General features: G+C 65.0%; 370 protein-coding genes, 1 tRNA gene, 8 other RNA genes, 3 pseudogenes and 1 riboswitch (1 of these 383 only partly in view). Of the genes and pseudogenes, 179 read left to right on the forward strand and 203 right to left on the reverse strand.

Annotated elements, in window-relative coordinates:
* Positions 1-417: 417 nt before the first annotated feature.
* From FHY19_RS04670 to rluD, 4 genes are read right to left on the reverse strand one after another with little or no spacing between them, the layout of a single operon-like run.
* The gene (locus FHY19_RS04670) at positions 418-852 is read right to left on the reverse strand and encodes a thiol-disulfide oxidoreductase DCC family protein (RefSeq protein WP_259162308.1); all 435 of its coding nucleotides are present in this window, start codon (positions 850-852) and stop codon (positions 418-420) included.
* On the reverse strand, positions 839-1,345 hold the full coding sequence (locus FHY19_RS04675) for a DUF4166 domain-containing protein (protein WP_259163962.1): 507 nt from the start codon (positions 1,343-1,345) through the stop codon (positions 839-841). The genes FHY19_RS04670 and FHY19_RS04675 overlap by 14 nt, the downstream gene beginning before the upstream one ends.
* Before the next feature lie 20 nt (positions 1,346-1,365).
* Positions 1,366-2,181 (reverse strand): peptidoglycan editing factor PgeF, encoded by an 816-nt coding sequence (gene pgeF, locus FHY19_RS04680; RefSeq protein ID WP_259162313.1) that lies wholly within the window; start codon positions 2,179-2,181, stop codon positions 1,366-1,368.
* Between the two features lies 1 nt (position 2,182).
* Positions 2,183-3,178, reverse strand: coding sequence for a 23S rRNA pseudouridine(1911/1915/1917) synthase RluD (rluD, locus tag FHY19_RS04685; protein WP_259152347.1), 996 nt, complete (start codon positions 3,176-3,178; stop codon positions 2,183-2,185).
* A 120-nt stretch (positions 3,179-3,298) separates the two neighbouring features.
* Here rluD and FHY19_RS04690 point away from each other — a divergent pair, with 120 nt between their 5' ends.
* Together FHY19_RS04690 and FHY19_RS04695 are read left to right on the forward strand one after the other, a co-directional pair.
* Positions 3,299-4,180, forward strand: coding sequence for an outer membrane protein assembly factor BamD (locus FHY19_RS04690; RefSeq protein ID WP_259152348.1), 882 nt, complete (start codon positions 3,299-3,301; stop codon positions 4,178-4,180).
* 332 nt (positions 4,181-4,512) lie between these two features.
* The gene (locus tag FHY19_RS04695) at positions 4,513-5,499 is read left to right on the forward strand and encodes a hypothetical protein (protein WP_259162317.1); all 987 of its coding nucleotides are present in this window, start codon (positions 4,513-4,515) and stop codon (positions 5,497-5,499) included.
* Positions 5,500-5,508: 9 nt separating this feature from the next.
* Here FHY19_RS04695 and FHY19_RS04700 read toward each other — a convergent pair whose 3' ends face one another.
* The gene (locus tag FHY19_RS04700; RefSeq protein ID WP_259162326.1) at positions 5,509-7,149 is read right to left on the reverse strand and encodes an NAD+ synthase; all 1,641 of its coding nucleotides are present in this window, start codon (positions 7,147-7,149) and stop codon (positions 5,509-5,511) included.
* Between the two features lie 22 nt (positions 7,150-7,171).
* Positions 7,172-7,543 (reverse strand): DUF559 domain-containing protein, encoded by a 372-nt coding sequence (locus FHY19_RS04705; protein ID WP_259162328.1) that lies wholly within the window; start codon positions 7,541-7,543, stop codon positions 7,172-7,174.
* A gap of 260 nt (positions 7,544-7,803) precedes the next feature.
* On the opposite strand from FHY19_RS04705, the gene FHY19_RS04710 reads away from it, so the two are divergent.
* Entirely contained in the window at positions 7,804-8,103 is a 300-nt protein-coding gene (locus FHY19_RS04710) for a hypothetical protein (protein ID WP_259162329.1), read from the forward strand.
* A gap of 81 nt (positions 8,104-8,184) precedes the next feature.
* Here the strand turns inward: FHY19_RS04710 and sucD are convergent, their stop codons facing one another.
* Positions 8,185-9,060 carry a succinate--CoA ligase subunit alpha gene (sucD, locus tag FHY19_RS04715; RefSeq protein WP_259162330.1) on the reverse strand — a complete coding sequence of 292 codons (876 nt, stop codon included), beginning with the start codon at positions 9,058-9,060 and terminating at the stop codon, positions 8,185-8,187.
* A 24-nt stretch (positions 9,061-9,084) separates the two neighbouring features.
* Positions 9,085-10,254, reverse strand: a complete 1,170-nt coding sequence (gene sucC / locus FHY19_RS04720; protein WP_016901264.1) for an ADP-forming succinate--CoA ligase subunit beta — start codon at positions 10,252-10,254, stop codon at positions 9,085-9,087.
* A 232-nt stretch (positions 10,255-10,486) separates the two neighbouring features.
* On the opposite strand from sucC, the gene FHY19_RS04725 reads away from it, so the two are divergent.
* Together FHY19_RS04725 and FHY19_RS04730 are read left to right on the forward strand one after the other, a co-directional pair.
* The gene (locus tag FHY19_RS04725; RefSeq protein WP_259152361.1) at positions 10,487-12,100 is read left to right on the forward strand and encodes a HAMP domain-containing sensor histidine kinase; all 1,614 of its coding nucleotides are present in this window, start codon (positions 10,487-10,489) and stop codon (positions 12,098-12,100) included.
* A 355-nt stretch (positions 12,101-12,455) separates the two neighbouring features.
* Positions 12,456-13,850: a sigma-54 dependent transcriptional regulator gene (locus FHY19_RS04730; RefSeq protein ID WP_259152362.1), complete on the forward strand. Its 1,395-nt coding sequence runs from the start codon at positions 12,456-12,458 to the stop codon at positions 13,848-13,850.
* A 581-nt stretch (positions 13,851-14,431) separates the two neighbouring features.
* Here FHY19_RS04730 and pilB read toward each other — a convergent pair.
* From pilB to FHY19_RS04755, 5 genes are all read right to left on the reverse strand, one after another.
* Positions 14,432-16,168 carry a type IV-A pilus assembly ATPase PilB gene (gene pilB, locus FHY19_RS04735; RefSeq protein ID WP_259162348.1) on the reverse strand — a complete coding sequence of 579 codons (1,737 nt, stop codon included), beginning with the start codon at positions 16,166-16,168 and terminating at the stop codon, positions 14,432-14,434.
* Between the two features lie 140 nt (positions 16,169-16,308).
* The gene (locus tag FHY19_RS04740) at positions 16,309-16,908 is read right to left on the reverse strand and encodes a methionine biosynthesis protein MetW (protein WP_259162349.1); all 600 of its coding nucleotides are present in this window, start codon (positions 16,906-16,908) and stop codon (positions 16,309-16,311) included.
* Positions 16,901-17,941 (reverse strand): glycosyltransferase, encoded by a 1,041-nt coding sequence (locus FHY19_RS04745; protein WP_259162351.1) that lies wholly within the window; start codon positions 17,939-17,941, stop codon positions 16,901-16,903. Before FHY19_RS04745 ends, FHY19_RS04740 begins: the two co-directional genes overlap by 8 nt.
* A gap of 2 nt (positions 17,942-17,943) precedes the next feature.
* Entirely contained in the window at positions 17,944-18,738 is a 795-nt protein-coding gene (locus tag FHY19_RS04750) for a glycosyltransferase (protein ID WP_259162353.1), read from the reverse strand.
* A 4-nt stretch (positions 18,739-18,742) separates the two neighbouring features.
* Entirely contained in the window at positions 18,743-19,123 is a 381-nt protein-coding gene (locus FHY19_RS04755; RefSeq protein WP_228431841.1) for an SMR family transporter, read from the reverse strand.
* A gap of 344 nt (positions 19,124-19,467) precedes the next feature.
* Between FHY19_RS04755 and FHY19_RS04760 the strand changes: the two genes are divergently transcribed.
* The 10 genes and pseudogenes from FHY19_RS04760 (at position 19,468) to FHY19_RS04805 (ending at position 32,561) form a co-directional block, all read left to right on the forward strand.
* The gene (locus tag FHY19_RS04760) at positions 19,468-19,884 is read left to right on the forward strand and encodes a pilin (RefSeq protein ID WP_259162355.1); all 417 of its coding nucleotides are present in this window, start codon (positions 19,468-19,470) and stop codon (positions 19,882-19,884) included.
* 181 nt (positions 19,885-20,065) lie between these two features.
* Positions 20,066-21,955, forward strand: a complete 1,890-nt coding sequence (locus FHY19_RS04765; RefSeq protein WP_259162356.1) for a hypothetical protein — start codon at positions 20,066-20,068, stop codon at positions 21,953-21,955.
* A gap of 188 nt (positions 21,956-22,143) precedes the next feature.
* A complete protein-coding gene (locus FHY19_RS04770; protein ID WP_259163969.1) occupies positions 22,144-23,346 on the forward strand; it encodes a type II secretion system F family protein in 1,203 nt (400 codons plus the stop codon).
* Between the two features lie 6 nt (positions 23,347-23,352).
* On the forward strand, positions 23,353-24,216 hold the full coding sequence (locus tag FHY19_RS04775; protein WP_002812278.1) for an A24 family peptidase: 864 nt from the start codon (positions 23,353-23,355) through the stop codon (positions 24,214-24,216).
* 13 nt (positions 24,217-24,229) lie between these two features.
* Entirely contained in the window at positions 24,230-24,871 is a 642-nt protein-coding gene (coaE, locus tag FHY19_RS04780) for a dephospho-CoA kinase (protein WP_259162376.1), read from the forward strand.
* A gap of 233 nt (positions 24,872-25,104) precedes the next feature.
* Positions 25,105-29,640 (forward strand): RHS repeat-associated core domain-containing protein, encoded by a 4,536-nt coding sequence (locus FHY19_RS04785; RefSeq protein ID WP_259162378.1) that lies wholly within the window; start codon positions 25,105-25,107, stop codon positions 29,638-29,640.
* Between the two features lie 12 nt (positions 29,641-29,652).
* Positions 29,653-30,012: a hypothetical protein gene (locus FHY19_RS04790; RefSeq protein ID WP_259162379.1), complete on the forward strand. Its 360-nt coding sequence runs from the start codon at positions 29,653-29,655 to the stop codon at positions 30,010-30,012.
* 75 nt (positions 30,013-30,087) lie between these two features.
* A pseudogene (locus FHY19_RS04795) lies at positions 30,088-31,330 on the forward strand (RHS repeat-associated core domain-containing protein).
* 84 nt (positions 31,331-31,414) lie between these two features.
* On the forward strand, positions 31,415-31,723 hold the full coding sequence (locus tag FHY19_RS04800) for a hypothetical protein (protein WP_259162381.1): 309 nt from the start codon (positions 31,415-31,417) through the stop codon (positions 31,721-31,723).
* 442 nt (positions 31,724-32,165) lie between these two features.
* Positions 32,166-32,561, forward strand: a complete 396-nt coding sequence (locus FHY19_RS04805; RefSeq protein ID WP_259162382.1) for a type I toxin-antitoxin system SymE family toxin — start codon at positions 32,166-32,168, stop codon at positions 32,559-32,561.
* 106 nt (positions 32,562-32,667) lie between these two features.
* Here FHY19_RS04805 and FHY19_RS04810 read toward each other — a convergent pair whose 3' ends face one another.
* From FHY19_RS04810 to rimK, 4 genes are all read right to left on the reverse strand, one after another.
* Positions 32,668-34,002 (reverse strand): HAMP domain-containing sensor histidine kinase, encoded by a 1,335-nt coding sequence (locus tag FHY19_RS04810; RefSeq protein WP_259152370.1) that lies wholly within the window; start codon positions 34,000-34,002, stop codon positions 32,668-32,670.
* Positions 33,995-34,672 (reverse strand): response regulator transcription factor, encoded by a 678-nt coding sequence (locus FHY19_RS04815; protein ID WP_003490678.1) that lies wholly within the window; start codon positions 34,670-34,672, stop codon positions 33,995-33,997. The genes FHY19_RS04810 and FHY19_RS04815 overlap by 8 nt, the downstream gene beginning before the upstream one ends.
* A gap of 18 nt (positions 34,673-34,690) precedes the next feature.
* Complete coding sequence (locus FHY19_RS04820) at positions 34,691-35,275, reverse strand: hypothetical protein (protein WP_259162384.1); 585 nt, start codon at positions 35,273-35,275, stop codon at positions 34,691-34,693.
* A gap of 103 nt (positions 35,276-35,378) precedes the next feature.
* Complete coding sequence (gene rimK, locus FHY19_RS04825) at positions 35,379-36,284, reverse strand: 30S ribosomal protein S6--L-glutamate ligase (RefSeq protein ID WP_259162393.1); 906 nt, start codon at positions 36,282-36,284, stop codon at positions 35,379-35,381.
* A gap of 489 nt (positions 36,285-36,773) precedes the next feature.
* On the opposite strand from rimK, the gene glgX reads away from it, so the two are divergent.
* A complete protein-coding gene (gene glgX / locus FHY19_RS04830; RefSeq protein ID WP_259152418.1) occupies positions 36,774-38,906 on the forward strand; it encodes a glycogen debranching protein GlgX in 2,133 nt (710 codons plus the stop codon).
* 546 nt (positions 38,907-39,452) lie between these two features.
* Here the strand turns inward: glgX and FHY19_RS04835 are convergent.
* Both FHY19_RS04835 and FHY19_RS04840 read right to left on the reverse strand, forming a co-directional pair.
* The gene (locus FHY19_RS04835) at positions 39,453-39,845 is read right to left on the reverse strand and encodes an H-NS family nucleoid-associated regulatory protein (RefSeq protein ID WP_104612064.1); all 393 of its coding nucleotides are present in this window, start codon (positions 39,843-39,845) and stop codon (positions 39,453-39,455) included.
* Positions 39,846-39,934: 89 nt separating this feature from the next.
* Positions 39,935-40,327, reverse strand: a complete 393-nt coding sequence (locus FHY19_RS04840; RefSeq protein WP_259152421.1) for a hypothetical protein — start codon at positions 40,325-40,327, stop codon at positions 39,935-39,937.
* 318 nt (positions 40,328-40,645) lie between these two features.
* Here FHY19_RS04840 and FHY19_RS04845 point away from each other — a divergent pair.
* A non-coding RNA gene (locus FHY19_RS04845) (sX9 sRNA) lies at positions 40,646-40,721 on the forward strand.
* Positions 40,722-40,843: 122 nt separating this feature from the next.
* Here the strand turns inward: FHY19_RS04845 and FHY19_RS04850 are convergent.
* The 4 genes from FHY19_RS04850 to FHY19_RS04865 all read right to left on the reverse strand — a co-directional run bounded on the left by FHY19_RS04850 (position 40,844) and on the right by FHY19_RS04865 (position 44,006).
* The gene (locus FHY19_RS04850) at positions 40,844-41,395 is read right to left on the reverse strand and encodes an STN domain-containing protein (RefSeq protein WP_259162396.1); all 552 of its coding nucleotides are present in this window, start codon (positions 41,393-41,395) and stop codon (positions 40,844-40,846) included.
* 129 nt (positions 41,396-41,524) lie between these two features.
* On the reverse strand, positions 41,525-41,875 hold the full coding sequence (locus tag FHY19_RS04855) for a hypothetical protein (protein WP_259162397.1): 351 nt from the start codon (positions 41,873-41,875) through the stop codon (positions 41,525-41,527).
* A 156-nt stretch (positions 41,876-42,031) separates the two neighbouring features.
* A tRNA-Gly gene (locus tag FHY19_RS04860) sits at positions 42,032-42,105 on the reverse strand.
* 116 nt (positions 42,106-42,221) lie between these two features.
* The gene (locus FHY19_RS04865) at positions 42,222-44,006 is read right to left on the reverse strand and encodes an autotransporter domain-containing protein (protein ID WP_259163972.1); all 1,785 of its coding nucleotides are present in this window, start codon (positions 44,004-44,006) and stop codon (positions 42,222-42,224) included.
* A gap of 187 nt (positions 44,007-44,193) precedes the next feature.
* Between FHY19_RS04865 and thiS the strand changes: the two genes are divergently transcribed.
* The 5 genes from thiS to FHY19_RS04890 all read left to right on the forward strand — a co-directional run bounded on the left by thiS (position 44,194) and on the right by FHY19_RS04890 (position 48,436).
* Entirely contained in the window at positions 44,194-44,394 is a 201-nt protein-coding gene (thiS, locus tag FHY19_RS04870; RefSeq protein ID WP_104612060.1) for a sulfur carrier protein ThiS, read from the forward strand.
* A gap of 23 nt (positions 44,395-44,417) precedes the next feature.
* Positions 44,418-44,693 carry a hypothetical protein gene (locus FHY19_RS04875; RefSeq protein WP_259162399.1) on the forward strand — a complete coding sequence of 92 codons (276 nt, stop codon included), beginning with the start codon at positions 44,418-44,420 and terminating at the stop codon, positions 44,691-44,693.
* A 61-nt stretch (positions 44,694-44,754) separates the two neighbouring features.
* Complete coding sequence (locus FHY19_RS04880) at positions 44,755-45,549, forward strand: thiazole synthase (protein ID WP_259156020.1); 795 nt, start codon at positions 44,755-44,757, stop codon at positions 45,547-45,549.
* 172 nt (positions 45,550-45,721) lie between these two features.
* Entirely contained in the window at positions 45,722-46,507 is a 786-nt protein-coding gene (gene trmB / locus FHY19_RS04885) for a tRNA (guanosine(46)-N7)-methyltransferase TrmB (RefSeq protein ID WP_259162408.1), read from the forward strand.
* Between the two features lie 66 nt (positions 46,508-46,573).
* Positions 46,574-48,436 (forward strand): SLC13 family permease, encoded by a 1,863-nt coding sequence (locus tag FHY19_RS04890; RefSeq protein WP_259156023.1) that lies wholly within the window; start codon positions 46,574-46,576, stop codon positions 48,434-48,436.
* A gap of 162 nt (positions 48,437-48,598) precedes the next feature.
* Here the strand turns inward: FHY19_RS04890 and FHY19_RS04895 are convergent, their stop codons facing one another.
* Positions 48,599-48,940 carry a Rieske (2Fe-2S) protein gene (locus FHY19_RS04895; protein WP_259162410.1) on the reverse strand — a complete coding sequence of 114 codons (342 nt, stop codon included), beginning with the start codon at positions 48,938-48,940 and terminating at the stop codon, positions 48,599-48,601.
* Between the two features lie 261 nt (positions 48,941-49,201).
* Between FHY19_RS04895 and FHY19_RS04900 the strand changes: the two genes are divergently transcribed.
* The 5 genes from FHY19_RS04900 to FHY19_RS04920 all read left to right on the forward strand — a co-directional run bounded on the left by FHY19_RS04900 (position 49,202) and on the right by FHY19_RS04920 (position 53,531).
* Positions 49,202-49,477, forward strand: coding sequence for a hypothetical protein (locus FHY19_RS04900; RefSeq protein ID WP_259156025.1), 276 nt, complete (start codon positions 49,202-49,204; stop codon positions 49,475-49,477).
* Between the two features lie 214 nt (positions 49,478-49,691).
* Positions 49,692-50,405, forward strand: coding sequence for a fumarylacetoacetate hydrolase family protein (locus FHY19_RS04905; RefSeq protein WP_259156026.1), 714 nt, complete (start codon positions 49,692-49,694; stop codon positions 50,403-50,405).
* 61 nt (positions 50,406-50,466) lie between these two features.
* A complete protein-coding gene (gene mscL, locus FHY19_RS04910; protein WP_259156027.1) occupies positions 50,467-50,898 on the forward strand; it encodes a large-conductance mechanosensitive channel protein MscL in 432 nt (143 codons plus the stop codon).
* Between the two features lie 109 nt (positions 50,899-51,007).
* A complete protein-coding gene (locus FHY19_RS04915; protein ID WP_259162418.1) occupies positions 51,008-52,426 on the forward strand; it encodes a M28 family peptidase in 1,419 nt (472 codons plus the stop codon).
* 52 nt (positions 52,427-52,478) lie between these two features.
* Entirely contained in the window at positions 52,479-53,531 is a 1,053-nt protein-coding gene (locus FHY19_RS04920) for a LacI family DNA-binding transcriptional regulator (RefSeq protein ID WP_259162425.1), read from the forward strand.
* 149 nt (positions 53,532-53,680) lie between these two features.
* Here FHY19_RS04920 and FHY19_RS04925 read toward each other — a convergent pair whose 3' ends face one another.
* The 5 genes from FHY19_RS04925 to FHY19_RS04945 form a co-directional block, all read right to left on the reverse strand.
* Positions 53,681-54,721, reverse strand: a complete 1,041-nt coding sequence (locus FHY19_RS04925; protein ID WP_259162436.1) for a cytochrome P450 — start codon at positions 54,719-54,721, stop codon at positions 53,681-53,683.
* A 115-nt stretch (positions 54,722-54,836) separates the two neighbouring features.
* On the reverse strand, positions 54,837-54,926 hold the full coding sequence (locus FHY19_RS04930) for a tryptorubin family RiPP precursor (RefSeq protein WP_016851134.1): 90 nt from the start codon (positions 54,924-54,926) through the stop codon (positions 54,837-54,839).
* A gap of 337 nt (positions 54,927-55,263) precedes the next feature.
* Positions 55,264-56,907 (reverse strand): glycoside hydrolase family 6 protein, encoded by a 1,644-nt coding sequence (locus FHY19_RS04935; RefSeq protein WP_259163978.1) that lies wholly within the window; start codon positions 56,905-56,907, stop codon positions 55,264-55,266.
* A 731-nt stretch (positions 56,908-57,638) separates the two neighbouring features.
* On the reverse strand, positions 57,639-60,575 hold the full coding sequence (locus FHY19_RS04940) for a TonB-dependent receptor (protein ID WP_259162446.1): 2,937 nt from the start codon (positions 60,573-60,575) through the stop codon (positions 57,639-57,641).
* 141 nt (positions 60,576-60,716) lie between these two features.
* Positions 60,717-64,184: a LamG-like jellyroll fold domain-containing protein gene (locus FHY19_RS04945; RefSeq protein ID WP_259162449.1), complete on the reverse strand. Its 3,468-nt coding sequence runs from the start codon at positions 64,182-64,184 to the stop codon at positions 60,717-60,719.
* A 219-nt stretch (positions 64,185-64,403) separates the two neighbouring features.
* Between FHY19_RS04945 and FHY19_RS04950 the strand changes: the two genes are divergently transcribed.
* Positions 64,404-66,368 carry a glycoside hydrolase family 97 protein gene (locus tag FHY19_RS04950; protein WP_259162457.1) on the forward strand — a complete coding sequence of 655 codons (1,965 nt, stop codon included), beginning with the start codon at positions 64,404-64,406 and terminating at the stop codon, positions 66,366-66,368.
* Between the two features lie 438 nt (positions 66,369-66,806).
* Entirely contained in the window at positions 66,807-68,300 is a 1,494-nt protein-coding gene (locus FHY19_RS04955; protein ID WP_259156044.1) for a neprosin family prolyl endopeptidase, read from the forward strand.
* Between the two features lie 277 nt (positions 68,301-68,577).
* Here the strand turns inward: FHY19_RS04955 and FHY19_RS04960 are convergent, their stop codons facing one another.
* From FHY19_RS04960 to cysD, 9 genes are all read right to left on the reverse strand, one after another.
* On the reverse strand, positions 68,578-70,092 hold the full coding sequence (locus tag FHY19_RS04960; protein WP_259156046.1) for a carboxylesterase family protein: 1,515 nt from the start codon (positions 70,090-70,092) through the stop codon (positions 68,578-68,580).
* Positions 70,089-70,994, reverse strand: coding sequence for a TrmH family RNA methyltransferase (locus FHY19_RS04965; protein ID WP_259162459.1), 906 nt, complete (start codon positions 70,992-70,994; stop codon positions 70,089-70,091). The genes FHY19_RS04960 and FHY19_RS04965 overlap by 4 nt, the downstream gene beginning before the upstream one ends.
* The gene (locus FHY19_RS04970) at positions 70,991-72,484 is read right to left on the reverse strand and encodes an alanine/glycine:cation symporter family protein (protein ID WP_259162460.1); all 1,494 of its coding nucleotides are present in this window, start codon (positions 72,482-72,484) and stop codon (positions 70,991-70,993) included. Before FHY19_RS04970 ends, FHY19_RS04965 begins: the two co-directional genes overlap by 4 nt.
* Positions 72,485-72,839: 355 nt before the next feature.
* Positions 72,840-75,515 carry a M1 family metallopeptidase gene (locus FHY19_RS04975; RefSeq protein ID WP_259162465.1) on the reverse strand — a complete coding sequence of 892 codons (2,676 nt, stop codon included), beginning with the start codon at positions 75,513-75,515 and terminating at the stop codon, positions 72,840-72,842.
* Positions 75,516-75,629: 114 nt separating this feature from the next.
* The gene (locus FHY19_RS04980; protein WP_259162466.1) at positions 75,630-75,935 is read right to left on the reverse strand and encodes a hypothetical protein; all 306 of its coding nucleotides are present in this window, start codon (positions 75,933-75,935) and stop codon (positions 75,630-75,632) included.
* Between the two features lie 268 nt (positions 75,936-76,203).
* Entirely contained in the window at positions 76,204-79,329 is a 3,126-nt protein-coding gene (locus FHY19_RS04985; RefSeq protein WP_259162471.1) for an efflux RND transporter permease subunit, read from the reverse strand.
* Entirely contained in the window at positions 79,326-80,396 is a 1,071-nt protein-coding gene (locus FHY19_RS04990; RefSeq protein WP_259162478.1) for an efflux RND transporter periplasmic adaptor subunit, read from the reverse strand. The genes FHY19_RS04985 and FHY19_RS04990 overlap by 4 nt, the downstream gene beginning before the upstream one ends.
* A 252-nt stretch (positions 80,397-80,648) precedes the next feature.
* Entirely contained in the window at positions 80,649-82,625 is a 1,977-nt protein-coding gene (gene cysN / locus FHY19_RS04995; RefSeq protein WP_259162485.1) for a sulfate adenylyltransferase subunit CysN, read from the reverse strand.
* Positions 82,625-83,533 carry a sulfate adenylyltransferase subunit CysD gene (gene cysD / locus FHY19_RS05000; RefSeq protein WP_259162492.1) on the reverse strand — a complete coding sequence of 303 codons (909 nt, stop codon included), beginning with the start codon at positions 83,531-83,533 and terminating at the stop codon, positions 82,625-82,627. Before cysD ends, cysN begins: the two co-directional genes overlap by 1 nt.
* A gap of 179 nt (positions 83,534-83,712) precedes the next feature.
* Between cysD and FHY19_RS05005 the strand changes: the two genes are divergently transcribed.
* The 3 genes from FHY19_RS05005 to FHY19_RS05015 all read left to right on the forward strand — a co-directional run bounded on the left by FHY19_RS05005 (position 83,713) and on the right by FHY19_RS05015 (position 88,097).
* Entirely contained in the window at positions 83,713-85,560 is a 1,848-nt protein-coding gene (locus FHY19_RS05005) for an assimilatory sulfite reductase (NADPH) flavoprotein subunit (protein WP_259162500.1), read from the forward strand.
* A 108-nt stretch (positions 85,561-85,668) separates the two neighbouring features.
* Entirely contained in the window at positions 85,669-87,375 is a 1,707-nt protein-coding gene (gene cysI / locus FHY19_RS05010) for an assimilatory sulfite reductase (NADPH) hemoprotein subunit (RefSeq protein WP_259162509.1), read from the forward strand.
* The gene (locus FHY19_RS05015; RefSeq protein ID WP_259162523.1) at positions 87,372-88,097 is read left to right on the forward strand and encodes a phosphoadenylyl-sulfate reductase; all 726 of its coding nucleotides are present in this window, start codon (positions 87,372-87,374) and stop codon (positions 88,095-88,097) included. The genes cysI and FHY19_RS05015 overlap by 4 nt, the downstream gene beginning before the upstream one ends.
* 27 nt (positions 88,098-88,124) lie before the next feature.
* Here the strand turns inward: FHY19_RS05015 and FHY19_RS05020 are convergent, their stop codons facing one another.
* From FHY19_RS05020 to FHY19_RS05030, 3 genes are all read right to left on the reverse strand, one after another.
* A complete protein-coding gene (locus FHY19_RS05020) occupies positions 88,125-89,825 on the reverse strand; it encodes a PepSY domain-containing protein (RefSeq protein ID WP_259162526.1) in 1,701 nt (566 codons plus the stop codon).
* Complete coding sequence (locus FHY19_RS05025; protein WP_259163980.1) at positions 89,825-91,828, reverse strand: TonB-dependent receptor; 2,004 nt, start codon at positions 91,826-91,828, stop codon at positions 89,825-89,827. The genes FHY19_RS05020 and FHY19_RS05025 overlap by 1 nt, the downstream gene beginning before the upstream one ends.
* A 192-nt stretch (positions 91,829-92,020) precedes the next feature.
* Positions 92,021-92,452, reverse strand: a complete 432-nt coding sequence (locus tag FHY19_RS05030; RefSeq protein WP_259162527.1) for a DUF2946 family protein — start codon at positions 92,450-92,452, stop codon at positions 92,021-92,023.
* Between the two features lie 295 nt (positions 92,453-92,747).
* On the opposite strand from FHY19_RS05030, the gene FHY19_RS05035 reads away from it, so the two are divergent.
* Complete coding sequence (locus tag FHY19_RS05035) at positions 92,748-93,944, forward strand: GAF domain-containing sensor histidine kinase (RefSeq protein ID WP_259156062.1); 1,197 nt, start codon at positions 92,748-92,750, stop codon at positions 93,942-93,944.
* 653 nt (positions 93,945-94,597) lie between these two features.
* Here FHY19_RS05035 and FHY19_RS05040 read toward each other — a convergent pair.
* Together FHY19_RS05040 and FHY19_RS05045 are read right to left on the reverse strand one after the other, a co-directional pair.
* Complete coding sequence (locus tag FHY19_RS05040; RefSeq protein WP_259156063.1) at positions 94,598-94,882, reverse strand: hypothetical protein; 285 nt, start codon at positions 94,880-94,882, stop codon at positions 94,598-94,600.
* A 10-nt stretch (positions 94,883-94,892) separates the two neighbouring features.
* Positions 94,893-95,873, reverse strand: a complete 981-nt coding sequence (locus FHY19_RS05045) for a LysR family transcriptional regulator (RefSeq protein ID WP_259162529.1) — start codon at positions 95,871-95,873, stop codon at positions 94,893-94,895.
* 163 nt (positions 95,874-96,036) lie between these two features.
* Here FHY19_RS05045 and cobA point away from each other — a divergent pair, with 163 nt between their 5' ends.
* From cobA to FHY19_RS05065, 4 genes are all read left to right on the forward strand, one after another.
* On the forward strand, positions 96,037-97,239 hold the full coding sequence (gene cobA, locus FHY19_RS05050) for a uroporphyrinogen-III C-methyltransferase (RefSeq protein ID WP_259162538.1): 1,203 nt from the start codon (positions 96,037-96,039) through the stop codon (positions 97,237-97,239).
* 15 nt (positions 97,240-97,254) lie between these two features.
* Positions 97,255-98,214, forward strand: a complete 960-nt coding sequence (gene cysK, locus FHY19_RS05055) for a cysteine synthase A (protein ID WP_259156067.1) — start codon at positions 97,255-97,257, stop codon at positions 98,212-98,214.
* Positions 98,215-98,950: 736 nt separating this feature from the next.
* On the forward strand, positions 98,951-99,457 hold the full coding sequence (locus tag FHY19_RS05060) for an isoprenylcysteine carboxylmethyltransferase family protein (protein ID WP_259156069.1): 507 nt from the start codon (positions 98,951-98,953) through the stop codon (positions 99,455-99,457).
* A gap of 266 nt (positions 99,458-99,723) precedes the next feature.
* On the forward strand, positions 99,724-100,263 hold the full coding sequence (locus FHY19_RS05065; RefSeq protein WP_259156071.1) for an O-acetyl-ADP-ribose deacetylase: 540 nt from the start codon (positions 99,724-99,726) through the stop codon (positions 100,261-100,263).
* 426 nt (positions 100,264-100,689) lie between these two features.
* On the opposite strand, the gene FHY19_RS05070 is transcribed toward FHY19_RS05065, so the two are convergent.
* The 9 genes from FHY19_RS05070 to gap form a co-directional block, all read right to left on the reverse strand.
* A complete protein-coding gene (locus FHY19_RS05070) occupies positions 100,690-101,694 on the reverse strand; it encodes a class I fructose-bisphosphate aldolase (RefSeq protein WP_259162552.1) in 1,005 nt (334 codons plus the stop codon).
* Between the two features lie 187 nt (positions 101,695-101,881).
* A complete protein-coding gene (locus FHY19_RS05075) occupies positions 101,882-102,067 on the reverse strand; it encodes a hypothetical protein (protein WP_259162554.1) in 186 nt (61 codons plus the stop codon).
* Between the two features lie 295 nt (positions 102,068-102,362).
* Positions 102,363-103,829 (reverse strand): pyruvate kinase, encoded by a 1,467-nt coding sequence (gene pyk / locus FHY19_RS05080; RefSeq protein WP_259156076.1) that lies wholly within the window; start codon positions 103,827-103,829, stop codon positions 102,363-102,365.
* Positions 103,830-104,085: 256 nt separating this feature from the next.
* Complete coding sequence (locus FHY19_RS05085; protein ID WP_259162556.1) at positions 104,086-104,733, reverse strand: HAD family hydrolase; 648 nt, start codon at positions 104,731-104,733, stop codon at positions 104,086-104,088.
* Entirely contained in the window at positions 104,730-105,905 is a 1,176-nt protein-coding gene (locus FHY19_RS05090; RefSeq protein ID WP_259162557.1) for a phosphoglycerate kinase, read from the reverse strand. Before FHY19_RS05090 ends, FHY19_RS05085 begins: the two co-directional genes overlap by 4 nt.
* Before the next feature lie 454 nt (positions 105,906-106,359).
* Positions 106,360-107,706: a DUF3999 domain-containing protein gene (locus tag FHY19_RS05095; RefSeq protein ID WP_259162559.1), complete on the reverse strand. Its 1,347-nt coding sequence runs from the start codon at positions 107,704-107,706 to the stop codon at positions 106,360-106,362.
* Positions 107,703-110,486, reverse strand: coding sequence for a DUF2339 domain-containing protein (locus tag FHY19_RS05100; protein WP_259162563.1), 2,784 nt, complete (start codon positions 110,484-110,486; stop codon positions 107,703-107,705). Before FHY19_RS05100 ends, FHY19_RS05095 begins: the two co-directional genes overlap by 4 nt.
* A gap of 183 nt (positions 110,487-110,669) precedes the next feature.
* Positions 110,670-111,140: a hypothetical protein gene (locus tag FHY19_RS05105; protein ID WP_259162564.1), complete on the reverse strand. Its 471-nt coding sequence runs from the start codon at positions 111,138-111,140 to the stop codon at positions 110,670-110,672.
* A 214-nt stretch (positions 111,141-111,354) separates the two neighbouring features.
* Positions 111,355-112,356 carry a type I glyceraldehyde-3-phosphate dehydrogenase gene (gap, locus tag FHY19_RS05110; protein WP_104534756.1) on the reverse strand — a complete coding sequence of 334 codons (1,002 nt, stop codon included), beginning with the start codon at positions 112,354-112,356 and terminating at the stop codon, positions 111,355-111,357.
* Positions 112,357-112,811: 455 nt separating this feature from the next.
* On the opposite strand from gap, the gene FHY19_RS05115 reads away from it, so the two are divergent.
* The 8 genes from FHY19_RS05115 to modC all read left to right on the forward strand — a co-directional run bounded on the left by FHY19_RS05115 (position 112,812) and on the right by modC (position 118,886).
* Entirely contained in the window at positions 112,812-113,324 is a 513-nt protein-coding gene (locus tag FHY19_RS05115) for an SgcJ/EcaC family oxidoreductase (protein ID WP_259162575.1), read from the forward strand.
* Positions 113,325-113,625: 301 nt separating this feature from the next.
* Positions 113,626-114,249: an OmpW family outer membrane protein gene (locus FHY19_RS05120; protein WP_259156082.1), complete on the forward strand. Its 624-nt coding sequence runs from the start codon at positions 113,626-113,628 to the stop codon at positions 114,247-114,249.
* 119 nt (positions 114,250-114,368) lie between these two features.
* A complete protein-coding gene (locus tag FHY19_RS05125; protein WP_115554470.1) occupies positions 114,369-114,983 on the forward strand; it encodes an OmpW family outer membrane protein in 615 nt (204 codons plus the stop codon).
* An 85-nt stretch (positions 114,984-115,068) separates the two neighbouring features.
* A complete protein-coding gene (locus tag FHY19_RS05130) occupies positions 115,069-115,884 on the forward strand; it encodes a S1/P1 nuclease (RefSeq protein WP_259156083.1) in 816 nt (271 codons plus the stop codon).
* 13 nt (positions 115,885-115,897) lie between these two features.
* Positions 115,898-116,722, forward strand: a complete 825-nt coding sequence (locus tag FHY19_RS05135; protein WP_259162577.1) for an MBL fold metallo-hydrolase — start codon at positions 115,898-115,900, stop codon at positions 116,720-116,722.
* A gap of 73 nt (positions 116,723-116,795) precedes the next feature.
* Positions 116,796-117,572 (forward strand): molybdate ABC transporter substrate-binding protein, encoded by a 777-nt coding sequence (gene modA / locus FHY19_RS05140; RefSeq protein ID WP_259162581.1) that lies wholly within the window; start codon positions 116,796-116,798, stop codon positions 117,570-117,572.
* Positions 117,573-117,588: 16 nt separating this feature from the next.
* The gene (modB, locus tag FHY19_RS05145; RefSeq protein WP_259162587.1) at positions 117,589-118,275 is read left to right on the forward strand and encodes a molybdate ABC transporter permease subunit; all 687 of its coding nucleotides are present in this window, start codon (positions 117,589-117,591) and stop codon (positions 118,273-118,275) included.
* On the forward strand, positions 118,275-118,886 hold the full coding sequence (gene modC, locus FHY19_RS05150; protein WP_259162593.1) for a molybdenum ABC transporter ATP-binding protein: 612 nt from the start codon (positions 118,275-118,277) through the stop codon (positions 118,884-118,886). The genes modB and modC overlap by 1 nt, the downstream gene beginning before the upstream one ends.
* A gap of 225 nt (positions 118,887-119,111) precedes the next feature.
* Here the strand turns inward: modC and FHY19_RS05155 are convergent, their stop codons facing one another.
* The 10 genes from FHY19_RS05155 to FHY19_RS05200 form a co-directional block, all read right to left on the reverse strand.
* Positions 119,112-119,693: a hypothetical protein gene (locus FHY19_RS05155; RefSeq protein ID WP_259162594.1), complete on the reverse strand. Its 582-nt coding sequence runs from the start codon at positions 119,691-119,693 to the stop codon at positions 119,112-119,114.
* Complete coding sequence (locus tag FHY19_RS05160; protein WP_259162600.1) at positions 119,690-120,979, reverse strand: TonB family protein; 1,290 nt, start codon at positions 120,977-120,979, stop codon at positions 119,690-119,692. The genes FHY19_RS05155 and FHY19_RS05160 overlap by 4 nt, the downstream gene beginning before the upstream one ends.
* On the reverse strand, positions 120,969-121,334 hold the full coding sequence (locus FHY19_RS05165; protein WP_259162602.1) for a BlaI/MecI/CopY family transcriptional regulator: 366 nt from the start codon (positions 121,332-121,334) through the stop codon (positions 120,969-120,971). Before FHY19_RS05165 ends, FHY19_RS05160 begins: the two co-directional genes overlap by 11 nt.
* 271 nt (positions 121,335-121,605) lie before the next feature.
* Complete coding sequence (locus FHY19_RS05170; protein WP_259163992.1) at positions 121,606-122,967, reverse strand: ATP-binding protein; 1,362 nt, start codon at positions 122,965-122,967, stop codon at positions 121,606-121,608.
* 17 nt (positions 122,968-122,984) lie between these two features.
* Positions 122,985-123,674, reverse strand: coding sequence for a response regulator transcription factor (locus FHY19_RS05175; RefSeq protein WP_104616555.1), 690 nt, complete (start codon positions 123,672-123,674; stop codon positions 122,985-122,987).
* 22 nt (positions 123,675-123,696) lie between these two features.
* Entirely contained in the window at positions 123,697-124,359 is a 663-nt protein-coding gene (locus tag FHY19_RS05180; protein WP_259162603.1) for a hypothetical protein, read from the reverse strand.
* Positions 124,356-125,180 carry an SDR family oxidoreductase gene (locus FHY19_RS05185; RefSeq protein ID WP_259164000.1) on the reverse strand — a complete coding sequence of 275 codons (825 nt, stop codon included), beginning with the start codon at positions 125,178-125,180 and terminating at the stop codon, positions 124,356-124,358. Before FHY19_RS05185 ends, FHY19_RS05180 begins: the two co-directional genes overlap by 4 nt.
* On the reverse strand, positions 125,180-125,854 hold the full coding sequence (locus FHY19_RS05190) for an iron-containing redox enzyme family protein (RefSeq protein WP_259162606.1): 675 nt from the start codon (positions 125,852-125,854) through the stop codon (positions 125,180-125,182). Before FHY19_RS05190 ends, FHY19_RS05185 begins: the two co-directional genes overlap by 1 nt.
* Complete coding sequence (locus tag FHY19_RS05195) at positions 125,851-127,347, reverse strand: AMP-binding protein (RefSeq protein WP_259162615.1); 1,497 nt, start codon at positions 127,345-127,347, stop codon at positions 125,851-125,853. The genes FHY19_RS05190 and FHY19_RS05195 overlap by 4 nt, the downstream gene beginning before the upstream one ends.
* Positions 127,344-128,018 (reverse strand): thermostable hemolysin, encoded by a 675-nt coding sequence (locus tag FHY19_RS05200; RefSeq protein WP_259162617.1) that lies wholly within the window; start codon positions 128,016-128,018, stop codon positions 127,344-127,346. The genes FHY19_RS05195 and FHY19_RS05200 overlap by 4 nt, the downstream gene beginning before the upstream one ends.
* Positions 128,019-128,169: 151 nt before the next feature.
* On the opposite strand from FHY19_RS05200, the gene FHY19_RS05205 reads away from it, so the two are divergent.
* The 5 genes from FHY19_RS05205 (at position 128,170) to FHY19_RS05225 (ending at position 136,291) form a co-directional block, all read left to right on the forward strand.
* On the forward strand, positions 128,170-130,128 hold the full coding sequence (locus FHY19_RS05205; RefSeq protein WP_259162618.1) for an acetyl-CoA hydrolase/transferase C-terminal domain-containing protein: 1,959 nt from the start codon (positions 128,170-128,172) through the stop codon (positions 130,126-130,128).
* Positions 130,129-130,263: 135 nt separating this feature from the next.
* Positions 130,264-131,439 (forward strand): phosphatidylinositol-specific phospholipase C1-like protein, encoded by a 1,176-nt coding sequence (locus FHY19_RS05210; protein ID WP_259162619.1) that lies wholly within the window; start codon positions 130,264-130,266, stop codon positions 131,437-131,439.
* A 131-nt stretch (positions 131,440-131,570) separates the two neighbouring features.
* Entirely contained in the window at positions 131,571-134,285 is a 2,715-nt protein-coding gene (locus FHY19_RS05215; RefSeq protein ID WP_259162625.1) for a TonB-dependent receptor, read from the forward strand.
* A 372-nt stretch (positions 134,286-134,657) separates the two neighbouring features.
* Positions 134,658-135,587 carry a L,D-transpeptidase gene (locus FHY19_RS05220; RefSeq protein ID WP_259164002.1) on the forward strand — a complete coding sequence of 310 codons (930 nt, stop codon included), beginning with the start codon at positions 134,658-134,660 and terminating at the stop codon, positions 135,585-135,587.
* A 2-nt stretch (positions 135,588-135,589) separates the two neighbouring features.
* On the forward strand, positions 135,590-136,291 hold the full coding sequence (locus FHY19_RS05225; RefSeq protein WP_259162626.1) for a M23 family metallopeptidase: 702 nt from the start codon (positions 135,590-135,592) through the stop codon (positions 136,289-136,291).
* 4 nt (positions 136,292-136,295) lie between these two features.
* On the opposite strand, the gene FHY19_RS05230 is transcribed toward FHY19_RS05225, so the two are convergent.
* Both FHY19_RS05230 and FHY19_RS05235 read right to left on the reverse strand, forming a co-directional pair.
* Positions 136,296-136,370: non-coding RNA, sX9 sRNA (locus FHY19_RS05230), on the reverse strand.
* 185 nt (positions 136,371-136,555) lie between these two features.
* Positions 136,556-137,320: an SDR family oxidoreductase gene (locus FHY19_RS05235; protein ID WP_259162627.1), complete on the reverse strand. Its 765-nt coding sequence runs from the start codon at positions 137,318-137,320 to the stop codon at positions 136,556-136,558.
* A gap of 34 nt (positions 137,321-137,354) precedes the next feature.
* Between FHY19_RS05235 and FHY19_RS05240 the strand changes: the two genes are divergently transcribed.
* Positions 137,355-138,332, forward strand: a complete 978-nt coding sequence (locus tag FHY19_RS05240; RefSeq protein ID WP_259164004.1) for a LysR family transcriptional regulator — start codon at positions 137,355-137,357, stop codon at positions 138,330-138,332.
* Between the two features lie 244 nt (positions 138,333-138,576).
* On the opposite strand, the gene fhuE is transcribed toward FHY19_RS05240, so the two are convergent.
* Positions 138,577-140,760 carry a ferric-rhodotorulic acid/ferric-coprogen receptor FhuE gene (gene fhuE, locus FHY19_RS05245; protein ID WP_259162634.1) on the reverse strand — a complete coding sequence of 728 codons (2,184 nt, stop codon included), beginning with the start codon at positions 140,758-140,760 and terminating at the stop codon, positions 138,577-138,579.
* A 291-nt stretch (positions 140,761-141,051) separates the two neighbouring features.
* On the opposite strand from fhuE, the pseudogene FHY19_RS05250 reads away from it, so the two are divergent.
* Positions 141,052-141,984, forward strand: a pseudogene (locus FHY19_RS05250) (alpha/beta hydrolase); the annotation flags it as partial.
* 247 nt (positions 141,985-142,231) lie between these two features.
* On the opposite strand, the gene tkt reads toward FHY19_RS05250, so the two are convergent.
* From tkt to FHY19_RS05315, 13 genes are all read right to left on the reverse strand, one after another.
* On the reverse strand, positions 142,232-144,232 hold the full coding sequence (gene tkt, locus FHY19_RS05255; RefSeq protein WP_259162641.1) for a transketolase: 2,001 nt from the start codon (positions 144,230-144,232) through the stop codon (positions 142,232-142,234).
* A gap of 232 nt (positions 144,233-144,464) precedes the next feature.
* A complete protein-coding gene (locus FHY19_RS05260; protein ID WP_259162643.1) occupies positions 144,465-145,745 on the reverse strand; it encodes a dicarboxylate/amino acid:cation symporter in 1,281 nt (426 codons plus the stop codon).
* Between the two features lie 662 nt (positions 145,746-146,407).
* Positions 146,408-148,168 carry a BatD family protein gene (locus FHY19_RS05265; protein WP_259162645.1) on the reverse strand — a complete coding sequence of 587 codons (1,761 nt, stop codon included), beginning with the start codon at positions 148,166-148,168 and terminating at the stop codon, positions 146,408-146,410.
* Entirely contained in the window at positions 148,165-149,994 is a 1,830-nt protein-coding gene (locus FHY19_RS05270; protein ID WP_259162655.1) for a VWA domain-containing protein, read from the reverse strand. Before FHY19_RS05270 ends, FHY19_RS05265 begins: the two co-directional genes overlap by 4 nt.
* On the reverse strand, positions 149,991-150,998 hold the full coding sequence (locus tag FHY19_RS05275; protein ID WP_259162657.1) for a VWA domain-containing protein: 1,008 nt from the start codon (positions 150,996-150,998) through the stop codon (positions 149,991-149,993). Before FHY19_RS05275 ends, FHY19_RS05270 begins: the two co-directional genes overlap by 4 nt.
* Positions 150,995-151,456: a DUF4381 domain-containing protein gene (locus FHY19_RS05280; protein ID WP_259162661.1), complete on the reverse strand. Its 462-nt coding sequence runs from the start codon at positions 151,454-151,456 to the stop codon at positions 150,995-150,997. Before FHY19_RS05280 ends, FHY19_RS05275 begins: the two co-directional genes overlap by 4 nt.
* Positions 151,457-151,458: 2 nt before the next feature.
* Positions 151,459-152,421 (reverse strand): DUF58 domain-containing protein, encoded by a 963-nt coding sequence (locus FHY19_RS05285; protein ID WP_259164014.1) that lies wholly within the window; start codon positions 152,419-152,421, stop codon positions 151,459-151,461.
* 22 nt (positions 152,422-152,443) lie between these two features.
* A complete protein-coding gene (locus FHY19_RS05290; RefSeq protein ID WP_005995826.1) occupies positions 152,444-153,463 on the reverse strand; it encodes a MoxR family ATPase in 1,020 nt (339 codons plus the stop codon).
* 164 nt (positions 153,464-153,627) lie between these two features.
* Positions 153,628-155,508, reverse strand: a complete 1,881-nt coding sequence (locus FHY19_RS05295) for a type IV pilus secretin PilQ family protein (RefSeq protein ID WP_259162663.1) — start codon at positions 155,506-155,508, stop codon at positions 153,628-153,630.
* Positions 155,509-155,527: 19 nt separating this feature from the next.
* Positions 155,528-156,061 carry a pilus assembly protein PilP gene (locus FHY19_RS05300; protein ID WP_259162665.1) on the reverse strand — a complete coding sequence of 178 codons (534 nt, stop codon included), beginning with the start codon at positions 156,059-156,061 and terminating at the stop codon, positions 155,528-155,530.
* Complete coding sequence (locus FHY19_RS05305) at positions 156,058-156,723, reverse strand: type 4a pilus biogenesis protein PilO (protein ID WP_011038333.1); 666 nt, start codon at positions 156,721-156,723, stop codon at positions 156,058-156,060. Before FHY19_RS05305 ends, FHY19_RS05300 begins: the two co-directional genes overlap by 4 nt.
* Positions 156,720-157,490, reverse strand: coding sequence for a PilN domain-containing protein (locus FHY19_RS05310; protein WP_259162681.1), 771 nt, complete (start codon positions 157,488-157,490; stop codon positions 156,720-156,722). The genes FHY19_RS05305 and FHY19_RS05310 overlap by 4 nt, the downstream gene beginning before the upstream one ends.
* Complete coding sequence (locus tag FHY19_RS05315; RefSeq protein WP_039423791.1) at positions 157,490-158,548, reverse strand: pilus assembly protein PilM; 1,059 nt, start codon at positions 158,546-158,548, stop codon at positions 157,490-157,492. Before FHY19_RS05315 ends, FHY19_RS05310 begins: the two co-directional genes overlap by 1 nt.
* A gap of 119 nt (positions 158,549-158,667) precedes the next feature.
* On the opposite strand from FHY19_RS05315, the gene FHY19_RS05320 reads away from it, so the two are divergent.
* Positions 158,668-161,193: a penicillin-binding protein 1A gene (locus tag FHY19_RS05320; protein ID WP_259156127.1), complete on the forward strand. Its 2,526-nt coding sequence runs from the start codon at positions 158,668-158,670 to the stop codon at positions 161,191-161,193.
* 219 nt (positions 161,194-161,412) lie between these two features.
* A complete protein-coding gene (locus FHY19_RS05325) occupies positions 161,413-162,060 on the forward strand; it encodes a hypothetical protein (protein WP_259162682.1) in 648 nt (215 codons plus the stop codon).
* Positions 162,061-162,220: 160 nt separating this feature from the next.
* On the opposite strand, the gene FHY19_RS05330 is transcribed toward FHY19_RS05325, so the two are convergent.
* From FHY19_RS05330 to kdgD, 11 genes are all read right to left on the reverse strand, one after another.
* On the reverse strand, positions 162,221-163,510 hold the full coding sequence (locus tag FHY19_RS05330) for a citrate synthase (RefSeq protein ID WP_039409911.1): 1,290 nt from the start codon (positions 163,508-163,510) through the stop codon (positions 162,221-162,223).
* Positions 163,511-163,739: 229 nt separating this feature from the next.
* Positions 163,740-163,982 carry a type B 50S ribosomal protein L31 gene (locus FHY19_RS05335; protein ID WP_010364531.1) on the reverse strand — a complete coding sequence of 81 codons (243 nt, stop codon included), beginning with the start codon at positions 163,980-163,982 and terminating at the stop codon, positions 163,740-163,742.
* 71 nt (positions 163,983-164,053) lie between these two features.
* Entirely contained in the window at positions 164,054-164,992 is a 939-nt protein-coding gene (locus FHY19_RS05340; protein WP_259162683.1) for a nucleoside hydrolase, read from the reverse strand.
* Between the two features lie 140 nt (positions 164,993-165,132).
* Positions 165,133-167,277: an ATP-dependent DNA helicase RecG gene (gene recG, locus FHY19_RS05345; protein WP_259162684.1), complete on the reverse strand. Its 2,145-nt coding sequence runs from the start codon at positions 167,275-167,277 to the stop codon at positions 165,133-165,135.
* A 25-nt stretch (positions 167,278-167,302) separates the two neighbouring features.
* Positions 167,303-167,683 carry a RidA family protein gene (locus FHY19_RS05350; protein ID WP_007967636.1) on the reverse strand — a complete coding sequence of 127 codons (381 nt, stop codon included), beginning with the start codon at positions 167,681-167,683 and terminating at the stop codon, positions 167,303-167,305.
* A gap of 341 nt (positions 167,684-168,024) precedes the next feature.
* The gene (garD, locus tag FHY19_RS05355; protein WP_259156150.1) at positions 168,025-169,566 is read right to left on the reverse strand and encodes a galactarate dehydratase; all 1,542 of its coding nucleotides are present in this window, start codon (positions 169,564-169,566) and stop codon (positions 168,025-168,027) included.
* A gap of 35 nt (positions 169,567-169,601) precedes the next feature.
* On the reverse strand, positions 169,602-170,873 hold the full coding sequence (locus FHY19_RS05360) for an OprD family porin (RefSeq protein WP_259162685.1): 1,272 nt from the start codon (positions 170,871-170,873) through the stop codon (positions 169,602-169,604).
* A gap of 76 nt (positions 170,874-170,949) precedes the next feature.
* Positions 170,950-172,305, reverse strand: a complete 1,356-nt coding sequence (gudD, locus tag FHY19_RS05365) for a glucarate dehydratase (protein WP_259162688.1) — start codon at positions 172,303-172,305, stop codon at positions 170,950-170,952.
* Between the two features lie 19 nt (positions 172,306-172,324).
* Positions 172,325-173,704, reverse strand: a complete 1,380-nt coding sequence (locus FHY19_RS05370; protein ID WP_259162689.1) for an MFS transporter — start codon at positions 173,702-173,704, stop codon at positions 172,325-172,327.
* Between the two features lie 116 nt (positions 173,705-173,820).
* The gene (locus FHY19_RS05375; protein ID WP_259162690.1) at positions 173,821-175,401 is read right to left on the reverse strand and encodes an aldehyde dehydrogenase (NADP(+)); all 1,581 of its coding nucleotides are present in this window, start codon (positions 175,399-175,401) and stop codon (positions 173,821-173,823) included.
* Positions 175,401-176,318 (reverse strand): 5-dehydro-4-deoxyglucarate dehydratase, encoded by a 918-nt coding sequence (gene kdgD / locus FHY19_RS05380; RefSeq protein ID WP_259162695.1) that lies wholly within the window; start codon positions 176,316-176,318, stop codon positions 175,401-175,403. The genes FHY19_RS05375 and kdgD overlap by 1 nt, the downstream gene beginning before the upstream one ends.
* 296 nt (positions 176,319-176,614) lie before the next feature.
* Here kdgD and FHY19_RS05385 point away from each other — a divergent pair, with 296 nt between their 5' ends.
* A complete protein-coding gene (locus FHY19_RS05385; RefSeq protein ID WP_259162696.1) occupies positions 176,615-177,484 on the forward strand; it encodes a LysR family transcriptional regulator in 870 nt (289 codons plus the stop codon).
* Between the two features lie 439 nt (positions 177,485-177,923).
* On the opposite strand, the gene FHY19_RS05390 is transcribed toward FHY19_RS05385, so the two are convergent.
* On the reverse strand, positions 177,924-180,095 hold the full coding sequence (locus tag FHY19_RS05390; RefSeq protein ID WP_046962862.1) for a bifunctional (p)ppGpp synthetase/guanosine-3',5'-bis(diphosphate) 3'-pyrophosphohydrolase: 2,172 nt from the start codon (positions 180,093-180,095) through the stop codon (positions 177,924-177,926).
* A gap of 198 nt (positions 180,096-180,293) precedes the next feature.
* Between FHY19_RS05390 and FHY19_RS05395 the strand changes: the two genes are divergently transcribed.
* The 9 genes from FHY19_RS05395 (at position 180,294) to FHY19_RS05435 (ending at position 190,253) form a co-directional block, all read left to right on the forward strand.
* A complete protein-coding gene (locus FHY19_RS05395) occupies positions 180,294-180,992 on the forward strand; it encodes an HAD family hydrolase (RefSeq protein ID WP_259162697.1) in 699 nt (232 codons plus the stop codon).
* A 25-nt stretch (positions 180,993-181,017) separates the two neighbouring features.
* A complete protein-coding gene (locus tag FHY19_RS05400) occupies positions 181,018-181,971 on the forward strand; it encodes a sugar-binding transcriptional regulator (protein ID WP_259162698.1) in 954 nt (317 codons plus the stop codon).
* A gap of 184 nt (positions 181,972-182,155) precedes the next feature.
* Positions 182,156-183,499 (forward strand): sugar ABC transporter substrate-binding protein, encoded by a 1,344-nt coding sequence (locus FHY19_RS05405; protein ID WP_259162699.1) that lies wholly within the window; start codon positions 182,156-182,158, stop codon positions 183,497-183,499.
* Positions 183,500-183,592: 93 nt separating this feature from the next.
* Positions 183,593-184,888, forward strand: coding sequence for a carbohydrate porin (locus FHY19_RS05410; protein WP_259162703.1), 1,296 nt, complete (start codon positions 183,593-183,595; stop codon positions 184,886-184,888).
* A gap of 102 nt (positions 184,889-184,990) precedes the next feature.
* Positions 184,991-185,860 carry a sugar ABC transporter permease gene (locus tag FHY19_RS05415; RefSeq protein WP_259156165.1) on the forward strand — a complete coding sequence of 290 codons (870 nt, stop codon included), beginning with the start codon at positions 184,991-184,993 and terminating at the stop codon, positions 185,858-185,860.
* A 1-nt stretch (position 185,861) separates the two neighbouring features.
* Positions 185,862-186,692 (forward strand): carbohydrate ABC transporter permease, encoded by an 831-nt coding sequence (locus tag FHY19_RS05420; RefSeq protein WP_259156167.1) that lies wholly within the window; start codon positions 185,862-185,864, stop codon positions 186,690-186,692.
* A 25-nt stretch (positions 186,693-186,717) separates the two neighbouring features.
* Positions 186,718-187,737: an ABC transporter ATP-binding protein gene (locus FHY19_RS05425; protein ID WP_259162704.1), complete on the forward strand. Its 1,020-nt coding sequence runs from the start codon at positions 186,718-186,720 to the stop codon at positions 187,735-187,737.
* A gap of 74 nt (positions 187,738-187,811) precedes the next feature.
* Positions 187,812-188,585 carry an SDR family oxidoreductase gene (locus tag FHY19_RS05430; RefSeq protein ID WP_115007404.1) on the forward strand — a complete coding sequence of 258 codons (774 nt, stop codon included), beginning with the start codon at positions 187,812-187,814 and terminating at the stop codon, positions 188,583-188,585.
* Positions 188,586-188,588: 3 nt separating this feature from the next.
* Entirely contained in the window at positions 188,589-190,253 is a 1,665-nt protein-coding gene (locus FHY19_RS05435) for an FGGY-family carbohydrate kinase (protein ID WP_259162706.1), read from the forward strand.
* Between the two features lie 269 nt (positions 190,254-190,522).
* Here FHY19_RS05435 and rpoZ read toward each other — a convergent pair whose 3' ends face one another.
* From rpoZ to FHY19_RS05450, 3 genes are all read right to left on the reverse strand, one after another.
* A complete protein-coding gene (gene rpoZ, locus FHY19_RS05440; RefSeq protein ID WP_002812428.1) occupies positions 190,523-190,822 on the reverse strand; it encodes a DNA-directed RNA polymerase subunit omega in 300 nt (99 codons plus the stop codon).
* A gap of 296 nt (positions 190,823-191,118) precedes the next feature.
* Positions 191,119-191,730 (reverse strand): guanylate kinase, encoded by a 612-nt coding sequence (gmk, locus tag FHY19_RS05445; RefSeq protein WP_005996765.1) that lies wholly within the window; start codon positions 191,728-191,730, stop codon positions 191,119-191,121.
* A gap of 152 nt (positions 191,731-191,882) precedes the next feature.
* The gene (locus FHY19_RS05450) at positions 191,883-192,743 is read right to left on the reverse strand and encodes a YicC/YloC family endoribonuclease (protein ID WP_259162707.1); all 861 of its coding nucleotides are present in this window, start codon (positions 192,741-192,743) and stop codon (positions 191,883-191,885) included.
* A gap of 113 nt (positions 192,744-192,856) precedes the next feature.
* On the opposite strand from FHY19_RS05450, the gene rph reads away from it, so the two are divergent.
* The 8 genes from rph to FHY19_RS05490 all read left to right on the forward strand — a co-directional run bounded on the left by rph (position 192,857) and on the right by FHY19_RS05490 (position 200,503).
* Positions 192,857-193,582, forward strand: coding sequence for a ribonuclease PH (gene rph / locus FHY19_RS05455; protein WP_259156270.1), 726 nt, complete (start codon positions 192,857-192,859; stop codon positions 193,580-193,582).
* The gene (locus FHY19_RS05460; protein WP_259162711.1) at positions 193,579-193,971 is read left to right on the forward strand and encodes a VOC family protein; all 393 of its coding nucleotides are present in this window, start codon (positions 193,579-193,581) and stop codon (positions 193,969-193,971) included. The genes rph and FHY19_RS05460 overlap by 4 nt, the downstream gene beginning before the upstream one ends.
* On the forward strand, positions 193,968-194,567 hold the full coding sequence (rdgB, locus tag FHY19_RS05465) for an RdgB/HAM1 family non-canonical purine NTP pyrophosphatase (RefSeq protein WP_259156274.1): 600 nt from the start codon (positions 193,968-193,970) through the stop codon (positions 194,565-194,567). The genes FHY19_RS05460 and rdgB overlap by 4 nt, the downstream gene beginning before the upstream one ends.
* 16 nt (positions 194,568-194,583) lie before the next feature.
* Complete coding sequence (gene hemW, locus FHY19_RS05470; protein WP_259162721.1) at positions 194,584-195,741, forward strand: radical SAM family heme chaperone HemW; 1,158 nt, start codon at positions 194,584-194,586, stop codon at positions 195,739-195,741.
* A gap of 192 nt (positions 195,742-195,933) precedes the next feature.
* Entirely contained in the window at positions 195,934-198,345 is a 2,412-nt protein-coding gene (locus tag FHY19_RS05475) for a DUF1631 domain-containing protein (RefSeq protein ID WP_259162722.1), read from the forward strand.
* Positions 198,342-198,689 carry a PilZ domain-containing protein gene (locus tag FHY19_RS05480; RefSeq protein WP_259156279.1) on the forward strand — a complete coding sequence of 116 codons (348 nt, stop codon included), beginning with the start codon at positions 198,342-198,344 and terminating at the stop codon, positions 198,687-198,689. The genes FHY19_RS05475 and FHY19_RS05480 overlap by 4 nt, the downstream gene beginning before the upstream one ends.
* A gap of 60 nt (positions 198,690-198,749) precedes the next feature.
* On the forward strand, positions 198,750-200,075 hold the full coding sequence (pepQ, locus tag FHY19_RS05485) for a Xaa-Pro dipeptidase (RefSeq protein WP_259162723.1): 1,326 nt from the start codon (positions 198,750-198,752) through the stop codon (positions 200,073-200,075).
* Between the two features lie 29 nt (positions 200,076-200,104).
* Entirely contained in the window at positions 200,105-200,503 is a 399-nt protein-coding gene (locus tag FHY19_RS05490) for an XVIPCD domain-containing protein (protein WP_259162724.1), read from the forward strand.
* A gap of 97 nt (positions 200,504-200,600) precedes the next feature.
* Here FHY19_RS05490 and FHY19_RS05495 read toward each other — a convergent pair.
* The 3 genes from FHY19_RS05495 to FHY19_RS05505 all read right to left on the reverse strand — a co-directional run bounded on the left by FHY19_RS05495 (position 200,601) and on the right by FHY19_RS05505 (position 202,775).
* A non-coding RNA gene (locus tag FHY19_RS05495) (sX9 sRNA) lies at positions 200,601-200,677 on the reverse strand.
* A 209-nt stretch (positions 200,678-200,886) separates the two neighbouring features.
* Positions 200,887-202,218 carry an aminopeptidase P N-terminal domain-containing protein gene (locus FHY19_RS05500; RefSeq protein ID WP_259162730.1) on the reverse strand — a complete coding sequence of 444 codons (1,332 nt, stop codon included), beginning with the start codon at positions 202,216-202,218 and terminating at the stop codon, positions 200,887-200,889.
* Positions 202,219-202,232: 14 nt separating this feature from the next.
* On the reverse strand, positions 202,233-202,775 hold the full coding sequence (locus FHY19_RS05505; protein WP_259156286.1) for a YecA family protein: 543 nt from the start codon (positions 202,773-202,775) through the stop codon (positions 202,233-202,235).
* Between the two features lie 235 nt (positions 202,776-203,010).
* Between FHY19_RS05505 and FHY19_RS05510 the strand changes: the two genes are divergently transcribed.
* The 3 genes from FHY19_RS05510 (at position 203,011) to ssrS (ending at position 203,808) form a co-directional block, all read left to right on the forward strand.
* Positions 203,011-203,232, forward strand: coding sequence for a TIGR02449 family protein (locus FHY19_RS05510; protein ID WP_039410450.1), 222 nt, complete (start codon positions 203,011-203,013; stop codon positions 203,230-203,232).
* Entirely contained in the window at positions 203,229-203,528 is a 300-nt protein-coding gene (locus FHY19_RS05515) for a cell division protein ZapA (RefSeq protein ID WP_046962846.1), read from the forward strand. The genes FHY19_RS05510 and FHY19_RS05515 overlap by 4 nt, the downstream gene beginning before the upstream one ends.
* A 96-nt stretch (positions 203,529-203,624) precedes the next feature.
* A non-coding RNA gene (ssrS, locus tag FHY19_RS05520) (6S RNA) lies at positions 203,625-203,808 on the forward strand.
* A 118-nt stretch (positions 203,809-203,926) separates the two neighbouring features.
* Here ssrS and FHY19_RS05525 read toward each other — a convergent pair.
* Positions 203,927-204,103 (reverse strand): hypothetical protein, encoded by a 177-nt coding sequence (locus FHY19_RS05525; protein ID WP_259162733.1) that lies wholly within the window; start codon positions 204,101-204,103, stop codon positions 203,927-203,929.
* 400 nt (positions 204,104-204,503) lie between these two features.
* Here FHY19_RS05525 and FHY19_RS05530 point away from each other — a divergent pair, with 400 nt between their 5' ends.
* The 5 genes from FHY19_RS05530 to FHY19_RS05550 all read left to right on the forward strand — a co-directional run bounded on the left by FHY19_RS05530 (position 204,504) and on the right by FHY19_RS05550 (position 207,916).
* A complete protein-coding gene (locus FHY19_RS05530) occupies positions 204,504-205,094 on the forward strand; it encodes a 5-formyltetrahydrofolate cyclo-ligase (RefSeq protein ID WP_259162741.1) in 591 nt (196 codons plus the stop codon).
* Positions 205,091-205,561: an EVE domain-containing protein gene (locus tag FHY19_RS05535; protein ID WP_259162742.1), complete on the forward strand. Its 471-nt coding sequence runs from the start codon at positions 205,091-205,093 to the stop codon at positions 205,559-205,561. Before FHY19_RS05530 ends, FHY19_RS05535 begins: the two co-directional genes overlap by 4 nt.
* Positions 205,562-205,663: 102 nt before the next feature.
* Positions 205,664-206,311 (forward strand): ribose-5-phosphate isomerase RpiA, encoded by a 648-nt coding sequence (gene rpiA / locus FHY19_RS05540; protein ID WP_064510477.1) that lies wholly within the window; start codon positions 205,664-205,666, stop codon positions 206,309-206,311.
* A 237-nt stretch (positions 206,312-206,548) separates the two neighbouring features.
* On the forward strand, positions 206,549-206,995 hold the full coding sequence (locus tag FHY19_RS05545; protein WP_259156302.1) for a DUF192 domain-containing protein: 447 nt from the start codon (positions 206,549-206,551) through the stop codon (positions 206,993-206,995).
* A 75-nt stretch (positions 206,996-207,070) separates the two neighbouring features.
* The gene (locus FHY19_RS05550) at positions 207,071-207,916 is read left to right on the forward strand and encodes a SirB1 family protein (RefSeq protein WP_259162743.1); all 846 of its coding nucleotides are present in this window, start codon (positions 207,071-207,073) and stop codon (positions 207,914-207,916) included.
* Positions 207,917-207,945: 29 nt separating this feature from the next.
* Here the strand turns inward: FHY19_RS05550 and FHY19_RS05555 are convergent, their stop codons facing one another.
* Both FHY19_RS05555 and FHY19_RS05560 read right to left on the reverse strand, forming a co-directional pair.
* The gene (locus FHY19_RS05555; RefSeq protein WP_259162744.1) at positions 207,946-208,401 is read right to left on the reverse strand and encodes a hypothetical protein; all 456 of its coding nucleotides are present in this window, start codon (positions 208,399-208,401) and stop codon (positions 207,946-207,948) included.
* A 216-nt stretch (positions 208,402-208,617) separates the two neighbouring features.
* Positions 208,618-208,857 (reverse strand): rubredoxin, encoded by a 240-nt coding sequence (locus FHY19_RS05560; protein ID WP_259156307.1) that lies wholly within the window; start codon positions 208,855-208,857, stop codon positions 208,618-208,620.
* Between the two features lie 23 nt (positions 208,858-208,880).
* Here FHY19_RS05560 and thiE point away from each other — a divergent pair, with 23 nt between their 5' ends.
* Positions 208,881-209,504 (forward strand): thiamine phosphate synthase, encoded by a 624-nt coding sequence (gene thiE / locus FHY19_RS05565; RefSeq protein ID WP_259156309.1) that lies wholly within the window; start codon positions 208,881-208,883, stop codon positions 209,502-209,504.
* 780 nt (positions 209,505-210,284) lie between these two features.
* Here thiE and FHY19_RS05570 read toward each other — a convergent pair.
* Entirely contained in the window at positions 210,285-213,467 is a 3,183-nt protein-coding gene (locus tag FHY19_RS05570) for a TonB-dependent receptor plug domain-containing protein (RefSeq protein WP_259162750.1), read from the reverse strand.
* Between the two features lie 305 nt (positions 213,468-213,772).
* Between FHY19_RS05570 and hemL the strand changes: the two genes are divergently transcribed.
* Together hemL and FHY19_RS05580 are read left to right on the forward strand one after the other, a co-directional pair.
* Positions 213,773-215,062, forward strand: coding sequence for a glutamate-1-semialdehyde 2,1-aminomutase (gene hemL, locus FHY19_RS05575; RefSeq protein WP_259162758.1), 1,290 nt, complete (start codon positions 213,773-213,775; stop codon positions 215,060-215,062).
* A 528-nt stretch (positions 215,063-215,590) separates the two neighbouring features.
* A complete protein-coding gene (locus FHY19_RS05580; protein ID WP_259162764.1) occupies positions 215,591-218,359 on the forward strand; it encodes a LuxR C-terminal-related transcriptional regulator in 2,769 nt (922 codons plus the stop codon).
* 151 nt (positions 218,360-218,510) lie between these two features.
* Here the strand turns inward: FHY19_RS05580 and azu are convergent, their stop codons facing one another.
* The 6 genes from azu to FHY19_RS05610 all read right to left on the reverse strand — a co-directional run bounded on the left by azu (position 218,511) and on the right by FHY19_RS05610 (position 225,338).
* Positions 218,511-218,960, reverse strand: coding sequence for an azurin (gene azu / locus FHY19_RS05585; protein ID WP_259162773.1), 450 nt, complete (start codon positions 218,958-218,960; stop codon positions 218,511-218,513).
* Between the two features lie 220 nt (positions 218,961-219,180).
* Positions 219,181-220,383 carry a pyridoxal phosphate-dependent aminotransferase gene (locus tag FHY19_RS05590; protein WP_259162775.1) on the reverse strand — a complete coding sequence of 401 codons (1,203 nt, stop codon included), beginning with the start codon at positions 220,381-220,383 and terminating at the stop codon, positions 219,181-219,183.
* Between the two features lie 30 nt (positions 220,384-220,413).
* A complete protein-coding gene (locus FHY19_RS05595; protein ID WP_259162776.1) occupies positions 220,414-220,917 on the reverse strand; it encodes a RidA family protein in 504 nt (167 codons plus the stop codon).
* A gap of 23 nt (positions 220,918-220,940) precedes the next feature.
* Positions 220,941-221,366, reverse strand: a complete 426-nt coding sequence (locus FHY19_RS05600) for a cytochrome c (RefSeq protein WP_259156320.1) — start codon at positions 221,364-221,366, stop codon at positions 220,941-220,943.
* Positions 221,363-222,967 carry a flavin monoamine oxidase family protein gene (locus FHY19_RS05605; RefSeq protein WP_259164017.1) on the reverse strand — a complete coding sequence of 535 codons (1,605 nt, stop codon included), beginning with the start codon at positions 222,965-222,967 and terminating at the stop codon, positions 221,363-221,365. The genes FHY19_RS05600 and FHY19_RS05605 overlap by 4 nt, the downstream gene beginning before the upstream one ends.
* Before the next feature lie 88 nt (positions 222,968-223,055).
* Entirely contained in the window at positions 223,056-225,338 is a 2,283-nt protein-coding gene (locus tag FHY19_RS05610; protein ID WP_259164024.1) for a TonB-dependent receptor, read from the reverse strand.
* 391 nt (positions 225,339-225,729) lie between these two features.
* Here FHY19_RS05610 and FHY19_RS05615 point away from each other — a divergent pair, with 391 nt between their 5' ends.
* Positions 225,730-226,347: an HAD-IA family hydrolase gene (locus FHY19_RS05615; RefSeq protein ID WP_259162784.1), complete on the forward strand. Its 618-nt coding sequence runs from the start codon at positions 225,730-225,732 to the stop codon at positions 226,345-226,347.
* Between the two features lie 356 nt (positions 226,348-226,703).
* Here FHY19_RS05615 and FHY19_RS05620 read toward each other — a convergent pair whose 3' ends face one another.
* Positions 226,704-227,930, reverse strand: coding sequence for an acetylornithine transaminase (locus FHY19_RS05620; RefSeq protein WP_259162786.1), 1,227 nt, complete (start codon positions 227,928-227,930; stop codon positions 226,704-226,706).
* A gap of 72 nt (positions 227,931-228,002) precedes the next feature.
* Here FHY19_RS05620 and FHY19_RS05625 point away from each other — a divergent pair, with 72 nt between their 5' ends.
* Complete coding sequence (locus FHY19_RS05625) at positions 228,003-228,875, forward strand: ion transporter (protein WP_259162788.1); 873 nt, start codon at positions 228,003-228,005, stop codon at positions 228,873-228,875.
* Between the two features lie 792 nt (positions 228,876-229,667).
* On the opposite strand, the gene FHY19_RS05630 is transcribed toward FHY19_RS05625, so the two are convergent.
* From FHY19_RS05630 to FHY19_RS05645, 4 genes are all read right to left on the reverse strand, one after another.
* Positions 229,668-230,609 (reverse strand): YiiG family protein, encoded by a 942-nt coding sequence (locus tag FHY19_RS05630; protein ID WP_259162790.1) that lies wholly within the window; start codon positions 230,607-230,609, stop codon positions 229,668-229,670.
* A gap of 120 nt (positions 230,610-230,729) precedes the next feature.
* Positions 230,730-231,701 (reverse strand): YiiG family protein, encoded by a 972-nt coding sequence (locus FHY19_RS05635; protein ID WP_259164025.1) that lies wholly within the window; start codon positions 231,699-231,701, stop codon positions 230,730-230,732.
* Positions 231,702-232,053: 352 nt separating this feature from the next.
* Entirely contained in the window at positions 232,054-232,869 is an 816-nt protein-coding gene (locus FHY19_RS05640; protein WP_259162792.1) for an NAD(P)-dependent oxidoreductase, read from the reverse strand.
* 135 nt (positions 232,870-233,004) lie between these two features.
* Positions 233,005-233,664 carry a serine/threonine-protein kinase gene (locus FHY19_RS05645; protein ID WP_259156330.1) on the reverse strand — a complete coding sequence of 220 codons (660 nt, stop codon included), beginning with the start codon at positions 233,662-233,664 and terminating at the stop codon, positions 233,005-233,007.
* Positions 233,665-233,826: 162 nt separating this feature from the next.
* On the opposite strand from FHY19_RS05645, the gene FHY19_RS05650 reads away from it, so the two are divergent.
* Positions 233,827-235,914 carry a bifunctional DedA family/phosphatase PAP2 family protein gene (locus FHY19_RS05650; RefSeq protein WP_259164033.1) on the forward strand — a complete coding sequence of 696 codons (2,088 nt, stop codon included), beginning with the start codon at positions 233,827-233,829 and terminating at the stop codon, positions 235,912-235,914.
* Positions 235,915-236,557: 643 nt separating this feature from the next.
* On the opposite strand, the gene FHY19_RS05655 is transcribed toward FHY19_RS05650, so the two are convergent.
* The 4 genes from FHY19_RS05655 to FHY19_RS05670 all read right to left on the reverse strand — a co-directional run bounded on the left by FHY19_RS05655 (position 236,558) and on the right by FHY19_RS05670 (position 240,593).
* A complete protein-coding gene (locus FHY19_RS05655; RefSeq protein WP_259156335.1) occupies positions 236,558-237,442 on the reverse strand; it encodes a bestrophin family ion channel in 885 nt (294 codons plus the stop codon).
* Positions 237,443-237,724: 282 nt separating this feature from the next.
* On the reverse strand, positions 237,725-238,321 hold the full coding sequence (locus FHY19_RS05660; RefSeq protein ID WP_259162797.1) for an LON peptidase substrate-binding domain-containing protein: 597 nt from the start codon (positions 238,319-238,321) through the stop codon (positions 237,725-237,727).
* Positions 238,321-239,688: a UDP-N-acetylmuramate:L-alanyl-gamma-D-glutamyl-meso-diaminopimelate ligase gene (gene mpl, locus FHY19_RS05665; protein WP_259164043.1), complete on the reverse strand. Its 1,368-nt coding sequence runs from the start codon at positions 239,686-239,688 to the stop codon at positions 238,321-238,323. Before mpl ends, FHY19_RS05660 begins: the two co-directional genes overlap by 1 nt.
* Before the next feature lie 341 nt (positions 239,689-240,029).
* The gene (locus FHY19_RS05670) at positions 240,030-240,593 is read right to left on the reverse strand and encodes an adenylate kinase (RefSeq protein ID WP_259156337.1); all 564 of its coding nucleotides are present in this window, start codon (positions 240,591-240,593) and stop codon (positions 240,030-240,032) included.
* A 159-nt stretch (positions 240,594-240,752) separates the two neighbouring features.
* On the opposite strand from FHY19_RS05670, the gene FHY19_RS05675 reads away from it, so the two are divergent.
* Positions 240,753-242,009, forward strand: a complete 1,257-nt coding sequence (locus FHY19_RS05675) for a 6-phosphofructokinase (protein WP_259162799.1) — start codon at positions 240,753-240,755, stop codon at positions 242,007-242,009.
* 344 nt (positions 242,010-242,353) lie between these two features.
* On the opposite strand, the gene FHY19_RS05680 is transcribed toward FHY19_RS05675, so the two are convergent.
* Together FHY19_RS05680 and FHY19_RS05685 are read right to left on the reverse strand one after the other, a co-directional pair.
* Positions 242,354-243,025 carry a hypothetical protein gene (locus tag FHY19_RS05680; RefSeq protein WP_259162801.1) on the reverse strand — a complete coding sequence of 224 codons (672 nt, stop codon included), beginning with the start codon at positions 243,023-243,025 and terminating at the stop codon, positions 242,354-242,356.
* Positions 243,026-243,495: 470 nt separating this feature from the next.
* Entirely contained in the window at positions 243,496-244,017 is a 522-nt protein-coding gene (locus FHY19_RS05685) for a hypothetical protein (RefSeq protein WP_259162803.1), read from the reverse strand.
* A 250-nt stretch (positions 244,018-244,267) separates the two neighbouring features.
* Between FHY19_RS05685 and FHY19_RS05690 the strand changes: the two genes are divergently transcribed.
* Positions 244,268-246,295, forward strand: a complete 2,028-nt coding sequence (locus FHY19_RS05690) for a sodium-translocating pyrophosphatase (protein ID WP_259162808.1) — start codon at positions 244,268-244,270, stop codon at positions 246,293-246,295.
* A 199-nt stretch (positions 246,296-246,494) separates the two neighbouring features.
* Here FHY19_RS05690 and FHY19_RS05695 read toward each other — a convergent pair whose 3' ends face one another.
* Positions 246,495-246,977 (reverse strand): hypothetical protein, encoded by a 483-nt coding sequence (locus FHY19_RS05695; RefSeq protein WP_259162810.1) that lies wholly within the window; start codon positions 246,975-246,977, stop codon positions 246,495-246,497.
* Positions 246,978-247,173: 196 nt separating this feature from the next.
* On the opposite strand from FHY19_RS05695, the gene ppa reads away from it, so the two are divergent.
* Both ppa and FHY19_RS05705 read left to right on the forward strand, forming a co-directional pair.
* Entirely contained in the window at positions 247,174-247,710 is a 537-nt protein-coding gene (ppa, locus tag FHY19_RS05700) for an inorganic diphosphatase (RefSeq protein ID WP_005990841.1), read from the forward strand.
* A gap of 147 nt (positions 247,711-247,857) precedes the next feature.
* Positions 247,858-248,973: an HDOD domain-containing protein gene (locus tag FHY19_RS05705; protein WP_104612398.1), complete on the forward strand. Its 1,116-nt coding sequence runs from the start codon at positions 247,858-247,860 to the stop codon at positions 248,971-248,973.
* 466 nt (positions 248,974-249,439) lie between these two features.
* On the opposite strand, the gene FHY19_RS05710 is transcribed toward FHY19_RS05705, so the two are convergent.
* From FHY19_RS05710 to thiC, 4 genes are all read right to left on the reverse strand, one after another.
* A complete protein-coding gene (locus FHY19_RS05710) occupies positions 249,440-252,328 on the reverse strand; it encodes a TonB-dependent receptor (protein WP_259162819.1) in 2,889 nt (962 codons plus the stop codon).
* A 48-nt stretch (positions 252,329-252,376) separates the two neighbouring features.
* Positions 252,377-253,270 (reverse strand): helix-turn-helix transcriptional regulator, encoded by an 894-nt coding sequence (locus FHY19_RS05715; RefSeq protein ID WP_259162821.1) that lies wholly within the window; start codon positions 253,268-253,270, stop codon positions 252,377-252,379.
* Positions 253,271-253,380: 110 nt separating this feature from the next.
* Entirely contained in the window at positions 253,381-255,720 is a 2,340-nt protein-coding gene (locus FHY19_RS05720) for a winged helix-turn-helix domain-containing protein (protein WP_259164049.1), read from the reverse strand.
* A 418-nt stretch (positions 255,721-256,138) separates the two neighbouring features.
* Positions 256,139-258,016 (reverse strand): phosphomethylpyrimidine synthase ThiC, encoded by a 1,878-nt coding sequence (gene thiC, locus FHY19_RS05725; RefSeq protein WP_259162827.1) that lies wholly within the window; start codon positions 258,014-258,016, stop codon positions 256,139-256,141.
* A gap of 112 nt (positions 258,017-258,128) precedes the next feature.
* Positions 258,129-258,226: riboswitch (TPP riboswitch) on the reverse strand.
* 80 nt (positions 258,227-258,306) lie between these two features.
* Between thiC and FHY19_RS05730 the strand changes: the two genes are divergently transcribed.
* Positions 258,307-258,570, forward strand: coding sequence for a hypothetical protein (locus FHY19_RS05730; protein WP_259162830.1), 264 nt, complete (start codon positions 258,307-258,309; stop codon positions 258,568-258,570).
* Positions 258,524-260,467, forward strand: coding sequence for a prolyl oligopeptidase family serine peptidase (locus tag FHY19_RS05735; RefSeq protein WP_259162833.1), 1,944 nt, complete (start codon positions 258,524-258,526; stop codon positions 260,465-260,467). The genes FHY19_RS05730 and FHY19_RS05735 overlap by 47 nt, the downstream gene beginning before the upstream one ends.
* Before the next feature lie 4 nt (positions 260,468-260,471).
* On the opposite strand, the gene FHY19_RS05740 is transcribed toward FHY19_RS05735, so the two are convergent.
* From FHY19_RS05740 to ggt, 3 genes are all read right to left on the reverse strand, one after another.
* Positions 260,472-260,547, reverse strand: a non-coding RNA gene (locus tag FHY19_RS05740) — sX9 sRNA.
* Between the two features lie 73 nt (positions 260,548-260,620).
* Positions 260,621-262,459, reverse strand: coding sequence for a methyl-accepting chemotaxis protein (locus tag FHY19_RS05745; RefSeq protein WP_259162834.1), 1,839 nt, complete (start codon positions 262,457-262,459; stop codon positions 260,621-260,623).
* Between the two features lie 77 nt (positions 262,460-262,536).
* On the reverse strand, positions 262,537-264,246 hold the full coding sequence (ggt, locus tag FHY19_RS05750) for a gamma-glutamyltransferase (protein ID WP_259162837.1): 1,710 nt from the start codon (positions 264,244-264,246) through the stop codon (positions 262,537-262,539).
* A 643-nt stretch (positions 264,247-264,889) separates the two neighbouring features.
* Between ggt and ilvC the strand changes: the two genes are divergently transcribed.
* The 5 genes from ilvC to FHY19_RS05775 all read left to right on the forward strand — a co-directional run bounded on the left by ilvC (position 264,890) and on the right by FHY19_RS05775 (position 270,666).
* Positions 264,890-265,891, forward strand: coding sequence for a ketol-acid reductoisomerase (gene ilvC, locus FHY19_RS05755; RefSeq protein ID WP_046964004.1), 1,002 nt, complete (start codon positions 264,890-264,892; stop codon positions 265,889-265,891).
* A gap of 44 nt (positions 265,892-265,935) precedes the next feature.
* Complete coding sequence (ilvG, locus tag FHY19_RS05760; RefSeq protein ID WP_259162847.1) at positions 265,936-267,657, forward strand: acetolactate synthase 2 catalytic subunit; 1,722 nt, start codon at positions 265,936-265,938, stop codon at positions 267,655-267,657.
* A complete protein-coding gene (locus tag FHY19_RS05765; protein WP_259156369.1) occupies positions 267,641-267,898 on the forward strand; it encodes an ACT domain-containing protein in 258 nt (85 codons plus the stop codon). The genes ilvG and FHY19_RS05765 overlap by 17 nt, the downstream gene beginning before the upstream one ends.
* Positions 267,899-267,988: 90 nt before the next feature.
* Positions 267,989-269,107: a threonine dehydratase gene (locus FHY19_RS05770; protein ID WP_276580707.1), complete on the forward strand. Its 1,119-nt coding sequence runs from the start codon at positions 267,989-267,991 to the stop codon at positions 269,105-269,107.
* Positions 269,104-270,666 carry a 2-isopropylmalate synthase gene (locus tag FHY19_RS05775; protein ID WP_259162855.1) on the forward strand — a complete coding sequence of 521 codons (1,563 nt, stop codon included), beginning with the start codon at positions 269,104-269,106 and terminating at the stop codon, positions 270,664-270,666. Before FHY19_RS05770 ends, FHY19_RS05775 begins: the two co-directional genes overlap by 4 nt.
* Before the next feature lie 883 nt (positions 270,667-271,549).
* Here FHY19_RS05775 and leuB read toward each other — a convergent pair.
* The 3 genes from leuB to leuC form a co-directional block, all read right to left on the reverse strand.
* Positions 271,550-272,623 (reverse strand): 3-isopropylmalate dehydrogenase, encoded by a 1,074-nt coding sequence (gene leuB / locus FHY19_RS05780; protein ID WP_259162860.1) that lies wholly within the window; start codon positions 272,621-272,623, stop codon positions 271,550-271,552.
* Positions 272,624-272,699: 76 nt separating this feature from the next.
* Complete coding sequence (gene leuD / locus FHY19_RS05785; protein WP_259162865.1) at positions 272,700-273,347, reverse strand: 3-isopropylmalate dehydratase small subunit; 648 nt, start codon at positions 273,345-273,347, stop codon at positions 272,700-272,702.
* Between the two features lie 77 nt (positions 273,348-273,424).
* A complete protein-coding gene (gene leuC / locus FHY19_RS05790; RefSeq protein ID WP_259162872.1) occupies positions 273,425-274,864 on the reverse strand; it encodes a 3-isopropylmalate dehydratase large subunit in 1,440 nt (479 codons plus the stop codon).
* Positions 274,865-274,982: 118 nt separating this feature from the next.
* Here leuC and FHY19_RS05795 point away from each other — a divergent pair, with 118 nt between their 5' ends.
* A complete protein-coding gene (locus FHY19_RS05795) occupies positions 274,983-275,861 on the forward strand; it encodes a LysR family transcriptional regulator (RefSeq protein WP_259156387.1) in 879 nt (292 codons plus the stop codon).
* 193 nt (positions 275,862-276,054) lie between these two features.
* Here the strand turns inward: FHY19_RS05795 and FHY19_RS05800 are convergent, their stop codons facing one another.
* Together FHY19_RS05800 and FHY19_RS05805 are read right to left on the reverse strand one after the other, a co-directional pair.
* A complete protein-coding gene (locus tag FHY19_RS05800; RefSeq protein WP_259162874.1) occupies positions 276,055-276,336 on the reverse strand; it encodes a hypothetical protein in 282 nt (93 codons plus the stop codon).
* Between the two features lie 101 nt (positions 276,337-276,437).
* Positions 276,438-279,440, reverse strand: a complete 3,003-nt coding sequence (locus FHY19_RS05805; protein ID WP_259162882.1) for a ligand-binding sensor domain-containing diguanylate cyclase — start codon at positions 279,438-279,440, stop codon at positions 276,438-276,440.
* A 329-nt stretch (positions 279,441-279,769) separates the two neighbouring features.
* Between FHY19_RS05805 and FHY19_RS05810 the strand changes: the two genes are divergently transcribed.
* From FHY19_RS05810 to FHY19_RS05825, 4 genes are all read left to right on the forward strand, one after another.
* The gene (locus FHY19_RS05810) at positions 279,770-280,423 is read left to right on the forward strand and encodes a TetR/AcrR family transcriptional regulator (RefSeq protein ID WP_259162883.1); all 654 of its coding nucleotides are present in this window, start codon (positions 279,770-279,772) and stop codon (positions 280,421-280,423) included.
* Positions 280,424-280,551: 128 nt separating this feature from the next.
* Positions 280,552-281,208, forward strand: coding sequence for a protein-L-isoaspartate O-methyltransferase (locus FHY19_RS05815; protein ID WP_259162886.1), 657 nt, complete (start codon positions 280,552-280,554; stop codon positions 281,206-281,208).
* Positions 281,209-281,228: 20 nt separating this feature from the next.
* On the forward strand, positions 281,229-282,602 hold the full coding sequence (locus FHY19_RS05820) for a TolC family outer membrane protein (RefSeq protein ID WP_259162892.1): 1,374 nt from the start codon (positions 281,229-281,231) through the stop codon (positions 282,600-282,602).
* A 265-nt stretch (positions 282,603-282,867) separates the two neighbouring features.
* Positions 282,868-283,230 (forward strand): hypothetical protein, encoded by a 363-nt coding sequence (locus FHY19_RS05825; RefSeq protein WP_259162894.1) that lies wholly within the window; start codon positions 282,868-282,870, stop codon positions 283,228-283,230.
* 285 nt (positions 283,231-283,515) lie between these two features.
* On the opposite strand, the gene waaA is transcribed toward FHY19_RS05825, so the two are convergent.
* A complete protein-coding gene (waaA, locus tag FHY19_RS05830) occupies positions 283,516-284,832 on the reverse strand; it encodes a lipid IV(A) 3-deoxy-D-manno-octulosonic acid transferase (RefSeq protein WP_259162900.1) in 1,317 nt (438 codons plus the stop codon).
* Positions 284,833-284,908: 76 nt separating this feature from the next.
* On the opposite strand from waaA, the gene FHY19_RS05835 reads away from it, so the two are divergent.
* Entirely contained in the window at positions 284,909-285,829 is a 921-nt protein-coding gene (locus FHY19_RS05835) for an LpxL/LpxP family Kdo(2)-lipid IV(A) lauroyl/palmitoleoyl acyltransferase (protein WP_259156401.1), read from the forward strand.
* 85 nt (positions 285,830-285,914) lie between these two features.
* Here FHY19_RS05835 and FHY19_RS05840 read toward each other — a convergent pair whose 3' ends face one another.
* The 4 genes from FHY19_RS05840 to FHY19_RS05855 all read right to left on the reverse strand — a co-directional run bounded on the left by FHY19_RS05840 (position 285,915) and on the right by FHY19_RS05855 (position 288,909).
* Positions 285,915-287,249 (reverse strand): O-antigen ligase, encoded by a 1,335-nt coding sequence (locus FHY19_RS05840; protein WP_259162901.1) that lies wholly within the window; start codon positions 287,247-287,249, stop codon positions 285,915-285,917.
* A complete protein-coding gene (locus FHY19_RS05845; protein ID WP_259162902.1) occupies positions 287,230-288,342 on the reverse strand; it encodes a glycosyltransferase in 1,113 nt (370 codons plus the stop codon). The genes FHY19_RS05840 and FHY19_RS05845 overlap by 20 nt, the downstream gene beginning before the upstream one ends.
* Positions 288,343-288,352: 10 nt before the next feature.
* Positions 288,353-288,550: a zinc-finger domain-containing protein gene (locus FHY19_RS05850; protein ID WP_259162906.1), complete on the reverse strand. Its 198-nt coding sequence runs from the start codon at positions 288,548-288,550 to the stop codon at positions 288,353-288,355.
* Positions 288,551-288,654: 104 nt separating this feature from the next.
* Entirely contained in the window at positions 288,655-288,909 is a 255-nt protein-coding gene (locus FHY19_RS05855; RefSeq protein ID WP_259162910.1) for a hypothetical protein, read from the reverse strand.
* Between the two features lie 451 nt (positions 288,910-289,360).
* Here FHY19_RS05855 and FHY19_RS05860 point away from each other — a divergent pair.
* Positions 289,361-292,621 (forward strand): annotated as a pseudogene (locus tag FHY19_RS05860) (GH92 family glycosyl hydrolase); the annotation flags it as partial.
* 331 nt (positions 292,622-292,952) lie between these two features.
* Here FHY19_RS05860 and FHY19_RS05865 read toward each other — a convergent pair.
* Positions 292,953-295,262 (reverse strand): NADP-dependent malic enzyme, encoded by a 2,310-nt coding sequence (locus FHY19_RS05865; protein ID WP_259162926.1) that lies wholly within the window; start codon positions 295,260-295,262, stop codon positions 292,953-292,955.
* Positions 295,263-295,461: 199 nt separating this feature from the next.
* Entirely contained in the window at positions 295,462-296,808 is a 1,347-nt protein-coding gene (locus tag FHY19_RS05870) for a dicarboxylate/amino acid:cation symporter (RefSeq protein ID WP_259156409.1), read from the reverse strand.
* A 284-nt stretch (positions 296,809-297,092) separates the two neighbouring features.
* On the opposite strand from FHY19_RS05870, the gene FHY19_RS05875 reads away from it, so the two are divergent.
* From FHY19_RS05875 to FHY19_RS05915, 9 genes are all read left to right on the forward strand, one after another.
* Positions 297,093-298,265 (forward strand): OprO/OprP family phosphate-selective porin, encoded by a 1,173-nt coding sequence (locus FHY19_RS05875; protein WP_259156410.1) that lies wholly within the window; start codon positions 297,093-297,095, stop codon positions 298,263-298,265.
* Positions 298,266-298,449: 184 nt separating this feature from the next.
* A non-coding RNA gene (locus FHY19_RS05880) (sX9 sRNA) lies at positions 298,450-298,525 on the forward strand.
* Positions 298,526-298,584: 59 nt separating this feature from the next.
* Positions 298,585-301,230: a PAS-domain containing protein gene (locus tag FHY19_RS05885; RefSeq protein ID WP_259164066.1), complete on the forward strand. Its 2,646-nt coding sequence runs from the start codon at positions 298,585-298,587 to the stop codon at positions 301,228-301,230.
* A gap of 291 nt (positions 301,231-301,521) precedes the next feature.
* Entirely contained in the window at positions 301,522-302,358 is an 837-nt protein-coding gene (locus FHY19_RS05890; RefSeq protein ID WP_259162928.1) for a DUF1460 domain-containing protein, read from the forward strand.
* Positions 302,359-302,703: 345 nt separating this feature from the next.
* A complete protein-coding gene (locus FHY19_RS05895; RefSeq protein ID WP_259162933.1) occupies positions 302,704-304,824 on the forward strand; it encodes a TonB-dependent receptor in 2,121 nt (706 codons plus the stop codon).
* A gap of 780 nt (positions 304,825-305,604) precedes the next feature.
* Positions 305,605-306,675, forward strand: coding sequence for an aldo/keto reductase (locus FHY19_RS05900; protein WP_259162935.1), 1,071 nt, complete (start codon positions 305,605-305,607; stop codon positions 306,673-306,675).
* A gap of 16 nt (positions 306,676-306,691) precedes the next feature.
* On the forward strand, positions 306,692-307,231 hold the full coding sequence (locus tag FHY19_RS05905) for a nuclear transport factor 2 family protein (RefSeq protein ID WP_259162937.1): 540 nt from the start codon (positions 306,692-306,694) through the stop codon (positions 307,229-307,231).
* 11 nt (positions 307,232-307,242) lie between these two features.
* Entirely contained in the window at positions 307,243-307,614 is a 372-nt protein-coding gene (locus FHY19_RS05910; protein WP_259164067.1) for an Atu4866 domain-containing protein, read from the forward strand.
* Between the two features lie 169 nt (positions 307,615-307,783).
* Positions 307,784-308,668, forward strand: coding sequence for an SDR family oxidoreductase (locus FHY19_RS05915; RefSeq protein WP_259162939.1), 885 nt, complete (start codon positions 307,784-307,786; stop codon positions 308,666-308,668).
* Between the two features lie 177 nt (positions 308,669-308,845).
* Here the strand turns inward: FHY19_RS05915 and FHY19_RS05920 are convergent, their stop codons facing one another.
* From FHY19_RS05920 to FHY19_RS05935, 4 genes are read right to left on the reverse strand one after another with little or no spacing between them, the layout of a single operon-like run.
* Positions 308,846-309,484, reverse strand: coding sequence for a response regulator transcription factor (locus FHY19_RS05920; protein WP_259156419.1), 639 nt, complete (start codon positions 309,482-309,484; stop codon positions 308,846-308,848).
* A gap of 40 nt (positions 309,485-309,524) precedes the next feature.
* A complete protein-coding gene (locus FHY19_RS05925; RefSeq protein ID WP_259162941.1) occupies positions 309,525-310,574 on the reverse strand; it encodes an ABC transporter substrate-binding protein in 1,050 nt (349 codons plus the stop codon).
* Positions 310,574-311,959 carry a sensor histidine kinase gene (locus FHY19_RS05930; RefSeq protein ID WP_259162942.1) on the reverse strand — a complete coding sequence of 462 codons (1,386 nt, stop codon included), beginning with the start codon at positions 311,957-311,959 and terminating at the stop codon, positions 310,574-310,576. Before FHY19_RS05930 ends, FHY19_RS05925 begins: the two co-directional genes overlap by 1 nt.
* Positions 311,952-312,653 carry a response regulator transcription factor gene (locus FHY19_RS05935; RefSeq protein ID WP_259162943.1) on the reverse strand — a complete coding sequence of 234 codons (702 nt, stop codon included), beginning with the start codon at positions 312,651-312,653 and terminating at the stop codon, positions 311,952-311,954. Before FHY19_RS05935 ends, FHY19_RS05930 begins: the two co-directional genes overlap by 8 nt.
* A 260-nt stretch (positions 312,654-312,913) precedes the next feature.
* Here FHY19_RS05935 and FHY19_RS05940 point away from each other — a divergent pair, with 260 nt between their 5' ends.
* The 4 genes from FHY19_RS05940 to FHY19_RS05955 all read left to right on the forward strand — a co-directional run bounded on the left by FHY19_RS05940 (position 312,914) and on the right by FHY19_RS05955 (position 317,970).
* Positions 312,914-314,107: an OprO/OprP family phosphate-selective porin gene (locus FHY19_RS05940; RefSeq protein ID WP_259162948.1), complete on the forward strand. Its 1,194-nt coding sequence runs from the start codon at positions 312,914-312,916 to the stop codon at positions 314,105-314,107.
* A 216-nt stretch (positions 314,108-314,323) separates the two neighbouring features.
* Positions 314,324-315,652 carry a CitMHS family transporter gene (locus tag FHY19_RS05945; protein WP_259162949.1) on the forward strand — a complete coding sequence of 443 codons (1,329 nt, stop codon included), beginning with the start codon at positions 314,324-314,326 and terminating at the stop codon, positions 315,650-315,652.
* Between the two features lie 167 nt (positions 315,653-315,819).
* Positions 315,820-316,560 (forward strand): acetoacetyl-CoA reductase, encoded by a 741-nt coding sequence (gene phbB, locus FHY19_RS05950; RefSeq protein ID WP_259162950.1) that lies wholly within the window; start codon positions 315,820-315,822, stop codon positions 316,558-316,560.
* A 378-nt stretch (positions 316,561-316,938) separates the two neighbouring features.
* Entirely contained in the window at positions 316,939-317,970 is a 1,032-nt protein-coding gene (locus tag FHY19_RS05955; RefSeq protein ID WP_259162951.1) for a LacI family DNA-binding transcriptional regulator, read from the forward strand.
* 216 nt (positions 317,971-318,186) lie between these two features.
* Here the strand turns inward: FHY19_RS05955 and FHY19_RS05960 are convergent, their stop codons facing one another.
* Positions 318,187-319,512, reverse strand: a complete 1,326-nt coding sequence (locus FHY19_RS05960) for an MFS transporter (protein WP_259162960.1) — start codon at positions 319,510-319,512, stop codon at positions 318,187-318,189.
* A 267-nt stretch (positions 319,513-319,779) separates the two neighbouring features.
* Here FHY19_RS05960 and FHY19_RS05965 point away from each other — a divergent pair, with 267 nt between their 5' ends.
* Together FHY19_RS05965 and FHY19_RS05970 are read left to right on the forward strand one after the other, a co-directional pair.
* Entirely contained in the window at positions 319,780-322,233 is a 2,454-nt protein-coding gene (locus FHY19_RS05965) for a TonB-dependent receptor (RefSeq protein WP_259162963.1), read from the forward strand.
* Between the two features lie 35 nt (positions 322,234-322,268).
* Positions 322,269-324,188: an amylosucrase gene (locus tag FHY19_RS05970; RefSeq protein ID WP_259162968.1), complete on the forward strand. Its 1,920-nt coding sequence runs from the start codon at positions 322,269-322,271 to the stop codon at positions 324,186-324,188.
* A 581-nt stretch (positions 324,189-324,769) separates the two neighbouring features.
* Here the strand turns inward: FHY19_RS05970 and FHY19_RS05975 are convergent.
* The 3 genes from FHY19_RS05975 to rsgA form a co-directional block, all read right to left on the reverse strand.
* Complete coding sequence (locus FHY19_RS05975) at positions 324,770-325,450, reverse strand: type 1 glutamine amidotransferase domain-containing protein (protein WP_259162969.1); 681 nt, start codon at positions 325,448-325,450, stop codon at positions 324,770-324,772.
* A gap of 159 nt (positions 325,451-325,609) precedes the next feature.
* Entirely contained in the window at positions 325,610-326,872 is a 1,263-nt protein-coding gene (locus tag FHY19_RS05980; RefSeq protein WP_104621870.1) for a flavohemoglobin expression-modulating QEGLA motif protein, read from the reverse strand.
* A complete protein-coding gene (gene rsgA / locus FHY19_RS05985; protein ID WP_259162978.1) occupies positions 326,872-327,963 on the reverse strand; it encodes a ribosome small subunit-dependent GTPase A in 1,092 nt (363 codons plus the stop codon). Before rsgA ends, FHY19_RS05980 begins: the two co-directional genes overlap by 1 nt.
* A 153-nt stretch (positions 327,964-328,116) precedes the next feature.
* Here rsgA and FHY19_RS05990 point away from each other — a divergent pair, with 153 nt between their 5' ends.
* From FHY19_RS05990 to FHY19_RS06000, 3 genes are read left to right on the forward strand one after another with little or no spacing between them, the layout of a single operon-like run.
* Entirely contained in the window at positions 328,117-329,388 is a 1,272-nt protein-coding gene (locus FHY19_RS05990; RefSeq protein ID WP_259162980.1) for a pyridoxal phosphate-dependent aminotransferase, read from the forward strand.
* Positions 329,388-330,011 carry an SGNH/GDSL hydrolase family protein gene (locus tag FHY19_RS05995; RefSeq protein ID WP_259162982.1) on the forward strand — a complete coding sequence of 208 codons (624 nt, stop codon included), beginning with the start codon at positions 329,388-329,390 and terminating at the stop codon, positions 330,009-330,011. The genes FHY19_RS05990 and FHY19_RS05995 overlap by 1 nt, the downstream gene beginning before the upstream one ends.
* 57 nt (positions 330,012-330,068) lie before the next feature.
* On the forward strand, positions 330,069-330,740 hold the full coding sequence (locus tag FHY19_RS06000; protein ID WP_259156974.1) for a class I SAM-dependent methyltransferase: 672 nt from the start codon (positions 330,069-330,071) through the stop codon (positions 330,738-330,740).
* 721 nt (positions 330,741-331,461) lie between these two features.
* Here FHY19_RS06000 and FHY19_RS06005 read toward each other — a convergent pair.
* Both FHY19_RS06005 and FHY19_RS06010 read right to left on the reverse strand, forming a co-directional pair.
* The gene (locus FHY19_RS06005) at positions 331,462-333,645 is read right to left on the reverse strand and encodes a TonB-dependent siderophore receptor (RefSeq protein ID WP_259162990.1); all 2,184 of its coding nucleotides are present in this window, start codon (positions 333,643-333,645) and stop codon (positions 331,462-331,464) included.
* A gap of 417 nt (positions 333,646-334,062) precedes the next feature.
* Positions 334,063-334,860, reverse strand: coding sequence for a polysaccharide deacetylase family protein (locus tag FHY19_RS06010; protein ID WP_259162991.1), 798 nt, complete (start codon positions 334,858-334,860; stop codon positions 334,063-334,065).
* A 45-nt stretch (positions 334,861-334,905) separates the two neighbouring features.
* Between FHY19_RS06010 and grxD the strand changes: the two genes are divergently transcribed.
* Together grxD and FHY19_RS06020 are read left to right on the forward strand one after the other, a co-directional pair.
* Entirely contained in the window at positions 334,906-335,832 is a 927-nt protein-coding gene (gene grxD / locus FHY19_RS06015) for a Grx4 family monothiol glutaredoxin (protein ID WP_259156447.1), read from the forward strand.
* A gap of 97 nt (positions 335,833-335,929) precedes the next feature.
* Entirely contained in the window at positions 335,930-336,799 is an 870-nt protein-coding gene (locus FHY19_RS06020; protein WP_259162992.1) for a hypothetical protein, read from the forward strand.
* A gap of 94 nt (positions 336,800-336,893) precedes the next feature.
* Here the strand turns inward: FHY19_RS06020 and FHY19_RS06025 are convergent, their stop codons facing one another.
* A complete protein-coding gene (locus FHY19_RS06025; RefSeq protein WP_259156449.1) occupies positions 336,894-337,454 on the reverse strand; it encodes a DUF924 family protein in 561 nt (186 codons plus the stop codon).
* A gap of 140 nt (positions 337,455-337,594) precedes the next feature.
* Between FHY19_RS06025 and FHY19_RS06030 the strand changes: the two genes are divergently transcribed.
* The 7 genes from FHY19_RS06030 to FHY19_RS06060 all read left to right on the forward strand — a co-directional run bounded on the left by FHY19_RS06030 (position 337,595) and on the right by FHY19_RS06060 (position 344,484).
* Positions 337,595-338,995, forward strand: coding sequence for an amidohydrolase (locus FHY19_RS06030; RefSeq protein WP_259156450.1), 1,401 nt, complete (start codon positions 337,595-337,597; stop codon positions 338,993-338,995).
* Complete coding sequence (locus FHY19_RS06035; RefSeq protein ID WP_259162993.1) at positions 338,992-340,272, forward strand: amidohydrolase family protein; 1,281 nt, start codon at positions 338,992-338,994, stop codon at positions 340,270-340,272. Before FHY19_RS06030 ends, FHY19_RS06035 begins: the two co-directional genes overlap by 4 nt.
* A 260-nt stretch (positions 340,273-340,532) precedes the next feature.
* The gene (locus FHY19_RS06040; protein WP_259156452.1) at positions 340,533-341,114 is read left to right on the forward strand and encodes a hypothetical protein; all 582 of its coding nucleotides are present in this window, start codon (positions 340,533-340,535) and stop codon (positions 341,112-341,114) included.
* Positions 341,111-341,530, forward strand: coding sequence for a DUF2809 domain-containing protein (locus FHY19_RS06045; protein ID WP_259162995.1), 420 nt, complete (start codon positions 341,111-341,113; stop codon positions 341,528-341,530). The genes FHY19_RS06040 and FHY19_RS06045 overlap by 4 nt, the downstream gene beginning before the upstream one ends.
* A gap of 21 nt (positions 341,531-341,551) precedes the next feature.
* Positions 341,552-342,307, forward strand: coding sequence for a hypothetical protein (locus FHY19_RS06050; protein WP_259162997.1), 756 nt, complete (start codon positions 341,552-341,554; stop codon positions 342,305-342,307).
* 22 nt (positions 342,308-342,329) lie between these two features.
* Complete coding sequence (locus FHY19_RS06055) at positions 342,330-342,671, forward strand: hypothetical protein (RefSeq protein ID WP_259164068.1); 342 nt, start codon at positions 342,330-342,332, stop codon at positions 342,669-342,671.
* 211 nt (positions 342,672-342,882) lie between these two features.
* Complete coding sequence (locus tag FHY19_RS06060) at positions 342,883-344,484, forward strand: rhamnogalacturonan lyase B N-terminal domain-containing protein (protein ID WP_259163004.1); 1,602 nt, start codon at positions 342,883-342,885, stop codon at positions 344,482-344,484.
* A gap of 186 nt (positions 344,485-344,670) precedes the next feature.
* On the opposite strand, the gene FHY19_RS06065 is transcribed toward FHY19_RS06060, so the two are convergent.
* The gene (locus tag FHY19_RS06065; RefSeq protein ID WP_259164070.1) at positions 344,671-345,417 is read right to left on the reverse strand and encodes a cellulase; all 747 of its coding nucleotides are present in this window, start codon (positions 345,415-345,417) and stop codon (positions 344,671-344,673) included.
* A 406-nt stretch (positions 345,418-345,823) separates the two neighbouring features.
* Positions 345,824-346,639, reverse strand: a complete 816-nt coding sequence (locus tag FHY19_RS06070) for a cellulase (RefSeq protein WP_259156456.1) — start codon at positions 346,637-346,639, stop codon at positions 345,824-345,826.
* 491 nt (positions 346,640-347,130) lie between these two features.
* Here FHY19_RS06070 and FHY19_RS06075 point away from each other — a divergent pair, with 491 nt between their 5' ends.
* Entirely contained in the window at positions 347,131-348,075 is a 945-nt protein-coding gene (locus FHY19_RS06075) for a DegV family protein (protein WP_259163006.1), read from the forward strand.
* 86 nt (positions 348,076-348,161) lie between these two features.
* The gene (locus tag FHY19_RS06080; protein WP_259156458.1) at positions 348,162-348,500 is read left to right on the forward strand and encodes a hypothetical protein; all 339 of its coding nucleotides are present in this window, start codon (positions 348,162-348,164) and stop codon (positions 348,498-348,500) included.
* A gap of 39 nt (positions 348,501-348,539) precedes the next feature.
* On the opposite strand, the gene FHY19_RS06085 is transcribed toward FHY19_RS06080, so the two are convergent.
* The gene (locus FHY19_RS06085; RefSeq protein WP_259163008.1) at positions 348,540-349,460 is read right to left on the reverse strand and encodes a DMT family transporter; all 921 of its coding nucleotides are present in this window, start codon (positions 349,458-349,460) and stop codon (positions 348,540-348,542) included.
* Between the two features lie 285 nt (positions 349,461-349,745).
* Here FHY19_RS06085 and FHY19_RS06090 point away from each other — a divergent pair, with 285 nt between their 5' ends.
* Entirely contained in the window at positions 349,746-351,155 is a 1,410-nt protein-coding gene (locus FHY19_RS06090) for a PLP-dependent aminotransferase family protein (RefSeq protein ID WP_259163010.1), read from the forward strand.
* Between the two features lie 267 nt (positions 351,156-351,422).
* Here the strand turns inward: FHY19_RS06090 and FHY19_RS06095 are convergent, their stop codons facing one another.
* The 9 genes from FHY19_RS06095 to FHY19_RS06135 form a co-directional block, all read right to left on the reverse strand.
* Entirely contained in the window at positions 351,423-352,187 is a 765-nt protein-coding gene (locus FHY19_RS06095) for a DUF4386 domain-containing protein (RefSeq protein ID WP_259163012.1), read from the reverse strand.
* The gene (locus FHY19_RS06100) at positions 352,184-352,633 is read right to left on the reverse strand and encodes a hypothetical protein (protein WP_259163014.1); all 450 of its coding nucleotides are present in this window, start codon (positions 352,631-352,633) and stop codon (positions 352,184-352,186) included. The genes FHY19_RS06095 and FHY19_RS06100 overlap by 4 nt, the downstream gene beginning before the upstream one ends.
* A complete protein-coding gene (locus tag FHY19_RS06105; protein WP_046963268.1) occupies positions 352,630-352,845 on the reverse strand; it encodes a hypothetical protein in 216 nt (71 codons plus the stop codon). Before FHY19_RS06105 ends, FHY19_RS06100 begins: the two co-directional genes overlap by 4 nt.
* 9 nt (positions 352,846-352,854) lie before the next feature.
* Positions 352,855-353,214 carry a helix-turn-helix domain-containing protein gene (locus tag FHY19_RS06110; protein WP_259163016.1) on the reverse strand — a complete coding sequence of 120 codons (360 nt, stop codon included), beginning with the start codon at positions 353,212-353,214 and terminating at the stop codon, positions 352,855-352,857.
* A gap of 596 nt (positions 353,215-353,810) precedes the next feature.
* A complete protein-coding gene (gene fghA / locus FHY19_RS06115; RefSeq protein WP_259163027.1) occupies positions 353,811-354,641 on the reverse strand; it encodes an S-formylglutathione hydrolase in 831 nt (276 codons plus the stop codon).
* Positions 354,642-354,700: 59 nt separating this feature from the next.
* Complete coding sequence (gene gfa / locus FHY19_RS06120; protein ID WP_259163034.1) at positions 354,701-355,276, reverse strand: S-(hydroxymethyl)glutathione synthase; 576 nt, start codon at positions 355,274-355,276, stop codon at positions 354,701-354,703.
* Between the two features lie 67 nt (positions 355,277-355,343).
* Positions 355,344-356,453, reverse strand: a complete 1,110-nt coding sequence (locus tag FHY19_RS06125) for an S-(hydroxymethyl)glutathione dehydrogenase/class III alcohol dehydrogenase (RefSeq protein WP_259156462.1) — start codon at positions 356,451-356,453, stop codon at positions 355,344-355,346.
* Between the two features lie 64 nt (positions 356,454-356,517).
* The gene (locus FHY19_RS06130; RefSeq protein ID WP_046963271.1) at positions 356,518-356,793 is read right to left on the reverse strand and encodes a metal/formaldehyde-sensitive transcriptional repressor; all 276 of its coding nucleotides are present in this window, start codon (positions 356,791-356,793) and stop codon (positions 356,518-356,520) included.
* 219 nt (positions 356,794-357,012) lie between these two features.
* Positions 357,013-357,927 carry a LysR family transcriptional regulator gene (locus tag FHY19_RS06135; protein ID WP_259163035.1) on the reverse strand — a complete coding sequence of 305 codons (915 nt, stop codon included), beginning with the start codon at positions 357,925-357,927 and terminating at the stop codon, positions 357,013-357,015.
* A 107-nt stretch (positions 357,928-358,034) separates the two neighbouring features.
* On the opposite strand from FHY19_RS06135, the gene FHY19_RS06140 reads away from it, so the two are divergent.
* Positions 358,035-359,207, forward strand: coding sequence for a TDT family transporter (locus tag FHY19_RS06140; RefSeq protein WP_259163037.1), 1,173 nt, complete (start codon positions 358,035-358,037; stop codon positions 359,205-359,207).
* A gap of 299 nt (positions 359,208-359,506) precedes the next feature.
* On the opposite strand, the gene FHY19_RS06145 is transcribed toward FHY19_RS06140, so the two are convergent.
* Positions 359,507-360,607, reverse strand: a complete 1,101-nt coding sequence (locus FHY19_RS06145; RefSeq protein ID WP_259163039.1) for a glycosyltransferase — start codon at positions 360,605-360,607, stop codon at positions 359,507-359,509.
* 137 nt (positions 360,608-360,744) lie between these two features.
* Here FHY19_RS06145 and FHY19_RS06150 point away from each other — a divergent pair, with 137 nt between their 5' ends.
* Both FHY19_RS06150 and FHY19_RS06155 read left to right on the forward strand, forming a co-directional pair.
* Entirely contained in the window at positions 360,745-361,464 is a 720-nt protein-coding gene (locus FHY19_RS06150) for a response regulator transcription factor (protein ID WP_326521114.1), read from the forward strand.
* Positions 361,461-362,945 (forward strand): ATP-binding protein, encoded by a 1,485-nt coding sequence (locus tag FHY19_RS06155; protein ID WP_259163043.1) that lies wholly within the window; start codon positions 361,461-361,463, stop codon positions 362,943-362,945. Before FHY19_RS06150 ends, FHY19_RS06155 begins: the two co-directional genes overlap by 4 nt.
* Before the next feature lie 247 nt (positions 362,946-363,192).
* On the opposite strand, the gene FHY19_RS06160 is transcribed toward FHY19_RS06155, so the two are convergent.
* On the reverse strand, positions 363,193-364,557 hold the full coding sequence (locus tag FHY19_RS06160) for a glutamate--cysteine ligase (RefSeq protein ID WP_259156468.1): 1,365 nt from the start codon (positions 364,555-364,557) through the stop codon (positions 363,193-363,195).
* A gap of 215 nt (positions 364,558-364,772) precedes the next feature.
* Here FHY19_RS06160 and FHY19_RS06165 point away from each other — a divergent pair, with 215 nt between their 5' ends.
* Entirely contained in the window at positions 364,773-365,468 is a 696-nt protein-coding gene (locus FHY19_RS06165) for a VIT family protein (protein WP_259163045.1), read from the forward strand.
* 152 nt (positions 365,469-365,620) lie between these two features.
* Here the strand turns inward: FHY19_RS06165 and yihA are convergent, their stop codons facing one another.
* A complete protein-coding gene (yihA, locus tag FHY19_RS06170; RefSeq protein ID WP_259156470.1) occupies positions 365,621-366,244 on the reverse strand; it encodes a ribosome biogenesis GTP-binding protein YihA/YsxC in 624 nt (207 codons plus the stop codon).
* 143 nt (positions 366,245-366,387) lie between these two features.
* Between yihA and FHY19_RS06175 the strand changes: the two genes are divergently transcribed.
* The 9 genes from FHY19_RS06175 (at position 366,388) to FHY19_RS06215 (ending at position 376,974) form a co-directional block, all read left to right on the forward strand.
* Positions 366,388-367,185 carry a c-type cytochrome gene (locus tag FHY19_RS06175; RefSeq protein ID WP_259156471.1) on the forward strand — a complete coding sequence of 266 codons (798 nt, stop codon included), beginning with the start codon at positions 366,388-366,390 and terminating at the stop codon, positions 367,183-367,185.
* 95 nt (positions 367,186-367,280) lie between these two features.
* On the forward strand, positions 367,281-367,931 hold the full coding sequence (locus tag FHY19_RS06180) for a thiol:disulfide interchange protein DsbA/DsbL (RefSeq protein WP_259163047.1): 651 nt from the start codon (positions 367,281-367,283) through the stop codon (positions 367,929-367,931).
* Between the two features lie 90 nt (positions 367,932-368,021).
* On the forward strand, positions 368,022-368,837 hold the full coding sequence (locus tag FHY19_RS06185) for a thiol:disulfide interchange protein DsbA/DsbL (protein ID WP_259163049.1): 816 nt from the start codon (positions 368,022-368,024) through the stop codon (positions 368,835-368,837).
* A 49-nt stretch (positions 368,838-368,886) separates the two neighbouring features.
* Positions 368,887-369,624 carry an endonuclease/exonuclease/phosphatase family protein gene (locus tag FHY19_RS06190; protein ID WP_046963281.1) on the forward strand — a complete coding sequence of 246 codons (738 nt, stop codon included), beginning with the start codon at positions 368,887-368,889 and terminating at the stop codon, positions 369,622-369,624.
* A 134-nt stretch (positions 369,625-369,758) separates the two neighbouring features.
* Positions 369,759-371,738, forward strand: a complete 1,980-nt coding sequence (gene betT / locus FHY19_RS06195; protein ID WP_259163053.1) for a choline BCCT transporter BetT — start codon at positions 369,759-369,761, stop codon at positions 371,736-371,738.
* A 38-nt stretch (positions 371,739-371,776) separates the two neighbouring features.
* A complete protein-coding gene (betB, locus tag FHY19_RS06200; protein WP_259163058.1) occupies positions 371,777-373,249 on the forward strand; it encodes a betaine-aldehyde dehydrogenase in 1,473 nt (490 codons plus the stop codon).
* Between the two features lie 148 nt (positions 373,250-373,397).
* Positions 373,398-375,068 carry a choline dehydrogenase gene (gene betA, locus FHY19_RS06205; RefSeq protein ID WP_259163068.1) on the forward strand — a complete coding sequence of 557 codons (1,671 nt, stop codon included), beginning with the start codon at positions 373,398-373,400 and terminating at the stop codon, positions 375,066-375,068.
* 192 nt (positions 375,069-375,260) lie between these two features.
* A complete protein-coding gene (locus FHY19_RS06210; RefSeq protein WP_259156479.1) occupies positions 375,261-375,713 on the forward strand; it encodes a MarR family winged helix-turn-helix transcriptional regulator in 453 nt (150 codons plus the stop codon).
* A 58-nt stretch (positions 375,714-375,771) separates the two neighbouring features.
* Positions 375,772-376,974, forward strand: coding sequence for an FAD-dependent monooxygenase (locus tag FHY19_RS06215; protein WP_259163073.1), 1,203 nt, complete (start codon positions 375,772-375,774; stop codon positions 376,972-376,974).
* A gap of 201 nt (positions 376,975-377,175) precedes the next feature.
* On the opposite strand, the gene FHY19_RS06220 is transcribed toward FHY19_RS06215, so the two are convergent.
* Positions 377,176-380,052, reverse strand: coding sequence for a TonB-dependent receptor (locus FHY19_RS06220; RefSeq protein ID WP_259163074.1), 2,877 nt, complete (start codon positions 380,050-380,052; stop codon positions 377,176-377,178).
* Positions 380,053-380,324: 272 nt separating this feature from the next.
* Between FHY19_RS06220 and FHY19_RS06225 the strand changes: the two genes are divergently transcribed.
* Positions 380,325-382,298 (forward strand): transglycosylase SLT domain-containing protein, encoded by a 1,974-nt coding sequence (locus tag FHY19_RS06225; protein ID WP_259163075.1) that lies wholly within the window; start codon positions 380,325-380,327, stop codon positions 382,296-382,298.
* Positions 382,299-382,578: 280 nt separating this feature from the next.
* On the opposite strand, the gene FHY19_RS06230 is transcribed toward FHY19_RS06225, so the two are convergent.
* The 5 genes from FHY19_RS06230 to pssA form a co-directional block, all read right to left on the reverse strand.
* Positions 382,579-383,676, reverse strand: a complete 1,098-nt coding sequence (locus FHY19_RS06230) for a pectate lyase (protein ID WP_259164072.1) — start codon at positions 383,674-383,676, stop codon at positions 382,579-382,581.
* Positions 383,677-383,962: 286 nt separating this feature from the next.
* Positions 383,963-385,096, reverse strand: a complete 1,134-nt coding sequence (locus tag FHY19_RS06235) for a pectate lyase (RefSeq protein ID WP_259156483.1) — start codon at positions 385,094-385,096, stop codon at positions 383,963-383,965.
* Between the two features lie 823 nt (positions 385,097-385,919).
* Positions 385,920-386,402: a ribosomal protein S18-alanine N-acetyltransferase gene (gene rimI, locus FHY19_RS06240; RefSeq protein WP_259163076.1), complete on the reverse strand. Its 483-nt coding sequence runs from the start codon at positions 386,400-386,402 to the stop codon at positions 385,920-385,922.
* A complete protein-coding gene (locus tag FHY19_RS06245) occupies positions 386,399-386,863 on the reverse strand; it encodes a DNA polymerase III subunit psi (protein WP_259163077.1) in 465 nt (154 codons plus the stop codon). Before FHY19_RS06245 ends, rimI begins: the two co-directional genes overlap by 4 nt.
* A 10-nt stretch (positions 386,864-386,873) precedes the next feature.
* The gene (gene pssA, locus FHY19_RS06250) at positions 386,874-387,647 is read right to left on the reverse strand and encodes a CDP-diacylglycerol--serine O-phosphatidyltransferase (protein WP_259156489.1); all 774 of its coding nucleotides are present in this window, start codon (positions 387,645-387,647) and stop codon (positions 386,874-386,876) included.
* Between the two features lie 123 nt (positions 387,648-387,770).
* Between pssA and FHY19_RS06255 the strand changes: the two genes are divergently transcribed.
* From FHY19_RS06255 to FHY19_RS06265, 3 genes are all read left to right on the forward strand, one after another.
* Complete coding sequence (locus tag FHY19_RS06255; RefSeq protein ID WP_259156490.1) at positions 387,771-388,169, forward strand: DUF4124 domain-containing protein; 399 nt, start codon at positions 387,771-387,773, stop codon at positions 388,167-388,169.
* A 273-nt stretch (positions 388,170-388,442) separates the two neighbouring features.
* Entirely contained in the window at positions 388,443-390,137 is a 1,695-nt protein-coding gene (locus tag FHY19_RS06260; RefSeq protein WP_259163078.1) for a proline--tRNA ligase, read from the forward strand.
* A 143-nt stretch (positions 390,138-390,280) separates the two neighbouring features.
* Complete coding sequence (locus FHY19_RS06265; RefSeq protein ID WP_259156493.1) at positions 390,281-390,745, forward strand: H-NS family nucleoid-associated regulatory protein; 465 nt, start codon at positions 390,281-390,283, stop codon at positions 390,743-390,745.
* 59 nt (positions 390,746-390,804) lie between these two features.
* Here the strand turns inward: FHY19_RS06265 and FHY19_RS06270 are convergent, their stop codons facing one another.
* Positions 390,805-392,064: a threonine/serine exporter family protein gene (locus FHY19_RS06270; protein WP_259156494.1), complete on the reverse strand. Its 1,260-nt coding sequence runs from the start codon at positions 392,062-392,064 to the stop codon at positions 390,805-390,807.
* 49 nt (positions 392,065-392,113) lie between these two features.
* Between FHY19_RS06270 and FHY19_RS06275 the strand changes: the two genes are divergently transcribed.
* The 4 genes from FHY19_RS06275 to FHY19_RS06290 all read left to right on the forward strand — a co-directional run bounded on the left by FHY19_RS06275 (position 392,114) and on the right by FHY19_RS06290 (position 395,835).
* A complete protein-coding gene (locus FHY19_RS06275; RefSeq protein WP_259156496.1) occupies positions 392,114-393,343 on the forward strand; it encodes an ABC transporter permease in 1,230 nt (409 codons plus the stop codon).
* Between the two features lie 85 nt (positions 393,344-393,428).
* On the forward strand, positions 393,429-394,265 hold the full coding sequence (locus FHY19_RS06280; protein WP_259156499.1) for an ABC transporter ATP-binding protein: 837 nt from the start codon (positions 393,429-393,431) through the stop codon (positions 394,263-394,265).
* Between the two features lie 2 nt (positions 394,266-394,267).
* Positions 394,268-395,194, forward strand: a complete 927-nt coding sequence (locus FHY19_RS06285) for an MlaD family protein (protein WP_005991785.1) — start codon at positions 394,268-394,270, stop codon at positions 395,192-395,194.
* Positions 395,191-395,835, forward strand: coding sequence for an ABC-type transport auxiliary lipoprotein family protein (locus FHY19_RS06290; protein WP_259163079.1), 645 nt, complete (start codon positions 395,191-395,193; stop codon positions 395,833-395,835). Before FHY19_RS06285 ends, FHY19_RS06290 begins: the two co-directional genes overlap by 4 nt.
* Before the next feature lie 22 nt (positions 395,836-395,857).
* Here the strand turns inward: FHY19_RS06290 and FHY19_RS06295 are convergent.
* Together FHY19_RS06295 and FHY19_RS06300 are read right to left on the reverse strand one after the other, a co-directional pair.
* Positions 395,858-395,933, reverse strand: a non-coding RNA gene (locus FHY19_RS06295) — sX9 sRNA.
* Positions 395,934-396,678: 745 nt separating this feature from the next.
* On the reverse strand, positions 396,679-397,278 hold the full coding sequence (locus FHY19_RS06300) for an alpha-ketoglutarate-dependent dioxygenase AlkB (protein WP_259163080.1): 600 nt from the start codon (positions 397,276-397,278) through the stop codon (positions 396,679-396,681).
* Positions 397,279-397,403: 125 nt separating this feature from the next.
* Here FHY19_RS06300 and FHY19_RS06305 point away from each other — a divergent pair, with 125 nt between their 5' ends.
* Positions 397,404-399,053, forward strand: a complete 1,650-nt coding sequence (locus tag FHY19_RS06305) for an electron transfer flavoprotein-ubiquinone oxidoreductase (protein ID WP_259163081.1) — start codon at positions 397,404-397,406, stop codon at positions 399,051-399,053.
* A gap of 30 nt (positions 399,054-399,083) precedes the next feature.
* On the opposite strand, the gene FHY19_RS06310 is transcribed toward FHY19_RS06305, so the two are convergent.
* Together FHY19_RS06310 and FHY19_RS06315 are read right to left on the reverse strand one after the other, a co-directional pair.
* Complete coding sequence (locus FHY19_RS06310) at positions 399,084-399,716, reverse strand: CoA transferase subunit B (RefSeq protein WP_259163082.1); 633 nt, start codon at positions 399,714-399,716, stop codon at positions 399,084-399,086.
* A complete protein-coding gene (locus tag FHY19_RS06315; RefSeq protein WP_259163083.1) occupies positions 399,716-400,447 on the reverse strand; it encodes a CoA transferase subunit A in 732 nt (243 codons plus the stop codon). The genes FHY19_RS06310 and FHY19_RS06315 overlap by 1 nt, the downstream gene beginning before the upstream one ends.
* Positions 400,448-400,580: 133 nt before the next feature.
* On the opposite strand from FHY19_RS06315, the gene FHY19_RS06320 reads away from it, so the two are divergent.
* Together FHY19_RS06320 and FHY19_RS06325 are read left to right on the forward strand one after the other, a co-directional pair.
* Positions 400,581-401,927 (forward strand): phosphomannomutase, encoded by a 1,347-nt coding sequence (locus FHY19_RS06320; protein WP_259163084.1) that lies wholly within the window; start codon positions 400,581-400,583, stop codon positions 401,925-401,927.
* A 46-nt stretch (positions 401,928-401,973) separates the two neighbouring features.
* Positions 401,974-403,377, forward strand: coding sequence for a mannose-1-phosphate guanylyltransferase/mannose-6-phosphate isomerase (locus FHY19_RS06325; RefSeq protein ID WP_259163085.1), 1,404 nt, complete (start codon positions 401,974-401,976; stop codon positions 403,375-403,377).
* Positions 403,378-403,481: 104 nt separating this feature from the next.
* Here FHY19_RS06325 and rfbD read toward each other — a convergent pair whose 3' ends face one another.
* Genes rfbD through rfbB form a run of 4 tightly spaced genes read right to left on the reverse strand, consistent with a single transcriptional unit; the run spans position 403,482 to position 406,929 of the window.
* Positions 403,482-404,390 (reverse strand): dTDP-4-dehydrorhamnose reductase, encoded by a 909-nt coding sequence (gene rfbD / locus FHY19_RS06330; RefSeq protein ID WP_259163086.1) that lies wholly within the window; start codon positions 404,388-404,390, stop codon positions 403,482-403,484.
* Positions 404,387-404,947 carry a dTDP-4-dehydrorhamnose 3,5-epimerase gene (gene rfbC / locus FHY19_RS06335; protein ID WP_259156513.1) on the reverse strand — a complete coding sequence of 187 codons (561 nt, stop codon included), beginning with the start codon at positions 404,945-404,947 and terminating at the stop codon, positions 404,387-404,389. Before rfbC ends, rfbD begins: the two co-directional genes overlap by 4 nt.
* Positions 404,944-405,831, reverse strand: coding sequence for a glucose-1-phosphate thymidylyltransferase RfbA (rfbA, locus tag FHY19_RS06340; protein ID WP_259156514.1), 888 nt, complete (start codon positions 405,829-405,831; stop codon positions 404,944-404,946). The genes rfbC and rfbA overlap by 4 nt, the downstream gene beginning before the upstream one ends.
* Before the next feature lie 30 nt (positions 405,832-405,861).
* A complete protein-coding gene (gene rfbB, locus FHY19_RS06345) occupies positions 405,862-406,929 on the reverse strand; it encodes a dTDP-glucose 4,6-dehydratase (RefSeq protein WP_259163087.1) in 1,068 nt (355 codons plus the stop codon).
* Positions 406,930-407,159: 230 nt separating this feature from the next.
* Between rfbB and FHY19_RS06350 the strand changes: the two genes are divergently transcribed.
* The 7 genes from FHY19_RS06350 (at position 407,160) to rffA (ending at position 412,872) form a co-directional block, all read left to right on the forward strand.
* The gene (locus tag FHY19_RS06350) at positions 407,160-407,906 is read left to right on the forward strand and encodes an electron transfer flavoprotein subunit beta/FixA family protein (protein WP_259163088.1); all 747 of its coding nucleotides are present in this window, start codon (positions 407,160-407,162) and stop codon (positions 407,904-407,906) included.
* On the forward strand, positions 407,906-408,847 hold the full coding sequence (locus FHY19_RS06355; RefSeq protein WP_259163089.1) for an electron transfer flavoprotein subunit alpha/FixB family protein: 942 nt from the start codon (positions 407,906-407,908) through the stop codon (positions 408,845-408,847). Before FHY19_RS06350 ends, FHY19_RS06355 begins: the two co-directional genes overlap by 1 nt.
* Positions 408,848-409,022: 175 nt before the next feature.
* A complete protein-coding gene (locus tag FHY19_RS06360) occupies positions 409,023-409,934 on the forward strand; it encodes a glycosyltransferase family 2 protein (RefSeq protein ID WP_259156517.1) in 912 nt (303 codons plus the stop codon).
* Positions 409,931-410,725: a GNAT family N-acetyltransferase gene (locus FHY19_RS06365; protein WP_259156518.1), complete on the forward strand. Its 795-nt coding sequence runs from the start codon at positions 409,931-409,933 to the stop codon at positions 410,723-410,725. The genes FHY19_RS06360 and FHY19_RS06365 overlap by 4 nt, the downstream gene beginning before the upstream one ends.
* Before the next feature lie 4 nt (positions 410,726-410,729).
* On the forward strand, positions 410,730-411,098 hold the full coding sequence (locus FHY19_RS06370) for an EamA family transporter (RefSeq protein ID WP_115555341.1): 369 nt from the start codon (positions 410,730-410,732) through the stop codon (positions 411,096-411,098).
* 1 nt (position 411,099) lies between these two features.
* Entirely contained in the window at positions 411,100-411,723 is a 624-nt protein-coding gene (locus FHY19_RS06375) for a class I SAM-dependent methyltransferase (RefSeq protein ID WP_259156519.1), read from the forward strand.
* Positions 411,724-411,741: 18 nt separating this feature from the next.
* Positions 411,742-412,872, forward strand: a complete 1,131-nt coding sequence (rffA, locus tag FHY19_RS06380; protein ID WP_259163090.1) for a dTDP-4-amino-4,6-dideoxygalactose transaminase — start codon at positions 411,742-411,744, stop codon at positions 412,870-412,872.
* A gap of 85 nt (positions 412,873-412,957) precedes the next feature.
* Here the strand turns inward: rffA and FHY19_RS06385 are convergent, their stop codons facing one another.
* From FHY19_RS06385 to FHY19_RS06440, 12 genes are all read right to left on the reverse strand, one after another.
* On the reverse strand, positions 412,958-415,021 hold the full coding sequence (locus tag FHY19_RS06385) for a hypothetical protein (protein WP_259156524.1): 2,064 nt from the start codon (positions 415,019-415,021) through the stop codon (positions 412,958-412,960).
* A gap of 1 nt (position 415,022) precedes the next feature.
* Positions 415,023-415,943 carry an NAD-dependent epimerase/dehydratase family protein gene (locus tag FHY19_RS06390; RefSeq protein WP_259163091.1) on the reverse strand — a complete coding sequence of 307 codons (921 nt, stop codon included), beginning with the start codon at positions 415,941-415,943 and terminating at the stop codon, positions 415,023-415,025.
* The gene (gmd, locus tag FHY19_RS06395; protein ID WP_259156529.1) at positions 415,921-416,955 is read right to left on the reverse strand and encodes a GDP-mannose 4,6-dehydratase; all 1,035 of its coding nucleotides are present in this window, start codon (positions 416,953-416,955) and stop codon (positions 415,921-415,923) included. The genes FHY19_RS06390 and gmd overlap by 23 nt, the downstream gene beginning before the upstream one ends.
* 43 nt (positions 416,956-416,998) lie before the next feature.
* The gene (locus FHY19_RS06400; protein WP_259163092.1) at positions 416,999-420,655 is read right to left on the reverse strand and encodes a glycosyltransferase; all 3,657 of its coding nucleotides are present in this window, start codon (positions 420,653-420,655) and stop codon (positions 416,999-417,001) included.
* Positions 420,655-421,941 (reverse strand): FkbM family methyltransferase, encoded by a 1,287-nt coding sequence (locus tag FHY19_RS06405; RefSeq protein ID WP_259163093.1) that lies wholly within the window; start codon positions 421,939-421,941, stop codon positions 420,655-420,657. The genes FHY19_RS06400 and FHY19_RS06405 overlap by 1 nt, the downstream gene beginning before the upstream one ends.
* Positions 421,941-423,161 (reverse strand): ABC transporter ATP-binding protein, encoded by a 1,221-nt coding sequence (locus FHY19_RS06410; RefSeq protein WP_259156534.1) that lies wholly within the window; start codon positions 423,159-423,161, stop codon positions 421,941-421,943. The genes FHY19_RS06405 and FHY19_RS06410 overlap by 1 nt, the downstream gene beginning before the upstream one ends.
* Complete coding sequence (locus FHY19_RS06415) at positions 423,158-423,952, reverse strand: ABC transporter permease (protein WP_259156535.1); 795 nt, start codon at positions 423,950-423,952, stop codon at positions 423,158-423,160. The genes FHY19_RS06410 and FHY19_RS06415 overlap by 4 nt, the downstream gene beginning before the upstream one ends.
* Positions 423,953-423,999: 47 nt before the next feature.
* The gene (locus FHY19_RS06420) at positions 424,000-425,187 is read right to left on the reverse strand and encodes a cystathionine gamma-synthase (protein ID WP_259163094.1); all 1,188 of its coding nucleotides are present in this window, start codon (positions 425,185-425,187) and stop codon (positions 424,000-424,002) included.
* Positions 425,188-425,276: 89 nt separating this feature from the next.
* Positions 425,277-426,647, reverse strand: a complete 1,371-nt coding sequence (locus FHY19_RS06425) for a pyridoxal-phosphate dependent enzyme (RefSeq protein WP_259163095.1) — start codon at positions 426,645-426,647, stop codon at positions 425,277-425,279.
* Positions 426,648-426,885: 238 nt separating this feature from the next.
* Positions 426,886-427,104 (reverse strand): YdcH family protein, encoded by a 219-nt coding sequence (locus FHY19_RS06430; protein ID WP_002814034.1) that lies wholly within the window; start codon positions 427,102-427,104, stop codon positions 426,886-426,888.
* 353 nt (positions 427,105-427,457) lie between these two features.
* Positions 427,458-428,348, reverse strand: coding sequence for a hypothetical protein (locus FHY19_RS06435; protein WP_259163096.1), 891 nt, complete (start codon positions 428,346-428,348; stop codon positions 427,458-427,460).
* Complete coding sequence (locus tag FHY19_RS06440; RefSeq protein WP_046963332.1) at positions 428,345-428,728, reverse strand: DUF4398 domain-containing protein; 384 nt, start codon at positions 428,726-428,728, stop codon at positions 428,345-428,347. Before FHY19_RS06440 ends, FHY19_RS06435 begins: the two co-directional genes overlap by 4 nt.
* Before the next feature lie 99 nt (positions 428,729-428,827).
* On the opposite strand from FHY19_RS06440, the gene FHY19_RS06445 reads away from it, so the two are divergent.
* The gene (locus tag FHY19_RS06445) at positions 428,828-429,961 is read left to right on the forward strand and encodes a PilT/PilU family type 4a pilus ATPase (protein WP_259156566.1); all 1,134 of its coding nucleotides are present in this window, start codon (positions 428,828-428,830) and stop codon (positions 429,959-429,961) included.
* A 662-nt stretch (positions 429,962-430,623) separates the two neighbouring features.
* Here the strand turns inward: FHY19_RS06445 and maiA are convergent.
* Both maiA and FHY19_RS06455 read right to left on the reverse strand, forming a co-directional pair.
* The gene (gene maiA / locus FHY19_RS06450; protein ID WP_259163097.1) at positions 430,624-431,286 is read right to left on the reverse strand and encodes a maleylacetoacetate isomerase; all 663 of its coding nucleotides are present in this window, start codon (positions 431,284-431,286) and stop codon (positions 430,624-430,626) included.
* A 43-nt stretch (positions 431,287-431,329) separates the two neighbouring features.
* Positions 431,330-432,388: a fumarylacetoacetate hydrolase family protein gene (locus tag FHY19_RS06455; RefSeq protein WP_259164077.1), complete on the reverse strand. Its 1,059-nt coding sequence runs from the start codon at positions 432,386-432,388 to the stop codon at positions 431,330-431,332.
* Between the two features lie 306 nt (positions 432,389-432,694).
* Here FHY19_RS06455 and FHY19_RS06460 point away from each other — a divergent pair, with 306 nt between their 5' ends.
* Positions 432,695-434,083: a DEAD/DEAH box helicase gene (locus FHY19_RS06460; RefSeq protein WP_259156570.1), complete on the forward strand. Its 1,389-nt coding sequence runs from the start codon at positions 432,695-432,697 to the stop codon at positions 434,081-434,083.
* Positions 434,084-434,526: 443 nt separating this feature from the next.
* Here the strand turns inward: FHY19_RS06460 and FHY19_RS06465 are convergent, their stop codons facing one another.
* Positions 434,527-436,812 carry a transferrin receptor-like dimerization domain-containing protein gene (locus FHY19_RS06465; RefSeq protein ID WP_259163098.1) on the reverse strand — a complete coding sequence of 762 codons (2,286 nt, stop codon included), beginning with the start codon at positions 436,810-436,812 and terminating at the stop codon, positions 434,527-434,529.
* Positions 436,813-436,995: 183 nt separating this feature from the next.
* A complete protein-coding gene (locus tag FHY19_RS06470) occupies positions 436,996-439,629 on the reverse strand; it encodes a TonB-dependent receptor (RefSeq protein ID WP_259163099.1) in 2,634 nt (877 codons plus the stop codon).
* 268 nt (positions 439,630-439,897) lie between these two features.
* Between FHY19_RS06470 and queD the strand changes: the two genes are divergently transcribed.
* Together queD and FHY19_RS06480 are read left to right on the forward strand one after the other, a co-directional pair.
* Entirely contained in the window at positions 439,898-440,251 is a 354-nt protein-coding gene (gene queD / locus FHY19_RS06475; RefSeq protein ID WP_259156577.1) for a 6-carboxytetrahydropterin synthase QueD, read from the forward strand.
* A 192-nt stretch (positions 440,252-440,443) separates the two neighbouring features.
* The gene (locus FHY19_RS06480; RefSeq protein WP_259156579.1) at positions 440,444-440,779 is read left to right on the forward strand and encodes a phasin family protein; all 336 of its coding nucleotides are present in this window, start codon (positions 440,444-440,446) and stop codon (positions 440,777-440,779) included.
* Between the two features lie 163 nt (positions 440,780-440,942).
* Here the strand turns inward: FHY19_RS06480 and bioD are convergent, their stop codons facing one another.
* Positions 440,943-441,617 carry a dethiobiotin synthase gene (gene bioD, locus FHY19_RS06485; protein WP_259163100.1) on the reverse strand — a complete coding sequence of 225 codons (675 nt, stop codon included), beginning with the start codon at positions 441,615-441,617 and terminating at the stop codon, positions 440,943-440,945.
* Between the two features lie 117 nt (positions 441,618-441,734).
* On the opposite strand from bioD, the gene FHY19_RS06490 reads away from it, so the two are divergent.
* Complete coding sequence (locus tag FHY19_RS06490) at positions 441,735-442,217, forward strand: GAF domain-containing protein (RefSeq protein WP_259163101.1); 483 nt, start codon at positions 441,735-441,737, stop codon at positions 442,215-442,217.
* On the forward strand, positions 442,214-442,606 hold the full coding sequence (locus tag FHY19_RS06495; protein WP_259156585.1) for a TfoX/Sxy family protein: 393 nt from the start codon (positions 442,214-442,216) through the stop codon (positions 442,604-442,606). The genes FHY19_RS06490 and FHY19_RS06495 overlap by 4 nt, the downstream gene beginning before the upstream one ends.
* Before the next feature lie 117 nt (positions 442,607-442,723).
* Here FHY19_RS06495 and FHY19_RS06500 read toward each other — a convergent pair whose 3' ends face one another.
* The 5 genes from FHY19_RS06500 to dinB form a co-directional block, all read right to left on the reverse strand.
* Entirely contained in the window at positions 442,724-443,677 is a 954-nt protein-coding gene (locus FHY19_RS06500) for an alpha/beta hydrolase-fold protein (RefSeq protein ID WP_259163102.1), read from the reverse strand.
* A gap of 50 nt (positions 443,678-443,727) precedes the next feature.
* Complete coding sequence (locus FHY19_RS06505; RefSeq protein ID WP_259156589.1) at positions 443,728-445,971, reverse strand: TonB-dependent siderophore receptor; 2,244 nt, start codon at positions 445,969-445,971, stop codon at positions 443,728-443,730.
* 404 nt (positions 445,972-446,375) lie between these two features.
* Complete coding sequence (gph, locus tag FHY19_RS06510) at positions 446,376-447,026, reverse strand: phosphoglycolate phosphatase (protein WP_259163103.1); 651 nt, start codon at positions 447,024-447,026, stop codon at positions 446,376-446,378.
* Between the two features lie 118 nt (positions 447,027-447,144).
* A non-coding RNA gene (locus FHY19_RS06515) (sX9 sRNA) lies at positions 447,145-447,223 on the reverse strand.
* A gap of 10 nt (positions 447,224-447,233) precedes the next feature.
* Positions 447,234-448,313, reverse strand: a complete 1,080-nt coding sequence (gene dinB / locus FHY19_RS06520; protein ID WP_259163104.1) for a DNA polymerase IV — start codon at positions 448,311-448,313, stop codon at positions 447,234-447,236.
* Between the two features lie 343 nt (positions 448,314-448,656).
* Between dinB and fabA the strand changes: the two genes are divergently transcribed.
* Entirely contained in the window at positions 448,657-449,172 is a 516-nt protein-coding gene (fabA, locus tag FHY19_RS06525; RefSeq protein ID WP_259156593.1) for a 3-hydroxyacyl-[acyl-carrier-protein] dehydratase FabA, read from the forward strand.
* Positions 449,172-450,380, forward strand: coding sequence for a beta-ketoacyl-ACP synthase I (gene fabB / locus FHY19_RS06530; protein WP_259163105.1), 1,209 nt, complete (start codon positions 449,172-449,174; stop codon positions 450,378-450,380). Before fabA ends, fabB begins: the two co-directional genes overlap by 1 nt.
* A gap of 217 nt (positions 450,381-450,597) precedes the next feature.
* Here fabB and FHY19_RS06535 read toward each other — a convergent pair whose 3' ends face one another.
* From FHY19_RS06535 to FHY19_RS06545, 3 genes are all read right to left on the reverse strand, one after another.
* The gene (locus FHY19_RS06535) at positions 450,598-451,368 is read right to left on the reverse strand and encodes an SH3 domain-containing protein (RefSeq protein WP_259163106.1); all 771 of its coding nucleotides are present in this window, start codon (positions 451,366-451,368) and stop codon (positions 450,598-450,600) included.
* 140 nt (positions 451,369-451,508) lie between these two features.
* Entirely contained in the window at positions 451,509-453,533 is a 2,025-nt protein-coding gene (locus FHY19_RS06540) for a M3 family metallopeptidase (RefSeq protein WP_259163107.1), read from the reverse strand.
* Between the two features lie 94 nt (positions 453,534-453,627).
* Positions 453,628-454,731, reverse strand: coding sequence for a PLP-dependent cysteine synthase family protein (locus FHY19_RS06545; RefSeq protein WP_259163108.1), 1,104 nt, complete (start codon positions 454,729-454,731; stop codon positions 453,628-453,630).
* A 132-nt stretch (positions 454,732-454,863) separates the two neighbouring features.
* Between FHY19_RS06545 and FHY19_RS06550 the strand changes: the two genes are divergently transcribed.
* The 6 genes from FHY19_RS06550 to FHY19_RS06575 form a co-directional block, all read left to right on the forward strand.
* The gene (locus tag FHY19_RS06550) at positions 454,864-455,259 is read left to right on the forward strand and encodes a CopL family metal-binding regulatory protein (RefSeq protein WP_259163109.1); all 396 of its coding nucleotides are present in this window, start codon (positions 454,864-454,866) and stop codon (positions 455,257-455,259) included.
* Between the two features lie 224 nt (positions 455,260-455,483).
* Positions 455,484-457,292 (forward strand): copper resistance system multicopper oxidase, encoded by a 1,809-nt coding sequence (locus tag FHY19_RS06555; RefSeq protein WP_259163110.1) that lies wholly within the window; start codon positions 455,484-455,486, stop codon positions 457,290-457,292.
* The gene (locus FHY19_RS06560; RefSeq protein WP_259163111.1) at positions 457,289-458,557 is read left to right on the forward strand and encodes a copper resistance protein B; all 1,269 of its coding nucleotides are present in this window, start codon (positions 457,289-457,291) and stop codon (positions 458,555-458,557) included. Before FHY19_RS06555 ends, FHY19_RS06560 begins: the two co-directional genes overlap by 4 nt.
* Positions 458,558-458,773: 216 nt before the next feature.
* Positions 458,774-459,298, forward strand: a complete 525-nt coding sequence (gene gloA / locus FHY19_RS06565) for a lactoylglutathione lyase (RefSeq protein ID WP_259156606.1) — start codon at positions 458,774-458,776, stop codon at positions 459,296-459,298.
* A gap of 349 nt (positions 459,299-459,647) precedes the next feature.
* Positions 459,648-460,406: a hypothetical protein gene (locus tag FHY19_RS06570; protein WP_259164079.1), complete on the forward strand. Its 759-nt coding sequence runs from the start codon at positions 459,648-459,650 to the stop codon at positions 460,404-460,406.
* 106 nt (positions 460,407-460,512) lie between these two features.
* On the forward strand, positions 460,513-461,373 hold the start of the coding sequence (locus tag FHY19_RS06575) for a peptidoglycan-binding protein (protein ID WP_259163112.1). 1,008 nt of this gene lie beyond the right edge of the window; only the first 861 of its 1,869 coding nucleotides appear in the window; it begins with the start codon at positions 460,513-460,515; the stop codon falls past the right edge of the window.

Raw genomic sequence — 461,373 nt, forward strand, 5'->3', positions numbered from 1 at the left:
AGGAGCGCACCCGGGCGCAACCAAGCATTGCCGGTAACGCCACCTCGCGCCCAGGTGCGCTCCTACGCGGAGCAAGCGTGCCTGCCCGCCATGCTTGATCCGAAACACGCCGCAGAACGACAAGCCGTACCGCAGGCCATCGCGCAAATCCCCGGACCACCGTAGGAGCGCACCCGGGCGCGACCAAGCATTGCCGGTAACGCCACCGCGCCCAGGTGCGCTCCTACGCGGAGCAAGCGTGCCTGCCCGCCATGCTTGATCCGAAACACGCCGCAGAACGACAAGCCGCACCGCAGGCCATCGCGCAAATCCCCGGATCACCGTAGGAGCGCACCCGGGCGCGACCGAGCATTGCCGGTAACGCCACCTCGCGCCCGGGTGCGCTCCTACGCGGAGATGGCTTGCCGGGAGTGGGGGTTAATCCAGAAACCGCGTGCGCTGCTCGGGTGTGGGCAGCATGCAGTGCTCGGTCCGGCCGAACCAGCGATAGCGATTGCGTGCGATCAGGCGGTAACCGATATCGCGCAGGCCGCGTGGCACCACGCGCAACACGGTGACCAGGTGCCACAAGCCACCCAATCCCGCCAGCACACGCACGATGGCATCGCTGTCGGTCCAGGCTCCGGTGTCGTCCACCAGCAGAAACGACAACGGATCATCCGGATCCAGCCCATGCTGCTGCAGCAGCGTGTGCCCGGCTTGCCCCTGCATCGCGGCAAAGCGATAACGCCCGCGCCGATCGTGGCGCAGCAGGAACGTGACCCAGCCATTGCACAGCAGGCACACGCCATCGAACACGATGGTTGCCGACGCACTGCGCGTATCAACCTGCGGCGATTCAACCTGGCTCAAGCCAACCCTCGTAGCGAATGAACGGCCCCACCAGCGGCAGGTGCACGTCGACGAAAAATCCATAGCGGCCGGTGTCGGCATGTTCCCGGCAACGCACCTGCTCGAACCAGCGCGCGGGTAGCGGAATCACGCCGAACGCCCATACGCGCGTGGCCTGCCAGTACAACGCGTCGGCATCGGCACGTAGCGCGAATTCGAAACGCACCGCCCCCAGGTGCTCGCGCAGTGCGCCCCCCTGCCGCCACAACCGCGAATACATCGGCAACCCAGCAAACCGCCGATGCCAACGTTCGCCGTGCGCATCGACCAGAAATTCCACCTCGACATCCACCTCGCCACTGCGCGGCAACCGGCTCAACAGCGCCAGCAACGGCACCAATGCGTGGCGGCCGCGCTGGATCTGCGCCCTTCCGACGAAGGTCTGCCGCTGCTGCACCGAATGCAGCGCGCGCACCTGCGCGGGCAGCTGCGCAAACGCAGCCTGGCCCACTATTTGCGCAAACAGCGGCGCGCTCAGGGCGCGATCCAGGCCAGCGTGGCCATGCGTCCGCTGCGACGATCGCGGCGATGCGAAAAAAAGCGTTGCGGATCGGAAATGGTGCACAGCCCGCCGCCATGGATCGCGCGGGCCGGCACGCCGGCACGCTGCAGGCGCTGGCGCGCCAGCGCATACAGATCCACCCGCCAATGCCCCGGCCGCGTGGCGCTGAAGGCGGCCTGCGCCTGTGCGTCATCGGCGAGGAAGGCGTCGAACACGTCCTGACCGATTTCATACGCCTGCGGTCCGGCTGCCGGCCCCAGCCATGCGACCAGCCGCGACGCCGGCGTGCGCATGGCGGCCACGCTGCGCTCCAGCATGCCGTCGGCCAGCCCACGCCAGCCGGCGTGCGCTGCGGCCACTTCGCTGCCGTCTACAGCCGCCAGCACCGCCGGCAGGCAATCGGCAGTCAGGATCGCCAGCACCACGCCAGGCACGGCAGTGACCGCCGCATCGGCCGCGGGCTCGAACGCAGCGGGCGCGTGATCGTCTGCTGGAGCCGACTGCGCACCCGGTGCAAGCGGCGGCGCTTCGACGCGCACGACCTCGACGCCGTGCACCTGCCGCAACCAGTGCGGCGCGCTCGGCAACGCCAGCGCCTGGGCCAGCTGTGCCCGGTTGCGCTCCACCTGCTCGGGCGTATCGCCATCGGCACTGTTGCGATTGCCGAGGTTGAGCGTGTCGAACGGCGCCAGCGAGCCGCCCAGGCCGTAACGCAAGGTGGTCAGCGCCTGGATACGCGGTGGCGCCGGCCAGTCGGCCGGCAGCACGAACGGTGCAGCCACTGCCATGTCAACGGCGCGCCAGCTCGGCCGCGCGTGCACTGTCGTCGCGCAGCGCGGTCATCAGCCGCTGCAGGTCGGCCGGCACCGGCGCGCTGGCGCGCACCGGCTCACCGCTGACCGGGTGCAGGAATTCCAGGGTTTCGGCATGCAGCGCCTGGCGCTTGAAGGTGCGCAGTTCGTGCACCAGCTCGTCGGTGGCGCCCTTGGGCAGCTTGAGTGCGCCGCCGTACAGCGGGTCGCCGACGATCGGCGATTTCAGGTGCGCCATGTGCACGCGGATCTGGTGCGTACGCCCGGTTTCCAGCCGGCACTCCAGCGCGGTGTGCGCGCGGAAGCGCTCGCGCAGGCGGTAATGGGTGACCGCATCGCGGCCGTCGTCGCGCACAGCCATCTTCAGGCGATCGCGCGGATGGCGGTCGATCGGCGCATTGGCGGTGCCGCCGGAGACCAGCGCACCGACCACCACCGCCAGATACTGGCGATGCACATCGCGCGCGGACAGCTGCTCCACCAGGGCGGTCTGCGCCTGCACGGTGCGGGCGACCACCATCACGCCGCTGGTGTCCTTGTCCAGCCGATGCACCACGCCGGCGCGCGGCACCGCCGACAGCGCCGGGTCGCGGAACAGCAGCGCATTGACCAGGGTGCCGTCCGGGTTGCCGGCGCCCGGGTGCACCACCAGGCCGGCCGGCTTGTCGATCACCAGCACCTGATCGTCTTCGTACAACACGTTCAGCGGGATGTCCTGCGGCGCCGCATGGGTCTGGGTTTCCAGCACCACCTGCAGCTGCACGCTCTCGCCGCCGCGCAAGGTGTCGCGCGGACGCGCCATTTCGCCATCCAGCAGCGCATCGCCGGACTTGATCCACTCCGACAGCCGCGAGCGCGAGAATTCGGGGAACAGCTCGGCCAACACCGCGTCGAAACGGCGCCCTGCGGCGTTATCGGGCACGATGGCCTGACGGATGGACGGGTCGATGGGGTCGGCAGATGGGTCAGACATGGACACTGGCACTCGGGCAAAAACGGGAATTTGGGGGTCCGCGCGGCAGGAGTCAGTCGCCGGACAGGCCACTAGGCTATCATCGCGCTTTCGTTTTCCTGACGCGTCCTGCCCAGACCCATGATCCGACGGTCCACGTTTTCCGCGCCTGCGCGCCTGATTGCCCTCATGCTGGTCATGGCGTTCGTCGTCACCGGCTGCCACCGCGGCGCCAAGGACAAGAATCCCGACGAGGGCATGCCGGTCGAGCAGCTCTACGGCAAAGGCCACGGCCTGATGGAGAAAGGCAACTGGGCCGGCGCCGAAGCCAGCTACAAGCGCCTGATCGCCCAGTACCCGTATGGTCCGTACACCGAGCAGGCGATGATCGAAACCGCCTACGCGCAGTACAAGGCCGGCAAGCACGACGATACGGTGTCCAGCGTCGACCGCTTCATCCGCACCTATCCCACGCACCGTAATATCGCGTACCTGTACTACCTGCGCGGGCTGGCCAACAGCAACCGCGACACGGTGTTCCTGCGCCGGGTGTGGTCGCTGGATCCGAGCCGTCGCGACCTGTCCTCGCCGCAGCAGGCCTACAACGACTTCAACACGGTCACCGACCGTTATCCCAACAGCCGCTACGCACCGGACGCGCGCAAGCGGATGATCGAGCTGCGCGACGTGTTCGCCCAGCACGAACTGGACAACGCGCTGTACTACCTGCGCCGCAACGCCTGGGTGTCCGCAGCCGGTCGTGCCAACTATCTGCTGGAAACCTACCCGCAGAGCGCCTATCAATACGATGCCGTTGCGGTCCTGGCCGAGGCCTATACGCACCTGGGCAACAAGACCCTGGCCGCAGACGCGCGCCGCGTGCTGGAGCTCAACAGCCCGCAGCACCCGTGGCTGACCGGCGACTGGCCGAAGTACCCCTGGGCGATCCGCAAGCTCAACCCGTTCGCCGGCGAGAAGTCCGCCGCTACCGGTCAGCGCAATGCACAGATGAATCGCGACTGAGATCATCAGTCGCCGGTGTCATGAGAAAGGGGCCGCAAGGCCCCTTTTCTATTGCGGCGACGCGGATGCAGCCACACGCCTGCGGACGGCGCGCTGATTGCCGCAGGCGCTTGTGGGGTCTGACGACGGCGACGCCTGATCGACCGGGAGATTGCCTGTCCAGCATCGCGCGTCTGCGCCCCCCCTGCCCCGTAGCGCGGGTCGCAGCGACCTGCGACAGCTGCGGGCACGTCGCAAGACCCGGCACCAGATCACCGAACCGCTCCTGCGCGCTGCCTATACTCGGTCTGAACAAGATCCGACTCCCCGCTGGCGTCAGCTCAGGAGGCCGCATGTCTCGCCGCACCGCCCCGTTCGTGCTCGCCCTGTTGCTGGCAGCAATAGCCACGTCTACTACCGCCGCGCCCATCGTCTACGGCGTCAACGCCCACGACAACCGCCCTGGCTATCCCATGAGCCAGGCCGAGGCACGCTTCAAGCTGCTGGCGGCACGCAATCTGCGCAGCTACCGATTCGATGTGGATCCGCGCGACTACGCAACGCTCGATACGCTGGTCCCACTGGCGCGCAAGTACGGCATCACGCTGCGCCCGATGGTCTATCCGATGTCGCGCGAGATCGGGTATCAACTGGCGCGCCGCTATGCGGCCGACATCAAGGTCTGGGAGATCGGCAACGAACAGGACCTGGTACGCGCCGAGGCCGATGCCCGCATCGCCGCAATGACCACCATGTATCTGGGCATGCGCCAGGCTTCCAACGAACTGGGCGCCGGGCTGCGTTTCACCATCAACATCACCGCCTGCAACAGCGACGACCGCAGCGTCAACGCGCGCTGCCCGGGCGACCGCAATGGCTCGCTGTGGTTCCTGGCCAAGGCCAAGGCGGCCGGCTTCGACTTCGACCACATCAGTTTCCACTACTACGCCTTCCACCACGACGCCGGCTACTGGACCGAGTTGTATCTGGGCCAGCTGCGCACGGCGGCGCAGACCTACAAGACGCCGGTGTTCTTCAACGAACTGAACTGTGCGGAGATCTACACGGGCAATACCACCGGCGGCGCGCAAGGCGATGGCGGCTGCTACGACAGCCTGGCGCAGCTGCTGCGCAATGTGCGCACCAACTATGCCGACGTTGTGTCGGAGATCAATGTCTACGAGTTGCTGGACCAGACCACCATCCAGGGCGCGGAAGGCCACTTCGGCCTGATGTACGACCTGACGCGGCCCAAGCCGACCCTGGAGCTGCTCACCCGCTTCGCCCAGGCGCCGGCCGCCGCAGCGGTGGCCGATGCGCCGGGTTACCGGCCCGAATAGCCGTTCGGGCTACTGACCGGTATAGCCATTGGTGATCGGGTAACGCCGCTCGCGACCGAACGCACGCCGCGACACCTTCGGCCCGGGCGCAGCCTGATGGCGCTTCCATTCGTTGATGCGCACCAGGCGCAGCACATGTTCGACGGTGTCGGCCGCGTAGCCGGCGGCGACGATCTCATCGCGCGACTGCTCCTGGTCGACATAGCGGTACAGGATGCCGTCGAGTACATCGTAGGGCGGCAGCGAATCCTGGTCGGTCTGGTTGTCGCGCAACTCGGCCGATGGCGGACGCGAGATCACCGCTGGCGGAATGACCGGCGCACCGCCGACGGTGTTGCGCCATTTCGCCAAGCCGAACACTTCAGTCTTGTACAGATCCTTCAGCGGCGCGTAGCCACCGCACATATCGCCGTAAATGGTGGCGTAACCCACTGCGTATTCGCTCTTGTTGCCGGTGGTCAGCAGCAGCCCGCCAAACTTGTTGGACAGCGCCATCAGGATCACGCCACGGCTGCGCGACTGCAGGTTCTCTTCGGTGATATCCGGCTGGGTGCCCTCGAACATAGGCCCCAGCGCGGCGAGCAAGCCTTCGAAGGCCGGCTCGATCGCGATGGTTTCCAGCTTCACGCCCATCGCGCGGCATTGTTCCTCGGCCAGATCGTTGGACAGACCGGCGGTGTAGCGCGACGGCAGCCGCACGGCGGTGACGTTATCGCCACCCAGCGCATCGACCGCCATCGCCAGTACCAGCGCCGAATCGATACCGCCGGACAGCCCCAGCCACACCTTGCTGAAGCCGTTCTTGCGGCAGTAATCCTGCAGGCCACGCACCACCGCGCGCCAGGCCAGCGCGTCCATGCTCTCGTCGCCATCGTCCACCCACACCACCGGGGTGAAGCGGCGTTCGCCGGCGGCGTAGTCCACCACCAGCCATTGATCGACAAACGCGGCGGCGGCCGGATGCACCGTGCCATCGCCGTCGGCCACCACCGAGGCGCCATCGAACACCAGCGCGTCCTGGCCGCCGACCACGTTGAGGTAGGCGATTGCCGCCCCGCTCTCGCGCGTGCGCTCGGCCAACAGCGCGTCGCGCTGCGCGTGCTTGCCGCGCTCGTAGGGCGAGGCATTGGGCACCAGCACCAGTTCGGCGCCGGCCTGCACGGTCTTGGCCAGCGGCTCGGCAAACCACAGGTCTTCGCAAATGACGACACCCACCTGCACGCCCTTGATCGTGACGAGGCAGTTGTCGCCATCCGGGTCCACGTCGAAATAACGCCGTTCGTCGAATACCGCGTAGTTGGGCAGTTCGCGCTTGCGGTAGGTCGCCTCGATGCGCCCGTCGCGCAGCACGCTGGCGGCGTTGTAGACCACGCTGCCGGCACTCTGTGGCCAGCCGACCACCGCGACGATGCCGCGGGTACTCGCCGCGATGCGCGCCAGCGCCTGCTCGCAGTGCGCCAGAAATCCCGGACGCAGCAGCAGATCTTCCGGCGGGTAGCCGCTGATCGCCAGTTCGGGGAACAGCACGATGTCGGCCTCGAACTCATCGCGCGCCGTGGCAATGAACTCGATGATGCGATCGGTATTTTTTGCCACCGCCCCAACCGGGAAGTCGAACTGGGCCATGGCGATGCGGAGGGTCTGGGACATATCGGCAGCCTTTTGCAGATTCCTACCGAACGCCGGAAGGAGGAAGAGAGAAGCGGGCAACGCCCAGCCGTTGCGCAATCGCGTCGCAGACAGCGTCGGTGCGCACCAGCACCTCATTATTCCAGAAGCGCAGCAGCTGGAAGCCCCCGCGGTGCAGGAAGACATCGCGCGCGGCGTCCGCGCGGGGCAGCAGGTGCTGGCTGCCGTCGATTTCGACGATTAACGCCTGGGCAAGGCAGACGAAATCGACGATATAGGGCCCGATGGGGAACTGACGCCGGAATTTGAAGCCAAGCAGGCGTCGATCTCGCAACCGATACCAAAGCGCGTGCTCGGCTGCGGTCATCTCACGACGCAGGTGCTTGGCGAATCCGGTCTTGCCGGCGTGGCGCATCGGCATGCTCGGCAGGGGGTATCGCCAAGGTGGCTTGTACCGCCCGGGTAGCGCCATCGGTGTTGATGGCGCCTTGGCGTCGGAGATCGCCGCGTGGGAAGCGCCCTCACCCCTACCCCTCTCCCGCAAGCGGGAGAGGGGATGTCGCAGCCGGTGGGCGCTTGGGCAGCGGGAGTTGCACGACCGTGGCGTGCTTCGTCGATCAAGCAGGCGACAGCCAGCCTGGCATTCCTCGGGAACATGATCTCAGCCCCCCGCTGTTGCTGTTGCTGTTGCTGTTGCTGTTGCTGTTGCTGGTGCTGGTGCTGGTGCTGGTGCTGGTGCTGGTGCTGGTTCTGGTGCTGTTGCTGGTGCTGTTGCTGGTGCTGGTGCTGTTGCTGTTGCTGTTGCTGTTGCTGTTGCTGTTGCTGTTGCTGTTGCTGTTGCTGTTGCTGGTGCTGTTGCTGGTGCTGTTGCTGGTGCTGGTGGTGCTGGTGCTGGTGCTGGTGGTGGTGGTGCTGTTGTTCTTGCTGTTGCTCCCTTCTCCCGCCTGCGGGAGAAGGTGCCCGAAGGGCGGATGAGGGCACGCCTCCAAGCACCAACAAAAAAGGCCGCCCGAAGGCGGCCTCTCTGACGCTCGCACGCTTGCGCGCGCGGCGTGCTTACTTCACCAGCGCAGCGATCGCCGCACCCAGATCGCCCGGCGAACGGACGGTCTTGACGCCAGCGGCTTCCATCGCCGCGAACTTGCCTTCGGCAGTGCCCTTGCCGCCCGATGCGATCGCACCGGCGTGGCCCATGCGCTTGCCGGCCGGCGCCGAGGCACCGGCGATGAAGCCGACGACCGGCTTCTTCACGAACTGCTTGATGTACTCGGCGCCAGCTTCCTCGGCGTCGCCACCGATTTCGCCGACCATGATGATGCCTTCGGTCTGCGGGTCTTCGTTGAACAGCTTGAGGCAGTCGACGAAGTTCAGGCCGTTGATCGGGTCACCACCGATGCCGATGCAGGTCGACTGGCCCAGGCCCACTTCGGTGGTCTGCTTGACCGCTTCATAGGTCAGCGTGCCCGAACGGGACACGATGCCGATCTTGCCCGGCTTGTGGATGTGGCCCGGCATGATGCCGATCTTGCACTCACCCGGGGTGATCACGCCGGGGCAGTTCGGCCCGATCAGCACGGTGTCCGGATGCGAGCGGGTCAGCACGTTCTTGACGCGCAGCATGTCCAGCACCGGGATGCCTTCGGTGATGCACACGATGACCTTGATGCCGGCAGCAGCGGCTTCCAGGATCGCATCGGCCGCGTACGGCGGCGGCACGTAGATCACCGACGCATTGGCGCCGGTGGCCTGCACGGCATCGGCCACGGTGTTGAACACCGGCAGGTCGATATGCGTGGTGCCGCCCTTGCCGGGGGTCACGCCGCCGACGACCTGGGTGCCGTACTCGATCATCTGAGTGGCGTGGAAGGTGCCCTGCTGGCCGGTGAAGCCCTGCACGATCACCTTGGTGTTCTTGTTAATCAAAACGGACATGGATAGTTCCTTCGGTGTCGTGGATCAGGCGGCGTTCTTGACAGCTTCAACGACCTTCTTGGCACCGTCGTTGATGTTGTCGGCCGGGATGATGGCCATGCCGCTGTCGCGCAGCAGCTGCTTGCCTTCTTCCACGTTGGTGCCTTCCAGGCGCACCACGACCGGAACCTTGACGCCCACTTCCTTCACCGCCGCGATGATGCCCTCGGCAATCATGTCGCAGCGGACGATGCCGCCGAAGATGTTGACGAAGATGCCTTCGACCTTGTCCGAGGACAGGATCAGCTTGAACGCCTCGATGACGCGCTGCTTGTTGGCGCCGCCGCCCACGTCCAGGAAGTTCGCCGGCTCGCCGCCGTTGAGCTTGATGACGTCCATTGTGGCCATGGCCAGACCGGCGCCGTTGACCATGCAACCGATGTTGCCGTCCATGGTGACGTAGTTGATGTCCAGCTCCGAGGCGGTCACTTCGGTCTCGTCTTCCTGCGTCTTGTCGCGCATGGCGACCAGCTGCTTCTGACGGAACGCGGCGTTGTCGTCGCTGTCGAACTTGCCGTCCAGCGCATACAGGTTGCCGTCGTCCAGGATCGCCAGCGGGTTGATTTCAACCAGCGCCAGGTCCTTCTCGTTGAACAGGCGGTACAGGTTCACCATGATGCTGGCGAACTGGCCGGCCTGCTTGGCGGTCAGGCCGAGCTTGAAGCCGAAATCGCGGCCGTGATAGCCCTGCACGCCTTCGACGAAATCGACGTTGAGCGAGTGGATCAGCTCCGGCGTCTCGGCGGCGACCTGCTCGATCTCGACGCCACCCTCGCTGGAAGCGATATAGGTGATGGTCTTGGTGCCGCGGTCGACCAGGATCGACAGGTACAGCTCCTTGACGATCTCGCCGGCGGTGGTCACCAGCACCAGGTTGATCGGCAGCTCGACGCCGGCGGTCTGGTAGGTGGACATCTTGGTGCCGAGCATCTTGGCCGCTGCGGCCTTCACGTCGTCGGTGGTCTTGCAGAACTTGACGCCGCCAGCCTTACCGCGACCGCCCGCGTGGATCTGCGCCTTCACCATCCAGGGGCCCTTGCCCAGGGAATTGGCGACTTCAACCGCTTCGTCCGGGGTCGCCGCGACCTTGCCGGCCGGAACGGGGATGCCGTACTCGGCAAGCAGCTGTTTTGACTGGTATTCGTGGAAATTCATGCGTCACCGTGGGAAAAGGAAACGACCGCTGCGTGCAACGCAGACCGCCTGAGCGGCACGTCAAGAGACGCGAACGGGCCGCCTATTGTGGCCGACCACGCCGTGCGGCGCAAAATTCGCCGGGACTGGCCGCCCCGTCGCCGCGCTTGCGCGCCGCCCCACACTGTGCGCACGCGCTGTGCGCAGCACCGCAGCTGCCTATACTCGCGGCTTGTTCGGACGGGGAATCGGCTTGGCACCCATCGCATCGCTCATCGCCCGGGTCCAGTCCGCGCCGCAGCGCGAGCTGTACTTTTTTTCGCTCTACCGGGTGCTGGTGGCCGGCTTGATTGCCGCGCTGGTGTTCAGCCCCTTGTCCGACGCGATCCCCGAGCCGCGCTACCCGAGGCTGGCTGCCGCGGTGGCGATCGGCTACCTGTGCATGGCCATCCCGTTGCTGTTCTGGGGCCGCAGCGAACGCCGCCTCACCGCCACCGTGCTGTGCGCGGTGGTGGCCGACATCCTCGCCGCGACCCTGGCCACCCACGCGCTGCCCGGTGCCAGCGCCGGCATCGCGATGATGCTGCTGTTCAATGTCGCTGCCGCCTCGATCCTGCTGCGCCTGCGCTACGGCATGAGCATTGCGGTGCTTGCCAGCGCCGCCATCGTGCTGGAATACCTGTGGACCCTGTTCGAAGGCGGCGGCGCCACCCGCCCGGTGGCCGAGCTGGCCATGTTCGCCACCAGCTACGTCGCAGTGGCCTTCATCTGCGAGCAGATCGCCTCGCGTGCGCGCAGCAACCAGGTCCTGGCCGAAGAACGCGGCGCCCAGGTCGCCAACCTCTACGAGATCAACGAACTGATCATCCGCCGCATGCGTACCGGCGTGCTGGTGGTCGACACCCACAACCACATCACCCTGGCCAACGAGGCGGCCCTGGCCCTGCTCGGCGATGGCGACCAGCGCAATGCGCCGGCCGACCTGTCGCTGGTCGCGCTGACCCCTGAACTGGCGCGCCGCCTGCAGCGCTGGCGCAGCGGCTGGCGCCAGGAGGAAGCCCCGCTGCAGTTGGGTGCCGACCGCCCGGAAGTGCAGCCGCGCTTCGTGCGCCTGCTGGCCGACAGCGACCTGGTGCTGGTCTTCCTGGACGACGCTTCGGTGGTCTCGCGGCGCGCCGAGTCGCTGACCCTGTCGGCCATGGGGCGCTTTTCGGCCAGCCTGGCGCATGAGATCCGCAACCCGCTGGCAGCGATCAGCTACGCCTCGCAGCTGCTGGAGGAATCGCCCGATATCGGCGATGCCGATCGTCGCCTGCTGCAGATCATTCACCAGCAATGCCAGCGCACCAACGGCATCGTCGAAAGCGTGCTCGGGCTGGCGCGCCGCGAACGCGCCAGCCCGGAAAACCTGGACCTGGCCGCGTTCGTGCGCCGCTTCGTGGTCGAGTACCGGCAGACCCTGTCGATGGAAACCGACATCCTGGAGGCCAGCATCCAGGGCAGCTCGGTGCATGCCCTGGTCGACCCCAAACACCTGCACCAGATTCTCACCGCCCTGGTCCACAACGCGCTCAAGTACGGACGCGTCATGGACGAACCTGCCCGGGTGAAGTTGCGGGTCGAACGACAGGACCGCATGGCGGTGATCGATGTCATCGATCGTGGCCCCGGCATCCCGGAGACGGTAGCCGCGCAACTGTTCCGCCCGTTCTACACCACCTCCGAACACGGCACCGGGCTCGGCCTGTACATCGCCCAGGAGTTGTGCCGCGCCAACCAGGCGCAACTGGACTATGTCTCGGTTCCGGGCGGTGGGGCATGTTTCCGGATTGCATTGCAGGGGCCCAACAGCTTGCTGGGCAAGTGAGTTTGCCGATTCGGGCGTTTTGCCAGTGCAGGTGCGGGCGGCCGTGCACCGATGTTGCATCGCGCGTGGGCATGCGCTCGATAAGCGGCGTCCAGCGCTGTCTTTGCGCCATCGCCGATGGTTTCGAGAGCCGCTTGCCGATGCTCAACCGCTTGAAAAACGGCAGCAAAAGCAGGCATCCGTCGACGAGCGGGCCGCGTGCAACTCAGATCACCTGTGACTGGCAACCGCGCCGAGGCCTTGATGGCCGTCCGCCATTTCTGGGCAGCGTTCAAGCAGATCCTTCGACCAGCCGCGCCGCGCCCTTACTGCCGGCAATTGTCGAGTGTCGTCACGCTGGGCTATCGTGCGCGGCATGAACGAACCGAAAAGTGCCCTGGTTGTCGATGACGAGCGTGACATTCGCGAACTGCTTGTCCTCACCCTGGGCCGCATGGGCCTGCGCATCAGCACCGCCGCCAACCTGGCCGAAGCGCGCGAACTGCTGGCCAACAACCCCTACGACCTGTGCCTGACCGACATGCGCTTGCCTGACGGCAACGGCATCGAATTGGTCACCGAAATCGCCAAGCACTACCCGCAGACCCCGGTGGCGATGATCACCGCGTTCGGCAGCATGGACCTGGCGGTGGAAGCGCTGAAGGCCGGCGCCTTCGACTTCGTCAGCAAGCCGGTGGACATCGGCGTGCTGCGCGGCCTGGTCAAGCACGCGCTGGAATTGAACAACCGCGACCGCCCCGCCCCGCCCGCGCCGCCACCGGAGCAGGCCAGTCGCCTGTTGGGCGACTCCGGTGCAATGGAAGGCCTGCGCGCCACCATCGGCAAGGTCGCGCGCAGCCAGGCGCCGGTCTACATCGTGGGCGAATCGGGTGTGGGCAAGGAACTGGTCGCCCGCACCATCCATGAGCAAGGCGCCCGTGCGGCCGGCCCGTTCGTGCCGGTCAACTGCGGCGCCATTCCGGCCGAATTGATGGAAAGCGAATTCTTCGGCCACAAGAAAGGCAGCTTCACCGGCGCCCACGCCGACAAGCCCGGCCTGTTCCAGGCCGCGCATGGCGGCACGCTGTTCCTGGACGAAGTGGCCGAACTGCCGCTGCAGATGCAGGTCAAGCTGCTGCGCGCGATCCAGGAGAAATCGGTGCGTCCGGTCGGCGCTTCCGGCGAAACGCTGGTGGACGTGCGCATCCTGTCGGCCACGCACAAGGACCTGGGCGACCTGGTCTCCGACGGCCGCTTCCGGCACGACCTGTACTACCGCATCAACGTGATCGAACTGCGCGTGCCGCCGTTGCGTGAGCGCAACGGCGACCTGCCGCAACTGGCCGCCGCCATCATCGCGCGCCTGGCGCGCAGCCACGGCCGGCCAATCCCGTTGCTGACCCAATCGGCACTGGACGCACTGAATACCTACGGATTTCCGGGCAACGTCCGCGAGCTGGAAAACATCCTCGAACGCGCCCTGGCCCTGGCGGAAGACGACCAGATCAGCGCCAGCGACCTGCGCCTGCCCGCCCACGGCGGCCACCGCCTCGTGGCCACCCCCGGCAGCGCCGCCATCGAACCGCGCGAAGCCGTGGTCGACATCGACCCCGCCTCGGCCGCCCTGCCCTCCTACATCGAGCAACTGGAACGCGCCGCGATCCAGAAGGCGCTGGAAGAAAATCGCTGGAACAAGACCAAGACCGCCGCGCAGCTGGGTATCACGTTTCGGGCGTTGCGTTACAAGCTCAAGAAGCTGGGGATGGAGTAGAGAAGCCGGGATTGGGATTGGGGTTGGGGTTGGGGTTGAGAATGTGGGATCGTAAAAGCGCTGCAGTTTCGACTGCCTTAACTGCACCGACGCAGGGGCAGGTGAGAGCGCACGCGCTGATTACCTTCACGCCTGCCTGAGCTCAATGCCGATTCCCCATCCCAAGCGCAACCAAGGAAGTTTTCAACAACTCTTTGATGAGCTTCCGGTCAATACCGGAAGAATTTTTATAACGCGTAAGCGCTTGAGTTTCACCATGGACCAATGCCGCGACCAGGCGGCATCCCAAGTTGCCCGCTATATCCTGAGTTGTTCAGGGTTTCTCGACAGAACGTAGCGAGCAGCCGTCAGGTAGCCATGGACGGCGCGCACGCGGAATGCGCGCGTGCCAATGAGGAGTCCAAGCACCGGCCGCGTCCGCCCGGCGGCGGCGAGCCGCTTGTCAGTGGCTCCAAATCCTTTCGCATCCACGTCATAAACGTCCGAGGACGGATCAGCGCAGCACCCACCGCATCACCAACGCCGACATCTGCCCTTCTCCCGCCTGCGGGAGAAGGTACCCGAAGGGCGGATGAGGGCGCTCAGTCCTTGGTCACGCGATTGATCTCGGCCAGACTAGTCACTCCATGCGCGGCCTTGACCAACGCCGACTGACGCAAATCCCTGATGCCGATCTTCTGGGCGGCCTCAGCGATCTGCATCGCGTTGCCACCTTCCAGCACGATCGCACCGATCTCGTCGGTCATCGGCATCACCTGATAGATACCGGTACGGCCCTTGTAGCCTTCGGTGCATTCGTCGCAGCCCACCGCTTCATACAGCTCGATACCGGCAGCGATCTGCGCCGGCGTGAAGCCTTCGGCCAACAACGCATGCTCGGGCAACACCGCCTTGCGCTTGCAGTTGTTGCATAGGCGGCGCGCCAGACGCTGCGCGATCACCAGGGTCACCGACGAGGTGATGTTGTAGGGCGCGATGCCCATGTTCATCAAACGTGCAATGGTCTGTGGCGCATCGTTGGTATGCAGCGTCGACAGCACCATGTGACCGGTCTGCGCCGCCTTGATCGCAATCTCGGCCGTCTCCAGGTCGCGGATTTCGCCGACCATGATGATGTCCGGATCCTGGCGCAGGAACGAGCGCAGGGCCGCCGCAAAGGTCATGCCGCGTTTGTTGTTCTGCTGGACCTGGTTGACGCCGGGCAGGCGGATTTCCACCGGATCCTCGGCAGTTGAGATGTTGCGCGTCTCATCGTTCAGGATGCCCAGCGCCGTATACAACGACACCGTCTTGCCCGAACCGGTGGGACCCGTAACCAGCACCATGCCGTAAGGTTTGTGGATCGCATCCAGGAACAGCTTCTGCTGATCCGCTTCGTAGCCCAGTTTCTCGATCCCCAGCTTGGCCGCACTGCCGTCCAGGATACGCAACACCACCTTCTCGCCGAACAGGGTCGGCAAGGTGCTCACACGGAAGTCGATCTGCTTGGTCTTGGACAGGTTGAGCTTGATGCGCCCGTCCTGCGGCACTCGCTTCTCGGCGATATCCAGCTGCGACATCACCTTCAGACGCGCGGCGATGCGCTGGCTCAGCTTCACCGGTGCCTTGGCCACGTTCTTCAACAGCCCGTCTATGCGCAAGCGCACCCGGTAATCGTCTTCGTATGGCTCGAAATGGATGTCGGAGGCTCCCCGCCGTATCGCATCCACCAGCACCTTATTGACGAACTTCACCACCGGCGTGTCGTCGCCTTTCGCATCGACCCCGGAATCCCCGCCGGCGCCCATGTCCTCGTCCCCGGACGAGACGTCCAGGTCTCCCATTTCTTCGTCATCGTCACCAAGTGACGCGCCAAAAGACGCATTACCTGCTTGCCACTGCTCCAAGGTTCGACGGATCTGATCCTCGTCAACCAGAATTGGCTCAACCACCAGGTTCGTATGGAACTTGATGTCATCCAGGGCCCTAGTCTGTGTCGGATTGCTCACCCCCACAAATAACCGGTTACCACGCTTGAACAGGGGCAGCACTTGAAACTTCTGCAGCAATTCTTCGCTAACCAACTTGATTGCATTCTGATTAGGATCGAACGATGACACATCAAGTAGCGGCATCCCGAACTCCACCGAGTTGGCAGCTGCTAGTTGCGAAGCGGTCACCAGCTTCTTCTCCGAGAACCATTGCGGCAACGGGACCTTGGCAGTAGCGGCCTGATCCATCGCAGCACGCGCCGCGCCTTCATCCAGAGCACCGTCCTGCACAAGCCGCCGGGCAATGCCCGTGATGCCAACCAAGTTGGCGGTGACGACGCTATTCATAGATTCCTGCCCCTCATTTCATCATGCTCATGGTAGACCGGCATTGGCTGCAGCGGATGTTATGCCTGACCAGCCTGGCCTTGCGTGCCCATGGCCCCTGACTGACATCCTGGCTCAACCACCCGCGCAGGATCCGCACCTTAAATGTCACGTACATAGAGTGTCTGCATTTCATGATGCGTGAGCCAATCGCCCAGCCAGCGTTGATCGAGCGGAAAATAGCGTGACAGTTCCAACCTGAAACCTGTCTCGGTCAAAAGCTCTGGGCGCGAAAGAAACCCGTTATCGATGAAGGTCAAATGTGTGGGATCGCTGCGAAACCCCGCCTTGCCCGGCACGATCACCAGCAATCGTTGCACGCCCAAACGACGGGCAGCCCGGGCCAACTTGCCAAAAATCTCCGCTGGCGCCTCAAGATGCTCCAGGACATGACTGACCACCATCGATTCGAACCGAACCGAATCAGGGACGACGCGCAACTGCCAGTCGTCAGCCAATCCGTCATAGTGGTCTACCGCGAGCCCCCGGCTGCGGCAGTACGCAACAGTTGCAACGTTGTACTCCAGCCCCATGGACCCCTCGGGCAACCGTCCAAGCAACTCCCCCACACCGCAGCCGAAATCCAGCGTCGGGCCGCGCAACAACGATTGCGCACTGCGCAGATAGAGCTTGCGCACCAGTTTCCTGAGCGGCGCACGATCGGTCTGATAGCTGGTGTAGCGCTCATCGAAGTCAGCCACGCCGACCCTCACCCGGTTTTCTATTGACCAGCAGGTGCAGAGTCCGCGCAGGCACGGCAGCGATATCGTAGGCAAGGAAACCCAGGATGAGCTGGATCCCCACGATCACCTGCAGCGCTGCGAGCATCACGCTACCTGCAGAACTGAAATACCCCGTCTGCGCCGATTGCAGCCAGAAGAACACGCCGGTCGTCGCACCGGAGAACAGGAACAGCACGCCTGCAACCAACTCCAACGATGCCAAGGACAGGTCGCGCAGGAAATAGTTGTAGAAGATCCGCTTTCCAACGTTGCGTAGATGTCGGATGGCGAAATCCAGGACGATCTTGCGCACACTCAGGTTACTGACTTCGTCGCCATACCGTGCATCCATCGGCACATCGACCACCACTGCCCGGATGGTATTCAAGCGAAACAGCATGTCGCTCTCGAAAAAATACCGGCGGCTGATCTTGTCCAGCGGCATGCGCGCCACCACGCTCGCATGCACGGCCGTATAGCCATTGGTCGGATCGAAAATGTCCCAGTACCCGGAAGACAGCTTGGTCAGAAACGACAATGCGGCATTGCCGATAATCCGCATCTTTGGCATCCGACCGATCTGCGCCAGGTCGTAGAAACGGTTGCCCTTGGTGTAATCGGCCTCGCCTCGAACGATCGGCCCGATCAGCTCCGACAACGCATCCGGATCCATCTGACCGTCGCCGTCCATCTTCACGATGATCTCCATGCCATCGGCAACCGCGGCCCGATAGCCAGCGATCGTGGCCCCCCCGACGCCCAGGTTGGAGGGATTGCGACACACCACCACCCGTGGATCCGCGCACTGCTCCTCCACCCAGGTGCCGCTGGCGTCGGGGCAATGATCGTCGACCACGTAGATGCGTTCGACCTGCGCGGGAATGGAAGCCAGCACATCGAGCACCTTGCTCCTGACCCGGTAGCAGGGAATGACAACCGCCAGGCGCACCTCGAACCTCGCCTCGTCGGTCCTGGGCCACGGATTGGTGGCGTGCTGCACTGCAGTCTGCATGGTCACCCCCCGGCGCTGTAGGAGAGACGATAGACGCGGGCCAACAACGCGGCAACCGTACGCGGCCAGAAGCGTTGAAACATCATCAGATCCTCGGCGGCTCGCATACCCGACAGCACCCCGTCGCTGGTAGTACTTGCGGCATGCACACGATGCAGCATGGATACCTTGCGCACACGCACGAACGCCCCTTGCTGATCGGCTGCGCGCGTCCACGCGTCCCAATCCAGGTTCAACCTAAGATCTTCCCTGAAAACGCCCCAGCCGGCATCCTTGCGAACGGTCACCGACGGGCATGGCACCGCGCATCCGAACATCAACAGACGCCGCTTTGAAGCCCTTGAGCGAATCACGGATGTCCCTAGAAAACCCATCTCCTGCAAGATCCACTTGACCGCCAACATCGGCGTCATTATGCGCCGCTGCTCGCCCGCCAGTTCGCCGTAACCGGTCATGACCAACACGGCACCAGGCTCCTGCGCGATGGCCGCCTTGGTCTCGCCTGCGAAGTCGGGCAGATAGACATCGTCCTGATGCGCCAACGTGACCCAGCGTGCAGACGCGGTGCCCAGCGCCAGATTCCAGTCGTGACCGATGCCCCGCGGCGCATCGGCATGCACCACCAACCTGGCGCCATAGCGCGCCGCCAGTCCCGCGATTTGCGGGCTGGGGGTGGACGTGCTGATCAAGATCGGAGATGGCGACGACTGCGCTGCCAACGAGCGCAGACACGCGTCCAGATAAGGCGAATCGCCGTATGCGGGCACTACGAACGCATGGTCGACCGTGCCAGGCATCGCCTTAGCCTGCCTGCGCGGTAAGCGAGACCAGCGCAACCCCGGTGGAGATCAGCACCAACCCAACCCATTGCCACGGCGTCAATCGCTCCCCGTAGAGCAACCAGCTGAGCAGGGCCAGCAGGAGATAGAAGAAGGCGCCGGAAATCGCAAACGCAACACCCAGCTTGACATGGCGAACCACCAGCATCCAGACCAGAAACCCGATGCCCTGCACCGCCACCGCAGTGATCACACTGGGCGACAGCACCGCCGCCAATAACCAGTCGCGTCCCGTGGGCGCTGGCGTCCGCGCAGCGATTTGGGTCAACCCATGCTTCACCAGCAGCTGACTCCCGATAGTCGAACACGTCACGAAAAAAATTAGAGGTATTTCACGTATCATCACATTGCCGCGTTCGGGATGGGGCCTGACCGCGCATCGAATGCCTGCGTGTCGTCGCGAACAGCATAAGTGCTGCGAACCGACCGCACCACTTGCGAAAACGGGCCAGAAAGAGTGACAAATTTGGTCACCCTCTGACCCATTTGGTCGCCGTGCAGAGCTGCATCTACGGAAGAGTCCGCCTGAGCGCTTATTAAACGGTAAGTTGCTGGAGTTGGCACGTCCTTTGCTTTGATCAACACGTGGTGGTCACGCACAGCCACGACCCGATCCCTGCCAATCAGGGCAACGGTCACCGAAGTGCTCTATCCAGTCCCAATCCAATCCAAGCCAAGGCCGAATCAATGAAAAAGAATATGCAGCAGGGCTTCACCCTGATCGAACTGATGATCGTGATCGCCATCATCGCCATCCTGGCCGCCATCGCGCTGCCGGCCTACTCCGACTACACCAAGAAGGCCAAGGTCTCGGAAGTCGTGCTGGCTGCTTCGTCGGGTCGTACCACAATTGCAGAGTATGCCGCAGCAAATAATGGCTCCTGCCCGACCTCCAACATTCTGGAAAGCCAGACGACCGTATATGTCAATGGTCTTAGCAACAGCGGCTGCACCATCACGGCCGTGAGCCGAGTGACTGGCGCCGAGGGCAACATTGTGCTGGTGGGCACCCCGAACTCAGTCAACTTCCAGATCGACTGGAATTGTGGCGGCACAGTCAATACCAAGTTCCGTCCGGGCTCCTGCCAGGGCACCAAGCAGTAAGCTAGCAGGTTTGGAATTAAAGAAGACCCCGGGTAACCGGGGTTTTTTTCTTTATTGCCCTGAAGATCCTAAATCATATATGTCCGTTATGCGCTCTAGGTACCAACCAATCATATGGCTTGTCGCCGCTAGCATCCTTGCAACCGCGGTGTATTGGCCAGGTCTCAACGGCCCCTTCCTGATGGATGACGGCCAGCACCTTGAATTGATTCAATCTTGGCGGCAGGGACAGATCGATTTTTGGGGTGTAGTTGCGAGCAACGGCAACTGGTTGTTCCACCGCTCTTTGGCAATGATCAGCTTGGCCGCAAATGTGGCAATCGGCGGGGAAACCAGTTTCTCGTTGAAACTTGGAAATCTGCTGCTGCATTTGATCTGCGGCTGGGTCGCCTATGCCACGCTACGGCGCATGCTAGCGCGGGACAAGACGCTTGGCCCGCACGCCAATTTGATGGCGGCGATGATCTGCGCGATCTGGCTGCTGCACCCGCTCAACGTTAGCACTGTGCTGTATGTCGTGCAGCGCATGAGCCAGATCGCCACGCTCTTTCCATTGCTGGGCGTTTGGCTCTACGTCAGCGTGCGCAACCGGATGCTGGCTGGAACCATCTCCGAACTACGCGCTGGAGCTCTGCTGTTTGTAGGGATTCCGCTTCTAACTTTCTTAGGCATTCAAGGTAAGCAGAGCGCCATCGTGCTCATCGGCCTTTGTTTGGTTGTCGAACTCGGCTGGCTCCAGCAACCACGCGAGTGGCCGCCAATGCTGCGCTGGCTGTTTTCGATCCTGCTACTGCTTCCTCTCTTACTTATTACATGCCTCTTAATCTGGAAATGGCAGAGCCTGCAATCGGCCATGCTCGAATGGGGCATGACGCCAGCTGAGCGCCTGCTCAGCCAACCGCGCGCGCTTTGGGACTACTGCAGGATGCTGCTGGTACCGTACTCGCCGGCAATGGGTATTTACAATGACGACTTCAGAATCTCACATGGCTTGACCGACCCTATCACCACGCTTCCCGCATTGATTGGCTTGATTGTCGCGAGCCTGGCTGCTGTTGCTGTGCGTAAAAGGTTGCCAGGAGTATTCGTGGGATGGTTTTGGTTCCTGGTTGCGCACTCGGTCGAGGCAAGCATCGTCCCCATCGAGCTCTACTACGAACACCGCAACTATCTGCCTCAAATAGGGATCTGGCTGCTGGCCGTCAGTCTGGTCACTGCAGCCTTGCAAGCTCTCGGCAGACATGGGGTACGAGTACGCGCCATTGGGTGGCTGATCTCGCTAGGCTTTATTGCAGTCATCTCGGGTCAAACCCTGTCGCGCGCGTTGGTTTGGAAGACATCGCTCGGCATCAGTATGGCGGCAGTGGAGGCGCATCCCAGCTCTGCCAGGGCAAGTGTGGCATTTGGATTTGCGGCAATGCAGGCTGGGCTAGTACAAGACACGTATCACGTGTTTCAGCGTTTAGCCACCAACGAGGATCGAGGTGTTGCCGGCGTGGGCAAGATTGAGCTCACGATCTTGAACTGCTATCTCAACAAAGACAGTGACCCTGCTCTCCTACAATCTGCAGCCGAGCGGCATCCAAAGTCCATCAATCCAGTGATGCCGTATGCCGCCAGCAATTTGGTGGAAATCCGTCAGCGTGACGGCTGCGGACGCATCACCCCACGCTTGTTGGCGGACACGATCGTAAGCATTGTCGACCAGGCGGTGGATACACGCGACGCCTCCCAACCCAAGGTGACACTCCGTTACAACGCTGCCCTAGCCTACTACCAAGCCGGCGACTGGCGCCTTGCACTACAGCAGACGCAGTTGGCTTGGCCCTACAGCAAAGATCCGTCGATTGCGCTATTCCACGTCAAATTGCTGCTGCACCAAGACGACCTTGCGGGTGCAAAGAAAGCATTTTGGGAACTGATGCAACGGGCCGGGTACGAACGCATCAGTCAGCTGCCTGGAGCTGTGCGTGGCGTCGCCCTGAGAGCAATGCTCAAGGAAATCAATGACTACGCGGCATCCAAGGCATTGCCCGGTTTGGCCGAAACAGAAGTAAGCCCTACGAATTAGGAGTATTAAAGCCTATGGCTGACTCGATTCAGGGAGTCGCCTCGAACGCCAGCCGGCGCGTGCCACTGAGGGCACGAACGGCTATCATCAGCAGACTATGCCGGCATGGGGTGCCGGCGGGGAGATAGGCCTTGGTTGCGATCACTACGGCGAAAAAACCGCCTTCCGCGACAAACCGCACGAATCAGATGGCGACCTTTGTCTGGGAGGGGACAGACAAGCGCGGCGTCAAGATGAAGGGGGACGAGCTCGCCCGCAATGCCAACATGCTGCGCGCCGAACTCCGGCGGCGCGGTATCACGCCGACCGTGGTCAAGACCAAGCCCAAGCCGTTGTTTGGCGCAGCGGGCAAGCCAATCAAGCCCAAGGACATTGCATTTTTTAGCCGACAAATGGCTACCATGATGAAATCCGGTGTACCCATTGTGGGGGCGCTTGAGATTATCGGCGAGGGCGCCAAGAACCCGCGCATGAAGAAGATGGTCGGCGAAATCCGCACCGACATCGAGGGCGGCCTGTCGCTCAACGAGGCCATCAGCAAGCATCCGGTGCAATTCGACGAGCTGTACCGCAACCTGGTCAAAGCGGGCGAAAGTGCCGGCGTTCTCGATACTGTGCTGGAAACGGTGGCGACATATAAGGAAAACATCGAAGCCCTGAAGGGCAAGATCAAGAAGGCGCTGTTCTATCCGGCGATGGTGATGGCCGTTGCGCTGATCGTCAGTTCCATCCTGCTCATCTGGGTTGTACCGCAATTCGAAACCGTCTTCTCCAGCTTTGGCGCGGAGTTGCCGGCGTTTACCCAGATGATCGTGAATTGTTCACGTTTCATGGTGTCGTGGTGGCTGCCGATGTTGCTGATCGCAATCGGCTCGGTCGTCGGGCTAGTGATGGGCTACAAGCGCTCGCCGAAAATGCAGCATCTGTTCGACCGGCTGATCTTGAAGGTGCCGGTCATCGGCAAGATCATGCACGACAGTGCCATTGCCCGGTTCGCGCGTACCACGGCGGTGACCTTCAAGGCTGGTGTTCCGTTGGTGGAGGCGCTGAGCATCGTGGCCGGCGCCACCGGCAACAAGGTCTACGAAGAAGCGGTGCTGCGCATGCGCGACGACGTGTCGGTCGGCTACCCGGTCAACCTGTCGATGAAGCAGGTCAACCTGTTTCCGCATATGGTGATCCAGATGACCGCCATCGGCGAAGAGGCCGGCGCATTGGATACCATGCTGTTCAAAGTGGCCGATTACTTCGAGCAGGACGTGAACAATGCGGTAGATGCCTTGAGCAGCCTGCTGGAGCCGATGATCATGATCTTCATCGGTGTCGTTGTCGGCGGTATGGTGATCGGCATGTATCTGCCCATCTTCAAGTTGGGCGCAGTCGTTGGATAAGACGTAATGGCATTTCTAGACCAGCATCCCGGTCTCGGCTTTCCCGCCGCGGCCGGACTGGGACTGCTGATCGGCAGCTTCCTGAACGTGGTAATCCTGCGCTTGCCCAAGCGCATGGAGTGGCAGTGGCGGCGCGATGCGCGCGAAATCCTGGAGCTGCCGGACATCTACGAGCCGCCGCCGCCGGGGATCGTGGTGGAGCCCTCGCACGACCCCGTCACCGGCGACAAGCTCAAGTGGTGGGAGAACATCCCGCTCTTTAGCTGGCTGATGCTGCGCGGCAAGTCGCGCTACAGCGGCAAGCCGATCTCCCTCCAGTACCCGCTGGTGGAGCTGTTGACCTCGATCCTGTGCGTGGCCAGCGTCTGGCGCTTCGGCTTTGGCTGGCAAGGCTTCGGCGCAATCGTACTGAGCTGCTTCCTGGTGGCGATGTCGGGCATCGACCTGCGCCACAAGCTGCTGCCGGATCAGCTGACCCTGCCGCTGATGTGGCTGGGCCTGGTCGGCTCGATGGACAACCTCTACATGCCGGCCAAGCCCGCCCTGCTGGGCGCGGCGGTCGGCTATGTCTCGCTGTGGACGGTGTGGTGGCTGTTCAAGCAGCTCACCGGCAAGGAAGGCATGGGCCACGGCGACTTCAAGCTACTGGCCGCGCTCGGCGCCTGGTGCGGGCTGAAAGGCATCCTGCCGATCATCCTGATTTCCTCGCTGGTCGGCGCCATCCTCGGCTCGATCTGGCTGGTGGCCAAGGGCCGCGACCGCGCCACCCCGATTCCCTTCGGCCCCTACCTGGCCATTGCCGGCTGGGTGGTTTTCTTCTGGGGCAACGATCTGGTGGACGGCTACCTGCACTTCGCAGGCTTGCGTTGACTGGGGCACGGCGATGAGCGATTTCATCGTCGGCCTCACTGGCGGCATCGCCTCCGGCAAGAGTGCCCTCGCCGCCGAGTTCGAGAAACTGGGCGTACCCGTGATTGATGCCGATATCGTTGCGCGGCAGGTCGTGACGCCCGGTCCCATCCTCGATGCCATCACCGAGCAGTTCGGCCACGGGATCCTGTTACCGGATGGGACACTGGACCGCCAAGCGCTGCGTCAGATCGTCTTCGGCGATCCCACGCAACGGCGGACGCTCGAAGCGATCACCCATCCTGCAATTCGGGCCGAGCTACAACGTGCGGCACTGGCCGCCGATAGCCTCTACGCCATCGTCGCGATCCCCTTGCTCACAGAAGCCGGCGGGCGGATGACGTACCCCTGGCTGGACCGCATCCTGGCTGTCGATGTCCCGGTTGCGACGCAGCACGCGCGACTGATTCAGCGCGACGGCAGTACACCAGCGTTGGCCGATCAAATGATTGCCGCTCAAGCCTCGCGCGAACAGCGCTTGGCCATTGCCGATGATGTCGTGAGCAACGAGGGTCATGCAAAACACCTGGCAGGAGCGTCAGCCAAGCTGGATGCGGACTATCGCGTACGCGCGTTGGCCAAGCGGGGCACGGCAGCCACCTTCCAGCATTCCTGAACTTCTAAAAAACTATAACCCGCTTGCAATACCAGCGAACGGAGTCAGATTCCGGCTGCCAGACAAAGAGGCTGCCAGACAAAGAGCAAGAACGGCTTGCAGCACTTCCGACCAACGGCTGGATTAAGAGTCTGCCTACTCGATTGAGAGCATTTCTTTTTCGGTATGCTTTGCCCACACATGCACCGCTACCGCGGCTTGCCAAAGAACACACGACACGGAGAGTTGAGGCGATGAAGGATCTTGAGCGTTGGATGCACGAAAAAAGTCCTCGCGGCACTTTGTTTGGACTTCTGCTTGCACTCGTTGCAGCGCTTTCTTATTTGGTCCCAATGCAAAAGGCTTACGCTGGAGACTCAGCTCTTTGCAATGCGGGCACTAGCCTATGTGACCAAGGGCAGGCATATCTCAATGCTTTGAGGGAAGGCAACGAAGCGATTTGCATCTCTGGAGGCGTAAATATTCACAGTGGAAAAGTGAACGATCGAACATACACCCAGCGTTACGAAGCAGTCGTCGAATGCTATCGCGCATTTGATAACTTCACTTGGGTTTCCTATTTAGACAGTAGCTTTTACGCCTCCACCTGCACCGCTCGCCCATCCATTGCACCTGCAGCCGGCAGCACCGGCAAAGTCTGCCAACAAGGCTGCGAGTACACCGTCGGCACCAACGGCAGCCAGCCAGTCGCCACGCCCAACGGCGCAGTCTGCGCATCTCCTCCACCAATCGATCCCGGCAAGAACAACGGCTGTTGCGACGCCACCACCGGGCCGACCACGGCTGGCAACCCCGCTAACGTGTTCACCGGGGCCAAACTCGAAACCGCAGTCGATTACCGCGCCCCGGTTGGACATCTGGAGTTCGTACGCTATTACAGCAGCGCAGCTGGCTTGCAACCCGTTACCGCGCTCGGTTCCACATGGCGGCACAGCTACGCACGTGCGTTGACGGTGGCCGATGCAGAAACCGTGGTCCTGACCCGTCCCAGCGGCAATTTCTACACCTTCAAGAAGTCTGCCAACGGGACCTGGACGCCCGACTGGGACGTACGCGAAGTGCTGACCGAACTCCTCGACAACGGCGTGCGGACCGGCTGGCAAGTCACCACTGCAGACGATACGCAGGAAACCTTCGGCCCCGACGGCAAACTGACCGGCATGGCCTATCCGGATGGGGAGCGGCTGACGTTGACCTATGCCGCCGCGCAATTGCAGTCGGTGCGGGACCTACGCGGCCGGCAAATCATATTTACCTACCAAGCCGGCAGGATCGTCCAGGCCACGCTCCCCGATGGCTCAATCCTCGGTTATGGCTATGACACCCAAGGACGCTTGAGCTCGGTGGCCTTGCAGGCGGCAGGGGCATCGGCCTCCTCAATGGTGGCCAGCTATGGATATGGCGATTCACGCTTTCCGGATGCGCTGACGACACATCGCGATGCACAAGGCCAGGTCTATGCGTCATGGAGCTACGATGCGCAAAAACGCGTGACCCGCAGCGTGCATGGCAATCCGGCAGGCGCGATCGACCAATTTACGATTGCCTATGCAGGTACCGCCTCTACCGTCACAACGCCATCAGGAAACACCATCACGCGCACTGGCCTGTCCAAGCTCGGCCAGGCCAAGGTGGCAGCTGTCCAAGGGCTGTGCCCGGAATGCACAGGTGCGTCGTTCCAGTCCCGCAGCTATGACGGCAATGGCTATCCCGATCTTGAGATCGATTTTGCCGGCGTCTCCACTGACTGGAACTACAACCATCGCGGCCTCCTGACCAGCAAGATCGATGCCGCCAACGATACGGCCGGCCGCAAGCGCACGGTGCAAACCGAGTGGCACGCCAGCTTGCGTCAACCTATAGACCGCCGCAGCTATGACGCCGCCAATGCGCTGGTGGCCAGGACAACCTGGACCTACAACGCCAGAGGCCAGGCACTGACCGTCTCGCAACTCGACCCCGCCGGCGCTGCAGCGCGTGTCGCCACGCGGCGCTATTGCGAAGATGCCGATGTCGCTGCAGGCAGCTGTCCGCTAGCAGGTGCGCTGCTGTCCAGCGATGGCCCGCGCACCGATATCGCCGACAGCACGAGCTACAGCTACTACCTCAGCGATGATGCGAGCTGCGCCGCAACACCTACGACCTGTGCGCATCGCAAAGGCGACTTGTGGAAAGTCACAAGCGCCCTAGGCCGCGTCACCGAATACCTGGCCTACGACGGCGCCGGCCGCCCGCTGTCCATCAAGGACGCCAACGGCATCGTCACCGACTACAGCTACCACCCGCGCGGTTGGCTGACCGCCACCAAGGTGCGCGGGGCCGACGCGTCCATCGAGGCCGATGACCGCATCACCCGCATCGACTACTGGCCCACCGGCCTGGTCAAACAGGTCACCCAGCCCGATGGCGCGTTCACCGCCTTCACCTACGATGCGGCGCATCGGCTCACCGATATCACCGATAACGCTGGCAACACCATCCACTACACCCTGGACAATGCCGGCAATCGCGTAAAGGAAGACACCAAGGACGCGGCCGGCACGTTGAAGAGCACGCTTTCGCGCGTCTACAACGAGCTCGGCCAACTCAAGACGCAGGCCACCGCCGTGGGCGATCCCACCGACTTCGGCTACGACGCCAACGGCAACCCCACCACCGTGACCGATGCGCTGGCAACCGCAACGCAGAGCGAGTACGACCCGCTCAATCGCCTCGCGCGCACGCTGCAGGATGTGGCCGGCATCAAGGCGGGCACCACCTTCGACTACGACGCGCTGGACAACCTCACCAAGGTCACCGACCCCAAGGGCCTGGATACCAAATACGAGTACAACGGCTTTGGCGATCTGGTGAAGCTCACCAGCCCGGACACCGGCGTCACCAGCTACACCTACGACAGCGCCGGCAACCGCGCCACCCAGACCGATGCGCGTGGCAACGTCACCGGCTATGGCTACGACGCGCTCAATCGCCTGACCAAGGCCACCTACCCCACCAGCGGCCTCAATGTCGCCTACACCTACGACGTGACGCAGACGGGCTGCGCGAACGGGGAGACCTTCTCCATCGGCCGCCTGACCAAAATGCAGGACGGCGGCGCCATCACCCAGTACTGCTACAACCGCTTCGGCGATCTGGTGCGCAAGGTGCAAACCAGTAACGGCAAGGCGCTGGTACTGCGCTACGACTACACCGTCGGCGGCCAGCTGCGGCGGATGACGTATCCCGACGGGGCGGTGGTCGATTACGTGCGTAACACCCAAGGCCAGACCACCGAGGTCGGCGTGACCCCGGCCGGCGGCAGCCGGCAGGTGCTGCTGGGCAATGCCAGCTACTACCCATTCGGCCCGGCTGCCGGTTGGACCTACGGCAATGGCCGCACCCTCGCCCGCCAGTACGATCTGGACTACCGCCCGCAGGCGATCCAGGACACCCGCCCGGGCGGGCTGGAGGTGGGCTTCGGCTTCGACCCGGTCGGCAATCTCACCGCGCTGACGCCCGCCGGCAATCCCACGCCGGAAATCGGCCTGGGCTACGACACCCTGGGCCGCCTCACCGGCCTTAAGGACGGCCGCACCGGCACGCTGATCGACGGCTACAGCTACGACGCCACCGGCAACCGCCTCAGCGCCAAGGTCGGCACGGCCACGCAGGCCTACACCTACCCGGCCGACAGCCATCGCCTCAGCGCGGTGGCTGGCGTGGCCCGCAGTTACGATGCCACCGGCAACACCACCGCCATCGGCGGCACCGCGCGCCAGTACACCTACGACACCACCGGCCGCATGACCCAGGCCCGCCGCGCCGGCGCGGTGACGATGAACTACCGCTACAACGGAAAAGGCGAGCAGGTGCGCCGCTTCCTCGGCACCACCAACACCTACACGCTCTATGACGAAGCCGGCCATTGGCTGGGCGACTACGACAGCAACGGCGCGGCCAAGCAGCAGGCGATCTGGCTGGACGATCTACCGGTGGGCCTGCTGGCTAACGCCAACACGCTGCACTACATCGAACCCGATCACCTCGGCAGCCCTCGTGTGGTCATCGACCCCACCCGCGATGTCGCGGTGTGGACGTGGAGTTTGAAGGGCGAAGCCTTCGGCAACACCGCGCCGAATCAGGATCCTGATGGGGATGGTGCGGCGCTGGTGTTGGATATGCGTTTCCCGGGGCAACGGTACGACGCAGCGAGTGGGTTGAACCAGAACTACTTCCGGGATTATGAGGCGGCTACCGGGCGGTATGGGCAGAGTGATCCGATTGGACTTGAGGGTGGTTTATCCACCTTTGCGTATGTTCAATCCGCCCCGATGACATCAGTTGACCCTTATGGCCTTCAAAGAGTCATACGTCTGCCACAACCAGGTTTTGGCGGCTCCACAGGTGGACTCAATAATCCGAATAGCCCAAACAATTATGGAGCTAATGGGCAGCCAGCCTATCCACCCGACCCTTCCGCAGAGCAGATACTGGGAGGAATTTTGGGCTCACCGATGGTGAATTCATCCCAATTCCCCCTAGGCCAACTGATCAGCAACTCAATTGCGATCGCTGGGACGGTCTGTGGAGATGACCCAGATAGATGCTATAACCGTTGGCAGGAAGAATCGGGTAAATGCGTGATATGGGGAAGTCTTGGGGCGAGATGGGTTCGTGCATGCCGTGACCGTGCAAGATATAGATTCCAACTCTGCACGAGTAATGGAGGCAAGCCTGATCCCAATGAGCCACCTGAGTGGTCTCCTTCTCGTGATTATCCACATTAATAACGGAAATATATGAAAAATGAGATAAATCGGCGCCACGATGCACAAGGCAACCTCATTGAGGAAGGCGAATACACCAATGATGTCCTGAATGGTTACTTGAGAATATGGAATTCTCGAGGAATACTGCTCAGCGACGCAAATTTCAAAGATGGAAAAGCTCATGGTTTAAGCAGGACATGGGGTGAAGGTGGGAATCTCAACTGTGAGAGCCAGTACGAAAACGGCGAACTACATGGCCATTATCGTAGCTGGTGGGAAAATGGAACTTTAAAAGAAGAAGGAGTTTTTAAACATGGAAAGAGGAGCGGAAGATATACCTGGTACAACAAGGACGGAGCAGTCTGGCAGATAACAGAAACAGAAGACTAAGGCCGACATACACGTGCGCAGCAGCCAGAGCCAAGAACCACATTTGGCATGTCCCCTACCGGCGGCAGCGGGCAGGTGCTGCTGGGCAATGCCAGCTACTACCCATTCGGCCCGGCTGCAGGCTGGACCTACGGCAGGCCGCACCCTCGCCCGCCAGTACGATCTGGACTACCGCCCGCAAGCGATCCAGGACACCCGCCCGGGCGGGCTGGAAGTGGGCTTCGGCTTCGACCCGGTCGGCAATCTCACCGCGCTGACGCCCGCCGGCAATCCCACGCCGGAGATCGGCCTGGGCTACGACACCCTGGGCCGCCTGACCGGCCTCAAGGACGGCATCACCGGCACGCTGATCGACGGCTACAGCTACGATGCCACCGGCAACCGCCTCAGCGCCAAGGTCGGCACGGCCACGCAGGCCTACACCTACCCGGCCGACAGCCATCGCCTCAGTGCCGTGGCCGGCGTGGCCCGCAGCTACGATGCCAGCGGCAATACCACCGCCATCGGCGGCACCGCGCGCCAGTACACCTACGACGCCACCGGCCGCATGACCCAGGCCCGCCGCGCCGGCGCGGTGACCATGAACTACCGCTACAACGGCCGTGGCGAGCAGGTGCGCCGCTTCCTCGGCACCACCAACACCTACACGCTCTATGACGAAGCCGGCCATTGGCTGGGCGACTACGACAGCAACGGCGCGGCCAAGCAGCAGGCGATCTGGCTGGACGATCTACCGGTGGGCCTGCTGGCTAACGCCAACACGCTGCACTACATCGAACCCGATCACCTCGGCAGCCCTCGTGTGGTCATCGACCCCACCCGCGATGTCGCGGTGTGGACGTGGAGTTTGAAGGGCGAAGCCTTCGGCAACACCGCGCCGAATCAGGATCCTGATGGGGATGGTGCGGCGCTGGTGTTGGATATGCGTTTCCCGGGGCAGCGGTACGACGCTGCGAGTGGATTCAATCAAAACTTCTTCAGAGATTACGAATCTTATACTGGCCGCTATGTCGAATCAGACCCTACTGGCCTTATTGGCGGCATTAGTACGTATTCCTATGTAAGCTCTGATCCCTACAATTTCGTCGACATATACGGACTTGAAATTGTTTTACCGTGGCTGGCACCCACCCTAGCAAGACCAGCGGTGCTACCACGCCCTATCGCTACGCCGCTCGATTCCGCAGCCCCAATTCCCTGGAGTGGACAAGAAGATCCGAATGGCGAGTATTGCCGAAGCCTTGCGAGGAAAATTGAGAATACCAGCCAAGAAATTTATGGAAAAAAGACACGGTTAGGGGTCATGAAAAACTACTAAATAGAAGGCTTGGCGAACTTCGAAAGTTGGAAAATGAATATTCTCGCAAATGCCAAAGATGGGCATGCCTGTGATCAATAAAAAATGAAGAAAAATAGAAGTGAGGCTGCCCGCGCCATTGGAAAACTAATATCCTCCATTCAAAAAGAATGGGGGGATGAGCTCGGCTGCGGCAATGCCGAGATTACAGAGAATGTAATGGGAGCGGCACACAAACTCTTACAAGCAGAGACATCAGGTAAATTGCTTGAGGAGTTGGCACAATTGAACGTGCGTCAATATCTCGGGGATTTATGGGTTCAATCTCACCCTAGCGTCAAGCCAGCAATCACCGCAATAGAAAATGCCATAAATAAAATCAACTCGTCGCAGAACACCAGAGGTCAAGGTTAATTAGCGATTCTGACTAAAACATTCCTCGCAAAGAAACCGAATCACTCTTAATTCCGGAGTTACGCGTAAATTTCTAGCGATGGCACTCACACTACTGAAATCTTTATTCGGGGGCAGTTGACATCCCAATCGACCAGTAGCAACCTCTGCCTCAAGGAGCGTAGAAACTCCTCTCATAGCGGTACCCACCTCCGTCAAACTGGTGGGTTTTTTGTGCCTGTTCGAAGGCGCAAGCCGACGCGATGCCTGCGTCGGGAGGGCGGCTAATACAACACTCCTTCTGGAGGAATACGCCCGCCGGCTATGAGCGGTTTCTAACCTCCCGACATCCCGTCGCCGGCCGGCGACGGTGCCTATTTTTCGAAGGAGGCGTTGTCATGACAGATGCATCGATATTGGCTGGTGGGCGTCGTCGCTCGGTGGTGCTGGCGGAGGTGAGGCGATGAGCCGGGCGCAGTCTCCAACCGCCAAGCGGTCCAAATCAAATGCCAAGCGCGCCGCTACCGCAAAGCGGTCGACCACGCCGGCAAAGGACACGCAGCCCATGCGGCTGGTGCCCTCGCCCACGTTCGATGTGGACAACCTGGACGTCGACCGTCCCCACAGGCCCCGCGTGGACGATCTGCCGCCGCGCCCACCGCGCAAGGCACGCACGCCCACGCGCTGCACGGTGGGTTATGCGTTCTACGATGCAGAGCCGGGCCGGCCGCATAGCCTGCGGATTCCCAGCGTGCGCTTGCGTGGGTTATGGCTGGAGCAGCTGGGGTTTGCGGTTGGCTGCAAGCTGCAGATCACTGCGCGCGAGGGCGAGTTGGTGGTGACGGTGGTGGAGCGCTGAGGGGCTTTGGGGCCGCGGTTGTTGTTTGGAGGCCCTGCAGTGGGGAGGACGATATGTGTAAAGCCCTCGCGCACGAGTGCGCTCCTACAGAATTTAGCTTGGTTGGTTAGCGGTGGAATGCCAGTGTTGCTATGACGCCGCGCTGCTGGCCTGGGCGTACGCTGACGCGCCAGCCGTATAGGTCACAGAGGCGGCTGACGATCGACAGGCCGATGCCGCCGCCTTGCGAGTGGCCGGCGTGGGTGCCGCGGTAGCCGCGCTGGAACAGTTTGGCGGCATCCTCTTCGCTCAGGCCGGGGCCGGAGTCGATGACTTCCACGCAGTCGCCGCGCACACGCACGCGCACCTGGCCGTCCTGGGTGTACTTGACCGCATTGCCGATCAAATTGCCCAGCGCCACCGACAAGGCGGATTCGGGCGCGTCGATGACCAGGTCGCGCTCGCCTTCCAGCAGCAGCTCCAGCGGTTTGCCGCCGAGCTGGGCGCGGTGCGCGTCGATCAGCTGTTCGGCCACCTTGGCGACATTGCTGCTGCCTTGCCCGCGCTCGTTGCGCGAGAGCAGCAGCAACGAGCCGATCAGGTCGCTGCATTGTTGCTCGGCGCGCTGGATACGCTGCAGGCGTTGCAGCATCTTCTCGTCCAGGTTGGGCTTGGTGAGCAGCAGTTCGGTGGCGCCACGGATCACCGCCAGCGGGGTGCGCAATTCGTGGCTGACGTCGGCGTTGAACTCGCGGTCGCGCTGCACCACTTCGGTGAGGCGGGCCGAGTAATCGTCCAGCGCCTCGGCGAGCTGGCCCACTTCGTCGTCCGGGAAGTGCGCGGCCAGCGGCTTGGGTTCGCTGGTGCCGCCACGGTAGGCACGCAGGCGCGCGGCCAGGTCCGACACCGGGCGCATCACCTTGGATGCGGACCACCAGCCGATCAACAACGAGAAGCCGCTGAACACCAGCACCGAGAGCATCAGCGTGCGCTTGAGCTGGATCTCGCCCTTGAGGGTCTGGGTCATGTCGTAGGCGAGGAAGAACCACTCGCTCGGTGTCTTGCGCACCGCCAGTTTGTACGAATACGCGTTGCCGCCGTCGTCCACGCCGGAGATGGTGTGGATGCCGTCGGGCAGTTGATACCACTCCGGCTGCTCCAGCCGCAGCGCATCGAACTTGTCGCTTTTGACCACGCGCCCGCGCATCTGCTGCACCGGCAAATCCGGGTTACGCAGCGGGTCGGAATAGAACCGCTGCGCGAAGGCGTCGATATTGCGGTTCATTACGTCTTCGACCAGCTGGTTTTCCACGCGCGCACGCGCCCAGTTGGTGGCGAAGGCGAACAGCGTGGTCAGGCAGAACCCCAACAGCACGAACGACAGGATGATGCGGCTGCGCAGGCGCCGCCGGTAGCGGCCGCGCTTGCGCGCGGGCCGCAGGCCAATGGCACTCTCAGGCATCGGGCGAGGCGATGCGGTAGCCAATGCCGTGACGGGTCTGGATCATCGGCACGTCGAAGGGCTTGTCGACCACCGCGCGCAGACCGTGGATGTGCACGCGCAGCGAATCCGAATCGGGCAATTCTTCGCCCCAGACGCGGGTTTCCAGCTCCTGGCGGGTAACCACGGCCGGCGATGCCTCCATCAACGCCTGCAGGATCTTCAGCGCGGTCGGGTTGAGCTGCAGCAGCTTGCCGCGGCGGCGCACCTCCAGCGTATCCAGGTTGTATTCCAGGTCGCCGGTTTCCAGCACGCGGGTGTGCACGCCCTTGCCACGACGCGACAGCGCGTTGAGCCGCACTTCCACTTCCTGCAGCGCGAACGGCTTGATCAGGTAGTCGTCGGCACCGGAGTCGAAACCGGCCAGCTTGTTGTCCAGCGAATCGCGCGCGGTCAGCATCAGCACCGGCGTCTGCTTGCGCGCTTCGTTGCGCAGCTTGCGACAGACCTCGATGCCGTCCATGCCGGGCAGGTTGAGATCGAGCACGATGGCGTCGAACTCGTGCACCACCGCCAGATGCAGGCCAGTGACGCCATCGGCGGCGAAATCCACCGTGTGGCCACGGTCTTCAAGATAGTCGCCCAGATTGGCGGCGATATCGCTGTTGTCTTCAATTACTAGAATTCGCACTGGAACCTCGTTGTTGGGTCACGTACCCGGCTGCCTCTGGACAGTTTGCCGTTGCATCCGCGTCAATTCGTCTTTGTTGCTTTCTCGGAGTCGGCGCCGTTCGGCCGCCGTCATGCATTGCGTCGTGGAAAGATTGGAGCCCACTGCACGCACACGCTGACAGATCATCCGGCTCTCTTCGCCTGCCTTGCTCAACAGTGCGTTGACCATGGCTTGATCATTGAACACCGCCATCTTTGACTCAGGCGTGAGTTCCCCTGGGGCAGGCCGGGACTGAAGTGCCGTTTCTATACGCTGCAGGGCCGACAGCACCCTGCTGCGATCCTCGGTACCGATCTCCGAATACTTATCGCCGCTCCTCAGGTCTACACGCACCTGTTCGGCCTGCTCGGCAAATGGGCGGGAAGCCTCCACATCCACAGCCTTCTTGTCGGCGGCAAAGGCAGGCAGCGCTGCGCACAGCAATATCAGCAGTAGTCCTTTCATGGCTTTACGCGTCGTTCCATCGGTGGTTGGTAGCTGAATGTAGACGTGAACCTCAAGACCGGCAAGCCGTCCATAAAAAGGCCCAAGTGCGACACCGCACTTGGGCCAAAAGTTCATCCCGATCACCGTCACTGCCGAGAGCGGAGCTACGGTCGACAGAGGCTAGCGATCAAAGGATTATATTTTCGTTAATTTTCCGCTAAAAACAGCCTGCTACCGATCAACGGGCCGATTGCTCCAGATGCTGGATGATGCTGGCGGCCACATCGACGCCGCAGACGCCCTCCACGCCTTCCAGGCCAGGGGTCGAATTGACCTCCAGTACCAGCGGCCCGCGCTTGGATCGGATGAGGTCGACACCGGCGACGGCCAGGCCCAGCGCGCGTGCCGAACGCACCGCCACCTGTTGCTCCTGCTCGGTAGCCTGGGCCACTGCGGCGGTGCCGCCAAGATGCAGGTTGGAACGGAAATCGCCTTCAGCTGCCTGGCGGCGCATCGCTGCGACGACGCGGTCGCCGACCACGAAGCAGCGCAGGTCGGCGCCTTCGGCCTCGCCGATGAACTCCTGCACGATGAAATTGGCGTACAGCCCGCGCAGCGCTTCGACCACCCCACGCGAGGCGCTGGCCTTCTCGGTCAGAATCACCCCGGCGCCCTGCGCACCCTCGTTCAACTTCACCACATGCGGTGGCGGGCCGAGCATGGAGAGCAGGTCCTGGGTGTCGTCCGGGTTGTCGCCGAACACGGTGACCGGCATGTCGATGCCCTGCGCGGCCAGCAGTTGATGCGCACGCAGCTTGTCGCGCGAACGCAGGATGGCATCGGAGGGATTGGGCGTGTAGGTGCCCATGAATTCGAGCTGGCGCAGCACGGCGGTGGCATAGCGGGTCACCGAGGCGCCGATGCGCGGGATCACTGCATCGAAGCCGGTGATCGGCTTGCCCTTGTAGTGCAGGCTGAAGCCGTCGGCGGCGATGCGCATGTAGCAGCGCAATGGGTCGAGGATGCGCACAGTATGGCCACGCTTGCGCCCGGCCTCGATGAGCCGTCGGGTCGAATACAGCTTGCTGTTGCGCGAAAGAATGGCGATTTTCATCGCAGCAGGAACACGGCGCGGCCTGGACATGGTCGAAGTCTGATGACGAGGTGACCCAAGTCCGTACGTCTGCCGGCCGACCGCGCGTGCGGGCGCGCTGGACCCTGCTCGCGACGATGGAACTGGTATGCGACGGCCCCGAGGATGGAGAGGCGATGGCGCCTCGGCATGTGTTGCAACAACGCAAGGCTGCGCTGCCCCAACCGGTTCGATGCTAGCAGGGCGTACACGCGGCGCTCAAGCAATCGGCAGCTGCGTTGCATGCGCCAACACGCGTTGTCATGCAGCCAAGGCTCGGACCGAAGGCGCGTCACCGCAGTAATCGGTCATGACCGGCAAGCGCTGCGGCCGCGACAAGCGAACGCCGCAGTTAAGCCATGTCATCGCAGCTGCCTCGCGCCATGCCTCGACCTTGCGCCCTCACACCGCACCCGTGTTGCCGTGACGCGTCTTGCACAGCGGAAACCGCAATGCTTGAGCCCCCTCAATGCCGGCATGCCGGCGCACCCGAGACTCTCAATGCGACGTCCAGCAAGCGCGGCCTATGCCAATCCCTCCCGCATCCGCCAGGGGCGTCCGTTCCCCCGCGGCGCCGTCTTCGATGGCAAGGGCACAAATTTTGCGCTGTTTTCCGCGCATGCCACCCGTGTGGAACTGTGCCTGTTCGACGAACAGGGCAACGAAACACGCGTGGACCTGCCCGAGTACACCAATGAAATCTGGCATGGCTATCTGCCCGATGCCAAGCCGGGGCAGCGCTATGGTTACCGCGTGCATGGACCGTATGCGCCGACCGAAGGTCACCGCTTCAATCACAACAAGCTGTTGCTGGACCCGTATGCACGCGAGCTCGAAGGCGATCTGATCTGGGCCGACGAGCTCTATGGCTACACCGTCGGCCATCCGGACGGCGACCTGAGCTTCGATGAGCGCGACAGCGCGCCATTCATGCCCAAATGCGTGGTGGTCGAAGACACCTACGATTGGGGCGACGATACGCGCCTGCTCAAGCCGTGGAACGAAACGGTCATCTACGAAACCCACGTGCGCGGCTACACCATGCGTCATGCGCAGGTGCCGGAGGCCGTGCGCGGCACCTTTGCAGGCCTGGCCCAACCGCAGGTACTGCAGTACATCAAGGACCTGGGCATCACTGCCGTCGAGCTCTTGCCGGTACACGCGTATCTGGATGATCAGCATTTGCTGGACAAGGGGCTGCGCAATTACTGGGGCTACAACACCATCGGCTTTTTTGCGCTGAAGTCGCGCTATCTGTCCAGCGGCCACCGCGACGAGTTCCGCGACATGGTCAAGGCCATGCACAAGCAGGGCCTGGAAGTGATCCTGGACGTGGTCTACAACCACACCGCCGAAGGCAGCGAATTGGGGCCAACCCTGTCGTTCAAGGGCATCGACAACGCCAGTTATTACCGGCTTGCCGAAGACAAGCGCTATTACATCAACGACACCGGCACCGGCAACACGCTCAATCTGAGCAACTCGCGGGTGATCCAGTTCGTCAACGATTCGCTGCGCTATTGGGCCGGCGAAATGCACGTGGACGGTTTCCGCTTCGATCTGGCCACCATCCTGGGGCGTGAGCCGAGCGGTTTCGACCAGCGCGGCGGTTTTCTGGACGCCTGCAATCAGGACCCGTTGCTGTCGGAAGTCAAACTCATCGCCGAACCTTGGGATTGCGGCCCGGGCGGCTACCAGGTGGGTCATTTCCCGCCGGGCTGGTCGGAGTGGAACGACAAGTTCCGCGACAATGCGCGCGAGTTCTGGAAGGGCGAGGATGGCAAGCTGGCCGAGTTCGCGACCCGTTTCACCGGCTCGGCCGATCTGTTCGATCGCCGCGGCCGCCGCCCTTGGGCCTCGGTCAACTTCATCACCGCGCATGACGGTTTTACCCTGCGCGATCTGGTGAGCTACAACGAAAAGCACAACAGCGACAACGGCGAAGACAACCGCGACGGATCGTCCAACGACGGCTCCTGCAATTACGGCGAAGAAGGCGAGACCGACAACGCCGACATCCTGCAGATTCGCGAGCGGCAAATGAAGAATCTGCTTGCGACGCTGCTGCTGTCGCAGGGCACGCCGATGATGCTCAGCGGCGACGAGCGCGCACAGTCCCAGGGCGGCAACAACAACACCTATTGCCAGGACAACGAAATCACCTGGCTGGATTGGGAAAACGACCCGACCGATGGCCGGCTCACCCAATTCGTCAAGGCATTGACCGCGCTGCGCAAGCGGTACCCGATCCTGTCGCGTGGCCGCTTCCTCAATGGGCAATACAACGAAGAAGCCGGCCTGCGCGATCTCACCTGGCTCAATCCCGGCGGCACCGAAATGGACGATGCGCATTGGACCGATGCCGGTGCGCGCTCGGTTGGCCTGCTGCTCGAAGGCAAGGCGCAAACCTCGGGCGTCAAGGAGCTGGCCAACGACGACACCTTGCTGATCGTCATCAATGCCTATCACGAGGGCGTGACCTTCACCCTGCCCTCCACCGATGAGCCGGTGCATTGGAAGCTGGTGCTATCGACTGATGAAGCGCTGGAAGTGGACATGATGCCGGCGGGCGCCAGCGAATTCCTGGCACCGCCACGCAGCGTGTCGGTCTTCGAGTGCAAGAGCGATCAGTAACGCTTGAACGGTCGACAGGCTCGCTGCCACCAGCATGGTGGACAGCGAGCTTTTTAATGCGCGCCGGGATGCTCGCGGAGCGACATCGTGCGAGATGCGGTTTTCAGATGCGGTGCAACTCCCGCATTGACAGCACCAACATCAATTCCCAAATACAACTGCGACAATTTTCTTCGCGAATGCGTCAGCCAGGCTATAGCCGAATTCGTTGGAGTCTACATATCTCCCGCGGCCGCCAGACATGCGAGCAACGCGACGGGAAGCGGATCGACACGTCTGGCGACTGACGATTGGCGATCAACAAATGGGCGTAATACCTCCACGCTGGCCGAATTGCGCCTGCAGCTTGAATCCGTCACCGACTCCCGCCAGGACGATGCGCATCACGATCCGTTCGCTTCCATGCATTGCCTGTGGCCAGGATGACGAACGTACAAACGGACGAACGCGCACGGCGAAACGCTGCATGCAGCATCACGTGATCACGCGGCTAACCGACGCGACCCGGATCCAAAAAATCTACGAGCACGCCAAACCGGCGACAACTCACCCTGGATAGAGCGGGAAACGCTTGTCCGGATGCTTGGACTTCCATTCCTTATAAGAGCTAGTGCCTTCCCAGGCCTTGAATGCACGCGGCGTGCGGCCACGGCCGGACCAGGTTTCGCCGGAATGCGGAAGCCAGTATTTGGCAACCACCTCGCCGGTGGACGACAGCGGGCCCTTGGACTTGCCGGTCATGGCGAGCGAGGCGATCTGGGATTTCTGCTTCGCGTTGAAGCGGCTACCGAACTGGGTGAGCACCTCGACGACCTGGTCGAAGGCTTCCAGGGTCTGGGCATACTTGAGCTGCGCCTCTTCCTGCTCGAGCTTGCGCAACTCTTCCAGCAGTTGGGCTTTGGCGGCGGCAGAGGGTGAAGCGGGCGGAACCTGGCGCATTGACGAAACTGAGGTTTGGGCGGGTCAGCGAGTATTGCCCCTGCGCCGGCCAGCGTAAAGCGTCCAGGCCGCGCCAGGTCTGCTGGCGCTCAGCGATGACGCAGCAAGGCGTGCTCGCGGGCCATGGTCAGCACCGGCCCAATGCGCCCTGCCCGGATCAGCTCGCTGCAGTGTTTGCCGACAAATTCAACCCTGGGCGCGGTGAACCACTGCACCACCCGGTCCAGCTGCCCGGCGTTGATCGACCACGCATGACAGACCGCCTCGCCGAGCTCCTCCACCCCGACCAGGCCGATCTGGCGAATCTGATCGGCGTCGAGCCTGAACATCTCAAGCACCTTACCGGCGTCGTCAGGCGTGCCGCACGTACTCGCCTGATCCGCCGGCCCGGTGCGATAGGCAATGGAGGCCGCGCGCGCCGACTCTGCACGGCGCATGCCTTTCATCAACGCACCGATTAGCTGGGAGTGAGTAGTGGTCATGGTGTCCGCTCAATGATGCAGTCACTATGGTGGACATGCGAAGCGTTCTCAATCAGGAGGTTCCTGACCCTGAGGAAGAAAAAGCCGAAGCTGTGGCGCACTTTTACAGTGAGTAAGCGCCTGCAATCGATGTCATTGGCAGCACCCATCGCAGCGATAGAGACCAGCTTGGGATTGCCGCATCGCGCAAGGCCGCCGACACCGGTCGAATCGTCCCGGCAGGAGGCACCGACCTGATCGCCGCGCATAAAAGGGGCTAACAGCGCGGCTGTGCTCACCGCACGGCTGGCGCGCGGGCGCGGCCGGTGCTCGCACGGCAGTACTGCTAGTGCATTCGGGTTCTGAGCGCGCCACCCCACACCCACCTGACAACCACTCGCCACGTTTGTTAGCCGCTGCAGAATCAAATCAGCCTGTATCTGCCATCGTGATATCCGAGACCGCGCCTGCAGCACGTGCAATGCGGCGAACCGGCCTTGTGGAACCCGCGACATCCCGCAGCGTCGTTGCAACGCATCACCGCACCAACGACTGCTCCACATCCTTCAACATGCGCCCGTAAGACGCCCGCTCTGCTGCACTGAGAAAGCCTTGCTCGCGCACAAGCCTGGGAACGTCCGCAGCAATCTTCGACAGGTAAGCGGTCAGTTTTTTCGCGCGTACGGGCGTCATCGATTTGCTCTTGCGCGCATCCGCAATCGCCCTGCGCAAGGTCTCCACGCGCTCGGCAAAATACAGTTGCTGCGCCTGATTGACGCGCCAATGGTCATCGGCCGGTCCGGCTTCGAGGCCACTGCCACGGACCGATTGAATGAAGGCCTGATCGGCGCTGAAGGACCCAACCAATGCAGCGGCGCGCCTGCCCTGCAGAAGCGATGGATCCACTTCCACCGCGCATCCGGTTACGTGGGCCAGCTGCTGCAAACGCTCGTCGAGCCGCTGTGCAGGCAGCGAGACGGCAAACGGCCCGGGTTGGCAGGCGGCGACGACCGGCCCCGCACAAAACGATGGAACCCAGCGCAACGATAATTGAGGGCAGCCGATGGCGAACGACAGACATAACAGCATCCGGACTGCACGGACATCCGTGCGTTGCGCACGCTAGACCGGCGATCCCGAACGGCAACGAAACCGGCCTCGTACGGCGCCCCTATCGCCAACGCTTCCGCGGCAGCACATCGGCGTAGCGCCATGCACCTATCTGGCGATCTCCATCAGCACATATTGAAATGCAACGGCACCGTAGGCCAATGCTGCCGCAACTAGACCGAACCACATCCATCGCCGCGGCCCGCGCGCGACGCCCACAACAACCGTGCACAGCGACAACGCAAGCATCACCGCGAACTTCAGCACGTACGCCGAGGAAGGCAACCACGCTGCCAGCGGCAGTCCAACGGCCACACTCGCCATCGCACACTGTTTGATGACCATCGAGGCACGCCCCGACGCATGTCGAACCAGCATCATTGCCACCAGTGAAAAGGCGACAAACCAGATGGCGATTGCCGTTTGACCCGCTATCGCATCCGATGAAGGTGCAAACACGCCCTGATGCCTCCCTGCGATCAGAATTGAGCAACGCGGGTCGATAGAGCGAGCCAGCGCCTGACATTGCCACGCAAACGAGCGGGCTGGCGAAGACAGCAAGGATGACGCTGCGAGCGGCGTGGCCGCCTCGACGCGCCCAGGCCGTTGCGGCCATGGAGCGGGCGATGGGAATCGAACCCACGTCAGTAGCTTGGGAAGCTACAGCTCTACCATTGAGCTACGCCCGCGCGGCGTGGGGAGAGTGTAGGCGGGTGCAGGTGTCCGGCGCAATGCGCAGACGTGACGAGGGCCGGTTGCCCGGCCCTCGTGTGTTACCCAATTCCTGCAAAGCCACTCGGCGCGATCAGAAGTTGCCGCTGAAGTTCACGAACAAGGTGGCATCGCGGGCGCTGCGCTGGGCGGTGGTGGTGCTCAGGCCCACATTGCTCTGCAGACCCCACAGGCCGGTGCGCGCCCCCAGCACCACGGTGGCGTAGTTGCGGTCGAAGTTCTGGCCCGGGACGGTGTACATGCCCACGTCCGGCATCGACTGCAACCAGGCGCTGGCTTCGGTGCCATCCTTGAACTCGTGGTCGTAGGTCGCCTGCAGGTACGGCTTGACCGCCGCACCGTCCAGGCGCACCTGGAAGCCGATGCGGCCGACCAGCGAGTCGATGTCCTGGTCGGTGTAACCGAGCGCGGTGGAGCTTTCGTTGCTTTCGGTGTAGCCGTCGAGCTTGAGCTTCTGCCAGGTCAGGCCGACCACCGGGCCGTACTTGACGTTGCCTTCGCCCAGCGAATAACCGGCATTGACGGCGGCGGTGAGGTTGCTGCCGTCCGGGGAGCCGCTGTGCACGCGCGTGGCTGGCCCAAGCTGCACTTCGCGGTCGACGTCGTAGCTCAGCCAGCTGTAGCTGACCTGGGCGTTGACCCAGACCGGGCCGGTGTACCAGCCGAAGAAGCCGCCCAGGGTGGTGTCGTCCTGCTTGAAGCTGCCGTTGCGGTTGCCGAAGTCGGCGTCCATGCTGCCGAAGCCGGCAAAGCCGCCGAACACCAGATCGCCGGCAGTCCAGTCCACGCCGAACAGGCCGGCCGGGGCCATGCCGTCGTACAGGTCGGCGTGGTCGTAGCGCTGCATGTCGCCACGCACGCTGCCCCACCAACGCAGACCATCGGCGTCGGGCTTGCCGTCCAGATGCCAGGCCACCTGATCGGCGCGCGCGCGGCCGATGGCCTGCGCCGAATGCGTCAGCACCTGCTGCAGACGCGGCGCTTCCAGCAGCGAGATGGCGTACTGGCCCAGGATCTGGTGGGTGGCGGTGGTGGGGTGGATGCCGTCGGCGAACACATAGGTGTTTTGCGCGTTGGCCGCGACCAGGCTGGTCGGGTTGCACGCCGGCAGCGGCACCGCCGGGTTGCAGGCGGTGCCGGTGACGTTGCTGAAGCCGTAGGTACCCGGATCGGCAACCACTTCCTGCAGGATGTGGAAGGTGTCCACCGGGATCACGCGCAGCCCGGCCGAACGCAAGCCGTTGAACAAGGCGGTGTTGTAGGCGGTGGCCGCTGCAGTGCCCTGCGCCATCGCAGCCGCACCGCCGGCACGGAAGCGCGGGGTGATGCCCACGTCCGGAATGGTCGGCACCATCACGTAGCGCGCGCCGGCAGCCTGCAATGCGCCGACCGCACCGACCTGGGCGGTCACCGCACTGCCGATGATGGCCTGCGCCTGTGCCGGCACGGTGGCTGCGGCGAGCAGGTCGTTGGCGCCACCCCACACGGTGTAGAGCGCGTTCGGGTTGGCGCGGCCGCCATTGGCGGTGAGGTAGGTGTTGATCTGGCTGGTCACCGACGGTGCGGCGCCCAGCGCGCTGACCGAGCTGGCCTGGATGCGCGCGCCGCCGGCGGCGTAGTTGTCGCCGGTCTGGCCATTGCCGTTGGGCGCGGCGTTGGTGCCGAAGTGGTCGCCGACATATTCGGCCCACACCCAACCCGGATTGGTGGTGAACTTGCCGGTGACTGCGCGCGAGGCAGCCGGCAGCAGCGGGTTGTAGTAGCCGCTGTCGGTGAGGCTGTCGCCGAAGAAGACGGTCTGGTCGAAGGCCGACTCGGCCATGGCCGGTGCGGCCGCGATGGCGATGGCAACTGCCATCAGGGAGCGGATCGGGCGAAATGTTGAAGCCATGGGAGTGCCTGCTTGAAGTGGATGGGACCGGACCGGGCTGCATACGTACGCCGGCGAATGGCAATGGTTTCACCCTCGCCGCCCGCGCTCACGCTGCACCGCCGCATAACGCAAAAACGCGCGCCCTGGCGGCGCGCGATGCAACAATGATGACATGAACATTCAACTCAACGGCAGCCCGCGCACGCTTCCCGACAACCTGCCGCTGGCGGCCCTGCTCGAACAGGAAGGGCTGGCACAGCGACGTGTGGCAGTGGAGGTCAACGGCGAAATCGTGTCGCGCGGGCGGCATGCCGAGCATGCGTTGTGCGAGGGCGATGTGGTGGAGATCGTGCACGCGCTCGGCGGCGGTTGATCGCCGGATTGGACGCTTTCGCAATGCCACTGTTCACGCTCACCGTCCGCCACGAATGCAGCTGGTTCTCGACGCAGCTCGCTGCGCCGAATGCCCAGGCGGGGGTCGTGCAGTTTCTCGACAGGGTGTACCCGTCGATCCGTGAGAGCGCCTTCGGGACACTGGCGCCCGAGATCAGCGCGGCGGACCTTGTTCTGTTCGTGCCGATGCAGGGGCTCACGAACGTCTGGGCCGCAACCGCGGGGAGCGCCGGAAGTTACGTCGAGCTTGTGTGTTCCTGCACCGTCGATGTCGCTTGAGCCTGACAACTCGCGCACGTGCTGGCCGGCGTGCTTGCGCATGATGGGTGATAATTGCCCCATGACGACTCCCATCCCCTCCGATGCGTTGCTGATCGCCGGCAAACGCTACCGTTCGCGCCTGCTCACAGGCACCGGCAAGTTCAAGGATCTGGACGAAACCCGCCTGGCCACCGAGGCCGCTGCCGCCGAAATCGTGACCGTGGCGATCCGCCGCGTGAACATCGGCCAGGACCCGAACGCGCCCAGCCTGCTCGATGTACTGCCGCCGGATCGCTACACGCTGCTACCCAACACCGCCGGCTGCTACACCGCTGAAGACGCGGTCCGCACCTGCCGGCTGGCGCGCGAACTGCTGGACGGCCACAACCTGACCAAGCTGGAAGTGCTCGGCGATGAGCGCACGCTGTACCCGGACGTGGTGCAGACGCTCAAGGCCGCCGAACAACTGGTGGCCGATGGCTTCGACGTCATGGTCTATACCTCCGACGATCCAATCCTGGCCAAGCGCCTGGAAGAGATCGGCTGCGTGGCGGTGATGCCGCTGGCCGCGCCGATCGGCTCGGGCCTGGGCATCCAGAACAAGTACAACCTGCTGGAAATCATCGAGAACGCCAAGGTGCCGATCATTGTCGATGCCGGCGTGGGCACGGCATCGGACGCGGCGATTGCGATGGAGCTGGGCTGCGACGGCGTGTTGATGAATACCGCCATTGCCGGCGCGCGCGATCCGATCCTGATGGCCAGCGCGATGCGCAAGGCGATCGAGGCGGGGCGTGAGGCGTTTCTGGCCGGGCGGATTCCACGCAAGCGGTATGCGTCGGCGTCGAGTCCGGTGGATGGCGTGATTGGATGAGTGGATATGCTGCGTTGACAGTGCGGTCGATGCGCAATGATGGGCCGTGTGGCGTGCAGGATGTTGCCGTTGCTAGATCGCGCGTTGCTGCGAGTGCCTCTTCACCCCGTACCCTCACCCCAACCCCTCTCCCAAAGGGAGAGGGGCTTTGTTTTCTGATGCGACTTGACTCATGACCGATCCTTTCACCAGCGACGGCGCCAAGATGCCGCCCAAGCCCTTCACCATCGAAGAGGGGCGGCGCCAGGTGCGCAGCTTCGTGTTGCGCCAGGGCCGTTTCACCCCCGCGCAACAGCGCGCCTTCGACGAGCTGTGGCCGCGGTTCGGGCTGGATTACACCGGCGCGCCGCGCGATCTGGATGCCGCATTCGGGCGCGACGCTCCCAAGGTGCTGGAAATCGGCTTCGGCAATGGCGCCGCGCTGCGCTTTGCTGCGCAGCAGGACCCCAGCCGCGACTACATCGGCATCGAGGTACATGCGCCGGGCGTCGGTCGCCTGCTCAATGCGCTGGACGATGATGGCAGCACGCATGTGCGCCTGTATCACCACGATGCAGTGGAAGTACTCGAACACGAGATCGCCGATGGTGCGCTGGACGAGGTGCGTATCTACTTCCCCGATCCGTGGCACAAGAAGCGCCACAACAAGCGCCGGCTGATCCAGCCGGCGTTTGCGGCGCTGGTGGTGCGCAAGCTGCGCGATGGCGGCCGCCTGCACGCGGCCACCGACTGGGCCGATTACGCCGAACAGATGTGGGACGTGCTCGACGCCACACCGGGCCTGGTCAATCGCGCCGGTGCGCGCGGTCACGTCGAACGCCCCGCCTGGCGCCCGCAGACCCACTTCGAAACCCGCGGCCAGAAACTCGGCCACGGCGTGTGGGATCTGCTGTACGACCGGGAATGGGGAGTCGGGAATCGGGAATCGCAGGAGCAAACGGCGGCGCCCCCCAGATAACTCACAGCGTCAGCGCTTTCCCGCTCTGCCAATTCCCTATTCCCGACTCCCCATTCCCGGCCCCCAATGGATACCGCGCTGACGCTGACCAACGATATGAAGCTCGTCCTCGGGCTGGTCGGTTTCACGATGGCGATGTTCCTGTTCGAACGCATCCGCGCCGATGTGGTGGCCTTGATCGTGCTGGTGGTGCTGGGCGTCACCGGCCTGGTGGCGCCGGAAGAATTGTTCGGTGGTTTTTCCGGTAACGCGGTGATGAGCATCATCGCCACCACCATCCTGGGGGCGGGGCTGGAGCGCACCGGTGCGTTGAACCGCCTGGCCACCTGGCTGCTGCGGCGTTCGCACGGCAGCGAGCAACGCCTGATGATGATGACGCTGGCCATCTCCGGCTTGAACTCCTCGTTCATGCAAAACCCGTCGGTGATGGCCTTGTACCTGCCGGTCGCCTCGCGGCTGGCCGCGCGCACCGGGCTCACCCTGCAGCGCATGTTGTTGCCGATCGCCGCAGCCATCGTGATGGGCGGCGCGCTCACCATGGTGGGCAATTCGCCGCTGATCCTGCTCAACGACCTGCTGGTGTCGGCCAACAACAACCTGCCCTCGGGCATGGCCAGCATCGAGCCGTTGACGATGTTCGCGCCGCTGCCGATCGGCGTGGCCTTGCTGATCGCCGCACTGCTGTACTTCCGCTTCTACGGCGACCGCAAGCTGATCGAAGAGGAAAGCCTGATCAACGAAGGCGTCACGCCATCGCGTACCGAAAGCTATTTCGCCAAGACCTACGGCATCGACGGCGATGTGTTCGAGCTCACCGTGACCGCCGAGAGCCCGCTGGTCGGCATGACCCTGGGCGAAGCCGAAGCCATTCACGACGCGCCGCTGCTGCTGGCCCTGAAGACGGGCAACGACACCCGCCTTGCACCGCCGGCGGACATGCGCATCTGGGTCGGCAGCGTGCTGGGTGCGATGGGCAAGCGCCAGGAGGTGACAGACTTTGCGCAGAACCACTTCCTGCGCATGTCCTCGCGGCTGCGCAACCTGGGCGACCTGTTCAACCCCAGCCTTGCGGGCATTTCCGAAGCGGTGATTCCGCCCAACTCACGGCTGATCGGCAAGAGCGCCGGCGAACTGCGCCTGCGCAAGCAGGCCGGCATCAGCCTGCTGGCGATCAACCGCGACAAGCAGGTGATCCGTGAAGACGTACGCAACGTGCCGCTGCGCGCCGGCGACATGCTGGTGTTCCATAGCATCTGGCAGGATCTGGCGCAGGCAGCGGAAAGCCGCGACTTCGTGCCGGTGACCGACTTCCCCAAGGGCGAGCAGCGCCCGCACAAGTTCAAGATCGCGATGGCGATCTTCGCCTTCACCATCCTGATCGCATTGACCTCGCGCCTGCCGGTGGCGCTGACCTTGATGACCGGCGTGGCCTGCATGCTGGTCAGCGGCGTGCTGCGCATGGACGAGGCCTATGCCTCGATCAACTGGAAGACCATCTTCATGATGGCCGGGCTGATTCCGCTGGGCTGGGCGATGGACAGCAGCGGCACTGCGGCCTGGGTGGCCGGCCACACCATCGACCGCCTGCCCGAAGGCATTCCGGTGTGGGCGCTGGAAATCAGCCTGGCATTGTTGACCACCGCGTTTTCGCTGGTGATCAGCCATGTGGGCGCCACCATCGTGATGGTGCCGATTGCAGTCAACCTGGCACTGGCGGCCAACGGCAACCCGACCGCGTTCGCGCTGATCGTGGCGTTGTCGGCGTCCAACAATCTGATGACCGCCTCCAACCCGGTGATCTCGATGGTGGCCGGCCCGGCCAACTATCAGCCGCGCGAGCTGTGGCGCGTGGGCGCACCGCTGTCGCTGATCTACATCGTGGTGATGGTGTCGATGATCAACCTGATGTTCTGGTGGGCGGCGCGCTGAAGGCTGGTGAGTTGCGGGTTGGCGCTCGATCGGCATGCGCCGTCACCGCATCAGCTCACGCGCACTGCGCAACCTGCCTGCGACGTCCCATCGTCGATCTCCACGCATCAAGCGCCGGACTGCATTCGCCATCGGGTTGCAGCGCGCAAACGTGATCGGCCTCTAGCCGAGCACCACGTGCTCGCCGTCGACGCGTACCGGCACTGCCACGAGCGACTGACCGCGACACGGGCCACTGATGCATTCGCCCGCAACGAGTTCGAAGGCGGCACCGTGCGCAGCGCAGACCAGATGGCCGTCCTTGGTCTTGAGGAACTGGCCGGGCGCCCAATCCAGCCTGCGTCCGGCATGCGGGCAGACGTTCAACCATGCGCGTACCTGCGCACCATCGCGATACAGCACCAGCGACTCCGGGCCGTCGTCCCAGGTCGCTTCCACTTCCAGAAATCCGGCATCGGGAATCTGCGCCAGGGTGGCGAGCGCGGTCGGTGAGGACGATGACATGAGCAACGCTTGCGAAGAACGGTCGCCGATTGTGGCATGTGCCGGCATCGTCTCTGCGTAGCGCGACGCCCCGTCGCTGCCGGCGCCACGTGCGAGATCACCTGGAACCACCGCTCATCCAGAGGCTGCGGCAGACCCCCGGTCAGCACACACAGCGTGATGCATTTAACAAAACAGCGCCCGACTTAACGAACTTTTCACTCAATGACATGAAACCGCAACGATACTGCGCGCTTGTTTCCTGCCCGGCAGCCCACCGCCATGCCTGCACGCATCTTCCAATTCGGCAACCTTCACCACCTGTTTGCGCCACGCAAGCCGCGTCACCCGTTGGTGCGCGTTGCCGCAGGTCTCGCCGGTCTGGCGATTCTTGCGGTGCTGATCTTCTTCAGCGTGTTCGTCGGCGCGGCGATGATTCTGGGCGGCGTCGCCTGGAAAGTGTTGAGCAAGTCGAACCGCCGCACGCCGCAGCAGGCGCGTGTGGTCGAGGCCGAATACCGCGTGGTGCGCAAGCCCGCGCTGCCGATGTCGCACTGAGCGTCTCGCGCACCCGATGCGCCCCGCGCCGGGTTCCACATCGTCGACTCCTTGAATCGGCATGTCTGCAGGCATGCCGACTCGCGTTTTGATGGCTGATCGGTCGACCTGCCTGCCGTGCGAGCGAATGAGCTGCCGCACACTTCACTAGCGAAGGTTCCGTCGTACACGGCCAAGCGGCTAGACTCACCCGTCCCGTTCCGAGGATGCGTGCATGACCCACGATGTGATTCCCGCTACCGATGTTCCGCGCATTCCGGTGGTGGGTGGCGGCAGCTTTCCGGTGCACCGCATCTACTGCGTGGGCCGCAACTTTGCCGATCACGCGCGCGAGATGGGCGCCACCGCACCGGCCTCCAAGGCCGAGCGTGGCCAGCCCACCTTCTTCATGAAGCCTGCCGATGCCATCGTGGTCGGCCACGGCGACCAGATCCCCTACCCGCCTGGCACCAACGAGCTGCATCACGAAGTGGAACTGGTAGTGGCGTTGGGCAGCGATGCGCCGGCCGGCGAGTTGCCGCTGGAGCAAGCCGAAGGGCTGATCTACGGCTACGGCGTGGGCCTGGACCTGACCCGTCGCGATCTGCAGGCTGCGGCCAAGGCCAAGGGCCTGCCGTGGGACATCGCCAAGGGCTTCGATCACTCCGCACCGATCAGCGAGCTGGTGCACGCCGGCGAAGTGGGTGCACTGGATGCGCTGAACCTCTCGCTGGAAGTCAACGGACAGGTGCGCCAGCAATCGCTGCTGGATCAGATGATCTGGAACGTGCCGGAAATCCTGCATGAGCTTTCCAAACTGTATGCATTGCGCGCGGGCGACCTGATTTTCATGGGCACACCGGCCGGCGTCGGCCCGTTGCTGCCGGGCGATCGGTTCAGTGCGCGCCTGGAGAACGTGGCCGAGCGCCACGGCATCATCGCCGGCTGACATCGGCCGGGCTACGATCGGCGCAGCGGCAGTCGGTCCGCGTCCGCAGCTGGAGTGCACTATGGGAATGGTCAGCGAATTCAAGCAATTCGCAATGCGTGGCAACGTCATCGACCTGGCGGTCGGTGTGGTCATCGGCGCGGCGTTCGGCAAGATCGTCACCGCGCTGGTGGAAAAGATCATCATGCCGCCGATCGGCTGGGCCATCGGCAACGTTGATTTTTCCAAACTGGCCTGGGTGCTCAAGCCTGCAGAGGTCGACGCCGCCGGCAAGGAGATTCCGGCCGTGGTGATCGGCTACGGCGATTTCATCAATACCGTCGTGCAGTTCGTGATCATCGCCTTCGCAATCTTCCTGGTGGTCAAGCTGATCAACCGTCTGAGCAATCGCAAGCCGGATGCGCCCAAGGGCCCGAGCGAAGAAGTGCTGTTGCTGCGCGAGATTCGCGACTCGCTGAAGAACGACACGCTCAAGCCGCCAGGCGCGCTGTAAGCGGACACATCCACTGCGCGCTTCGCGCATGGGGATGACTTTTCGCACGCAGACGGGGGACCTCGCGCTGATAAGCTCGGGGACCCCCTTGTCGTTGGAGCCGCCCTGCATGCGTCGCCTCGCCGTTGCCATCTCCGCCCTGCTCGCCACCTCCTCCGCGCTCGCTGCACAGACCACCCTTGCCGATAGCGCGCTGCGCACCGCCGCGCAGCTGCGCGAGCAGGCCCTGGCCGACACCACCGGCTTTGCCGTGGTGGAATCGCTCACCACCGAAGTGGGCCCGCGCATTGCCGGTGGCGACGCCGATCCGCGCGCAGTGGCCTGGGCCAAAGCCAAATTCCAGTCGCTGGGCTTCGACAAGGTGTGGACCGAGCCGGTGACCTTTCCCAAGTGGGAACGTCGTAGCGAACACGCCGCGGTACTTGGCGCGCACGCGCAACCGTTGACCGTGACCGCCTTGGGCGGCAGCCCGGGCGGCAGCGTCGAAGGCGAGGTGGTGCGCTTCGAGAACCTGGCCGCCCTGCAGGCCGCGCCTGCCGGCTCGCTCACCGGCAAGATCGCCTTCGTCGATTACCAGATGGTCAAGGCGCGCGACGGCAAGGATTACGGCAACGGCGGCGCGGTGCGCAGCAAGGGCCCGTCCGAGGCGATCCGCAAGGGCGCGATCGGCTTTGTGATGCGCTCGGCCGGCACCGATTCGCATCGCGTACCGCATACCGGCATCACCCGGTTCGACGAAGGCCTGACGCCGGTACCCGCCGCCGCGTTGTCGGTGCCCGATGCCAACCAGCTGGCACGTCTTGCTGCGTTGGGCGCCACGCGCATCCGGCTGGCGCTGGATTGCGGTTGGGACGGCACCGCGACCTCGTACAACGTGATCGGCGAGATCACCGGGCGCAGCAAGCCCAAGGAAGTGGTGGTGATCGGCGGGCATCTGGATTCGTGGGATCTGGGCACCGGTGCGATCGACGATGGCGCGGGCGTGGCCATCACGATGGCCGCCGGGCATCTGATCGGCCAGCTCAAGCAGGCGCCCAAGCGTACGATCCGTGTGGTGGCTTTCGCCAATGAAGAGCAAGGGCTCTACGGCGGCAAGGCCTATGCGGCCGCACATGGCAAGGATGCCAAGGACATGGCCTTGCATCAGATTGGCGCAGAAAGCGACTTCGGTGCCGGGCGCATCTATGCGTTCAACACCGGGTCCGCAGCGCCGGACGACTCGCGCGCGGCAACCAGGCAGATTGCCGAGGTGCTGGCACCGCTGGGCATCGAATACGCGCCGAGCAAGGGCGGGCCCGGCCCCGATGTGGGGCCGATTTCCGCCAAGGGTGGCGCGTGGGCGTGGCTGGCGCAGGACGGCACCGACTACTTCGATCTGCACCACACCGCCGACGACACGCTGGACAAGATCGACCCCAAGGCGCTCGCGCAGAATGTTGCGGCCTACACGGTATTTGCGTATCTGGCGGCCGAAGCCGATGGCGATTTCGGCAGCCGTGCCAAGACCGTGCAACCGCCGAACGAGTAATCTGGCAACGCAGCGCTGCGAACGCGTTTTTACTCCAGGACGAGCACATACGATGGCGGTCAAGCGGCAACGCAGTGCGAATACCGCGGCCACGTTGCTGGACGTCGCCAAGCATGCCGGCGTCTCGCCGATGACCGCCTCGCGCGTCATCAATCGGCACCCGCATGTCGGACAGGACATGCGGGTGCGCGTGGAAGCCTCGGTGCAAGCCTTGGGCTACCGGCCCAATCTCGCCGGCCGCTCGCTGCGCACCAGCGGCCTGTTGCGCATCGGCGTGTTGTACAGCAACCCCAGCGCCGCCTACCTCAATCAATTCATGCTCGGGCTGCTGGAACAGAGCAGCCTCAACGGCAGCCAGGTGCTGGTGGAAAAGTGCGGCGCCATCCGCAGCCAGCGCGCAGCCACCGAGCGCTTACTGGCGGCCGGCGTGGACGGCGTGATCCTGCCGCCGCCGTTGTGCGATTCGCGTCAGACCATCAATGAACTGGATGCGCGCGGCATCCCGGTGGTGGCGGTGGCGAGCGGCGCACCGATGGCGCAAATCAGCTCGGTACGCATCGATGACTACCAGGCCGCACGCGCCATCGTCGCGCACCTGATCGAACTCGGACACCGACGCATCGCGCTGATCAAGGGCGACCCCAAACACACACCGAGCGCGCTGCGCGCCAGCGGCTATCTCGACAGCCTGCAGGCTGCGGGAGTGGAGATTGCAGAGAACCTGATCGCCGAGGGACTGTTCACCTATCACTCCGGGCTGCTCGCTGCGCGCAGCCTGCTGGCCCAACCCAGACCACCGACCGCCATTTTCTGCAGCAACGACGACATGGCGGCGGCCGCGGTTGCGGTTGCACACGGACTGGGCCTGCGCGTGCCCGAAGATGTCTCGGTGGCCGGCTTCGACGACACGCCGGTCGCCACCACCATCTGGCCCGAACTCACCACCGTGCATCAACCGGTGACGGCGATGGGACGCGCGGCAGTGTCGTTGCTGGCAGATGCGATTCGCCAACGCCGCAAGGGGGATGCCGCGCAGGGCGTGCATCAGGTGATGAAGTACACCCTGGTCAAGCGCGGCTCGACCGCCGGACCGCCCGAGGACTGACGCGTTGAGGCTTGAGCGTGCAGCAGATAGCTCGAGGCTGCAGTTGGGAGCGCGCGCGTCTGCGATCTGGCAGCAACGTCCTTCGCGTCGTCTCGCTGCGCCGATGCACCCCAGTTGCCGCTGCATCCGCGCTCAAAGAGCTGCATGCCCTAGCCACGCACGACATCGACCCGAGATACCCCGAGCAAACCTGCCAGCGGAACCTGTGCCTGGCGCTGCCGCGGACTGACGACCAACCCCTGACTGCGCAGGATGTCCAGCAACTGCTCCGCAAGGGGCATCACCATGTGCCTGCCCCAACAGCGCTCTGACGCGTGACCGAACGGGAAATAGCCAGGCTGATGATCCGGATCCAGCTGGTTCCAACGCTGTGGGCGAAATTCATCCGGCGCCTCCCACAATGCGGGGTCGCGATGGCTCAGCAGCGGCAACACCAACACATCGTCCTGCGCGCCGATACGGGCATCGAGCAGCGCATACTCCGGCGATGCATTGCGCAAGATGTTCCAGGACGGCGGCAACAGACGCAGCGACTCGTAGACGATAGTGCGGCTGGAAATGTCCGGATCGAAAGGCGATCCAAGCCACAGTGCGTTTGCGACCAGGGTGGAGATGGTGAAACACACCGGCGCCGCAGTTCGTCGATACAACCCCATGGCAAAGCGCCGCGCATCGTAACCGTCCGCGACGGCGGTTACTGTCGCAAGTGCCGACGCGTTGGCTTGCAGCGCGAGCGGCCTCAATGCACCGACGGCGATAAGTGCCCAAGTCAGCTTGGGCGTCAGCTCCAGGGTGCGATCCATCAACATGCGTAAACGCAGGGGGTCGCCACCCAGCAGCAAATCGCGCAAATACATGTGCCCCACATGCGGCCAAGGGCCGGATAGATCAACGTCCGCCGCGATGGGGCGCTTCAATGCCTCGCGCACATCGCGTCCGATTGCCTGCATCAGCTTGGACGCCTGCACGCGCGCAATCGATCGCCCCTGTAGCGGTTTGAAGGTCGGCCGCTCGGCTTCGGTTGCCGGACGTGCAGCGAGCAATCGATGCGTCACCGAGGGGCCGGCAACGCCAACGGTATCCCCATCCAGCCGAAACAGGTCCTTGCCCATGTGCTCGCGCAGCAGCACCTGCAAACGCGGCGCAAAGACCGTCGCCCGGCCCAAATCAGCGCTGGTGGATAGGGACATGAGGATCGCTCTGCGCTTGTTGAAGCCCGCGTCCGGCAGTGCCTGCCTCGCGCGGGCGGGCATAACCAACATCACACGACACGCAAGGCGGTTTTTGCCGCGCTTGCCAGCGTGCTCAGTACCAGATGTACCAGGAGTAGGACTTCAGACTTTTCTTGGAGGCCAGCAGATTCTTCAGCGAGAACAGCATCTTCATGAGCGACATCCTGTTTGGGGAGCGGTGAGTTGCCCTGATGGGCGTTCGCACAAGCGGTTATGCGTGATGCGAGCGGACATGGTCGCGCCCGCCACGCCAAGCTACGCCCAGCGATCACCCGGGAACATTGCGTGTGCGCACAGATTCGTCACCCTGCAGCAATCGCATTGCCGCAATACGCGCTTTGACGCACACAACTTCGCGCTCCGGACAAACGCCCATGGCGGCCAGCTGGCCGCCATGGGCTCAACACACCGACCGGTGATCGCCGCAATGCCGTCGTGGCGGCCACATGCGCCGACCACGACGGATGGACACCGGCGTCACCGGTGTCCATACGACGGCATCACTTGACCGGCTTGGCACGCACCACGGCCGATGACGCGCTGGTCCCGGCACCGCTGTTTGCCGTGACCACGTAGTCGTAGTCCGCACCATTGCTGACGGACCGATCGACATACGACGCCGTTGCGACATTGGAACCAACCGTCGTAAACGCAGCTGCGGCACCTGCACGACGCTGCACCGTGTAGCTGCTTGCTCCCGCTACCGGCGACCAGCTCAGCCTGACCTGGCGATCGCCGACCGTGGCAGTGAGACCGCGTGTTGCGCTCGGCGCCGCGATCGTTGCGGGGGCGGCGACCGCGGTGCTGGCGGTTGCGATCGCCGGGTACGCGTTGTTCACCAGCTCGACGAACTGGTTATGGAACCAGGCTCCGGAGATCGGCGCGCCGGCCAGTGCGCCGGTCAGCACGCCATCGGCCGTGGTGTAGGTCGGATCGCACATCCGATCGAAGCCCTTGCCCTCGTTATTGGAAATGAGGGTGCTGGAGCCATCGGACTCGCCCGGCGGCTTGACCCACGCATATGCATCCAGATGCGGACCCGGTGCTGCGGTGGGGAGCGCACCAATCCCTGCCCCGCTCTGATTGCACCAGTTGCCACGATGCAGGCGACGGTCGATGCGGCCGCTATTGACGTAGGCATTGATGTCGCTGCCGGACGCGCCGGCCGGACGATTCGGCCCCCCCCATCCGTTACGGCCGGTATCGATGATAAAGCCGATCGTGCTGGGCCAGCCCGCGCTGACGAACCCGCTGTAGAGGGCCTGGGTAAAATCGGTCTCGTCGAAGTAGGGATTCCATTCGTAGTATTTCGACGACTTGATCGGCTGCCCGTTCACGCTCAACTCGGGATTGGGCAGATTGGGTTCGTTCAACGGCGTGGTATTGGCGGTGTTGGTGACAAAGCCGTCAACGCTTGCCAGACCCGCGTTTGTTCCCTGGACCACACGTGTATAAAGCGAAATCGACGGGCCGCGATTGCTATCCCAGCCCAACCAACCGGAGTGACCGATATCCAGGTAGTTGTAGGTATTGGGAATGGCGTGCAGCTTATTGAGCGCGTACTTGATGCCCTCCTCGTAAATTCCCGTGGAATTGGCAAGCGCGCATCGCATGTCATTCAAGTTGGTGACAAGGTTTGGCAGGCTATCGGGCTCGATCACATTGACGATGCGGATATCCTTGTATTTCGGATCCGCAAATATCGCTGCAATGACGTCGATATATTCTTTCTTGTAGCGCTCCAGCGCCGCCGGGGTCAGCGGCAATTCGCCATTGGACGCCAACGCGTGACAATCGCGACCAGGCAGATCGTAGATGACGAAACTGGCGGTAATCGGCGTATTGGCTTTTTTCTGCGCCAACGCGGCATCCAGATGCCCCCTCAACCCAAGCCGCCCGGCATTCTGCGACCCACCGGAAATCGCGGCGATGCGATCCAGCCAGACTGCGGTGGGAAAGGTCTTCACCACGCCCATCTTGGCCTTCAACGGCACCCCCTTGACCTTCGCAATCGATGCATCGACTTTCTTGGCGTAATCGGGATTCACATAACCGCTTGCCCCCACGAAGGGGTTGTCGACGTGCACCTGGGCGCAGACGCCGGCGGCGAATAACGGATTCAATGCCAATAGCGATAACGCCATCGAGCGCCGGAGGTTATGACCGATACCCTTACTGAATTTCATTGGATTCACCTTGTTTTTAATCGAATGGTGTTTATTCAAAATCCAAGAAGCGCTGCCTCGTGGCCTGCCTTGTTCCTCTTCAGGGCACCCATCAGAGATGTCCGGAGCCAACCGAACGCGCTCCGTCGGCGTCCCGCCGAAGAGCATTCGCATGGCATAACATCGACAATGTCCGCACCGACACGCAGGCCAATGGCCTGTTTGTGTCCCGAGACATCACCTAAGACCTCAGATTCATTGGAGGCGAATGCGGCCGCGCCGACGTTATCGTCGCGACGATTGCCACCGTGATATGCGGAGTATCTCCAGGGAGCGTTTGAGCGATCAGCATGGAATGCTGTGCCTGCGAACGGGGTGGTAAGTTCGCCATGCGGAAACTACGCCGCATAACCGGCATAAGCAATCGTCAAACATTGCGTTTGGGCACAGATCCAACGACTGTCCATAGCGACATTTCAACTGCAGGCATTACTGCACAAATGGATGTGCCATTACGCACAAAAAAACGGCCGCATCGCTTCCCGACGATGCAGCCGAATGGGAGGGTGCCCAACGTTGCCGTCGGACGTCTTACAGCACCGGCACGCCGGTGACGGGAAGAAAGCGAAATGACCGCTTGGAGAGGGACAACAGAAGATCATGTGCGACACGAGGCAGGGGTGCGCCGTGTCGCACATCTAAACATCACATCAAAAGCGCAGACGCAGGCCCGCGTAATAACGACGCTCGAAGATGTTCTGGTCGTAGTAGTGATTGGTCCACTGCGCGTAACGCCGCTCGCTTTCACCGGTGAGGTTGGTGGCCTGGGCGTACAGCGTCAGATGATCGTTGACGTCGTAGCTGAAGGAGGCATCCAGATAGCCGACATCGTCGTTCCAGATCGCCAGCTCATCGCCCCAGGCACCGCTGTTGACCTGGCTGAAACGCTTGCTGCGCCAGTTGTAGGCCACGCGCGCCTGCAACTTGTCCTTTTGATACCACAGCACCGCATTGGCCTGATGCTTGGAGTTGTCGCCGATCGGAAGCGTGTTGCCTTCGATGTCGGTGTTGTCGGTATCGGCATCGGAGAAGGTGTAGTTGATGTTGGTACCGAAACCGCTCAGCCAGCCCGGCAGGAAATCGAAGGCCTGCTGATAGCCGATTTCAAAGCCCTTGATCTTGCCGCCACCGCCGTTGACGATGCGCTCCACCGGCCCACCCAGCCGCACCACGCCGTCGGCATCGGGTTGCGGCTCGATGTTGGTCACCGTGGTGGGGAACGACTTCACATCGATCAGGAACGCGCCCACGCTGATCAACGACGCATCGGAGAAATACCACTCCCACGAGGCGTTGTAGTTGGTGGCGCGGTACGGGTCCAGATCCGGGTTACCGGAGCGTCCATTGAGAAACAGCACTGCATCCGACGGCAGCGCGGGGTTGCGCGGCGGCGTGCCATTGACGGCGTAAAAGCTCACCAGGCCGCGGCCGAGATCGGGCAGGTCCTGGCGTGCCACCGCCTTGTTGTAGGCAAAGCGCAGCTTCTGCGCGTCGGTGATGTCCAGCGACAGGTTGGCGGTAGGCAGCACGTCGGTGTACTGACGGTTCAGGCGATTGGTGCCGATCGCCGGGCTGACGCCATTCCATTCGACATTGCCGATGAACACGTTGCCGCTGCTCAGGTACTGATCGATCGCCAGCTTGGTCTGCACGATGCGCGCGCCGATGTTGGCCGTCCACGGCACCGCACTGCCGGTACCGCCTTCCAGGTTCGCAAGGAAGTACGCTGCGGTGCTCTTTTCGGTGACCTTGTACGAGTCTGCCGCCTGCTGGTAGGCCACGTTGCCCGGGTACAGGCTGTTGAGATAGCCCACCGGGTCCTTCATGACCTGCGGGTTGATCGCCGGCAAGCCCTGGCTGCCCAGGCCGGTGACCTTGAGCGGATCGAAGTCGTTGAAGTACGCCCAATAGCCGGGGATGGAGTTGAACGGCAGCAGACGCGCTTCGGAGACGCCGCTGCAGGTGTCGACGATCAACGGGTCCTTGAAGTAGTACAGCGAGCGATTGGGATCTGCGCATGTGGTCGACACCGGCGACAGGTAGCGATAGGTATCCAGCTTGACCTCACGCTCGCCGTAGCGAATGCCGAACTGGAAGCCGCGCACCACGCCCTCATCGAACTCGAAGGTGCCGTCGGCGCGGAACGCGTCCATCGTCGCTTCGATCTTGTTGCCCTGTGCCCACGTGGACATCAGCTGCCAGTTGTCCGGGTTGGATACATCGGTGCCCAGGTTGACCGCCGGATAGGTGCCGCGGAAATCCACCGAGGCATCGACCGTCGGCAGTCCGTTGGCATTGGCCCATTGCGTGACGCCGCCGGCGCGCGTGATCTGGTCGCCGCGCGTCACCACCGCATCGGCGCGCGCTTCGTCGTAGGTACGCTGCGCATCGCCATGCACCCAACGGAACGACGCACGGAACGGACCGCCGTCATCGAAGCGCAGTTCCAGGTTGGTATTGAGCGAATCCGAATCGGCCACACCGGCCATCGAATGCGCCTGGAAGCGGTTGTAGCGGAACTGGCCGTATTCGAGCACACCGTTGGAATCGACCACCGATCCTGGCTGCAACTGATTGGTCGCCCAACCGGTGTGCAGCTGTGCGGCCACCGAGGTGTCGTGGTCTTCGAGCTTGGTATAGGCCGCATCGGCCAATACCGTCCACGAATCATTGATGTTGAACTGGAACGAGCCGTTGACGCCGGTGCGCTGGCGGTCGGTGCTGCGGTTATCCAGTTCGGTGGCGACCCAGTTGTAGAAATAGTCGCGCGGCAGGTTGGACGGATCGGTATTGCTGCCGATGCGGCCATCACCGTTGAAATCGAAGCCCACGTTCTGCTCGGTGGATTTCTGCGCACCGTTGGAATACACGCTGGGGTGCTTGTTCTCCAGCGTGGCATCGGAGTACGACACAGCCAGCAACGCGCCCCAGCGCTCGGTGCGGAAGCTGGCAAGGCCCGAGTACAACTCGTTGAGTTCCTGCACTCGGTCGCCGTAGGAGCCTTCGGCCTGGCCGCTGAAGGTCCAGCCTTCGGGCAGATCAAACGGGCGACGCGTCTTGAGCGACACCGTGCCGCTGATGCCGCCATCCAGGTCGGCGGCGGTGGGCGACTTGATCACGTCCACGCCGCTGAACAGCGTTGGCGGAATGTCGACGAAGTCCGGTTGCGCACGTCCGATATTGGGTTGGCCGAACTGATCGCCGCCACCAGCGCTCAGATACAACTCGCCGTTCATCGTGGTCTGCACCTGCGGCATGCCGCGGATATTGAGCTGCGAGCCCTCGCCCGCAGAGCGACGGATCTGCACGCCGGGCACGCGCTGCAGCGAATCGGTGATGGTGACGTCGGGCAGCTTGCCGATGTCTTCGGCGGAGATCGAGTCGATGATCTGCGCGGCAGTGCGCTTGTTCTCGATGGCCTCGGCCTGGGCGCCGCGCACGCCCTTGACCATGACCTTGTCCAGATCGGTGACGCCGGCCGTGCTGCCGGCTTCCTGCGCTGCGGCAGTTGCCGCGACCAGTGTGAGTGCAGCCGCCAGCGCGGCGGCCAGCGGGGTGTGACGGGTACTGCGATGCAGCTTGTTCATGGTCCCCTCCCAGGGATGACGACAATCCACGACCGTTTCGAATGGCAATGCCGGGGGGCAATGCAGTAATGGCTGACGCGCCGATCGGTGCGTCAGTGCAGACGCCGTGCAAGCGCACGACGTGGCAACTTGCTGGTGCCGCTACGGAAGCCCGTTGGCAGCGCCAGTTGATGGTTCGACATTCCAGCCGCGCACTTGCAGCGTGGCGTTGCGCAGCGTGTCCGCAGACGGTCCACGGATTTCCACCTCGCGCTGCTCGCCCGGCACCAGGCTCAGATAGTTGTCGCTGTAGTACGCCGGCAGGATGCGTTGGCCTTGCGCGTCCACCAGGGTCAATTTGGTGTTGAGCGCCACCTGCTGCGAGGCGTTGCGCACGGTGGCGCGCAGCACCGGCTCGGCACCGTCCTGCAGCTGCGTGCCGAGCTGCACCGGCACTGCCGCCAGCGCATCCAGGCCGCGCATGGCCGCCGCATCGCGTGCCACCCAGTAGAAATTGCGCGAGCGCACCACCGCATCGCGATCGAGCAACTGCAGCCGCACAAAGCCCAGCCCGTTGGTGTCCTTGAGCAACGGCGCCAGTTGCAGCACCGGTGCCGAGACCGCAACGGGCGCGGCGTCCACCGCCTGTTCGCGTTGCTGCAGCAACGTACCGTCGGTGCCGTAGATCTCTGCACGCACACGCAGGCCGCGCAACGGGTCGCTGGCGTTGTTGACTACCACCACTTCATGGCCGGGCAGGTTCATCTGCACATGCAGCATCTCTGCCGCGTTGCGCACGCCGTAGTAGGCCGCGTGGGTGTCGTAGTCGTGGCTGTAGATCTGCCACATGTTGCTGGGCCAGGCCGGATGGCTCATCCACAGCAGGCGCCCGCTGTTCTTGGTCCACAGCTGCGCGTTGAAGCCTTCGAAGATGGCGCGATGGGTGTCGTAGTTGAGCAACTGCGCCTTGCGCTCGAAATCTTCCAGGCTGGTGGGCGCACCCAGCTTGTCGGTGAGCGAACGCATGAAGCTGGCGGTGTCGCCGTTACCGGACTGGTGCCAGTCGTGATAGGCCCAGGCATCGCCGATCGGCCACTGATCGCCAGCAGCAGGTATCGAAGCCTTGAATGACTCCAGCGTGGAGAACGACGGCGTGCCCACCTCCACCGAAAAGCCCTGCGCCAACGCATTGAAGTAGGCCACCGGCTCGCGGTAGTTGTACGGGCCGCTGCCCTGCAGATTGACCTGGTTGGAACTGCCGGTGTACCAGCGCGTGCCGTCCAGTTCGGCAACCAGCGCATCCAGGCCTTCGTTGAGGATGGGCGCGGGCACCCCTTCGTTGCGGCCGAACCACAGCACGATGGAGGGGTGGTTGCGGAAACGCCTGATCACCTCGGAGGCGTTGTCCAGGAACAGCGCCGCATCGGCCGGCTCCATGTTGTAGTTCTGGGTGGACTGCCAGAAGTCGTTGAAGACCAGCATGCCGTATTCGTCGGCCAGCTCGAAGAAGCTGGCTTCGGTGTTCTGCCCCACCCAGTTGCGTACCACGTTAAAATGCGCATCGCGCTGCAGGCGGAAGTACGGCTCCAGCCGCTCGCGCGAGACACGCTTGCGCCAGTCGTCCATGCCCCAGTTGCCGCCCTTGACGGCAATGCGCACGCCATTGATGCGGATGGCCAGGTAAGGCGCCAGCGCGTCATCGCTGAGCGGCGTGACTGCCGGCGATGCCTGCGCGCCGGGATAGAACGATTGCGCATCGCCGCCGGGCACGGGGCGGATCGCACTGTGGCGGGCATCGACAATGCGTTCGCCACGCTGACGTGCCTTGTTGAAATCCACCAGCACGCGGCGCAGCGCACCGTCCTGGTCGAACAGCGACAGCTCGTAACTGACCTCGCGGATGCCGAAGCGCAGCTGCTGCGTGTCCGATGGCGTACCGGCCACTTCGACGCTGGCCTGCAAGGTATATAGCGCAGGCTCGCCATAGCCGTTGGGCCACCACAGGCGCGGATTGGCAATCGCCAGTTCCGGCGTGTCGGCGGCGCCGAGCGTGAGCGTTGTACCACCGGCCGGCACATTGACCTGCCGCTGGATGCGCACCTCGCCGATGGCCAGTTGCAGCGTGCCCTGCACCGCCGCGGCACTGTCGTTGCGCAATGGCACGCTGATTTCGAGCTCGGCACGCCGGTGATCCGGAGCCAGCCGCGTCGTCACCACCCGGGTGTCGCCAAGCGCCAGCGGCCCGGTGGCGTGCAACTGCACGTCCTGCCACAGCCCGGCGTTGCGATCGCGTACCGCCGGAATCCAGTCCCAGCCTTCGCTGGCGATGAAGGTCGGCCCATCCAGCGCCTGCACACCGCCATTCTCGCCCACGCCTGCGGTCATCGATTGCTCGTGCGCGATGCCGGGATGCGGCGGCGGCGAGACACGCACTGCGATGATGTTTCGGCCGGCCTTGAGCTGCTTGCTGACATCGAAGCGGCCGCGTGCGAACGCACCGCGCGTACGCCCGACCTGGGTGCCGTTGACCCAGACCTCGCCCGCATAGTTGATGCCGTTGAACAGCAGCTCCAGCCGCTTGCCCTGCGCTGCAGCAGGCAGATCGAAATGGCTGCGGTACCACCAGTCCTGCCGGCTCAGCGACTCGGGAATGGCCATGTTGTTGAGACCCATGTCCGGGTCCGGATACACGCCCCGATCGACCAGCGTGGTGAGCACCGTGCCTGGCACCGTGGCCACGTGCCAGGCCGCGCCGCCGCGATCATCACCGCGCGACAGGCTGGCGCCCGTGGCCTGCCCCAGCTCCGGTGCCGCAGCCAGTTCCCACGCACCGACCCGCCATGCCGCAGCATCCAGCGGCTGCAACGCGGGCGTCGGTTGTACCGGCTTGGCCACCGGCGCAGAGAAGGCCGCCGCACTGCGCGGCAGCGTTGCGGGCGCCTGCGGTGCGACCTGGCCAGCCATCTGCCTGACCTGGACCTGCCAGGCCGGCGAGGCGTCTTCAAAACGCTGCAAGGCCTGATCCGGCGCCTTGGCCGCAAGCTGCGCGATGGCCGGCGCATCCAGTGCAGCGGAATGCGCAAGAAAGCCGGCAATCTCGCCACCGAAGTGCTGCGTATAGGCGGCGGGCTGCTCGCGCGGACCGAACATCAGCACAGGCGCGACCGCACTCTGGCGGACCGCACCACTGGCGACCTGGCGGCCATTGGCGTACAGCGTCAACCGCCCCGCTCGCGCCACTGCAGCTACCTGCGTCCAGGTTCCTGCGGGCAGCGCCTGCTTGCTGCGCAACACCGTATCTGCGCCCTGCACGAAGGCGAGCCTGCCGTTGTCGATTGCGAAGTAACGTCCGGCCGATTTCGGATCGCCCAGACCGGCGATCAATGCCGGGCCGGCATTCGCACGCGAGGGACGCACCCAGCCTGAGATGCTCCAGTCCGCGTCGGCAGCCAACCCTGGCGCATCGGCGGCTAGCTTCTTTGCCAGCCCCATCCCGCCCGCCAGCACGCGGACATCGTATGGACCGGGCGACTGCACATCGGCGGGCGCAGCCTCCACTGCAGCCCAGGCCATGCAACCACACACCACCCACAGCGCTCCACGGCGGAACGCCTTGCGAACCATCAGCATTAGAGGCCTCTCCCAAGCTCTACTGCCAAGCAACGGTGCACACCACTCGCACGCAACCAACAAGACGACTCGCAGTCGTGGTGTCGCTTGCTTTCGAATGATGCCGCCCGTGGCTGCCGCCCCTGTTTCAGCGGCCATGGTGCGAGGTAACGTTACCCCAGGTGGATACCGACAACAACCGTTCTGCGTTAGGGTTGGCGCTCCCAGGAGGAGGGACTCATGCGAAACCTGATCCATTCCGCATTACCGGCGGCGTACGCATTGCTGTGTGCGATCGCGCTTCCTGCAGCTGCCCAGCGTTTGCAGGTGCAGTCGCCCGATGCACGTACGCAGGTGGAATTCACGCTAAGCGACGGCGGCGTGCCGACCTATCGCGTGCTGTATCGCAACAAAGTCGTGCTCGACGACGCTCCGCTTGGACTGGATCTGGGCCGCGCCAATACGCTCGGCAAGGCGATGACGCTGCAGGGCAGCACGACCGACACGCATGACAGCCGGTTTGCCTTGGCCGTGGGCAAGACGCGTCAGGCACGCGACCACTACCGCCAATTGCGCGTGCAGTTGTCCGACCCGCAACAACGACGCCTGACGGTGGAATTGCGCGCCTACGACGACGGCGTTGCACTGCGTTATGTGCTGCCCGACGCCGGTGAAGTACGGATTCGCAATGAGCTCACCAGCTTTGCGTTTCCGAGCGATTACCCATGCTGGACCTTGAACCTGGGTCGCTTCGGAACCAGCCACGAGGGCGAGTACGACGCCATCGCCGCGTCCAGATTGCGCCCGCACAATCTGTTGGAGTTACCGCTGGTGTGTCAGACCGACGCACGCGGCACCACGCTGGCGATCGGCGAGGCGAATCTGCGCGACTACGCGGGCCTGTATCTCACCGGCCGCGCCGATGGCGGATTGGGCGTATCGGCGAAGTTGTCGCCGCGTCTGGACGAGCCGAAGCTGGCGGTCAGCTTCGATGCGAAGGGACGCGATTTCGCAACGCCCTGGCGGGTGATCATGCTGGGCGACAGCCCGGCGAGCCTGATCGAATCCAACCTGATTTCCGCGCTCAACCCGCCGCCGGCCTTCGATGCGAGCTGGGTGCGTGCGGGCAAATCGGCGTGGGACTGGTGGTCTGGGAGCCTGGCCGGCGGGGTGGAACATCCCGGCATGAATACCGCCACAATCCAGCGCTATATCGATCACGCGCAGCAGTTGAAACTGCAGTACATGTTGATCGACGACGGCTGGTATGCCGGCAGCACCGGCGATGGCCAGTACAACGTCGATGCCGATATCCGCCGGCCGGTGGAGCAACTCGACCTGCCGGGCCTTGTGACCTATGCACGGCAGCGCGATGTCGGGCTGTGGTTGTGGGCGCATTGGCGCGCGCTCGATGCGCACATGGACGAAGCGCTCGCCTGGTATCAGCAGCTCGGCATCAAGGGCATCAAGGTCGACTTCATGGACCGCGACGACCAGCAGATGGTGGACTTCTACCATCGCCTGCTGAGCAAGGCCGCCGAACACAAGCTGTTGGTCGATCTGCACGGTGCGTATCACCCCACCGGCCTGACCCGCACCTATCCCAATTATCTGACCCAGGAAGGCGTGCTCGGCGCCGAATACAACAAATGGACCACGCGCATCACCGCCACGCATAACCTCACGTTGCCGTTCACGCGGATGTTGCTCGGGCCGATGGACTACACACCGGGCGGCTTCCGCAATGTGCGCCCGGCCGAGTTCAAGATGCAGCACATCGCACCGCAGGTGATGACCACACGCGCGCAGCAGCTGGCAATGTACGTGGTGTACGAGAGCCCGTTCGCAGTGGTGGCCGACAGCCCCGAACAATACGAAAACGTGCCGGCAGCGCAGTTCCTGCGCGATGTCCCGGCAAGCTGGGACGAAACCCGGGCACTGCAAGGCGCCATCGGCGAGCACATCGCGCTGGCGCGGCGCAGCGGCAAGGACTGGTATGTGGGCGCGATGACCAACGAGCAGCCACGCACCTTGACCTTGCCGCTATCGTTCCTGGGCAAGGGCAGCTGGACCGCAACGATCTACGCCGACGGCCAGGCGCCCACCGAGGTCCACATCGAGACCCGCAAGCTCACCCGTGAGAGCAGCCTGCAACTGGAACTGGCTGCAAACGGCGGCGCGGCGGTACGGCTGCAGAAGAAATAAGCGCGGTAATCCAGGCCCGGGACGCCCCTTTGCCATCTGCAGAGGGGGATGGGGATACGACGGCGATGTGCAGGGATCACTCCCGCTATCGCGCTTGACCTGTCGAATGGCAGGTCGATAGCAGCCCGGCATCTCAGCAACACTACAGCTGCATGGGCGTGATCGTGGGCACTGTTGCGCAGCGGCACCGCGCCGCACATCGCCTGGCGCGCGTGTGCAGCGGACATCCGCTTAGCGCATTGCGCTTGCCGTGTGCCTGGCGTCACGCAATCAACGCATACGGATATTTTTGCAAAGCATACGTTTTAGGATGCGCGCACCTTCACCGCAGGTGCGCGCTGCCGGCTGTCCGCCGGCTCGCCCTGCGACGTGATGGCGCGGCCTGCATGGTTCGCCGCATGCGGGGCCGTTTCATTCCGGCGCCAGGAAAACACTCCCATGACGTTACGTTCCAAGCGACCGATGTCGATCGGCCGCGTCGTTGCTGCGCTTGCCATTTGCACCGCAGCACCCGCCAGTTTCGCAGGCACGCTGCTATCGCCCTCCACCTCGGCTGCAGATGATCAACGTATCGATGCGCTGATGCCGCCGCTGCTGCACACGCCCGCCTCCGCACGTGTTGCGCCCGAGCCGCGTGCAGGCATGCCGCGCAGTACTGCGGCTGCGGTATCGCGTGCATTTCCGTCGGTCACGCAGGAGTTCAAGCAATTCCTGGACGCGCAGGCACAGCTCAGCTACGCCACGCGCGCGGTGACCGCCAAGGTCGGCGGCCCGGCGGACTTCGCGCAGATGCAGCGGTATCTGTTCAATCGCTACAACGGCCTGACCGTGCTGCGCAGCGTGCATCAGCGCGGCAAGGTGTTCGACTGCATCCCGCTTGCGCAGCAGCCTGCGTTGCGCGATGGCAGCGTGCCTGTCCTGCCACCGACTATTGCGGCCGGGGTCAGCACTGGCGCTTCACTCGACGCAGCGCAGCGCTGCGACGCGGGCAGCGTGCCGTTGCAGCGCATCGGCCTGGCCGAGATGAGCCAACACGCAACGCTGCAGGCGTTCTTGCGCGGCACCACACCGCGTGCGAGCGCACCTGACCGCCCCGCACTGGCGCCGGCCGCACAGGATGCCGCGTCGGTGGTGCACTACTACTCCACCATCTACCTGGACACTGCCGGCTCGCCGGTGACCGGCGCCGGTGCCGACCTCAATACCTGGGTACCGTCCGTGCGCGCCAACGATGCGCAGTCGATCAGCCAGATCTGGCTGGGGGGATACACCCCGCAAGGGCAGATCCAGACCCTGGAAGCCGGTTGGCAAACCCAACCTGGCGCAGGCTGGGGCACCACGCCGATCCTGTTCATCTATTCCACGCAGGATGGCTACATCAGCACCGGTTGCCATAACCTGGATTGTGCCGACTTCGTGCAGACCAGCACGGCGAATGTGCTCGGCGCCGCGCCAGCCGACGGCTTCAGCACCGCGGGCGGCAAGCAGGCCATGCTGCATGTGGAATTCCAGCGCAATACCGACGGCTATTGGTGGTTCGGCTTGAATGGCGAATGGATCGGCTATTACAAGGCCGAGCTCTATACGGGCGACATCGCCGATGGCAGCGCCAGCATCTTCATCTCGGCCGGTGGCGAAATTTCCACCTGGGATGGTCGCCCCAGCGCACCGATGGGCAGCGGGCGGTTCGCATCGGCCGGCTACCGGCAGGCCGCGTTCCAGGCCAATCACTTTTATCGCGATGCGACCATGGTCACCCGGCCTGCACAGCGGTTGTCATCGCTGAATGTGGAGCAGCCGTCGTGCTACACCTTGGCGATCGCCGGTTACGGCTATCCGTATGCACTGGGCGCCGGCGTTTCCCGCACCAGCCTGTCGCCGGAGATGCAGAGCGGCGGCATCTACTTCGGCGGGCCGGGCTGCGCCCGCTGAGTCGCTGAGTCGTTGCGAACGCGCGCACCGCTGCAGCGCGCGCATTCGCCTGGCGGCCACGACATGGGCCGGCATGCGGTTATGCGGTAGATGCTGAAACGTCGGCACTGCAGTCACCCCGTCAGCATGCAGCCAGCGAGGCAGTGGTTTGTTGGCATGCCCAATGGAAAGCCTCACCACGGCACGCGCATCCACGTCTTCTGGTTGTCCTTGCCGGCTTCACACAGCCGGCAAGGACGCACCACGCCGCTTGCCCGCCGTGGCAATGGGCGCCGGCTTACGGCAAGTCCACGCCTGCGCACACTGCCGGGCGCGCATCCTTGATCTGCTGCACGCCGCGCGCATCGAACTGTAGCGCGGCATGTTTCGGCGCGAATGCCGGCCACGCGGGCAAGCCCTTGGCATTGGGATTGCCACGCTGCACGAAGGCCGCCCAATACCGTTGCAGGCTCACCGGTGGCTGCCCGATAGGCAGGTTCTTGAACAGGAACGGCAGCTCGGCGCTGTGGGTCACTTGCCCACCCGGCGCGGCGGTGTCGAACACGTAATGCCACACCGGCACGCCCAGTGCGGCCTGGTGCTGCGCGACAGTCACCGCCGGGCAGCGGAAGGTGAGGTCGGTGGACAGCTGCATCGCTGCATCGCCCTGGCGCTCGGCCCGTTGCGCCGCATGCGTGCGTTGCGCCTGCAACACGGCCTCGGCGCGATCGGGATAGTCGCGACGCAGACGCGCCTGTGCGCCCTTCTCGCCACCGTAGGTGAGCTCCTGCACCACGTAACCGATCAACAGCGGCACCTTGGCCTGTGCGCCACTGGCCAGCAATTGGGCCGGTGCGCGCGGCAGCACGCGCCCATCGACGACGGCTTGCAACCAGACATAGCCGTCGTCGTCCAGGGCCGGCACGTCCACACCCTGCCCGGCCTTGAGCAACTGCTCCACCGGCAACGCGCGCAACTGGCTCAGACGGGTGGCCGCATCGTCGATGCCGGCGCGTTTGGCGATGGCAGCGCCCAAGGCGCGATTGTCTTCCAGGCTGCGCGCCGGCAGCCCGAAACCAGCGGTACCGCTTTGTTCGATCGCTGCAGAAAACAGGCCACGCGCAAGCGGGCTGAGCATCAGCAAGCCCACATCCTGGCCACCGGCCGACTGCCCGGCGATGGTGACCCGTGCAGGGTCGCCGCCGAACTGCGCGATGTTGTCGCGCACCCAGCGCAATGCGGCGATCTGGTCGAGCAATGCGTAGTTGCCGGCCGCTTCGTTGTCGCCATCGCGCAGCTCCGGCAGCGACAGGAAGCCCAGCGCGCCCAGCCGGTATTGCAGCGTCACCACCAGCATGTTCTGCGCGACAAGATTGGTGGGCAGATGCCCGTCGGCACCGCCAGCCACATTGGCGCCGCCATGAATCCACACAAATACCGGCAACGGGGCTGCCGGCTGCAGCGTGGGTGTCTGCACTTCGACGTAGAGGCAGTCTTCGCTGCCGCGCCTGGCCATCGCGTCGTTCCAGCCCAGCGCGGGCTGCACGCACGGCGTGGCCGCCTGCGTGGCGTCGCGTACCTGCGTCCATGCGGTCGCCGGCTGCGGTGGGCGCCAGCGCAACGCACCCAGCGGCGGCGCGGCGAAGGGGATGGCACGGAATACCGCGCTGCCGTCGTCCTGCCATTGCCCGCGGACCACGCCATGATCGGTACGCACTTCCGGCGGCGCCGCAGCAACGGTGGCCGCGGCAGCAGACGCGCTGCCACTCAGCATGCAGCTGGCGGCAAGCAAACAGGCAGACAGGCGCATCACAGTTCTCCGGGGTTGACGCGGGCGCGCCAGGCGGCCTGGAACACGGCGGTGGCCGAGGCCACGTTGAGGCTTTCGACCTTGCCGCTGCCGTGGATGGAGAGCTGCAGATCGCAATCGCGGGCGAACTGGCGGTCCATGCCTTCGCTTTCGGCACCCATCACGTACACCAGACGCTGCGGCAACGCGGCGGCAAACACATCCTGCCCACCCTCGACCAGCGTGGCGGCCACCGCAAACCCGGCCTGACGCAATTGCGTCATCGCCAGTGCCGTCTCCGGCAGTTGCACCAGCGGCACGGCTTCGGCACCGCCTTCGGCCACGCGTGCCGCAGCACCGGACAAGCCCAGCGTGGAGCCAGCCGGCAGCAGCAGGCCCGCCACACCGAAGTGGGCCGACGAGCGCAAGATCGCGCCGAAGTTATGCGGGTTGCCCACGCCATCCAGCCACAGCGCCAGCACCGGGCCTTGCGGCAATGCCGCCAGCCACTCCTGCAGCGGCTGCGGCGGCACCCGCAACACTTCTGCCACGATGCCTTCGTGATGCGTGCTGGACGCCAGCTTGGTGAGGTCGGCGTCTTCCACCACGCGGTAACCCAGACGCTGCGCCACGCACCAGGCCAGCAAGGCCTTGAACTGCGGGATGCGCGCTTCGCTCAGGTAGATCTTGCGCAGCGCCTGCGGGCGCGCCTTGAACACCGCCTGGATCGCATTGATACCGTACAGGCGCAGCTCGCGCGCGGTGTTGGCGTTGGCAGCGGCCGGTGCGGCAGCGGCGGTGCGTGCCGCAGGCGCAGCCGGCGCGGGCGCGCGTGGTGCCGCACGGCCCCACGGGTTGAGCGGCGCAGCGCCGCTGCCGGTGGTGTCGCGTGGCGGCCGGGCGCCACGTCCATCATGTTGTTTCATCGTTGTGTCCAGAAATCCGCGTTCTTGATGCCAAGCCGGACCGGATTGAAGACCGGATCCAGCCCCTGGCGCTTTTGCCGTTCGTAGTCCTTCAAAGCCAGCATGGCGGGCTTGTGCAGGATCAGGATGGCGATGATGTTGAGCCAGGCCATGACGCCGACGCCGATATCGCCCAGCGCCCAGGCCAGCTGCGCATTGTGGAACGCGCCGAAGATCACCATGCCCAGGATGCCCAGGCGCAGCAGCAGCACGGTGAGCGGCCGGCGCCGGTTGCCATTGATGTAGCTCAGGTTGGTTTCGGCCATGTAGTAATAGGCCATGATGGTGGTGAAGGCGAAGAAGAACAACGCCACCGCAACGAAGCCCGCGCCCCAGCCCGGCAGCACCGATTCCACCGCCGCCTGCGCATAACCGGGGCCTTCTTCCACCCCGCTCAGGCCGGCGTACAGGCCGGGCTTGGCGCCGTCGGGCGCGTACACGTTGTACTTGCCGGTGGTGAGGATCAGGAATGCGGTGGCGGTGCACACCATCATGGTGTCGAAGTAGATCGCAAACGCCTGCACGTAGCCCTGCTTGGCCGGATGCGACACCTCTGCCGCTGCCGCGGCATGCGGCCCGGTGCCCTGCCCGGCTTCGTTGGCGTAGATGCCGCGTTTGACGCCCCATTCCACCGCCAGCCCCAGCAAGGCACCGAACGCGGCGTGGCTGCCGAAGGCGCTGCTGAAGATGGTGGCGAACATGCCCGGCACGCGCTCGGCGTTGAGCACCATGATGACCAGCGCCATCAGGATGTAGCCCATCGCCATGAACGGCACCACGATTTCGGCGAAGTTGGCGATGCGCTTGACGCCGCCGAAGATGATCACCGCCAGCATGCTCGCCACCAGGATGCCGATACCCAGCTTGGCCGCATCGCGCATCGGCAGGCCCATCCACTGCCCGTCCATCGCACCGCACAGGCTGGTGCCCCGGCAGGCGTTGATGACGCTGTCGGCGATTGCGTTGGCCTGCACGCCCGGCATCAGGAAGCCGGTGGCGATGATGGTGGCCACCGCGAAGGTGAGCGCGTACCACTTCAGCCCCATCGCCTTTTCTATGTAGTACGCCGGGCCGCCGCGATAGCGGCCGTCGGCATCCTTGATCTTGTATATCTGCGCCAGCGTCGATTCCACGTACGACGTGGACGCACCGAGAAACCCCATCACCCACATCCAGAAGATTGCGCCCGGCCCACCGAAAGCGATGGCGGTGGCGACGCCGGCGATGTTGCCGATGCCGATACGCCCGGCCATCGACATCGCCAGCGCCTGGAACGAGGACACCCCGGCATCGGACTTCTGCCCGCCCACGGTGAGGCGGATCATTTCCACGAACCCGCGTACCTGCATGAAACGGGTGCGGACGGTGAAGTAGACGCCTGCTCCCAGGCACATGAAGATCAGTGCCTTGCTCCAGACGATGCCGTTGATGCCATTGATGAGTGCTTCCACGCAATCTCCCCGAGTGCTGGATCGTGAACCCCAGCATTAGTGGGGAGTGGATCGATTCTGGCCGAAAGCGCCGCACGATGCGACGTGCGGGCACGCCGCGCCATCAACGCGCGCCAATGTGCCGGCTGTCCATATGCAACTCGTGTGCGCCGTGATGCGGCATCGGGGCGGCGCGCCGCATGCCCTGTGCAGCGACGCCAGCGTTGTGCGGAAGCTTGGCCGCGACCGGCTTCACGTCGCGAGGGATCGTCGATGAATGCGGGCGGTGCACCCGAAACCGACCTGTACACGTGGCACAGGCCGAGTCCGTGCACCGCTCGCGACCGCGCGGCGGCGCGGTCGCGTTGTTGGCCGCTTAGCGCTTGGCGGCCTGTGCCTGCTTGAGCGCGGCGCACAGGCGGATGGTTTCGCCGGTCTGCGCCAGGCCGCGGTCGGCACCGCTGAGCTTGGCCAGGCGCGGCTGGAAGAAGGCATCCAGGCGGTCGGCGTCTTCTGCGCTGCAGCCGCCGGATGCGCCGAGCGCCGGCAGACCGCCGCCGTCGAACGACCCGCTACGCTGCACGATGCGGTCGAAGTTGGCGGTGAACCACGGCCACATCGACGCGTGCGAACTCTCGTAGCTGTTCCCACGCATCAGCATGCTCTTCATCTCGCCGACCTTGATCGCGTCGGTCAACGCAAAATCGCGCACCTGGGTGAGCAGCGCAGGGTCCTGCACCGCACCCAGTGCGGCGATCATGGCGTTGCGCTGCGCAGGGTCGGCGTGGGTGCGCAAGGCCTCGATCAAGGTCTGCACCGCGGGGGCGCCGCGTTCCTGCGCGGTGACCGCCAGCACGGTGCCGAGCAGATCCGGGTTGGCCGCAGAGAAATCCAGCGCCCCGTTGCCACCGGCCAGCACCGCATCGCCCTGGGCGAGCAGCGCCTTGCGCACTTCCGCGTTCTGCAGGCGCAGCGCGAACAGGCCGGCCAGCGACGAACGCAGCGTGGTGTCGTCGATGGATTCACCATTACGCCGCGTGTAACCCAGCTGGCGCAGACGCGGCAGATAGGCCTGTTCGGCGGCCTTGCGCAACCCGCCGCGCTGGGCCTCGGTGGTGGCCTGGTAGCGCCAGATCCATACGAAGCGATCCACCAGCGCGGTGGAGACGTCGGACGATGCAGACGGTGCCAGCTGCTCGATCGCCATCAACACCGCGTCGCTGTCGGCATCGCCGTGGCGGTAGGCCGCATCGATGGCATCTGCATAGGCCAGCTGTTCGTTGTCGTCGAGTTGGCCGACCTGCTTGCCGAGTGCGGCCAGCTGCTTCTTGGGCAGGCTGAAACGGTAATAGCCGGCGCCACGCGCATTCGGAAACACCCAGGTGTTCTTGCCGGCGCCGTCCAGCACGATGCTGCCGCTGCCGTCTTCCAGCAGCTGACAGGCGGTACCGACCTGGTTCTTGCCCTTGCCGTACTTCACGCACACCGGCACGCCCCACTGTTGTGCAGTGGAGCCGGTCGAACCCAGCGGCAAATACCGCTGCTGCTGCAGCTTGACCACGGTCTTGCCGCCTTCGCGTGCCACCTGGGTCTGCAGGTAGGGCACGCCCGGCTGATTCAGGAAGCTGCGGAATGCCGCCTTGAAGTCTTCGCCCTTGCCGGCGGCATCGGCGATCGCATCGACCAGATCGTCGGCGGTGGCGCTGCCGAACTTGTGCTTGGCGATATAGGCGCGCATGCCTTCGCGGAACACGTCATCACCGACGAAGGCTTCGAACATCGCCAGCACCGCCGCACCCTTCTGGTAGGTGATGCCGTCGAAGGCGGTTTCGATATCGCCGTTGCCGGTGATCGGCTGGCGGATCTTGCGCGCGCTGACCAGGCTGTCGTTGTCCATCGCGTGCTGTGCGCCGCCGATGCGATCCAGGTTGGCGCGGTATTCCGGGTGCAGCTGCATGGTGATTTTCTGCTGCATCCAGGTGGCGAAGGCTTCGTTGAGCCACAGGTCGTCCCACCATTCCATGGTCACGGTGTCGCCGGTCCACTGGTGCGCCAGCTCATGCGCATTGACGTTGAAGGAGCGCTGCACGTTCTCGGCCGGCGAGTCCTTGTCCAGCAACAGCAGCCAGTCGCGGAAGGTCACAAAACCGGGGTTTTCCATCGCACCGGCGCTGAAATCCGGGGCGGCGACCAGATCGAGCTTGTCGAACGGATAACCGAAGGCGTAGTAGTCCTCCAGTGCGGCGATGATCGCCGGGGTCTGGTCCAGCGCCGGGGTGATGCGCGGGCCCTGGCCCTGGGCGGCGATGCCGCGCAACGGGGTCGGGCTGGGGCGCTGCGGGGTGGCCGGCATGGCCGGCACGTCCACCACGTCCCAAGGGCCGGCGGCGTAGGCGACCAGATAGGTCGGCAGCGGCACGGTCGGGGCGAAGCTCACCGTCTTCCAGCCCTTGCCGGCCGGCTTGGTCGAGGTGGCGATGGTGTTGGCCAGCGCCTGGTCGTCGGCGGGCACGGTCAGGCTGAGGTCGAACGGGGTCTTGAACGCCGGCTCGTCGAAACCCGGGAACGCGTAGCGCGCACTGATCGGCTCCATCTGCGTCATCGCATACGCCTTGCCCTGGTACTTCACCTGATACAGGCCCTGCAGCTGCTGATTGAGCGGCGCGCTGTAGACGATGTCCACGGTGAGCGTCTGCGGCTTGAGCGTGCGACCGAAATCCAGCCGCACCACACCGGTCTGCGCATCGGCATCGACATAGCGTGCGCTGAGCGCCTTGCCCTTGGCCGGCTTGACCGTGGCCTTGCTGACCTTGAGCTCCTTGCCGTGCAGCCACAGATGGTCGGACGCCTGCTTGAGCTGGACGCGGATGGTGGTGCGGCCACTGAACTGCGCCTGCTCCGGGTCGACCTTGATCGCCAGGCTGTAGCGCTCGGGCACCGCCCAACCCGGCAGGCGACCATTGGGTACCGGCTCGCCGGACGTCTGCGCGAGTGCGCTACCGCAGCACAGCGCAAGGAGAGAAGGAGCAAGCAGGCAGGCAAGACGACGCATGGGCAATTCCGGTCAGGTAACCGCCGAAGTCGACCATAGCCGGGCATGCCTGTCATGTGACCTTAGTCATTGCGCGGCCGAAGCGATGGGCGCGCAGCCGCCCGCCAGCGCGCGCTACGGCAGCGGCCACAGCACGACCATGTCCACCACCAGCAGCACCAGCGCAATGCTCCCGAGCAGGGCTGCACGCAGGATCGGACACCGCAGCGGCGCTGCGCCGCGTGCTGGTTCGATCGAGCGCTGCCGGTGCATGCCTGTTTGCGCAGGCGCTGCCGCAGCGGCATCAGGCGGTTGCGCTGTGCCCGGCGTCGTAGCGCCTGCCGAGCGTGCAGCGACATCGCCAGCGCGCGATGCAGCGCAATGCGGACACCGCATGCGCAGCGTGGACGGATCGGCATCGATGAAAGGCAGCGTCTGCATCGCATGCACTCCTGGGCTGGATTGCGCCATCTGACTCGATCACGCGGCAGCGTTGCAGGCAGTGGCCAAGACGCTCCCGGCAAGGCGATACCGGGCTGCGCCGCGTCATCGCATCGATGACGCTGGCCTGGAACTGACGCGCTCGATGGGCACAGCCTGCGCCCGGATGTTTGGGTTTTGTTTGCGGTGCAGCCAAATGCAAACGCAGCGATCAACGCCATCCCCGCGTTGTCGACAACCGGCAGCAGCGCACCGCTGCCGGTCTCACTCAGGCGTGACCACCTACCGAAGGCGTCTGCGCCTCCAGGGTTTCCAGCTCGCGCGCCACCGCTTCGGGCGACTTGGTGAAAGGCGCGATCAGGCTGTAGAACGCCGGCACCACGTACAGCGACAACAGCGTGGACAGCGACACGCCGAAGATCACCACCACACCGATGGTGGCGCGACTGGCCGAGCCGGGCCCGCCGGCCACCACCAGCGGAATCGCACCGACCACCGTGGCGATCGAGGTCATCAGGATCGGGCGCAGACGCACCGAGGCCGATTCGACGATGGCCTGGTGCACGCTGCGGCCTTCGTCGCGCAACTGATTGGCGAACTCCACGATCAGGATGCCGTTCTTGGCCGCCAGGCCCACCAGCATCACGATGCCGATCTGACTGAACAGGTTGAGCGTGCCGCCGGTGACCCACAAGCCGACCAGCGCGCCCAGCACCGCCAGCGGCACGGTGAGCATGATCACCAGCGGATGGGCGAAGCTTTCGAACTGCGCGGCCAGCACCAGGTACACCACCAGCAAGGCCATGCCGAAGGTCAGCAGCACCGCGCTGCCGGATTGCTGGTATTCGCGCGATTCGCCCTTCCAGTCCAGCTGCGCGTATTCGGGCAATTCTTCCTGCGCGGTCTGCTGCGCCCAGGCGATGGCATCGCCCAACGGGTAGCCCGGCGCCAGGCCGGCGGTGATGGTGATCGCGCGCAGGCGATTGAAGCGGTTCAAGGTGCCGGCTTCGGCCACTTCGCTCAAGCTCACCAGATTGGACAGCGGAATCAGCTCGCCACGCGTGGAGCGCACGCGGATGGCAGTGAGGTCTTCCGGCGCCATGCGGCCTTCGCGCCCGGCCTGCAGCATCACGTCGTATTCCTCGCCGTTGTCCACGAACGTGGTGACGCGGCGCGAGCCCATCATCGCTTCCAGCGCGCCACCGATGGCGGTCACCGGCACCCCCAGATCGGCCGCGCGCAGGCGGTCGATGTTGACGCGCATCTGCGGCCGGGTTTCCTTGTAATCCGAATCCGGGCCGACCAGGCCGGGATTGGCTTCCATGCGCTGCAGGATGCGGTCGCGCCACTGCGCGATCTCGGCATAGTCCGGGCCACCGAGCACCAGCTGGAACGGTTGGCCGCGGCTACGCACCAGCCCGCCGCTCACCTGCGTGCGCGCACGCACGCCGCTGAGCACGTTGAGTTTCTGCTGCAGTTCGTCGGCCACTTCGGTGGTCGGTCGGGAGCGCTTTTCCCAATCCTGCAAAAACACGCTGACCCGGCCGGTGTGCATTTCCTCGCTGCTGCCAAAGCCGCCGGGCACGCGCGGGTTGGCACGCACGATCGGTTTGTCCGGCCCCACGTACGGGCGCAGGATGTCTTCGACCTGATGCATCTGCCCGACGGTGTAATCGAAGCCGGCGCCTTCGGGCCCGTCGATCATGATCTGGAAATTGCCACGATCTTCCGCCGGCGCCAGCTCGGAGGGAATGCGGCCCATCAACCAGGCGCTGGCGCCCAAGGCCAGCAGCATGAGCAGCGCGAAGATCCAGGTTCGGTGCACGTGACGCTCCAGCGAGCGCCCGTACGCGCCGGACACCGCCTGCATGCGCCCGTCAAACCACCGATGGAAGCGATTGGGTTTGGCCTGGCTGTGCGAGCGCAGCAGCTTGGACGACATCATCGGCGTCAGCGTCAGCGCCACGAATGCCGAGATCGCCACCGCCGCGGCCAGTGCCACCGCCAACTCGCGGAACAAACGCCCGGTATTGCCTTCCAGAAACCCCACCGGCAAAAACACCGCCACCAAGACGGCCGTGGTCGCGATCACCGCGAAGGCCACCTGGCCGGTACCGCGCTTTGCAGCCACCAGCGGCGGTTCGCCCAGATCGATGCGGCGCTGGATGTTTTCCACCACCACGATGGCATCGTCCACCACCAGGCCGATACACAGCACCAGCGCCAGCAAGGTCAGCAGATTGATCGAAAAATCGAACGCGTACAGCGCGATGAACGCGGCGATCAGACACACCGGCACGGTGACCGCCGGAATCAGCGCAGCGCGTGCGCTGCCCAGAAACACCCAGATCACCACCAGCACCAGCACCACCGCTTCGACCAGCGTGTGGTACACGCGCTCCACCGCCGCATCGATGAAGGTGGTGGTGTCGAAGGCGACGAAGATGTTGGTACCCTGCGGCAGCGACTTCTGCACTTCCTCGGCCTGCGCGCGCGCCTCGCGCGCCACGTCCAGCGCATTGGCGGTGGAGTTGCGCACGATGCCCAGGCCCACGTTGGGCACGCCGTTGCTCTGGAAATACGCGCGCCGCTCGGCCGAGGTCAGCTCCACCTTGGCCACATCGCCCAACCGCACCACATAGCCGCCCTCGCCCTTGCTCAACGGCAACTTGGCGAAGTCTTCCGGCTTGAGGTAGCTGCGTTCCACACGCAGGGTGAAGTCGCGCTGCGCCGATTCGATGCTGCCGGCCGGCAACTCCACGTTCTCGTTCTGCAGCGCCGCTTCCACATCGGCCACGGTGAGCTCGCGCGCGGCCAGTTGATCGCGGTCCAGCCAGATGCGCATCGCATAGCGCTGGCGCCCGCCGATACGCACCTGCGCCACGCCGTCCAGGCTGGAGAAGCGATCCACCACGTAGCGCTCGGCGTAGTCGGACAGCTGCAGCGTGTCCATCGTGCTGGAGCTCATGTTGAGCCACAGGATGGGGTCGGCGTCGGCTTCGACCTTGGAAATCTCCGGCGGGCGCGCCTGGTCCGGCATGCGGTCGGAGACACGACTGACCGCGTCGCGCACGTCGTTGGCGGCCGCTTCCACATCGCGCGACTGCACGAACTCGATGCTGATGTCCGACGAACCGTTACGGCTGCGCGCCTCGATGGTCTCGATGCCCTCGATGCCGGCCAGCGCATCTTCCAGCACCTGGGTGATGCGGCTTTCCACCACCGCGGCCGACGCGCCGGTGTACTCCACGTCCACCGAGACGATGGGCGGGTCGATCGCCGGCAGTTCGCGCAGGGTAAGGCGGGTGAACGACATCACCCCCAGCACGATCAGCAACAGGCTCATCACCACCGCCATCACCGGGCGGGTAATGGACAGGTCGGAGAGCTTCATTGTGCCGCTGCCTGCGAGCGCGTCGACGCGGGCGCGGCCTGGTCCACCACCTTCAGGCCCGGACGCAGTTTGCCGGTGCCGTCCACCACGATGCGCTCACCGGCCTTGACACCCTCCAGCACCTCCACCTTGCCGTCGCGCCGCTCACCCAGGCGCACATCGGCGCGTTCCACGCTGCTGTCGGATTTGACCCGGAACACGTACGACTCGCGCCCCACCTGCACCACCGCAATCTCCGGGATCACCAGCGCCTGCCGCGCCGGCTGCAACAGCCGCACATCCAGCAGCATGCCCGGGCGCAGGCGACGGTCGTCGTTGGGGAAGTCCGCACGCACCGTCACCGAGCGGGTGGTCTCGTCGATGCGCGAGTCGATCGCGGCGACCACGCCATCGAAACGCGCACCCGGATACGCCGCCGCGGTGCCATTGACGGCATTGCCGAGCTGCACCAGGCCGAACTGCGATTCCGGCACCTGAAAATCCACGTACATGCGCGCCACATCGTCCAGCGTGGCGATCACGGTGCTGGAGGTGATCAACGACCCCGGACTGATCTGGCGGATGCCCAGCACACCGGAAAACGGCGCACGCACCTCGCGGTCGGTGATTTCCGCGCGCATCTGCTGCACGCGCGCCTGCGCCGCATCGCGCAGCGCACGCTGGGTGTCGACGGTGGACTTGGCCACCAGTTGCTGGCCAACCAGGCCCAACTGGCGGCGATACAGCTGGTCGGTTTCCTCGAAGGTGGCCTGCGCGGCGGTCAGCGCGGCCTGCTGCGAATTGCCGCGCAGCCGCAGCAGCAACTGCCCGGCCTTGACCTCGTCGCCGCTGTCGAAATACACCTGCTCGACCACATCGCTGACCGCCGCAGTGAGCGCGACCGATTCGCGCGCACGCACGGTGGCGATCGATTGCACGGTGGAGTTCCAGGGCTGCACCGCCACCGGCTGCACGACCACCGGGATGGGCTTGGCAGCGGCCGGCGCACTGGCCTGACGGGCACAACCGGACAGCCACACGGCCAACAAGAGCGCGGCGCAACTGCGCGCGCTGGGCAGAACAAGCATCAGAACATCCTGGCGGGGTACCGCGAAAGTTTACCGACCTCGCCGCCATGCGTTGACAGAAAGGGCGCGCTTTGCACCATGACCAAAGACCCTTGCCGTCCGGGTCACGATGCGCTGGTCGGCGCGCCCTCGATGCTGCAATCCGGTACCCCGGCAAGCCCTGAGGCGCAGACCCGCGCAGTCGTGCCATGGTTGGGTCTGACGCCGCGCACAACGCGCGGGATACTGGATGCAACGTCCTGAAGGCTGCGCTCAGCGCTCCAGCCCCAGAAACTCGAGCACGTGGCGCGCCAGCGCCTCTACATTCTCACCATCGGCGTGAAGATGGATCTCCGGTGTCTCGGGCGCCTCGTACGGCGAGTCGATACCGGTGAAGTTGGGAATCTGCCCGGCCCGCGCCTTGCGGTACAGCCCCTTCACGTCGCGCGCTTCTGCCACCTCCAGCGGCACATCCACAAACACCTCGACGAACTCGCCCGCATCGAACCGCTCGCGCGCCAGTTGCCGCTCGGCGCGGAACGGCGAGATGAAACTGACCAGCACGATCAGGCCGGCGTCGGCCATCAGGCGCGCCACCTCGGCCACGCGGCGGATGTTTTCCACGCGGTCTTCGTCGGTGAAGCCCAGATCGCGGTTGAGCCCATGGCGCACGTTGTCGCCGTCCAGGATGAAGGTGTGGTAGCCCAGCGCATGCAGCCGCTTGTCGACCAGGTTGGCGACCGTGGATTTGCCCGCGCCCGACAAGCCAGTGAACCACAACACGCGCGGCGCCTGGCCCTTGATGCGCGCACGCGCGGCGCGATCCACGTCCAGGTGCTGCCAGTGCACGTTGCCGGCGCGGCGTAGCGCGAACTCCAGCGTACCGGCCGCTACGGTGGCATTGCTCTGGCGGTCGATCAGGATGAAACCGCCCAGCACGCGGTTGCGCGCGTACGGCGAGAACGCGATCGGCTCGTCCAGTGCCAGATTGCAGTAGCCCACCTCATTGAGCTCCAGCCGCTTGGCGGCCAGCCGCTCCTGCGTGTTCACATCGACCTTGTGCTTGATCTCGCTGATGCTCACGGTGACCGTACGGCTGCCGATCTTGAGCCAGTACGGGCGGCCCGGCAGCAAGGCGGCATCATCCATCCACAGCAGATGCGCGGCGAACTGGTCGGCCACTTCCGGCGGGTCGTCGATGGCGGCGATGATGTCGCCGCGGCTGATATCGATCTCATCGCGCAAGGTCAGCGTGACCGCCTGACCGGAGCGCGCACTGTCCACCTCGCCATTGGCATCCAGCACCGATGCCACCTGGGTACGGCGCCCGGAGGGCACCACCACCACGGCATCGCCCACCCGCACCTGGCCGGCGGCAATCGTGCCGGCATAGCCGCGGAACTGCGCATTGGGGCGATTGACCCATTGCACCGGCAAGCGCAGCCCGCTGCCGGTCTCAGGCGGCTCCAGCTGCACGCTGTCCAGATGCTGCAGCAGATGCGGCCCGCTGTACCACGGCATGCGGGTGGAAGCGCTGGACAGGTTGTCGCCAGCCAGTGCCGACAACGGAATGCACTGCACATCAGCAATGCCCAACTGCGTGGCCAGCGCGCAGTAGCCCTCGGCGATGGCGGTGAAGACGTCGGCGTCGTAGTCCACCAGATCCATCTTGTTGACCGCCAGCACCACGTGGCCGATGCCCAGCAACGACACGATATAGCTGTGCCGGCGCGTCTGCGCCAGCAAGCCCTTGCGCGCATCCACCAGCACCACCGCCACATCGGCGGTGGACGCGCCGGTGGCCATGTTGCGTGTGTATTGCTCGTGGCCGGGGCAGTCGGCGACGATGAACTTGCGTCGGTCGGTATCGAAGTAGCGATACGCCACATCGATGGTGATGCCCTGCTCGCGCTCGGCAGCCAATCCGTCCATCAGCAACGCGTAATCGATGCCCTCGCCCTGCGTGCCATGCCGGCGGCTATCGCTTTCCAGCGCTGCCAGTTGATCGTCGAACAAACGCTTGCTGTCGTACAGCAGGCGCCCGATCAAGGTGCTCTTGCCATCGTCCACGCTGCCGCAGGTGATGAAGCGCAGCAGCGGCTTGGATTCGTGTTGATGCAGGTAGGCGCCGATGGCGCCGGTAATCGGTAATCGGGAATCGGGAATGGCAAAAGCGGCATCATCGAACGATTCAGACGCAGCGAACTGCTGTTCCGATTCCCCATTCCCGACTCCCGATTCACGGCCCATCAAAAATACCCCTCAAGCTTTTTCTGTTCCATCGACGCACCCGGCGCATGATCGATCATGCGGCCCTGGCGTTCGGAGCTGGTGCTGACCAGCATTTCGGCGATCACCGCTTCCAGCGTGTCTGCAGTCGATTCGATCGCGCCGGTGAGCGGATAGCAGCCCAGCGTGCGGAAGCGCACCGAGCGCAGCTGCGGGATTTCGCCGGGCTGCAGCGGCAGGCGCTCGTCGTCGACCATGATCCAGGCGCCATCGCGCTCCACCACCGGCCGCGTTGCGGCGAAATACAGCGGCACCACCGGGATCTTTTCGCGATAGATGTATAGCCAGATATCCAGCTCGGTCCAGTTGGAGAGCGGAAACACGCGCACGCTCTCGCCGGGCTTGGTGCGCGCGTTGTAGAGATTCCACAGCTCCGGGCGCTGATTCTTGGGATCCCAGCGATGACGCGCATTGCGGAACGAGAACACGCGCTCCTTGGCACGCGATTTCTCCTCGTCGCGGCGCGCCCCGCCGATCGCCGCATCGAATCCGCCCTGCTCCAGCGCCTGCTTCAGGCCCTGGGTCTTCATGATGTCGGTATGCACCGCCGCGCCATGGCTGATCGGGCCGATGTCCTGCGCGACGCCGTCGGGGTTGATGTGCACGCGCAGGTCCACGCCGGTCTCGGCCGCACGGCGATCGCGAAAGGCGATCATCTCGCCGAACTTCCAGCGCGTGTCCACGTGCAGCAGCGGGATCGGCGGCTGCGACGGCGCAAAGGCCTTGAGCAGCAGATGCAGCAGCACCGAGCTGTCCTTGCCGACCGAATACAGCATCACCGGGGCCCGGAACTCGGCGGCGACCTCGCGCAGGATGTGGATGCTTTCGGCTTCGAGCCGGTCCAGGTGTGACAGCGGTGGCAGGGTCATCAGGGTGTCGGGGCGGCGGCAGGCAAGACCAGCCGATGGTAGGCCAAGGCAGCGCAGTGTGTGGCGGGCAGATGTCTGCCTGAAATAAGCGGCCGGCATAACGCGATAACCGGTGATCCTTTCTGGACGGGCGAACGCTTCCCTAACATCGTTCATCCAATCGCCGCTCCTGGATCCGAATGACCGCCGCCAGTTCCGCGCTACCGCCCAGCCCCTTGCCCGACGAGCGCAAGGCGCTGCTGGAACGGTTGGTCGACGGCCTGGATACCGCCTCGCTGTGGTGGCTGTCCGGCTATACCGCCGGGCTGGCGCAGGGCCAACCGCCACGGTCGCTGGCGGTCCTGCCGGGCGGGCAACCGCAGGCGGCCGCGCAGGACAGCCAGCGGCTGACCGTGGTGTACGGCAGCCAGACCGGCAACGCGCGCCGCCAGGCCGAACAACTGGCCGCCGATGCCGAGGCCGCCGGGCTGAGCGTGCGCTTGCTGCGCGCCGACGCCTACCCCACCCGCGAGCTCGCCAGCGAACGCCTGTTGTACGTGGTGATCAGCACCCAGGGCGAAGGCGACCCGCCGGACGATGCGATCGGCCTGGTCGAATTCCTGGCCGGCCGCCGCGCGCCCAAGCTGCCCGAGCTCAGGTACGCGGTCCTGGGCCTGGGCGATTCCAGCTATGCGCAGTTCTGCGGCATCGCGCGGCGCATCGACGACCGTCTGGCCGAGCTCGGTGCCAGCCGAGTGCAGCCGCGCGGCGAAGCCGACCTGGACATCGACAGCATCGCCGACCCGTGGCGCGCGCAAGCGCTCAAGCAAGCGCGCGAGCTGCTCAAGAGCGCTCCGCACTCGGCCACGGTCACGCCATTGCGCAGCAACCCGGTTGCGCCGGCGTGGTCGCACCAGCACCCGTTTGCCGCCGAGCTGCTGGCCAACCAGATCATCAGCGGGCGCGACTTCAAGGGCCCGGGCTTTCGCGTCTATGCGCAGCCCGGCAAGCGCGTGCGGCACCTGGAATTTTCGTTGGAAGGCAGCGGCCTGAGTTACGAGCCCGGCGATGCGCTGGGCATCGTCCATCGCAATCCGCCGGCATTGGTGGATGCGGTGCTGCAGACCTTGCGACTGGATGGTCATGCCGCCGTCACTGTCGGCGACCAGACTCTGGCCTTGAACGAGTGGCTGGCGACCCGGCGCGAACTGACCAAGCTGTCGCGGCCGTTTCTGACCGCCCATGCCGAGCGCGCGCGCGCAGACGAACTGCAGGCGCTGCTCACCCCTACCCAGACTGCCGGCCTGGCGTCGTTGCTCTCCGATCATCAAGTGATCGACGTGCTGCGACGCTGGCCGGCGGATTGGGACCACGCCAGCCTGCTGGACACCCTGCGTCCACTCACCCCGCGGCTGTACTCGATCGCCTCCAGCCGCAAGCGCGTGGGCGATGAGGTGCACCTGGCGGTGGATGAACTCAATTACCAGGCGCACGGGCATGCGCACCTTGGGTCGGCCAGCGGCTTTCTCGCCGCACTCGCCGAAGGCGATACCGCCCCGGTCTACATCGAACCCAACACACGCTTCCGCGTGCCGGCCGACGCCGACCGCGACATCCTGATGATCGGCCCGGGCACCGGCGTGGCGCCGTTCCGCGGCTTTGTGCAGGAACGCGCCGAAACCGGCGCCAAGGGCCGTAACTGGCTGTTCTTCGGCGCCCAGCATTTCAATACCGATTTCCTGTATCAGGCCGAATGGCAGCAGGCCTTGCAGCGCGGCGAACTGCATGCCTTGGATCTGGCGTTCTCGCGCGACCAAGCCGAAAAAATCTACGTGCAGCATCGCCTGCGCGCGCGCGGCGCCGAGGTATACGCGTGGCTACAGGGCGGCGCGCACGTCTATGTCTGCGGCGCCATCGGCATGGGCAAGGACGTGCACGCTGCCTTGCTGGACATTGTGACCACCCACGGCGCCCGCAGCGCCGAAGACGCCGCCGCGTATCTCACACAGCTGCAGGTGGAGGGACGCTATGCGCGCGATGTCTATTAATGCCGGGAATCGGGAGTGGGAAATCGGGAATCGGTACAGCCCGCAACTGACCTTTCCTGGCAGACCAAGCAGTTTTTTACGACTCCCTATTCCCCATTCCCGATTCCCATGAGCCACTCCGTCGAAGACATCAAATCCGAAAGTCGCCGTCTGCGCGGATCGCTGCAGCAGAGCCTGGCCGATGCGGTGACCGGGGCGCTGCGCGAGGACGATCAGACGCTGATCAAGTACCACGGCAGCTACCAGCAGGACGATCGCGATATCCGCGATGAGCGGCGTCGGCAGAAGCTCGAACCGGCGTATCAGTTCATGATCCGCACGCGTACGCCGGGTGGGGTGATCTCGCCCAGCCAGTGGCTGGCGCTGGATGGCATCGCCACCCGTTACGCCAACCATTCGCTGCGCATCACCACCCGCCAGGCGTTCCAGTTCCATGGCGTGATCAAGCGCGAACTCAAGGCGACCATGCAGGCGATCAACGCCACCCTGGTCGATACGCTGGCGGCCTGCGGCGACGTCAATCGCAACGTGCAGGTTGCGGCCAACCCCTTGTTGTCGCAGGCCCATGCCACGCTGTATGCCGATGCCGCGCGCGTGTCCGAGCACCTGTTGCCCAATACCCGTGCGTACTACGAAATCTGGCTGGACGAGGAACGCGTCTCCGGTTCCGGCAGCGAAGACGAGCCGATCTACGGCGATCGGTATCTGCCGCGCAAGTTCAAGATCGGCTTCGCCGCCCCGCCGCTCAACGACGTGGACGTGTTCGCCAACGACCTGGGCTTCATTGCCATCCTGCGCGACGGCGAGCTGCTCGGTTACAACGTCAGCATCGGTGGCGGCATGGGCGCCAGCCATGGCGACGCGGAAACCTGGCCACGCGTGGCCAACGTCATTGGTTTCGTGACCCGCGATCAATTGCTGGAGCTCGCGACCGCAGTGGTCACCACCCAGCGCGATCTGGGTAACCGCGCGGTGCGCAAGCGCGCGCGCTTCAAGTACACCATCGACGATCACGGCCTGGACACCATCGTGGCCGAGATCGAACGTCGCGCCGGTTTTTCGCTGCAGCCTGCGCAAAGGTTCGCGTTCGAGCACAACGGCGACCGCTATGGCTGGGTCGCAGGCGACGACGGCCTGTGGCATCTGACCCTGTCGCTGCCGGCCGGGCGCATTGCCGACACCGAGACCGGCGCACACCTGAGCGGGCTGCGCGCGATTGCGCAGTTGAACGTGGGCGAGTTCCGGATGACGCCCAACCAGAATCTGGTCATCGCCGGTGTACCTGCGCCGCAGCGCGCGCAGATCGATGCGCTGGTTGCGCAGTACGCGCTGGATGCGGGCAACCATGCCGCCACCGCGCTGGCACGCGGTGCGATGGCCTGCGTGGCACTGCCGACTTGCGGCCTGGCGATGGCCGAGGCCGAGCGCTACCTGCCCGATTTCAGCGCTGCGCTGCAGCCGCTGTTGCAGCAGCACGGGCTTGCCGACACCCCCATCGTGCTGCGCCTATCCGGTTGCCCCAATGGGTGTTCGCGCCCGTATCTGGCCGAGATCGCACTGGTGGGCAAGGCGCCCGGTCGCTACAACCTGATGCTGGGCGGCGACCGTCGCGGCCAGCGTCTGAATACCCTGTATCGCGAAAACATCGCCGAGCCCGAGATCCTGGCCGCGCTGGACCCGTTACTGGCCCGCTACGCCGCAGAACGCGACCAGGCCGGCGACGAAGGCTTCGGCGATTTCCTGCACCGCAGTGGACTGATCGCACTGCCGCCCTACCCCACGCACCGTCACCTCGACCTGGAATTGCTCGCATGACCGCGCTGCCCGCTGCATCGATCACCTCTTCCGCGCTGGACGACCTGGACGCGCTCAACGCGCAACTGGAAAGCCTGCGCGCCGACGAGCGCGTGGCGTGGGCGCTTCAACATGGTCCGCAGGACGCCGCGCTGTCGTCCAGCTTCGGCGCGCAATCGGCGGTCACGCTGCATCTGCTCACCCAGCAGCGCCCGGACATTCCGGTGATCCTGGTCGATACCGGCTACCTGTTTCCGGAGACCTACCGCTTTGCCGATGCGCTGGCCGACCGGCTCAAGCTCAACCTCAAGGTGTATCGCCCGCTGGTCAGCCGCGCCTGGATGGAAGCGCGCCATGGCCGGTTGTGGGAACAGGGCATGGTCGGCATCGACCAGTACAACAACCTGCGCAAGGTCGAACCGATGCGCCGCGCACTGGACGAGCTCAATGTCGGTACCTGGTTCACCGGCCTGCGCCGCAGCCAGTCCGGCGGACGCGCGCAGACGCCGATCGTGCAGAAGCGCGGCGAACGCTACAAGATCAGCCCGATCGCCGACTGGACCGACCGCGATGTGTGGCAATACCTGCAGGCGCACGACCTGCCGTATCACCCGCTGTGGGAGCAAGGCTACGTCTCGATCGGCGACTTCCACACCACCCGCCGCTGGGAACCGGGCATGCGCGAAGAAGACACACGCTTTTTCGGCCTCAAGCGCGAGTGCGGGATTCACGAGGACATTTGAATGGTGGCTGCACACGCAGCCACCACATCACGCCGCAGCGTCTGCTTGCGAGCGCTGTATCCAGTAACGATCGAACAGCCACATCAGCAGCAGCGACAGCCCCACCATCGGAAACAGCAACCCGCACAGCACCAGCAGCACCAGCAACCCGCGCAGGGTGCGTGGGTCGGCGGGCAAGGGCGGCACGCCCAGCCCACCCACCGGCCGTCGCCTCCACCACATCACCGCGGCACTGACGCACAACAGCACGATCGCCGCGCAGGCAAACAACAGGATCAACTGATTGGCAGTGCCGTATTGCTGGCCCAGATGCACATTGATGCCCCATTCCAGCGCGCGCCCCACCGGCCCGTAATCGCGGTAGTGCATGTCCAGCAGCACCGCACCGCTGTACTGATCCAGATGGATCACCCGCTGCTGCTGCAGATCGGCCGGGTAAACCGAAGCCGTATACACACCACGCGCGCCACGCGGCGGCGACACGCTATACCCCGGCGCAATACCGAGCGTATCGAACCGCGCCATCGCCGCATCCAGTCCCATCGCGCCCCTCCCTGGCGCAGCGACACTGCCGGCGCCACCGTGCGCTGCATGGACGGATTGGTTTGACTGGCTTGAATGCTCCGGTTGCTCCGGTTGCCCCGGTTGTTCTGAATGTTCTGAATGTTCTGAATGTTCTGAATGTTCTGAATGTTCTGGATGAGCCGGATGGAAGCCAGCCGCTCTCCCCTTGGGGCTCGAGGACACTGCTTGCGCGCCTTGGCGCGCCCGCGCTGCTGGCACGGACAGGGGCGCGGAGCTGGGGTTGGGGTGAGGATCGGCCGCGTGCACCGCAGCTGCGCGCGGCCCGTCCGCTTGCCCGTCCTGCCATCGCTCGTCCAGCGCACCAGCCGCAGGCAACGCGGACTCCGGCAGACGTGCCTGCCGCAACGACCACGCCGGATCGGTGGTTTCGGATAAGCGTTGCTCCGACATCGGCTGCTGCACGCGCAGGCCGGCCGGATAGCCGAAGTCGTGCCCGTTGGCCCAGCGATTGACCTGCGCTCCCCATAGCCACGACCACGGCATGCCGGTCAGCGCCAGAAACACCAGGACCGCCCCCACGCCGGCACCGGTCACCGCATGCAGGTCGCGCCAGAACAGCCGCTGTTTCGGCGTGCCACGGACGTTGACCACCCCACCGCGCCGCCCGCGCGGCCACCACAGGTACACGCCGGTGAGCACCAGCACGATCGCCCACCCCGCCGCCATTTCGATCAGGCCCCGTGCGAACGGGCCGATCAACTCCAGACTGTGCAGCCGCCGAATCGTCCAGGCCAGGGTGCCGTGCTCGGGCAAGCTGCCCAACGTACGCATGCGATACGGGTCCACATACACCACCCTGCGCGTGCCCTGCGCATCTACCAGGCCAATCTCTGCACTGGCATCGGCACGTTTGGGCGTGGTGTAGCGGAACAACGTGCCGCCACCGTCGCGCTGCGCGACCTCCACCAGGTGCTGTGCAGACGCGCGCGCCGCGCCCACCGGCACCACTTTCAAACCGTGGTGCACCGTGCGATCGATGGCGTCCTGATACAAGAATGCCGCGCCCGTCAGCGCCAGCCAGATGATGAAAGGCAGCACCAGCAGCCCGGCATAGAAATGCCAGCGCCACACCGCGCGATAGAACCGCCAGCGACCATCGCCCGGCGCCAGGTCGACGCTGGCAGTCCCCGTGCGTGTGCGCATCAGAAGCTCCAATCCCAGGACACCGACAGCGCGCGGCCATCGCCCGGCGAATAGCCGGAACTGCCGCTGTCGTACCACGCATACACATAGGCGCGATCGGTGACATTGCGTAGCTGCACGCTGAGTGCATTACGCGCATCCAGGTTCCAACGCGCGCCAAGATTGAGCAAGGCATAGCCACCGGTGCGGCCCAGGGTATTGCTGCGCTCCAAGTAATAATCGCCCTGCGCGTTGCCCCAGGCGCTGAGCTGCACCGCTGCACTCACCTGCCACTCCAGCCCGGCGGTGGCCAGCCAGTGCGGCACGTTTTCGATCTCCTTGCCGCGCGTGGCCGGCGCGCTGGGGTCGGGCGTGGCGATGCTGGCCTTCTGACGCGAATACGACATCCACGCACGCCAGTGTTCGGCCGGTTGCAGATTCAGTTGCGCATCCCACCCGCGCCGCAGCGTCCGGCCGACATTGGCCACATCACCGATGCCGGCCACGCCGTTGACGCCGAGAATGGTGGCCACCTCGCCGGACGCGCGTTGTTCCCAATACGCCACCCGCCCATCCAGCAGTGCCGACGGCGCGAATTTGAAGCCGGTTTCCCAGCCATCGTTGATCGATGGCCCGAGATTGCCCGGCTGGCGACGATACGCACCATCGCCGCTACCGATCTGGAAGGTGCGTCCCCAGTTGGCGTACACGCTGCCCTGTTCGCCAACACGATAGCTGGCGCTGAACTTGGGCTGCTTGATGGTGCCGTAGTCGTAGGTCGGCGCCCACACGCCGGCCAGCACGTCATGCAAGGTTCCATCGACACGATCGATGCGATACCCCGGCACCAGTTGCAAACGGTCGACCGGGCGCAGCACGGCCTGCACATAGGCACCGCGAGTGTGCAGATCGTAGTTCCAGTCGCGCAGTTGCGCGCCGCGCACGCGTGCCATGGTGCGGTAGCGCTGCGACCGGTTGTCTTGCCACTGCGCATCGGCGCCGGCTTCCAGCGCCGCGTTCCACATGCCCCAGCCGGGCTGCCAGTTGCCACGCAGCAGCACGCCGCGATGGGTTTCAGCGGTGTCGCGTTCCTGCTGCAGGCCGGCTGCGGAAAACCGTACCCAGCGTTGATTGCGGTAGTCATTCTGGTAGGCCTTGGCGCTCCACTGCGCATCGGCACCCAGCGTGCCATCGGAGTGCAAGGCGGTATGACGCACACGGCGTTCGCTGCGATCGTCCTGCGCATACGCAGGCGAACTGCGCGGCGCCGCACGCGCACTGGCCGCATCCAGATACCCCGCCTCCAGCGCGTGGTTGTCGTAGTAGCGCGTGGTCAGCCCGGCACGGAAGGCGCCATCCGGGTCGGTATAGAACCACTTGCCGGCCACGCTGCGTTTGCGCGCATCGGCGTGATCGCGATACCCAGCGGAATCGCGCCAGGCCAGCACATAGTTCTGGCTCCACGGGCCCCGCTCCCAGCCCTTGCCCAGTTGCACCTCGCGCGCACCGAAGCTGCCGGCGGTGACGCTGAGGCGGCCATCGTTGCCACCGGTGCGGGTCAGCACATCCACGCTGCCGGCGATGGCGTTCAGGCCGTACCGCGCATCGTTGGTGCCGCGCACGATTTCGATGGCGCTGATGTCCTGCGCAAACACCGCATCCAGATACGGCATGCCACCGGCGTTATCGTTGCTGGGAATGCCGTCGATCAGCAGTTTGACCGCGCTGATCCGTCCCTCGCCGTTGAAGCCGCGGAACGAAAACCGCCCTGCATCGGTCCCCATACGGAATTGGGTCACCTGCACGCCGGGCGCGCGCATCAACAGTTCCCAGCTGTAATCCACGTGCTGATCGTGCAGCAGCGCACCACCGATCACATCGACCGAACTCAGCACGCGCGCCGTACTCGGTGTGCGCTGTGCGTGCTCGCTCACCTGCACCTTGCCCAGTGTCAGCGCGGCATCCTGCGCCTGTACCTGGCAGGCCTGACCGCACATCAGCGCCAACGACGGCGCGTACCACATCGTTTTCGACAACCGCAAACGCATGACCAACCCTTTGCCGCGTCACCACGGCAATGCAGCCGCACGCCGCCCCCACAGGGCGAGCACCGGCTTCATTCAAAGAATGCGTCGTCCATCGCGTCTGCGCAGGCGCGCCAACGCATCAAGCGCAGACAGGCCGCAGCAGAGCGGACGCCCGCAACGGGGCAAGGCTCAGGCGGACAACGGTGGCCCACGCGCTCCGAGCGCGGGCCAGTGCAAGGCCGACCATGCCCGCACCGTCGCCGGCAACGGCATCTGCACGGGGCGTCGCGGCAGCAGACACAGCACCAGCAGCGCCAGCCAGGGCAGCAGGCGTGCGGCCAGCATGCAGTAGTCGCAGGCTTCGCCATGCAGCGCGGTGTCATGGTCGCCGGCATGGTGCATGGCGCCGGCCATGGCGTGATCCGGCGGCACCGCGCCGTGCGCTTGCGCCGGCGCGTGGCCCGCATGCACTGCAGCAGCGGCAGGCGCCGGGCCGCTCATGCACATCGGCTCGGGCGCGCGTGCCTGGCTCCAGCGGCTGATCAACGGCGCCACCAGCATCAGTGCCACTGCCAGGCAGGCGAGCAGGTGCAGCAGGCGATGGCGATGGGCCGAGGACATCGGCGCAGTGTAAGCCGCCGTGTCGGCGCGAGCGATGGGCGCGGCCGGTGCGCGACCGGATGTCGCACCCCACACCGGTGCAGGCATCTGCGCGAACGGGCATCGCCTGGAGCTTGGTCGACCATCGCTGTCCCGCCGGCTCGCGACCACGTCCCTGGCGATGACGCGCAAGCCATCCCCTCAATCCATTGTCCAGGCCGGCAGTCACAGTTCCATCGATGCATCCGAACGGGCATACGTGCGGGGCGCCGCCATGCCCTATGCTTGCACGTCGTCCCATTCATCCTGCGCGCGCATGAGCACCGTCCTGTCCGATCCAGCGGCCGAGCCACTTCCCTGCGCGCCCAAGCCGCCCAGCGAGGCGCTGCGCCTCCAGGCGCTGCGCAGCTACGGCATCCTCGATACGCCGCGCGAGGCCGCCTTCGAGGACATTACCCGGCTGGCGTCGATCATCTGCCAGACCCCGATCGCCCTGATCAGCCTGGTGGACGCGGACCGCCAGTGGTTCAAGAGCGAGCTTGGGATGGGCGAGCGCCAGACGCCGCTGTTCAAGTCGATGTGCGCGCATGCGCTGCTCGACAGCGACGTACTGGTGGTGCCCGACACGCGCGAAGACAGCCGCTTTTCGCGCAACCCGCTGGTCACCGGCGAGGCGCCGCTGTACTTCTATGCCGGCGCGCTGTTGAAGACGCCGGACGGCCTGCCGCTGGGCACCGTCTGCGTGCTCGACCGGCAGCCGCGCAAGCTCACCGACGAACAGGTCGAAGCCCTGCGCGCGCTCGCACGCCAGACCATGGCGCAGCTGGAATTGCGCCGCGCGCTGCTGATCGCGGAAGAATCCGACCGCTACCGCAGCCGCCTGATGGCCATTGCCGGGCACGATCTGAAGACCCCGCTGCGCACGGCCGCCTATGCCATCGACAAGATGCGCCGGCATGCCAACGTCGATTCCATTCCGACCCTGGTGACGGCGCGCGATGCGATCAGCCAGGTTGGGCGCCACCTGGACGAGTTGGCCACGCTGGCAGCCGCCAGCAAGGCCGCCATGCCGGACATGCAGCCGCTGCAGCTGGAAGACGTGCTGCACTCGGTGCTGGGCGTCTGGCGCCAGCCGGCCATCGACAAGTGCCTGGCGCTGCGACACGTGCCGACCTCGCTGCGCGTGGTCAGCCACCCCACCTTGCTGACCACCCTGATCGGCAACCTGGTCGGCAACGCCATCAAATACACCGAGCGTGGACGCGTGCTGGTCGGCACCCGCCGCCGGCCCGGTTATGCGGTGGTGGAGATCATCGACAGTGGCATCGGCTTGAATCTGGAACAGCCCGAGCAGGTCTTCCAGGCGTTTCGCCAGGCGGACCCGCGCAGCGATGGTCTGGGCATCGGGCTATGGATCGTGCACCGCACCGCCGAGACGCTGGGGTGCGAGGTGACGGTGCGGCCGCGGTCGGAAGGCGGCACCTGTTTTTCGGTACGCATTCCACTGGCCTGACGCGTTCGCGCGCGGCTGCACGACGATGGGCGACCGCGCGTCCAGGCAATCAGGCGGCAGCCTGCCGCACACCATATCGCCGGCGTTGAGCCGGGCATTCCGACGCGTGCCAGTAGCGGCCAACCAGGTTCGGCAACTGCCGTGCACTGCGCTCGTTTCGGCAAAAAAAAAGGCGGACCCGGGCTCCCGACCCGGATCCGCCGCCAAACACGCCAGGCCTCTCCCCAGGGACCCGGGTGCGCCAGTCGCGTTGTGCGCAGCCTCGCGCAACAGTGATGCGACAGCGCTAGCAACCCTCTACGACACCCCTTGATCAAACCGGTGATGCGATACCTGCATCGCGGTCCTGCGCCGTCCACCCCTAGACGTCCGAGATGTCGCGTCATAGTTGCTATAAGGATTTACGACAGCGCCGCGCCCAACTTGATGGGTGACGACAACGCCGCGAAGCCGGCCCCGACACGCGTAGGGAGAATCACTGACAGCACACAGCGCCACGCACCGATCGGCGCACGTATGGCATTGATGGAAAAGAGGATTTTTGGGCAACTCTACGCTGCAGTGCAACATGCGCGTTAGCGGACACAACAACACGCAACGCGCCCAGCGCACCACCACGACGTGGCAGAGACCGCTAGACGAATCGCGAATCCCTACTCGCCAATCCCGGCTTCATCCCCCTGCTGCGCAAACCACGCCGCCGAATGCACGTCTTCTGCGGCCACTTCCAGTGCCTGACGCAACACCGCCAACGGAATCTGCACCGGCATTGCGCCGGCTTGCAGCGCCACCCACAGCGATTCGTCCTGCGGGTCCGCCAGCACCGTCAGCACGGCATGCTCGCGCCCGTCGATGTTGGCCGACAGTTGCAACGACATGCCGCCATCGGGTTCGGGCGACCAGAGTCTGCTGAGCGGCGGGCGTGCTGGCTCGGTCATCGCGTGGCGCTCAACTGGTGATGGTCTGGGTCAGCGATTCCCAGGTCGGCGGCAGCGGCCAGTTCGGCGCCTGGTTGCCATCCAGCACGCGTCGCAGGTCGCGCTTGTCGATCTGCGGCGCCAGCACATGCACCAGATCCAGCGCGTAATCGCGCAGCACGCGGTCGCGCGGCAGCACCGCCCAGGCGATGCATTCGGCAATCGGCGCCGGCGCCGGCCAGGCGCGCAGGTCTTCGTCATTGGCGTTGACCGCCATTTCGGCCACCAGCCCCACGCCGAGCCCGGCGCGCACATAGGTCTTGATCAGGTCCGCATCCAGCGCGGTCAACGCAATGCTCGGCTCCAGCCCGACCTGCGCGAACGCCCGCTGCAGCGACGAGCCCGGCCGGGTGGACGATTCGTAGCTGATCAGCGGGTGCCCAGACAGCGCCTGCATGTCCGGCGCCACCCGCGTGTCCAGCGCATGCCCGCGCGGCACGATCACCAGTCGCCGCCAGCGATACAGCGGCACCGCGATGCCCGCACTGGGCTCGCCGCCGGCGGTGCTGACCACCGCGATATCGGCATCGCCCTGGCTGAGCAGGTCCAGCGCCGCGCTTTCGGCCGCCTGCTGCAGATGCACGCTCACCTGCGGGTAGGCGTGCTTGATCTGCGCCACCGCCGGCGGCAGCACGAAGCGCGCCTGGGTATGGGTGGTGGTCAGGGTCAACTGGCCCTGGCTTTCGCGGCGCTGATTGGCCGCGTAGGTGCGGATGTTGTTGGCTTCCGACAGCACCGCACGTGCGCGTTCGATGACCTCCACCCCGGCCGGCGTCACCGCGTCCAGGCTGCGGCCCTTGCGCACGAACAACAGGAAGCCCAGCTCGTCTTCCAGCTGCTTGAGCTGCTTGGACAGGCCGGGCTGGGTGGCGTGCACGCGCGCGGCCGCCAGCGTGATGTTCAGCTCGGCATCGGCGATGGCCACCAGGTAGCGAAGTTGGGTCAGCGTCATGGGCTTATATCCAAAAAAGCGCGAGGCGCTACAAGGACATCGACTGTAGAGGAGTTCGGCGGGCCAGCTTATAACCGAACGCTATTTTTAGGACGCATGAAGTCATTTCCGACAGCTATAAGCCGGCGTTACGGTCTGGCCCTCCCTTCGATGCTCCCGGTCCGTGACCTCTGTGTTCCCGCTTCTTGCCGACCTGCGTGGCCGTGCCGTCCTGGTGGTCGGTGGCGGTGCCGATGCCGAACGCGCCACCGCCAACCTGCTGCAGGCCGGTGCGCTGCCGCTGGTCGGCGCCCCGCAACTGACCCCACAGTTGCAGCAGTGGGCGCAGACTGGGCGGATCCGGTGGCTGCCCGGCCACTTCGAGCCGGCCTGGCTGGCGCTGCCGGATTCCCCGGTCTGGCTCACCATCGCCGCCAGCGAGCAGCCGCACCCCAACGATGCCCTGCGCGCCGCAGCAAGCCGCCACCGCCTGTTGACCCACAATGCGGCACCGACCGCATCTGCAACTGCCTCGGCACCCTCCCCCGCGCCGCAGACCGGTATCGCCCCGCTCTCTCCCGGCAGCGTGACCCTGGTCGGTGCCGGCCCAGGCGACCCCGGCCTGCTCACGCGCCACGCCATGCGCGCACTGCGGCAGGCCGAGGTGGTGCTGTACGACCGCCTGGTCAGCCCCCAGATCCTGCAACTGGCTCGTCGCGATGCGTTGTGCGTGGAAGTCGGCAAGGCTGCGCAAGGCCATAGCACCCGCCAGGAACAGATCCATGCGCTGATGCTGGAACATGCCCGCGCCGGACGTCGGGTGGTGCGGCTCAAAGGTGGCGACCCGTTCGTGTTCGGCCGCGGCGGCGAAGAGCTGGAATTCCTGCGCGCGCATGGCATCGGCTTTCGGGTTGTCCCCGGCATCACCGCCGCCCTCGCCTGCGCCGCGTATGCCGGCATCCCGCTCACCCATCGCGATCACGCGCAGTCGCTGCGCCTGATCACCGCGCACTGCAAGGATTCGCTGGACACGCTGGACTGGCAGGCGCTGGGCCAGGAGCGCCAGACCCTGGCGTTCTACATGGGCGTGGCGGGCCTGGACGGCATCCAGCAGCGCCTGCTGCAGGCCGGCCGCGCGCCGACCACGCCATTCGCACTGGTGGAAAACGGCTCGCGCCCGCAGCAACGGGTGATCACCGGCACGCTCGCCACCCTGGCCAGCACCGCGCGGCAGTTGCAGGTGCAGGCGCCCGCCTTGTTGATCCTGGGCGAAGTGACCGCACTGGCGCCAGCGCTGCACTGGTTTGGCGCCACGCCGGTGAGCGCGACGCTGCCACACTCACCCATCGCAACGCCCGACACGCCCACACTGGCCCACGCAGCCTGATCCGACGGAGACCCCATGGCCCTGTACGACAACATCCTCGACACCATCGGCCGCACCCCGGTGGTCAAACTCCACCGCCTCGCCCCGGGCAACGTGTCCCTGTACGTCAAGGTGGAATCGTTCAACCCCGGCGGCTCGGTCAAGGACCGCCTGGCATTGGCGATCATCCTGGACGCCGAGCAGCGCGGCCTGCTCAAGCCCGGCGACACCATTGTCGAAGCCACCTCCGGCAACACCGGCGTGGCGCTGGCCATGGTCGCCGCCGCACGCGGCTACAAGTTCGTCGCCACCATGGTGGAAACCTTCTCCATCGAGCGCCGCAAGCTGATGCGCGCCTACGGTGCCAAGGTCATCCTGACCCCGGCCGCCGAGCGCGGCAGCGGCATGGTGCGCAAGGCCAAGGAACTGGCCGAGCAACATGGCTGGTTCCTGGCCAGCCAGTTCGCCAACCCGGCCAACCCGGCCTACCACCGCAACACCACCGCGGCCGAAATCCTGCGCGACTTCGCCGGCCACCGGCTGGACCATTTCGTCACCGGCTGGGGCACCGGCGGCACGCTCACCGGCGTGGGCGAAGTGCTGCGCGTGGCGCGCCCGGAAGTGCGCATCACCGCCAGCGAACCGGCCGGTGCGGCGTTACTGCAGGGCCAGGACTGGAAACCGCACAAGATCCAGGGCTGGACCCCGGACTTCGTGCCCGACGTGCTCAATCGCGAGGTCGCGCACGAAGTGCTGAGCGTGGAAGACACAGACGCGATCACCATCGCACGCCGGCTGGCCGCCGAAGAAGGCATCTTCACCGGCATCTCCGGCGGCGCCACTGTCGCCACTGCGTTACGCGTGGCCGAATCCGCCGCTCCAGGCGCGGTGATCCTGGCGATGCTGCCCGACACCGGCGAGCGCTACTTCTCCACCCCGCTGTTTGCCGACATCAACGAAGGCTCGGACGACGACTGGCTGGCTGGCCTGCCCTGATCGGCTGGTTGGTGGCATTGGAAGGCCGCGCATCTGGCGCGGCCTTTTTTTATCCGCGACCGGGCACCCGGCAAGCGCATTCGTTCGGCAGGCCCGAGCATGGTCCTGCGCGCATTGTCGCCGCGGCCACTCCGCATCGCCCGGCTGCGGTTGCGATTGCGCACGCTTCAGTACCGCACAGTGCGGACCGCATACCGGGCTGCCCAGCTGCCGGACGCAATCGGCCTTGCGCCGCCGTGACGAACCCGGGTTGAGAGGTAACGTCGGCAGACGAACCGGGCACAACACGTCAGCCAGCTGCAGCAGTGCGTGCGCAGCGTCATCAGCGCCAGGCACCGCACCGCATCCTTGCCGCACATCGAGCGCTGCCCCCAGGCCCTGATGGCGGGTCTGCAATCGAAACGCGCCGCGCCAGCCAATCGATCCCGGCCCGATGGTTCCAAGTACCACGGCAATGCCGCGCGCACCCGCCCCTGCGCGGCGATGGAGCAATGACGAGGTGGGTGTGGCGGTGACCGGCAAACGTGGATGTCCGGCCGTGCTGGGCACGGTATTGCTTCAGACCAGCGCACGCCAACCCCGGAACGCGCTCGCAACGCGCCGCACCGGACTCGATGTTCCTGCCTCCAGTCCCGCTGCCATACCTCGCTCCCGGCCACACATTGCGTTGCGGTGATGCATTCCCCTACGTGTCAAGGAAACGTTAGGATGTCCGCCGTTCTGCAGGGAGAGTGTGGTGAGCAAGCAATCGTACGGACACGGCGGCACGCGCAACGCACGCGCGCCGTGGCTGGTGATGATCACCTCGCCCGTGCACTTCGCTGTGACGCTGGCCCTGGGTGCCTGGCTGCAGCGGCGGTTCGACCTGCCGTTGCCGCCGCCGGAGCTGTTGGCCTGGATCGAACTGCTCGGCGGCATCGTTGCCTGCCTGGGACTTGCGCTGGCGGTGAACTGCTTTGTGCTGTTTGCGCGCCGTCGCACCACCATCCTGCCGAGCGGCCAGCCCTCGCGGCTGGTGCTCACCGGGCCATACCGCTTCACCCGTAACCCGATGTATCTGGCCCTGATCCTCAGCTATCTGGGCTTGACCGTGCAGATGGGATATCTGTGGGGCGTGCTGTTGTTGCCGCTACCGTGGCTGGGGCTGCAGTTCTACCTGATCCCGTTCGAAGAAGGCCGCTTGCACGCCGAATTCGGCCGTGCCTACAGCGAGTACCGCACGCGCGTGCGCCGCTGGCTCTGAGGCGCACGCACCGGACGCGCCGGGTCGCGATGCGATGCCGACCTGACCGTCATGGGCGCCGGCAACACCCTTGCGCCGGCGATAAATTATTCCAATCGCTGGCGCGCCTGTTTCGCCGGAAAGCCGCGCTGTCGGTCGATCCTTGCTGCGCCTCCAGCGCCGTTCGCGGCTGTCGCCGCGGGTGAGATGAATGGCCCCTAGCGTGGGGCTCCGCGACGCCTGACCCCATCACGCGTTCATCATTCAAATCCCATAACTATCGCGCCATGAGAATCGAAGTCTGGCAAGGCGACATCACCGAACTGGACGTTGACGTCATCGTCAACGCCGCAAACGAATCACTGCTGGGCGGTGGTGGCGTCGATGGCGCCATCCACCGTGCCGCCGGCCCGCGCCTGCTGCAAGCCTGCGAGGCGCTGCCGCAGGTGCGCCCGGGCGTGCGCTGCCCCACCGGCGAAATCCGCATCACCGACGGGTTCGACCTGAAGGCGCGCCACGTATTTCATACGGTCGGGCCGGTATGGCGCGACGGCAAGCACAACGAGCCGGAGCAGCTGGCCAACTGCTACTGGCAGTCGCTCAAGCTTGCCGAGCAGATGATGCTGCATTCGATCGCGTTCCCGGCCATCAGCTGCGGCATCTACGGCTATCCGCTGTACCAGGCTGCACGGATTGCGGTCACTGAAACGCGCGACTGGCAGCGCTCGCACAAGGTGCCCAAGCACATCGTGCTGGTGGCCTATAACGAGGCAACCTACAAGGCATATCAGCAGGCACTGGCAACGCAGGACACCGCCGCTGCCTGAGCGCTGTGTCCTGCAGGTTGCACTGACGAGCGCCGCAAGGCGCTCGTTGCGTTTTGGCAACTCGCGTTGCATCGTCCCTCGACCCAGAGATAATCGATGTGCAGCGAACGCTGTGCAGCTGACTCGATGCATGGCATGGCATTGCCCTGTCGCACCGGGAGCGCAAACAAACCATCGTCAGCGATGTAGCTGTGCGTCGCAGGCGGGCAGACGGGCAGACGGGCGCAGCAGACACCGTATCCGCATCGTGCATGCCAACCCGGGAGCGGCGGCCCCCGCCCACGTCTGCGCAGTTATCTAAATGCGCTGCTCCGGGCTGACCCACAGCTCGGTCGATCCGCGCGTGGACATGCAATAAAAAACGCCGGCATCGCTGCCGGCGTTCTGGTTTACGGACGACGCGGCCCTGCGGCCGCGATCAACCGATCAGCCCTTCCACTTGCCCAGCGCCGCCAGGCCATTTTCCTTGGCGCGCTCATAGATGATCTGCTGCGCCTTGGCGAAGTTGCCGGTCATGTCCTTGGCCCACAGCTTCAGCGCAGCCTGCTGCATCGCGCGGCCGTAGGAGAAGCTCAGCGGCCACGGCAGGTTGCCGAGCTGGTGCATTTCGTTGAGGTGCGCGGTGGACTGCTCGTCGGTCTGGCCGCCGGACAGGAACACGATACCCGGCAGGATCGCCGGCACGGTCGACTTCAGGCACATCACGGTGGACTCGGCCACTTCCTCCACGCTGGCCTGCTCTTCGCAGCCCTTGCCGGAGATGACCATCGAAGCCTTCAGGATGGTGCCTTCGAGCACGACGTTCTGCTCGTACAGCGCGCCGAACAGCGAACGCAGCGTGGCTTCGGTGACCTCGTAGCAGGTCTCGATGTCGTGGTTGCCGTCCATGATCACTTCCGGCTCGACCATCGGCACCAGGCCCTGCTCCTGGCACAGCGCCGCATAACGCGCCAGCGCATGCGAGTTGGCCTCGATGCAGGTGCCGGACGGGATGTCTTCGCCGATGTTGATGACCGCACGCCACTTGGCGAAACGCGCGCCCAGCGTGTAGTACTCCTCCAGACGCGCGCGCAGGCCGTCCAGACCTTCGGTGACCAGTTCGCCCGGCATGCCGGCCAGCGGCTGCGCGCCCTTGTCGACCTTGATGCCCGGGATGATGCCGTGCTCGGCCATGTACTTGGCGAACGGCACGCCGTCCCTGGTCTTCTGACGGATGGTCTCGTCGAACAGGATGGCGCCGGAGATGTAATCGCTCAGCTTGGGCGTGGTCAGCAGCAGTTCGCGGTAGGCGCGACGGTTTTCTTCGATATTCTCGATGCCGACGCTGGCAAAACGCTTGGCGATCGTGCTGGTCGATTCGTCGATGGCGATGATGCCCTTGCCCGGGGCGACCATGGCCTGGGCGGTTTCGGCAAGCTGTTCGATGCTCATGTAGTTCCTGTGGCAGCTGCGGGGGAGAACGAAAGTATAGCGACGAAAGTCGTACACATTCCTTCACGGAATGCCTGCAACCGATTACACCTTGCCTGCGTGACAGGATGTGTGGCGCGACGCGCATCGCGGGATTCGGGATGCGGGATTCGGGATGCGGGATTCGGGATTCGGGATTCGGGATTCGTCAAAGCTGAGCATGACGTGCAGCTTGTTGCTTGCGGTGCTGATGCATTGCGCCAATGAGGTTGAACATGCGCCACGCATGCGTTGGCTGGCGTTTGCGGGTGTTGGTCTGTTGCATGGAGCTGCCTGCGGCATGCGCTACCAACGTGACGCCGAGCGCCTCCTTCGTCGTCACCGATCCGGTCACACCGCGCGTCGTTCGCCATCTCTTCGTTTCGTCGACGGGCCGGAAAAACGAATCGCCGTCGTGGGCAGGTTTCGCCTTGCGACACACATGGCGCGTCCTACCTGCCGCCAGGCAGCGCGGCAGCGATGTTGCACGAACCGGGCATTCGCAGGAGACCGCCGTTAGCACCAATCAGACCAGGGCCGGGCGCTTGCCCGCGCCCGGCATCTCCACACAGCACAACGGCGGCCCTGGGGCCGCCGTTGCGTGTGACGTCTTCCGGCTCAGGTCATGCGCCGGCTACCGTCGACAGGGACTACAGCTCGCCCAGGCCGGTCGCGCGGCCGTCTTCGCCCACTTCCAGCAGACGCAGCGTGTTGGTGGCGCCGTGCATTTCCATGTGCTCGCCGCTGGTGAACACCACGCGGTCGCCCGGGCCCATGCGCTCGTTTTCCACCAGCAGGCGGATCGCCGCGCGGGCGGCTTCGCGCGGGGTCAGGCCACGACTGTCGAAGCTGATCGGGAACACGCCGCGCATCATCGCCATCTGACGACGCGCGCCATCGTGACGGGTGAAGGCGTAGATCGGCATGTTGGAGCGGAAGCGCGACAGGAAGCGCGGCGTGCCGCCGGATTCGGTCAACGCCACCACGCCGCCCAGACCGATGTGCTCGGACAGGAACATGGTCGCCATCGCGATCGCCTGGTCGGCGCGCTGCAGATTGCGTTGCGCCGCTTCGAAGTCGGTATCGAATTCGAACTGGTGCTCGGCGCCGAGACAGATGCGTGCCATCGCTTCCACCGCGCGGACCGGATAGGCACCGGCGGCAGTCTCGGCAGACAACATCACCGCATCGGTACCGTCGATGACCGCATTGGCCACGTCCAGCACTTCGGCGCGGGTCGGGATCGGGCTTTCGACCATCGACTGCAGCATCTGCGTGGCGGTGATCACCACCTTGTTCTGCGCCAGCGACTCGCGAATGATCTTCTTCTGCAGGCCCGGCAATTCGGCATCGCCGATTTCCACGCCCAGATCGCCGCGCGCCACCATCACCACGTCGGAGGCTTCGACGATCTCGACCAGGTTCTCGATCGCTTCGGTGCGCTCGATCTTGGACACCAGCTGCGCATCGCAGCCGTGCTGCTGGGCGATCTGACGCGCGTCGTGCATGTCCTGCGCATTGCGGCAGAACGATACCGCGATGAAGTCCACGCCGATCTTGGCGACGATGCCGATCAGCTCCTTGTCGCGCTCGGTCAGCGCACCCAGCGACAGACCGCCGCCCTGCTTGTTCAAGCCCTTGCGGTCGGACAGCACGCCGTCGTTGAGCACGGTGGTGACGATGCGCGCGCCCTGCACGTCGGTGACCTGCAACTGCACCAGGCCATCGTCGAGCAGCAGCACGTCGCCGGCCACCACGTCCTGCGGCAGCCCCAGGTAGCTCACGCCCACCTGGTGCTGGTCGCCGGCCGGCGCATTGGCATCGGCCACCAGGTCGAAGCGCTCGCCCATGGTCAGCTTGATCTTGCCCTCGGCAAAGCGTTCGATACGGATCTTCGGGCCAGGCAGGTCGGCCAGGATGCCCACTTCGGCACCGGCGCGCGCAGCGGCGGCACGCACTTCGGCGGCGCGCTTGGCCTGGCCGGACGGGTCGCCGTGGCTGAAGTTGAGGCGCACCACGTTGACGCCCGCCTTGAACAAAGCGTCCAGCACACCGGGCGCGTCCGTTGCCGGTCCGAGGGTGGCGAGGATCTTGGTGCGGCGTTGACGTTCTTTCATGATGGCCTCCCTGTAAAAGCCGCGAAACTTAACACACACGTCACGTACCGAGGATGGCATTGCGGCATAGCCACCCTCGTATTCCGGCATGTCTTACGGACAGTGCGGGACAGTACGTGCGTTGACGCACGCGTTGCAGCGGGCAACGCGATGCGGCCGCCACCCTAACCCGGTGGCAGTGAAGAGCAATCTGTTGAACCACCTTGCGCAGCGCACTGGCAGCGACCAAGCGAGCGCCACGGTCGGTGCGCTGAGCTCATGCGTGGATCAGCTGCGTCAGTTGCGCAGGCGTATGCGCAATCGCGCCGGCGCCTGCAGCGCGCAGCTCGGCTTCGTCGCCGAAGCCCCACAGCACACCGATGCTATGGATGCCGTGGTGATTGGCGCCATCGATATCCATGCGCCGGTCGCCGATCATCACGCAGCCGGTCTTGTCGATCTCCAGACGACGCAATGCTTCGGCGATCAGGTCCGGCTTGAAGCGGCGTTCGCCATCTTCGCTGGCACCGATCACGTTCTCGAAGCAGGCACCGAACGGCAGGTGCTCGACGATGCGGCGTGCATAACGCTCGTTCTTGGAGGTGACCACCGCCAGACGATGGCCGGCGCGCTGCAGGCCGGCGACCACCTCGCCGATGCCGTCGAACACGCTGAGCTCGGTCCAGCCCACCGCGTCGTAACGCTCGCGGTAGACGCCGAGCGCGCGTTGCACCAGCGCCGGATCGTCGGGGAAGCACTCGGTGAAGCTGTCGCGCAGTGGGGGGCCGATCCAGGCGCGCAGGGTCTGCGGCGAAGGACGCGGCTGGCCCACCGTCTCGAAGGCATGCGCGATGCTGGCAACGATGCCCGGTTCCGAATCCACCAGGGTGCCGTCCAGATCGAAGAACAACGTGGCTGCACTCACTTGCCGCGCGCCTCGAGCGCCGCCACGGCAGGCAGGGTCTTGCCTTCCAGGAATTCCAGGAACGCGCCGCCGCCGGTGGAGATGTAGGTGACGTCCTTGGCGATGTCGTACTTGTCCACCGCGGCCAGGGTGTCGCCACCACCGGCGATCGAGAACGTCTTGGAGGCGGCGATCGCACGCGCCAGGGTTTCGGTGCCGTGGCTGAAGGGCTCGAATTCGAACACGCCGACCGGCCCGTTCCACACCACCGTGCCGGCCTTGGCGATCAGCTCGGCGTAGCGCTGCGCGGTCTGCGGGCCGATATCCAGGATCAGATCGTCCGCCTCGACGGCATCGAGCGACTTCACCGTGGCTTGCGCATCGGGCAGGAACTGCTTGGCAACGACCACGTCGGTGGGCAGCGGGATCTCGGCGCCGCGCGTCTTGGCGTCGGCCACGATCTGGTTGGCGGTGGGAATCAGATCCGGCTCGTTCAAGGATTTGCCCACGTCATGCCCAGCCGCGGCGATGAAGGTGTTGGCGATGCCGCCACCGACGATCAGCTGGTCGACCTTGTTGACCAGGTTGGACAGCAGCTCCAGCTTGGTGGACACCTTGCTGCCGGCCACGATCGCCAGCAGCGGCTTGGCCGGGTTGTCTAGTGCCTTGGCCAGCGCATCGAGTTCGGCCATCAGCAGCGGGCCGCCAGCGGCCACCGGCGCGAAGCGGATCACCCCATGGGTGGAGGCCTGCGCGCGATGCGCGGTGCCGAAGGCGTCCATGACGAACACATCGCACAGCGCGGCGTACTTGCGCGCCAGGGTCTCGTCGTCCTTGCCCTCGCCGACGTTCATGCGGCAGTTTTCCAGCAGCACCACCTGGCCCGGCGCCACCTCCACGCCGTCGACCCAGTCGCGCACCAGCGGCACGTCCACGCCCAGCAGCGCGGTCAGGCGTGCGGCCACCGGCGCCAGCGAATCTTCTTCGCTCCAGCTGCCTTCCTTGGGGCGGCCCAGGTGCGAGGTGACCATCACCGCCGCACCTTTTTCCAGCGCCAGCTGGATGGTGGGCACCGAGGCGGTGATGCGCTGCTCGGAGGTGATCTGGCCGTTGTCGATCGGCACGTTGAGATCCTGGCGGATCAGCACGCGCTTGCCGGAGAGATCGAGGTCGGTCATACGGACGATGGACATGGGCTTGGCTCGCTAAGTCTGGGGATTAGGGATTAGGGATTAGGGATTAGGGATTAGGGATTGGTATACGGCGCCGCGCGTGCGTACACGCTCTGTGCGCGGAGCAATGGCGCTACTGCGCCAGCTTGACGGGGCGCCGCCGTCCACCACGAGGCCGCCATTGCACGTGCAGCAGACAGGGACGGCAGTGGCTCGGAGACCACAGGCAATGCGACTGTCTTGGCGGCGGGGATCGGGCCATCAGGGCCCGGAATCGGCCCGCCGTACCGCAACCGGGTGGTGCGCTGGGCGGACGCCGCCGCCGCAACGGCGGAGGGCGCGAACTCTGGTCGGTCGAACACGACGGGCAATGCGGCTGCCTCGGCGACGGGGGATACCCATTGTCCGGCCTTCGCAGCAAAGCGGCAAACCCGCATCGCCTGCACACGGTTGGCAAGCACACGACATCGCAGCGTTAGCGCGGCCGCTCCGTACCGGAGTTGCGCAGCAGGCTGACCGCAAAACCGCCAACCAGCAGGGCACCCCCGATCAGCAGGCCCCAGAGCAGCCACTGTTTCCAGTCGCGCGGGGTGGCGGCCGGTTGTAGCGCCGCATCGCCGGCAAGCGGCTGTGCCTGCACGGCCATGCTGGCCTGCACGGGCTGCCACTGCATCCCCCGCTGCTGCCGCAGTGCCTGCAGCATCGAGCCCAGTGGCGCCTCGCCACGGTGCACGCGCGCGCTGCCAGCGACCAGCGCATACGGCGGCTGCCCCTGGGCAAGAAACATCAGCCGCTCCGGCTGATATCCCGCGCGCAGGGTCGGCACCGCAGTACTGCGGCCCTGAGCAGCCACCAATCGCCATTGACGATCGCGCACCGGCGCAGACAACCCCTGCGGTGGCGAGGCGCCATTGCCCAGCCGATACGCCAACCATGGCCCGGCGCGACGCAGCCACGGCGCATCGTCGGCATCGCGGCTTTCCACGATCCATTCCACCGCCTCGGCCAGGCCGCCGCCGACATCCAGCTGCGTGATCGGAAAACGGCCGGGCACCACATAGGTCACGCCGGTTTCGTGTGCAGTGCCCTGCAGGTCCAGCCAGGACAGTTGGGCAGGAGCGACCACGCCATCCACTTCCGCATCGACCGCATGCAACCGCGGCAAGGCGCCCGACGTCGGCACGATGCGCAGGTAGCGCGCGCCGTCGTCCAGCACGATCCGGCGTTGCTGCAGCCGCTGCGCCTGGTTGTCCAGGGCCATCACCGTCGCCTCGGAGGCAAGCACACGCCAATCGCGCAGGTCGTCGCTCCCTTCCACACGCAACTGCGCCTGCACCGGCGTATTGCCCTCCCAATCCAGCCACAACGCACGCGGGCGCTCGCGCAGGGCGCTGGCGTCGAGCAACCAGCTGCCGCCGGCGCCGGAGGCTGCTGGCGCACCGGTCGCAAAGCGGCCTTCCAGCCGGCGCACCGCACCACTGGCATCGCGCTCGGCAATCAACTGCAGATCGCCGTTGGCCGGCGTGGCTCCTTGAGGCAATGCGAACAACGGCAACCGCTGCCGACGCGATGCGGCCGGCACAGCAGCGGCCGGCAGCGGTGCGGTCGGCATTTCTTCGCCGCGCGCATCGATCACCGTGACATCGCCCAGGCCCGCATCGACCGCACTGCGATACACCGCCTCGCTCAAGGTCAGCTGGTACAGGCCGGCGTCGGAACCGGCCACCTGCAGCGGCCATTGCTGCCGATAGTCCTGCCGCACATCGGCCGCCTGCGCCAGCAGCGGTACCAGCAGCACCCATCCCCAATGCTTCTTGCTCATGCCTGATCCTTTGCCGCGCCGTCGTCGTCGGCAACGCGTTCTTCAATCACCGGACGCGGCGGCGCCGGCGCCAGGTAGCCGACCACCGTACACAACAGGCCGTAGGCCATGAACGAGCCGATGCCGAGCAGATTGCCCAGATGCTGGCGATCGACCAGCACCAGCTTGGCCAGCACCAGGCCCATCAGCAAGGCACCACCCAGCCACAGCCCGCGCTGCCCGCGACGCGAGCCGATCACCCAGCCCAGCACGCCCAACACGCTCCACACGATGGTCAGGCTGGTCTGCGACACCGTCGCGCCGACCAGCGCGGCATTCCACGGCACACCGCCCCAGTGATGCACGCTGTGCAAGGTGCTGCCAGTAATCAGCACCCAACCCAGTACGCCGAGCGCAGTGACGCGACGCGCTTGCAGGATCGTTGGCGCGTGTGTCGACCACGCCCAGCGCGCAATCAGCGCAAGCACCGCCAGCTGCGCCAGTTCGGCCGGATTGAGCAAGGGCACCCACGGCAGTGGCGCGGCGCTGACCGGATCCAGCAATGCCAGCAGCCAACCGATCCCCAGCACCGCGAACACGCAGCTCAGCAGGCCGCTGCGTGCAGGATCGAAGCGCGCCCCTTGCGGCCAGGTCAGCCACGACCAGCGCAGCAATCCCACCGTCGCCACGGCAAGCCACGGCAGCCCCAGCAAGGCGCAGCGCCAGCCATTGGCAAGCGCAAAGACATCGGCCAACCAGGCCATCCCCAACGACACCACCAACGGCCACAACAGCCACCAGATGAACTGCGCGACCACGGCGCCAGCGCCGGCCTGCGCGCGCAGGCACCACAATGCCCGCGCGCCGGCCAGCGCAAACGCCAGCCAGACAGTCGCCCCCCAGTGCGCGAACGGCTGCGTATGCGCGTGGTTCTGCCACAGCGCCAGCGGCGCGGCCAGCGCCAGTCCGGCCATCACCGTCCAGACCAATGCAGCTGCGGGGCGACGGCGATGCACCTCGGCCGCCAGCCACACACTGAGCGCGACAAAGCCCAGCAGCAGATCCGGCTCGCTGCGCAGATCGCCGGCAAAGCGCAGGATGTCGTGCACCCCGCACAGCGTCCACCAGCCCAGCCCCCACAGATACGCCACCAGCGCGCTCCGCCGATGACCCGCATCGCGCAGGAACCAGGCACTGGCCCAGCCGGCGATGGCGATCAGCAGGCTGCTCATGCAGGTGGCATTGGCCACCGCCACGCTGTCGTAGCGCCACGCATCCACGCCGAAGGCCACGCCCACCGCCGCCAGCAGCTGCAATGCCACGCCACTGACCTGCGGGATGCGTCGCTGCTGACGCAGGCCCAGCCACAACAACCCGACGCCTTCCAGCGCGAACACGCTGGCGGTGGCCCGCGCCGACAACGCCAACGGCACCGCCAACGTCGCAAACCCCACGGCCAGCATCGCGTGCGCCTGGCCCAGCAAGCGCGTGGAGGCACGCCGCAGTAACCAGCTCGCCAGGCCGGCATACAGCGCAGCCACGGCGAGAGCACACAACGCCAAGGGCAGGCGATCGCCTTCCAGCAAACGCGCCTGCAACGCAAAGGCGACCAAGGGCGTGCCGAACAACAGGCTGCCATCGATGAGCTTGCCCGCACTGCCGTCGCCGCGCCGCGCATGCAGGACCGGAATCGCGACGTACATGGCGAAGAACAGCAACAGGAACGGCTCGGTGCTGGCGAATTTTGCAGGGGTGTACTGCAGCGCGCCCCACAGCGTGCCGATGCCGAAGGTAAAGGCGAACCCAAGCAGGTTGAGTACCCGCCACGGCCGCGTCCACGCGATCGCCACGATGCCGGCGTTGAGCACGGCGTAATACGAAAACAGCCCGACATGATTGCCGCTGCCGGTGGACAGCCAGATCGGCGCGAGGAAGCCCGCCAACACACCCAGTACCGCCAGGGTGCGCGAGTCCTGCACCACCGCCAGCACGCACATGCCGGCAATCAGCACCACGCTGATGCCCAGCGCCAGCCCGGCACCCAGCAAGCCATACAATTTGAAGGCCGCGAACACGGTCAGTAGCAAGCCGCCGATGGCGCCACCTTGCAATGCCAACGCAAACCCGGGCCGCCGCAACCGCTGCTTCCAGCCAAACACCAGACCAGCCAGTGCTAGCACGCTGATGCCGGCCAAGCGCAGCTCCACCGGCATGCGCATCCAGCCCTGATCGCTGGCGTACTTCAACAACGACGCCACGCCGGCCAGCAACACCAACATGCCCACCTTGACCGGCACATTGCCTTCGGTGAACCAGCGTTTGACCGCGCCGATGGCACGCGTGATCGGGTCCGGTTGCGATGCGGGCGCAGGCAGGTGCTGCGGTTGCGGTGGTGCTGCTTGCGGCTCCGACGGCAACGGGGCTTGCTGGCTGGACGCAGGCGGCACCTGCTGTGTCTGCCCGGCAACCGACGCTGCAGGCGTGTATGCAGGCAGTGTGGGCGGCAGCGATGTCCCGGGCGCAGACGCCGCGGTGCGATCGGTCGCATTGGGCACATCGGTCGCCGCCGCGCTGGATGTGGGCAGGTCGGATGCGGACCGGTCGCCCGGCTGCCCCCATGCGTCGGCCGGCGCAGAGACCGGCCTATCGGCCGCAGGCGCACTGCCCGCCTGCCATTGCGCAAGCCGCTGTTCCAGCGCATCCACGCGCCGCCGCAGCCCGGCGATCCATACCAGCGCGATCACCACGCCCACCGGCACCGCAAGCAGCAACAGCGCCACCAGCACGATTATCGTTTCCAACGCACAACCCCTGAGTCGGCATCCGGCCGAATGCGCGAACCATACAGGCTCAGGACGCCTCTGGGCAGCCAATCGCTGCCTGAAGCGCAGCGACGCGATGCCGTCAGCGGCATCCGCACACGTTGGCGACATGCACGGACATGCCCGCCAAAAAAACGCCCGGAAGAACCGGGCGCTTGAACCTTATTCGCGGTAGCCGCTGTCGTTCTTGTTATGGATGATCCAGATCAGGTTGCCGCCGGTATCCATCGACTTGCCGGCGAACACCAGGCGCCCCTGGCCCTTGTAGGCCATCTCATAACGGTAGCGGTCGCCACCGAAGAAGAATGGGATAAACGCCTTGCCGGTCACGTAGGAACCTTGGTCATTCGGTTGACCAATCAGATCGGTGACCTGCTTCATCGGCATGCCGATCTTCAGCTGAGTGAACTTGCTGTCAGGCGCCGGCTTGCCGGTGATTTCGCCTTCGTAATCGTTGATGCCCTTGACCGTTTCGCCATAGCCCGCCTCGACATCGGACGACTTGATCACCTCGCCATCGGCATTCATCCAGGCCGGCGTACCGGTCTGCTTTTTCGCTGCCCAAGTGTTCGACGGAGCCGACACCGCAATCACCACACCGAGCGCCAATACGCCCGCCAGAAACTTATTCATTAGTTTTTCTCTCTCGATCCATGGAGTTCCCCGGTCCCTCGTACACGACACGGGAACGACCGCCGTGCCCGCAAATTAGCGCACGTGAGCCTCTCAAAGTCCACTTCTCGTAGCAACGACGAAGCAGCGATACATGCACACATCACATTCCGGCAGATCCAAAACGAAAGGCCCCGGCATGCCGGGGCCCCTGCGCATCGCCTAAGCACGAGGTTTACTTGGCGACAACCCGCACCATTTCCAGGCACTTGTTGGAATAGCCCCACTCGTTGTCGTACCAGGACACCAGCTTGACGAAGGTGGAATCCAGCGCGATGCCGGCGTCGGCGTCGAACACCGAGGTGCAGGTCTCGCCGCGGAAGTCGGTGGCCACGACCTTGTCTTCGGTGTAACCCAGCACGCCCTTCAAGGCGCCTTCGCTCTGTGCCTTTACTTCGGCGCAGATCTCGGCGTAGGTGGCCGGCTTTTCCAGTTCGACGGTGAGGTCGACCACCGACACGTCCGAGGTCGGCACGCGGAAGCTCATGCCGGTCAGCTTCTTGTTGAGTTCCGGAATCACCACGCCCACGGCCTTGGCTGCGCCGGTGGAGGACGGGATGATGTTCTCCAGGATGCCGCGACCACCGCGCCAATCCTTGTTGGACGGGCCATCGACGGTCTTCTGCGTTGCAGTGGCCGCGTGCACGGTGGTCATCAGGCCGCGCTTGATGCCCCACTTGTCGTTGATCACCTTGGCCAACGGCGCCAGGCAGTTGGTGGTGCACGAGGCGTTGGAGACGATCGCTTCGCCCTTGTAGGTCTTGTCGTTGACGCCGAACACGAACATCGGCGTGTCGTCCTTGGACGGTGCCGACAGGATCACCTTCTTGGCACCCGCGTCGATGTGCTTCTGCGCGGTTTCCTTGGTCAGGAACAGGCCGGTGGACTCGATCACCACATCGGCGCCGACCGCATCCCACTTGAGGTTGGCCGGGTCGCGTTCCTGGGTCAGGCGGATCTTGTTGCCGTTGACGATCAGCGTGTTGCCGTCTACCGACACATCGGCCTTGAAGCGGCCATGCACCGAGTCGTATTGCAGCATGTAGGCGAGGTAATCGGGCTCGAGCAGGTCATTGATGGCCACGATCTCGATGTCATTGGCGAAGTTCTGCACCGCAGAGCGCAGCACGTTGCGGCCGATGCGACCGAATCCGTTGATGCCAACCTTGATTGCCATGTTCACTAGCTCCTGCGGCCGCGACAGCGCGGCGGATGGAAAGGGGCTGACATTCTAACAGCGTCCTCCCTGGACGGCCGTGCAGTTGCATGCGGAAAGGGATCGAGGATCAGGCACCGCTCACCGTGCATGCGCAAGCGATCTGTTGGGTTTGTCGCCCGCGTTGGCGAATGCCGATGTGCGCCTTGTGCCTGGCTGCAGAGCGCCACGCGCTCGCCGGGCGTGCGCACTGACGGTCCCTGGCCCACCCAAGGTGCAGCTCGACACCTAAGAGGCAGAGCAGCAGCGCACGCGACGGCATTGCCGATACGCTTTATTTACAACTACTTACAATGCAACCAACTACGCCGAAAAGCGTATTCATGCATATGCCGAACAGCAGCATTTCGGCGCTCCGTGGATTTCGATACTGGCCCTGCCTGCTGAGGCACCCAATCAACTACACGGAGATTCCCATGCGTCGCACTCTGTCCTCCTTGGTTTTGGCTCTGGCTGCCACCCCGGCGCTGGCCGGCGGCGTGATGCATTACACCGAAAAGGCGTCGCTGCCTGTGGACGGTGAAGCACGCGAAGTCGCCGCACTTTTCGACACCTGGAACGCCGCGCTGGCTACAGGCAACCCGCACAAGGTGGCCGATCTGTATGCGCCCGATGGCGTGCTGCTGCCGACCGTGTCCAACGAAGTACGCGCCTCGCGCCAGCAGATCGAAAAGTACTTCGAGATGTTCCTGACCAAAAAGCCCCAGGGCGTGGTCAATTACCGCACCGTGCGCGTGCTCGATGACGACAGCGCGGTGGATGCGGGTGTGTACACCTTCACGCTGACCGACAAGGACGGCAACAAGAGCGATGTGCAGGCGCGCTACACCTTCGTCTACGAAAAGCGCGACGGCAAGTGGCTGATCATCAACCACCACAGCTCGGCGATGCCGGAAGTGGATGCTCCGCAGGTCGCCAGGGCCAAGTAGTGCCGGCGCCCCGGAGTACGCCGCCCGCTGTCTGCGCCCTACCGCGTATCACCGTCGGCACGCCTCCCCCGCCGACGGTGGCGCGGCCCGCAACGCACTGCGCATCCGACCTGCGGCCTGCCTGCGACAAGCGCCATGGCGCGCCGCGCTGCTGCCATTGCGCAGCGATGCTGCCGCCGACCCATCACCCGCCGCATCGCGATAACCCGGATGGTTGCGGCCCCGGTTTGATCAGGATCAAGGCGGCGGCCCCGCAAACCCTCAAGACTTCGTCCATCCCCTGCACACAACGAGACCCTCTATGCGCATGCGCTCTCCCCTTCTGCTCGCCGGCCTGGCCGCCAGCCTTGCCAGCGTCCCCGCACTGGCTCAATCCAAAGGTGACTGGACCGTTGCCGTCGGCGCGCACCAGGTCGCTCCCAAATCCGACAATGGACGCCTGGTCGGCGGCACGCTCGAAGCGGACGTGGGCAAGGACATCAAACCGACCTTTACGGCCGAATACTTCATCGCCGACAACCTGGGCATCGAAGTACTGGCAGCGCTGCCGTTCGAGCACGACATCGCCTTGCGCGGGCTGGGCCGCGTCGGCAGCACCAAACATCTGCCGCCGGTGATCTCGCTGCAATACCACTTCAACAGCCAGGGCAAGGTATCGCCGTTCGTCGGCGCCGGCATCAATTACACCCGATTCTTCAGCACCGATACCCGCGGCGCACTGGCTGGCAGCGAGCTGGAACTGGACGATTCGTGGGGCCTGGCCCTGCATGCCGGGCTGGACTTCAAGCTCGGCGAGCGCGGCGCGTTGCGCGTCAACGCGCGCTGGATCGACATCGACAGCGAAGCCCGCCTCGACGGCACCCGCATCGGCACGGTCAATATCGACCCGCTGGTCTACGGCGCGGCATACGTGTATCGGTTCTGAGGTACAGCGGCAAGCGCGATGCATCTCTGGCACACTTGGCCTCCAGGGACGTGCATCCACCGCCGGAGTTGCGGACAGGTCGGACACGTCGAACGCCTGTCCGACCTACCGGGGATTCCATGAGCATGTTCATCCGCACCGCCCTCGCCATCGCATTGGCCGCTTCGGCCACTCCCGTCCTTGCACAGTCGGCCGGCCATTGGACAACCGGCTACGGCGCGGGCTATGTCTCGCCCAAGTCCGACAGCGGCAACTTCGGCGGCGCACGCGCCGAGATCAAGGGTGCGCCGGCGCTGTCGTTCACCTACGAATACTTCATCCGCAACAACCTCGGGATCGAGGTGCATGCCGCCGTTGCAGGCAAGCACGATCTCGAGCTGGAGGGCGTCGGCAAGGTGGGCAGCTATTGGTCGGTGCCGCCCAGCGTGCTGTTGCAGTACCACATCAATGGCTACGGCACGGTGTCGCCGTTCGTGGGCGTGGGCATCAACTACACCACCTTCCTGGGCGAAGACACCGAGCAAGCCTTCGGCAACAGCGAGCTGCGCTTCGGTGACTCGGTCGGCGCCACCGCGCACGTCGGTGTGGACTTCATCTTCAACGACCGCAGCGGGCTGCGCGTGGATGCGCGCTGGACCGATTCGCGCAGCAATGTCGATTTCAACGGCGCGCGGCTTGGCAAGGCGCGGGTCGATCCGTTGACCTACGGCATTTCTTACCTGGTCTATTACTGATCGCGCTGCCGCTGTGGCAGTGCTGCGCGGCGACGTGGCAGCGACAGCCATCAAACCGTCCCGGACGGTTGCGTACAATCGGGGGATGAAGACCTTCTCCCCCTCTCTCGTTGTGCTTGCCGTGGCGCTGACTGCGGCCTTCCAGCCGGTCACCGCCTTCGCCTGGGGCCCGCAGGGCCACCGTCTGGTGGCGCGCATTGCCGAAACCGAATTGAACCCGCAGGCACGCGCGCAGGTGGCGCAGCTGCTTGCCGGCGAGCCGGACCCCACCTTGCACGGTGTCGCGACCTGGGCCGACGAGTTGCGCGAGCACGATCCGGATCTGGGCAAGCGCTCGGGGCCATGGCATTACGTCAACCTGGGCGAACACGACTGCGACTATGCGCCACCGCGCGATTGCCCGGACGGCAACTGCGTGATCGCCGCACTCGATCGCCAGACTGCCGTGCTCGCCGACCGTCGCCAGCCGCTGGAGGTACGACGCCAGGCGTTGAAGTTCGTGGTGCATTTTGTCGGCGATATCCATCAGCCGATGCACGCCGGTTATGCGCACGACAAGGGCGGCAACGATTTCCAGCTGCAGGTCGATGGCAAGGGCAGCAACCTGCATGCGTTATGGGATAGCGGCATGCTCAACGACCGCCACCTCAGCGACGACGCCTATCTGCAACGCCTGCTGGCGTTGCCGGCCGCCACGGCGGTCTCTTCCGCGCTGCCGCCGCCGGCGGCGGCATGGGCGCAGGCGTCGTGCAAGATCGCCATCACCCCCGGCGTGTATCCCGACGCGCACGTATTGCCGGCCAGCTACATCGCCACCTATCGTCCGATTGCCGAGACGCAGTTGCGGCTGGCGGGCGACCGACTGGCCGCCGTGCTCAACGCGGCGCTGGCCACCCCCTGACGCGGAGGCAACCATGCAGCCCGAGGTTCTGGCGTTCTTCCACGCCGACAGCAGCACCTTCACCTACGTGGTCGCCGATGCGGCGTCCGGCGCGGCGGCGGTGATCGACCCGGCACTGGACTATGCAGCCGATACCGGCGCCATCGGGACCCACGCAGCGCAGGCCATCGCCGATGCCATCCGGCAACGCGGCTGGCAGCTGCACTGGCTGCTGGAAACCCATGCGCATGCCGATCACTTGTCGGCCGCGCAGTGGCTGAAGCAGCAATGGCCACAGGCGCAGGTCGGAATCGGCGAAGGTATTGTTCAAGTGCAGCAGACGCTGGCCCCGCGCTATGGGTTGCCGCAGCACTTTCGCCCAGATGGCTCGCAGTTCGACCATCTGTTTGCCGATGACGAACGCTTCGGGCTTGGCAGTGTGGAGGGGCGCGTCATCGCGGTGCCCGGGCATACCAGCGACAGCATTGCGTACCTGATCGGCGATGCGCTGTTTCCTGGCGATTCGTTGTTCATGCCCGACGCAGGCACGGCGCGATGCGACTTTCCTGGCGGCAATGCGCGGCAACTGTATGCCTCGATCCAGCGCCTGTATGCGCTTGCCGACGACACCCGTGTATTCGTCTGCCATGACTACGGCCCCGGGGGCCGGGCAGTGGCGCACCAGACCAGCATCGGCGAACAACGGCGCAGCAATATCCACGTGCGCGATGGCGTGGATGTCGAAGCATTCGTCGCGCAACGGCAGGCACGCGACGCCACGCTTGCCGCGCCCAAGCTGATCCGGCCGGCGTTGCAGGCCAACCTTCAGGCGGGCAGCTGCGCGGGCGTGGCTCGGTAGCGCCGGTTGGCGTTCGCCACGCGGCTTGGGCGCAGCCGCTATGATCGGGGTCTTGCCCCGGTTGGAATTTCCAATGCGTACCATCGGTTTCTGGCAACGCACCGCGTGTGCGTTGATGCTCGCTTTGCCCGTCCTGGCCGCTGCGCAGACCGCGCCTGTCACCGTGTTCGCCGCGGCCAGCCTGAAGGAGTCGATGGACGAGGCTGCCGCCGCTTACGAAAAAGCCTCCGGCACGCCGGTACGGGTGTCGTATGCCGCAAGTTCCGCCCTGGCGCGCCAGATCGAACAAGGCGCACCGGCGGACGTGTTCTTCTCGGCCGATCTGGAATGGATGGATTACCTGCAGCAGCGCGGCCTGGTCGTGCCGGGACAGCGCCGCAACCTGCTCGGCAATACGCTGGTGCTGATCGCACCGGCCACCAGCAAGGTGCGGGTGGATCCACGCACACCCGGCGCCATCGCCAAGGCGCTCGGCGAGACCGGACGCCTGGCGGTGGGCCAGACCAGCAGCGTGCCGGCCGGCAAGTACGCCGCCGCCTCGCTGCGCAAGCTGGGTCAGTGGGATGGCCTGAGCGATCGTCTGGCCGAATCGGAGAGCGTGCGCGCCGCACTGATGCTGGTCTCGCGTGGTGAGGCGCCGCTGGGCATCGTCTACGGCTCGGATGCACGCGCCGAGCCCAAGGTGCGCGTGGTCGCCACGTTCCCCGCCGACAGCCACGACGCCATCGTGTATCCGGTGGCGGCCCTGAAGAACAGCAGCACGCCCGAGGCCACCAAGTTCGTGCAGTGGCTGAGCAGCAAGCCGGCCAAGGCGATCTTCGTGCGTCGCGGCTTTTCGTTGCAGGATTGAGGTACACCGCCTGTCGATGTTCACCGCTGAAGAAGTCACCGCGATCGGCCTGAGCCTGAAGGTCGCGCTGGTTGCCGCCATCGCCAGCCTGCCGCCGGGCATCGCCTGCGGCTGGCTGCTGGCGCGGCGGCGCTTCCCGGGCAAGGCGCTGCTGGACGCCCTGCTGCACTTGCCGCTGGTGATGCCGCCGGTGGTGACCGGCTACGCGCTGCTGGTGGTGCTGGGCACGCAAGGGCCGGTCGGCAGCTGGTTGCTGGAATACCTCGGCATCCAGTTCGCGTTCCGCTGGACCGGTGCGGCGCTGGCATGCGCGGTGATGGGGTTCCCGTTGATGGTGCGCGCAATCCGCTTGTCGATCGAAGCCACCGATCGCCGCCTGGAAGCGGCCGCCGCCACGCTCGGCGCAGGGCCGTGGCGGGTGTTTTTCAGCATCACCCTGCCGCTGGCCTGGCCTGGCCTGGTGGCCGGCGTGGTGCTGGCGTTTGCCAAGGCGCTGGGCGAGTTCGGCGCGACGATCACGTTCGTGTCGAATATCCCCGGCCAGACGCAGACGCTGTCGTCGGCCATCTATGGATTGATGCAGGTGCCGGGCATGGAATCGGGCGTGTGGCGCCTGGCCGGCGTGGCGCTGGCGATCTCGCTGGGAGCGCTGCTGTTGTCGGAGTGGCTGGTGCGCAGACAGTACCGGCGCGAGGACGATTGATGCTGGATCTGGATCTTCACCTGCAACGCGGCCATTTTCAGCGGCATATCCGTATCCAGGACGATGCGCGGGTAGTGGCGTTGGTAGGCCCTTCCGGTGCCGGCAAGACCAGTGTGCTCAATGCCATTGCCGGCCTGCTACGGCCGCACGCCGGGCATATCCGTATCGATGGACGCTGCCTGTTCGATCACGCGCAGGGGGTGGATGTGCCGACGCATCGACGCAGGATCGGTTATGTGTTTCAGGATGCGCGGCTGTTCCCGCATCTGGATGTGCGGCGCAACCTGCACTACGGCCGGCACGCGCGCGGTGCGGCATTCGGATTCGACGACGTGGTGGCCCTGCTCGGTATCGCCCCGCTGCTGCAACGCCGCCCACGCAATCTGTCAGGTGGCGAGGCGCAACGCGTGGCCATCGGCCGCGCACTGCTGTCGCAACCGGCCATCCTGTTGTTCGACGAACCGTTGTCCGCACTGGACCAGGCACGCCGCGAAGAGTTGATCCCTTACCTGCAGCGCGTGCGCGATGAGATCCGTCTGCCGATGCTGTATGTCAGCCACAACCCGGATGAGGTGCAGCGCATCGCCGACAGCGTGCATGTAGTGCAGTGAGACGCTGGTGGGCGACGGGACGGGCAACGAGCGGCCTGCCGATGTAATCGGCGCCCGCGTCCGGCCGATATCCACCACGGTGATCCGAGAGTTGTCTTGCCCGTTGCAGACGATGCCGCGCGACGTCGTTGATCACGCCAGTGCCTGCATGACGAAGGCCTGGATGTTGCCGCTGCGCGACAGCCGTTGCTGCGCACGCACATCAAGCGCCGCAGTCACGTCCGCTCACTGCGCAACCTTGCCGGTACGCACGCTCACCTTGCCCTGCCGCACTTCGAAGGTAAACGCGAACGACAACGTCACCGGCACCGGCTCTGCATGCGTCGCACCGCTGCAATCATCCAGCGCCGCCGGCTGTGCGACATCCGGCGCATAGGTGCATAGTGCGGCGGGAACGCACTGCCAGTGCTGCACGATGGTGCGCACGGCGTGCAGCAGGTCGGTGTTTTCCGGCAACAGCCCGGCCGCACATTCGTCGCGATCGGACATGGGGTCCACGCGTTGCACTGCGCCGTCGGCTGCAAGAATCACATGCGCACACACCGTGGTTGGCGGCAAGGTCTGACGCGGCGAATCGGCCGGCAGCACCGGCGCCTCGCTGCGCAGGGCGCGCGGCATGCGGAACCGCTGGGTTTGCGCCAGCGTATACGAGGCGACGGCACCACCACCGCCACCGGATTGCGGCGGCAGCATGCGTTGATCCACCGAATCCTCGCGCTGACTGTGCTCCTGCTCTGCCATGCGCTGCGTTGCGCAGCCGCACAGGCTCATCGCGACGACGCCGCACCATGCCAGACCGTCCTTCATGGCAGTGCCCCTTGTTTTGCGCATCCTGCGGATGCAACGCAGTCATCGATGCGCCGGGATTGCGACGCAAGGCGCTGGCTGCCGCCAGCATCGGTGGATGCGCCCGCCTGTTCCGGCGGGTCCAGCTCGAACCGGACCGGCACACGTATCTGGGAAGCCACCGGCCTGCCGTCTGCAGTTGCCGGTTTGAAGCGCCAGTGACGCGCGGCATCGAGCACGGACCGATCGAACACTCCGGCCGGCCGGCTATGCACGATCACGACGCGGTCGGGCGTGCCGCCCGGGCTGACGTCGATCTGCAACTCGACAAAACCGGCAAGGTGTGCAGTGAGCGCTTCGGCTGGATAACGGGGCGGCTGCATCGTGCTGAAATCCACCGCATTGCCGGGCGTCGGTGTCGCGCCCAGACGCCCAGGCTGGATGACCCAACCGGCAAGACTGGCAACACCTGCAACCGCCATCACCATGCGCAGGTTCCATTGTGCACGCCGCATCTCCCGCGCCGGGGCGCGCAGCGCGGAAATGCGTTGCGTCAACGGATGCGTCGCGGCCCAGCGGCACGCCAACGGCGACCATCTGCTGCCCAGCTGGCATTTGAGCATCGCGCCGGCATAGCTGCGCCGTTTCCCCGGATGGCGCGCAAGCACGGCGGCGTCGCAGGCCAGCTCCTGATCCAGCCGGAATGCACGCCATGCTAGATGCACGAGCGGATTGAACCAGCCGATGCACAGCAGCACGGTGGCCAGCAGATTCGCCTGCAGATCGCCACGGCGCAGATGCAATCGCTCGTGGGCCAGGATCAAGGCACGCTCGTCGGCGCTGTAGCGCGTGGTGAAATCGGTCGGCAGCACGATCCGCGGGCGCATGACTCCCAGCGAAGCAGGCAGCCCGACATCATGCGTGGCAACCCATAGCGTGTTGTCCAGCGCATGCAGCGGGCCAAGACTGCGCAAGAAGCGCCGCTGACCACGCCACACCATGCCCGCGCTCAACACCGCGCCCGCCAGCCACACCGCGATCAACCACTGCTGCACGCCTGCTGCGGCATTGCCAGTGCCCGGTGCAAGCGGGATGGCGGTCAGCGCCGGCACCTGCACGACCACCGCCCCCACTGGCGGGCCAGGTAGCACGGCTGCCAGCAGCGCGAGCGGCACGCTGGCCCAGATTGCATAGGCTGCGGTGGCACCCAGCCAAATGCGCAGCGGACGGCGCAGCAGCAGGCACGCCAGCAATGCGACCGTGGTGTAGGCCGTGGCGCGCAGCCACATCAGCGCGTCAGGGCTCATCGTCCAACTCCTCGAGCAGGCGCTTCAATTCGGCAACGTCGGAGGCGCTGAGTTTTCCGCGTTCGCTGAAGTGTGCCACCAGCGGCGCAACCCGCCCGCCGAACAGGCGTTGCAGCAGCCCTTCGCTTTGTTGCTGCACCCAGTGATCTCGCTGCAACAGCGGCGTGTAGAGGTATTTGCGCCCTTCCTTCTGCGCTGCGATGGCGCCCTTGTTGAGCAAGCGATTGAGCAAGGTCTTGACGGTCGGCTCGGCCCAATGGGTCTGCGCCAACGCGGCAACCACCTCGTCCGCCGTGCGCGGCGCCCGGTCCCAGAGCACCTGCATCACCACCGCTTCCGCATCGCTGATCGGCATAGGATTACGTCTGTAATTTTTTACGATTACAGCTGTGAACGAACGCCTTGTCAAGCGCGAGCCACGCCGCTTGCGGGAGCGACCCGCGCGGGCCGTGCCGATGTTGCAGTCTCATGCCACGCACGTCGGCAGGTGCATGCGTCTGCGCCGGGCTGCGCCGCACATTGCCCACGACATCGCTGCCCCGGGCCGTATTTCGGCATGCTTGGCCACACGCAAGGCCAGCGGCCGTGGTTCCCAGGCCAAATGCATGGCGCAATGACTGCAGACCTCAGTCGGCGGCACTGCCCACAAATCGCACACTGACGCGCAAGCCGCCGAGTGTTGGCGCATCGTCCAGATGGACCTGCGCTGCGTGCGCCTGGGCAATGTCCTGCACGATCGAAAGACCCAGGCCGCTACCCTCTACACCGGTGCCCAGCTCGCGATGGAAGCGGCCGAAGACACGTCCGCGCGCAGCTTCCGGGATACCCGGCCCGGAGTCTTCGACGACCAACGTCGGCACCGGTTCGGCATATGTGCTGATGCGGATGCGGCCACCCGGCGGTGTGTAGCGCACGGCGTTTTCCAGCAGGTTGCGCAACAGCAGCGACAACGCAGACTCGTCTGCGAGCACCAGCACCGGCTGCAGTGCCAGTTCCACCTCTTGTTGTCGCTGCAGCGCAACCACCAGCACATCTTCGGATTCGCTGCGCACCAAGGTGTCCAGGCTCACGCTGCGCCGTGGCAAGGCAGTGACTGCTTCGATCCGGCTCATGGCAAGCAATTGCGCCACCATGCGTTCGATGCGGAGCACGTTGGCATCGAGTTGCTGTTGCGATTCGTCGCGTTCCTGCGCGTTGGCGGCCAGGCGCAGATTGGCCGCATGCACTTTCAGCGCCGCGATCGGCGTGCGCAGTTCGTGCGCGGCATCGGCGATGAAGCGGCGTTCGCGTTCCAGCCCTTCCTGCACCCGGTCCATCAAACCGTTGACCGCGCGTACCAGGCCATGCACTTCGCGCGGCATGCGCTGCGGCTGCAACGGCTGCAGACGCTTGGGGTCGCGTTCGCCAATCTCGTCGGAGACCCGCACCAGCGAACGCGTGGCCCAATTCACCACGGCCCAGATCAACAGCGCCATCAACGGCAACGCCATCAGCAACGGCAGCAAGGTGCCCAATGCAATATCTTCGGCAAGCTCTTCGCGGATGTCGGCGCGCTCGGCCGATTGAAACCAGCGCCCACCCGGCGAGTGCAAGGTAAACGTACGCCACTGACCATCGGGCAATCGCACGTCTGCATAGCCGGCACGCAACGGCGCCAACGGTTGCGCTGGCGCACTGTCCGAGCGCAACAGCAACGCGCCGCCGGCATTGCGCACCTGAAACGCCAGCTTGGTTTCGTAGGCATGGCCGTCCTTGAACGCCAGCGCTTCGCCCACGCCCTGCGCCTGCCCGTGCCATCCACGGATCACGATCGGCTCGCCCTGCGCCAGATCGCCCAAGGGTTCGTCCACCAACGACACCAGCACGCGCGCCGATTGCACCAGGCGCGCATCGAACATTTCGCCAGCTTCCTGCAGCCCGGCGCGATAACTGAACCCGGCTGCAGCCAACATCAGCAACGACAACACGCCGAGCAAGGCCAGCAACAGCACCCGGCGGATCGAATTCATTGCGGCGGTACGGCGGCAGCCTGGGCAGCCTGCTCGTCGAGCGCGTAACCGATGCCGCGCACGGTACGGATCAGCGCCGGTGACAACTTGCGACGCAGCTGATGCACGTGCACATCCACTGCATTGCTGGCGACGTCCTCGTCCCATCCGTAGAGATGTTGCTGGATGCGTTCGCGCCCGATCGGCCTGCCATGCTGCTCCATCAGCAGCCACAGCAGGGCAAATTCGCGCCGGGTCAGATCCAGATCGCGGCCATGCCAACGCACCGACATGCCGGCCGGATCCAGCCGCAGCGCGCCAGCCTGCAAGGTCGGTTGCGCACGCCCGGCTGCACGTCGCAGCAGCGCTCGCGTGCGCGCCAGCAGCTCGTTGATGTCGAAGGGCTTGCCCAGATAATCGTCAGCGCCCACATCCAGGCCCAGCGCGCGATCGGCGGCGCGCTCGCGGGCGCTGAGCACCAGGATCGGCGTGTCCAGCGCGCGGGCGCGGGCGGTGCGAATGACCTCGATCCCATCCATGCGCGGCAACCCCAGGTCCAGGATCACCAGATCCAGGGTGTCTTCCTGCAGGGCCATCAGCGCACTGACCCCGTCATGTACCCAGTCCACCGCATAGGCAGCACGCCGCAAGGCGGTGCGGATGCCTTCGCCCAGCGAAAGATCGTCTTCGACCAACAAGATGCGCATGTGAGCCAGTCTGTGAGGCGGCTCAGTGCTTGGCAAGCTGCGCGCGCACATCGGCCAACTTGGCGGCCAGCTCCTTGCGGCGGCCGGCATCGGCAATCTGCCGGCCCGGTCTGGGCGCTGCGGCAGCGGCTTTCTCGAAGGCCTTTGCGGCACCGGCCCAGTCCTTCTGATCGCGCAGAAAATCCCCGACGAAATAATTGCTGTCGAGTCCGTCAGGATCGATTGCCAGACCCTGATACAGCAAGGTGCGCGCCTTGGCATCGTCGCCGAATCCGATCGGCCAGCCAGGCACCTGGTAATACAGCGCTCCCAGACTGGTGTAGGCCGCGCCATCGAGCGCACGCGGTGCACGCTTGATCGCCTGCTCGAAATCCGTCCGCGCGAGTTTGACCTGCGCCAATGCGCCCAGACCGCCCTTTTCGCCGGCCAGACTGGATCGCACGATGCCGTCCCAGATCAGGGCATCGGCATCGTCCGGCAAGGCGTGCCGTACCTGTTCGGCCTGCTGCGCGAGCGTTTCCAGCGCCGCAACCCGCTCTGATTTTGGAGTTTGGTAGGCGATCACCGCCCAACGATCCTGCAGCTGCGCCACCTGCGGCGCCGGACCGGCCGCCCAACCGGCGCCGGCGATACCCCACATCGCCAGTGCAGCCAGAATACGCAGCCGACAGTCATTGCGATTCATGGCGAAAGCTCCTGTGTGGCAACCACGCTACCGGGCCGCGCATGGCGGCGGATGAGGGGAAGTTGTTTGCGCAACGCACGGTCCACCACTTCGGGCAGCAGGCCGTTGAGCCGGACAAACAGTTTTTCCGGCCAGCCCAACTGCCGACGCGCGTCCCCACGCGCGATCGACTGCACCAGCGCTGCCGCGACGTCCTCGGCCCGGTCCACCGCCGTACCCAAGGCCGCGTTGAGCGCATCGACCGCGGTGGGATTGAAGCTGGTCGCTGTGGCGCGCGGCGCCAGATACTGAAAGCGCACCAGCGTGTCTGCGTGTTCGCGGGCCAAGGCCTCGAACAGCCCGCGCAAGCCGAATTTGCTCGCGCTATAGCCGGCGAAACCGGCAAACCCGATGCTGCCGAACGTGGAGCCGACCGCCACCATCGCCGCCTCCGGCTGCCTCAGGAAGATAGGCAGCAGGGCCTGCACCAGCAGCATGGGCACGGTCAGGTTCACATGCACCAGCGCCTCCAAGCTGGCCGGATCCTGCTCCTGCAACAGCCCGAAGTGGCCCTGCGCATGCGCAAGGACCAGCACCGACGGTGCAGGTTGCAGCGCGTGTATCCGCGTCAGCAGCGACGCACGGCCCGCTGCGCTGGCGAGGTCGGCTGCCAGCGGCAGCACGCGCCCGGCCGGCTGCGTGTCGGCAAGCCGCTGCAAGGTCGCTGGCGTGCGTCCTACCGCCACCACGGTCGCGCCCGCCTCCACCAACTGCGCGCACAAGGCGCTGCCGATGCCGCCACTGGCGCCGGTGAGGATCACGCACCTGCCGCGAAGATCCATCACGCCGCCTCCGCCAGACGCACGCCATCGGCGCGCAAGGTGCGAAACAGGTCGCCGTACAACACGTAGAAGCGCTTGGCCGCATACACGACCGCCTGCTGGTCGAGCGGGTCGTCGAGGCGGTTCATCAGGCCTTCGAAAAAACCGGCATGCTCGATATCCAGATCGCCATGCGAGAGCAGATAGCTGAAGGCGTTGCGCGGCAACTCCAGCGACTGCGCAATCTGATTGGCCGCGCGCGTGGCCAATGCCACGCTGGTGCCTTCCAGCACCAGCACCATGCCGAAGAATCCGACCGGATTGCCGCGCTGGATGGTGTCGTAGGCGTAGCTGACCATCAGTTCGGTTGCCAGCGACGGCCCGGCAAGCACGGCTGCCTCACGCGGCTGGCCGCACGCCACCAGGTCGTCCAGGATCCACTCCTGGTGGCCCATCTCTTCTTCGATGTATTCGCCGATGGCTTCGCGCAGCCATTCCAGCCGCGCCGGCAACCGCGCGCCGCAGGCCATCAGCAGCGGCACGGTATGCCGCACGTGGTGGTAGGCCTGAGCGAGAAACGCCACGTAATCATCGTGCGCGATCTGCCCGACGAGTGCCGACTGGATGATCGGCACCTGCGTCATGCGTTCGCGTTCGGCCTGGGTGTGCGCCAGCAGGGATGTGTAGAAGGTCATGCTGAAACTCCGAGAGAGACAGTGGCCGGCAATCGATAGCTGCGATCGACGTCGGATTGGTAGCGGGCCAGGATTGCGTCGCGCCGGGGACGGCCGTTGGCCGTGAGCAGGCCCTCGTGTGCGCTGAAGGGCGTATCGGCCCGTACGAAACGCGCTATGCGTGCGTAGTCGGGCAAGCCGGCGTTGACCTCGGCCAGTGCCTGGGCGATGGCCGCATCGTCGCTGCCGGGCCTACGCGGCCACAGCACCGCAACGTTGTCGGCCTGCGCTTCGCCCCAGACCACGGCCTGGGCGAGCAACGGATGCTGCAGCAACTCGCTTTCCACCCACTCGGGCGAGACGTTGCGACCGAACGCGGTGATGAAGACATGTTTGCGCCGCCCGGTGATATGGACGAACCCATCGCTGTCCACCCGTCCGAGATCGCCCGTGCGCACCGGCCCCGACGGCATCGGCTGTTCGCCCAGATAGCCCAGCGCGCGCGCGCCGGCAACTTGAATTTCACCATCGACGATCTGCACCTGGGTGTGCGCCAGCGGCTGGCCGACGCTGCCGGGACGCAGCGCACCGGGGCGGTTTAGACAGACCACCGAGCCGCATTCGGTCAGGCCGTAGCCTTCGAACACCGGCAGGCCCAAGGCTGCGGCGCGCGTCAGCAGACTCGGGCCGATATGGCCGCCGCCGACGGCGATATAGCGCAACGATGCAGGCAGCGCAATGCCCTGCTCTGCAGCACTGACCAATGCCAACAACAACTGCGGCACCAGGATCACGCTCTCCGGTTGATAACGCTGCAGGCAACGCAGCAGCGTCGGCACATCCAGCCCGCTGGCGCCGCTGTAGCCGATTTCCGCCAGCGACGGCAGCGCGACCTGCGCCCCGGACAGCAAGGTTGCGTAGAGCCCGGCGACGTTTTCCAGCAAGGTGGACAACGGCATCAGGCACAGGTGCCGACGCGGCGCGATCGCAGCCGATGCATCCACCAACGCGCAGGCAACCGTCAGCAGGCTGTCGGCCGACAGACACACGCCCTTGGGACGCCCGGTGGTGCCTGAGGTATAGGTGATGCAGGCGGTGTCGACCGGCAGCACGATGCTCTGCGCAAGCGCTTCCACCCGCCAGGCGCGCAGTGCATCGAACTGCAACGCCGACATTTCACCATGGGTGCCTGGTGGCGCAGTGGCGGCCGCGTCGGTCACGACGCATTGCGCGCCGCTGGACATCAGTGCATGCAGCACCTGCGCCTCGGAGAAGAACGTCGGCAACGGCACGTGCACTGCATCGATCAGGCGCAGCGCCAGATCCAGGATCAGCCAGCCCGGGCCGTTGTCCAGCCGGCTGGCGACACAGGTCAGCCCCGCCGTCTGCAGGCGCGCGGCCAGCCCCACCACGGCATCGGCCAGTTGCTGCGCATCGAGGCTGCCGGCGGCGGTCAGCACGCGCGGCGCATGGCCGTGCAGGGCGCCCAGCAGCGCTGCGAACCGCGCGCTCATGCGCCTGCTCCTGCCTGGCACAGCAGCGTATCGACGTCCCAGCGTACGGCTTGCGGGTGCAGCGCCTGCCGCGCAAGCAGGAACGCGTGACCGGCGGCGACATCGCCGCACAGGACCTGTGGATGGGTGGCGTAGTAGCTGCCCCACTCGGTGCCGTCGTCCTTTACACGCGACTGCAGCGCTGGCGCCAGGGCGACCGGCTGCAGCTGCAGCCGGTCGAAGGTATTGCGCAAGGTCCGGGTTGCGGTAAACAGCACCCAACGCACGCCGGCGTGATGCAGCGCATGGGTCATTTGCGGGATCAGCGCGCGCGCACTGCCGGAGCTGATCGCGGCGAAGTTGCCGACCTCGGCCAGGCCCGAGCGCGCGACCGGCACCGCCATCCGCCCGGCCAGCGTCGATTCGGCCGGGCTATCCAGATACTGCTCCACGAACAGGCGACCGGCGCTGCCGAGCCGTACCCCTACCGCCGCCAGCAGCACACCCTTGGTATCGCGATAGGCCAGCAGGTGCGGCAGGAAGCTGCGCAGCTGCGCGCCATAGCGACGCAGATAGACCGCAGCGATGAACTGTTCCACCTCCTGGCGCTGCGCGTGCGTGGCCTCGACCAGGCTGGCACTGGCAAAGCCATGGCGGGGGCAAAAACCGGCGGGGGTGGGTGAGGTGATCATGCTGCGCATCCTGGGAGCGCTCGATTACGCCACCATGAGCCAGTTGTTACCCAGTTGTAATTTCTGCAGAAGCGATTCGTTGCGCACTGTCGGGAGTGGCCCGACCGCTGTCGGTGTCGCCACCACAGCGCTTTGGGCTACGCTCTCGCGCATGCCTACATACGTCACTGATCTGGACACTGCGGTCGCGCACATCCTGCAATGCATCGCCGGCCCGTTGCGGGTGGGTGCACCGCTGGGCATCGGCAAGCCGCACCGGCTGTTGAATGCGTTGTATGCGCAGATCGAGAGCACGCCCGCACGATCGCTTGCGCTGTACACCGCGCTGTCGCTCAGTCCGCCCAAACCGGGCAAGGGGTTTGAGGCGCGCTTTGCGGCTGCGTTCATCGCGCGTCACTTCGGCGAGGACTTTCCGCGCCTTGCGTATGTCGATGCCATGCTGCGCGACGCCTTGCCGGCGCACGTGCAGGTGGAAGAGTTCTACATGCAGTCCGGCGGCCTGTTGCACTCCACCCAGGCGCAGGCCGACTACACCAGCTTGAACTACACGCATGCCGCGGCCGCAGTGGCGCAGCGCGCGCCGAATCTGATTGTGCAGAAGGTCGCGCGCGAACCCGGTGGCACGCGGCTGTCGCTGTCGTGCAACAACGACATCACCCAGGACACGCTGGACGCCGTGCAGGCGCTGGACCTGCGCCGACCGCTGCTGGTGGCCGAAGTGGACCCGCAGCTGCCGTGGATGGGCGGCACTGCCGCGGTGGATGCGACCTTCTTCGATCTGATCATTGACCTGCCCGGCCCATCGCCGCGTCTGTTCGGCCTGCCGCGGCAACCGGTGACGACCGTCGATTACGCCATCGGCCTGTATGCAAGCACGCTGGTACGCGATGGCGGCACCTTGCAGATCGGCATCGGCACGCTGGCCGACGCGCTGAGTCATGCCCTGGTGCTGCGGCACACCGACAACGCGACCTATCGCCGCGCGCTGCAGGCGCTGGACCCAACCCTGGACCAGCACCCCAGCGTGCTTGCCAGCGGCGGCCTGGAGCCGTTTGCGATCGGCCTGTACGGCTGCAGCGAAATGCTCAACGAAGGCTTCAAGCAACTGGTGGACAGCGGCGTGATCCGTCGCAAGGTGCACGACGATCTGCCGCTGATGCAGCGCATTGCCGATGGCAGCGCCGATGCCGACGATCGTGCGCGCCTGGCAAGCGAAGGCGAGTTCCTGCATGGCGCGTTCTATCTCGGCTCGCCGGACTTCTATCAATGGCTGCGCGATCTGGATGCCGACACCCGCAATGCCATCGGCATGCGCCGCATCAGCGAGATCAACCAGCTGTACGGCGGCAATGAAACCCTGGAGCGCCTGCAGCGCCGCGACGCGCGTTTCTTCAACTCCTGCATGATGGCGACCGCGCTCGGTGCAGCGGTGTCCGATGGCCTGGAAGACGGACGCGTGGTCTCCGGCGTCGGCGGGCAATACAACTTTGTCGCGATGGCGCATGCCCTGCCGCAGGCACGCAGTACCTTGATGCTGCGCGCCACCCGCGATGCCGGCGCAGAGGCAGCCAGCAATGTGCGCTGGAACTACGGCCACACCACGATTCCCCGCCATCTGCGCGACATCTACATCACCGAATACGGCATCGCCGATCTGCGCCACAAGACCGACCAGGAGTGCGTGCTGGAAATGGCCGGCATCTGCGATACACGCTTCCAGGACGCGCTGCTTGCGCAGGCTGCCCAGTCACGCAAGCTGCGCACGGCGCCCGTGTTGCCCGCCCGCGCACAACGCAACACGCCCGACGCGCTTGAACGGGCATTGGCGCCATTCCGGCACGATGGCAGCCTGCCCGATTATCCGCTTGGCAGCGATTTCACTGCGGTCGAACAACGTTTGCTACGTGCACTGACCTGGCTCAAGCGTGCCACCGCCAGCAAGGGCGCAATGTTGGCGACGCTGGCGCGTGCAACGACATCGCGCGCTACCGACACGACCGACGCAGCGGCCTGTCTGCAGCGCATGGGACTGGACACACCGCGCACGATTGGCGAGCGTCTCCAGGCGCGATTGCTGGCCTATGCGCTGCGCCAAACAACACCACAATGAACTTATCCATATGGCGATCAACCAGATTCGCTTGCGCGTATCGAAGCGACTGACGCATGACGGCAATACTGCGGAAAGATGTGCGTCAAGTTGCACCCGGATGATGACGACCACCTCGTTTCCTGGCGTCGCCGCATGGGTTTTGCTCCGGTTTTTCCCGCACTTCATTCATCCAGTGACTGCCAAGCGAAGCAGCCACGCACAAAGCGAAGCAAACTGCCGAAAGCTGCGCTGTTTGCCGCCTTGATCACCAGCAATCTTGCGCTAGCTGCTGCACCGCGCCTCACCGACCTGCAATACGTCGGCAGCCACAACAGCTACCACGCCGGATTTGCACCCAGCGAAGCCACGCTGCTGAAACAGCTCAATCCCGCGTTGTTCGCGGCACTGGATTACCGCCATCCGCCGCTGGCGCAACAACTGGACGATGGCGTCAGGCAACTGGAACTGGACGTGTTCGCCGATGCCCAGGGTGGCCGCTATGCACATCCGGCGATCGCCGCGCAGATTGCCAAGGCCGGGCTGCCGCCAGCACCGGCCAGCGCACCCGCCGGTGTGATGGACACATCCGGCTTCAAGGTCATGCACGTGCAGGACGTGGACCAGCGCAGCAATTGCCAACCGCTGATCGCCTGCCTGCAGCAGGTGCGCAGCTGGTCCAGGCAACACCCCGGGCACGTGCCGATCTTCATCCTGCTGGAAACCAAGCAGGCGCCTGTCGAGCTGGGCTTTCCCAGCGTACAGCCCGAGCCGTTCGATGCAGGCACCATGGATGCATTGGATGCCGAACTGCGCTCGGTCTTTCGACCTGGCGAATACGTTAGCCCCGACCAGGTGCGTGGCAACGCGAGTACGCTCAACGCCGCGGTGCTTGCGCATGGCTGGCCGTCGCTGGCCGACACGCGCGGCAAGGTCGTGTTTTTGCTCGACCAACGCACGGCCGGTGCGAGCTATTTGCCGGGACATCCGTCGCTGCGTGGCCGGGTCTGTTTCACCAACGCCGTGCCTGGGCAGGACGATGCCGCGTTCACCGAACTCAACGATGGCCCCGCCGACACGATCACGCGGCTGGTGAAAGCCGGCTACCTGGTGCGCACGCGAGCCGACGCAGACCTGAAGGAAGCGCTGCAGCACGACACCACCCGCCGCGACAGCATGCTGGCCAGCGGTGCGCAGTTGCTCAGCACCGACTTTCCCGCACACGAGTCGGCCAGCACCGGCTACGTGGTGCGCCTGGAGGGCGATGCGGTTGCGCGCTGCAATCCGCAACGGCCCTCAACGCACTGCAAGGGCGTCGATCTGAGTCACTGATCGGCGCCACTTGCATTGGCGTACACCGCATAAACCCGCACACAGACCCGCCGCAATGGAAGGCATCGGCGCTGCACGCTTAGCGCCCGCGTCATGGCCAGGCGCTCCCTTTCACCTAGCGAGTCCCCCGCATGCACACTCCCCGTACCCTCCATCGTCTGAGCTGCGCCATCGCACTGGCGCTGTCTGCGCCCGTCCTGGCAGAGACGCCGGAACTTGCCACCACCACCCTGGATTCGGTCAACGTGCAGGCAAAGCATGCCGCCACGCCCGGCTCGATCAACGAGCAACGCCTGTCCGGCAGCGTCAACAGCGTGATGAGCAAGCAACAGATCGACGCCATCCCCTCCGGCGGCATTGCCGATGTGGTGGCGCACATGCCGGGCTTGTCGTCGTACAGCGACATGCATCTGGGCCAGGCCACCACCGGCGAGAACGCCTACGTCAGCATCCGCGGCATGGACGCCAGCTACAACGCGTACACGCTCAACGGCTTCGGCATGCCGGAAACCGATTCGTCGACGCGCGCGATCTCCTTGAACATGCTGGCGCCGTTCGGCATCCAGTCGGTGCAGGTGTCCAAGTCGCCCACACCCGACATGCCCGGTGACGCCATCGGCGGTGCGATCGATATGCGCACGCCCAACGCGTTCGATTTCGACCAGGAGTTTCATGCCAAGAGCACCGCGCAAGGCCAGCTCAACGCGCTGGCCTCGCATCTGGGCGGCAAGGACACCGGCGCCACGTTCCAGCAGGAGATCGCCTGGAAATTCGGCAGCGACCATGCCTTTGGCCTTTACGCATCGGCCTATTACGGCAAGAACAACAACATGGCGCAGGCACCGGCGCCCAACAGCAAATACGTGCCGGCCGACCCCGCACTGGCCAACGCAACCGATCTACGCGCTGCCGGCCCGCTGATCAGCACGCGCTACAAATACAGCCTGTACACCAGCCAGATCGAACGCTATGGCGGCAACCTCTCGCTCGATTGGCAAGGCGACAACAGTGCGCTCTATGCACGCGCCATCTACGGCAGCTACGGCGTCACCGGGCAGCAGGATCAATCCAGCGCACGCCTGGAAACCTATCGCAACCAACCCACGGCGGTGCGTGGCGGCTACTTCAATACCCACGACATCGACGAGAAGCTGGCGACTTTGCAGCTTGGCGGCCAGACCACGCTGGACCGTCTGCGCTTGGACTACGGGACCTCGGTCGGGCGCGGCACGCGCAGCCGGCCGGATTATGTTTCGGCCAGTCTGTATGGCTATACCCCGGGCAGCTTCGCCTTCGACCTCAGCGACCCGACCTACCCCAGCATCGGTCCCAGCTCGGCGGCGTTGAAGGAGTTCTTCTACAACCTGGATTCGTCGCTGCTGTGGAAAGTGCAAGGCCACGATGCCGGCAGTCACGACAACCGCCTCAACGCGCATACCGACATCACCTACCAGGTCGATGGCGACGTGCTGGACAGCGTCAAGGTCGGCCTGTCTGCCGATCACTCCGACCGCGGTGCGTACGACCACCCGTTCTTCCACAAGGACGGCAACTTCGTGACCAACGGGCCCTATTTTGGTGGCCCCAATTACGCCTTCCCCACCGCTGGCGGCCCCCCGCTGAGCGCCATCCCCGGCCGCCTGACCTACAACGCCTTCGATGGGCACTACGCAGGTCCGTTCAAACTGCTGGACCGCAACTGGATGCGCGCGCAGGCCCTGCCCTACAAGTACGTCGACGATCCCAACGGCGCAGGCGTCTACACCGCCAATGACTACAACGCCAACACCACCTCCAGCACCGAAGCGATCTACTCGGGCTACGCGATGGCCGCGCTGCATATCGGTCAGGTCAGCATCCTGCCCGGCGTGCGCTACGAGTTGACCCGCTACTCGGCCGATTCCTGGCAATCCAGCGGCGACGGCACCAGCGGCGGCTTCGTCGGCACCGGCAGCACCTATGGGCAAGTCCTGCCCGGTATCAGCATCAACTATCGACCCGACGATCTCACCGTCTACCGCGCCGCGCTGCGCCGCAGTTTCAGCCGCCCGGCCTTCGGCCTGATTTCCGGCGAGACGGTGTACACCATCGACGACACCCAGCGCGTGGTCGGCATTTCCAGACCCAACCCCGATCTGCAGCCGAGCAAGGCCGACAACGCAGACCTGTCGGCCGAGTTCTACGACCACAACGGCGGCGTGCTCAGCGCGTCGACCTACTACAAGCGGATCACCGGCTTCATCTACACCTCGCAATCGGCCACCAGCAACGACAACACACTCGGCGGATTGGTACCCACCGGCACCACCTTCGAAAACGGCGTGCCGGTGACCATGCCGCAGAACGGCAGCACTGCCACGCTGTACGGGCTGGAGCTGGCCGGCAGCAAGCGCCTGCAGGACCTGCCGGGCATCTGGAGCAAGCTTGGCGTCACCGCCAACCTCACCTTGCAGCGCAGCGAAGCGGACAGCAAACGGGCCGACCAGCCGGAAAAAACCTGGTTGCCGCGTGCGCCGGAGCGTATCTACAACCTGGATCTGTTCTACGACGATGCGCACCTGCGCGCCGACCTGAGCTACAACTACACCGGCCTGCAATTGCTGGGGCTGACCACCGACCGGCTCAATTACTATCTGCAGCCGGTCAAGTCGCTGGACTTCAACGCCACCTATCACCTGCCGCACCACGTCGACGTGGGCGTATCGGCCAAGAACCTGCTCAACGCCGCCACGTTCTACGAAACCCAGGGCAAGTCCGATCGCTACATGGCTTACGACCCCGGCGCCGATGGCGCTTACGTGCAGACCGGGCGGGTGTACCTGCTGACAGTGGGCTATACCTACTGACCATCGGGCCAGTGCGGTAGGCGACCAGGCGGGTGCTCTTGCACGTGGGCGCACAGGTCATCGGTCGATTGTCTGCGCATGACGCAGGCGGTCGGCCTCCGATCAATGCTGCGAGGTCTCGCAAGCCACCCTTCATGCCTCCGCCTGCAACGCGGTGGCGTCGTGAGGACGGCCGCGCAACCTGGAACCGCACCGCCCTCATCGAGCAAGGACCGCAGCGCCATCGCGCCTCAGTCAGTCCGGGTGCAGCCATTTCACGCAGCAAACGCAGGCCGCTGCGGCACTGTGCGCGCTTGCCTCTTTGCGGACCTGCACATGCCCCCTCGCTCTTACGCTCGCGTCTGTTTGCTCGCCCTGTCGTTGAGCGCTTCGTTGTCTGCGCTGGCACAAGCACCGCAAGCTGCGCCTGCTGCCGCCCCTGCGCCGACGGCGACGCCTGCCGCAAAGGCCGTCGCCACCGGCCCACGCTCGGACCTGCATGCGCAGGTGCTGCTGGACCGCGCGCATTTTTCCCCAGGCCAGATCGATGGCGAACGTGGCTCGAATCAGAAGCGCGCGGTCTCCGGATTCCAGGCCGCACACGACATCAAGGTGACCGGCGAACTGGACGATGCCACCTGGCAGGCCTTGCAGGCCGACAGCACACCGGCATTGGTGCAGTACACGCTCACCGATGCCGACGTTGCCGGCCCGTTCCAGGCGATCCCCAAGGGCCCGGCCGAACAGGCCAAGCTGCCTTCGCTCGGCTACACCTCGGTGGATGAATCCCTGGGCGAGCGCTTCCACGCCGACCCTGCGTTGCTGCGCCAGCTCAACCCCGGCGTGGATCTGAGCAAGGCCGGCAATGCGATCCAGGTTCCCAACATCGACGGCGTTGCCCCGCTGGCCAAGCCTGCCAAGCTGGTGGTGGACAAATCCGACTCGACGCTGCGCCTGTTCGATGCCGACGGCAAGGTCTATGCGCAGTTCCCGGTGTCGTCGGGCAGCAAGCACGATCCGTTGCCGATCGGCCGCTGGAAGATCCTGGGCATCTCGCGCGACCCGGTGTTCAAGTACAACCCCAAACTGTTCTGGGACGCGAAAAAGGGCGATCAAAAGGCGACGTTGCCGTCTGGCCCGAACAACCCGGTTGGCCGTGTGTGGATCGACCTGTCCAAGCCGCATTACGGCTTGCACGGTACGCCGGAGCCCGGCCATGTCGGCAAGACCGAATCGCATGGGTGCGTGCGTCTGACCAATTGGGACGTGGTCAATCTGGCCAGCGTGGTCGGCCCGTCGGTCCCGGTGGTGATGCAGGAGTAAGCATGAAACTGCTGATGATTCTGGTTGCAGGCGTGGCGATCGGTGCAGGCGGGTATTGGTGGCTGGAACGCGGCGCGCCGGAGGCGACGGTCACGCAGCCGGCGAGCGCGTCGAGCGTGGCTGCGCAACCCGCGAACCAGATCGTCGCCTCCGCACCTGCTGCGCAACCTGCGCCATCGATGCCAGCCGATGCTGCAGTCGCAGGGCCGAGCCCAGTTGCAGCAGCAGCAGCCGCGCCGGCAACCGATGCGCAATCAACGGGCAACGCCCTACTGATCCCGGTCCAGGGCATCGACCGCGGCCAACTGCAGGACACCTTTACCGATGCACGCAGCGAAAGCCGCGTGCATGACGCCATCGACATCCTGGCCCCGGCCGGCACGCCGGTGCTTGCCGTGGCAGATGGCACGGTGGAAAAACTGTTCGACAGCGACCGCGGCGGCTTGACCGTGTACCAGTTCGAGCCCGGCGGCACGTACTGCTATTACTACGCGCATCTGCAGCGCTACGCCGATGGCCTGGCCGAAAAACAATCCATCAAGCGTGGCCAGGTGATCGGCTATGTCGGCAGCACCGGCAATGCCGATCCGGCCGCACCGCATCTACACTTCGAGATCCATCGCCTGGGTCCGGAAAAGCAGTGGTGGAAGGGTGAGGCGTTGAATCCCTACCCCGTCCTGCACGGCGATCAGCTCCTTCAGTAAGAGCGGCTGACAAAGCATGGCGGGCAGTCGTGAGGTGGTGTGGGCGGCGCGGAGAAACCGGGGTGTAAGCGTGGTACATGCCGCACCGGGCACCGGCCGCGCCCCCTGGCGGTGCACAGTCGGCTTGTTTGTTGCTCCAAGGCAACCCTGCAGCACGCGCCATACAGAGGCCGCGCGGTGTGAGGTACTGGTGGCATTGCAGCAACTTGCACGCGGCGATGCCGTCCAACGACATCGCCGCGCTGCCTGACAGGTGAGATCAGATCAGATCAGCATCCCGCCCGACACCTCGATACGCTGCGCATTGATCCATCCGGTGCCCGGCGCCAGCAACGCCGCCACGACCGGTCCGATATCGTCCGGCAGACCGGGCCGGCCCAATGCGGTGACCGAGGACACCATCGCATTGACCTGCGCGTTGTCGCGGACGCTGCCGCCATTGAAGTCGGTTTCGATGGCGCCCGGCGCCAGCGTGTTCGCGCGAATGCCGCGTGCACCCAACTCTTTTGCAAGATAGCGGGTAAACACTTCCACCCCGCCTTTCATCATCGCGTAGGCCGACGAACCCGGCAGCGCAAAACGTGCAAGGCCGCTGGACACGTTGAGGATGCGTCCGCCATCGGCGATCAGCGGCAGCAGCGCCTGGGTCAGAAAATACGGCCCCTTGAGATGGATATCGACCAGCGCATCGAACTGCGCGGGCGTGGTGTCGGCAATGGCCGCATGCAATCCGGTACCGGCGTTGTTGACCAGCGCATCGAACTGCGAGCGCCCCCACTCGGCCATCACGTCCTTCAGCTGCGCTACGAATGCGGGGAAGGTATCGGCCAGCGCGACATCCAGCGGCAACGCATGCGCGCGACGGCCCAGCGCCTGGATCTCGGCCACCACGGCGGCGGCTTCGCCGGCCTGGCTGCGGTAGGTCAGCACGACATCGTTGCCTTCGGCAGCGAGCGCAAGCGCGGCATTGCGGCCCAGGCCACGACTACCGCCGGTGATCAAGGTGATGGGTGTGGTGGTGGTCGACATCGGCACGCTCCATAAGTGGGTGTGGCCCAGCCTATTGCGCTTGCCGCACCGCATAAATCAGCTCACGCTGATTGCACCGTTCAAGATAATCGACCAATCGATGGACACCACCGAATCGTTGCGTGCCTTCCTGCGCGTTGCCGAGCTGGGCAGTTTCACCCGCGCGGCCGAGACGCTCGGCTTGCCCAAGGCCAGCGTCTCCACCGCCGTGCAACGGCTCGAGGCTTCGCTTGGCACCCAGCTCCTGCATCGCACCACACGGCGCGTGCAACTCACCGGCGACGGCGCGGCGTTCTATCAGCGCAGCCGCGACCTGCTCGACGACATGGACGAATTGCACACCATGTTTCAGCGCGAGCATGGACAGCTGCGCGGTCGCCTGCGCGTGGACATGTCCGCTGGCATCGCGCGCAATTTCGTGATCCCCGCCTTGCCCGCGTTTCTGGCACGGCACCCGCAGCTGGAAGTGGAAATCAGCGGCACCGACCGTCGCGTGGATGTGGTGCGCGAGGGATTCGACTGCGTGCTGCGCGTGGGCACGCTGGAAGACACCAGCCTGGTCGCACGCCCGCTGGGCGCGTTTGGCATCGTCAGCTGCGCCAGCGCCGATTATCTTGCCCGCCGCGGCCTACCGACGTGCCTGGACGATCTGGCGCAGCACGATCTGGTGCATTACGTGCCGACGCTCGGGCAACGCTCGCCCGGCTTCGAATATCGCGACGGCCAGAGCTATCAGGTGTTGCCGATGCGCGGCCCGGTGACGGTGAACAATGGCGATGCGTATCTGGCTGCCGCGTTGGCCGGGCTGGGCATCATCCAGGCGCCTGCCAGCCCGTTGCGCCCGCATCTGGACAGCGGCGCCCTGATCGAAGTGCTGGCCGAGCTGGCACCCGAGCCGATGCCGGTCACGTTGCTCTATGCGCAACGCCGCCATCTTCCGCAGCGCGTACGCGCCTTCATGGACTGGGTGGCAGAGGTGATGGCGCCGCAGTTGCAGCCGTTGCTGCCTTGAGCCGGCGTGCCGCGTTCTGGTCGAAGGATCGAACGCGCGTCAGTGTTGCAACGCGCTCACGGACTTTTTGGCAGCGGCCACGACCAGCGGTGTCGCACGCCGTGCAGCGTTGCCGGGACGCCGCCGCAAGCAGCCGCGCCATGGCATGACAGATCGACGGAAACACAAAAAACACAGGCACCCTTGCAGGTGCCTGTGTCACTTCGGCAGGATCGAACGTCAAGCCAGCTGACGTCGCCCTCGATCAGAACGCGTAGTTGAAGGTCAGCATGCCGTTGCGCGATGCGCCCCACGCGCCGTAGCCGCCATTGAATTGCGAGTAGTAGCGCTTGTCGAGCAGGTTGTCGACATTGAGCTGCACCGAGAACTGCGGCGACAGGCGGTAACGGGCGAAGGCGCTGACCAGGGCGTAGGCACTCTGCTGGAAGGTGCCGTACACCGGGTCCACGTAGTACGAGCGGTTTTGCCAGTTGACGCCGCCACCCACGGTCAGATCGCTCCACGCGCCCTGCGGGGTGTAGCTGTTGAACAGCTTGATGGTGGTGCGCGGCAGATGCGTATTGATCGAGGTGCCACTGTCATCGCGGGCGGTGTAGTGCGAGGCACCGAAAGTCGCATTCCAGCCAGCGGCCAGACGGCCGGACAGCTCGAAATCGAAGCCTTCGCTGACCACGCCATTGGCGGCCTCGAATGCAGACTCGCTGCTGCCCGGCACAAAGCCGCCGGTGGCCACGCCCAGGTTGTCCTGCTCGATGCGGAACAGCGCCAGCGAGGCATTGAGCTGGTCGTCGAACCAGGCTGCCTTGACGCCGGCCTCGTAGCCCTTGCCGCTCAGCGGGTCGAGGTAGCCGCCATTGGCATCGCGCAAGGTCTGCGGATTGAAGATTTCGGTATAGCTGACGTAGGTGGACCACACATCGTCGATGTCGTACACCAGACCGGCGTACGGGGTGACTTCGGTCTGGCTATCGGAGAACGGTGCAAGCCCCTGCGCCGCATCGAAGTTGCGGCCATCGATCTGCCAATCGGTATAGCGCGCGCCCACCAGCAGCGTCAGCGGCTCGGCCAGCGAGAAGCGCGCGGCCACGTAGGCGGCCTTCTGCTTGATGGTGCCGTCGCTCTGCACGGTGCGCGGGCTCCAGTTGGGTTCCGGGTAGGCGCCGGTCCAACCGAAATAGCTGTCCAGCGGCGCCGGGAAATCGAAGGTGCCGTTGTTGACGTATTCGCGGCGGTTGTAGCTGGCGCCGGCCACCAAGTGATGCTCGCGGCCGAACAACTGGAACGGGCCTTCCGCGTAGACATCGGCGCCATCGGCCTTGCGCTCGGTCTGGTAGTTGCCCGAATACGGCACCACACCGCCGCCGGTGGCACGGTCGAAACCGAAGATCGTGTAGAACGGGTAGAACAGGTGATTGGCCGCCTCGGTCTTCTCGTGGCTCACATTGGCCTTGAGCAGCCACCCGCTGTCGAAGCTCTGCTGCAGGCTGGCGAAGGTGCGCTGCAGACGCGTATCCCAGAACGTCCAGTCGGCCGCCGGATTGAACGAACGGTCGTAGTTGGTGCGGGTGCCATCGCTGTAGAACAGCGGGAAGCCGCCCCAGGTGACGTCGTCCGATTCCTTCTTCTGGTACTCGTAACCCACGCTCAGCAAGGTGCTGTCGGTGAGGTCGGCATCGATGATGGCCGAGCCGATCTTCTTGCGCAGGTTGTAGCGGTCCATGTCCGATTCGCCGTCCTGATACACACCGACCACGCGCGCGCGCACGGTGCCTTCAGGGCTTAGCGGCACGGTGACATCGGCCACGCTGCGGGTCTTGTTGAAGTCGCCACCGCCCACCGACACGGTGCCGGTGAAATCGCGGCTCACCGCATGCTTGCGCACCAGATTGATCGAGGCCGACGGGTTGCCCGAGCCGGTCAACAGACCGGTGGCACCGCGCACCACTTCCACGCGGTCGTACAGCGCCACATCCAGCGCCGAGTCGCCATAGCTCCAGGCCTGCTCCATGTACGCCGGAATGCCGTCGAACTGGTAATTGTCGATGTAGAAACCACGCGCATAAAACTCCAGCCGCTCGCTGTCGCTCTGCGCGACAGAAATGCCGGAGACGTTGTTGAGCACGTCGGTGATGCTCTGCAGGTTCTGGTCGTCCATGCGCTCGCGCGTGACCACCGTGACCGACTGCGGAATCTCGCGCAGCGACAGGTTCATGCGCGTACCGGCCGTGGTCTTTTCCACCGTATAGCCCTTGACCTGCTCGCCCTGCACGTTCAGCCGGTCCAGGGTGGTGACTTCGGCTTCGCCGGCCGGGGTTTCAGCCATGGCCTGGCCTGCCGACAACGTGCACAGCGCGGCAAACACCGCATGCGACAGCGCGCGCGGGCGCAGCCCAATGGGAAGAAGACGCATTACGGTAGGACGATTCATCACAGCTCCGGCACAGACAGTCGAGGACATCCATCACGGCAGTGCCGGATGGCGAACAAAGGGGGAGGACGCGCCACGCAACCGTGGCAGCGCACCATTTTAATGGGAATGATTCACATTTTAAATAGCCGGATCGGCATTTGTTTAGCAGTGCTTGATACAAGCGAGCGCTACCAAATAGGAAGGCGCGTCCTGCAGCCATTGCGGCCGAACTCGCATAGACGCGACACTCGGAACGGGAGCTGCTGAACAGGTGGCTGATGCAATGACGCGCGATACGACGGGAATCACATGAAAAAATGCTGGATAGCCATCGCTCTACTGCTGTTGTGCGCGCCGGCAGTGAGTGCTGCGGAGTCTGGAAAAACACCGTTGCATGACGCCTGCCGGGTACCCGGCAACGCCGTACACGAGGCAGGTCTTGTGCAGATTGGAGGCATCCAGCAATGGGTCACGGTCGAGGGCCAGGACTGCCGCAATCCAGTGGTGCTGATCGTCCATGGCGGGCCGGGCAACCCCAACACGCCGTTTGCGCAACGCTTGTTCGGCAGCTGGACGCGCGATTTCACCATCGTGCAGTGGGACCAACGCGGCTCCGGCAAGACCTATGCGGCAAGCAAGCCTGCCGACGGCGAGCCGCTGACCATGCAGCGGCTGACCCAGGACGGCAGCGAGGTCGCACGCTATGCCTCGCAGCGGCTGGGCAAACCCAAGCTCATCCTGATGGGCGGATCGTGGGGCTCGGCACTGTCCGTCACTATCGCCAAGGCGAATCCGAACCTGTTCCACGCTTATGTCGGCACGGCGCAACTGGTCAATTACCAGGACGACATGGCGTCGAGCTACGCCAAGACGCTGAGCCTGGCCCGCGCAGCCAGCGATGCGGATGCGATCGGCAAGCTGGAGAAGATCGGCCCGCCGCCATGGACCAACCCACGCAACTTCGGAATCCTGCGGCGCATCACGCGCAAGTACGAAGCCCTGAGTACCGACCAGGCACCAGAAGATTGGTTCACCTTCGCAGCGGAGTACGACACGCCCGACTACCGCGCAGCCTATGAGGCCGGGGAAGACTATTCCTTCCTGCAGTTCGTCGGACTGGCAGGCGACGGCATGGGCCCGCAGATCGACCTGCGCGCACTCGGGCCGCAGTTCGCCATGCCGGTCTATCTGATTCAGGGCGAACAGGATCTGGTCACTCCGGCGCACATCAGCAAAGCCTATTTCGATGGTCTTTCTGCACCAAGCAAGGAATTCCTCCTGCTACCACGCACAGGACACGATCCCAATCCGCCGATGATGGACGCACAGCTGAAGGTGCTGACCAGGATCCGTGCAGCGGCGCTGGCCAACGATGCGCACTGAAACACGCAAGGGGCCCGTTGAACGATGACGGACCGCGCATCGCTCGCGAGATCCAACAAAAAAGCCGGCTTTCGCCGGCTTTTTCTTTCAAGCACCACGCAAGGCGTTACAGCGCCTTGGCTGCCGCAACCACGTGCTCGGCCGTGATCTTGAAGTACGCATACAACTGATCGGCCGGCGCCGAAGCACCGAAGGTGTCGATGCCGACCACATCGCCATCCAGGCCCACGTACTTGCGCCAGAAGCCGGTCACGCCTGCTTCCACCGCCACGCGCTTACGCACGGCGTTCGGCAGCACCGACTCACGGTACGCAGCGTCCTGACGATCGAACACATCGGTCGACGGCATCGACACCACGCGCGTCTTCAGCCCGGCCGCGTCCAGAGTCTGCTTGGCTTCCACCGCCAGCCCGACTTCCGAACCGGTGGCGATCAGGATCACGTCGGGCGTACCGCCTTCGGCATCGGCCAGCACGTAGCCACCGCGTTCGATCAGCTTGAGCTGCTCGGCGCTGCGCGGCTGGTGCTGCAGATTCTGGCGACTGAAGATCAGGCAGCTCGGACCATCCTTGCGGGTGATCGCAGCCTTCCAGCTCACCGCCGATTCCACCGCATCGCCCGGGCGCCACACATCGTTGTTGGGGATGTAGCGCAGCGAGGCCAGGTGTTCCACCGGCTGATGGGTCGGGCCGTCCTCGCCCAGGCCGATCGAGTCGTGCGTATACACGTGGATGGCGTGCGCCGGATTCAGCGCACTCATGCGCACGCCGTTGCGGGCGTAGTCGCTGAACACCAGGAAGGTGGCATCGAACGGAATGAAGCCGCCATGCAGCGCCAGGCCGTTGGCAATGGCGGTCATGCCGAACTCGCGCACCCCGTAGTAGACGTAGTTGGCATCCGGGTCGTCGGTGGCCACCGACTTGCTGGCCTTCCACAGGGTCAGGTTGGAATGCGCCAGGTCGGCCGAACCGCCGATCAGTTCCGGCAACAAGGGGGCGAACGCTTCGATCGCAAGCTGCGAGGCCTTGCGCGAGGCGATGGTCTGGCCGTCTTCCTGCGCCTTGGCGATGTAGGCATCGGCCTGGGCAATGAAGTCTGCCGGCAGCTCGGCGTGCGAGCGGCGGGTCAGTTCGGCGGCTTCTGCCGAATACTGCTTGCCGTACTTGTCGAACAGCTGCTCCCACTCGGCCTGACGCAGCGTGCCGGTGCCGCCTGCGCGCCAGCCGGCGTAGATCTCTTCGGGGATTTCGAACGGGCCGTACGGCCATTCCAGCGCCTTGCGGGCGCCCTCGAGTTCTTCCTTGCCCAGCGGCGCGCCATGCGAGGATTCCTTGCCGGCCTTGGTCGGCGCACCGAAGCCGATCTTGGTGCGGCAGCAGATCAGGGTCGGCTTGTCGCTGTTTTCCAGCGCCGCTTCAATCGCCGCCTTGATCTTGTCGGCGTCATGCCCGTCGACATCGCGGATCACGTGCCAGCCATAGGCCTCGAAACGCGCCGGGGTGTTGTCGCTGAACCAGCCGGCGGTGTTGCCGTCGATGGAGATCTGGTTGTTGTCCCAGAACGCGACCAGCTTGCCCAGGCCCCAGGTACCGGCCAGCGAGGCAGCTTCATGCGAGATGCCTTCCATCAGGCAGCCGTCGCCCATGAACACCCAGGTGCGGTGGTCGACGATTTCCAGCTCAGGCCGGTTGTAGCGCTGCGCCAGCAGCTTCTCGGCCAGCGCAAAGCCCACGGCGTTGGCAAAGCCCTGCCCCAGAGGGCCGGTGGTGGTCTCGACGCCCGGGGTTTCGCTACGCTCGGGGTGGCCGGCGGTCTTGCTGTGCAGCTGACGGAACTGCTTGAGCTGCTCGATCGGCAGGTCGTAGCCGGACAGGTGCAGCAACGCGTACTGCAGCATCGAGCCATGCCCGTTGGACAGCACGAAGCGGTCGCGGTTGAACCATTGCGGGTTGTTCGGGTTGTGCCGGAAATAATCGTTCCACAGCACTTCGGCGATATCGGCCATGCCCATGGGCATGCCGGGATGGCCGGACTTGGCGGCTTCGACCGCATCTGCGGCGAGAAAACGGATGGCGTTGGCCAGCTGGCGGCGGGTGGGCTGGGTCATGGGCGTCTATGGAAGCGGAGGGGAACACCGCTGGAAGCGGAGACGCCTATTCTCCCACACACCGCGTTACGGGGATCGCGAGTCGGGGAATGGGGAATGGGGAATCGGATGCAGCGTTGCAGGTTAGTCGCTAACGCCCCTTGCACCACAACTCCTGCCGCAATGCGGCACGCCCCCCATTGCACGTACCGATCGCACCAGCCCGCTCTACCCATTCCCCATTCTCGATTCCCTATTCCTCGCCTTTGGCGACCAGGGTCGTCAGTGCCAGATCACCCGTCACGTTCAGCGCCGTCCGGCACATATCCAGGAAGTGATTGACGCCCAGGATCATGCCGATGCCGACCGGGTTGACCCCGACCATCGCGCAGATCAGCGCCACCACCGGCAGCGAGCCGGACGGCACGCCCGCAGTGCCGATGCCGCCCAGGATGCAGACCAGCATCACCATGAACTGCTGGCCGAGGCTCAAGTCCACGTTGAAGAACTGCGCCAGGAAGATCACCGTCACCCCTTCGAACAAGGCAGTGCCGTTCTGGTTGGCGGTGGCGCCCACGGTGAGCACGAAGCGCGACACCCGCGGCGGCAGGCCCATCTCATCGGCCACGCGCAGGGCGGTGGGCAAAGTCGCGTTACTGGAGGCGGTGGAGAACGCCATCATCGTGGCTTCCTGGGTCTGCCGGAAGAAGCCGATCGGCGAGCGCCCGGCGAACTTCACCGCCAGCCCGTAGCTGACCACCATGTGCAGGCCCAGCGCCAGCACCACCACGCCCACGTAAGCGCCCAGGCGGATCAACAGATCGAAGCCGAACAGCGCGGCCAGGTTGAACATGAAGCAGGCCACCGCATATGGCGCTAGGCGGATCACCAGCCCGATCAGGGTCATCGAGATTTCGAAGATGCCTTCGATGCCGCGCCTGAGCGTGGCGACCTTTTCGTCGGCGGTCAGCACCATGCCCACGCCGAACATCACCGCAAAAAACATCAGCGACAGGATCGCACCGTTGCTGGAAGCCGCAGCGATCACGTTGCTGGGCACGATCGACAACAGCATGTCCATGCCCTGCGGCTGGGTGCCGGAGCTGGAGATGATCTCGCGGGTGCGGTCGGCGTTTTCCTGGATCAGCTGATTGGCCAGCTGCGGGTCCACGCCCGCACCGGGTTTGAGTACATTGACCAGCACCAGGCCGAGCAGCACCGCAACGCCGGACAGCACGACGGTGTAGCCCAGGGTGCGCCACCCCACCCGCCCGAGCGCGCGGATGTCGCCCATTTCGGAGATGCCCATCACCAGTGCCGAAAACAGCAGCGGCACGATCAGCATGAAGATCAGATTGAGGAAGATCTGCGAGAACGGGGTGGTGACGTACTTGGTCACCATACGCACCCAATCGGCATCGCTGCCGGCCAGGTAGTAGACCGCCAGACCCAGCAGCAGACCGACGGCGAAGCCAATGCCCATCTTCCAATGCAGGGGCAGGCCCGGGCGGCGTGCGGCGGGGGATGCAGTCATCTGGTCTGGCCTTATCTGGACACAAGCCCCGGAGCTTAACAAACGCCATCGATGCGGCCACCTACCCAGCCTGCCGCCGTGCGCCCGTCCGAGGGTAGGTGGCCGGCTCGGCATCAGGTGATGCAGGCGCTGGAGCGAGCGAGGACACCGTGCCAGACAGTCGGTCGGCACTCGTCTGGAAAGCTGTCTATCGTGCGGCATGCACCACACGTAGAGCCGATGCTCGATGATCGAACAAGCCGCATCCAGCACTGCTCTTCCATGCGCACCGACCAACTCGACTGGTCCTTGCCCGCCCACCATCGCGGGACCTTACGCGGCATGGATGCCGCGTAAGAGCTTACAGGGACGTACTTGCAGCGTGTCCCGCGATGGTGGGCGGGCAAGGGCCTTGCAGCCAAATGGCAGCCGCGACGCCTTGCCCTCGGCAACACAGCGGATATCCGGAACCAAGCGCGGCTAGCAAAACGTGGAGAGCAGTTGCCGGATCGATGTGGCGGCGCGCGCACAACCGGCGTGCATGAGCGGGAAGCGAGTTCCGGAGCGCCGGCCACACCCGCCTGGCGATCGCATAGCCCTTCTTAGCTGATCCAAGAGCTACAACGATGCACAACGAAGCCCTGCTTCTCGCCCTTCGGCCGCTGCCGATACCGCGCAGGCGATCAGGGCGCTGGCGGATACAACGGCGCCAGCACCTCAGGTTCTGCAGCGCTCGCATGCCGCCAGCGTGGTCCCTTGGCAAAGGCCTCGCGCAGTGCAGACCGCGCGCCTGCCACATCGCCATCGCCGCCCCAGCGAGCGCGCTGCATGCGCGCCACCGCGGCGCGTTGAGCGGGATCTGCCAGCGCTGCAAGCACGCTGTCGATATCGGCCACGCCCGCCATGCCGCACAGCACGGCGGCCACATCGTCCATGCCGCCGCTGTCCAGCGCGCGGCGCAACTCGGCCACGCCATGGGTCACACGCCGCCCCGGCACGGGCGTATCGCCGCCGTTGGAACTGGGAGCACCGCGCGCGCCAGTGCGTCGACGCAACAACGCCCACCCCAACGTCACGCCCCATAACAATGCAAAGCCCACGGCCGCAGCGATCCAGCCCCATGGCCGTTGCGTGGGCGGCGGCTGCAGGCTCAGCGTGCCAGCGGTCGGGGCAGGCGCTGCGGCAGTGCTCGACGGGCTTGCAGCGGGTGCAGGCCCGGGCGTGGCGAAGGCGCCACTGCCCGCGGCCACATCCAAGGTCAGATCCGGCACCGAGGCGGTCTTGGCCGCACCTGCACCGACGTCCCACCACGCTACCTGCAGGCCGGGCACCACCAACGGGCCGGCGCGGTTGGGCACGATCGAATAGCGACGGGTCAGCCGCAACTGCGGCGAGCCGTCCACAAAACGTTCTTCGTATTGCGGCGGCTCGGCAAACACCTGCGCATCGGGCACGCTCGGTGTGGGCAACTCGGGGAACTGCGCCTGGGTGGCGCCACGCGCGCTGGCCTCCACCACGAACTGCGTCGCCTCCCCTGCGGTTGCGCGCTGCGGCGTGGCCGTATAGCGCAACTGCAGGCTGCGCAACGGCAGCCACGGCTGCGGCGCATTGGCCGGTTGCGCGCGTACCTGCAACGCAATGCTGGCGCTGCGCGCACTCAGCTCGCCGTTGCCGCGACCGAAATAATCGTCGAAGAAGCCGCCGACTGAGCGCCCATTGAAGCGTGCGGACGGCAACAGCAGGCGCCCACTGCGCTCAGGCACCAGCAAATAGCGTCGCTCCACCACGTTGTACTGGCGTCCGTTGACTAGCTTGACCGAACTGACGTCATCGCCGATGCGTTGCAGCGATGCGCCATCGGGCGCTTCCAGGTCCAGCTCGCCCGAGGCCAGCTGCGTGGCGAAGTACAACCGCACCACCACGCCCACGCTTTGCTGCACGTAAGGCTGCGGGTCGTCCACCTGCGTCTGGACGAAGACCTCTTCATTGCCCTGCGCCTCGCTTGGGCGACTGGCACCGGCGTTGCCGGTGCCGCCACTGCGACTGCCATTGCTCGCCGGATCGTTCGCCGAGGCCACCACCTGCAGTCGCAGGGGCTCGGTACGCTCGTTGCCGACCCGGATCGCAGGCACGATCAACTCGCCGCTCTTGCGTGGCGTCAACACCACGCCGAACAAGGCGCGTACCGTGACCGACCCATTGGTCACCTGCATCTGCTGACTGGCGCTCTTGGCGCCCAGTGCAAACTCGTTGCGCAACGGCGTGTAATCCGGATCGACGCCGCGCTGATCGGTTTCGATATTCAACATGACCACATCGCCGGCATTGGCGCTGTCGCGGTCCAGCCAGGCGCGCGTGACCGCACCGGCCGGCGCGCAAACGAACAGCATCATGCACGCCAGCATGCCGATCGCGCCGCGGCGCAAGTGGTGTGTGCCGATCATCGTCCGTCCCGTTGTCTGCGTTCGTATTCCAGCCTGAATTTGGTGCGCAGCAGGCTGCCCGGATCGTCCGGCACGCGCCGTAACCACGCATCCACCGCCTGGCGTTGCTCGCGCTGCTCCGGCGTCTCGCTTGCCAGGGCGTCCTCCGGCTTGCCCTTCGCATCGGCGCCCTTGTCGCCGGCCTGCGCCATCGCCTGCTGCATCTTGCGACGCTGCGCGTCGTCGGCCTGTCGCTGCGCCTTGGCATCGGCCGATTGCGGTGGCGTGTCTTGCTTGCCTTGCTCGTCCTTGCCGTCCTTGGACGGTTGCTGCTGCGACTTGCCGTCCTGCGCCGTCTGCGCGTCGGACGGTTGGTCCTTGCCGTCTTGCTTGCCTTGCTCGCCTTGCTGGTCCTGCCCATCCTTGCCGGGTTTTTTTGCGTTCTGCGGGTCTTGCCCGGACGCATCCTGACCGGGCTTGTCCTTGCCCGATTGATTCTGGTTCTTGGACTGACCTTTGCCATCCTTGTCGTTGCGCTGCTGCCGCTTGCGCGCTGCATCGACCGCCGCGCGATTGGCGATCGCATCGGCCTGCTTGGGATGTTGCTTGAGCGCACGATCGTAAGCGGCAATCGCCTCGTCGTACTGGCCTTGTCGCGCCAGCGCATTGCCCAGGTTGTACAGTCCCTCGTCGGTCGGTACCCCTTCAAATGCTTTTTGCGCAGCGGCAAAATCGCCTTTGCGGTACGCCTGCACGCCGGCATCCAGACGCTGCTGCTGCACCTGATCGGCGCGCTGCCACAAGGTGCCGTCGGCCGCCTGTGCAGGCTGCGCCAGCGGCAACACGCACATCAGTGCCACCATCGCCACGACTGCGCGGCGTCTGAACGCCAGCAACGCCAACAGCATCACCGGCAGCACCAACCAGTAGCCTTCGTCGAGCCAGGTCTTGCCGCCACTGGCTTCGGCGGCTTCGTCGGCCAGCGGCTGCTGCGCGGGATCGAGCACACCCAGCGCTTGCAGGTCGGCGTCGTCCGGCGCAATTCGCGCGTAGCGCCCACCGCCCTGCCCGGCCAGGTCGCGCAGACTTGCCTCGTCCAGTTTTGCCTGCGCGATCTCGCCGCTACCGGTGCGGTAGGCGGCGCCACGCGGGCTGCCTACCCCGAGCGCGGAGACGTGGAATCCACGCCCACGTGCGGTGCGTGCGGAGCTTTCCGCCGAGCCGTCCGCGCCATCGCTGACCAGCAGGATATCGCCCTGCTTGAAGCCGGCCTGCTGCAACAGCCGGGCCGCTGCATCGATGGCCCTGTCGGCACGTTTGCCGTCCACCGGCATCACCGACGGCGACAACGCATCCAGAAACAGGGCCAAGTTGGCCGCGTCTTCGGTCAACGGCGCAACCGTGAAGCTTTCGCCGGCATACGCCAGCAAGGCAACTTCGCCACCGGCGCGCTTGCGCAGCAGCGTGGCCAGTTTGGCGCGCGCCTGCAGCAGGCGCGATGGCGGCAGATCGGTCGCGTTGCTGCTGGACGACAGATCCAGTACCACCACCAACGGCATGCTCGATTGAAACACCGGGCGCTCGGTCTGCCGCCAGCTCGGCCCGCTCATCGCCACCACCGCCAGCGTGTAGGCCAGCGCAGCCGCCACGAAGCCCAACCATCCCCGCCGGCCACCGGCCACCAGCAGGCCCGGCAACAGATGCGCGTCCACGCTGTGACGCCACACATTGGCACTGCGTCGACGCAGGTGCCACAGCAGCGCGGCCGGCGCGAGCAGCAACAGCGCCCACAGCCAATCCGGGCGCAGCAGATGCAGCGCGGCCAGTCCTTCGGGCAGCGCGTTCATCGCCATCTCCGCGGCAGCACGTAGGCGAGCAACGCAACCAGCATGGCAGCGCCCAATGGCCAGTAGTAACGCTCCACGCGTGGCTGCACCGACGGGCCGACCGCCTTCACCGGCTCCAGCCGGTCCAGCTCGGCATAGATGCCGGCCAGCTCTTCGGTATCGCGGGCGCGGAAGAACCGGCCCCCGGTCTGCTCGGCAATCTTGCGCAAGCCCGCTTCATCGATATCGTCGTTGCCGCCTGCCGGGATCGGCACGCCGAACAACGAGTAACCGCCGCTGCCGCCGAAGGCGATGGTGTGCACACGCACGCCCTCCGCCTTGGCCAATTCGGCCGCCTTCAACGGGTTGAGTACGCCGGCGGTATTGACGCCATCGGTGAGCAACACCACCACGCGCTGGCCCTGCTTCTGCTCGCGCAGCCGTTTGACCGACAACGCGATCGCATCGCCAATGGCGGTCTCGCGCCCGGCCAACCCGACAACGCTGTCGGCCAGCTGGTCGCGTACCGAGGTCAGGTCGGCAGTGAGCGGTGTCAGCGCATAGGCGCGCTGACCGAACACCAGCAGGCCGACGCGATCGCCGTCGCGCCGATCCAGAAAGTCCGACAGCACCGCCTTGGCAGCGGTAAGGCGGTCGACCACCTTGCCGCCGAGCACCATGTCCGGCTCGCTCATGCTGCCGGACAGATCCACTGCCAGCATCATCTGCCGCGCCTCGCGCGGCGGCTGGATCACCTCGCCCAGTTGCTGCGGACGTGCCAGCGCGGCGCACAGCAGAAACCAGCCCAGCCACGCCAGCCAGCGCGGCATGCGCAAGGCGGGCACGCGCCGTGCCTGGGCAACCGCATGCAATTGATCGGCATACGGCACGCGCAGTGCCGCCGTGTCGGCACGGCGCTGCGGCCAGAACCACATCAGCAGCGGCAGCGGCATCAACCACCACGCCCATGGCCACGCGCAATGCGCCAGCGCGTCCTGCCATTGCGACCACTGCAGCCAGTTCATCGCTGGCCCCGCATCAACCGCAGGAAGCGTTGCCGCGCCAACACCTGCACGGCATCCAGATCGGCCACCGCCGGTGCGCGTTGAAACCCACCTTCGAGCAATGCCCGTCCTGGCCCCTGCGAAAAAGCCTGCGTCTTGCTCTTGCGCCCGTCCAGAAACTGCAACCACGCCTCGCCCTGCAACCGATCGGCCTGCGCATCCACCGTGCGCGCGGCGCGGCGCAACAGCATCGACAAGCTCGCCAGGCGCTGCGCGGGCGCTGTCGCACGCTGCAGCTCGGCATCGAAGGCAGCCAACCAGCGGCGCTGCTGACGACGACGGCGCCACCACCAGAACCACGCACCAACCAGCACCAGCACGACCGCAGCGATCACCAGCCACCATCCCGGCGCCAGCGGCCACCACGACGGCGACGGCGGCAGATGGACATCGCGCAGCGGGAGCGATTGCGGTGCCATCGTCAAGCGCCCCGCATGAGCGTGCTGCCGCTCAGCCACGCATCGCTGGCGTCATCGGTGGACAGGCGATGCAAGCGCACGCCGCGCGATTGCAGCAGCGTGGCCAGCTGTTCCAGCGGCGCGACGAACTCGGCCTGCCAACGCGCGCGCGCAGCCTGACTTGCGAGGTCCACCGCAATGCGCTCGCCGCGCACATCGAAGCTCAGCGCGCGCGCTGGCGGCGACAGTTCCAGGGGATCGACCAGCACGATCACCACCACCTCGTGGTGCAGCGCCAGACCGGACCAGCGCGTCGCCGAAATCTTGCTGGCACTGCGCGGATCGGCCAAAACCGTCAGCCGCGCGCCGGGACGCAGCAGGCGTGCGGCATGGTCCAGCGCAACATCCAGCCCGGCATCGCCAGGCGGAGGTTGCGCATACCAGCGCGCCAATGCGTCCAGCACCGGCAGCACGCCGCGCTGGCCCGACCGCGGCGCAATCGGCGCCTCGCTGGCGGTACCGCGCAAAGCGGCAATCCGGTCGCCCTGTCGCTGCGCCAGCCATGCCGCCACCGCACCGGCGCGCGCCGCCTGCACCGACTTGTAACGCACCCGCGTTCCGAAGAAGAGCGCAGGCGAGGTATCGGCAACGATCAGGCTCAAGCGTTCGCGCTCGGCCTGAAACAGCTTGGTGTGGGCGCGCCCGGTACGTGCGGTGACGCGCCAGTCGATATGGCGCGCGTCGTCGCCGGCCACGTATTCGCGCGACTCGGCGTACTCCATCCCGCGCCCGCGGGTGGCGGCCGGCACCGGCCCCACCAGCCCCTGCCGGCCACGGCCGGGCTGCCCGCGATGCAGCGCAGTGCCGCGCAATGCGATCAACTCGGCAAGGCTCGGGCGCAGACCATCGCCGGCAACGGACGAGGCAGGATTCGCAATGGAGGAAGACGGCATCGAAGACATCGGAGTCGGGCGAGAGGGCGGCAGACCTCGGCAACCCGCTGCCCGATCAGGGCAGCGGAATCTTGTCCAGCAACGCGGCAACCAGGCGCTCGCCATCCCAGCCTTCCGCGGTGGCTTCGTAGCTGGGCAAGACGCGGTGGCGCAGCACGTCCGGCGCGATGGCGCGAATGTCGTCCGGGGTCACATAGTCGCGCCCGGCCAACCACGCACGCGCACGCGCACAGCGTTCCAGCGCAATCGAGCCGCGCGGGCTCGCACCCCAGGCAATGCGCCGTGCCAATGCCGGGTCGTAGCGTTGCGGGTCGCGCGAGGCCAGTACGATTTCGATCAGATAGCGCTCGAGCTGCGGAGCCAGATGCACGTCCAGGACCACGCGTCGTGCGGCGAAGACATCTTCCAGCGGAATCTTGTCCGGGACGGTTTCGTGCTTTTCAAGTGTGTCGCGTGCCGCCTCGCGTGCCAGGCGCAGGATTTCCGCCTCTGCATCGGCCTGCGGGTAGCCGATACGCACGTGCATCAGGAAACGATCCAGCTGCGCCTCTGGCAACGGGAACGTGCCTTCCTGCTCGATCGGGTTCTGCGTCGCCATCACCAGGAACAGCTGCGGCAGCGCATAGGTATGACGACCCACCGTCACTTGCCGCTCGCCCATGGCCTCCAGCAATGCGGACTGCACCTTGGCCGGCGCGCGGTTGATTTCGTCGGCCAGCAGGATGGGGTGGAAGATCGGTCCTGGCATGAACTCGAATCGGCTGTCCTGCGGACGCCAGATTTCGGTGCCGGTCAGATCGGCTGGCAGCAGATCCGGGGTGAACTGCACCCGCGCGAAGTCGGCTTCCAGTCGCGAGGCCAGCGCGCGGATCGCGGTGGTCTTGGCCAGCCCGGGCGCGCCTTCGACCAGCAGATGCCCATCGGCCAGCAAGGCGATCAGCAGCCGCTCGACCAGCGCCGACTGACCGACGATGCGCTGCGCCAGCGACTCGCGCAGGGAGGTGAATTGACGATGCAGCCGGTCCTCGGCGGGCGCGGCAGCGGCTTCGGGGGGCAGTAGCGGCGGTGCATTCATAGACCCAGTGTGACCGATTCGAGCGCAATTGGTTCACTGCAGGTCAGGAAGATGTTCAGTGAGTGACCAAGGTCATATCTGGCTTTGCCGCCAAAGCTAGAGAGGCCAGGCACGTACATGACATGCCTGGCCTCTTTGATGTACTGCATCAACTGCGCGAGATATCAGCGCACCGCTGACGCCACTCGTAGCACCTTCGGTGTAATGAAGATCAACAACTCTGCCTTACTCTTGTTACGACCGCGGCTCTTGAAGAGGTTGCCAAGAAATGGCACATCGCCAAGGAATGGAACCTTATTGACACTGGAGCGGTCGGTGAACTCGTAGACGCCACCGATTACAACAGTTTGGCCATCGTCCACCAGGACAGCGGTGTTGATCTCGCGACGATTGATTGAAGGAACAGTACCGTAATTCGGCAGTTCGATCAGCTGGTCGACCTCGTCTTTCTTGACGTTCATGTTGAGGAAGACGCGGTTGTCGTTGGTGATCGTAGGCGTCACCTTCAGTTCCAGAAGGACTTCTTTAAACTGGACATTGGGTGTTGCCGCAGCTCCGTTGGTGCCACCTGTCACCGTCACGTAGCCGATTTCACGGCCCTGCTTAATCACACCTTCGCGCTGGTTGGAAGTCACGATCCGGGGATTGGAAATGACTTCGCCGCGTCCTTCCTGCTGCAAGGCAGACAATTCGAGATCCAGGTTGAAATTCGAACCCAAAAGCGTATAGGCAAGACTTGGAGCCGTTGCTCCACTTGTGAAGGCACCAGTTGGCAGATTCACATTGAGCCCCCTTCCAGCAGCAACACCGCCGCCTGGTGCGTTACTGCCAATCGTTGCAACATTGTCGCCGTAGGTATGAGTTCCACCCAGTCCGAACTTGGCACCCAGATCACGCGCAAACGAATCTGTTGCAATGACAATCCGTCCTTCGATCAACACCTGATCCACCGGGCGATCGATATGCGAAATCAGCTCGCGCATCTGCGCGACTTTCTTCGGGATATCGCTGATCATCAACGTATTGGTGCGTTCATCAGCAACCAGGCGACCGCGCGGCGATAAAAATCCGTTGTCCTGCTGACCTGCACCACCGCCCCCCTGGCCGCCACCACCGCCGCCGCCAATTCCCTTAGCTTCGGTGAGCGCCTTAAAAATGGCCGAGGCGTTGTGGTAATTGATCTGTACGTAATCGGTGATCAGGTCTTCGCGGTTTTCGATCGCGATGCGGGCGTCTTCCTTGTCCTGCTCGAACTTGGCCAGCTCCGGCTGCGGGGCGACCCACACCACGCCACCGTCGCGGCGCTTGTCCAGACCCTTGGCGCGCAACACGATGTCCAGCGCCTGGTCCCACGGCACGTTCATCAGGCGCAGCGTGACGTTGCCCTGCACGGTGTCGGACGCGACGATGTTGAGGTTGGACTCTTCTGCGATCAGCTGCAGTACGGTGCGTACCGGCACGTCCTGGAAGTTGAACGTCACCGGACGTCCGCTATAGCCGCGTGCGGCGATCTGGGCAGCGGCCTGGGTCACCGATGCGGCACTCACGCCACCAACGGCCGGCTGGCCCTTGCGTGGGGTGATTTCGACCACGTACTCGTTGCCGGTCTGATAGGCCAGCGAATCGAACGCGCCTTTGGTCGACAGCACCAGCTGCGAGCCAGAGCCGGACGGCTTGACCTCTACCCGCTGCACCGGCGTCGCAAAGTCGGTGACATTGAGCGGGCGCTGCAGTTCCGGCGGCAACTTGGCGTTGCTGATGTCCACCAGCACGCTGTCGCCCTGGGTCCGCAGGTCCGGGCTGGCGCCCTGGCCGTCGAACTTCAGGATCAGACGGCCTGCGCCATCTTCGCCGCGTTTGAAATCGATCTTGGACACCGCCAGGCTCGCCGGAGCGGCCTTGGCCGGATCCTGCGCAGGCTGGTTCAGCGCGGCGGCTGCGAACGAGCTGCCACTGGCCAGCGCCAGCGCGAACCCCAACGCGCAGGCCTGGAGCATCGCGTGGCGTCGAACCGGACGCAGCCGCTGGGCATTGGAAAACGTCATCGTGCTATCCCCTATCACTTTATTGATCATCCAATGCGAGCGCGGCCGGCCGTTCAAGCCATCCACCCGCACCGTCCGGCACAAGTTCAATCAGCTCGATGCGGTCTTCGTAGACCCCGGTCACCCGGCCATCGCTCTGTCCCAGATACACACCCGGCCGCACCCGGTACGTCACCTTGTCCGGCGCCATCACCAGCGCGATCAGGCCCGAGCCGCCTCCAATGGTCCCCACCATGTCGAGGGCGTCGAGCGGGAAGGCTTCCAACGGTTCCTTGCGCCGGTTCGGGTCCGGACGGGTACCGTTGCTGCCTTCCGCGCTGACCCAGGCATCGCTGAACGGGTCGCGCATCACTTGCGCCGAGTATTCGAACGTCTCGAACTGCTGCATCACCGGCAGCGGCTCCAGCGGCGGCGCAGGACGCGCACGCACCTCGGCCACCCAGGCTTCCAGATTCGGCGCATCGCCGGGGGTAGTGGTCACGCCGCGCGTGCACGCCGGCAATACTGCAATTAGCGCCACGCAGGACAGGATCTTGAGCAATTTCATGGTCATTGGCCGCCCTTCTTCGCAGCGTCGGCCGCAGCCTTTTCCTGCTCGGCCATTTCCTCATCGTCCAGATAACGATAGGTCTTGACCGTGCCGGACAGCTCCAGCGCACCGCGCGGCGTGATACCGGCCTTGGCGTCCTTGGGCTTGAGGTTGATGTCGTGCATGGTCAGGATCACCACGCGCGGCAGCGAGGCGACACCGCTGACGAAGGCACCGAACTGGTGGTAACTGCCCACCATGCGCAGGGCGATCGGCTTTTCGGCGTAGAACTCCTTCGGCGATTCCGGACCCGGCTGGAACAACTCGTTCGACAGGCCGCTGGACAGCGCGGTCTGCGAGATGTCGATGATCAGGTCCGGCATTTCGGTCTTGCTGGGCAGCTGACGCAGCATCTGCTGCAGCACCTGCTCCATCTGCGCGAGCTGCTGCTTGAGCGGCTCCAGGTTCACCGCACGCCCCTGCTGGGTCTCGAACTCGGTGCGCAGCTGGGTTTCGGTGCCTTCCAGCCCTTCCAGTTCATCGCGCTTGCTGCTGATCAACAGGAACCAGGCCAGCACCATGATGAACAGGCCGACCACCACGCAGAACACAATGCGCGCCTGCTGCGGCCAACCGCCGATGTTGTTGAAGTCCAGATCGCTGAGCTTGAATGATTTCTTACTCATGACGCCGCCCCCTCCTGCGGCCGATTGGCAGGCGCCGGCGCTGCCTGCGGTGCAGCCGCAGGTGCGCTCGGCGGCGTTGCAGGCGCAGGTGCCGCTGCCGGGGCAGCGGGCGTCGTACCCGCCGGCGTGGCAGCCGGTGCAGCCGGATCCACCACCGCGGGCGCGGCGCCGTTCTTGTCAGCCTCGTTCGGGTTGGCCAGCTTGACCTTCAGCGTGAACACGTAAGGCAATGCCTTGGTATCCATCGACGAGGCTGCCGGCTGTCCGGCCGCCTTGTCCTGGCTCTTGGCTTCGATGATGGACAGATCCGGATTGGTCATCCAACCCGAGCCTTCCAGGTTGCGCATGTAGGCACTGACGCGCGCGTTGGACTGCGAGCGGCCTTCCAGGGTCAGGATGTCGCCGTCCTGCTTGATGTTGGTCAACGCCACGCCATCGGGAATGGTGCGCACCAGCGAATCGAACAGATGCACCATCTGCGAGCGGTTGGCCTGCAGTTCCTCGATCACCTTCTTGCGCGCAAGCAGGCGGTCCTTCTTCTTGTCGAGTTCCTTGATCTCTTCGTTCTGCGCCTTGACCTTGTCGATCTCGGCGGTCAGGAACGCATTGCGCTCGGTCTGGCCGCTGATCTGCGCGTCGTAGTAGAACCAGATCAGCGCCGACAGCAGCACGCCACCGAGCGCGGCGAAGCCGAGCATCGAATAGAACTCACGCTCGCGCGCTTTCCGGCGCTCGGCGCGCCAGGGCAGTAGATTGATTCTTGCCATCAGTCAAAGCTCCTCAGGGCCAGGCCGGTGGCGATCATCAGGGCGGGCGCATCCAGCGCCAGCGCGTGGGCCTGGACCTTCGGACCCAGCGTCATCTGCGCAAGCGGGTTGGCCACCACGGTGGTCACGCCAAGCTGCTCTTCCACCATCTCCGGCAGCCGCGACAGCGCAGCGCAACCGCCGGCCAGCACGATGCAGTCGACGCGATTGAATTCGCTGCCCGCATAGAAGAACTGCAGCAAACGGCTGATCTGCTGCACCGTTGCCTCCTTGAACGGCTCCAGCACTTCGACCTCGTAGCTTTCCGGCAAACCGCCCTGACGCTTGGCCAGGCCGGCTTCCTCGTAGGTCAGGCCGTAGCGGCGCATGACTTCGTCGGTGAGCTGCTTGCCGCCGAACACTTGTTCGCGGCTGTACAGGCTACGACCGGAGCGCAGCACGCTCAGCGTGGTCATGGTGGCGCCGATATCGACCAGCGCCACCACCGCATCGGCGGCCACCGGCAGTTCGCTGGCGACCAGGGCAAACGCGTTCTCGACCGCGAAGGCCTCCACGTCCATCACCTTGGCAGTCAGACCACCCAGTTCCAGCGCCGATTGGCGCAGCTCGACATTCTCCGAGCGCGAGGCAGCCAGCAACACCTGGACCATGTCCGGGCTGTTGGGCATCGGGCCGAGCACCTCGAAATCGAGATTCACTTCCTCGATCGGGTAAGGAATGTAATTGGTGGCTTCCAGTTCGACCTGGGCTTCCAGGTCGCTGTCGTCCAGGTCGGCCGGCATCGGGATCAGCTTGGTGATCACCGCAGACCCGGCCACGGCCGCAGCCGCGTTCTTGGCCTTGCTGCCGGAACGGTTGATGGCGCGGCGAATGGCTTCGCCCACCGCCTCGACTTCAACGATGTTCTTTTCCACGACCGCATTCGGCGGCAATGGCTCCACCGCGTAATGCTCCACGCGAAAACGGTTCCCGCTGCGCGACAGCTGCAAGAGCTTCACGGCAGTAGAACTGATATCGACACCAATCAGTGGCGACTGACTCTTGGGTAAAAGCCCCACGGTAACTCCCCTGCCGACGGGCACTTGGACGCATGTCTGCGCCCTCGTATTAATAATCAAATTTTAACAGTTGACAAGCCCTTCACGCGCAAGGCAATTACCCCGCGAACGTGACCCCAGTGCTGTCTTCTGCGATCCCCAGAGTTCGGCCCCAGCCAAACCCGGCGTCATCTATACTCTGTGACCAAGAAATCTGCAATCGGAATCTCTCTTACATGCCCCGTATTCGCCGTTGGCTGGGCTGGATCCTGGCCACGCTCGTTGTGCTCGCACTGCTCGGCGCCATTGCTGCCGGCGGCCTGTATTACGCCATTTCCTCGAAGTTGCCGGACGTACAGTCGCTCAAGCAGGTCGAGCTGCAGGAGCCGATGTACGTCTATTCCAGCGACGGTCGCCTGATGGCCGTCTACGGCGAGACCCGACGCTACCCGATCCAGATGAAGGACGTGCCGCTGCGCCTGAAGCAGGCCTTCCTGGCGACCGAGGACGCGCGTTTCTACGAGCACGGGGGCGTGGACTACAAGGGCATCGCCCGCGCGGTGTGGCTGCTGGCCAGTACCGACGCCAAGCGCGTGCCGGGCGGCTCGACCATCACCCAGCAGGTGGCGCGGCAGTTCTTCCTCAGTTCCGAATACAGCTACACCCGCAAGCTTGCCGAGATCCTGCTGGCGCGCAAGATCGAGAGTGAGCTGAGCAAGGACGAGATCTTCGAGCTGTATCTCAACAAGAGCTTCTTCGGCAACCGCGCCTACGGCGTCGGTGCCGCCGCCGAGTACTACTACGGCAAGAAGATGAGCGAATTGAGCCTGGACGAGATGGCGTCGCTGGCCGGCATCCCCAAGTTCCCGTCCAGCGGCAACCCGATCAGCAACCCCGAGCGCGCGCGCGAACGCCGCGACTATTACGTGCTGCAGCGCATGGCCGACCTGGGCTTCGTGACCCAGGCCGAAGCCGATGCCGCCAAGGCGGTGCCGATGCATGCCAAGCCGCACGAGCCGCCGGTCGAGGTGTACGCGCCATACGTGGCCGAGCTGGTGCGTCAGGAGATGATCGCCAAGTACGGCGGCGATGTGCTCAACAAGGGCTACCACGTCACCACCACCATCGATTCCACCCTGCAGACCGGCGCCGATGCGGCGGTTGCCGAAGGCCTGCGCCTGTACGACCACCGCCATGGCTGGCACGGCGTGGAGCAGCATTTCGATGTCGCCGCCGATGCGGATGCACCGGCCCTGGCCAAGCATCTGGCCGGCGCGTTCACCCAGGGCGGTCTGCGCGCGGTGATCGTGGCACGCACCAATGCCGACGGCGGCGTGACCGTCGTACTGAGCGACAAGACCGAGCTGACCCTGCCGCCCAGCGCCAGCCGCTGGACCAACAAGACCCCGGCCAAGCTGCTGACGCGCGGCGACCTGACCCGCATCCGCGCTGGCGAGAAAGACGGCGAATGGATCATCGACCAGTTGCCGCGCGGCCAGGCCGCGCTGGTATCGCTGGATGCCGACAGCGGCGCACTGCGCGCCCTGGTCGGCGGCTTCAGCTTTGCCGGCAACAAGTTCAATCGCGCTACCCAGGCACGCCGCCAGCCCGGTTCCAGCTTCAAACCGTTCGTGTATGCGTCGGCGTTCGAGAAGGGCTTCAACCCGGCCTCGATCGTGCTGGATGCGCCGGTGGTGTTCCGCGATCGTCGTGGCAAGACCTGGTCGCCGCAGAACGATGGCGGCGGCTTCCGCGGCCCGATGCGGCTGCGCGAGGCGCTGGTGCAATCGCGCAACCTGGTGTCGGTGCGCCTACTGGATGCGATCGGCGTCGATTTTGCACGCAAATACATCAGCCAGTTCGGTTTCCAGGAAGCCGAGTTGCCGCCCAACCTGTCGATGTCGCTGGGCACCGCGTCGCTGACGCCGCTGTCGGTGGCGCGCGGTTACGCGGTGTTCGCCAATGGCGGCTCGCGCGTGGACACCTGGATCGTGGATGAGGTGAAAGACCGCGACGGCACTGTGGTGTTCAAGGAAGTGCCTGCGGTGGCCTGCCGCACCTGTGCGTTGCAGGGCGGCACGGCCGCGCCGGTGAGCCAGGTGGTGGACGGGTTCAACTTCGGCGCCCAGGCGCCGGCCACGCCGCCGGCGGCTCCGGCCACCGACGCGGCGCCGACGCCAGCACAAGCCGCACCGGCGGCGATCGCCGAAACCAAGATCGCGCCACGCGCCATCGATGCGCGCACCGCTTACCAGCTGGTGTCGATGATGCGCGACGTGGTTCAGCGCGGCACCGGCACGGCGGCCAAGGTGCTGGGACGCGAAGACGTGGGCGGCAAGACCGGCTCGACCAACGACCACCGCGATGCCTGGTTCTCCGGCTTTGGCGGCCCGTACGCCACCACCGTGTGGGTGGGCCGCGACGACTTCCGCTCGCTCGGCTATCGCGAGTACGGCGGCAAAGCCGCACTGCCGATCTGGATCGACTACATGCGCGTGGCACTGAAGGACAAGCCGATCGCTGCCAACGACCCGCCCGAGGGCATGACTCAGGCCACCATCAATGGCGCGGTCGAGTGGGTCAAGAACGAAGACCTGGATCGCCTGCAGGATTACGACTACGGCCTGCAGGAACAGCAGGACGAGAAGGCGTTCGATATCTTTTGAGGGCCGGGATTCGGGATTCGTTATTCGGAAATGGGGAATCGGAACGGCATCGCCGGCCCGGTTCCCCGATCGATGCGCATCGGCTGCTGGCTCGCGTAGACGCAGACGCAGACGCAAGCACCGTTGCGTGATTGCCACGTCCGGGATGGCATGGCGCATTCGCCACCTCTTCATGCCGCTGATGTAGAGTCGGACCAGGTTCATTAGGGGAGCCCGGCCATGCATCACGCGCGCGAACACGCCGATACGCGAACCCGAGAACGTCGCCACCGCCTGGCGCACGAAGCCGCCCGGCTGATGGCCGAAGGCGGCATCCGCGATTTCCATCAGGCCAAGCTCAAGGCCGCCAGCCGGCTCGGCATCCACGACGACGCATCGCTGCCGCGCAATCGCGAGATCGAAGATGCGCTACGCCAATACCAGCGCCTGTTCGCCGGGCCCGACCACGCAGCGCGGCTGCGACAACGCCGCGAAGCGGCCTTGCGCGCACTGGAATTCCTGAGCCAGTTCCAGCCGCGATTGATTGGCCCGGTACTGGACGGTACTGCCGATGCAAACGCACCGGTGCAATTGCAGCTGCATAGCGACGATCCGGACGCATTACAGCGGTTTCTGGAAGAACACCGCATCCCGGCCGAAGCGCGCACCCGCCGTCTGCGGCTGGACCGCGAGCGCAGCGGCGACTTCCCGGTGTGGCTGTTCAGTGCCGAGGAGCTGACCTTCGACCTGACGGTGCTGCCCTACGACGCGCTACGCCAGGCGCCGCTGTCGCAGCTGGACGAAAAACCGATGCCCCGCGCCTCGGCCGCACAATTGCGGCAGTTGCTCGCAGAACAGGAGACTGACGCGTACCAGCAACGGGAGTAAACGCGCGCAAACGCTACATCGCTGCGCACGCCGCCAGCACTCTTCCGCAACTGCTCGCTACGTTTGTCAGCCGCTTGGTTAAGCGCTTGCGCTCCAGCAGGCAACAACAAAAACGCCCCGCAATGCGGGGCGTTCGTTTACGCAGACGATCTTCAGCCGATTAACGCTTGGCGCTGTCGGTGTAGTCGCGCTTGTCGTAACCGGTGTAGATCTGGCGCGGACGGCCGATCTTCATTTCCGGGTCGACCTGCTGCTCCAGCCAATGCGACACCCAACCGGCGGTGCGCGCGATGGCGAACATCACGGTGAACATTTCCACCGGAATATTCAGCGCCTTGTAGATCAGGCCCGAGTAGAAGTCCACGTTCGGGTACAGCTTGCGCTGCACGAAGTAGTCGTCCTTCAGCGCGGCTTCTTCCAGCTTCAACGCCACTTCCAGCAGCGGGTCGTTGACGCCCAGCTCGCCCAGCACCTTGTGGGTCATCTCGCGGATGATCTTGGCGCGCGGGTCGAAGTTCTTGTAGACGCGGTGACCGAAGCCCATCAGGCGGAACGAGGAGTTCTTGTCCTTGGCCTTGGCCACGGCCGACTCGACGTTATCGGCAGTGCCGATCTCTTCGAGCATCTTCAGCACCGCTTCGTTAGCGCCGCCATGTGCCGGGCCCCACAGCGCGGTGATGCCGGCAGCGACCGACGCATACGGGTTGGCACCGGTCGAACCGACCAGACGCACGGTCGAGGTCGAGGCGTTCTGCTCGTGATCGGCATGCAGGATGAACAGCAGATCCAGTGCCTTGGCGACAACCGGATTGATCTCCAGCGGCTCGCTCGGCACTTCGAACATCATGTGCAGGAAGCGGTCGACGTAGTTCAGGTTGTTGCGCGGGTAGCGGATCGGCCAGCCGATCGAATAGCGGTATGCGGCGGCGGCCAGGGTCGGCACCTTGGCGATCAGACGGATGGCGGCCTGACGGCGCTGTTCCGGATCGTTGAGGTCCAGGGTGTCGTGGTAGAACGCCGACAGCGAGGCGACCGAACCGGCCAACATGGCCATCGGGTGCGCATCGTGGCGGAAACCGCCGAGGAAGTTCTTCAGCGACTCATGCATCATCGTGTGATGCGTCACTTCGTGGTCGAACTTCTTGAATTCGTCCGCCGTCGGCAGTTCGCCGTTCATCAGCAGATACGACACTTCCAGGAAGCTGGACTTCTCGGCGAGCTGTTCGATCGGATAGCCGCGGTACAACAACACGCCGTTGTCGCCATCGATATAGGTGATGGCCGACTTGCAGCTGGCGGTGGCGGTGAAGCCCGAGTCGTAGGTGAACAGACCGGTTTCTTTGGTCAGCTTGGAAATATCGACGCAGTCATTGCCCAAGGTGGGCTTGAGAACCGGCAGAACGACCGACTTGTCGCCGGCGTTGAGCGTGACCTGATCAAGATCGGACACTGTGTACGCTCCTTCAGTGGAAGGCGCCTGATCCCACATGGGCAGGCACGTGATGGAAGTCCAAGGCATCGCCTCGGATCACGTCATTATCGCACAGCAGCATTTTGGCCGTCGCTTGGACAGAAGTCGTAGACGCACCTGTCGGGACCACGCAAGCGAAGCGCCGGCGCTCCAAACAACAACGGCCGCGCAATGCGCGACCGTTGTCGGTACAGCCCGTCCTGCAAGTTCAGCGCGCGTAGCGCTTCTGGAACTTGTCGATACGGCCGCCGGTGTCGATCACCTTGTGCTTGCCGGTATAGAACGGGTGCGACGCGGAGGAAATTTCCACCTTGATCAGCGGATATTCCTGGCCGTCTTCCCACTTCACGGTCTCTTTCGAGCCCATGGTGGAACGGGTCAGAATCTTGAAGTCGGACGTCACGTCGTGAAAGACGACGTCTTTGTAGTTGGGATGCACGTTATCTTTCATGGACTTGGCGCCGGGCTGCCTGGATAAGCCGAGCATTATAGCGGCCTCCGCTCGCCCGGCGCAAGGTCGCCCTAGCCGGCCGCCAACGCCGCCCCGACCAGGCCGTAGAACCGCTGGCGGTCGTACTCCAGCAGCAGGTTGGCGTTGTCGGGCGCGCCACCCTGCCGGTTCCAGTCCACCAGGGTCATGCCGCGGGTGTGCGTACCGGACAGTTCGATATGGACCGGGCGCTGCTCCAGGCGCTGGGCGCCTTCCGGGTGCAGCGCGAACGCCATCGCCAGCGCGTCGGCGGCGTACCAGTACTCGCCACGGCTGTCTTCGGACCACAGGCGGGTCTTGCGCGAGATTTCTTCATAGAAGCGGGCGCGGGCGCTATCGGCCGCCAACCATTGCTCGACATCGCGATGCAGCAGGCCGTGCGCGATGGTGGCTTCCCAGTCGGCCACGTCGAAGTGCGGGAAGCCGCGGAACACGATATGCGCCGCCTCCGGGTCGAAGCCGATGTTGAATTCGGCGGCAGGCGTGATGTTGCCATGCCCGGTCAGCGCCCCGCCCATCACCACCAGCCGGCCGACGCGTTGCGGCAGGGTCGGGTCCAGGGTGAGCGCCAGGGCCAGGTTGGTCAGTGGGCCCAGGGCCACCAGCAACAGCTCGCCGGCGTAGTCGTGCGACAGACGCAGGATGGCGAGCGCCGCATGCTCGGCCTCGGCGCTGCGCCTGGCCGCCGGCAGGCCGACATCACCGAAGCCATCGATGCCGTGCACGTGCGCTGCATCGACCGAGGGGTGCAATAGCGGCTGCGGGCAACCGGCATACACCGGCACATCCGCGCGGCCGGCGATCTCGCAGACCTTCAGGGCGTTGCGCACGGTGTGCTCCAACCCCACGTTGCCGGCGGCGATGGTCAGCCCGACCACTTCATGGCGGGCGTCGTTGAACGCCATCAGCAACGCCAGCGCGTCATCCACGCCCGGGTCGGTATCGATCAGCAGCGGTATTCTTTTTGTCATGGGATTCGGGATTGGGCATTCGGGATTCGTTGCGGCATCTTCGCAAGGATCGGCCGGCCAAGCGAACGCCTTCGGATGAAAAGGAAGCCGCAGCCTTTGCTTTTACGATTCCCGATTCCCGATTCCCGAATCCCCGCCTCTCAAGCGGCCGCATACCGCACCGCGCTGCCGATCCAGCGCGCGACCACGCGATCGGCGATCTCCGGCGCGTCGGCCAGCAGGCGCTCGGCCAGCACCTGCACGCGCGGCAGCAGGCCGGCGTCGCGGGCCAGATCGGCGATGCGGAAACTGGCCAGGCCGGTCTGGCGCGTGCCCAGCAGTTCGCCGGGACCGCGCAGCTCCAGATCCTTTTCCGCGATCACGAAACCATCGTTGGTCTGACGCATGGTTTCCAGGCGTTGACGCGCCATCATCGACAGCGGCCCCTGGTAGAGCAGCACGCAACTGGACGCCGCCGCACCGCGACCGACCCGGCCACGCAGCTGGTGCAACTGGGCCAGACCCAGCCGCTCGGCGTTTTCGATGATCATCAACGAGGCGTTGGGCACGTCCACGCCGACTTCGATCACGGTGGTGGCAACCAGCAGATCGCTGCGGCCTTGCTTGAAATCCAGCATGGCCTTCTGTTTTTCAGCCGGTTTCATGCGGCCGTGCACGAGCGCGACGCGTACGCCGGGCAGCTGCGCCGACAAGGCCTCGAAGGTGACTTCCGCGGCTTGCGCTTCGATGCGTGGCGGGCCGGCCGGTGCAGCCTTGCCCGGGTCTTCGCTTTCTTCGATGAGCGTGCACACCCAATACGCCTGGCGCCCTTCGGCGCAGGCGGCGCGGATGCGCTCGACAAGATCGGGGCGCCGTTCGGCGCTCAGGACGATGGTCTGCACCGGCGTACGGCCGGGCGGCAGCTCGTCGATGGCCGAGACGTCCAGATCCGCATAGGTCGACATCGCCAGGGTGCGCGGGATCGGCGTGGCGGTCATCACCAACTGATGCGGCACGCTGCCGGCGGCTGCGCCCTTGTCGCGCAGCGCCAGGCGCTGATGCACGCCGAAGCGGTGCTGCTCGTCGATGATGGCCAGCGCCAGGTCGTGGAACACCACCGCTTCCTGCATCAAGGCATGCGTGCCGACTACCACCTGGGCCTGGCCGGAGGCGACCTCGGCCATCGCCGCCGCGCGTGCCTTGCCAGTGACCTTGCCGGCCAGCCAGACGATGCGCACGCCCAGCGGTTCCAGCCAGCCGCGCAGGTTGGTGAGGTGTTGCTCGGCCAGCAGTTCGGTGGGCGCGGCCAGGGCGACCTGCTTGCCCTGCTCCACAGCCAGCATCGCCGCCAGGGCAGCGACTACGGTCTTGCCGCTGCCGACATCGCCCTGCACCAACCGCAGCATCGGCGAGGGCTGCGCCAGGTCGTGCGCGATCTGTTCGAACACGCGTTGCTGCGCGCCGGTGAGCCGGAACGGCAATGCAGCGCGCAATCGTTGCACCAGGGTGCCGTTCCCAGGCAACACGGGCGCATGGAAGCGCTGCAGGGCGATGCGCTGGCGGCGCAGGCTGAGCTGGTGCGCAAGCAGTTCTTCGAGCGCCAGCCGCTGTTGCGCCGGATGCCGGCCAGCGAGCAGTTGCTGCGGATCGCTGTTCACCGGCGGGCGGTGCATGGTCAGCAAGGCGCTGCGCAGCGAGGGCAGTTGTTCGTCCTGCAGCCAGTGCGGCGGCAGCAACTCCAGTGCGGCCTCCGGCGGCAACCGCTCGAGTGCCTGCCCGATGAGCTTGCGCAGCGTGGCCGGGCCGACGCCTTCGAGCACCGGATAGACCGGATCCAGGCTGTCGCCCAGTTGTGCGTCTTCGTCCGCCGCGAGCACGCGGTAACTGGGATGGACAATTTCCCAACCGTTCTGGCCGGGCTTGGGCGTGCCGAACACCCGCACGCGCGTACCGACCGCAAACTGCGCCACCTGCGCGGCGCGAAAGTGGAAAAAGCGCAGCACCACGCTGCCGTGCGACTCGTCCGAGATGGCCACGCGCAGCAACGGGCGAAAGCGAAAGCCGCGCTCCACCGCCTCCACCCGCCCTTCGATCTGCGCCGGCACGCCGCTTTGCAGCTGCGCGATCGTGGTCAGCCGGGTGCGGTCTTCATACCGCAGCGGCAGATGCAGCCACAGGTCCTGCACGCTCAGGATGCCGCGCGCGGCAAACTTGTCGGCCACTTTCGGGCCAACGCCGGGCAGGCTGGACAGCGGAGCCTGGCCGGCGACGGCCAGGCTCGGCGTGGCGACGCGCGCGCGGGGCACGGCGGGTCGGATCAGTCGCGCCGGATCACTCGAGCACCATCACCGCATCGACTTCGAAACCGGCGCCCTTCGGCAGGCCGGAGACTTCGATGGTGGAACGGGCCGGGAACGGGGCCTGGAAATACTCCTGCATCACCGCGTTGACGGCGGCAAACTGGCCCAGGTCGGTCAGGTACAGGCCCAGCCGCACGATCTTGTCGAGCGAGCCACCGGCCGCTTCGGCCACCGCCTTGAGGTTGTCGAACGCACGGCGCGCCTGCGCACCGATGTCGCCCGGCACGATCTCGCCGGTGGCCGGATCCAGCGGGATCTGGCCGGAGAAATACACCGTGTTGCCGGCGCGCACTGCCTGCGAGTAAGGGCCGATGGCGGCAGGCGCCTGGTCGGTATGGATGATCTGGGACATGGCGACTCCGTCAACACTGAAAACGAGCGCGCATTGTATCGGCGCCTGCCATGGCGGGCGAATGCGGCGGTGACGGCGCGCGGGCCTCGGTGGTGGCCTAACGGCGCGTTGCTCGGTGGACTGGGTGTCTTGCCGTGGTATGGGTTGCGGCTGGCTTTCGCTTGCGCGCGATGGCTTCAGTGAGGCTGTAGGTGTGCGCTGCTGGACGCTGTGTGACGTAGTGCGTGAGGCTTCGCCCGTCCACTCATCCGCCCCTTCGGGGCACCTTCTCCCCCATGAAGGGGGACGATGTCCCGATGGGAGAAGGGAGGTGCGCCTTCTCCCGTGAGAGAGCGCCAGGACTAGGTAATCGGCGCCGGATTGAACAACGCCAGATCGTTGTGCAGGCGGTGCTGCTCGGTCCAGGTGCGCTGGCCGCTGGCAACGTCCAGATAGCGCTGGAACAACTCCCAACCCAATTGCTCCAGCGTCTTGGCGCCGGTCGCCACGCCGCCGGCATCGATGTCCATCAGGTCGGACCAGCGTTGCGCCAATTCGCTGCGGGTGGCCACCTTGATCACCGGCACCATACCCAGGCCGTAGGGCGTTCCGCGCCCGGTGGTGAACACGTGCAGGTTCATGCCCGCCGCAACCTGCAAGGTGCCGCAGACGAAATCGCTGGCCGGGGTGGCGCAATACTGCAGCCCGCGCCCCTTGACCCGCTCGCCGGGCGGCACCACACCGTTGATCGCCGAGGAGCCGGACTTGGCGATCGAACCCATCGCCTTCTCCACGATGTTGGCCAGCCCGCCCTTCTTGTTGCCCGGGGTGGTGTTGGCGCTGCGGTCGGCCTGGCCGCGCGCCAGGTAGGCGTCGTACCAGGCCATTTCGCGCACCAGCGCCTTGGCGACATCGGCATTGGCCGCGCGCGGCACCAGCAGGTGGATGCCATCGCGCACTTCGGTGTTTTCCGAAAACATCACCGTGGCACCGGCGCGTACCAGCAGGTCGGCGGCCACGCCCAGGCCCGGGTTGGCGGTGACACCGGAAAACGCGTCGCTGCCGCCGCATTGCATGCCCACCACCAGCTCGCTGGCCGGCACGGTTTCGCGGCGACGCAGGTCCAGATGGCGCAGGCGCGCTTCGGCCATGGCCATGATCGAGCCCACCATGTCGGCAAAGCCCAGGCTGGCTTCCTGCAGGCGATACACGCCGCTGTCGTCGGCGCTGGCATCGTCGGGCAGCAGGCGCTCGGGCGCGAGTTTTTCGCAGCCCAGGCCCACGATCAGCGCCTGCCCGCCGAAGTTGGGGCTGCGCGCGATGTTGCGCAGCGTGCGGATGGGGATGATGGCCTCCGGCGCGGTGATTGCCACGCCGCAACCGTAGACGTGATTGATCGCAACCACATCGTCGACATTGGGATAGTTGGGCAGCAGCTCGGTGCGGATGCGCTCCACCGCATGGCCGAGCACGCCCACCACGCACTGCACGCTGGTCATGATGCCCAGGATGTTGCGCGTGCCGACACTGCCGTCGCGGTTGCGATAGCCCTGGAAGGTGTAGCCCTGCAGGGGCTCGGGTGCGGGTGCCGGCTGCAGCGACAGATCCAGCGCGCTCAGATCGGGCGCTTCGGGCATCGCCAGCAGTTGCTCGCTCACCCAGGCGCCGCGTGCGATGTCGGCATTGGCGGTGCCGATCACCGCGCCCAGGCGGATCACCGGCGCGCCGGCGGCCAGGTCGCGCAGCGCCATCTTGTGGCCCTGCGGAATGTGTTCGATGGCGGTGAGCCCATCCGGAAAAGTGGCGCCGGCCGGCGCGCCGTCATCGTTGACGACGATGGCGACGTTGTCGCGCGCATGGGCGCGGATGCTCAGCCAACGGGTGGATTGCTGGGTTGCGGACATCGTGGGGCTACCTTGCAGGCGTGGGGTGGAGTGCATTACCGGTCGGGGCTGTCGAACTGACGGCGGTACTGCAGGATCAGGCGGTTTTCATCGACATTGCGCTGGTAATTGGAGCGAAAGGTGCCGTTGAACCAGATGACGCTCAAGTGCTTGAAGCGCTCGCTCTGGAATTGATAGGTGGTCAAGATATCGCGAGCCCACTCGCGGCCTTCGCCGGCATAGGTGGCCGGCTGCGCATGGTCGCCGCTGATGTAGCGCGCCATCACGCTGAGGCCGGGAATGCCGATGCTCTTGCCATCGATGCTGTAACGCAGCTGCCAGCTGCGCTCGCCGCGTTCGAGAAAGTCGTTGATGAAGGTCCAGTTGAAGACATTGCCGTCGGTGCCGCCCGGCCAGGGCATGGCGCTGGGGCCGGACAGGCGTTGATAGCCGGCGCCGAATTCGTGCCCACCCGTGCGCCAGGACAGCATGCTGCTGAACATGCGGTTGTCGATCGGCCCGGCACGCGACTGGCCGATGTCATCGGTGCGGAAATAACGCAGATCCACACGCAGCTGGTCCTTGCCGAAGGCATGCGTCTGGATCAGGTTGTAGAGCTGCTGCCGGTAGATGTCTTCCATCACCGCGCCCTGATAGCGCAGTTGCGTGCCGGGCACGACGCTGTAGGTTGCCGAGAGCAGGTTCAACGCATCCGAATCCGGCGTGCCTAAAAAACGACGGTTCTTGTTGGTCAAGGTGATGGGCACGCGCGAATCGCCGTCGCGGTACCAGGCGCTGGTGAAGCGCGCGAGCAGCAGATCGAGCTTGGGCACGTCCTTGGATTCCAGGGTCACGCCCTGAAATGTCTCCGGCATGATGCGGGTGATGCTGGCGCGCACCAGCGGCTCGTTGGGAATGAAGCTGCCCCACTTCACTTCGGTTTGCGAGGCGCGCAGCTTGAGCGTGGGTGCCACCCGCATCAGCGCATGTTGCGCAGTACCGTCGTCGTTGTTGGGCAACAGGCCGGTGCCGCCTTCGGCGCGCACGCCATCGAGCTTGAAATCGCCGATACCCAGCAGATCCAGGCCCGCGCCGACCGCCCCGCGGGTATAGCCGCTACGGGCATCGACCACGAACCCCTGCGCCCACTCGGCACGCTTGCCCTGCCCTTCGCCGCTGCGGAAATCGCGGTTGTAATAGAAGTTGAGCGCGGTGACCTCGGCCGTTGCGCCATTCCAGAACCCCTCATCGGGTGGTTGCGCACGCGCACGCCCGGCCGCGCCGACCGCCAGCAGCGCAGCGCTGCTGATTGCCATCAAGCTTTTCATTGCTCGGTTCTCCACCTGCGGTGAACTGGCGGTCATGCGCTGCTGCCGGCGCTCCGGCAGCAGGCATCGGGGCGCTTCAGCGCACCAGGCAGGGCCGCTTGTTGTCGAAGGTCCAGTTGGGGATCAGCGCCTGCATCGCGGCGGCGTCATCGCGCGCGCCCAGGCTCAGGCTTTGGTAGGTGCGATGCGCGGCCTCCAGCGCGTCCATGTCCAGCTCCACACCCAGGCCCGGCCTTGCCGGCACCTGGATCTGGCCGCCGACGATCTGCAGTGGGTCGTGAGTCAGGCGTTGGCCGTCCTGCCAGATCCAGTGCGTGTCGATGGCGGTCACCTGCCCCGGCGCTGCAGCCGCGACATGGGTGAACATCGCCAGCGAAATATCGAAATGGTTGTTGGAATGCGAACCCCAGGTCAGGCCCCAGTCGCGACACAGTTGCGCCACCCGCACCGAGCCCTGCAACGTCCAGAAATGCGGGTCGGCCAGCGGGATATCCACCGACTGCAACTGGATGGCATGGCCCATCTGCCGCCAGTCGGTGGCGATCATGTTGGTGGCGGTCGGCAGGCCGGTGGCGCGACGGAATTCGGCCATGATCTCGCGCCCGGAATAGCCATCCTGCGCACCACACGGGTCTTCGGCATAGGCCATCACTCCATGCATGTCGCGGCACAGGGCGATGGCCTGATCCAGCGACCACGCACCATTGGGGTCGAGGGTGATGCGCGCCTGCGGAAACCGCGCGTGCAACGCATGGATCGCCTCGATCTCCTCCTCGCCGCGCAGCACGCCGCCCTTGAGCTTGAAATCGCGGAAGCCGTATTTTTCGTAGGCCGCTTCGGCCAGCCGCACCACCGATGCCGGCGTCAAGGCTTCCTGGTCGCGCACAGCCTCCCAGTCATCGCGGGCACCGCTGCCGTCGCGGTAGTTGAGCGCAGTCTTGCGCCGGTCGCCGATGAAAAACAGATAGCCCAGCACATCCACGGCGCTGCGTTGCTGGCCTTCACCGAGCAAGGCAGCGACAGGCTGGTCGAGGAATTGCCCTAGCAGATCCAGCAACGCCGATTCGATGGCCGTCACCGCATGGATGGTGATGCGCAGATCGAAGGTCTGCAGGCCACGGCCGGCGCTGTCGCGGTCGGCAAAGGCGGTGCGTACCTGATTGAGGATGCGCTGATACTCGGCGATGGAGCGGCCGCGAATGAGCGGCGCGGCTTCCTGCAGCAAGCCGGCGATCGCCGCGCCGCCAGGCACTTCGCCCACGCCGGTGCGTCCGGACGAATCGCGCAGCACCAGCACATTGCGGGTGAAGTAGGGCGCGTGCGCGCCACTGAGGTTGAGCAGCATGCTGTCCTGCCCGGCGACAGGCACCACGCGGATGTCGGTGATGCGCGGCGTGGCGCCGATGCTTGCAGGTGCGGTGTGGATAGTCATCGAAAGTCTCCCAGGACGGTCACAGCGGTGCGGGCACGGGCATGGACGGGCCGCCGGGCGGCGCCTTGAGTTCCACGCGCTTGATTTCGCCCACCACCACCAGATAGGACACCACCGCCAGCAAGGCATTGAGCCCGACGAACACCAGCGCCCATTCGAAGGTGCCGGTGGTGGACACGATGTAGCCGATGACGATCGGCGTGGTGATGCCGGCGATGTTGCCGAAGGTATTGAACAGGCCACCGGACAGGCCGGCGATTTCCTTGGGCGAGGTATCGGCCACCACCGCCCAGCCGAGTGCGCCGATGCCCTTGCCGAAGAAGGCCAGCGCCATCAGACCGACCACCATCCATTCGGCCTGCACATAGTTGCAGCCGATCATCGTCACCGACATCAACATGCCGACAACGATCGGCGTCTTGCGCGAGACGGTGAGCGAGTAGCCACGCCGCACCATGCGGTCGGACACATAGCCACCCAGCACGCCGCCGACGAAGCCGCACACCGCCGGCAACGACGCCACAAAGCCGGCCTCCAGGATCGACATGCCGCGCTCCTTGACCAGGTACACGGGAAACCAGGTCAGGAAGAAATACGTCAACGTGGTAATGCAGTACTGGCCGATGTACACACCCAGCAACATGCGGTTGCACAACAGCTGCTTGGCGTAATGCCACTGCGTGCCCTTGGGCTGACTGCCCGGCTTGTTGCCCTGCTCCATGTCCACCAGCGCGCCGTTGCGCTGGATGTAGTCCAGTTCCTGCGCGCTCAGGCGGGGGTGTTCGCGCGGGGCATAGATGGTCTTGCGCCACAGCAGCGCCAGCAGCACGCCCACGCCGCCCATCACCAGAAACACATGCTCCCAGCCCCAGGCATGCACCAGCCAGCCCATCAGCGGCGCAAACGCCACCGTGGCGAAATACTGCGCAGAATTGAAGATCGACGCAGCCAGGCCACGCTCGGCCGTGGGAAACCAGGCCGCCACGATGCGGCTATTGCCCGGAAACGACGGCGCCTCGGCAATGCCGACCAGAAAGCGCAGCACGAACAGCGTGGTGACCGCCCAGGTCACCGGCACCCAGTCGATAAAGCCCTGCAGGGCGGTGAACAACGACCAGATCAGCAGCGACAGGCCGTACACGCGCCGCGAGCCGAAGCGATCGAGCAACCAGCCACCGGGAATCTGCCCGGCCACATAGGCCCACCCGAACGCAGAAAAGATGAAGCCCATCTGCAGCGCGTCGATGCCCAGCGCATCCTGGACCGCGGAGCCGGCGATGGACAAGGTGGCGCGATCGGCATAGTTGATCGTGGTCACCACGAACAGCATCAGCAAGATCAGGTAGCGCCTGCGCGGAACCGTCGTTGAACCGACTGTTTTTGAATCGATAGCCATCATCGTTCCTCACCTATGACGATGGAAGCGCACTGCGCTTCGGTACTCCACGTTGCGCCTGCAGATGGCGTACCGGACCCTCCTCCGGCACGCCTCAGGCATCGTTGCCGCGGCAGCTGTCAGTCGTGTCCCAGCACGCCATCCACGCGTCGCCACAGCCCGAGCGGGTTGTCGTGCGCGACGGCGGCAGGCAACAGCGCCGGCGGCAGATCCTGATAGCAGACCGGGCGCAGGAAGCGATCGATCGCCAGCGTGCCGACCGAGGTGCTGCGGCTGTCGGAGGTGGCCGGGAACGGGCCGCCGTGCACCATCGCGTGGCAGACTTCCACGCCGGTGGGCCAATCGTTGACCAGGATGCGCCCGGCCTTGCGCTCCAGCACCGGCAGCAATGCGGCGGCCAGTTCGGTATCGCCGGCCTCCATGTGCAAGGTGGCGGTGAGCTGGCCTTCCAGGTGCTCGCTCAGCGCGCGCAGCTGTTCGATGTCCCTGCAACGCACCAGCAGCGACGAGGCGCCGAAGACTTCGGCCTGCAGCGCTTCATCGGCCAGGAAGGCATCGGCGTCGGTGCCGAACAACGCCGCCGGGCAGCGCCCGGCCTCCGCCGCGCCGCCGCGTGCCAGCGTGCTGACCTGCGGATGCGCGGCCAGACGCCGCACGCCTTGCGCGTAGGCCTGGCCAATGCCTGCGGTGAGCATCGCTGCCGGCGACACCGCCTGCAGCGTTTGCGTTGCGGAGGCGACAAACGCATCCAGCGCCGGCGAATCGATCGCCAGCAGCAAGCCGGGATTGGTGCAGAACTGCCCGCTGCCCAGGGTGAGCGAGCCGACGAACGCCTTGCCCAGGTCGGACGCGCGTGCCTGCAGCGCCTGCGGCAACAGATACACCGGATTGATCGCGCTCATCTCCGCATATACCGGAATCGGCTCGCGGCGTGCCGCGGCAATCTTGACCAGCGCCATGCCGCCGGCACGCGAGCCGGTGAAACCCACCGCCTTGATGCGTGCGTCGGCCACCAGTTGCGCGCCGATCTCGATGCCGGCGTCGAACAGCAGCGAGAACACGCCCTCGGGCAGGCCGCATTGCGCCACCGCCGCCTGGATCGCACGGCCCACCAATTCCGAAGTGCCCGGATGCGCGCCGTGCGCCTTGACCACCACCGGGCAGCCGGCCGCCAGTGCCGAGGCGGTATCGCCACCGGCCACCGAGAATGCCAGCGGGAAATTACTGGCACCGAACACCGCCACCGGCCCCAGCGCGATATGCCGCTGACGCAGATCCGCGCGCGGCAAGGGCGTGCGTTGCGGCAGCGCCGGGTCGATGCGCGCCTGCAGCCAGCTTCCTTCGCGCACCACGTTGGCGAACAGGCGCAGCTGCCCCACCGTGCGTCCCCGCTCGCCTTCCAGGCGCGGGCGCGGCAGGCCGCTTTCGTGCATGGCGCGTTCGATCAAGGCATCGCCCAGTGCCAGGATCTGCTCGGCGATGGTTTCCAGGAAGACTGCGCGCGCGTCCAGCGTCGTTTCGCGGTAACGATCGAACGCCGCCTGCGCCAACGCGCAGGCCTGCTCCAGATCCTGTGCGCTCGCCGAGCCGAACGCCGGCTGCAATGCCGCGCCGCTGGCTGCATCCACCGCATGAAACTCCGCTCCGGCGCCGCGCACGTCGCGCTGCCCGATCAGCGATTGGCCCTTGATGGTGTGCATCAGCGGCGTCCTCCGATCAGGTGTTTGAGCTGGGCGAATTCGTCCTCGCTGAGGTCGGCCAGCGGCGTGCGGACCGGACCGGCCGGGCGGCCGACCGCGCGCATGCCCGCCTTGACGATCGACACCGCATAACCGGCGCGGCGATTGCGCAGCACGGTGTACGGCAACACGAAGTCGTTGAGCTCGCGGTAGATGCTGGCGTGGTCGCGCGCGCGCACCGCCGCATAGAACGCCAACGCCCACTCGGGCAGGAAATTGAAGATGGCCGACGAATACGTGGTCACGCCCATTTCCAGATACGGCAGCGCGAAGGTTTCGGCGGTGGGCAGTCCGCCCACGTACAGCAATCGGTCGCCCAGGCGTGCGTAGATGCGGGTCATGCGATCCACATCGCCGATGCCGTCCTTGTAGCCCACCAGGTTGGGGCAACGCTCGGCCACACGCGCCAGGGTCACATCGTCGAGCTTGGCGTTGGCGCGGCCGTAGACGATCACGCCCAGCCTGGTCGCCTTGCAGACGCGCTCGACATGATCGGCCACACCATCGGCATCGCACTCGGTGAGGTACGGCGGAAACAGCAGGATGCCGTCGGCGTCGTTGCGCTCGGCGGCCTGCGCCATCTCCATGGCGATCGCGGTGCCATAGCCGGCCGGTGCGATGACCGGCATGCGGCCGGCGGTCTGGGTCACCGCCGCGCGAACGGCGCGGTTCACTTCGTCCAAGGTCAGCGAAAACAACTCGCCGGTGCCGCCGGCGGCAAATAGCCCGGCGGCCGGGTGCGAGGACAGCCAGTCCAGATTGCTGCGGTAGGCGGATTCGTCAAAGGCCAGGTCGGCATCGAAATGGGTCACCGGAAACGACAGCAACCCGGCGCCAAGCGCCTGGGCCATTTCGGACGGGGTGTATCTGCTGCTCATCGGACAAACGCTCCTGGGCGGGGGATGCGGTTGATCCTAGAAACGCAGATCGTTGCCGGTCCAAACCAAAAGACGTATTGTTTGATTCACAAGTTGAATCAATCGCATCATCAATCGACGTAGTGCGCCGCAAATGGCTGCTTTGCAACGCTTTTTCGACGCTGCGTAATTATGGCCGGTTGCGCCCGTCAGCCGGGCTCCTGGCTTGGCACCGCCTATTCATTCGCGCTGGCGGCGGCGGGATGTTGCGGGTGCAGCATCCAATTCATGTGTTTTGCCATGCGAGGCCCGCCCCCATGTTCGATCTGCAGCAACTGCGTTGCTTTGTCGCCGTCGCCGACGAACTGCACTTCCGTCGCGCCGCCGAGCGCCTGAACATGACCCAGCCGCCGCTCAGCCGGCAGATCCAGCTGCTGGAGCACAGCGTCGGCACCGCGCTGCTGGAGCGCAACAGCCGGCATGTGCGGCTGACCCAGGCCGGGCGCAGCTTGCTGGCCGAAGCGCGCGCGATCCTGCGCATGGCCGAAAACGCCGGCCTGCGCGCGCGCCGCATCGGCACCGGCGATGCCGGCAGCGTGTCGGTGGGGTTCACCGCCGGTGCCAGTTACCGCTTCCTGCCCGAGGCCATCGCGCGCTGGCGCAGGCAGGCGCCGGATGTGGACCTGCAGCTGAAGGAAATGGTCAGCCTGGCGCAACTGGACGCGCTGGATGCAGGCCGGCTGGATATCGGCCTGCTGCGCCCGCCGATCCAGCGCCAGGGCCTGCACAACCGCTGCGTGGCACGCGAACCGCTGATCGCCGCGTTGCCGGAAGACTCGCCGCTGGCGCACCGCGACAGCCTGCATCTGCAGGATTTCCACGGCCAGCCGCTGGTCAATTACGCACCGGACGAGGCGCGTTATTTCTACGATCTGCTGGCGCAGTTGTTCGGTGTGCGCGGCATCGCGCCGCGCTCGGTGCAGTACGTCAGCCAGATTCATTCGGTGCTGGCGCTGGTACGCGGCGGCATGGGCATGGCGCTGGTACCCGAAGGCGCCAGCGGCCTGCGTTACGCCGGCATCGTGTACCTGCCGCTGCGCGATGAGGCGCTGGCCACGCCGGTGGAATTGCATCTGGTATGGAAGCAGGACAACGACAACCCTGCACTGCGCCGTTTGATCGCCTGAGGTCAGCAAGCGCGTTGTTCAAGCAGGAGCGCCCACCGCCACCGTCACGCAATGATGCGCCGCTCACCGAGATTCTGCGTCGACCTTGACCGACTCGCGTGCGCGCCGGGGTGTCCTGAAAGCGGGTGCGGTGCATGCTTTGCACGTCCAACCGAGACTGCGCCCCGGTCTGAGCGCGGTGCATGCCACGTCGAGCGCTGACATCACCTTGGTTGCGATCACCCGCAAGGGGCGCGCAGTTCCTGACGTCGTGAGCAAGCCGCGCTCACGTGGCGCTTGCAGCGCAACTCACGATCGACGCAGTGCGCAACACTGCCGCTTCGTTCGCACTGCAAAGCACTACACCAAATCGATCAATGCACTGCATTTTCGTGGCACGCGCCGTCGCACAAGCCGATCAACCGGCCTGCTGGGGCGCATGGCAAAGTCCCGCTGCGACCTATTGACGCCCCACGCTCTGCACCACATGCAGGCGCCGCAGCCGGCGCATCACTTCGGCCAGGTGGCGGCGGTCGCGCACCTGGATGTTGAAGCGCAGCACTGCCGCATTGAAGTCGCGGTCCAGGTAATCCACACGTTCGATATTGGATTTGCTCTGCGCGATCGCCGCGGCCAACTGCGCCAGCACGCCGGTGCGGTTTTCCACTTCCACCACCAGCGCGGTGTCGTAGTCGCCGGTGACGTTGGAGTCCCAATCGATCGGCACCCAGCGCTCGGGCGACTTGCGCAGCTCGGCCAGGTTGGGGCAATCCAGCCGGTGCACCACGATGCCCTTGCCGGCGGTGTGATAGCCCATGATCTCGTCGCCGGGAATCGGCTGACAGCAGTTGGCGAAACTGATCACGCCGCGCTCGCTGCCGTCGATCAGGATCTTTTCGTGCGAGTGCTTGGAATGCCCGCCGCCGCGCAACTCCGCGTACGCCATCAAGGCCTGTGCGGCCTGGGTGGGCATCCAGTTGCCCAGCGCCACATCGGCCAGCAGCGCTTCCAGCCGCGGATAACGGTGTTCGTTGAGGAAGGCATCCAGCCGGCCCTTGGGCAGGCGCTCCAGCGAGCTGTCCATCGCCTCCAACGCGCGGTCGAGCATGCGATGACCAAGTTGCACGGCATCTTCGTGTTCGAGCTGCTTGAGCTGGTGGCGGATCGCGGTGCGCGCCTTGCTGCTGACCACGAACTCCAGCCACTGCGGCTTGGGCGTGGCCGAGCGTGCGGTGATGATTTCCACCGCCTGCCCGCTGACCAGCTTGGTGCGCAAGGGCACCAGTTTCTTGTCCACCCGCGAGGCCACCGCGCGGTTGCCCACATCGGTGTGCACCGCGTAGGCGAAATCCAGCGCGGTGGAGTTGCGCGGCAACGCCAGGATCTTGCCCTTGGGCGTGAACAGGTAGACCTCGTCCGGGAACAGATCCACCTTGACGTTGTCCAGGAATTCCAGCGACGAGCCGGCGGCGCGTTGCGAGTCGATCAGCTCCACGATCCAGTCGTGCGCGCGGCTCTGCGCACTGTTGGGCGAGGCAGAGCCCACCTTGTAGGTCCAATGCGCGGCCACGCCGCGTTCGGCGATCAGGTCCATCTCCTCGGTGCGGATCTGCACTTCGATCGGCGAGCCGTAAGGGCCGAACAACACCGTGTGCAACGACTGGTAGCCGTTGGCCTTGGGAATGGCAATGAAATCGCGGAAGCGCCCGTCCAGCGGCTTGAAGGTGGCATGCACCGCGCCGAGGGCGTGATAGCAATCGGCCACCGTGCGCACCACCAGCCGGAAGCCGAACACGTCCATCACCTGGTCGAAGGACTTGTTCTCTTCGTGCATCTTGGAATAGATGCTCCAGGGAGTCTTGATGCGGCTGACCAGGCGATGCTCCAGCCCCTCCTTGGCCAGTCGTTGCGACAGCTGCACTTCCACCTGCGCCATCGATTCGCGCCGCACCACCGGCTGGCTGCGGATATGTTTTTCGATGATGGCGTGACGCCACGGATACAGCGCGCGGAAGCCCAGGTTCTGCAGCTCGGACTTGATCAGGCTCATGCCCAGGCGCTGGGCGATGGGTGCGTAGATCTCCAGGGTTTCGCGCGCGATGCGGCCGCGCGCCTCGGTACTCTGCGCGCCGAGCGTGCGCATGTTGTGCAGGCGGTCGGCCAGCTTGATCATGATCACGCGCAGGTCGCGCGACATCGCCAGCAGCATCTTGCGGAAGCTTTCGGCCGCCGCTTCCTGGCGGTCGCGGAACTTGAGCTTGTCCAGCTTGGTGACGCCATCGACCAGCTCGGCCACCGCTTCGCCGAATTCGGACGCCAGCTCTTCGCGCGTCAGCGGCGTGTCTTCGATGGTGTCGTGCAGGATCGCGGCGATCAGCGATTCCATGTCCAGGCCCAGCTCGGCGAGCACGCCGGCCACGGCCACCGGATGGGTGATATAGGGCTCGCCCGACTTGCGGGTCTGGCCGGCATGCGCGGTGGCACCGACTTCCCAGGCACGGCGCAGGATCGGCAGCTGCTCCTTGGGAAGGTAGCTGGCAGCGCGCTCGAGGTGCAGGACGTAGTCGGGGATGGCCGGGTCGGAAGACGGGGACGTCGCCACGGTCGCCTGGGCAGTGGGGCCTGGGTTCATGCGCGAAGACTATGCCAGTGGCCGGTTTGCGGCAACGCGGCATGCACTGCGGACAGGCCGGCCGCCTGCGATGGGCCGCTGTACCGGCGCCCCGCGCCAGCCGCAGCGGCCCTGGACGCTCAGCCTGCAACTTTGCCCAGCCAAGCGACATTTACCCGGCTGCTACACTCGGGCTGCGCCACTCCAGGGACCCCACCCATGCTCGCTCCCCCCGACCTGCTGATCTTCGACTGCGACGGCGTGCTGGTCGACAGCGAGCCGTTGGCCTGCGCGGTCCTGGCCCAGGCACTGCAGTACCACGGCGTGGACATCGACATCGACGGGGTTCAGCAGCACTTCCTCGGGCGCAGCCTGGGCAGCGTGCGCGCGCATGTGCAGACGCTGGGGCGGACGCTGCCGGATACCTTCGAGCGCGACCTCACTGCCGCGTTACTGGCACGCTTTGCCAGCGAACTGCAGCCGATGGCGGGCGTGGCCATGCTGCTTGACGCACTGCAGACACCGCGGTGCGTTGCCTCGTCCAGTCATCTGGAACGGGTGCGTCTGTGCCTGCAGGTCACTGGCCTGGCCGGTCGTTTCGGCGCACACATCTACACCGCCGAGCTGGTCGCCCGCGGCAAGCCTGCGCCGGATCTGTTCCTGTTCGCCGCCGCACGCATGCACGTGCCGCCCGCGTCCTGCCTGGTGATCGAAGACAGCCCCAGCGGCGTGCTGGCCGCATGCGCGGCCGGGATGCAGGTCTGGGGATTCACCGGCGGCGGCCATCACCGCGCAACCGCGGCCGCCGCCGCGTCGCTCGCGGCCGCAGGCGCATCGCAGGTGTTCGCGGACATGCCCGCCGTCGCCGCAGCACTGGGTGCCATCGGCACCCAGTGCCTGGGCACTACGTTAGGCTGAGACTTCCACGCAGACAGATGTGACGATGGCCAACCCCGACAACGACACCAGCCGACTCGATGCCGCAGCCAGGGCGGGCTGGCTGTACTACATCGCCGGCAACACCCAGGACGAGATCGCACGCAAGCTCAAGGTCTCGCGCGCAACAGCGCAGCGTCTGGTGTCGTTGTGCCTGAGCCAGCGGTTGATCACCTTCCGGCTGGAGCATCCGATCGCCGCCTGCATGGATCTGGCCGCGCAGCTGCAGGATCGTTTCGGCATGCGCTACTGCGAGGTCGCGCCCACCGACCCGGCCGACCCGCACCTGGTCACCGGTGTCGCCGAACGTGCCGCGGCGCTGCTGGAATCCACCCTGCGCAGCGACACCCCCAGCATCATCGGCATCGGCACCGGGCGTGCCATGCGCGCGGCAGTGGAGCGCATTCCGGCGATGCAGACGCGCAATCATCAGCTGGTTTCGCTGGTCGGCAACATTTCCCCGGACGGCTCGGCCAGCCCGTTCGATGCAGTGGCCCGCCTGGCCGACCTGACCGGCGCGCGGCACTACCCGATGCCGCTGCCGGTGTTTCTTTCCTCGCAGGAAGAACGCGAAACGCTGCTGGGCATCGAGGCGGTACGCAGGGTCCGCGCGATCGCCGCAAAGGCCGATCTGCGCCTGGTCGGTGTCGGCCAGCTCGATCAGACCGCGCCCCTGCATGTGGATGGCTTCATCAGCCGCACCGAACTGCTGGACCTGATCCGGCTGGGCGCAGTGGGCGAGGTGATCGGCTGGGCGCTCACCGCAGCCGGCGACATCATCGATGCAGGCACCAACCTGCGCTTGACCAGCGTGCCGCATCCGGTGCCGGCGACCAGCCTGTCGATCGGCGTGGCCGTGGGCAACGCCAAGGTAGGCCCGATCAAGGCCGCGCTGAAGGGCCGCATCCTCAACGGCCTGATCACCGACGAGCACACCGCCAAGGCCTTGCTCGCCAGCTGAGCGGCGCAATCGCGGCGGGCTGGACGGCAGTTCATTGCTGAAATTTCCCGGCATGCGCGGGAGCGTTGGCGTGCGCCGCGATGCTGCGCTGCAAGATCGAAAGTGCTTTACAGCGCGGCAAGGCCGTGGGCATATGCGCACCACACGGGCATTTGCTCAACCAACCTCAAGCTGAGGCATCGGTATGAACACTTCGATCAAGACCCTGATCTGCGCGGCACTGAGCGCCACACTGGCAGCATGCGGCGGCGGCGCGCACGACAGCGGCGCCGCGTCCAAGCCAGACACCCTGGTGATCGCCACGGTCAACAACGGCGACATGATCCGCATGCAGAAGCTCACCTCGGAGTTCACCGCCAGCCATCCGCAGATCAAGCTCGAGTGGGTCACGCTGGAAGAGAATGTGCTGCGCCAGCGCGTCACCACCGACATCGCCACCAAGGGTGGCCAGTTCGATGTGCTGACCATCGGCACCTACGAGGTGCCGATCTGGGCCGAGCGCGGCTGGCTCAAGCCGCTGACCTTCGATACGGACTATCAGGTGGACGATCTGATCCCGCAGATCCGCGACGCGGTCAGTCACGAGGGGCAGCTGTATGCCGCGCCGTTCTACGCCGAAGGCTCGATGCTGATGTACCGCACCGACCTGCTGCAAAAGGCCGGCCTGAGCATGCCGGCGCAGCCGTCGTGGAGCTTCGTGGCCGACGCCGCCCGCAAGATGACCGACAAGCAGGCAGGCATCTATGGCATCTGCCTGCGCGGCAAGGCCGGCTGGGGCGAGAACATGGCCTTGATCGGCGCGATGGGCAATGCCTTCGGCGCGCGCTGGTTCGACGAACAATGGAAACCGCAGTTCGACCAGCCGGAATGGAAGGCCGCACTGCAGACCTATGTGGATGTCATGAAACAGGCCGGCCCGCCAGGTGCCGCCTCCAACGGCTTCAACGAGAACCTTGCACTGTTCACCGCAGGCAAGTGCGCGATGTGGGTCGATGCCACGGTGGCCGCATCGTTCATCAGCAATCCCAGCGAGTCCAAGGTCTCGGACAAGGTCGGTTTTGCCGCGGCGCCGGATGCGGGCAAGGGCAAGACCACCGGCTGGCTGTGGGCCTGGAACCTGGCCATCCCCGCCAGCTCGAAAAAGGCCGACAAGGCGCAGGCATTCATCGCCTGGGCCACCAGCAAGCATTACACCGAGCTGGTGGCCGGCAAGGAAGGCTGGGGCAATGTTCCGCCGGGAACGCGCCAGTCGCTGTACGCCACGACCGAGTACCTCAAGGCCGCCCCGTTCGCCAAGCAGACCCTGGCTGCCATCCAGGGCGCCGACACGCATCACCCCACGGTCAAGCCGGTGCCTTATGTCGGCGTGCAGTACGCGGCCATCCCCGAGTTCCAGTCGATCGGCACCACAGTGGGCCAGCAGTTTTCCGCAGCGCTCACCGGCTCGATCAGCGTGGATGACGCGTTGAAGAACGCGCAGGCCGCCACCGAGCGCGAAATGCAGCGGGCCGGCTACCCCAAGCGCTGAGCAGCTGCGATGGGCCGGGCTCCCTGCCCGGCCCGCCCCTGGCCACAGACATGCTCCGGCGTCACGGCGCCGCACCTTCCCACGAGGCAATCGATGAAGATCAGGCACACCACACCTGCGCTGACGATGCTGCTCGCCGGTATGGCCTGCACACAGGCCAGCGCCCAGGCATTCGATCCGGACAAGCATATCGGCGGCGACTGGGGCGGCTTGCGCAGCCGGCTGGCCGATGACGGCATCCAGTTCAAGCTGGCGCACTTCAGCCAGACCGCGCACAACACCTCCGGCGGGCTGCGCGAGCGCACTGCCTATGCCGATCAATTCTTCCTGGGCGGCTACTTCGACCTGGAACGGCTGTGGGGCTGGTCCGGCGCCGATTTCAAACTGGAGATCACCAATCGCAATGGCGAGTTGATCAATAACACCGCAGGCATCCCCACGCTCCTGCAGTCGCAGCAGATCTTTGGACGCGGCGATGTCACACGCCTGACCCAGTTCTCGCTGACCCAGCGCCTGTTCGAAGACAGGCTGACGCTGAAGGGCGGCCGCCTGTATCCCAGCGCCGATTTCTTCGCGCTCAACTGCAACTACCAGCACCTGACCTTCTGCAGCGGCGGCTCCTCCAACTACATCAGCAACAACTGGTATGGCGATCCGCTCAGTGCCTGGGGCGGCGTGGTCACGTTCAGCCCGGACAAACGCTGGTTTTTCCGGGTGGGCGGCTACGATGCCAACCCGCAGAACCGATCCACCGACCAAGGCCTCAGGCTCGGCACCTCCGGCAACGACCACGGCACCCTGCTGGTGGCCGAAGTGGAGTACAAGCCCGACTACGGCAACGGGATCGATGGCGACTACCGCATCGGCGCAACCCGCAACAGCAACGATCAACCGCGCGTCTACACCCGCTCGGGCGTGCCGACCAGCCTCGGCGCCGATCCGGCCGCATTGCAAGACACCGATCGCGCGTTCTACGCCAACGTTGAACAACAGGTCACCAGCAATGGCGCCGGCGGCGGCTTGCGGCTGTTCGCAAGCATCATCGACGCCGACGACGAGGTCAGCACGGTGGGTCAGGTGCTGGCCATCGGCGGATTCTGGAAAGGACTGTCCGCTGCGCGCCCCAACGACCGCGTCGGCGTGGCCATCGGCCGCAATGCGCTCAGCGATTCATTGCGTGCGGCGCAAACCCGCTACAACCAGCGCCTGCCCGCGGGCGCGGCGCCCATCGGCGTACAGCGCTACGAATATCCCATCGAGCTCAACTACAACATTGCTGTCAGCCGCGGGATCGAAGTGATGCCCAGCGTGCAGTACATCCGTCATCCGGGCGGACTGGATGGCGACAACGCCACCATCTTCGGCCTGCAGGTCAGCCTGAACTTCTGACCCCCGACCCGGCCGTGCGTTCGACGCCAACCCTTGCGTCGACGCATCGGCCGCTGCCATGCATCGCAGGCGCGCTGCCTGCCTTCACCCTGGACCTTGCCGATGGCCACGCATCAAACACAAAAACTCGCACGGTTCCTGATCGCGCCGTCGATCGTGCTGCTGCTGGCCTGGATGATCGTGCCGCTGGCGATGACGGTGTGGTTTTCCACGTTGAACTACAACCTGCTCACGCCGGAAAAGACCTTCGTCGGCCTGGGCAACTACCGCTACTTCCTGGGCAACCCGGCGTTTGCGTCCTCGCTGGGCAATACCCTGTTGCTGGTCGGGTCGGTGCTGGCGATCACTGCGGTGTTCGGCGTGCTGATCGCGCTGCTGCTGGACCAGGTATTCGTGGGCCGCCGCATCGTGCGCCTGATGCTGATCGCGCCGTTCTTCGTGATGCCGACGGTGAGCGCGCTGATCTGGAAAAACCTGTTGATGCATCCGGTGTCCGGTCTGCTGGCGTGGCTTTGGCAAAGTGTCGGACTGACCCCGATCGACTGGTTCACCCAGTACCCGATGTTCTCCATCATCGTCATCGTGGCCTGGCAATGGTTGCCGTTTGCGGTGCTGATCCTGCTGACCGCGTTGCAGTCATTGGATGAAGAACAGCAGGAAGCCGCACTGATGGATGGTGCCGGCGCATTGGACCGCTTCTTCCATCTGACCCTGCCCCATCTGGCGCGCCCGCTGACCATCGTGGTGCTGATCGAAACCATCTTTCTGCTCACCGTGTTCGTGGAGATCTACGTCACCACCGGCGGCGGGCCCGGCCTGCAGACCACCAATCTGGCCTACCTGATCTATTCGCAGGCACTGCTGCAGTACGACGTGGGCGCCGCGTCGGCAGGCGGATTGATCGCCGTGGTGCTGGCCAATATCGCGGCCATCTTCCTGGTGCGCATCGTCGGCAAGAACCTGGAGACCTGAGATGGCACGTCGCACTCCCGCGCCGCAGATACTGCTCACCACGGTCGCCGCATGGGTGGTCGGCGGCGTGATCTTCTTCCCCATCCTGTGGATGCTGCTGACCAGCTTCAAGACCGAGGTCGATGCGTTTTCCAGCCCGCCCAGCTTCGTGTTCTTCCACTGGACACTGGAAAACTATGTCGCCGTGCAGGGACGTAGCGACTACTTCGCGCATGCCTGGAACTCGGTGGCGGTGTCGCTGGGCTCGACCTTGATCGCGCTGGCCATCGCCATCCCTGCCGCGTGGTCGATGGCGTTCTCGCCCACCAGGCGCACGCGCGGCATCCTGTTGTGGATGTTGTCCACCAAGATGCTGCCGCCGGTGGGCGTACTGGTGCCGATCTATCTGCTCTACCGCGATTCCGGGCTGCTGGATACGCAGCTGGGCCTGATCATCGTGCTGTGCCTGAGCAACCTGCCGATCATGGTCTGGATGCTGTTCAACTACTTCAAGGACATCCCCAGGGACATCCTGGAAGCGGCGCGCATGGATGGCGCCACCATCGGCAAGGAGATCCTCTACATCCTGGCGCCGATGGCCGTACCCGGCATCGCGTCTTCGCTGCTGCTCAACGTGATCCTGGCCTGGAACGAGGCGTTCTGGTCGTTGAACCTGTCCTCGTCGCAGGCCTCGCCGTTGACCGCGTTCATCGCCTCGTATTCCAGCCCGGAGGGCCTGTTCTGGGCCAAGTTGTCGGCCGCCTCGACGATGGCCATCGCGCCGATCCTGGTACTGGGCTGGTTCTGCCAGAAGCAGCTCGTGCGCGGGCTCACCTTCGGCGCGGTGAAGTAGCTCACTCAACTTTGATAGGTGGTTCATGGGACGCATCACGCTGCAAGGTGTCAGCAAATCCTTCGATGACACACAGGTCATCCACGGTGCGGACCTGGAGATCGACGATGGCAAGTTCGTGGTCTTCGTCGGTCCGTCCGGCTGCGGCAAGACCACGTTATTGCGCTTGATCGCCGGACTGGAAGACGTCAGCGGCGGGCGCATCCTCATCGACGGCCAGGACGTCACCGGCCTGGCGCCGGCCCGGCGTGGCTTGTCGATGGTGTTCCAGTCGTATGCGCTGTATCCGCACATGAGCGTGCGCAAGAACATCGCCTTCGGCCTGAAGATGGCGCGCGTGCCCAGCGCCGAGATCGAGCGGCGCGTGGCGCAGGCCGCCACGGTGCTCAACCTCACCGATTACCTCGACCGCAAGCCTGGGCAGTTGTCCGGCGGCCAGCGCCAGCGCGTGGCGATCGGCCGCGCCATCGTGCGCGAGCCCAAGGGATTCCTGTTCGACGAGCCGCTGTCCAATCTGGACGCCGCCCTGCGCGTGCAGATGCGCCTGGAAGTCACCCGCCTGCAGAAGCAGCTCAAGACCACCGCGGTGTATGTCACCCACGACCAGGTCGAAGCGATGACCATGGCCGACGAGATCGTGGTGATGCAGGCCGGACGTATCGAACAGGTGGGCACGCCGCTGGAGTTGTACGAGCGCCCTGCCAACGTGTTCGTGGCCGGTTTCATCGGCTCGCCGCGCATGAATCTGCTGCAGGGCGAGGTGGCCGCGCGCCACCACGCAGTGACACTTGGCGTTCGCCCGGAACATATCCGCGTGCAGCGCGGCAGCGTGGCCGCCGGCGGCGGCGACGCCTGGCAGGGCCGCGTGATCCAGGCCGAGCATCTGGGCAGCGACACCTTCGTCTATGTGGACATTCCGGGCGTGGGTACGGTCGATGCGCGCTGCACCGGCGATCTGCGCGTGCACATCGGCGAGACGGTGACCCTGATCCCGGACCCGGAGCACCTGCATCGCTTCGATGCGCAGCAACAGGCCATGCGCTGAGCGCGCCACTTCCCGCGTTGTTCCTCCCCGTTTTCGCCACTCCCCCACGATCAAGACCAGCAGGAGATATGCCGATGTATCTGGACAAGTTCAAACTCGACGGCCGCGTGGCGGTCGTCACCGGCGGCGGCCGCGCGATCGGCCTGGCGATTTGCCAAGCGCTGGCCGAAGCCGGTGCCAAGGTGGTCATTGCCGATCACGATGGCGACGTTGCCGAGCAAGGCCTGGCCACGCTGCGCAGCAAGGGCCTGGATGCGCAGGTCGTGCAGATGGACGTCACCGATTCGGCGCGCGTCACCAGCGTGGCCGATGCATTGAACGCGCAGTTCGGCAAGGTCGACATCCTGGTCAACAACGCCGGCATCGCCCGTAGCCAGACCCCGGCCGAAACGGTCACCGACGAGCACTGGCTCAACGTCATCGACGTCAACCTCAACGGCACGTTCTGGTGCTGCCGCGCGTTCGGCAGGCACATGCTGGATAGCGGCGATGGCGTGATCGTCAATGTCGGTTCGATGTCCGGCTTCATCGTCAACAAACCGCAGGCGCAGGCCTACTACAACGCCTCCAAGGCGGCGGTGCACCACCTGACCAAATCGCTGGCCGCCGAATGGGGCGCGCGCGGCGTGCGGGTCAACGCAGTCGCGCCGACCTACATCGCCACGCCACTCAATGCCTTCGTCAAGGAAGACCCGGCGATGTACGACGCCTGGATCGGCGGCACGCCGATGGGGCGGCTGGGCGAAGTGGAAGAAATCGCTTCGGTAGCGCTGTTCCTGGCCTCCCCTGCCGCCAGCCTGATGACCGGCAGTATCGTGCTGGCCGACGGCGGCTATACCTGCTGGTAAATCATGCAACCGACCAACGAGGCGATCTACATCGGCGTGGACGTGGGCACCGGCAGCGCCCGCGCCGGGCTGTTCGACGGGCGCGGCCAATTGCTCGGCACCGCGCGCCACGCCATCCAGACCTGGTACCTGCCCGGCGAGATGGTCGAGCAATCCTCGGCAGACATCTGGCAGGCCTGCGTGCAGGCGATCCGCGGCGCGCTGGCACAGGCCGGCGTGGACGCCGCGCGGGTGGCCGGCATCGGCTTCGACGCCACCTGCTCGCTGGTGGCGGCAGCCGCCGACGGCGGGCCGGTATGCATCAGTCCCAGCGGCCAGGCCGAGCGCGACGTGATCGTGTGGATGGACCACCGCGCCATCGCCCAGGCCGCGTCCATCAACGCCACCGACGAGCCGGTGCTGCGCTACGTGGGCGGGCAGATTTCGCCGGAGATGCAGACTCCCAAGCTGCTGTGGCTCAAGCAGCACCTGCCGGACAGCTACGCGCGCGCGGCGCACTTCTTCGACCTGGCCGACTGGCTGAGCTGGCGCGCCACCGGCAGCACCGCGCGTTCGCTGTGCACGGTGACCTGCAAGTGGACCTATGTGCAGCACGAAGGAGGCTGGAGCCGACGTTACTTCGAACGCATCGGCCTGGCCGAGCTGCTGGAGGATGCGGCCGCGCGGATCGGCAGCAGCGTGGTGCCGCCGGGCACGGCACTGGGCCAGGGGCTGACAGCACGCGCTGCCGACGAATTGGGCCTGCGTGCGGGCACTGCGGTGGGCGCGGCGCTGATCGATGCCCACGCCGGTGCCATCGGCACACTCGCCAGCCCGTCCGCAGATGGTCAGCCGATGCCGCTCACCGCGCGGTTGGCCTATATCTTCGGCACCTCGGCCTGCGTGCTGGCCAGCACGCAGGCGCCGTGCTTCACGCCCGGCGTGTGGGGGCCTTACGGCTCCGCACTGATCCCGGGGCTGTGGCTCAACGAGGGCGGCCAATCCGCCGCCGGCGTCGCAATCGACACCCTGGTGCGCTCGCATCCTGGCTATGCCGACGCCAACGCACAGGCGACCGCCGCAGGCCGCGATGTGCTGCAATGGCTGGAAGAGCGCGTGCTGGCGCGCGTTGGCACTGCATCCCAGGCCGCCGTACTGGCGCGCGGGCTGCACGTGCTGCCGGATTATCTGGGCAACCGCTCGCCCGATGCCGACCCCAACGCCCGCGCGATGATCGCCGGGCTGACCATCGACCACGACCTGCAAGGCCTGGAAGCGCTGTACGTGGCGGGCGTCTGCGGCCTGGGTTACGGGCTGGCCGACATCATCGATGCGCTGCGCGCGCAGGCAGTGACGTTCGACAGCGTGATCATGAGTGGCGGCGCCAGCCACAGCCGCCTGGTCCGCCAGCTGATGGCCGATGCCTGCGGCGTACCGGTACAGGTCGCGGCCACCGCCGAACCGGTGCTACTGGGTAGCGCGATGCTGGCCGCCGTGGCCAGCGGCGGTTTTGCCGATCTGCCGGCAGCGATGTCGGCGATGAGCGGCCTGGGCGCGAGCACCGCAGCGACGCCGGACGACATCGCACGCTTGCATGCCGCAAAGCGGCGCGGGTACCAGGCCATGCAGGCGCTGGACCGGCAGTTGCGGCGCGAGATGGCGCAGGTACTGGCCGACCAGGACTGCTGACGCCTGCTGCGCGCGAGCGCCTGGTGTCCAGCGGCGAATGGTGTCGCGAGAGCCACTGCAGTACTGGTCAAAAGCATTGGAACGGCAGCCGCGCCGGGAAAGCACGCAGGTGTGGGCAGTCAACTACAAAAGCGCGCCACGCGCGATCAGCGAGCGCGTGCAGCGGTTGGCGGCAGTGATCCTGCGGATCGCGCCTTCCCCAAAACGCAAACAGCCCGCACACGGCGGGCTGTCCGGTCAGCGTCGGCCACCGCGGTGGCCGGTGACGATCAGTCGTCGTTCTTGGACATGTCTTCGTCGGCCACCACTTCGGCGGCGGCCCATTCCAGCGCTTCGCGCTCGGCACGCTCGCGTTCGGCCTTCTCGACTTCATCGATCAGCGCGTTGTCGATCCGGCGGGCGGCGATCTCGCGCAGCGCCATCACGGTGGGCTTGTCGCTGGCGTCTGCGTTTTCGATCAACGGCTGCACGCCGTTGGCGAGCTGACGGGCGCGCTTGGAGGCCATCATGACCAGCTCGAAACGGTTGTTCACGACTTCCAGGCAATCTTCTACGGTAATGCGGGCCATGCGGGCTCCCGGCGACCAGCAACGGCCGCGCATCGAATGAGGGAAAGGGGGCGGAGTGTACGCCTGCGCGCCTGGGCGGGCAACCGGCGGTCATTCAGTTCGCTTTGGAATCAGTCACTTGGACCGGACCGATCAAGCCACATCGCTGCCCTGGTGCGCAGAACGGCCCCGCACGCCTGGCCGGCCGCCTGCCTGTGAACCACGGCGACGTGCCGGCCGAATGCCGATGTCCAGCTGCAGCGTCGTCGCTACGGTGGCATCGCCACTGGCCGCTCCCGCCCTGGCGCACCCGCAACTCAGTCCAGCAACGCCTGGATCAGGCCGGCATGCCGCTGCTGCTGCGCCTGCCGACGTAGCCGGCTGGCGGTGAAGATGGCGCACATCTCCGAGACCGCGGTGTCGAAAGTCTCGTTGATGATGACGTAATCGAATTCCTCGAAGTGCAGCATCTCTTCGCGGGCGGCGGCCAGGCGCTGCGCCATCACGTCCTCGCTGTCCTGGCCGCGCTTGCGCATGCGCTCGTCCAGCGCCTGTCGCGACGGTGGCAGGATGAACACGCTCACCGCATCGGGCACCTTCTGGCGTACCTGGCGCGCGCCCTGCCAATCGATCTCCAGCAGTACGTCGTGACCGGCCGCCAGCTGCGGCTCCACCGACTGCCGCGCAGTGCCCTTCCAGTCGCCATGCACCAGCGCGTATTCGAAGAAGTCGCCTGCTTCGATCATGCCCTGGAACTCGTCGGCCGACACGAAATGGTAGTGCTCGGCATGCCGCTCGCCCGGCCGCGGCGCGCGCGAAGTGAACGAGATCGACAAGGCGATCTTCGGGTCGCGCGCCAGGGTGGCGTTGACGATGCTGCTCTTGCCGGCGCCCGAGGGGGCCGCAACGATATAGAGGGTGCCGCGCATAGGTCAGGGATTCGTGATTGGGGAGTCGGGATTCGCGAACGGGCTGCGGACCGGTACCACCGGGGTCGACATGCTACCGGGATTGGACCCAGCCCGCAGATAACAGGGGCGTGCAGTTGCCCCATCCCGAATCCCGAATCCCCAAATCCCGGCTATTCGATGTTCTGCACCTGCTCGCGGATCTGGTCGATCAGCACCTTCAGATCCACCGCGGCGTTGGAGGTGCGGCTGTCCACCGACTTGGAGCCCAGCGTATTGGCTTCGCGGTTGAACTCCTGCAGCAGAAAGTCCAGCCGACGGCCGACCGGCTCGCGCTGCTTGAGCACCCGGCGGATTTCGGAAATATGGCTGGACAGGCGGTCCAGCTCCTCGTCCACATCGAGCTTCTGCAACCACAGCACCAGTTCCTGCTCGGCGCGGCCCGGGTCCACCGGATGCGGCAGATCGGCCAGGCGCGCAGCCAGCTTGACGCGCTGCCCCTCGCGAATCACCGGGATCAAGATGCGCACCTCGGCGGCGATGCGTTCGATCGCGTCCACACGTTCGCTGATCGCCTCGGCCAACTTGCCGCCTTCGCGCTCGCGCGCAACCACAAAACTGTCGACCACCTCATCGAGCAAGGCCAGCGCCTGCGCCTGCAGCGCCGGCGCATCCACGTCCTGCACCTGCAGGACGCCGGGCAGCTGCAGCAGATCGGTAAAGCCCACCTGCAACTTGGGAAACAACCCGTCCAGCCGCGTGGCCAGTGCACCCAGCTCGTGCAGCAGCGATTCGTTGACTGCCAGCGTCTGCGCGTTGTCCGGCGCGCGCAGGCGCAGCGTCAGGTCCAGCTTGCCGCGGCTGTTCTTGGCTGCCACGCGCTCGCGCAGCAACGGCTCCAGTGCACGCAGTTCTTCGGGCAGGCGCACGCCCACTTCCAGAAAGCGGTGGTTGACCGAGCGCAGCTCGCAACCAAGCGTGCCCCAGGGCGTGATGCGTTCGCCGCCAGCAAACGCGGTCATGCTTCGGATCATCGTCAATCCCGTACCGTCAAAGCGCGAATGGTACCCTAGCCGCCCACACCGGCCGGCTGCTGCCCGCCGTGCATTGGCGCCAAGACCCACCTCCCGACTTCCGGACTCATCGCATGACCTTTTCCCGTCCCAGCGGCCGCACGGCCGATCAGCTGCGCCCGGTGCGCATCGAACGCTCCTTCACCCGCCATGCCGAAGGCTCGGTGCTGGTGAGCTTCGGCGACACCCGCGTGCTGTGCACCGCCAGCGTGGAAAACCGCGTACCGAACTTCCTGCGCGGCAAGGGCGAAGGCTGGGTCACCGCCGAATACGGCATGTTGCCGCGCTCCACCCACACCCGCTCCGACCGCGAAGCCGCACGCGGCAAGCAGGGCGGGCGGACGCTGGAAATCCAGCGCCTGATCGGCCGCGCATTGCGCGCCTGCGTCGATCGCAACGCGCTGGGCGAGCGCACCATCACCCTGGACTGCGACGTGCTGCAGGCCGACGGCGGCACCCGCACCGCGGCGATCACCGGCGCCTACGTGGCGCTGGCCGATGCAGTGAACCTGCTGCTCAAGCGCGGCGACATCAAGAAGCACCCGCTGATCGGCGCGGTGGCCGCGGTGTCGGTGGGCATCTATCGCGGCGAGCCGGTGCTGGATCTGGATTACCCGGAAGACAGCGACTGCGATACCGACATGAATGTCGTGATGAACGATGGCGGCGGCTTCATCGAGCTGCAGGGTACCGCCGAAGGCCACGCGTTCCGCCGCGACGAACTCAATGCGCTGCTCGCCCTGGCCGAACGCGGCATGGGCGAACTGTTCGCACTGCAACGCGCTGCGCTGGCCGGATGAGCCGACGCATCGCCCTGACCACGCTGCTGGTCGCCGATTACGACGCGGCCATTGCCTGGTACACCGGCGCGCTGGGTTTCCAGGTGCTGCAGGACCGCCCGCTGGACGATGGCAAGCGCTGGGTGGTGATCGGCCCGGGCGGCGCACAGGATGCCGCGCTGCTGCTCGCGCAGCCGGGCGACGACGCCCAGCGCGCGCGCATTGGCGACCAGACCGGTGGGCGGGTGGATCATTTTCTCTACACCGACGACTTCTGGCGCGACCACGCGGCCATGCAGGCGTTCGGTGTGGAATTCCTGGAAACCCCGCGCGAGGAACCGTACGGCACGGTCGCGGTGTTCCGCGACCTGTACGGCACCAAGTGGGACCTGCTGGAGCCCAAGCAATGAAACACCTGGTCCTGGCCAGCGGCAACGCCGGCAAGCTGGAAGAACTGCGCGCCATGCTCGCCGACCTGCCGCTGCGCATCGTGGCGCAAGGCGAGCTCGGCGTGGAGGACGTGCCGGAAACCGGCCTGACCTTCGTCGAGAACGCGTTGATCAAGGCACGCCATGCCAGCGCGGTCACCGGCCTGCCGGCACTGGCCGACGACTCCGGCCTGATCGTCGATGCGCTTGGCGGTGCGCCCGGCCTGTACAGCGCGCGCTATGCGGGCAGCCCGACCGATGCACAGGCCAACAACGCCAAGTTGCTCGACGCCATGCGCGAGGTGCCGGCCGAGCGCCGCAGCGCGCGCTTTTATGCAGTGATCGTGTTGCTGCGTCACCCGGAAGATCCGCAACCGCTGATCGCCGAAGGCAGCTGGGAAGGCGTGATCACCACGCAACCGCGCGGCGATGGCGGCTTTGGCTACAACCCGGTATTTCTGGACCCGGCCTACGGCCTGACGGCCGCGGAAATGGACAGCGACCTGAAGAACCGCCTGAGCCACCGCGCAGTGGCGCTGGCCACGCTGCAGCACAAACTGCACGCGCTGGCGCTGTAACGGACGATCTCACGCAGTGCCCGACCTGATCCCGCCCCCGCTATCGCTGTACGTGCACCTGCCCTGGTGCGTGCGCAAATGCCCGTACTGCGATTTCAACTCGCATGCGGCCAAGGGCGTGCTGCCGTTCGAAGAGTATGTGGATGCATTGATCCGCGACCTGGATGCGGACCTGCCGCTGGTGTGGGGGCGTGTGGTGCATTCGGTGTTCTTCGGCGGCGGTACGCCCAGCCTGTTTCCGGCCGAGGCGATCGACCGCTTTCTGCAGGCCGCCGCCGCGCGGCTGCGGTTTGCGCCAAACCTGGAAATCACCCTGGAAACCAATCCAGGCACCGCTGAACATGGCCGCTTCGAGCACTACCGTGCAGCCGGCGTGAACCGCCTGAGCTTCGGCGTACAGACCTTCGACGATGTGGCGTTGCAGCGGCTGGGCCGCATCCACGACAGCGCCGACGCCGAGCGTGCGATCAAGCTGGCGCAGGACGCCGGCTACGACAATTTCAATATCGACCTGATGTATGCGCTACCCGAGCAGACGCTGCTGCAGGCCGAGCACGATCTTGAACGCGCCTTCGCGCTGCAGCCCACCCACATGTCGCATTACCAGCTCACGCTGGAGCCGAACACGGTGTTCTTCGCGCGGCCGCCCACCGGCATTCCCGACGACGACGCGGCCTGGGATATCCAGGAACATTGCCAAGCGATGCTCGCCGACGCCGGCTACGCGCAGTACGAGGTCAGCGCGTACGCCAGGCCCGGGCGGCAATGCGCGCACAACCTCAACTACTGGCGCTTCGGCGATTACCTGGGCATCGGTGCCGGTGCGCACGGCAAGATCAGTTCCGGTGCGCAGCAACACGTGCTGCGTCGCTGGAAGCACAAGCATCCGCAAAGCTATCTGGCCAGTGCCGGCACTGCCGCATCCATCGGCGGCGATGAAATCGTGCCGCAGCAGCGCTTGCCGTTCGAGTACATGCTCAATCTGCTGCGGCTGCACGAAGGCTTTCGCCTGGGCGATTTCGAGGCATCGACCGGCCTGGCTGCCGCAGCCATCGCTGCGCCGGTGGCGCGTGCCGTGGCGCAGGGCTGGCTGATCGAGCAGCACGGGCGCGTGGTACCCACCGAGCTGGGCCGCCGCTTTACCAACGATGTGGTCGAGCTGTTCCTGAGCTGACCGCACACCGCCCTGCGGGCGCTGTCGACCACACGCTGACGCGACCACTGGCGAGGTCTGGCGTCGGCGCACTCAGCTGTCGACGCACACGCGCACGACATCCACGCGTCGAGCGCCAGCGCCCACAGGGTCGCTGCCCGGTGGGAAAACATGCTACATAGCTCACGCTTCGCATCGAGCCCGCCCTCCCGGATGTCCACGCCCGTTTCTTCCCTGCAGCCCACACGCAGCGGCCCGATCGCCGAGGCGCCCGTGTCCGCGCGTGGCCGGCGCCTGCTCGACATGCTGCATGCACACTGCGTGCAGGCGCTTGGTGGCCCGCTGCGGTTGACCATCGTCGAGCTGGAACGCGCGCTGCTGCATCAGGCCGAACATGCGCGCAACAGCCAGATCCAGGCCGACACCTATGCGCAGATGCGCGGGCTGCGCGATCATATCGACCAGTTCCCGCACCTGTTCCTGCAGCACCTGGCGCAGGATCTGGCAACGCTGCGCGATCGTCCCAGCCTGGCACCGCCCGCCGAAACGACCGCTCAGCCGCAGATGCTGACCCTGGTGGAAGACACCGATATCGACCGCGATATCGTGCTCAGCGACATCGCCCGGCGCGAAACCTCGCGCCGGGCCGATGCGCTGCAGTTGCTGGCGCAGCGGCTGGCGGTGATCGGCGCGGTGCCGGAGTTCGAGCTGGATGCGTTGCCGCTTGGTCCCTACGCGCTGTGCCGGATCGTGCGCGAGTGCGGCCAGACCCTGGGCCTCAATCTGGATGGCCAGCTGGCGCTGTACAAGGTGTTCGAGCACCAGGTGATGGATCGCCTCGGCGATATGTACGAGCGCGCCAACGGCACGCTGGCCCAGGAAGGCATCCTGCCCGGGCTGATCTACCACCCGTATCTGGTCAAACCCACGCAGGTGCAGACACGTCGCACCCTGCCGGGCAGCGCAGCTGCACCCAGGCAAGCCGCCCCCTCCGGCACACAAGGCGCGCAACGCAGTCCGCGCCCGGCCACCGCCTGGGCCGGCCACTCCGCGCCAACCGCATGGCAGAGCGCGCTGCTCGATGCGCAGGGCACTTCCGCGGTTGCGCCGATCGCATCGGCAACCGCGCAAGCGGCCTCACCCGCACTGGACGATGTGGCCCACGCGCTGGGCGGCTTGATGTCCTCGGCCCGCCAGTCGCAGGCGGCGGGCGGCGCTCGTGTCCAGCAGGGCGGCGCGCCGGGCAGCCTTGCGCAGGCTGCGGCGGCGCAAGCGCATGCGCACCCCGCTGGCCCGGCGCCGGTCAGCGTGCCAAAGGCAGCGCTCGGCCAGGCGTTGGCCAGCCTGCAGGGCGCACTGAGCGCACAGGCCGCTGCAACGCCGCAGGCCGCCGGTATCGATGCGGTGCAGCGTCAGGTATTGGAGCTGTTGCGCGCCGAGCACGGTGCACAGGCCGCGCTATCGCCGCAGGACAACGACACCTTCGATCTGCTCGGCCTGCTCTACGCGCAGATGCAGCGCGAAGTACGCGAGCACACGCCTGCTCAGGCCCTGCTCGCCAAGCTGCAGGTGCCGGTGGTGCGCGCCGCCTTGGCCGACACGCATTTTTTCGTGCGCGACCAGCACCCGGTGCGCGAGTTGCTCAACACCGTGGCCGAGTCCGGCGCGGTCTGGCTGGGCGAGGACGATGTCGACCCACAGCTGCTGCACAAGCTGGGCAACGCGGTCGACCGGATCGTCCACGACTACCAGGGCGACGAGGCGGTGTTCGCCGCCGCCAACGACGATATCCAGACGCATCTGCGCAACCTGGCGCGCAAGGCCGAGGTGGCCGAGCGCCGGCATGTGGATGCCGCACGCGGCAAGGAACGGCTGGAATCGGCCAAGCAGCAGGCGCAGGCGCGCATCGAGCAACTCTGCCAGGACAGCGCGCCGCCGCGCTTCGTGCAATCGCTGCTGCGCCAGGCGTGGTCGGACGTGCTCACGCTCACCTTGCTGCGGCAGGGCGAGCAATCGCCCGAATGGGACGAGCGCCAGGCGCTGACCGCACGCATCGCCGAGGTCACCTGCCGCAGCAAGGGACTGCCGACCGACATCGCGCTGGGCACCGATGTCGAAACGGCGTTGCTGCAGGTCGGCTATCACCACGATGAAGCGGCCGCGATCGCGCGGCGCCTGTCCACGCCCGGTGGCGACGACGAGCTCACCTCGCGCACCGAACTCACCGCCAAACTCAAGGCGCGTGCACGCCTGGGCGACCAGGGCGACGCCGCCACGCGCGAGCCCGCCACCACGCCGCGGACGCCTGACGAGGAAGCCTGCTACGTGCAACTGCGCAGCCTGCCCTTCGGCACCTGGTTCGAATTCGTGATCAATCAACAAGGCGATCTGCGCCGGCAACGCCTGTCCTGGTACAGCCCGATGACCGGCAACGCGTTGTTCGTCAATCAGCGCGGGCAAAAACTCGGCGAGCAATCGCTCGATGGCCTGGCGCGGCTGATGGCCAGCGGCCAGGCGCGCTTGCTGGTGGAAGAAAAGTCGCGGTTGATCGATCGCGCCTGGCACGCCACCGTGCGCACGCTGCGCAGCCTGGCCGGCCATTCCTCCGATGAGGCATCCGCATGATCCAGGACACCCGCCGCGCGCCGCGCCGCCAGCCCAGCGACCTGGTGCCGGTGATCGACATGCTCAGCGAAGCGCAGATCGGCCGGGTCGGCAACGTCTCGGAAACCGGCATGCTGCTGCTGGCCTCGGTTCCGTTGCACGACGACGCGCTGTACCAGCTGCGTTTCAGCCTGCCCGAACGCATCGGCCGCGCCACCGAAATCGATGTCGGCGTGCATCTGCTGTGGTCCGAAGCGGCGCATGCGCCGGGGCAGGCCTGGGCCGGCTTTCGTTTCCTCAGCATGTCCGAGCCGCATCGCCAGCGCCTGCGCGCCTGGATCGCCGAAGAACACATGGTCGGCTGACCGATTCACAGGGTTTGCGGCAAACTTGCGGCCTGCCCTGCACCGCCGACCGAGTTCCGCATGACCCAGCTTTCCATGAGCCGCCTGTATTCCGACCACCTGCGTACGCTCAGCGCGCGCGCCGATGAGGCGTTGCAGCGCGGCGGCTTCGATCACCTGGTGGTGCCCAGCGGCACCACGCATTACCAGGTGTTCGACGACCGCGATTACCCGTACGCGGTCAACCCGCAGTTCAAGAGCTGGGTGCCGCTGACGCGCACACCCGACAGCTGGCTGATCTACACCCCGGGCCAGCGCCCGACGGTGATCTTCTATCAACCGTTCGACTACTGGCACGTGGTGCCCGACGCCCCCGGCGGCTGGTGGGTGGAGCACTGCGACATCCACATCATCCGCACTCCGGACGAGGCCTTGAAGCTGCTGCCCGCGCGCAGCGAGCGCTGCGCCATCCTCGGCGAGGCGCGCAGCGCCTTGGGCGCCTACGTGCCGAACAACCCGCAGCCGGTCATCGATTACCTGGACTACCAGCGCGCCTTCAAGACACCGTACGAACTGGCACTGATGCGTATCGCGCAGCAACTGGCGGTGCGTGGACACCGTGCGGCCGAAGCGGCGTTTCGCGCTGGCCAGAGCGAATTCGGCATCCACATGGCCTACTGCGCGGCCGTGGGCCAGGATGCCAACGCGCTGCCGTACGGCAACATCATCGCGCTCAACGAACACGGTGCGGTGCTGCACTACACCGAGCTGGGCCAGCACGCCCCGCAACCGCTGCGCAGCTTCCTGATCGACGCCGGCGCGTCGGCAGACGGTTATGCAAGCGACATCACCCGCACCTACGCCGCCGACACCGGCAGCGAATTTCAGGCGCTGATCGACGCCGTCGATGCCGCCCAGGTGCGCATGGGCCAGAGCGTGCGTGCCGGGGTGGATTACAAGCAATTGCATGTGGACGCGCATCTGGCGCTGATGGGCATCCTCAAGGAGTTCGGCATCCTCACCGTGTCGGCCGAAGCCGCGCTCGCCACCGGCGTCAGCGCTGCGTTCTTCCCGCATGGCCTGGGCCACCTGATCGGCTTGCAGGTGCACGATGTGGCCGGTTTCGCCGCCAGCGACCGCGGCGGCCGCATCGAACGCCCGGCGGGCCACCCGTACCTGCGCCTGACCCGCGTCCTGGAACCCGGCATGGTGGTGACCATCGAGCCCGGCGTGTACTTCATCGACATGCTGCTGGACGAGGTCAAAAAGAACGGCCACGCCGCCAGTGTCGACTGGCAGCGCGTCGCGCACTTCAAGCCCTACGGCGGCATCCGCATCGAAGACGAGGTGGTGTGCACCGATGACGCACCGGAAAACCTGACCCGCCCGGTCTTTGCCGCACCTTAAGATTGCATTGCACAGCACGGAGCATCGCCATGAACGATCCACGCCAGACCTCGCACCCGGACCACCCGATGTATCAGCAGATCGAACGCGGCGTGCATGCGATCGACGCCGCGCACGGGCGCGCCCCAGACCAGACCAGCGCGCGACTGACCGCTGCCTTGCTGCCATTGGCGAAGGAAGGCGGGCTGTCGCGCGTGGATCACGTACTGATGAGCGAAGCGAACAAGACCGGCGTGCATGGCGGAGAAAACGTGTTTGTCGTGCAGGGCGACCCCGCCAACCCGGCACATGTGCGCGCGCACATGAAAACCGAGCAGGCGCTGGCCACGCCCGAAGAACAGTCATTCGAGCGTGCGCGGCAGATCGCCGCACCTGGCGAGGCGTTGCAACAGCCACAGCGCACGCAGACGCCGCAGCTGGGCCAATGAGCCCGCCGGCGCGTCGTGCTGGCGGCGCGCCTGGCAAGGCCACCTCGGCCGCGCACGCGCTGCCTTGGACACACGCTTGGCGCGTATCACCAAGGGCGGCTGGCACCACGTAGCGAGCAGCGGTCAGGTGGGTGCGGGCGGCGCACTCGGAACCGATGCATACGAGGGGTACATGCCGCACAGGGCACTGGCCGCGCTCGCCTGGCGGCTGCACACCAGTTGTTGGCGGCTCTACTGTGCATTGCGCACCTTGAGGTCCTGGTGCGGTTGCGCCGGCCAGCCTGCCGCTTGCGGTCATGCATCGCCATGCCAAGCGTCCTGCACCTCGGTGACGGTGCGGACGGCAAGGAGACTGGCACTTCCGACAATCGATCCGTCAGCAATTACACGAGAACGCCGGCCATCTCCGCTTCGATCTCGTCGGCGCTGCGCGCAAGCGCATCGGTGAGCACGCGATGGCCATCGGCGGTGATCAGCACATCGTCCTCGGTGCGGATGCCGATGCCGCGCCACCTGGCATCCACGCTCGTATCGTCGGCCGAGACATAGAGCCCCGGCTCGATGGTGAACACCATCCCGGGCTCCAGCAGCCGCGATTCGCCGGCCAACCGGTAATCGCCGACGTCGTGGACGTCCAGGCCCAGCCAATGCCCGGTCTTGTGCCGATAGAAGCGCTTGTACTGCTCCTCGGCGATGTTGCGCTCCAGCTTGCCCTTGAGCAGGCCCAGGCGCAGCAGCCCCTCGGTCAGGGTTTCCACCGCAGCCAGATGGCCGGCCTCGTATGCCACGCCCGGGCGTGCCTGTGCGAGCGCGGCCGCCTGCGCAGCGCCGACCAGATCGTGCAACGCGCGCTGCGCGGGTGTGAAGCGGCCATTGACCGGAAAGGTACGGGTGATGTCGGCCGCATAGCCGCGGTATTCGGCACCGGCATCGATCAGCGCCAGGTCGCCGTCGCGGCTACGCGCGTTGTTGGCACGGTAATGCAGCACGCAGGCGTTGCTGCCGGTGCCGACGATGCTGCCGTACGCCGGCCACGCATCGGCAGCGCGGAACACGCGCTCGACCTCGGCCTGCAACTCGTATTCGTACAGGCCCGGACGCGCCAGCCGCATCGCCGCACGATGCGCGCGCACGCTGATATCGGCGGCCTGCTGCATCAATGCGATCTCGTCGCGCGATTTGAACAGCCGCTGCTCGTGCAGCAGATGTCCCAGCTCAAGGAATTCGTGCGGCGGCTGCGCGCCATGACGCACCTGCTCGCGCACCCGCTTGAGCCAGCCGATCAGCTTGAGATCGAAATCGACATCGCGTCCGAAATGGTAATAGACCCGGCTGCGGCCTTCCAGCAGGCCCGGCAGGATTTCGTCCACATCGTAGATGGGGTACGCATCGTCCATGCCATAGCGTTCCACCGCCCCTTCCTGGCCCTCGCGCGGGCCATCCCAGGCTTCGCGCTCGGCGTCGCGCTCGCGGCAGAACAGGATCGCCTCACCATGCTTGCGGCCGGGCACCAGCACCAGCACCGCTTCCGGCTCGGGAAACCCGCTCAGATACCAGAAGTCCGAATCCTGCCGGTACGGGTAATGGGTGTCGTGGCTGCGGATGCGTTCCGGCGCGGCCGGCAGGATCAGGATGGCCTGCTCGCCGGCCATTTGCATGAGCTGCTTGCGCCGGCGCGCGTATTCGGCCGCGCCGATCCCGGTGAGCTTTTTCATGGCGGTGCAGCCGATCAGTTCAGGCGTTGACGGAACCGCGGCCCCATCACGCAGTCGCCATGCAGCAACAGCACCGCCACGCGCACGAATTCCTCGATCTCGGCCAGCGCGGTGTCGTCTTCTTCGCCGGCATCGAAGTCGTCGCTGGACGCCTGCGCCAGACGCGCCAGATCCTGCAACGCCTCCTCTCCCTCTTCGCTCAGCGCCGGGCGCTGTTGCGCGGCCAGCCCGAAGCCGCCCAGAAACGCGCGGCACCAGTCGAACAAGGCATCGGTGCGCGCCGGCAGCGGGGCGCCGTCTTCGACCAGCAGCAGCTCGAAGGCGAAATCGCGATCTTCCAGCTGCGCCACGGTGGCCTGGCGCAGCCGATCCAGCGCGCCGCCCTGCTTGGGCGAGACCTGCGTGGCGTCGGCCAGGATGCGCGCCAGCCAATCGCCGCTGTCGGCGCCGCCGCCGGACAGCCATCCGCATAATCCGCCATGCAACTCCGCCGCAGAGGACGCCAGCGCGAGCTGACGACTTTCAGTTTGCACAGCGGTTACGTCAGGCAGATCCATCGAGTCATCCAGGCTAGGGGCAGAAGGCACCCGCGCGGGCGGGCGATCAGACCTGCCAGTGTACCAAGGCACCCCGCGTCGGCCGCTACCGCGACGTTCCATGCAGCGTTCCACGCACGCTGTTCCGGGCCGGCGCGACCCGGACCGAGGCCCTGGCGGGCTTGGCCTGACGGCGCGCAAGCGGGCCCTCATTCGGCGCTTGACCGCCGCGCGCGCGCGCCCCTATCGTGAGCGCATGGACAACGCCGCCGCCCTCGCCCAGATCCGCGCACTTGCCGCCCGCGTGGAAGCGCTGGTCGAGCGGACTCAACGGCTGACCGACGAAAACCGCAGCCTACGCCATCAACAGGAGCAGCTGATCGGCGAACGTTCGCAGCTGCTGACCAAGAACGAGCAGGCGCGCTCGCGGGTGGAAGCGATGATCGTGCGGTTGAAGTCACTGGAGCAGCACACGTGAGCACCACCGAGCCGGTCAGCGTGCGTATTCTGGATCGTGAATACACGGTTGGCGTCACTGCCGACGAGCGCGAGAGCCTCACCGCCGCAGCGCGGCTGCTGGATCTGCGCATGCGTGAGATCCGCGGCAGCAACCGGATGGCCGCAGTGGATCGCGTCGCCGTGCTGGCCGCACTCAATCTTGCGCACGAGCTGCAGCAGTTGCGCGATCAGCAGGCGCTCTACGATCGCGAACTGGCCAATACGCTCGACACCTTGAATCGCCGTCTGGACAGCGTTGCCGACACGCCACGTTGAGGCGTACGTCGCACTGCCGTCGCAAAGATGAACTTTGCAGGGCGCGCGCCGACGAATGGGCTAGCCATCGCGCAACAGAGGTCTATAATTCGCCTGCGTTCTCTGCTGTAAACGACAGCGTGCAAAACATTCGCCTTGTCCCTTAATTACGACCACGGGGGCGCGACGAAGCCGGGTGTGCAAGTCCGCCTTGTAGCGGGAAGCCCGATGGCCTCACAACGTCCCCACTTGAACCCCGGGTTCAAGGTCGTTTCGCCCGCATCGTCATGGCGGAGAATGCAAATCTGAAACGGCGCCTTCGGGCGTCGTTTCTTTTTGTACGTCCGGTCCTCGTCTTTTTACGCATCCATCGCTTGCAGTTGCGGGCGCAGGCACGACGTGATGCGTTGCGATCTGCGTTAGCGCGCCATTTGCGCCCGCGCAGAGACGCGTTGGCGTACGCGCACGCCGCTTGGCAGCGCAACGCTGCGATGCGTCGCTGGAGTGCCGCGGCCACCACCCACCGACACCGTGCCGGCGTCGTAGCTGCACGAACCGGAGCCCAATGCCACCGAATCGGTACCAGTGCGGTGCATGCGCCCTGCATCGTGTATTTGGTCGTGGCCGCGCCTGAACTCACCCCCCGTTCGTCAATGCGATCCCTCCTGACGCCAGTTGGCGTATCCGCACCACCTGCTCTTCCGGTGACGACGCCAGAGCCTTGCCGCGCGCTGCGATCGAACCCATCGCGCCCACGCACTCCTGCGGGGAGGGGAGAGGTGCGATGGTGAGAGCATGTGCATGGCGCCCGCGCATGGCGTCGAGTCAGCCATGCAATGACGCGACATCCCATGAGAGTAATGCCTGTCGCGACACATCCGAAAAGTGCAGCTCGCAAAGACGCGGTGGACCACCGGCGCGCTACTCCGGCCGCACTGCTAGGCAGGTGGACGCCCGCCACCGACAATATGCCTCCCTCACCGCTGCGAGACACCGATGACCGAGGACCGAGAGGCGTTGCGCCAGCAATTGCGCGCGCAGCGGCGCAGCCTGCCGGCCGCGCAGCGTCTGGCCGCTGCCGATGCATTGGCCGAGCGCTTGCTGGCGCTGCCGTTTGCGCCGCAAACCGGCGCGGTGGCCGGATATTGGGCGATGGATGGCGAGATCGCGTTGCATCGCTGGCAACTGAGCCTGCCGGCCGGAGTGCGTTATTGCCTGCCGGTGCTGGACGGGAGCATGTTGCGCTTTGCGCCATGGCGACCGGGCCAGGGCCTGACCAGCAATCGCTATGGCATTCCCGAGCCGGACGTGGAGCGTGCCGATACGCTTGCCCCTGAAGAGATGGCGTTGGTGGTCACGCCGCTCACCGGCTTCGACGCCGCGTGTCGGCGGCTGGGCATGGGGGGCGGCTGGTATGATCGCAGCTTCGCGTTCCGGCATCGCCAGGCGCCGCCGCCCTGGCTGGTCGGCGTCGGCTTCGCCGCGCAGCAGGTGCCTGCCTTGCCGACCGAATCCTGGGACGTGACGGTGGATGCCATCTGCACCGAACACGCCACCTTCCTGAAAGACGACACCGTTACCGTATGACTGCCCGCAAGCGCTACTGGTTGATGAAGTCCGAGCCGGACACGTTTTCCATCGATGATCTGGAGCGCGTCGGCACCGAGCCGTGGAACGGCGTGCGCAATTACCAGGCGCGCAACTTCATGCGCGATGGCATGCATGTGGGCGACGGGGTGTTTTTCTATCACTCCAACTGCAAGGTGCCCGGCATCGTCGGTCTGGCCAGGGTGGCCAGCGCGGCCTACCCGGACGACACCCAGTTCGACCCCAGGTCCGATTACCACGACCCCAAGGCCAACCGCGAAGATCCGCGCTGGATGCTGGTGGACGTGGCCTTCGAGCGCAAACTCAAACGCACGATTTCGCTCGATGAGATCAAGCAGCACGCCGATGCGCTGGGCGAAGGCTTCCCGCTGATCGCCCGCGGCAACCGGCTTTCGATCCTGCCGGTCACCGCTGCGCAGTGGAAATTGTTGCTGGCGATGGAGTAGCCGTGATTGGGGATTCGGCATTGGGGATTCGCCCATCGCCGCCCCGCGTGACCTGCTCTTGCCAATCCCTAATCCCCAATCACTAATCCCGAGCTCTCACCCATGTCCGAAGCAAAACGCCTGGCCGCCGAGAAGGCGATCGATTACGTGGAAGACGGCATGATCGTCGGTGTCGGCACCGGGTCGACGGTGGCCTACTTCATCGATGCGCTGGGTCGCATCGGCCATCGCATCAAGGGGGCGGTGTCCAGTTCCGAACAGAGCACCGCACGCCTGCGCCAGCACGGCATCGAGGTACTGGATCTCAACCACACCGGCAACCTGTCGCTGTACGTGGACGGCGCCGACGAGTGCGACCCGAACCGCTGCCTGATCAAGGGCGGCGGTGCAGCGTTGACGCGCGAGAAGATCATTGCCGAAGCCAGCGAGCGCTTCATCTGCATCGTGGACCCGAGCAAGCAGGTACCGGTGCTGGGCAAGTTTCCGCTGCCGGTGGAAGTGATTCCGATGGCGCGCAGCCTGGTCGCCCGCCAGATCCTGGCGCTGACCGGCGGCCAGCCGGTGTGGCGCGATGGCGTGGTCACCGACAACGGCAACGTGGTGCTGGATGTGCACAACCTGCAGATCACCGACCCGGTGGCGCTGGAGCGCAGCTTGAACCAGATCCCCGGCGTGGTCTGCGTTGGTTTGTTCGCGCGCCGCCCGGCCGATGTGGTGATCGTCGGCGGCGAACCGCCGCGCGTGCTCTGACTCGACTCACCGCTGCCAGCTAGAGGCGCGGGGCGTTCTGCGGCATGAATGCCGCAGACACGTGGATTGGGGCATGTCCCGTGCCGCTCGGCGGCAAGGGGCCAGCCGCCAGGCCGCAAGTCAGTCACCTACTCGGCCTGGACGCCTGCGCAAGACGCGCGCGCAGCGATGCACCGGCTTGACGCGCGCCGGTGCATGACAGAAGGTGCGCCATCCCTCGCCCCGCCGGTATGCCGCATGCGCCCTGTCCGCTTCCTCGTTCTTGCATGTCTGATCCTGCTCGGCGGCTGCGCCAGCAGCGGCTCCTGGGTGGAACTGGCCGGCACGCGCTATCAGGTGGAGCTGGCGCAGAACGCAGCCGACCGCACCAAGGGGCTGATGTTCCGCGATGCCATGGACGAAGATCGCGGCATGCTGTTCATCCACGACCGCCAGGAACCGATGGCGTACTGGATGAAAAATACCAAGATCGCGCTGGACATCCTGTATTTCGACAACCAGCGCCGGCTGGTGTCCCAGCAGCGCGACGTGCCGCCGTGTTCGGCCGGCGATGCCTGCCCGCCCTACCCCAGCAGGGCGCCGGCCCGCTATGTGCTGGAGCTCAATGCCGGCCAGGCGGCCAAGCTCAACCTGCAGGACGGGACCGAGCTTGTTTTCAGCCCGGATATTCCCAAGCTGAAGTGATTCACAGCGATGCGGTGTCTCCTGTCAGGAAGTACCGGACTTGAACCCCGCGCCGCTTGCCGACACTCTGTCGGCATGGTCGACATGCTCCCACTTCCCCATTGGACCGCGCTCGCCAGCCTGGACGACGATGCGGTGCCGTTGATGTCCACCGCGCTGCTGATCGCGCGCGACGAATATCCGCAGCTGGACGCCGAGTTGTACGACATGCTCGTGCAGAGCCACGTCGAGCACTTGCGCCGCGAGGTGGATGCGATCGATCTGTGGCCATTGAAGATGGCGGCGGTCAATCGCTACCTGTTCGACGAGCTGGGCTATTCGGGCAATCACGACGAGTACTACGACCCGCGCAACAGCTATCTCAACCAGGTGTTCGAGCGCCGGCTGGGCAACCCGATCTCGCTGGCGATGGTGCAGATCGAAGTCGCCCGGCGCCTGGGCATCCCGCTGGCCGGGGTGTCGTTTCCCGGCCATTTCCTGGTCCGGCTGCCGGTGGACGACGGCGTGCTGGTGATGGACCCGTTCAATGGCGGCCGCCCGCTGGGCGTGGACGAGTTGCGCGAACGCGCGCGTCCGCACCTGGGCGGCGAAATTCCCGACGACCGTGCCCTGGCGCAGATCCTCGACCCCGCCCCGCACCGGGCGATCCTGATCCGCATCCTGCGCAATCTGCACGGCGTCTACGCCGATGCCGAACACTGGGACCGCGCCGCACGCAGCGCCGACCGCATCCTGAAGCTGGTGCCCGACCAGCCCGAAGCGCTGCGCGACCGCGGCATGGCGTATCTGCACCTGGGCCACCGCAACGGTGCCCGGCATGATCTGTCGCGTTATCTGCTGCTCAATCCCGGCGCCCAGGATGCTGCAAACCTGCACGAGCATCTGGTGGAATTGAACAGTCAGCGCGCCCGGGCGCACTGACTGTTGCTGTCAGGAAACCATTCAAGGCGCTACTGGGGTTTACCCTGAGGAGACCTTGGCACCTGATAGGAGGTTATATACTCTCCATTCGCACCATATATAACCAATATATTATAGTTAGCGTCACTGTAAACCACCTGCGCACTACAAGGACAGTTTGCCTGAGCTGTCAGCATTCCGTTCGATTGCGCCATACCACCCTGTGCACTGGTTCCTATAGGCAGTTGAGATGCTGCACCTGGCACAAGGGATAACACTGCTAACACATCGTTGTTAAGAGCGTTAATCTGAACGAATTTAAGACCCGCCTTCTCGAAAACATACACTTTAAACAGCGGCGACAGGCTTAGATTTGCCTTGCCAGCCGGCAACCGCTCACCCATGCCCTGAATCAGGGACTGCTGGCCAGTGGTGGAACCAATCGCCCCGAATGGCACTGCAAAGGCCAAGGCAAACATCGCCGCACGCATCGATACCTTCAACATAAAAATCCTTTTAGTATTGAAATGATTTCGGAGAATTGCGCATGAACAGGACCAACCGAGAAGCAATCATGGTTCTGGCAGACATTATTGGCTGCCCACGCAAGCTACTCTTCTAAAATTCGTATTTCAACCTCCCCACATGAAATTCTTAGCCAAGAAGATAATTCCATTATTCTTCAGAGATAAGATCAATAAAATTCTCTGACCGGCATCTCTTCAGTCAATCTCCACCATCTCGAAGTCGTCCTTGGTCACGCCGCAGTCCGGGCAGGTCCAGGTCTCGGGCACGTCTTGCCAGGCGGTGCCGGGGGCGATGCCTTCTTCGGGGATGCCGTCGGCCTCGTGGTAGAGAAATCCGCAGACCACGCACATCCAGGTGCGGTAGGTGGTGGTGGATGTGTCGCTCATTGGATAATCGCGGTCACGCAACGGTGGGCCTGCATTGTCCCATCCCACCCACCTCTTTCGGAAGCGCTGTCATGCCCAACCGCCTCAACGTCCGCGGCGTTTACCTGATCACTCCCGATGAGCCCAACACCCAGCGCCTGCTGCTGCGCACCGCACCGTTGCTGCCTGCGATCGCCTGGCTGCAATACCGCAACAAGCAGGCAGACACGGCCCTGCGGCTGCGCCAGGCAAGCGCGCTGCGCGAGGCCTGCGCGGTGCACGGAGTGCCGTTGATCATCAATGACGATGCGCAGCTGGCCGCGCAGGTCGGTGCGCAGGGCGTGCATCTGGGCGAGGACGATGGCGATGTGCCGGCGGCACGCGCGCTACTGGGCGAGCAGGCGATCATCGGGGTGTCGTGCTACGACGAGATCGATCGCGCCCGCGCCGCAACTGCCGCAGGTGCCAGCTACGTGGCCTTCGGTGCGTTTTTCCCGACCACGACCAAGGTGACGACGCGTCGTGCCACGCCTGCGTTGCTACAGCAAGCTGGAGAGTTGGGGGTGCCACGGGTGGCGATTGGCGGCATCACGGCGGCGCAGGTGCCCGCGTTGGTTGCAGCAGGTGCCGAGTTGGTTGCAGTGGTCAGTGGCGTGTACGCCGCGCCGGATCCGGTTGCAGCAGTGCAGGCATATCGGGCCGGGTTTGCGCGGTAGCGTGGCTGGCAGACGACAGCGCTGCCCTCGACACGTGCTGTCCAAGACGCCAGACGCAAGACCATGAAGATTCCGAGTCGTAACGATGTTTTATGCAGTCGGAAGCTCAGGTCAAAAGCTTGGTCAGTCGAGGGCGCGGCGCCCTCACCGCTTGCGGGACACGCCGTGAATCCGTCCGTGGAGGCTCGGTGGCGGCATCCATGCCGCCACACGGTCCCGCAATCGGTAAGGACACCGCACCATAGAGCCTGCAGGTCACTTCGTTGAAAGCCTGCCTGTTGCTCGGCTTGCGTTAGGAAGCTGATCGGACCCGGCGTCATCCAAACAATGCAGGTCATGCACTGCTTGCACCATGCATACCGACACTCTCGACTGGTCCTTGCCCGCCTACCGTCGCGGGACCTTGCGCGGCATGGATGCCGCGTAAGAGCCTACAGGGGCGTACTTGCGGCGTGTCCCGCGATGGCAGGCGGGCAAGGGCCCTGCAGCCAAACCACAGTTCAACCGCTCTGCAAGTGATCTGTCCGCATCATCCACCCCACTCAAGACAACCGAATGATCGAGTCGTCGCATCGGATAGATGCAGGCAAAGCTCAGTGGACCGAGGGCGCGCTGCCCTCGCCGCACCAGAATGTTGATCGTGACCCGGTAAAAAGGTCGCGCGGGTCGCGTGTCTTATCAAGGCCATTGAAGCTGATTGAAGTCCCATCACCGCAAAAAAAAGCAGCGACGCGTGCCATCACGCGTCGCTGCTGGTTTTGACTCCGTCGCCTGACGCGATTAGAAGTCGTAGCTCAGCGTCACCCGGCCCGAGCGCGGCGCCTGGTAGGCCACGACCTGATCCCAGAGCGGGTTGGTGGTGTTGTCGGGCAACTGCGAGAACGGGTAGATGTTGGTCGCGGTCCGCTCGTTGGTGATGTTGAACACATCCAGGCGCAGCGCCAGCTTGCCGTCGGCGAACGCCGGCTTGTAGGTCACGCCCATGTCGAGCTGGGCGATCCAGCCCAGGCGGCCCTGCGAGCCCGGAGGCGATGCACTGCCGGTGCCGGTTTCCGGGTTGTAGCAGTAGTGGTACGGCCCGCCGGTGATCGCACTGCCGCCGTAACCGGCCGGATCGCGGCCGCTGTACTCGGTGCCGTAGTAGTTACCCAGGCAGTTATGCGGTGCGCCGGAGATCAGGCTGAAGTTGGCCGAAGCGCCCCATTGCGGGTTGAACTGATAGAAACCGAACAGCTTGAGCTGATGACGGTGGTCGTTGGATTGATCGCCGTTGAAATGCTCCATCAACGCTGCATGGTCCCAGCTCTGCGTGGTCGAGACCGAGGCCTGGCCCTGGTAGCTGCCCAGCGCGCCGCCGGTGCGCCACAGGTCCGAACGCACCTGGCCTTCGGTGGTGCCGTAGCTATGCGACCAGACGTAATTGACCTTGGCGTACCACTTGCCGTCGAACGGGCGCTCCAGATTGAATTCCACCGCCGAGTAGTTGCGCTTGAACTTCGGGAAACCCGCCGCTTCGCGACTCACCGACACTTCGTGGAACTGACCGTCGGTGCCGATCACGCCCCAGGTGTTGGTCTGGCCCGGATTGATCAGCGATGCGCCGGCCACCTGCGAGAAGTCGATGGTGACACCCTGCGCGGCCGCGGCGTTGATCAACGCGGTGTTGGAGACGTCGTAGTTCTGATCGTCGATGCCGGCATTGAGCCGACGATGCGTGCCGCGTACGCCCAGCACCCAGCCGGTGTCCAGCTGTTTGGTGAAGCCGAGGATGACTTCGTCCTGGTTCTCGCCCTCGATGTCCTTGACCACCGCGGTACGCACATCGGCGATGCGACCGAAGCGCGAGTTGGCCGACACCGCCGACCCCAGCTGCTGCGCCAGGATCGGCGTGCCGTCGGCGTTGATGCCGCTATAGGTGAAGTAGGTATCGGTGGTGGTGGCCGGGGTGAACAGGCTCACTGCCGACAACGGCAGACCGAGGTAGTAACGGCCGACGTTGCCGAAGACCTTCAGGCTGGAATCGCCGTTGACGTCCCAGCTGAAGCCCAGGCGCGGCGCCCAGGCATTGTCCACTTCGATGTAGGGGTCGCCGAACGGGGTGTAGTTGGTGAATTCGTCCTTGCGCAGGCCCAGGCTGAGCAACAGGTTGTCGGTGACCTGCCACTTGTCTTCGATGTAATAAGCGCGCTGTTTGGCCTCATACGAATACAGGCTGGTGTTGATGTTGCGCACCACGTAGTAGCCGCTGGAGCCGTTGACCGGATCGACCAGGCCCGGGCTCGGTGCACCGATGCCGCCGGCTTCGTTGGCGGACTGGCTGACCAACCCGCCGGTCGCCAGCCCGTTGGGATCGTTGGTCTGCCCGTAGGTCCACGCAAAGCCCGGACCTGACAGCACCGAGCCGACATCGATGCCTTCGGACTTCTGGTTGTCGATACCGAAGTTGAGCGTGTGATGGCCGATGCGCCATTCCAGATTGAGGCGCTGATTGTCCTTCTTGTACTCGCGGTCGGGCGAACTGACCGACGTTACCAGCTGGTTGCCGATACGCGGCGTACCGCCGGTGTACGCCGGATTCTGCAGCGCGGCGCTATTGATTACCGGGCCATTGGCCGCGTTGTAGTTGAACGGAGTCAGCTCGTCGGGCGTGGTCATCTTGCCGTACAGCGCAGTCACGGTGAGGTTGTCGCCGAGGTAGCCGGTGTACTTGCCGGTGAACAGGGTCGGGCCGGTTTTCCATGTGGATTCATCGGTGAAATAACTGCCGCGCTGGCGATTGACATAGTCGTAGCGGTAGATCGACCCGTTGGTCTCGGCCTCGTCGCTGGCGCCGGTCACCTCGATCAGGTGATTGTCGGTGATGTTCCAGTCCACCTTGGCGTACCAGCGCTTCTGCTTGTAGTCGTAATCGGTGAGGCCGCCGGTGCGGCCGTTGTCGGTGTCGCGATTGGTGCCCACGCGTACGCCGTCCGAATCGACCTGCTCGGCGGCCAGGAAGAAGAACAGCTTGTCCTGGATGATCGGCCCGCCGACATAGGCGCTGTAGGTGGTCTGGTTGGCTTCGGCCTCGCTGGCCGGCTGGTACAGACCGTTGGCCGCGCGCGCATACCGGTAGGCGGCGTTGTTGACGGTGCTGCCCTGGCTGTCCGGGCGCCAGTAGATATCGCGCTGGTTGGCGCGCAGGCCGTTGGGCTCCCAGATGACGGCGGCGCCGAACTTCCACTCGTTGGTGCCGCGCTTGCCGATCTGGTTGATCACACCGCCATTGGAGCGGCCGAACTGCGCGCCGTAGCCGCCGGTGAAGATTTCCTGCTGGTCGATGGCGCCGTACGGCAGGGTCAGGCCGCCCAGGTTGTTGCTGATGGTGGTGGTGTTGAAGCCGTTGAGGTAGTAAGCGTTTTCGCTGGCGGCCGAGCCACCGAAGCTGGGCAGCGAGCCGCCGAGCGGTCCGTTGTCGAAGCCGCCGCTGTTGACCACCACGCCCGGCGCCAGCAACGCGATCGCCTCGGCGGTACGCCCCAGCGGCAGCTGCGCCAGCTGTTCGGAGGTGACCACGGTGCGGGTGTCCACGCTGCTGACGTCGATGGTGGCCAGGCTGGCGGCACTGACGGTGACGCTGTCCAGGGTCTGCAAGCCGCTCCCCGCGGCGCTGGCGGCAGCAAACGACACATCGGTGTTGGCGCCGACGGTGATGCTGACGTTTTCGCGGGTTTCCACCACCGCGCCGTCGCGCTTGACCGTCACCTTGTAGGTGCCCAGCGGCAGATTGCCGGCGGTGTAACGGCCGCGCGCATCCACCGGCACTTCGCGACTGAAACCGCTGTTGTTTTCCACCAGCACGCTGGTGCCGCTGCTCTGTCCCACGCTGCCGACGATGCTGCCGCTGGTGGACTGCGCGTGGACGCTCCCCATGGCCACGACCAGCGCCAACGCCAAGGCACGCTTCTGGATACTACGGTTCATGCTTTCTCCCCAAAATGGACACTGCCGGCAACGCGGCTAACTGAACGGGGCCAACGGCCACCGGACTCGCACTTTCTGAACATCGGCAGCCGGGCGCCAATGACCGCACGCCATCAGCTCATACCCAAACTGTCGATACCGTCGCGTTCGATCATAGGCAGCCAAGTTCCCCTACCCGGCGGCTCCGACGGGTAGGCGGGCCACTGTCGGGTAGGCGCGCGAGCCCGCAGGCCTGACAATGGCGGACGCGATGCCCGCTACCGGGCATCGCTGCCCCCATCGATATTCCTCAAGGATCTGCGCGCATGAATCACACCCGCTCCCACGCCCTGTTCGCCCAGGCGCAGACCCTGTTGCCCGGGGGCGTCAATTCCCCCGTGCGGGCGTTCAAGTCGGTCGGCGGTGAGCCGTTCTTCGTGGCGCGCGCCGACGGCCCGTATCTGTACGACGTCGACGACAACCGCTACATCGACTACGTGGGCTCGTGGGGCCCGATGATCGCCGGTCACAACCACCCCGCCGTGCGCGAGGCGGTGGAACGCGCCATCCGCGATGGACTGTCGTTCGGTGCGCCATGCGCCGCCGAGGTCACCATGGCCGACACCATCACCCGGCTGGTGCCCTCGTGCGAGATGGTGCGCATGGTCAACTCCGGCACCGAGGCCACGCTGTCGGCAGTGCGCCTGGCGCGCGGCGCCACCGGGCGCAATCGCATCGTCAAGTTCGAAGGCTGCTATCACGGCCACGGCGACTCGTTCCTGGTCAAGGCCGGCAGCGGCATGCTGACGCTGGGCGTGCCTACGTCGCCGGGTGTGCCGGCGGGCCTGAGCGAGCTGACCGCCACGCTCAGCTTCAACGACTTCGAAGGCGCCACCGCGCTGTTCGACGAGATCGGCGCCGACGTGGCGGCGGTGATCATCGAGCCGGTGGTGGGCAACGCCAACTGCATACCGCCGCTGGCCGGCTACCTGCAGCATCTGCGCACGCTGTGCACGCGGCATGGCGCGCTGCTGATCTTCGACGAGGTGATGACCGGGTTCCGCGTCGCGCTGGGTGGCGCGCAGGCGCTGTACGGGGTGACGCCGGACCTGACCACCTTCGGCAAGATCATCGGCGGCGGCATGCCGGTGGGCGCGTATGGCGGGCGGCGCGAGCTGATGGAGCAGATCGCGCCCTCCGGGCCGATCTACCAGGCCGGTACCTTGTCGGGCAATCCGGTGGCGATGGCGGCCGGCCTGGCGATGCTGGAGCTGGTGCAGGAACCAGGCTTCCACGCCCGCCTCAGCGAGGCCACCGGCGTGTTGTGCCAGGGACTGGAAGATGCCGCGCGCGCCGCCGGCATCGCCGTCACCACCAATCGGGTCGGCGGCATGTTCGGGCTGTTCTTCACCGACGAAATCGTGGACAGCTACGCACAGGCCACCGCCTGCGACACCACCAGTTTCAATCGCTTCTTCCACGCGATGCTGCAGCGGGGCGTGTACCTGGCACCGTCGGCGTACGAAGCCGGCTTCATGTCCAGCGCGCACGACGCTGTGGTGATCGACGCCACGCTAGCGGCCGCACGCGAGGCGTTTGCGGACGTGGCACGCTGAGGTTTGGGTCGAAACCTGCAGCAATGCAGAGCGTCTGGCGCGCATTGGCAGCGCGCGGTCGCGCGCCTGGCGCGCTTGCTGCCTGGCGTGGGTTTGCATCCACCGGCGAGGCGGCAGTGCCTGGGCGAGCGGGTATCTGCCGGCGCGCCGCCGTTGCCGACGGTGCGTGGTTGCAGGGCAGAACATCAGCGAGGTTGCCTGGCAGCGGGAATTCCCGCTTGCGGGACGTGCATCCTGCATTGGGTGAATACGCAGGCAGGCCCGCGCGTTCCTTGACCCCGCGCACAACGCGCAGCATTTCTCGCTGCGATGGCGCTCACTGAGGGCCACGCGCTTTGCTTTTGTCTTGCGGCTGTCATACCTTTCTGAAAGGTGCTCACGGATGGGCATGGGTGGGGACCCTCGAAGCAGCCGATCCGTCGTTGTCGCCATCGCGGTGACATGCCGGCCGTCGCCGCTGTTTCACTTTCGTTGTGCAGCGTGTCGAGCCGACGCGCCGCTGACGCCTGCCACGGCCGCCCTCGCCTCATGCTCAAGCCTGTTGCGTTGCTCACCCCGCGCCCGTCACCGTCGCGCGACCATGCTCTTCCCGATTGGCTGCTTGCCAGCAAGCTGGAGCCGCCACTGCCGCGCCCGGGTGCGGTAGTGCGCGAGGCATTGCTCACCGCGCTGGATCAGGCGCAGCTGCGCCCGCTCACGCTGCTGCTGGCCCCGCCGGGGTTTGGCAAGACCACCCTGCTTGCGCAATGGCATGCGCGTCGACGCGCGCACGACGATGCGGTGGCGTGGCTGTCGCTGGACGAAGAAGACGCCGATCCGGCGCGTTTTCTCGGCCATCTCGCATTGGCGCTGCAGGGTGCCGGCGCCGATCCGGCGCTGTGCGCCGGGGTGATGCACAACCGCGACCAGGACCCACGCGATGCGGCCGCCGTGTTGATCCGCGCCTTGCGCAGCGCACCGCGTCGTATCAGCGTGATCCTCGACGACTACGACCGGCCCGGCAATGGCCCGGTCGATGAGCTGGTATTGCGCCTGGTCGAACACAGCGGCGGGCGCCTGCATCTGTTGCTGGCCACGCGCCGCGTGCCGGCATTGCCGCTGGCGCGGCTGGATCTGCAGGCGCAACTCGGCCGCCTTGGCAGCGCGCAACTGGCGCTGGACAACGACGAGGCGCGCGCGCTGCTGGGGCCGCACATCCCCGCACCGGTGGTGGACGAACTGCTGCGCTACACCGAAGGCTGGCCGGTCGCGCTGCATCTGGCGCGACTGTGGCTGGAAGGCGATGCGCAACGTCAGCAGGAAGTGACCGCACGTTTTTCCGGACGCAGCACGCAGGTTGCGGCCTATCTGGCCGAACAGGTGGTCAACGACCTGGATGCCGACACGCGCGATCTGCTGTTGCGCACCAGCCTGCTCGAGCGCGTCAACGCCGCGCTGGCCGACGCCGTGCGCCAACGCGACGACAGCGGCCGGCTGCTGGCGCGGCTGGAACACTTCCACGGCCTGCTGGTACCGCTGGATGGCGAGCGCGAATGGTTCCGCTATCACCCGTTGTTTGCCGACTTCCTGCAGCAATTGCTCGATCGCGACCACCCGGGCCAGGCCGTGCACCTGCATCAGCGCGCAGCGCGCTGGTTCGGCGAGCACCAGCATCTGGCCGACGCGGTGCGCCATGCAGCGCGTGGCGACTGCGGCGACCTGGCCGCCAACTACATCGCGCGCGCCGGCACCTGGCAGTTACTGCTGACCCACGGCATGCATGCGGTACGCGCGTTGCTGCGCCATTTCGATCATCGCAGCATCCGCGACACGCCGGCACTGAATCTCACCCAGGCGTACCTGCACCTGAAACTGGGTGAGTTCAGTCATGCACGCCTGTTGCTGGAACGCTTTCGCGATTTCCCGGCCGCCGTGCGCGAGCCGCTGCAGCGCGACTACACCGTGGTGGTGGCGTTGTTGCGCGACCGCCTGGACGAAATCTGCGGCAATCCGCACGGCCTGACCCAGATTGCCGCGCAGGCGAACGCATTGGACGAAGACGATCATCTGGGCCGCGGCACCTTGCTGTGCATTTGTGCAACGACCGCGCTGGCGCAGGGCGGGTTTGCGGTGGCCGAGCGCTATGCGTTGGCTGCGCGCGATGCGATGCACCGCGGCGGCAGCGATCTGGGCGCCAGCCAGGCGTTGCTCTGGCTTGGCCAGAGCTTTTTCTACCGCGGGCGGCTCGTCGATGCCGAAACCTGTTACCGGCAAGCGCTGCACTGGTGCACACGCACGCCGCAACTGGACCGCGTGCTGGAAGCTGCCGGCAGCTGCCTGCTCGCGCAGGTGCACTACGAGCGCGGTCGCCACGACGATGCCGCCGACCTGCTGCATCCGGCGCTGGAACTGCTGGAGCAACACGATGGCAGCGCGGACGTGCTGGCGGCAGCGTACGACACCGCGCTGGGCCTGGAACGCGTGCGTGATCACAGCGGCCGCAGCGCGCTGGTGTTGCTTGAGCATGTCGAGCAGATCGCGCATGGACGCAAGCTGACGCGGCTGTCGGAGCTGGCGTCGGCCTGGCGACTGATGTTGCTGCTGGAGCATCCCGGCAACGCCGCCATCGACGTGGTGATCGCGCGCACCGGCGGGGAGTCAGGTTTGGCGCATACCCTGCGCTCGGCGCATCGCTGGCGCGATCGCGCGGCGATGGGCTTTGCGTTGGCGCGGTGGCATCGCCTGGCCGGGCGCAGCAATGCGGCGCTGACCATTCTCGGCCAGATCGAGCAGGCCTGTCTGAGCAACGACAATGCCTGCCATCTCGCGCGCACCCGCGCGCGCATCGCGCTGGTCCTGCAGCAACGCGGCGAGCTGCTCGCCGCCCTGCCGCATTTGTACAGCGCGCTGGACCATGTGGCGCTGACGCAGAGCTGGCAGGCGATCGTCGAACTCGGTTTGCCCGCCAAGGCGATGCTGCGTTCGCTGCGTCAGCACGACCCGCATACCGTCGGCGGCACCACGCGCGCATTGACCATCCAGGCGCTGCTTGAACGCCTCAGTGGCGATGAGGATCCCGCCAGCGATGTGTTCAGCGAGCGCGAGCTGGAGGTGCTGGCGCAACTGGCGCGCGGTTACTCCAACAAACAGATCGCCCGCCACCTGCACCTGTCGGAAAACACGGTCAAATTCCATCTCAAGAATCTGTATCGCAAGCTCGACGCGCGCAGCCGCGAAAGTGCCCTGGCGCAGGCGCTGCAGCGCGGGGTCTTGCGCGGCGAGGACATGCAACACGCCGCGGATGCGCCGCCGCATTGAGCGGCGTGCGCATCATGCGCGGCCGATGCGCACGCCGCTCAATGCGAAGAACAACACGCTGGTGCGTGGCGATGCGTTGGCTATCGTCGGATCGATGCAGATGCGTCAGCACCGCAGAGGGCGCTAGAACCAGGCTCCAAGTGCCCCACCATCAGCCAAAATTCAACGTGCCCTTCATCATCGCCCAGTGCCCGGGGAACGAGCAGAAGAACGTGTAGGCGCCGCCCTTGGCGAGCTTGCTGGTTGCAAAGCTGACCGTGGTGCTTTCCCCGCCACCGACCACCTTGGTATGCGCGATCACCCGCGCATCGGCCTTGGGCAGATAGCTGTCGGCAATGGTCGAGCGCATACCGGCGTTGGCCACCGCCTGGAAATCGGCGGATTTGGTCAACACCCAGTTATGTCCCATCACCGTGGCCGCCATCTTGCCCGCATGCTTGAGCGTCACATCCACCTGGGTGCAGTCGGGCGCAATGGTGATGGCGCTCTGGTCGAACTTCATCTGGTCGTTACCGGTGATGGTCACCGCGCAGGTCCGCGCCCAGGCCGAGGGCGCCATCGCCATCACGCCAAGCACGGCAATCGTCGAAAACAGCTTCAAGGCAGTCCTCCTGCAATAAGTAAAGCGCGGTGCGTGAAAGCGACCGACGCTCGCGCCTGCGTCGGTGCCGTCAGAGTACCCCTTGCCATCGCCAATGCAGTGCTGCGCCGCCGCACGATCAACCGCACGCGGCGATTCAGATGCGCCGACGACTGACCGCCAGCGCATCAGGCGATAGCCACGCCGGCACGATCACCCCGCGGCAGTGGCACCCACGACGCTACGCATAGCGGAAGAAGTGCCGCATTGGATCGTGCACATCGGCGGTGGCCTGCGGCACAGGCAACGGGCCACGCTTGCCGGCCATCACCAGCACGAATGCCTGCTTGAAGCGTGCCATCTCCGCCTCGGTCCCTACCGTGATCCGCGACCAGGTTGGCCACACCGGCCAACTGCGCCCGATGAATACGCCAAAGGTGGCCATGTCGTCCTTGAAGCCGGCAGCAGGCCGCTTCACGTCGACCATGAAGCAATTGCTCTCCGATGCGGTGCACGCGTAACCCTGCTTGATGAGGAAATCGATGACGTCCTGCCGCGTGGCTGCGGTGCGTGCACGGCGCTGCGGCACCAGATCCGGGTCGCGCAAGCTGGCAAGACCCGCAGCGGCCGCCGTCACCGGCAGGCTGTTGACGCTGTAGAACATCAGCTTGGCAAGCAGCTCCGGGCGCGCGGCCGCGTAGCCAAGCCGGATCCCGGCCATGCCGTAGAGCTTGGAGAAGGTGCGCAGCACCACCACGTCCTCGCCGGCAGCAACCATGTCCACCACGCTGCTGGTGCTGCGCGCGAAGTGGATATAGGCCTCGTCCACCACCAGCACGCTGCCCTTGGGCTTGTGCGCCAGTGCGTAGTCCAGATCCTTGCGGGCGGTGACCGAGCCGGTGGGATTGTTGGGGTTGCAGATGTAGATCACGCCGGCATTGGCGTCGGCTGCGCACATCGCCTGCACGTCGTGCGAAAAATCCTTGCGCAACGGCACCTTGATCACCTCGGCGCCATTGCGCGCGGCAGCGCGCCACCCCGATTCGTAGGTCGGGTCGGCCGTCACCAGCGCGGCGCCTGGCGAGGTGAAGGCCAGCATCGTGTAGTCCAGCGGCTCGGTGGAGCCGGCATAGGCCATCAGGTGATCGACCGGCAGCTTGAGCTCGGCCGCCAGCGTGGTCATCAATTCCATCTGGACCTGCCGCAGATAGCGCCCGCCTTGCGGTGCGATCTGCGCAATGGCCCTGACCGCTGCTGCGGAAGGGCCATCCGGGAACTCGTTGGAGCCGATCATCACCGGCGCCAGCGCGCCTGCGGTTGTTGGTTCAATGGCCGCAGTGCGTTCGGCGGCGCTGGCAAGCAGCGGCAATGCACCGGTCCCGGCGGCACCGGCAAACAGGGCGGAATCACGCAGGAATCTGCGACGCGATACGGCAGTGTTCATGGCACTCTCCAGCAAGGCAACGACGCGACTTCAGGGACGCACGGCAACCACTTCGATCTCGACGCGATACAGCGGATTGCCCAGCGCAGCGATCTGGAAGGCCGAGCGCGCCGGCAGATTGGGCTGTTCCTTGGTGCCGAAGAACTGGCGGTAGCCTTCCATGAACCCGTTGAAATCCATCTTGCCGCCCATCGCCGGGTCGCCGACCAGAAACACCTGCATCTTCACCACATCGCCCATGCCCAGGCCCAGCGATTTCAGTTGGTCCTGGATCTGTTTCAGCACGCTCACCGTCTGCGCCTTGGTGTCGCCGTACGCGGCTGCAGAGTCCTTCGGCGCGCTGGTGTCCACCACCGCAGGCACTTTGCCGCTGACATACACCGTGGCCTTGCCGGCAGGGATTTCGACGGCCGCGGCAATGGGGAAATCGCTATTGGGAATCTTGTGGCGAATCACCTCGGCAGCAGTTGCGGCGCTCAGGCCTGCAGACAACACGACGGTGGCAACGAGGGCGGTGGCGATGGGACGGAACATGGCAACTCCTTGGAAGAAAGAATTCAGTGGCGCAGCAGCTTGACGTCGTCGGCGGTGACGCGCTCGGCATGGTCGTTGCCGAAATGGGTGCGTACATAGCTCACCACCTCGGCCACCTGGCGATCTGTGAGCATGTCGCCAAATCCCGGCATGCCGGCGTGACCGTCGAGCACCATCATGGTGACGTAGGGCGCTGCCGCCAGCTTGGGATTGCCCGCAAGCGCCGGGTATTCGCCGGCGCCCTGCGCACCGCTGCCGGCGGGCATGTGGCAGCCCTGACAGACCGCACGATAGACATGCTCGCCGGATGCGGTGGCGAACCCCTTTTGCGGATACAGCGCCGTGGCGTCGGAACTTTGCGCCTGCGCATCGCGCAGGCCGGGAGGGAGCAGCGCCGCGCCGATGACCAGCGCAACGGCCGCAGCAAACACGCGTGGCAACAGATTCATGCGCCTCCCCCGGCAATGACCTTGCGATGCAGGCGGCCGACGACATCGTGCGCCGACAGGATTGCGCCCTCCTGCCAGGCCGGGATATAGGACACATGCTCGCCCGCCAGCGCCAGGCGGCCATCGATCTGGCACAGCGGCTCGTAATGCTCGGCACGCGCCTGTTCGCTCCACATGCCGAAGCAGCCATGCGTAAACGGCACGCGATGCCAACCCACCGCAATACCGTTGTCGAATTCGCGCGGATATTGCGGGTGCAGTTGCGTTCCGTATTCGACCGCCTTGCGCACCCGCTGCTCCGGAGACATGGAGGTGAATTGGTAGGCATCCAGCCCCCACACATACGCCCCCAGCAGCACGCCCTTGCCGGAGCTGTGGTAACCGGTGCTGGGATAGCTGATCAGGGTAATCGGCAGATCGGTGTAGCTGATGCCGCCGTAGATGGCCTCGTCCTCTTCCCAGAAGCGCCGTTTGAATTGCAGGCCCACCTTGACCGACGCGGCATACGGCACGCTGCCGATCGCGGTGGTCATCGCGTCGCTGGCGGTGGTGGGAATCCGGCTGAGCACCGACAACGGAATCGTGCAGATGCACCAATCGGCACTGGCCACGCGTTCCTCGCCGCCGCGCGTGGCGTCCTGCCAGGACACACGCACGCCGCTGCCGTCCTGATCGATCCTGGTGACCTTGGCGTTGTAGGTGATGGCATCGCCGAGCTGGCGCGCGAACGCCTTGCCGATCTGGTCCATGCCACCCACCGGCTGAAACATGGTGGTCTGCATTTCGTAGTTGTTGCCGGCCGCCAGCGTGGTCCATAGCCGCGAACGCAGCACATCCTGCACGCTGAAGGGTTCGGAGAATTCCGGCTTGCCCGACAAGCCGCCACCGGGGTAGCGCGCAAAGCCGCGCCGCTCGCTGCTGTCCTTGCCTTTGACGTAGCCGAACTTTTGATCCAGCGCGCCCCAGGTGCGCAGCGATTCGAGCAGCACCTCCTGGTCTTCGCGGCTCACAGCCGTATCCAGTGCGTGCTGCTGCGTGCACTTGGCCAGCAGCTCGGAGACATGGCCCTTGTAATCGGCATCGATCGCGCGGAATCGCTGCGGCTTGCCATCGAAGCCGTTCTGGCTATGCAGCAACGCGTTGTAGTTGACCTGGTTGAAGGCTTCCAACGCCACGCCGAACTGTTTGCAGTAGCTCAACACCGCCTTGTGGTGGTGCGGAATACGCCACGGCCCGGGGTTGAGATACAGCCCATCGTCGAACTGGCAGTGCTGCGTGGCGCCGCCCAGTTCCGTATAGCGATCGCCGCCGCGCAGCGTCCAGTTACGGCCCCCGGGGCGGCCGTTGTATTCCAGCACCTGCACGCGATATCCAGCCTTGCGTAATTCGAAGGCAGCGGTCATCCCGGCCAGCCCCGCGCCCAGAATCAGCACGGACGCGCCCTTCGGGTCGCCATCCAGCTGCAGTGGCCCGGTGAAGCGCGATTCGGCCGCCATACCCAGGCTGCTCATCGCCTGATACATCATCGCGCCGCCAGCGGTCATGCCGATGCGCGCCAGCAATTGCCGCCGCGTCATCGCCCCAGTGTGATTGCCTTGCATCAACGCGTAGTCCTTGCATGTCATGGATCAAGTGCGACCGACGAAAACACATGACGCGGCCGGCAATGACGCCAGCCGCATCACCACCTCAGAACTTGTAGGACAGACTGGCGAACAGCTGGCGCGGTGCGATCAACTGGTACGAGCCGGAGCTTTCGTTCGGGAACACCGCACCGATCGCATCGTCCTTGTCGAACAGGTTGTAGACCGACAATTGCAACCGGCCACCGGCAAGAAAGCCGGCATCGCCGCCTTGATAGCCGACGCTGCCGTTGACGATGAAGGTGGCATCCACCTGGTCGGTATTGAGCGTGTCGCCATAGCGCTTGCCGGTGTATTTGGTGTCGAGGTTGGCGAAGAAATGTTCGCCTTCCCAACCGCCGTTGAGGCTGAACATCACCTTGGGCGAGTCCGGCACTTCGTTGCCTTCCACCTGCACCAGGTTGCCGCTGACCGGGCCGAAATAGTTGTCCTGGAATTCGGATTTGTTCCAGGTCAACGAGGCACCCAGCCGCCAGCCCGGCGCCGGCTTCCACATGCCGGACACCTCCGCCCCATAGGTCTGTACGTCGCCGACGTTGGCGTAGACGGTGGGCGCAACCACCAGCGGGTCCGGATCGGTCAGCGCGATGATGCGGTTCTCGTAATCGATCTTGTAGGCGGCGATATAGCCGCTCCACTGGCTGGATTCGGCGCGGATGCCGATATCGATATTGGTGGATTCCTCCGGCGCGATATCCGGATTGAAGGCACCGGAGGTCAGCGCCAGCCGCGGTGCCGAGCTGAAGTTTTCCGCGTAGTTGGCGAACACCTGCACGCCCTCGGCGAGCTGGAAGCTGGCGCCGGCCTGCGGCTGGAACCAGTCGCTGTTCTTGATGGTGACATCGCGGCGCACGCCGACGTTGAAATCGTCGAGATTGGCGATGCCGTTGTAATCGCGTTTGACATCCAGCCCCTTGGCGCCGAACTCCATGGTGAGCCGGTCATCGAGCAGGCGCAGCGTGTCCTTGATGTAGAGCTGCTTCACCTCGGTGGAGAAGTGATTGTCGTAGTAGATAACGATCGGCAGCGAGCCCTTGAGCAGTGCGCCAGTGGCTGGGTCCAGGTTGTACAGCGGCCGCACCTGGTCGAAGTCGTAATTCTCGTACCACGCACCGACTTCGAGCTTGTTGTGCTCGGTCTCCCACGACACTGCAGTGGTCATGCCGTAGCGATCGCCGCCCATGATTTCCTCGCGCCGCGTCATCGCACCGACGCGGGTGACATCGCCATCGGCATCGACGATCTGCGGGTCGTTGATGGCGATATCGGTGCGCCCGGGCGTGCCGGCGATGGCGTCGTTGTACAGGCCGGTGGCCGTGCTCGGCGGCGTGCCGCCGACGCCGTAACCATGCTTGTTCTCGTAGTAGCCGGTGAAGGTGACACCGATCGCATCGTTGAACAGGAAATCGCCGTGCAGGCTGAGCAGCGAATCGCGTCGGCCGTTCTGCCATTCGCTGTAATGCTCGGCATCCACTTCCGGATTGCCGGTGATACGTTCGTGCAGATCCCACGCCACCGAACCGTCGGAGTTGTACGACTGCACGTCGTAGTCCTTGCGGTTGTTGTAGATCCAGCCCAGGGTCAGGCTGCCCACGTCCCAGGCCTGGCGGATCTTGGCTTCGAAGTGATCGCTCTTCTGCGTGGCCGGCTCCATGTCCCATACCCCGCCCTGCGTGCGCGATGCGGAGATGTATGCACTCGGCCCGCCGTCCCACCAATTCGGCGTATCCAGGCGGACAAAGCTGCGTACCAGATCGTCCGAGCCGATGGTCTGGGTGAGATTGCCGCTCCAGGTATCGCCGCCCTTGGGCGGAAGACTGGTGTAGCGGATCGCACCGCCGAGTGCGTGATAGGAGGGCTGGGTGACATCGCCGGAGCCGGCCGACACGGTGACGTCTAGCAGGTTCTCGCTGGACACGTAACGGGTGATCGGGCCGCCTTCGCGGGTGTCGAAGGTTTCGATAGGGATGCCGTCCAGGGTCACGCCGATCTGGTTGGCGGAAAATCCGCGGATGGTCATCGAATCGCCGAACTCGTACAGCCCGAACGGGTCGGTGGTCTGCACATTGACGCCGGGCAGGCTGGCCAGCAGCTGTTGCGGTGCCACGCCCGGCACCTGGGCCTGGATCTCGTCCATCGAAATGGAGGCGGTGGTGCGCGTGGAGCCGGTGCCGACCACGCTGACCGCGTCCAGGGTGCGCGCCTCCTGCGCCAGTACTGGCAGGCTGTATGCGCCAGACATCAGCAAGGTCATCGAAGCGAGCGTGTGGCGACGCGTGGCGGCGGTGAGAATGGCGGCCATCGCGGCCGCCAATTGATCGGTGTTCAAGCGCTTAGGCATGCAATCGACCCCTGGAAGATGGTGCGTGCTGAGTGACCGGACCCGCTCCCCAAGACCGGCTGACACCGCGACTGCGGCATGGATCGACCATACCCAGCGCGGTTGCGCCGCAGATGCGGTGCGGAGGGTAGGGTCTGCGCGTGCGGGTAGGTTGTTTCCGTACTGGAAAGTTTGAATACGCAGCGCAACTGCCCGTGTGGCGTGCTCGTGCAGGCGCCGGGCGTTGGCGATCGGGCGTTCGCACATGCCGTGCGCGGGCGTATGAGCTCGCGCATCACGCGCCTACCCGTTTGCGCCTTTGCGGGCATAGCAGATCCCGTACGCTTGCGATGCAGCGGCAGATCGACAACGCTGCGATGCCCGCCTCGCGAGCATGCCCATGCCGTCTGCCCCTCCGTCCTTGCTGCTGCTGGATTTCGACGGCGTATTGGCCAGCTATTCGCGCCCACGCCGGCTGGCCGCATTGGCGAGTGCTGCGGCATGCCCGCCGCAGCGGGTGCAGCAGGTGCTGTTCGAGCAGGGACTGGAGCGCGCCTACGATGCCGGCGCCCTCGACACGCAGGCCTACCTGACCCAGTTGAGCGACGGGCTGGGGCATCCGATCGACTGCGCCACCTGGATTGCGGCGCGCGTGGCAGCCTGCCGAGCCGACCCCGCAGTGGTGGCGCAGGTGCTGGCGGTGTCGACGACCGCCGCGGTGGCGGTACTTACCAACAACGGTCCGCTGATGACGGAGGCGATCGCGCGGATCGTGCCAGCGCTGTTTCCGCTATTGCAGGGCCGCGTGTTGTGCAGCGGTGCGCTGGGCGGCAGAAAACCGCAGCAGGAGGTCTATCAACGCGCGCTTGCGCAGCTGGATGCGGACCCGGCACGCACCTTGTTCGTCGATGACCTGTTCGTCAACGTCCGCGGCGCCCGTGCCGCCGGATTGCAGGCCGATACCGTGCGCGATGCGCGTGCCTTGCGGCGGGTGTTGAAGCGGTATGGGTTGGGGTGAGATTGGGGATTGGGGATTGGGGGCGGCGTGCAGCGCCCCCTCCTCCGGCGCTGCACGCCGCCTTCTCCCGCCGTGCGGGAGAAGGACAGGCAGTCGAGCTGCCGCTCAGGCCCCTCTCCTGGGGGCGAGAAGGCGCGGTTTGCGCGCCACTGGCGCGCGTGCCCTGGAGCGCCCGCGTCGCAAACGCGGGCTGGGGCGTGGAGCGGGGGTTGGGGTGAGGGAAAGGGTTGCGACGCAGGGCGCGTCCCCTGCTACTGCCTTACGCGCTCCACAAACAACAAGCGCACACACGCCTTCCCTACCCTCACCAATCAGCGCCCTACCAGCCACCACCACGCAACAGACCCAGCAACCACTCACCGCTGCGCGGCGTACTCGGCAATCGCCAGACGCAGGCGGGCCAGGCCGTCGGCCAGCTCGGCGTCGGTCAGATTGAGTGCCGGTACGAAGCGCAGCACATCCGGGCCGGCCTGCAGCACAAGCAACCCATGCTTGGCCGCCAGATCCAGCAGCGCACCGGCCTGCCCGGCATGCGCCGGTGCCAGCACCGCACCAAGCATCAACCCGCGCCCGCGCACCTGTGCGAACAGGCCGAACTCGGCATTGAGCGCCTCCAGGCCGGCACGCAATGCCGCCGACTGCCGCTCCACATTCTCGGCAATCTGCGGCGACGCCAGCTTGCGCAACGCCACGCGCGCCACGGCGGCAGCCAGCGGATTGCCGCCGAAGGTGGTGCCGTGCGCGCCGAACTGCATGGTCTGCGCCACCTTGGGGCCGGCCAGCATTGCACCGATCGGGAAACCGCCGCCCAGCGCCTTGGCCAGCGTCACGATGTCCGGCGTCACCTGCTCCTGCCAATGCGCGAACAAGGTACCCGTGCGGCCCATGCCGCATTGAATCTCGTCCAGCACCAGCAAGGCATCATGCCGATCGCACAGCGCGCGCACCTGCGCCAGGAAGCCCGGCGCAGCCGGCATCACCCCACCCTCGCCCTGGATCGGCTCCACCATCACCGCGGCCACGTCGCCGCTGGCCATCGCCGCTTCCAGCGCCGCCACATCGTTGAAATCCACATAGCGGAATCCGCCTGGCAGCGGCTCATAGCCTTCCTGGTACTTCGGCTGCGCGGTGGCGGTGACCGAAGCCAGCGTGCGGCCGTGGAAGCTGCCACGGAACGTCACGATGACGCGCTTGTCGGCCGGGCGGCCCTGAGTGCTGGCCCACTTGCGCACCAGCTTGATGGCCGCCTCGTTGGCCTCGGTGCCGGAGTTGCACAAAAAGACGTTCTCGGCAAACCGCGACGCGCCGACCAGCTCCTCGGCCAGCCGCAGTGGCGGCTCGCTGTAGAAGATGTTGCTGGTATGCCACAGCTTGCCCGCCTGCTCGGTGAGCGCAGCGACCAGATCCGCATCGTTATGGCCCAGCCCGCTCACCGCGATGCCGGAGGACAGATCCAGATACTCGCGCCCCGCATCGTCCCATACACGACTGCCCTGCCCGCGCTCCAGCACCACCTGGCGCGGGCGATACACCGGCAGGTAGTAGTGCGCAAGGGACAGGGGCGAATCGGCAGCGGTGCTCATGATGGTGGGTCGCAGAAGCGGAGGAAGAACCCGCATTCTCGCGCATTCGCCGGCCTGCGGCACAATGCGCGCATGCGCCCTTTCTCCGATCCCCAGCTCACTCCCGCCACCGACGACGGCTGGCGCCGGCAATGGTTCGACATCATCTACCGCCACGACACCCGTCCATCGCGCAATTTCGATCTGATGCTGGTGGTGGCGATCCTCACCAGCGTGGTGGTGATCATGATCGACAGCGTGCCGCGCATCCATTCGCATTCGGCGCACTGGCTGGTGCCGCTGGAATGGGCGTTCACGGTGCTGTTCACCGTCGAGTACGCGCTGCGCCTGGCGGTGGTGCGGCGCCCGCTGCACTACGCGCTCAGCGTGTGGGGCGTGATCGATCTGCTGTCGATCCTGCCCAGTTACCTATCGTTTTTCGTGCCCGGCGCGCAGACCCTGCTGGTGGTGCGCGTACTGCGTATCCTGCGCCTGTTCCGCATCCTCAAGCTCACCCGCTACATCCAGGAAAGCGGGCAACTGGTGGACGCGTTATGGCGCAGCCGCCGCAAGGTGCTGGTGTTCCTGTTCACCGTGCTCACCATTACCGTGATCGCCGGTGCCACCATGTACGTCATCGAAGGCCCGCAACACGGCTTCACCAGCATCCCGACCAGCATGTACTGGGCCATCGTCACCATGGCCACGGTGGGCTTCGGCGATCTGGTGCCACAGACCACGCTGGGCCGCTTCGTCACCTCGGCACTGATCCTGATCGGCTACAGCATCATCGCCGTACCCACCGGCATCTACACCGCCGAACTTGCCACCACGCTGCGCGAAGGCGGCCACGCCGGCCGGCGCGACGTTCGCAACTGCGCGCGCTGCGGGCTGGAAGGCCACGCCACCGACGCGCGCTATTGCCGGCAATGTGCCGAGCCGCTGCCGGAGATCGCCAACGGCTGACGCGGTACTGCGGACTTAATGCGACGACTGCGGCCACCGATCGATGCCCCAGTCGACGTTGCGATTCCCATCGGCACACCACCAAGCTGGCAGGTGCGGTGTCGTTACCGATTGCGGGACCCTTGGCGGCATGGATGCCGCCGTGGAGCCTCCGTGCACGGATTCACGGCATGTCTCGCAAGTGGTGAGTGCATCGCGCCTCCGACGATCTGAGCCTCCGCCTGACTCCAAAGACCGCAGCGATCAGAAACCCGGTGTCTTGTTTAGGAGTGGTCGGATCATGCGGATAGACCAGTCGCAGAGCGGATGATCTGTCGCTTGGCTGCAGGGCCCTTGCCCGCCCACCATCGCGGGACACGCCGCAAGTACGTCAATGTAGGCTCTGGCGCGGCATCCATGCCGCTCAAGGTCCCGCGACGGTGAGCGGACAAGGACCAGTCGAGACGATCGGTGTTCGGGTGCAAGCAGAGCATGACGTGCGCGTTTTTATAAGAGCACGCCTCATTAGTCATCCAAGACAAGCCGAGCAATGAGCAGGCTTTCAATGAAGCAACCTTGAAACTTGCAGGTGCGGTGTCCTCGCCGCTTGCGGGACCGTGTGGCGGCATGGATGCCGAGCCTGCAGGGACGTACTTGCGGCGTGTCCCGCGAGCGGCGAGGGCACCGCGCCCTCGACCAACCCTGCCTGGAAACATACAACGGCGCTGAAGTTCCAGATCGTAGCGTCGTTGAAGCCTGCGCAATCACCCGCGCGATGCGCTGACACAACGCGACAGGAATGCATGCACAGCATCAATGCGACATGCGATTACTCATGTCGATCAGATCGTTGTAGCTGGCCAGCACGGCCTGGCGCGTGCCGCCCGGTGGAAGCGAGCCACTTTCCAGCAGCATCTGCTCGCTCTTGTTCAATGGTGTCTTGGTGCGGATACGCTCGACCAGTCGTCCCGACTCGCGCGCCAGCTTGTCGGCAGAACGTTCCATGTGGCCCCACATGGCACCGCCCTGGCCGACCTTGGCCTTCTGCGCCTCTTCCAGAATGCCCTGGTAGCGTGCGAGCTGGGATTGCGCTGCGGCAAGATCCGGCGCGTCGCTGTCGAGCACCTGCGCCAGCTGCTTGCCTTCGCCGATGATCTTCAGGTGATACCAGGAGGCACTGCGACCCTCTTCCTTTTCGATCGCATCGATCTGCGCCTGGCGACGCATGTCTTCGTTGCGATCCAGCGCCGCATTCATCGCTTCGCCCGCCTCGAAGAACGCTGCATAAGCCTGCATCAACGGCGCATGCAATGCACGCATGCCCTTGCCTTCGTCGCGCAGATAATCCTCGCGCTCGTAGTACCGCGCCGTTTCTTCGATGCGCTCGTTGAGCGTGGCAAACCGTTGCTGATACGTCTTGGCCACCGGGTCGAGTTCGGCGTTGGCCGGTTGCTGCGCCAATGCGGCAGTCATCGGTGCGCCGCAGGCCTCGACCCGATGCGACAGCACCGTGCCCGGCCCACGGATCGTGTCTTCCTTGCCGGTGGGCCCGGCCTGCGGATCCTTCATCCAGCCGGTGTAGGTCTGGTAACTCTCGTGCAGCGGCTGCTCGACACCGTTGAAGCAGGCGATGTAGGCATTGACCTTGTCGGCATCGGGTGCAGCGGCGACCGGCGTCTCTTTCTGGCAGCCGGCAAGCAGCACGGCAAGTGCGACCGCTGCGCTGAGCGGTGCGTAACGACGTGGATGAGGCATGCGATGTTTCCTGTGCAGTGGTGAAGAAGTGAGCTGACCCGAGCGATGGCCGATCGCGCGCGTCACCGTCAGCGCGGTGCGGATGGCCGCACGCGCTGTATCGTGCAATGACGCTGGCAGTTACTGGCGATTGCTCTCGGACACCAGCGCGTTGTAGGTATTGAGCAACTTGCGCGGCGATCCTTCCGGGGCCAGCGAGGGACTATCGAGCCATCCCTCTTCGATGCGGCTGTAGGGGGTCTTGTCGACCACGCGCTTCACGCGCGACTTGGCCTGCCTGCGGAAGTCTTCCGCAGCGGTTTCGAAGCTGTTCCATTTGAGTTTGTCCGGCTCCTGGTCGGCCACCTTGGCATGCGCCTCGTCCGAGAGCCGGTTGAAGCCCTCCAGCAGCGTGTTTGCACGCGCGATGTCGAACCGATCTTCCTGCAGCACGTCGGTCAGTTGTTTGGCATCGAGCATCATCGACAGCCGGTAATACTCGCGCGTGCGTCCCTGCTCGCGCTCCAGTGTCTTGAGCATTTCGCGATGCGCTGCATCGTTTTGCGCTTCCAGCTCGGCACCGAATGCGCTGCTGGCCTGCGCATAACGCTCCAGCGCCGCCATCAACGGCGCGTGCAGTTGCTTGCCCTTGGCGAACTGGTCGTCTTCGTAATCCTGACGCGCGTAGTAATCGGCCACCTGGTGGCTGATCGGCCGCAGCGCCTGCAGGGCCGCGTGATATTGCCGGGCCGCAGTGTCCAGTGCCGGTAGCGACGGTTGCGCGGCAGCCGCCGCACTGACCGGCGCATCGCACTGCTTCATGTCGAAGTCGCTGATGTCGTACGGGCCGGCAACGCGTGTTTCGCGCCCGCTCGGGCCGGCGTCCGCATCGTCGATCGAACCGATGTAATGCTTGGCGCCGGCATGCACCGGCAGATCGACACGGTTGAAGCAATCGATATACGCACCGAGTTTGGCGTTGAGTGCGTGCTGCGCATCGTGCGGCACATCGGCGCCCTTGCTGGCCGTCGCGTTGCCGGTTGGCGTGGTCTGTTTGCTGCAGCCGGCGCCAAGCGCAAGCACGAACAGGGCGGGCGCAAACGCGCGCGGCATTGGGAACACAGGCAAACGTCCTTGTTGGAAACGGTTTCAGCCGCGCACCATAGCAAACTGTGGTGTGAAATCAGCGTGCCCGGGATCGAGGTGGCCGCCGGCACCCGTCTGCACTGCATGCGGCGATGCGCGCAGGGGAAATCGGTTTTGTGTGGAAGAGTGGCTTACGTGTGTGCATCGATGCATCTGCGCACGACGCCTGCATCCCGCTCGGAGCGGCAAAGACCACGGCGCGCAATCGCCAGACGGGTACGGACGGCGCACCGCAGCACCGCAGCGTAGGAGCGGCACAGGCTGCACCGAGCACCGGCGGCGCCAGCCTGCCGGTGGGCACAGGCGTTGTGTGAGCCGCTCAGTCGAGAAACAGATCCGGCAACAGGCTCCGCGACGGATCGACCGCATAGCCGCTGAAATCGGTGACGCCGGCCTGCGTCAACACCTCATCATCGATCAGGAATTGCCCGTGGAAGTCGGCCGCGGTGCGCGTCAGCACCGCATGCGCGGCGTCGGCCACGATTTCCGGGCGACGACAGGCAGCGGCGTCCACGTCCGGCAGCATGTTGATCGCATCGGTGGCAATCACCGTGCGCGGCCACAACGCATTGATCGCCACGCCCTGCGGGCCGAATTCGGCGGCCAGCCCCAGTGTCACCAGGCTCATCCCCATCTTGGCCAGCGTGTAGCCGGTATGCGCGCCCCACCAGGCCGGGTTCAACGATGGCGGCGGGGCAAGACTGAGAATGTGCGGATTGGGCGCCTTCAACAGATGCGGCAGGCAAGCCTGCGCGCACAGGAAACTGCCGCGCGCATTGACCTGCTGCATCAGGTCGAAGCGCTTCATCGGCGTGTCCAGCGTGCCACGCAACCAGATCGCGCTGGCGTTGTTGACCAGGATATCGACACCGCCGAAGGTCTCGACCGTGGCGGCCACGGCCGCACGCACCTGCTCCTCGTCGCGGATGTCGCACTTGAGCGCCAGCGCCTGACCGCCTGCCGCCGTCACCGCCTCGGCCGCGCTGTGGATGGTGCCTGGTAGCTTGGGATTGGCCACCGCCGATTTCGCGGCAATGACCACATTGGCTCCGTCGCGTGCAGCCCGCAGCGCGATCGCAAGACCGATCCCGCGCGAGGCACCGGTGATGAAGAGGGTCTTGCCTGATAACGTCATGGGAATCGGGAATCGAGAACGGGGAATCGCAAAAGCTTAGCGCCTTGAACGTTCAGCAGCCGACGCACGATCAGCTGCCGCGATGCGTCCTACCGATTCCCGATTCCCTACTCCCGATTCCCGATTCCCGGCACTTCAGGGCTTCGGCCCCTGCCCTTCGTTGTCTTCCCAGTGCAGCACGCGGCGGGTCACGAAGCGGTAGACCGGCTTGCCGGTGGCGAACCACAGCTCGCGCACCCATGACCTGCGCTTGAGCACGCGGCGTTCCACCGGGGTGATCGCGGCCGGGCAATACATGCGCTTGTGCTTGAGCAGGTGACGCAGGTCCTCGCGTGCAAGCAGACGCATCCAGCGCGCGCGTGGGTGGCCGCGCACCGCCAGCTGGAAATCGATCACTGCCGGGCTGCCATCGTCCTGCACCAGCCAGTTGGCTTCCTTGGCCAGATCGTTGTGCGCCACGCCGCACCGATGCAGCTGCTGCAACAGCCGGCGCGCCTGCCTGAAATACGCCAGGTCGCCGCGCGGCGGGCGCTGGTACATCGCATCGCCGGCCAGATAGCTGCGGTCCAGATGGCGCCCATCCCAATGCAGCAAACGTGGCGTGTGCGGCAGGCCATCCAGCTGGCGCAGCGCCAGCGCTTCGCGCCGCGCCAGCCACCAGGCCACACCCCGCAGGCCCCAGGGCGCCACGCTCAGGTCGCGCCGCACGAACACCCGGCCGGCGTCGCGGATCAACAAAATGCGCCCGAACGTATCGGACTTCAGCGGCAGATTGCCTGCGGGCTCGTGACTCATCCCCCATTGTAGGCGGGCGGCCGGCATCGCCATACCGCCATTGATGTGCACGCCGATGCCATCGGCGCGCGCAGCCGCCTGGTTGCAACCGCAGGTGAAGCCAACCGCCCGATGTGAGCGTGGCGCAAGTCAGTCGTCGCCATGCCCACCTATAATTCGGAAATGAACTCATGGATCGACGCCACGCTGGAGTGGATCGGACACCACCCCGCCTTGGCTGGCGTGGTGATCTTTGCCATCGCATTCTGTGATGCGGTGATCGTGCTCGGCGCCATCGTGCCCGCGCTACCGCTGCTGTTCGCCATCGGCGTGCTGATCGGGCTCGGCCAGATCAATGGGCCGTATGCGGTGGTTTGCGCCACGCTGGGCGCGTTCGTCGGCGATGCGCTGAGTTTCTGGGTGGGCCATCGCTGGGGTCACCAGTTGCACACGTATTGGCCGTTCCGCCGCTATCCCCAGTTGCTGGAACGCGGCGAGCTGCTGTTCCGGCGCAATGCCTTCAAGAGCATCCTGATCGCACGCTATGTCGGCGCGGTGCGGCCGTTCGTGCCGGCCATCGCCGGCATGTCGCACATGCCGTTCAAGCGCTACCTGGTTGCCAGCGGGCTGGCCTGCGTGTCGTGGGCGCTGCTGTTTCTGGTGCCAGGCTGGGTACTGGGCACCGCCTACGACGCCGTGGCCGCAGTGGCCGGGCGCCTGTTCGTGGTGGTCGCCTTGCTGGCTGCGGTGATCGGCCTAGCCTGGGCCATGGTGCTGTATTCGTACCGCTGGTCGGCAGGCCATCTGGATGCCCTGCTGGCGCGGCTGCTGGAGTGGTCGCATCGGCACCCGGTGCTGGGCAACTGGTCGGTCAGCGTGTTCGACCCACGCCGACGCGAGTCGGTCCCGTTGGCGATGATGGCGCTGATGCTGTTGCTGCTGGGCTGGGGCTGGTTCGTGTTGCTGATGGTGGTGCTGGCGCATGGCGAGCCGCTGCGCGTGGACCTGGCCGTGCACGACCTGATGCTGGCCTTGCGCAACCCGCTGGCCGATTACCCGATGGTCGCGCTGGCCTCGCTGGGCGATTGGCAGGTGTTGTTGCCGGCGATCGCCGCAGCGATGGGCTACCTGGCCTGGCGGCGCCGCTGGATGGCGGTGACGCACTGGGTGATCGCACTGGCGTTTGGCCTGGCGCTGACGCAACTGCTGGGCGCCACTGTCCAGGTGGTGCGCCCGCCGGCCGCCAGCAGCGGCTTCGGATTTCCGTCGGTGGCGGTCACCATGGCCACGATCGGTTTTGGCTTCTTCGCGCTGCTGATCGCGCGCGAACTGCCCGGCCGGCGCCGGGTGTGGCCATATCTGGTCAGTGGCGCGATCGTCTCCCTGATCGGCTTCGCACGCCTGTACCTGGGCGCGCATTGGCTTAGCGACGTGGTCGGCGGCATGTTGTTCGGCATCTTCTGGCTGCTGGTGCTGGGCATTGCATATCGGCGTCGCGCCACCCGCGCGTTCTGGGTCAAGCCGGTGTCGTGGACCTTCTACGGCGTGTTCGTGGGCTGCGCGATCTTCTTTGCGCCGCGCAATCTCGACACCAAGCTGGCCAAGTTCGAGCCGCCACCGCCGCTGCTGATGGATCTGCCCGCCAGCGACTGGTGGGAGGGGCAATGGCGGCTGCTGCCGGCACGCCGCAATGAATTCGACGACGACCAACGTTGGCCGCTGGACGTACAGGTTGCCGGCCCGCTCGCGCCGCTGCAACGCCAGCTCGAAGCGCGCGGCTGGCGGGCACAACCGCAGGCGGGCTGGGAGCAGGCGCTGCATCTGCTGGATGTGAGTGGCCGCCCGGACGAAGTTCCGATCCTGCCGGCCACGCTGGACACCCAGGTTGAAGCCTTGCTGATGGTGCGTCATGCCGCGCCAGGGCACGTGCATGTGTTGCGCCTGTGGCCTGCAGCCGCGCGCTTGCAACCCAATGCGCAGCCATTGTGGGTAGGCAGCACGCAGACGCTGCGCTACAGCCGCCACTTCAGCCTGATCGGCCTGTGGTATCCGCTACGCGGTGTGGACCCTGCACTGAGCGCGTTGCGCCAGGCACTGGACCCCTTGCCGCATCGCCTGGAACAGCGTCGACGCTCGCAGGTGCCCGTGATATTGATCGACAGTAGCTCGGGAAATGCGTTGCGGCCAGAGGACAAAGACAATGCTGCACCGCAGCCGGAAACCACCGCATCCGACCCGGCGGCATCGGCTCCGTCACAACAGCGCCGTTGATCGATCGGGCTACAGCGGCGATCGGCCAGCGACCACGCGCGCAGCACTATAGATCAGAGCTGCTGGCAAAACCCTTGAACGCTGTAGCGATGGCGGCAACGCGTTCGCGTCGTTTGGATGCGGCCGAATGTTTAGGTCAAAAGCCCTGGTGAGTCGAGGGCGCGGTGCCCTTACCGCTCGCGGGACACGCCGTGAATCCGTCCATGGAGGCTCGGTGGCGGCATCCATGCCGCCACACGGTCCCGCAATCGGCAAGGACACCGCCCCAGGACGTTGGTCGGTAGCTGCGTAACAAGCTGGCCGTCTCGCGAGTTGCATTGGCCTGCTGATGCGGGTCGCAGAATTACATGTGAGCTAGCGAAGTAGAAGCATTGCTTGCACCATGCCCACCGACCATCTCGACCGGCCCTTGCCCGCCCACCGTCGCGGGACCTTACGCGGCATGGATGCCGCGTAAGGGCTTACAGGGACGTACTTGCAGCGTGTCCCGCGATGGTGGGCGGGCAAGGGCCCTGCAGAAAACTCGCGGGTTGGTCGCTCTACAACTCTTCGCACCGTTCAATCGCCTCTCAAGGCGAACGGGAGATTGCAAATCAGTGCCGTTCGGCACTACAAAGCCCGCATTGGCCCAACACGCGATGCCTCACCACAACACGCCATCCACCGGCTGCATCGGCTCCGGCGCTTGCTCACCGATGGCCTGAAGCGCATCGATCTCCACCGTGCGGCACATGGTGTCCAGCGGCAGGTCATGGATGGTGTTGGCGAACGGGTCGACCAGCTCATCGCCGATCTTGAGCACCGCCAGGAACATCAAGCCGGCCACTGTCGATCCCACCGGGGTGGCGTACTGCAGCGTTTCCACCAGGCCGATCGGCAACAGCACGCAGAACAGCCGCGTAAACAGGTTCGGATAGAAGCGGTATTGATACGGCAACGGCGTGTTTTTCAGCCGCTCCATGCCGCCTTGCGCGTTGGCGATATCCACCAGGATGCGCTCGACGCTGGCCTGCTGGATGCTATCGATCCAGCCAGCGCGACGCGCCTGTTCCACTGCGCGGCCTGTCGTGTCGAGCAAGCCATTGGCCACGTTCGTGCGGGTGATCACCGCTGCTACTTCGTCGGCCTCCAGCCGCGGCTCCAGTGCCATCGCCACCGGCAGCCGCCGCAACTGGCAACGCAATGCGTTGACGTAGGCGACCTGACGCAGCGCGATCGTGCGCCCCAACGCTGCAGCTTCCGGCGCAGACAGGATGCTGACGCTCAAACGCACCAGGTTGCGCGATGCATTGATCATCTGCCCCCACAGCACCCGCCCTTCCCACCAGCGCTGATAGGTGGAATTGGCGCGGAAGCCCAGGAACAACGCCAGTGCCGAACCGAAGATGGTCAACGGCAATGCCGGCGCGCGGAACGGCAGCACGTAATAGATGATCGTGATCAACACGTCCCAGACAAACAACACCGCCAGGGTCCGCCAGACCTGACTGACTACATCCGCCACACGCGGTTTGACATCGATGATCAAAGGCTCACTCCCTCACTGAAACGAGTTTCGCCATGGCGCGCATCCAGCGCATGGATGCCATCGATAGCGCACTCAAGCGTGGCGAGTGTGCCGTTGCGGCGGTGCAAGCACGGTGACGGGGCGGCCGAACGCCTTCCCTCGCCGCAGCGAAACACGCTGCGCGATCATCAGTCGGTCGTGGACGATACCCGGAATCGACCTACATCGCCCTTCCAGGTCCGACGCCTTCTCACCGCATGCGCAACTGCCCGGCCATCGCTCGCGATACGGTGTTGGCTTCGCTCAGGGCATCCAGGCCAGCAACTGATCCAGGCGCCGATGCGGGTCGTCCTGTTGCAACAGCGACAAGCGTTGCTGTTCGGTCAGCGGCAGCAATTCGGCCAGCCGCCAGCCCACCCACGCGGACTGATCCAGCAGCCCTGGACCGACCGATGCGAATTCGCCGCCCACCTGTTCGAGCATGCGCTCGAGCACGGTTGCCAACAGGCTGTGCTCGGGCCGCAATTCGTCGTCGGGGTCGGGCTCGCACCAGCTCACCTCGCCCACCACCAGCCCGTTGTCGCGGATGCGCGAGCGCTGCACATGAAAGCGACGCGTGCCGCGCAAGCGCAGCACCAGTACGCCATCGGCGCCCACATCGAAATCCTCGATGCGCACCTCGGTGCCGAACGCCGCCGGCGTTGCCGGCACGCCAACCTCGTTGCCATCCAGGATCAGGCACACACCGAAGCTGGTGCCGTTGCGTCCGCACTCGCGCACCAGATCCAGATAGCGGCGCTCGAACACGCGCAGCCCCATCGCCGCGCCGGGCAACAACACGCTGTGCAACGGAAACAGCGGCAAGGCGCTGGTGTCGGCCGTGGCGGGGGGCGATGCCATCACGACAGCTGCGCCAGGAAGCGACGCGGCGCGCCATCGAACCCGCCATTGGACATGAACACCACATGGTCGCCCGGCTGCGCGATGTCGCCCAGCGTCTGCAGTAGCGCCTCCACGTCATGCGCCACGTGCGCCTGCCCGCGCACCTGCGCGATGATCGGCGCCGCATCCCATGGCAATTCGGGGCGATGCAGAAACACCACCGCATCGGCATCGTGCAGCGACGGCGCCAGCGCCTGCGCATGCGCACCCAACCGCATCGAATTGCTGCGCGGCTCCATCGCCACCAGCACGCGCGCCGCACCCACCTTCGCACGCAGCCCCTGCAACGTGGTCGCAATGGCGGTGGGGTGATGGGCGAAGTCGTCGTAGACCGTGATATCGCGCGCCTGCCCCAACACTTCCAGGCGGCGTTTGACGCTGTGAAAGTGCGCCAGCGCCGGCATCACCGTTGCCGGGTCCACGCCCACCGCATGCAGCGCCGCCAGCGCGGCCAGTCCGTTGAGCACGTTGTGCCGCCCGACCAGCGGCCACTGCACCTGGCCGATCTCCACGCCGCGATGGGACACCGCAAACACGCTGCCATCGGCGGCAATCAGGCGCGCGCTCCACTCCAGCGCCGCATCGAAGCCGAAGCGCTCCACCGGCGTCCAGCAGCCCATGGCCAAGACCTCGGCAAGCCGCGCGTCTTCGCCATTGACGATCAGACGCCCACGCGCCGGCACGGTACGGACCAGATGATGGAATTGGCGCTGGATGGCGCCCACGTCAGGAAAAATATCCGCGTGGTCGTACTCCAGGTTATTGAGGATCGCCACCAGCGGCCGGTAGTGCACGAACTTGCTGCGCTTGTCGAAGAATGCGGTGTCGTATTCGTCGGCTTCCACCACGAACTCGCGCCCCTGCCCCAGCCGCGCCGACACGCCGAAGTCCTCGGCCACGCCGCCGATCAAAAATCCCGGCGCGCGGCCGGCCGCCTCGAGCAGATAGCTCAGGATGGTGGTGGTGGTGGTCTTGCCATGGGTGCCGGCAACCGCCAGGGTGTCGCGGCCCGGCAGCACCTGCTCGGCCAGCCATTGGGCACCGGAGGTATAACGGCGGCCAGCATCGAGTACCGCTTCCACTGCCGGGTTGCCGCGCGACAAGGCATTGCCGATGACCACCTCGGTGGCGTCTGCCGAGATATTGGACTGCGCGTAGCCCTGGGCCAGCGCGATGCCGAGCGTTTCCAGCTGGGTGGACATCGGCGGATAGATGGCCTGGTCGCTGCCTTCTACCTGCCAGCCCAGTTCGCGCGCCAGGGCGGCCACACCGCCCATGAAAGTCCCGGCGATGCCGAGGATGTGGAGTTTGCTCATGCCGCATATTGTCGCCGATCACTGCAGTTGCAGGACATTCCGATCGGCACCGGGTGCAGCTGTCGGGAAACTCCTACCGTACTGTCGGGAATTTCCCGATATGCGAACTGCGTCACATCCCTCACTATGCTGAACGCCAGTCGCAGCACCCTTTGGTTCTACTCCCCAAGAGACCAAATCCCCAGGGAGCTCATGCTGTCGGGGCTCTGAGCAAGCTCACTACTGGCGTTATTCTGCCCCGGTCATCTCGTATGGCCGGGGTTTTTCTTTGCTGGGATCTGGATCTGCAGACGACGCGGCCAACGGGCGCGCGGTGAACAGGACCGGGCATTGCGCCCGGCCCGGGTGACTCAGCGGCCGAGCGCCTTGCTGATACGCTCCAGCACCTCGTCCAGCGACCCAACGCCATCGACGCGCGCCAACTTGCCGCGCTGCTCGTAGAAGCCGATCACCGGCGCGGTGGAATCGGTATAGACCTGCAGACGCTTGCGCACCGATTCCGGGTTGTCGTCCTCGCGGCCTTCGGCCTTGGCACGCCCGGCAATGCGCTCGACCAGCAATTCGCTGGCGACGTCCAGCTGCACCACTGCATCCAGTGGCTGACCGATCTTGCTGAGCAGGCTGTCCAGCGCATTGGCCTGGGCCACATTGCGCGGATAGCCATCGAGGATGAACCCCTTGGCGACATCGGCCTGACCGAGCCGCGCCTCCAGCATGCCGAGCAGGATGTCGTCGGACACCAGGTCGCCCCGTGCCATGACTTCCTTGGCCTTCAGGCCGAGCGGCGAACCGGCGGCCACTTCGGCACGCAGCAGGTCGCCGGTGGAAATGTGCGGGATTTCAAACGTGTCTTTGAGACGTGTCGCCTGGGTGCCCTTGCCCGAACCGGGCGGTCCCAACAGAACCAATCGCATCAGTGGACTCCACTTTCGAATAAAAACGCGTTGCGGTTGGCGGCGTTAGACTCAAGCCTTCGCCGGCGCTGACCGTATGGTCGTGCAGCTTACCCCATCCGGGGAATGTCCCGGCACTGTCCCCTGCGCCATGTTTCCATGTGAGGAGCCCGTCCCCCTATGTCCACTGGCAACTTGTTGTATGCCCAATCAGGCGGCGTCACCGCCGTCATCAACGCGACCGCCGCCGGCGTCATCACCGAAGCGCGCGCGCGCAGGATCAAGGTCCTGGCTGCCCGCAACGGCATCCTGGGCGCGCTGCGCGAGGAGCTGATCGACACCTCCAAGGAATCCGCTGCAGCGATCGCCGCCTTGGCGCAGACACCCGGCGGTGCGTTCGGCTCGTGCCGCTACAAGCTCAAGTCGCTGGAACAGGACAGCGCCAAGTACGAACGCCTGCTCGACGTGTTGCGCGCGCACGACGTGCGCTGGTTCCTCTACAACGGCGGCAACGATTCGGCCGACACCGCATGGAAGGTGTCGCAGCTGGCCAAGGCCTACGGCTACCCGCTGCACTGTATCGGCGTGCCCAAGACCATCGACAACGATCTGGCGGTGACCGACACCTGCCCCGGCTTCGGTTCGGCGGCCAAATATACCGCGGTGTCCGTGCGCGAGGCTGCGCTGGATGTCGCCGCGATGGCCGATACCTCCACCAAGGTCTTCATCTACGAAGCGATGGGCCGTCACGCCGGCTGGCTGGCCGCCGCCGCCGGCCTGGCCGGCCAGGGTCCGGACGAGGCACCGCAGATCATCCTGCTGCCCGAGCGCGCCTTCGATCAGGCCGCGTTCCTGGCCAAGGTCAAGCAAGTGGTGGAGAAGGTGGGTTGGTGCGTGGTGGTCGCCAGCGAAGGCATCCAGGACGCACATGGCCGTTTCGTCGCCGACGCCGGCGGCGCGACCGACTCGTTCGGCCATGCGCAACTCGGCGGCGTGGCCTCCTTCCTGGCCGCCCAGGTCAAGCAGGAGCTCGGCTACAAGGTGCACTGGACGCTACCCGATTACCTGCAACGCTCCGCACGCCACCTCGCCTCCAAGACCGACTGGGAGCAGGCCCAGGCCGTCGGCAAGGCAGCGGTGCAATACGCACTCAAGGGCATGAACGCGGTGATCCCGGTGATCGAACGCGTCAGCGACGCTCCCTATCGCTGGAAGATCGTGCCGGCCCCGCTGCACAAGGTGGCCAATCACGAAAAGAAGATGCCGCCCAGCTTCCTGCGCAAGGACGGCTTTGGCATCACCGAGCGCGCCCGCCGCTACTTCGCCCCGTTGATCAAGGGCGAAGCTCCGCTGGCCTACGGCAACGACGGCCTGCCCAAGTATGTGACCTTGAAGAATGTGGCGGTGGCGAAGAAATTGCCGGTGTGGGAAGGCTGAGCGACCCTGCCGCGCGCCCTCGCTAGCGCATCTGTGTGAGGACGCTCATACCGGCCGCCCCTGGGCAGTCTGCGGAATCTCCAACGGCAGTGCTCCATAAAGCAGTCAACCGCCGCCAGGAGGCGGTTGCCGTTGGAGCCACTTTACATAGGGAATCTCCTGATTGCCGTGCAGGAGGTCGCTGACTGACACGTGCGCACATGCCTTTCGCTGTCGCAGTGCGCGGCATGGTTCGGAATGCAGACCACCGCGTTCGAAACACGACAGGACCTGGCTTCAATGAGCCGGCAGAGCGCGTGCACATGGAAGCCAGGCGCTGCCGCCTTGCGCTGAGGCAAGAAAGATCACGGCGACATTGCCAGATTGACCCCCAATGTGATCCATCCGCGTGGTGCCGCTACGTGATCACGCCCGACCACCAGGTCGACGCTGGACGCCCTGCCCATCAGCCGGCGCATGCCAATTTGTGCGCCCCACCCGTTGCGATCGTCTCCGGATGCTTCGGCCAATACTGTCCATTTGGGTGTGAGTACCTGCTCCAGACCGGCCCCTGCAGTGGTGGCATCGGACCCGGCATGCAGTGCGACCAGACCAAGATTGACGTGCATCCGCGTGGCCCCATCGGCGCCAAACGACCACGTCAGCGGAACGGTGAGATAACTCGCGCGTTGCTGCGGGTCCTGCCAGTCGCGCTGCAGCCCGACCGCGACTGCCAGCCCCCAGACATGCTGCTCTGGATCGCGCAGCATGTGCTTGGCTCCGATATCGAGCGCAGCAGATCCATGCCGGACATCGGTGATTCCTACGGAAAATTCCGTGCCCAGGACATTGCAGGCAGGTACCGCCGTGGCCGATGCACCACCCGGCGTTGCACGCCACCAAGCTTCCAGCTGGCATTGCCCACGTGGCGTGACGCCGGCATCGTCGACCACCATGCTCGCCGCTGCGCGCACCGGCACCGGGTGACACAGTGCGAAGAAGGCAAGCAGGCCCGGGGAATAACGCAATACCTTCATAGACGTTCTCAAAAATCAGCGCAGCTGCTACGCGACTGGGTACAGCACTGAGCGCAGCGACAAATCGTCGTCGGCATGCATCGGATGCAGGTGACTGGCGTGCCGGATCGGGAGTGTACGCGTGGCGCATGGCAAAGCCGATTACTGCCGCAGGAAACCGAGCCTCGCGCAGCTGCTTGGCAGCGCCCGGGGTCGCTGCAAATACGCAGCACAGGCACCACGCGCAAGTGCACGCCGGCGCGACCGCCCCTTTCACGAATTTGGGCGATTCTTGCTCAAAATTCGAGCGATTCTTGGATCGCTGTGTCTAACGCGGATGCGCAAACAAGACCGCCGGCATCGGTAGCAACACCGGCGAGCACTCTCTATCGATACGTCAACTGCATGGCATGCCGCTGGCGGGCGTCATGCCATGCGAAGGTCCGTACCCCTCATACAGCCGTAGCGTCCCGGCATCGATGCCGCATGTGTCACTGGCAGGCCTTGCCTTCCATCGTCTGCTGCGCGGCGAACATTGGCACCTGCGGGATCTTGCCGGCAGCGGCCTGTTGCTTCGCATCTTCCAAGTAGATGCGTGACTGGCCTTGCCCGTCGAGCTGCGGCTTGGCATCCACCGGCTTGCGCCACACGCGCACGACCGCCTGTTGACTTGGGCAGGCTGCGCTTGGGACGCGGATCACGTCGTTGAAGATCCAGCCCGACGCGACACTGGGCGCCGCCTTGGCGTAGTCCACAACGCGCGCGCGCGGCTGACAGGTGGGGCTGCTGCGCACTACCGAAAACGTATAGGGCTGTGCAGCATTGCCGGTGAACACACCTTCCAGGCGTGCACAGGCTTCTGGAATCTGCCGCAAGGTGTGCACCGCACCAACGGCTTGCGCGGTACCAGCCGGGCGGGCCTTCAACTCTGGCGTTGGCTCTGCAGCGCACGCGCTGCCGGTGAGCAGCATGGCCAGCACAGCGGCGTACCTGGACGCGGCATCGTTCGACATAAGTTACTCCTGGATCGGCTCGATCACGTTGGCCGCAGGCTGTCATGTCGCGACTGAACGACGCGCCAAAGCCGCGGTGGTGGCACCCCTGCAAGCCGCGGCGCATACTCGGCCGCGATCCGGCCATCATGAACATCGCGACGCGCATTACGGCCCTTGGGCCGTCGAGACCGTATTCGCACCCCACTCGTTGCGTGCGCCGCCCTTGGTTCATCCCGACCGGATGACATCCATTCTCTTGGGAGGGGTCATGCTGGAACACTACGGGTTAGGGCTTGCGTTGGGCTGCGCGGTATTGGCAATTTTGTACGGGATCGTCTCGGCGCGCTGGGTGGTCGCGCAACCGAGCGGCAACGCACGCATGCAGGAGATCGCAGCGGCGATCCAGGAAGGGGCGCGCGCATATCTCAATCGGCAGTACCTCACGATTTCGATCGCTGGCGGCGTGCTGTTCGTCTTGGTCGGACTATTCCTGAGCTGGTACACGGCGATCGGCTTCGCGCTCGGCGCGGTCCTGTCGGGCCTGGCTGGCTATATCGGCATGAACGTCTCGGTGCGCGCCAATGTGCGCACCGCGGAGGCCGCACGGCACGGCATCGGCCGCGCGATGGATGTCGCGTTCCGCGGTGGCGCGATCACCGGCATGCTGGTGGTGGGCCTGGGGTTGCTGGGGGTGGCCGGCTACTACGCAGTGCTGCAGGCCTTGGGGCTGCCGCTGGAGCAGAACCTGCACGCACTGGTCGGCCTGGCGTTCGGCTCCTCGCTGATCTCGATCTTCGCGCGCCTGGGTGGCGGCATTTTCACCAAGGGGGCGGATGTAGGGGCAGACCTGGTCGGCAAGGTAGAGGCCGGCATTCCCGAAGACGACCCGCGCAATCCTGCAGTGATTGCCGACAATGTAGGCGACAACGTGGGCGACTGCGCCGGCATGGCAGCGGATCTGTTCGAGACCTATGCGGTGACCGTGATCGCCACGATGCTGCTCGGCAGCCTGACCCTGGCCGAGACCGGGCCGCATGCCGTGCTGTATCCGCTGGTGTTGGGCGGCGTGTCGATCATCGCCTCGATCGTGGGCGCGGCTTTCGTCAAGGTCAAAGCAGGCGGCTCGATCATGGGGGCGCTCTACAAGGGCGTGATCGTTTCCGGCGTGCTGGCTGCGCTGGCCTATTGGCCGATTACCCAGAGCCTGATGCGCGACAACAGCCATGGCGCCGCCTCGCTTTATGCCTGCGCCTTGATCGGCCTGGTGCTCACCGGCCTGATCGTGTGGATCACCGAGTACTACACCGGCACCCAATACGCGCCGGTGCAGCATGTTGCCTCTGCCAGCACGACCGGACACGGCACCAACATCATTGCCGGCCTGGGCATCTCGATGAAGTCCACGGCGCTGCCGGTGATTGCGGTCTGTGCAGCGATCTGGGGCGCGTTCCATTTCGGCGGCCTGTACGGCATCGCGATCGCTGCCACGGCAATGCTGTCGATGGCCGGCATGATCGTGGCGCTGGACGCCTATGGCCCGATCACCGACAACGCCGGTGGCATCGCCGAGATGGCCGAACTGCCACCGGAAGTCCGCGCGATCACCGACCCGCTGGATGCGGTCGGCAACACCACCAAGGCGGTCACCAAAGGCTACGCGATCGGCTCGGCCGCACTGGCGGCATTAGTGCTGTTCGCCGACTACACCCACAACCTGCAGGCGGCCCATCCCACCGAGGTCTTCGCCTTCGATCTGTCCGACCACACGGTGATCATCGGTCTATTGATCGGCGGCCTGATCCCTTACCTGTTCGGCGCAATGGCGATGGAGGCGGTGGGCCGCGCGGCCGGCGCGGTGGTCGAAGAGGTCCGCCGTCAGTTCCACGAGATCCCCGGCATCATGGCCGGTACCGCCAAGCCGCAATACGACCGCGCGGTGGACATGCTGACCCGCTCGGCGATTCGCGAAATGATCGTGCCCTCCTTGTTGCCGGTCGTGGTCCCGATCGTGGTCGGGCTGCTGCTGGGGCCACGCGCCCTGGGCGGCTTGCTGATCGGCACCATTGTCACCGGACTGTTCCTGGCCATTTCGATGACCACCGGTGGCGGGGCCTGGGACAACGCCAAGAAGTACATCGAAGACGGGCATTTCGGCGGCAAGGGCAGCGAAGCGCACAAGGCGGCAATCACCGGCGACACCGTAGGCGACCCGTACAAGGACACCGCCGGGCCGGCGATCAATCCGTTGATCAAGATCATCAACATCGTGGCGCTGCTGCTGGTACCGCTGTTGTAGCCAGGCATGGCCGCATGGATCTGGCACCTGCGGCCGTGCGGCCGCAGGTACTGGAGGCAGGCCTGCCTAAGGCGTCGGGCGAGACGACCGCCAGTGCCTTCTCAGCGACCAGCATCACCGGCGATCGGGCGCTCCCGCGACGCTGCCAAGGCGCACAACGGTGACGACGGGGCAGGCAACTGCCCCGGCCCGGCATCACTCAAAGACAGCCGATCAAGCCGTCGTAGATCGGCGGCGCGCCGCCCGGCAGCGGTTCGAACAAGGGGTTGGTCACTGCCAGTACGCGGTACATCTCGTCCAGGCGGGTACCGGCTTTCAGCGGTGCGGTGCAGCGCCAGACGCGGCTGTCCGAGCGCAGGTAACCGCTGCGGGGATCCACGCTCACCTCGCTGGCACCGAAGGTCCAGATGCAGCTGCGCACTACGCCGGTGACGCGGTGGACCGAGCAGCGAAAGCGCAGCGGCTGGTAATCGCTGAATTCGCCTCCGCAGAATGTATCGCCGCAGATGTTGTCGAAATCGCGGTCCAGCCGCTGCTCCAGATCGATGAAGGCCTCCCAGCCCTCGGCATTGGCCGGCCAGTCGACCGCGTCCACGTAGGTCGGCGGTGGCGTTGCGGCAGCGGCCGCCTGGGTGGTGAGGGAGAGCAGCAGTACGACGAGCAAGCGTGCGAGTCTGGACATGACCTTTCCCGAGCAGTGGATGAGTCTGCAGCGTGCGCCGCGTCCCTGCCCACCACGATCAGCCGGCCGCCCGTTATGAATGCAGGCTATGCCGCATCCGGCCCTCAGAAGATTGCCCATTCAGTGTCGCTGCAGCGCAACAGCCGAACGCGTAGAATCGCGCTCCACACACTGCTGACGCCTCGGAGCTACCCGCATGGGCCTTGAACTGGTCACCTCTGGCAAGAATCTGCCGGAAGAAATCAACGTCGTCATCGAAATCCCCAAGGATTCCGAGCCGGTCAAGTACGAAGTGGACAAGGCCAGCGGTGCGATCTTCGTCGACCGCATCCTGTCGACCCCGATGCGTTACCCCTGCAACTACGGCTACGTGCCCAACACCCTGTGCGGCGATGGCGACCCGGCCGACGTGCTGGTGGTCCTGCCGCTGCCGCTGGTCCCGGGCTCGGTGGTGCGCTGCCGTCCGGTCGGCGTGCTGCGCATGAGCGACGAGGCAGGCAGCGACGAAAAGATCCTGGCGGTGCCGATCGAGAAGATCTTCTCCGGCTACGCGCACATCGAGGATATCAACCAGGTGTCCAGCCACTGGATGGAGCGCATCGGTCACTTCTTCGAGCATTACAAGGACCTGGAGAAGGGCAAGTGGGTCAAGCTCGACGGCTGGGGCGGCGCGGCCGAGGCCAAGCGCATTCTGGTCGAGTCGGTGGAACGCTATAATTCCGACGCGCCCTGAGCCGTTGGCCGTAACACTGCTTCGCAGGTGCGGAGCGACCGGGATCACGCTTTTGCCGTGATCCCGGTGACCGCCGTCGGTAGATTGGGTACATTGCCGAGCTGCGTTTGGCCGGCGCCCGCCGTCGGTGACTTCTGGGGAAGTGTCTTGCGTATTCTGTTTGTTGGGGACGAAGCCAGTCTTCCGTCCGACCTTGTCGAGTACGTCGCCGATCTCGGCGACCAGTGGCAGGCGCAGCAGGTGGCCGATGGAAATTCGGCGATCGAAGCTGCCGCGCTGTCGCCCTTCGACGCGGTCATCGTTGCCCCGGTGTTGCCGGACCTGACTGCCGCCACGTTGCTGGGGCAGATCCGCACGCTGCGCCCGGACACCATTCGCATCGCGCTGATCGATGCCCAGGACGGCCAGCGCACGCCGCCGGCCCGCATCATCGGCGTGGCGCACCGTTTCCTGCCGATGCCGCTGGCGCCGGAAGTATTGCTCGAAGCCGTCACCAGCCTGGAAGAACTGCGCGACCTGCTCAGCAATCCACGCCTGCGCGCGGCCATCGGACGCATCGAAAAACTGCCCTCGCCACCGCATCTGTATCTGAGCCTGATGCACGCCCTGGAAGAAGACGATGGCGCCGATGCGGCCGACATCGCCAAGCTCATCGCCGGCGACCCGGCGATCGCGGCCAAGGTGCTGCAGCTGTGCAATTCGGCGTTCTTTTCCGGCGGACGCAGCATCACCGACCTGCGCACGGCGGTAACCCGCCTGGGCGTGGCGACGCTGCGCGACCTGGTACTGGCCAGCGAAGTCTTCTCGGTGCAGACCCTGACCCCGGCCGAGCGTAGCGCGATGCAGCGCCGCGCCCTGCTGTCGTCGCGGCTGGCGGCGAAAGTGTTGCCGCCCACCAGCGCCGAACTCGGCTCCACCGCCGCCTTGCTGGCCGATATCGGGCTGCTGTTGCCGGGCGTACGCGACGAGCGCGAGCCGCCTGCCGAAGGCGGCGACGAGCGGCTGGGCCACACCGAAGCCGGCGCGTATCTGCTTGGTCTGTGGGGCCTGCCGATGCCGATCATCGAGGCGGTGGCGTTCCATCGCCATCCGCAGCGCTCCAGCCTGCGCAGCTTCTGGGTGACCGGCGCGGTGCATGTCGCCACGGCACTGGCCAGCGGCGAAACCGTGGACGAAGAGTACCTGTCCAAGGTTGGCGTGATCTCCCGCCTGCCGACCTGGCGCGAGCAGGCCGACACCTTGCTTGGCCTTGCCGAGGCTTGAGCGGCGGCCGTCAGGGGCAACGATTGCGGTAGCAAAAAAGGCGCGATGGACTCGCGCCTTTTTCTTTGGCCCTTTGTAGCCGCGTCATGACGCGAGTGGGATGCGTGATAGGCGTTATTGCCGACCTGCAACGTCAGGCGACGCGCATCGGGTTATCCACAGCGGACGATCCAGACCTGGAGACATCTGCGATCCGAGCCAGACCAAGGTTACGGCGATCGGACTCAAGACCCCGTAGCTGGGCAGTCGTAGACCACACACGCGTGTAAGGAGTCGTTTTTGTGGCATGCGCCTGCAGCTAGGCTCCGGCTCCAGTGCGTGCAGGTCGTTGTGGAGCGCGCCAGCTTTCCGGCGCTACACGGCCAACTTTGGCGACATGCACACACCGCGCATTGAACGCAGTCGACGACAGGCATAAAAAAAGCGGGCCTTTCGGCCCGCTTCTTCTTTCACGACGCTTCGATGATCAGAAGCGCTGGTTGTACTGCACGAACAGGAAGCGGTCGTAGTCCAGCATCGGATCGATTGCCGCAGTGCTGCTGTTGGTGATCGAGTAGGTCACCGGCGGCTGCTTGTTCCAGATGTTGCGGGCACCAACGGTCACGCTGCCATCCCACGGAGCCTGCCAGGTGACGGAGACGTCCTGATAGGAGATCGAGCCCTTCTTGTTGGAGCCTGTACCGCCGCCCCAGCCCGGATTCGGGGTCTGGTAGTTCGGGTTGTTGCACTCGATGCCTGCCGCTGCATCCCAGCAGTAATCACGGAAACCGCCGTAGTAGCGCAGGTTCCAGTTGGCCGACAGCGAACCCAGCGACCAGTCCAGGCCCAAGGTGGCACGCACGCGCGGGAAGTTCCAGTAGCCGGCAGAGTTTGCCCACTCGGCGCCAGCTTCTGCCTGCGACTTGTAGGTCGCCAGGTAGTTGGTGTCCAGGTTGACAGCGAACTTGCCGTAAGCGGTTTCCGGCATGCGGTAACGCACACCGAAGTTGTAGCCTTCGGTTTCCAGACGACCCAGGTTGACGTTGCCGCGGCTCAGCGTGGTGACCTGGCCGGTGACCGCGTCGCGACTGTAGTCGGCGCAGTAGCTGGCCAGATTGTTGAGGTAGCAGTTGTTCAACACATCATTGGCCGTCAGCGCGGTGATGATGTTGGAGATCGAAATGCGGTACCAGTCCAGCGAGAAGTCCAGGCCCTGCACCCAATGCGGGCTGTACACCATGCCCACGGTGCGGGTGATGCTGTACTCCGGCTCCAGCTCTGCATTGCCCACGCCCGAATTGAACGGCGCGTTGCCCTGCACGTCACGACGCGTGACCGGATTGCCGGCGCTGTCGGTCTGACGGAAACCCGCCGGCAGGCCTTCACCGGCGCAACGTGCTGCCACGCCTGCGTTGCCCAGCGAACCGAAGGTCGCATCGCACGGATCGGTGAAGGTATCGAACGTCTGCGAGCCGCCACCGAAGGTGTCCGACAGCGTCGGCGCACGGAAACCGGTGCCGTAGGTACCGCGCACCAGCAGGTCGTCGATCGGCTTCCAGGTGAAGCTGAACTTGCTGTTGGTGGTGTCGCCGAAGCGGCTGTAGTTGCTGTAACGCGCGGCCACGTCGAACGACAATTCCTTGGCGCCCGGCAGATCCTTCAGCACCGGAATCAACAGCTCCAGGTAGGCTTCGTTGGTCTGGTAGCGACCTTCGGTGGCCTGTGCAGCCAGGTCGGTGGTGTAACCGGCGCTGGACAGCTGATCGGGGTAGTCGTAGCCGCTGATTTCGCGGTGCTCGACGCCTGCGGCGAAGCCCAGCTCACCGGCCGGCAGATCGAACAGGCCACCGGTGATGTTGGCGGTCCACTGCTTGCTCAGGCTCTGCTGCGTGGATTGACCCAGCGCGTTGATGTACTGCAGCGCGTTCGGCGTGGAGGCCGACGGGCCACCCAGGATGTTGAACGGGGTGCACTGGCCCAGCGCATTGCTGGTACCCAACGCGATCGGAGCCGCTGCGGTACCGCACTGCACCTGACCCTGTGCATTGAGGAACGACGGACCCAGTGCCTTCTGCAATGCCAGCAGGTTGATGTTGCCGCGCGAAACCTGGGTCACATCGTACTTGTTGTAGTTGAAGCCCACGTCCCAGTTCCAGCCGTGGCTGCCAACGTCGAACACGCCTTCCAGCGCCGCATCGAAGTGCAGGGTCTTGACGTTGCTTTCGGTGGTGCGCGGCAGTTCAACCGTACGACGGAACCAGCTGTCGATGTCCTGGCCGATCGGGTTGTAGTAGCTGCTGCCACTGATGGCCACGGGGAACTGCGGCTGCGACGAGGCCTGCAGCGGGTAACCGGCGATCTGACGGTTCGAGTCGCGCTCGGAGTACATCGCGGTCGACTTGAAGGTCAGGCTGTCGGTCAGGTTGTAGCTGCCGGTGGTGAAGATCGACTTGTTGCGGCTGGACTGCTGCAACATCATCTGGTCGACGGAATTGAAGTAGTCGTCGGTGGTGATGTCGTTGTGGTAGTTGGCGATGTTGCGCGAATCCGCACCCACGCCACGGCCGTCGAACGAACCGGTGTGGTTGAGGATGTAGGTCTGGTCGTTTGCGGTGAAGCGGCCCCACGGGCCGGTTGCACTCAGACCATCTTCGATGTGGTTCGGGCCGGCCGAGTAACGGGTCAGCGTGCGATCCTTGGCCCACACCGGATCTTCGTTGGTGTAGTTGACGCCAAACACCAGCGAGGCCCGGTCGGTGGTGGTGCCGGCGGTAAAGGAGTACTGCTCCTTGGAACCGTCGCCACGACCGTTCTGGCCGAAGTACGCCGAGGCTTCTGCGCCGTCGTAGTTCTGGCGCAGGATGATGTTGACCACACCGGCCACGGCGTCGGAGCCGTAGATCGCCGAGGCACCGTCCTTCAGGACTTCGATGCGCTCGATCAGCGAGCTCGGGATGGTGGACATGTCGGTCAGGCCGTTCAGGCTGCTGGTCCAACGCTTGCCGTTCACCAACACCAGGGTACGGTTCTCATTGAGGTTGTACAGGTTGACGTACTGGCCGCCCTGTTCCGGATCGGAGGTCAGCACGGCAGCCTTGCTGTAGGTCTGCGTACCGGCGATCGACAGGTTCTGGAGGATGTCGCCAACGCTGACCAGGCCGGACTTCTGGATGTCTTGCTGCGAGACGGTGAACACCGGCTGTGCGGTTTCGACGTCGACCGAGCGGATGCGCGAGCCGGTGATTTCGATGCGGTCCAGCGTCGTGGTCGACGGGGCGGACTGCTCTTGTGCATTGGCGGCGAAAGCCGGCGTCAACGCGATCGCAATACCGGCGGGCAACAGGCCCAGCCGCACTGCGGAGGTGCGAAGGTTCATCAATCTCTCCAGGGTTCGTTAGTGGCGCGTTAAGCGCCCCCGTGCAAATTACGTTTGCGTGAACGCCATCGCTTTGCGCGTCACGTTCCGTGGCTTTGCCGAATCTGGCGGATTGGTCGTCTGGTCGCGATAACGCGATGCGGAGACGCCGAAACGCGCACGAAATGCGCGTGCGAAGCTGCAGCAGTTGTCGAATCCGCTGGCGGCCGCAACCTCACCGATCATCATGGAGGTATCGCGCAGCAGATCCGAGGCCCGCTCCAGGCGCAAGCGTGCCGACAACGCCTGCGGGCTTTCGTCGTACAGACTCTGGAATGTCTTGGACACATACCAGCTGGAGAAGTTGGTCAGCTGTGCCAGTTCGCTGATGCGCACCACACGGTCGCTGTTGCCTTCCAGATAAAGCCGGGCACGCTGCATGCGGCCGAATACCTGACGCCGGCGGCTGCGCGAGCGACCTGGACAGCGCTGCTCCTGCTCGACGAAGTCGCGCTGCATCGCGGCCAGATGCAGCAACAGCGGGCGCGCCGACGCGCTGCCGCTCTGCAACGCCGCACGGCGCCACAGCCGCAGCGCAATACGCAGGTCGCTGCGCGACAATTGGCTACGTCCCGGGTACAGCGTGGCGTCGGTCAGCTCGGCCAACGACTGCAGGCTGCCGCCATCCAGGCTGACGCCAACACACAACGCACTGCGATCCGCCTGCACGGTGGGATGCGAATCCTTGTCGAAGGCGATCCAGTCGCCGGCACGCAGCCGGAAGCGGCCCTCCTTGGACTCCACCCAGGCACGGCCACGCAACTGTACCCATAAGGTGAATGTCGCAGCGGCGGCGCGAATGCTGCCCAGACGCGAGACCGCCAGACAGGTGGTCGATGTCGAATCGCTGGCACCGTCCAGGCACAGTGCGAGTCCGCGATCGGCAGTGATGACCTGTTGCATGTTGGCAGCCCCCTGTACAAAAGAGGGCGTAGTGTTTTGCCGAATCTGGCGTGAGTCAGGAGGTTTCGACGAAAGTCTGCCGAAATTGCCACGAAACCTTTCCGAAGGAGTTACGAAGCCACTTTTCTCAACATCATCAACACGTTGGAAATGAATCCGACCGGCATCGATGGATGCTCCGGCAGCGGCATGTAGGCGATTGCGCTGCCATCTTCTTCGGCCAGCGCCAGATACATCGCGTCGCTGCGCTGATCCAGGCTGAAACCGTTGATGGTGGTGAACTTGGCCGCATCCAGGCACTGCGCCCGGCCGCCGCCAAGGGTGCTGTCGTGTGTCGCGCAACTGTCAGTGGACGACAGGTAATGCACCTGACCCTGGGCTCCCGGCGCCCAACTGCGATAACGCCAGCGCGATGGTTGCTGCGCGTCGACCGGTTGTACGGTGTCGGCGGCCAGGGTCGGCGCAATTTGCCATAGCCCTGCCCCGCTCAGATGCGTAAACAGCACTTTGCCGCTGACGCGGTCCAGGCGCACTTGCGAAACATCCTGCAGCGTAGCCAGCGCACGCCAAGGACTGGCGCTGCGGTCGTACAGCGTGGCAAAGCTATGTCCATCGTCGGCCGCAGCAACGACCAGCACGCGATTGGGATCGGGAAGATGGATGGCCTGCAAGGGCCGCACCTGCGGCACCGGCAGACGCACCGCCTTGCCGGTGCCTGGCGTCACTTCGAACAATGCAGCGTGCCCATCGGCATCGCTGCCGCTGACCAGCACCTGCCGCGAGTCGGCCGACCAGTCGGCAGCCTGTCGCGCGTCCGGGCGAATCCCTTCGATCAACCGCATCGAGCCAGGTTTGCCGACATCGCCCCACCACAATCCGTACGCACCGGAACGATTGGACGCGAAGATGAGCTGACGCCCGTCGGGCGCGATCATCGGCTGGTCGTCGCGCCCACTGGAAGGAAACAGTCGACGCCGGATGTAACCACCGTTCATGGGATCGTGGATGACCTGATACACGCCGAATTGCGGCTTGCGCTGCACGAACACCAGATGCCCGCGTGCCACGTCCGGCGCCTGGGCGTCGTCCACACCCAGATCGTGCAGGCTGCGATCGACCAGATCGAGGCGATACAGCCGCGCTTCGCTATCCACGCGGCGCCCGAAGATCAGGCCGCTGCTGTCCGGCAGCCAGCTCCAGCCTCGGATATCGGCGTTGTCATGCGTCAATCGTTCCGCACTGCCGCCTTGGGCGGATATCCGCCAGAGGTCGCCCAACTGCGGATTGCGCAGGAACACGATCCATTGTCCATCCGGGGAATAGCGCGGTGCGTAGTCGAAGTCGGTCGGTTGCGCGCTGTAGGTCAATACCTGCCAGTGCCCGGTTTCGAGGTCCAGGCGCCGGATTCGCGGCGCGCCTTGCGCACCGGTCATGCTACCGAACAACAACGCACGGCCGTCGGGAGACCAGCTGAAACTGAGCATGTCCGCGCCATCGCAACGCACCACCTCACGCGCTGCGGACTGACCTGCCGCAGCGGCGATCATGATCCTGCAGCTGCCATCCGGCGCTTGCCGGGAGAACGCAATTTCGCGTCCATCCGGCGACCAGGCGGGCAGTCGGTCGGAGACGCCGGGTGCAGGCGTTTCCAGCACGCGCGGATATGCGTTGTCGGTCGTCTTGACCAGGATCGAGGTCCCTGGTCGATCGCTGGTCAGCGAGGCGTAGGCCACCATACTGCCGTCGGGCGACAGGCTGGGCGTGAGATCGAATCCGCCGCCCGCAGTGATGACCTGGTACGGCCGCTTGGGGCTGCCCGGAACAGCGGTGGACGTTGCGACATCGGTTGCCGGCGCGCGCAGCCACAGCGTGCGTGCCGCAAGGCCAAGCACCACTATCAGCGCCAGGCCCGCGAAGGCCAGAGCCATCCAGCGACGCCGGTGCGGCGTCACTGCCGCAGCAGGCGATGGCGTTGCCGCCTGGTATGGCAGGGAGTCATCGGTCTCAGCCGCAGCGCTGAGCTCATCTGTCGCCAGCGGTGCTTCCTGCGCGGACTGCTGCACGCCAGGCGGCTCCAGCGAGGACGGCGTCTGCGGCAGCGTCGCCGCGGCATCGGTGCGCGCCTCCCACGCCACCGGCGCCATCAGGCGATACCCGGTCTTGGCAATCGTCTCGATGTACTCGGACCGCTGGCTGCCGCTGCTGGCAAACGCCTTGCGCAGCTGCGTCACTGCCTGGGTCACCACATCGTTGCTGGGCAAGGTGTCCGGCCATACCTCGGCGAGCAACTGCTCGCGCGTCACCACCTGCCCCGGCTGTCGCGCCAGGGTCAGCAGCACGGCCAACGACTTGGGAGGCAAGCGCAACGCGCGCCTTGCGCCCGGTGCGTGCACTTCGCGCGAGGCAACGTCGACCACACACTGCCCGACACGCAGCCGGCCAGTTGGCATTGCAGTAGCAGAAGGAACACTCATCGGCAAAGACACGCGTCGGCATGCAAGGACTACAAAAACGCATCGCACTGAGTGCGAAACGCCAAATTCAGCAAAGGACCACGACCAACTGTGTCATGCATCCATTTGGTGCAAATTTTACTCTATGCCCCGTTGCTTCCTATAACGGGCAGCGACGTCAGGCTCTCTCTCTCTCGCCGACGAATTCAAATAATTACGATGTTTCCTTCGCGCCTTCTGGCGCGATTTTTTTATCTGCGATTCAGCTAAAACGCTGCAAACCCTTATCCGCTGTAACCGCTTGCAGCACGATCGCATCGCGGCACTTGCGCGCAGCGATGCGATCTGTACAGCCGAAGCTGAATTTTCGATAAGCGGGCCACGTGTTCCGGGCAACCTTAAGCAGGCTTGTGGCCTATGAGGCGCGATAAACCTGCGCTCCCTGCGCCAGAAACTGCGACGCCTTTTCTTCCATGCCAGCCGCCAAGGCATGCGCTTCGCCCATGCCGTGTTCGGCCGCGTAGTCGCGCACGTCCTGGGTGATCTTCATCGAGCAGAAGTGCGGCCCGCACATCGAACAGAAATGCGCCAGCTTGTGCGCGTCCTTGGGCAAGGTCTCGTCATGGAATTCCTTGGCCTTTTCCGGATCCAGCCCGAGATGGAACTGGTCGTCCCAACGGAACTCGAAGCGCGCCTTGCTCAAGGCGTTGTCGCGCACCTGCGCACCCGGATGCCCCTTGGCCAGGTCCGCCGCATGCGCGGCGATCTTGTAGGCCATGATGCCGTCGCGTACGTCCTGCCGGTTGGGCAATCCAAGATGCTCCTTGGGCGTGACGTAGCAGAGCATCGCGGTGCCGAACCAGCCGATCATCGCCGCACCGATCGCCGAGGTGATGTGGTCGTAGCCGGGCGCGATATCGGTGGTGAGCGGCCCCAAGGTATAGAACGGCGCCTCGCCGCATTCGCGCAGCTGCTTGTCCATGTTCTCCTTGATCAGCTGCATCGGCACATGCCCAGGCCCTTCGATCATGGTCTGCACGTCGTGCTTCCAGGCAAGCTTGGTCAACTCGCCCAGCGTTTCCAGTTCACCGAACTGCGCAGCATCGTTGGCATCGGCAATGCAGCCCGGGCGCAACCCATCGCCCAGCGAAAACGCCACATCGTAGGCCTTCATGATCTGGCAGATGTCTTCGAAGTGGGTATAGAGAAAATTTTCCTTGTGGTGCGCCAGGCACCACTTGGCCAAGATCGACCCGCCGCGCGAGACGATGCCGGTGACGCGCTTTGCAGTCAGTGGCACGTAACGCAGCAGCACACCGGCGTGGATGGTGAAATAGTCCACGCCCTGCTCGGCCTGCTCGATCAAGGTGTCGCGGAAGATTTCCCAGGTAAGCTCTTCCGCACGCCCGTCGACCTTTTCCAGCGCCTGGTAGATCGGCACCGTCCCGATCGGCACCGGCGAATTGCGGATGATCCATTCGCGCGTTTCGTGGATGTGCTTGCCGGTGGACAGGTCCATCACCGTGTCGCCGCCCCAGCGGATCGACCACACCAGTTTTTCCACTTCTTCGGCAATGCCCGACGACACTGCGCTATTGCCGATGTTGGCGTTGATCTTGGTCAGGAAATTGCGACCGATGATCATCGGCTCGCTTTCCGGATGATTGATGTTGTTGGGCAGGATCGCGCGACCGCGCGCGATCTCCTCGCGCACGAAGTCCGGCGTGATGCGCTGCTGGATCGACGCACCAAACGATTCACCTGGATGCTGCTTACGCAGCATCGCGTCGCTCACCGCTTCCAGACGCTGGTTTTCGCGAATCGCCACGAACTCCATTTCCGGCGTGACGATGCCGCGACGTGCGTAATGCATCTGGGTGACATTGGCGCCGGCACGCGCCACCCGCGGCAGGCGCCGGGCAGGAAAACGCACGGCGTCCAGGCGCGCATCGTGTTCGCGGCCGCGCCCGAAGTGCGAACTCAAGGTCTCCAGCGCCACCGTATCGCCACGTTCGGCAATCCAGTCGGCACGCAACGGCGCAAGGCCGGCAGCGAGATCGATTGCCGCCTGCGGGTCGGTGTAGGGCCCGGAGGTGTCGTAGACGCTGAGCGGCGCATTGTCTTCGCCGCCGAACAACGTCGGCGTGCGCGTCAACACGATCTCGCGCATCGGCACCTGCAGGTCGGCGCGCGAGCCGGGTACGAAGATCTTGCGGGACCCGGGAATCGGCTGGGTCACAGCCTCGGATAACGACTGGGCTTGTTGCTGCAAAACGGTAGGCGCGGCATTCATGGCGTTCGTCCTGTGTGCTGGTGACCAGCACCAATGGCGCTGGCTCTGCGAAGAAGTCGCAGTGCGGACGAAGCGGCGGCGCTCAACAGGACGACCGGTGCAGGCACCGGCCATCGCATCTTACGAAGCTTCCCTACGCCGGTATCAGCCGGATCAGGTTCGAAGGGACTATCTCAACCGCAGCGCACTGCGGTACCCCCACTTCGGCGGCGATTAAACCACATCGCCGCGAGCGGGCGCATGCGCGGTTGGCTGCACGGCGCACTGACCCGCCAAACGGACGCTGCGCGATGAACGCAGCCGTGCAGCTGACATGCCCAGACATTTTCGCGGCACATCGGCTGGCTAGCGTGGCCGCACAACAACCAGAAACCTGCTCTCTCTCCTTGCCGCCGCATTCCGGCGGCATTTTTTACGCCCTCTTGCAGCCGATGGCTGCGATTCGTTATCGTCGCGTGAAACAGGGGATGGACAACACGAATGCAATGGATGCAACGGTGTGCGTGGATGGCAGCAGTGTTGATCGGAGCGGCCGGACCTGGTGCAGCGGCTGAGCCGCTACCGGCAGAAGCCTTCGTCGAGTCCGGCCCGATTTCCTCGCCCGCGATGTCGCCGGATGGCAAGCATCTGGCGGTCAGCGCCGATCTTGGGGACGGCAGCTACGCGCTGGTGGTGTACCGCATCGCCGACATGCAATCCACCACCATGCTGCGCCTGCCACGCTACGAATTGCCGGTCCGCATCGCCTGGGTCAGCGATCGGCGCCTGGTGATCGGCAGGGGTCGCAAGCTCGGCTCGCTGGAAGAACCGGTGCCGATGGGCGAGATCATCGCCACCGACCTGGACGGCGGCAATCAGCGCTACGTCTACGGCTACCAGCAGAGCACCCGCAATGCCGGGCTGGAGCGCGGCTTCGGCTACATCGAAGGGCTGCCGAGCCGGCGCAACGGGCACTTCTACATGCGGCGGCTGTCGCTGGATTCGCGCCATTCGATGCTGTACGACGTGGATGCGAGTACCACCGCCCACCGGCTGATGGCCGACATCGACGTGCCGCGCCTGAGGTTTGTGCTCGACAACGCCGATGTGGCGCAGTACGCATACGGCACCGACGACAACGACAATTCGCTGCTGTTCCGCCGTAGCGGCAACGGCTGGACACCGCTGACGCAGGTCCAGGCCAATTGGCGTCCGATCGCCTTTGCCGAACAGCCCAATCGTGTCTATGGCTGGCACAGCGTCTCCGGCGGTCCGGCGGCACTGGTGTCCAGCGACCCGGACGGCCAGCAGCGCAGCGTGCTGGCATCCGACCCGTTCTACGACGTGGACGATCTGCAATGGGGACCGGCACCATTTGCGCCGTTCGCGGCACGACTGGGACCGGGCCAGCCGGCGCTGCGCTATGTCGCGCCCGACAGCGCACAGGCGCAGTTGCATCGCAGCCTCAGCGAGACCCTGGCCGGTCAGTACGTGGATTTCATCAACTTCACCGAAGATGGCAACGCCGTGCTGCTGAAGGCCTATAGCGACCGCGATGCCGGCGCCTGGTACATCTTCAATCGCCCGACCAATACGCTCAAGCTGGTCATCAAGGCCCGCAGCGCCCTGCCCGCGGCACGGATGAGCGAGCGGCGCATGGTGCGGTTCCAGGCCCGCGACGGGCTGACGCTGGACGGCGTGCTGACCGTTCCGGCAACGGCCGCCCAGGGTGCGCCACTGCCGATGATCCTGCTGCCACATGGCGGCCCGCATGCCGACGGCGATGGTTGGGCGTTCGACACCGATGCGCAATTTCTCGCCAGCCGCGGCTATCTGGTGCTGCAGGTCAACTACCGCGGCGGGCAGGGACGCGGCCATGACTTCGAACGTGCGGGTTATCGCCAGTGGGGCGAGCGGATCCAGGACGATCTGGTGGATGGCGTGCGTTGGGCGATCGACCAGGGCCTGGCCGATCGGTCGCGCATCTGCAGCTACGGCGCCAGTTTTGGTGCGTACGCGGCGATGATGGTGCAGGTGAAGGCACCGGAGCTGTTCCGCTGCGCGGTCGGTGTGGCCGGTATCTACGACCTGCAGATGATGTACACCAGGGGCGATATCAATCAGAGCGCGTACGGCACCAATTACCTGGAGCGCGTGATCGGCCGCGACGCCGCCGAGCTTGCCGCGCACTCGCCGGTTTCGCTGGCCCAACGCATCAAGGCGCCCGTGCTGTTGGTCCACGGTGAAGAGGACGAGCGTGCGCCATTTGCCCAGGCCAAGAGCCTGCGGGCTGCGCTGACCCGTAGCGGCAACGCGCCCGAATGGATGGCCGTGCCCAAGGAAGGCCACGGGTTTTACAAGGACGCCAACCAGATCGCCTTCTATCGCACCCTCGAACACTTCCTGGCCAAGCAGCTGGGCAACCCGACAACCGCATCGGCGGGCAGCCCGACGCCGGCCACACCGCAATAAGAGCGGCGAACAAAACCTAGCGAGCCGTCGTCAGCTGGGTGTGGGCGGCGCGGAGGAACCGGAGCGTACGGGTGGCACGCCACACCGAGCGCCGGCCGCGACCGCCTGGCGGCCGTGCAGCAATTTTATCGGCGGCCCTGACGCCAGCCGGCGTCACTCCAGCGTATACCCGACCCGCAGGCCGCCCCAGTGCTTGCGGCCGACGAAGATCGGTGCAGACAGGTCGAACATGATCTGGCCGGTATCGCGGCGATAGACCTGCAAACGATAAGGGTCGGTGTGCGCGCCCACGCTGCGGCCGACGCGGTCGGTGAACTTGCGCTTGGTGCGGTTGCCGACCAGATCGCGCTTGGCATCGCCGGTGAGCGGCTGGGTGAAGCGTAGATTGTGGGTGGGCACATAGCCGTCGGGATTGGCGCAGATGGCGAACACGATCCACGCATGCGCCTCCAGCAGCGGCTCCTGCAGCGGGGGCAGCACCTGATCGCAGACCGCGTCGAAGTCGGTACTGAACTTGGGCGGCTCCACCCCGGCAATCGGCGTGTAGGTGCGCGCGAACAACGCCGCTTCGTCGATCTGCCCGCGCGCGATGGCCTGCGCCAGTGCGGTGCCGATCTTGCCCGCCGTAGCGACGGCAAGTTCCTTGACGCGCGCGTGCCTGGGCACCTGCAGTGGATCGGGCGGCAGGCGGAACAGGCCTACGCAGTCGCGCAGCGTTTCGGTGCCGCGCTCCAGCGCCTCGCTGCGTTCGGCCACGTGCGCGGCATGCTGCAGGTTGCTGCGCCCCAGCGCCACCACACCATCCACCGCACGCTCGATGCCGCGAATTTCGCCATCCTGCGCCTGGATGCGCCCGGCTACCGTGGTCATCGCGCTACTGGCCTGCCCAAGCACGCGGGTGATGCCATCGAGCACCGCCTCGGTGCCACGCGCGGAGGCCGCGCCCTCGCCCACCGCAGCACTGGTCTCGGCCAGGATCGCGCGCACATCGCGCGCCGCCGCCGCGGCACGTTCGGCCAGACGGCGGATCTCGGTGGCGACCACCGCAAAGCCGCGCCCGGCGTCGCCGGCGTGCGCCGCTTCGATGCTGGCGTTGATCGACAGGATATTGGTCTGGAACGCCACCGAGTCGATGACTTCGATGACCTCGCCGGCACGTGCGGCGCGACGCTCCACCTCGTGCATGGCCTGGCCCAGGGCGTGTGCCGCGGCCACGCCCTGGCGCGCGCTGTCATCGGCGCTGGCGGCCAGCGCGATCACCTGTGCCAGTTCGGCATTGACGTCCTGCAGGCTCGACGACAGCCGCTCCACGGCCGTGCGGGCGCCGTCCAGCGCTTCGGTCTGCGCCTGCGATTGACGCACCATCTCGTCGTTTTCGGCCACCAATGGCGGCACTTCGGCGGCGATCTGCACCGACAGCGCGACCGCCTGGCGGATCGCTTCGGCCAGATTGCCGAAGCCGGCCTGCAGCCGGCGGCCCATCTCGTTGTCCGCCAGGCCCGGCGGGAGCAGCAGTTCCAGCTCGCAGCCGGCCAGCGCCTGCGCAGTGCGCTCCAGCACGGTGCGGTCTTCGTGCTCGGCCTGTAGCCGTGCCACCAGAGGCTGCAGCAGCGGCGAGATCGGCACCGGGCGACTACCGTCGGCCAGCCGTGTGGCTTCGCGCAACAGGATTGCGGTTTCGACGTGCGGCAACGACAGCATCCAGCCTCCGTGCTCGCGGTCGCGGATGTAACGCACGCGCCGGGCCGGGTCGTCGCCCGGTGCGGCCCACACCCCTTCGTCGCCGACCAGGTCGGTGACGCTCAATCCCCACAGCACGGAGGCCGGCAAGCCTTCCAGTTCGCTGGCGGTCTTGCCCAGCACGTCCAGGCCGGCGCGATTGCAGGCCACCACATGCGCCTCGACCGAGAGCCGCAACAAGGCAACCGGCGCGTCGGGGAGCAGGGCCGCACGCGTGTGCGACGGCAGGTCAGGCGAGTGCATCGAGCTCATGGGGATTCCTAATCCATCGGTGTGGTTAGCGGCGCGCGGCAGGCAGAGTTGAGCCGCACTCATCCGTGGCGGTTGGCTCAGTAACCGGCCGCCTGCCCGTCCTTGCGGCTTTCCGACGCGCCGTAATACACGCCATTGCCCGGGTCGCGGGCGATCGCCTGATAGCCGCCATACGGGCCGTCGGCAAAGATCACCCGATGGCCTTTGCGCATCAGCGCACGAATGGTGTCGTAGGAGAAGCCGGTCTCCAGATTGAGCTCGCCGCCGTCACTCATGGCGGTGGCCTGGCCGGTCGGCTCGGTGGAGCCTTCATGCTGGATGCGCGGCGCGTCGCCGGCTTCCTGCAGATTCATATGGAAATCCACCAGGTTCATCACGATCTGCACATGCCCCTGCGGCTGCATCGCCCCGCCCATCACCCCGAAGCTCAGCCACGGCTTGCCGTCCTTGGTGACGAAGGCCGGGATGATGGTCTGGAACGGCCGCTTGCCCGGCGCGTAGCCGTTGGGGTGGTCCTTCTTCAGCACGAACATCTCGCCACGGTCCTGCAGGATGAAGCCCAGCCCCGGCGGCGCCATACCGCTGCCCATGCCGCGGTAGTTGGACTGGATCAACGACACCATCATGCCGTCGGCATCGGCCACGGTCATGTAGATGGTGTCGCCTTCTTCCAGCTGCTTGGGCGTGCCCGGCTGCACCTCCTTGAGCGCCTTGTCCATGGAGATCAGCGCGCGACGCTGGGCGGCGTAGTCCTTGGAGACCAGCCTGGCCAGCGGCGCGCGCTGGAAGGCCGGGTCGGCATAGAAACGCGCGCGGTCGGCGAAGGCCAGCTTCTTGGCCTCGGTGAACAGGTGCACGTGCTCGGCCGAGCCGAACGGGATCTTGGAGAAGTCGTAGCCTTCCAGGATGTTGAGCATCTGCAGCGCGGCGATGCCCTGGCTGTTGGGCGGCAGCTCCCACACGTCGTAACCGCGGTAATTCGTGCTGACCGGCTCCACCCATTCGCCCTGATGGCTGGCCATGTCCGCATAGCTCAGGTAGCCGCCATTGGCCTTGAAATAGGCGCCAATGGTGCGGGCGATATCGCCCTTGTAGAACGCATCGCGGCCGCCGTCGGCGATCTGCTGCAAGGTGTTGGCCAGGTTCGGGTTCTTCCACAGCTCGCCCTTGCGCGGGGCATGGCCGTCGATGGTGAACTGCTCCTTGAAGCCGGGGTACTGCGACAGCCGCGGCACCGAGCGGTCCCAGTAATAGGCGATGGTTTCGGCCACCGGATGGCCTTCGCGCGCGTAGCGGATCGCCGGGGCCAGGTTCTGCGCCATCGGCTTGCGGCCAAAGCGCTCGTGCAGCGCGAACCAGCCATCCACCGCGCCCGGCACCGACACCGGCAACGGGCCGGTCGGCGGAATGTCCTTCAGCCCGCGGCGCTGGAACTCGGCCAGGGTCAGCGACCTGGGCGAACGGCCTGAGCCGTTGTACCCATAGAGTTTGTTGGTCTTGGGATCCCAGACGATGGCGAACAGATCCCCGCCCACCCCATTGCCGGTCGGCTCCATCAGGCCCAGCGCGGCATTGGCGGCAATCGCCGCATCCACAGCCGAGCCGCCGTTCTTCATCACATCCAGCGCGATCTGGGTGGCCAGCGGTTGCGACGTCGCCGCCATCGCATGCGGGGCGATCACTTCGGAGCGGGTAGCGAAGCCCTGCCCGGTGATCCGGTCGGCGGCACCGAGAGACGGCGCCAGCAGCGTCAGAGCAGACACAAGTAAGACGGGTACGCGACGCATGATCCAGAGCTCCCCACGACACAACGAATGAAGGACCAACCATACCAGCGGCCTTGGTCGCAGCGCTCGATCCCAGCCGCACTGCAGCGATAAAACCGCGCAGTTGGTGACGCACATCGGCGATGTCGGCAAGTCGTCGATCCGGTTTCATGGGAAACCATGCTGCTGTCATGAGGCTTCGCGCTCGGTAAACGGCACCGATCCAGCTGTTTCACCCGCAAGGGTTGACACCCTACCGGCAGCGATGGTTATCTCAATACATGCCGCAACGCACCGCCACCACGAACGCCCTCCTGACCGCGCCCTTCGGCGCGACGGCAGCGTCGCTTCTCGTGCTCGTACTTATTACCTCGCCAACCGGTGCGGGACGCGGCTTCGTGTAGGTAACAGACACACAAGGCTTCGATCAGACCCCGCACCGGCAACGGCGCGGGGTTTCGCGTTTCAGGGACCCCCAAAAGTTTCGAATGACATGAACGACACCACCGACATCGCCGCAGCCCCTTCCATCAGTGCCAGCAACTGCGCTGCCGCAAGCCTCCGCGTGCACGGTGTTCTCGCTCATCCCCGCTTTGTTCGGCCAACCAGCCTCTGCGCTGCCAGCTGATCCCTTTCCCACTGCCAACCCCGCAAGGACTACTTCATGAGCAACGACACCCAACCGAAAATCGCGATCATCGGCTACGGCAGCCAGGGCCGCGCGCATGCGCTGAACCTGCGCGATTCCGGCTTCGACGTCACCGTCGGCCTGCGTCCCGGCGGCCCCACCGAATCCAAGGCCCAGGCCGACGGCTTCACCGTCGTGGCGCCGGCCGAGGCGGTGAAGAGTGCCGATCTGGTCGCGATCCTGACCCCGGACATGGTGCAGAAGAAGCTCTACGAAGAGGTCATTGCCCCGAACATGAAGCAAGGCGCCTGCCTGCTGTTCGCGCATGGCCTGAACGTGCATTTCGACATGATCACCCCGCGCGCCGACCTGGACGTGGTGCTGGTGGCGCCCAAGGGCCCGGGCGCATTGGTGCGTCGCGAATATGAAATCGGCCGCGGCGTGCCCTGCATCTATGCGGTGTACCAGGACACCAGCGGCAAGGCCGAGCAGTTCGCGCTGACCTATGCCGGCGGCCTGGGCGGCGCGCGCGCCAACATCATCAAGACCACCTTCAAGGAAGAAACCGAAACCGATCTGTTCGGCGAGCAGGCCGTGCTGTGCGGTGGCGCCTCGTCGCTGGTGCAGGCCGGGTTCGAAGTTTTGGTGGAAGCCGGCTATCAGCCGGAGATCGCGTACTACGAAGTGCTGCACGAACTGAAGTTGATCGTGGACCTGTTTTACGAAGGCGGCATCACACGCATGCTGGAATTCGTGTCCGAAACCGCGCAATACGGCGACTATGTCAGCGGCCCGCGCGTGATCGACGCCAGCACCAAGGCACGCATGAAGGACGTGCTGACCGACATCCAGAACGGCACCTTCACCAAGAACTGGGTGGCCGAATACGAAGCCGGCCTGCCGAACTACACCAAGTTCAAGCAGGCCGATCTGGAACACCCGATCGAAGAAGTGGGCAAGAAACTGCGCGCCAAGATGGTGTGGCTCAACGGCGAACAGCAAGCCGCTGCCGCACCAGCAAATCAGCAAGCGGCATAACGCCGCCGCATCCCCCACCGTTTAACACCGAAGGTCCGCAACGCATGAACACCTCCGCACACAGCACGCCCCGCAACGGCGCGCGCTGGCTGACGCAGGCCCTGGAAGCCGAGGGCGTGGAAACGCTGTTCGGTTATCCGGGCGGCACCATCATGCCGTTCTACGACGCCCTGGTGGATTCCAGGCTCAAGCACATCCTGGTCCGTCACGAACAGGGCGCCGCCCTTGCCGCCAACGGATATGCCCGTGCCAGCGGCAAGGTCGGCGTGTGCGTGGCCACCTCCGGCCCGGGCGCGTCCAATCTGGTCACCGGCATTGCGGACGCAATGCTCGATTCGGTGCCGATGGTGTGCCTGACCGGTCAGGTCGCCACGCCGCTGCTGGGCACCGATGCCTTCCAGGAACTGGACGTGTTCGGCATGACCATGCCGATCGTCAAGCACAGCTTTCTGGTGCGCAGCGTGGACCAGTTCCCGGAGATCGTGCGCGAGGCGTTTCGCATCGCGCGCGAAGGCCGCCCGGGCCCGGTGTTGATCGACTTGCCCAAGGACGTGCAGATCGCCGATGCCTCGCATCTGCCAGCGCATGTGCCGGCGGCGGTGCTGCCGCCACCGGCACCGGCGGACGCGAAGCTGGCCGAAGCGTTGGCCGCCATCGCCAGCGCCGAGCGCCCTGTGGTGTATGGCGGAGGCGGGATTGCACTGGCCGGTGCGGTGGAGGCGTTCCGGCGCTTTGTCGAAGCCACCGGCATCCCGACCGCGCTGACTTTGCGCGGCCTGGGTGCATTGCCGCATGCGCATCCGGATTACCTGGGCATGCTGGGCATGCACGGCACCCGTGCGGCCAATATGGCGATCCAGGAATGCGATCTATTGGTGGTGGTCGGCGCGCGCTTCGACGATCGTGCCACCGGCAAGTTGAGCGAATTTGCACCGTTCGCACGCGTCATCCATCTGGATGCCGATGCGTATGAAATCTCCAAGCTGCGCACGGCCGACATCGCCGTGCCCGGCGATGTGGCGACTAGCCTCAAGGCCTTGAGCGCAGCACGCGGCAACTGCCAGGCATGGCGTACGCGCTGCTTTGCCAATCGCGAAAAATTCGCTGCGCGCTACGACGCGCCCGGTACCGATATCTACGCACCGGCGCTGCTGAAGCGACTGAGCGAAGTGGCTCCGGCCGACACCATCATCGCCTGCGATGTGGGCCAGCATCAGATGTGGGTGGCCCAGCATTGCCGCTTCAACGATCCACGCAATCACCTCACCAGCGGCGCACTCGGCACCATGGGCTTCGGCCTGCCGGCGGCGATGGGCGCGCAGTTCGCCTGCCCGGACCGCACCGTGGTGCTGGTCTCCGGCGACGGCAGTTTCATGATGAACGTGCAGGAGCTGGTGACCATCGCGCGCTGCAAGCTGCCGGTGAAGATCGTGCTGCTGGACAACAGCTCGCTGGGCATGGTGCGCCAGTGGCAGGAGCTGTTCTTTGCCGAGCGCTACAGCGAGATCGATCTGTCCGACAACCCGGATTTTGCCGCGCTGGCGCAGGTGTTCGGCATCCCGGCCAAGCGCATCATCGCGCGCGGCGACGTGGACGCGGCGCTGGCCGAGCTGTTGGCACAACCCGGCCCCGGCCTGCTGCACGTTGCCATCGACGCACGCGCCAACGTATGGCCACTGGTGCCGCCCAACAACGCCAACAGCACCATGCTGGACAGCAATCCTGCACACGCGGCCAAGGAGACGACACATGCGTTACCGGCTTGACCTGGTGCTGAAGCCGGCAGAAGGCGCATTGGTGCGGGTGATCGGCATGACCGAGCGCCGCGGGTTCCGCCCGTGTGCCATCCAGGGCGCCGCCGCGCCGGACGATGCCGGGCGCTGGCACCTGCAGTTGGACGTGGACAGCAGCCGGCCGCCGGAAACACTGCGGCTGCAGCTGGAAAAAGTGTACGACTGCGAATCAGTGGTGATCACGGCGCTGGAATCGATCGAGGCCGCCGCATGACCACGCAGACCTGGGCCACGCAGACCTCGCGCGACCACCAGACCGCCGTCCGGAGGTGTCTTCTTCCGGATCGGCCGCGCGCGTGCCGCAATGCCTGATTCCGGCCGCCCCGCTTCGCAGGAACCAGACGTAGGCGACGTGGCCGTCAGCGTGGCCGACGTGCTAGCCGCGCAGGCGCGTCTGCGCAAGTACCTGTCGCCCACGCCGCTGCACTATGCCGAGCGTTTCGGTGTGTGGTTGAAGCTGGAAAACCTGCAGCGCACCGGCTCCTACAAGGTGCGCGGCGCATTGAACGCGTTGCTGGCGGGGCTGGAACGCGGCGACGAGCGTCCGGTGATCTGCGCATCGGCCGGCAACCATGCGCAAGGCGTGGCATGGTCGGCATACAGGCTGGGCGTGCAGGCGATTACGGTGATGCCTTACGGCGCGCCGCAGACCAAGATCGCCGGTGTTGCGCACTGGGGCGCCACCGTCCGCCAGCATGGCAACAGTTACGACGAAGCGTTTGCGTTCGCACGCGAGCTGGCCGACCAGAACGGCTACCGTTTTCTGTCCGCCTTCGACGACCCGGATGTGATCGCCGGGCAAGGCACGGTCGGCATCGAACTGGCCGCGCATGCGCCGGACGTGGTGATCGTGCCGATCGGCGGCGGCGGGCTGGCCTCCGGGGTGGCGCTGGCGCTGAAATCGCAAGGCGTGCGCATCGTCGGCGCGCAGGTGGAGGGTGTCGATTCGATGGCCCGCGCCGTACGCGGCGATCTGCGCGAAATCGCTCCCGTCCCCACCCTGGCCGACGGCGTGAAGGTCAAGATTCCCGGCTTTTTGACCCGCCGTTTATGCGCGAGCCTGCTCGACGATGTGGTGATCGTGCGCGAAGCCGAATTGCGTGAAACCCTGGTACGCCTGGCGCTGGAAGAGCACGTCATCGCCGAGGGCGCCGGTGCGCTGGCACTGGCCGCCGGTCGCCGTGTTGCAGGCAAACGCAAATGTGCGGTGGTCTCTGGCGGTAATATCGACGCAACGGTTCTGGCCACACTCTTGTCCGAGGTGCGGCCGCGTCCGCCACGCAAACCGCGGCGTCGCAATACCGAACGACTCCGCAACGAACGCAGCGTCAAGCCTACACCCCAAACACCCGCTCTTTCCCGCCCATCCGCAGTCGCTTCAACGCCTGTCACCGCCATCGCCGTAGAGGAGTCTTCCTGGTGAACACGACCGTATCCAACCAGACCCCGCGTATCCGAATTTTCGACACCACCCTGCGCGACGGCGAGCAATCCCCCGGCTGCAGCATGACGCCCCAGCAGAAGCTGGTCATGGCGCGCGCGCTGGACGAGCTCGGCGTGGACATCATCGAAACCGGCTTTCCGGCCAGTTCGCATTCGGACCGCGAAGCTGTGGCGATGATCGGCCGCGAGCTGCGTCGTCCCACCCTGGCGGTGCTGTCGCGCTGCCTGCAGGCGGATATCGAAACCTCGGCAAAGGCGCTGGAAGCTGCAGCCAACCCGCGCCTGCATGTGTTCCTGTCCACCAGCCCGCTGCACCGCGAGCACAAGTTGCGCATGAGCCGCGAACAGGTGCTGGAATCGGTGCACAAGCATGTGACGCTGGCGCGCGGCTATATCGACGATGTCGAGTTCTCCGCCGAAGACGCCACCCGCACCGAAGAGGATTTCCTGGCCGAGGTAGCACGCGTGGCGATCGCCGCCGGGGCCACCACGATCAATCTGCCGGACACGGTGGGCTTCACCACGCCGGAAGAAATCCGTGGCATGTTCGCGCGGCTGATCGGCAGCGTGGAAGGCGCCGACAAGGTGATCTTCAGTGCGCACTGCCATAACGATCTGGGCCTGGCGGTGGCCAATTCGCTGGCAGCGATCGAAGGCGGCGCACGTCAGGTGGAATGCACCATCAACGGTATTGGCGAGCGTGCGGGCAACTGCGCACTGGAAGAAATCACCATGGCGCTGAAGGTGCGTGGTGCGTTCTACAACATCGATTCGTCGATCAATACTCCACGCATCGTCTCCACCTCGCAGTTGCTGCAGCGCCTGGTCGGCATGCCGGTGCAGCGCAACAAGGCGGTGGTGGGCGGCAATGCGTTCGCGCACGAATCGGGCATCCACCAGCACGGCATGCTGCGCCATCGCGGCACCTACGAAATCATGCGTCCGGAAGATGTGGGCTGGGAGTCCTCGCAGATGGTGCTGGGCCGCCACAGCGGCCGTGCAGCGGTCGAGCAGCGCCTGCGTGCCCTGGGATATCTGCTGGAAGAAGAAGAGGTCAAACTGGTCTTCGAGCAGTTCAAGGCATTGTGCGAAAAGCAGCGCGTGGTCACCGACGCGGACCTGCAGGCATTGATGCAGGACGCCACCGTGCAGGAAGGCTACCGCCTGGCCTCGATGACCATCAGCGATGTCGGCAGCCGTGCCAATGCGCTGGTGGAATTGTCCGACCCGGAAGGCAATCGCGTCGCCGAGACTGCGCAGGGCAACGGCCCGGTCGATGCCTTGTTCGGTGCGCTGGCCTCGGCCACCGGCGTGAAGCTCGAGCTGGACAGCTATCAGGTGCACAGCGTGGGCATCGGCGCAGATGCGCGCGGTGAAGCCAGCCTGAGCGTGCGCCACGACGGCGTGGAGTACGAAGGCACCGGCACCAGCAAGGACATCATCGAAGCCAGCGCACTGGCGTGGCTGGATGTGGCCAACCGCCTGTTGCGTCAGCGCGAACGCGGCGTGGTCGCCGGCAAGACGGCTGCGGTGGCGTAGCGCTGTCATCTGCTAAACGATGTAAATCTGACGGCCGGCGGAGTGATCTGCTGGCCGTCTTGGTTTTTGGTGGTTGGTGATTTGAACGTTTTCTAAGAATGCATTGCTTGCCGATCAGCAGCCGCGAAGAGTGGGAGCGCGGCGCCACATCGACCAATCCCACGCACGACGTCTGCCGGTTTCGCGCAAACGCCTCGATCACTGAGGGCGCTTGCACGCGTACCGGCGTGGGACACGCCGCAAGTACGTCCCTGTAGGCTCTTACGCGGCATCCATGCCGCGTAAGGTCCCACGCCGGTACGCGCGCAAGCACCTCCGAATAGTGTTGGTGGCTGAAGGAGAAGAGTTACTTGATTGATTGATCATGCTTTGGAGCGCGACCTTCGCTGGCGGAATCATGGCAAAGCAATAGACGAAAAACTGCATCGACTACCGACTACCGACTGCGGAATCTGCAAGCATCACGCCTACCAAAAGGCATTGCTTGCCGATCAGCAGCCGCGAAGAGTGGGAGCGCGGTGTCGCGTCCGGGGGCGGGACCGTGTGGCGGCATGGATGCCGCCACCGAGCCTCCACGACGGATTCACGGCGTGTCCCGACACCGGATGCGGCGCCGCGCTGCCGACCAACTCCGCATACCGACCAACCTCGTGCACGACATCTAGCGTTCCATGCGAGTGCTCCGGTCTCCTGCAGGCGCTTGCACGCGTACCAGCGTGGGACACACCGCAAGTACGTCACTGTAGGCTCTGGCGCGGCATCCGTGCCGCTCAAGGCACGCGCGCAAGCACCACCAGTTGCTGTCGGCTGCTGAGGACACGGATGCAGCATCGCGCTACCGACCACTCCTGCGCACCACAACGCTTCAGGAATGCGAGTGCTTTTACAGCGAGGCCACCACTGCATCACCCATTTCCACCGTGCCGACCTTGGTCGTGCCTTCCGACCAGATGTCGGCGGTGCGCAGGCCCTGGTCGAGTACCTTGCCGACCGCTTGCTCGATCGCATCCGCCGCAGCCGATTGCGCAAACGTATAGCGCAGCATCATTGCCACCGACAGGATGGTGGCCAGCGGATTGGCGATGCCCTTGCCTGCGATATCCGGCGCCGAGCCATGACATGGCTCGTACATGCCCTTGCTGTTGGCATCCAGCGAGGCCGAGGGCAGCATGCCGATCGAGCCGGTGAGCATCGACGCCTGGTCGGACAGGATGTCGCCGAACATGTTGTCGGTCACGATCACATCGAACTGCTTGGGCGCGCGCACCAACTGCATCGCCGCGTTGTCCACGTACATATGCGACAACGCAATGTCCGGATAGTCCTTTGCCACCTCTTCGACGACTGCGCGCCACAGCTGGCTCGATGCCAGTACGTTGGCCTTGTCGACCGAGCACAGCTTCTTGCTGCGCAGGCGTGCCATCTCGAAGCCGGCCTTGGCGATGCGGCGGATCTCGCTTTCACTGTAGGGCAGCGTGTCGTAGGCCTGACGCTCGCCATTTTCCAGCGTGCGCGTGCCGCGCGGCTGACCGAAATAAATGCCGCCGGTGAGCTCGCGCAGGATCAATAGATCCAGCCCGGACACTACCTCAGGCTTGAGCGTGGAGGCCTCGGCCAGCTGCGGATACAGCAGCGCCGGGCGCAGGTTGGCGAACAACCCAAGCTGCGAGCGGATCTTGAGCAGGCCCCGCTCCGGGCGCAACGAAGGGTCGATGGTGTCCCATTGCGGCCCACCGACGGCGCCCAGCAGCACCGCGTCGGCAGCGCGCGCGCGCTCCAGCGTTTCGTCGGCCAGCGGGCTGCCGTACTTGTCGTAGGCCGCGCCACCCAGTTCGTCGTACACCAGGCTGAAACCCAAACCATGCTGCGCATCGATACGCGCCAGCACCTTGACCGCTTCGGCCATGATCTCCGGGCCAATCCCGTCGCCGGGAAGAATCAGAATCTGCTTGCTCATGCAATCCTCGTCAGTGAAATCAAACACAGCGCAGCACGTACTGACGCAACCGGGTCGTTGGTACGTGCCGGCGGAATTACTGCAGCGCGCCGAACAGCCACGGCTGGCGAGCGCGATGGTATTGCTCGAAACGGCCGATCGCATCGGCCTCCTGCAAGGTCAGGCCGATGTCGTCCAGCCCGTTGAGCAGGCAGTGCTTGCGGAATGCATCGATGTCGAATGGGTACTCCACGCCATCGGGGCGGCGCACGCGCTGTGCGGCCAGATCCACGGTGAGTTGATAGCCCTCGTTGGCCAGGCATTGCTCGAACAAAGCGTCCACTTCCGCTTCGGCCAGCACGATCGGCAGCAAGCCGTTCTTGAAGCTGTTGTTGAAGAAGATGTCGGCAAAGCTGGGCGCGATCACCGTGCGGAAGCCGTATTCGTCCAGCGCCCACGGCGCGTGCTCGCGCGAGGAACCGCAGCCGAAGTTCTCGCGCGCCAGCAGCACGCTGGCGCCCTGATAGCGCGGAAAATTGAGCACGAACTCCGGATTGAGCGGGCGCTGGCTGTTGTCGCGGCCGGGCTCGCCGATGTCCAGATAGCGCCATTCGTCGAACAGGTTCGGCCCGAAACCGGTGCGCTTGATCGACTTGAGGAATTGCTTGGGAATGATCTGGTCGGTATCGACATTGGCGCGATCCAGCGGCGCCACCAGTCCGGTGTGTTGGGTGAAAGGGGTCATTGGGAGAGGCCGGGAATGGGGAATGGGGAATGGGGAGTAGGGAATGGGCAGAGCGGGAAGCAGGACTTTGCGATTCCCTATTCCCGATTCTCGATTCCCTGGAGGTCACGCACGTCGACGAAGTGCCCACTCACCGCCGCCGCTGCGGCCATCGCCGGGCTGACCAGATGGGTGCGGCCGCCGGCGCCCTGGCGGCCTTCGAAGTTGCGGTTGGAGGTGGAGGCACAATGCTCGCCGCTGCCCAGCTTGTCCGGGTTCATCGCCAGACACATCGAGCAACCCGGCTCGCGCCATTCGAAGCCGGCGTCCAGAAACACCTTGTCCAGGCCTTCAGCCTCGGCCTGCGCTTTCACCAGACCGGAGCCCGGCACTACCAGCGCCTGCTTGATGGTGGAGGCGACCTTGCGGCCCTTCGCAACCGCAGCGGCCGCGCGTAGATCTTCGATGCGCGAGTTGGTGCACGAGCCGATGAACACGCGGTCCAGGCGGATCTCGGTGATCGGCTGATTGGCCTTCAGCCCCATGTACTTCAGCGCGCGCTCGATCGAGTCGCGCTTGGTCGGATCCTGTTCGGTTGCCGGGTCCGGCACCTGCTGATCCACCGCCAGCACCATTTCCGGCGAGGTGCCCCAGCTCACTTGTGGCTTGATGTCCTCGGCACGCAGTTCCACCACGGTGTCGAAGTGCGCGCCCGGGTCGGAGACCAGCGTCTTCCACAGCGCCACGGCAGCGTCCCAATCCGCACCCTTGGGCGCGAACGGGCGGCCTTGGACGTACGCGATGGTCTTGTCGTCCACTGCCACCATGCCCACGCGCGCACCGGCTTCGATGGACATGTTGCAGATGGTCATGCGCCCTTCCATCGACAGCGCGGCAATCGCGCTGCCGGCAAATTCCAGCGCATGCCCGTTGCCGCCAGCGGTGCCGATCCTGCCGATTACCGCCAGCACGATGTCCTTGGCAGTCACGCCAAACGGCAGCGTGCCTTCGACACGCACCTGCATGTTCTTCATCTTTTTGGCGATCAGGCATTGCGTGGCCAGCACATGCTCGACCTCGGAGGTGCCGATGCCGTGCGCCAGCGCGCCGAACGCGCCATGCGTGGAGGTGTGCGAATCGCCGCAGACCACGGTCATGCCCGGCAAGGTGGCGCCCTGCTCCGGGCCGACCACATGCACGATGCCCTGGCGCGCGTCGTTCATCTTGAACTCGAGGATGCCGAAGTCGTCGCAGTTCTCGTCCAGGGTCTGCACCTGCAGGCGCGAGACTTCGTCGGCGATCGACTCCAGGCCGCCCTGCCGCTCGGCACGCGTGGTCGGCACGTTGTGGTCGGGCGTGGCGATGTTGGCATCGATGCGCCACGGCTTGCGCCCGGCCAGGCGCAGGCCTTCGAACGCCTGCGGCGAGGTCACTTCATGCAGGATGTGGCGGTCGATGTAGATCAGCGACGAACCATCGTCGCGGCGCGTGACCTCGTGCAGGTCCCACAGCTTGTCGTACAGCGTCTTGGCAGTCATTGCGGCGATCCGGTTGGCGGATGGTGGGAGCCCCACCTGGCTGCATTCGATGCTAGGAGCTTGAATTGGATAACGCAAATTCATATTGTTTATTCAACAAATGAATTTCAGGAATGGCATGGATCTGGCGAGCCTCAGCGCCTTCGTGGCGATCGCCGACAGCGGCAGCTTTTCGGCGGCCGGTGAGGCGCTGCATCTGACCCAACCGGCGGTAAGCAAGCGTATTGCCTTGCTGGAGGGGCAACTATCCGCGCGGCTGTTCGATCGCCTGGGCCGCCAGGTGGTGCTGACCGAGGCCGGCCAGGCCTTGTTGCCGCGCGCCCAACGCATCCTTGCCGAGCTGGAAGACACGCGCCGCGTGCTGGAACACCTGGGCGCTTCGGTCGGCGGGCGCCTGAGCCTGGCCACCAGCCACCACGTTGGGCTGCATCGGCTGCCGGCGTTGCTGCGCCGCTTTGCCGCGCAACATCCGCAGGCCGCGCTGGATATCCAGTTTCTGGACTCGGAACTGGCCTATGCGGCGGTGCTGCGTGGCGAGGTGGAACTGGCGGTGACCACCCTGGCACCGGAGACGCGTGCGCCGCTGCGCGCGCAGCCGATCTGGCACGACCGCCTGCAGTTCGTGGTGGCGCCGGATCATCCATTGGCCGCCCTGCGTGAGGTGGCGCTGGACGATGTGGTGGCGCATCCGGCGGTGCTGCCGGATCCGGGCACCTTCACCCACCGCATCGTGGCCGGGCTGTTCGCCGAGCGTGGCCTGGTGCCGCATCTGCGCATGACCACCAACTACCTGGAGACGATCAAGATGCTGGTGTCGGTGGGGCTGGCCTGGAGCGTGCTGCCGGAGCGCATGATCGACCATCAGATCGTGGCGCTGCCGCTGGCCGATGTAGCGCTATCGCGCGAGTTGGGATGCGTGACGCATGGCGGGCGCACCTTGTCGCGTGCCGCGCAAGCGTTCGTTGCGTTGTTGCATGCGCAACAAGAACAGCCCTAGGGAGCCTGCGAACAACTCAAGGCCCCCTGAGAGAACCTGCCATCTGGCCTAATCGCGACAATCGTCATTGATGAAAAAATTGAACACTTGCGAGCGACCCGGCCTGTCTTGGACGTCGATCGGCAGGCTATGAACGGCTTGTTCAGAGCTTCCCTGGAGCGTCCAAGACAACCTCACGTACGTTTTTTGCAGCTCAGTCGTTGCGCGGCAATAGCCCGGCCTTTTGGTACCACCGCACACAAGCACTTTGCAAGGCGGCAAGAGCAATGCATACCACAACACCTAGCGCGCCATGCCAGAAAAGCATGCCAACGCAGAGCGGAATCACGCCGAACCAGCAACAGAGCTTGTAAGGCAGTGGCAACAACCTGTAACGCTCGCCCTTGTCCGGGCTACGGCGAAAATCCATCTCGTTGATCGCTGCGTCTAGCCCAAGCAGTGCAAGGTAAGCAAGCAACACCCATATCAGCAACATAAGCACCTGCGCCCCACGATTCGATACAACACCACGTGCTTGAAACACGCCACCTGGGTCACTTATCGCGTCTGCACGGCACCAGCGCGTCGTTGCCCTCCTTACGGCCCCACCAGCCGATCGCGCCCATGCCGCTTGGCCTGATACAGGCGGCGATCTGCCAATGCGAGCAGTTCGCGCCGGGTTGGCGCCTCATCGCTCATCGCCATGCCCATGCTGGCGGTGCACCGCACCGTAATGCCGTGCGCATCGACGTCGATCGTCGCCAGCCGTTGTCGCATGCATTCGAACAGCGCGCGCGCCTGTTCGGCATCCAGTCCGGTGGCGGCCAGCAGAAACTCTTCGCCGCCATGGCGCGCAGCGAAACACTGCGCCCGATCCTGGTCGCTCAATGCCTCGCCCAGTGCGCTCAATACCGCATCGCCGACGTCGTGACCGTATTGGTCGTTGATGTGTTTGAAGTGGTCGATATCCATCAATGCCAGCGCCAGCGCGGGACCACCGCCACGCGCCGCGTCGAACCACTGTTGCAGCACGCGCTCGGCTTCGCGCCGGTTGGGCAATGCGGTCAGCACATCGTGGCTGGCGCGGTATTCCAGCTGACGCATCAACGCTTCGCGCTCCTGGCTGGCCTGCTGCAGGGCGAGGTTCTTGTCGCTGAGTTCGCGGGTGCGCCGGTCGATCACGGTATTGAGTTGGCGCTGACGGCGCCGGTAGCTGGCCGTGCGCCACAGGTAAAACCCGTAAATCAGGCTGGCCAGCGCAAGGATGCCCAATGCGATCACTTCGCTACGGCGCCACCAGGGCGGCGCCAGTGCGATGACCAGACTGGATTCTCCCAGCAGCGCGGTCTGACGCCAGTCCACCGGCAGCGACATCGCCTGCACGCGGAAGCGAAAACGGCCCGGCGGCAGGTTGGTGTACACCGCTTCGGTCGCGTTGTCGGCATCCACCCACTCCGGGTCGAAACCTTCCAGGCGATAGCGGTAACGCACCTTGTCCGGCCCACGAAAATTGAGTCCGGCATAGGTGATTGCGATACGGCGGGTCTCGGCGCCGAGCTGATGCGGGCCGCTCAACGGCTGCACCATGCCGTCGACCAGCAAGCGCTCGAACACGATCGGCACGCGATGGCCTTGCAAGGTGCCGACACGCGCCGGATCTATCACGCCCAGCCCGGCCGAGGTGGGAAACAACAACTGCCCGGACTGCGTCAGCCAGCCGGCCGGCGCGCTGCTGCCATTGCCCTGATTGCTGGGCATGCCATCGCTGCGGTCCACCACTTCCACACTCAATTGTTCGCGGGTACCGGCATCGATCTGGTCGAAGTTGTTGCGCGCGATGCGGAAGACGCCGTGGTTGCTGGACAACCACAAATAGCCGCGGCCGTCGTCGATCACGCGGAACACCTTGTCGCGCGGCAGTCCAACGCGGTGGTCGTAGACGCGAAAATGGTCGCCCTGCAGGCGCAACAGGCCGCGATCGCTGGCGATCCATAGATCGCCGCCGGCATCGCGCAAAAAGTCGAAGGCGTTCTGCCCAGGGAAGTCCTGTTCGCCCAGCCAGGCGCGCGTGCTGCCGCCCGGCGACAGCCCGGTCATGCCGCGATCGGTGCCGATCCAGAGGATGCCCTGCGTGTCGCGATACAGCGCCTGCACCGAGCCGTCGGGCACGCCATCGGCCGCGGTGTAGCGGCGGACCTTGCCTTGCCGCCAGTGCGCCAGCCCACCGGTGGTGCCGATCCACAGATCGTCGCCATCGGGCAACACCGCGCGCACCGACAGCGACGGCAGTCCATCGCCCGCGCCGATGCGCACCAGCACCTTGCCCTGCGCATCCAGCCGCAGCACGCCCTGACTGTAGGTACCGGCCCAGACCCCGCCATCGCCGGCATCGGCCAGCGACAACACCGACTGCTCCAGCACGCGACCGCCTTGGGCCGGCGACAGCGCGATGCGATCGATCTGATCGTCGCGCCAGCGGTCCAGGCCCACCGCGCTGCCCACCCACACGGTGCCATTGCCGGTCTGCAACACGGTGCGCACGTAATCGGAGGCCAGGCCGTCGTCATGGGTCACGCCGTGCGCGGCGCCTTCGGCAATCCGGAACAGGCCGTGCGTGCTGCCGACCCAGATCAGGCCTTCGGCATCTTCCAGCAACGCGGGGCTGGCGACGCCGGTGATCGAAATCTGCTCGTCCGGCACACCAGCCCCGCCATGCACCACCAAGGTCCCGCTGGGCATGCTCATCCACAGATGCCCGCTCCGATCCAGCAACAGGGCATCCACGCGCTGCCCCTGGCGAAACCGCTGCAGCCCGCCGCCGCGACTCCACCACCACACGCCGTCATCGCCGGCGACCAGCAGGCCGCCCTGGCGATCGCTGGCAAGCCGACGCACTGGCGTTGCCTGCATGCCATGCGTCCTGCCCCAGGGCTCGGCAGCGCTGCCATTGCCGGGCAGGCGATACAACCCGACCTCGGTGCCCACCCACAGATCGCCGTGGTCGTCGGCCGACAACGCAGTGATGCGCGCGCGCGGCAGGTCCGTCTGGCGCCCCACATCGACCAGGCGCCCATCGGCTTCGATCCGGTATAGCGTCTGCGGCGTCCCCACCCACAACGCTCCGTCTGCCCGGCGCAACAACGCGCTGACCGCCAGATGCCGCGCCGTCGCGTCGCCCAGCTGTTGCCAGTGGCCATCCTGATAGTGATAGACCCCGTCGAATGCGGTGCCGAACAACATGCCGCCAGTGCTGTCGCGCACCACCACGAACACGCCTCCCAGTTCGGCACCCGGTGTGTTCTGGCGGTCGTACACGGTGAAATCGCGGCCGTTGAAGCGCGCCACGCCTTCCCAGGTGCCCAGCCAGATCAGTCCGTCTTCGCCCTGGGCCACGGCGTGCACCAGGTTATGCGGCAGGCCGTCGTCCATGTTCCAGCGCGTGACCGTGTGATAAGCGGTGTGATCGAGCGCCTGCGCGCCAGCCGCGGGCATGCCGCACATCCCGCAGCACAGCCCGAACCACAGCCACACGAAGGCCGCCCGCAGCACGCGCGTGCTGCGAACGCGGCTTGCATGCGTCTGCGCCCCGACCCTGTCCACGTTCCCTGCCCCTCATCCGTGCCGCTGGCCATGCGTGACGGTATGTACCGGCAGGCCTGGGGCAATCTATCACCGGGGTTTTCGGACCGCCCTAGGTGGATTCCCCACAGCTGCCGGTCGGACCATGACACCGGGAGGCATTCAATTGAAACAATGAATGCCCATCATGATCTGCATGGCTTGGGGCATGAAGCACTGGCATTGCAGCCTGGCTGAGGCATGGTCCGGTGACTCGGCCACGCCAGGCCGATCAGCCGAAGCGTCCCATGCCCTGATGCGTTCAGGCCGTCGAGTATAAATATAGAACCCGATGGTCTAGTATTGGCCGTATGTCCAGCTCGCCCTCCCTCAAGTCCAAGGCCAAGAGCAACGGCCCCGGGCGTCCCAAGGACCTTGGGAAACGTGCCGCCATCCTCGGCGCTGCCCGCGCGCTCTTTATGGAGCAAGGCTATGCCGGGGTCAGCATGGATGGCATCGCCGCCCAGGCCGGCGTCTCCAAGCTCACCGTCTACAGCCACTTCGGCGACAAGGAGAGCCTGTTTTCCGAGGCGATCCGCGCGCAGTGCCAGGAGATGATGCCGGACGACCTGTTCGACCACGCGCCCAAGGGCGCACTGCGCGACCAGTTGATCGAAATCGCCCATGCGTTCTTCGCCATGGTCAGCACCGAGTCGGCCATTTCCACGCACCGCATGATGATGGCGCCAGGCACCGGCGATGTGCATGTCCGCGAAATGTTCTGGGAAGCCGGCCCCAAGCGGACCCAACAGGCGTTGGCGGATTTTCTGTCGGCGCGCGTGGCCGACGGCCAGCTCGACATCGCCGATCTGGCGCGCGCGGCCTCGCAATTCTTCTGCCTGCTCAAGGGCGAGCTGTATGCCCTGATGATGTGCGGCCTGCACGGCCAGCCCACCCGCACGCAGGTGGATGAGCACATCCAGTCCAGCGTGGACTTCTTTTTGAGGGCGTATGCGCCCCGCTGATCGCCCCCGGCCTTTGGTGGCGATGACTTCCGGCACTGCGCCAGCGGCCGGCGCGCAGCGATGCTAGATGCGCCAGTTGCCGCGTGCACCGGTAAAATGTTCGCCCCACCGCGTTGGATAACCGCACCATGACGATCGATTTCACCCAGGCCCGCGAAAAGATGGTCGAACAGCAGATCCGGCCGTGGGACGTGCTGGACCTGCGCGTGCTCGACGTGCTGGCGCGCCTGCCGCGCGAGGCCTTTGTGCCGGACGCCTACAAGACCCTGGCCTATGTCGACGTGGAAATTCCGCTGTCGGCCGGCGACAAGATGATGAAGCCGGTGGTCGAGGGCCGCATGTTGCAGGCGCTGGATCTGCAGCCGGGCGAAGACGTGCTGGAAGTCGGCACCGGCACCGGTTTTTCCACCGCCTGCCTGGGCGCACTCGCGCGCGAAGTGGTCAGCCTGGAGATCGACCCGGCACTGGCCGCCGCCGCGCGCGCCAACCTGGACGCCACCGGCCTGGGCAGCAATGTCCGTATCGAAACCGCCGACGTGTTCGGCTGGCAGAGCGAGCGTCGCTTCGATGCCGTCTGCGTGACCGGTGCGGTCGACACGCTGCCGGCCCAGTGGCTGCAGTGGTTGCGCCCGAACGGCCGGCTGTTCGTCGTGCGCGGTCACGCACCGGTGATGGAAGCGGTCCTGGTACGTGGCGACGTCAACGCCCCGCGCATCGAGTCGTTGTTCGAAACCGACCTCGCCTATCTCCAGGGCGCCGCACCGACGCCCCGATTCCAATTCTGATTCCCAAGGAAGCTTCCCCGATGATCCGCCGATCCCTCGTCCTGGCCCTGGCCGCCGCCCTGTCACCGATGGCCGCGCACGCCACCGATCTGCTGCAGGTGTACGAAATGGCCCGCAATGGCGACCCGCAGCTGGCCGTGGCCGAGTCCACGCGGCTGGTGAATCGGGAGGGACAGGTGCAGGCGCGTGCGGCATTGTTGCCACAGCTCAACGGCGCGTATGACTACAGCAAGTCTCACCGTGAAATTGAAGGCCAAGATGGCCGCATCACGACGTCGTCGCGCTCCACTCAAGTTCAAGGTTCGCAGACAATCTTCAACTGGTCGCAATTTGCCACCCTGCGTGCGCAGCGCGAAGTGGCCAAGGCGGCAGACTTCACCCTGGCATCGGCCAACAACGACCTGATCACCCGTACCTCCGCGGCGTATTTCCAGGTGTTGGTCGGTATCGAGTCGCTGGCTGCGGCGGAAACCAACGAAGCAGCCGCCAAGAAGCAGTTCGACTATGCCGACAAGCGTCTTGAAGTGGGGCTGGCGCCGATTACCGACGTACACGAAGCCCGCGCCCAGTACGACCAGGCGCGTGCCGACACCATCAACGCCCGCAATACGCTCAAGGATTACTACCAGGCGTTGACTGAACTCACTGGCCAGCCGGTGGTGGGCCTGCGTGCACTTCCGGAAGATTTCCGCCCGGAAGTGCCTTCTGCATACAGCAATGTCGACCAACTGGTGGCCAGTGCCATCGCCGACAACCCGGCGTTGAAGGCGCAGCAGTTGCAGGTCAGCGCAGCCGAGGCTCAGGTCAATGCCGCGCGTGCAGGTCACCTGCCCACGGTCAACCTGACTGGCAGTGTGGGACGTAGTAATAGCTGGGGCACCGGAGCCGCTGAAAGCGGCGTGTTCACGACTCAGGGCCGCGACATCGATACCGACTCCATCGGCATCAGCGTGTCGATCCCGATCTTCGCCGGCGGTGCAACGCAGTCGGCCGTGCGCCAGGCGCTGTCGCGTCGCGATATCCAGCAGGACACCTACGAACAGCAGAAGCGCGCGCTGGACCGCAATACGCGCAATGCCTATCAGACCGTGGTGGCCGGCATCAGCGAAGTGGAAGCGCGCCGGCTTGCCGTGGTCTCTGCGCAGGCCGCCTACGATGCCTCGCAGGTCGGCCTGGAAGTCGGTACGCGGACCGTGCTGGACGTGGTGCAGAACCAGCGCACCCTGTTCCAGGCGCAGTTGAACTACGCGCAGTCGCGCTACACCTTCCTCCAGAATCGCCTACTGCTCGGCCAGGCCATCGGCAAACTCGACATCACCGACCTGCAGGACGTGAATCGCCTGCTGTCGCAGGATGCCGAGTCCAAGCTGCAGGGCAGTGGCTCGTTGCAATAGCTGCCATTCCTCAGCACAAAAAAAAAGCGGGCTATGCCCGCTTTTTTTTTGCCACCTCTTCCATCTGCAAGGTCGACAAGCTCCACAACATAGACGCATGAACCCTTCTTATTTTCCTACAACCAAATGAGAAGTCACCCACCCCTGAATTATCGAATCCACGATTTACCGAGAAAATGTCCTGCCATAACTTGGTGCAGCGCTACCCATAACCAAGGCGCGCAACCACGCAGCAATAGCACTTTATTTCAGTGAAGGAGATGGAATGAAAATCGAATTTTCGTCTATTCTTTTAATCGCGATGTCGTTTTCCGCAGTATCCACAGCCGAAGCCGCAACCTACCAGACAATCACAGAGGGATATGCACGCGACATTGGGGGGACCGTCGACGCCACCCCACAGTGCCCAGCCGGGTTCACTCCTATCTCTGGCGGATGGAATACTGGAGATCCAAATGTCGTCAGATTTTGGGGGCGGCGCGCTGAAAACAGCAATCTCCAGGAGAACATGAATTTGGGCCGTTTTTCCGTCGTTGGCAGCTATCCTTCAGGCAATGGCTGGCGCACCTATGGATATACCAACGGCCCGGTGGTGATAAACGTATACACCATCTGCGCATCAGGCTGACGCAGAGCAGCCACTTTCAACAACCATCTTATCGGACCAAAGTAGTGTGCAGCATCAGCCCCTGCAAGATAGGATTGATGCTGCACTCCGGCCACGAAGACGATACCCACAAAACGACCAACACATTAAATCTCAGAAATTTATAGTCGTTTAATTTAATTTACAATCAAGATTCAAGCCACAAACATTCGAAAACAGATCGAACGTTAAATTAGAAACGACTTATCCGAAGCGCTCATTTTGCTGGACAATAGGCATCATGATGATGAGATCAGTCAACATCATTTAAGACGCACTGCCCTCCCCGACCACTGCCGGCAGGTCCGGTGCGATCTGCACCAGCGTGCGGGCGACCGCACCCTTGCCATTGGCGACCAGCGCAAGGCCGGCGGCAGCCATCGCTTCGCGCTGCGCCGGGTCGCCGAGCAAACGTGCGAGATCGCGATAGACACAGTCGGCATCCTCGCAGATAGCCACTGCGTCGGCGTCGCGCATGCGCCGCGAGATTTCCGAAAAATTATGCAGATGCGGGCCGGTGACCGCCGGCGTGCCGACTGCCGCAGGTTCGAGCAGGTTGTGTCCGCCGATCGGCTGCAGGCTGCCGCCGACGAAAGCGACCTGCGCGCATGCGTAGAAGCTCATCAGTTCGCCCAGCGTATCGAGCACGAAGACCGTGTCGCGCGCTTGCGGCCATTGCTGCGCCTTGCGTGTAGCCACGCGCCAGCCGCGCTCGCGCGCCAGTGCCTCCACTTTCGGAAAGCGCTCGGGATGACGTGGCGCCCACAGCAGCAGCAGGTCCGGGAACTGCGTCAGCAACTGCGCATGGATATCGGCCACCGCCGCCTCTTCGCCTTCATGCGTGCTGGCGGCAATCCACACCGGCCGGGTTGCCGGCACGTGGCTGCGGAACTGCGCGACCAGCGCCTGCAATTGGTCGGGGGCGGCGATGTCGAATTTGAGATTGCCCAGCGCCACGACCTGGTCCGGGCGTGCGCCAAGGGTGATGAAGCGCTCCGCATCGTCGTGCGACTGCGCCGCCACGCAGGTCACCGTGCGCAGCGCGCGGCTGATCAAGGGCGCCAGCACGCGGTAGCCACGCAGCGAGCGCGCCGACAGGCGTGCGTTGAGGATGTACAGCGGGATCTTGCGGTCGCGGCAACCGAACAACATGTTCGGCCATAGCTCGGTTTCCAGGATCAACGCCAGGCGCGGGCGGAAATGCTCGAGAAACCGCCCCACGCTGCCGGGTACGTCGTAGGGCAGATACACATGGTCCACCGCATCGCCCCATACCGCGCGCACGCGCTCGGAACCGGTAGGCGTGATGGTGGTGATCACCCAGCGGATATCCGGGCGCTGCGCTCGCAGGGCGTTGACCAGCGGTGCGGCCGCATTGACCTCGCCCACCGACACCGCATGCACCCACACCCGCGGACGTCCGCAGGCATGCGTGTACGAGGCGTAGCGCTCGTTCCAGCGGTTGAAGTATTCGCGCACACGGAAACCGCGCCAGACCAGGTGGTACACCGTGACCGGCAACAACAGGTAGAGCAGCGCCGAGTACAGCCCGCGCAACAGCCATTCGATCGGGTCTTTCCGCATCCGTGCAGGATACGGGAGCGCCCGCACGTGCGCATGTGCACGCTGTCCGATGCGCACGATCCCTTAGAATTGCACCATGTCCGAGCCCGCAAACGTCGCCGTCCGCCCCTCCCTGCGCAACCCCAGGCACTGGCCCATGTATCTGGGCCTTGCGGTGATGGTGCTGGCCGGGCGCCTGCCCTGGACACTGCAGCGCGCAATAGGGCGTGGCGTTGGCTGGATCGCGATGCGCGTGGCGGGCACGCGTCGGCGCGCGGCCGAGGTCAACCTCAAGCTGTGCTTTCCCGAGCAGGACGATGCCTGGCGGGCGCGACTGCTGCGCGATAGTTTCGATGCGCTGGGCGTGGGCCTGTTCGAGTTCGCGCGCGCCTGGTGGGGCAGCATCGAGGTCATTCGCCCGGGCGTGCAGGTCGAAGGGCTGGAACATCTGCAACAGTTGCAGGAGCAAAAACGCGGCGTGCTGCTGGTGTCAGGACACTTCATGACACTGGAAATGTGTGGGCGCCTGCTCTGCGACCATGTGCCGCTGGCCGGCATGTACCGCAAGCATCGCAACCCGGTGTTCGAATGGGCGGTCAAGCGCGGGCGGCTGCGCTACGCCACGCACATGTTCGCCAACGAGGATCTGCGCGCCACCATCAAACACCTCAAACGCGGCGGTTTCCTGTGGTACGCGCCGGACCAGGACATGCGCGGCAAGGACACCGTGTTCGTGCCGTTCTTCGGGCATCCGGCCTCCACCATCACGGCCACCCACCAGCTGGCGCGGCTGACCGGTTGCGCGGTAGTGCCGTACTTCCACCGCCGCGAAGGCGGCCGCTACATCCTCAAGATCGCACCGCCGCTGGCAGGCATTCCGTCGGAGGATGTGATCGCCGATACCACGCAGGTCAATGCGGCGATCGAGGACATGGTGCGCGAGGCGCCGGACCAATACCTGTGGATCCATCGCCGCTTCAAGCGTCAGCCGGGTGGGCGCAGCGCGTTCTATCAATGAACCGGCGCTGCGGGTGGCGAGCCGCAGATGACAGACCGCGCAGGCGACGTCGCGCACCGACACGCGCGGTTTCAATGCAGGCCAATCAGCCCGGCGGCGTCTGATCCGCATCGTCGTTGAGCAATGCGCCGGCATACAAGCCGGCCAGCATCAGGCTCAGCCCGCCCCAGAAGCTGGAGTAGAACGCCAGATGAGTATTGAGCGGGAACACGGTGGCCACCAGCGCAATCATCGCCGGGCGCGCCTGCTCGCGTGCAGCCACACTCGAATAGCGCCACGCACGCCACGCCTGCGCCGCACCGGCCAGCCATAGCAGCAAGCCGATCACACCGGTTTCGGCGAGGATTTCCAGCACGATCTGATGCGCGTGGAAAGCCGGGCCATCGCCCCAGGCCGGCGCCTGCGCGGGCGCCGGATTGCAGGCCGGATACGCCTGTCGAAACCCCCGCGCGCCCACGCCGTTGAGCGGATGCGCGCGGATCATGCACAACGCCGCGCCCCAGATCTGGCCGCGCCCGGACAAGGCCTGATCAACGCCCTGTTCGCCATTGCCGAACGCCAGCGTCGTGCGCTGGATGCGCTCTCGCGCCTGCGGTGCCAACGCCACCACGCCACCGGCAAGCAGCACCCCGGCCACCGCAACTGCCAGCAGGCGCCGGCCGCCCAGCAGTTGCCAGCCGGACAGCAGCACGATCACGCCGTAGGTGATCCACGAGGCGCGCGACCCAGCCAACACCAGCACCACGCCGACCGCCGCCGCAGCGCCTGCCCAGGCCCAGACGTTGCGTCGTCCCAGCGCCAACAGCAGGAAGGGCGACAGGCTGGCCAGGGTCTGCCCGAACTTGAGATTGCACGGCCCCAGCACGCCACTGAGGCGGTCGACCAGTGCCAGCTCCTGCGGCGTGCACAGCCCATGGCCGCTGATCAGTTGCTTGAGTTGATCCAGCGCGAAGAACAATGGGCTGCTGCCGATGGCGGCCTGCAACAGCGCATCCAGCGTCCACACCCCGCCGATCGCCGCCAGGCCGATAAAGGTGCGGCGGCGCCGCTGCGCGTTCGCGACCGCAATCGCGCACAGCCACATGAAAGGCAGATAGCGCAGGTCGCTGGCCGACTTGCGCAGCGCGCGACCGACATCCACCGCATCGAACGCGGACAGCATCTGCGGCAGCCAGTACGCAAAGAACAGCACGCTGGTCAGCGCCCAGGCCGCACCGCTGAGCAGCCGCGTGCCGCCGCGAAAACGTGCGTGCAGCAAACGGTAGGCTGCAAACAGTGCGCCCAGCGACAGCACGGTTTCGGCCAGGCCCGGTGTAGGCCACAGCGCGACAAACAGGAGCACCCACAGCGGCGCCCAACGCCCGGCATCGGGCGTGAGTGCGGGCGCGCTTACGGGTGCGTCAACGGCGGAGTTCGTCATAGACTTTCAAGGTGGCCGATTGCATGGCCTGCAACGTATAGGGGAGCACCGCCGGGGGTGTCGGCGGATGCTGCAGAAGCCCAAGCGCCTGGGCGCGCAACGCTTCGGTATCGAAGGCCGGCACCGCGCCGCCAGGCTGCAGCTCGGCGAGTAGTTCGCCAACGCCGCCATGCGCCCAGCCCAGCACCGGCCGGCCCACCGACAAGGCCTCGACCACGGTACGGCCGAAGGCTTCGGGTTTGTGCGACAGCTGCAGCACCAGATCGCTGGCGGCATAGGCATCGGCGATGCGCGCGGTGGGCGCGGTGAAGGCGACCGCCTCGGCCACACCCAATCGCGCTGCTTCGGCTTCCAGCTCGCGCACATACGCCTCGCGCCCCGGCTCGCGTGCACCCGGCAGCCACAACCAGGCCGGCACGCCGGCAGCGCGCACATCGGACAGCAGTTGCAGGCCATCGGCATGCCCCTTCAAGCGCGTACCGCGCCCCGGCAACAGCAGCAGCGGCGCGTCGGGAGGCAGACCGGGCAGCAGGGTCTGGGCCCAGCTGCGTGCGCGCCGATCCGGTCGCAGGCGACGCGGAAACTGTGCGATGTCGACGCCGCGCGGAATCGTGCGCAAACGGTTTGGATCGGTTTGCGGGTAATGCGTGCAGACATAGTCGCGCACGGTCTGCGAGACGCAGATGACGCGTTCGCCATAGGTCATCACCGCACTGTAGCGGCTGGGCGAGTTGAGTCCGTGCACGGTGGTGACCAGGCGCGGACGCGTGGCGGCAGGCAGGCCGCGCAGCGCGTACCAGCCCAGCCAGGCCGGCAGCCGCGAACGCGCGTGCACGATGTCGGCACCGAGTTCGGCGAACAGACGGCGCAAACCGACCACATGGCGCAGTGTCAGCAGCGACTTGCGGCCGATATCCAGGGTGAGGTGCTCACCGCCGGCGTCCAGCAATTGCGGAACCAGGCGCCCCCCCGCCGACACGACCACGGCGCGATGGCCGGCGCGCACCAGCGCAGCGGTCACTTCCAGGGTGGAGCGTTCCACGCCGCCGGACTGCAGCGCCGGCAGCAGTTGCACCACGGTCAGGCGGTGCATCCGGCCAGGATCAGTCGGCGAGCACGAACAACGCGCCGCAGTACGGGCACTTGGCCTCGCTGTTGGGTTCGTCCTCGATCGGCAGGTACACACGCGGATGCGAGTTCCACAGCGCCATCTGCGGCGTCGGGCAGCTCAGCGGCAGGTCTGCCCGCTGCACGGTGTAACGCTTTTCGGCATTGGCGGGCGCGGTGGCGGTTTGGCTCATGGCGTACATCGCAAGCGGTGGGGAACGGCCAGCATTCTAGCAGCGCTGGCCGTTGCAAGAGCGGCCGCGGCACCGATCGGTGCCGCAGCACGCCGCTTGGCGCCTCACTGGTTCCGCTTGCCGAAGTTCGGCTTGATCGGGTCGGCACGCATGCCGGTGGACTCCGCTCGCCTGGCGGGATCGCAGCGCGAATCGTGCTGGCTGCGCGCACCGGTGGCGCCAGCCGGCGCCACCGGGCCATCGTCGTTGCCCACCAGGCAATCGGCAGGCGGAGACGACGCGTCCACCGTCGCCCAATCGTCACTTGCACAGCCCGACAGCAGCATGCTGGCGGCCACCACGGCGCTCCTGAGACCCATCGACCACTTCATTGTGCCTGCTCCATGTCATTTGCCTTGATCGTCGACCTCTGGATAGTCATACAAAACCCGCCCGGTGACCACTCCCGATGCATCGCACCGGGACCATGTCCGACAGCGCTGCGTGCGGACGGAATTGCTGCAGGACGCGACCTTGCTCAAGCGCACCCGAAGACAGCGATGCCGATCGCAGCCGCGCGCGCAGCGATCTGGCCGCGCTCGCTTGCCTGTCCGGGCATCTTTGACCAGCATCGGGGCGCCTTGTCGTCGGTGATGGCGCGAGCGCCGCAGTTGACCATGCATCCATCCCGCTCCCGCCGCACCCGCCCGTCGCAGCACCTTAGTTAAGGACCCGCCTAACGTGATTCGATCCGTCATTGCACACGCCAGCCTGCTTGCGTCGCTCCTCGTTTCGACGCCGCAGATGGCCCGGGCAGGCACGCCACCGGCGTTCTCCACCTCGTTCGAGCCAGGAGAGCCCGCGCCCATCACGGACGCGGCGCAGCACCTCGCTGTGGCTGTCGGCACCGGCCCCAACGCCCCCTTTGCCGCCAAGCCGGAGGCGGGCTACAGCGGCGCCCACGCCTTGCGCTACAGCCTTGGCGGCGCACACCACCGCATCCGCCTGTTCCGCACCGACGTCGCGGTCGGTGCGGACACAACGCTGTCGTGGATGGTGCTTCCGGAAAGCGTCGGCGCCGATCATGTTGCCTCGACCTACGTGTCGCTGGATCTGGTCTTCGACGATGGCACGCGCTTGTCCGCCACGTCGGCGCTGGACCAGCATGGCGTGGCGATGGGCGCACGAGCGCAGGGGCAATCGAAGACCTTGTATCCGCAGCAGTGGGCACGCAAGCAAGTACGCCTGGGCGAGGTGGCCGGGCTGCGCGGGCGCCGCGTGCGTGCGATCGAGCTCGACATCGCACCACCGGCGGGCGCAGCCGCTGCCGGCTGGATCGACGACATCGCGCTGGGCGATGCGCCGCTGCCTACGCCGGCGCGCCCATCGGATTGGGTGGTGACCACGCGCGGCACGCAGTCCAATGGCACGTTCTCGCGCGGCAATAATTTTCCTGCGACGGCGGTGCCGCATGGGTTCAACTTCTGGACGCCGGTAACCGATGCGGGGACGCTGACCTGGTTGTACCGCTGGAACGAGCACAACGACGCCGACAACCGGCCACGCCTGCAGGCGCTGTCGCTGAGTCACCAACCCAGTCCGTGGATGGGCGACCGGCAGACCTTTCAGGTCATGCCCTCGCTTGGCGCGGGCGTGCCGGAAGCCGATCGCAGCAAGCGTGCGCTGGCGTTTTCGCATGTCAATGAAGTAGCACGCCCCTATCGCTACGCGGTGCAGTTCGACAATGGCCTGCACGCCGACATCGCTCCGACCGATCACGCGGCGCTGTTGCGCTTTCGCTTCCCGGATCACGGCGATGCCAATCTGTTGTTCGACAATGTGGATGCGCGCGGCGGGCTACACCTGGATGCCGCGACGCAGACATTGTCCGGCTACACCGATGTGCGCAGCGGGCTGTCGACCGGTGCAACGCGCATGTACGTGTATGCACGCTTCGATCGGCCGTGGACGGCCAGTGGCCGCATCGATACCGGGCGGCCCACCGGCTGGATCAAGTTCGATGCGGGCACGACGCGCCAGGTGCAGATGCGCATCGCCACCTCGCTGATTTCGCTCGAGCAGGCCAGACACAATCTGGCGTTGGAGATCGCACCGCAGGCGTCCTTCGAGCAGATCGCCGCGCAAGCGCAGGACGCCTGGGATGCGTTGCTGGGGCGGCTCGACGTGCCCGATGCGACTGCCGACCAGAAGACCACGCTGTATTCCAATCTCTATCGGCTGCATCTGTACCCGAACTCCGCGCATGAAAACGCAGCAAGCAACGACGCGCCGGATTGGCGTTACGCAAGCCAGAACAGCTGGTCGGACGACAACATCGAGGGCAGCGCGGCGCGCAGTTTTGCACCGATCCGCGATGGCCAGGTTTACGTCAACAACGGGCTGTGGGACACCTTTCGCACCGCATGGCCGGCGTATGCGCTGTTTACGCCCGACGATGCCGGACGCCTCGTGCAGGGCTTTGTCGAACAAGCGCGTGCAGGAGGATGGATTGCGCGCTGGTCTTCGCCCGGCTATGCCGACCTGATGGTCGGCACCAGTTCCGATGTGGCGTTTGCCGATGCCTGGCTGAAGGGCGTGCAAGGCTTCGATCCGGCCGAGGCATACGCGGCTGCGCTCAAGAACGCGACCGTGGTGGCGCCGGATCGCCACGTGGGCCGCAAGGGCATGGCGCGCTCGACCTTCCGCGGCTACGTCGATACCGACACCCACGAAGGTATGTCGTGGTCGATGGAAGGCGCGCTCAACGACTTCGGCATCGCCAACATGGCCGACGCGTTGGCCATGCAGACGACCAAGGCTAAGGTGCGCGAGCGGTATGCAACCGAGGCGCTGTATTTCCGGCAGCGGGCAGCGGGATATGCGGCATTGTTCGACCCGGCGATCGGCTTTTTCCAGGGACGCAACGTCGATGGAAGCTGGCGCGTGGATGCGGCGCACTACGATCCGCGCGTCTGGGGCAACGACTACACCGAATCCAGCGGCTGGACGTTTGCGTTCACCGCACCGCACGATGGCGAAGGCCTGGCGGCGTTGTATGGAGGACGCGCCGGTTTGGCAGCGAAGCTGGATACGTTCTTCGCCACCCCCGAGACCGCCGAGGCCAGGTTCGCCGGCTCTTACGGCGACACCATCCACGAAATGACCGAGGCGCGCGACGTGCGCATGGGCATGTATGCGCACAGCAACCAGACCGCACACCATATCCCGTGGATGTATCTGTTCGCCGGGCAACCGTGGAAAACCCAGCAACTGACGCGCGAGATCCTGTCACGCCTGTATTTGGGGAGCGAGATCGGCCAGGGCTATGCCGGCGACGAAGACAACGGCGAGATGTCGGCGTGGTATCTGTTCGCGGCACTGGGCCTGTATCCGTTGCGCATGGGCGCGCCGGAATACGTGATCGGCTCACCGCTGTTCAAGCATGCCAGCGTGCGTCTGCCCAATGGCGGCACGCTGGTGGTCAATGCGCCGCAGAATTCGCCGCAAAACGTGTACGTGCAATCGCTCAAGGTCAACGGCAAGCCCTGGCGCAAGACATGGTTGGCGCATGCAGACATCGCCAAGGGCGCGACGCTGGACTTCGTGATGGGGCCGACGCCTTCGCGCTGGGGCACTGGCCCTGACGCTGTGCCGCCGTCATTGACTGCGCCCGGGGAGCGCCCTGCCCCGCTGCAGGATCTGCTCGGAGATACCGCGCGCATCACGCTGGACGATGGTGGTGATGTCGCTGCGTTGCATGACGACGATGCGGAAACGGTGGCTGCAGTTGCATCCACATCGACGCTGACCTTCAGCGGCATTGCGCGCGGCATGCCGATGCTCTACACGCTGACCAACGGCAATGCGGCCATTGCGTCCAGTGGATGGACGCTGGAGGCACGCATGGCTGATGGTGCGTGGAAGGTGGTCGATCAGCGCCGTGAGGAGACATTCGAATGGCCGTTGCAGACGCGGCCGTTTCGTATTGCCACCCCTGGCGTCTATGCCGAGTATCGGCTGCGATTCAACGCGCCTGCGAAGGTGCAGCTGGCGGAGATCGAGTTGTTGGGGGCGGAGCCTGCGGTGCGGTGAGGTGGAGGTCTATCGAGAGGCAGAGGTTTATCGAATCGACGGCGCACGGCTTTTTGAGGGCACGTGGCTACCGTGCACGCGTGCGACCTAGATTCGCGTGACTGCCGCCGGAGCTAGGTCCCGCTGCAAGGTCGGCAGCTCAGGTGAACCGTATCCTCTCCCCAAACCCCGCTCCGCGCCCCGGCCCGCGCTTGCGGCGCGGGCGCTTCAAGGCACGCGTGCCAGTGGCGCGCAAGCAGTGCCTTGTCGCCCCGGGGGGAGAGGGGCTTTGGAGCGGTTCGTGTAGTGCCGCTAGCGGGCAGGTATTCGGTGTTTTCCTGGTGGGCGGATCTCAGCTACCGCTCTTTTCGCTAGCGATCTTCTCGGCATCGCGCTGCCTGCGGATCTGAGCATCCACCGCCGCGATCGCGGTCATGTTCATCACCCGGCGCGAGGTGGCGCTGGTGGTGAGGATGTGCACCGGCTTGGAGATGCCCATCAGGATCGGGCCGATCGCCACGCCGTCGGTGAACACGCGCACCAGGTTGTAGGCGATGTTGGCCGCTTCCAGGTTCGGCAGCACGAACAGGTTGGCGCGGCCCTTGAGCGTGCTGTTGGGCATGATCTGCTTGCGCAGCGCTTCGTCCCAGGCGGTGTCGCCCTGCATTTCGCCGTCGATGTTGAGCTCGGGTTTGCGCTTGAGCAGGGCCTCGCGCACCTGGCGCATCTTCAGCGCATCGCGCGAGTCGTGGCTGCCGAAGTTGGAGTGCGACAGCAGCGCGATGTTGGGCTCGATGCCGAACAGCTTGAGGCGGTATGCAGCCTGCAGCGTGGCTTCGACCACCTGCTCGACGGTCGGGTCTTCCTGCACATGCGTATCCAGGAAGAAGAACACGCCCAGCTGGTTGATCACGCCGGTCATCGCCGAGGTGGAGCTCACCCGCGGTTCCAGCGGAATCACGCTGCGGGCGTAGCCCAGCTTCTTGTGGAAGCGGCCGACCACACCCGACAGCATCGCATCGGCTTCGCCGCGCGCCACCATCACCGCGGCGATCAGGGTCGGACGCGAGCGCATCAGTTCCTTGGCGGCGGTGACGGTCACGCCACGACGCTCGGTAAGCGCGTGGTAGTACTGCCAGTAATCGTTGAAGCGGGGGTCGTCGAGGATGTTGGTGATCTCGAAATCCACCCCGGCGGTCAGGCGCAACCCCATGCGTTCGATACGCGCTTCGATCACGTCCGGGCGGCCGATCAGGATCGGGAACGCCAGGCCTTCGTCGACCACGTTCTGCACCGCGCGCAGCACCACTTCCTCTTCGCCCTCGGCATACACCACGCGCTGCTTGTCGGCGCGCGCGCGGTCGTAGACCGGCTTCATCATCAGGCTGGTGCGGTAGACGAACTGGCCGAGCTTGTCGCGGTAGGCCTCCATGTCGGTGATCGGGCGCGTGGCCACGCCCGAGTCCATCGCCGCCTGCGCAACGGCGGACGACAGCTCCACCAGCAGGCGCGGGTCCAGCGGACGCGGAATCAGGTATTCCGGGCCGAAACTCGGGGTCTCGCCGCCGTAGGCCGCGCCCAGGTCGGAGGCCTCGCGCCGCGCCATCGCCGCGATCGCCTTGACGCAGGCAATCTTCATTTCCTCGTTGATGCCGGTGGCGCCCACGTCCAGCGCGCCGCGGAACAGATACGGGAAGCACAGCACGTTGTTAATCTGGTTCGGGTAGTCCGAGCGGCCGGTGCCGATGATGCAATCCGGACGCACCGCCTTGGCCGCTTCCGGGGTGATTTCCGGGTTGGGATTGGCCAGCGCGAAGATCACCGGCTGGCGCGCCATGCTGGCGACCATCTCCGGCTTGAGGATGCCGGCCGCCGACAGGCCCAGGAAGATGTCCGCGCCCTCGACGATCTCGGCCAGGGTGCGCTTGTCGGTGTCGCGCGCGTAGCGCTGCTTGTCCGGGTCCAGGTCGGTGCGGCCGGTGTGGATCACGCCATCGCGGTCCAGTGCCAGGATGTTCTCCGGCTTCAGGCCCAGCGAGACCAGCATGTTGACGCAGGAGATGCCGGCCGCGCCCATGCCGGTGGTGGCCAGCTTGACCTCTTCGATCTTCTTGCCGGTGACCACCAGCGCATTGAGCACGGCGGCGCCGACGATGATTGCGGTGCCGTGCTGGTCGTCATGGAACACCGGGATGTTCATGCGCTCGCGCAGCTTGCGCTCGACGATGAAGCACTCCGGCGCCTTGATGTCTTCCAGATTGATGCCGCCGAAGGTCGGCTCCAGGCTAGCGATGATGTCGACCAGCTTGTCCGGGTCGTTCTCGTTGATCTCGATGTCGAACACATCGATGCCGGCGAACTTCTGGAACAGCACGCCCTTGCCTTCCATCACCGGCTTGGAGGCCAGCGGGCCGATGTTGCCCAGGCCCAGCACGGCGGTGCCGTTGGTGATCACCGCCACCAGATTGCCGCGCGCGGTGAGCTCGCTGGCCTGGGTGGGTTCCTCGACGATCGCCTCGCAGGCGAAGGCCACGCCCGGCGAATACGCCAGCGACAGATCGCGCTGGGTCAGCATCGGCTTGGTCGCGGTGACCTTGATCTTGCCGGCCGGCTGCTGGCGGTGGTAGTCGAGGGCGGCCTGTTTGAAGTCGTCGTTGGACATCGGCGTTGTGGGTCTCGAAGGCGCAGGAGGGCTGAATTCTACCCTCCTGCCTGAACAAGGGCCTGTCGCGCAGCTGTCGCCGCGGCAGGGAAATCGCATGTTGCAGCGCGTCGTGCACTGCGGCCAGGGTCTGGCTCGAAGCAAAAACGGCCCTGCATCCTGCCGGCAGCGCCGACAGAAAACAGGGCCGTAGGAAGCATCAGCGCGCGCTGATCGGGGCGACGACGTCGGTCGAGGCCACCGGTGCCTGCAGCGGCGGCGAGCCGCCATCCAGCACCAGCTTGAGCTGGTCGCGGTCCAGCGCATTTTCCCAGCGCGACACCACCACCGTGGCGACTGCGTTGCCGATGAAGTTGGTCAGCGAGCGGCACTCGCTCATGAAGCGGTCCACGCCCAGGATCAGCGCCATGCCGGCCACCGGCACGTCCGGCACCACCGACAGCGTGGCGGCAAGGGTGATGAAGCCGGCGCCGGTCACGCCGGCCGCGCCCTTGGAGCTGAGCATCGCCACCGCCAGCAGGGTGATCTGCTGGCCCAGGGTCAGGTCCACGTTGGTGGCCTGGGCGATGAACAAGGCGGCCAGGGTCATGTAGATGTTGGTGCCATCCAGGTTGAACGAGTAACCGGTCGGCACCACCAGGCCCACCACCGACTTCTGGCAGCCGGCCTTTTCCATCTTCTCCATCAGCGACGGCAGTGCCGACTCCGACGAGGAGGTGCCCAGCACCAGCAGCAACTCGGCCTTGAGGTAGCGGATCAGCTTGAGCACCGAAAAGCCGCACAACCGGCAGACGATGCCCAGGATCACCAGCACGAAGAACAACGAGGTCAGGTAAAACGAGCCCACCAGCCAGGCCAGATTGACCAGCGATTCCACCCCGTACTTGCCGATGGTGAAGGCGATCGCACCGAACGCACCGATCGGCGCGGCCTTCATCAGGATATGCACCAGGCGGAACACCGGCGCAGTCAGCGCTTCCAGGAAGCTCAGCACCGGGCGGCCGCGCTCGCCCACCAGCGCCAGCGCGATGCCGAACAGCACCGCCACGAACAGCACCTGCAGGATGTTGCCATCGACGAACGCGCTGATCAGCGTGGCCGGGATGATGTCCATCAAAAAGCCGACCAGGCTCAGCTCGTGCGACTTCTGCACGTAGGTATTGACCGCGCTCTGGTCCAGCTCGGCCGGGTTGATGTTCATGCCGGCGCCGGGCTGCACCACGTGCGCCACGATCATGCCCACGATCAACGCCAGCGTGGAGAAGAACAGGAAGTAGGTCATCGCCTTGGCGAAGACCCGGCCCACCGTCTTGAGGTGGGTCATGCCGGCGATGCCGGTGACGATGGTCAGGAAGATCACCGGGGCGATGATCATCTTCACCAGCTTGATGAAGGCATCGCCCAGCGGCTTGAGGCTTTCGGCAAAGGCCGGCTCGAAATGGCCCAGCAGGGCACCCAGGACGATCGCCACCACTACCTGGAAATACAGCTGACGGTAAAAGGGAACGGGCGCCGGCAAGGGGCCGGCAGGCTTGCTGATGTGCATGACACCACTCCGAGGGAACTGGAGGGTGCCTGAGCAGGCACCCGGTGCGGGCATTCTGGCCGTACGTCGCAGCCCGGGCCGATAGCCCATTGGTACTACGCACTGTCGGCGGGCTGAACGTCGCCTTACACTTCAGCCGCGCCGCCACCGGCCGTTAATTCCGTTTAACGCAGACACCGATTCCTGTGTTGTTGGCCGTCCGGAACCTGCGCGCTTGCTGAAGCTGTTCAGTGCGACCGCCATGGCAGGACGCCCGGCCCCTTTCATTGCCGAAGACCACTCCTATGCGCCTCAATCCGCTTGTCCTGGCGTTGGCCATTGCCATCGTCCCCGCCGCTGCCAATGCAGCCACCTCGATCGAAAACTGGCCCACCAAGTACACCTTCGGTGATGGCACCGAGCTGGGCCTGACCGGCAACTACGCCTACGACGACAACAACTTTTCCGGCGACGACCGCCTGGAAGACCGCACCGATTTCCGCCGCAAGGAATTCGGCGCCACCATCAAGAAGAAGGGCGTCTACGACGCCATGGTGTACTTCGACTTCGAAGCCAAGCTGTGGCTGGACGTGTTCTACCGCTTCGAGACCAAGGCGCTGCTGGGCCAGGACTACGGCCGCGTGCGGCTGGGCTACATGAAGGTGCCGGTGGGTCTGGAAGCGGTGCAGAGCTCGCGTGCGGGCAGCTTCATGGAGCTGGGCCTGCCGGTGCAGGCGGTGTTCCAGGGCCGGCGTACCGGCGTGGAGTGGACCCTGGAGCGTCAGCAGTACCTGTTGCAGGCCGGCGCCTACGGCGGCAAGGATCTACAGGGCGACAACCCCGGCACCACCCAGGCCGTGCATGCGGCGTGGACCCCGTTCAAGGCCGAAGGCAACGTGCTGCATCTGGGCATCGCCGGCTCGGTGGAAAACCCGCGTGGTTTCAGCGACGGCCGCGGCGTGTCGTTCAGCCCGCGCGTGCGCCTGCGCGCGCGCCCGGAAGCCGGCCTGACCGACGTGCGTCTGATCGACACCGGCACCATCCTCGATGTGGATCACGTGATCCGCACCGGCGTGGAAGCGGTCTGGATCAATGGCCCGTTCTCGTTGCAGAGCGAAGCGCTGCGTGCCGAAGTGGCGCGTAACGACAACCTGCCGCACTTCATCGCGCAGGGCCAGTACGTGTACGGCACCTGGTCGCTGACCGGCGAGTCGCGCAGCTATGCCGGCGGCGTGCCGGGCAACATCAAGCCCGCACACGACTACGGCGCAGTCGAACTGACCGCCCGCTACAGCCGCCTGAATCTGGAAGACAACAACGTCCACGGCGGCCGTCAGCACGACACCACCATCGGCGCCAACTGGTACCTCACCAGCCATTTCAAGTTCCAGGCCAACTACAGCTGGGTGGATTCCTCGCGCAATGGCGTGCATGAAACCCCGCACGTGATGGAGCTGCGCGCGCAGGTGCAGTTCTAAGCAGCGCTGTGGCATTCCAGCGCGCGGGCAACCGGTGCCGCGCACTGGGCTGCTGTCGTTGCCAATGGCAGCAGCCGTTCCGAGACGGCCGCATCCTGTCACGGGTGCGGCCGTTGTCGTTCAGGGCAGCCAGCAAAACGACGGCGCTCACCGCCAGCCGGGCGCGGCGGGTGCGCGCTGCGGCATGGACCGCGCATGCACTCCGGTCCCTCCGCGCCATCCACATTCACCTCACGACTGCTCGCTACCGCGCTTGGGCGGCAGGCACACGGTCAGGCGATGGCTGCGCGTGCGGGAGCAGACCGCCATACTTGCCGGCATGTATGCCTCGCAACGCCGCCGCCTGCTGCTCACCCTGGTCATCGTGCTGGGCGGGATGGTCGTGGCCATGCTGGCAGCCGGACACTTCGTCGAACAGAACGCCTTGCGCGAGGAAAGCGCCACTGTGCGCCGGCAGCTGCGTCTGTACGCGCAGGCGCTGCAACAACGCATCGACCGCTATCGCACCCTGCCGCAGATCCTGGCGCTGGACCCGGAACTGCGCGCGGCGGTCGCCGGCCCGCTGTCGCCCGCGCACGTGCAGCAACTCAATCGCAAGCTCGAACTTGCCAACAACGTCACCCAGTCGTCCACGCTGACGCTGATCGACCGCAGCGGCATTGCGCTGGCGGCCAGCAACTGGCGCGCGGTGCGCAGCAATGTCGGGGTGGATTACGCTTTCCGCCCGTATTACCAGCAGGCGCTGGCCACCGGTAGCGGCAGTTTTTACGGCATCGGCATGACCACCAGCGAACCGGGCTACTTCCTGTCGCAGGCCATCGTCGACGCTGACGGCCAGGTGCAGGGCGTGGTGGTGATCAAGATCGCGCTGGCCGCACTGGAGCGCGAATGGCTGCAGACCCCGGATATCGTGCTGGCCTCCGATGCGCATGGCGTGGTGTTTCTGGCCAGCCGCGCCAGCTGGCGCTACCGCATGCTGGCGCCACTCACCCCGCGCGATCGCAGCGAGTTGCAGAGCACCCGCCAGTATGCCAATCAAGGACTGCTGCCGCTGCGTCGGCGGTTGATCGAGCAGACCGGCAACGGCGGTGTACTGGCCGAGGTGCGCGACCCGCCGCTGGCCGCGCCAGTGCTGTGGCAGACGCTGGAAGTCCCCGAAAGCGGCTGGCGCCTGCATCTGCTGCACGACACCCGCGCCAGCGCCGCTGCCGGGCGCGCTGCGGCCATTGCCGCTGCCGGTGCCTGGCTGGCGTTGGCGCTGCTGTGGTTGTTCGTGCAGCAGCGTCGGCGGCTGTCGGCGCTGCGTCAGCGCAGCCGGCATGAGCTGGAAACCCTGCTGCAGCAACACGCCGAAGAACTGCGTACCGCCCAGGACGGTGTCGTCACGGCAGCACAGCAGTCCAACGCCGGCCTGAGCCGCAGCCTGGAACATCTGCCGCAGGGCGTGGTGGTGATCGACGAGGCGCTCAATCTGGTGGCGTGGAATTCGCGCTACGTGGAGCTGTTCCGCTTCCCGCCGGAGTTGCTCAAGATCGGCCGCCCGATCGAAGACCTGTTCCGCTTCAATGCCCGCCGCGGGCTACTGGGGCCGGGACCGATCGAGGCGGCCATCGAGCGACGGCTCAATCACCTGCGCAGCGGCAAGCCGCATATGCGCGAAAGCGAAAAGGAAGACGGCACGGTGCTGGAGATCCGTGGCAACCCGCTGCCCGATGGCGGGTTCGTCACCAGCTACGCCGACATCACCAGCTACAAGAACGCCGCGCGCGAACTGCGCTCGCTGGCCGATGCGCTGGAGCATCGCGTGGCCGAGCGCACCCGCGATCTGGCCGCCGCCAAGCGCGAGGCCGAAAGCGCCAACCGCTACAAGACCCGCTTCGTCGCCTCGGCAGTCCACGACCTGCTGCAGCCGCTCAATGCCGCGCGCATGTTCGTGTCGGTGTTGCGCGGGCAGGTGCGTGAGCCCGGCAGTGCACGCGTGGTCGACAACATCGACGGCGCCCTCGCCGCGCAGGACGCCATCCTCAACAGCCTGCTGGACATCTCGCGCCTGGAAGCCGGCAGCCTGAAGACGCAGGTGCGCGACTTCGCACTGGCTCCCCTGGTGGAAACGCTGGCGCGCGAGTTCGGCATCCTGGCCGAAGACCGCGGCCTGGTGCTGGAGTGGGTGCCGACATCGGCGGTGGTGCTGAGCGACGAAACCCTGCTGCGCCGCATCCTGCAGAATTTCCTGTCCAACGCCATCCGTTACACCCCGCGCGGGCGTGTGCTGATCGGTTGCCGTCGGCGCGGCGGCTGGTTGCGCATCGAAGTGCACGACCAGGGTCCCGGCATTCCAGACGCCTTGCAGCACGAAATCTTCGAAGAATTCCGCCGCCTGGACGATGGTGTGGCCAACGACCGCGGCGCCGGGCTGGGGCTGGCGATCGTCGAACGCATTGGCCGCCTGCTGGGGCACCGCATCGGCCTGCGTTCAACGCTGGGCAGCGGCAGCGTGTTTTCGGTCAGCGTGCCGCTGGGCGAACGCGCCGCCATCGCCACGCGGTTGCCGCCTCCCACCGCCACCACCGAACACCGCAACGACCCCATCCTGCACGGTTGCCGGGTGTGGTGCGTGGACGACGACCCGCGTGTCTGCGAGGCCACCCGTGCCCTGCTGGAACGCTGGGAATGCCGCGTGGATTTTTCCGGCGGCCCGGACGAAGCGCTTGCCGGCGCAGGCGCCGACGACGCGCCGGAACTGCTGCTGCTGGATGTGCGCATGGGTGCGCACTACGGCCCCATGTTGCTGCCACAGCTGGTGGAACGCTGGCAGCGCGAACCGCGCGTCATCCTGGTCACCGCCGAACCCGACCCGGCCCTGCGCGAACATGCGCTCGACCTGGGCTGGGGGTTCCTGGCCAAGCCGGTGCGGCCACCGGCCCTGCGTGCGTTGATGACGCAGATGTTGTTGCGACGTGGGTGAGCTGCGCAGTCAGCCGTCTCGACAAACAGGTGAAGCCTGTGCGTCGGGCGTAGCTGATTACCGCTGAAAGGGCGCACCTGCCGCGCCACTGCACGCGTGTTGTGCAGCGATTCCTGGCGCTGCACGTTGTGGGCCGAGCGTCGCCGGATCGTTTCAGCGTACCGACGTGCGCGCCGTTCCAGGCCTGCCTTCGCGATGGCGCTACAGTGCTTGCGCGTGGGTTGCTGCTCGCATCTCCATCGTGCATCCCTCAGCTGCCGGTTGTTCTCCCCCCAGGGCATTGGAGCCCCCATGTTCAGGCCTGCCGCCATGATGTTGACCGCGTTGCTTGCCGCAGGCTGCGCGGCGGATCTGCCCGTGCACGCGTCCACGCCATCGGCGACCGTGCCGCCCTCCGGCCCGGTGCGCGCGGACATGGACCCATACACGCTGCAGACCCTGGACCGCGTGCTGCATCTGGCATCCACGCATCGCGGCCTGAGCCCGGGACATCTGATCAAACTGCTCTCGGCGGAATTTCTCGACACCCCGTATCAGGCCAACATGCTGCAGGGCTCGGCCACCACGCCGGAGCGGCTGATCATCGACTTCAGGGGCCTGGATTGCTTCACCTATCTGGACTATGTCGAAGCGGCGCGCCACGCCCATTCGCAGCAGGATTTCGTCGATCGCGTGATCCTCACCCGCTACGTCGATGGCGTCATCGGCTTCACCTCGCGCAAGCACTTCTTTTCGGACTGGGTCGCACGTCCCTACCCGCTTGCCGACGACATCACCGCAACGCTCGGCCCCAGGGCCATGCGCGTGGACAAGACGCTCAATCTCAAAGCCGACGGCAGCAACTATCTGCCCGGATTGCCGCTGGTGCAGCGGACCATCACCCACATCCCCGCCACCGATGTGGACAGCACTATCGTCCGGCAACTGCGCACCGGCGACTATGTGGGCAGGTACTCGCCGGCGCCCGGGCTGGATGTCAGCCATGTCGGCATCTTCGTCATGACCGACCGGGGCCCGGTGTTGCGCAATGCCTCATCGCGCCCGGAAAACGAAAAGGTCGTGGACTCGCCGTTCATGGAGTACGTCGCCCGCACGCAGGGCATCGTGGTCTACCGGCCCAGGCCCTGATAGTGGTTGTGGTGCGCACAACAGCCGTTCTGGCGGCGATCGTCGTTTCAATCTGATCCGCACGGTAAGCGCATGGTCGGAACCGCCTTGCGTCAGTGGGAGTGGACAAGCAGCAGCGCTATCGCCCACTCCGGCGCGCGCCGCCAACGCAGCGCGCAGATCTGCAAATCGCCGCTCAGCGATTGCATGGAAGTCGGCGCGATGCCCGCGCGCACATCCAGCCGGCAGTGTGCGGTCGACGGACGACGGCACCTGCTAGAATATCGAGAACGATTCCCATTTGACTTTCACCTTGCGTCGCGGAGCATGTCGCGTGCTCCGTCGGCGCCTTGGAGTTCTTACTCGATGAAGCTTTCCGCCCATGGATCGGCCGGCATGCCGTTCGTTGCCACCCTTTGCCTGTTCGCCTCCGCAACCGCGTCCGCCCAATCGGACGTCACCGACACACTGGACACCGTGGTGGTGGCCGCCTCGCGCTCCAACATGACCGTGGCCGAGTCGCCGCAGACGGTGTTGATCATCGACAAGGCGCAGATCCAGCAGCAGCTGACGATCTCCAGCAATTCCTCCGACGTGCTCGCCAACCTGATTCCCTCGTACACGCCCAGCCGCGGCAAGATGAACGGCAGCGGCGAAACCCTGCGCGGGCGCACGCCATTGATCCTGATCGACGGCGTGCCGCAGTCCAATCCGATCCGTCCCACCGGGCGCGAGGCGCACACCATCGACTATGCGATGGTCGAGCGCATCGAAGTGATCCAGGGTGCCAACGCGATCAACGGGCTGGGCGCCACCGGCGGCACCATCAACATCATCACCCGGCGCCCGCAGGACGGCTCGCTCAACCAGCACATCGACATGCAGGCCACCGCGCCCACGTCCGAGACGCGCGCGGAAACCACCAGCGCCGAGACCCGCTACCGCGTGGACGGCCGCTCGGACAAACTCGATTACCTGTTCTCGGCCAGCTACAGCGACCAGGGCCTGTATGTGGATGGAGAAGGCCGGCCGATCGGCGCCGACAACACCCAGGGCGACCTGATGACGTCCAAGAGCTACGACGTGCTGGCCAAGCTCGGCTACGCGCTCACCGACACGCAGCGCCTGAGCGTCAGCGTCAACCGCTACCGCATCAAGAACGACAACGACTACATCGGCATCCCCGGCAACCGTGCACAACGCCTGCCCACCACCTCGGTGCGCGGCACCCCGCAGGGCACCGCGCCCTGGAACGACGTGCTGACCTCCAGCCTGTCCTACACCCATGACGACTTGGCCGGCATGCAGCTGAGCGCGATGGTGTTCAACCAGGAATTCGAAGGGCTGTTCGGCGCCGACAACTCGTCCACATTCCAGGACCCGCGCATCGCACCGGTCGGCAGTTTGTACGACCAATCGCGTTCGGTCGCCTCCAAGTGGGGCAGCAAGATCAGCCTGACCAGGGACGACCTGCTCGACAACCGGCTCAAGCTCACCGGCGGCGTCGACCTGCTGGCCGACACCGGCAAGCAGGATCTGTACGGCACCGGGCGTACCTATGTGCCCGAATCGGACTACCGCAACCTGTCGCTGTTCGTACAGGGCGAATACAAGCTGCTGCCCACGCTTGCCCTGCACGCCGGCGTGCGCCGCGAAGAAGCCGAGTTGAAGATCGATAGCTACCAGACGCTGTGGCGCTACAACCGGGTCGCTGTGGAAGGCGGCACGCTCGACTTCAACCAGACCCTCTACAACGCTGGCCTGGTCTACACGCCGCTCGAAGGTGTGAGCTTTTTCACCAGCTATTCCGAAGGCTTCGGCATGCCGGACGTGGGCCGCGTGCTGCGCGCGATCAATACGCCGGGCACGCGCGTGGCCAGCCTGAGCACGCTGGAGCCCATCCTGACCAAGAGCGTGGAAGCGGGCACCCGCCTCACGCGTGGCGCCTTCGATGCAGACCTGAGCTACTTCCAGTCCAACTCGGACCTGGGCACGCGCGTGGTGCCGATCAACGGCGCCTTCATGATGAGCCGGGAAAAGACCCGCGTGCAGGGCGTGGACGCCAGCCTGGGGTATCGCCTGGATGCGGCGCATCGGCTGCGCCTGTCCTACGCCTACACCCGCGGCCGCTACGACAGCGACAACGACGGGCAACTGGACGCACGCCTGGATGGACTCAACGTGGCGCCCAACCGGGTGATCGCCTCGTGGTCGGCGCAGTGGACGCCCAAGCTCTCCTCGTTCGTGCAGGCCCAGCATGCCTTCAGCCAATCCTTCGACGAGGCAGACAAGCGCTTCAGTGGCTACACGCTGGTGGATGCGACCTTCAACTACGCATTGCCGCGTGGCGCAGTGCGCATGGGTGTCTCCAACCTGTTCGACAAGCAGTACATCACCTACTACTCGCAATCGGCCCTGGTCGAGCCGCTGCGCTACTTCGCCGGGCGCGGCCGCACGTTTACGCTGGGTTACTCGCTGGATTTTTGATGGCTTAGCGTGATTGTCGGCAGCGTGCGCACGCGAAGCCTGCGTAAGCGCGCTGCTGCGCCTGTAGATGCGATCAAAAGCTTGGTGAGTCGAGCGCGCGGTGCCCTCGCCGCTCGCGGGACACGCCGCAAGTACGTCCATGTAGGCTCGGTGGCGGCATCCATGCCGCCACACGGTTCCGCAATCGGCCAGGACACCGCACCAGAAAGTTCGCCAGCTGCTTTATTGAAAGCCTGCCCGCCTGCCGTTTGCCTTGGCTTGAGAAGCTGCTCGGAGACGCCGTTATTCAACCAACGGACGTCATGTCCTGCCTGCAATCATGCACACCGACCATCTCGACTGATCCTTGCCCGCCCACCGTCGCGCGACCTTACGCGGCATGGATGCCGCGTCAGAGCTGACAGGGACGTACTTGCAGCGTGTCCCGTGAGGCTGGGCGGGCAAGGGCACTGCAGCGACGTCGCAGATCCTGGCGCTCTGGTTGCTCACTCGCCGACCCAGAAGGGCGCACCGTTGTCTCTGATACTCGCGCCCACTGCGCGGGCCGTGCGACCACCGCGTACGTGTTGCTTGGCGCCTTGCAATCGACGTGGCACGCCCACGCACCTCGAACCGAATGCTGCAATGCATGCAAGCCACTTCTACGGCGGCGTGACGATGCTGCGTGGACGATTCGGACGATCAGGCAAGGATGCCGGATAACCAGGCTCACGCTGACTCCACTGCACGCGGCACAGTGCATCGCAAGACGCACGACGCCACCACCGGGAGAACCCAAGCATGAGTCAGACACTTTCGCTGGACCACTACCGCCTGCTCGGCCGCTCCGGGCTGCGCGTCTCGCCGCTGTCGCTGGGCACCATGACCTTCGGTGAGGAATGGGGCTGGGGCGCGGATGCGGGCGAAGCCAAGCGTATCTTCGACGCGTATGCAGACCGCGGCGGCAACTTCATCGACACTGCGGTCAATTACACCAACGGTGGCGCCGAGCGTATCGTCGGCAGCCTGATCAAGCCGCATCGCGAGCGCTTTGTGGTGGCGACCAAATTCACCATGGCGCGCGATGCGCACAACATCAACTCCGGTGGCAATCATCGTCTGAACCTGATCCGCTCGGTGGAGACCAGCCTGCGACAACTGGACTCCGATCGCATCGATCTGCTGTATCTGCATGCCTGGGACTTCACGACCTCGCCGGACGAAGTGATGCGCGGGCTGGAGCATCTGGTGCAATCGGGCAAGGTGCTGTACATCGGCATCTGCAACACGCCGGCCTGGCGCGTGGCGCAGCTGCAGACGCTTGCCGATCTGCGTGGCTGGTCGCCATTGGTCGCGCTGCAGATCGAATACAGCCTGGTCGAACGCACCGTCGAACACGAGTTGCTCCCGATGGCGCGCGAGCTGGGCCTGGGCGTGTTGCCGTGGTCGCCGCTAGGCGGCGGCATCCTGACCGGCAAGTACAGCCGCGCGGATCTGTCCGACGACAACGCGGCGGACGTATCCACCAGCCGCAAGGGCGTGATCGCCTCGACCGGGCATCTCAACGCGCGCTCGCTGGAGATCGCCGATGTGGTCGGTGCGGTGGCCGACGAGCTGGGCGCCTCGCGTTCGCAAGTGGCGCTTGCCTGGACCTTGCGCAACCCGGCGGTGGTCTCGCCGCTGATGGGTGCACGCACGCTGCAACAGGCCGAGGACAACTTCGGTGCGCTGGAGGTCGAGTTCAGCGACGACCAGCTGGCGCGCCTGGATCGGGTCAGCGGCCTGTCGCCGATCTTCCCGGAGCGCTTCATCGGGCGGCCGATGGCGCAGCAGCTGATCTACGGCACGCACGCGCTGCAGCTGCGCCACTGAGACCGGGGGTGACCTCATGAGCAGACCTTCCACCTTCGCTGCGGCATTGTTGATCGCGGCCGCGTGCATCGCCGGTGCCGGGCCGATCGCCCCGGCGGTCGCAACCGAGCGCTGTGTCGACCAGGCGCTGCAGCCGTGCAACAAGCGCATCGTCGATGCAGCGTTTGCACGCTGGGAAGCCGGCGGCAGCAACCTCTTCGAGGAGCTGCTGGCGCCGGAGGTGGCCTGGACCATCCACGGCTCCGGCCCGAGCGCCGGCACCCTCCACGGTCGCGCTGCGCTGATCGAACGGGCCGTGCACCCGCTGACCGAGCGCCTGTCCTCGCCGCTGCGTCCTGTGCAACGGCGGCTGTGGGCCGACGGCGACCACGTCATCGTGCAATGGGACGGCGCCGCCGACCTGGCGGACGGCGGAAGCTACCGCAACCGCTACGTGTGGATCCTGCGCATGCAGGGCGGCAAGGCGGTGGAAGTGGATGCATTCCTGGATCTTGCCGCGTACGACGCCGTGCTGCAGCGCCCCTCCGCCCAATTCAGACGCAGGACACGCCGATGACCGATACGCGCATGAGCATCGCAATCGCCATGGCGCTTGGCGCCGGCACAGCCGGCGCCTGCAATGCCGCTGCCATGGCCGCCACTGCACCGCCCGCGACACCGACACGCACATCCTTGCCGGAGCCAACCCCCATGCAGACACACCCCTACGTCGGCATGTGGGTCACCGGTGATGGCAGGATCCGCCAGGCCCTGTTGGCCAACGGTCGCTACGACGAAGCACGCGATGCACGCCAAAGCGCCTACCAGGGCCATTACGACATTACCGGTTCCACGATCCGCTATTGGGATGACAGCGGATTCACCGCCGATGGCCACTTCGTCACCCAGGACGAACTGCATCACGGCGGCATGATCTTGCATCGCCAACGGCAGGACTGAGCCTCCAGCGCATCCTCGCAATCGGCTACACGGTCGGCCAATCCAGTGCTGCGCCGCCGCTGGCGCACGCGCTGCGCGGCGATGCGGGCTGCAATGAGCCCAGCTGCGTCGACGCAGCGGCATCCTCGCGATCGCCGCTTGCAACTATCCACCTCAGCAAGGAGACACCATGAAGACTGTGCTGATTTCAGGCGCCGGCTCGGGTATGGGCCTGCTGACCGCGCAGACGCTGATCCGTGCCGGCTACGCGGTCCATGCAGGCGTGCGTGACCCGCATGGCCGCAGCACCGCGCGCAGGCAAGCGCTGGAGGCTTACGCCAGCGAGCGTGGTGGCTACGTGCAGGTGGTCGATCTGGACATCCACCATGCGCAGTCGTGCCAGGATGCGGTCGATGGCGTGATCGCCGCGCACGGGCGACTGGATGCGGTGATCCACAATGCCGCGCATCTGTTCATCGGCATGGCCGAGGGTTTCACCCCGGAGCAGCTGGCCGACAGCTTCAATACCAATGCGGTGGGTGCGCACCGGCTCAATCGCGCTGCACTAACGCAACTGCGCAGGCAAGGCGATGGCGTGTTGCTGTACGTCGGCAGCACCATCACCCGTATCGTCGCGCCCTTCATGATGCCGTACGTGGCCGGCAAATATGCGCTGGACGCAGTGGCCGAAACCACCGCCTACGAAGTGCAGCCGCTGGGGATCGAAACGACCATCGTCATGCCCGGTACCTTCATGGATGGCACCTCGCATTTCCAGACCGCGGTGCGCCCGGCCGAGTCGATGGAACAGGCCTACGCGGCGGTGCAGCCGGAAGTGGACAACTACGAACCGGGCCTGCGCCGCCTGTTTCGCGACGGGCAGCAGGCCCCGGTGCAGGCGGTGGCCGACGAGATCGCGCGCGTGCTTGCGCTGCCCAGGGGCGCCAAGCCCCTGCGTACCACTGTCGACTTCGCGGACTACGGCGCCGAAGCCGTCAACGCCGTGGTGGACGCACAGACCGAGCGGGTGTTCCGCATCATGGGCATGCAGCGGTTACGCGCTCTCACGCGGTGATGAACCCACCTTGCGGCACCCCAGACAATCGCATCGCTGTCGCGCCGGCGGGCGACAGCAGCTCGGGGCGTGCGGCCTGCACCGCAACGCGATTGAAGCCCTGGCCGAGACGGCCCGCACACGCCTGGTCTGCGCGCGCCATCGGCGGTTTCCCGCACGCAACCTGCCTTGCAGGCGTTAACCCTCGCCTTCCGGCTCCAGCGCCTTGACCAGCACCGCTGCCTGCGTGCGGCTGTAGCAGTCCAGCTTCTTCAGGATGGCGGTGACATGCACCTTGACGGTGTTCTCGGCCAGACCGAGTTCGTGCGCAATCTGCTTGTTGAGCAGGCCATCGGCCAGGCTCAGCAGCACGCGGAACTGTTGCGGGGTGAGCTGGGCAAGCTTGGCGGCCAGTTGCGCGTCGGCCTCCGAACGCTCGGCGGTCATCGGCGGAAACCAGGTGCCGCCGTCCAGGACGCTGGCCACGGCGGTGCCGATGGTCTCGGCCGGCGTGGACTTGGGAATGAAACCGGCCGCGCCGAACTGCTGCGCGCGCCGGATCACCCGCGGGTGATCGTTGGAGGAGATCACCACCACCGGGATATCGGGATGCTCGCCGCGCACATGCAGCAACGCCGAGAAGCCGCGCGCACCGGGCATGGCCAGGTCCAGCAGCACCAGCTCGGCCTGCGGGTGCGCGCGCAGCATCGCACTCAGCGTGGTGGCGCTGGAGGCTTCCACCACCTGCGCCTGCGGCAGGGTCTGCTGCAGCACGTGGATCACGGCGGCACGGAACAGCGGGTGATCGTCGGCGACGAGAATGGTGAGATCGGCCATCTGCCAAGTCTGGCACATGGGCGCCAACGATGCCGCTGCCCTATCGCGGCGGCTGCGTACTCGCACGCCACGCTTCCAGAAACTGGCGGCGCTTGAGCTTGTCCAGATACACCAGCAGGCCGGGGCCGAGCGGAATCGGCCGGAACGGCGGTTGTGCCGAGCCGCCCCGGCCACCGGCGGCCGGCAGGATCGGCATCAGCCGCGCTTCGCGCGAGAGCACCTGCTGCCCGCGTGGCGACAGCAGATAGTCGAGAAACCTGCGCGCTTCCGGCGCATGCGGTGCGGTCTTGGGGATCACCGCGGTACGCAGCGCCACCAGCGTGTAGTCCTGCGGCTGCACGATACCCAGCGGCGCGCCGGCATCGATACGCGCCTGCGCGTAGGACCCGAGCACGTTGTAGGCCAGCAGCAACTCGCCGCGACTGACGCGGTCGAGCAAGGTGCCGGTACGTTCTTCCAGCCTGACCTGGTTTGCGCCCAGCGCGGCCAGCAGCGCGCCGGCAATACTGCCCACCTGCCCGTCCTGAGTGGCGAACAGGTAGCCCACCCCGCTGCGCTCGACATCGTAGGTGCCCACCTTGCCGCGTAACGGCGCATCCGGCGCACGCAGCAACGCCAGCAGCTGGCGTCGCGTGCGCGGGACGCGGGAGGCATCGAGCTTGCGCGTGTTGTAGACGATGGCCACCGGCTCATAGCTGATGCCGAACACCTCGTGCCGCCATTGCGCCCAGGCCGGCAGCGCTTCGGTCTGCGCGGAACGGTGGGCCAGCGCGTGCCCATCGTTCACCAGCTTGGTCTGCAGATCCATGCTGGCGCTGATCAACATATCGGCAGTGGGCGCACTGGCGGCCGGATGCAGATAGCGCGCGTAGATGTCCCAGGCGATCACATCCTCGTAGATCACCTCGGTGCCCGGATGCAGGCGTTGGTAGTCCTGAATGACCGCGCCGAACACTTCCAGATCGGTGGACCCCTGCACCCGCAGCTGCGCCTGCATCGGCCCATGTGCGGGAAAGCGCCGCACATCGCCCGGCGCCGCCCAGGCCAGACCGTGCACCAGCAGCAACACCATCGCCCACAGCCTGCGCATCACGCGGTTCCTCCCGGGAAATGCAACGAGGCGATCAACCCGCCACCGATGCGATTGGCCAGATCGATGCGCCCGCCATGTGCCTCGACCACGCGCTTGACGATGGCAAGCCCCAGGCCTGCGCCGCCGGCGGGGACATCCGGCCCACGCACGAAACGCTCGAATACACGCTCGGCTTCAGCAGCCGGAATGCCTGGCCCGTGGTCGGCAATGGTCAGCACGTGGTGGTTGCCGTCGCCGGTCAAGGCCACCTGCAACGGCGCGCCGCCACCGTATTTGCAGGCGTTATCGATCAGGTTCTTGAGCGCTTCGCGCAGCAGCAACGCATCCCCGCGCAGCAGCGCCGGTTGCGGATCGATGGCCAGCTGCACACGCGGCGCGCCCTCGCCGCGCGGCAACGCTTCGTGCAAGGCCTGGTGCAGCACCTCGGCCAGATCCACCGTGGCAAAGCGCTGCAGATTCGAGCGATGGATCACGCTGGCATCGCTGAGCAATTGATTGAGCAGGCGGCTCATGTGGCTGGCGTTGCGCTCGATCGCGGCCAGGCTGCGTTGCATGTCGCGCGGATCGTCGTCGTCCATGGCCAGCTGCGCCTGCGCGCGCAACGCGGCCAGGGGCGTGCGCATCTGGTGCGCAGCTTCGGCCATGAACGCGCGCAAGGTCTCGTTGCTGGACGACAGCCGCGCCATGAAACGATTGAGCGCGGTCACCATCAACTGCATTTCCTGCGGCGCCGGCACGTTGAGCGGCTTGAGATCCGATGGCTCGCGACGCGACAGGTCGCGCTCGATGCGCTGCAACGGACGCAAGGCACGGTACACGCCCAACCACACAAGCCCCAACGCCAGCAGCGACAACACGCCGATCGCGACCAGGGCATTGAGCACCACGTCGCGTGCCACCGCATCGCGTGCACGCCGGGTCTGGCCCACCTGCACGCGCACTTCGCCCTGCTCGGAGGCCGAGGCAACGCGATGCATCACCACCGCAAAGCGCACAGGCTCGCCGCTGTACTGCGCATCGAACAGTACCGGGCGCTCGTCGCCGGGCGCGCGCGCCGGCAGCGGCAACCTGTCTTCGCCGGTGATGGTGCGGCCTTGCGCATCGAACACGCGATAAAACACGCGATCTTCCGGCGCCATGCCCAGCAGATCCAGCGAGGCATACGGCAGATCCACCTGCCAATCGCCGCCGACCAGCGCCACGCTATCGATGATGGACAGCGCCGAGGACACCAGCAGGTGATCGTAGGAGCGGTTGGCCGCACGCTCGCCGTAATTGCGCGCGGCAAAGAACAGTACCACCGCGCCCAGCAGCGACAGGCTGCCCAGATACAGCAGCAAGGTGCGCCGGATCGAAGGCGCCACCGTCAGCGGCTCAGCCATCGCTGCCCGGCTCCACCGGCGCATGCGGGTCGGCTTCTTCGAGTTTGTAGCCGGCGCCGCGCACGGTGACGATGCGCAGCGGCGCGCCCGCCAGCTTGCGACGCAGGCGGCCGACGTACAGCTCGATCGCATTGGGCCCGGCATCGTCGTCGAAGCCGAACAGCCCGTTGCCGATCTCGTCCTTGCCCACCACATGGCCCAACCGCCCGATCAGGATTTCCAGCAGGCGGTATTCGCGGTTGGGCAGTTCGATCGGCGCGCCATCGAGCACCACCGTATGCGCAGCGTTGTCGAATACGAACCCGCCGACCTGCACCACCTCGCTGGCCTGCCCGCGATTGCGCCGCAGCAAGACACGGCAACGCGCCTCGAATTCGCGGAAATCGAACGGCTTGCCCAGGTAATCGTCCGCGCCCACATCCAGCGCTTGCACGCGGTCTTCGATGCCATCGCGCGCGGTGAGCATCAAGACCGGCGTGGTATCGCCACGCTCGCGCATCCCGGCCAGCACGCGCAATCCGTCCAGCTTGGGCAGGCCGATATCCAGCACCACCAGATCGAAGCTCTGATAGCGCAGCACGCTGGCCGCCGCCAACCCGTCGGCCTGCCAGTCCACCGCATGCCCGCTACGGCGCATGCGCCGCACGATGGCATCGGCGAGGTCGGCATTGTCTTCGACTAGCAGCAGGCGCATGAATGGGGAATGGGGAATGGGGAATCGGAACGGCGATGGGTCGCGGCCGGAAGGTAACAGGCCTAGCGGCCAAAAGCTCTTCCGCCTCGGCAATCCCGCCGCCGCAATCCCGCTCTTGCGATTCCCCATTCCCGATTCCCCATTCCCGCCCCAACGACAGGTCCATGACAGCTTCATGGGACTAGGCTGCAGCCAACGCGCCACGGCGGTCCTCGTGGTGCATCGCTGAACGTGATTCACACATGTACCTGGGAGGGTCTGTGAGCAACGACACCTTGCGTCTGCGCGCCATCACCGCCTGCGCTGCGATCTGCCTGGCACCGGCGGCGCACGCGGCCGACGACGCCGGCCCGGTCACTGCCGAGGTGGGCGGGCGCGTGCACTGGGATTTCACCGTGTTCGACAACGATGAACGCGGCACGCCCGAGCGCAACGACACCCAGTTCCGTCGCGTGTGGCTGGATGTGGCAGGCAAGTTCTATGGCTTCAACTACAAGGCCGAGGCGGAATTTGCCGGCCTGCAATACGAATCCGGTAGCCGCGGCATCCTGGCGCGCGATGTGTACATCGCCAGGAAGTTTTCTGCCGGCACGCTGACCGTGGGCCAGTTCAAGCAGTACTTCTCCCTGGATGACCGCACCGGTTCCAACTATGGCCCGTTCCTGGAACGTGGCTATGCCTCCACCACGCTGGCGCCAATCTATCGCAAGGCCATTTCCTGGCAGGCCAATCGCCCCGATGCCACCTGGTCCACGGCGCTCTACAGCCTGGAAAGCATCGACAACTCCTCCACCAAGGGCGGCGCGCTGGGGACACGCCTGACCTTTTCGCCGGAGATGGGTCAAGCGCGGCTGCGTCACCTCGGCATTTCATTGGCGCATGAGCGCTACTCGCATCCAGGCAGCGACGGTGCGGCATCGCTGTTGATCCGCCCGCGCCCGGAAAACGACCTGGCCAATAACAGCCGCATCACCCTGGCGCGCTTTGCCGACGGACGCGATACCGACTTCGACAAGTGGTCGCTGGAATATGCCGAGGTACTTGGCCCGTGGTCGTGGCAGAGCGAATTCAGCGGCGGCCTGCTCGACGATGGCAGCCAGCATGCCAAGGTCCTGGCAAGCTACGGCCTGGTCAGCTGGTTCGTCACCGGCGAGTCGCGCGGCTACGACCGCAAGACCGGGCGTTTCAGCCGTATCGCCACGCCCAATCGGCCCAGCGGCGCGTTCGAACTGGCGCTGCGCTACGACTACATGCGTGGCGACCAACACCTGGATGGACAGCCCAACTTCATCGATGCCAGCACGCAGTCGTGGACGCTGGGCGGCAACTGGTATTTCAAGCCCAATCTGCGCGTGATGCTCAATGTCATCGACAGCCGCAACCGCGACCGCACGATGAATGCGGTGGTCGATCACACGCTGGCGGTGACCGGCCGGTTTCAGTACGACTTCTGATGCACTGCTGCATCGCGCCACGGTTTGAACCCATGTCGGCATGCGTCGCCACGATGCAGCGCCGTCACCATGCACGCACGACGGCCGCCGCCTTTGCCGTTGCGGTCGTGACGCAATGAACGGCGTTCTTGCAGTTGCGCAACACCACCGCAGCGTGTGCTGCGCAGCGGTGCGCTCCACCCTCTCCCTGCTGTATGTCCCAAAGGATTTGCCCGCATGCTGACCGCGCTCGGTTTCGGAATGGTGATCACCTTCATGTACCTGATCATGAGCAAGCGGCTGTCGCCGCTGGTGGCCCTGATCACGGTGCCGATCGTGTTCGCGCTGCTGGGCGGCTTCGGCTCCGGCATCAACGAGATGATGCTCGAGGGCATCAAGAAGATCGCGCCCACCGGGGTGATGTTGATGTTCGCCATCCTCTACTTCGGGGTGATGATCGATGCCGGGCTGTTCGACCCGCTGGTCGGCCGCATCCTGCGGCTGGTCAAGGGCGATCCGCTGAAGATCGTGATGGGCACAGCGATCCTGGCGATGCTGATCTCGCTCGACGGCGATGGCTCCACCACCTACATGATCACCGTCTCGGCGATGCTGCCGCTGTACCAGCGCTTGGGCATGAACGCGCTCAACCTGACCTGCGTGACCATCCTCGCCAGCGGCGTGATGAATCTGACCCCGTGGGGCGGCCCCACGGCACGTGCGGCGACGGCGTTGCATGTGGACCCGGCCGACGTGTTCGTACCGCTGGTGCCGGCGATGCTGCTGGCGATTGCCGGCATCATCGCGCTGGCATGGTATCTGGGCATGCGCGAGCGCCGCCGCCTGGGCGTGGTGCGCCTGCCGGCCGACGGCAACTGGCTGGACACCAGCATTCCCGAGGACAACGACGCGCTGCCGCGCGTGGAAGACACCGAGGACATGAAGCGGCCCAAGCTGCTGTGGGTCAATCTGATCCTCACCCTGGCGCTGATGGCCGCATTGGTGGTCGGCGTGCTGCCGATGCCGGTGCTGTTCATGATCGGCTTCGCGCTGGCGCTGATGATCAACTATCCCAATCTGGCCGAACAGCGTCGCCGGCTGGTCAATCACGCCGGCAACGTGCTGTCGGTGGTGTCGCTGATCTTCGCGGCCGGCATCTTCACCGGCATCCTGTCCAATACCGGCATGGTCGAGGCGATGTCGCGCAGCTTCCTGGCGGTGATCCCGGATAGCTGGGGTCCGTATCTGGCGGTGATCACGGCAATCGTCAGCATGCCGTTCACCTTCTTCATGTCCAACGACGCGTTCTACTTCGGCGTGTTGCCGATCCTGTCCGAGGCCGCCGGCCACTACGGCATCACCCCGGTGGAAATGGCGCGCGCCTCGCTGGCCGGCCAGCCGGTGCATCTGCTCAGCCCCTTGGTGCCCTCGACCTATCTGCTGGTCGGCCTGGCCAAGGTCGACTTTGCCGACCATCAACGCTTCACGCTGAAGTGGGCGGTGCTGATCTCGATGCTGATGCTGGCGGGCGGATTGTTGTTTGGCTTGTTTCCGTTAGCGCGCTGACGTCGGCCGGGAATGGTGAATCGGGAGTGGGGAATCGCAAGGGCGGCGCTGTGCTGTCGTGTCGATTACTGACTCCACATGGGAGACCGGAGACCGCAAAGGCGGCTCCTGCCCTACCGATTCCCACTCCCTATTCCCCACTCCCAAACTCCGAAGGAGTTCAAGCAATGACTCTCCGCATCGCATACGTCACCAGCGGCATGGGCAGCGTCGGTACTGCGATCTGCCAGAAGCTCGCACGCAGCGGGCACACCGTGGTTGCCGGTTGCGGACCCAATTCGCCGCGCAAGGCGTCGTGGTTGCGCGAACAACGCGAGCAGGGTTTCGACTTCGTCGCCTCCGAAGGCAATGCCGCCGATTGGGGTTCCACGGTGGCGGCCTTCGCCAAGGTCAAGGCCGAAGTCGGCGAGATCGATGTCCTGGTCAACAACGCCGGCGGCAGCCGCGACACCTTGTTCCGGCAGATGACGCGCGACGACTGGAATGCGGTGATCGCCAGCAACCTGCATTCGCTGTTCAACATCACCAAACAGGTGGTGGATGGCATGACGTCGCGCGGGTGGGGACGCATCGTCAATATCGGCTCGGTCAGCGCGCACAAGGGCCAGATCGGGCAGATCAACTTCGCCACCGCCAAGGCCGCGATGCATGGCTTCAGCCGTGCGCTGGCGCAGGAAGTCGCCTCGCGCGGGGTCACCGTCAACACCATTTCGCCGGGCTATATCGCCAGCGCCTCGATCAGCAGTTTTCCGCCGGATGTGCTGGACCGCCTGGCCACCTCGGTGCCGGTGCGCCGCCTGGGCAAGCCGGTCGAAGTCGCCGGTCTGTGCGCATGGCTGGCCTCCGATGATGCGGCCTATGTGACGGGCGCCGACTACGCGGTCAACGGCGGTCTGTACATGGGCTGACAGCGGCCGTTGGCTGCAAGCGGCTGTCGTGCATGTATCGGCAAGCCAGCTGCGATCGCGCGGAACGATTGATCCAACGACTGCCGCGCCGTGCGCGCGATCGATAGGTACCACGCTGTGGTCCTGCACGCTGCCTCCCGATCTGCCAACCGCTCGCGAACTCGTGTTCGCCGCTCCTGGCTGCTGATGTCCCGCTGCCCGGCGAGCCACCAGCCGGCAGCCGCGTCCGACTGGCATGCAGGACGCAATCGCAATCGCAGCGCTAGGACACGTGTGCGCAATGGCGCAGCGCCTTTGCGCACAAGCGACCGCCACTACGCGAACAACCCGCCTCTAGTGCGAACTGATTACACTCTGGCTTTTCCGCAGTGCGCTGCCATGGCCAAACCTCCAGAACGCACCACGCCCAATGCACGCCCGCAGATGGCCGACATTGCCCGCATGGCGGGCGTGTCCGAGTCCACCGTGTCGCGCGCCTTGGCTGGCAGCCCGGTGGTGGCAGAGCGCACCCGCGCCTACATCAAGCAGATCGCCGCCGATGCCGGGTATCAGGTGGACCCGGTGGCACGCAGCCTGCGCGCCAGACGCTCCAACACCGTGAGCGTTGCGGTGCCGATGATGCACGCGCTGGATCAACCGCTGTCCGATCCGTTCCTGATGACCATGCTGGCGCTGCTGGCCGAAGAGCTCACCGGGCGCGGCTACAGCATGCTGCTGTCCAAGCTGGACCGGCACCAGGACGGCTGGGTGGAGCAGCTCGCACGCGGCAGCCGCTCCGATGGCGTGATCGTGCTCGGGCAAAGTTCCGAACATGCCGCACTGGACGAAGCCGCTCGCGACGGCCTGCCGATGGCCGTGTGGGGTAGCCGTATCGATGGCCAGGCCTACATCAGCGTGGGCAGCGACAACTTCCAGGGCGGCGCGCTCGCCACCGAACACCTGATCGCCAGCGGCCGCCAGCGCATTGCGTTTCTGGGCGACGACCAGTTGCCGGAAGTGGCGCCGCGGTTTGCCGGCTACCGTCACGCCCTGGAGCGGCATGGACTGGAATTCGACACCCGCCTGCATGCGCGCAGTCATTTCGTCAGCGAAGATGCCTACCGCCTCACCCGCGCCATGCTCAAGAAGACCGACCCACCGGATGGCCTGTTTGCGGCCTCCGACGTGATCGCCGTGGGCGCCATCCGCGCCCTGGTCGAAGCCGGCCACCGCGTGCCGCAGGACATCTCGCTGGTGGGCTTCGACGATATTCCACTGGCCGCCTACAGCCAGCCACCGCTGACCACGGTGCGGCAGGATCTGGGCCTGGCCGCGCGCTTGCTGGTGGACCGGCTGCTGGCGCTGATCGCAGGCGAAGCCGTCGAGTCGGTGGAGATGCCGGTGAAGCTGGTGGTGCGTGAGTCGGCGTGAGGCGTGAGGCGGGGATTCGGGATTCGGGATTGCGATTGAGGATCAGGAGATACCGGCCGGCAGCCCGCTTCCTTCTCCCGCCTGCGGGAGAAGGTGCCCGAAGGGCGGATGAGGGGGGCGGGCGGCCAGTCGGTCCACCGTAATCGGCAACCCAGGCAACCAGGCAGGCATGCACGTCTCGCATCTTCGGCAGCCGGCGATGTCAGCCAGCTAGTCCTACGAATCTGCCAGGATCACTTTCGACTTGTGGACGCGCACGCACACCATCGCCACTGCGGCGGCCAGCATCAGCGCGCCGGCCAGGCGGATCACGTTGCGCGGGTCGCCGTGCAGCAACCGCTCGTAATACAGCGGCAGGGTGACGATCTGGATCAGCATCGGCAGCACGATGAACAGGTTGAACAATCCCATGTACACGCCGGTGCGTTCGGGCGGGATGCTGTCGGCGAGCATCAGATACGGATTGCCCATCATGCTGGCCCAGGCCAGGCCAATCCCGATCATCGGCAGCAGCAACAACCAGCGGTTCTCGATGCCCGGCAACACCCACATACCGACGCCGGCGGCCAGCAGACAGGCTGCATGCGTGTATTTGGGGCCGAAGCGGCGCACCACCGGCACCATCGCAAATGCCGCCAGAAACGCGATGAAATTGTAGAACCCGCCGATCTGCCCATTGACCAGACCGGCCTGACGGAAGCCGTGCGAGGTGGCGTCGGTGGTGCCGAACAAGGTGGTCGACAACGACAGCACGATGTATTGCCAGTAGCAGAAAATCCCATACCACTGGAACAACATCACCGGCGCCAGCTGACGCATGGTGGGCGGCATCGCGCGCAACGCGCCGACGATTTCGCGCACGGTTGCGCCCAGGCCGGCACCGCGCTGACGCATGCGCGCGATCTCGGCCGGCGGGATGACCGGCTCGCGCACGCTGCGCGCGGTCAGCAGGATGGAGGCGGCCGAAAACCCCGCACCGATCACGAACGCGGCAATGGTGACGTAGGGAATATGGTGCGCGTTGGCGGCGTCCTGATTCATGCCGAACCACACCAGCAGCGGCGGGGTCAGGTACGCCAGCGTCTGCGCCAGGCCGGTGAACGCGCTTTGGGTGAGATACCCGAGGGGCCGCTGCGGTGGCGAGAGCACATCGCTGACCAGCGCACGATAGGGCTCCATCGCCACGTTGTTGGCCGCATCCAGGACCCACAGCAGGCACACCGCCATCCACAACGCCGTACTGAACGGCATCGCCAGCAGACACAGGCTGCAGACCAGCGCACCCAGCACCATGTACGGCATGCGGCGGCCCCAGCGGGTCACCGAGCGGTCGCTCCACGCACCGACGAATGGCTGCAGCACCAGCCCGGTGATCGGCCCGGCCAACCACAGATACGGCAGGCTGGCGTGATCGGCGCCCAGGTAGTTGTAGATCGGGCTCATGTTGCTCTGCTGCAACCCGAAGCTGTATTGCACACCGAAGAAACCGGCATTGAGCGCCAGGATGCGCGCGAAAGAGAGCGGAGGAGCGGTCGACGGCATGCGGGGCCCAGGGCATCGGTGCGGCTCCCAGTGGCCGCAGCGCACTGTACCCTGCCGGTTATGCAATCGATTGTAACGCTGCGCCGCAACAAGTTGCTTGCACGAGGATCGTGACTTTATTGCTTCGCTCGAAATGCTGCGGTGCAGGATTGCAATCGATTGTAGTGCGGCGTATTACTGCGCTCGCACTGCAGGCCAGATGGCCGGCCCCTGGGAGGGGACGATGCAGGCGTCGGCATACCACCACCTGTGAGAGAGAGAATCGCAATGTCCACCTTGCACACCCTGCGCCTGCATGCCCTGGCCTGTGCGGTCGTTTCCTGCCTGTGCGCGCCTGCCGCGCTGGCTCAGGACACCGCTGCCGCACCTGCCGCTCCGCCGGCCGCCGACAGCGCCGCGGTCAATCTGGATTCGGTGTTCGTCACCGGCACCTCCACCGCCACCACCAAGTTGAAGTCCAGCGTGTCGGTCAGCACCGTGGGCGCCGAGGCGATCGAACAATCGGCGCCGCGCAGCACTGCCGAGATCTTCCGCAACATCCCCGGCATCCGCTCCGAATCCAGCGGCGGCGAAGGCAACGCCAACATCGCCGTGCGCGGTCTGCCGGTGGCCTCCGGTGGCGCCAAGTTCCTGCAGCTGCAGGAGGACGGCCTGCCGGTGATGGAGTTCGGCGATATCGCCTTCGGTAACGCCGATATCTTCCTGCGCTCGGATTTCACGATGGATCGCATCGAAGCCATCCGCGGCGGCTCGGCCTCGACGTTCACCAGCAATGCGCCCGGCGGCATCATCAACTTCATCAGCAAGACCGGCGACACCGCAGGTGGCAGCGTCGGCGTCAGTCGCGGCCTGGACTACGACAACACCCGTATCGACTTCAATTACGGCGCGCCATTCGCCGAGCACTGGCAGTTCAATATCGGCGGCTTCTTCCGCCAGGGCGACGGCGTGCGCGATGCCGGCTACACCACCGACAAGGGCGGCCAGCTCAAGGCAAACCTCACCCGCCTGTTCGAGAATGGCTACGTGCGTGTGTACGGCAAATACCTCAACGACCGCGCCGCCGGCTATCTGCCGGTTCCCACCTCGGTGCGTGGCCGCGACGGCTCGCCGGACCTGGGCGGCTTCCCCGGTTTCGATCCGGGCAACGACACCTTGTACAGCCGCAATTTCCGCACCGATGTCGGCCTGGATGGCAACAACCGGCCGCGCCGCACCGACCTGGGCGACGGCATGCATCCGATCTCGCGCACCATCGGCGCCGAAGCCTGGTTCGACCTGGGCAGTGGCTGGAACCTGAGCGAGAAATTCCGCGTTGCCGACAACAGCGGCCGCTTCGTCAGCCCGTTCCCGGCCGAAGTCACCGATGCCGCCTCGCTGGCGTCGTCCATCGGCGGTGCCGGCGCGCAGCTGGTGGAAGCCGGTGGCCCCAATGCCGGCCAGGCCTACACCGGTACCGCCATCCGCACGCATCTGTTCAATGTCGCCATCAACGATCTGGGCAACGTCACCAACGACCTCAGCCTCTCGCGCGAGTTCGATGGCGACGGCCGCACGCTGAATCTGCGCATGGGCTATTACAGCTCGCGCCAGACCATCGACATGGACTGGACCTGGAACTCCTACGTGCAGAGCCTGGGCCGCGACTCGCGCCTGCTCAACGTGGTCGACGCGGCCGGCGTGTCGCGCTCGCAGAACGGTTTGTATGCGTATGGCACGCCATTCTGGGGCGATTGCTGCATCACCCGCAGCTACGACGTGCGCTACGACGTCAACGCGCCGTACCTCGCCCTCACCTTCGACAGCGGCAAGTTCAGCATCGACGGCAGCCTGCGTTACGACATGGGCGATGCGCGTGGCAGCTATAGCGGCACCGCGATCGCGCAGAACCTGGACGTCAACGGCGACGGCGTGATCCAGCCGGTGGAACAACGCGTGGCCACGGTCGACACCGCCAACGCACGCCCGGTGGACTACGACTGGAACTACCTGTCGTATTCGTTGGGGACCAATTATCTGATCAACGATGACCTGGGCGCCTTCGCACGCATCAGCCGCGGCGCACGCGCCAATGCCGACCGCCTGTTGTTCGGCGTGGTGCGCGACGATGGCTCGGTGTCCTCCGACGAGGGCGTCAACGTGGTGCGCCAGGCCGAAGCCGGCCTGAAGTGGCGTCGCGACGGGCTGAGCCTGTTCGCCACCGCGTTCTCCGCACGCACCCAGGAGCAGAACTTCGAAGTCACCAGCCAGCGCTTCTTCAACCGCAGCTACGAAGCCCACGGCGTGGAGCTGGAAGCCAGCTACCGCTACGAGGGCTTTACCGTCAACGGTGGCCTGACCTGGACCGATGCGGAGATTTCCCGCGACCAGATCACCCCGGAAAACACCGGCAATGTGCCGCGTCGCCAGGCCGATGTCGTCTGGCAGCTCACCCCAAGCTATCGCGGCGACGGCTACCAGTTCGGCGTGAATCTGATCGGCACCACCGACGCCTATACGCAGGATTCCAACCAGCTGAAGATGCCCGGCTACACGCAGGTCAACCTGTTCGGCGACTACCGCGTGACCGATTCGCTTACCGTTGCGCTCAACGTCAACAACCTGTTCAACACATTTGGTCTGACCGAAGCCGAAGAAGCCACGATTCCGGCCAACGGCATCATCCGCGCGCGCTCGATTGCCGGCCGCACCACCAGCCTCAGCCTGCGTTACGACTTCTAAGGACCCCGCGCCGGGCCCGGGCCCGGCGGCTTCCAATGAGCACCTCCCTCACCGATTCCACCGCTCTGCGCGCGGCCTTTGCCGCATCGCTGGATGCACAGCGCGCCACCGCGTTGCTGACGCGTTTCGACCGACACGCACCACGCCTGCTGCATGCGCTGCAGTCGCTGTATGGGCAACGTCCCGATTACGCGGCGTGGCTGACACAGTGGCTGGGCGCCCTCGGCAGCAGCGCGCAACAACGCCCCCAGGCATTGCAACAGCTCGATGCCACCCGCAAGCCTGGCTGGTTCGGCGCACAGCACATGCTGGGCTACAGCGCCTACGTGGACCGCTTTGCCGGCACCTTGCAGGGCGTGGCCGAACGCGTGCCGTATCTGCAGGAGCTGGGCGTGCGCTACCTGCACCTGCTGCCGTTCCTGCGCGCACGCGCCGGCGACAACGACGGCGGCTTCGCGGTCAGCGACTATGGCCAGGTCGAGCCCAGCCTGGGCAGCAACGACGACCTGGTCGCCCTGACCACGCGACTGCGCGCATCCGGCATCAGTCTGTGTGCGGACTTCGTGCTCAACCACACCGCAGACGATCACGCCTGGGCAAGGGCTGCACGCGCAGGCGATGCACGCTATCTGGACTACTACCACCACTTCGCCGACCGCAGCCTGCCCGATCAGTACGAAACAACGCTGGGGCAGGTATTTCCGCATACCGCACCAGGCAATTTCACCTGGGTGGAGGACACCGCGCAATGGATGTGGACCACGTTCTATCCCTACCAATGGGATTTGAACTGGAGCAACCCGGCGGTGTTCGGCGAGATGGCGTTGGCGATGCTGCAGCTGGCCAACCTGGGAGTGGAGGCGTTCCGTCTGGATTCCACCGCCTATCTATGGAAGCGCACCGGGACCGACTGCATGAACCAGCCCGAAGCGCATACCTTGCTGGTCGCGCTGCGTGCGGTTGCCGACATCGTCGCGCCGTCGGTGGCGATGAAGGCCGAGGCCATCGTGCCGATGGCCGACCTGCCTCCCTACTTCGGCAGCGGCGCAGACCAGGGCCACGAATGCCATCTGGCGTATCACAGCACGCTGATGGCAGCCGGATGGTCGGCCTTGGCGCTGCAACGCGGCGACATCCTGCACAACGTCATCGCGCATAGCCCGCCACTGCCGGCCAACTGCGCGTGGTTGAGCTATGTGCGCTGCCACGACGACATCGGCTGGAACGTGTTGCAGCACGAAGCGTCAGGCAACGCCGTGCAGCCGCCCTTCTCGTTGCGCGACGTGGCGCGCTTCTACGCCAACGAATCGCCCGGCAGTTACGCACGCGGCGAGAGTTTCCAGAGCAGCGGCGACGGCGTGCACGGTACCAACGGCATGGCCGCCGCACTCGCCGGCATCCAGGCGGCGCAGGAGACCGGCGATGCAGCGGCGTTGCGCAGCGCAGTGGATCGATTGGTGCTGCTCTATGCCATCGCCCTGGCGATGCCGGGCGTGCCGCTGATCTACATGGGCGACGAACTCGCATTACCCAACGACCTCAGCTACCAACTGGATATGGAGCGCCAGCACGAAGGCCGCTGGTTGCATCGCCCGGCGATGGACTGGCAACGCGCAGCGCAGCGCCACGACAGCAGCAGCGTGAGCGGACAGGTCTACCAACGTTTGCACGCATTGATCCAGCAACGCGCCGCATTACCGGCGCTTGCGTCGGATCAATCGTTGGGCAGTGTGGCGTTGGACACCCCGCAATTGTTTGCACTGACGCGCGGCGATCGCTTTATTGCCGTCCACAACTTCAGCGCACAAGCGCTCGATGTAGTGCTTGCAGGCAGGCTGAGTGGGCGGTGGCAGGTATTGGCAGACCTGCCAGATGCGGTGACACAGCCGCTGGGCGATGACCTGCGCCTGGCGTTGCCGGGGTATGCGGTGCGCTGGCTGGAGCGTATCGACTGAGCGAGGTAGGTGCAGGGTGTCGGTCGATGACCTGCATCCCGCGCTGCCTGCAATGCAGGAGCTGATTGGAGCGTTTTGCCTGAGCGAAGCGGGTGCGGGATCTTGGTCGGTGCGTCGGCTGCCCCCTCACCCCAACCCTTCTCCCGGCGGGAGAAGGGTAAACGGCGCCGCGCGCGCGTTGCTGCAGCGGCGCCAAGCGTGCTCGCTCTACGGCGCGAGAGTGGCTTGCGCGGGGCTGGCTGGGCCGCCCACGATGCGCGCCCATGATGGGTAACGTGCCGATTCCGTATCGATCACTGGGCGGCCTTACTGAATCGATCACTTGGCAGCCATACTGACGCGATCGAGCTCGAAGCTGCAGCAGCCACACGCATCCGCGATGCACTGCTGCAAGTACGCCAACCACTAATCTCAGTGCTTCAACAACGTTTCAATCGCCAAGAGCGGCCAACAAGCCTATTGCGCAGCGGCCAGGTTCACGCGGGCAGTGCTCGGAATCGACATGTACCACTCGTATGTGCAAGTTCCTGCACGACGTCCACGCCTGACAGCTGCCCGCCATCTTTCCTGGCCGCTCTCGCTCAGCCCTTCAACAGCGTGAGCAAGGTCTGCGCGGTCTTTTCCGATGAGGCCGGATTCTGGCCGGTTACCAAGGTGCCATCGGTAATCACATGCACCGCCCAATCGGCTTTCTTCTCGTACTTTCCACCGAGTTCGGTGAGCACGTCTTCGACCAGGAACGGCACGATCTTGGTCAGACCGACCGCCTCTTCTTCGCCATTGGTGAAGCCGGTCACGCGCCGGCCGTTGACCAGCGGCTTGCCATCGCTGCCCTTGACGTGACGCAGTGCGCCTGGTGCGTGGCAGACCAGGCCATGCGGCTTGTCGGCTGCGGCAAAGGCTTCGATCAGCGCGATCGACTGTTTGTCTTCGGCCAGATCCCACAACGGGCCATGACCGCCCGGGTAGAACACCGCATCGAAATCCTCTGCTTTGACATCGGCAAGGCGATGCGTGGTGGCCAGCACCTTCTGCGCATCGGCATCCTGCTTGAAGCGCTTGGTGGCTTCGGTCTGCGCATCGGGTTCGTCGCTCTTCGGGTCCAGCGGCGGCTGGCCGCCCTTGGGCGAGACCACGGTGATGTCGGCACCGGCGTCCTTGAAGACGTAGTACGGCGCGGCGAATTCTTCCAGCCAGAAGCCGGTCTTCTTGCCGGTATCGCCCAGCTGGTCGTGAGACGTGAGCACCATCAAGATTTTCATCGCATTGCCTCGTGTTGTAGCCCGGATCGGGCGAGGCGTGCAGTGTGCAGTCCGGCTCGTTGCAACCTCGTGTAGAGCGCGCGGGTTTGCATGCGCAGGTTCACCGACGCGATCACCATGTGATCGCGAACATGCACGCATCGGACGCAGTGTGTCATCTCAGACATTCATTGCCGGCGGCTGCAACTGATCCATGCGGATGCGATTGGCGAACAACGAAAACGCCAGCATGCCGGCCAGCCCGCTGACCCGGCTCACCCACGGCGGCAGCCAGCGCGGCGCGACCAACACCCCGCTATCGAACAAGGGCGCAAAGCGCGCCACGTCGCCAAGCGCCATCTTGCCGGCGAACAGATAGCGACACAGCTGCAGCTGGTCGCGCTGCAAGGCATGCCGGAAAAAGGTGTGCACGGCGACCAGGCCGCGCAGGTATACGGTGTCCTTGGTAAACGCACCACCGCCTGCAGTGGGCACGCCGCGAAACACGCGTTGCGCTGACGAAAAACTCTCGGTTGCGCTCTGCCCGCTGACGGTGAAATAACGGAACACCTCGATGAAGTCGGCGCCCGCGCGCGCCATCGCAATCGCTTCGATGCGCAGGCTGATGCGCTTCATGCGTTCGATATCGATGCTGCCGGTGATCTGCTCGGCAAACGTCGCCAGGCCTTCCTGGGTGGCGGTGGTGCGCGGCGAGGAAATGCCCAGGCTGGGTAGATGCACCTGCGCGCGCCCGTTGAGCGCGGTGAGCGAATGCACCAGGGCTTCGTGATGGAACAGCTGCGCGCGGTCGTAATCGCTGAAGGTGGCACCGCTGCGCAAACGGATCCGGTGCGCGCCTGCCGCAGCCTTGGCGAGCAGATCCGGATCGAGCGTGACGGTGATGACGCGGCCTTCGAAAAACGCATCCAGATCGTTCTGCAATTGCATGCGTAATGCGGTTGCCGACACCGGCACCTGCTCTTCCGGCGCCAGCAGTTCGCGGTCCAGCTCCTGCGCGATCTGAATGAAATGCCGCGCCGCCTCGCGCGTGCTCGGGCCATTGCCCGGCATCGGATCGTCCGGCACACCGAACAGCTGCGCCGAGTAATCGCTCACTGCCGGGGTGCCCAGCGATTCCAGCAGGCCGGCAGCCAGGCCCCAGCTGTGCGTCGAGTCGATCAGGTAGGCGCCCAACGGGTGATGCGGATCGGCCTGCTTGGCGATCGCCGCCAGCTCGCGCCGGGTATCGCCGAAATCCAGCGCCGGGTACTCCACCTGCGGCAGCTCCGGCTGCCCGCGCGCCACACTCTGCAGGAAGGGCTCCTGCAACGCACGCGGCCAGCTCGCCAGGGCGAGCAGACGCACACCGCGCACCGCCTTGACCAGGCGCGCATCCAGCGCCGCGTGATGGACGATGTCCGGCGGCCCCTTGCGCGCCGGCATCAGCGCCGTCCGGGACGATCGACGCTGGCCGGCCGCTTGCCCGAGCCCTTGCCGCGATTGTTCTGCGCAACCCGGGTGGCGAGTTTTTCGGCCGCGCTGGCCACTTCCACACGCAGCTTCATGTAGTTGGCAACGCGCTCCGGATCCAGCGTATCGGCCTCGATCGCCGCACGCACCGCACAACCGGGCTCGGCAATATGCGCGCAATCGTTGAAGCGGCACTGCGCCGCCAATGCCTCCACATCCGAGAAGCCGCCTTCGGCCAGATCTTCCTCGCCGGTCGGCTTGAGCTCGCGCATGCCGGGCGTATCGATCAGGCACGCACCGGACGGTAACGGAATCAACGCGCGATGGGTGGTGGTATGCCGGCCGCGCGAATCGTTTTCGCGTACCGCATTGGTCTTCATCTTCTGCGTGCCGAGCAAGGTGTTGGTCAGCGTCGACTTGCCCGCACCGGACGAGCCCACCAGCACTGCGGTGCGGCCATCGCCCAGCCACGGCCGCAGCGCCGCCACGCTTTCCGGATCCTTGGCATTGACCGCAAGCAGCGGGATGTTCTGCGCCTCCAGCTCCTCCAGCACCGCCAATGCATCCTCGGCGTATTCGGTCTGATCGGCCTTGGTCAGCACCACCACCGGCTCGGCACCGCCGCCACCGACCAGCAGCAGATAGCGCTCGATGCGGCGCGGATTGAAGTCCGCATCCAGCCCGCACACGATGAACACCGTATCGATATTGGCCGCGATCACCTGCTGGTGGTAATGCTCGCCGGCCGCACCGCGCTTGATCGAGGTGCGCCGCGGCAGCAACGCCACGATGCGCTTGCCCTCCATCAGCACCCAATCGCCCACCGCCGCCCGCTCATGGCTCGGGAACCGCGGCCGCTGCCACTCCGGTAACGATTCGGCCTTGAGACTAGCCTCCGGCGTATCGGCCACCACATAACCGGTGCGGTGCTGCTCCACCACCCGCGCCGGCAACGCCTGCGGATGCGCGGCAAACACCGCCTGCCAGGCCGCTTCTTCCGGCGGCCCGGGCCAGGGCCAGCCGATGGATTGGAGGGTGGGGTAGCTGGGGGATGTGTCGCTCATCGGGCGATTCTAGCTGGCTGGACGCAGTGGCTTGTGCAATCGGGCCTTGCGCGCGGGCTGAAGCGCCCCTTGACATCGTTGCCGATGCAAGCATGCCCGCCTGTCCTATTTCCGCTACCATGCCAAGCCTCACGCCTACAACCGGCCCGTCGCATGTCCACTGCCCCGCAAAAGCCGCTCGCCATCCGCGAGCGTCTGTCCGAAGTCCGCTACGAGATCCGGGGCGAGCTGGCGCGACGAGCGCGGGAGCTGGAGGCGCAGGGCCGCAAGCTGATCAAGCTCAATATCGGCAACCCGGGCGCCTTCGGGTTCCGTGCGCCGGAGCATCTGCAGCGCGCAATTGCCGACGACATGGGCCGTACCGATCCCTACACCCATCAGCAGGGCCTGCCGGAAGCGCGCGAGGCGATCGCCACCGCGTATGCGCGGCGCCAGCACCCCGATGCGCACCCGGAGCGTATCTTCGTCGGTAACGGCGTCAGCGAGCTGATCGACCTGTCGCTGCGCGCCCTGCTCAACCCCGGCGACGAAGTACTGGTGCCCTCGCCCGACTACCCGCTATGGTCGGCGGCCACCATCCTCAACGATGGCCGCCCGGTGTATTACCGCTGCGCGCCGGAAAACGGCTTCCAGCCGGATCCGGTGGAGATCGAGACGCTGGTGTCCTCGCGCACCCGCGCCATCGTGCTGATCAATCCCAACAACCCCAGCGGCGCCAGTTACTCGCGCGAGTTGCTGGAGCGCATCGTGGCGATTGCGACCAAGCACAACCTGTTGCTGATGGTCGATGAGATCTACGACCAGGTGCTGTACGAAGGCGCGGCCTTCGTGCCGGTGGCGCCGCTGGCCGGTGCGCATCCGTGCATCACCTTCAGCGGGCTGAGCAAGGTGCATCGCGCCTGTGGCTGGCGGGTGGGCTGGGCGCTGCTGTCGGGCGAGCAGTCGCGCATCAACGACCTGCGCAATGCTATGGATCTGCTCGGCGCGCTGCGCCTGTGCGCCAACGTGCCGGGCCAGTACGCCATCGATGCGGCAGTGAACGGCCCGGACACCATCTCGGCGCTGTGCGCGCCGGGTGGGCGTTTGTACGAAACCCGCCGTGCGGTGATCGAGGCCTGTGCGGCCAGTGAGCATCTGTCGCTGGTGGCGCCGGCCGGGGCGCTGTACGCATTCCCGGCGGTGGTCGGTGCGGCCGCGCGCAATTTCGACGATCATGAGTTTGCGCTGGACCTGATGAACGAGGAAGGCGTGCTGGTTGTGCCCGGCTCCAGCTTCAACGTGCCGTACCGCCATCACTTCCGCGTGACCCTGATGCCGGAAGCCAGCGTCATGCGCGATGTATTCGCGCGCATCGACCGCGCACTGGCCCGCCGTGCGGAGGCGGTGACCAAGGTGGTGCCACTCAAGTCGCGCAGCGTCGCTTGATGGCGGCGCCCGGCACGCCACTGCGCTATCTGGCGCTGGGCGACTCGTACACCATTGGCGAAGGCGTCGCCCCTGCGCAGCGCTGGCCGGTGCAATTGGTCGATGGCCTGCGTGCCCACGGGTGGAATGTGGCGCCTCCGCAGATCATCGCCACCACCGGCTGGACCACCGACGAACTGCAGGCCGGTCTCGATGCGGCCGCGCCGCAAGGGCCGTTCGAGCTGGTCAGCCTGCTGATCGGCGTCAACAACCAGTACCGCGGGCGCTCGCTGGACGAGTACCGCAGCCAGTTCGATGCGTTGTTGCAGCGTGCAATCGGGTTCGCCGGCGGGCTTGCGGCACGCGTGTTCGTGCTGTCGATTCCCGACTGGGGGTTGACCCCGTTTGCGCATGCGCAAGGCGGAGATGCGGCATTGATCGGTGCACAGATCGATGCCTTCAACAGCGTGGCCGCCGAACGCTGCGCCGCACGCGCGGTGCGCTTTGTCGACATCACCGCCACCAGCCGCGATGGCGGCGATGCTGCCGACATGCTGGTCGACGATGGCCTGCACCCCTCCGGCGCCATGTATGCACGCTGGACCGCATTGGCACTGCCAGCGGCGCGCGATGCTCTAAGCTAGCCGCGCAACACGCCTCATTGCCAAGGAACGACATTGCACAGCACCGCCACCCAACCCATGAGCCGCGCGCAGGCGCTGGCGATCGCGCGCGCGTTTCTGCCGCCGCATCCGCTGGGCAATCGCTACGACTATTACTACACCCAGGCCAAGCTGCGCACTGATCCCCTGTATCCGGGCGTGCTGGCCGAATTGCGCAGCACCACTGCGCCCGTGCTGGATCTGGGCTGCGGGCTGGGCCTGCTCGCGCATGCGTTGCGTGCCGATGGCCAGGCATTGGCGTATCACGGGGTGGATGTGGACGCGTCCAAGATCCGCCGCGCGCAACACATCGCGCAGCGCTCGGCATTGGGCAATACGCAGTTCGCCGTGGTCGATCTGAGCGTGGCATGGCCGCAACACCGCGGCAGCGTGACCATTCTGGACGTGCTGCAATATCTGCAGGAAGACATGCAGGCCAGCCTGCTGCGCAGCGTGGCGCAGATGCTGACGCCGGGCGCGAAGCTGGTGATCCGCAGCGCATTGGGCGATGCGAGCAGCCGTGGCCGCACCAGCCGGGTGACCGACGTGCTGGCGCATCTGAGCGGCTGGATGCAGCGTATGCCGCGCAGCTATCCCACCCGCGACAGCCTGCAGGCGCAGCTGGATGCCGCCGGTCTGCGTGCCACGTTTGCGCCGTTGTACGGCAACACGCCATTCAATAATTGGTTGATCGTGGCCGAGCCGCGCTGAGGCCGTGCACAACGTGCCTGGCTCGATTCAGAACGGCTGACAAGACCTAACGCGCGGTCGCCGGATGGATGTGGATAGCACGCAGAGACCGGGTTGGACGCGTAGCACGTGCCGCACCGAGCACGGGCCGCGCAGTCGTTTTGACAGCCGCTGTTGACGTGATGCGGATGATCCCGAGCTACGTTGTTCGAGAGCAGTATCCTCACCGCACCAGAGAATCCGCTGGTTGCCTTGTTGAAAAACCAAGCACACCGACCATCTCGACGGGTCCTTGCCCGCCCAGCGTCGCGGGACCTTACGCGGCATGGATGCCGCGTAAGAGCCTCCATGGACGGATTCACGGCGTGTCCCGCGATGGTGGGCGGGCAAGGACCATGCAGCCAAGCCGCAGAGCAGCCGCTCTACAACGAATCTACCCGCGCCGACCAGGCACTTCGGGACAACAAAGTCATCGAGTCGCTACGTCGTTTAGATGCAGGCAAAGGCTTGGTTAGCCAAGTGCGCGGTACCCTCACCGCTCACGGGACACGCCGTGAATCCGTGCGTGGAAGCTCGATGGCAGCATCCATGCCGCAAGCGGTAAGCGCACCGCGCCAGAGAGTTTGCAGGCTGCTTTGTTGAAGGCCATGCACAACGACCATCTCGCCTGGTCCCTGCCCGCCAACCGTCGCGGGACCTTTGGCGGCATCGATGCCGCCAAAGCCTGTCGTCTTGCGCAAGGTCAGAACTTCCAGGACAGCGTCAGCTCCACATCGCGCGGGTCGCCGTAGATCAACTGGCTTTGATACACGATGTTGGCGTAGTACGTGCGGTCGAACAGGTTGCGCACGTTGAGCTGCGCCGACCAGGCCTGGTTGATGTCGTAGCGCGCCATTGCGTTGGCCAACACCACGCTGCCCTGGGTCAGCCGCTGCGTCGTGCCTTGCGGCCCCGCCATCAGCTCGTGGATGGCCGACTGCCAGCTCAGCCCACCGCCCACGCGCCACGGGCCGGTTTGCCAGCTGGTGAACAAGGTAGCTTCGCGACGCGGGCTGGTTGGATTCACATCGACACCGCTGGCATCGTTGGCATCGAACTGGGCAAAGCCGAACGCGACCCGCCATTGCTCGGACAGCTGCCCATCGAGCTGGAACTCCACTCCCTGACTGACCGTGCCCTTGGCGGCGAGATAAGCCTGGGTGGTGGTACCGGGCACCAGTTGCCCCGGGTCGTTGACCGCCAGGTTGTCCTGCTCAATGCGGAATAGCGCCAACGCGGCATTGAGCTGGCCGCCTAGATACTCGCCCTTGGCACCGACCTCGTAGCTATTGCCTTCAAGTGGGGCGAGATAGCGCCCATCGCGGTCGCGGTTGTTCTGTGGTTTGAAGATGCCGGTGTAGCTGGCGTACAGCGAATGGCGGTCGTCCACATCGAAGATCAGACCCGCGTACGGCGTCGTGCGGCCGCGGCGCTCGTACGAATTTGCAGGTACAAGCTGGTCGGTATTTTTCCAGTCGGTGATGCGTGCGCCGACGATGGCCTTCAAGGTCTCGCTCAGCTGGAAACGCCCGGCCGCATAGGCGGCCACCTGGCGCACATCGCGGTCTTCGCCCTTGGTGAGCGCGGTCCATTGCGGCTGCGTCATCGTGCCGGTCCAGGTGTAGACACTCTCCGCAGCCAAGGGTTGCAGCGGTGCATTGGACCAGCTGCGCAGGTTGCGATTCATCCAGGTGGCGCCGGCCACGATCTCGTGCTCGCGGCCCCACAGCGTCAGCGGCAGGCTGAGGTAAGCATCCAGACTGTTCTGTGCGCTGAGCGTGGGATAGCGCCCTCCAAAGGTGCTGGCAAGGCCCAGACCGGTGTCCCTGTCCGGGTAATCGAGATAGCCGAACAGTACCGACTTCCAGTCGGTTTCGAACCGTTGATGCGAATACTCCACATGCAGCTGCGCACCGCTGTCGAAACGATGGGTCAGGCCGGCGAATGCGTTGGTGGTATCGGCCACGCCGCGCGCCCAGCGTGGAGTGAACGAATCCGAGCGCGCAAAGTCAGTGCGGCTGCCGTCGCTGAAGTAAGCCGGCACCCCACCCCAGGTGGTGCCGCGACCATCGTTGCGCTGTTTGTTGATGCCGATGTAGCCGCTGGTGGCATCGCTGAGATCCGCATCGACGATGCCGTAGAACAGCGACGACCGCTTGCTGTAGTAATCGCGGAACGAGCGCTTGTCCTCATAGCTGGTCACCACTCGGCCGCGCACGGTGCCGGCGGCGTTCAACGGCGATTGCGCATCGACGGCGCCGCGATAGCGGTCCCAGCGCCCGGCCGACAGATCGACGCGGCCGGTGAACACATCGCTGTCGGCATGCTTGCGTACCAGGTCGATCGACGCGGCCGGGCTGCCTGCGCCGGAGGTCAGGCCATTGGCGCCGCGGACGATCTCCACCCGGTCGTAGATGGCTATGTTCTGCTGTACATCGCCACTGTAGTCGGTGGGAATGCCATCGATGCGGTAGTAGTCCACCTCGAAGCCGCGCGCGGTGATGTAGGTGCGCTCGGTGTCCCAGGTGGGCGAATTGAAGCCGGCCACGGTATCGGTGACGTCCTGCAGCGATTGCAGGTTGCGGTCGACGATCTGCTGGCGCGTCACCACCACCACCGACTGCGGCGTGTCGCGCAGCGACAACTCCAGCTTGGTCGAACTGCGCGCGACATCGGCGGTGTAGGAATCGTTGCCTTCGGTGGCGGCGCCGCGATGCGCAGTGATCTGCAGGCGATCCAGATCGACCGGATCGCGGGCGTTTGCCTGCGCGGCGGCCAGCGCGGGGCACGCGCAAGCCAGCGCAAGCAAGGACCGCGTCATCCCGGCACGCGGGACACTCAGATCCACACGCACGGCGGCGCGCACGGAAGCGGGGCGATAGAACATGCTGTCAGCCTCATGATCGGAAACTGCCGTCGATGACGGCGACTGAGGCTGGCACGGCCACACCGTGCACGATGCGACCCAAGAGCTGGCTGGGGCGCGCATGGTCGATCCGGGCCGGAGCGCTGTCAATAGAGGCGCACATTGGATGCGCTGCAATCCACGGCAAAGAGGCTGCTCCGGTACACGACGTACCGGGCGGGCGCCCGGCAATACGCACGTCGGCTTGCGGCACGGAATCCGCGCGTCACGCCGTCAATGACGGCCCCGGACAGCCCATCGGCGCGTATGGGAATTGGTGGACGCCATGCATGGTCGACCGCGTTTGGCTGCAGCAAGGCGCACGTGCGTCGATGCCGCGGGCCATTGCACCGCCCGCATCCCGATTGCAGGCCTACGGCAACGCGACATCCGCGCGTGTTACTTCGCTCCGGGCACGATCCCCACCAGCCCGCGCACCCGCATCGCCTCCAGCACGCCACGCAGGATGGCCAGGTTGTGGCCATGCGCAGCACCTTCGTGCAGCAGCACGATGGCGCCGGGGCGCAGGTCGCGCACGATGCGCGCGATGGTGGCGTCCGGCTCGCAGTGCACGCCGTCGAAGCCGCGTGCGCTCCAGGCCACGCGGGTCAGCCCGTGCGCGCGCAGTGGCGAGGCGACGAAGGGGTTGGTCATGCCCACCACCGAGCGATACAGCCGCGGGGCCTGTCCGGTGATGCTGGCCAGGGTGCGCTGCGCCAGGCCGATTTCCTGCGCCATGCGGCGCGGCCCCAATGCCCAGAACCATGCCTGCGGATGGGTATGGCTGTGGTTGCCGATGCCGTGCCCGCGGCGCACGATCTCGCGCACCAGTTCAGGCCGCTGCTCGGCCCGCGCGCCGACCACGAAGAAGGTGGCCTTGGCGTCGTAGGCATCGAGCAGTTCGAGAATGGCCGGGGTGTCGTCGGACGGGCCGTCGTCGATGGTCAGCCAGACCTGCGGCGCGGCGCCGGGCAGCTGCGCCAGCACCGGCGCGTACAAACGTGCGCGCGGCAGGAACACCGGCACCACGAACCCCGCATGCGACACCAGCAGCGCCGGCAGGCCCCAGGCCCAGCCCAGATCCCACCACAGCACCGCCACCGCGACCTGCGAGAGGACGAACAAACCCATCCAGCGGTAGGGGTGGGAAGGGATGCGATACAGCGTTTCCGGCGTGGTCATGCCGCATGATGCCATGCGGCGTAGAATGCCCGGTCTCCACGCTCTCACCGAAGTGCTGCCATGTCCCTCGATCCCGCCCTGCGTTCCCGTATCGATACGCTGCTGCAATCCAGCCGCGTGGTGCTCTTCATGAAAGGCCAGCCCGGCATGCCGCAGTGCGGCTTTTCGGCCAAGGCGGTCGGCGTGCTGGACGGGCTGGGCATCGACTATGCCCACGTCAACGTGCTGGCCGACCAGGAGATCCGCGAGGGCATCAAGGCCTACGGCGACTGGCCGACCATTCCGCAGCTGTATGTGGATGGCGAGCTGATCGGCGGCAGCGACATCATCCTGCAGATGGCCGACAGCGGCGAGCTGAGCAGCATGCTCGGCCTGCAGGCGCCGGATCGCAGCCCTCCCAAGATCACCATCACCCCGGCCGCGGTGGAGATGCTCAAGGGCGCGCTGGCCGATGCGCCGGATGCGTCGCTGACGCTGGCCATCGATGCCAACTTCCAGCCGAACTTCCAGCTGGCGCCGACCAACCCCAACGCCATCGCCGCCGAATCCAACGGCCTGCGCGTGCAGTTCGACCTGGCCAGCGCGCGCCGCGCCGACGGCATCACCATCGACTGGGTGGACGACATCCGCGGCCGCGGCCTGGCTATCGATAACCCCAACGCGCCCAAGCCGGTGCAGGAGCTGTCGGTGCGCGACGCCGACGACCGCCTCAAGGCGGGCACGCTGACCCTGGTGGACGTGCGCCCGGCAGACGAACGTGCGCTGGCCACGGTCAACGCACCGTTCCGCACCCTGGACGCGCACGAGCGCACCGCCATCGAACAGCTGCCCAAGGACACCCCGCTGGCGTTCCTGTGCCACCGCGGCGGCCGTAGCCTGCAGGCGGCCGAACATTTCCGCGGGCTGGGCTTCAGCAACGTCTACAACGTCACTGGCGGCATCGACGCCTGGTCGGACGAGGTGGACAACGGCGTGGCGAAATACTGAGCGCGGCGACCGACGCCACGCACCGCTGCATACCGAAACGGGCGCTCCATGGAGCGCCCGTTTTTTCATGGATCGACACCTGCAAGGACTTCGCCACATGCACACCCGTCTGATCGCGCTCGCCCTGGCCGCCCTGTTGCCACTGGCCGCACATGCCGCCGACCCCACCCGCGCCGTGCTGCTGGTGCCGACCTACGACAGCCAGCCGTCCGACGACCCGTTGGAATACATCCCGGTGTGGTTGGGCAAGGGCGTGGCGAAAGACTCCACCGTGCCCAAGTCGTTGGTGAACCAACCGCTGCAGGCCTTCGATAATGGCGTTTCCACCGCCAACGTGCGGCTTGCCGCGCTGAGCGTGGACGACAACAGCATGTGCGGCGGCACTTCGAAACTGCGCTTGAAGGGCAATCCCACCCTGACGCACTCGCCGCTGTTGTCGACGGTGGATCTGAATCCGGGCAAGCGTTTCGTCGGCCGCGCCGCCACCGCTGCCGAACAGGCACAGTTGCTGCGTCAGGTGGGCGACACCACGCAGCTGCGCAAGACCGTCAAGCCGGCGGCGCTGGCCCAAGCGCTGGCGGCCTTCGAGGCGGACCGCGCGCAGGACGCAGCGTCGCTGCAGATCGTGACCGATACACAGCAGCCGCAGCGGCGCGTGGCGGTGCTCACCGCAAACCACCCGACCAAGACCGGCAATCCGGACAACCCGACCGGCGTACTCGTGGTGCTAGCGATCTTCGAGCACGACGGCAGCCGCTGGCAGTTCCGCCGGGGCAGCGCGGCCAGCGGCTGCGATGATTGCGAAGACCTGCCGCTGCGGACGCACCTGCTGCAGTTCGGCGATATCGACGGCAATGGCACGCTGGACTTCGTGCTGTCGGAAAGCGGCTACGAAAGCTACGGGTTCTATCTGCTGCTCGGCGAAGGCGCCGGCTGGCGCTCGGAAGGATTGCCGGGCGGCTGCTGATCGCCCTTGTTGCGCACGCACGATGCCGGTTGCGCCATTGCGCACCGGCGCCGATCCCATCAAGCCGCGTGGCGCACGCACGCCACGTCAGCGCTCATCCGGCAAATCCGCCCTCGTCGAGAAACTGCTGTTCCTCTGCGGTGGTCTCGCGTCCCAGTACTGCATTGCGATGCGGAAAACGCCCGAAGCGCTGGATAATCTGCTGATGCTCCTGCGCCCAATGCGTCGTCTGGGCATCGTCCAGGGCCGCGATCAGCTGCATGGCGCGCGCCTGCTCCTGTAGATCTTCTGCGTGCTCGAACGGCAGATAGAAAAACAGCCGCAGTTGCGCAGACACCTGTTGGTCGAACCCATGGTCGAGCGCCTGCTTGGCATAACGCAACGCCAGCCCGTCGGTCGCATAGGCATGCGCACTGCCCCGGAACGCGTTGCGCGGAAACTGATCCAGCAGGATCAGCAGCGCCAGCGCATCTTCGGCACGCGCCATCCAATGCGCATAGTCGCCCCGCGCGGCAGCAAAATGCTGCTCGCTGAAGTGCTGGCGAAAATTGGCATCGAACGCATCGTTATGCGTGAACCAGCGTGCCGAGCCGGCCAGCTCCCAGAAGGCCAGCACCACGTCGGCCTGTTTGTTGCGCTCTGTTTTGGCAATCATCGACGCTCCCCCTGAGGAATACGGCACAGCATGCACGCTTGCATGTGATGAAGCAGCCGCAACCGCACCTTCAGCACTTGGCAAGCACGGCGCTGGCGGCTAGGTTTGCGGCCTACGTTTTCGTTTCACCGGGGAAATCCATGCGTTCCATCCTGTTCGCCGCCCTTGGCGCGGCGCTGCTGTGCGGGCCTGCGTCTGCAGCATCGCGGTTTGTGCAAGACCCCTACCCCAGCACCTACCGCGCGCTTGCGTCCGGTCCGGTGCTGATCCAGCACGCCACGGTGCTGACCGGCACCGGCGAGCGGCTGGACGATGCCGATGTGCTGCTGCGCGACGGCAAGGTGGCCGCGGTGGGCCGCGCATTGCAGGCGCCCGCCGACGCGCGCCGCATCGATGGCACCGGCAAGTGGGTCACCCCCGGCATCATCGACGTGCATTCGCATCTGGGCGTCTATCCCAGCCCCGGCGTCAGCGCGCACAGCGACGGCAACGAGATGACCGCACCGGTCACGCCCAACGTCTGGGCCGAGCATTCGATCTGGCCGCAGGACCCGGGCTTCGGCACCGCGCTGGCCGGCGGCATCACCTCGCTGCAGATCCTGCCGGGCTCGGCCAACCTGATCGGCGGGCGCGGCGTCACGCTCAAGAACGTGGCCTCGACCACTTACCAGGGCATGAAGTTTCCCGGCGCGCCGTGGGGCCTGAAGATGGCCTGCGGCGAAAACCCCAAGCGCGTGTACGGCGAAAAGGGCGGCCCCGCCACCCGCATGGGCAACGTGGCCGGCTACCGCGCCGCCTTCATCGATGCGGCCGAATATCTGCAGAAGAACGCACCGAAGAAGAAGACCGAGAAGAAGCGGCATTGGTGGAGCCGCGGCGGCGACAACGACAGCAGCGGGGATGCCGGCGGCAAGCGCGATCTCAAACTCGACACGCTGGCCGGCGCCATCAATGGCGATATCCGCGTGCACATCCATTGCTACCGCGCCGACGAGATGGCGACCATGCTCGACCTGTCCAAGGAATTCGGTTTCCACATCGCCGCCTTCCATCACGGCGTGGAGGCCTACAAGCTGGCCGACCGACTGGCGCAGGAAAACGTCTGCGGCGCGCTGTGGGCCGATTGGTGGGGCTTCAAGATGGAAGCCTTCGACGGCATCCAGGAAAACATCGCCATGGTCGACCGGCCGGCCAACAGTTGCGCCATCGTGCATTCGGATTCGGAAGAAGGCATTCAGCGCTTGAACCAGGAGGCCGCCAAGGTGATCGCCAACGCACGCCGCAGCGGCACCGAGATCGCGCCCGAACGCGCGATCCGCTGGCTCACCAGCAACGCCGCCAAGGCGCTGGGTATCGAGAAACAGACCGGTGCGCTGGAGCCGGGCAAGATGGGGGATGTGGTGGTGTGGAACGGCAATCCTTTCAGCTCCTACGCGCTGGCCGAACAGGTCTACATCGACGGTGCGCAGGTCTACGACCGGCATGACCGCGCACTGCAGCCGGTGTCGGACTTCATGCTGGGCCAGGAGGTGGCACGATGAGCCGCGCCGCGTTCGCACGCTCGGGCCTGCGCGCGCTGGCCGCGCTGGTGATGGCCGCACTGGCCGTGCCTGCAGTCGCACAGCAGGTGCTGATCCGCGATGCCACCGTGCACACCGCCACCGCGCAGGGCACGCTGCAGCACACCGATGTGCTGGTGCAAAACGGCGTGATCCGCGCGATCGGCAGCAACCTCGCCGCGCCAGCCGATGCTCGCGTGATCGATGCCAAGGGACGCCCGCTGACGCCGGCCTTGTTCGGCGGCATCACCGAGATCGGTATCGAAGAGGTATCCGGCGAAGACAGCACCGTGGACAGCGGCATCAAGCTGGCCGAGCAGCCGATGCGCCCCGAGTTCGACGTCACCCTGGCCTACAACCCCGACTCGGTGCTGGTGCCGGTGGCGCGTGTGGAAGGCATCGGCTTCACCGCGCTCGGCGCCACCACCAGCGGCGCCTTCATCGCCGGCCAGGGCGGCATCGTGCGGCTGGACGGCAGCCCGGACCCGGTCGGCCCGCATGCCTTGTTCATCCGCATCGGCGCGGCGGCGTCCGATCTCACCGGAAGCTCGCGAGCGGCGCAATGGATGCTGCTCGATCAGCTGGTGGCCGAAGCGCGCGGCCGCGTCCCGGCCGATTCGCCGCATGCCTTGCTGACCCCGATGGGCCGCCGCGTGCTGGCCAGCTATCTGGCCGGGCAAGGTCGCATCGTGGTGCAGGTGGAACGCGCGGCCGACATCCGCCAGTTGTTGCGCTGGGCACAGCGCGAGAAAGTGCGCATCGCCATCGCCGGTGGCGCCGAAGCCTGGAAGCTGGCGCCGCAACTGGCGCAGGCCAGGGTGCCGGTGCTGGTCAATGCATTGGCCGATCTGCCGGCCACCTTCGATCAGATCGGCGCCACGCTGGAAAATGCCGCGCGCCTGCGCGCGGCCGGAGTGGAGGTCAGCTTCAGCCAGAGCGGCGATGCCTCGCACAACGCACGCAAGCTGCGCCAGCTGGCCGGCAATGCGGTGGCCAACGGCCTGCCGTGGGAATCCGGTCTGGCCGGTCTGACCCGCGTGCCTGCAGAGATCTTCGGCGTGGCCGATCGTATCGGCAGCATCGCGGTGGGCAAGCAGGCCGACCTGGTGCTGTGGGAAGGCGACCCGCTGGATGTTGCGCACTACGCCGAACAGCTCTGGTTGGGCGGGCGCGAAATGCCGATGCGCTCGCGCCAGACCGAACTGCGCGACCGCTACCTGCAGCAGGCTGGGCCACTACCGCGTGCGTATCTGAAATAGGCCTCGCCAACGACACCACGTCTGGGCTGCGCCAGACAGGCGCAGCCGGCGCTCTGAATCGACATGTACGCCTCGTACACTGCGCCTGGTTCACGCCGGCCGCTGCGCTGTGGACCGCTTGTTCCATTCAGCTGCTGCAAGTGCTGCCTGCGTCGATGCACGTGTATCGCAATGGTTTTGCCGACGCAGGCACGCGCGTGCATCGGCCTGCGTCTCCACCATCGCCGGCAGCCTGCCGGCATCACTCGCAAGGACTGCCGATGCGCCTGCTACCCCGCCTGGGATCATCCATCATCGCTGCCTCCCTCGGGTTGCTGCCGCTGTCGGGCATGGCGCAATCGGGGTGGATCAATGCCCAGGGCGAGTCGGTTGCAGAATCGCCCAGCCGCAAGACCGTGCAGGACATGGGCGCCGGCCTGTTGCTGACACCGGATGCGGACTGGCAACAGAAGTGGAACACGCCCAGCGACACCGCCCCGCACTTCAACGAGGTCGACCATGTCGCGACCGGCGATACGATGTTCGTGCTGATCTTTCTGTCCAATCCGGGGCTGGATGCGCAACGCCGCGCCGATGTGGTGTGCAGCATCCGCGTCATCGACCCCACCGGGCATGCCGAGCAGAACACTGTCGATGCGCCGTGCCTGCAGACGGGTATCGAAGGCGACCCGCGCCATGTGTATCTGGCGCAGGTCAGCCTGGCCGTGCGTGCGGAGGCGAGCGACCCGCCCGGCCGCTGGCAGGTGCAGGTCACCGTCAACGACCGGCAGCGCGGCATCCGCATTCCACTTGCCAGCACTTTCACCATGGGCCGCCAGCGGCAGCCCGCAAAGACGCCATGAGCACGCTGTCGTTGCGCGCGCGGGCGGTCTACCTGTTGGTGGCGGTGGCGCTGTTGCTGATCGAAGTGGCGATCGCCACCGGCTGGATCGGCGGTGCGTGGGTGCGCGGCAGCCTGGGCGATGTGCTCGCCGTGGCGCTGGTCTATTGCGGCCTGCGCGGCGTGTTTGGCTGCCCGCCGGGATGGGCCTGCACCCTGGCAATCGGCATCGGCTGCGCGATCGAAGGCTTGCAGGCCATCCATCTGGCCGACCGGCTTGGTCTGCGCCCCGGCAGTGCGGCCTATATCGCGCTCGGCAACACCGCAACGCTGCACGATGTGCTGATGTATGCCATCGGCGGCGCTATGGCGGTCGGCTGCGATGCGCTGTTGCGACCGCGACCGCATGCGGCACCTGCAGCCCCGCTGGTCGATTGATCCTGTTTTTCCTGGAACGCCATGCCCACCCTTCCGTCTTCCGCCATCGTCCGCTGCGCCGCCATTGCCACAGTGCTCGCGCTGGGCGCCTGTGAGCGCGACACCGCATCCGCCCCGTCATCGAGTGCCGGAGCGATCGCTGCCGCTGCAACCACGCCCGCCCGCACCGCAGTGACCTTGCACTGCCCGGATCTGGACGATGCCACGCGCGAGGCCGCCGCCCTTGCCGCAGGCGCGGGCGATCGCGTGCGGCGCGTGGGCGCGCATCGGCTGGAAGTGGCAACCGATGCAGGCACGCAGGTATTCGACGACAGCCCGCCCTACGATGCGCCGCTGGACGGCGCCGAGTACCGCTATTGCGATCGCCGCGATGCGTACGTGTTGCTGCATCACCGCGATGGCGACACGTTTTCCGGCGTGCTGATCGACACCCGCAGCGGTACGCAGCTCCCCGGCGGTACCCAGGTGGTGATCGCGCCGGATCGCAGCCGCTATCTGGCCGTTGCGCAACGCGACGGCATGGACGGCGAGCAGTGGCGCGTTGTGGATTTCAACAAGCGCGTGCTGATCTCCACCACCAGCATGCTGCTCAGCCGGGATGGCACGACCGGCATCGCCGAACTGAGCGCACCGCAGTGGTTCGGTACGCAGCTGCAGGCGACCGCCACCTGCCTGAGCGACGACACCCAGCACTGGCAAGTCCGTCTGGCCAACGCGCAAGGCGCCTGGAACTGGCAGCCGCGCCGCACGTGCGATGCCAGCGATGCAGACCGATGACATGATGTTTGCAGGCGGCGGATTGCGCTCGATCCAACGCGCGGTGCTGCGCCAGGCGCCGGCCAACCTGCAGCGCGGAATCGAGGCCGTGGGCGGGCGCCTGATCCTCACTGCCGACGCGCTGCTGTTCCAGCCGCACGCGTTCAATGTGCAAACGCGTTCGCTCGCCGTGCCGCTGAGCGCAATCGTGGCGCTGCAACCGCGCTGGACACGGTTGTTCGGGCTGCTGCCGGTAGCGCCGACATCGCTCGCCGTGCGGTTGGACAACGGCGATGAGCACCGCTTTGTGATCGGCAAACGCCACCAATGGATTGCCGCCATTGCCGGCGCCCGTGACGCACTGAGCCAGGTCGAGCAGCCTTAGAACACCTGCGACCAATCGCAGCCATCGCAGTCACGCATCAACGCGTTCCACCCCAGGTCGCAGTGCAAGCGTGACCCGCACTTAGGTTCATTGCTGAAGTTTGAACCGGGTGCACGCTCTGCATCCTGAGCACTCGCAGCACAGCTCGCGCCCGCCTAGCATCGCGCAGCGGCATCGTGGCCACATCCTTGCTTCGACTGAGGAACTGAACATGCTCCACTCCAGCTTGCGCATGCTGGCATGCGCGCTGTGTCTGTACGGCGGCGTCAGCGCACCGGCCCTGGCCACCTTCGGATTCACCCGCAGTGGCGACCGCGTGGTGGTGGACACCGGCGCCGAGCTGGTGTTTTCGGTCAATGCCAACAACGGCGACATCGTGTCGATGCGCTACCGCGACAACGAGCTGCAGACCACCGAATCGAAGGGCTCGCATATCGCCTCGGGCCTGGGCAGCGCCAGCGTGGACGCGCGCGTGGTAGGCGGGGCGATCGTGGTGTCGGCCAAGGCCGGCGATCTGACCCAGTACTACATCGCACGCAAGGGCCGTAATGCGATCTACATGGCCACCTATGCACCGACCCTGCTACCGGTGGGCGAGCTGCGCTTCATCGCGCGCCTGAACGTCGCCAAGTTGCCTAACGCGCAACAGGAACCCGACTCCAATGTCGGCAGCGTGATCGAAGGCGAAGACGTCTTCCTGCTGCCGGACGGGCGCACCAGCTCCAAGTTCTATTCGGCGCGCCGCATGATCGACGACCAGGTGCATGGGGTCAGCGGTTCGGGGGTTGCGGTGTTCATGCTGATGGGCAACCGCGAGCGCAGTTCCGGCGGGCCGTTCTTCAAGGATATCGCTACGCAAAAGACCCGCGTGACGCATGAGCTCTACAACTACATGTATTCCGACCACACCCAGACCGAAGCGTTTCGCGGCGGCCTGCATGGCGTCTACGGCCTGTTGTTTACCGATGGCGGCACCCCGAACAGTGCGCAGCTGAGCACCGACTTCGTCGATGCCACGCTGGGGGTGAGCGGCTATCTGGCCGGCAGCGGGCGCGGTGCGGTAAGCGGCCGGGTCGGCGGCGTGCTGTCCGGGCAACCGGCCGTGATCGGCTTGCGCAACGACCAGGCGCAGTACTGGGCCACCGCCAACGGCAGCGGCGATTACCAGGTTGCCGGCGTGCGGCCGGGCCGCTACCGCATGACCCTGTACCAGAACGAGCTGGAAGTGGCGCAACGCGAGGTGGAAGTCTTCGCCAATGCCACCGCGCAGGTGGCCTTGCAGGCCGTGGCCTTGCCGGGCACGGTGAAATGGCAGATCGGTGTGCCCGACGGCACGCCGGCCGGATTTCGCCATGCCGACCTGCTGCCGCGTGCGCATCCGTCCGACACGCGCATGCGCTGGGCGCCGGTCACCTACAGTGTAGGATCGAGCAGCGTGGGGAGTTTTCCCGCCGTGCAGTGGCGCAGCATCAACACCCCGACCCGCATCGACTTCACCCTGGCATCCAATGACGTCCGTAGCTATCGCCTGCGGATATTCGTGCCGCTGGCGCAGGTTGGCGCGCGCCCGCAGGTTGCCGTCAACGCACGCTGGAATGGACCGCTTCCTGCCGCCCCCAACCAGCCCAAGACGCGTGGCATCACCCGTGGCACCACGCGCGGCAACAACACGCTGTATGAGGTGGACATCCCCGCCGCGGCGCTGCAGGCCGGCAGCAACCGCATCGAGATCGGGCTTGCATCCGGATCGCCGGACAACGGCTACCTCAGCCCGGCGGTCGTGTTCGACAGCATCCAGTTGATGGCGCTGTAGATCGTCGCGCGTGCCGGCAACGCCTGCATGGCCACCGCTGCACGAACGCAGCTGCAGTGGTGGCCATGGTTCGAGTTGGCGCGGCCATCGTGTGATGCTGGTGCATCACGCATTGCGCGCAGGCGCCATGCCTTACAACGCTGCATGCAGCAATCGCGGCACCGCAGCACAGGCGAATTGCCGCGCTTATTTCGCCGCGATCGAACCGGTCAGCGATACCGACCCCATCCCGCCGGTGACCTCGAAACCGCCCTCCACCACCTGCAGATACAGATCGCTGCTGTAGCGACCGTCGCCACCGCGTAGCGCCTGCAACCTGGTCAAAAATGCCTTGACGTCGACATTGAGGTTGCCCTTGGCCGGAAGCGCATTGCTATTACCGGCGCTGCCATGCGGAATGAACGTATAGACGTAGTAGCCGGCGGCCGAATTATTGCCTTCCCACAGATCGTAGGTCACACCGCCGGAGCTGAATGCATTGGACGCAGTCAACGTGCCCAGCGGGTAGGAATTGTTGGCACCCCAGATCATCACTTCCAGCTGCGGATTGCCCTTGCTGGTGTCCTTGCGAAAAAACAGATCGTAGGCAAAATCGCCGGTCTGTCCGCTGCCCTTGGTGGTAAAAGCCAGCGTGCCGCTCAGGCTGCCTACCTTCGAGACCTGATGCGGGAAATAGCTGTCGGTGGCCGGGTTCATCGTGTAATGCCAGCCGCGACAGATCGCCGGATATCCGTACAACTGCCCGCTGGGCAAGTTATAGGTGACGGTCAGGCTGGGTGTGCTGCCGGAGCCGAACGTCGCCTTGATGTTGTTGGTGTTGTCGTTGAAATTATTGTTGTAAGCGTATTGCGTGCCATAGACCTTGGTCTCGCCGGTCGCGGCGCTGGCGCTGGAGGCGACCAGTACCAGGGCCAGTGCAGCGGCGCGCGGCAAAACGCCGCAACGCAAGGACAGACGGAAACGAGCGTGCACGTGCATGAGGTGAACTCCGATGATGGATGGATGGATGGCCACGCTCGCCATCTGGCAACACGCAAGCGGGTGGGCGGTGACCGTGGACACATCCGGCGCAATGACGCCTTCGCGCCACGCCGAATGCCCGCGCACTGACGGAGCGCGAACATGGCCATCCCTGCAGACCGATCACCGTGGCCTCGTCCGATGCGCGACGCATGCGTTTGCATGCGCCGCCCAAACGACCACATCGTTGTTCGATAAGGCATCTTTCAGCGGCAGCCGCCATCGGGTCGCAGCGCGCAGACCACAGTGCAGACCATTGCCCGCACGCGCCTGCATGGACCGACCGCTGCGCTGACGGCCAATGCGCGACGCATGGGGCTTACTTGGCATCCATCGTGGCGCTGACCTTGGCCCAGCCATTGCCGCGCACCACTTCAAACCCCGCTTCGGCCGCATGCAGATACATGCTGTTGTTGTAACGGCCGTCCTTGGACCGGTTGTTCTGCAGCCAGGTCAGGAACGGCTTGGCATCGATGTTGAGATTGCCGCTGGTCTTGAGCGTCGGCTGGCCGGCGGTACCGGTCGGGATGAAGGTGTAGACGTAATAGCCGGCCCCGGAGTTGAAGCCTTCCCACAGATCGAAGGTGCGCCCGCCCGCAGTGATCACCTTGGTGGCGGTGACGGTGCCGATCGGCCAGGAGTTATGGTCGCCCCAGATCATCACTTCCAGCTGCGGGTTGCCCTTGGCGGTGTCCCAGCGGAAGAAGATGTCGTAGGCAAAGTCGCCCGCCAGGTTGGTGCCGCCGGCGCTGTAGGTGAACTTGAACGGCAGCGAGGAAATCGAGGAAATCTGTTTGGGGAACAACGTGTCGGTGGTTGGATTCCAGTCGTAATGCCAGCCGCGCACGATCGCCGGATACCCGTACAGGTTGTAGTCGGCGAAGTTGAAGGTGACGGTGAGCTCCGGCGTGCTACCGGTGCCGAAGGTGCCCTGGATGATGTTGTTGGGATCGTTGAAATTGTTGACCCATGCATAGTGGTTGCCAAAGATCTTGTAAGGCCCGGCCAGCGCCGCCGGTGCCAGCGCTACCAGGCCGATTGCCAGCGCGGCCTTCCACCAGCGCGATGCGCGCCGCCGTGTGGTGGGCGCCTGCGCAGCGGTCTGCGTGAGGGTGTTGGATGGGGTGGTGTGCATGTGGACTCTCCATGGTGTTCAGCGCGGCGGCGCCAGTGCGGCGCTCCCGGGACCGCCCTGCAGCGGTTGCGGCCGACCCTAGCAGCGGCGCCGCGACAGGAGCTATAGCGATTCCGGCAGGACAGCCCCGCCAAGCACGATAACGGGCGCTACCTTGCACCCCGAACGTGTCCTGATCCTCAGTTCGCCACCATCGTCCCCGCCAGGCGCCATGTACCGCTCAGTGTTCCGGCCCGGCCTGGCATGCAAATGGTGCAGAGCCACATGCCTCCCCGGCCTGCGCCGGCCTGGTGGCCGCCCGGTGGCCGGTGACGCGGCTGCATCTCGCGTGGCATGGCCAGGCAGGCCGTAGACGGCTGCCTGGCCAGGGCCAGGGCCATGGCCAGGGCTGGGTCCGGCGCAGGCAGTCAGCCGATGGGTCTACGCGCCAGGCGGGTTTTGCGATAGCGTTTGCACTTATAGAGACGACGCAATAGCCGGAGGGGGCGACGATGCGCATCGGAATCGTGGTGGACAGTGCGTGCGATCTGCCGCAGGACTTCATCCAACGCAACAACGTGATCGTGCTGCCGATCAGCGTCCGCATCGGCGAAGCCGTGCTGGCCGATCACCGCGATGAAGAGGCCACGCTGAGCTTTCTGCAGGCGCATGTGGCCGAACGCGGACACGAGGCGGAAACCACGCCGTTTTCGGTCAACCAGATCCGCGACCTGTTCCTGCAGCGCCTGGTCATCGATTACGACCACGTGTTCTGCCTGACCATCTCCAAGCTGCGCAGCCAGATCTACGACAACGCCATGCAGGCCAGCTTCGCGATCCTCAACGACTACAAGCCGATCCGTCAGGCCGCAGGCCACAGCTCGCCGTTCGCGTTGCGCGTGATCGATACCTTGAACCTGTTCGCCGGCCAGGGCATCACCGCAGTGGAAGCGGTGCGCCTGCGCGCGCAGGGCCAGGGCGTGGCGGCGATCCGCGCGCGGCTGGAGCAACTGGCCGAGCACACCTATGGCTACATGATTCCGCGCGATCTGTATTACCTGCGTGCGCGCGCACGCACCAAGGGCGATCGCAGCGTGGGTCTGATCGGCGCCGCGCTGGGCAGCGCGCTGGATATCAAGCCGGTGCTGCGCGCGTATCGCGGCGTCACCGAACCGGTGGCCAAGCTCAAGGGCTTCGAGCCGTCGGCCGAAAAACTGTTCGGCTTCACCGTGCGCAAGCTCCGCGAGGGCCTGATGACACCCACCGTGTGCGTGGGCTATGGCGGCGAGCTGGCCGAGCTGCATGCCCTGCCCGGCTATGCCGCGTTGCAGGCCGCCTGCCAGAGCCAGGGCGTGGAACTGTTCGAAAGCGTGATGAGCCTGACCGGCATGGTCAACGTGGGCAAGGGCGCGCTGGCGGTGGCCTTCGCCGCCGAACCGCATGGTTTTTCTGCCTGAAGCAAGCGCTTGACGGCACGCGGCCTTCGACGGCGTTCTCACCCCGCCTCGGCTAGTGTGCCGCCGTCATTCAACGGAGTGTGTCCATGCCTGTCAGCTACTCGATCAGCCTGCCCGACCCCAAGCTCGCCCGCGGCAGCGCGCCATCGGTGAGCTTCACCGCAAACGGCGCCGAGGCGTTCGCCGAACAGTTGCAGGCCGCACTGCGTGATCCGGCCTGGTTCGATCGCTGGCGCCAGCTCCAGGCCGACCCGGACGAGGTAGACCCCGCACTGGGCATCACCGATCCGTCGGCCACCGTCACCGGCAAGCAGGACGATCTGCGCATCGACCTGGTCGCCACCACCAGCATCCCCGGCGACCTGTTCAAACAGCGCATGCAGGCCCTGGCCGGCCATCACTGGGAAATGCGCGACGTGCGTTGACGGTGTGCGCCGCCACGCTGCATGCGTGGCGGCGCGCGCTCATGCCCGCGCCAATGCGCGGCGTGGCCAGCGCCATTTGAGATTCACCGCCAGCGTGCCGAGCACGATCAGGGTCAGGCCCAGCCATTGCACCGGCACCAGCGCGTGGCCATACAGCAGATAATCCAGCAGCAGCGTGACCAGCGGGTACACGAAGGCCAGTACCGCGATCGTGGCCACCGGCAGATGCCGGTACGCCGAATAAAACAACACATACACGATCCCGCTGTGGATCACGCCCAGGCCCACCAGCCACACCCAATGCATGCCCGGATGCAACGCGGCACTGCTCGAAAAGCCGGCCAGCAGCACCGTCCCGACCCAGCACTGCACCGTGACCACCGCCAACGGCCGCTCGCGACTGATGCGTCGCGACATCAGCAAGGATGCGCCGCATAGCAGGGCCGCCAGCAGGGTCAGCGCAATCCCGAGCAGATAGCCGCGGTCGGCCGCCTGCCACAGCCGCGCCGGATCGGCCGAACACGCCACGCCCACAAACGCCAGCAGCGTCCAGCCCAGATCGGCGCGCCGCGTGCGCTCGCCCTGCAGCAATGCCGCCAGGATCAGCATCACGAACGGAAACACGTGATACACCATCGTCGCCACACCGATCGACGAGCGCGCCATGCCGGCGAACAATGCCACCCAGTTCAACACCAGCAGCACACCACTGATCGCCGCATCGCGCACCAACGCACGCTCGTGCCACAGCCCGCGCAACTGCCCGCCGATCAAACCGCAGACGGTGAGAAACAATGCACCGAACAGGCAGCGATAGAACACCGCCGTTACCGGGTCCTGCCCGCTCTCGTGCACGAATACGCCAACCGAGCCGATCAACACTTCGGCAACCAGCAACTGCCAGAGCGCACGGCGCGACGCGCCTGCCGATGCGCGCCCAGCCGCAAACGCCGCGCTCATGCAACGCTCCGGTCGCACGCGGCCTGCCTGTCGCAGCGCCAATGCCTGCGATTGCCCGATGTGGCGGCGTCGCTGCGCTGTACGCGCGATCGCGCAGCGCAGACGCAGTGACGATGCGTACCAACCAGAGCAACAGCGACGATATCGACACTAGGCACGATCGACCTCACAGGCAGGACAGGAGGCCCGACGCATTCATCGGGCACGTTCAGTCTGCAGTGCCATGCGCGACCATGACAGATTCAGATACCCTGCAAGTTGACCAGTACAGATGGAGCCGGAAGCATGTTGCTGTACGAGGCATTGGCGACGCAGTTGCGGCAGCGGATCGAGGCCGGCACCCTGCGCGCTGGCGAGCGATTGCCGTCGATCCGGCAACTGGCCGCGACCCATGGCGTCAGTGTGGCCACCGCCGTGCAGGCCTGCCTGCAGCTTGAGCGCGAAGGACGGGTGCAGGCGCGTCCGCGCTCAGGCTATTTCGTCCGCACCATCGCCGCAGCCGCACCGGTCGCGGCCAGCGCAGCGCGGCAACGCAAACCCGGCATGGTCGACAACCCGGCGCTGCAGCGCGTGCTCGATACCGTCGCCCGTACCGACCTGGTGCCACTGCATACGGCCACGCCGGCCCCTGCATTACTGCCCGGCACGCAGCTGGCCGCGGCCTTGGCTCGGCAGTTGCGTCGACACCGCACTGCCGCGCTCGACTACGCCCCGCCCCAGGGCGACGCCGCTTTACGCCGGCAGATAACCCAGCGTTACGCACATTGCGCCGCCAGCGTGGTTGCGGAAGAAGTGGTGATCACCGCCGGCGCGATGGAAGCCATCAGCCTGGCACTGCGCACGGTGACCACGCCGGGCGATGTAGTGCTGGTGGAGACACCTACCTACCACGGCATCCTGCAAGCCGTTGCCGCCTTGCGACTCAAGGTGCTGGAAGTGCCCAACCGTACCGGCGCGGGAATCGATGTCGCCCGTCTGGATGCACTGCTGCAACGCACGCCGGCGCGCGCAGCGGTGCTGGTGCCCAACTTCAACAATCCCAATGGCAGCCTCACCCCCGACAGCGCCAAGCGCGCACTGCTCGACAGCTGCGCCCGACATGGCACGGTGGTGATCGAAGACGATATCTACCGCGAACTGGATTGGTCGGGTCAGCATCCTCGTCCGTTACGGCATTTCGACACGCACAACAACGTGATCACCTGCGGCTCGTTTTCCAAGGTATTGGCGCCGGGGCTGCGCGTGGGCTGGCTGCTCGGCGGCGACTGGACCGATGCGTTGGTACGCGCCAAGTATTTTTCCACCGTTGGCAGCGCCAGCCTGCCGCAACTGGCATTGGCCGATTATCTCGCGCACCACGATCTGGAACGGCATCTGCGCAAGCTACGCCGCACCCTGGCCGACAACGGGCAGCGCCTACGCGATGCGATCGTGCGGCATTGGCCACAGGGCACACGCGTCGGCGACCCGGCGGGCGGCTTATCGCTGTGGCTGCAGTTGCCCGATGGTGGAAGTGGCCAGGCCTTGTTCGACGCCGCATTGGCCGACGGCATCGGCACCTCGCCGGGTCATCTGTACTCCAGCCGTGGCGACTACGCAGATCATCTCCGCCTGACCTGCGGCCAGCCGTGGAGCGAACCGTTGGAACGCGCGATGCGTCGGTTGGCGAAGCTTGCGACACAGGTGGTGCGCTAGCTTGGTTGTTGGCGTCAACTTTCGATTGTTCGCTGTCGTTTGCCGTGGACTTGGACTTGGACTTGGACTTGGAGAAAAACGACATCGCCGCACCTACGTGATGCGATCTTTCAGATGCGCGGTGGCAAGCCCCTCTCCCCCCGGTAGAGGGGTTGGGGTGAGGGTACGGTGCGAAGCGCTCGCATGTTCCAACTGCACGAGACTCCCCCCGTCCCCTCATCCACCCCAGCAGGGCACCTTCTCGCGAGGGGAGAAGGGCAATCGCGTCTAGATCAGCGCAGCCCTTGCATCCCACTGCCGCCGGTCAACTCCGCGAATCAACAGCCACAGGCAAAACGTCGTCTCGCCGACCAGAACCGGCAACAAAATGCCGGAATTGATCAGCTTGGCAAATGCAGGCGCCAGCAGTTCGGCAAGCGAGGCCACCAGATAACTGAGCCCAGCCAACGTCATCAATCCGCCAACGAACTTGGGCAGATAGCGCGATCGCCATATCAGCGCGCCACTGACCAGGCAGGCAGCGCCAAAAAACAGGAGCGCAATGTTGAAGCCAATCTCATGTCCCAACAACGCCAGCGCGGCCAGCGAGAAGCCATGCGCAGGATCGGCCGCCGACGTGCTGCCGGAAGCCAATGGCAGCACCATCAACTGAAACAACTTGCTGACGGCTTCCACCGCAAGCGATGCGCTATTCAGCAACACGAACAACAGCGCCAAGCCTTTTCCCGCAGGCCGCAGCAACATGTATTCGATCCATAGCTGCACCACTGCGATCAGCGGCACCACCAGATTCGCAGCCAGCCCCAGCGTCCAGAGCTGCGCATGCTGCACGATGGCGTGGAGCGTGGCCTGCGTATCGCCAGGCACTACCAAAGCGTTCGCTACATAGCCCTCTGCCAGACCACCCAGGACGATGACGGCGAGATAGAGCGCGCCAGCGACGCGCGCATAGAACTGCGGGCGAGCTTGAATGTCGTACGCCATGGAGTGTCCAGTGGTTGCGGGGGGTGTGCGAAGCGAGAAAGCAGTCAACGCCAGCGGTCGCCGGGCATGCGAATGAACGTCGAGACGATGTGACCCCACGGAATCAAGATCGGAAAGACCACGACCAGCAGGCAGGCCGACAGCGTGGACCAGGTACCGACATCCATCCGGTCGTGCAGCAGCCGGGGCGCGGCGACGACGCCGAGCCAGATCGACTTCCATGCAATTTCAAACAGCAGCAGCGGCAGCATTTTCAGCGGATAGCGAAGGCCAAGCAATGCCAGCAGCCCCATCGCTCCCAGCATGCACTGCACCACGCCCTCCATCAGTTCCCAGCTGTCGTGCCGCAGCACGATACCCGGCCAGACCTGTACGCCCAGGCCGACCACGAGCAGCAGATAGCCGGCGCGCAAGCCATACAACCGCCAGAGCGGCACGTCGCTCGCAGTCCGCCTCGATGCAGCACCGCTGGCGTCAGTCTCGCTCGCGATCATTCGACGTCCTTGAGAATTCTTTCGATACCGTCGAGGCGGATACGCATGTCGTTCAAGGCAACCTGCGTTTTCTCGGCCAGCTCGCGGTAGGCCTGGTTGTGATCCAGCTGCGCCTTGGCCTGCCTGATCGCGGCAAGATAGCGCATGCCGAAAACCAGCAGAATCGTGCCCAGCGGCAGGCAGATGGTCAAAAGATACAGATGCTCCGACAAGGCCGTCTCCTATTTTTCCGTCTTGTCGGTCAGCGATGTCGCTGCGTCCGCAATGACCGAAGGTGAAAGTTCCAATCGAAAGGCGCTGACCTCGAAGTAGTTGAGCGCTTTTCCGTCATGCGACACCTCGGGCTGGCTGGTCACCAGACCTGCGGCCTCGAGCTTGTTCAAATGCAGATGCAAGAGCGGACGGCTGATCCCCACTTCCCGCGCCAGGCTGCTGATGTAGTTGCGGCCACCGGTTTGCAGCGCCGCAATAATCCTCAGTCGGTGCGGATTATCGAGCGCCGAAAGAATCTCCAGCAGTCGATCCCCTGTCGTTGCCCCACCACTTTTCATGCGTAAGAAATATCTGACAGGTGCAGCCATGTCAAGCGTTGCGGGAGGATTCTTGCAGGAGCGCAACGCTGGAGTGCGGGGCCGTGACCGGCGGTATCGGGTGGGCGACCGACATGGCCTGGACGCAATGGCTGCTCGACTGATGCACACACCGCGCAACGCACAGGATCACGCTGCCGCAGGTGCGAGCCGGGGAGCACCATGGACACGCAGCATGCGTGCGGCACGCAGGAACTGCGGTGCAGGCAAGTGCTATCGCGCATGGCCGCGTTCAGTGCGAACTTTCGCACGCGAGATTGTTGCCCCTCTCTCCTCCCAGCGTAGAGCCACGGCTTGCGCGCCATTGGCACGCGTGCCCCCGCCCGCGCCGCAAGCGCGGGCAGGGGCACGAAGGGGGGGCGAGGATATGGGGCGAAGCCAATCTGCACCCAGACTTCGCCAGCGCTTCGCCCGCACCCTCACTGGCCTCTGTGGGGCACCTTCTCCCGGGGGAGAAGGGACATGGGCTTGCCGATTTACTCATGCTACAAGCGCACAACACAGCAACGCCGAGCGCGCCACCTTTCGCCAGCTCATGTCACGCGCTCTACAACTCCCTCGACCAGCCACGACTCGCCCAACCAGGATCAACCACGCAGCGCCGCAGCATGATGTGCGATGTGCTCGCCAATGAAACTGGAGATGAAGTAATAGCTATGGTCGTAGCCGGGCTGCATCCGCACGGTCACCGGGTATGCCGCCGCCTTGGCAGCGTCTTCGAATAGTCCGGTTTTCAGCTGGTTTTCCAGAAATTCGTCCGCGTCGCCTTGATCGATCAACAGCGGCAAACGCTCCTGCGCCTGTGCGATCAAGGCGGTGGCGTCATACGCCTTCCAGCTGTCGCGATCGTCACCAAGATAGTGTCCGAATGCCTTCTCGCCCCACGGCACCTGGCTGGGTGCCACGATCGGCGAGAACGCCGATACGCTGCGATAGCGCCCCGGATTCTTCAGGGCGATGGTCAATGCGCCGTGCCCGCCCATCGAGTGGCCGCTGATCGCACGCGCCCCGGTGGTGGCAAAGTGCGCTTCGATCAGCGCCGGCAATTCGTTCACCACATAGTCGTACATGCGGTAGTGCGCAGCCCAGGGCTGCTGCGTGGCATCGACGTAGAAGCCGGCGCCCTTGCCGATGTCGTAGCCCTCTGCATCGGCCACATCGTCGCCACGGGGGCTGGTATCCGGCGCCACCACAATCACCCCATGCTCGGCGGCATAGCGCTGCGCGCCGGCCTTGCTGATGAAGTTCTGCTCGGTACAGGTCAGGCCGCTGAGCCAGTAAAGCACCGGCAGCGGGCCGTCGGCGGCCTGGGGAGGCAGATACACGCCCACCTGCATGCTGCAACCCAGGCTCTGCGATTGATGCCGATACACATCCTGCCAACCGCCAAAACAGGCGCGGTGTTCGATACGTTCCATGAAAATTCCTTGCGAAGAGAAAACCCTGCAGCCGGATCACCGGCCGCAGGGTTGGACCATCAATGCAACAAACCCTTCTTGCGCGCAACCTGCGCAGACAGCGCATCCATCAATCCCGGCGACAGGCAGTCGTAGGGCGTCAACCCCAGCTCGGTCAGACGCGTGCGCACGCCATCCATCTGCTCCGGCGGGGTGCCGGTTTCGATGATGGACGAGACGAATGCGGCAAAGCCCGGCGCCGACCACCCCTGCTGCTTGGACAGCTCGGTGTGCACGAAATCCAGCCCGTAGAACGCGTGCTCCTTGTTCTCGATCCGGCCGAACAGATGCACGCCGCATGCCGTGCAGGCGTGTCGCTGGATCGTCGCGCTTTCATCGACGATCTTCAGCTTTTCCTCGTGCGCAAGCACCTTGACCTTGTCGCGCGGCGCCACCGCAATCACCGAAAACGTGGCGCCCTCGGGTTTCCAGCACTTACTGCAACCGCATGCGTGGTTGTGTGCGGTCTGCGCACCCACTTCCACCACCACCTTGTCGCTGGCGCAGTGACATTCGAGGGTTCCCCCTTGAAAGTTTTCTGCACCGCCTCGCGCAACGCCACCATCTACCGAAGGATGAATCGACACGTTAGCCATCATGCCCCTCCCGGAGTCTCGGTCCCACGTGCGCGGAAGCGGCCGCGCGCCGCTCCTGGCCGTGTGGTCAGAAATGAATCACGGTGCGGATCGACTTGCCTTCGTGCATCAGGTCGAAGGCTTCATTGATCTCTTCCAGCGGCATGGTGTGGGTGATGAACGGATCGAGATCGATCTCGCCCTTCATCGACTGCTCCACCATTCCCGGCAATTGCGTGCGCCCCTTGACGCCACCGAAGGCGCTACCGCGCCACACGCGGCCGGTGACCAGCTGGAACGGACGGGTGCTGATTTCCTGGCCGGCACCGGCCACGCCGATGATGACGCTCTCGCCCCACCCCTTGTGGCAGCACTCCAGCGCCGAGCGCATCACGTTGACGTTGCCGATGCACTCGAAGCTGAAATCCACGCCGCCATCGGTCAACTCGACGATCACTTCCTGGATCGGCTTGTCGTAATCCTTGGGATTGATGCAATCGGTGGCGCCCATGCTGCGCGCCAGGTCGAACTTGCCCGGGTTGGTGTCGATGGCCAGGATGCGCCCGGCCTTGGCCTGCACCGCGCCCTGGATCACCGCAAGACCAATACCGCCCAGGCCGAACACCGCCACGCTCTCGCCCGGCTTGACCTTGGCGGTGTTGTGCACCGCACCGATGCCGGTGGTGACGCCGCACCCGAGCAGGCAGACCTTTTCCAGCGGCGCGTCCGGGTTCACCACGGCCAGCGAAATCTCCGGCACCACGGTGTATTCGCTGAAGGTGCTGCAGCCCATGTAGTGGTAGATCGGCTCGCCGTTATAGGAGAAGCGCGTGGTGCCGTCGGGCATCAGGCCCTTGCCCTGGGTGGCGCGCACGGCCTGGCACAGGTTGGTCTTGCCCGACAGACAGAATTTGCACTTGCGGCATTCGGCCGTGTACAGCGGGATGACGTGGTCGCCCACCTTGACGCTGGTCACGCCCTCGCCGATCTGCTCGACGATGCCGCCACCTTCGTGGCCCAGCACCGACGGGAAGATGCCTTCCGGGTCATCGCCGGACAGCGTGAAGGCATCGGTGTGGCACACGCCGGTGTGGGTGATGCGGACCAGCACTTCGCCGGCCTTCGGCGGTGCGACGTCGATCTCGACGATTTCCAGCGGCTTGCCGGGTCCGAATGCGACTGCTGCACGGGATTTCATTGGAATAGCGCTCCTGACGAGGATGTTCGAGGACGGACGCGGCATGCGCCGGCCCGGTGGGAGTTCATTTGAGGTAGGACCGGACCAGCCCGAGCAGGTCCTGGACCCGCTCGGCGCGTTGCGCATCGGACGCAGCGGCATGTCCGAAGTCTTCACGGATATGCGCTTCAAGCACCTGCGACATCAGCCCATTGACGGCCCCCCGGATCGCGGCGATCTGCTGTAGCACCGGTGCGCAGTCTGCGCCCGACTGCAGCGCGCGCTCAAGTGCGTCGCACTGCCCGCGCAACCGCCGTACCCGCGCCAGCGCGCGCTTCTTTTCCAGCGGCGAATGCGGCATGCCGACCCTCGACCCGAAATACTGGGGGGCAGTATAAGCATCTGGATGAAAAAAGCGATGCCGATGGGGTTCCGGCAGTCGATACCAACGCCGCGCTCGACAGAACGTAACCGCCCTCACATCAGCGGCGTCGCAGTTGCATGCGACGGCGGGAAACGACCGCGACAGTCGCCCTGCTGCATCGCCGCAGGCGATTTGCGCAGCATCGTAACGTCGCAGCTAAGGTTGCGAGCGCTGATCGTGCTCGTGCTTGAACTGCAGGCAGGTGGCGTGGAAGCGCCCGAGAGCGGGCGAAAAAAACTTGTCGCGATGGGCGATCAGAAAGAACCGCCGGGTCAGTCGCGGCAGCCCGCCGGTCAACGGCTTCAACTTCTTCGCTGCGATCAACTCGTCCACCACCCAGCGCGACAGGCAACTCACCCCCAGGCCCTGCACCACCATGTTCTTGATCGCTTCCGAGCTGCCGATTTGCCGGGTATCGGACAATGCATGCAGATGCCGCAGCAGCAACTGCTCGACTTCTTCGCGCGTCCCCGAGCCAGGCTCGCGCAATAGCCAGTCGGCATCGCGCAGGTCGGTCAAGGTGACCCTGGCCCGCTTGGCCAATGCATGCCGGCGCCCGACCACGACCAGCAACTCGTCCACCAACCATGGTTCGGCGCGCAGCTCCGGCAGATGGCAGGGTCCTTCGATCAACCCCATGTCCAGCTCGAAGTTGGCCACCTTGCGCGCGACGGCGCTGCTATTGGCGCTTTCCATATCCACGCGCAGCGCCGGCGTCTGCTTGCGTAGCGCATGCAGCACCAGCGGCAATACATGATTGCCGATCGTCGTGCTGCACCCGATCTTCAAACGACCTGTAGAAGCCGCAGCGCCAGGCTCGAATCCCGCCTCGATCTGCTGCGCGCCATCGAGTAGCCTGCGCGCCTGCGGCAACAGCGCCGTGCCCACATCGTTGAGCACCAGGCGTTTGCCGACGCGATCGAACAACTGCGTTCCCAACGCATGTTCCAGCTCATTGAGCGCGGCACTGGTGGCCGACTGCGACAACGCCACCGCCAGCCCGGCGCTGGTGGTGCTGCCCTGTTGGGCGATGGCGCAAAAGATCTGAAGTTGCCGCAACGTCAGCCGCACAACCTACCTGCTTTACAAGTATTTGATAGCGATATTACCCGTTTTACAGCTACGTCCTGCCACTGGACACTGTTGCCATCACATTCTGCGACGTGCCACCCACTGCCATGTCCACTGCGACTGCACTGCCCGTCACCCAGAGGCTGCGCCCGTTCAAGGCGCTGTCCGGCCCGCGCGAAGTCATCCGCCAATTCACCCCGAACTGGTTCGCTGCCACCATGGGCACCGGAATTTTCGCGCTGGCTCTCGGGCAACTGCCGTGGCGGGCTCCAGGCTTGGCTGCGGTCGGCGAGTGCCTGTGGATGTGCAACGCTGCGCTGTTTGCGGTCTTCGCGCTGTTGTATGCCACGCGCTGGGTGCGGTTCTTCGATGAAGCCAGGCGGATCCTGGGGCACGCTGGCGCCTCGATGTTCCTGGGCACCATCCCGATGGGCCTGGCGACCATCATCAACGGTCTGCTGCTGTACGGCGTGCCGCGTTGGGGCAGCGCCGTGCTGCCGCTGGCCGAGAGCTTGTGGTGGGTGGATGTGGCGATGGCCTTGGCCTGCGGGGCGGGCGTGCCGTATCTGATGTTCACCCGGCAGCAGCACCGCATCGAGCAGATGACCGCCGTGTGGCTGCTGCCGGTAGTGGCGGCCGAAGTGGCGGCGGCCAGCGGCGGGTTGCTGGCTCCGCACCTTGCCGATGCGGGCACGCGGTTCGCGGTGCTGATCGCCAGCTACGCGTTGTGGGCGTACTCGGTACCGGTGGCGATGAGCATCCTGGTCATCCTGCTGCTGCGCATGGCCCTGCATCAGTTGCCGCCGGCCAGCATGGCAGCATCGAGCTGGTTGTCGCTCGGCCCGATCGGCACCGGTGCGCTAGGCATGCTGGTGATGGGTGCCGACGCCCCGGCGATCTTCGCCGCACACGGGCTGGCTGGGCTCGGGCAGATCGCCGCAGGCATCGGCACGATCGGCGGCCTGCTGTTCTGGGGCCTGGGCGCTTGGTGGCTGCTGCTGTCGGTGCTGATCACCGCACGCTATTTCCGTGCGGAGGTGCCATTCAATCTGGGCTGGTGGGGCTTTACCTTCCCGCTCGGTGTCTACGCGCTGGCCACCTTGAAACTCGGCGCACGGCTGCAGCTGATGTTCTTCACTGGTTTCGGCGTCGTCCTGGTCGTCGTGCTTGGCGTGGTCTGGGCACTCGTGGCGATCAGGACCCTGGCCGGCGCCTATCGCGGCAACCTGTTCGTGTCGCCCTGCATCGCAGACCTGCAAAGCGAAACGACTGCGCGGTGAACGGTGCAGCGGGAGTGCTGGATCGATCCGTTGGCCTCCGATTGGGTCATTGAAACCCCCGACCCGGCCGGCAACTGCACGATCGTGCATCGCATCGGTTCGGCGCCATGACGGCATCCCTAGCAGGCTCGGCCTACACCGGCGCAATCAGGTAACAGGCTGAACTGCATCCACGTCAGCGACGTTGCACACTGTGGCAATGCCGACCTGCAGCCGCGCACGATGTGCTGGGCCTCGCCACAGCCGGCAGCTGCACACAGTCATGCACGACCGCAAGCACTGCCTGACGCATCACTTCCTCAACGATCGACTACGACCGGCGCAATGCCGACAGCGTTTTGCGGCGCATGCTCCGGCAGCGATGCCAACACTGCGCTGCGGAAGCGCGCTGCAAATGCGGCATCGCTGGCCTGATAGAAGGCGCGCGCATTGGCCGAGAGCGCTTCCAGCGCGGCCTGCGGCATGGCGAGCGCGGTGTCCACTGCCTGCGCGATTCCTACTGCGTCGACGTAGTAGTAGGACGCCAGGCGCCGCTGGCGCACCTCGCCCACCGGAATCAGCACGCCATGTGCCGGCGTAACCAGTTCGTTCATCGGCTCGCCATCGGTGGCCAACGTAACCGCACCCACGCTCAGCGCTTCCATCAGGTAGTGCCCGAATCCTTCGGCCTCGGAGGGACAGAGGTGGAAAAGGTGCGCGTTCTGCAGCCGGCGTAATTCCGTATCGTCGAGATAGCGCACGCGGTGATCGATATTCGGCGCCATCACCGGCTTGCCGGCCGTCCGCGGGCTCTGCACCACCGTCAGCAGCGGCCACTCCGGATGCTGCTTCCAGGTCTCCAGCAGCACGCGCGTGCCCTTGGCGGTACTGCGCCCAGCCAGATGGAAAAAGGCACGCTGGCGCGGCACCTGCGCATCAAAGCGATCCGGGCTGGTAAAGCCGATGAAACGCGTGGTGCAACCCAGGCTCTGGAAAATCCGTTCGGCGTGGCGGGTCTTGCACAGCACTGCGTCGAATTTCGGCAGCAAGGGCAGCCATTTGGGCAGCAGCCATTCCGGATTGGGCACCAACAGGTTGACCTGCCCCAGTGGCAGGCAGCGCGCATACACGCGTTCGGAAAAGATCTGCAGCGGCACCCGCCCGAACAGCGCGCGACTGGCCCACAGGCGCACCTCGCGCCCGGTATCCTGCAACCGCTGGCTGGTGAACCCCAGTTCCTGCACCGGCACGCCGCCAGCGCGCAGGGTCTGCGCCATCAGTACCATGTCGCGGGTCAGGCCCACGCCGTTGTCGCGGCTGATCACCCGCATCATCGGAAACGCCTTGCCATGCGCGCACTCGCCATCGGGATGGCGCAGTGTCGAAGCGATGGTGTCCTGCGTGATGTCCCGTCCCGTCATGTCGCCTTGCACATGTGCCAATAATTGACAAATTTGATCATTATGATGGGTGTTCCAGCCTTGCACCTGCGAGCACCATGTATCCGGTAGCCACCACCCTGCGCGGCCCGAACACCGCGCCACCGACGATGACCTCCATGGATATGCAACAACCCTGCGTTCTTGTGGTCGACGACGACCCGGACCTGCGCAAGCTCATCGGCGAATTTCTGAGCGCCCACGGTTACCAGGTGGACGTTGCCGAGAACGTGGCCGACATGCGCACGCGCATGGCGCAGCGCCGCCCGGACCTCATCGTACTCGACGTGATGATGCCGGGAGAAGATGGGCTGAGCGCCGCGCGTGCCCTGGCCAGCGAACGCGGTTCGCCGGCGGTCATCATGCTCAGTGCACTGGGCAACGATACCGACCGCATCATCGGCCTGGAAGTGGGGGCCGACGACTACCTGGCCAAGCCCTGCAACCCGCGCGAACTGCTGGCGCGGGTACGCGCCCTGCTGCGCCGCAGCCAGGCCAGCCACGAGCAGGCCGATCAGCGCGGAAACGTCTACGAATTCGCTGGTTGGCGACTGGACGTGGTGCGCCGCGACCTGCGCGACCCGACCGGCATCTTCATCAACCTCTCCGACGGCGAGTTCGCATTGCTGCGCACCTTCGTCGAGCATCCGCAGCGGGTGCTCAGCCGCGACCAGCTGCTGGACTATGCGCGCGGCCGCGATACCGACGTCTACGACCGTGCCATCGACAGCCAGATCAGCCGCCTGCGCCGCAAGATCAATGAACGCGTCCATACCGAGTTGATTCGCACCGTACGCAACGAGGGCTACATGCTGCTGCCGGGCGTCTCGCGTCTGTGAGCAAACCGGCACGTCGCGGGCTGTCGATCTTTGCCCGCACGTTCGTCCTGCTGGCGGTGGCACTGCTCACCGCCCAGGTCATCGGCATCGCCCTGCTGGTGATGCGCACCCCTGTCTACGAGCCGCCCGTGCATCCGCCGGAAGTGGTGGCGCTGCTGTCCACGCGCATGCCCGCCGGCACCCAGACCCTGAAGGTGCACGACGGCGCGCAGCCGCCGTCCGCACCGCCCGGCCAGGTCCGCGACGCCTTCGCCGAGATGCTGCTGGCGCACTGGCTGGACGTGGACACGCAGCGCGTGCGGTTCTATCGCAGTGCCGACGACCGCGAAAGCCCGCAACTGGCTGGCGACCGGCCGCGGCATCTGCCCGGCCAGCTGCATGCCACCGATGCTGCGGGCAGCGACAGCCGGCAACGTCCGTCGCCCGAATGGGCGTCCGGCCGCAGAGCCGGCGACCCGCCGTTCGGCAACGGGCTACGCCCGGACCAGGCGCCCGACGACTGGGAAAGCGAACGCCTGACCCCCGGGGTACCGTTGCTGGATGGCTTTACCGCCGCGCTGCAGCAACCCGATGGCCGCTGGCGCACGGTGGAATCGCCGCGGCGGCGGCTGTCGGCCGAATTCAAGACCCATATCGTGCTGCTGTTCCTGGCCGGCCTGCTCGCCAACGTGCCGCTGGCCTGGTGGTTCTCACGGGCCTTGTCGGCACCGATCAAGCGTTTTGCCGAAGCCGCCGACCGGCTGGGCCGCAATCCTCACGCCGCCGCGCTGCAACGCAGCGGTCCGCCGGAAATCGTCCGCGCCGCCGATTCGTTCAATGCGATGCAGGCGCGCCTGAACCGGCTGATCAATGAGCGCACCCACATGGTGGCGGCGATCGCACACGACCTGCGCACACCGCTGGCGCGGCTGTCGTTTCGACTGGACGACCTGCAACCGCCGCTACGCGACAAGGCGCTGGCCGATATCGACGAGATGAAGGCGATGATTTCCGCGGCGCTGGATTTCATCCAGAACGATCGCCATCGCGGCGAACGCGCGCCGCTGGACCTGCGCCTGCTGGTGGAGAGCGTGGTCGACAACGCCACCGATATCGGCGCCGACGCCGCGCTGCTGCCCGGCCCGACTATCACCCTGGATGGCGACCCGCTGGCATTGCGCCGCGCCGTGATGAACCTGCTCGAAAACGCCTTGAAATACGGCAAGTGCGCGCGCCTGCAGCTCACCCGCGATGGCGAGGATGGCTTGCTGTGGATCGACGACGACGGCCCCGGTATCGACCCTACCCAGCGCGAACAGCTGCTGCTGCCGTTCGTGCGGGGCGAGTCCTCGCGCAACCGTGGCACCGGCGGCATCGGCCTGGGCTTGTCGGTGGCGCACAGCATCGTGCTGGCGCACGGCGGCGACCTGCGCCTGGACAATCGCGCCCATGGCGGGCTGCGCGTGACCGTGCGCCTGCCCTGCATGCCGGAGCGGCGCTGACGGCAGACCGCAGCCGGCCGCGACACCGGATCCGGGGCGCAGGGCCCACGGCAGCATCGTCGCAGGTGTCACGGCACACCATCGCGGCACCTAGCCATCGCGCTGATCCAGCGCCGGCAACGCGCTCACCGGCCAATATCGCCGAGCATGCCGGCGACCGCGCACATCAAGCGCCAGGGTGGAAGCCGCGCACACCAGGCCCTACACCGACGGCGCATCGCCCACACAGGCAGCCAGACAGCATTGCTCAGTACGCAAACTCGCGGAACACGCGGTCGATATCGCCGTTCCATGCGCCGTGATACAGCGCGAGCTTGCGCTCGGCAGCGGTGACGCCGCTTTCGGCGATCTCGGCGATCACATCGACAAAGCCGGTTTCGTCCTGACCATCGCCGTTCAGCCGTGCGCGCCGGCGCAGGCCTTCGCGGGCGATGTTGACCGCTTCCACCGCCAGGTCGCGCACGGTGCCGTTGCGGAACGGCAAGCCCAGCGCATGCTTGGGCACGCCGTCGCGCAAGGCGTGGCGTTCGGTCGGGCTGAAATCCTTGACCAGGTCCCAGGCCGCATCGAGCGCGGTCTGGTCGTACAGCAGCCCGACCCAGAATGCCGACAACGCGCACAGGCGATTCCACGGGCCGGCATCGGCGCCGCGCATTTCCAGATACTTCTTCAAACGCACTTCCGGGAATGCGGTGGTCATGTGGTCCGACCAGTCGCGCAAGGTAGGCAACGCACCCGGCAACGCCGGCAGCCTGCCTTGCATGAAATCGCGGAAGCTCTGCCCGCTGGCATCGACATAGACGCCGTTGCGATACGAGAAATACATCGGCACATCGAGCAGGTAATCGACGTAGCGCTCGTAACCGAAGCCATCTTCGAACACGAAATCCAGCATGCCGGTGCGATCGGCGTCGGTGTCGGTCCAGATGTGCGAGCGGTAGCTGAGGTAGCCGTTGGGCTTGCCCTCGGTGAACGGCGAATCGGCAAACAGGGCGGTGGCGATCGGCTGCAGTGCCAGCGACACGCGGAACTTCTGCACCATGTCCGCTTCGGTGGCGTAATCCAGATTGACCTGCACCGTGCAGGTGCGCGTCATCATGTCCAGGCCGAGCGAGCCGACCTTGGGCATGTAGTTCTTCATGATCTGGTAGCGGCCCTTGGGCATCCACGGCATCTGGTCGCGGCGCCACTTCGGCTGGAAGCCCATGCCCAGGAACCCCAGCTGCAACTCGCCGGCCACCTGGGCCACTTCGTCCAGATGGGTGCCGGTTTCCACGCAGGTGTGATGCAGGGTTTCCACCGCAGCGCCGGACAGTTCCAGCTGGCCGGCCGGCTCCAGCGTCACCGAGGCGCCGTCGCGCAGCAGCGCGATGGTGTGGCCGTTTTCCTGCACCGGCTCCCAGCCGAAGCGGGTCAAGCCGGTCAGCAGCGCCTGGATGCCGCGCTCACCTTCGAAGGTGGGCGCGCGCAGGTCGTCGAGCTGGAAACCGAACTTTTCGTGCTCGGTCCCGATCCGCCAGTCCGCGCTGGGCTTCTCGCCGGAGGCGAGGACCTGGACCAGTTCCGCGCGTTCGGTGATCGGCGTTTCGGCAACGTGGCTGGGACTCGACAAGGGCAGGCTCGCAAACGTGAAGGGGTGGGACGATGTGGGGATACTCCCCAGCCACCGCAAGGCCCGCACTATAACCGTAGGTCATGGAAGAATCGCGGTCATCGGCCAGGTCTGAGATTTCCATCCATGGGCACTACGCGGCCCGATGCGATGCAAGACGGTCACACCGATGGCGATGGCTTGGCATACGCTCCTGGTAGCCAACGGAGCCAGACATGCCTGCGCAACCCACCGAAACCCATCGCAGCGACCGCAGCGGTTGGCTGCGTGCAGCCGTGCTCGGTGCCAACGACGGCATCGTCTCGGTCGCCGGGCTGCTGGTCGGGGTGGCCAGCGCAGGCGCTTCCGCCTCGGTGGTCCTCGCGACCGGCGTTGCCGGAACCGTGGCCGGCGCGATGTCGATGGCGGCGGGCGAGTATGTCTCGGTGCAGTCGCAGGTCGACACAGAACATGCGGACCTGGAGACCGAGCGCCGCGAACTGAAGGACTTTCCCGAAAGCGAACTGGACGAGCTGGCTGCCATTTATTGCCGGCGCGGCCTCGACCCCACGCTGGCACGCCGTGTCGCAGAACAGCTCACCGCTCACGACGCCCTGCAAGCCCACGCACGCGACAAGCTGGGCATCACCGAAACAGCGCGCGCCCGCCCGCTGCAGGCCGCAGCAACGTCGGCGGCAGCATTCATTGCCGGCGCGGTCCTGCCGGTGGTTGCCGCCCTGCTTGCACCGGCCGGCGGGCAGATCTGGGCGACGGGCGCAGCGACGCTGGCCGGACTGACAGTCACCGGCGCACTGGCGGCGCGCGCCGGTGGCGCCAGACTGTGGCGCGGCGCGCTACGGGTGGTGTTCTGGGGTGCGGCCGCCATGCTTGCCACCGGTCTGGTCGGCAGCTTGTTCGGCGTGCAGGTCTAGCGTGATGGGCCGTGGGGTGAGTCCGCGGCGGCCGGCACCTCGACGGCGCCCGGCAAGTGGACCGATCGTCGCGCCGCACCAGGATCTGCCCCGAACTCCCAGCCTGCGCCGGGCATCGCTGACCGCGACCGCCCGATGCAGACCGGCCTCGATCACGCCTGCGCGGACGGCTCCGTCTCCAGACCCAGCCAGCCGCCGACGATGCCGCGCAGTTCGTCCACGCCCTGGCGCGATTCGCCGGAGTAGGTCTGCACGGTCACGCTGTCGCCAAAGCGCGAGGTCACTTCCTTCTTGACCTTCTGCAGGGTCTGCATCTGCTGGCCACGGCCGAGCTTGTCGGCCTTGGTCAGCAAGCCGTGCGCAGGCAGGCCGCGTTCGGCGGCATAGCCGAGCATCTGCAGGTCGTAATCCTTGAGCGGATGGCGGATATCCATCACCACCACCAGGCCGCGCAAGGCCTCGCGGGTGCGGAAATAGCGGTCGATGAAGGCCTGCCAGTGCGCCTGCAGGTCCTGCGGCACCTTGGCGTAGCCGTAACCGGGCAGATCCACCAGATAGCGCTCGGGCTGGATCTGGAAGAACACCAGCTGCTGGGTGCGGCCAGGGGTCTTGGACACGCGCGCAAGCGAATTCTGGCGGGTCAGCGCATTGAGCGCGCTGGATTTTCCGGCGTTGGAGCGGCCGGCGAAGGCCACCTCGTAGCCGCCATCGTCGGGCAATTGCCGGGCGTTATGGGCGGACAGGTGGTAGCGGGCTTGTTCGATAAGGAGCGACATCCCGCTAGGATCGCACGTTCGGGCCCGAGGGTTTTGCTGCACTGTTCGTTGACCCTGGCGCAAAGGCGTGTCGATAATCGAAGCACGCCTGCCACTGCCAGCACCCAACGCGCGCGGGCCGGGTCCATACGGAGCTTTAGCTGATGCGCCATGCTCGTGTGCTAGTCCTCGCCGCCCTCGCCGTGCCGGTCGTTGCCGCCGTGGCGTTTGCGCAGTCGGCGGTCACGCCGATCCCTGATCCACCGCCCGTGCGGGTTGCGCCGCTGGAGGTGGATCTGGCCAAGACCACCTGGGGCGATGCCAAGGCCGGGCAGGCCAAGGCGGCCGCCTGCGCGGCCTGCCACGGCCCGGACGGCAATCCGGCGGTGGCCATGTACCCGCGCATCGCCGGGCAAACCGAGCGCTACGTTGCGCATCAGGTGGCCTTGATCGCCAGCGGCGAGCGCAATACCGGGATGTCGGCGGTGATGGTGCCTTTCGTCAAGGACCTCACCGCGCAGGACATGCGCGATCTGGGCGCCTACTTCGCTACCCAGAAGGCGTCCGCCGGGGTCGCCGACGATGCCGTGATCGCCGAAGGGCCATATCAAGGCATGAAGTTCTACGAGGTCGGCGAAAAGCTCTACCGCGGGGGCGACATCGCACGTGGCGTGCCGGCCTGCATGGCGTGCCACGGCCCGTCCGGTGGCGGCAATCCCGGACCGGCATATCCGCGCCTGGGCGGCCAGCATGCCGACTACGTAGCGCGGCGCCTGAAGGAATACCAGGCCGGCACCACCCAGGAGCGCAATCCGGCGCTGTTCAATATCATGGCGCAGGTGGCACGCCCGCTGAGCGAGCAGGAGATCCAGGCGCTGTCCAGCTATCTGCAAGGTCTGCACGACCGTGCCGACGATGCCGCTGCTGCACAGACGCCTGTCGGGACACCGGCGCGCTCATGAGCTGAGGTGCCCACCTGCCACACCGCGTCACGACGCCGGTCCCGCGACCGGCGTCGTCGTTTCCCGCCTCCTCTCTCATCCCCCACGGAGCCTGCATGAATCTGCTTTCCCGCCTGTCCCTGCTGTTGTTGATCCTGGTGCCACTTTCGGCCTGCGCCGCCGACAAGACGGCGCCGCCGGTCGAAGGCGAGGACTACACCCTGATCGACGGGGGCCAGCCGTACGCGCCGCTGGCCGGCAAGGTCGAAGTGGTGGAAGTGTTCGGCTACACCTGCCCGCATTGCGCGCACTTCGAGCCGACGCTGGAAGTCTGGGCGGCCAAGCAGCCGTCCTACGTGCGTTTCACCCCGGTGCCGGCAGCCTTCGGCGGGTTCTGGGATGCGTTTGCGCGCGCCTACTTCGCCGCCGACATCCTCGGCGTGGCCAAGCGCAGCCACCGCGCCATGTTCGATGCCATCCACGAAAAGCAGAGCGTACCGACCCAGAACGTGGCGCCGGAAGAACTGGCTGCGTTCTATGCCGACTACGGCGTGCCGCAGCAGCGCTTCGTCGACACCTTCAAGAGCGCGGCGGTGGACGCCAAACTCAAGGCCGCGCGCGAGTTCGCACAGCGCAGCAAGCTGCCCGGCACCCCGGCCATCATCGTCAACGGGCGTTACCTGATCGGCGCGCGCAATTACCCGGACATGCTGCGCGTGGCCGACTACCTCATCGCCCGCGAACACGCCGGCCCTGCCAAGCGCTGAACCGCGTAACCGCCACCGACGGCCGCCGTGGCATCATGCGCCCCGCGGCCGTCCGGCCCTTTCCTCGCCCCACGCTGGAGATCCAATCCGATGAAGACCCGCTTCGCCCTGACGCTGATGGCGCTGCTGCCGATCCTGGTCGCCTGCAAGGCCCAGGACGGCTCGTCCGACACCGCACCTGCCGCCACCACGCCGGCTGCCGAAGCGGCGCCTGCGCCGGCCGCTACCACTCCGGCCGCCGACCCCGCCGCACCGCCTGCGGTTGGCGAGAGCGCCACCACCCCGCCCGCTGCCGCCCCCAGCGCCGCTCCGCGCGCACCGAACGGCCCCGAGCCGATCGCCGGTACCGACTATGTGGACATCCCGGCAGGCCAGCCGTACCAGCAGGCCGCCGGCAAGATCGAAGTGGCCGAGATCTTTGGCTATGTCTGCCCCGCCTGCAACGCGTTCCAGCCGCTGGTCGGTCCATGGAAGGCCGGCCTGCCGTCGGACGTGCATTTCGTCTACGTGCCGGCGATGTTCGGTGGCCCCTGGGATGACTATGCGCGTGCCTTCTATGCCGCCGAGACCCTGGGCGTGCAGGAAAAGACCCACGAGGCGCTGTACAAGGCCATCCACGTCGACCAGACCCTCAAGGGCGAGCGCGGCAAGGACTCGGTGCAGGACATCGCCGCGTTCTACGCCAAGTACGGCGTTGACTCCAAGACCTTCATCGACACCATGAGCAGCTTCGGTGTGTCGGCCAAGACCAACCGCGCCAAGCAGTTCGCCACCCGTAGCCAGATCACCGGCACGCCGTCGCTGATCGTCAACGGCAAGTACCTGGTCAAGGGCAAGAGCTTCCCGGACATGCTGCGCATCGCCGATCACCTGATCGCGCGCGAACGCGCCACCCTGGCCAAGTGAGCCGGGCGACCGCCGCATCGTGAACGCTTCGGACTCGCGCACCCTGCGGGTGCTGACCGCCAATATCCAGGCCGGCTCCAGCACTCGCCGTTACAGCGATTACGTGACCCGCAGCTGGTCGCATGCGTTGCCGCTAGGCGCAAAGCGCACCAGCCTGGACAGCATCGCCAAGCTGGCCGGCGACCGCGACATCGTCGGCCTGCAGGAAGCCGACCCGGGCAGCCTGCGCTCGGGCTTCACCAACCAGACCCACTATCTGGCCGAACGTGCCGGCTTCCACTACTGGAGCCACCAACCCAACCGCCGCATGGGCGGGGTGGCCTCCAGCGCCAACGGCTTGCTGAGCAAGCTGGAACCGCTGGAAGTCCAGGACCACGCCCTGCCCGGCCGCATCGGCGGACGCGGCATCCTGCTTGCCAAGTTCGGGCAGGGTCGCGATGGGCTGGCGGTAGCGGTGGCGCATCTGTCGCTGGGCGCCAATTCGCGCATGTCCCAGTTGGCCTTCATCGCCGAGCTGCTCTCCGAGCATCCCAACGCGATGCTGATGGGCGACTTCAACTGCGTGGCCGACCGGCCGGAAATGCAGGCCTTGTATCGGCATACGCGATTGCAGCCGCCGAGCTGCGTGGTGCATACCTTCCCGAGCTGGCGCCCGGACCGGGCGATCGACCATATCCTGGTCAGCGACAGCCTAGCGATCGAGCACACCGAAGCGATTCCTGCCGCGTTCTCCGATCACCTGGCAGTGGGCATGGATATCCGCGTTCCGCTGCAGTTGCTGCGCTAGCGCACGCAAAGTGCCCACGGGTTCGCACTGGCGAACTCGACCGACGACACCCCCTAAACACCGCCTGTGCGATAACGCAGGCGGTTTTTCGTTGGGAGCACGTCACGTGATACGCATCGTATGAGTGCGTCGGTATGAGTGCAGTCGAGCCGCAGCCGTTGCCGGTGCGCACCTTGCGGCCGGTGTTCGTGCTGGCCGCGACGGTGGTGTGCACATTCGCCTTGCTGGTTGCGCTGTTTCCGCTGGACGCCGGCCGCGTGTTGCTGGATGCGCAGACCTGGGCCTCGCGCAACGTCGGCTGGTACTACCTGCTGGCAATGACGGTGTATCTGGTGTTCGTGCTCGGCGTGGCGTTGTCCAGCTACGGCAACATCAAGCTCGGCGCCGATCACGACGAACCGGAATTCAGCTATCTCTCCTGGGCCGGCATGCTGTTCGCCGCCGGCATCAGCATCACGCTGTTCTTCTTCTGCGTTTCCGAACCGCTCACCCATTATCTGCAGCCGCCACAAGGCGGCACCGGCAGCGGCGAAGCGTCGGCACGGCAGGCCATGCAGTTGCTGTTTCTGCACTGGGGCCTGCATGGCTGGGGCGTGTTCGCGTTGGCGGCGATGGCGCTGGCGTATTTCGCCTTCCGTCATAACCTGCCGCTGGCATTGCGCTCGGCGCTGTATCCACTGATCGGCAAGCGCATCAACGGGCCGATCGGTTACACCGTGGATGCGCTGGGCATCGTGGCGACGGTGTTCGGCATCGGTGCGGACATGGGCTTTGGCGTGCTGCATCTCAATGCCGGGCTGAGCACCTTGTTCGATGTGCCGCATACGCACTGGGTGCAGGTCGCGTTGATCGTGGCGATGATGGGCGCAGCCATCGTGGTGGCGGTATCGGGCGTGGAAAAAGGCGTGCGCTGGATGTCGGACATCAACATGTTGCTGGCGATCGCGCTGCTGCTGTTCATGCTGTTTGCCGGCCCGACGCAATACCTGCTCAATGCCTTGATGCAGAACCTGGGCGACTACCTGGGCAGCGTGGTCGGCAAGAGTTTCGACGTCTACGCCTATGGCGGACGCGCGGACTGGCTGGGCAACTGGACGGTGTTCTACTGGGCCTGGTGGATCGGCTGGGCGCCGTTCGTCGGCCTGTTCATTGCGCGCATCTCGCGCGGGCGCACCATTCGCGAATTCGTGCTGGGCGTTTTGTTGATCCCACTGGGATTCACCCTGGCGTGGCTGTCGATCTTCGGCAACAGCGCGCTGGATCAGTTGCTGCATCATGGCCAGGGCGCATTGGCGCAACAGGCCATCGATGCGCCACAGACGGTGCTGTACTCGCTGCTGCAAAGCTATCCGTGGAGCCGCACGGTGATCACGGTGACGGTGGCGATCAGCTTCGTGTTCTTTGTCACCTCGGCCGATTCCGGCACCGTGGTGCTGTCCACGCTGTCCTCGCACGGCGGCGAGCCGCACGACGACGGCCCGCGCTGGCTGCGCGTGTTCTGGGGCGTACTCACTGCCGTGGTCACTGCAGGTCTATTGCTGGCCGGTAGCATGGACGCGCTGAAATCGGCGGTGGTGCTGGCATCGCTGCCGTTCTCCGCGGTGTTGCTGCTGATGGCATGGGGCCTGTCGCGCGCGCTGAGCGAGGAATCGCAGCGCAAGCGCGCACAGCTCCATAGCCCCAGTCCGTTGATCGGGCAGTCGCGTCATCATGGCGGCTGGCGCCAGCGGCTGGGCCAGGCGATGCACTTCCCGGCGCGCGACGAGGTCTACCGCTTCATGTACGACCAGGTGCGTCCGGCGATCGAAGCGGTGACCGCGCAGCTGCAGGAAGAAGGCTGGAAGGTCAGCAGCCGGATCGACGACGGCGACATGGAAATCAGCGTCGACCACGGCGAACAGCAAGGCTTCCGCTACCAGGTGGTGATGCGCGGGTACCTCACCCCGTCGTTCGTGGCGCAACGCTTCCGCAACCAACGTTACTACCGCGCCGAAGTCTATCTGTACGAGGGCAGCCAGGACTACGACCTGGTTGGCTACAGCCGCGAACAGATCATCAACGACATCATCGATCAATACGAGCGTCACCTGCAGTTTCTGCACCTCACGCGCTGAGCTGCGTCGCTGCGGCGACCGTCCCAAGGAGGTTTGTCATGCCACGTTTCCCCGACCAGCTGCTGTACATCGGCGGCCGTTATGTTCCCGCCCGCGGCGGCCACACATTCGAAGTCGTCAATCCCGCGACCGGCGAGGTGCTGGCCAACGTGCACAACGCTGGTGCCGACGATCTGGACGCTGCGGTCGATAGCGCCAAGGCCGGCCAACGCGTGTGGGCCGCGCTCACGACGGTGGAGCGCTCGCGTATCCTGCTGCGCGCGGTGGCGCTGCTGCGCGAGCGCAACGATGCGCTGGCCGAGCTGGAGACGCTCAACACCGGCAAGCCGCTGAGCGAAACCCGCAGTGTGGACATCGTCACCGGTGCCGACGTGCTGGAGTACTACGCCGGCGTGTCGCAGGCATTGCAAGGCGTACAGGTGCCCTTGCGCGAGGGGAGCTTTTTCTACACGCGGCACGAGCCGCTGGGCGTTGTCGGCGCCATCGGCGCGTGGAATTACCCGATCCAGATCGCATTGTGGAAGGCCGCACCGGCACTGGCCGCGGGCAACGCGATGATCTTCAAGCCCAGCGAAGTCACTCCGCTCACTGCACTCAAGCTGGCGGAGCTGTTCACCGAAGCCGGCCTGCCCAATGGCGTATTCAACGTACTGCCAGGCGATGGCGCCAGCGTGGGCACCGCGCTGACCGAGCACCCGCAAATCGAAAAGATCAGCTTTACCGGCGGCACCGCCACCGGGCGCAAGGTGATGGCCAGCGCATCGAGTTCGTCGTTGAAAGACGTGACCATGGAGCTGGGCGGCAAATCCCCGCTGATCGTCTGTGCCGATGCCGATCTGGATCTGGCTGCCGACATCGCGATGATGGCCAACTTCTACAGCTCCGGCCAGGTGTGCACCAATGGTACCCGGGTGTTCGTGCCGCGTGCGTTGCGCACCGCCTTCGAAGCGCGGCTGCTGGCACGCGTGCAACGCATCCACATCGGCGACCCGCTCGACGAACGCACCACCTTCGGCCCGATGGTCAGCGCCGCGCACATGCAGCGCGTGCTGGACTACATCGAACAAGGCAAGGCCGAGGGCGCGCGCCTGCTGTGCGGCGGCGAGCGCCTGCGCGACGGCGCCTTGGCGCAAGGTTGCTACGTGGCGCCGACGATCTTCAGCGATTGCAGCGACGTGATGACGATCGTGCGCGAGGAGATCTTCGGGCCGGTGCTGAGCCTGCTCCCCTACGACGACGAAGACGAAGCGGTGACGCGCGCCAATGCCACCACCTACGGGTTGGCGGCCGGTGTGGTCACGCCCGATCTGGCGCGTGCGCACCGGCTGATCCATCGCCTGGAAGCGGGCATCTGCTGGATCAACACCTGGGGCGAGTCACCCGCACCGATGCCGGTAGGCGGTTACAAGCAGTCCGGCGTGGGTCGCGAGAATGGCCTGGCCACCCTGCAGGCGTATACGCGCACCAAGTCGGTCCAGGTCGAGCTGGAACGCTACGCATCGGTGTTTTGAGCGGCCGACGCTGCAACGCACGCCATCGCTGGATGCGTGCGTTGCGCCCAACACACGCGCTGCGCGCACCACCACATTGCCGCGCCCAGAACAGCGACGACGCAGTGCCTTGACTGCCGCTGCACCGCACACGCATCAGGAGACCACCATGCAACGCGAATACGACTACATCATCATCGGCGCCGGTTCGGCAGGCAACGTGCTGGCCGCACGTCTGACCGAAGACCCGGGCGTGACGGTGCTCCTGCTCGAAGCGGGCGGGCCGGACTACCGGCTGGACTTCCGCACCCAGATGCCGGCCGCGCTGGCGTTTCCGCTGCAGGGCCGCCGCTACAACTGGGCCTATGAAACCGAACCGGAGCCGCATATGGACAACCGGCGCATGGAGTGCGGGCGCGGCAAGGGCCTGGGTGGTTCGTCGCTGATCAACGGCATGTGCTACATCCGCGGCAACGCGCTCGATTTCGATCACTGGGCCAAACGCCCGGGGTTGGAGGACTGGAGCTACCGCGATGTGCTGCCGTACTTTCGCAAGGCCGAAACGCGCGACATCGGCGCCAACGATTACCACGGCGGCGAAGGCCCGGTCAGCGTTGCCACGCCGAAGAACGACAACAACGTGCTGTTCCATGCCATGGTCGATGCCGGCGTGCAGGCTGGCTACCCGCGCACCGACGATCTCAACGGCTACCAGCAGGAAGGTTTCGGGCCGATGGACCGCACCGTGACCCCACGCGGACGCCGCGCCAGTACCGCGCGCGGCTATCTCGACATGGCCAGGCCGCGCGATGGCCTGCATATCGTCACCCATGCAACCACGGACCGCATCCTGTTTGCCGGCAAGCGCGCGATCGGCGTGCATTACCTGGTCGGCAACAGCAGCGAAGGCATCGATGCGCACGCGCGCCGCGAAGTGCTGGTATGTGCGGGCGCCATCGCCTCACCGCAGCTGTTGCAGCGCTCCGGTGTCGGCGCGCCCGATCTGCTGCGTGCACTCGATGTCCAACTGGTCCACGACCTGCCCGGCGTCGGCCAGAACCTGCAGGATCATCTGGAGGTCTACATCCAGTACGCGTGCACCAAGCCGGTCTCGTTGTACCCCGCGCTGCAGTGGTGGAACCAGCCTGCGATTGGCGCCGAGTGGCTGTTCGCCGGCACCGGCACCGGTGCCAGCAACCAGTTCGAAGCCGGCGGTTTCATCCGCACGCGCGACGAGTTCGACTGGCCCAACATCCAGTACCACTTCCTGCCGGTGGCGATCAATTACAACGGTAGCAATGCGGTGAAGGAACACGGGTTTCAGGCGCATGTGGGCTCGATGCGCACGCCCAGCCGCGGGCGCGTGCATGCCACCTCGCGCGACCCGCACCAGCATCCGTCCATCCTCTTCAACTACCAGTCCACCGATCAGGACTGGCAGGAATTCCGCGATGCGATCCGCATCACCCGCGAGATCATCGCCCAGCCCGCACTCGATGCGTATCGCGGACGCGAGATCAGCCCGAGCGCAGACTGCAAGACCGACGCCGAGCTGGACGCCTTCGTGCGTGCGCGGGCGGAGACGGCGTATCACCCGTCGTGCTCGTGTGCGATGGGCACCGACGACATGGCCGTGGTGGATGGCCAGGGCCGCGTGCACGGCATGGAAGGCCTGCGCGTCATCGACGCCTCGATCATGCCGCGCATCATCACCGGCAACCTCAATGCCACCACCATCATGATTGCCGAGAAGATCGCCGACCGTATGCGGGGACGGACACCGTTGCCGCGCAGCACTGCCGATTACTACATCGCCAGCGATGCACCCGTGCGCCGGTAACGATCGGCAACGAGTGAGGCCCGTGGATGCGCGACGCACTAACCCGTCGCGCATCCGTCGCAGCCCATCGCAAGGCGCTGCGCCTTCGTCGAAAGATGCGCCTTGCCGTTACGTGCCAGCCGCACTGTCCCGCCGCACGACAGCCCCTGCCGCGCGGCACCGTCGCCCGCACGCGTGGGATATGCTTTGCGCATGAACTCGGACATCCACCCGGAAGCCGCCATCGCGCCCGGCTATCTGGCCAACCATGCCGCGCGCGTCTTCAATCGCAGTGTCGACGCCCGCCTGCGCGAACACGGGCTGACCCTTGCGCTGATTGCACCGTTGCTGCTGCTGTCGTGGAAAGGCCCGATGCTGCAGCGGGATCTGGTGCGCCACTCCGCAGTGAAACAGCCTGCCATGGCCGCGCTGCTGGACAAGCTCGAAGCGATGGCGCTGATTGCGCGCGAGGCGACGTCCAACGACAAACGCGCCGCCACCGTGCGGTTGACTGATGCCGGCAAAGACGCAGCCGCCGCCGGGCGCACTGCGCTGCTCCACTTCAATGCAGTCGGCGTCTCGGGATTTTCCAGCGAAGAAGCCGGGCTGCTGACGGTCCTGCTTGGCCGGCTGATCGCCAACCTGGAATCCGCCGCAGGCGAATAGCATCACGCATGATATTTAAGTATCATGCGTGATATACATTCACTGCAGGAGCGGCATCATGTCCCCCCGGATTCTCATCAGTGGCGCAAGCGTCGCCGGGACCACTGCAGCATGGTGGCTTGACGCCTACGGAGTCGAAGCCGAGGTCGTCGAACGCGCGCCGGCGTTTCGTGACGGCGGCCAGAACGTCGACGTGCGCGGCAGCGCCCGCGAAGTGCTGCGCCGCATGGGACTGGAAGCACGCGCATTCGAACGCAGCACCAAGGAGCTCGGCACCGATTGGGTGAGCGAAGACAATCGCGTCATTGCGCGCTTCAAGGCAGACGAGTCCGACACCGACAGCGGGCCTACCGCCGACCTGGAAATCCGTCGCGGCGACCTTGCGCGCATCCTGTACGACGCCACCCGCGAGCGCGTGCCCTATCGCTTCGGCGACAGCATTCGCGAGGTTGTCCAGGACAAGGAGGGCGTGGACGTCACCTTCCACAGCGGCCGATCCGCACGCTACGACGCTGTCGTGGTCGCCGAAGGCGTTGGCGCGCAGACGCGTGAGCTGGTGTTTCCCGGCGAGAACGTGCCGTACTGGATGGACATGACCATCGCGTACTTCAGCATCCCCCAACTCCCGCACGACAGTGCGTATGCCAGGCAATACAACACGGTGGGCGGACGCGGCGCGACGTTGAAACCCGCGCTGGACGGCAAGCTGGGCGCCTATCTCGGCCTGCAGAAGCGGCCCGAGGGCGAGAACGCGTGGAGCCCGGAGCGGCAACGGCGCTACATGCAAGCGCAATTTGCCAACGACGGCTGGGAATTTCCGCGCATTCTCGACGTAATGAAGGATGTCGACGATTTCTACTTCGACGTGCTACGGCAGGTGCGCATGCCGCGATGGTCCGCCGGCCGGGTGGTGTTGACCGGCGACGCCGCATGGTGCCCCACATCTCTGTCGGGTATCGGCACGACGCTGGCGATGGTCGGCAGCTATGTACTGGCGGGCGAACTTGCGCAGGCCAGCGCGCCGACGCAGGCGTTTACGCACTACGAACGGATCATGCGCCCGTTCGTCAAAGAGGGGCAGAACGTCCCCAAGATCGTCCCGCGCCTGCTCTGGCCGCACTCCGCTGTCGGGCTGAGGCTGCTGCGCGGCGCGATGCGCCTGGCAGGCACCCCGTTTGTCCGACGCGTCATCAACAACAGCTTCGCGCGCGATTCCAACAGCATCGCCTTGCCAGACTATCGGCCGGTGCAGCCGCGCTGAAACGGTCGTTGTCGCCGATCGACGACAACGACGGCACGACAATGCGCCCGCGCTAAAGCGCACCGCTGCGATACGCAGACAACCGGCGGAGCATCCCTTGCCACGACCCTGCCTGATGCGACAACGACACCTCCGCAGCGCCGCAGTTACCCGATCGGCCTGCGTGGTTCTTGCTGAAGAACCACGCAGCGCCCGGCGCCTCTAGAACTTCAGATCCGCACGCACATACCAGAAACGCCCGCCGGGGACGTCGTAAGTGGAGGCGTCGTAGCCATTGAGTGAGCACGACAGGCAGATCGGGGGATCCTTGTCGAAGACGTTGTTCAAGCCGGCGTTGAGTTGCAGTCCCTTGAGCCAGTCGAAGCGGTATCCCACCTGCGCATCGTGATAGGTGATCGCATCCAGCCGATTTGTGCCGACCGACGGATCCGAGCACACCGCAAACTCCACCGCATCGCCGCACTGCTCGGTGAGCTTGGAGATGTGGCGCGCCGTCCACGATGCGGTCCAGTTGCCCAGCGACCAATCAAGGACGGCATTGCTGGTCCACTCGGGAATCGCACTGTCGACCACTTCGATCCCCGGCCCCTGTGGCTGCCGCTGCCCGGCTGCGCCCAGTGCTTCGTAACGGCCCACGAAGGTGTTCTGCCATGACAGCTTGAAGCGGCCGAATGCGCTTTCCGGCAGCGTCCAGAACAGGTCCACGTCCCAACCATCGGTCTTGATCGAGCCCAGGTTGGTCAGCCGGTTGTTGAAGGCGTTGATGCCGCCGGTGGACGCGCGCCCGATGCCGTCGCAATACAGCGCATCCAGTGTATCGACGCACAGATCCAGCTGCGTCTGCGCGTTGATGGCCTGGATCGCGCCATCGACGTGATGGCGATAGAACGTCACCTCCATGTCCAGCCGGTCGGACCAGCTGGCGTTGCTGGCAAAGCCCGGGCTGAACACAAAGCCGGCGCTAAAGCTGCGCGAGCGCTCCGGATCCAGTTGCTCGTTGCCGCCGGTGGTGACCGAAATCTGCTGGTTGGCCTGCTGGTAACCGCCCGGCACGCCCAGTGCCGCGCAGTTGGCCGCACTGCCGCGCGGCGCGGTACCGCCCAGGCCGATCGAGCACGGATCCGATAGCTGCAGGTCGGCGCGCGCAGCCGAACCGAACAGTTCGCCGATGGTCGGCGCACGGAAACCTTCGGCGTAGCTGGTCCGCAACACCAGCTCATCGGTGACCTGCCAGCGCAGGCCGTACTTGGGCGTGAATTCACCGCCGAAGGTGGAGTAATCCGAGTAGCGGCCGGCGATGTTCAGATCGAGCTTGTCGCCCAACGACGAGTTGGCGAAGATCGGGATGTTCAGCTCGAGATACGCCTCGTTGACGTCGTAGCTACCGGAGGTCGGCAACGACGGCACGCCGTTGTAGCGGCCGGCCACGGTGAGCGGATCGGGCTGATACGAGCCTTCGTACTTGCGGTATTCGTAGCCGCCGGCAAACGATACCGCGCCGCCCGGCAGCTGGAACAATTCGCTGCTGAGGTTGGCGGTGAACAGGCTCAACTCGTTCTGGCTGCGATCGCGCACCACCGGCTGGATCCAGCGCAACATCTCCGGGGTGATGCTGCCGGCGCCGCTGAAGATATCCAGCGGCACGCAGCCGGCCACCGCCGCGCACGCGGCCGGGTCGCCCAAGGCCAGATTGATGTTGAACAGGTTGTAGCTGCCGTAGTTGGTCTGCTCGGCCTTGTTTTTGCTGTACATGCCGTTGACATCCCAATACCAGGTGCGCGCGGCCGCTTCGAACGTCCCTACCAGCCCGGTGCCGACGTACTGCGTATCCACCTGCTGTTCGTAGCGACGCGGCCCGCCTTCCACCGGACGCCGGCCGATCTGGATCAGGTTGGTGGCCGAGTTCAGATCGAACCCAAACGGATTGAACGGATTCAAGCCGGAAATCACGATGTTGTCGGCGAGCGGATTGCCGGTACCGGCATCGGGGCCGAGAAAGATCGGCTCCGGCGCGGCCTGGTTGGTCGACTCGCGGCGATTGCCCAATGCCTTGACGTACCACTGCACGTCGTCGTTGAAGTAATAGCGGAACTGCGCAAACACGCCCTTGCGCTCGGACGGTGTCAGCAACAGGTTCTGCTCGGCGAAGTTGTAACGGTCTGCGGTGCCGAAGCAGTGATAGTCGTCGCCGCGTGTGCACCCAGCGCTGCCGTCGTATTGCGGCGTGCCCACGCCTGCATTGGGCGTGAGGTTCTGGCGCGCGCCGGTGTTCGGGTCGACGAACTGAAAGCGCCCATCCGGCGTGGCCGAGCTGCCGAAGGTCAGCCCGGTGCCCGGGATCGGAAAGCGCGCCTGCGCACGGTCGCGCGCATAGATCGGGTCCTGTTTGACGTAGCTGGCGCCCAGAAACAGGCTGAAATCCTCGCCGCTGGTGCCCCAGGCCAGGTCCACGCCCTGGTTGGCGCCATCGCCCTTGCCGTATTGGCCATAGTTGAGCGTGACCTGCGCGCCGTCGAAGCTGCGCCGGGTGATGATGTTGACCACGCCGGCAATCGCATCGGAGCCGTATAACGACGAAGCGCCGTCTTCGAGCACTTCGATGCGTTCGACGATCGCCAGCGGGATGGTGTTGAGGTCGGTCGACGAGCCCACGCCCGAGGCGGACGACTCGTTGACCCAGCGGATGCCATCGACCAGCACCAGCACGCGCTTGGAGCCCAGGTGGCGCAGATCCACCTGCGCCGAACCCGCCCCCACGCCGCTGCCGTCGGGCGGAAAGCCGAAATTGCCGGACGAATTGAACTTGGCATTGAGCGCCGAACCGGACGCGGTGAGCTCCTGCAGCACTTCGCCGATCGAGGTCAGGCCGGTACGTTCGATATCTGCGCGGTTGAGCGTCTGGATCGGCACCTGACCTTGCAGCTCCGCGGTCTTGATGCGGGTGCCGGTGACTTGCACGCTATCGAGCGTACGCGTGCCGGGGGCGTCGGGCTGTTGCGCCCAGGCCAGTGTGGGGATCAGACACAACGACAGCTGCACGGCCAGGCATGACCGAGACGGGGCAATCAGACGCTTCATCCTTTCTCTCTCCAGAAGGATCTTTGAGTGTCCGCACGCCCCCGTGCCCTGCGGTCCATCCCGAGTTGTAAACGAAACCTTAACGCGTCGCAATCTGGCGATGCAGCACTGCGATGTGCGTCGCAGTGGGTGGTGTCTGCGCTGATGCCGACACCCGGAGCATAAGCGCATCGTCCAGACGGTCGTCGCCGGGTGGCGTCGATGTGCCGCACGCTGCCGGGTGCGATGCGTGTTCACTCAAGCGCTCAGGCGTGCTTCGGTATAGTCGCGCGATGACTTATTTCCCGCGTCTTGCCACTGTTTTCGTCGGCCTGTTGTGCCTTGGCAGCACTGCGCTGCATGCGCAAAGCCTGGATCCGCAATTGACTGCCATGCGCGATGCGATCGCTGCCGCAGAACGCGGCCAGTCCGATCCCGCCCAGCTCTCTGCATTGAGCCGCCATCCGCTGTATGGCTGGCTGGAATTCGCCACGCTCAAGCGCAACATCGACAATGTCTCCAACGCGCAGGCGCAGGGATTTTTGCAGCGTTACGCCGGCCAGCCGGTGGCCGAAAGCTTCCGCAGCGCCTGGTTGCCGGCGGTCGCGCGCCGCCAGGACTGGAGCACCTTGCTGGCCAACTGGAAGACCACCGACAACCTGGGCCTGCGCTGCGCACAGCTGACCGCGCGCCAGGCTACCGGCAAGCTGGACGCACAGTGGAGCCGCGATGCGTTGACGTTGTGGCGTAACGGCAAGGCCCTGCCCGATGCCTGCGAGCCGGTGGTGGCGGGGCTGGAGTCGCGCGGCGAACTCACCCCGGCACTGCGCTGGGAGCGGGTGGAAGCCGCTGCCGATGCGCAGCTGCCTGCAGTGATGCGTGCGGCGGCGCGCGGCTTGCCGGCGGCCGATCTGGCACTGGCCACCGATTACGCCGCCTTTCTCGACAAGGTCCACCCGCGTGCATTGGGTTGGCCCAAGACCGAGCGCAGCCGCCGCATCGCCGTCGATGGCCTGGCCAAGCTGGCCAAGACCGACCCGGACGCCGCCGAGCAACAGCTGCCGCAGTTCGCCAGCGCGCTGGGCTTGAGCGAGGCGCAACGCGGGCAGGTGCTGTATCAGATCGCGTTGTGGACGGTGGCGTCCTACCTGCCGGATTCGGCCCGCCGGCTCAACGCGGTGCCCGATGCAGCCTACGACGAGCGCCTGCACGAATGGCGCGCGCGCGAGGCGATGTCGCGCGGCGATTGGCCTGCGGCATTGGCCGCCATCCGCAGAATGCCTGCCAGCCAGCGCGCCGATTCGCGCTGGCAGTATTTCGAAGCGCGCCTCACCGAAAAGACCGGTTCGGCGGCGGCCGCACAACCGCTGTATCGCGCCGCTGCGCAGTCGCCGACCTTCCACGGCTTCCTGGCCGCCGACCGCCTGCAGCAGCCGTATCGGCTATGCCCGTGGGAGCCCAAGGACAGCCCGCAGGCAAAGGCCGCAGTAGCGCGCGACCCGGCATTGACCCGTGCGATTGCGTTGTTCCAGATCGATCGCCCCGGTTGGGCCGTGGCCGAATGGAACGATGCCGCCAGCCGCTTCGACGACACCCAGCGCCGCCTGGCAGTGGGAGTGGCCAGCGACAACGGCTGGTTCGACCGCGCGGTGTTTGCGCTCGGCAAACAGCCGGACGAGCAACGACTGTATTCGTTGCGTTTCCCGTTGCATCACGATGACAGCATTCGCCGCGAAGCCGCCAAGAATGCCATCGACCCTGCATGGGTCGCCGCAGAGATTCGTGCCGAAAGCATCTTCAATCCGCGTGCGCGGTCGCCTGCCAACGCCATGGGCTTGATGCAGGTATTGCCCGGCACCGGCGCGGCGGTCGCCAAGGGCATCGCCCTGCCCGGCTACGCAGGCGCCGCCAGCCTGTACGAGCCGGACACCAACATCGCCATCGGCACCGCGTACCTGCGCCAGTTGCTCAACACCTACGGCCTGCCCTATCTCACCATCGCCGCCTACAACGCCGGCCCCGGCCCGACCGGCCGCTGGCAATCGCAACGGCCGGGCTTCGATCCGGACTTCTGGATCGAGACCATCAGCTACAAGGAAACCCGCGAGTACGTTGCGCGTGTGCTGGCTTTCAGCGTGATCTACGACTGGCGCCTCAACGGCGACATGCTGCCGCTGAGCGACCGGCTGATGGGCAAGCTGGTGGACAAGCGCCAGAAACCGGTGTGCACGCCTGGCCAGAGCGCGAGCAACGCAGCGCAGGACTGAGCGCACTTGCGCCGACGGGCATGGCCGCGCGGCCCAACGGTCGCGTTTGTGCCAGTGCGTTGTTCGACGCGAACTTTGCTTCATCGACGTGCGATACCGCGCCGCTTGCAGGACACGTGGCGATTGCATCGTTTGAAGCGCACTGGCGTTGCGTGCTGGCCTCGTCGACTGTTCTCAAGCGGGCATCCACGGTAACCGGGCAAACGCACAACGCCCGCATCGCTGCGGGCGTTGTGTGATGGTCTGCAGCGCTGCAACCATCGCAGCGCTGCATCGCGCGTTACAGCTTGCCGGCGCCGGCCTTGGCCTTGACGTCTGCAGCCACCTTGTTGGCAGACAGCAGGTTGTAGGTGTAAGGCGGTTTCCAGCCGATGTTGCTGTTCCAGGAGCAGCTCAAGGCCTTGCCATTGAGCAGCGAGCCCTGGTCGCGGTACACGCTGCCCTTGTAATCGGCAGCGATCTTGTCGCAGCTGCTCACGCCGCTGATATCGAAGGCATTGTTCTCGGAGAAGATCTTCGATTCCTTGCCTACGCCATGCGCGTGCGAGAACGGGTAGACCTTATTGCTGGTGCTGCCCACGTGGTAGTTGTTGTACAGATGCACCTGGCCGAAACGCACCCGCGGTGCACGTGCGGAAATGTTTTCGAACAAGGTGTTGTGGATGGTCACCTTGAGCTTGCCGCTGTCGGTGCTGGACGCGCTGTCGCTGGAACCGATCAGGCTGTTCTTCTCGTGCGACTTGAATGCCGAGTACGAGATGGTCACGAAGTTGGCGCCCTTCTTGACGTCCATCGCGCCATCGTGGTGCTGCTTGGGTCGGCCATTGGCGGTGCCGTTCTGATCGTCGGTGCGACGACCATCGGTAAAGGTCACGTGGTCCACCCAGACATTGGTGGCACCTTCCACGGTCAGGCCGTCGTACTCGGAATTCCAGTTGCCTTTGTCGCCATCGCCGGCATCCCACTTCGGTTCCGGATCCCACGGATTTTCGATGGTGAGGTTGCGCACGATGACGTCGTTGGCCTTGACGTAGAAATAGCCTTCGCGGATTTCTGCATTGGTACCGACGCCGATCAGCGTGGTCTTGGTCGGGATATCCAGACGCGCGCGCGTCTTCATGTCCGAGGTCTTGGTGTAGGCCTTGCCTTCGCTGATGTCGATGACACCCTTGACCTTGATGATGCGCCCGTTACTGCCCGCGCCGGCCTTCAGCGCAGCCTTCAATTGCGCTGCATTGGTGACGGTATAGATGTCCGCTGCAGAGGCTTTGGAACCGCCCTTTGTGCCGCCGTTCTGGGTGGCCCAGCCGGTGGTGGCAACTTCCAGCGCAGGGTCTGCTGCATAGGCGGTGGTCGACAACAACGCGGCGCTCAACATAACGCCCACAACGGTACGTCCCACAACAGTCGATGCGTTCGACATGGTGATGAAGTCTCTTGATTGAGTGATGCGTGACACGCCGCTGCGCGGCGTGCTCCCCGTGCGTTCGCCCAGGCCAACAGGCCAGTCCCCTAGCGAACCCGGCCGATGCTAATGCTTCTGTACATTATTTAAAAGTACATTTTCAACATGTTGCACCTGCGTTTCTGGAATGGCTACGCGCCACGCGCAGCGCACGTTGTCGTGCACTGCGCGTGGCAACGTTTTCAGCAAGTGCGATCGCTTACAGCTTGCCGGCGCCTGCTTTTGCCTTGACGTCCGCAGCCACCTTGTCGGCCGACAGCAGGCTGTAGGTGTAAGGCGGCGTCCAGCCGATGTTGCTGTTCCAGGAGCAGCTCAAGGCCTTGCCATTGAGCAGCGAGCCCTGGTCGCGATACACGCTGCCACCGTAGTCGGCGGCGATCTTGTCGCAGCTGCTCACGCCGCTGATGTCGAACACGTTGCGCTCGGAAAAGATCTTCGATTCCTTGCCCACGCCATGCGCGTGCGAGAACGGGTAGACCTTATTGCTGGTACTGCCCACGTGGTAGTTGTTGTACAGATGCACCTGGCCGAAACGCACACGCGGTGCACGTGCGGAGATGTTCTCGAACAAGGTGTTGTGGATGGTCACCTTGAGCTTGCCGCTATCGGTGCTGGAGGCGCTGTCGCTGGAACCGATCAGGTCGTTCTTCTCGTGCGACTTGAACGCGGAGTAGGAAATGGTGACGAAGTTGGCGCCCTTCTTGACGTCCATCGCGCCATCGTGATGCTGCTTGGGTCGGCCATTGGCGGTGCCGTTCTGATCGTCGGTGCGGCGACCATCGGTAAAGGTCACGTGGTCCACCCAGACGTTGGTGGCGCCTTCCACGGTCAGGCCGTCGTACTCGGAATTCCAGTTGCCGGCGCTGCCGTCATCCGGATCCCAGACCGGCTCCGGGTCCCACGGATTTTCGATGGTGAGGTTGCGGATGATGACGTCGTTGGCCTTGACGTACATGTAGCCTTCGCGGATCTCGGCGTTGCTGGTGATGCCGATCAAGGTGGTCTTGGTCGGGATATCCAGACGCGCACGCGTCTTCATGTCCGAGGTCTTGGTGTACGGCTTGCCTTCGCTGACATCAATGATGCCGCTGATCTTGATGATGCGCCCGTTGCTGCCCACGCTGGCCTTCAGCGCGGCCTTCAGCTCGGCGGCATTCTTGACGGTATAGATGTTGGCAGCGGCGGCCTTGGAGCCGCCCTTGGTGCCGCCGTTCTGTGTCGCCCACCCAGTGGTGGCAACTTCCAGCGCTGGATCGGCGCTTGCAATGCCGGTGAGCAGCAACGACCCGACAAACAGCGACGCGGCGGCCGCCGTCGAAAATTTCGGCTTCATCTTGATGTCTCCCTCGAATGGGTTCGATACGCCGCGCGGCGGCGCATCCCTCGTCTAGCGACTGCGGAACGTACTTTTCATCTCTGTAATGTTCAGTTCCGCGACACGGATACTAGGAGCATCGCAATCGCTTGTATCTAGGCAATGCATCGATGTGCTCGCGCAGTCACGCAAACGGTTGCGAGACACCACAGAGAAGACAAAACGTTGTAATCAAGACATGCGGAGACAGCGCCAGGGACACTGCAGCGCAGCATGATGCGTGTCGCATTGCAGCTGGACATGCATCCGAGCCAGCGTGTTGCCGCGATCACATCTGCGCGCTTTTTTCCAGGCAAAAGCATCGGTTGCAACGTGCCGAGGCACGCGCGTGCGCGTTGCGCGCACGCTTGAGGCGTTCGATGCGAACGCACTGCATCTGGTCGAGACAAGTATGGAAACCGCGACGCGCCATGCGAGCAACCGGCACACGCAAAACCGCTGTGATGCTGCTGACCGGATGAAGCGCCTGGCACACGCGCGCTGCCTGCTACAAGCTGCCGTCAAGACAATGGGATCGACCACATCGCGCCGACCAACATCGCTGCCGCGTTGCCATGCACTCGGCAGAACATGCCAGCCGGCGTCGCTTTCGCATGCAACACCCAATACGTGTCCCAGACCCGTACGCGACTGACTGCAGCGGCCCAAGCCAAAGTGCCCTCAGGCAGGCGCGCACGTTTCATGCGCACGGCCGTCGGTATGCGCACCCGTCATGCGTGCGGTCGGCGCCTGCAATCGATTCGATGATGGGCAACCCGCCTAGGCGGGGCTGCTGCGTCGCTCAGGAAAACCCTTCGAAGAACAACTCGATCGCCATCACCAGCGCATCTTCGCGTCCGGTGTGGGAAGGGTAGTAGCGCGGGCGACGGCCGATCTCGTTGAAGCCTTCGGAGTGATACAGCGCAATCGCCGAAGGATTGGACGGACGCACCTCCAGAAATGCGCGCCGCGCGCCGCGGTCGCAGGCGCCCTTGATCAGTGCACGCAACAATGCGCGGCCATGTCCTTGCGACTGCGCTTCGGGCGCGATGCAGACGTTGAGGACATGCGCCTCGTCGGCGGCAACGCTGATGATGCCGTAGCCGATGACCTGGCCGCTCTGCTCCATCACCCAACCCGGGTAGCCCGCCTGCAGGCAATCGCGAAAGATGCTGCGCGTCCACGGAAACGGATAGGCACGTTGCTCGATCTCCATCACCACGTCCAGATCGCTTTCGCGCATGGCACGCAGCGCCGTGGGCAGCGGGGCGTTCATTGCGCTCACGCCGGGTCCTGCCGGCGACGCAGCGCGCGCAGCTGCGGCCACAGCGCGCGCTTGGCGGCCGGGTTGCCACGCAACTCGGCCAGTGGCCAGGAGGCCATCAAGGCTTGCGTCGACGGGTCGCCCGGGTCGCAACCGGACGCGCGCAGCAACGCCATCTGCAAGCGGTCGGGCAGACCAACGCGGCTGCGTCGTTGCGGTGCAGCCGCCGAACCTGTGCCGGGCACATGCGACTGCGCCGGCGCGGCGGGCGCAGTACGACGTGCCGGCGGTGCAGCTGCCGGAGCCGCCGGCGCGAGACGCGGCTCACGCACGGGTGCAGGCACCGGCGCGTGCTCTACGAGGTCAATCGGCGCAGGCGGCGCATCGGCGGTGTCGCGATCCAGATACACGGTGTGCCCCATCGCCTGCAGGCACGACACCTGCAGGTCCGACCACACCGGCTCGTGTGCAGACTCGCTCATGGGTGCAGGCTCATGGCAGCTCGGGCACGCGCCGCCAGCGCCGCCACAGCCACATCGCCGGGCCGGACAACGCGTACAGCACCCCGATCACCAGCAGCGACCGCGCCAGGTCGATCACCAGCAACGCGATCACCACCGTGGCGACCGCCAATGCCAGGAACGGCACACGGTCGGCACGCGGGCCACGCGCGCCGCCCTTGAAGCTCCAGAAGCGGATCCGGCTGACCATCAACAGCGCCGATACCACCGTGACCGCCAGCGCCACGTAGCGCAGCTGCTCGCCGTCGAAGCCCAGGCTGTCGTCGGCGAACGCCCATACGAAGGACATCATCAAGCCGGCCGCGGCCGGGCTGGCCAGACCGATGAACCAGCGCTTGTCGACCACGCCGACCTGGGTGTTGAAGCGCGCCAGCCGCAGCGCCGCGCAAGCGGCATACAAGAAGGCGGCCGACCAGCCGACCCGGCCCATCACGTTGCTGTCGTATTTCAGCGCCGACAGCGACCAGTGGTACATCACCAGCGCCGGGGCCATGCCGAAGCTGACCAGATCGGCCAGCGAGTCATACTGCACGCCGAATTCGCTGCTGGTGTTGGTCAGGCGCGCGACCCGGCCGTCCAGCCCGTCCATCACCGCCGCCACGAACACCGCCATCGCCGCCTGGACGAACTGACCATTGGCGGCGGCGATGATGGCGTAGAAACCGGAAAACAGCCCGGCGGTGGTGAACAGGTTCGGCAGCAGGTAAATCGTGCGCGAGCGCGGGGGCGGTCTCATTTCATCCATCCGGCAAGTGTAGGGCCTGAGGTCCGTCCGGCGGTAGCGCGCCCGCCCCGCCGCCGCGCGATCACTTGCCAGCGCGGGCCGTGGATGCTGCAATCGCGGGGGGAATCATCCAGGGGAAGCCACATGCACCTGTCGTCCGGGCTTTGCGCCCTGTTGCTGCTGCTCAGCGCCACTGCAGGCGCCACCGATCTGTATAAGTGGAAGGACGCCAAGGGCGTGACCCACTACACCGAAACCCCGCCGCCGACCGGCCAGCGCTACGAATCGCGTCGGATCGACGCCCGCAGCGGCACTGCGGCCATCGCCGCGCCAGAGGCTGCCACCCCGGAATCGGCGGACTGCCTCACCGCACGTCGCAACCTGGAACTGCTCAGCGGCAAGGGCGAGGTGACCATGGGCGCCGGCGACGGCAAGCCCGGCACCCCGCTGGACCCGGATGCCCGCGCCGCGCAGCGCAACCTGGCCGAAGCCGCCGCCAAGGCCTATTGCAAGCCGGCAACGACCGGCGGCCCGGCGAACTGAATCCAGCTAGCGCAGCGTGCGCGGCTGTCGGGATATTCGAGAGTGAGACAACGCACCGCACCATCGGCGCGTGGCATATCGAAGGCGACGCATCCACAGCCCCGGCACTGCGGCCGGGCTCACACGGCAGGCCGACGCTCCGGCGTCACCGCCGCCTGACCAGGCCAGCCGGAAGCCTGCCACTGCCGCTGCGCAGCGCCACGCAGCCACTGGCCGATGACCGGCAGGGCGCGACACTGGCAAACTATGGGCTTTCCGCCCAAGCGAAGCCCGATGCGTCTTTCCCAGTTTCACCTGCACACCACCAAGGAAACCCCGGCCGACGCCGAGCTGGTCAGCCACCGTCTGATGCTGCGCGCGGGCATGATCCGCAAGCTGGCCTCCGGGCTGTACACCTGGTCGCCGCTGGGCTTGCGCGTGCTGCGCAAGGTCGAGGCGATCGTGCGCGAGGAGATGAACCGCGCCGGGGCGGTGGAAGTGCTGTTCCCCACCATCCAGCCGCGCGAGCTCTGGGATGCCACCGGGCGTTGGGAAAAGTTCGGCGGGCAGTTGCTCAAGATCAGCGACCGCAAGCAGCAGGAGTTCTGCTACAGCCCCACCGCCGAAGAGGCCGCGGCCGACTTCGCGCGCCAGGAGATCAACAGCTACAAGCAGCTGCCGCTGAACTTCTACCAGATCCAGACCAAGTTCCGCGATGAGATCCGCCCGCGCTTCGGGGTGATGCGCGCGCGCGAGTTCCTGATGAAGGACGCCTACTCCTTCCATCTCACCGATGCGGACATGGCGCGCGAATACGACAACATGCGTGCGGCCTACACCCGCATCTTCACCCGCCTGGGTCTGGAGTTCCGCGCGGTGCAGGCCGACTCTGGCGCCATCGGTGGCGATGCGTCGCAGGAATTCCACGTCATCGCCGACTCCGGCGAAGACTCGCTGGCGTTCTCCACGGCCTCCGATTACGCCGCCAACGTGGAAACCGCCAGCGCCGCGCTGCCGGGTCCGCGTCCGGAAGCGGCTGAGGCCATGCGCCAGGTCGATACGCCCACCCAGAAGACCTGCGAAGACGTCGCCCAGCTGCTGGGCATCGCAATGCAGCGCACGGTCAAGTCGGTGGCGGTGATGACCGCCGCCGGCTTCGTGCTGGTGCTGGTTCGCGGCGATCACGCGGTCAACGAGATCAAGCTGGCCAAGGTGGCCGGCCTGGCCGACTACCGCCTGGCCAACGAGGCGGAAATCCGCGACCACCTCGGCTGCGAGCCGGGCTTCCTGGGGCCGGTGAACACCGCCCGCCCGGTGCGCGTGGTGGCCGATCGCGATGTCGCGGCCATGGCCGATTTCGTGGTCGGCGCCAACGTGGCCGGCGCCCACCTTGCCGGCGTCAACTGGGGCCGTGACCTGCCCGAGCCGGACACGGTGGCCGATGTGCGCAACGTCATCGACGGCGAACGCGCCGCCGATGGCGGCGAGCTGCGCCTGGCCCGCGGTATCGAGGTGGGGCACGTGTTCCAGCTCGGCAGCCAGTACGCACAGGCGCTGCAGGCCACCGTCATCGACGAAAGCGGCAAGGTCGCGGTGATGAAGATGGGCTGTTACGGCATCGGTATTTCGCGCATCGTGGCGGCGGCAATCGAACAGAACCATGATGACGCCGGCATCCTCTGGCCTGCCCCGATGGCACCGTGGCAGGTGGTGGTATGTGTGATCAACCCCAAGCAGGATGCCCAGGTGGTCGCCGCCGCCCAGGCATTGCTGGACGAATTGATCGCCGCCGGTCTCGACGCCGCATTGGACGATCGCGGCCTGCGTCCCGGCGCAATGTTTGCCGATATGGAACTATTGGGCATTCCGCATCGGGTGGTGGTCTCGGAACGTGGATTGGCAGCCGGCACATTTGAATATCGCGCCCGCACCGCCGAATCGGCGGAAAATCTGGATAAGGCCGGATTATTCTCCCGCCTGGGATGCTGATCAAACCGGGCAATCACGCTCCAATTGGATGAACACAAGGCGCCGATTTATTTCGGCGCATTTGTCATGCGGGTTTTCTGACATTATGATGGCGCCGCTGCCAAGGACCGGCATTCTTTCTCTCTCAATCTTCCGGAGTAGTGATGTCGATCGATCTTTCTGGCCTGTCGGCCAAGCAGCTGGGCGCCCTGATCAAAAATGCAAAGAAGCAGCAGACCGTGGTTGCCAAGCGCGCCCCGATCGCCAAGGTTCGCACGCAGCTGACCCGCGCGGCTAAAGCCCAGGGTTATTCCATCGAAGAATTGTTTGGTACCGCCGCCAGTGCCGGCCCGGGTCGTCCGGCCGCTGCCGGCAAGCCGGGTCCGCGCGCCGGCCGCAAGCTGGGCAAGGTTGCGCCGAAATACCGCAACCCGTCCAATGCCCAGGAAACCTGGACCGGCCGTGGCAAGCAGCCGCGCTGGCTGGCCGAACTGACCGCTGCTGGCAAGAAGGTGGAAGACTTCCTGATCAGCAAGGTCGGCGGCGCTGCAAAGAAGGCATCGGCAAAAAAGGCCGCGCCCCGCAAGACGGCCACCAAGCGCGCTGCCAAGAAGTCCAAGGCCGCTTGATCCAGTCCAATAAAAACGCCGGCATTGCCGGCGTTTTTATTGGGCGATTTTCTGGCAGCTCATAAATTCTTGCGCGCCGGAATCAGCAGGTTCCCAAACAGCAAACCAGCCATCAAAGCCATCACGATATTGGTGACCGCCAACAATGCGGCTTGTCCGACGCTGACATCCTGTTGCTGCACCAGGGTCAAAAATCCCCGCAGGCTCACGCTGCCGGGAACCAGCATGATGATGCCCGGCAATCGAATCAGCGCACCGGGTTTTTGCACCACCCGCCCAAACAGGTTCCCGGCGGCAGTCAACGCCATGGCCGAGGCAAATACTCCGGCCGGACCGCCCCAGGCATGCCCGGCATAACGCGCAATGACATAACCGGACATCGCTGCGGCCATGATCCATAAATAATCGCGCCGATTGGCCTTGAACAACACCGCAAACGCATAAGCGGCCACCAGCAACGAGGCCCATTCCACCCAGCCGGCTTGCGGACGCAAGGCAGCCACCTGGGGGTGAAGACCCATCAATTGGGTCAGCGTCACCGCAATCACCGCGCCCACCGTGAGCTTGAGCACCGTGGTCACCGCACCGGCCAGCCGCGCCGTGCCGGACACCCAGTGCTGGCTGGCCAGCTCGTTGAACGCATTGGTCAACGACATGCCCGGCAACAGCACCACCAGCGAGGCGATGATCACCGTGTTGAGATTCAGCGGCCCGACCAGCGAGGCCACCAGCGCGGCGACCACGCCAGCCAGCAGTCCGGCCAGCGCTTCGCCGGCCTCCTTGGTGGCGGGGCGTTTGTCGGTGTACTGGGTCAGCAGGCCGATCGACATGCCGATCGCGCCAGCGGTGGCGATATCCAGCCAGGGCAACTTCCACAACCCGGCCACGCCGGCCGCGGCCAGGCCGAAGGCCAGCACCTGCAAGGTCTTGCCGCGCCGGTCGACCTCACGATCCAGGCGGCGCAACGCGGTGTGGCCCTGCGCAATGCTCATGCGGCCGTTGGCCACGCTGTCGGCCACGTAGTCGGCCACGCTGAGCTTGTAGAGATCGTTCTCGCCCGGCGCCAGCCGGATCACGCGGGTGATGTCGCTGGACCCGATCGCCTTGGTCGGGTCGCTGAAGCTCAGGATGATGCCGGTGGGATTGGACCACGGCTCGCAATCCAGGCCCAGTTTCTGCGACAGACCCACCACCGCAGCCTCCAGGCGCTGCGCGGTGGTGCCATAGGAATGCAGGCGCCCGGCAATTTCCGACACGAAGGCGACGCGCTGGGCGTAGGTGGCGCTGGCGGACGGTAAGACAACGGTGGCAGCGGACATGCGTGGCGGGTCGGATCGGGAAAACGCCGTGCGGCGAGGCCGCCAGTGTATGCCGCAGCGCGCGTGGCCGGCGGCTCCGTCGGCGGCCGCACCGACATCGCTTCGGTCGCGTCCCCATCTTTCGCTCACACCGGCGCGGTATGCTGGCGCCACGGACAGGCCACCCATGATCAAACCGCAACCTCCACGCATCGAACAAGACTCGCAGGATCAGGCACAGGTCCGACTCTCCGGCAGTTGGGTCCTGGCGACCGCCCTGCCCCAGGCCGAACTGCTGCAAGCCGTGCCCGACGGGGTGCGTCGCATCGACGCGCGCGGCATCGGGCAACTGGATTCGGCCGGCGTGCTGCAGCTGCTGCGCTTTGCCGGCCGCCTGGGGCTGAAAGAAGACGCCATCGATTTCCGCGATGAACACCAGGCGCTGGTGTGCACCATCGAAGAACTCAACGACGAGCGCCCCAAGCCGAAGCGCGACTACGGCTTCGTCGCCGCGCTCGACCGCCTGGGCCGCACCACCCATGGCGTCGGCCAGGGCATCCTGGAACTGAACAGCTTTCTGGGCGAAAACATGGTCAAGATCGGGCGGCTGATCCACGAGCCGCGCCGCTTCCGCCTGACCTCCACCGTGCACCACATGGAGCAGGTCGGCCTGGATGCGGTGCCGCTGGTGGTGCTGCTGTCGTATCTGGTCGGCGCGGTGATCGCGTTTTTGGGCTCGACCATCCTGCGCGACTTCGGCGCGGAGATCTACGTGGTGGAGCTGGTGTCGATCGCCTTCCTGCGCGAGTTCGCCGTGCTGCTGACCGCCATCGTGCTGGCCGGGCGCACTGCCAGCGCGTTCACCGCGCAGATCGGGGCGATGAAGTCGCGCGAAGAGGTCGATGCCATCCGCACCCTCGGGCTGGACCCGATCGACCTGCTGGTGATTCCGCGCCTGCTGGCGCTGATCTTCACCCTGCCGCTGCTGACTTTCATCGCGATGATCGCCGGCCTGGCCGGGGGCGTCACCGTGGGCGCATTCGATCTGGATATCCCGCCGCAGATGTATCTGGCGCGCATGCACGACACCATCCAGTTGCGGCATTTCTTGGTCGGCTTGTCGAAGGCACCGTTGTTTGCGCTGGTGATCGGCCTGATCGGCTGCCTGGAAGGTTTGAAGGTCAGCGGCACCGCGCAGTCGGTGGGCGAGCGCACCACCTCCTCGGTGGTGCAGACGATTTCCTTGGTCATCATCCTCGATGCGATTGCGGCGTTGTGGTTCATGAAGATGGGGTGGTGATGAGGCGGGGATTCGACATTCGGGATTTGGGATTCGTGCAGAGCAGAAGCGAGGCGCTTGCACTGGTATTCGGGAGAGAAGTGCCTTGACCAATCCCGAATCCCCACTCCCCAATCCCGGCCCAGAGGCCGACGACGACCAGCTGGCGATTTCCGTGCGCGGGCTGACCAACCGCTTCGGCAGCCAGGTGGTGCACGAGGAACTCGATCTGGACGTGCGTCGCGGTGAGATCCTGGGCGTGGTCGGCGGCTCGGGCACCGGCAAGTCGGTGCTGATGCGCAGCATCCTGGGCCTGCGCGAGCCGGACGCCGGCAGCATCCAGGTATTGGGTGCAGACGCGCGCTCGGGCCGTTTCGCCGACCGCCAGCACATCACCCGCAATACCGGGGTGCTGTTTCAGGACGGCGCGCTGTTCTCGTCGATGACCGTCGGCGAAAACGTGCAGGTGCCGCTGAAGGAACATCACGGCGAGTTTCCCGAGCGCTGGTATTTCGAGCTGGCGCTGCTGAAGATCAAGCTGGCCGGCCTGCCGGCCGATGCGCTGGACAAGCTGCCCTCGCAATTGTCCGGCGGCATGCGCAAGCGCGCCGGCCTGGCGCGGGCGCTGGCGTTGGACCCGCCGCTGCTGTTTCTGGACGAGCCCACCGCCGGGCTGGACCCGATCGGCGCGGCCGCCTTCGACCGCCTGATCCGCACCCTGCAGCAGGCGCTGGGCCTGACCGTGTTCCTGATCACCCATGACCTGGATACGCTGTACGCCATCTGCGACCGCATCGCGGTGCTGGCCGATCGCAAGGTGATCGCCAACGCACCGCTGGCCGAGGTCGAGCAGATCGACCACCCCTGGATCCAGGAATATTTCCACGGTCCGCGTGCCCGCGCCGCGCGCGCGGCCAAGACCGACTCCACCGAGACCGCCTGAGCATGGAAACCAAAGCCAATTACGTCCTGATCGGCGCCTTCACCATCGTGGCAGGCCTGGCCTTGCTGCTGTTCGGGCTATGGGCCGCCAAGTACTCCTCCGACCGCACCTGGCAGCAGTACCGGGTGGTGTTCCGCGAGGCGGTGACCGGCCTGTCGGTCGGCAGCCCCGTGCAATACAACGGCATCGCGGTGGGCTCGATCACCGAGCTGACGCTGGCGCCGAACGACCCGCGCCAGGTGGTGGCGCATGTGCGGGTCAACTCCACCACGCCGATCAAGAGCGACACCCGCGCCAAGCTCGCCATCACCAGCCTGACCGGCCCGTCGATCATCCAGCTCTCCGGCGGCACGCCCGAGGCGCCGTCGCTGACCACCATCGACAAGAGCGATGCGCCGATCATCCAGACCACGCCCTCTGCATTGCAGAACATCACCGATACCGCCAACCGCATCGTCGAGCGCATGGACGAAATGCTCTCCGACAAGAACGTGGCCAGCATTTCGGCCACGCTGCAGAACCTGGAAAAGATCAGCGGCGGCATCGCCGACCGCGACGAAGGCATGCAGGCGCTGATCGTCAGCGCACGCGATGCCGCGCGCAATCTGGATACCACCCTGACCACCACCAATGGCACCATCAAGCGGCTGGACCAGAACCTGGTGCAGCAGCTGCCGGGCATCCTCAACAAACTGGACGCAACGCTGGTCAAGCTGGATTCGGCCGCCGGCAACGCCGACAACATCCTTGGCGAGAACCGTGCGGCCATCAACAGCTTCGCCAACGACGGCCTGGGCCAGCTCGGACCGACACTGACCGAATTGCGCGGCCTGATCCGCGACCTGCGCCGGGTCAGCGACAAACTGGACAACAACCCTGCGCGCTACCTGCTCGGTCGCGACGCACCCAAGGAGTTCGAACCGAAATGACTGCCATGCGCCTGTTGCGTCCCTTGCTGTGCGTCTCGCTGCTGGCGCTGGGCGGTTGCTCGGTCCTGACCGGTGGCGACCAGAAGCCGGCCACGATCTATGCCCCCACCGTGCGCGTCACGCCCAATCCCACCTGGCCGCAGGTGACCTGGCAGCTGGCGATCGCCAAGCCAAGCGCGGCCCGCATCGTCGACAGCCCGCGCATCAACGTGCGCCCGACCCCGGGCGAGTTGCAGGTCTACCACGGCGCCGGCTGGGCGCAACCGGCTACCGACATGCTGGAAGACAGCGTGGTGCGCGCGTTCGAAGACTCCGGCAAGATCGCCGCGGTTGCGCGCATCGGCGCCGGGATCCGCTCGGACTACAAGCTGGCGATCGACCTGCGCCGCTTCGAAGCCGATTACGCCGGCCAGTCGCTGCCCTCGGCCACGATCGAGCTCAACGCCAAGCTGCTGCATTCGGCAGATCAACGCGTGGCCGCCTCGCGCACCTTCCTGGTCGCACGCCCATCCAGCGGCACCGACACGGCTGCTGTGGCAGCGGCATTCGAACAGGCGATGACCCAGGTCACCACCGAGCTGGTCGGCTGGACCTTGGTCACCGGCCAGCAGGACAGCCAGAACCTGCCGCGCTCGTTGTAGGCGCGAACGGCAGACTCAGAGCAGCCAGGAAAACGTAGCCAGCGGCCGCCAGGTGGGCACGGACGGCGCGCAGGAGCCGGGGCATACGAGTGGTACATACCGGTTCCGAGCACCGGCCGCGCCCGCCTGGGGCTGCCGCAACGCGGCTGATCTGCTGCCTGACTGCAGGGCCCTTGCCCGCCCACCATCGCGGGACACGCTGCAAGTACGTCCTTGTAAGCTCTTACGCGGCATCCATGCCGCGTAAGGTCCCGTGACGGTGAGCGGGCAAGGGCCAGTCAAGATGGTCGGTGTGCAGGGTTTTCAGTAAAGCTGCCAGCCAACTATCTGGTGCGGTGTCCTCGCCGATTGCGGGACCGTTGGCGGAATGGATGCCGCCATCGAGCCCCCATGGACGGGTTAACGGCGTGTCCCGCGAGCGGCGAGGGCACCGCGCCTTCGATGCTGCGAGTTTGCTGCAGGGCCCTTGCCCGCCCACCGTCACGGGACACGCTGCAAGTACGTCCTTGTAAGCTCTTACGCGGCATCCATGCCGCGTAAGGTCCCGTGACGGTGGGCGGGCAAGGACCAGTCGAGATGGTCGGTTCGCAGGGTTTTCAGTAAAGCTGCCAGCCAACGGTCTGGTGCGGTGTCCTCGCCGGTTGCGGGGCCGTGTGGCGGCATGGATGCCGCCACCGAGCCTACATGGACGTACTTGCGGCGTGTCCCGCAAGCGGCGAGGGCACCGCGCCCTCGACCCACTCAGCGTTTGACATAAGCTTCTGACCGTATCAACCAAGATGCGACTAACAAAACCGCTGCGCCCCCGCCAGCCGAGCGCTCGCTACGTTTTGCTAGCCGCTCTTATCGCTGGGACACGCGCATCGCAATCTGACGAAAGGTCAGATTGATGCGCTCACCGACTGGCTTTACGGTGCGCGGCAAGGCGTGTTTGTAGTAACGCTGGGTATCGCCGCCCATCAGCAGCAGATCGCCGTGGCCCAGCTCCAGCGTCTGCTTCAACGCTGTATCGTCGCGATGCTTGAACGCAAACCGCCGCGTCGCGCCCAGGCTCAGCGATGCGATCACCGGCTGCGCGCCCAGCTCCGGCTCATCGTCACTGTGCCAGCCCATGGCATCGGCTCCGCTGCGGTAGCGGTTGACCAGCACGCTGTTGAACGGGCAGCCGGTTTCATCCTGCAGACGCGTACGCAAAGGCTGCAGCACCTCCAGCCACGGCTGCGGCGCAAACTGCGTGCCCGAGTAGCGATAGCTGGCATCGGCGTCGCCGATCCAGCTGCTCAGACGCGGCGAATCCACCACCCGCCCGAACATTCGGATGCGATGGACTTCCCACTGCACCTGGTCCAGCAGCGCCTGCATCAGCGCATCGGCATGCGCGGCCTGCAACCAGCCGCGACACCAGTGGATCTGAGCTTGCGGCAGTGCAACGCGTATTTTCATGCACAAACGCTAGCATGCGCGCGTCGGAGCGCACCGGCAGCGGCGGATGAATCGACGCGATTTGCCGCCATCACATGCAATCCCGGAAAATACGCCCCAGCCATCGAGCCAACGGGAGCGGAGCAATGTCGGAAGCGGGAATCGGCGCGCAAGCGTCAGAGACGGTCGAGCGCGACGTCATGGAATACGACGTCGTCACCGTCGGTGCCGGTCCGGCCGGGCTGTCGTTCGCGATCCGGCTCAAGCAGCTCAACCCCGAGTTGAGTGTGTGCGTGATCGAAAAATCCAGCACCATCGGCGCGCATATCCTGTCCGGCGCGGTGATCGAGCCTGGCCCGCTGGACGCGTTGCTGCCCGGCTGGCGCGACAACCCGCCACTGATCTGCGTGGCCGCCACCGACGACGAATTCTGGTTCCTCGGCAAGAACAGCGCGCGCAAGTTCCCGGTGGTGCCGCCGGGCATGCGCAACCACGGCAACTTCATCGTCAGCTTAGGGGCGATGTGCGCCTGGCTGGCGCCGCAGGCCGAAGCGCTTGGCGTGGAAATCTACCCGGGCTTTGCCGCCGCCGAGACGCTGCATGACGACAGCGGCCAGGTCATTGGCGTGCGCATCGGCGACATGGGTGTGGCCAAGGATGGTTCGCACAAGCCCGGCTATACGGCCGGCATCGATATCCGCGCCAAGGTCACCGTGCTGGCCGAAGGCGCGCGCGGGCATCTGACCAAGCGCCTGCTCACGCGCTTCGACCTTACCGCAGACAGCGACCCGCAGGGCTATTCGATCGGCATCAAGGAGTTGTGGCAGGTGCCCGAAGGCCGCGTCACGCCCGGCAAGATCGTGCACACCATCGGCTGGCCCGCCGACAATCGTACCTACGGCGGCAGCTTTCTGTATCACCTGGACAACAACCAGATCGCGCTCGGCTACGTCAGCGGGCTGGACTACAGCGACCCGAAATACCAGCCGTGGGAAGCCTTCCAGCAATGGAAAAACCACGCGCTGATCAAGTCGCTGCTGGAGGGCGGCAGCATTCTTTCGGCCGGCGCGCGTGCCATCGTCACCGGCGGCTGGCAGTCGTTGCCGAAAGTGGAAATGCCCGGCGCCCTGCTGATCGGCGACACCGCCGGCCTGCTCAACGTGCCCAAGATCAAGGGCACCCATCAGGCGATCCGCAGCGGCATGCTGGCGGCCGAACACCTGGTGCACTCACAGCTGGTACCGCAAGGCTTCGACGCCAAGCTGCGCGCCTCCGATGCGATGGCCGAGCTGAAAGAAGTGCGCAACATCAAGCCTGGCTTCAAGAAGGGCCTGTGGTTCGGCCTGCTCAATGCCGCCTGGGAAACCGCGCTCAAGGGCGCCTCGCCGTGGACGTTGAAGAACAAGGCGGACTGGTCGGCGCTGCACAAGCTCGGCGACTACGAACAACCCAAGCGCGACTACGGCACGCGCGAACTGGCACCGCGCGACCGCCTGCAGGCGGTGTATTTCGCTGCCACCGAGCATGACGAAGACCAGCCCGTGCACCTGAAGGTGCTCGACACCGACATCTGCGCCACCCGCTGCGTGCAGGAATACGACAACCCCTGCACCCGGTTCTGCCCGGCCAACGTCTACGAGATGGTCGCAGACACCAACAGCCCCTCCGGCAAGCGCCTGCAGATCAACGCCGCCAACTGCGTGCACTGCAAGACCTGCGACATCAAGGACCCCTACGAGATCATCACCTGGGTCACACCGGAGGGCGGTTCGGGGCCGAACTACCAGAACCTGTAGAAAATCAGGGGCCATCGCGGCCCCTGTCTGTTATGCGGTGTTGAACTCCACGCCGGTCTTGGCACGCAACTCCTCCAGCCCCACCCCATCGGCCGCTTCCACCAAGACCAGTCCATCGGCGGTGACATCGAACACGGCCAGGTCGGTGATGATGCGGTCGACCACGCCCACGCCGGTCAATGGCAGGTCGCACTCGGGCAGGATCTTGTGGCTGCCGTCCTTGGCCACGTGCTCCATCAGCACCACCACGCGCTTGACGCCGGCCACCAGGTCCATCGCCCCGCCCATGCCCTTGACCATCTTGCCGGGCACCATCCAGTTGGCCAGGTCGCCGCGGTCGGTGACCTGCATCGCGCCAAGGATCGCCAGGTCGATATGGCCGCCGCGGATCATCGCGAACGAGTCATGGCTGCCGAAGTAACTGGCACCGGCGCGCGCGGTCACGGTCTGCTTGCCTGCATTGATCAGGTCGGCGTCCACTTCGTCTTCGGCAGGAAACGGGCCGATGCCGAGCAGGCCATTTTCCGATTGCAGCCATACGTCCACGCCATCGGGGATGTGATTGGCCACCAGCGTCGGCAGGCCGATGCCCAGGTTGACGTAAGCGCCGTCGGTCAATTCGCGTGCCGCGCGTGCGGCCATCTGATCTCGGGTCCAGGCCATCAGTGCTGTCCTTCGCGCACGGTGCGCTGTTCGATGCGTTTTTCCGGTGCGGTGTTGAGCACCAGCCGGTCGACGTAGATGCCAGGCAGATGCACCTGGTCCGGGTCGATCGTGCCCAGCTCCACGATTTCCTCGACCTCGGCAATGCAGACGCGGCCAGCCATGGCGCAGGCCGGGTTGAAATTGCGCGCGGTCTTGCGGAAGACCAGGTTGCCGGCGGTATCGGCGCGCCACGCCTTGACCAGCGCGACATCGGCATGCAGCGCCGTTTCCAGCACATAGTGCTTGCCGTCGAATTGCCGGGTTTCCTTGCCCTCGGCCACGATGGTGCCGTAGCCGGTAGCGGTGTAGAACGCGGGAATTCCCGCACCGCCCGCACGCAGGCGCTCGGCCAGGGTGCCCTGCGGATTGAATTCCAGCTCGAGCTCGCCAGCCAGATACTGGCGCTCGAATTCCTTGTTTTCGCCAACGTAGGACGAAATCATCTTGCGGATCTGCCGGGTGGCCAGGAGTTGACCGAGTCCGAATCCATCGACGCCGGCGTTGTTGGAAATCACCGTCAATCCGCCGACCCCGCTGTCGCGCACGGCGGCGATCAGGGCCTCGGGAATCCCGCACAAACCAAAGCCGCCCACCGCCAGCGTCTGGCCATCGGCCAGCACGCCATCCAGCGCCGCCGTTGCGTCGGCATAGCGTTTACCGCCGGCCTCACCCTCTCCATCGTTGCGCATCACCGCCCTCGCCTCGCTGATGTAAACGCCCATTCTAGCCGCTGACTGTTCCCTGTCCCCGGTCGCAATTCCGCCACACCCAAGACACGGCGCACCCGCTAAACTCGGCTGTCCCCCACCACAGGAATTGCCCATGACGCTACCCGCCTTCAAGGCCTACGATATTCGCGGCCGCGTGCCGGATGAACTCAACGAGGACTTGGCCCGCCGGATCGGCGTGGCACTGGCGGCGCAGCTGGATCAAGGGCCCGTGGTCCTGGGCCACGATGTGCGCCTGGCCAGCCCGGCCTTGCAGGAAGCGCTGTCGGCAGGCCTGCGTGCCAGCGGCCGCGAGGTGATCGACATCGGCCTGTGCGGTACCGAGGAGGTCTATTTCCAGACCGATTACCTCAAGGCCGCCGGCGGCGTGATGGTCACCGCCAGCCACAATCCGATGGACTACAACGGCATGAAGCTGGTGCGCGAGCAGGCCCGGCCGATCAGTTCCGATACCGGCCTGTTCGCGATCCGCGATACGGTTGCTGCCGATACCGCCGCAGCCGGGGAGCCTACCGCAAGCGAGCACAGCCGCACCGACAAGACCGCCTATCTTGAGCACCTGCTCAGCTACGTCGACCGCAGCACGCTCAAGCCGCTCAAGCTGGTCGTCAATGCGGGCAACGGCGGTGCGGGCCTGATCGTGGATCTGCTTGCACCGCATCTGCCATTCGAATTCGTGCGTGTGTTCCATGAACCGGACGGCAACTTTCCCAACGGCATTCCCAACCCGCTGCTGCCGGAAAACCGCGATGCGACCGCCAAGGCGGTCAAGGATCACGGTGCCGACTTCGGCATCGCGTGGGATGGCGACTTCGATCGCTGCTTCTTCTTCGACCACACCGGCCGCTTCATCGAAGGCTATTACCTGGTCGGCCTGCTGGCCCAGGCGATCCTGGCCAAACAGCCCGGCGGCAAGGTCGTGCACGATCCGCGCCTGACCTGGAACACGGTGGAGCAGGTCGAAGAAGCCGGCGGCATTCCGGTGCTGTGCAAGAGCGGCCACGCCTTCATCAAGGAAAAGATGCGCAGCGAAAACGCCGTGTATGGCGGCGAGATGAGTGCGCACCATTATTTCCGCGAGTTCGCCTACGCCGACTCCGGCATGATCCCGTGGCTGCTGATCGCCGAGCTGGTGTCGCAGTCCGGTCGTTCGCTGGCCGACCTGGTCGAAGCGCGCATGCAGAAGTTCCCGTGCAGCGGCGAGATCAACTTCAAGGTTGCCGATGCCAAGGCCTCGGTCGCCCGCGTGATGGAACACTACGTCGACCTGTCGCCCGAGCTGGACTACACCGACGGCATCAGTGCGGATTTCGGCCAGTGGCGCTTCAACCTGCGCAGCTCCAACACCGAGCCGCTGTTGCGCCTGAACGTGGAAACGCGCGGCGATGCCGCACTGCTGGAAAGCCGCACACAAGAGATTTCCGACTTGCTGCGCGACTGATCTACCATTCTCCCCCACCTTTGACGCACTGGAGTTTCCCCCGCTCATGAGCGACGTCCTTCCGATTATTCTGTCCGGCGGTTCCGGCACGCGCCTGTGGCCGTTGTCGCGCGAATCCTATCCCAAGCAGTTCCTGCCGCTGGTCGGCGACAAGAGCATGTTGCAGGCCACCTGGTTGCGTTCGGCGCCTGTGGCCGGGCACTCCCCTATCGTGGTCGCCAATGAAGAACATCGCTTCATGGCCGCCGAGCAATTGCAGCAACTCGGCGTAAAGCCGTCTGCGATTCTGCTTGAGCCGAAGGGCCGCAACACCGCACCGGCGATTGCCGTGGCCGCGCTTGAAGCAACCCGCGACGGTACCGATCCGCTGTTGCTGGTGCTGCCATCGGATCATGTGATTCGCGACGAAGCCGCCTTCCAGGCCGCCGTGACGGTTGCCGCCGCTGCCGCAGAGCAAGGCAAGCTGGTCACCTTCGGCATCAAGCCGACCGCGCCCGAAACCGGCTACGGCTACATCAAGGCCGGTGCCGGGACGGGCGCCACCGCCGTCGAGCGTTTCGTCGAGAAGCCCGACCTGGCCACCGCGCAGGGTTACCTCGCCAGCGGCGAGTACTACTGGAACAGCGGCATGTTCCTGTTCCGTGCCTCGCGCTACCTGGAGGAACTGCGCAAGTTCCACCCGGCCATTGCCGATGCCTGCCAGAAAGCCTGGGAAAACGGCAAGCGCGATGCCGACTTCACCCGCCTGGACAAGGACGCGTTCGCAGCCAGCCCGTCGGATTCGATCGACTACGCGGTGATGGAAAAGACCGCCGATGCGGTCGTGGTCCCACTGGATGCCGGCTGGAACGATGTCGGTTCGTGGTCGTCGCTGCTGGATGTGTCCGAGCAGGACGCCCACGGCAACGCGCATCATGGCGACGTGATCCAGGTCGACTGCCGCAATACCTACGCCTACGGCTCGCGCCTGATCGCCATGGTCGGCTTGGAAGACGTGGTCGTCGTCGAGACGCCGGACGCCGTGCTGGTCGGTCATCGCGATCGCATCCAGGAGGTCAAGGACGTGGTCGGCCAGATCAAGACGGCTGGCCGTTCCGAGGCCACCTGGCATCGCAAGGTCTATCGTCCGTGGGGCGCCTACGATTCCATCGACATGGGCCAGCGCCACCAGGTCAAGCGCATCACCGTCAAACCCGGTGCCGTGCTGAGCCTGCAGATGCACCACCATCGTGCCGAACACTGGATCGTGGTGAGCGGAACCGCCGAGGTCACCCGTGGCGACGAGGTCCTGCTGCTGACCGAAAACCAGAGTACCTACATCCCGCTGGGCGTGACCCACCGTCTGCGCAATCCGGGCAAGTTGCCGCTGGAGCTGATCGAAGTGCAGTCCGGCAGCTACCTGGGCGAAGACGACATCGTGCGTTTTGAAGATACCTACGGCCGAGCTTGACCGCTCGCTTGCGCTATCTGTCCTGAACAAAAAACAGCCGGGATTCCCGGCTGTTTTTCGTTGTGGATCTGGTCCGCGGCATCACCGCGACCCGGGCGCTGCCGTCAACGATTGGCCGCAGCCAACTCTGCAATCACCTGCTGCAAGCCGGCCTGCCATTGCGGCAACACGATGCCAAAATCGTTCTCCAGCTTGTCGACCGACAACCGCGAATATGCCGGCCGCTTCGCTGGCGTCGGGTAGTCCGCTGTGGTAATCGGCACGACACGCGGCGCACGCGCCAGCAAGCCCGCCGCGACGGCCTGATCGAAGATGGCCTCGGCAAACCCGTGCCAACTTGTCTGGCCCGCCGCCGTCAGGTGCCAGGTCCCCGACGTACTGTGACTGCGCTGACGCAGCAACTGCGCGGTGACATTGGCAATCAAGGCAGCAGGCGTTGGTGTACCGATCTGGTCGGCCACCACCCGCAATTCGTCGCGCTCTGCACCCACGCGCAGCATCGTGCGCAGGAAGTTGGCACCATGCGAGGCATACACCCAGGCAGTGCGCAAGATCAAATGTTGGGCGCCCGACTCCCGGATCGCCTGCTCGCCAGCGAGCTTGGTTTCGCCATACACGCCCAGCGGCGAGGTGTGCGAGTCTTCGCGATAGGGCGCGCTGCCTTGCCCGTCGAAGACGTAATCGGTGGAGTAATGCACTAGCGCCGCACGATTGGATGTACACCAAGCCGCGATCGCGCCGACAGCGTCCGTATTCACTCGTCTGGCCGCGAAGGGATTTGATTCCGCACCATCCACCGCAGTGTAGGCAGCAGCATTCACAACACAAGACGGAGCCAGCCGGTCGAGCACGTTCTGCAAACGCCCCGGATGATCCAGATCGGCAGCCACGCATGGTCGCCCGTCGGCGAGCACACCATCACGGGTTGCAAACTGCAGCTCGGCAACTCCATCGAGCGCACGCTGCAGCTCGCGGCCAAGCTGTCCGTTCGCGCCCAGCAGCAAAATGCTCATGGTGAGCGATAGCGCGGAAGCTGCTCAACGGCAACCTGATCCAAAAACGGTGCATCCGCATCCTTTTTCGAAAGGATCGGGTCAGTGATCGGCCAATCGATTGCAAAGCGCGCATCATCCCAGCGCAGCCCGGCATCGGCTTCTTTCACGTAGACGTCGGTACACAGGTAATTGAAGACCGCGGTCTCCGAAAGCACTGCGAAACCGTGCGCAAACCCCTCGGGAATCCAGAATTGCCGGCGATTTTCGCTGCTGAGTATCACCGCCTCCCATTGGCCGAAGCTGGGCGAGCCGACGCGGATATCCACGGCAACGTCGTACACCTCGCCCTCCAGAACGCTGATCAGCTTTCCCTGCGGGCGGGGCCATTGATAGTGAAGGCCGCGAATGACGCCTTTCCCGGAGCACGACACATTGCTCTGGACGAACTGCATGTTGAGCCCATGTTGCTTGAACCGCTCGTGATTCCAGGCCTCGAAGAAGAAGCCACGATCGTCCGCATGGACTGCGGGTTCGATGACGTAGCAATCGGCCAGTGCGGTGGCGACGACTTTCACGACTTGGCTCCTCGGAGGGCCAGCTCCTTGAGATAACGCCCATACCCGTTCTTGAGCAGAGGGGCAGCCAGTGCCTCAAGTTCGGTGAGGTCGATCCATCCTTGGCCGAAGGCGATTTCTTCCGGGCAGCAGACCTGCAGACCCTGCCGCGCCTGGATCGTTTCGATGAAGTTGGATGCTTCGTGTAACGACTGGTGTGTTCCTGTGTCCAGCCATGCATAACCGCGCCCGAGCGCCTCCAGATGCAGGTCGCCCTCGTCCAGGTAGCGTCGATTGAGATCGGTAATCTCCAGCTCGCCACGCGCTGATGGCGTCAGCTCCGCCGCATATTCGGCAGCTCTGCCGTCGTAAAAGTACAACCCGGTAACCGCGTAATTGGAACGGGGCACAGCCGGCTTTTCCTCGATACCCACAACTTTGCCGTCTGCATCGAACTCTGCCACTCCGTATCGCTCTGGATCGTTGACCCAATATCCAAATACGGTTGCGCCATCGCTGCGCGCATCGGCTCGGCGCAGCATCTCCGTCAGCCCGTGACCGTGGAAGATGTTATCGCCCAATACCAGGCAGCTCGGCTTGCCGCCGACGAAATCGCGGCCGATCAAATAGGCCTGCGCAAGGCCATCGGGGCTTTGCTGCACGGCATACGAAATCGACATCCCCCATTGGGAACCGTCACCAAGCAGCGCCTTGAACAGCGCCTGCTCATGCGGCGTATTGATGATCAACACCTCCCGAATCCCGGCGAGCATCAGAACGCTCAACGGGTAGTAGATCATCGGCTTGTCGTACACCGGCAGCAACTGCTTGCTGACACCTTTGGTAATGGGATAAAGGCGGGTACCGGAGCCCCCGGCCAGGATGATGCCTCGACGTTGCGTCATATGGTTCTCATAGATTGGTAGAGGACATGCTCATTCCTGAGTGTCGACCATGCCACCCAAACGTTGCATGCGATAAGTTCCGTCCAGGACCCCATCGACCCAGTCCTGATGCGCCAGGTACCACTCCACCGTCTCGCGGACACCTTGTTCGAAGGTGTATCGGGGTTCCCATCCCAACTGTTCCTTGAGCTTCGACGCATCGATTGCATAGCGGCGGTCGTGGCCAGGTCGATCGGTGACGTAAGTGATCTGGCTTTCGCGCGACCTACCGTCCTGACGAGGGCGCAGCTCATCGAGCAGGACGCAGATGGCGCGCACCACTTCGATGTTCTGCCGCTCGGAATTGCCGCCCACGTTGTAGGTTTCGCCCGGCTTACCCTTGGCCAAAACCGTCCGGATCGCTTCGCAGTGGTCACTCACGAACAGCCAGTCGCGCACCTGCTTGCCATCGCCATAGACCGGCAGCGGTTCACCGGCCAGCGCCTTGGCGATGACCAGTGGAATGAGCTTTTCCGGAAAATGGTACGGACCGTAATTGTTCGAACAATTGGTGGTCAGCACCGGCAAGCCGTAGGTATGGTGAAACGCCCTTACCAGATGGTCCGACGCCGCCTTCGATGCGGAATACGGCGAGTTCGGGGCATACGGCGTGGTTTCGGTGAACTTCCCGGTCTCTCCCAACGTGCCGTAGACCTCGTCGGTGGAGACGTGCAGAAAGCGGAAGGTGTCCTTTGGCCCGGGAGGCAACGTCTTCCAATGATCACGCACCGCTTCCAGAAGCGCGAGCGTGCCGACTACGTTGGTTTGAATGAACGCTCCAGGCCCGTCGATCGAGCGGTCCACGTGGCTCTCGGCGGCAAAGTTCAGCACCGCATCGGGCCGATACTCCTCCAGCAGATTGGCGACCAACTCACCATCGCCGATGTCCCCTTCGACGAACACGTGATTCGGGTCGTCGGCGATTGACGCCAGCGTGTTCAGATTTCCAGCGTAGGTAAGCGCGTCCAGATTGATCACACGCATGCCACGCGAGACGGCTTCCAAAACGAAATTGCCGCCGATAAAGCCGGCTCCGCCGGTTACAAGCCAAGTTGCCACGATCCGTCTCTCCTAGTCGCGCGGTCGACCGCGCTCCGCTTTTCAAGCCGCACAGGATATACGCTGCAACGGGTTTGGTCCGGCGTTGAGCAGTGCACGCCCTTCGACCCTGCTGCACCGCACCACCATACGCCATCGCATGGTGCCGTCGCCCCGGTTAGAATAGCCGCACTCCCGAGCCTGCCGCCGCGGCCGGGCCTTCCCGCAATAGCTGAAGGATCTCGTACACGATGAAAATCCTCGTCGCCTACAAGCGCGTGGTGGACTACAACGTCCGCATTCAGGTCAAGCCGGATGGCTCCGGCGTGGTGACCGACGGCGTCAAGCTGTCGCCGAACCCGTTCGACGAAATCGCCCTCGAAGAAGCGTTGCGCCTGCGCGATGCCGGCATTGCCACCGAGGTAGTCGTCGCCACTCTCGCCCCGGCCGATGCCGCCGCGCACCTGCGCAATGGCCTGGCCATGGGTGCCAACCGCGCCATCCACGTGGTCACCGATGCGGCCATCCAGCCGCTGACTGCTGCACGCGCCCTGCTGAAGCTGGTCGAGAAGGAGCAGCCCGATCTGGTGATCCTGGGCAAGCAGGCCATCGACGATGACGCCAACCAGACCGGCCAGATGCTGGCCACCTTGTGGGGTCGCCCGCAGGCGACCTTCGCCGGCAAGCTGGTGGTTGCCGATGGCAAGGCCACGGTGACGCGCGAAGTGGATGCCGGCCTGGAAACGCTGGAAGTGGACCTGCCGGCGGTGATCACCACCGATCTGCGCCTGAACGAGCCGCGCTTCATCAAGCTGCCGGACATCATGAAGGCCAAGAGCAAGCCGATGGAGACCATGGCCTTCGCCGATCTGGGCGTGGACGCGCACGACAGTCTGACCACCACCCACTACGCGGCACCGGCCAAGCGCAGCCGCGGCGTGATGGTCAAGGACGCCGCCGAGCTGGTGGCCGCACTCAAGCAGAAGGGGTTGCTGTAATGGCCAAGATTCTTGTCGTCGCCGAACACCTCAACGGCCAGCTCAACGCGGCCACCGCCAAGACCCTGAGCGCCGCCCTGGCCGTATCGCCCGAGTCGATCGACGTGGTGGTGCTGGCCGCCGATCCTGCGGCCGTTGCCGCCCAGGCCGCTCAGTTGGGGGGTGTTGCCCGCGTGCTGACGGTGACCAACGCTGCCAACGAACACGCCGTCGCGCAGGTGCTTGGCCCCCAGATCGCGCAGCTGGCCGGTCAGGGCTACACCCATGTCTTCGGCCCCTCCACCACCTTCGGCAAGGACCTGATGCCGGTGGTGGCCGCGCTGCTGGGCGTGAACCAGATCTCCGACCTGATGACGGTCGAAGATGCGTATACCTTCAAGCGCCCGATCTACGCCGGCAATGCCATCATCACCGTGAAGGCGCCGGCCGACCAGATCGTGGTGGCAACCGTGCGCAGCGCCTCGTGGCCGGAAGCGGCTACCGGCGGCAGTGCGACCGTTGAGGCAGTCACTGTCGATGCAGCGCTGCCGACCCATACCCGCTTCGTTGGCCTGGCCGCAGGCAGCTCCGATCGCCCGGACCTACAGAGCGCCAAGCGGGTGGTCTCCGGTGGCCGCGGGGTCGGCTCGGCCGAGAACTTCCAGCATATTTACAGCCTGGCCGACAAACTCGGTGCGGCCGTGGGTGCCTCGCGCGCCGCAGTGGACGCCGGCTACGTGCCCAATGAGCTGCAGGTCGGACAGACCGGCAAGATCATCGCCCCGGAACTGTACGTGGCAATCGGCATCAGCGGCGCGATCCAGCATCTGACCGGCATCAAGGACGCCGGCACCATCGTGGCGATCAACAAGGACCCGGAATCGCCGATCTTCGAGATTGCCGATATCGGGTTGGTGGGGGATTTGTTCACCTTGCTGCCGGAGCTGGAAACGGCTCTTTGAGCAGCGATTCTGCGTCGGAGAAGTACCGATCACTCGGCTTTAAAACTGATCACGGCCGGTGCCCGATCCATGCGGGCACTCGGCGAAATTCTAGGGGGAATGTTTGCCTGCTTACTTTGAATCACGACCGCCTGCCACACCTTTGTCCTCAGCAACGAGGCCAGAGGTTTCGGTCGTGTCGCCCATTTATGGCTGTAAGGATTGCCTCGAGCTTCTTGTAGAGCGTATCGAGCAGGCGCTTGCTCCGATAGCTTCAAGTTACGAAATCATCTTGGTGGATGATGCAAGTCCCGATGGCGCTTGGTCGCGTATCAGTGAGATCGCCCAGCATCGGGAATCGGTCATCGGGGTTCGACTGAGCAGAAACTTCGGGCAGCACGCCGCGATCACTGCGGGACTTGCCATCTCCAAAGGCTTGAAGGTCGTCGTCATGGACTGCGACCTGCAGGATCGCCCGGAAGAAATACCCAATCTGCTCGCCGCATTGCGCGGCGATACCGAGATTGCTCTGGCTCAACGTGTGCAGCGTCAAGACAAGGCCTTCAAACGCGCAGGGTCATTCGCCTTCTACAAATTTCTGGGATGGTTGACGGGCGCAACATACGACCACACCACGGCGAACTTTGGTGCTTACAGCAGAAAGACCGTCGACGTCATCATTGCAATGCCGGAGCAGGAACGGTTTCTGCCGATGCTGGTTCGCTGGACAGGCTTGAAGACTGCGCAAGTACCGGTCACTCATGAGGCCAGGGATGCAGGCAATAGCGGGTACACATTGCGTCGCCTCCTGAGGCTCGCAGCCAGCATCGCACTCTCTTACTCGGATAAGCCACTTCGCCTGGTGGTTGGGGCGGCCTTGATCTTCGCGCTGCTATCGATCGGAGTCGTGGCTTTCAGCATTTCTCGCTACTGGGTCGGCGACACGCAGGTAGCTGGATTCACAAGCATCATAGCCTCCGTCTGGCTCATTGGAAGTGCAATTCTGGCGAGCGTAGGCGTGTTGGGACTTTATGTAGGACGCATCTTCAGCAGCGCCAAACAGCGTCCTCACTACGTGATTTCTACGACCACGGATCACCAGCCGTGAACGAGCCAGTTGTTTTTTCGGGCATAGAGACGGATCGTTTTGGATTAAGGATCGGGCGTACTCGATTGGAATCTGATATCGGGATGTCCGATCGCATCGCCCAATCGATCGGCGAACAGATGCTGGATATCACCGTACTACGCGTGCCTGCCGGCGCACACACGACGGTTTCCGCATTGGCAGACAGCGGATTTCAAGTACTCCACGCGGACACGCTCGTGTACTACCGCCTGCCCCTGCCCGTCGACAGCTCGTCCACGCCGGTCGGTACAGGAGCCGAGGTCGTGTTTCGGCTTGCGGATGCCTCCGATGTAGCAGAGCTGCAGCACATTGCACGCGACGGCTTCGGTGGCTACCGCAGCCACTACAACGCCAATCGCAGACTACCGCCGGATCAGATCCTTGAGGGATACATCCAGTGGGCCTGTGCCTACCTGGCTGCTGGCCAGACAGACCGCTTTACCTGCCTGGCGGTATCCGGAACAGACGCAGCCGGCTTTCTCACGTGTTCAATCGACAGCAAGATCCAGCAGTGCGAGGTTGTCCTCAATGCAGTCCACCCTGCGCATGCGGGCAAGGGAATCTATACCAAAGGGCTGACCTGGATCGCCGCATACGCGTACGAAAGAGGCTGTAAAGAGCTGATAATCAGCACTCAGGTGTGGAACTACCGGGTGCAACAAGTGTGGGCGCGCCTGGGCTTTTCCCTATTCAACGCTTACGACACCTACCACGTGATGCCATCGAAGTCGGCATCAGCGCTATCCCTTACAACACACGGCCTCTCCTGATCTTATGAGCTACGTATTCATTGCCTTGACAATCCTGCTCACGATCTACGGCCAGCTCACTTTAAAATGGCAAGTCGGCTTAAACCCGGACTCTACCATTGCCGGCAGCAACTGGCGTGGCATCATCATGCTATTGCTCAATCCCTGGGTGATCAGCGCTTTTGCAGCAGCATTCGGGGCGTCGCTGTGCTGGATGGCGGCCATCGGACGGATGCCGCTCAGCAAGGCCTACCCCTTCACTTCCCTGAGCTTTCCGATCGTTGCAATTCTCTCCACGTGGGCGTTTCGGGAAACCATGGACTGGCATAAGATCGCCGGGACGATTCTGATCATTGCAGGAGTCATCGTAGTCTCACGATCAGCTGGAGCGTAAAATGGCTCAAAAAACGGATGGTTTGCACGCTATTCTCTCTGCACCGAGTATGTACAACCTACTTCAAACCGCCTTGGGAGCGGAGAAGGCCCGTAAGCACTTTTCCAACGATCACATTCGTGCCAAGCCTGGTGATGTAGTGCTGGATATCGGCTGCGGAACCGGGGAACTGCTCTCTCATCTGCCCCAAGGCATCGACTACCACGGTTTCGACTTGTCGATGTCCTACGTGGAATCGGCGAGGCGAAACCATCCGAATCGGGGCACCTTCGAGTGCATGGATATTGCAGACTATCGTCCGCCAAGCGACGAACCGTCTGCAGACCTCGTACTGGCAATGGGGGTGCTACATCATCTGGATGATGAAGTTGCGTCCAAACTGATTCAAACAGCTTACGAACGCCTCAAACCAGGCGGAAGATTCATATCGATGGATGGGACGTTGATACCTGATCAATCTCCCATCGCGCGAAAGCTGGTCTTGAAAGATCGCGGGCAGAACATTCGTACGCCCGACAATTATGCAGGCATAGCGCGCCAGCATTTTTCTCGGGTCGAATATCGGATACGCACAGATCTGCTCTATGTTCCTTACACTCACTGCATCCTAGAGTGCGTCCGCTAGGATTACCCGGAGATTTTTTTGATCCCGTTCAACAAACCATTCATGACCGGCGGCGAGCTTGAAAACATTGCAGCCGCTCATCGTGCGGGCCATCTTTCCGGCGATGGTCCGTTTACCAAAAAATGCCATCAGCAGCTGCAGGAAATCTGCGCAGTCCCCAAAGCGCTGCTGACACATTCTTGTACTGCTGCACTCGAAATGGCTGCAATCCTGCTGGACCTGAAACCTGGCGATGAGGTAATCCTTCCATCGTTCACGTTTGTATCTACGGTCAACGCGTTTGCGCTACGCGGCGCCGTGCCAGTCTTCGTAGATATCAGACCAGACACCCTCAATCTGGATGAGGCTCAGATCGAATCTGCAATCACTGCGCGGACAAAGGCGATATGCGTGGTCCACTACGCAGGCGTGGCATGCGAGATGGATACCATCATGGAGATCGCAGCACGACATGGCCTGCCGGTAGTCGAGGATGCGGCACAGGCCATCTACTCGACCTATCGGGGCCGTCCCTTGGGCGGCATTGGTGACTACGGCTGCCTCAGTTTTCATGAAACCAAGAATGTGATCTCTGGTGAGGGCGGCGCGTTACTTGTCCGTGATCCAGCCAATGCGGAACGTGCCGAGATCATTCGTGAGAAGGGCACTAACCGTAGCCGCTTTCTACGTGGCCAAGTCGACAAGTACACCTGGGTCGACCTCGGATCTTCTTATCTCCCGAGCGAACTGATAGCCGCTTTTCTCGCTGCACAATTGGATAGTGGCCAGGAAATTACCCAGCGCAGGCTTGGAATTTGGGACAGATATCATGCTTGGGCACATAAGCATGAGCAGGCAGGCGTGCTACGCCGTCCAGTTGTCCCGGATAACTGCGATCACAATGCCCACATGTACTACATCCTATTGCCGAATTTGAGCGCCCGCACAAGCTTTATTGAAAAGTTGCGAAATCTAGGTGTTGCCTCTGTATTTCATTACGTGCCGCTGCATTCATCACCAAAAGGAAAGGAAATTTCCCGCAGTCATGGTGACCTTGCGGTCACAGAAGACATTAGCAGTAGACTCGTCCGCCTACCGCTCTGGGTTGGCCTTGAGGCCCACATTCAAGAGGTAATGCAGGCGGCGGACGCCGCTTTAGCTTCCATATGATTACAACAATTTAATCTGCGCCAGCACATCGAGCAGGTGGGCAACCAAGTGCCCACCTGCCCTACGTCAGCAGGCTGGATCTAATTTAGCTCTCATCAGCAGACGATAAGGGAGTCAATGTAACCCCTTTATATTCCAAGCTTCCAACTCCATTGGCGTATGTCCGAATTTCCACAATTTCGGCAGAACGCTCTAATGTGAAATCAAGGACGCGACTCTGATCAGCGCTTGCCTTGATCGGCATAATTGCAAGACGCGAAGTTGCGCTATTGCTCACAACGTCAACGACGCCCACTTCTACTCCATTAGCTGCATCCACCGTCCTTAAATGGAACTCGGCGCGGTAACGACCTTTGGGCAAGTGAATGTAAGGTCCATACGCGATGAAGCCGACTTCACCCCTCATACTTATTACCGCCTTTTTCCCTTCATCCCAATGACCCTGGTTATACATTGCTCCGGGGGTGGCACGATAGGTGACCGGGCTCTTAAAATTACGACTCCAGTTTGGCAGCACTGCTGCGACATTCTTTGAATATACGAATGCGGTTAAATTTCCAACTGGAATTTTCCTCTCTTTCTCACCCATCAATGTACGCATAACATCCCAATTCACCTTTTCCGACTCTGCCTTATCCAGCAGGAGGAAACTGGGCCCGCTCCATGTTTCGGCTTCGTACCATCGATTTGACCCTAGATGACGCATGGGAATTGGCAGGCCGTCGATAATGAGAATCTGACGAACTTTCGAATCACCTTCGCTAAGTACCGTATAGACTCCAGAGTTCCAATAGCTGGCGTAACCATACTTCAGCTGATTACTTCTCAGGCCCGCGACGATGTCTGCATGATCATTGGAACGAGCACGGATCGGCATAGCTTCCTTGTTTGGCCGAACCACACCATTGGAAATCAAAACAAGCATCGTCGAAACTATGAATAAACCCTGTAACGGCCTCCCAATCCGCAACGGTGCCGTATATAAAATTACTACACCCAAAATCACAGACGGCGCGAGATATCTAGCCGAAGTAACCGGGTCATTCATGTCTGGAATCGTGGTCGCCACATAAAGAAAAAGGCATCCAAATGCCTGGACGACCGTAAAAAGCACGATGAATCTGACAGAAGCCGAATCATCCCGCACCCTGTGATAGATCACTACGGGCACCAATATGATCAACGCAACACTACATAACAGCCTCAGGGCTTGGTACACGCCAGCCACTGAAACCACCTCTGCCCCAGTATCCGGGATACCGCCAAACATCCCCATCAACCCCTGGAAAGACTCAACCAAGTTATGAAATCCGCCGTCATAACTAAGCCACCGTGCCGAAGCCACCCCATTATTATTCTGGACATTCAAGATGACCCACCAGCTAAGTAGCGCACCACATACCGTACCGAGAATAATCGCAAGGTACACAACAGCTGTTGCACGCACTCGCTGACGAAAGAGCGCCCCCCCCCAGGAAGATAATAGATGGCATGCGACGGAAAACGCTAGGGGCAGGGTATATGAAATAACGGCTCGCTGCGGATTATTCCAAGTTGCAAGCGTTACCAAACCCAGAAGAAGCAATCCATTTAAGGCCAGCGCATGACCTTCACTGCAAAGCGTTCGCCAAGTCAACAATATCAGCAGTCCGGCCAATAATAGCACCGCGCCATAGGCAACCTGCCCGAAAATATTCTCGGAGAAAGAAAGTGAAACACCGCCCACTATGACGGCGATCGTAGCAATGCGCTGCCACTTGACCGTTGAAAGGAGCGCGGTCAGCTTCCACAAGGCAATCAATATTGCAAGCGAGAAGCACAGACCGGAAACAGCGTGAAGTACAAAGCCGTTCTTGAAAAAAAGAAGTAGCGGCAGTATCAGGACCTGACCAAAAACAATCATCAGGTCTCTATTGGCATAGTTCCACTCAGGAGGAAAAAAGCGGCCCGTTTCAAGCATTTCCTGCGCCAGGAGATTCTTGGTCGACGCGTCAGTGTGGAAAGTATTTTGATAACCGAAGAACAGGTAACCTATCAAAACTAATAAATTGAAGACCAAAAAGGCCGATGCAGCCCCAGTCAGCAGCCTTTGAGACTTCGGCCTCTGCACATATGCAGACATGCTCCGACAAAATTTCTCAATTTCCATACTACCCCTCCCTCATATCCTGATCTCCATTGGGCGCTTCGAGCATCCATCGCAGAGTTTCCTTCAGGGGTCTTGCTGCTATCGCACCAATCACTTTCTTCAGCTTGCCGCCATCACCCACCAAACGGCGGACATCGTTTGGACGAATAAAGCTCGGATTCACCCGAACATCTAAAGAGTGTCCGGATAGACTCTCCAACGTCAGAACCACGTCATTCAAGGATGTCTCGACCGCCGAGCAAACGTTGAACACGTCGCCATTTCCAACCATTGGCAACAATGCAACATACGTGTCAACCACATTCCTTACGTCGTTGAAATCACGTATGACGTCCAGATTTCCAAGCTCAATGAAATCTGATCTCCGTTGAAAATGCGAAACAATCTTTGGCAGCAGGTACTTTTCGTCCTGCCCTCTGCCTGTGTAATTGAATGGGCGCACGATGGTCATCGCTAGTTGCCCGCCCCATAACTTAGCCATGTATTCCATCGATAACTTGCTGACAGCGTAGTCATTCTGAGGATTGACAGCAAAGCTCTCGTCGACATTACCCTCGACGTTTCCATACACATTGGCGCTGCTTGCCAATACGGTGTGTTTAGGACGATGAGCGAGAGTAGCAAGGGCGCTCAGAAGGTTTCGCGTACCCAATACGTTGATGTTGTAAATTTCATCAACGTCATCGTGCGCAACAAACGCCTTAGCGGCTAGATGCAGAACGTAATGCGGCTGCGCCATAAGCGCAGCCTCGAGTACTTGTTGCTTTTTGGTAAGATCAACGTCGGCATCCAGTCCTTTCCCCCAGCCGACTACCCGATAACCGGCATCCTCAAGTGCGGCACACGCATATCGTCCGGTAAACCCCGATGCACCGGTCACTAAGACCCTGAGTGGAGAACTAGAAAGAGAAGCCACGCTCATTCCTTCGCAAATCCGCTTCGACCATCATCTGACACAGTTCTTCCAACGTCGTCTTGGGAGTCCAACCCAGCACCGCCCGAGCTTTGCTTGCGTCACCGACCAACAGATCGACTTCCGCCGGGCGATGGAAGCGCGGGTTGATGCGCATCACGACTTTCCCATTGGACTGATCAATGGCAACTTCATTTTCGTCGTTGCCACGAAACTCGACGTGCATTCCTGCGCCCTTGAAAGCCATTCGTACAAAATCTCGCACAGTTTCAGTACGATTGGTTGCCAGTACAAATGTGTCCGGCTGATCCGCTTGCAGCATTCGCCACATCCCTTCGACGTACTCCTTTGCAAACCCCCAGTCACGCTTTGCATCCAGGTTTCCAAGCTCCATACACTCCAGTTTTCCAAGCTTAATCTTGGCAACCGAGTCTGTAATTTTGCGAGTCACGAATTCGCGTCCACGCAACGGACTTTCGTGGTTAAACAGTATTCCACTGGAGCCAAAGATGTCGTAGCTTTCCCTATAGTTCACCGTCAACCAATGCGCATATAGCTTGGCCACACCATATGGACTACGGGGATAGAAGGGAGTTTCTTCAACCTGCGGAATAGCCTGCACCTTACCAAACATCTCCGAGGTAGATGCCTGATAAAAACGAATCGAAGGATCAATGAGCCGAATCGCCTCCAGTAGATGCAGTGCTCCCACACCGGTGATTTGCGCGGTCGTGGCAGGCTGCTCGAAGCTCACACCGACAAAACTTTGAGCCGCCAGGTTATAGATTTCATCCGGCCGCACCTTACTAACCAATGCAAACGTTGCACCTTGGTCGGTCAAATCGTACTCAACCAAGTGTAGATTTGCATGGGACGCGACCCCCAGCTCCTCCATTCGCCAGAAGTTTACCGAACTCGTTCTACGGAAAGTGCCGTACACCTCATAACCCTTCTCCAATAGCAACTGCGCCAGGTAAGCGCCATCTTGACCACTGATACCGGTAACGATCGCTTTTTTCATTTACATACTCTCTTAAAGTAAAAACTCATTTTTTGGATATTATTTAACTGGACCGAGACAGGAAGGAAGCGTCAACTCTCTGGGAGCACAATGCACGAATTATATTCGACAGCCGTCGCCCCAACCGCGAGTATCGATGCGCTTCGCGCCATTTCAGCGCTACCTGGTTGCTCTCGTCCAACAGCCTGGAATTCTCTACTATCGCTGCAAGCCCTGAAGCCAGGTGCGCCGGGTCCGTGCCTGGCAAGCGAACGACCGCGTCGCCAACATCGTCAAAGATGGCAATTGGTGTAACTGCGACTGGCCGGGTGGTCGCCAAACCGTAACGCACTGCGGCGCTCGATGATTCCGCAGTGCCCTGATACGGGAATACAATCAGGTCAGTGTCATGTAACAATTCAAACGAAAGCGCTTCCGGCAGATAGTCCATGTGAAATTCCACTCTTTCAGCCAGATCTAGACGGGAAACTAAGTCACGTAATTCCACGGCAAGCTTCTCAGATTCACCGACTGGATATATGGCATTAACCATTCTCAAACTTACGTCGTGACCCCGCGCCACCAGCAATGCGACCGCCTCAATTAGCTGCGGCAGCCCCTTATGTGGAAGGCAGAATCCGTATGACCCCAAACGGAATCGACGCCCGGTCGTTTTTTTTGTCCCGGCCGGCACGACGGGTAGATCAACGATTCCATGCGGGAAAATTGCAACATTATCCACAAGCCCAAGCACTTTAAGTCGATTGAGATCACTTACCGAATGCACCAAGATTCTGTCACACAGACGTAACGCATCAACCAACATGGCTAACTTACGCTCTGGAACGTGCACAGGATCCTGTGTCGCATGCATCATGACTACAATGGCGCGTCCCGCTCGTTTCTGTGCCTGCAGGAGACGACTCAGCGCCTTGAACTCGAAGAAGCCGTACTGAAACTGAAGTACCACAACCTCGGCATTGACTGCGTGGAGTGAAGCCTCGAGTCCCAACAAGTCATCTGGGGCCGAGGAATCCCAGCAGCGGTGGACATTCATTGCATCGGGCTCAAGCTGATCAGTTGCATGAGGAGAAAGGATATGTACTCCGTAACCGAGATTGCCGATGAGATGCTCGGAGTAGCTTGCAATGCCGCACTTCGTTTTCCACGAGCTGACCCAAGCTGTCACTGGCGCGCTACGTCGAGGCGGGCTGGCGGCAATCTGGCGCACAAGGTTTTCGGTCCGCGCAGCGACGTTTTCCCATTGGAACCGCTCTGAAAGCAACGCCTGAGCTTTTTTAACCTTAAACATTCGCTGTTCGTCAGGCAATCGGTGAAGCTCTCGCATGATCTCTGCAAGATGGTCGCGATCAGGCTCCGCCCACACTGAGTTGAACATCCCGAAATGGCTCTGCGCCCTTTCAAACGAGTAGTCCACTAGCCAAGCGGTTTGTTCGTTGCAAAAATCCAGCTGCCCCCCCCAACCAGTCGTAATCACCCCTAGACCCGACATCATGGCTTCCGCCATCGGCAGCCCGAATCCTTCCGCCCGACTTGGCGCAACTAGGACATGCGATGTCTCATATAATCTTTTCAAGCGAGGCTCAGAAAGATCTTCTTCGATGATGCGAACATCGGGAAAATCCTCACGCGCTCCACGCGCCTCTTCTACCCAACGCCTAATTTCGTTATGCGGATTCGCGAAGGTTTTAATTACCAGCGTTACGTCATCACTGCTATTGAACGCATCACCGAATGCCTTTAGCAACACATCCGCACCCTTACGCGGGAAACACGAAGAGACATGCAGGAAACGAAATTTCTTGCCCTCGCACGGATATGATTTATCACTATGCACGCGCGTCCAATGATCGACCCCTGCTTCGCCCACAGAGATGGGGATGCTTACTCCGCTGTCGATCAGGATCTTTTCGACATGGTGCGACAGTGCGCTTATCCCTTGCAGTGCGTCGTTGAAGGCGTCGGCCCACTCCCAAGGGAACTCGGATTCTTCCCACGCGTAGTCGTGGAGCAGATTGAACCGCGAGCGCATGTCCGCAACGCGGGGCGGATACAACAACCTGCTGCTGACATCCGCCTCTGCCGGCGGCAAAGCAGGCTCGCGCGCATGCAGTTGCGCGACATCCTGCCTGGAAGCGAGAAACTGGGCATCCGCCGCGAAGTCGCCCGGCCCTTCGGTCGAATGTAGAGCGACGTCGTTACCACGCTCTCTCAGCGCCAATGCCAATTCACGATTGACCAGAGCCAGGCTGTAACTGCTGTCAAATGGCCCCTCGACACGCCACCGCAACCGGAGGGGAAGATCGCCGTGGTAGCGATGCGCTTGCAACGCAGTGACCTGATTCTCTGCAATCGCTGCAGCGACATCGACCAGATCTTGCTGAGCCGGTGTTGCAGCGTCGCTGCCAAGCGCCGCGATCTCTTTAACCAACTCCGCCTCACCACGCTCCACTGTCTGTACCGCAACTGGCCACAGCGGTGTGTGTACCAGCGCTTCGTGCCTGGACTCGAAGGCCTCCAACGCGCGGCGCGCACTGGCATCCCAAGAAAACTTGCCGGCTTGCTCCGCGGCATGCTCACGGAGGCTCTGCGCAAAAGCTTCGTCAGACAAGACGCGCAACATGCTGCTCCTGATGGCTTGCACATCGCATGGGTCGAACAACGCATCGCTGCGACCAATTACCTCGGGCACACTGGTCAAGGACGACCCTATGGTCGCGGTACCGCAGGCCATAGCCTCGAGCGCCGGCAACCCGAACCCTTCATAAAGCGAAGGAAACACGTATAGCTCGGCTGCCGCATACAGGAGCACCAGCTCCTTGTCAGAAACGTAACCGGCAAACACGATGCGATCTTCGGAAAGTCCATAACGGCGCGCAAGCAGCTGTAGCCGCTCCTGTTCGAGCGGGGGAAGCTTGCCGGCTATCACCAATTGGCAGGCGCGGAGCTTTTCGGCAGGAAATCCGGCAAACGCCTCGACAAGCCGACCGGCGTTCTTACGGCTATCCATCGCGCCGCTGTACATTACATAGCGATCCTGGATCCCGTGGCGCGATAGGAGCGCTGCCCGCTCTTCATTCGACAAGACGTGTGGACGAAATATTTCGGAGGCAGCGGACGAAATATTGACAACACGCTGCACGTCCAGTCCCAGTGACTCGATTGCCTCGGCACGTGCGTGCTCGGAGATCGCGAGCAAAAGGTCGGCCCGCTTCAATGAGGCGATCTTGGAGCTGTACCAGTCTTTGACCCATTCGGCTGCAAGATACTCGGGATTGTGCAAAGGGATCAGATCGTAGAGCGTGGCAGCAGTCCTGACCCCAGACTGATGACCGATCGACGTCACCACCTGATCCTGAGCTCCTTCGATCATGCTCGATACATGCACCATATCCGGCAGCAGGTCGCGCAAAAATGCTTCACGCACACGTTCAGCAGCCTCTCGCCGCCAGGTATTGCAACCCTCCTGCCAATGGGTAGGGGCTGGGGTAGTGAAGGAGACTATCCGCGACTGCGGAAGCAGTCCGTCGAACACCTCGCGCAACTCGTCAATCCCAGGCATGTGCCCATTTACGGCAAGCCAGAACTCGTGACCCTTGCCGTTGCGCACCATGGCCTGAGCCAATGCGGCAGAGTACCGCCCAATTCCCCTAAAGCGACTCTCGCTCTGCACGCCCTGCATGTCGATGACGATACGCATCAGCGCTTCCTCTCCGCCATCGCCTGCTCAAGTTGGATAAGGATCCGATTGGCACGGGGCGAGAGCTGCGCTCGCTTGAGGGCATTCGCAGGCAGACCGTCGACAGAAACCGCTGAGGGCCCCATCTCGACCGCAAGCCCGGCGCGAACGGCGAACCGCTTCAATCGCAACATCAGTGCAGGCTGCTTTCGCAGAACGGCCGCGAGCGGCTTTTTGATCGCGGGGCGGATCAGAGCGAAGCGTATCGCGCGCATAAGCAAGCGCCGCGTCCTGCGCTTAGATGCACTGACCAACAGCTGGGCGCTTTGGCGCAAACCAACACGCAAAGGCACAGTCAATCTCCAGCTCCGGCTGGACTTGATCAGGGAAATTTCAGACCGCATCTCTTCCGCCGTATGCCACCAGTAATGCGCCACTCGCTCGCTTTCGCGCAACGTGTCTCTCGTCTCGGCCAAGGCGATGCGCGATGAAGCTACCTCACGCTGAGCGAAAACCAATTGATCGTTGACGCTAGCGATTTTTTCACCGAGCTCGGTAATTCGGTCACGTGTGGCATCGAGTTCCAGCGCGAGCTTCCTGGCTTGCTCGCCGCGCTCCCAATCGGCGTACCTGACAAATAAATCGAAGCAATTGGGCGGCACCGCAAAGCGTTCGGAAAGATCGGCATGTTCCCGCGCAAGATAGAAACGGTTCAAACCGTCGAAATAGACTTCGTCATATCCCGCATCCAGCACGAGGTGGGACCACTCGTGCGACACGTCGGTCTGGGTGTTTGGCATCGTTGATTCGATGACCACCACCCATGGCCTGATTTTCGAAAAATCCATCCCACGCAGCACCTCGCCTTCGGCACCCTCCACATCGATCTTTAGAAAGTGAACCGTGCTCAGCGCAGCCTGCTCAATGACATCGGTCAAGGTCCGCATAGGCACGGCGGTTTCGGACACCCGCGCTCCTTGGGCGGCATAGTCTCGCGCCATGGCGGCGTCCATCGTGGACAGACCGGTGTCGAGCACCCGATAAAATGTCACTTCGCCTGAGCTTGCACCGACTACAACCGGAAGGTTGATGTCGTCGGGACGATCCACGGCCAACAGCGCATGCCACTCCTCCACGGGCTCAATGTTGATTCCGCGCCACCCCCGTTCATAAAACGCTCGCGTGACAGAGTCGTGGATTGGATGCTGGGCTCCTACATCGACATAGACTCCGCTCTCCACCCCGGAAAAAGCACGGTGGAGAATAACGTCTTCAAAGTTCTGCGCGTAGCTGATAAACGTTGACATCAGCGCAGCACCTCGATTACGGGAGGAATCCAAGCAACACCGACAAAGTTTGGGCTATTTGCATTGATTACCGAAAATGTCAACGCCAGTTCCCGCCATTCGTAGTTGTTGACCAAATGGGTTTCGGTGCTGACCAAGGCAGTGGCGACAGAATAGCTGCCAGGACCCAACGCAGCGCTGAAACGAACCTCGTACTCGACGAGCTCCCCTGCGCGCAGTTGCCCAAGTGGCTGTTCCGTATAGTGCGTGTTCGTACCGAAAACCGCTTGCCCCAGACGATCCTTTATCATGTATCCGAGCACAAGACGCTCAATGTCCGCATGCACTCTGACGCCTACGCGCAGCGATACCTGCTGTCCAACCTCGACGACCTCCACAGGCATTCCGGCTTCGTTGAAAAGCGCGATCGAATCGACCGTCGCCTCGCGCGAGCCCGACACCACTTGCTCTCGCCCGGACGCATGCTTATTCACTACCAGCGAGGCATTCTCCCGTTCGGCAATCAGGGCGTTGTAGTAATCCATGACGTCGTCCGGCGCTGCATCCAATAGCACTTTTCCAGAATCGAGCAGAATGGCGCGGTCACAAATCGCCTGAATCGCCGAGCTATCATGGGAGACCAGCAGCAACGTGGTGCCGAGGTCACGGAACTCGCGAATCCGCTTGAACGACTTGTGCTGGAAGTAAGAATCGCCTACCGAAAGCGCCTCATCCACAATGAGTATGTCTGGTCGGAACGCCGTTGCGACGCTGAAAGACACCCGCATTTGCATACCGCTAGAGTAAGTGCGCATCGGCTGATCGAAATATTCGCCAACCTCGGCAAATTCTTCGATCGCAGGCATGGCAGCTTCGATTTCAGCATGACCATAGCCCATCAACCCTGCAGAGTGATAAGCATTTTCCCGGCCTGTCAGGTCAGCATTGAACCCCATCCCCAGTTCCAGAATTGCCGCAATCTTGCCGGTACAGACAACTGAACCTTCGGTTGGCCTAGTTGTTCCGGTAATCAACTTGAGCAACGTGCTCTTTCCTGCACCGTTATGACCGACGATGCCAACGGTCTCGCCGGAAGCAATCGAAAAACTCACACCGCGCAATACCCAATGCTCCTCCGCTGGTCGCGTCGGCACACCTAACCACGACGCGACACGCGCCCACTCGCTACCCCACCGTCGATATGCCTTTCCAATGCCATCTACGGTCAACATGCCACTCATAAGACATCCACCATTTCAGGACTTGCCTTTCTAAACATTAGTAAAGCAAAACTCATCAAGAGCAGGGCGGCAATCACCAACCACCCTAAACCCGCCCACTCTGGCGGCTTACCAAATACCAGAACATTCTGGTAGCTCGTGATCAGTGGATAAAGCGGGTTCAACTTAAAGAAGTGCTGCACCGAAGGCGGCAGGATGTTTACGTTGTAGACCACAGGAGTAAGCCAGAAAAGCGCTTGCAACACTACTGGAACGACTTGCCCCACATCACGCATAAAGACGTTCAATATTCCCAGAACCATGCCAATACCTAGACCCAAGCAAAGGGTTATTAGCATCAGCACAGGCAGCCATAGGGCCTGAATATCGGGTACATGCCCCAGCACGGCAAATACGCCAAATATCGCAACACCCAGGAGTGCATTATTTACAAGCACACTCCCTCCTGCGATGAAGGGCAGACAGATTCTCGGAAATGCCATTTTCTTCATCAGGTTACCGCTTTCAATGAAGAGGTTGAGGCATTTTCCAAGTATCTCGGCGAACAACGTCCAGCCAAGCGTGCCCGCCATCAAGTAGAGAGCGTAGGCATATTTGTTATCGATGCCGGGCAGCTTCGCCGCCAGCACCTCCGACAGGATCAGCGCAAAGATCAACACCTGCGCCAGAGGATGGATAATCATCCATAGCCCGCCGAGCTTGCTGCGAATGAAGCGCAACCGCAATTCGTTGCCGATCGAGGAGAATACGAAGAAGCGGTAGCGCCAGAGCGCCAGAAGCATGTTTTTCACTTGGATGTCCGTTCGTTACAGATGAGGCAAGCGGTGTCTGCGCGCGGTCAGAAACTCAAAGCCCGCTCCAAATCCATCCGCAAATCCGCTAGCTCCTCAACCCCCACACTCAACCGCACCAGCGCATCACTGATACCAAGCTGCTCGCGGCGGGCCACAGGGATCGAGGCGTGGGTCATGACGGCGGGATGGTTCACCAGGCTTTCCACACCGCCGAGCGATTCGGCCAGGGTGAACAGTTCGGTCTTTTCGCAGAAGCGCTTGGCTGCCTCAAACCCGCCTTTGAGCACGATGGAGACGATGCCGCCGAAGCCGGACATCTGGCGCTTGGCCAGTGCGTGCTGCGGGTGCGAGGCCAGGCCTGGATAGATCACCTTTTCGATGGCGGGGTGGGTTTCCAGCCACTGCGCCAGCGCCAGGGCGTTTTCGCAGTGCGCGCGCATGCGCAGCGGCAAGGTCTTCAATCCGCGTAGCGCAAGGAAGCTGTCGAACGGGCCTTGCACGCCACCGATGGAGTTCTGCAGGAACGCCATCTGTTCGGCAAGCTCGGTGTTATCGCCAACGACCGCGATACCGCCCACCATGTCCGAGTGGCCGTTGAGGTACTTGGTGGCCGAATGCACGACGATGTCCGCACCAAGGCCGAGCGGGCGCTGCAGCATCGGCGAGGCGAAGGTGTTGTCGACCACGATCAGCAGGCCGTGCTTGCGGGCGATGGCGGCAATCGCCGCAATGTCGACCAGCTTGAGCATCGGGTTGGTCGGGGTTTCGATCCAGACCATCTTGGTGTCGGGACCAATTGCGGCTTCGAAGGCGGCCGGGTCGGTCAAATCGACGAAGCTGAAATCCAGGCCGGCGGTGCGACGACGCACACGCTCGAACAGGCGGAAGGTACCGCCATACAGGTCGTCCATCGCCACGACGTGGCTGCCGGCATCCAGCAGCTCCATCACGGTGGACGTGGCGGCCATGCCCGAGGCAAACGCGAATGCGCGCGTACCGCCTTCCAGCGCGGCAACGCAGCGCTCGTAGGCGAAGCGCGTAGGGTTATGGGTGCGCGAGTACTCGAAGCCCTGATGTTCGCCCGGGCTGGATTGCGCGTAGGTGGACGTCGCATAGATCGGCGGCATCACTGCGCCGGTGCTGGGATCTGGCGACTGCCCTCCATGGATCGCCAGCGTTGCAAGCGCCAATGCGCGCTCGCCATCGTGGCCTTTGGTCGTGCTGTTGGACATGGAGGTTCCCGGAAAAAGTGGGCGATTGTAGCAAGCAGGTCTGAACGGCCAATGCCGCGCGCCTCACCAGCGCGCGCGGCATTGCGCGGTCACTGCACGCGGCGGCGCAGGTAGTTGAGCAGGTCGATGCGGGTGATCAGGCCGAGGAACTGCTTGCCGTCCATGACGATGGCGACCTGGCCGCGGTCGAACACCGGCAGCAGCGCCTCGATCGGCGAGGCGACATCCAGGCGGTCGAGCTTGCTGACCATTGCGGTGGAAATCGGGTCGCGAAAACGCGCTTCATCGCCATACACATGCAGCAGCACGTCGCTCTCGTCGACGATGCCGACCAGTTCGCCGTCGTCGATCACCGGCAGCTGCGACACGTCATACAGCTTCATGCGCTGATAGGCGGTGGTCAGCAGGTCCTTCGGGCCCACCACCACGGTGTCGCGCTTGTTGTACGGGCGCAGGATCAGGTCGCGCAGGTCGCCGTGTTGCGGGCGTTCCAGGAAGCCGTTGTCGAGCATCCAGTAGTCGTTGTACATCTTCGACAGATACTTGTTGCCGGTATCGCAGACGAACACCAGCACGCGCTTGGGCGTTGTCTGCTCGCGGCAGTACTTCAGCGCCGCAGCCAGCAAGGTGCCGGTGGACGAGCCTCCGAGGACGCCCTCCTTGGCCAGCAGCTCGCGCGCGGTGTGGAAGCTTTCGGCATCGCTGATCGAATAGGCCTTCTTGACCCGGGTGAAGTCGGAGATGTCCGGCAGAAAATCTTCGCCGATGCCTTCGACCAGCCAGCTGCCGGACTTCTCGCTGACCGTGCCCTCTTCGATGTACTGGGTCAGGATCGAACCCACCGGGTCGGCCAGTACCAGCTCGGTGTGCGGCGAAGCGGTGGCGAAGGCGCGCGACAGGCCGGTCATGGTGCCGGAACTGCCGCAGCCGAACACGATCGCGTCCAGCTGGCCGTCCATTTGCGCCAGGATTTCCGGACCGGTCCCGAATTCGTGCGCGGCCGGGTTGTCCGGGTTGCCGAACTGATTGATGAAATACGCGCCGGGGGTCTCGGCGGCGATCTTGGCGGCTAGGTCCTGGTAGTACTCCGGGTGGCCCTTGGCCACGTCCGACCGGGTCAGCACCACATTGGCGCCCATGGCCTTGAGATTGAAGATCTTCTCGCGGCTCATCTTGTCCGGCACCACCAGGATCAGCTGGTAGCCCTTCTGCTGCGCCACCAGGGCCAGACCCAGGCCGGTGTTGCCGGCGGTGCCCTCCACGAGCGTGGCGCCGGGCTTGAGATCGCCGCGCCGTTCGGCCGCTTCGATCATCGACAGCCCGATGCGATCCTTGATCGATCCGCCGGGATTGTTCGCCTCCAGCTTGAGGAACAGCTCGCAGACACCGGTGTCCAGGCTCTGGGCCTTGACGATCGGCGTGTTGCCAATCAGTTCGAGTACGGAGGAATGAATCGCCATCGGGATATCGTCGCTGCGCCGCGCGGGCTAGACCGGTCATTATCCGACGAACCGCCGGGGAATGCTCATCCAGGCGGGAAACGATCGTGCCCGCCTATGAACGAGCGTGCTCAACTGCTCGAAACGCTGGCGCCTGGCGGCGCCGGCATCGGCCAAAACAAAGACGCGGACGGTGGCAAGCCGACGAGGAGGCCGCCACCGCCCGCGACGGTGAACTTGTTCTAACGGTGGGGAAGGATCAGTGCGTGAGCTGGTCGTACATCCGGGTGAGCTTCTCTTTGGCCTGCAATTTTTCGCGTTTCATCTGGCCCAAGGTCACGTCGTCGATGGGGAGCACCCCAAGTTCGGCATCCATGCATTTCTTGTTCAAGAGCTTGTGGCGTTGGTACAGCTGCTTGAACTCGGGATCGGACTTGACCAATGCGTCGATTTCGGTCTGCGGTTGCCCTTCGAACATGGCGTTACCTCCTTCACTTAAAACAAGAACGCCCCGGCCGCGGACGGCGCAGGGCGCTGCTTGGGAATGGAAGACCCGCGAGTCGCGTTGGCAAAGGTCACCACGGTAGACGCACTGGTAAAACCACTACCTGTTGCAACTGCGTGCGTCGCTGCGTGCCCTTGCGTCACTGACCCGGCCCTCCGTACTTTCCGGGCGGCGGAGTTGCTGCCCGGAGGTACGACCCTACGCCGGTCGCGAAGGGGGTTCAAGGCCGGAACGGCTGCTTTTGCCGTTCCTTGCGTCAATCAGTGACCGCGGTTCAACCGGGCGTCATGCCCGGGTTAAAACGCCTTAACTTCCAACTACTTGCATTATGGAGCGACAACGACCTCGGCCGCACGCGTCTTGCTGGCGGCACCCTTGCTGCCACTGACCTGCAACCGCGATCCCGCAACGCCGCCGGCGACCAACGCATCGCGAAGCGCCTCGGCGCGCTTCTTGGCCACGGCCGCATCACTGTCGAAACCCACGATGCTGACCCGGCCCTTCTTGCCGATGTTGAGATACTCGGCCAGCGCCTTGGCCTGCCCGGCCGCATCGCCGGACAACGCCGCCTTGCCGCCGAACGCGCCGCTGCCCAGCGAGAACACTTCGCCGCGGCTGTCCACCTTGGACGAGGGCAGCTTGGCCCCTGCCACCAGTTCGGCCTCCTCGTGCGCCAGCTGGAGCGCCTTCTGCTGGGCGGCGTTGAGCTTGGCAGTCTGCTTGCCGGCCACGTTGGTCAGCGCCAGCTCGGCATCCTGGCGGGCCAGGGTTTCCTGTTCGGCGGCCTGACGCATGCGCTCGGCCTCCTCGGCCTGGATCTGCGCCTGCACACGCAGGCGCTCGGCCTCCTGCCGGGCGCGCGAGGCGTCACGGCGGCTGGCTTCGATCAGCAGGTCGTTGCGGGTGCCTTCCAGGCAGTCGAGCTCGCGCCGTGCCAGCGCGGTGCGGGCGGTGAGCTCGGCGATCTCGACCCGGCGGTCGGCCAGAAACACCAGCTCATCGCGGTCGCGCCGCTTGGCCTCGGCCAGCGCGGCCACGGTCTGCTGGGCCTGCAAGCGCTCGTAGCGGGCCAGGTCGCTGGTCTGCGGGTCGTTCTGCAGCGCCGCCAGGCGCCGGTTGAGCGCGTCGGCCTGCGGGTCGTCCTTGGCCGCCATCGCCAGCGACGGCAGCGTGGCCAGGCTCAGCACACCGATATAAAGGTAGGGGCGCAGTTTCATCGACCGCTCTCCCCGGTGTTGAGGCTGTTCTGCAGTTGCGCCACTTCCTTGCGGCGTTGCTCCAGCTGGGCACTGACCACCGCCTCTTCGCTGCGCGCCTTGGCCAGATCGGCATCGGCGGCGGCGCGCAGGGCGATCTGCGGCACCTGCTTGCGCTGGCGCTTGTCCAGCTGCGCCTGCTGGGCCTGCATCAGTTCCTGGCGGGCCAGGTTGACCAGATCCGGGGCGTATTGGTCGGCGTCGGCCTGGGTGGCGCGTTGCACGGCCTGTTCGGCGGCGGTGAGCTCCGGAGCCACCTGGGCGGCGGCCGGAGAGGAAAGAACCATGAAACAGGCGATGCCATACAGGGATCGCCGCAAGTATGCGAAGCTAGCCGTCATTAGGGGAGCCGTAGCGAGGAAGTCTCGAGCACGGCCATTGTCGGAAGCCTGCGGCGGACTTGCAACGAGACGCTGCTGTTTGTTGGGGAACCATTGCGCATGGATATCGGCTACTTCCTGAAGCTGATGACCGAAAAGAATGCCTCGGACATGTTCTTGACCACCGGTGCGCCGGTGTACATCAAGATCGAAGGCAAGCTCTACCCGCTCGGCAATACGGGGTTGCCGCCGGGGATGGTCAAGAAAATCGCTTACTCATTGATGGACGAAGGCCAGGTACCGCAGTTCGAGCGCGAGCTCGAGCTCAACATGGCCATCGCCCTGCCCGACGCCGGCCGCTTCCGCGTGAACGTGTTCAAGCAGCGTGGCGAGGTGGGCATGGTGATCCGCGCCATCCGCAGCCGGATCCCGAGCATCGAAGAACTCAACCTGCCGCAGGTGCTGAAGGACGTCATCATGACTCCGCGCGGGCTGGTGCTGGTGGTCGGTTCGACCGGCTCCGGCAAGTCGACCTCGCTGGCCTCGATGATCGACCACCGCAACAGCACCACCACCGGGCACATCCTCACCATCGAGGACCCGATCGAATATCTGCACAAGCACAAGATGTCGATCGTGAACCAGCGCGAGGTGGGCCTGGACACGCATGCGTTCCAGAGCGCGCTGAAGAACGCGATGCGCGAGGCGCCGGACGTGATCCTGATCGGCGAGATCCTGGATGCCGAGACCATGGAGGCGGCCATCGCCTTCGCCGAGACCGGTCACCTGTGCCTGGCCACGTTGCACTCCAACAATGCCGACCAGACCATCGAGCGCATCCTCAACTTCTTCCCGGAAAGCGCGCACAAGAACGTGCTGATGAATCTGGCGCTGAATCTGCGCGCAGTGGTCTCGCAGCGCCTGGTCAAGGGGCTGGATGGGCGCCGTCGCCCGGCGACCGAAGTGCTGCTCAATACCCCGATGATCCGCGACCTGCTGCGCCGCGGCCAGGTGCACGAGGTCAAGCAGGCGATGGAAGAATCGCTGGAAGAAGGCATGCAGACCTTCGACCAATGCCTGTTCCGCATGGTCAAATCAGGGGAAATCGAGCAAGAGGAGGCGCTGCGAGCTGCCGACTCGCGCGATGGCCTGGCACTGAAGTTCCGGCTGTCCGAAGGTGGTTCGGGCGAGCACGACCCGTATGCGGATTACGAGACTGCCGCCGCACCGAAGATCAGCCACGGATTTATCTGATCGGTCTGGTGGGCAGAAGCGGCAGGCGGCAGCGTTGTTAGATGGTCGCTGCCGGCGCTGAGTCCTGCGGTGTGTCGTCGCTGCCCGAAGCGCCCTCATCCGGCGCTACGCGCCACCTTCTCCCGCTCGCGGGAGAAGGGCAACGGAGTCGGCAACCCGGAACGTCAGTGTGGCCCAGGGGTAGCGCCGCTGCTGCCTGAGGTCGTGGTTCCAGCGCTACTGCCTTCTCAAGAGCACGTCATCCACCTTCTCCAGAGCATCACCTGCTCCAGAACACGTCATTCGCCTTCTCCAAAGCGCATCCCTGCGTTTCTCCCAAGCACGCATCCTGGGTCTCCAAGGCATCTCCACCGGCGTTGCAAGCCGCTGCTCTCGCTGATGGCAACGCCAGGATTTACGCGTGCGCGCAACGCGGAGCCGGTTACCGGAGTGCTGGTCGGGAACCAGCGCGTCGGCGTCCTGGCTCACCCTTCCCGCGCGCCCTTCTCCCGCGCGGCGGGAGAAGGTGCCCGCAGGGCGGATGAGGGGCTCGATGTGCCAGCGACAAGCCAATTCCCGCATTGCCTGGCTGGGAGCTAGCGCGTCGGCGTCCTGGCACCCCCTTCTCCCGCGCGGCAGGAGAAGGTGCCCGCAGGGCGGATGAGGGCCGTGATTCCCTGCCCTCACGCCATCGCATCGACCTGCATTTCGGGCCGTGCCGCATCGAAGGCCGGCAGCGCCAGGCAGGCCAGTTCGATGCGTTGCAAGGTCGGATATGGTGCCAGATCGACCTCGAAGCGATGGGCGTTGTAAAGCTGCGGAATCAGGACGCAATCGGCCAGCCCCGGCGTGTCGCCGTGGCAGAAACGCCCGGTGCGCGCATCGTGCGCCAGTTGCGCCTCCAGTGCGGCGAACCCGCGCTGCATCCAGTGCTGGGTCCAGTGCAGGCGTTGCGCAGCGTCCAGCGCGAACTCGCGCTCCAGCAGTTGGGTGACGCGCAGATTGTTGAGCGGATGCACATCGCAGGTGATGAGCTGGGCCAGCGCGCGCACGCGGGCGCGGTCGGCCGGGGCTGCCGGCAATAGCGGCGCGCTGCCCGCAAAGGCCTCTTCCAGATAGTCCAGAATCGCCAGCGACTGCGGGATCACCACTGCGCCGTGACGCAGCGTCGGCACCAGCTGCTGCGGGTTGAGCTGCGCATAGGCCGCAGCATGCTGCTCGCCGCCGTCGCGCACCAGATGCACCGGATGGGTGACATAGGCCAGCGACTTCAGGTGCAGGCCGATTCGCACGCGATACGCCGCGCTCGAACGCCAGTACGAAAACAGCTCCAGCGCCGCGCTCATGCGCGCCCGCCGGTGACCGCGCCCGCCGGCCAGACGCTAAGCGTCATGGCAATGGCTGCCGTTCGACGCGCTGCTCGATCGCACCGAAGACGCTGGCGCCGCCGGCATCGAACATCTCGATCCGCACCACATCGCCGAACGCCATGAACGGCGTGCTCGGCTTGCCATCGCGCAAGGTCTCGACCACGCGCTGTTCGGCGAAGCACGATGCGCCCAGCGTGGTGTCTTCGTTGGCGATGGTGCCGGACCCGACAATCGTGCCGGCCGACAACGGGCGGGTCTTGGCGGCATGGGCGATCAGCTGGGCGAAATCGAACTGCATGTCGTTGCCCGCCTCCGGCGCGCCGAACCAGGCGCCGTTGACGTGGGTCACCAGTGGCAGATGCACCTTGTTGTCGCGCCATGCATCGGCCAATTCGTCGGGGGTGACGAACACCGGCGACAGCGCCGAGCGCGGCTTGGACTGCACAAAACCAAATCCCTTGGCGAGCTCGGCCGGGATCAGGTTACGCAGCGAAACATCGTTGACCAGGCCGATCAACTGGATATGCGCGGCCGCCTGTTCGGGCGATGCGCCCATCGGCACGTCGTCGGTGATCACCACGATTTCGGCTTCCAGATCGATGCCGTGGTCTTCGCTGATCACCTTGATGGCATCGCGCGGGCCGTAGAAGCCGGCGCTGGTGGCCTGGTACATCAGCGGGTCGGTGTAGAAGCTTTCCGGCACCTCGGCATTGCGCGCGCGCCGCACGCGCTCCACATGCGGCAGGTAGGCGCTGCCATCGACGAATTCGTACGCGCGCGGGAGCGGCGCGGCCAGTGCCTGCAGATCCAGATCGAAGACGCCATCGGCGCTACCCTCGTCGAGCGCGGCAGCCAAGGCGTTCAGCCGTGGCGCGACGTTGCTCCAGTCTTCCAGCGCGCGCTGCAGCGTCGGTGCGATGCCGGTGGCGTGCACGGCCTTGCTCAGGTCGCGCGAAACCACGATCAGGCTGCCATCGCGGCCGCCTTCCTTCAGGGAACCTAGCTTCATGACCATCCTGTGCTGTGGCTGATGTGCCGATTGTACGACCTGGCGCAATAATGGTTGCGGTTGAAACAGCTGACCCGGAACACAACGCGATGCCGGAATTTTGTGCAGCGCGCCAAAGGGGCGTACACTTGCCGGGTCTGCATGCGGCCGTCCGTTTCCCTTTGGGACCGCCGGCGAGGCCAGGATCGCTCGATCCGCTCGCCCGCCCCACCCGACGCCTTTCGTGGTGCCGACAAACCCATCGCTCCTTGATTGGGTTGTTCCACCATCTCGCAGCGCGGTTCACGGGAACGCTCCGAGCCTCACTTTTTGCATCTGCAATGCGTTTGCGCTCCGGGCCTGGCCTGGTGGCGACGCTTTACTTGGAGCTTCCTGATGTCTTTTGAATCCCTGGGCCTGGCGCCCTTCCTGCTGCGCGCTTTGGCCGAGCAGGGCTATGAAACCCCCACTGCAATCCAGCAGCAGGCGATCCCGTTGGTGCTGGCAGGTCACGACCTGCTGGCCGGCGCGCAGACCGGTACCGGCAAGACTGCCGCGTTCGGCCTGCCGCTGCTGCAGCACCTGGGCACCAGCCCGCAGCCGGTCAACGGCCCGCGCAAGCCGCGCGCGCTGATCCTGACCCCGACCCGCGAACTGGCGACCCAGGTGCATGACAGCCTGCGCGGCTACAGCAAGTACCTGCGCATTCCGAGCGCGGTGATCTATGGCGGCGTGGGCATGGGCAACCAGCTCGATACGCTGCGTCGTGGCGTGGACCTGCTGATCGCCTGCCCGGGCCGCCTGATCGACCATATCGAGCGTCGCAGCGTGGACCTGTCCGGCATCGAAGTGCTGATCCTGGACGAAGCCGATCGCATGCTCGACATGGGCTTCTTGCCGTCGATCAAGCGCATCCTGACCAAGCTGCCGCGCCAGGACCGCCAGACCCTGCTGTTCTCGGCAACGTTCGAAGAGAACATCAAGCAGCTGGCGCTGGAATTCATGCGCAACCCGATGCAGATCCAGGTCACCCCGAGCAACACCGTGGCCGAGAGCATCACCCACCGCGTGCACCCGGTCGATGGCGCGCGCAAGCGTGACCTGCTGCTGCACCTGCTGGCGCAGGACAGCCGCGAGCAGACCCTGGTGTTTGCCCGCACCAAGCACGGCAGCGACAAGCTGGCGCTGTTCCTGGAGAAGTCCGGCATCAAGACCGCGGCGATCCACGGCAACAAGAGCCAGGGCCAGCGCATGCGTGCCCTGAGCGACTTCAAGGCCGGCCGCGTGACCGTGCTGGTGGCCACCGATATCGCCGCGCGCGGCATCGACATCGACCAGTTGCCCAAGGTCATCAACTACGACCTGCCGATGGTGGCCGAAGACTACGTGCACCGCATCGGCCGCACCGGCCGCAACGGTTCCACCGGCGAGGCGATCTCGCTGGTGGCGCAGGACGAAGCCAAGCTGCTGCGCCAGATCGTGCGCATGCTGGGCCGCGACGTGGAAATCCGCGACGTGCCGGGCTACGAGCCGCAGACCCCGATCCGTTGGGGCAATAGCGCGCCGGGTCGTGCCGAGCAGCCGGGTGGCGATCGCGCCCCGCGCAAGAGCCACGCACGTCGTCCGCATGGCGATGCGCCGCGTCAGGCGCATGCGCATGCCGGCCCGAAGAAGCCCGGTGGCCAGCGCAGCAGCGGGCCGCGTCAGGCCGGTGCGGGCGCGGGTGCCGGTGCAGGCCGTCGCGACAGCGGCCGTGGCGGCCAGCGCCCGAGCGGCACGCGCTGAATCCCGCGCGCCGGTTCCACTGGCGTTGCCGCATGCAGTGACGTGACAGAAAAAGCCGCCCCTCGGGGCGGCTTTTTTGTGGGCGTCGTCGCGCGAAGGTGCAAGGCGGTAGAGGCCAGGTGCAACCTTCGCAAGCGCCGCGCGTGCCATCGAAGAAGCCGGAGCGGTGCAACGATCAAGGCAAGAACCGGTGGTTGCACAAACAAGCCCGGTCACGCTGGTGGCGCGTGGCTGGCGCCACCGCTCCTCGCTCGCCGCTGCAGTTGGTCTGCTTCCGCAAGGCAACCAACATGCCCGACGATCTTCCGGCACTCCCTGCGCTCGGCCACACCGCAGACGCAGCGGCTTGAGCGCGAGCACCGATCGCGGCAACGTTCAGGACTGACGGGAGGCTGGAACCTCACCGCCAACCCTCAGCGCTTCCTGTCTTGCGTGCTCACTGCCTAGCCGTCGATCAACGCGGTATTGCGATCGATTGCCTCGCGATACCGATCCAGCACCGCGGCGGTCTGCACGATGTACTTGTTGAGATCCTCCCAACGCCGGTCTTCCAGCGCTTCGCGAATGCCTGGCAGGGTCTTGACCTCGTAACCGGTAGCCAGGCCGGGGGCGTAGATCAGGTTGCGGTACCACGGCCGCCCCGGCAAACCGCCTTCGGCCAGCAGGGTCTGGTCGATGCGCTGCAGCGAGGCGTTGAGCTTGCCGCGCACGCCTGCATCCAGGCTGCCGCCACGCGATGCCAGCGCTCCGTCGTAGCGCTTGGCACTGGCCTGCAATCGCGCGATGGCCTGGTCCAGCGCGGCGAAGTCGATCTGCGGCACCGCGGCTTTCGGCTCGGGCGCGCGTTGCGGCCGGTTCGGGTTATCGACGGCCGCATAGGCTCCGGCCTGCAGCAACTCGGCCTGCGTGCGTGCGGCAGTGCGGTCGCTGTCGGCCTGCTGCTTGAGCTCCTGCGCATAGCCGGCCACCGCATCGGCGAAGTCGCCGAAGCGTTGCGGCAACACCGGTGCGTTGGCCACGCGCAGCACCGTGCGGCCGACCGTCTGCGACAACAGCGGCAGATAGCTGAAGTCCGGATCGATGTAGCGCGCGAAGTAATCGTAGGAGTCGTACAGCGAGTGATAGACGCCGCTGCCGCCGCCCTGCCCGCCATAGCCCAGATCCAGCGTTGCCAATCCCAGATGCTGCAGGAACGGGCTGTAGTCGCTGCCCGAGCCCAGCGCCTTGAGCGGCACATCGCCACCGGCCGCGACCTGCTTGGCGATGTCTTTCTGCGCCGGCTTGGCGCTCGGTGCCAAAGCATCGATACGCGCACGGGCGCGCTGCCGTTCGAGCACGCTCACGCCGCTGTCGGGATCGCGCAGATCCGCCGCCACGCCATTGACCAGCCGCTGCAGCGCATGACTGCCGCCGGCATTGAGAAAGCCGCGTCCGTTGCCGTCGGTGTTGACGTACAGCACCGCTTTGCGGCGCAGTTCGTCGGCGTGCTGTTCAGCCCATTCGGTGGAGCCGAGCAGGCCGGCTTCTTCGCCGTCCCAACTGGCGTAGACGAGCGTGCGCTTGGGGCGCTGCCCCTGCCTGGCCAGCTCGCCGATCGCCTTGGCTTCGGCCAGCAAGGCGGTGGTGCCCGAGAGCGGATCGGCCGCACCGAACACCCAGCCGTCGCGGTGATTGCCGCGCACCACCCACTGGTCCGGATATTCGCTGCCACGCAGGGTGGCGATGACGTTGTAGATGGTCTTGCTGCCCCAGTCCGCATCCACCTTCAGATGCACGCGCGCGCTGTCGTCGCCGCCGATGCGGTAGGTGATCGGCAGCGCGCCGCGCCAGTCCTCCGGTGCCACCGGCCCGCCCAGGGCGGCCAGCAAGGGTTGCGCGTCGCCCCAGCTGATCGGCAGGGTCGGGATCTTCAACACACTGCCGGCCTGGTCGATCTTCAGGCGTTTGGCGCCCTTGCTGGCGCCGACGCCCGGGGTGAGCGGATCGCCGGGATAGATCGCGAAATTGGCGACCGAGCCGCGTTGCACGCTCCACTGATTGCGCGCCGGGCCATCGGGATAGGCCCGATCCTGAAAATACCCGTCGTCGCGCGGATCGGAATAGATGATCGCGCCGATCGCACCATGCTCCTGCGCCAGCCGCGGCTTGAGCCCGCGCCAGCCCTTGCCGTAGCGGGCGATGACGATCTTGCCGCGCACATCCACGCCGTTGCGCGCCAGCGCTTCGTAGTCTTCGGCGATGCCGTAATTGACGTAGACCAGATCGCCGGTGACATCGCCATTGCCGCCGTAGATCACATACGGCGGCAGTACGTTGTCGGTTTGGGTGGAGGTGCTGTCGCCCGGCAGCGGCGGCTCCTTCAGACGCGCGACATAGGGTTTGGGACCGAGCAGTTCCAGCTGCGAGGTCTTGGGCGAGGGCCACAACACCTCGAAGGTTTCGATGCGCGCATCCCAGCCGTAGCCGCGCAGGCGCGTTTGCAGATCGCGGGCGTTTTCCAGGTTATGCGGCGCGCCGACATGATTCGGCGCCGACGACCATTGCTTCAACCAGCCGCGATAATCGGCGTCCTGCAAGCCGCTATCGAAACGCGCTTCCAGCGCGCGTTGCGCCTGTGCGGCATCGGCGTCGTAACCCGGTAGCGCGGCGGGTGGTGCGGCAGGTTGCGCGACTAGGGGAGGCGCGACGAAGGCCAGGGCGAGTAGCCAGGCGTGCTGCGAAGAGGTCATCGTGATTCCTTGAAAGTGTTCAGGGCCAATGGCGCTGCAGTCGTTCAGAGCGGTGGCAGGCAGAGCCACCATTGCACGGCTGCGGTCGCGAACCTAGCTGCCGCAGTGTGCAGGAGTCCGCCTGTGCGCGATGGGGCCTGACCGGCACTCCCACGTCGCGCACAAGGGCCGTGCGTATGCCGATCAGAATCGGTAATCCAGGCCGACGGTGAAATAGCGCCCACGCAGGTCGTATTGGGTGAAGTCGTATGGCGCGCGAATGCCCGGGAACGAGGCATCGACCGGCGGTTGCTTGTCGGCCAGATTCTCGATCTTGGCGTACAGGGTGAGCTTGTCGATGCCGGTGTACCCCAGATACAGGTCGAACTGGTTGTAGTCGCCCACGCGCGACTGCACCGCACTGGCCGCGGCGCTGGCCTTCTGGTCGTAGCCACCGGTGTAGTACCAGGTCAGCGCCGCACTCACCGTGCCCAGATTCCAGTCCAGCGTGGTGGTGGCCTTGTTGCGCGGCAACGACGGGCCGAGATTGCTGCCGGCGTAATCCTGCAACGGGCCACCGACCACGGTGGGGCGACGGTAATCGCGCACATGGGTATAGGCGGTATTGAGTCCGAAGTTGCCGGCCGCTTCGGTGCGCCAGCGCTGGCGTAATTCGACATCGAGGCCGGAGGTCGTCAGCTCGCTGAGGTTTTGATAACGGTTGTACACCGCCACCAGCGTGCCGCGTTCGTTGCGGATGACATCGGCCGGGTCGTTGTTCTGCACGATGGTGGCGTTGTTGCCGGTGCCGACCAGATTCTCCAGTTCGATCTTGTACCAGTCCACGCTCAGGCTGGTGTCGGCCCACGGCGACAGCACCACGCCGAGGTTGTAGCTGCGCGTGCGCTCTGGATCGAGCTCCGTGTTGCCGACGGTGAAGAAGGTCGGGTTCTGGCGCGAACCCGGCACGTCCGGATCGAACGGGTCGACCACCGAACCGTAGGAGATATTCGTACTGGCTGCATTCTCCGACAGCGACGGTGCGCGAAAGCCGCGCGAGGCGGCCGCGCGCACCAGCACGGCATCCAGCGGTTGCCAGCGCAAACTGGCCTTGGGCGAAAACGCATTGCCGAAATCGCTGTAATGATCGCCGCGCCCTGCCAGTTGCAGTTCCAGCGATCGCAGCAGCGGCAGGTTGACTTCGGCATATAGCGCCGACACCTTGCGCTCACCATCCACCGCGGCAATCGCGGGGCGGATCTGCAGGCCCTGGTCGATCTGCCAGGGATTGCGCGAGACCAGTTCCTCCTGCCGCCACTCGGCGCCGGCAGCGAACCCGACGCTGCCGGCCGGCAGCTCGAACAGATTGCCGGACACCTTGGCGTCGACGCCGCGCAGTGTCGATTGGGCCGGGCGCAGCGTGCTGAGGTTGATGCCGTCGATCACCGATTGCGGTGTGGCCGATGGATCGAGCAGGTTGTAGCTGCCATCGGCCAGCGCCTGGGCCAGCGTAAAGCGATTGGCAAAACCACCGGACACGGTTTCGTGCTCGGTGCTGCGTGCGGCGAACGCCGCCGCCTCCCAATCCCAGCGTTCGGTCTTGCCGCGCACGCCACCGAGAAAACGATAGGACTGCGAGCGGTTGGTTTTGACCGTCTGGCCCAGGTCGAAGAAGGTGTATTCGATCGGTACCGCGGTGCCGTACGGGTTGTACGGGCTGGAGGCCGGCAACAGGTTGGATACCGGCTCGGCCAGGCCTGTGCTGGCGTTCAAGGCAAAGCGGCCGCCCTCCAGGGTGAAGTACGGGCTGGAACCGAAGATCGACACGCCCTTGACCTCGCTGTAGAGCGCCTCCCCAAACGCTTCGACATTGTCGCTGAGCCGGAAGGTGGCGTTGGTATAGGCCTGATAGCGCTTGGTCGAGGGGATCAGCGTGGTGAACGGGGCCTGGTTGAAGCCGCAGGTATCGCCGGCCAGGCCGTCGATCGGCGCGCTGGCGGTGAGCACCGTCCCCGTGGGGCAATTGCCTTGCGCATCGAGCATCGGTACAGAGCGGCCGCCGACCAGGTAACGCGCGCCCTTGGCCGACCAGCCGTTCCAGCGCCCGCCGGGCAGGTCGGTGTAGATGCCCGAGCGGGTCAGCGCGCGCTGGTCCTGATCCAGCCGGTCGCGGTTGTAGGCGTCGAAACTGAAGAGGATGTTGTAGCCATCGCTGTCCAGATCGCCGATGCCGCCGATGAACTTGGCGCGCTGGGTGTCCATGCCGCCCTGATCGGAGGTGCCGCCACTAATGCCGAGCTCGGTGCCCTGGAAATCCTGCCGGGTGATGATGTTGACCACGCCGGCCACCGCATCGGAGCCGTACACGGCAGAGGCGCCGTCCTTGAGCACCTCGATGCGTTCCACTGCCACCAGCGGCAGCGCGTTGAGGTTGACGAAGGTGTCGCCCAGGCCATTGGCGGGAAAGCCGTAATTGGCCAGCCGGCGCCCGTTGAGCAACACCAGCGTGTTCTTCTGCGACAGCCCGCGCAGGCCAATGCCCGCCGAGCCGGAGGCCCAGCCGTTGTTGGTGGTTTCGTTGGTGGCGTTGCCGGTGTTGGCCGAGATCGAGCGCAGCGCGTCGGCCACGGTGACCTTGCCGGACTGCTCCAGCTGCTGGCGGTCGATCACCTGCACCGGGTTCGGGCCTTCGCTGTCGGTGCGCTTGATGTTGGAGCCGGTGACGCTGACGGTGGCCAGGGTCTTGCCCGTGTCGGGTGTCGCGTCGTCGGCATGAGCGAGGGGAATCAGCGCCGAGAGGACGGCAAGAGACAGCAGGTAAGGCGTAGGGCGCTTCACGCACGGCATCCATGAATAGGGGGCTTTGCAGTGGGCCATGCGCGATTGATTAACAAAAATTACATAACTGCATAGGGATATGACGTGCCGTGACACACGACGCCGGACAGACGCGATCGTCCGCGCGTCGGACCTCAAGACGCCGCGCGCGTCGTTGGAGCGCATCCGGGCCAACCGGTGGTGCTGGTGTCCTCGCGAGGACGCAGATGCACGGTCTCGCTGCGATTGGCACAGCCCGAGAAGCACTGCAGCACTTACAATGGCGCCCATGGATATCTTCAAAGTCTTTACGCTCGAAGCCGCGCATCGGCTTCCCAATGTGCCGCCCGGCCACAAGTGCGCCCGGCTGCACGGGCACTCGTTCCGGGTCGAGCTGCATGTCAGCGGCGAACCCGGTGACCAGACCGGCTGGATCATGGATTTCGGCGACATCAAGGCCGCCTTCCAACCGATCTACGACCGCCTGGACCACCACTACCTCAATGACATCGAGGGGCTGGAGAACCCGACCAGCGAGCGGCTGGCGATCTGGATCTGGCAGCAGCTCAAACCGGCGCTGCCGCAGTTGAGCGAGATCGTGGTGCACGAAACCTGCACTTCCGGCTGCCGCTATCGCGGCTGATCGCGTGCGCAATGATCTACCCCGAAGCCGCCTACTGGGCGGCTTCGTCGTTTCTGACGCATCGTCAACCGCTTGAATTCAAATGGATTTGCACAAAGTTTGGGGAAACTTCAGGAAACTTGTTGCATCGCACCAATATCCGCGTATGCTGCATCGCAACAAACGGTCACGGCTTTCCCCAAGGGGTTCGCAATGTCGGCGCAGTTCGATAACAGCTTCACCAGTCAGTTCGCCTCTGCCGCAGCACGTGCCAACCAGTTGGCATTGGACACGCTGGAGCAGAACGTCAACGCAACCACCACGTTCTTCGGTGAGTTTGCGCAGGCACGCGACCTGGGTGCCTACCAGACGCTCTGGCCGAAGGGCCTGCAACTGGCCCGCGACAACCTGGAACGCCTGGCTTCGGCCAATCAGGAAGTGGTCGGGATGGGATTGAAGATGTCCAGCGAGCTTGGGCAGTTCGCCAAGCAGCAGTTCGATAACGGCAGTGAACAGGCCGGCGCAACAGGCAAGACACGGCGCAAGTAACGGCCACCAAAATTCAGCGTCTTTGCATGGGTCCCTCCCCCCGTGCAATCCGGCCCGACAGATCCCTCCCTCTGTCGGGCTTTTTTATTGTGCGTTTGCCGGGCGGCCCGTCGCCGTGGCTTGCGCGCGGCGATCGGCACTGGCGCGGTTGCAGCCGGCGCGGCTAGATCGGTAGCCGCAGCGCCTGCGCCTGGCTGGCGGCATCGGCGCCCGGGCGCCAACGGATCCGCCCCCAGCACGGCATCCCCAGCCGCTGATGCAGCATCTGGATGTTCGCTTCGACGCGCTCCATCTGCGGGTCCACCTCGTTGGCGATCCAGCCGATGCACTCCAGCCCGTCGACGGCGATGGCGGCGGCGGTCAGGCGCGCGTGGTTGATGCAGCCCAGCCGCACGCCGACCACCAGCACCACCGGCAATTGCAGCGCGCGGACCAGATCGGCCTGGTCCAGATCGGCGCTGAGCGGCGCGGCCCAGCCACCGACACCTTCGACCACCACCACATCGGCCTGACGACGCAATTGCGCGAAGGCGCGGGCGATCGGGTCCAGCGACAGGGTGACGCCGACATCGGCCGCAGCCAGCTCCGGTGCCAGCGGTGCGGGCAAGGCGTAGGGGTTGAGGGTGGCGTAGTCCGGCTGCGGGTCGCTGGCCGCCTGCAGTGCCAGCGCGTCTTCATTGCGCCAGCCATCGGGCGTCTGTTCGCAGCCACTGGCGACCGGCTTCATCCCCACGGCGGTGCGCCCGCGTGCGCGTAGCGCGTGCAGCAGCGCGGTGCTGCCCATGGTCTTGCCGATGCCGGTGTCGGTGCCGGTGACATACAACGCCGGATGCTGCATGTGTTCGATCCTGCGGCCGCGCCGCCATTGCCGAGAGGGCGCGCAGCATAACGCGCGGATCCGGACGCGCGGCTGAGTCGCAATGCCGCTGCGGATGGCCGCTGCTAAACTTCGGCCATGTTCGCCACCTCATCGCTGACCGGCAGCAAGCCGGAACAATACGCCCAGCTCACCGCCCAGGCCCAGGCCCTGGTGCACGGCGAGCCGGACCGGATCGCCAATGCCGCCAACCTGGCCGCACTGATCTTCAACTCGCTACCGTCGCTCAACTGGGCCGGCTTCTATTTCTACGACGGCCGCGAGCTGGTGGTGGGGCCGTTCCAGGGCTTGCCGGCCTGCGTGCGCATTCCGCTGGACAAGGGCGTGTGCGGTGCGGCCGCCAGCACCCGGCAAAGCCAGCGTATTGCCGACGTGGACGCGTTTCCCGGGCATATCGCCTGCGATTCGGCGTCGCGCTCGGAACTGGTGATCCCGCTGGTCAAGGGCGATACGTTGATCGGCGTGCTGGATTTGGACAGCCCGGAGCTGAATCGCTTCGATGCGGACGACCAGCGCGGCCTGGAAGCCATCGCGCAGGTTTTTGTCGGCGCGCTGACGTGACCACCGAACGGCTGCGCAACATCGGCCCGAAAAGTGCGGCGTGGCTGCGCCAGGTCGGCCTGCGCACGCAGCAGGATCTGCAGGCGGTGGGCGCGGTGGGCGCATTCGTCAAGGTGCGCCGGGCCGGCTTCAAGCCCAGCCTCAACCTGCTGTACTCGCTGGAAGGCGCCTTGACCGACTGCCACTGGCAGGACGTGCCCGAAGCGCGCCGGCATGCCTTGCTGGCCGAATACGAGGCGGCCAGCGCGCTGTTGCCTGTGCGCGGCCGCGCGGTCGCCGGGCCGGTGGAAACCGTGCACTACGCGCGGGCAGACAACGACGATACGCATGGCGACATGGGCGAAGCAGACGATGACGCCGCGGACTTGAGCCAAACGCGCGAGGATTGAATGTTTGCGCCGGGTTGCCGCAGCCGTGCGCGCATGACGCTGGCGCGGCGACCAGCACCAGCGTGCTTGTTGCGTTCTAGATCGATGTATTTCGATCGCTTGCCTGATCTGGCTTCGTCAACGCGCCGCTGCGTCTCGTAACGTCGGCGCAAGCGATGCGCCCAGCGTCTGACCATGGCTGAGGCCTGGTAGCGGCTGATACGCGGCGCTGAGGCCGGGTAACGACGACAACAGCGCGACCAGATTCTGTGCCGCATGTGGATCTGACTGTGGCCGCCCGGGACGCTCCGGTTTTGTAGCGTTGGCCGGCGTGCCGCCCTCGCCCGCCATCAGCGTCAGGCGATGCTTGTCTGGCTGCGTGCTCGCAGAAGCTGCGTGTGCGTTATCGACCACGCGCTGCGCCTGCTGGACGATGAAGCCATCGCCCCACCACAGCGATGGATCGACTGCCACGTAGTGCTGAAACAGCTGCGGCTGCGTCAGCAACACCTGCAGCACGAACAGCCCGCCATACGAATGGCCCCATAGCGTCTGCCGCCGAGAATCCACCGACACATGAGCCTGCACCTGCGGGCGAATGCGTGCGGCGATCAGTTGCGCGAATGCGTCAGCGCCACCAGTCCTGCGCTCAGGGTTCAGCGGGTCGGTTTCGACACGGCCATCGGTAAAACGCGCAGGCGTGTAGTCCAGGCTGCGCCCCACCGCATCGATGCGCAACGCGCTGTCGTCGGCGATGAACACCAGCACCGGCGCATCGCCGTCAGTCGAGAGGCTGTCGAGCAAACGCTCATCCAGTTCCATCAATGCCGCGTTGCCATCGAGCAGATACACCACCGGATAACCGGCAACGGGCGGCGCAGCCTTGGGTGTGGCAATGCGCACGCGGTAATGGCGTTGAGCATCGGCCGAGTCCAGCCGCAATGCGCTGAAGCCATAGGAGGCACTGGGGCGATCGGCGACGGTGCTGCCGATCGTGCGGCTCAGGTCCGGCTGCGCGAACGCCGGCACGGCGCCGACGATCCACATCAGCACACCGGCACACGCAAGCCGCCAACGCTGCTGTCGGGTCATTGCACTCTCCTGTTGCGGCGCGCGCGTTCTCACGCAGCGCCGCATCGCTGTCAGAAACCGAAACTCAGGCTCGCCCAATACGCTCGGCCGGGCTCGTTGTAGGTCGCCGCACCTGCCGCACCGCCGGTGTTGTTGGTGCCTTCGCGAAACAGGCGGGTGTCGAACAGATTGTCCACACCGAGGCCCACACTGACCTTGCGGGTGATGCGGTAACGCGCACTGACGCCCCACAGGTCGTAGGGGTCGCGCGAGTCGGGGGCGATGGCGCCGCCGCTGGTACTCGATTGCGTGGCCGATTCCTGTTTGCCATAGAACGTACCGGTGAGCAGCAGCGACAAGGCCTGGGTCGGTTGCCAATCCAGCGTGGTGTTGACCGTGTATTCCGGAATCACCGACAGCGGCTGATCGGTCGCGGTGTTCTTGTTCTCGATCATGTAGGTGACATTGGTGTTCCACTTCAGCTCGCGGCCCTGCTCACCCAGCAGCGGCAGGGTGAGGTTGCCTTCCACGCCCTGCACGATCGCTTCCGATGCGTTGGTCCACTGGAATACCTGCCCGCGCCGGTCGACAGTGACACCGACCGGCACCATCCCGGCGACGATCTTGTCGTCGTAGGCGTTGTGGAAGTACGTCAGCGAAGCGTGGTGACCGGTTTGCGGTGCCCACTCGATGCCGATCTCCTTGTTGATGCTGGTCTCCGGATCGAGGTTGTCGTTGCCCTGGATATAGCAGCCCGAACCAAGATTGGGGAACAGCACCGGGCAGCCATTGCCGCGTGTGTAATACAGATAATTGGCGTTGGACTGGTACAAGTTGGGTGCCTTGAAGGCGCGCGCGATGCCGCCCTTGAGCAACCAGTCTTCGCTGAGTTTGTACTGCACGTTGAGGCTGGGGCTGAGGTTGTTGCCGAACTGGCTGTGGTGATCCAGCCGCACACCTGGCGTCAGCGTCAGCCGCTCGCTGGCGTAGATGTTGTCTTCCAGATACACCGCGCTGAGCGTGGCCTCGCTTCGCGGGCTGCGCGTGCCATTGGCAAGACCGGGGAAACCACCGCCTGCGCTCACCGTCTGCGACATCGAATACGCATCGCTGAGGCGGCTCTGGCGGCGTTCGAAGCCCAGCGTCAGCACCTGCTCGGTCCAGGCCTGCAGCGGCATGTTGAACTCGCCGTCGATGTTGAGGTTGTCGAGCGTGGCGGTGGAATCGAGCAGGCTGGCGGCAATGGAGCCTTCCGGCCCGCCGGCCAGGCCTTCGTTGAGGCGGGTATTGTCGGTGCCTTCGTAGGCGGCGGTGAGGCGCGATGTGCCGAGCGCCCAGGTGCCGCGATGGGTCAGCGAGGCGGTGCGGCGGATCATCGTGTTGGTTTCGCTGCCAAACAACGCACCCAGATCGGCACCGGCCAGGCCATCGGCGCTGACCGCGCGATCGCCCGCGTACAGATTGCCCTGGCGGCTGAAACCGGTATCGAGTTCGATCACCTGGCCTTCCATCGGATCCCAGCGCAGCAGGCCGTTGATGTCCTTATTGCGCACACCCTCGCGTCCGGCCGGCGGCACCGCGGCGGCGCTGCTGGCAAAGCGGCGATTGAGCTCCAGTGAATCCGGATCGGTCTTGTTGAGATTGCCGTAGAGGCGGAACGAGAACGTGTCGCTCAGCGGCCCGCTGAGCTGGAAGCCGGCACGCTGGCCGCCGCCTTCGGCACTGTGCTGCGGCACCAGGCCGAACAGGCTCATCGAGCCGGTCAGATCGCCGGTCGGCTTCTTGGTGATGATGTTGACCACGCCACCGGAGGCACCGGAGCCATAACGCGCCGCGGCCGGGCCGCGCAGCACTTCGATCCGCTCCACCGCTTCGGCCGGCACCCAGTTGGTGTCGCCGCGCGTATTGCGCTCGCCGCTGCGGCCCATGCGCACCGCATCGCGCGATCCCACCGGTTTGCCATCGACCAGAATCAGCGTGTTTTCCGGGCCCATGCCGCGCAGATCGATCTGGCGATTGTTGCCGTACTGGCCGGAGGCACTGTTGCCGGTGAGGTTGACGCCCGGCATAGTGCGCAGCAGTTGCGACAGATCATTCACCGGCGGGCGTCGTTCGATGTCTTCGGCGGTAATGACCGACGAACCCAATGCTTGCCGTGCGATTTGCGCGGCGGTGACGTGCACGGTGTCCAGCGATTGCGGATCGGCCGCGGCGTCTTCGGCCGATGCGCTGCAAATGCAGCTGCCACAGCCGAGCGCAATGGCCAACACTAGCTGGCGGTGGGACAACATGGGACGACGCGCAGGCGCAGACATCCATGACCGGCGTGATGCGGACATTCTCAAACCTCTCGACAGGAGATGGACCTCTGGCGACGGCTTGAGGTGATACGTGGGGAGTGCTGCGTGCAGCAGGCGCACGATGCGCCTGCCAAGCGCTGACGCAGTCAGGATTACCCGCGCATTCTACACAGATGCGATTCATTCTCAAACAGAATGACTGCGCCGGCGAAGCCGCATGCGGCTCTCGCGGGACCAGAGCAGCGCACCTTCGTCGCAACATGTTGTGCACTGTCTGCAGGTCGGTGCGCGTTCCAGCGGTCTGCCGGTGCGGTGTACGTGCGTGCGATGTTCATCCAGCGCGGCGAACCGACGGCGGCGTTGGTGCTGCAAGCGATGATGGAGGCCGCATGCAACGGGTGCTGATCGGCTTGCGGGTTTTACTTCAACGCAAGCAGCTCGCGCATGTCGTCCATGACCGCCACCGCGCCGGCGCTCTGCACATCGAAGCCGCGCAGATAGCCGTAGCGCACCATCGCCAAGGGCATTGCCGCTGCGTGTGCGGCAGCCGCATCCGTGGCCGAATCGCCGACCATCAGGCACTGCTGCGGTGTGTGCCGGAATTGCCTGGCCAGGTGCAGCAGCGGTGCCGGATCGGGTTTGCGCTGCGCCAGCGAATCGCCTCCGAGCACGCTGCTGAACTGCGATGCGATGCCCAGATGCTCCAGCAGCGGCGCGATAAACCGCGATGGCTTGTTGGTGCACAACGCCAGCGTAGCGCCGGCCTCGCGCAACCCGGTCAATGCCTCGCCGACACCGGAATAGAGCTGCGGGTCATGCAGCAGGCAGGCTTCGTAATGACGCATCATTACCGGCATCTCGGTATCGGCGTCATGGGTACCGCCGGCTTCGCGCAAGGCGGTGGCGAGCAGCACGTGCACGCCTTCGCCGATCCAGCCGCGGATCGTCGCCTCGCTGAACTGCTGCAACCCGAGTTCGTGCAGGGTGGCGTTGAGCGCTTCGGTGATATTGGGTGCGCTGTCCACCAGCGTGCCATCCAGGTCGAAGATCACCAGCGGATACGGAAACATGCACGACGCCTCGTTGGGGGAGCGGCGTGCAGTGTACGAGCGGCCGGATTCAGAGCGCGTCAGCGTGCGCGGTGGAGATGCCTGATGCAGCGATCGCTGCATGCAGCAGGCCAGGAGCGGCCCACCCAACGTAGCGAGCAGCCATCTGGTGGGTGTGGACGGCGCGCTCAGAACCGCAGTGACGGCACCGCGGGCATGAGGCCGCGCTCATTGCGCCGGCGGCATCTCACCGAACAATTCTCCCTGCACCGCGCCCTCGTCGGCATCGCTGAAACCGCTCAGCCCCACGCCGACCAGGCGATAGCGCGTATCGTCGGGCAGTTCCACGCGCCGGGTCAGCGCCAATGCAATCTGCGCCAATGCGTCCAAAGAAGCGGGCGGCTGCTCCGGCGTGTAGGAGCGGGTCAGGATGCGAAAGTGCGAGGTCTTCAACTTCAGCACCACCGTGCGCCCGATCCGTTCGGTACGCCGCGTGGCAAGCCAGGTCTTTTCGGCCAGGCGCAGGATGTGCGGATCCAGTGCATCGAGCGCCAGATCCTCGCTGAAGGTGTCCTCCGAGGAGACCGACTGCACTTCCTGATCCGGCTCCACCGGGCGTTCGTCGATGCCGCGCGCCCGGCGATACAGGCTATGTCCGAAGGTGCCGAAATGCGCCTGCAATTCTTCCAGCGGACGCAGTCGCAGATCGGCCACGGTGACGATGCCCAACGCCGCCAGCTTGCCGTCCATCACCTTGCCCACGCCGGGAATGCGATTGACCTTGAGCGGCAGCAGGAATGCATCCACGCGACTTGGTGCGATGACGAAATGGCCATCTGGCTTGCGCCAGTCGGAGGCGATCTTGGCCAGGAACTTGTTCGGCGCGATGCCGGCCGATGCAGTGAGCCGGGTTTCGTCGCGGATCTGGGTGCGGATCAGCTGCGCGATCTCGGTGGCCAGCTGCATGCCGGTCTTGGCTTGGGTGACATCCAGATAGGCTTCGTCCAGCGACAACGGCTCGACCAGATCAGTGTGGCGATGGAAGATCTCGCGCACCTGTCGCGACACCGCCTTGTAGCGCGCAAAATCCGGCGGCACGAAGACCGCATCCGGGCAGAGCCGCTCGGCGCGCAGCGCCGGCATCGCCGAGCGAATGCCGAAAGTACGTGCCTCGTAGGAGGCGGCGCAGACCACCGAACGCGCACCGCGCCAGGCCACCACCACCGGCTTGCCGCGCAGGCCGGGATCGTCACGTTGCTCCACGGACGCGTAGAACGCATCCATGTCCACGTGCACGATCTTGCGCATCAAGCTGGCATCTCTCCACTCAGGATGCGGCCATGATAAGGCAGCCGCGTCTCACGCCATGATCCAGCAACAACGGCAAGGCGGCGCGAAACGGGCGCGACCGCCGCCAGCGATGGACATTGCCTTCAGCTCCGGACCACCACCCCTTTGCACATCATCCGGCCGTTGGCCATGACCGGATGGCGTGCGAAGGCGCGAGCTACCGAGCCTCCACATTGTGCACCGCACCCTTGCAGCGTCTGAAAACAGCACGCATGCGTACGGATAAAACGTTTGATTGAACCGCGCCGGCTCATGCACCCTTGCCGGCTTCGCCATTCGCTCCTTGCAGGACACGTTTGTGATGACTCGTCAAAATGCGTATTCGCGCGACCAATTGCTGGCCAGCGCGCGGGGGGAATTGTTCGGACCCGACAGCGGCCGGCTGCCGAACGACCCGATGCTGATGTTCGACCGCATCACCGAGATCAACGACAGCGGCGGCGCGCATGGCAAGGGCGTGATCCGCGCAGAACTCGATGTCCGCCCGGACCTGTGGTTCTTCGGTTGCCACTTCATCGGCGACCCGGTGATGCCCGGCTGCCTGGGGCTGGATGCGATGTGGCAGCTGACCGGCTTTTTCCTGACCTGGATCGGCGCACCCGGTCGCGGACGCGCGCTGGGCTGCGGCGAGGTCAAATTCACCGGCCAGGTATTGCCGAGCGCCAGCCTGGTGAGCTACGAGATCGATGTCAGCCGCGTGATCAACCGCAAGCTGGTGATGGCGCAGAGCGACGCACGCATGCTGGTGGACGGGCGCGAGATCTACACCGCCAAGGATCTGCGCGTGGGCATGTTCACTTCGACGGAGAACTTCTGATGCGTCGTGTCGTCGTCACCGGAATGGGCATCAATTCGTGTCTGGGCAACGATCTGGACACCGTCTCCACCGCATTGCGTGAGAGCCGCTCCGGCATCACTGCATTGCCCGATCACGCCGAGGCCGGTCTGCGCAGCCAGGTGGGCGGCGCGGTGACGCTGGATCTGGAGGCGTTGATCGACCGCAAGCTCAAACGCTTCATGGGCGACGCCTCCGCGTACGCGTATCTGGCCATGCGCGATGCGATTGCCGATGCCGGGCTGGATGCCGAGCAGGTCAGTAGCCTGCGGACCGGCGTGATCGCCGGCTCCGGTGGCGGGTCCAGTCAATGGCAGGTGGAAACCGCCGACTTGCTGCGCAACCGTGGCGTGCGCAAGGTGGGCCCGTACATGGTGCCGCGCACGATGTGTTCGGCGGTCTCCGCGTCGCTGGCCACTGCGTTCAAGATCCGCGGCTTGAGCTATTCGCTGTCGGCCGCCTGTGCGACGTCGGCGCACTGCATCGGCGCGGCCGCGGATCTGATCCGGCACGGCGCGCAGGATGTGATGTTCGCCGGCGGCGGCGAAGAACTGCACTGGACCATGAGCGTGATGTTCGATGCGATGGGCGCGCTGTCCACCGGCTTCAACGATCGCCCGGCAGTGGCCTCGCGCCCCTACGATGCGCAGCGCGATGGCTTTGTCATCGGCAGCGGCGGCGGCATGCTGGTGATGGAAGACTACGACCACGCCATCGCGCGCGGCGCACGCATCCATGCCGAATTGCTCGGCTATGGCGTGACCTCCGATGGTGCCGACATGGTGGCGCCCAGCGGCGAAGGTGCGGTGCGCTGCATGCACATGGCCATGCAAGGCCTCAGCCAGCCGGTCGACTACCTCAACACCCACGGCACCTCCACGCCGCTGGGCGATGTCACCGAACTGGGCGCGGTGCGCGAGGTGTTCGGCGACAACGTGCCGCCGTTGTCCTCGACCAAGGCGCTGTCGGGCCATTCGCTGGGCGCAGCCAGCGTGCACGAGGCGATCTACAGCCTGCTGATGTTGCGCGACGGGTTCATGGCCGGCTCTGCACATATCGACGAACTCGACCCACGTGCGGAGGGCTTCCCGATCCTGCGGCAGACGCAGGAGGCAAGCTTGAACACGGTGATGTCCAACAGCTTCGGCTTTGGCGGCACCAACGGCACGTTGGTGTTCGGGCGGGTGTGATGGCTGCTGCCACCGCCGCGATCACGCTGCGGTGGCACCGGTTGCGGCGATGACAGAAACGCGCCGATCACCCAGTGACTGCCGTGTCTTGCATGCCATCGGCCGATGCCGTTGGCCAGGCGCGGCAAGCCCGGATTTGCATAGTTGATACCGCCACAAGGCGCCAACCGCAATGCCCTGCCAGGTGCACGCCAGACCTTGTCCGACGAACGGCCGGCTAGCGATCTTGCTGGTCGCGCATTTTCCGTTCCCGAACCGATTGCTCGTAGTCGATGCTTGCCTGGTCGATACAACTCTGTGAGCCGCCGTCCTGACTCTGTGAGCCTGCGCACCGTTGCCGAACCGCTCCGTCGTAGTCGCTGCGTGCCTGAGAGATACAACTCTGCACGGCACTGTCCTGGCCTCCTGAGCGTTCGCACCTGTTGATCCTTTCGTCCCGTGCATCACGGTCCAGCCGATTCAGCGCAGCCCGATCGATCACGGCACGCTCGCGTTCGGTGCGCTCGTTCTCTGCACGTGTCTGCCGCTTGGCACGTCTTGCCATGGACTGCACTCCGTCCGCCGGCACGCCCTCGCCAGGTGCCAGGAGCTCCAGTGGCAGCGCGTCTCCCGGCGTGTGATCGCGCCAGAACGTACGCTCGCTCTCGACCGTCCATTCGCGGCCGCGATAGTGCGTGTCCCAGTAGGCGTCCAGCGCGAACTTCACTTTCGGCACCACGCGAGTCAGGGCACCGTGATTGAGCACGATCGAGGTCGCAGGAAGCCAACCACGCGCCTCCGGAGAACGCACGTCGCACCAGGTGCCGCGGTCGAGACAACCATAGACCTGAAGCGCAGTGCCGGGCTGAACTTCTCCCACGCGCCGGTACTCTTCAGCAGGCCCGGCGCGCAGGCCAGCCAGGCCGTTGGCGTGGCCGGCATGCTGCGCCCAAACCGGCATGGCCACGGCCATCAGCCATAGCGCACTCCATGACAAACGTCGCTGCATTGCGCGCTCCCTGTGCCCTGTTCCACTGCATGCGGCGCCTCGCGAAGGGGCGCCACGTCGCGGTTATAAGACAGCTCACCTCAATGCAATGCGAACTCCGTAGCGACCGGTGGCCGGTGACGAGGACCCAATCGGCACCATCAGCCCGCCATGCCGTTGTGCCGCAGCAATGCGTCGATGCTCGGCGCACGCCCACGGAAGGCACGGAAGTTGTCGGCCGCACTGCGGCTGCCACCGCGCGACAACACTTCATGGCGAAAACGTTCCCCCGTGTCAGCGACCTGCTCCGGCGCCTCTTCGAACGCGGCGTAGGCATCGGCACTAAGCACTTCAGCCCATTTGTAGCTGTAATAGCCGGCTGCGTAGCCGCCCGCGAAAATATGGCTGAACTGATGCGGGAAGCGATTCCACGCCGGCGGGCGATTGACGGCGACCTCGTCACGCACGCGCTCGATCAGCTGCAGCACGCTGTCCTGCACCGGGTCGAAGCTGCTGTGCAGCTGCATGTCGAACAAGGCGAACTCCAGCTGGCGCACGGTGAACATGCCGCTCTGGAAATTACGCGCAGCCAGCAGCCGGTCGAACAGGTTGCGCGGCAGCGGCTCGCCGGTCTGCACGTGCGCGGTCATCGCCTGCACGCGCTCCCATTCCCAGCAGAAGTTCTCCATGAACTGGCTCGGCAGTTCCACCGCGTCCCATTCCACGCCGTTGATGCCGGCCACACCCAACTCGCCGATGCGGGTGAGCAACTGATGCAGGCCGTGGCCCATTTCATGGAACAGCGTGGTGACCTCGCCGTGCCGGAAGGTGGCCGGTGCATCGCCACTGCCGCGGCCGAAGTTGCACACCAGATACACCAGCGGCGTCTGCGTCCCATTGGCGGTCTCGCGGCGGTTGCGGCAATCGTCCATCCACGCGCCACCGCGCTTGCCTTCGCGCGCGTACAGATCCAGATAGAACTGGCCGACCAACGCGCCCTGCGCATCTTCCAGCCGGAAAAAACGCACGTCCGGATGCCACACCGGCGCGCTGTCCGGCTTGACGCTCAGTCCGTACAGGCTGTGGATGACATCGAACAGGCCAGCCAGCACCTTGTGCTCGGTGAAATACTGCTTCACCTCCTGCTCGGAAAAGCTGTAGCGCGCCTGCTTGAGCTTTTCGCTGACGTAGGCCAGGTCCCAGGCCTGCAGTTCATCCAGGCCAAGTTCGTCGCGTGCGAAGGCTTCGAGTTCGGCACGGTCGCGTTGCGCATACGGCCTGGCACGCACGGCCAGGTCGCGCAGGAACCCCATCACTTCAGCGGGACTTTGCGCCATCTTGGTGGCGACCGAGTAGTCGGCGTAACTTGCAAATCCAAGCAGCTGCGCCAGCTCGGCGCGCAGGGCGAGAATGCGATCGATATTGGCGCTGTTGTCCAGCGCAGGATCGCCGAACTCGGAGGCGCGCTCGGCGTTGGCGCGATACAGCAGCGCGCGCAGTTCGCGGCTGTCGGCATCGCTTTGCACCGGCAGATAGCACGGCATCTGCAAGGTGAACTTCCAGCCCGGTACGCCGTCTTTTTCAGCCGCAGCGCGTGCGGCGGCGATCACCTCGGCCGGCAGGCCTGACAACTGCGCCTGGTCTTCGGTCACGTACGACCATGCGTCGGTAGCGTCGAGCACGTTCTGCGAAAACCTGGCTGCCAACGCGGACAGCTCTTCCTGGATCTGCGCAAAGCGCGCCTTGGCCTCGTCGTCCAGCTCGGCGCCGCCGAGACGGAAATCGCGCAGCGCATTGTCCAGCACCTTGCGGCGCGCCTGATCGTACTCGGCCGCTTCAGGCGATTGCGCCAGCGCCTTGTATTGCGCGTACAAGGCCAGGTTCTGGCCCAGCGCGCTGCCGAAGCGGCTCACCTTGGGCAGATTGCTGTTGTAGGCCTCGCGCAGCTCGGGCGTGTTCATTACCGCCTGCAGATGGCCGACCTGGCCCCATGCGCGCCACAACCGCTCGGTGGCATCGTCCAGCGGCAACACGAAACTGTCCCAGCGCACCGGGCTGACCTGTTCGGCCGCCTTCACTGCCGCTTCTGCCGCGGCCAGCAGTTGGTCGATCGCCGGGCCTACATGCGCAGGGCGGATGGCATCGAAGGACGGCAGTCCGGACAGATCGAGCAGCGGATTGGTCATGGAGCGCTCCGGCGGTGGACTGAATCAGGGATGACGAAGATGTCTGGTGACAGGTGCCGACGCCCAGCGCGTCAGCACGCTCCCGATATGGCGATCAACGCAGCGCAGCACAAGGCAGCTGCGGCAATGCGCCGCCGTTGACCGCCTCGGCAATGGCCGCATCGCTGTCGGTGACATCGATCGCCCGCTCCGCGTACCAGCCCGGGTTGTAGTAACTGTGCGCGTAGCGCTCGCCTGCATCGCACAGGATGGTGACGATGGAGCCCTGCCGGCCCTCCTCGCGCATCCGCTGCGCGGCGTGCAGTACGCCGATGAAGTTGGTGCCGGTGGAGCCGCCCACGCGACGGCCCAGCGTGGCGCTGACGTGGCGCATCGCCGCCAGGCTCAAGGCGTCGGGCACCTTGATCATTTCATCGACGCAGCTGGCAATGAAGCTCGATTCCACCCGCGGCCGGCCGATGCCTTCGATGCGCGAGCCGCCAGTGATCGCCAGCTCCTTGGGGCACTGCCCGTCCACCGCACGGCAATAACCGTCGAAGAACACCGACACTTCCGGGTCCACGCACAGGATGCGGGTGTGATGCCGGCGATAGCGCACATAGCGCCCCAATGTGGCGCTGGTGCCGCCGGTGCCGGGGCTGCAGACGATCCAGTCGGGGATGGGGTGGGGCTCTTCGGCCAGCTGCTTGAAGATCGATTCGGCGATGTTGTTGTTGGCGCGCCAGTCGGTGGCGCGCTCGGCGTAGGTGAACTGGTCCATGAAGTGCCCGCCGGTCTCGCGCGCGAGCTGGTGCGAGGCGCTGTCCAGGTCGCAGGCACGTTCCACCAGATGGCAGCGGCCGCCCTGGAATTGAATCGCGGCGATCTTCTCCGGCGAGGTCGAGGCGGGCATCACCGCGATGAAGGGCACCCCCAGCAGCCGCGCGAAATAGGCCTCGGAAATGGCGGTCGAGCCACTGGAGGCCTCGATCACCGGCCGCCCGGCACGCAGCCAGCCGTTGGTCAGCGCATAGAGAAACAGCGAGCGCGCCAGCCGGTGCTTGAGGCTGCCGGTGGGGTGGCTGGACTCGTCCTTGAAGTACAGGTCGATGCCTGGATAGCCCGGCAGATCCATCGGGATCAGATGGGTGTCGGCCGAACGATTGAAATCGGCCTCGATCTTCTGGATGGCGGCGGCCACCCACTGGCGCTGCGACATGGGCACGGGCGTGAAGCGAAAGAGGCGTCAATTCTACCGCCGCCAGGCGCACAGCCGGCGCCGGCGGTCAGCGGGCGGACGGTTGCGGGCCGGTGGTATGCTCGCAGCGTCATCCATCAGCCCCGACCGCCCGTGCTGCCTTGCCTGCTCCGCCTGCTGCTGTGCCTGTGCCTGGTCGCCAATACGGCCACCGGCGCGTGGGCGTCGGTGGGCATGGCGATGCCGGAAGTGGCCATGCCGCAGACGGTCACGCACGCCATGCAGGCGCACGTGGCGGCCCCGATGCCGTGCCATGACGCCATGCCAGCGGCTGATGCGGCGCCGTTGCCCGACACGACCAGACACGCGCACGCCAGCGACTGCTGCAAGCTGGGCAGCTGCGACTGCCTGCAACACTGCAGCCTGGCCTTGCTGACCCTGCCCGCGGTTCCGGCGGGGATGCTCGGTCATTTCGCGGTGCCTGCCGCCCTGGACGCAGGCCGCGGCAACCCGACACACGAGCAACCGGTTCGACCTCCCATCGGCTAACGGCCGACACGGCACGACGCGCTTGCCCAGACGCGCGTCGCCGATGCGCGGCATCGGCGGTCACTGCACGCGCCCGGGCAGCAGGCGCACCGCATGCCTGGCCTGACGCTCGCGCGCCGTGCCTATCGGCCCCTCCCATGCATGCTTCGCCCCGCGTCCCTGGACGCGGGATTTTCCAGCGATGCGCTGCGTCTGCCTGCTGTTGCAGACGCGCCGGAGATGACATGTCTTCCGATTCCCCTGTGTTCGATCCAACCTCCCCGCCTGCCATCAGCCGGCGCCGTTTCGTGCAGGGCCTGGCCCTGGGCGGTCTTGCCGCCGGTGCCGGGCTGTGGCGTGCCGACGCGCGTGCAGCCGGCGCGGTGAGCACGCCGGTCCTGCGCGGCAGCAGCCAGTCGCTGCAGATCGGCCGCCTGCCGGTCAATTTCACCGGGCGCACGCGCCCTGCCATCACCGTCAACCAGAGCCTGCCTGCGCCCACGCTGCGCTGGCGCGAGGGCGATACGGTGAGCGTGCGCGTGCATAACGCGCTGACCGACCAGCCCACCTCGGTGCACTGGCACGGCCTGCTGCTGCCGGCCAACATGGACGGCGTGCCCGGCATGAGCTTCGATGGCATCGCGCCAGGTCAGGAGTATCACTACCGCTTTGCGCTGCGCCAATCCGGCACCTACTGGTACCACAGCCATTCGATGTTCCAGGAGCAGGCCGGCCTGTATGGCGCCATCGTCATCGATCCGCTGACACCGCCGCCGTACCGCCACGATCGCGAACATGTGGTGCTGTTGTCGGACTGGACCGATCTCGACCCGGCGGCGCTGTTCCGCCGCCTGAAACAGATGCCCAGCCACGACAACTACGCACAGCGCACCGTGGGCGACTTCCTGCGCGATGCGCGCGAAGACGGCCTGCGCGCGACACTGGCCGACCGTGGCATGTGGGGCCGCATGCGCATGACGCCCACCGACCTGTCGGACGTCAACGCCAACACCTACACCTACCTGCTGAACGGGGTGGCGCCGGCCGGCAACTGGACCGGCTTGTTCACTCCCGGCGAAAAGGTGTTGCTGCGTTTCATCAACGGCTCGTCGATGACCTACTTCGACATCCGCATCCCCGGCCTGCGCATGACCGTTGTCGCCGCCGACGGCCAGTACGTGCATCCGGTCAGCGTGGACGAACTACGGATTGCCGCGGCAGAAACCTTCGATGTGCTCGTCGAGCCCATCGGCCAGGATGCGTTTACCTTGTTTGCGCAGGACATGGGCCGCACCGGATTCGCCTGCGGCACGCTGGCCGTACGCCATGGCCTGCGGCCGCCGATTCCCGCGCTGGATCCGCGCGCGATCCTCACCATGCAGGACATGGGACATGGCGATGGCATGGCGCATGCCGATCACGCCATGCACGGTGACGACACGACGCAAAGCGACCCGCATGCGGCGCATGCGATGCCGATGCCGATGCCGATGCCAGTCCAGCATGCGCACGACAGCGCATCGGACAAGACACCGCATCACCCCGCCAGCGAGGATGGCAATCCCTTGATCGACATGCGCAGCAATGCCACCGCGCCACGTCTGGACGACCCCGGCGTAGGCCTGCGCGACAACGGCCGCCGCGTGCTGCGCTACGGCGATCTGCATAGCCTGTTCGATGACCCGGATGGCCGCGAGCCCGGTCGCGAGATCGAGCTGCACCTGACCGGCCACATGGAAAAATTTGCATGGTCCTTCGACGGCATCGCCTTCGCCTCGGCCGACCCACTGCGGCTGCGCTACGGCGAGCGGCTACGCATCGTGCTGGTCAACGACACCATGATGCAGCACCCCATCCATCTGCACGGCATGTGGAGCGACCTGGAAGACGCCGACGGCAATTTCCAGGTGCGCAAGCACACCATCGACATGCCGCCCGGTACGCGCCGTACCTATCGCGTGCGTGCGGATGCGCTCGGCCGTTGGGCCTACCACTGTCACCTGCTGTACCACATGGAAGCGGGCATGATGCGCGAAGTGCGGGTGGAGGCATGAGCGCGTTACGCCTACGCCCACTGTTGGTGAGCATGTGGATGTTGAGTGCGTCGTTAGCTGCGCAGGAGTACGTGGATGCGGCGGGCAGCACCGCAGCGCACGATGCGCATGCGATGCAGATGACGTCCGACGCTGGCGATGCCGATTTGCCAAAGGCGGCAGCGTCGGATGCGGCGCCGGCCACTGCACAGGACACCATGGCTGCCATGGAGGTGGCGAACGCGCACATGCAGCACGCCGACCAGACGCCACCGCTTACCGAGCATTCTCATCATGACGCCACAGAATCTATGGCACCCAGCGATGCACCGGTGTTGCAGCGTGCTCAGACGCAGGAGTCCGCAGTCAGACCGTCTGCAGATCATGACCACATGTCGCACGCGGGCATGGACCATGGCTCGATGGATCACCCGGCGATGGATCACGCATCCATGACCGCAGGTCCTGCGCAGCAGGCGCCGATGGAGCACACTCCCATGGACCATTCCCGGATGCATGGCGACGCACCAGCCAAGATGCCGATGCAAACGCATGCCTCCCCACATAGCGCTGCACTGCCACGCGAGCCGATTCCAGAGCCGACTGCTGAGGACATCGCCGCAGCCTTCGCACCGCTGCACAGTCACGCGATGCATGGGACGGGAGTCAACCGGTACGTGCTGCTCGATCGCCTGGAAGCCTTCGACACCGATCGCGGCAGCGGCCGGCAATGGGAAGCGCGCGCGTGGATCGGTGGCGATATCGACCGCGTGTGGCTACGCAGCGAAGGCGAGCGACAGCAGGGGCACACACAAGACGCGTCGGTCGAAGCGTTCTACGGCCATGCCATCTCGCCTTGGTGGGATGTATTGGTGGGCGTGCGTCAGGACATCGGCACCGACCATCGCAGTTGGGCGGCGTTCGGCGTACAAGGCCTGGCACCGTACAAGTTCGAAACCGAGGCCACCCTCTTCATTGGCAGCGGCGGTCGCGCGGCCCTGCGACTGGAGGGCGAATACGACGTCCTGCTGACCAACCGCCTGATCCTGCAGCCACGCGTGGAAGCAGACATCGCACTGAGCGAGGATAGGCAACGCGGCATCGACAGCGGCCTGGAGCAGCTCGAAGCAGGCGTGCGACTCCGCTACGAAATGACGCGCCGGTTTGCGCCCTATATCGGCTGGGTGCATCACCGCAGCTTCGGCGACCGTGCCCGGCGCGCCACGATGGACGACGAACCGGCGCGCGACAGCCGCTTCGTCGTCGGCGTGCGCATCTGGTTTTGAACTGGCCGCAGCACTGCGCATGGGTGCGGCAGCTCGTCCCCATGCGCACGGCAGACATGCACGCAAACGCAGACATGAACCGATGACCGCCCAGCGCGCGGCGCCCAGGGCACCGACGCGCGCGATGCAGACACGCCGACCACCATTGCCTGGCTAACATCGGCATCCACCACAGCGCCGACCTGTCACCCCAAGACGTTTTACAAGGAAACCGACATGCCTTTGACCGATCTGAATCACGTTCCCGGCGCCAGCACCGCGCCTGCCGAAACCAGCGGTTTCGTGTTCAACCACACCATGCTGCGCATCAAGGATGCGCAGCGCTCGCTGGATTTCTACACGCGTGTGCTCGGCTTCCGCCTGCTGGATGCGCGTCACTTCGCCGAGGCCGAGTTCAGCCTGTACTTTCTCGCATTGCTGCCGCAAGACACCGCGATTCCAGACGACGACGCAGCGCGCCGTCTGTGGATGGCCGGCATCCCCGGCGTGCTGGAACTCACCCATAACCACGGCACCGAAACCCAGGACGGCCCGGTCTACCACGACGGCAACAGCGACCCACGCGGCTTCGGCCATATCTGCGTCTCGGTACCGGATATCCACGCCGCCTGCGCACGCTTCGACAGCCTCGGCGTGGCGTACCAAAAACGCCTGGAAGACGGCCGCATGAAGCACCTGGCCTTCATCAAGGACCCGGATGGCTATTGGGTGGAGATCATTTCCAATACGCCGCTGGCGTAAGCACACAGGCCACCCGGCACGCCTGAAGTTTCAGTGGACGGGGTGATGCAACGGATGGGGTGCAGACTTTGCCCCCCCATCCGTCCGCTGAGTCGGAAGCCCCACGCGCAGCAGGCAACCCGGCCGCGCAAGGCTGGGCGCGACGACTGGACACATCGCCGCGCTGGAGTAGACTTTCGCCGCCCTCCGCAACGGATGCACCCCAATGCTCGTCAGGAAGATTCCACTGATCCTTGCGCTAGCGATGCTCGCCGCCTGCAAGCCGGCTGCAACGGACGCCACACCTCCGAAGACAACCAGCGCCGCGGCCAGCGCCACCCCCAAACCTTCAGACAAGGACGCTTCTCCCATGCAGGACGCAACCCAGGGTTCAACCCAACAGCTCCAGCCGCCCCGCCCGGACAGCGTGCTGTACTTCATCAGCAACATCGATGGCGACGGCGCAACGTCCTATGAAGTCGCCAATGGCAGCTGGATCAATTACTGGTACGGCTTTCAATTCGAACTCAGCGGCACGCGTTATTACACCGGCTTCGCCTGGGAAACGCCCGAGCTCTTCGGCACAGAGCGCGAGAACCACTATCCCGCTCCGGGCACGAAGGTGACCTTGGCACATGCCACCTTCATCACTAGCGAACCTGGCAGCAAGTCGCCATGGAAGCTGCTTGGCGCAGAGCCGTACATCGGCGAATTCGGTGGAATGGAAAAAGGCAACACCGTCGATACGACACGTAAGCCACAGACCCTCGTCACCGACGACAGCCGGCTGGTCCTGGCCGTACCGACGTGGAGCCTGCAGTCGGGCGTACGGATCCTTTCCTACGACGCATTCGTGTTCAATCCGAAGGAAACCGATGACGTCAACGGCAAACATTGGACGTATATCGGCAACATCCCGGCCGGGCAGGACAACAGTGCAAATTGTGGCGAGGATGCGCCTGGGAAGATTCCCTGTATCAAAAACACCAGTACGCTTGCGTTTGTTAAGCAGCCTGGTCTGCCCGCGCTGCGGGTGACCGTTTCTGCAGACTCGCCGACGAGCGGGGGTGACGAAACGGTCGTATACCGGTACGATGCGGCCCAGAAATCGTATTTGCCGACCCCTTAATACAGGACCAAAGGAATTGGTTCGGGCGGCGTACCGCTGCAGCCACTGGGCTGCAGCACTCAATCAAGGACCTTGAGCGATGCCAACGAATTACTCACGAGCCCAAGTGCTCGACATCATCGAACGCGAAGCAGCCGAGCGAAATATCCCGCGCGATGACTTCCTGCGGTTTGCCCACGTAGAGACCGGCGGTGCCTTTGACGAGTTGGCCAGCCGCGGAGCCGGTGGTGCCAAGGGGCTATTTCAGTTCACTCCTCCGACCGCTGCACAATACGGCATCGCTGGACGCGAGTTGGATGCAGTGGTCAACACCGACGCGGCAGCGCGGCTGTACCTGGATAATCGGACCAGCCTGGTTGACCGGCACGAACGCGATGGCCGGCCTTACCTGTCGGGCAAACCGACGCCTGATGGTCTGGACATGTACATGGCCCATCAGCAAGGCGCAAGCGGTTACCGCTCTCTTCAGACCGCGATCGCCACAGGATCTTTCGGGCTTGAGAGCACTCGCGCCAACATCCTCAACAATGTTGGCGAGAAAGAACTGAAGTCTCTGACAGGTGTGGATTCGGCGACGTTCCAGCGCATGTCGGACAAGGACATGGCACAGACGTTCGTGCAGTACTGGGATACGAAGATGGACCGCATCCGTATCCCTGAAAAAGGCATTGAGCCCATTTCGGCCACGCAGCAGCAGGCACCGTCGCAAACCGCACCATCGCAGTCCGCAGCCGCACAGCCGGAGAAAGCTGCAGCGCATGGCATCGCGCTCCACGCCGCCTATGACCTCACCAACAAATACGACCACGTCAAGTACGGCATGGGCGCGAAGGATCCAGACAAAGGGAGGGTCGATTGTTCTGGCTGGGTGGTCGAGATGCAGAATGCGACCATGGGTGAAATCAACGAGGGCGCCGGCAAGGTCATCTTCACCAAGGACGAAAAGTTCAGCCCTGGTTTCGATAGT

The sequence above is a fragment of the Xanthomonas sp. 4461 genome (assembly GCF_024806475.1).
Classification (GTDB): domain Bacteria; phylum Pseudomonadota; class Gammaproteobacteria; order Xanthomonadales; family Xanthomonadaceae; genus Xanthomonas; species Xanthomonas arboricola_F.

Coding starts and splice junctions, on each gene's coding strand:
- ilvG (WP_259162847.1), top strand. CDS start 265,936: ATGAACACCTCCGCACACAGCACGCCCCGCAACGGCGCGCGCTGGCTG.
- coaE (WP_259162376.1), top strand. CDS start 24,230: ATGAGCGATTTCATCGTCGGCCTCACTGGCGGCATCGCCTCCGGCAAG.
- FHY19_RS05770 (WP_276580707.1), top strand. CDS start 267,989: ATGCCTGATTCCGGCCGCCCCGCTTCGCAGGAACCAGACGTAGGCGAC.
- FHY19_RS06035 (WP_259162993.1), top strand. CDS start 338,992: ATGAGCCGCGCCGCGTTCGCACGCTCGGGCCTGCGCGCGCTGGCCGCG.
- rfbA (WP_259156514.1), bottom strand. CDS start 405,831: ATGACGCAACGTCGAGGCATCATCCTGGCCGGGGGCTCCGGTACCCGC.
- FHY19_RS05015 (WP_259162523.1), top strand. CDS start 87,372: ATGACCGCGCTGCCCGCTGCATCGATCACCTCTTCCGCGCTGGACGAC.
- sucD (WP_259162330.1), bottom strand. CDS start 9,060: ATGTCCGTTTTGATTAACAAGAACACCAAGGTGATCGTGCAGGGCTTC.
- FHY19_RS04965 (WP_259162459.1), bottom strand. CDS start 70,994: ATGAAACAACATGATGGACGTGGCGCCCGGCCGCCACGCGACACCACC.
- FHY19_RS04690 (WP_259152348.1), top strand. CDS start 3,299: ATGATCCGACGGTCCACGTTTTCCGCGCCTGCGCGCCTGATTGCCCTC.
- FHY19_RS06310 (WP_259163082.1), bottom strand. CDS start 399,716: ATGGCCTGGACCCGAGATCAGATGGCCGCACGCGCGGCACGCGAATTG.
- FHY19_RS06070 (WP_259156456.1), bottom strand. CDS start 346,639: ATGCACACCACCCCATCCAACACCCTCACGCAGACCGCTGCGCAGGCG.
- FHY19_RS04805 (WP_259162382.1), top strand. CDS start 32,166: ATGAGCCGGGCGCAGTCTCCAACCGCCAAGCGGTCCAAATCAAATGCC.
- FHY19_RS05885 (WP_259164066.1), top strand. CDS start 298,585: ATGTATGCCTCGCAACGCCGCCGCCTGCTGCTCACCCTGGTCATCGTG.
- FHY19_RS05975 (WP_259162969.1), bottom strand. CDS start 325,450: ATGAAAATCTTGATGGTGCTCACGTCTCACGACCAGCTGGGCGATACC.
- FHY19_RS05550 (WP_259162743.1), top strand. CDS start 207,071: ATGGTCGACATGCTCCCACTTCCCCATTGGACCGCGCTCGCCAGCCTG.
- FHY19_RS05490 (WP_259162724.1), top strand. CDS start 200,105: ATGAACGATCCACGCCAGACCTCGCACCCGGACCACCCGATGTATCAG.
- FHY19_RS05210 (WP_259162619.1), top strand. CDS start 130,264: ATGGGTTTTGCTCCGGTTTTTCCCGCACTTCATTCATCCAGTGACTGC.
- FHY19_RS05960 (WP_259162960.1), bottom strand. CDS start 319,512: ATGCCGTCGACCGCTCCTCCGCTCTCTTTCGCGCGCATCCTGGCGCTC.
- FHY19_RS05275 (WP_259162657.1), bottom strand. CDS start 150,998: ATGAACTGGCTGCAGTGGTCGCAATGGCAGGACGCGCTGGCGCATTGC.
- FHY19_RS05990 (WP_259162980.1), top strand. CDS start 328,117: ATGTCCACTGCCCCGCAAAAGCCGCTCGCCATCCGCGAGCGTCTGTCC.
- FHY19_RS06500 (WP_259163102.1), bottom strand. CDS start 443,677: ATGACCCGACAGCAGCGTTGGCGGCTTGCGTGTGCCGGTGTGCTGATG.
- FHY19_RS06355 (WP_259163089.1), top strand. CDS start 407,906: ATGGCCAAGATTCTTGTCGTCGCCGAACACCTCAACGGCCAGCTCAAC.
- FHY19_RS05530 (WP_259162741.1), top strand. CDS start 204,504: ATGACCGAGGACCGAGAGGCGTTGCGCCAGCAATTGCGCGCGCAGCGG.
- fghA (WP_259163027.1), bottom strand. CDS start 354,641: ATGGAACGTATCGAACACCGCGCCTGTTTTGGCGGTTGGCAGGATGTG.
- FHY19_RS04980 (WP_259162466.1), bottom strand. CDS start 75,935: ATGCAGACGCTGCCTTTCATCGATGCCGATCCGTCCACGCTGCGCATG.
- FHY19_RS05225 (WP_259162626.1), top strand. CDS start 135,590: ATGAAACTGCTGATGATTCTGGTTGCAGGCGTGGCGATCGGTGCAGGC.
- FHY19_RS05615 (WP_259162784.1), top strand. CDS start 225,730: ATGCCGTCTGCCCCTCCGTCCTTGCTGCTGCTGGATTTCGACGGCGTA.
- pepQ (WP_259162723.1), top strand. CDS start 198,750: ATGACCCAGCTTTCCATGAGCCGCCTGTATTCCGACCACCTGCGTACG.
- FHY19_RS05405 (WP_259162699.1), top strand. CDS start 182,156: ATGAACACTTCGATCAAGACCCTGATCTGCGCGGCACTGAGCGCCACA.
- FHY19_RS05595 (WP_259162776.1), bottom strand. CDS start 220,917: ATGTTCCGTCCCATCGCCACCGCCCTCGTTGCCACCGTCGTGTTGTCT.
- tkt (WP_259162641.1), bottom strand. CDS start 144,232: ATGACCCAGCCCACCCGCCGCCAGCTGGCCAACGCCATCCGTTTTCTC.
- FHY19_RS06025 (WP_259156449.1), bottom strand. CDS start 337,454: ATGATTGCCAAAACAGAGCGCAACAAACAGGCCGACGTGGTGCTGGCC.
- FHY19_RS04935 (WP_259163978.1), bottom strand. CDS start 56,907: ATGGCGTTATCGCTATTGGCATTGAATCCGTTATTCGCCGCCGGCGTC.
- FHY19_RS06185 (WP_259163049.1), top strand. CDS start 368,022: ATGAAGACCCGCTTCGCCCTGACGCTGATGGCGCTGCTGCCGATCCTG.
- FHY19_RS06300 (WP_259163080.1), bottom strand. CDS start 397,278: ATGAAAATACGCGTTGCACTGCCGCAAGCTCAGATCCACTGGTGTCGC.
- FHY19_RS06265 (WP_259156493.1), top strand. CDS start 390,281: ATGTCGATCGATCTTTCTGGCCTGTCGGCCAAGCAGCTGGGCGCCCTG.
- FHY19_RS05395 (WP_259162697.1), top strand. CDS start 180,294: ATGCTCGCTCCCCCCGACCTGCTGATCTTCGACTGCGACGGCGTGCTG.
- cysK (WP_259156067.1), top strand. CDS start 97,255: ATGGCCCTGTACGACAACATCCTCGACACCATCGGCCGCACCCCGGTG.
- FHY19_RS05645 (WP_259156330.1), bottom strand. CDS start 233,664: ATGAGTCACGAGCCCGCAGGCAATCTGCCGCTGAAGTCCGATACGTTC.
- FHY19_RS05670 (WP_259156337.1), bottom strand. CDS start 240,593: ATGCGATTGGTTCTGTTGGGACCGCCCGGTTCGGGCAAGGGCACCCAG.
- FHY19_RS05865 (WP_259162926.1), bottom strand. CDS start 295,262: ATGTCCAACGACGACTTCAAACAGGCCGCCCTCGACTACCACCGCCAG.
- FHY19_RS05955 (WP_259162951.1), top strand. CDS start 316,939: ATGGCCAAACCTCCAGAACGCACCACGCCCAATGCACGCCCGCAGATG.
- FHY19_RS06010 (WP_259162991.1), bottom strand. CDS start 334,860: ATGGCATCATGCGGCATGACCACGCCGGAAACGCTGTATCGCATCCCT.
- FHY19_RS04730 (WP_259152362.1), top strand. CDS start 12,456: ATGAACGAACCGAAAAGTGCCCTGGTTGTCGATGACGAGCGTGACATT.
- FHY19_RS06480 (WP_259156579.1), top strand. CDS start 440,444: ATGTCGGCGCAGTTCGATAACAGCTTCACCAGTCAGTTCGCCTCTGCC.
- FHY19_RS06385 (WP_259156524.1), bottom strand. CDS start 415,021: ATGGAAATTGAGAAATTTTGTCGGAGCATGTCTGCATATGTGCAGAGG.
- FHY19_RS05165 (WP_259162602.1), bottom strand. CDS start 121,334: ATGCCGATCAGCGATGCGGAAGCGGTGGTGATGCAGGTGCTCTGGGAC.
- phbB (WP_259162950.1), top strand. CDS start 315,820: ATGACTCTCCGCATCGCATACGTCACCAGCGGCATGGGCAGCGTCGGT.
- FHY19_RS06425 (WP_259163095.1), bottom strand. CDS start 426,647: ATGGCGATTCATTCCTCCGTACTCGAACTGATTGGCAACACGCCGATC.
- pilB (WP_259162348.1), bottom strand. CDS start 16,168: ATGAATAGCGTCGTCACCGCCAACTTGGTTGGCATCACGGGCATTGCC.
- FHY19_RS06100 (WP_259163014.1), bottom strand. CDS start 352,633: ATGATCGCGAGCGAGACTGACGCCAGCGGTGCTGCATCGAGGCGGACT.
- FHY19_RS04920 (WP_259162425.1), top strand. CDS start 52,479: ATGGCGGTCAAGCGGCAACGCAGTGCGAATACCGCGGCCACGTTGCTG.
- cysN (WP_259162485.1), bottom strand. CDS start 82,625: ATGGGCCGTGAATCGGGAGTCGGGAATGGGGAATCGGAACAGCAGTTC.
- FHY19_RS05415 (WP_259156165.1), top strand. CDS start 184,991: ATGGCCACGCATCAAACACAAAAACTCGCACGGTTCCTGATCGCGCCG.
- FHY19_RS06125 (WP_259156462.1), bottom strand. CDS start 356,453: ATGAAATCCCGTGCAGCAGTCGCATTCGGACCCGGCAAGCCGCTGGAA.
- FHY19_RS04890 (WP_259156023.1), top strand. CDS start 46,574: ATGGATACCGCGCTGACGCTGACCAACGATATGAAGCTCGTCCTCGGG.
- FHY19_RS04865 (WP_259163972.1), bottom strand. CDS start 44,006: ATGGCAGTTGCCATCGCCATCGCGGCCGCACCGGCCATGGCCGAGTCG.
- FHY19_RS04880 (WP_259156020.1), top strand. CDS start 44,755: ATGACGACTCCCATCCCCTCCGATGCGTTGCTGATCGCCGGCAAACGC.
- FHY19_RS06165 (WP_259163045.1), top strand. CDS start 364,773: ATGCCTGCGCAACCCACCGAAACCCATCGCAGCGACCGCAGCGGTTGG.
- FHY19_RS05155 (WP_259162594.1), bottom strand. CDS start 119,693: ATGAAGGACGGTCTGGCATGGTGCGGCGTCGTCGCGATGAGCCTGTGC.
- glgX (WP_259152418.1), top strand. CDS start 36,774: ATGCGACGTCCAGCAAGCGCGGCCTATGCCAATCCCTCCCGCATCCGC.
- FHY19_RS05190 (WP_259162606.1), bottom strand. CDS start 125,854: ATGACCTTCTACACATCCCTGCTGGCGCACACCCAGGCCGAACGCGAA.
- FHY19_RS06150 (WP_326521114.1), top strand. CDS start 360,745: ATGGATATGCAACAACCCTGCGTTCTTGTGGTCGACGACGACCCGGAC.
- FHY19_RS05215 (WP_259162625.1), top strand. CDS start 131,571: ATGCACACTCCCCGTACCCTCCATCGTCTGAGCTGCGCCATCGCACTG.
- FHY19_RS05900 (WP_259162935.1), top strand. CDS start 305,605: ATGAGTCAGACACTTTCGCTGGACCACTACCGCCTGCTCGGCCGCTCC.
- FHY19_RS05720 (WP_259164049.1), bottom strand. CDS start 255,720: ATGCCAACTGGCCGGCTGCGTGTCGGGCAGTGTGTGGTCGACGTTGCC.
- FHY19_RS06420 (WP_259163094.1), bottom strand. CDS start 425,187: ATGTCCAACAGCACGACCAAAGGCCACGATGGCGAGCGCGCATTGGCG.
- FHY19_RS04755 (WP_228431841.1), bottom strand. CDS start 19,123: ATGATACGTGAAATACCTCTAATTTTTTTCGTGACGTGTTCGACTATC.
- FHY19_RS05580 (WP_259162764.1), top strand. CDS start 215,591: ATGCTCAAGCCTGTTGCGTTGCTCACCCCGCGCCCGTCACCGTCGCGC.
- FHY19_RS05290 (WP_005995826.1), bottom strand. CDS start 153,463: ATGAATGCACCGCCGCTACTGCCCCCCGAAGCCGCTGCCGCGCCCGCC.
- fabB (WP_259163105.1), top strand. CDS start 449,172: ATGCGTCGTGTCGTCGTCACCGGAATGGGCATCAATTCGTGTCTGGGC.
- FHY19_RS04770 (WP_259163969.1), top strand. CDS start 22,144: ATGGCGACCTTTGTCTGGGAGGGGACAGACAAGCGCGGCGTCAAGATG.
- modB (WP_259162587.1), top strand. CDS start 117,589: ATGTTCACCGCTGAAGAAGTCACCGCGATCGGCCTGAGCCTGAAGGTC.
- FHY19_RS05435 (WP_259162706.1), top strand. CDS start 188,589: ATGCAACCGACCAACGAGGCGATCTACATCGGCGTGGACGTGGGCACC.
- FHY19_RS05525 (WP_259162733.1), bottom strand. CDS start 204,103: ATGCACCGCACTGGTACCGATTCGGTGGCATTGGGCTCCGGTTCGTGC.
- gfa (WP_259163034.1), bottom strand. CDS start 355,276: ATGGCTAACGTGTCGATTCATCCTTCGGTAGATGGTGGCGTTGCGCGA.
- FHY19_RS05820 (WP_259162892.1), top strand. CDS start 281,229: ATGATCCGCCGATCCCTCGTCCTGGCCCTGGCCGCCGCCCTGTCACCG.
- FHY19_RS04820 (WP_259162384.1), bottom strand. CDS start 35,275: ATGAACTTTTGGCCCAAGTGCGGTGTCGCACTTGGGCCTTTTTATGGA.
- FHY19_RS06370 (WP_115555341.1), top strand. CDS start 410,730: ATGAGCTACGTATTCATTGCCTTGACAATCCTGCTCACGATCTACGGC.
- betT (WP_259163053.1), top strand. CDS start 369,759: ATGAGTGCAGTCGAGCCGCAGCCGTTGCCGGTGCGCACCTTGCGGCCG.
- gap (WP_104534756.1), bottom strand. CDS start 112,356: ATGGCAATCAAGGTTGGCATCAACGGATTCGGTCGCATCGGCCGCAAC.
- FHY19_RS04790 (WP_259162379.1), top strand. CDS start 29,653: ATGAAAAATGAGATAAATCGGCGCCACGATGCACAAGGCAACCTCATT.
- FHY19_RS06215 (WP_259163073.1), top strand. CDS start 375,772: ATGTCCCCCCGGATTCTCATCAGTGGCGCAAGCGTCGCCGGGACCACT.
- maiA (WP_259163097.1), bottom strand. CDS start 431,286: ATGAGCGCGGCGCTGGAGCTGTTTTCGTACTGGCGTTCGAGCGCGGCG.
- FHY19_RS05400 (WP_259162698.1), top strand. CDS start 181,018: ATGGCCAACCCCGACAACGACACCAGCCGACTCGATGCCGCAGCCAGG.
- FHY19_RS05500 (WP_259162730.1), bottom strand. CDS start 202,218: ATGAAAAAGCTCACCGGGATCGGCGCGGCCGAATACGCGCGCCGGCGC.
- FHY19_RS04895 (WP_259162410.1), bottom strand. CDS start 48,940: ATGTCATCGTCCTCACCGACCGCGCTCGCCACCCTGGCGCAGATTCCC.
- FHY19_RS04800 (WP_259162381.1), top strand. CDS start 31,415: ATGAAGAAAAATAGAAGTGAGGCTGCCCGCGCCATTGGAAAACTAATA.
- rluD (WP_259152347.1), bottom strand. CDS start 3,178: ATGTCTGACCCATCTGCCGACCCCATCGACCCGTCCATCCGTCAGGCC.
- FHY19_RS05460 (WP_259162711.1), top strand. CDS start 193,579: ATGAGCCGACGCATCGCCCTGACCACGCTGCTGGTCGCCGATTACGAC.
- FHY19_RS06050 (WP_259162997.1), top strand. CDS start 341,552: ATGCCCACCCTTCCGTCTTCCGCCATCGTCCGCTGCGCCGCCATTGCC.
- FHY19_RS05375 (WP_259162690.1), bottom strand. CDS start 175,401: ATGCACACCATCAAGGGCCAATCGCTGATCGGGCAGCGCGACGTGCGC.
- FHY19_RS06505 (WP_259156589.1), bottom strand. CDS start 445,971: ATGTCTGCGCCTGCGCGTCGTCCCATGTTGTCCCACCGCCAGCTAGTG.
- FHY19_RS04985 (WP_259162471.1), bottom strand. CDS start 79,329: ATGAAGCTCTCCGACCTGTCCATTACCCGCCCGGTGATGGCGGTGGTG.
- FHY19_RS04840 (WP_259152421.1), bottom strand. CDS start 40,327: ATGACCACTACTCACTCCCAGCTAATCGGTGCGTTGATGAAAGGCATG.
- FHY19_RS05925 (WP_259162941.1), bottom strand. CDS start 310,574: ATGCGCAGGCTGTGGGCGATGGTGTTGCTGCTGGTGCACGGTCTGGCC.
- FHY19_RS04700 (WP_259162326.1), bottom strand. CDS start 7,149: ATGTCCCAGACCCTCCGCATCGCCATGGCCCAGTTCGACTTCCCGGTT.
- FHY19_RS05920 (WP_259156419.1), bottom strand. CDS start 309,484: ATGGCCGATCTCACCATTCTCGTCGCCGACGATCACCCGCTGTTCCGT.
- FHY19_RS05895 (WP_259162933.1), top strand. CDS start 302,704: ATGAAGCTTTCCGCCCATGGATCGGCCGGCATGCCGTTCGTTGCCACC.
- FHY19_RS04785 (WP_259162378.1), top strand. CDS start 25,105: ATGAAGGATCTTGAGCGTTGGATGCACGAAAAAAGTCCTCGCGGCACT.
- FHY19_RS05105 (WP_259162564.1), bottom strand. CDS start 111,140: ATGAATAAGTTTCTGGCGGGCGTATTGGCGCTCGGTGTGGTGATTGCG.
- FHY19_RS05825 (WP_259162894.1), top strand. CDS start 282,868: ATGAAAATCGAATTTTCGTCTATTCTTTTAATCGCGATGTCGTTTTCC.
- FHY19_RS05905 (WP_259162937.1), top strand. CDS start 306,692: ATGAGCAGACCTTCCACCTTCGCTGCGGCATTGTTGATCGCGGCCGCG.
- FHY19_RS06410 (WP_259156534.1), bottom strand. CDS start 423,161: ATGAGTGGCATGTTGACCGTAGATGGCATTGGAAAGGCATATCGACGG.
- FHY19_RS05810 (WP_259162883.1), top strand. CDS start 279,770: ATGTCCAGCTCGCCCTCCCTCAAGTCCAAGGCCAAGAGCAACGGCCCC.
- FHY19_RS05450 (WP_259162707.1), bottom strand. CDS start 192,743: ATGATCCGAAGCATGACCGCGTTTGCTGGCGGCGAACGCATCACGCCC.
- grxD (WP_259156447.1), top strand. CDS start 334,906: ATGTCCCTCGATCCCGCCCTGCGTTCCCGTATCGATACGCTGCTGCAA.
- FHY19_RS06175 (WP_259156471.1), top strand. CDS start 366,388: ATGCGCCATGCTCGTGTGCTAGTCCTCGCCGCCCTCGCCGTGCCGGTC.
- FHY19_RS05765 (WP_259156369.1), top strand. CDS start 267,641: ATGCGTTACCGGCTTGACCTGGTGCTGAAGCCGGCAGAAGGCGCATTG.
- FHY19_RS06090 (WP_259163010.1), top strand. CDS start 349,746: ATGTTGCTGTACGAGGCATTGGCGACGCAGTTGCGGCAGCGGATCGAG.
- FHY19_RS05125 (WP_115554470.1), top strand. CDS start 114,369: ATGAGCATGTTCATCCGCACCGCCCTCGCCATCGCATTGGCCGCTTCG.
- FHY19_RS05625 (WP_259162788.1), top strand. CDS start 228,003: ATGCGCCCTTTCTCCGATCCCCAGCTCACTCCCGCCACCGACGACGGC.
- FHY19_RS05635 (WP_259164025.1), bottom strand. CDS start 231,701: ATGCCGCGCGCGTTTGCGCCCGCCCTGTTCGTGCTTGCGCTTGGCGCC.
- FHY19_RS05570 (WP_259162750.1), bottom strand. CDS start 213,467: ATGAACCGTAGTATCCAGAAGCGTGCCTTGGCGTTGGCGCTGGTCGTG.
- FHY19_RS04990 (WP_259162478.1), bottom strand. CDS start 80,396: ATGCTTGTTCTGCCCAGCGCGCGCAGTTGCGCCGCGCTCTTGTTGGCC.
- ilvC (WP_046964004.1), top strand. CDS start 264,890: ATGAGCAACGACACCCAACCGAAAATCGCGATCATCGGCTACGGCAGC.
- FHY19_RS06465 (WP_259163098.1), bottom strand. CDS start 436,812: ATGACCTCTTCGCAGCACGCCTGGCTACTCGCCCTGGCCTTCGTCGCG.
- FHY19_RS05695 (WP_259162810.1), bottom strand. CDS start 246,977: ATGTCCAGACTCGCACGCTTGCTCGTCGTACTGCTGCTCTCCCTCACC.
- rph (WP_259156270.1), top strand. CDS start 192,857: ATGACCTTTTCCCGTCCCAGCGGCCGCACGGCCGATCAGCTGCGCCCG.
- kdgD (WP_259162695.1), bottom strand. CDS start 176,318: ATGAGCAGCAGATACACCCCGTCCGAAATGGCCCAGGCGCTTGGCGCC.
- FHY19_RS05995 (WP_259162982.1), top strand. CDS start 329,388: ATGGCGGCGCCCGGCACGCCACTGCGCTATCTGGCGCTGGGCGACTCG.
- FHY19_RS04900 (WP_259156025.1), top strand. CDS start 49,202: ATGCCTGCACGCATCTTCCAATTCGGCAACCTTCACCACCTGTTTGCG.
- FHY19_RS05425 (WP_259162704.1), top strand. CDS start 186,718: ATGGGACGCATCACGCTGCAAGGTGTCAGCAAATCCTTCGATGACACA.
- FHY19_RS05260 (WP_259162643.1), bottom strand. CDS start 145,745: ATGACTGCATCCCCCGCCGCACGCCGCCCGGGCCTGCCCCTGCATTGG.
- FHY19_RS04760 (WP_259162355.1), top strand. CDS start 19,468: ATGAAAAAGAATATGCAGCAGGGCTTCACCCTGATCGAACTGATGATC.
- FHY19_RS05590 (WP_259162775.1), bottom strand. CDS start 220,383: ATGAACACTGCCGTATCGCGTCGCAGATTCCTGCGTGATTCCGCCCTG.
- FHY19_RS05135 (WP_259162577.1), top strand. CDS start 115,898: ATGCAGCCCGAGGTTCTGGCGTTCTTCCACGCCGACAGCAGCACCTTC.
- FHY19_RS05910 (WP_259164067.1), top strand. CDS start 307,243: ATGAGCATCGCAATCGCCATGGCGCTTGGCGCCGGCACAGCCGGCGCC.
- FHY19_RS06400 (WP_259163092.1), bottom strand. CDS start 420,655: ATGCGTATCGTCATCGACATGCAGGGCGTGCAGAGCGAGAGTCGCTTT.
- FHY19_RS06560 (WP_259163111.1), top strand. CDS start 457,289: ATGAGCGCGTTACGCCTACGCCCACTGTTGGTGAGCATGTGGATGTTG.
- FHY19_RS05640 (WP_259162792.1), bottom strand. CDS start 232,869: ATGACGTTATCAGGCAAGACCCTCTTCATCACCGGTGCCTCGCGCGGG.
- FHY19_RS05545 (WP_259156302.1), top strand. CDS start 206,549: ATGCGCCCTGTCCGCTTCCTCGTTCTTGCATGTCTGATCCTGCTCGGC.
- FHY19_RS05195 (WP_259162615.1), bottom strand. CDS start 127,347: ATGAGCGCGCGGTTCGCAGCGCTGCTGGGCGCCCTGCACGGCCATGCG.
- rsgA (WP_259162978.1), bottom strand. CDS start 327,963: ATGAGCGACACATCCCCCAGCTACCCCACCCTCCAATCCATCGGCTGG.
- leuD (WP_259162865.1), bottom strand. CDS start 273,347: ATGACCCCTTTCACCCAACACACCGGACTGGTGGCGCCGCTGGATCGC.
- betB (WP_259163058.1), top strand. CDS start 371,777: ATGCCACGTTTCCCCGACCAGCTGCTGTACATCGGCGGCCGTTATGTT.
- FHY19_RS06540 (WP_259163107.1), bottom strand. CDS start 453,533: ATGACCAATCCGCTGCTCGATCTGTCCGGACTGCCGTCCTTCGATGCC.
- FHY19_RS05300 (WP_259162665.1), bottom strand. CDS start 156,061: ATGACCATGAAATTGCTCAAGATCCTGTCCTGCGTGGCGCTAATTGCA.
- FHY19_RS05875 (WP_259156410.1), top strand. CDS start 297,093: ATGCGCCTCAATCCGCTTGTCCTGGCGTTGGCCATTGCCATCGTCCCC.
- FHY19_RS05870 (WP_259156409.1), bottom strand. CDS start 296,808: ATGCACATCAGCAAGCCTGCCGGCCCCTTGCCGGCGCCCGTTCCCTTT.
- FHY19_RS04835 (WP_104612064.1), bottom strand. CDS start 39,845: ATGCGCCAGGTTCCGCCCGCTTCACCCTCTGCCGCCGCCAAAGCCCAA.
- FHY19_RS06040 (WP_259156452.1), top strand. CDS start 340,533: ATGCGCCTGCTACCCCGCCTGGGATCATCCATCATCGCTGCCTCCCTC.
- FHY19_RS04930 (WP_016851134.1), bottom strand. CDS start 54,926: ATGTCGCTCATGAAGATGCTGTTCTCGCTGAAGAATCTGCTGGCCTCC.
- FHY19_RS05745 (WP_259162834.1), bottom strand. CDS start 262,459: ATGAGCTCGATGCACTCGCCTGACCTGCCGTCGCACACGCGTGCGGCC.
- FHY19_RS05235 (WP_259162627.1), bottom strand. CDS start 137,320: ATGTCGACCACCACCACACCCATCACCTTGATCACCGGCGGTAGTCGT.
- FHY19_RS05185 (WP_259164000.1), bottom strand. CDS start 125,180: ATGGATCTTCGCGGCAGGTGCGTGATCCTCACCGGCGCCAGTGGCGGC.
- FHY19_RS05840 (WP_259162901.1), bottom strand. CDS start 287,249: ATGACGAACTCCGCCGTTGACGCACCCGTAAGCGCGCCCGCACTCACG.
- FHY19_RS06440 (WP_046963332.1), bottom strand. CDS start 428,728: ATGACGGCTAGCTTCGCATACTTGCGGCGATCCCTGTATGGCATCGCC.
- FHY19_RS05835 (WP_259156401.1), top strand. CDS start 284,909: ATGTCCGAGCCCGCAAACGTCGCCGTCCGCCCCTCCCTGCGCAACCCC.
- FHY19_RS06490 (WP_259163101.1), top strand. CDS start 441,735: ATGTTCGCCACCTCATCGCTGACCGGCAGCAAGCCGGAACAATACGCC.
- FHY19_RS04875 (WP_259162399.1), top strand. CDS start 44,418: ATGCCACTGTTCACGCTCACCGTCCGCCACGAATGCAGCTGGTTCTCG.
- FHY19_RS06555 (WP_259163110.1), top strand. CDS start 455,484: ATGTCTTCCGATTCCCCTGTGTTCGATCCAACCTCCCCGCCTGCCATC.
- FHY19_RS04905 (WP_259156026.1), top strand. CDS start 49,692: ATGACCCACGATGTGATTCCCGCTACCGATGTTCCGCGCATTCCGGTG.
- FHY19_RS06325 (WP_259163085.1), top strand. CDS start 401,974: ATGAGCGACGTCCTTCCGATTATTCTGTCCGGCGGTTCCGGCACGCGC.
- FHY19_RS05115 (WP_259162575.1), top strand. CDS start 112,812: ATGCGTCGCACTCTGTCCTCCTTGGTTTTGGCTCTGGCTGCCACCCCG.
- FHY19_RS06140 (WP_259163037.1), top strand. CDS start 358,035: ATGTCCACTGCGACTGCACTGCCCGTCACCCAGAGGCTGCGCCCGTTC.
- FHY19_RS06290 (WP_259163079.1), top strand. CDS start 395,191: ATGACTGCCATGCGCCTGTTGCGTCCCTTGCTGTGCGTCTCGCTGCTG.
- FHY19_RS05265 (WP_259162645.1), bottom strand. CDS start 148,168: ATGATCGGCACACACCACTTGCGCCGCGGCGCGATCGGCATGCTGGCG.
- FHY19_RS04925 (WP_259162436.1), bottom strand. CDS start 54,721: ATGTCCCTATCCACCAGCGCTGATTTGGGCCGGGCGACGGTCTTTGCG.
- FHY19_RS06535 (WP_259163106.1), bottom strand. CDS start 451,368: ATGCAGCGACGTTTGTCATGGAGTGCGCTATGGCTGATGGCCGTGGCC.
- cysI (WP_259162509.1), top strand. CDS start 85,669: ATGAGCCACTCCGTCGAAGACATCAAATCCGAAAGTCGCCGTCTGCGC.
- FHY19_RS05930 (WP_259162942.1), bottom strand. CDS start 311,959: ATGGCTGAGCCGCTGACGGTGGCGCCTTCGATCCGGCGCACCTTGCTG.
- FHY19_RS05800 (WP_259162874.1), bottom strand. CDS start 276,336: ATGTTGCTGATATGGGTGTTGCTTGCTTACCTTGCACTGCTTGGGCTA.
- FHY19_RS05090 (WP_259162557.1), bottom strand. CDS start 105,905: ATGTCCATCGTCCGTATGACCGACCTCGATCTCTCCGGCAAGCGCGTG.
- garD (WP_259156150.1), bottom strand. CDS start 169,566: ATGTCCGCAACCCAGCAATCCACCCGTTGGCTGAGCATCCGCGCCCAT.
- modC (WP_259162593.1), top strand. CDS start 118,275: ATGCTGGATCTGGATCTTCACCTGCAACGCGGCCATTTTCAGCGGCAT.
- FHY19_RS05335 (WP_010364531.1), bottom strand. CDS start 163,982: ATGAAAGATAACGTGCATCCCAACTACAAAGACGTCGTCTTTCACGAC.
- FHY19_RS06315 (WP_259163083.1), bottom strand. CDS start 400,447: ATGCGCAACGATGGAGAGGGTGAGGCCGGCGGTAAACGCTATGCCGAC.
- cysD (WP_259162492.1), bottom strand. CDS start 83,533: ATGACCCTGCCACCGCTGTCACACCTGGACCGGCTCGAAGCCGAAAGC.
- FHY19_RS05690 (WP_259162808.1), top strand. CDS start 244,268: ATGCTGGAACACTACGGGTTAGGGCTTGCGTTGGGCTGCGCGGTATTG.
- gmd (WP_259156529.1), bottom strand. CDS start 416,955: ATGAAAAAAGCGATCGTTACCGGTATCAGTGGTCAAGATGGCGCTTAC.
- ggt (WP_259162837.1), bottom strand. CDS start 264,246: ATGCGTCGCGTACCCGTCTTACTTGTGTCTGCTCTGACGCTGCTGGCG.
- FHY19_RS06030 (WP_259156450.1), top strand. CDS start 337,595: ATGCGTTCCATCCTGTTCGCCGCCCTTGGCGCGGCGCTGCTGTGCGGG.
- thiS (WP_104612060.1), top strand. CDS start 44,194: ATGAACATTCAACTCAACGGCAGCCCGCGCACGCTTCCCGACAACCTG.
- FHY19_RS05605 (WP_259164017.1), bottom strand. CDS start 222,967: ATGCAAGGCAATCACACTGGGGCGATGACGCGGCGGCAATTGCTGGCG.
- FHY19_RS05680 (WP_259162801.1), bottom strand. CDS start 243,025: ATGAAGGTATTGCGTTATTCCCCGGGCCTGCTTGCCTTCTTCGCACTG.
- FHY19_RS06260 (WP_259163078.1), top strand. CDS start 388,443: ATGCGTCTTTCCCAGTTTCACCTGCACACCACCAAGGAAACCCCGGCC.
- FHY19_RS04975 (WP_259162465.1), bottom strand. CDS start 75,515: ATGCGTCGTCTTGCCTGCCTGCTTGCTCCTTCTCTCCTTGCGCTGTGC.
- FHY19_RS06375 (WP_259156519.1), top strand. CDS start 411,100: ATGGCTCAAAAAACGGATGGTTTGCACGCTATTCTCTCTGCACCGAGT.
- FHY19_RS04850 (WP_259162396.1), bottom strand. CDS start 41,395: ATGCTGTTATGTCTGTCGTTCGCCATCGGCTGCCCTCAATTATCGTTG.
- FHY19_RS06245 (WP_259163077.1), bottom strand. CDS start 386,863: ATGAGCGAGTCTGCACACGAGCCGGTGTGGTCGGACCTGCAGGTGTCG.
- FHY19_RS05890 (WP_259162928.1), top strand. CDS start 301,522: ATGTTCAGGCCTGCCGCCATGATGTTGACCGCGTTGCTTGCCGCAGGC.
- thiE (WP_259156309.1), top strand. CDS start 208,881: ATGCCCAACCGCCTCAACGTCCGCGGCGTTTACCTGATCACTCCCGAT.
- FHY19_RS06005 (WP_259162990.1), bottom strand. CDS start 333,645: ATGTTCTATCGCCCCGCTTCCGTGCGCGCCGCCGTGCGTGTGGATCTG.
- FHY19_RS06460 (WP_259156570.1), top strand. CDS start 432,695: ATGTCTTTTGAATCCCTGGGCCTGGCGCCCTTCCTGCTGCGCGCTTTG.
- FHY19_RS06220 (WP_259163074.1), bottom strand. CDS start 380,052: ATGAAGCGTCTGATTGCCCCGTCTCGGTCATGCCTGGCCGTGCAGCTG.
- gph (WP_259163103.1), bottom strand. CDS start 447,026: ATGTTTCCGTATCCGCTGGTGATCTTCGACCTGGATGGCACGCTGGTG.
- rfbD (WP_259163086.1), bottom strand. CDS start 404,390: ATGAGCATTTTGCTGCTGGGCGCGAACGGACAGCTTGGCCGCGAGCTG.
- FHY19_RS06430 (WP_002814034.1), bottom strand. CDS start 427,104: ATGTTCGAAGGGCAACCGCAGACCGAAATCGACGCATTGGTCAAGTCC.
- FHY19_RS06180 (WP_259163047.1), top strand. CDS start 367,281: ATGAATCTGCTTTCCCGCCTGTCCCTGCTGTTGTTGATCCTGGTGCCA.
- yihA (WP_259156470.1), bottom strand. CDS start 366,244: ATGTCGCTCCTTATCGAACAAGCCCGCTACCACCTGTCCGCCCATAAC.
- FHY19_RS04915 (WP_259162418.1), top strand. CDS start 51,008: ATGCGTCGCCTCGCCGTTGCCATCTCCGCCCTGCTCGCCACCTCCTCC.
- FHY19_RS05970 (WP_259162968.1), top strand. CDS start 322,269: ATGAGCACCTCCCTCACCGATTCCACCGCTCTGCGCGCGGCCTTTGCC.
- FHY19_RS06390 (WP_259163091.1), bottom strand. CDS start 415,943: ATGAGCGTGGCTTCTCTTTCTAGTTCTCCACTCAGGGTCTTAGTGACC.
- FHY19_RS04775 (WP_002812278.1), top strand. CDS start 23,353: ATGGCATTTCTAGACCAGCATCCCGGTCTCGGCTTTCCCGCCGCGGCC.
- FHY19_RS06210 (WP_259156479.1), top strand. CDS start 375,261: ATGAACTCGGACATCCACCCGGAAGCCGCCATCGCGCCCGGCTATCTG.
- bioD (WP_259163100.1), bottom strand. CDS start 441,617: ATGCAGCATCCGGCGTTGTATGTCACCGGCACCGACACCGGCATCGGC.
- FHY19_RS04950 (WP_259162457.1), top strand. CDS start 64,404: ATGCGAAACCTGATCCATTCCGCATTACCGGCGGCGTACGCATTGCTG.
- leuC (WP_259162872.1), bottom strand. CDS start 274,864: ATGACTGCCAAGACGCTGTACGACAAGCTGTGGGACCTGCACGAGGTC.
- FHY19_RS05095 (WP_259162559.1), bottom strand. CDS start 107,706: ATGAGCAAGAAGCATTGGGGATGGGTGCTGCTGGTACCGCTGCTGGCG.
- FHY19_RS05630 (WP_259162790.1), bottom strand. CDS start 230,609: ATGCCTCATCCACGTCGTTACGCACCGCTCAGCGCAGCGGTCGCACTT.
- FHY19_RS05350 (WP_007967636.1), bottom strand. CDS start 167,683: ATGTCCCAGATCATCCATACCGACCAGGCGCCTGCCGCCATCGGCCCT.
- FHY19_RS05730 (WP_259162830.1), top strand. CDS start 258,307: ATGAACGCAGCCGTGCAGCTGACATGCCCAGACATTTTCGCGGCACAT.
- FHY19_RS05505 (WP_259156286.1), bottom strand. CDS start 202,775: ATGGATCTGCCTGACGTAACCGCTGTGCAAACTGAAAGTCGTCAGCTC.
- FHY19_RS06045 (WP_259162995.1), top strand. CDS start 341,111: ATGAGCACGCTGTCGTTGCGCGCGCGGGCGGTCTACCTGTTGGTGGCG.
- FHY19_RS06405 (WP_259163093.1), bottom strand. CDS start 421,941: ATGTCAACGTTTATCAGCTACGCGCAGAACTTTGAAGACGTTATTCTC.
- gmk (WP_005996765.1), bottom strand. CDS start 191,730: ATGCGCGGCACCCTCTATATCGTTGCGGCCCCCTCGGGCGCCGGCAAG.
- FHY19_RS04745 (WP_259162351.1), bottom strand. CDS start 17,941: ATGCAGACTGCAGTGCAGCACGCCACCAATCCGTGGCCCAGGACCGAC.
- FHY19_RS05325 (WP_259162682.1), top strand. CDS start 161,413: ATGCATCACGCGCGCGAACACGCCGATACGCGAACCCGAGAACGTCGC.
- FHY19_RS05675 (WP_259162799.1), top strand. CDS start 240,753: ATGTCCACTGGCAACTTGTTGTATGCCCAATCAGGCGGCGTCACCGCC.
- FHY19_RS06075 (WP_259163006.1), top strand. CDS start 347,131: ATGCGCATCGGAATCGTGGTGGACAGTGCGTGCGATCTGCCGCAGGAC.
- FHY19_RS05310 (WP_259162681.1), bottom strand. CDS start 157,490: ATGGCAAGAATCAATCTACTGCCCTGGCGCGCCGAGCGCCGGAAAGCG.
- FHY19_RS05915 (WP_259162939.1), top strand. CDS start 307,784: ATGAAGACTGTGCTGATTTCAGGCGCCGGCTCGGGTATGGGCCTGCTG.
- FHY19_RS05650 (WP_259164033.1), top strand. CDS start 233,827: ATGAACTCATGGATCGACGCCACGCTGGAGTGGATCGGACACCACCCC.
- FHY19_RS04810 (WP_259152370.1), bottom strand. CDS start 34,002: ATGCCTGAGAGTGCCATTGGCCTGCGGCCCGCGCGCAAGCGCGGCCGC.
- FHY19_RS05715 (WP_259162821.1), bottom strand. CDS start 253,270: ATGCAACAGGTCATCACTGCCGATCGCGGACTCGCACTGTGCCTGGAC.
- dinB (WP_259163104.1), bottom strand. CDS start 448,313: ATGCGCAAGATCGTGCACGTGGACATGGATGCGTTCTACGCGTCCGTG.
- FHY19_RS06275 (WP_259156496.1), top strand. CDS start 392,114: ATGCCGCAGCGCGCGTGGCCGGCGGCTCCGTCGGCGGCCGCACCGACA.
- FHY19_RS06060 (WP_259163004.1), top strand. CDS start 342,883: ATGCTCCACTCCAGCTTGCGCATGCTGGCATGCGCGCTGTGTCTGTAC.
- FHY19_RS05420 (WP_259156167.1), top strand. CDS start 185,862: ATGGCACGTCGCACTCCCGCGCCGCAGATACTGCTCACCACGGTCGCC.
- sucC (WP_016901264.1), bottom strand. CDS start 10,254: ATGAATTTCCACGAATACCAGTCAAAACAGCTGCTTGCCGAGTACGGC.
- FHY19_RS05280 (WP_259162661.1), bottom strand. CDS start 151,456: ATGGCACCGCAATCGCTCCCGCTGCGCGATGTCCATCTGCCGCCGTCG.
- FHY19_RS05980 (WP_104621870.1), bottom strand. CDS start 326,872: ATGCCGGCGCGCAAGGGGCCGCCGGACATCGTCCATCACGCGGCGCTG.
- rpiA (WP_064510477.1), top strand. CDS start 205,664: ATGTCCGAAGCAAAACGCCTGGCCGCCGAGAAGGCGATCGATTACGTG.
- FHY19_RS04750 (WP_259162353.1), bottom strand. CDS start 18,738: ATGCCTGGCACGGTCGACCATGCGTTCGTAGTGCCCGCATACGGCGAT.
- FHY19_RS06130 (WP_046963271.1), bottom strand. CDS start 356,793: ATGCCGCATTCGCCGCTGGAAAAGAAGCGCGCGCTGGCGCGGGTACGG.
- FHY19_RS05660 (WP_259162797.1), bottom strand. CDS start 238,321: ATGGCATCGCCCCCCGCCACGGCCGACACCAGCGCCTTGCCGCTGTTT.
- FHY19_RS05815 (WP_259162886.1), top strand. CDS start 280,552: ATGACGATCGATTTCACCCAGGCCCGCGAAAAGATGGTCGAACAGCAG.
- rdgB (WP_259156274.1), top strand. CDS start 193,968: ATGAAACACCTGGTCCTGGCCAGCGGCAACGCCGGCAAGCTGGAAGAA.
- FHY19_RS05305 (WP_011038333.1), bottom strand. CDS start 156,723: ATGAGTAAGAAATCATTCAAGCTCAGCGATCTGGACTTCAACAACATC.
- ppa (WP_005990841.1), top strand. CDS start 247,174: ATGGGCCTTGAACTGGTCACCTCTGGCAAGAATCTGCCGGAAGAAATC.
- FHY19_RS05045 (WP_259162529.1), bottom strand. CDS start 95,873: ATGACGCTGACCCAACTTCGCTACCTGGTGGCCATCGCCGATGCCGAG.
- FHY19_RS06230 (WP_259164072.1), bottom strand. CDS start 383,676: ATGTTGAGCGCCGCGTTGTTGTCGACCACCGCCTATGCAGCAGACCCT.
- FHY19_RS06545 (WP_259163108.1), bottom strand. CDS start 454,731: ATGTCGCAGCGCCAGTGGGTGGCCGCCGCCATCCAGAAGATCGAGGCC.
- FHY19_RS05510 (WP_039410450.1), top strand. CDS start 203,011: ATGGACAACGCCGCCGCCCTCGCCCAGATCCGCGCACTTGCCGCCCGC.
- FHY19_RS05360 (WP_259162685.1), bottom strand. CDS start 170,873: ATGAAAAGCTTGATGGCAATCAGCAGCGCTGCGCTGCTGGCGGTCGGC.
- modA (WP_259162581.1), top strand. CDS start 116,796: ATGCGTACCATCGGTTTCTGGCAACGCACCGCGTGTGCGTTGATGCTC.
- FHY19_RS06255 (WP_259156490.1), top strand. CDS start 387,771: ATGCACCTGTCGTCCGGGCTTTGCGCCCTGTTGCTGCTGCTCAGCGCC.
- gloA (WP_259156606.1), top strand. CDS start 458,774: ATGCCTTTGACCGATCTGAATCACGTTCCCGGCGCCAGCACCGCGCCT.
- FHY19_RS05035 (WP_259156062.1), top strand. CDS start 92,748: ATGAGCACCGTCCTGTCCGATCCAGCGGCCGAGCCACTTCCCTGCGCG.
- FHY19_RS05175 (WP_104616555.1), bottom strand. CDS start 123,674: ATGCGCATCTTGTTGGTCGAAGACGATCTTTCGCTGGGCGAAGGCATC.
- FHY19_RS05935 (WP_259162943.1), bottom strand. CDS start 312,653: ATGCGCCTGCTGCTAGTCGAAGACAATGCCGACCTCGCCGATGCCATC.
- FHY19_RS06570 (WP_259164079.1), top strand. CDS start 459,648: ATGCAGGACGCAACCCAGGGTTCAACCCAACAGCTCCAGCCGCCCCGC.
- FHY19_RS06235 (WP_259156483.1), bottom strand. CDS start 385,096: ATGAAGCCGAAATTTTCGACGGCGGCCGCCGCGTCGCTGTTTGTCGGG.
- leuB (WP_259162860.1), bottom strand. CDS start 272,623: ATGAGCAAGCAGATTCTGATTCTTCCCGGCGACGGGATTGGCCCGGAG.
- FHY19_RS05620 (WP_259162786.1), bottom strand. CDS start 227,930: ATGAGCACCGCTGCCGATTCGCCCCTGTCCCTTGCGCACTACTACCTG.
- FHY19_RS06435 (WP_259163096.1), bottom strand. CDS start 428,348: ATGAAACTGCGCCCCTACCTTTATATCGGTGTGCTGAGCCTGGCCACG.
- hemL (WP_259162758.1), top strand. CDS start 213,773: ATGAATCACACCCGCTCCCACGCCCTGTTCGCCCAGGCGCAGACCCTG.
- FHY19_RS05945 (WP_259162949.1), top strand. CDS start 314,324: ATGCTGACCGCGCTCGGTTTCGGAATGGTGATCACCTTCATGTACCTG.
- FHY19_RS06085 (WP_259163008.1), bottom strand. CDS start 349,460: ATGAGCGCGGCGTTTGCGGCTGGGCGCGCATCGGCAGGCGCGTCGCGC.
- trmB (WP_259162408.1), top strand. CDS start 45,722: ATGACCGATCCTTTCACCAGCGACGGCGCCAAGATGCCGCCCAAGCCC.
- FHY19_RS05065 (WP_259156071.1), top strand. CDS start 99,724: ATGAGAATCGAAGTCTGGCAAGGCGACATCACCGAACTGGACGTTGAC.
- FHY19_RS05685 (WP_259162803.1), bottom strand. CDS start 244,017: ATGTCGAACGATGCCGCGTCCAGGTACGCCGCTGTGCTGGCCATGCTG.
- rpoZ (WP_002812428.1), bottom strand. CDS start 190,822: ATGGCCCGCATTACCGTAGAAGATTGCCTGGAAGTCGTGAACAACCGT.
- FHY19_RS05475 (WP_259162722.1), top strand. CDS start 195,934: ATGTCCACGCCCGTTTCTTCCCTGCAGCCCACACGCAGCGGCCCGATC.
- mscL (WP_259156027.1), top strand. CDS start 50,467: ATGGGAATGGTCAGCGAATTCAAGCAATTCGCAATGCGTGGCAACGTC.
- FHY19_RS05855 (WP_259162910.1), bottom strand. CDS start 288,909: ATGGGTCTCAGGAGCGCCGTGGTGGCCGCCAGCATGCTGCTGTCGGGC.
- FHY19_RS06305 (WP_259163081.1), top strand. CDS start 397,404: ATGTCGGAAGCGGGAATCGGCGCGCAAGCGTCAGAGACGGTCGAGCGC.
- FHY19_RS06080 (WP_259156458.1), top strand. CDS start 348,162: ATGCCTGTCAGCTACTCGATCAGCCTGCCCGACCCCAAGCTCGCCCGC.
- FHY19_RS05180 (WP_259162603.1), bottom strand. CDS start 124,359: ATGAATCGCAATGACTGTCGGCTGCGTATTCTGGCTGCACTGGCGATG.
- FHY19_RS04955 (WP_259156044.1), top strand. CDS start 66,807: ATGACGTTACGTTCCAAGCGACCGATGTCGATCGGCCGCGTCGTTGCT.
- FHY19_RS05340 (WP_259162683.1), bottom strand. CDS start 164,992: ATGACAAAAAGAATACCGCTGCTGATCGATACCGACCCGGGCGTGGAT.
- FHY19_RS05845 (WP_259162902.1), bottom strand. CDS start 288,342: ATGCACCGCCTGACCGTGGTGCAACTGCTGCCGGCGCTGCAGTCCGGC.
- rimK (WP_259162393.1), bottom strand. CDS start 36,284: ATGTCCAGGCCGCGCCGTGTTCCTGCTGCGATGAAAATCGCCATTCTT.
- fabA (WP_259156593.1), top strand. CDS start 448,657: ATGACTCGTCAAAATGCGTATTCGCGCGACCAATTGCTGGCCAGCGCG.
- FHY19_RS04945 (WP_259162449.1), bottom strand. CDS start 64,184: ATGCTGATGGTTCGCAAGGCGTTCCGCCGTGGAGCGCTGTGGGTGGTG.
- FHY19_RS06350 (WP_259163088.1), top strand. CDS start 407,160: ATGAAAATCCTCGTCGCCTACAAGCGCGTGGTGGACTACAACGTCCGC.
- FHY19_RS05030 (WP_259162527.1), bottom strand. CDS start 92,452: ATGTCCTCGGCCCATCGCCATCGCCTGCTGCACCTGCTCGCCTGCCTG.
- FHY19_RS05205 (WP_259162618.1), top strand. CDS start 128,170: ATGCCTACATACGTCACTGATCTGGACACTGCGGTCGCGCACATCCTG.
- FHY19_RS05020 (WP_259162526.1), bottom strand. CDS start 89,825: ATGCGCACACGCACGGGGACTGCCAGCGTCGACCTGGCGCCGGGCGAT.
- FHY19_RS05070 (WP_259162552.1), bottom strand. CDS start 101,694: ATGAGCATCGAACAGCTTGCCGAAACCGCCCAGGCCATGGTCGCCCCG.
- FHY19_RS06000 (WP_259156974.1), top strand. CDS start 330,069: ATGAGCCGCGCGCAGGCGCTGGCGATCGCGCGCGCGTTTCTGCCGCCG.
- betA (WP_259163068.1), top strand. CDS start 373,398: ATGCAACGCGAATACGACTACATCATCATCGGCGCCGGTTCGGCAGGC.
- FHY19_RS06145 (WP_259163039.1), bottom strand. CDS start 360,607: ATGACGGGACGGGACATCACGCAGGACACCATCGCTTCGACACTGCGC.
- FHY19_RS05735 (WP_259162833.1), top strand. CDS start 258,524: ATGGCAGCAGTGTTGATCGGAGCGGCCGGACCTGGTGCAGCGGCTGAG.
- FHY19_RS05200 (WP_259162617.1), bottom strand. CDS start 128,018: ATGATCACCTCACCCACCCCCGCCGGTTTTTGCCCCCGCCATGGCTTT.
- FHY19_RS06270 (WP_259156494.1), bottom strand. CDS start 392,064: ATGTCCGCTGCCACCGTTGTCTTACCGTCCGCCAGCGCCACCTACGCC.
- FHY19_RS05390 (WP_046962862.1), bottom strand. CDS start 180,095: ATGAACCCAGGCCCCACTGCCCAGGCGACCGTGGCGACGTCCCCGTCT.
- pssA (WP_259156489.1), bottom strand. CDS start 387,647: ATGGATGAAATGAGACCGCCCCCGCGCTCGCGCACGATTTACCTGCTG.
- FHY19_RS05600 (WP_259156320.1), bottom strand. CDS start 221,366: ATGAATCTGTTGCCACGCGTGTTTGCTGCGGCCGTTGCGCTGGTCATC.
- FHY19_RS05160 (WP_259162600.1), bottom strand. CDS start 120,979: ATGAGCCCTGACGCGCTGATGTGGCTGCGCGCCACGGCCTACACCACG.
- fhuE (WP_259162634.1), bottom strand. CDS start 140,760: ATGAATCGTCCTACCGTAATGCGTCTTCTTCCCATTGGGCTGCGCCCG.
- FHY19_RS05040 (WP_259156063.1), bottom strand. CDS start 94,882: ATGACCGAGCCAGCACGCCCGCCGCTCAGCAGACTCTGGTCGCCCGAA.
- FHY19_RS04705 (WP_259162328.1), bottom strand. CDS start 7,543: ATGCGCCACGCCGGCAAGACCGGATTCGCCAAGCACCTGCGTCGTGAG.
- FHY19_RS05410 (WP_259162703.1), top strand. CDS start 183,593: ATGAAGATCAGGCACACCACACCTGCGCTGACGATGCTGCTCGCCGGT.
- FHY19_RS05795 (WP_259156387.1), top strand. CDS start 274,983: ATGGATCTGGCGAGCCTCAGCGCCTTCGTGGCGATCGCCGACAGCGGC.
- waaA (WP_259162900.1), bottom strand. CDS start 284,832: ATGCGGAAAGACCCGATCGAATGGCTGTTGCGCGGGCTGTACTCGGCG.
- FHY19_RS06445 (WP_259156566.1), top strand. CDS start 428,828: ATGGATATCGGCTACTTCCTGAAGCTGATGACCGAAAAGAATGCCTCG.
- pyk (WP_259156076.1), bottom strand. CDS start 103,829: ATGAAAGAACGTCAACGCCGCACCAAGATCCTCGCCACCCTCGGACCG.
- FHY19_RS04940 (WP_259162446.1), bottom strand. CDS start 60,575: ATGAACAAGCTGCATCGCAGTACCCGTCACACCCCGCTGGCCGCCGCG.
- FHY19_RS05555 (WP_259162744.1), bottom strand. CDS start 208,401: ATGTTGAAGGTATCGATGCGTGCGGCGATGTTTGCCTTGGCCTTTGCA.
- FHY19_RS05710 (WP_259162819.1), bottom strand. CDS start 252,328: ATGAACCTTCGCACCTCCGCAGTGCGGCTGGGCCTGTTGCCCGCCGGT.
- FHY19_RS05270 (WP_259162655.1), bottom strand. CDS start 149,994: ATGAACGCGCTGCCCGAAGGACTGGCCGCGCTGCATCTGCTGCGCCCG.
- FHY19_RS06020 (WP_259162992.1), top strand. CDS start 335,930: ATGCACACCCGTCTGATCGCGCTCGCCCTGGCCGCCCTGTTGCCACTG.
- pgeF (WP_259162313.1), bottom strand. CDS start 2,181: ATGGCAGTGGCTGCACCGTTCGTGCTGCCGGCCGACTGGCCGGCGCCA.
- FHY19_RS05370 (WP_259162689.1), bottom strand. CDS start 173,704: ATGATGGCTATCGATTCAAAAACAGTCGGTTCAACGACGGTTCCGCGC.
- FHY19_RS06110 (WP_259163016.1), bottom strand. CDS start 353,214: ATGGCTGCACCTGTCAGATATTTCTTACGCATGAAAAGTGGTGGGGCA.
- FHY19_RS04695 (WP_259162317.1), top strand. CDS start 4,513: ATGTCTCGCCGCACCGCCCCGTTCGTGCTCGCCCTGTTGCTGGCAGCA.
- thiC (WP_259162827.1), bottom strand. CDS start 258,016: ATGAATGCCGCGCCTACCGTTTTGCAGCAACAAGCCCAGTCGTTATCC.
- FHY19_RS05535 (WP_259162742.1), top strand. CDS start 205,091: ATGACTGCCCGCAAGCGCTACTGGTTGATGAAGTCCGAGCCGGACACG.
- FHY19_RS05850 (WP_259162906.1), bottom strand. CDS start 288,550: ATGAGCCAAACCGCCACCGCGCCCGCCAATGCCGAAAAGCGTTACACC.
- FHY19_RS05430 (WP_115007404.1), top strand. CDS start 187,812: ATGTATCTGGACAAGTTCAAACTCGACGGCCGCGTGGCGGTCGTCACC.
- FHY19_RS05120 (WP_259156082.1), top strand. CDS start 113,626: ATGCGCATGCGCTCTCCCCTTCTGCTCGCCGGCCTGGCCGCCAGCCTT.
- FHY19_RS05385 (WP_259162696.1), top strand. CDS start 176,615: ATGTTCGATCTGCAGCAACTGCGTTGCTTTGTCGCCGTCGCCGACGAA.
- FHY19_RS05295 (WP_259162663.1), bottom strand. CDS start 155,508: ATGACGTTTTCCAATGCCCAGCGGCTGCGTCCGGTTCGACGCCACGCG.
- FHY19_RS05130 (WP_259156083.1), top strand. CDS start 115,069: ATGAAGACCTTCTCCCCCTCTCTCGTTGTGCTTGCCGTGGCGCTGACT.
- FHY19_RS05480 (WP_259156279.1), top strand. CDS start 198,342: ATGATCCAGGACACCCGCCGCGCGCCGCGCCGCCAGCCCAGCGACCTG.
- FHY19_RS06225 (WP_259163075.1), top strand. CDS start 380,325: ATGACTTATTTCCCGCGTCTTGCCACTGTTTTCGTCGGCCTGTTGTGC.
- FHY19_RS05005 (WP_259162500.1), top strand. CDS start 83,713: ATGACCGCCGCCAGTTCCGCGCTACCGCCCAGCCCCTTGCCCGACGAG.
- FHY19_RS05965 (WP_259162963.1), top strand. CDS start 319,780: ATGTCCACCTTGCACACCCTGCGCCTGCATGCCCTGGCCTGTGCGGTC.
- FHY19_RS06285 (WP_005991785.1), top strand. CDS start 394,268: ATGGAAACCAAAGCCAATTACGTCCTGATCGGCGCCTTCACCATCGTG.
- FHY19_RS04765 (WP_259162356.1), top strand. CDS start 20,066: ATGGATGACGGCCAGCACCTTGAATTGATTCAATCTTGGCGGCAGGGA.
- gudD (WP_259162688.1), bottom strand. CDS start 172,305: ATGACTATCCACACCGCACCTGCAAGCATCGGCGCCACGCCGCGCATC.
- queD (WP_259156577.1), top strand. CDS start 439,898: ATGGATATCTTCAAAGTCTTTACGCTCGAAGCCGCGCATCGGCTTCCC.
- FHY19_RS06320 (WP_259163084.1), top strand. CDS start 400,581: ATGACGCTACCCGCCTTCAAGGCCTACGATATTCGCGGCCGCGTGCCG.
- FHY19_RS05025 (WP_259163980.1), bottom strand. CDS start 91,828: ATGTGGTACGCGCCGTCGTTGGCGCTGATGTGCGGTCAGGCCTGCCAG.